Raw genomic sequence first — 461,373 nt, 5'->3', positions numbered from 1 at the left:
GATAGATCGTAAACCAGGAATGACACTGGATGGTGTTGGTTTATATTTTCAACGAGATCAAACCTGGTGGAAACAAGGGAAAGAGTGGATTAACTACTGTAAACGAGTTCAATATCAATTACAAAAAGGAATTCCGGTAGTGGATATTGCTGTATTTACAGGGGAGGAACTTCCGTCAAGATCGGTATTACCAGATCGTTTAGTGCCTTTTATACCTAATATGTTTGGTAAAGAAAAACTGAAAGTAGAGAAAGAGCGCGTTAAAAATGAAGGATTACCAACAGCCAAAATGCCTGCTGAGGTTACCTATTCTAAAAATGTAACAGACCTCTCTGAATGGGTGAATCCACTAAATGGTTACAAGTATGATTCTTTTAATCCTGATGCACTTATTAACAATGCTCATGTAGTAGATGGTAAGGTTTATTTTGAAGGAGATATAGCTTATAGCGTCTTAATTTTTCCTGATTTTAGAAAAATGTCGCCTAACAATATGATGTCCATTCAGGTGGCCGAAAAAATTCTAAAGCTGGTTACTGAAGGTGCAACTATAATGGTTGGACAAAAACCTGATAGAATACCAGGACTAAATGAAGATAAGGAACAATGGTCTCAAATTATCAATAAGATTTGGGAAGGAAAACAAGCACATAAAAACTCATGGAAAATAGGCGAAGGTTTGGTTTTAGAGTTGCCATATATGAAACAAGATCTTACAGAAATAGACATATTGCCTGATGTTCTATTTCCTGATTTAGAGAGAAATGAGGTTTCACAGTTCGCTTGGAATCATAAGGAAACAAAAACAGAAGAGATTTACTTTATATCTAATCAGAAGGAGGAAGAGAAAGAAACTAGAATGTCTTTTAGAGTTGCAGGGAAAAAACCATATATATATGATCCTGTTTCAGGAGAATCTAGGGAGGTTAGCTCTTGGATAATAGATAAAAATAGAACAATTATACCTTTAACATTTGATAAAAACCAATCTGTCTTTATCATTTTCAAAGAAGAAACTGATTTGAAAAGCTATGATAAAGGAAATAAGAAGGCGGATTTTACTCAAGTAGAAGTATTAGATGAACATTGGGAAATACACTTTAATGCTGATTTCCATGGACCAAAGAATCCAATACAAATTAATAATTTGTTTGATTGGAGTACGTCTTCTAATGATAGTATTAAATATTATTCTGGTACGGCTATCTATACCAAAACATTTCTCTTAAATGGGGAAACCAGTAATGTATGGCTTAATCTTGGGGATATTGCCAATATAGCAACTGTAAAGGTAAACGGAATAGATTGTGGAACGCTATGGACGTTTCCTTATAGGATAGATATTTCAAAAGCTATACAAAAAGGAGAAAATACTTTAGAAATTGAGGTAACTAATACTTGGGCAAACCGATTGATAGGAGATGAGTTATTACCTAAAGAGCAAAGACTTACTTGGACAACAGCTCCATTCAGGTTACAAAATCGTCTGCTGTTAAAAGCAGGATTATTAGGTCCAATAATTTTAGAAAAACAGAAAGATTAACAAACTAAAAGCTAGTTAGGATGAAACTAAAAAACTTAATATGTTTAATATACATAGGGATTTTAATGTCCTCATTTTCGGTTTTCGGACAGCTTAAAATGCCGGCATTATTTTCAGATAATATGATATTGCAGCAAGAGATGGAAACACCTGTTTGGGGTTGGGCATCTAAAAATACAGAGGTAACAATGCAAACCTCGTGGGATAATAAAACGTATGCTGTACGTACAGACAAAACTGGTAAATGGATGCTTAAAATAAGTACACCTTCCTATGGAGGTCCTTATGAAATAGAAGTTTCTTCAAAAAATGAGCAAGTAAAAATAAAAAATGTAATGATTGGTGAAGTATGGTTATGTTCGGGGCAGTCTAATATGGAAATGCCTTTAAAAGGATTTCCTGGACAACCTGTCTTAGGAGGTAATGAAGAAATAGTACATTCTACCAATAAAAATATTAGATTGATAACCATCCCTAGAGACTCAAAAGTAGTTGATAACCAAGATTTTCAGGGTGAGTGGAAAGAGGCTTCACCTGCTGCTACAGCTAATTTTAGTGCAACCGCTTGGTATTTTGGTTCATTGGTACAAGAAGTAATAAATCAACCTGTAGGTTTAATTCATGTTTCTTATGGAGGTTCTAATGTAGAAGCCTGGATGAGTGCAGAGATGCTCAAAGATTTTGATAGTATTTCAATACCTAAAACTGAAAAGGATATAGGTGATCCTAATCGTACTGCTACGGCATTGTTTAATGGAATGCTTTCACCTGCTATTGGTTACGGTATTAAAGGTGCTATTTGGTATCAAGGAGAATCAAATTACGATAGACCTTTTCAATACAAATTTCTTTTTGAGAAAATGGTTAGGGAGTGGAGAAAATTATGGGGGCAAGGTGAATTTCCGTTTTATTTTACTCAAATAGCTCCGTTTGATTATAGTGTTTTTAAAACTGGAGAGAAACCTATTGATAAATACAATTCAGCCTATATAAGAGAATCACAGCTGAAAGCTTCAAAAGAAATAACAAACAGTGGTATGGCGGTTTTGATGGATGTGGGAGAAAAAGATAATATTCATCCACAGGATAAAGAAAAGGGAGGACAACGTTTGGCATTTTTGGCATTAGCCAAAACCTATGGAATAAATGGTTTTGAATATCAGAGTCCTGAATTCAAGGGTATGGAAACAAAAGGAAGCACGTTGATAATTTCGTTTGATAATGTACCAAATGGTATTACTTCTTACGGGAAAGAAGTGAGTGGTTTTGAAATAGCAGGGGCAGATAAAGTTTTTTATCCAGCTACAGTAGTTTTACGCCGTAAATCAGTGATGATATCTTCTCCGCAAGTACAAAATCCAGTAGCCGTACGATATTTGTTTACAGACTTTGCGAGAGCACAAATATTTAGTACGGGAGGACTCCCATTATCATCTTTTAGAACTGATAATTGGTAACATTTTTAAAAGCTTTTTTTTGAAACATCTACTTTACATATTACTGATATTTTATTTTTCATCATATGCTCAAATACCAGAGTTAAACGATTACAATCCGGTATGGAGGTCTCATAGTAACAATTCTTCTGAGTCTATGCCGCTAGGAGGTGGCGATATTGGTATGAATGTATGGGTAGAAAAAGGAGCAGTTTATTTTTATATTTCTAGAACAGGTACTTTTGATGAGCACAATACCTTGTTGAAATTAGGTAGGATAAAACTAGAGCTCAGTCCTAATCCGTTTACCAATACGGAGGGTTTTGTTCAAGAATTACATTTAAGGGATGGATACATGACCATAGAACAAAACGGAACGAAAGTTCAATTATGGGTAGATGTTTTTAATCCTGCAATACACACAGAGGTTATTAGTAAAACTAAAACAGATCTTATCGTTTCATATGAAAATTGGCGGTATAAGAATAGACCCGTATTAGGTAAGGCCAATAATGCTAATTCTTACAAATGGGCTCCCCAAGGAGATGTGATAACCTATGCGGATACCATTAATTTTCATAAGAATGGAGTTCTTTTTTATCATAAGAACAGAGCGCAGACTGTTTTTGATGTAGCTGTAAAACAACAACAATTAGCATCTGTAAAAAATGAAATGATGAATCCTCTTGCCAATTTAACTTTTGGCGGATTTTTATTTGGTAAAAATTTAGAAAGTGGATCAACTTATAAAGACATTTACGAGAGCACCGATTTTAAAGGATTCTCTTTAAAAAGCATAAAAGGGGCTAAAAAACATTCATTTTCTGTACACCTGTCTACAGAAGTATTATCAGATACTAAAGAATGGAAAAAGAAATTACTTCAATCTATAAAGGCAGATGAAACTAAAAAGGCAAAAGTTCAATCTAAGAATTGGTGGAATAACTTTTGGGATAGAAGTTTTGTTTTTACACAAAAGAGACATGTAACGGAACACGATTCTGTATACCAAATAGGACAGAATTATCAGCTGTTTAGGTATATGCTAGGATGTAATGCTTACGGAAAATACCCAACAAAGTTTAATGGAGGTTTATTTACTTATGATCCTGTATATACAGATTCTACTTTAAAATTTACACCTGATTTTAGAAATTGGGGAGGAGGTACTATGACAGCCCAAAATCAACGATTGGTATATTTTCCAATGTTTAAAAATGGTGATTTTGATATGCTGCCAGCTCAATTGGATTATTATGTGAATCTACTAAAAAATGCAGAACTAAGAACCAATGTATATTGGGGGCATCATGGAGCTTCATTTACAGAGCAGTTAGAAAATTTTGGATTACCCAATCCTGCGGAATATGGTTGGAAAAGGCCCAAAGACTATGATGTAGGAATGCAGTATAATGCTTGGTTAGAATATCAGTGGGATACTTCTCTAGAATTTTGTAAAATGATGTTAGATTTATATGAGTATAACACTGAAGACATTCAAAAATATATTCCTTTTGTAAAAAGTTGCCTAGTCTTTTTTGATGAGCATTATCAATATCTAGCAAAGTTACGAGGAAGAAAAGCTTTGGACGGAGAGGGACATTTAGTATTGTATCCAGGCTCTGCAGCAGAAACCTATAAAATGACGTATAATGCTAATTCTACTATAGCAGGCCTACAAGTAATTACAAAGATGTTATTAAACTTACCATTAGATTATTTGTCAGATTCGGATAGAACTTATTTTGAAGCATTTCAAGAACGAATTCCACCAATGACTTTTAAACAGATTAATGGAAACAAATTACTAACACCAGCTGTTCATTGGGAGCGGGTTAATAATACAGAATTACCGCAGTTGTATCCGGTTTTCCCATGGAGAATATATGGCGTAGGCAAACCTCAATTAGAAACTGCTATAAATACATGGGAACTTGATCCTGATGCTCAAAAATTTAGAAGTCATGTAGGGTGGAAACAAGATAATATTTTTGTCGCTGATTTAGGATTAACAGAGGAGGCAGCTAAATACACCTTACTTAAAATGGCAAATTCAGGAAGACGTTTTCCTGCCTTTTGGGGACCTGGATTTGACTGGGTACCCGATCATAATTGGGGAGGAAGTGGTATGATAGGTATGCAAGAGATGTTAATACAAGAAGCAGGAGATAGCATTTATTTATTTCCAGCATGGCCTAAAAATTGGAATGTGCATTTTAAACTGCACGCATCCAAACAAACCACCATTGAAGCTAAGTTAGAAGATGGAGAGGTGAAAATCATAAAGGTAACTCCTGAATCAAGAAAAGAAGACGTCATAATTTCACTACAATAAAAAGCAACGTATAGAAGAATGAATACTTTAAGAATAAATAAATGGAAAATGTTAGTTTTTCTACTAACGCTTGGCAACCTAGTAACTGCTCAAAATATGGGTTTGGTAGACAATGCCAATAGTCCGTATACCAAATTACAAACAATAGGGTTGGCTGATGTACAATGGACAGATGGATTTTGGAAGGAACAGTTTGATTTAGAGACTCAAGTTACCTTACCATACATGTGGCAATTATATCATAATGATAGTATAACTCATGCGTACCTTAATTTTGAAATTGCTGCAGGTTTGGTAAAAGGAAAACATGAGGGGCCTTCTTTTCATGATGGTGATTTTTATAAAATTTTTGAAGGAATGGCGGCAGTATATGCTACCACCAAAGACAAAAAATTATTAAAAGAAATGGACGAAGCCATTGAACTTATTGGTAAAGCACAAAGAATTGATGGTTATATTAATACTCCTGTTCTTATTGAAGAACGTTGGGGAACTTTAGGAGAGGAAGAATTAAAAAAACAACTTGGTTTTGAGAAATATAATATGGGTCATTTGATGACTGCAGCTTGCGTTCATTACCGAGCTACAGGGCAGACAAATTTTTTAGAGATAGCTAAAGGTGTGACTAATTATTTATATGATTTCTACAAACAAGCCTCACCTGAACTTGCCAGAAATGCTATTTGTCCTTCTCATTATATGGGGGTTATAGAAATGTACAGAACCGTGAAAGATCCGAAATATTTGGAATTAGCCAATAATTTAATTGATATAAGAGGAACCACTGCCGACGGTACTGATGATAATCAAGATAGAATTCCCTTTAGACAACAGAAAACAGCTATGGGGCATGCCGTTAGAGCTAATTATTTATACGCAGGTGTAGCCGATTTATATGCTGAAACCGGTGAACATCAATTATTAGAAAATTTAGAGTCTATTTGGGAAGATGTTGTATATCGTAAAATGTATATAACAGGAGCCTGTGGAGCATTATATGATGGGGTTTCACCCGATGGAACTTCTTATGATCCAACCGTGGTTCAAAAGATACATCAAGCATACGGTAGGCCTTATCAATTACCTAATGCAACTGCGCATAACGAAACTTGTGCCAACATAGGTAATGTATTATGGAATTGGCGAATGCTGCAAATAACAGGTGAAGCCAAGTATGCCGATATTGTTGAATTAACATTATATAATAGTGTTCTTTCAGGTATTAGCCTAGATGGAGATGAATTTTGCTACAACAACCCTTTAAATGTGTCTAAACACTTACCGTTTGACCAACGTTGGGGAAGTAAAAGAGAAGGATACATTACACTTTCTAATTGTTGTGCACCTAATGTAACACGTACGTTAGCAGAAATTAATAATTACGCTTATAGTTTAGGAAAAAATGGATTGTACGTTAATTTATATGGGAGTAATCATCTGAGTACAACGTTACAAAATGGGAAAAGAATAGAGATTACACAAAGTACCAATTATCCTTGGGATGGAAATATAACACTAAACATAGATAAAATTTCAAATGATGAAATGAGCATTTATGTAAGGATTCCAAGTTGGAGTAGTGGAGGAACCTTAAGTGTTAATAAAACCACAGTTTCTGATCAGTTATTGCCTGGTACTTATTTTGAGATTAAAAGAAAATGGAAAAAAGGAGATTCTATAGAGCTAAATATTCCTATGGAAGTAGCCTTAATGGAGTCGAATCCCTTAGTTGAAGAAACAAGAAATCAAATAGCTGTAAAGAGAGGGCCTATTGTTTACTGCCTAGAGTCTGACAAGTTACCTGAAAATACATCCATTAATCAGGTAAGTATAGATAAGGCACTTAATTTTGAAACCGTTAAAACAACTATAAATAGCCGAGAATTTTTAGGGTTGGAAACACTAATAAATTTTAAAGATACTACGTGGAATGGTATTTTGTATAAACCTAAATCATTTGAAAGTAAGCAACTTAAAGTAGTCTTTGTTCCTTATTATTGCTGGGGAAACAGAAGTTTAGATGAAATGACAGTTTGGTTAAATTATTAGAATACTTTGTAGTTTTTTACGTGGAACAGTATAGTACAGGATACTATACTTGCGGTGCCTAAGTAAATTTGATTATTGCATTTTTACTTATTGAAAATATAGTAGCGATAAAAAATATTAATAATGATGTTTTTCTAGCTATTAAATTTTTTAACAAAAATACAATCGATTGCATTTTCAAATATTTATTTAACAAGACTACCCCCATAGTCTATTTTTTAGTGATTGATTTTAAACAAATTAACTAATGAGTCAAAAGAAATTAAGAAAGGGAATTATTTTTTTAATAATTCTGCTAGGGGTAACGGTAAATGCACAAACTGCTACTCAAAAAACAGTTACAGGTAAAATCACAGACGAATTCGGCATGGCCTTAGCTGGAGTTAACGTAATGGTTAAAGGCCAAGATAAAAGGGGAACTACCACAAATTTTGATGGAGAGTACAGTATTTCTGTTACTTCATCAGAAACATTGGTTTTCTCTTACATTGGTTTAGAGACTATTGAAAGAAGAGTTGGAGACCAGAACGAAATCGATGTAGTACTAAAAGAAAGTAGTAATGAATTAGGACAAGTTGTGGTTGTTGGTTATACCCAACTTAAAAAAGAACATTTAACAGGCGCTATTGAAACCATAGATGTTGAGGAGGTGGAAGATCTTCCTGTTTCAGATTTAAGTACCGCCATTCAAGGACGAATTGTTGGTGTAGGTGTTTCTGGTGGTAGTACTAGACCTGGTTCTAATGCTACTATTTCCATTCGTAATTCACAATCTTTTACAAAGGATGCAGCAGATGGTCCGTTGTATGTGATTGATGGAGTTGTACAAATGGACAGCCAAGGACAAAATTCAAACGAACTTTTTAATACATTGGATTCTTCCGAAATAGAGAGTATAACATTTCTTAAAGATGCTTCTGCTGCTATTTATGGTTCTAGAGCAGCTAATGGTGTTATTTTAATAACAACAAAAAAAGGTAAGCCAGGTAAGCCTAGATTTAATTATAGTGGATCTTACGGTACTAATGATGAAACTTATAGAAGTAAAGTACTTAGTGGTTATCAATTTGCTCAATATTACAATATTTTAAATGGACCTAATGGTGCTAATGCGACACCAGGAGAAGTAGACAGATTTTTTTCGGATGATGAATTAGAATTTTTTAGAACTCATAATTATGATTGGCTAGAGGATGCTTGGTCATCTTCGTTTAATATGAGACACACTTTAAATGTAAGTGGAGGTTCTGAAAATGCTAAATATTATGGGGGTATGTCTTACTATACTCAAGATGGTAATTTAAGTAGCTTAGATTATGATAAATGGACGTTTAGATCTGGTGTAGATTTAAAAGTAACCGATAATTTTAGAGCAGGTGTTCAGGTTTCAGGTAACTATTCAGATCTAACAAAGACGTTTAATAAAATAGGAGGAGAAAATGACGAGAATGATTATCGTAATTTATTATTAGCTCCTCAATATATACCTAGCTATGTAGATGGTAATCCTGTTAGATTACCTGGAACATCTTCGTTGGCTCAATATCACTACTATGAGATACAACGTTTGAATAACTTGGCAACTACTAACGATAAGCTTTTAACTGTAAATGTATTTGCAGAGTATGATGTACCGTTTATTAAAGGTTTAAAATTAAGAGGTTCTTACAATAGAAATATGGGAGGTTCAAGAGGTACGCAAGTTGGTACAACCTATGAGTTGTATGAATTTAATGGTTTAGGTACTAACGGGCATATCTATGAAGGTGGTTCAATTAAAAATGTTAGAACTTATAAAAATGGTAATCGCTTATATTATTCTAATTCAAACTCTTTAACAAAACAAGCTAATTTTACTATGAATTATGCACATGACTTTGGGCAACATAGTATTAATGCTGTTTTTAGTATAGAAAGAGCAGAAGCAGAATCTTCTCAAGAAGATGTATGGAAAGAAAATCCTATTCCTTCTACAAATGGTTCTTTTGGTTCTGCTTTTGGTTCTATAGATGGTAAGAATGCCTCTTATGAAACTGGAAATCTTTCTTATGTAGCTCGTGTAAATTATGAGTATAATGATAAGTATTTATTAGAAGTTTTATACAGAACCGATGCATCAACTAAATTTGCCCCTGAAAATTATTGGGGTAACTTCTATTCTCTTTCTGGTGGATGGGTAATTTCAAAAGAAGACTTTTTTAAAGCTAATTCCGTTAACTATTTGAAGTTGAGATTTGGTTATGGTAAATTAGGAAAAGATAACACACGTGTTTGGCTATGGAGACAACGATACACTCCTCAAAATGGGCAGGGTGCTGTTTTTGGAGGTAATTCCGATGGTTCTGTAGCTATTAGAATGGAGGCAGCGCCAAACAGAGATGCCGTTTGGAGTGATGTGTACCAAAAAAATATTGGGTTAGACGCAAGATTTTTAGATCAGAGACTTTCTACATCTGTGAATTACTTTCATAACGAAGAAAAAAATGGTTTATCAGAGCGCACAGGTAATGTACCTATTACAGTAGGGGGTACTATTGCACCAGAAAACTTTCTTAACTACACTTACTTTGGTTATGAAATTGCAATTGATTGGAATGATGATATAACAGAAGATATGTCTTACGGAATTGGAGCTAGATTTTCGTGGAGTGATAATAAAGTTAAATCAGGGAATTTTAACGATGAAGACATCTTGAAACCTTGGATGCCTAAACCAGGTGAATCTAGTGATAACGGTATGTGGGGATATGATTATATAGGAATGTTTAAAAATCAAGCGGATATAGATAGCTATGTAGCAGAGAACAACATTCAACAAGTATTTGGAGTTACTGCCGATAATTTAAGACCGGGAATGTTGTATTATAGAGATGTAAGAGGTCAATATTTAGGTAATGGTGAGTTTGCTGCACCTGACGGTATTATAGATGAAAATGACCAAGTTCAACTTTCTAAGAAAAAAGACAATCATTATGGTTTTGGTACTACATTAAAGTTCAAGTATAAGTCATTGTCAATCAATGCGGTTATAAGTGGTTCATTTGGTGGTTGGGCAGAAATAGATGGAAGAAAAGCGATGCACCAAAATATTTCTAGAACGTACCAAAGTGTTCCTGCATATTGGTCAGATATTTATGACCCAGAACTGAATCCTAATGGTAAATATCCTAACCCTTATTGGGGGGATGTAAGTACTACCCCTGTTTCTAAATTCTGGGAAGTGAGTTCTTTTAGAGCAGCATGCCGCAACATTACTTTGAGCTATAAATTACCAGAGAAATTTGCTGATAAAATGAATATATCAAACTGTAGGGTAAATTTAATAGCACTTAATCCGTTTACTTTATATAATCCATATGATTATAAATATCCAGAAGGCGCATTTGATACGTACCCTGTCTTAAGAACATTTTCTTTAGGTGTGAATTTTACATTATAATGTATACAATAAAATTTAATAACATGAGATTAGTAAAATCAATTAAATATATAGGAGTGTTAGGACTGGTTTGTGTATCTCCTTTTTTAACTACCAGTTGTAGTGATGATTTTTTAGAAGAGAAAAGAGATTTAACCGGTTTTAACGAAGAAGTATTTTCAGACTCTTTATTAGCCAAAGGTTTTATAGATGGTATGTATGCTGCTTTTCAACCAGGAGATAATTCGCAAAGTATGATATGGGATCTTCCGGTTAACGGTGATGATTTTGTACAAACTTCTGAGGAGCTTGCAGGAGAAACGAATTGGAACAAAGTTTGGGCTTCAATCACCAACAATCAAAATAATTGTTTACAGTATTTTGGGGAACGTATTACTTCTAGTAGAAGAAATAATGTATGGACCCGAATGAAACAAATTAATATCTTTTTAAACAATATTGATGGGTATGGTTTACCAGAAGAAACCAGAAACCGTTTCAAAGGTCAATTGTACTTTTGGAGAGCCTACCAGTATTTTGATCTTTTAAGATTGTATGGTGGAGTACCAATAGTTTTAGAGGCACAAAATCCAATTGTTGATGGAGACGGCTTGGCTGTACCAAGAAGTAGTTCAGAAGAAACATTAAATCAAATTATAGATGATTTAGATACAGCAATGGAATTATTACCAGGAAAATGGGGATCTAACGATTGGGGTAGAATTACTAGTGGTGCTGCTGCTGCATTTAAAGGTAGAGTTCTATTAACTTGGGCAAGCCCATTATTTAATAGAAATGACGATGCAGGTAGATGGGAACAAGCTTACCAAGCTAATTTAGAAGCTAAAAGCATACTAGAATCTAATGGATTTGGTTTATATACTAATGGTGGATTTGCAGATGCTGCAGCTTGGGGTAATATGTGGTTTGATGAAGTTAATAATCCGGAAGCGGTGATTACGTATGGTTTTAACAATGCCACATCAGATCAGGTTCAACGTAATAATGGGTGGGAACGTGCTTGCCGTTCTAAAGAAATAAACGGAGGAGGAAGTATTTCACCAACCAAACAGGTGGTAGAAGCTTTTCCTATGAAAGATGGTAAAATGCCAGGAGAATCTTCTTATACTTATGACGATCAAAAGTTTTATAAAAATAGAGATCCTAGATTTTACAAAACCTTTGTATATAATGGGGGGGTGTGGCCTTATGGTGGAAACCAAGATTATAGACAATGGACTTACAGATGGTATGGTGATGCGTCTAATGCAACACCTAATAGAACAACTGAAACTTTAGGAGCTAACGGTTCTGGTATTTACCTTAGAAAAGCAACAGACCCAGGGGCTAGTAATGCAGATGGCTACAATTTTAGCGGTACAGATTATATGGAATTACGTTTTGCTGAAGTAATATTGAATTTGGCTGAATCTGCTATTGGTGCAAATCATTTAGATGAAGGGTTAAGTGGAATTACAGCTATTAGAGAACGTGCTGGTGTTGAAAATCTTAATGGTTATTACGGATTAGATGCTGGGATGTCTAGAGATGAGTTATTTGCTGCTGTGTTGCATGAGAGACAAGTAGAATTTGCTTATGAAGGTAAAAGATTTTGGGATTTAAGAAGATGGATGCTATTTGATGATACCTATGGAACTGTTTCTAGATTAGGTGTTACACCCTTAAATAATACACGTAGAACAGGGTATTACATTGTTGTTAAAGATAGTGGTAATAACTATATAGGGGATGAAGATCCGCTTTTACCTAATGAAAATTTGGTAACCCCTTTAATAGATAGAAATCCTGATAGTTATCCTGCAGGAATTACTACTTATGATGAATATGTAGATTATTTATATGATAATTATTTTGAAGTAATTGAAAAGGATGATTTAGATCCTACGAATGGAAACTGGACATTTACTTGGTATGAAGAATATTATTTCTTTGGGATTCATCAAAATATTTTAGATGCATCACCATATCTTGAACAAACCGTTGGTTGGGGGGGCTCTTTTGACCCGCTAGATTAATAAGAAGGATAGAATTACAAATACGATATAATATTAAAAATGATTAAAAAAGCTCACTTATTATCAGTTTTGGTACTATTGGTTAGTAGTAGTGTACTGGCTCAGTATCCCAAATTAACTGAAGAAGACAAAGAAAGAGAAAAAGCTATTAAAGAAGAGGCGTACAGATTATCTGATGAGGCTTGGATTGAAGCTAGTAAAATAGTAGACAAAGAGGCTAAAGAAGGTAAGCCATATATTCCATGGGCATATAGGCCAACTGATTTACCGCAAGCAGAAATACCTGCATTTCCAGGAGCTGAAGGTGGTGGTATGTATACCTTTGGCGGTAGAGGAGGCAAGGTTTATACGGTAACCAGTTTAGAAGACCGTGGGCCTGGTACACTTCGTGAAGCTTGTGAAAAAGGGGGAGCTAGAATTATTGTTTTCAATGTTTCAGGTATTATAAAACTTACTACTCCGCTTATAATTAGAGCACCCTACGTAACTATTGCTGGGCAGACTGCTCCAGGTGATGGAATATGTGTTGCTGGAGAAACCGTTTGGATTGATACGCATGATGTTGTAATTAGACATATGCGATTTAGAAGAGGTGATACTTTTGTTGGCAGAAGAGATGATGCTATTGGAGGTAATCCTGTTGGTAATATTATTATTGATCACGTTTCTGCTACTTGGGGATTAGATGAAAATATGTCTATTTATCGTCATATGTACAGCCCAGGAGAAGGATATAAAGACGAGAAAAAACCAACGGTAAATATTACGATACAAAATAGTCTTTTTGGGGAAGCTTTAGATACTTATAACCATGCATTTGGAAGTACATTAGGAGGTGAAAACTGTTCTTTTGTTAGAAATATGTGGGCAAGTAATGCCGGTAGAAATCCTTCTATTGGATGGAATGGTATTTTTAATTTTGCTAATAATGTGGTCTACAATTGGGTACACCGCTCTATAGATGGTGGAGATTATACTGCAAAATATAACATAGTAAATAATTACTTTAAGCCAGGACCACTTACACCTAAAGACAGACCTGTTGGTTATCGTATACTAAAACCAGAATCTGGTAGAAGTAAATTAGATACGGTAGTTTTTGGTCGTGCATATGTTTCAGGTAATTATGTAGATGGTTATCCTAAAGTAACAAAAGACAATTGGGCAGGTGGTGTTCAGATAGAAGGAAAAGATGGTGAATTAATAAGTTATGATAAAGCTCAGGCATATTTTCAATATATGAAAACAGAAACGCCTATGCCAATGCCTTGGTTACATCCATTCATGACAGCTGAAGAATCATATACCTATGTATTGGATCACGTAGGAGCTACGTTACCAATAAGAGATGAAGTAGATAGTAGAATAGTAAGAACTGTAAAAAATGGTAAAGCAGAATATGCAAAAGGATTAAATGCAGATGATTTTTACCAATTTAAGCACAGAAGATTGCCAAAAGACTCGTATAAAGGAGGAATTATTACAGATATTAAGCAGGTAGGAGGGTACCCTGAATACAAAGGGAAATCTTATAAAGATACTGATAATGATGGTATGCCTGATAAATGGGAAAAGAAAAATGGTTTGAATCCGAAAGATGCTTCCGATGCTATTCAAGATGCTGATAAAGATGGATATACTAATATAGAGGAATATCTTAACGGAACAGATCCTAATCAATTTGTTGATTGGAAAAACCTTTCTAATAACAATGATACTTTAAAAGAAAAATTAATTCAATAACCTAGGATTAATATAATGTGCCTTAACATTCTTACGTCTAAAATTGACGTAAGAATGTTTTTTTAAAATTTAAGATAAACATTACTTAGTTATGAAAAGTATAAAGATAAAATTAGGAATAGCTATAACTTATTGTTTGTTGGGTTGTGCTAGTATAAATGCTCAGCAGTATGCAGACCCTGAATATGTTAAAGTTACAGAGAATAGAGCTGCCAAAATAGTTGATAACATGGAGCTATCGGCTTCAGTAGATAAACAAGCGGTTGTTAGCGCTATTGCAAAACAGTATCAAAATTTAAGTAAGATTCAAGAAGAAAAAGAAGTTCAAATTGAAGCTGTTAAAAATTCTGATTTATCTAAGGAAAAAAAGGATAAGAAAATTGAGAAAATTAAAAATGTAGCAGTTAAAAAAACAGATAGTCTTCATAAAACTTATATTAAAGAATTAGAAAAATACCTAGACGAAAAGGGGGTAAGTGACGTAAAAGACGGAATGACATATGGTGTAATGCCAAAAACGTATGTTGCTTTTCAAGATATGCTTCCTAACCTGACTCAAGAACAAAAAGATACTATTTATAGTTATTTAAAAGAAGCTCGTGAACATGCAATGGATGGAGGTTCTTCTAAAGAAAAACATGCTTGGTTTGGTAAGTATAAAGGCAAAATTAATAATTACCTTTCTGCTCAAGGTTATGATTTGAATAAAGAAAGTGAAGAGTGGCATAAGAGACTAGAAGCAAGGAAGAAAGAAAATAAAGAATAAATTGAACAATTTAACTAACTAACAAAAATGATTACCACCCGCACCCGTTACCACTTAAAATACACAGTTTTATTTTTTTTGTTTTTGACTTTAGCAAAAGGATTTGCTCAGTATCCTGAAATTCCTAAAGAGTTACAGGATAAAACAGATGCTCGTATGGCTAAAGAAGAAGAGAGATTGCAAAAAATATGGGAAGAAAATTATGCTATAATTGAAGAAGAAGGAAAACATGGTCGTCCTTATTTACCCTGGGCTTCATATCCTAACGATTTTATAAAGGCCGATATACCGGCATTTCCTGGAGCCGAAGGTGGAGGGGCTTTTACTCCTGGCGGACGTGGAGGTAAAATTTTTGTAGTTACTAGTTTAGCAGATAGTGGTAAAGGTACTCTAAGAGAGGCCTGTGAAGCAGTAGGTGCTAGAACCATTGTATTTAATGTAGCTGGCATTATTCAATTAGAAAATCCTATTAGTATTAGAGCTCCTTATGTTACCATTGCTGGACAAACTGCTCCTGGTGATGGTATTTGTGTTGCCGGAGAATCTTTTAAAATTGATACTCATGATGTTATTATTAGACATATGCGTTTTAGAAGAGGTGCAACAGATGTTACTAGAAGAGATGATGCTTTGGGTGGAGACCCAATGGGAAATATTATCATAGATCATTGTTCTGTTAGTTGGGGATTAGATGAAAACATGTCGATGTACAGAAATATGTTTTCACCGAATGAGAAAACTCCAGTACAGAAACTTCCAACAGCAAATATTACCATTCAAAATACCATTTCCTCAGAAGGCTTAGATACCTATAACCATGCTTTTGGTAGTACTATAGGAGGTTTAAATAGTACTTTTATAAGAAACCTATGGGCCGATAATATTTCTAGAAATCCATCTATAGGAATGTATGGAGATTTCAACTTTGTGAACAATGTTTTGTTCAATTGGTGGAACCGCTCATTGGATGGTGGAGACTTCCGCTCTATGTTTAATATTATAAATAACTATTTTAAACCAGGACCTATAACTCCAACAGATAAGCCCATACGTTATAGAATTCTTAAACCTGAAATGGGGTGGTTAAAACCTAAAAGATTTGGAAGAGCGTATGTGTCCGGTAACTATGTAGAAGGTGCTCCGGAAGTCACCGCGGATAACTGGAACGGAGGAGTGCAATTAGAAAGTATGTCCTTAGAAGAAGCTAAGTCCTATTTTGACTATATAAAGCAGGAAAAACCTTTTACAATGCCTTATTTGACAATTATGGAAGCCAATGAGGCTTACAGTTTTGTTTTGGAAAACGTGGGAGCCAACGTTCCTAAGAGAGATGAAGTAGACGAAAGAATTATAAAGCAGGTTAAAACTGGAAAAATTGATACCAAAGATGGTATGGAGATGACTATTGGAGGTGAATTTATCCACAGAAGATTGCCTGTTGATGCTTATAAAAAGGGAATTATTGTAAGTCCTGAACAGGTAGGTGGTTATCCTGATTATAAGGGAAAACCTTATAAAGATTCTGATAATGATGGAATACCTGATAGATGGGAGAAAAAATATGGATTAAACCCTTATGATTCGTCTGATGCTAATAAAGATTTAAATGGAGATGGATATACCAATATAGAGAAATACTTTAATGGTATAGATCCGACAGATAGAATAGATTGGACAAACATGACTAATAATGTAGATACCTTAAGCAAAATTTCAGGGGGTCGTTTATTGCAATAATAAATAAAGATAATTCCAATATTAGAATGTATTCAGTTGTAAAAAAATATAATATAGTTTGGAGCTTAATGAGTATACTTTTTGCTACGTATATGAATGCTCAACAATACCCTGATATTCTTAGAGAAGCTAGCGGAATAATTATGGTTGCTGATAGTTTAGGAAATACAATTCCAGATTTCTCTTATGCAGGCTATGAGGCTTCAGAACAATCAATACCGTTTATACCAGCACAAATTTTTGTTCCTTCAATGGAGGGAGATGCTACGGAAACGATACAAAAGGCTATAGATTATGTAGGTGGTCTAAAACCAGATGCTTCTGGGTTTAGAGGTGCCATACTATTAGATAGGGGTATTTTTAAAGTTAGTGGAACCTTGTACATTAAAACGTCTGGTATAGTTTTAAGAGGTAGCGGAACACAAACAAATGGTACAACGTTACTAGGTACAGGTGTCAAAAGAGAAGCTGTAATTAGAGTTTTGGGTACCAATGATATAAAATTTGGAGATAAGAAAGATGTTACCAATGGGTATACACCTTTAGGCGCTACTAAGATAATGGTAGAAAATACTAAAGATTTTACCGTTGGATCTGAAATAAGAATAATGCGTCCGTTAACCAAAGCATGGATTAAGCAACTGAAGATGGAAGCATTTGGAGGTGAAACAGACTGGATTGGCTGGAAAGAGGGCAATTGGAATATGGAGTGGTATAGAACCATTTCTGAAATTTCAGGAAACACTATTAGTTTTAATGCTCCTTTAACTGAGGTATTAGATGAAACTTTTGGAAAAAGTACCGTTAATTTAATGACTTGGAATGGTAGAATTGAACAGGTAGGAATTGAAAACCTTTTGATGGATTCTACGTTCGATTCTGAAAATAAGAAAGATGAAGAACACAGATGGCAAGCCATAGGTATGGAAAATGTAAAAAATGCTTGGGTTAGACAAGTTCATTTTAAACATTTTGCAGGCGGGGCTGTGGCTCTTCTAAAATCTACTCAACAAATAACGGTGGAAGATTGTATAGCTACAGAACCTATTTCTGAAATAGCAGCCTTTAGAAGACAAACATTCTACACAGAGGGTCAGCAAACATTATTTCAACGTTGTTACTCTGAATTTGGTTACAATGATTTTGCAGTAGGTGGTTTTGGTACTACGGGACCTAATGTGTTTTTACAATGCGAATCTCATTTACCTTATAGCAATAGTGGAGCAATAGGTAGTTGGGCAAATGGAGTATTATTTGACATAGCGTATATAGATGGTGGAGCATTGTCTTACCACAATAGAGAGCAATCTGGTCGTGGTGCGGGGTGGACGGCAGCTAACAGTGTATTTTGGGAGAGTTCTGCTTCTAAAATAGAGTGTTATAGTCCTCCAACTTCACAAAATTGGGCATTTGGTGTTTGGGGTCAGTTTGCGGGTAATGGTCACTGGAAAGATGTGAATGGACATATAAACCCTAGAAGTTTATTTTATGCGCTACTGGAAAAACGTTTAAATACACTTCCTGTAAAACCTTATTTACAAAGTATAGGTTCAGAGCCATCATCTAGTCCTACCTTAGAACGAGCGGAAGAGCTTACTGGTTTAGCTGTTAATGAATTACAGAGTTTACCTGAATGGATAGTTGAAGTATCTAAAATTAATAAAATAGACATTGATAAAGCAGGTATTAAGTCAGTAGACCAGATAAAATTAAAGAATGGTAGTAGCTCTAAAGACGGTGAAATAGGTTTAACTATTAATCAAACCAATGGAAGGCTAACGTATAATAGCAAGCTTATCATGGGGAAAAGTTTTGGTATTATGTGGTGGCGTGGTAGTTTAAGAGAAGATGATGTTAGTAAATCTACACCTCATGTTACCCGTTTTGTTCCAAAAAGAAGAGGAATAGGGCTTACAGATAATATAGAGGAAACCGTAGCTTGGTTAAAAGCAAACAATATGGTAGCATTAGAGCATAATTATGGTTTGTGGTATGACCGAAGAATGGATGACCATGAGCGTGTTAGAAGAATTGATGCCGATGTTTGGGCTCCGTTCTACGAGCAACCATTTGCTAGAAGTGGTAAAGAAGTAGCTTGGGATCATTTAAGTAAATATGATCTTACTAAGTACAATACTTGGTATTGGGACAGGTTGCAGCAATATGCGGATGAAGCTGAAAAAGAAGGTCAGTTATTGGTTCATCAGCAGTATTTTCAGCATAATATATTAGAGGCAGGGGCGCATTGGTCTAGTTCTCCGTGGCGTTCCGCTAATAATATAAATCAGACAGGTTTTCCTGAACCACCTCCGTATGCTGGTGATAAAAGAATTTTTATGGCGGAACAGTTTTATGACATTACCAATGTGCATCGTAAAGAGTTACATAAAAAATATATAGAACATTCTTTTGATGTTTTTAAGGGTAACAGTAATGTCATACAACTAACTAGTGCAGAGTATACCGGGCCGTTACATTTTCTGCAATTTTGGTTAGATGTAGCCAAGGAATGGAAAAAAGAAAATAATACAAAGCAACTTATAGGATTAAGTGCCACTAAAGATGTTCAGGATGCCATACTTGCAGATGAAGAAAGAGCGCAGACCGTAGATCTTATTGATATTAGATATTGGTATTACAAAGAAGATGGAACAGCGTACGCTCCGGCTGGGGGTGTTAATTTAGCACCGAGACAACATGCTCGTAAAATGAAAACTGGTAAAGAAACAGCTGAACAGGTTTATAGAGCTGTACGAGAATATAGAGAGAAATATCCTGAAAAAATGATACTATATTCTACTTATGGAGCACCAAGATTTGGTTGGGCAGTATTAATGGCTCAGGGGTCGTTGCCTAACATTCCTGTAGTTACTTTACCCATGTTTAATACGGAACTTTCCAAAATGAATTTTGTTACAGAAACCTCTTTTAAAGACGCTGTATGGAAATTGGTAAATATAGGAAGTAGTCAGTTACTATATAGTAACGGAGCTAAAGAAACTAGTGTTAACCTAGCCAATTATAAAGGAAAATATAGGGTATACTATATCAACGAAAAAACAGGAGAAGTAACCAAAGGGGAAATCCTTAAAGGAGGAAGTACAACCAAACTTTCTTTTACACAAAATGTAATTTTTATAATTAAAAAATAACAACCTGCTATGAAAAATATAATACCATCTTTCTTACTATTAAGTCTGATGCTTCTATTAACAGCGTGTTCAACAGACATTAATAAAAAAGAAGAAGTAACAGCAGATAAAACAGTTGATACAAAAATATCACCATTAAAAATAGCTGAAAATCATCATTACTTTACTACTAATGATGATAAACCATTCTTTTGGTTAGGAGATACTGCTTGGTTAATGTTTTCTAAGCTTACACGAGAAGAAATAGTAGCTTATTTTGATAAGCGTAAAGCACAGGGATTTAATGTAATACAAGTAATGACTTTGCATACCTTATCGGCTGTAAATATTTATGGAGATTCTGCCCTAGTAAACCAAAACGTTGCAAAACCTATGACAACACCTGGTGCTACTTTTTCAGAAGAAGAAGAAGCATATGATTTTTGGGATCATGTAGATTTTGCAGTTAAAACTGCCGAAGAGAAAGGGATGTATATGGCCATGGTACCAGTATGGGGTAACAATGTAAAAAGTGGCAAAGTATCGGTTGAGCAAGCTGCTTCATACGCCAAATTTTTAGCCAATCGTTACAAGAGTTTTAAGAATGTAATCTGGCTGAATGGAGGAGATACCTTTGGTAATGAGTTTACAGATGTTTGGAATACCATAGGAATTACGTTGAAAAAAGAGAACCCCGATAAATTAATTACATTTCATCCTAGAGGGAGAATGCAGTCTTCAGATTGGTTTCATAATGAAGATTGGCTAGATTTTAATATGATACAATCTGGACATAGGAGATATGATCAGGATGATTCAGAACGATCTTATGGGGAGGATAATTGGAAATATATTTTAACCGATTTTTATAAGGAACCATTTAAGCCTACACTGGATGGAGAGCCCTCTTACGAAGGGATACCCCAAGGTTTACATGATACCTTACAACCCTTTTGGAAAGCAAAAGATGTTAGGCGATATGGGTATTGGTCGGTTTTTGCTGGTGCAGCTGGTTATACTTATGGACATAGTGCTGTAATGCAGATGCAATCTAAAGACGAAAAGACAGGAGCTTATGGGAATAAATTGTATTGGAAAGATGCGCTTACTGAAGAAGGAGCAAATCAAATGTATTACTTAAAGGAATTAATGTTGGATTATCCGTTTGAGTCTGGAGAACCAGACACTACCTTAGTAGTAGATCAGGGTATAAAGCATGCGTATATACCAGCTATTAAGGGGAAAGGATACACTATGTTTTATGATTATTCTGGAAGACCGTTTCAAGTAAATTTAGATAAAGTATTAGGAACTGAAATAGAAGCTAGTTGGTTTAATCCAAGAAATGGAGAGAAAACAGCTATAGGTTCTTTTAAGAAAAATGGTATACAAAAATTTACTCCTGAAGGCGGCAAAGAAGAAGGTAATGATTGGGTGTTAATACTAACCTCAAAATCATAATTAATGCACTACAAGCTTTTATATATAGTGGTATTCTTCGTTTTATGTTCTTGTAAATCTGATGAACAAGAACTGTATTTATTTACATCTTTTCGGGAACCTGCTACCGAGGGTCTGATGTTGACTTATAGTGAAGATGGTTATCATTGGAAAGATTTAGACGGACCATTTTTAAAGCCAACTATAGGAAATGATAGTATTATGAGAGACCCATCTATAACAAGAGATAAAAATGGTACTTATCATTTAGTTTGGACTACAGAATGGAGAGGTGGTAATGGTTTTGGTTACGCCAATTCTAAAGATTTAGTGCATTGGTCAACAGAGAAGTACATTCCTGTAATGGAACATGAACCAGAAGTAGTAAATGTATGGGCTCCCGAGTTGTTTTATGATGACGAAGCAGATAGGTTTATTATTATTTGGGCTTCTACTATTCCTAATCGTTTTGAAAAAGGAGAGGAGGAAGAAAAGAACAATCATAGGATGTACTACACCACCACTAAAGATTTTATAACATTTACTGAAACCAAATTGTTTTTAGATCCTGGATTTAGTGTTATTGATGCTGTAATTGTAAAGAGAGCAAAGAATGATTATGTATTGGTATTAAAAGACAATACGCGCCCAATGAGGAATTTGAAAGTAGCCTTTGCTAATAATCCTTTAGGACCATATAAAAATATCAGTGAACCCTTTACAGATTTTCTTTCAGAGGGGCCAACAGTAGTATTTACAAATGAAGAGTGGTTAATTTATTACGATAATTATGGGGCTAAAAATTACAAAGCAGTTGCTACTCAAAATTTTAAAGAGTTTAGAGATGTAAGTGATTCCATTCAATTACCGAAAGGACATAAGCATGGTACCATTACAACAATTGATAAATCAATCCTTCAAGGGGTATTAGAAAAAGAACATAAATAATGATTAAAGGTAAAAACATATCAAGATATATATCAGTTAGTTTTCTTGCCATCGCAGTATTTGTAACTGGTATTGTAAATGCGCAAGATACAGTACATTACATAGGTAACACCTTATCTAACATTAATTATCATCACGGTCAGTTAACTCCTGCTGTGGGGGTACATGCAACGCAGGTAATGCGTGCGAGTAGAGAACACCCGGAAAAGGCGGATGGGTTTGGGTGGACCTATAATCACGCACCTAATATGGCATATTGGAATGGTACTTTTTATTTACAATATTTAAGTAATCCGGTAGGAGAACATATACCTCCCGGACAAACTTTTCTTGTAACATCAAAGGATGGTGAAAATTGGAGTAAGCCACAGGTGCTATTTCCAATGTATCATATCCCTGATGGATGGAAAAAAGAAGATGTTGAGGGTGAATCTAAAAACTTAGATGCAGTAATGCACCAACGTATGGGATTTTTTGTTTCATCGGAGGGAAGGTTGTTAACGTTGGCCTACTATGGTATTGCCATGGATAAGAAAGATGATCCCAACGATGGGAAAGGCATTGGGCGTGTAGTTCGTGAAATTTATAAAGATGGAACTTTTGGACCGGTTTATTTTATCAGATTTAATAAAAGTTGGGATAAGTCTAAATCTGCCTATCCATTTTTTGAAAAAAGTAAAGATAGAAGCTTTAAAAAGGCTTGTGAAGAATTATTGGCAACCCCTTTAATGATGCAACAATGGGTAGAAGAAGCAGATAGAGATGACCCTTTAATTCCACTAAAAAAGCAATTTAAAGCATTTAGTTATTATCATTTACCTAATGGTGATGTAGTGGGTTTATGGAAGCATGCACTTACTTCAATAAGTAAAGATGAGGGAAAAACTTGGGAATATCATCCAATGCGTGCTCCAGGTTTTGTAAATAGCAATGCAAAAATATGGGGCCAAAAAACTTCAGATGAAAAGTATGCTACTGTATATAATCCGTCAGAATTCAGATGGCCTTTAGCTATTTCTACCAGTGATGATGGCTTAGTTTATGACAATCTTTTATTAGTGCATGGTGAAATTACACCTATGCGTTATGGGGGAAATTACAAATCTTATGGACCACAATACGTACGAGGTATTGTAGAAGGAAATGGTACTCCACCTGATGGTAAATTATGGGTAAGTTATAGTGTAAATAAGGAAGATATTTGGGTAGCCTCTGTTCCTGTCCCGGTAACAAGTGACGTAAACGAAGATGTGAATGATGTGTTTAGCCAATTACCTGCTGGGCATGAATTAGATTTTTGGAATTACTATAATCTTGCTTGGGCATCAGTGGGTATTGAAAAGAAATATAATAGCACTTGGTTAACCTTACGAGACCATGATTTGTTTGATTATGCGAGGGCAGAAAGAATAGTGCCTTATGCAGAAAAAATGGAGACTACGTTTACCGTTTTACCAGAACAAAATAATCATGGAATGATGCAGGTAGAGTTTCAAGATGAAAAAGGTTCTCCTGCTATAAGAATTGTATTTGATAATGAAGGTAGGATAAAGGCTAAAGCTGGAGCTAGATTTAGAAATATAACTACGTATGAAGCTGGTAAAGAATATGAAATAAGCATCCGTATGGACGTAAGTAAGAGAGCTTTTTATGTTAGTGTAAATGGAAGTAAAGAAACTTATATGATTTTTTATGCTCCGGTACACGGGTTTAAAAAAGTTATGTTCCGAACCGGAGAAGAGCGTCATTTTCCAACCCCAGATACGCCAGCAGATACACCAGATTATTATGATTTACCGCAAACAGGTGTTGAAATAGAAGAGGCAGTGTTTAATATTAAATCATTAACTACTAGAAAACTATAGAATGAAATACTTTGGCTATATAGTTTGTGTTTTAGTAACGTTTTTGACTCCTGTTAAAAATGAAGATTTTGCGGTACAACAAGTAACTTGTGAATCTCAAATAAATCCTTTAGCAGTAAATACGTTACATCCGGTTTTTGGTTGGAAATTGCAGTCGAATCAAGAGCAGGTAATGCAAAGTGCATATCAAATATTGGTGGCGTCATCTGAAAAAGGTTTGGCTAAGGGACATGGAGACATGTGGGATAGTGGTAAGGTAGTAACCGATAAAAGTTTATATGTATCTTATGATGGAAAGCCATTAAAATCTGGAAAAAAGTATTATTGGAAAGTGAAGTTGTGGAATACTAAAGGTGAAATAACAGATTGGAGTAAAGCTGCCACTTTTAGAATGGCTCCAGAAATTTTAAAAAAAGATACTCATTGGATTGGTGCTATTACAAAAGCAGACAGTCATTTACCGGAAGGCAGACATTATCATTCAGCTACCTATAAAAAAACAAAGAAACAGGCTATTATAGATTCAACTGCAGAACTGGCTAGACAGAGTATACTCCTTCGTAAATCTTTTAAAGCCAAGCGTAACATCAAAGAAGCTGTTATTTATGTTTCAGGCTTAGGCCATTATGAATTAACACTAAATGGGCAAAAAATAGGGAATAGTGAATTTGCTCCTCTTTGGACGGATTACGATAAAACCGTATTGTACAATACGTACGAATTAGATGTGAACCATTTAAACAAAGGCGAAAACGTAATAGGGGTTTGTTTAGGTAATGGAATGTACAATACCATAGAAGAAAGATATACTAAGTTTTTTGTAGCATTTGGTCCACCAACCTTATTTTTTAAAATGAAGATTGTATATGATAATGGAGATGAACAAGAAATTGTTTCTGATACTTCATGGAAATACAGTAAAAGTCCAATTACTTTTAATAGTTTATTTGGGGGCGAAGATTATGATGCTAGATTAGAACAACCTGGATGGAATCAAAAAGGATTTAAAGCTAAAGATTGGAAAGATGTGGTTATTCAAGAAGCACCAAAAGGTTCTGTAAAACCACAGCAAACAACACCTGTTCAAATTAATGAAGTATTTCCAGTAGAGGAATTCAAAAAGTATAATGATAGTATTTACGTTTTCAATATGGGGCAAAACCTTAGTGGTTTTCCAACTATTAAAGTAAAAGGGAAAAAAGGGCAAACCATAAGAATATGGCCTGCAGAAGGACTTAAAGAAGATGGTACCATAAGACAAGGGCGTTCAGGAAAACCTTATTATTATGAGTATACCTTAAAAGGAGAAGGAATAGAAACTTGGCAACCACGTTTTACTTACTATGGTTATCAGTATTTACAAATAGAAAATATTAACTATAAAGATGAAATAGAAGCAGAATTGCCAACCCTATTAGAAATACAATCTAACTTTCTATACAACAATGCAGGAAGGGCCGGATATTTCAACTGTTCTAATGAGTTATTTAATAAGGCAGATGAATTAATTAATAATTCAATTAAAAGTAATTTTCAAAGTGTATTTACCGATTGTCCGCATAGAGAGAAGCTAGGATGGTTAGAAGAAACGCATTTGAATGGACCTGGATTGTTTTATAACTATCATTTAGAGACCTATATCCGTAATGTGATGCAAAACATTAGTGATGCTCAAAATGCAGATGGTTTAATTCCTACCATTGCACCAGAATATGTAGTTTTTGGTGGTGATTTTACCGATTCACCGGAGTGGGGTGTAGCAGGTATTATTTTGCCTTGGATGTATTATGAATATTATGGAGATGATAGTCTTATTAAAGAATACTATCCAGTAATGAAAAGATATGTAGACTATTTAACCTCTAAGTCAGATGAACATATTGTTTCCTATGGTTTGGGTGATTGGTATGATTATGGGGATCATCCTGCTGGGTATTCCAAAAATAGCCCTATAGCACTTTCAGCTACCAGTCATTACTATTATGGTACATATTTATTAGCAAAGGCCGCAAAACATCTAAATAAGGATGTGGATGCAAAAAAGTATGCACAATTAACAGAAGAAATTAAAAGAGCTTTTAACAATAAATTTTTCAACACAAAAACCAAACAGTACGGTACGGGTAGTCAGTTTAGCAATGCTGTGCCATTATTTATGGATATGGTAGCTCTTGAAAACAGAGAGGCAGTTATGAATAATTTATTGGCAGACATTACCAAGCGAGGATACCGGTTAACAACAGGAGATGTTGGTAATAGGTATTTGTATCAGGTATTAGCCAATAATGGTGCTAATGATGTAATGTATCAAATGCAAAATCATGAAGATGCCCCAGGGTATGGATTCCAAATTAAATTTGGATTAACCACACTAACAGAGCAATGGGACCCCCGTAAAGGCAATTCTTGGAATCATTTTATGATGGGACAAATTCAGGAGTGGTTTTTTAAATCGTTAGGCGGGATAGTACCGGATGAGAATGTTCAAGGATTTAAGCATTTTTACCTTCAACCAGTTATAGTAGGCGATATGAGTTATGTAAATAGCAATTATGAATCAGTTTATGGTACCATCGTATCAAATTGGAAAAGAGAAGGGGACGCATTTGTTTACCACGTGGAAATACCGGCAAACACAACCGCAACCATTACATTGCCAGTTACCGGAGAAACATACATTAATGGGAAAGAAATTAAAGCATCAAAATTGATTTTGCAAATGAATGCTAACACTGAATTTGAACTGGGTTCTGGAGTATACACAATTGAATGTAAATGAAAACTATGAATACATTGTTTAAAAATATAATTAGTCTAAGTATCTTTTTGATGGTATTTTGTTCGAATGCACAAATACCAACATCTGATACCAATTACCGAGTTTCAGTAAAAGAAACACTCCATAAAATTGAAGAGCTGTTTCATATAACGATTTCTGATAGGAAAAAATTATTAGGAGATTTAGAGTTAGATTATGGTACTTGGCGTATTCAACCAGGTAATTTAGAAATGAGTTTAACAAATGTGTTGGCTCCATTAGGATTAACTTTTTTTAAGGAAGCAGACGGAACTTATCTGATTCGCAAATTTGAATATCCTAGACGGTCAGAAGCCATAGGTTTAGAACGTCTTACGTATCTGGAAGGGTTGTATAACACTAAAGAAACTTGGGAAGAGCGTAAATCAAGTATGAAGGAATGTATGAAGGTTTCTTTAGCTTTAGATAAAGCACCACCAATGCCAACTGGCAAACCTATACTTTCCAAAATAAGAAAATATAAAGGATACACCGTTCAAAATATAGGATTGGAGATTTTACCGGGCGTATATACGGCAGGTACTATTTATCGTCCTACTAAAATAAAAGGGAAAGCTCCTGTGATACTTACACCTAATGGTCATTTTAAGGATGAACGTTACCGAGAGAGCGAACAAATACGTTGTGCTGTTTTAGCCAAAATGGGAGCTATTGTGGTAAGTTATGATTTGTTTGCTTGGGGAGAATCTAAGTTACAATTTCCAGTAGAAGCACATCATAATAGTATAGCCCAAGTAGTAGAGGTATTAGATGGAATCCGTTTTCTAGATTACTTAGCTACTTTAAAAGAAGCAGATATGACTAGAGTAGGTGTTACAGGTGGCTCAGGAGGAGGTTCTCATACACTATTTCTCGCGGCATTAGACGATAGGGTAACCGTATCAGTTCCGGTGGTTATGGTTTCTTCTCATTTTTCAGGCGGATGTCCTTGTGAGAGTGGAAGACCAATTCATCTGTGTGGTAATGGAACCAATAATGCGGAAATAGCCGCCATGGCAGCACCAAAACCACAATTAATTATTTCAGATGGAGGAGATTGGACTAGTACCGTACCTGAATTAGAATTTCCGTTCATACAACGTACCTATGGCTTTTATCATGCAAAGGATAAAATTAGAAATGCCCACTTTGGAAATGAAGGTCATGATTATGGAGTTTCTAAAAGAATGGCTATGTATCCATTTATGGCGAAGTATTTAGGATTGGATATAAAAAAGGTAAGCAACAGCTCTGGTAAAATAGATGAATCATTTGTGACTGTTGAACCGAAAGAAACACTATATGTATTTGGTAATAAAGAAGAAAATCTACCTGAAAACGCTATAACCGATATTGATATTTTATACCAATATTTTGGTGAAGAAAACTATAAAAAACTATGAATAAACAACTCATCTACCTACAAACCGCACTACTGTTTTTTATTACTATTTTAGGAAGTGCCCAAAGTAGTACAGATTTAAAACTATGGTATAATAAACCGGCAAGCAATTGGTATGAAGCCCTACCTTTAGGTAACGGAAGACTAGGAGCTATGGTTTTTGGGAATCCTCAAATGGAAAGGTTACAGCTAAATGAAGAAACCATTTGGGCTGGTTCACCTAATAGCAATGCACACGACAAAGCTTTAAAGGTACTACCAACAGTAAGACAACTTATTTTTGATGGTAAATATAAAGAGGCACAAGATTTAGCTACTTCTGATATTATGTCGCAAACTAATAATGGGATGCCTTATCAAACCTTTGGGAGTGTTTATATTTCGTTTCCTGAACATGCCAATTATACGAATTATTATAGGGAATTAAATATAGCTGATGCTACTTCCAAAGTAACGTACTCGGTTGATGGAGTGAAGTATACTAGAGAGGTACTAACAGCTTTTGAGGACAATGTAATTGTAGTTAAGTTGTCTGCTGACCAAAATGCAAAAATAACATGTAATGTATTAATGAATAGTCCTTTTGATAAAACGGATGCGTATTCTGAGAACGATAACATTGTTTTGAAAGGAGTTACAAGTACGTATGAGGGGCAAAAAGGACGAGTAGTATTTCAAGGGAGAACCAAAGCTGTAAATCAAGGTGGAAAAGTATCATCCTCTAATGGAATCCTAAGTATTATTGGAGCAGATGAAGTAACCTTGTATATTTCTATTGCTACCAATTTTAAAAACTATAAAACTTTAGAAGATAAGGTAGAAGCCGAGAACAAGTGTAAAGACTATTTAACCAAAGCTTCAAAAAATAATTTTGAGGCTATAAAGAAGGCACATGTTGCGTATTACCAGAAATTTTTTAATCGTGTGAGTTTTAATCTAGGAATTACAGAAGCAGCCAATAAACCAACGGATGAAAGAGTTGCTAACTTTTCTTCAGAATTTGATCCACAATTAGCTGCGCTTTATTTCCAATTTGGAAGGTATTTGTTATTAAGTTCTTCCCAACCTGGTGGTCAACCTGCCAACTTACAAGGAATCTGGAACGATATGCTACAACCACCATGGGAGAGCAAGTACACTACTAACATCAATGCTGAAATGAATTATTGGCCAGCAGATGTTACTAACCTTACTGAAATGCACGAACCTTTTATACAATTAATCAAAGAGGTTAGTGAAACAGGAACAGAAACAGCCAGAAAAATGTATGATGCTAATGGCTGGGTACTTCATCATAATACTGATATATGGAGAATTACAGGTCCTATAGATTATGCTACCTCGGGTATGTGGCCATCAGGAGGTGCCTGGTTGTGTCAAGATGCTTGGGAACGCTATTTATTTACGGGAGATAAAGTTTATTTAGAAGAAATGTATCCGGTAATGAAAGGAGCAGCTGAGTTTTTCCTAGATTTTATGATAGAAGATCCAAATACAGGTTGGATGGTTGTAGTACCATCTAGTTCGCCAGAACATTCTCATTATGGTAAAACGGGGAAAGCAGCTATAGCTTCTGGGGCTACTATGGATAATCAATTAGTTTTTGATTTATACTCAAATGTGATTAAAGCGACTGAAATTCTAAATAAAGATCAAGATTTTGCTAACAAGCTTAAGCAAGCAAGAGAAAAAATAGGTCCGATGAAAATAGGACAATATGGACAGTTACAAGAATGGGCAGAAGATTGGGATGATCCTGAAGATAAACACCGTCATGTGTCGCATCTGTATGGTATTTATCCAAGTCATCAAATATCACCTTTCAAAACACCAGAATTGTTTCAGTCGGTTAAGAAAACGTTGGAACATAGAGGAGATCCGTCTACTGGATGGTCTATGGGCTGGAAAGTATGTTTATGGGCTAGATTATTAGATGGTAATCATGCTTATAAATTATTGAACAATCAGCTAAGCTTAGTATCAGAGAAGAAAAAGGGAGGTGGAACCTATTCTAATTTGTTCGATTCACATCCTCCTTTTCAAATTGACGGGAATTTTGGCTGTACTGCAGGTATAGCTGAAATGTTATTGCAAAGTCATGATGGAGCCATTCATGTATTACCAGCCCTACCAGATGTTTGGAAAGATGGAAAGATAACTGGCTTAGTAGCTCGTGGTGGTTTTATAATAGATATAGAATGGAAGAATAATAAGTTAATATCATTATCGGTACAATCTAAATTAGGCGGTAAGTGTAGAGTAAGATTATTGGAGCAATTGATAGCAACAAATGGAGCTAAATTAAAAAAGGCGAAAGGCGAAAATAGTAATATGTTTTACTTTAATGCACCTGTTAAACAGGCGGTAATCTCTGAAAAAGCTACCATAGAAAAACTAAAACTTCCTAAATACAAAGAATACGACTTTAATACCGAAGCAGGTAAAACATACATGTTTAAAACAAAATAAGTATGGTACAGTATAAAAAAAGTATACGTAGTGTTTTTATAATTTTAATGTTTATTACCTTAGGAGCTTGCTCTTCTACTAAGCCTGTAATATCTAATACAACAGAAACTAACAAAGGGATACTTCAGGCTTCTGAATTTAAGCACTATGTAACCTATTTTAATACCATGGAGGATGAGAATATTGCTGAAGCTATACCTAACGATAGTGCTTGGGTATGGATGGAGAAGAATATTCCTTTATTTGAGTGTCCTCAACAAAATTTTGAAGAAATCTATTATTACAGATGGTGGAGCCTACGCAAGCATATTAAAAAGACCCCACAGGGTTATGCTATTACCGAATTTTTAGTAGATAGAAGTTATGCTGATAAATACAATTTAATAAGTTGTGCTTTGGGACACCATATTATGGAATTTAGATGGGTTCACAACCCTGTATACATCAATGAAAATGTACAACTTTGGTATAGGGGAAATGATGGTGAACTTATGAAAAAGTTTAGAAAATTCAGTAGTTGGAATGCATATGCTTTATATAACAAGTATAAGGTAGATAATGATAAAGACTTTTTACTAGATATGTTTCCTGATTTGGTAAAAGAATACGCTTTATGGGAGGGAGATCGTCAACGTAAGGATGGACTTTTTTGGCAAAACGATGTAAAGGATGGTATGGAAGAATCTATAAGTGGTGGACGGAGAGTTAGAAATGCAAGGCCAACTATTAATAGCTATATGTTTGGTAATGCTATGGCATTAGCTGAAATGGCTCAGATGAAGGATGATAATGTGAAGGAGCACTACTTTAAAACTAAAGCAGCTACTTTACAAGAATTAATAGAGGAAAAACTATGGAACCCAAAAGATTCCTTTTTTGAGACCTTTACAGAGAAAGATACCTTAGCACAGGTTAGAGAAGCTATAGGTTTTATTCCTTGGTACTTTAACTTACCCGAAAAGAATAAAGGATATGAGAAGGCTTGGGAACAATTTAAAGACGAAAACGGGTTTAATGCTCCATTTGGTTTAACCACTGCAGAAAGAAGAAGTCCGCTTTTTAGAAGTCATGGCTCAGGTACGTGTGAATGGGATGGTGCCGTTTGGCCGTTTGCTACTTCGCAAACCTTAACTGCTTTGGCTAATGTACTTAACAGTTATACTCAGGAAGTGGTAACTAAAGACGATTATTTTTTACAATTGAATAAATATGTAGAATCTCAATACTACCGTGGTAGACCTTACATTGGTGAATATCTAGATGAAACAACAGGATATTGGTTAATGGGCGATAGAGAGCGCAGTCGTTACTACAACCATTCTACTTTTAACGATTTAATCATTACAGGTTTAGTAGGTTTACGCCCTAGAGCAGATGGTAAGATAGAAGTAAATCCTTTAATACCTGAGAATACGTGGGATTGGTTTTGCCTAGACAATGTGTTATACCATGGAAATACTATAACCATACTTTGGGATAAAACTGGAGATAAATACCAAAAAGGAAAAGGGTTAAGAATTTTTAAGAATGGAGAGGAAGTAGCTTCTTCTAATTCATTAGAACACTTAGTGATAGAATAAGGCAATGATGCGGATTTTAGTATACATAATAGGACTATTAATGTTTTTTAATTCAAACGTTTTAGCAGCTCAAGAAGTTCGTGCGCTAAAGTGTGAAATACTAGATAATCCATTAGGAATAGATGTTTTGAATCCGCGATTGAGTTGGCAACTGTTTGCTTCTGAAAACAATGTATATCAAGAAGGGTATCAAATACTAGTAGCTAGCTCAGAAGAAAAACTGAATCATAATCAAGTAGATTTGTGGGATTCAGGAAAGGTAGCTTCAGATAATTCAATACACGTAAAATATGCAGGAAAACCTTTAAAAGATAAGGAAGATGCATATTGGAAAGTTAAGGTATGGACAAATAAAGGCGAAACCCAGTGGAGTGAAACAGCTCATTGGAGTATGGGTATTTTAACCTATGCGAACTGGAAATCTACCAGATGGATAGGATATGACCATCCTTTTGAATGGGATAGTATTACAACGCATTCTAAACTATCATCTAGATATGTTAGAAAGGAATTTAGAGTAGACAAATCCATAAAACAAGCAAGAGCATATATTATGGGATTGGGACTTTATGAATTATATATAAATGGTGCCAAACTAGGGAATCAGGTTTTGGCTCCTTTACCAACTGATTATACTAAAAATGTAAAATATAATGTATTGGATGTAACTGAAGAGTTAGTTAAAGACAATAATGCAATCGGTGTCATTTTAGGAAATGGAAGGTTTTTTACCATGAGGCAAGATTATAAACCTTATAAAATTAAAACTTTCGGGTATCCAAAATTAGCCATGCAATTAGTTATTACTTACGATGATGGAACCACAGAAGTCATAAAAACGGATGAAAGTTGGAAGCTTACTGGTGATGGACCTATTCGTTCTAATAACGAGTACGATGGTGAAGTTTACGACGCTAGAAAAGAAATAAGAGGTTGGAGTTCCGCAGGGTTTAATGATAGTGACTGGATAAATGCTTCATGGGTACAAGAACCTGGTGGATTTTATGAAGCTCAAATGACACCGGGTATGACTGTTAAAGATTCAGTTCAACCTAAGCATATTAAAACAACGAAGTACGGAACCTATATTTTAGATATGGGGCAAAACATGGCAGGTTGGCTTCAGTTAAAAGTAAGAGGACAAGAAGGAGATAGCATTCAACTTAAATTTTCAGAATCATTAAAAGAGGACGGAAGTTTGTACAGAGAAAATTTAAGAGATGCAGAGGTTACAGATACCTATATTCTCAAGGGAGGTGGAGTAGAAGTTTGGGAGCCTAGATTTGTATATCATGGATTTAGGTATGTTGAGATTTCAGGTTACAGGTATTTACCTACTGTAGAAGATTTTATAGGCAAGGTTGTTTATGACGACTTAGAAACTACAGGAACATTTGAATGTTCTAATGAAATAATGAACCAAGTGTTTAAAAATGCTTTCTGGGGTATACGTAGTAATTATAAAGGAATGCCTGTAGATTGTCCGCAGCGTAATGAGAGACAACCTTGGTTAGGAGATCGTACCACAGGTGCTTATGGAGAAAGTTTTGTTTTTAATAATCATACGCTTTATGCAAAATGGTTAGATGATATTAGATATGCCCAAACCGAAGATGGTGGTATCCCCGATGTAGCACCTGCTTTTTGGAGGTATTATGGAGACAATGTAACCTGGCCTGGTACATATATAACTGTAGCTAACATGTTGTACCATCAGTATGCAGATACTGCTGTAATAAAAAAGCATTATCCGTATATGAAGAAATGGATACTGTACATGGAATCCAATTATCTTAAAAACGATTTAATGAATAAAGATAAGTATGGAGATTGGTGCGTTCCGCCGGAATCTTTGGAGTTGATTCATGCCAAAGATGCAGCTTTAAAAACAGATGGAGAACTTATTTCTAGTGCATTTTATTTCTATTTGTTAGATATTATGCAAGACTTTGCTCAGCTTAATGGAGAACTATCAGATGTTACTTATTACGCTGATTTAAGAAAACGAATTAAGATAGCATTCCATAAGAAATTCTTTAATGAATCTTCTAAAACCTACAGTAATAATACGGTTACTTCTAATATACTGCCATTAGCTTTTGAAATGGTACCATCAGAAGATGAGCAACAAGTGTTTACAAATATGGCAAATCAGATAGAGCAAAAGTACAACAGTCATATAAGCACAGGGGTAATTGGTACCCAATTTTTAATGAGAACACTTTCAGAGTTTGGTAGACCTGATTTGGCATTTACATTGGCTTCTAATAAAACATACCCAAGCTGGGGGTATATGGCAGAAAATGGAGCAACTACCATTTGGGAGTTATGGAATGGCAACACCGCCAACCCTAAAATGAATTCTCAAAACCATGTAATGCTTTTAGGAGATTTATTGATTTGGTATTTTGAGAATGTAGCTGGTATTAAATCTTCAACTATACAACCAGGGTTTAAGGTGTTGGAAATGAAACCTAATTTTTCAATAGATTTAAATTATGTGAAGGCTTCTTACCAATCGGTATATGGAAAAGTAACTAGTAATTGGCAAAAGCGAAAAGGAAAATTATACTGGGAAATTACGGTGCCTGTAAACACCTCTGCTAAGGTACTTGTTCCTTCACAACAAATAGAAAAATTAAAAATTAATGGAGAGAAAATAGATGCTCTAAACCTTTTTTATAAGGTAAGTGATGAAGGTATAGAGATAACTGTGCCTGCGGGAACATACTATATAGAAACGGGCAAATTACACTTATGATATATAGGATAATTTGTAGGTGATAAAAGAAGACATTAAAATATAGAAACTAAACATACTAACTATGAATATTAAGCATATAAACTACAAACAATATATAGGTTGTTTACAACTAATAATAGTGTTATGTATTTTCGGTTGTACTCCTGAAGTAACACTAGAAAGTAAAACATGGCGTGAGGGAATTGTAACAGATGAATTTGTTTTTGAAGAAGCACCTTACCCTTCTTGTCACGCTGCTACTATTACAGAGGCTACCAACGGTACTATGGTTGCTGCATGGTTTGGCGGTACCAAAGAACGTAATCCGGATGTAACAATATGGGTGAGTACTCGTGATAAAGAAAAATGGTCTACACCAGAACAAGTTGCAGATGGAGTGATTAATGACACTTTAAGGTACCCTACATGGAATCCTGTTTTATTTCAAATACCTGATGGAGATTTAATGTTATTTTATAAAGTAGGTCCTAAGCCATCTGAATGGTGGGGTATGTTAACCAGATCATCAGATAATGGTAAAACTTGGTCTAAGCCAGAGAAACTTCCTGAACATTATATTGGTCCGGTTAAAAATAAACCAGAATTATTAGAAAACGGAACATTGCTTTGTCCAACAAGTACAGAGGGCAATGGCTGGCATGTACGAATGGAGTATACCAAAGATTTTGGTAAAACCTGGAAAATGACAGATACCCTTTCTAGAAATACAGAGATTATAGATGCGATACAACCAAGTATTTTAAAACATGGAGATGGTAAATTACAAATTATATGTAGAAGCCGTAGCAGAGCTTTAGCTACAGCATGGTCTACCGATAACGGAATTACTTGGACACCTTTAACCTTAATGAATTTACCCAACAATAACAGTGGTACAGATGCTGTAACCATGGACAACGGTAAACATGTATTAATATATAACCATGTTTTACCTCCTGATGGTAAGATAAAAGGCCCTAGAACTCCTTTGAACATTTCTGTTTCAGATAATGGTATTGATTGGGAGGCTGCTCTAATATTGGAAGACTCGGATATTAGTCAATATTCTTATCCATCTATTTTCCAAAGTTCAGACGGAATGCTACACGCTATTTATACCTGGAGAAGGGAACGAATTAAATATGTTAAAATAGACCCTTCTAAGCTAGTAAGTTTTCCAATAACTGATGGTAAGTGGCCTGGTAAAAAAGTAAATATAACCGCTGTAGGAGAAGAATTGACTAATAATAATGGAGAAAATGAAAAATAAGATACAATATAAAAGAAGAGATTTTATAAAATTATCTGCACTAGCGTCTGGTGCTTTGTTAGCAGGTGCTTGTAGTAATTCGCTTTTTGCGATGTCTTATGGTAAAGAGCAACGCTATAAAATAGCTGTTTGTGATTGGATGATTTTAAAACGTCAGAAATTAAGTGCTTTTGCTTTAGCAAAGGAAATTAATGCAGATGGAATAGAATTAGATATGGGAGGTTTGGGAGCAAGAACCACATTTGATAGTAAGCTAGGAAATCCTGAGGAACGAGAAAAGTTTTTAAATAAATCTAAAGAATTGGGAGTAGGAATTAGTTCTATTGCTATGTCTGGTTTTTATGCGCAATCTTTTGCAGAACGTGCTACTGTAAATATTATGGTCCAGGATTGTATAAATACTATGAAAAATATGGGGGTTAAAACGGCCTATCTGCCATTGGGTGTAGAAGGAGATATGGTTAAACACCCTGAATTACGAGAAGAAATTGTAAAAAGATTGCAATGGGCAGCTAAACAAGTAGCTGAAATAGATGGAGTAATAGCAGTAGAAACTTCTTATGGAGCCAAAGAAGAATTGGAATTTTTGAAAGAAGTAGGGTCTAGACATATTAAAAGCTCTTTCAATTTTGCTAATGCTGTAGATAACGGAAGAGACATTTGTAGTGAGTTAAAAATTTTAGGCAAAAAGAATATTGGACAAATTCATGCATCTAATACCGATAGGGTTTGGCTTCAAAATGATGAAAGTATAGATATGCCCAAGATAAAAGCTACTCTTGATGATATGAACTGGAAGGGATGGCTTATTGTAGAGCGTTCTAGAGATATAGAGCAAGTACGAAATGTAAAAGCCAATTACGGAGCTAATGTAGCTTACTTAAAAAAGATTTTTCAAAATACATAAAACCATATTATGAGATACTTAAGTATACTCCTACTAATTTTTATATGTTCTTGTTCATCTCCTGAAAAGGTAACACTTGTTTTAGATGATAACTCACCAAGAATAAAGTTTGGGGCTGAAAAATTACAGCAAACTTTAACCGAAAATGGTTATGAAGTAACTATAGGGAATGATACAAGTGCTGATAAGACTATAGTTATAGGGAATCAAAATAGTGATTTGTGGCAAAAGCAAGATTTTGGACTACCTCAAAAAATAAAAAGTTTAGCTCAAAAGGAAAGTTTTACAATAGGTACTATTGATAAAGTAATATACATAAGAGGTTTTGACGAATCTGGAAGTTTATACGGAGCGTTGGAATTATCTGATAGAGTTACTAAAGAAGGTAAGTTACCAAATGAAATTGAATATACAGATAGCCCAGAAATGGTTTTAAGGGGTACTTGTATAGGATTACAAAAACCAACGTATTTAGAAGGTAGAGGTGTTTATGAATACCCGTATACCCCTGAAAATTTCCCTTGGTTTTATGATAAACAATTATGGATAGAATACCTCGATATGATGGTAGACAACCGGTTAAATTCGTTATACTTATGGAATGGTCACCCTTTTGCATCTTTGGTGAAACTAGAGGAGTATCCATTTGCGGTTGAAGTTGACGATGAAACATTTCAGAAAAATAGGGAAATGTTTAAGTTTCTAACCGAAGAAGCTAATAAAAGAGGTATCTGGGTGATACAAATGTTTTATAACATTATAGTGTCTAAACCTTTTGCTGAGCATTACAATATTAAAACACAAGATAGACAACGACCAATAACTCCGTTAGTAGCAGATTATACTAGGAAGTCTATAACTAAGTTTATAGAAGATTACCCAAATGTAGGCTTATTAGTAGCTTTGGGAGAAGCTATGAATACCTATGAAGATGATGTAGAGTGGTTTACTAAAACTATTATTCCTGGGGTAAAGGATGGATTAGCTGAATTAGGTAGAACTGATGAACCTCCAATTATTTTGAGAGCGCATGATACCGATGCTCCGTTGGTAATGAAAAATGCATTACCACTATACAAGAATTTATATACTACGCATAAGTACAATGGAGAATCGTTAACTACATACCAACCAAGAGGTCCTTGGTCAGAGATTCACCGTAAGTTAAGTTCAGGCGGTTCGGTACATATTTCTAATGTACATATTTTGGCAAATTTAGAACCATTTAGATTTGGTTCTCCATATTTTATACAAAAGAGTGTTTTAGCCATGCATGAAGTACATGGTGCCAACGGATTACATTTATACCCGCAAGCGTCTTATTGGGATTGGCCTTATACCGCAGATAAAACGGAACCAAGGTTATTAGAAATGGAGCGCGACTGGATTTGGTATAAGGCTTGGTCTAGATATGCTTGGAAAAGTAATAGAGACCGCAAAGAGGAAATAGATTATTGGGGAGATCTCTTGAGTACTAAATTTGGTACTGATGAAGTTGCAGGGAAGCAAATCTTAGAAGCCTACGAGCAATCAGGAGAAATAGCACCAAAAACATTACGAAAGTTTGGTATTACAGAAGGTAACCGACAAACGTTGTTATTAGGTATGTTTGAGAGTCAGTTGGTAAATCCTTACAAATGGAGGGTCTATCCAGGCTTTTATGAGTCGTGCGGACCTTTAGGAGAGATATTAATCGAATATGCCAAAAAAGAGTGGGAGCATACTCCGCATGAAGGAGAAACACCAGTGCAAATCATCCGTGAAATAAAGCAACATGGTAAATTGGCGGTTGAAGCTATCGATAAAGCATCTGCTTCTGTAACAGTACATGAGGAAGAATTTGAAAGACTTAAAAATGATATGTACGCTTATAAGGCATTTGCAGATTGTTTTGCTGAAAAAGTAGAAGCTGCTTTATTGGTATTACGTTACAGTTACTCTAATGATATTAATGATTTAGATAAGGCGCTACCACATTTAGAGAAAAGTGTAGCCTATTACCAAGATTTAGTAGACTATACAAAAGATACTTATTTGTATGCTAATAGTATGCAAACGGCTCAAAGGAGAATTCCTATTGGTGGAAATGATGGAAAGAATAAGACTTGGAAAGAGTTATTACCGCATTACGAAAGAGAATTAGCTAATTTTAAGCGAAATCTAGAACTCTTAAAAGCTTCAAAGAATGGTATAATTGAAGAAAAAGAGGTGTCTCCATGGATACCAGCAGCGGTTACGTTATTGTCTAAAAACTCAACTTTTGATGTAAGTGAAGGAGGAAAACCTTATGGTACGTCTGTTTCAGAAATTACTAAACTAGCGCCAGAACTAATCAATCTAAAAGGAGTTATATTAGATGAATCTTCTCAAATTGAAAATGGAACTAGAATTAGATTTAAAAATGCTCAGCCTGTAAAGGTTGTTGTGGGCTATTTTAATACTGATAAAAAACGATTCTTATTTCCACCAAGTTTAGAAACCGATGCTGCGGGTAATTCACGTGGTCAAGCAGAAGTAATACTAGCTAATGCAGTTAACTTTAAAGATCTTCCAAGACTAAATATTCATACTTACTCGTTTCAACCAGGAGAAAATGAATTGGTATTAGGCAAGGGTAGAGTACTAGTATTGGGGTTTGTAGATGCAAATCAGGCAATAGAGTCTAGAGATGTTGGCTATATAGGTTCAGACGATAAAAAGGCTGCGGATTGGTTATTCTATTAGTATGAGATTTAAAGTTAACATAGTATATTTTTTGATACTTATACTTGTATCATCTTGTCAATCACCAGTAACAGAATTGCGAACCGTAATAGATATGAATGACCAATGGCAATCAGTGATACTTGATAGTTTACCTATGTCTGAAAAAGAGTTTGTTACGAGTGGAATTAAATCTGTTTCAACATTACCTGTAACGGTACCTCATAATTGGGATCAGTATTATGGTTATCGTAGAGGTAAACATGGCAATTTACATGGAACTGCATGGTACTATAAAACTTTTTCTTTGGATAATTACCAGCAGGGAAAACGATATTTTTTATTTTTTGAAGGGGTTGGATCCTATGCTACCATTTGGGTCAATGGTCAAAAAATAGGAGAACATAAAGGAGGTAGAACTTCTTTTACAGTAGATGCAACCGAAGCAATAGATAGCAATGGTATAAATAGCTTGGTAGTGAAAGCTAGTCATCCTGCTTTTATTGCAGATTTGCCCTGGGTGTGTGGCGGGTGTTCTGGAGAATGGGGGTTCTCAGAAGGCTCGCAACCCATGGGTATCTTTAGACCTGTTACCATGCTAGTAACTAATAATGTACGGGTACAACCTTTTGGTGTTCATATATATAAAACAGGTTCGTTTTCTAACAAAGAAGTGAACTTAAAAGTATCTACAGAGCTAAAAAATTATGGAGATGAAGATCAAAATATTTTAGTTACCAATAGTTTACAAGATAAAGATGGTAACATTGTGGCTAGCACTCAAACCAAAATTTTACTAGCATCAGATTCACAGCAAAAAATTAAACAGAGTTTACCTGTAATACAAAACCCAGAATTGTGGTCTCCTGAGAATCCTTACTTGTATAATTTAGTCACAGAGATTGAAGATGATAATGAGGTATTAGACAGAATAGAAACTAGCTATGGTGTAAGATGGGTAAGTTGGCCTTTAACACGAAATGATGGAGATAATAAGTTATACATAAATGAAAAATCCTATTTTTTAAATGGAACTTGTGAATATGAACATTTAATGGGGAATAGTCATTCGTTTTCTAATCAACAAATATCCTCAAGAATTCATCAAATAAAGGATGCAGGATTTAATGCTTTTAGAGAGGGACACCAACCCCATAATTTGAAATATCAGGAATATTTAGATAAAGAAGGAATATTATTTTGGAGTCAGTTTTCAGCGCATATCTGGTATGATACTCCTGCATTTAAGGAAAACTTTAAAATACTTTTAAAAGAGTGGATTAAAGAACGTAGAAATTCACCATCTGTAATTATGTGGGGATTGCAGAATGAAAGTACAATTCCGAAAGAATTTGCCGAAATATGTACCGAAATTATTAGAGAAATGGATCCGTCTGCTTCAACAGAAAGATTAGTTACCACTTGTAATGGTGGAGAAGGAACTGATTGGAATGTAATACAAAATTGGTCAGGTACTTATGGAGGAGATCCGTTTAATTATGATAATGAATTGAAGAAAGATTTGCTGAATGGTGAATATGGAGCTTGGCGAACTGCTGATATGCATACTGAAGGATATTTTAAACAAAAAGGAGCCTACAGTGAAGAACGTTTTTCACAATTAATGGAAATAAAAATTGCAGAAGCTGAAATAGTAAAAGATAGCGTTATAGGTCATTTTAACTGGTTATTTAGTTCTCATGAAAACCCCGGTAGAATACAAAATGGGGAAGCATATAGAGATATAGATAGAATAGGACCTGTTAATTATAAAGGTTTATTTACTGCATGGGGAGAACCTTTGGATGCCTATTATATGTATGCAGGTAATTATGCTTCTAAGGAAATAAATCCTATGGTATATATAGTGTCACACTCTTGGCCTAATAGATGGACGGAACCTGCAAGAAATGATAGTATTGTAGTTTATAGCAACTGTGATGAGGTAGAATTATTTAATGATATCAATGGAACTTCTTTTGGTAGGAAAAAGAATCCGGGTAAAGGGAAGCATTTTCTGTGGGATGGGGTAGACCTTAACTATAATGTTTTGTATGCGAAAGGTTATGTGAATGGTATTGAAAAAACATCCGATAGGATAGTGTTGAATAATTTACCTGAATCCCCAAATTTTGATCAACTATTTACTGATAAAGATGTTATAAAACCAACAGAAAAACGCAATTATTTATATAGGGTAAATGCAGGAGGCCCTGAGTTTACGGATAGTTTTGGAAATTTTTGGATGGCTGATGTACATAGGACTGATTACAAAACATGGGGTTCTAAATCTTGGACAGATTCTTTTGATAATCTACATGATTTTTATGGAAGTCAAAGAAGAATTTTTGACCCTATCACAGATACCCGAAATTGGCAGTTGTTTCAAACTTTTAGATACGGCAATAATGATCAATTAAAATATGAGTTTCCATTAGAAAATGGTGTTTATACAGTAGAATTATTTTTTACCGAGCCTTGGTATGGTGTAGGGAGTGACACTAATTGTAAAGGCTATAGAACTTTTAATGTAGCTTTAAACAACACAGTGGTAGAACATGATTTAGATATTTGGGAAGAAACTGGTTTTGCAGGCGCTTTAAAAAAGACTTATGAAGTTGAGGTTGTCAACGGACTTTTGACAGTTTCTTTTCCAGAAGTTAACTCAGGAGAAGCTGTTATATCTGCAATAGCTATTGCAGGTAAAAAACAAAATGTAGCTAAAGCATCACCTGGAAATATTCAAAATTTAATGTTATCAAATCAAGATGTTGTAAAAATTCAATCGTGGTTAGATATTAATCAACGTCAATATAATGATGCATCCGTAAAATGGAATGAGTTGCCTTATCAACTTTTTGGTGCTGAATGGCTACAGTTTTCATCGGCTTTATTTATGAAGGAATTCTCAGGAAACTTTAGTGTAGGTAAGCCTTCTGATATTTATTTATTACTAGAAGAAAATGTTACAGAAAAAACAGCTTGGATAGAAAACTTTGAAGTTATTGCTGGACAAGCTAAAACAACTGACGGAATCACTTATAAACTTTATAAAAAAACAGGGAATGCCGAAACGGTATTCTCTTTTACAAATTTAAAAGAGAAAAGTAAATTCTGTCTGGTTGTTGTTCCAACATATGAGATGGGAGAGGAAGAAGAGGAAAGACCTAATATTACTTTAAAAGCTAAAGAAGGAAAGATTGAAGGAGCTTATTACACCGATATTCATAGGAAAAGCGAATATGTAGGATTTAATGGAAAAACTGATAATAGTATCGAATGGGAAGTTAAAACTGGTTTGGCAGGTATACATCTTTTAAGGTTTAAGTATATGAATATGAATGATACTGCCGTGAAGGTACGGTTAGAAATTATAGCTCCAAATGGAGCTAAAATGCGAGATGATTTTATTTCTTTTCCTGTTAAACAAAAGAAATTCAAAATACTAAATACCACTACAGGTGGATTTATTAACGCAGGTACTTATACAATTAGAATTTCAGGAGATGATTTAAACGGATTACGGTTAGAATCTTTTGATTTTCAATAAATAACCTAAGCTTATATTAAATGAAGAAAATAAAAACTTTACTAGTTTTAGGATTTATAATAATCATAACGTACTCATGTAATCAGCATCAAGAAAAGGTAAGGATTACTAAAGATTTTACCCTAGACTGGCAATTTAGTTTAGGAGACCACCCTGAAGCGGTTCGTGATAGTATAAATTCAGATGACTGGAGAAAACTAAATTTACCACATGATTGGAGTATAGAAGGAGAGTTTAGTGAGTTTAATCCAGCTAAGCCCGAAGGTGGTGCGTTACCCACAGGTATTGGATGGTACCGTAAGGAGTTTACTTTAAATGAAGCATGGGAAAACAAGGTAATAACTATAGTATTTGATGGAGTATATAGAAATAGTGAAGTATGGGTTAATGGAAACTACTTAGGAAAACGCCCTTATGGTTACAGTTCTTTCAAATATGACATTTCTCGTTTTGTAAAGTATGCGGGACAAAAGAACGTTATTGCGGTAAAAGTAGATAACTCAGAACAACCAAATTCCAGATGGTATACAGGATCTGGTATTTACCGTAATGTTTGGTTGTCAGTTACGAATAAAGCATTTGTTAATTATTGGGGAACGTTTGTAAATACCCCAGAAATAACACAAAATAGGGCAACTGTTTCCTTTAAAGCTACGGTAAATAATACTTTTGAGAGTCAAAAAAAGCTGAAAATAATAACCCGTATTCTAAATGATAAATTGGAGGAAGTAACCAAAGGAGAAGAAGAAGTTGTAATAGCTTCTGGAAAGTCTAAAGACGTAAAATTTTCTTTAGTTGTAGACAAACCAAAGTTATGGAATGTTGACCACCCATATTTATACTCCGTAGAAACATTAGTCTATAGTAATAATAAATTAATAGATAATTACACCACACCATTGGGGATTCGGTCATTTGAATTTAATGCTCAAAAAGGTTTTATTTTTAATGGAAAATCAACAAAAATAAAAGGTGTATGTCTCCATCATGATTTAGGTGCGTTAGGATCCGCAATCAATAAAGAGGCAATAAAACGTCGATTGGTCTCTCTAAAGAGAATGGGGGCTAATGCCATTCGGACTGCTCATAATCCACCTTCACCTGAATTGTTACAATTGTGTGATAGTATAGGCTTTTTTGTTCAAGATGAATTGTTTGATGTTTGGAAGAAGAAGAAAGTAAAAGAAGATTATCATAATAATTTTGAAGAATGGCATGTTCAGGATTTGAAGGACTGGATTGTTAGAGATAGAAATCATCCATCGGTTTTCATGTGGAGTATTGGTAATGAAATACGTGAGCAGTTTGACAGTACCGGAATTGAAATTACTCAAGAATTGACAAAACTGGTGAAAGAGTTGGATACTTCGCGCCCTGTAACTAGTGCACTTACTGAGAATGAACCGCAAAAGAATTTTATATATCAATCAGGTGCTTTAGATGTTTTAGGATTCAATTATAAACATGAAGCCTATGAGGATTTACCTAACAGATTTAAAAATGCAAAGTTTATTTCTTCTGAGAGTGTTTCAGGTTTGGCTACGCGTGGACATTATGATTTTCCTAAAGACAGTACACAGTTTTGGCCACCAGCACACAATCAACCTTTTAATGGTAATGAAGATTTTACGGTATCAGCCTATGATAATATTGCAGCATATTGGGGTGCTACCCATGAAGATACTTGGAAAACTGTAAAAAAACTACCCTTTATAGCCGGAATGTTTGTTTGGACAGGAGCCGATTATTTAGGAGAACCTATACCGTATCCGTATCCGGCTAGGAGTTCGTACTTTGGTATTTTAGATTTAGCAGGGTTTCCAAAGGATGTGTATTATATGTATCAGAGTGAGTGGGGCAATGAAGATGTTTTACACTTATTTCCACATTGGAACTGGAAAGAAGGAGACACGATACCTGTATGGGCTTATTATAATCATGCAGATAAGGTAGAGTTGTTCTTAAATGGTAAATCATTAGGAGTAAAATCTAAAGTAGGTGATGAACTTCATGTAAGCTGGGATGTACCCTATGCGGCAGGTGAATTAAAGGCAATTTCTTATAAAGGAGCTACAAAAGTTAAAGAAACTTCAGTAAAAACAGCTGGATTAGCTACTTCTATAAAATTAGATGCCAGTAAATCCACAATACAACCGAATCAAAAAGATATGGTGTTTATTGAGGTGACTATACAAGATAAAAATGGTATTATGGTGCCGGATGCGAATAATCATATTGTATTTGAAGTTACGGGAGGTGCCGATATAGCTGGGGTAGATAACGGATACCAAGCTAGTTTAGAGCCATTTCAAGCAAATCATAGGAATGCATATAACGGAAAATGTTTGCTTATTATTAAATCTAACGGGAAGGAAGAAGCTGTTCATATTACTGCATCTTCACCAGAATTATCAAGTGAAAGTATAACCATTAAATCAAACTAAAAGCAATAGAAATATTAAGTAGTTAATCTGGACTTTCACTTCCTCTATAGAAGTTGATTTTTCCTTGTTTTAACAGTGTTTGGGTAGGGGAGAGGTATAATACTATTAAGAAATATACCATAAAAAGCATCGTACAGTGACGATGCTTTTTTTTATAACTATGATACAGGTGGTTTAAAAATTAAAAATAGAATATCTAAGTTTAATACCAAAGGCCATTGTTTTTACCTCTTCTACTAAACTTGAGTTTAAAACACTTTCATTTTGAAAATGAACACCGTTATTATATACTACATAATTGACCGTATTTTTAGTTTGGTTTGCTTTTATATTGTTTATGCCATAATCAATAAACAAACCTCCATATAAATTATGCTTATTTGATAGGGGAAGTTTAGCCCCAAATTCAAATGTTCCAATTATGTTAGTATTAAAATTAAGATTATTTCCAACTCCTTTTAAAGATCTATACGAACCAAATCCCATAAACTCAGGGTCAAATAGTTCTACATTGTATTGACTATAAAATCCACTAGTATGTAAATTGTACCTAGTGCTATATTTAGAGGTGACTGGTATACCTATTTTAGCACCTGCTTTTATATAAAAACCGTACCTTTTATTTTCATAATGTAAAAGAACGGGAATATTTAAAAATCCAACCTGTTGTTCTTCCACTAGATTTTCAGCGGTATATCTAAACTCAAAACTTTCCATCTCATAATCTGTAGTGGTATATGCACTACTAATGGAATCTGAAGATGCCATTGCGTTGTAACCTTGGTATTCAGCCCCTAAACCAATACCAAAATTTTTGTTAAATAGGAACTTATATTCCACCCCTAAAGATACATCCATACCCGTTCTTATATGTGTTTCAGGAAGTTCATATGCTAAACTAGCGTACAATCCACTTGCCACCAGAGTTACTTCATGCTTATTATAAGTATTTGTACCTGGAATTAAACTTTGTGATTGTAAGGTACTAATCCCGATATTCCAAAAACAAAATAGAATAAAGGTTTTTCTACTTAAATTAGCGATTATGTTTAATTTCATTATATCAGTTTTGGATTATTGAACTATAATTTTAAATGTTTTCTCTCTATTAGGATTGATACATTTCAGTAAATAAGGAGCTGGCTGAATAGATTTAGGTAGTTGAATTACACTTCTCATTTCGCTTACTCTAGTCGTAAATACTTGTTTACCGTATAAATCATATATAATAATCATGGTTTGATCTAATTCTTCTTTTGGTAGGTCTAATAATACATTAATTTGTTTACCAAACTTCACTGGGTTTGGAGTTACTCTCATACTATAATCATGTTCAAGTATAATGGCACTTTCACAGGTTTGTAATATAGCTCCATCAATAGTTGTAAGCCTTAAGTAGTACGTAGCTGTATCATCCAATAAATCTGTAATATCTGGTCCAACGGAGAAGTACTGATCTGTACTAATTAATTGGTCATTTACATACCATTCGTAAGCTACAAAAGAATATCCATCATTTGTAGCAGGGTTATTGTTTGCTAATAATACATTGTCAAACTTTTGTTCTACAATATCAAAGAACTGAAACATTCGCTCTATAGTTATATAGTAGGTATTAGTTGTAGTACCATCTTGAGATGTAATAGTTACTACCTCATTATAAATACCTGGTTTTGGTGTACTAATTGTAAACTCATGTCCCACATCTGATGTAGCATTCGCTTCTGTGGTAATAGTAATGGTTATTTCATCTGCAGTATTATTACATTCCATTAAATAGAATATATTATCATTAGGGGTATCATAAGTTTCTCCATCAATAACAATAGCGTGAATTGAGGCATCACTACTAATAATAACTTGTTCTTGAGTAACATTAGCAGCAGGTAAATAATTACTATCACCATCTTGATGTGCAGTTATAAAAACCGAACCAGAAGTAAGCATTTCTACCCAACCAGTTGCAGTTACATTAGCTGTAGCATTAGTAGCTGTATACGTGTATGTATAATACACAGGTAAACCTGATGAAGATGTTGCTGTTAATTGAAAATCCACATCGTTTTCCAAATGTTTAATTGGTAAAACATCAAAATTAATTTGCTGTGAGGCCTGCTCAATTATCAGGTTGGCTGTTAGGGTAACTGGAGTACAGTTAGGTGCATTAGGTGCTGGTGTTAATACCGCTGTAACTACATAGGTACCCGCATCTATAGCCCCGTTGTTTAATCCAGTATTTGGTAAAATTGAGTATGAAACAGTGGCTCCTGTTGGCAAATTATCTACCGCAATATATTGTCCTAAACCGTTATATGTATAAGTTACATCTGTAAAAGTTGCAGTGTCTAATGCTGAATCAATAACGTTAATTGTTTGTGTTTGTGTTGTACTATTATTATGTCCATCATCAAATGTCCATGTGATAGTATAGGACCCCACTGTAGTATAACTTAATGGATCATTAGTTGTTCCGACTACAATTCCTGTACAATTATCTGTAGCAGTAGGTGTAGGTATATCAATTGGTAAAACTTCACATTGCATGCTAATACTAGGTAAAGTATTCACATCAGGCGTTGGAGCCGTAGTATCATCAATGACAACGTTTTGTGTTTGTGTGGTATAGTTTCCACTAGCATCGGTGTATGTCCAAGTGATCATAGTTGTTCCTTGTGCTGTAATCGGGAATGTGACGTCACTGGTTACCGTAACTGAACTACAGTTATCGGTAGCTGATGGCGTTGTTACATCAGTAGCTAACACTTCACACTGCGCTGTGATATCCGCTAAAGTAGCGCTATCTGCAATTGGAGCCGTAGTATCATCAATAACTACGTTTTGTGTTTGCGTAGTATAGTTTCCACTAGCATCTGTGTATGTCCATGTAATCACTGTTGAAGCAGTAATTGGGAATGTAGCGTCATTTGTAACAGTCACTGAGCTACAGTTATCAGTAGCTGATGGCGTTATTACATCAGTAGCTATAACTTCACACTGCGCTGTGATATCCGCTAAAGTAGTGCTATCTGCTACTGGAGCCGTAGTATCATCAATGACAACATTTTGTGTTTGCGTAGTGTAATTTCCACTAGCATCGGTGTATGTCCAAGTAATTACTGTTGAAGCCGTAATAGGGAATGTAGCATTACTGGTCACAGTCACCGTACTACAGTTATCGGTAGCAGATGGCGTTGTTACATCGGTAACTACTACTTCACATTGCGCTGTGATATCCGCTAAAGTAGCGCTATCTGCAATCGGAGCTATAGTATCATCAATGACCACGTTTTGTGTTTGCGTAGTGTAATTTCCACTAGCATCGGTGTATGTCCAAGTAATTACTGTTGAAGCTGTAATTGGAAACGTAGCATCACTAGTTACCGTAACTGAACTACAGTTATCGGTAGCTGATGGCGTTGTTACATCAGTAGCTAACACTTCACATTGCGCTGTGATATCCGCTAAAGTAGCGTTATTTGCTACTGGAGCTGTAGTATCATCTATGATTACATTCTGAGTTTGTAAAGTGTAATTTCCAATAGCATCGGTGTACGTCCAAGTGATCATAGTAGTTCCTTGTGCTGTTATTGGGAATGAAGCATCACTGGTCACAGTCACCGTACTACAGTTATCCGTAGCAGATGGAGTTATTACATCCGTAGCTAACACTTCACATTGCGCTGTGATATCCGCCAGTGTAGCGCTATCTGCCACTGGAGCTGTAGTGTCATCAATCACCACATTTTGTGTTTGCGTAGTGTAGTTTCCACTAGCATCGGTGTATGTCCACGTGATTACTGTTGAAGCCGTAATAGGGAAGGTAGCATCACTAGTTACCGTAACTGAACTACAGTTATCAGTAGCAGATGGCATTGTTACATCCGTAGCTAATACTTCACATTGCGCTGTGATACCCACTAAAGTAGTGCTATCTGCAATCGGAGCCGTAGTATCATCAATCACAATATTTTGTGTCTGCGTTGTATAGTTTCCACTAGCATCGGTGTATGTCCAAGTGATCATAGTAGTTCCTTGTGCTGTTATTGGGAATGTGGCGTCACTGGTTACTGTTACCGTACTACAGTTATCAGTAGCTGATGGCATTGTTACATCGGTAGCCAGAACTTCACATTGCGCAGTGATATCCGCTAGAGTATTGCTATCTGCAATCGGAGCTGTAGTATCATCAATGATTACGTTTTGTGTTTGCGTAGTGTAATTTCCACTAGTATCGGTGTACGTCCAAGTGATTATAGTAGTTCCTTGTGCTGTAATCGGGAACGTAGCATCACTGGTCACAGTCACCGTACTACAGTTATCCGTAGCAGATGGCGTTGTTACATCGGTAGCTAATACTTCACATTGTGCTGTGATATCCGCCAGTGTAGCGTTATCTGCCACTGGAGCCGTAGTATCATCAATGACCACGTTTTGTGTCTGTATTGTATAGTTTCCACTAGCATCGGTGTATGTCCAAGTAATTACTGTTGAAGCTGTAATTGGAAACGTAGCATCACTAGTTACTGTTACCGTACTACAGTTATCCGTAGCTGATGGCGTTGTTACATCCGTAGCTAGTACTTCACATTGCGCTGTGATATCTGCTAAAGTAGCGCTATCTGCAATTGGAGCGGTAGTATCATCAATGACAACGTTTTGCGTTTGCGTAGTGTAATTTCCACTAGCATCAGTGTATGTCCAAGTAATTACTGTTGAAGCCGTAATTGGGAATGTAGCATCACTAGTTACCGTAACTGAACTACAGTTATCAGTAGCTGTTGGGATTGTTACATCAGTAGCTAGCACTTCGCATTGTGCAGTGATATCAGCCAAAGTAGCGTCGTCTGCTACTGGAGTAGTAGTATCATCAATGATTACGTTTTGTGTTTGCGTAGTGTAATTTCCGCTAGCATCAGTATACGTCCAAGTAATAACAGTTGAAGCCGTAATAGGGAAGGTAGCATCACTAGTTACCGTAACTGAACTACAATTATCAGTAGCTGTTGGTGTTGTTATATTGGTAGCCAGAACTTCACATTGTGCAATGATATCCGTTAGAGTAGTGCTATCCGCCACTGGAGCTGTAGTATCATCAATCACCACATTTTGTGTTTGCGTAGTGTAATTTCCACTAGCATCGGTGTATGTCCACGTGATTACTGTTGAAGCTGTAATTGGAAACGTAGCATCGCTAGTTACTGTTACCGTACTACAGTTATCGGTAGCTGACGGTGTTGTTACATCAGTAGCTATAACTTCACACTGCGCTGTGATATCCGCTAAAGTAGTACTATCCGCAATCGGAGCCGTAGTATCATCAATGACAACATTTTGTGTTTGCGTAGTGTAATTTCCACTAGCATCAGTGTATGTCCAAGTAATTACAGTGTTTGCAGTAATCGGGAATGTGGCATCACTAGTTACTGTTACCGTACTACAGTTATCAGTAGCTGATGGCGTTGTTACGTCAGTAGCTAGCACTTCACATTGTGCAATGATATCCGCTAAAGTAGCGCTATCTGCCACTGGAGCTGTAGTGTCATCAATCACCACATTTTGTGTTTGTGTAGTGTAATTTCCACTAGCATCGGTGTATGTCCAAGTGATCATAGTAGTTCCTTGTGCTGTTATTGGGAATGTGGCGTCACTGGTTACTGTCACTGAGCTACAGTTATCAGTAGCAGATGGCGTTGTTACATCGGTAGCTAATACTTCACATTGTGCTGTGATATCCGCTAAAGTAGCGTTATCTGCTATCGGAGCTGTAGTATCATCTATGATTACATTCTGAGTTTGTGTAGTGTAATTTCCACTAGCATCAGTGTATGTCCACGTGATTACTGTTGAAGCCGTAATCGGGAAGGTAGCATTACTGTTTACCGTAACTGAGCTACAGTTATCGGTAGCTGATGGCGTTGTTACATCGGTAGCCAGAACTTCACATTGCGCTGTGATATCCGCTAAAGTAGTACTATCCGCAATCGGTGCTGTAGTATCATCAATGACAACATTTTGTGTTTGCGTAGTGTAGTTTCCACTAGCATCGGTGTATGTCCACGTGATTACTGTTGAAGCCGTAATTGGAAATGAAGCATCACTGGTCACAGTCACCGTACTACAGTTATCCGTAGCAGATGGCGTTATTACATCGGTAGCTAATACTTCACATTGCGCTATGATATCCGCTAAAGTAGCGTTATCTGCTATCGGAGCTGTAGTATCATCTATGATTACGTTTTGTGTTTGCGTTGTATAATTTCCACTAGCATCTGTATAGGTCCAAGTAATTACTGTTGAAGCCGTAATCGGGAATGTGGTGTCACTAGTTACCGTTACTGAACTACAGTTATCGGTAGCTGATGGCGTTGTTACATCCGTAGCTAATACTTCGCATTGTGCAATGATATCCGCTAGCGTAGCGCTATCCGCCACTGGAGCAGTAGTATCATCAATGACAACATTTTGTGTTTGCGTAGTGTAGTTTCCACTAGCATCGGTGTATGTCCACGTGATTACTGTTGAAGCCGTAATTGGGAATGAAGCATCACTGGTCACAGTCACCGTACTACAGTTATCGGTAGCTGTTGGATCTGGAACATCAACTTTATTTACCTCACATTGCGCTGTGATATCCGCTAAAGTAGCGCTATCTGCCACTGGAGCCGTAGTATCATCTATGATTACATTCTGAGGTTGAGTAGTGTAGTTTCCACTAGCATCGGTGTATGTCCACGTGATTACTGTTGAAGCTGTAATTGGGAATGAAGCATTACTGGTTACTGTTACCGTACTACAGTTATCTGTAGCAGTAGGTGTAGGTATATCAATAGGTAAAACTTCACATTGCATGGTAATACTAGGTAAATTGACTACATCAGGCGTTGGAGCCGTAGTATCATCAATGACAACGTTTTGTGTTTGCGTAGTGTAATTTCCACTAGCATCAGTGTATGTCCACGTGATTACTGTTGAAGCTGTAATTGGAAACGTAGTATTACTGGTTACTGTTACCGTACTACAGTTATCCGTAGCAGATGGCGTTGTTACATCGGTAGCTAGTACTTCACATTGTGCTGTGATATCCGCTAAAGTAGTACTATCCGCAATCGGAGCTGTAGTATCATCAATGACAACATTTTGTGTTTGCGTAGTGTAGTTTCCACTAGCATCGGTGTATGTCCACGTGATTACTGTTGAAGCAGTAATCGGGAATGTAGCATCACTAGTCACAGTCACCGTACTACAGTTATCCGTTGCTGTTGGATCTGGAACATCAACTTTATTTACCTCACATTGTGCTTCGATATCCGCTAAAGTAGCGTTATCTGCCACTGGAGCCGTTGAATCATCTATGATTACGTTTTGCGTTTGTGTAGAGAAGTTTCCGCTATTATTGGTATACGTCCAAGTAATCACTGTTGAAGCCGTAATCGGGAATGTGGTATCACTGGTTACCATGACTGTTCCTCCACATATATTAGTTGCACTTGGAATTGTTATATCTGATTCTAATACTTCACATTGTGCAGTAATATCATTTAGTGTTGTTACATTTGGTGTTGGAACTGTGATACCGCTTATTACTATATTTTGTGTTTGTGTGGTATAATTGCCACTAGCATCAGTGTACGTCCAAGTAATAACAGTTGAAGCCGTAATCGGGAATGTAGCATCATTAGTAACTGTTACCGTACTACAGTTATCTGTAGCCGTTGGAACTGGAACATCTGATTCTAGAACATTACAACCTGCTGTAATATCAGCTAATGAAACACTATCTGGTATTGGATTAGTAGTATCATTAGTAATATTAATGAGCTGTGATTGTGTAGTGTAGTTTCCACTCGCATCAGTGTATGTCCAAGTGATTACAGTGTTTGCTGTAATCGGGAATGTAGCATCACTGGTTACTGTAACTGAACTACAGTTATCGGTAGCAGATGGCGTTGTTACATCCGTAGCTACTACTTCACATTGTGCAATGATATCCGCCAGCGTAGTGCTATCCGCCACTGGAGCTGTAGTATCATCAATCACCACATTTTGTGTTTGTGTGGTATAATTGCCACTAGCATCAGTGTATGTCCACGTGATTACTGTTGAAGCCGTAATTGGGAATGAAGCATCATTGGTTACTGTAACTGAACTACAGTTATCAGTAGCAGATGGCGTTGTTACATCCGTAGCTACTACTTCACATTGTGCAATGATATCCGTTAGAGTAGTGCTATCCGCCACTGGAGCTGTAGTATCATCAATCACCACATTTTGTGTTTGTGTAGTGTAATTTCCACTAGCATCAGTGTATGTCCATGTGATTACAGTGTTTGTTGTAATTGGGAATGTAGCGTTACTAGTAACCGTAACGGTACTACAGTTATCCGTTGCTGTTGGCGTTGTAATATCGGCCGCTACTAATTCGCACTGAGCAGTAATATCAGATAATGTTATAACATTAGGTGTAGGTAATAGATTATCTTCTACCGTTACTGAGGCATTGCAGGTAGTTACAAAACCATCTATATCTTCTGCGGTTAATGTTACTGTATTATCACCTAAATCTGAACAGTCAAAATAGGTTATATCTAAACTAAGAGTTATGCTTCCCTCTGCATCCCACGATCCGTTGTCAATATCAGATGGAGTAATGGTAGCTTCCCCATTAGCATCTAGATATACTGTAATGGATTGACAATTGACTACAGGGGCACTGCTCAAACTTTCAAATGCCCCCATATCAATCACACCCCCAGAACTATAGTTATAAACCCTTAGGTTTCCAACCAAGTCTGTATCTGTTGCTATATTACCTGAATATGAGCTATTATTTCCGGCATCAATGGCTATACTTCCACTGGCTAAATTATAGTTTCCATTAGCGGCATCTTCAAAAATATCGGCTATAGAGATGCCGGTAGCATCTAAATTTCCGTTATTAGTATTAGCGCTATTAAGAATTAAATTGTAATAATTAATGGTATAAGATCCACCTCCGTTATTAAATACATTATCCCAAATGATACTGTTGGTGATAGTAAAAATTGATGAATTATTATAAAATCCATTACCATTATTGGTTGCTGAGTTATTTACTAAGGTTACATTAATAAAATCTGAGGAAGACGAATTGTTATATATTCCTGCACCATCTAACGCTCCATTTTCTGCAATTAATACATTAGTTAGTGTAGGGTTTGAATTATTTTGATTCAACATACCACCACCGTTTGAAATAGCAGTATTATCTGTTATAAATGCATTTCTAATATTAGGAGACGAATTATAGTTCATTAAACCACCTCCATTAGTAGCCGTATTATTTGTAATGGTAACATTGTTCAGCACAACATCTGCGTAGTTATAATTGTATACGCCACCACCATTAGTAATTGCTGTATTATTACTAATAGTTACATTGGTTAAAGTAGGAGAGGAGTTATTATTGTAGATACCGCCCCCGTTGTCTCCTGAAGTATTGTTACTAACTTCCACAGTATTTAAAATAGGGGATGAAGCTAATGCGTTAAATATACCACCCCCAGCACCAGTTGCATTATTGTTACTAATAGTGATGTTAGTTAAACTTGGAGAAGCATTGTTATAAGCATAACTACCACCTCCATAGTTCTGAGCAATATTTTGTCCGTTAATAGTTACTGTACCCGAACCGTTGGCATTACCATTTATAATTTGGAAACCATTCAGTAGGGCAGTACCTGTATTACCACTTGCTACAACTACATGATAGGTATTATCTGTAGCATCGTTTAAGGTACCAATATCTCCATTTAACATACTGGTGTAAAACGAAGTTATATTTCTGTCTGATAAATTAGTTTCAGTACCTATAAAACTACCATAAACCTGTACGTTTTCAACTAATAAAAAGGTATTATCTCTTGTTTGATTGGTACCAAAATTACTGCCGTCTTCAGCACTATATAATGGATTATAAGTACCACCCGCTACCCAAATTTGTAGAGGAGTGGTAGCCCATGAAGTATCTTGGTTATTATGTGCCCATTTTAAAGCATCTGCTAATTGTGGTGCAGCATTTGCCCAGCTGCTACCATCTCCAGTGCCACCACTCACATTTATGTTTACATACAAAATGTTGTTAGCATCGGGTTGTAAATCTATTCCCTGAAATTCATACGCTCCTATATCAATAGCAGTTTCTGCATATCTTGGGTTACCAGCCAAATCGGTATCATTGGTTAAATCTCCACCAGCATTTGTGTAAGCGGTATTACTACCTGTATTCACAGCGGGGCTGCCATATTTTAAAGTGTAATCTCCGTTAGTAGGGTCGGTAAAAATATCGTTTAAAGTAATGCCTGTAGCGTCTATATTTCCGTTACTGATACTGGTTTCATCTTCTATAAGACAATAGGAGGTAGTTAATGCTCCAATAATATTGTTATTATAAAAGGTAGAAGTATTACCATAGATAATGCTATTGTTTATGGTAGTAGATCCACCATATTTATAAATACCACCGGGCCCCTGTATAGCAGTATTTTTACTTAAAGTTATATTAGATGCTGTTAAATTAGAATTATCTGTATATATACCTCCTCCGCTCGAGTTTGCACTATTATTTCCAAAAACAACATTACGTAAATTTAAGGTAGAATAAGAACAATATAAACCACCACCATAAGTATTAGCTGTATTATTAGTAAAGCTAACATTACGTAAACTTAAGGTAGAAGAAGAACAATATATACCAGCTCCGGGGCCAGAAGTTGAATTGTTATTATAAATAGTAGCTTCTGTTAATGTAACATTAGAGTTATCATTTAAAAATATACCACCACCCCTTAAAGCAGTATTACCTGAAATTATAACCTTGGTTAAGGTAGCAGATGCATTCCAGTTTTGTATTCCACCACCGTTTGACCCAGATGAAATATTATTGCTTATAGTTACATTGGTTAGTGTAGGGTTGGCATTATTATTGTTATACATACCTGCACCTTCACTAGCTCTGTTATTGTTTATAAGTACATTGTTAACTAAAGGAGAAGTATTCTTACAGTTCATACCGCCACCTGCGCTTCTAGTAATAGTATTACCATTTACTAAAATAGATGTATAACTTGTAACTCCATTACCATCCGTAATGGTAACACCATCTAACAACGCGGTATTAACGTCACCTGAAGCTATAACAACATGGTATACATTATCTGAATTACTACCTTGTACACCAATATCACCACTTAAAATAGTACCATCAACTGTAGTTGGGGTTATTCTTGTATGGGTTAAGTCGGTTATGCCGTTATCGGGGTCAAACCCACCATATAGCTGTACATTTTTAACTAATACAAAACTGTTATCACGGTTTCCATTAGTAATATAACTAGCATCTGCTGCATTATATAAAGGGTAATAAGTACCTTGTGCAATGTATATTTTTAATGGGTTAGCATCAAAAGAGGTGTCATCTGCATCAAATTGAGTACGTGCCCATTTTAAGGCATCTGCTAATTGTGGTACTGCATTAGCCCAACTAGAGCCATCTTCTGTGCCACCGGTTACATTGGTGTTTACATAAATAATGTTGTTAGCATCGGGTTCTAAATCTTTCACCTGATTTTCGTAAGCACCTAAGTCTATGGTAGGGTTTATAAGTCTAGGATTTCCTGCTAAATCGGTATCGTTAATAAGGTCTCCACCTGCATTAGTATAGGCGGTATTGCTACCAGCATTTGCTACCACACTTGTGTTTAAGGGCGTGTAATTTCCATTAGTAGCATCGGTAAAAATATCCGCTTCTGTAAGCCCTGTAGCATCAATGTTTCCGTTACTGGTATCGCTGCTGTTTTGTATGAGGCTATTAGTAGATGTATACGATCCTGGTGCTTCATTATATATTGAATTCCATATAATACAATTCGTTATATAGGAAATAGAATTGTCATTATAAATGCCACTACTGTCATAAATATAGGTATGAGTATTGTCTGATATTGTGGTATTTATTAAGCTTATATTCGCATTAGTATCATTGTATATTCCTCCACCAGTACTAGACGTATTATCTACTATAAGATTATTAATAAAAATAGGTGTAGCGTTATAATTATAAATACCACCTCCTCTGGCAGCAGCAATGTTATTACTAATAGTTACATTCGTAAAATTTGGTGAGCCAAATCGATTATCCACTCCTGCACCAAAAAAACCTGAATCATTATCGGTAATCACTACATTGTTAAAACTAGGTGAAGAATTATAATTTAATATACCAGCCCCACAGTCTTCTACTATAATGTTTGAATTAACTGTCATAGAGGTTGAGCCATCTGAATTTCCTTTGGTAATGGTAAAACCATTTAACAAAGCAGCGCCTATATCTCCTGATGAAATAAATACATGTAAACTATTATCGGAATTATCATTTAAGGTACCAATATCACCACTTAAAACAGTACCGCTTGTAGATGTAGGGGTTATACGTGTATGCGTTAAATCTGTTATGCCATTATCGGGATCAAATCCACCATATAGTTGTACATTTTTAACTAATACAAAACTGTTATCCCTGTTTCCATTACTAGTATAGCTGTTATCTGCTGCATTATAAAGTGGGTAATAGGTGCCTTCTGCAACGTAGATTTGTAAAGGAGTAGAATTAAAATAGGTATTGTCTAAGTCATATTTAATACGAGCCCATTTTAGTGCATCTGCTAATTCAGGTACTGCATTTGCCCAGCTAGATCCGTTACCAGTGCCACCGCTTACATTTATATTCACATATAAAATATTATTGCTGTCCGGTAGCATCTGTGTTTCTTGAAATTCGTATGCTCCTAAATCTATTCCAATATCAAAAAATCGAGTATTTCCTAAAACATCGGTATCAGTGTTTATATCTCCTCCAGCATTGGTATACATGGTGGTACTTCCAACATTTACAGCAGGTGAAGTGAATAGTAGGGTAAAATCATCATTTGTTGGATCTGTAAAAATATCTGTGATACTTAATCCGGTAGCATCTATATTACCGTTACTTGTATTGCTACTGGTTTGTATTAGACTATAACTGTTATTGGTATAAGAATTTGTGTTGCTAAATGTATCCCACAAAATACTATTACTAATATCAAACGAAGAGTTTACATTATAAAAGCCACTACCGCTGCCACTAGCACTATTATTGGCAAGCGTTACATTGGTAAGGTCTGAAGAGGCATTGTTATTATAAATACCCCCTCCATTTCCGTTAAATGCAGAATTTTTGTAGATGGCAGTATTCAATAAATCGGGAGCCGAATTATTGTCGTTATACATAGCCCCACCATGGTTAGCTGCCATGTTATATGAGAATACTACATTGGTAAGGGGAGGAGAAGCATTAAAATTAAGCATACCGCCACCATTTCCTGTACTAGCTGTATTATTATAGAATGTTACATTGATTATATTTGGTGATGCTGAAAAATTATACATACCACCACCGTTATTACCTGCTGCATTACCAGTTAAGTTACTATTAGATATGCTATAATCTGAATAATTATAAGCATAAATACCCCCACCTAGATTAACTGCAGTATTTGTATCTAATGTTACATTATTTAATATAGGTGAACTATTATTAAGATATATACCTCCACCATTATCATTACAAGTGTTTGCGATAATTGTTACATCAGAAAGTGTAGGGTTAGAAGATGTAGAGCAAAAGATACCACCGCCGGCACCACTTGCGTTGTTTGTAGTAATAATGGTATTACTAATAGAAGGTGACGCGTTGTTGTAAAAAAACATGGCACCGCCATAGTTACGATTAACAGGTTGGCCGTTTACACTAATACTACCCGAGCCATTAGCAATACCGTTGGTAACCGTAAAGCCATCTAGTAGAGCTAATCCTAAATCTCCTATACCAAGTACTATATGGTAGGTATTGTCTGTATAATCTGCAAGGGTACCAATATCCCCCGATAAAATAGTAGCATTAGCTGTGTTGATAACATCTCTGTCGGTTAAGCTTGTTTCTGTACCGTCAAAATTACCATATACCTGTACATCTTTTACCAATAAAAAAGTATTATCCTTTGTTTGCTCTGTACCAAAATTACCTCCGTCCTCTGCACTGTATAAAGGATTATAGGTTCCGGCTGCTACCCAAATTTGTAATGGAGTTGTAGCCCATGAAGTATCTTGATTATTATGAGCCCATGTTAAAGCATCTGCAAGTTCAGAGACAGCGTTCCCCCAACTAGAACCGTTGCCGCTGCCTCCGCTTACATTTTTGTTTACATATATGATATTATTTGTGTCAGGACTAATAGTGTTTCCGGTATTCGGAACTTGAATTTGAATGTTATGCCACCCAACATCATTAAAACAACCCGAAATTTCTTCGTTTACAATAAATTCTGTAATATTTGTTGCATTACTAGTGTTAGTTGGTAAAATGGTTCCTGCACTTACAAAACCATCGGTTGTACCACCGGCATTTATTAACGGGGTGATAAGGTCTCCGTTATGATTTTCTATACTTACTGCAGCCTCGTCAAACGGGTTGTCAAAATCTAAACTAATAAAATTAAAAGCTATGACGTTACCATTTTTAAACAATTGGTAGGAGTGATTGTTTACACCACCATAAAAAACATAATCACCACTACCGGTAGTAAGTTCTTCTAGAACAAGATCGGTAGTACTGGTTATTTTTAATAAATAGGTATCACCACCTGTGTTTATTGTTTCTTCTATTCTATAGTCAGAGCTAGGCATACCACCAGTACCACCATAATCTATGGCGTTGTTTATGGTGAAATTTAGATTTGTTTGAGCAAAACTTATAGAGGTTATAAGTGTAAAAATTAAGTATAGGTAGTTTTTTTTCATAACGGAGACTTTTACTTATGGTCTTTCAGGAAATTCACCCTCAGTACAAATGATATAATTTAAAGTAAGAAAGGGTTGTCTATTTTCATGGGCATCACCATTTCCTGTTGCTTCCATTTGAATAACATCTGGAGCCATACTATTGTTAGCTTTACTAGCGTATTTATTTCCTGTTGCTAGGTAGTTATTTGTAACTTCAGGTGTTTCAGTACCTCTTTCTACCGGCGAAGCTGCTTGTAGTTTTGTACTATGGTTATGTGTAGGCATTTCGGCAGTAGAAAGACTCACTTTTTCTATGCCTCCTAAAGTACCTAATTTATAATTAGATAGTCCATCTGCATGACCAGCACCTAATGGGACTCTTCCTCTTAAATCAGGCAGACAAAATGAATTATACCCGTTCCCTCCGTACGTATATTGTAAGAGATTGAACAACGGTTGGTATTTAGCCACGTCTAATGATTGACCATGACAAAATGCCCATCCTTGTGGAGCCCAGTCGAATGACCAAAGGGCAATAGTTCCGATTACAGCCATAATGTTTTATTTTACGATTAGTTCTTTTAGTTGAATTTTAAATGCGTTTCCGTTGGAAGCCTCAAGTGTATAGGTGCCAAATTTGTTTAAAGTTACATTTAGCTCTCCTGTACTGTCATAGCGGTAATATACCTCCGTAGATTGTGTTCTGATAAGCACCCCATAGGTACCTTCAATCATAGGAAATCCATCAATTTTATCGGTACCTAGGTAGGTGAAATTAATAATGAAACCAGGTACATCAAAATACGCATTGGTAAGATTATTAAAAGTTACTGTTTCCTTTCTTGATACCGGAAACTTCATAGGATTTTGATCCTTTGTGTAGTGAAAAGGATGATCGGAATGAAATTCATTCCGTAGGTGTAAAGTATACATAATTAATCGGTTTCGTCTTTGTATAAATACTTGAAGAATTGTAGTATATAACAAAGCACATTATTATTGCTACGAAAGTATAATGCATAACAATAGTAAACCATACGTACCCCTACGTATAAAGATGAAACTAACTAGTTTGGAATAGTTCGGGGTGCTGCTTTAACCAAAGTATTAAAGCATTTGGAGTAGAAGGTAGGTTTAATTTTTCAATAATATTACTGCGGTGTTTTTCTACAGTACGCCTAGAAATAAATAATTCATCGGCAATTTGAGCACTGGTATAGCTTTGTTCTAAATAGCGTAAAATTTTAATTTCTGTAACTGTTAGTTTATCAATAGATTGCTGGTTACTATCAAAATGAATAGAATTATTTAATCCTGGACTGATATATGTTTTATTGGCAATTACCTGTTGCAGGCATTCTTCAAGTTCATTTAGAGCAGTATCTTTTGTTAGGTACCCAAAAATGGATTTACCTACCTCTTGTAAAATGGCCTCTTGTTTATGAAGGGTTAATATGATTATTTTAGTGTTTATGCTTTTTCGTTTTAGCTTTTGAGCAATCTCTAATCCATTTAGTTTAGGTATATCAAAATCTAAAATTGCAATATCGGGGGTATACTTAATAATTTTGTTGTAGGCATCATAGCCATCTTCAGCGGTATCTACAACATCATATTGTTTTTCTTTTAAAAAACTTTTGGTACCGTTTAATAATAAGGGATGATCATCTGCCAAAAAAATACGAGCTGGGGTCATAATTTTAGTCTTTTAATATTTTAATTAGGGTGGTAGTACCTTTACCTTTTATTGAATGAATGTCTAATATGGCTCCTATAATTTGAGCACGTTCTTTAAGGTTTTTTAAACCTAAACTATTTAATATTTCTTTTTTTTCATTAAGGTTAAACCCAACGCCATTGTCTTTTATTTCAAATTTAAAATAACTATCATTTTCTGTTATTAATACCCTACACGCTTTTGCTTTTGAATGTTTTTCTACATTAGCCAAACATTCTTGGATCATTCTATAAATGAAAATTTCTTTTTCCTTGTCTATTTTCAGTTCATTCACCTGTATATCTCCCGAATAAAAAATCATTGAATTTCGCTGAAAGTTTTGAATTGTATGTTTTATAGAGGTTAATAGCCCTAATTTTTCAAATTGAAACGGATGTAGGCTTTGGGACATGTTTCTTACTTCATCAATAGTTTGCTCAATAAGTACGGTGTCTTCTTCTTTATTTAGTAGCTGTTTGTTTTTTATGAGTAATAAGTTTTGACCTATACTATCATGCAATTCTCCTGCAATGCGTTTACGTTCTTGTTCTAAATGCTGTATAAGGTGTTGCGCAAATTGCTTTTGTAAGCGTGCTTTTCTAATGGCATAAATACGTAGTCGCCAAATATAAATTACTATAAATATGCTTAGAATAATAATTCCGCCAAAAATGTAACGTTGATTAATAATTCGGTTCCTTGCTTGTAAAAGTTTTATATTTTGATTATTTCTTATAATTTCAAGATCTTTTTTTTCGGTTTCAAACTGGGTTTGTACATATGCAAATTTCTTACGAGAAGCGGCTTCATTTACAGAATCTTTAAGCGTTACATATTTTTTAAAAAACCGAAGAGCATCCTTTTCATTTTTTTGTTTTTCGTAAATGGAAGCCATAAGCAAATAAGTTCTAGCTACAGCTTGCCAGTCGTTCGCTTTATTTACATTATTGAGCAGCTCTTGTGCATACTCTTCAGCTTGCTTATAATTAGAATTTACTAGTGCATGAAGACTTTGCGCTTGTTTGTAATAACTATCTATAAAAGGTATCTGTCCGTTTTTTGCTTTTAATTTATCATTAAGCAGTTTAAAGTAATAATTTGAATTTTCTTTCTGTTCCTGTCTGGCATAGGTTGTAGTTGCGAATGCTAAGGTTAATATATTCACAATTTCGCTAATATCAGTTTCTTTATTATTAGCCTTTAAAGCCTCTTGGATGTGATATAATTCGTCTTTAGGCTTATCCAGAAAAAAGGCATCAGAAGCTGCTCCTATATGTGCTATGGCCAATACTTGACCATATTTATTTTTTTCTGTAACTTCAAAAATGAAGGCTCTTTCTTCAGCGGCTTTATCATAGATAGCGTAATTACTAAAAAGAGTACTTAATCCATTTTTTGTCCATAGCCACATTAAGGTATCTTGTTGATGATTAAAAATAGCCTCAGCCTTTTGAAAGTAAATTGAACTTTCTGAAAACATATTTAGCTTGGTAGTATTTTCAGCTGCTTTAAGATAAACATACCCGTATTCGTAGAGATTTGAGTCTTTTATTTTTTCTAGAAATTGGGAACCTTCCTTTAGTATTTCTAAAGAACCTTCGTAATCTTGTGCATAGGTAGCACCCTCTGCATAATTGATATAAAACTTAGCAATTTCTTTATTGTTAGTACATTTTTGTAAAAAGGGTTTAAAGTCATGAAATAACAAGTAACTTTCTTTATGATTTATCTCTTTGTAAATAAGATAATCTCCTAGTGTATTTAAAGCTTTTAATGCTTTATTGTATGATTTGCTTGTAAGTTCTTCTTGATAAGTATTTTTTAACTTGTTTGCATTAATGGAATCCTGAGCTTTATTTGACTGTAGGATAAAACAAAAACAAAAAAGTAACAGTAACCTTCTTTTAAAACAGTATGCTAGCATAATTGAATACTTCTATAAGCAAACTTAAGATATATATTTTTTAGATACATATATAAACGGTAGTATGGTTTTTTTATCGATATAAATCATATGTTTGATATGTTAAAAGAATGTATACCCTATGGATAATTATATTTTAAAACCTTATTATTAAGAGTATAGATACTTTTCTTGTTTTTTAAAGTTAATAAGATAATTAATATCGCTTACTTATAAAAGGATAACCAAGCGTGAATGAGTTGTATTAATAGAGTTTAATATAGAACTTTATATTCTTTCTCTTTCTTTTCTGCTACCAATACAGAAGTTTACTCTGTCTGGCTTTTTTAATAAGTTTGTTTTGAATATGCTGTTGCGCACTTTGTTTGATTAATGAACGTAAGAGATCACTTAAATAATAGGATGTTAACTTTAGTTAATCCGCTAAATATTTCACAGTAGGTAAGCCTTACTGTAGCGTTTTAATATTATCAAAGTAGGAATCAGCAAGTATTCCATTTGGGAAGGGACATCTGGATGCTCTACTTAATTTTTTGTTGTAACTACATATCCTTTTGATCTTCTGAAACATACTACAGTAAATACCAATCAGATTATTGAACTATTCCTTATTAGCTTTTTCAAAGCTTGTAGGCGTCATTCCAAAATGTTTCTGAAAATTTCTACCAAAACTTGTTTGAGATTTATAGCCTACCATTTCAGCAATTTCATAAATTTTCATGTTGGTTGTTTTAATTAAATGAGCAGCTTTTTTTAACCTACTTAAATTAATAAGTTCATTTGGAGATATGTCAGACAATTCATTAATATTCCTGTAAAGTGTAGATCTGCTCATATTCATATAATTAGCTATTTTATCTACGTTTAATGATTGCTCTTTTAAATGCTCTTGAATTACTCTATCTAGCTTTGTTAAAAATTCTTTATCTGTATTAGTAGTTGCTACAGATTTTAAATAGGCCAAAGGAGAACTAGAATAATGCCCTAAAATATTCCTTCTATTTTCTATAAGATTAGAAATTTGTATTAAAAGGTAATCCATAGAAAAAGGTTTTGTTATATAGGCATCTGCACCAGACTCTAAACCTTCTATTTTAGCATTTAATGCAGTTTTAGCAGTTAATAAAATAACAGGAATATGATTTGTTTTCTCATTCGATTTAATATCCTTACAAAGAGTAATTCCATTTTTTACAGGCATCATTACATCACTTACAATAAGTTGTACCTCATTTTTTAGTACCATTTCCCATGCCTCTTCACCATTTTTAGCTAATAGGATATTAAAATTTTCTGCTAATTCTGAAAGCATAAAATCAGCTAATTCTTTATTGTCTTCAGCTATTATAATTAAAGGTAAATGTTTATTTTGTATTGTGTTCGTTTTAGATTGTTTACTAGTGTATTCTATATCAGAAGGGGAAATGGCTTTAAGTTTTTCATTTTGATGTAAGGGAAGCTCAAGAATAAAAGTATTCATATTAGCTTCAGATTCATTTATATATAATGATCCATTATGTAATTGTGTTAATGAATAAGCTAATGACAAACCTATGCCTGTGCCTATATTAGGTGTAGGTGTATGTGGATATACTCTAAAAAAGGGCTCAAAAATACGCTTATGAAGATGTACCGGAATTATATCTCCATCATTTTTAATAGTTACTTTAAAACTTGATTCTAAAATATCTAAGGTTAAAATTACTTTTTTAGCGGAATACTTAATTGCATTACCAAAAAGATTGCTTAGAATTTTTCTAAAAGCTTCTTCGTCCGCAAACGCTATAATAGCTTTTTCTGGTATGTTAATAGTACATTGTAAGTTTCTTTCTTGAATTAGCTGACTAAAGCGAGTAAGTGTTTCTCTTATTATTTCACTAATATTTATTGGTTCAAAATTAAGTTCAACATTTTTCATTTCAACTTTACGAAAATCTAATAACTCATTTACTAAATTTAGCAATCTAATGGTATTTTTTTCCATAATATCTAAGTTCTTAGGTATTTCAGGAGATTTATATTTTTGCTTAATTAGCTTTTCTAAAGGGCTCTTTATTAACGTAAGTGGAGTACGTATCTCGTGTGCTACATTTGTAAAAAATTCAATTTTTGCCTCATAAATTTCTTTTTCTTTTTCATTTTGTAACTGCGTAATATGTCTATTACTTTTTCTTCGTGTATATCTATGATATGTTCGTAAACCGAAGTATGCAATCCATATTAGTGCTAAAAGATAAATTAGAATTGCTACTTTACTTAAATAGAATGGTGGTAAAATAGTGATTTTCAATACCGCATTTTCTTTGGTCCAAACCTTATAATTATTTAATGCTTTTACTCTAAAGGTATAAGTTCCAAAAGGAAGTTCAGTAAAATTAACTTCGTGATTCTTCTCTAATGGAATCCAATTATCATTAAGACCTTCCAATTGGTACCAATATCGTGTCATTTCTGGAGCAGTAAAGCTTAAAGAAGCAAACTCTAACTTAAAACTAGATTGTTGATTATTAAGAATTATTTCATCTGAAAATAGAATAGATTTATCTAATGGAGAATTATTCTTCCCTACTTGAACATCATCATTATTAATAAAAATATCAGTAATATAAACAGATGGATTAAATGTGTTTTGGGTAAATTTATTAGGATTGAAACTTATCATTCCCTTAACGCTTCCAAAGTACATTTCACCATCTTCTGTTTGAAGTGAGGAACAATAGTTAAATTGATCACTTAATAATCCACTTGATCTAGTAAAAGTTTTAATATCCTCAGTCTCTGGATTAAATTCCACTAATCCATTTGAACTAGATATCCATAATTGTTGCTCATCATCTTCTAAAATAGCGTAAGTAACATTACTAGGGAAACCATCTGAACGCGTATATCTTTTAAAACTATCAGAATCAGGAATATATAAATTTAAACCATTTTCAGTTGTTATCCAAAGTTGATTCTTACTGTCTTCAAAAATTCCATTAATTACATTGGAACTGATACTATATACATTTGAGCTTTCATATCTATAAACTCCCTTTTTCTTGGTTTTTGGATTATAATAATAAAGACCATCCCAGTAAGTGCCTGCCCAAAAAGTACCATTATGATCCTCCAAGAAATAAGTATAATGATAAACTTCTGGAAAACCAGAAACTAATTCAAAAGAATCTGATGCTGGTATATATTTATGTACTCCAAATGAAGTAAGTACATATATACTCGTATCACTACTTTGATATATATGTAAAATAAAATTACTTCGAAGCCCACCTTCATCAGGTCCGGTTCCGTAATGTCTTATCACTTTTTCTGTTTCAATATCCATTACGTCCAATCCGTGCTCAAAAGTACCTATCCAGAGTTCATTTTCTTTAGCTAACAATCCATGGATATTGTAATGAGCCAAATTCCCTTTATTCTTTCCATAGGTGTAATTTGTAAACTTGCCAGTTTTTACATTCAACTTATTAAGTCCAGCATCTTCTGTACCAATCCAAAGGTTTCCATTTATATCTTTTTCAATCTCTCTTACGGCATTACCACTTAAAGAATTGGCTCCTACCATAGGAAAGTATCTAGTAAACGGTGTATAGGGCTTTGGGAAATAGTTTACCCCTCCAAAATAGGAACTAATCCATACCCCTCCTTCTTTATCCTCAACCAAAGCATAGATAGCGTTATCAGATAACGAATATGGGTTTCCATAATCCTTTTTAAAATTTAAATAATCACCATTCTCTATATTAACAATAAATAACCCTGATTCACTAGCAATCCATAACTCATTTTTATCTTTTATTAGAAAATCTCTCACAAACAATGGATTCTCTTTTTCTGGTAAAATCGGTTTCATGATATGAGAATCAATTGTGAAGAGAAATGCTCCATTATCCTTTGTTCCAATTAACAGCTCATTATTCCCATTACATTTCATAATTGTAATGATAGTACCCGAACTCTTAAAATCTGTATCATAAATTATCTTTTGAAAGGAATTATTTTCCGGGATATATTTAAAAACATTTTGAGGAGAGCTTATGTACACATTTCCACTAGGCGTATGTGTTACAAAATTTGCATAAAACTGATCGTATTTCTCAACCATTAGGTTTTCTTCATTCGCAACTATCCTAAGTAAAACTCCATTGGCAATAACCCATAAGCTACCATCTATGTTATATTCAATATCTAGAATAGGCTGATTTTGGGTTTCTTTAATAAGAGAGAAAGACTCCGTTCGTTCATCATATCTAAAAAGGCCGGTATCTGTGCCTACCCATAAATAGTCATTAAACTCATGAATACATCTAATAAAGTTACTACCTATACTAGTTGTGTCTCCTGGTATATGATGAAAAATTTTAAAATTATATCCATCGTATCTATTTAATCCATCCTTTGTGCCAAACCACATAAAACCTTTGTTATCTTGTAACATTGATATTACTGAGTTTTGTGACAATCCATCTTCAACCTGAAGATGTTTAAAAAAATAATCTTGTCCATAAAATACTGAACAATAACTACAAATTAGCGTTAGAATAATAACCTTTTTCATACACTACAAAGTAACGTAAGACAACGTTTTCGAAAGTTTACAAATTGTCTTTTTTTTCTACATATTAGTTCAACAACCAGATTATTTTGACAAAAAATTAACATTGAAACAAATTGAATAAAAATTGAAACATAAACATAGATATTCTTCGGTGAAATTTAATCTACTTTGGAAAACGAAATAATTGTTGTTTTTAGCACTTCAAATTTGGGTTTATAAAATAATTTATATTAAAAATTGATTAATTAGCAATTTACTAAAACAGTTCAAAACAAACAACAATTATAATTAAGTGTTATTAAACACAATTATTTCATCAAATTGTTTCAACTACCAATAAGGTAAAAATTTCAAAATGAAATTCTATGAGAACTATTATTAAATGTATGCTCAAAACACAGTATCTGATTATACTGACAATGTGTTTTGCTCAAAGCGTTTTTTCACAAAGCTCGGGTCAGGTATCAGGTACTATAACCTCTACCAATGGAGAACCCATTGCTTTCGCAAACGTTATCGTTAAAGGTACCTCAATAGGTACATCCGCTGATTTTGATGGTAATTATACTATTGATGCAGCACCCGACGCTATTATTGTTTTTAGCTATATCGGATTTAAAACACAGGAAATACCTGTAAATAATCGAACTATTATTAATGTAACCATGGAAGACGATATTGCTGCTTTAGATGAAGTAATAGTTGTTGGTTACGGAACACAAAAGAAAGAAGATTTAACAAGTGCAATCGCAGTTGTTAAATCAGATCAAATTGCCAAAAGACAAACTACTACAGTTGCCGAAAGTTTACAAGGTTTGGCAACAGGGGTAAATGTAAGAGGAGGGGGTAGGCCTGGCTCTGAAGCAAAAATTGAAATCCGTGGTTTAAAGAATTTACAAAGTACTAATCCACTCTATGTTATTGATGGTGTTATAACAACAGCCAATAGAGATTTTAATCCTAATGACATTGAAACTATTCAAATTTTGAAGGATGCCGCCGCCGCTGCGATCTATGGATCTCGTGCCGCAAACGGTGTAGTAATTATTACTACTAAAAAAGGTAAAGCAGGACCAATGAAAATTGAAGCTAGTACGAAAATGAGTACTACCACCATGCCTCGTTATGATCTTGTAAGCAAAGATGAATTTGTTCGATTAAATAATATGGCATATGATAATGCTGGATACACAAGACAAGATCTTAATCTAGATGTTAATACAGACTGGCAAGATGTGGCTTTTAGAACTGGATTTATCCAAGATCATAATGTAAGTTTTTCTGGTGGAGGTGAAAATTCTAGCTACTTTGTTTCAGCAAACTATTTTGGTAATAGAGGAACCGTAATCTCTACAGACTTTGAAAGAATGTCTTTCAGAGTAAATACATCAGGTACTAAAGGCATTTTTACTATAGGTGAAAATGTTGCTTTGAGCAATTCTAAAACTGATGAAATGTCTGGAAATCCATTAATAGATGTTTATAGGCTTTTACCTACTATTCCTATTTATGATAATGAAAACCCAGGAGGATATGGTTATGGTAAGGCAGATGTTGCAAATACATTTGCTGCTAACCCTTTAGCTATTGCAGATTTATCAGATGCTACCAATCAAAACTTTAGAATACGAGGAAATGTGTTTGCCGAAATTAAACCATTTTCATTTCTAAAGTATCGATTGAATCTAGGATATGAAACCAGCTTTGATAATTATAAGTATTTGAGAAAAGAAGGTAACTGGGCATTAAACCAAGCTTACCAACGATCTTATACCAATCAAAACAGAGCCCAGTGGCAGAATAAATTAATAGAAAACACTTTAACTTTTAATAAAGAATTTGGTAAACATTCTATTAACGTTGTAGCGGGTACTACATACCAAAAAGAAACTTACGAACAAATAAATGGTACCAAATACAATCTTATTGTAAACCCAACTACAGGAGAGTATTTTGAAGTATTAAACAGTGGTGATTCTCCTCAAACAGGAGGTTACAAAAATGAAGCTGTTCTTATCTCATACTTGGGGCGTTTGGAATATAATTATGATGATCGTTATTTATTCAATGCGGTTATTCGTAGAGATGGTTCCTCTCGTTTTAGCGAATCTAACAAGTGGGGTAGTTTTCCATCACTTTCCTTAGGTTGGAGAATTAATAAAGAATCGTTCTTCAATGTTGAAGCAATAAGTGATTTAAAATTAAGAGCAAGTTATGGAGAGTTAGGTAGTGGAAATATCGGATACTATGAATATCAAGGATTCATAAATTCTTTCGGAGCCGCAGTATTTGGAGTTGATCAAGAAGCTATAGCTTCAGCTACACAAGTTCAGTTAGCAAATAATAATCTTCGTTGGGAGGTATTAAAACAAACCAACATAGGATTTGATTTAGGTTTGTTAGATAACAGATTACAAATTACTTCTGACTATTTTATTGCTAAGACTGAAGACGTACTATTTGGTTTTCCTATTTTAATGACTACTGGTAATGATGGAGGAAATCCTATTTCTAATGCCGCTGTTATAGAAAATAAAGGTTTTGAGTTTAATGTTAGCTACAATCAGGTTGTTAATGATGACTTTAGTTTTAATGCCTCAATAAACTTCACGACGTTAAATAATAAACTAGTAGAATTAGGTAATGGCTTAAATGAAAGTATACAAGGTAATACAATTACCCGTCAAGGAGAATCTGTAGGTATGTGGTATGTGTTACAAACAGACGGATTATTTCAAAATCAAGATGAGATAAATAATTATACCAACTCTCAAGGACAAGTTATTATGCCAAACGCTAAGCCTGGAGATATAAGATATAAAGATATTAATGATGATGGTCAAATTACCACTGAAGACAGAGCCATTGTAGGAAGTCCTTGGCCAGATTTTGAAATGGGGCTTAATGCTGGTGTAAATTATAAGAATTTTGACTTTTCAATGAACTGGATTAGTTCTCATGGAGCTACTGTTTATAACGGTTTTAGAAGTACCGTTGACAGATTTGATGATGATAGTAACTACCGTGCTGGTGTACAACCTTGGACTCCTGAAAATCCGAATACTAATTTTCCAAGAGCAGAAAAAGGCTATGGTATGAATGCCAGAGGTGATACAGACCGCTGGTTAGAAGATGGAAGTTTTGCACGTCTAAAGTATATAGGAGTTGGATATACGGTTCCTAAAAGTATCTTAGAGAAAATAGGCTTCTCTTCTGCAAGAATTAGTATCTCCGCTCAAAATATCATAACTATTACCAATTACGGAGGATTAGATCCAGAATTTAATAATTCAAACATTTTCCAAAGGGGTGTAGATAGTGGTTCATTTCCTAATCTAAAAACCTATTCACTAGGCCTAAACTTTGGCTTCTAAAAATTACTACTATGAAACATTTAAAAATAATACTTGTAAGTTTTAGTTTCTTGTATTTACTAAGTGCTTGTAATAAAGATGAATTGGATCTGGCAAGTCCTAATGACCTTACAACAGTACAATATTGGAAAACTCCCAGCGATGCTGAAAAAGGCGTAAACTCTATTTATGCCATGTTCTATAAGGATGGATTATGGGCTCGATGGATTTATTTTAGATTAGACTTGACATCTGATGAAGGTTTTAGTCAAAGCCCTTGGACAGAATTGGCTGATTGGACCAAATTTAATTATGTTAATTATGACTTTTGGGAAGGGAATAGTGTTACTTGGAGAGATACCTACAAAGCTGCATTTAGAGCAAATCAAGTTTTAGCATACGTTCCTAATATTGAGTTTGAAGACAATGTAAGAAAATCACAGATTATAGCTGAGGCTAAATTTTTAAGAGCGTTGCATTATTATTATGCAGCTATTTTATGGGAGAATGTTCCATTGGTATTAGAGCCTTCTTCACCAGAAGATCTTCCTGCACAAAACACACAAGAAGAAGTTTTTGCTCAGATAGAAAGTGACTTAAACGATGCTTTTAATGATTTACCTTTGGAATGGGATAACTTCAACATAGGTAGACCTACAAAAGGGGCTGTTAAGGCTATATTAGCCAAAATGTATATGCAAGAACACCGTTGGCAAGATGCAAAACTAGCTTTAGAATTCTTAATTTCTGGACAAGGTGCTATCTATAGTTTAGTAGATAATTTTGAAGATAACTTTACTGATAATAATGAAAACAATTCAGAATCTGTTTTCGAAATTCAATTTGGTGATCAACGCCTTGGTGGTACTGGAGAAGGAGCGGACGCCGCTGTTTCTTCTCAAAGAGCACAGTTCTTTGCCCCTAGAAATATTGGATGGTCAGACGGGCAAGCAAGATATTGGTTAGTAGATGCCTTTAAACAAGAAGCTAATATGCAAGGAGGTATTGATGAACGCCTAAAGTACTCTTTATTTTATGCTGATTCGAATACCGATTTTGGTACATTGACCTATGGTAGAAACTGGGAATGGGGAGCCGAAGAGACTTGGTTTAAAAAAGGATCTAGAAGTTATTATAGAACTAATGAAGATTATTATTCTCAAGTTAATTGGCGACTTGTACGATATGCTGATATATTATTACGATATGCCGAAGTATTAAATGAACTTGACATGACAGCAGATGCATATCAGTATGTAGATATGGTAAGAGCTCGTTCTAATATGGCGCCATTAGCTACAGCATATCCACAAATAGGAAACAATCACGATCAATTCTTAGACCGTTTGAAAATAGAACGTGTTTTAGAACTATGTGGTGAAAGTGTTAGATGGGAAGATCTAAAACGTTGGGGAGATCTAGATACTCAGGCATCAATTGATGAAATTATAACAAGAGATCCTGATTTTAACAATTTTGTTATTGGCAAAAATAATAGATTACCTATCCCTCTATCTGAAGTTCAAAACAATCCAAACTTAAATCAAAATCCTAACTACTAACTAAAACTAGAATTCTGAGGTTACTGTTTATAAGTAATCTCAGAATTTTACTTAAATAAGCACAAAATGAAAAATACATATATAGGAAGTTTAAGATACGTTCTCGCTACTATTTTAATGACTATAGCATTTATTTCTTGTAAAGAAAAAATATCAAATGAAGTGTCAAACAAGAAAGAAGAAAGAAAAGTTTGGACTACTGAGCAAGCAAATCAATGGTATTCAGAGCAGCAATGGTATGTAGGTGCTAACTTTAACCCAAGTACCGCTATTAATCAACTAGAAATGTGGCAAGCAGATTCTTTTGATCCTGTTACTATTGATGAAGAACTTGGATGGGCAGAAGACATAGGGATGAATGCCATGCGCGTATATTTACATGATTTATTATACAAACAAGATCCAGAAGGCTTTCTTAAAAGAATGGATGCTTACTTGGCAATTGCAGAGAAGCATCATATAAAAACCTTGTTTGTGCTTTTCGATTCTTGCTGGAGTCCATTTCCTGAATTAGGTGAACAAAAAATGCCTACTCCTCATGTACATAATTCAGGATGGGTTCAAAGTCCAGGACAAAAAGTATTACAAGATTCGCTTCAATATAACAGGTTAAAAAAATATGTACAAGCAACCGTAGGGCATTTTAGCAATGATAAGAGAATTTTAGGTTGGGATGTATGGAATGAACCCGATAACATGACAGGACCCTCTTATGAAGCTGTTGAAATACCAAATAAAAAAGAACTTGTTTATAATCTATTAAGACAAGTTTTTCAATGGGCTAGAGCTGAAAATCCAAGTCAGCCTCTAACCTCTGGTATTTGGATAGGAGATTGGAAACAACATGATCAAATGGAGAAAATGCATCAACTACAAGTTTCTCAATCAGATGTTATCTCATTTCATAATTACGAAATACCAGAAATTTTTGAAGCAAAAATTAAGCAATTACAACGCTACAACAAACCTCTTTTATGTACAGAATACATGGCAAGACCCAATGGAAGTACATTTCAAGGATTTCTTCCTATTGCAAAAAAATACAACGTAGCTATGTTTAATTGGGGATTGGTAGATGGTAAAACTCAAACCAAATACCCGTGGGATAGTTGGACAAAAACATATACTTCTGAACCTGAAGTGTGGTTTCATGAAGTTTTTAATACTGATGGTTCACCTTATAAAACTGAGGAAACTACCTTCATAAAAAAGATTACATCAGAAGTAAATAAAAAATAAACAAATGTTTCATACAAGAGTTGTTAATTTCATTTTTTGTTTTTTGATTAGTATAGGGTGTTTTTCTCAACAACCTGATCTTCCAGGGCAGGTTGTTGAGGGAGAACACCCTGTTAATCAAGCCTATCTTTTTGCTCATATGACGCATGAAGATTATGGAAAATTATACTATTCGGTTAGTACAGACGGTTTACATTGGTATAGCCTAAATAATACTAAACGCGTATTTGATGATTATCATGGACATCCTGATATAGTTAAGGGTCCAGATGGGAGTTATTACATGACTGGAAATAATAGTGATTCTGATCCTGATATAACTATTTGGAAATCATCTGATTTAATCAACTGGAAGAAATTCAGCACTTATACTCCAAATCTACAAAAGGTAGAAAATTATCCGAATCCATTACAACGTATTGGAGCTCCTAAATTATACTTTGATGAAGTCTCATCAAAATTCATGATAACCTGGCATACACCGCATAAGGAAGGTATTCCCGGAGATGGGGAACGTTACTGGGCCAGTCAGCGTACACTGTATGTTATATCTAAAGATTTAAAAACTTTTGAAGAGTATCCTAAATTGTTATTTGATTGGGATTTAGGTACCATTGATGTTTTCATTAGAAAGGTTGGAGATAGTTATTATGCTATTTTAAAAGATGAAACCTACCCTACATTATATTGGCCAACAGGAAAAACAATACGTATTGCCAGATCGAAATCATTATTTGGTCCTTATTCATTACCAAGTGATCCTATTAGTCCAAATTTTAGAGAAGCTCCAACACTAATTCCATCACCAAATGGAAAAATTTGGTACTTATATTATGAGCAATATCCTGGAGTATCTTACGGCTTATCAGTAGCGGATAATTTAAATGGTCCTTGGTTTCAAGCTTCGGGTTATACGTTTTACAGTGATTGGGATAAATACAACCTACCTGAAGCTGTTAGACATGGTTGTATGATTACAATTTCTAAAAAAGAATATGACCAATTGGTTAGGCACTTTGGTATTAATAAAGCTAATTAATTTTAATTTTTATGAATTTACAAAAAATAAGCATCTTACTTTTAAGTACATTATTTCTTGCCTCATCATGTTCAAATGATGAAAGCAATGATTCTGGGGTTACTCCAACACCTACACCAACTCCAACTCCTGTTGCTACACCTATTTTTTTAGCAGATCCAACTATTTTTTACCATAATAATACCTATTATTTATATGGTACTTCTCAAGGAGATTTGGTTGGCTTAGGAAATGGCTTTTTAGTATATACTTCTACTAATTTAGTAGATTGGGATGGCCCTGAAGGAAATACACAAAATGGTTTTGCGCTTCACGAGAATAATGCTTTTGGGAATACTGGGTTCTGGGCTCCTCAAATTTTCGAATACAATAATAGCTTTTATATGGCCTACACGGCTAATGAAAAAATTGCCATTGCCACAAGTGATAGTCCTTTAGGGCCTTTCATAAATTCAGGTGATGCTATAGATACTAATGTTAATCAGATAGACCCTTATATTTTTATTGATGATGATGGTAAAAAATACCTCTATCATGTAAGATTAGATAATGGAAATAAAATTTACGTTGCTGAAATGAATGATGATATGTTAAGCATAAAGCCAAGTACATTAACTGAAATTATTACTTCTCAAGAATACTGGGAAAACACGCAGAATGTAAATTGGAAAGTTGTAGAAGGACCAACAGTATTTAAGCATAACAACTTATATTACCTAACCTATTCTGCTAACGATTATAGAAATCAGGATTATGCTGTGGGGTACGCTACTGCAAGTTCACCAATGGGACCATGGACAAAAAATACAAATAATCCTATTATTCATGGAGATGATGTAGGTGCCTATGGAACCGGACACGGAGATTTATTTATTGATGAAAATAATAACATGCAATATGTATTGCATGGTCATTATTCCGTTACATCAGTAGAACCAAGAAAAAGTGGAATAATAACTTTAGACTGGGATAATAATGAGCTCATCGCAGATCCAGATTCCTTTCGATTTTTTGAACAAATGCAATAAGAATATATCATTAAAACCAGTTATAAAATATGAAAAAAAATCTAGGATTCACTTTAATAGCACTTTTCAATTTTATAGTAGCTATTTCACAATCTAATACATTTCAAAATCCTATTTTACCAAGTGGTGCAGATCCGTTCAGTACCTATCATAATGGGTATTATTATTATACACATACCTTAGGTAATAAGCTAATGCTTTGGAAAACTAAAAATTTAGCGAACCTAAAAGATGCTGAGAGCAAACTCATCTGGACACCACCTACAGGTACCATGTATTCAAAGGAAATATGGGCTCCTGAATTCCATTTTATTAATAATAAATGGTATGTATACTTTGCTGCAGATAATGGTAATAATAATAATCATAGAATGTATGTTTTAGAAAATGCTTCTAAAGATCCGTTTAAAGGCTCTTGGAGGCTAAAAGGTAAAATAGATACGCACCCAGATCGTTGGGCAATAGATGCTAATGTTTACACATTTCATGATCAATTATATATGGTTTGGTCTGGATGGGAAGGAAATACAAACGGACAACAGAACATCTATATTGCTAAAATGAAAAACCCATGGACTTTGGAAGGAGCAAGAGTTTTGATTTCTCAACCAACTTACACCTGGGAAAAGCAAGGAGATTTGGATGACGATATAAATCCTCCACATGTAAATGTAAATGAGGGACCTCAGTTTTTAGAGCATAACGATAAGTTATTTATTGTATTTTCTGCGAATGGCTGTTGGACTGATTTTTACAATTTAGGACTTTTAGAACTTGAAGGAGGTAACCCTATGAATCCGCAAAATTGGATGAAGCATCAACAACCCATTTTTACTAAAAATGAAGCAAACGGTGTATATGCTCCTGGACATAATTCATTTTTCAAATCCCCTGATGGAACAGAAGATTGGATTCTATTTCATGCTAACGATAATGCAGGAGAAGGTTGTGGAACGAAGCGCTCACCAAGAATGCAAAAAATTGAATGGGATAAAGATGGCACACCTATTTTAGGCACTCCAGTATCAAACAAAACTATATTAAATATTCCTTCAGAATAACATCTAAACAAAATTAAAATGAAAAAAATTATCACACTAATTGCGTGTATTATAAGCATATCTGCTATAGCTCAAGGGCAAAAATGGAGTAAAGAAAAAGCCAAAAAATGGTATGCAGAACATCAATGGATTACAGGTGCTAACTTTATTCCTAGTAATGCTATAAATCAATTAGAAATGTGGCAAGAAGCCACATTTGATCCTGAAACTATAGACAGGGAATTAGGATATGCCGAAGATATCGGATTTAATACCATGCGTGTTTATTTGCACAGTTTGGCATATAAGGCAGACCCAAAGGGATTTAAAAAACGTATAAATGAATATTTAAAAATTGCAGATGAACATCATATCCAAACCATTTTTGTTTTTTTTGATGACTGCTGGAATAAAGACCCTAAAATAGGTAAACAACCTGTCCCTAAGACAGGAATACATAATAGCGGTTGGGCGCAAGATCCTGGATATCCCGCTTCTAAGGAGCGTGCTAATGATAAAGAATTAGAAAACTATGTAAAAGATATTCTAAGCTCTTTTGGAAAAGACAATCGAATTTTAATATGGGATTTATACAATGAACCAGGTAACAATGGAAAAGAAAATGAATCTCTTCCATTATTAAAAAATGTTTTTAAGTGGGCACGTGAAGCAAATCCTAATCAACCTATTTCTGCAGGGTTATGGAACTGGGGATATCAAGAACTAAACACCTTTCAAGCACAAAACTCTGATATACTAACATACCATTGTTATTCTGGACCTGAGGAACACCAAAAAATTATTAATCTATTAAAAACACATGACTTACCTATGATTTGTACCGAATATATGGCCAGAACAAGAGACAGTCATTTCTTTAATATTTTACCCTTATTAAAAAAAGAGCATATTGGTGCCATTAACTGGGGATTAGTAAATGGTAAAACCAACACCATTTTTGCCTGGGATACCCCTATAAAAACAGGTGAAGAACCTTTTGTTTGGTTTCATGATATTTTTAGAAAAGATGGTACTCCATACCATAAAGATGAAACAGATTTAATTAGAAAACTTAACCAAACTAAATAATGAATATTATAAAAAAAATAGCGGTAGCAACTATGCTACCGCTTTTCTTGCTATCCTGTGATAATTCTCCAAAGGAAAAGAAAAAAACACAAGACAAACAAAAAGAACAACTCCTTACTACAAACCTGATTCAAGAAAATTTTGAAACCTCCATTTCTGGTAAAGAGACAGGGCTCTACTATATTGAAAATGCAAAAATGAAAGTTGCATTTACAAATTATGGAGCTAGAATAGTTGGATTATGGGTACCTGATATAAATGGAAAAATGACTGATGTTGTGGTAGGTATGAGTAGTGTAAAGGCATTTGAAAATGCTACAGAACCTTATTTTGGTGCAACTATTGGAAGAGTTGGTAACCGCATAGCTAAGGGTACATTTTCTTTAAACGGCAAAACATACCATATTCCTTTAAACAATGGAAAGAATAGTTTACACGGAGGTACTAAAGGTTTTCAATATGTAGTTTGGGATGTTGAGCAACCAAATAACCAAACTTTAATTTTTAAATATCACTCGCCTGATGGCGAAGAAGGATTTCCAGGTAATTTAGACGTAAAGGTTACCTACAGTATACTTGAAAAAGAAAAATTACAAATAGTGTATCAAGCTACTACTAACAAGTCTACTCCGGTAAACTTAACCAATCATGCGTTCTTTAATTTGAATGGTGAAGGTAGTGGTACCATTTTGAATCATCTTGTACAGATTAATGCTGAAAAATATACACCAGTAGATGAAGGGTTAATACCCTTTGGTAATTTAGCCTCGGTTACAAACACACCTTTTGATTTTACCACTTATCATACTATTGGTGAGCGCATAAATTCAGATAATGAACAATTAAAAAATGGTTTGGGATACGATCATAATTTTGTGCTCAATGTAGCTACTAACGAAATGACGCATGCAGCAACTGTTATTGGAAATACATCTGGTATAATAATGGACATTTATACGCAAGAACCTGGCTTACAATTTTACAGCGGTAATTTTATGCAAGGTAAAAACACTTTTAAATCAGGTGCTAAAGATACATTTAGAACAGCATTTGCCATGGAAACCCAACATTTTCCTGATGCTATCAATCAACCTGATTTTGCATCTATTATTCTAGAACCATATAAAATTTATCACACAACATCTATCTATCAATTTAGTACAAAAGAATAACGTATGAAACATATTTTATTTATGATAACCTGTTTTTTTAATCTTATGTTATGGGCACAACAAAGTAATTTGTTATTGGCAGACCCTACTATATTTGAATATGATGAAACTTATTATGCCTATGGTACCAAAGAAAATAAAAGCATTACAGGAGAAGGATTTTTAGTGTATACTTCAACAGATTTAGAACATTGGGACGGACCAAAGGGTGCAACCGATGGTTTTGCTTTTAAAAAAGGAGATGGTTATGGAACTACAGGTTTTTGGGCACCGCAAGTTTTTAAATACCAAGATAAATTTTTTATGGCTTACACGGCAGATGAGCATATTGCCATTGCAAGTAGTAAAAGTCCATTGGGGCCGTTTACTAATAATGGAAGTGCCTTGCCTAGCGATGTAAGACAAATTGATCCTTTTGTATTTTTTGATGATGACAAAATATACCTCTATCACGTAAGATTAGATAAAGGGAATAGAATTTTTGTTGCAGAATTGAACAATAATTTATCCGCTATAAAACCAGAAACCTTAACCGAATGTATTTATGCAGGAAAAGGTTGGGAAGATACTGAAAAGGTAGAATGGCCAGTAACAGAAGGACCTACCGTATTTAAAAGAGATAAAAATTATTATTTACTTTATTCTGCCAATGATTTTAGAAATAAAGACTATGCTGTAGGTTATGCTATCGCAACTTCTCCTTTTGGACCATGGAAAAAAAGCGATCATAGTCCAATTATTTCTCAAAGCCTATTAGGATATCCAGGTACGGGGCACGGCGATGTATTTTATAATACAAAAGGTGATATGTATTATGTACTTCATACTCATTTTTCAGAAAATAATGTCGCTCCTAGAAAAACGGCAATATTAAAATTAAAATTGAAGAAACAAAAAATTTTCATTAGGTCTAAATCATTAAAATGGTTACAGTTATAAATATAAATAGTAAGAAATTTAAACTAGTTGCTTTAGTTGTTCTAACAATTATTTCAATAAGAATAGTGAATGCTCAAGGAGCTAAAAACTTCAGCACTTCTTACTATGAAGGAGAAAACTATACCAGTAAATCATCTGATTGTATAGTTGGTACATCAAATTTCCCATATATTGGGTCGGGTTACCTTGATATGAGAGGAAATGGTTCATATGTAGAATGGAATAATTTGTATTGTGAAGCAGAAGGAAAACATACACTATTAATTAAATATGCAAACGCTAGTGGAGCTAACCTTCAATGCGAATTAACAGTAAATGGCGTTGTTATTAAAGATATAGAGTTTCCTTCTCGTTTTGAGGATTGGAACTATTATTGGATTGCTAGAGTTACTGTTCATCTTAATGCAGGGTATAACTCTGTTAGGTTTACGGCTAATACTCCAAACGGTGGACCTAATATAGATAATATAGCAATTTCAAGTGACGATGAACTTTGTACTGCTACAGGAAATAAATATAATGTAAAAGATTATGGAGCAATAGGTGATGGTAATACCAATGATACTAAGGCAATACAAGCAGCTATAGACGCTTGTTCTGAGGGTGGTTCTGTAATTTTATCAGACGGAACTTATATGTCTGGTCAGATAAAATTAAAATCTAATATGACATTATGGATTGATAAAACCGCTATACTGAAAGGGATACAGGATAACTCTTTGTATCCTGCAATAGCTAAGCATGCAGATAATGCCAATGTATGGTTACCGGACGTACTTGGTGGAGGAGGTTGGGAACTTAAAGAAGCTTTTGTTTATACAGAGCAAGCAAACAATGTTACCATTACCGGTGGTGGAGTAATTGATGGCAACGGAGATTGCGAAATATGGGATCATACCAAAGATGAAACGGTAAGACCCATGGCATTATATGTTGCCTATTCTAAAAACATAAGGGTTACTAATATAGATATTGTAAACAGTGCAATGTGGGACTTTGTTTTACTAGAATGTGACAAAGTAACCATAGATGGTATCAACATTAATACTTCTGCCTATGGAGTAAATAAAGACGGAATAGATATTTGTGACTCACATGATGTAACCATTACTAACAGTACCATTTTATGCCAAGATGATGCTATTTGCCCTAAAAGTGGCTCAGCTAGAGGAGTAAATAATATGACTATTAAAAATGTAACGGTAAATGGTACAACAGGAAACAAAATAAAATTTGGTACGCTAACCTATGGAGCCTTTACAAATTGTTTGCTTCAAGATATTGCTATTAATGGCTCTGGTAGAGGTGGCTTATGTGCTATTTCTCTACAAGGATTAGATGGTGCTGACTTTTCAAATATAACCTTTGATAGAATTAACTTACAAACCTCTGCTAATGCTTTCTTTCTATTACACGCTGCGGGAAAACGAGGACATAGACCTGCTGGCGCTCCAGCAAAAAAAGGAAGTATGACCAGTATTACATTTTCCAATTTAGATTTTAGAAATATATATGAGAATATTGGTAGCTGTATAAGTGGAATATATCTAGATGATGTTGTATACAAAGTAAAAGATGTTACATTTAATAATGTTACCATTAACTCTTTTAAAGGTGGTGCAACCACCATACCCGAGAAACCTGATGAATATATGGGGAATTATCCTGAATACAATGTTTTTGGTATGCTACCAGCGTGGGCATATTATATAAGATATGCTGAGAATGTTAATTTTATAAATTGTAACCAGACAGTTAAACCTTCAGATGTGAGGGAGGCTATTGTAATAGATGAGTAAGATTATTTACATTAAATTAATATTTTAAAAAATAACCAGTTCTAATATGGTGGAGGTTACAAATTGGTAAATCTAAATGAGGGTCTATAGATTTTTGTGCACTATAGGTTTAAAAATAACCTCTTTTATCATAGTAATTGACCCCGTATGCAAGGTATTAGGATAAATAATGCTCACCACAATGGTCGTTTTTTCACTTCCTCCTTTTGCCCCCAATACAGAAGTTGACTTTCCCTTATTTTAAAAGTGTTTGAGTAGGGTAGAGGTGTAAAACTGGTGTAATAATTATTATACATAAAGCCTAATTTCAGTTAAATATTAAATGAATAACATTACCGAATACCTAATTCAAACTCAATTTTGTCCGTTTAGGTCATTATTCTTAAAAGATATTAGTAGGTTAATGTATTTTTGTTTAATCTATAGTTTTATATATGCCTAAAAAAAATAGAAATATTGGATTAGTAGCAGAGGTTACCTTACCTGTTTTAAATGAGAGTCTTAAAGACTTAAGAATGGGTAACTACTTTTTACTATTAGTTTTAGGAGGTTTTTCGCTATTTTTTATGTTTATATTTAACGTTGCTTTTATTAGAATAGCAGGTGTACTTATTTCAGGTATATTTTATGTACTTTTCTTAGGTTTTTGTAACATTTACATTCTAAAAATTAGTGTTACCAAGTTTAATAATAAGCTGATCAAATTTAATTTATTTAGATATGGTTTAAGTTGGTTAGTTGCTATTGTATTAGAATTTGCATTACATCCATTATACTTGCTTGTACTAGGCTTACCTATAAACAATTATGATTTTAATATAAAAATAGTATATGTTTTTATAGCCAACGGATTGTTAATGGGAGGACTTTTCTTTTTAATGCATGATTATATTGTTATTAGAAACCAAAAAAGAGAAACAGCACTAGAAAATTCTAAACTTTTAATAAAAGCAGAAGAAGCAAAAAACTTACTTCTCAAAAAGCAAATTCATCCACATTTCTTTTTCAATTCGTTAAATACACTTAAAGCACTTTATAAAAAAGATAGCGTTTTAGGAGAGACATATTTAATTCATTTGGCAGATTTTATGAGAACTTCAGTATCTAACCATACCTCTCAAGCGGCAAAATTGAAGGAAGAATTGGAATTATGTGAAAACTATTTAAAAATGCAGGAAATAAGGTTTGGACAAGCTTTTATAGCGGATGTAGTTATTAATAATACCGAAAAGCTACAATGGTTTTTACCTTTTTTTTCTTTGCAACCGCTTTTAGAAAATGCAATTAAACACAATGTAGCAACCAAAGAAAATCCATTAAAAATTGTAATAAGGCAAATAGATAATATAGTTACAGTTACTAATAATTGTAACCCGAAGAAATATAAAGAAATATCAACTCAAAGTGGTCTAAATAATTTATGTGAACGTTATAAGATTTGGAGTAATGATGAAGTAATGATATATGAAAAAAATGAACAATTTATTGTAGAATGTAAGCTGTATCCTTATGAAAATCCTTATCATAGAAGATGAAAATTGGGTAGCTGAAGAACTTGCCGAAACCCTTATATCAATAGATGAAAATATTGAGATAGTAAAAATACTTTATTCAGTATCGGAGAGTATTAACTATTTACAAACTCAACCAAAAGTGGATTTAATTTTTAGTGATATTCAACTGGGTGATGGATTGAGTTTTGAGATTATGAATAATCAGGTTATAAAGATTCCTATTATATTTTGTACTGCGTTTGATGAATATATGCTAGAAGCTTTTGATACTAATGGAATTGCATATGTATTAAAGCCTTTTAGCGAAAAAACAATTAGGAAAGCATTACTTAAATATGCCGATTTAAAAGCTATGTTATCCAAAAATATAGAGAATACTTATGAATCGTTAATAAGTAAGTTTTCTACAATTGCTCAACAATCTAGCTTAATCATAAAGTATAGAAACCGAATAATACCCATAGGTATATATAAAATAGCATTGTGCTATATAGAAAATGGTATAACTTATATATATACGCACAATCATATTAAATATGTACATTATGAAACTATGGATGAATTGGAGCAAAAATTGAGTCCTATGTTTTTTCGGGTTAATAGGCAATATCTAATCAACAGAAATACCATTAAAAATGCCGAGGAACTATTTTCTAGAAAATTAAAAATTGAATTACTATTTTCTTGGTACGAAGATATTACAGCAAGTAAAGAGAAAAAGAAAAAATTTATAGATTGGATGAAATAAAGTATTGCTAACAGAATCCTTTTCATAGTCAATTTTGGCTGTTTTATGTTTTTAATTCATTGTTTTACGCCTATCTAATAATACGTTTGTTCAAAAATTTAAAACGTGCAAATGAAATTTATTAGGGGGTGTATACTAAGTTGCTTTCTGTATAGTGCCACCTTACTAGGGCAAGAAAATTTAAGCTTAGAAGATTGTATAGCTTATGGACTCGCTAATCATGGAACTATTACTATTGCTAAAAATAATACTTTGGCTTCAGATGCAGCTGTTAATGAAGTAGTAGCTGGTTATCTTCCAAAGGTTTCTGTAAATGGGGGTATAGATGATAATATTAAGGTTCAAGAGCAAGTAATTCCGGCTGGTATTTTTAGTGATCAAGATTTAAGGGTTGCTTTTACTAAACAATACAACACAACCGGATCGGTTCAGTTAGATCAGGTAATATATGATCAGTCTTTACTTATTGGCTTAAAGGCAGGTAAATATACCAAAACACAAGCTGCTTTATCTAAAAAAGAAAGAGAGGAAGCTTTAGTATATAGTATAACATCATATTATTACCAATACGGAGTATATAAATTACAACTTCAATTTTTATTAGAAAATAAAGCTACCTACGAGAGTCAATTGCAAATTGCTGCATTACAGTTAGAAAAAGGCGTTCTTGCCAATGTAGATTATAATCGTTTGCAGGTAAATTATAACAACATACTTTCTAATATAAGAACAGCTTCTACAAACTTATCGGAAAGTATGAATGCCCTTAAGAATGCTATGGGGTATTCATTAGATAAAATATTGCAATTAGAGGAAGTAACAAAGGTACCAAAGGAAGTGTTGTTACAGAATGAGTTAGCAGTACATGAATATGATATAACTAAACGGTCAGATTATTTATTAGATAGTTTAAACACTCAATTATTAGCAATAGATTTTGAACGTATTAAGTACAGTAACTTACCTAAATTAAGTTTTTATGCACGTTACGGTACCATTGGTTTTGGAGACAATTTAAATGAATCGTTTAGCACACAACAGTCCTTTTCTGCAATAGGCTTAAAACTTAGTGCTACTCTTTTTGAAGGCTTTGGAAAAACAGCAAGAGCAAAACAAGCAGAAATAAAATACAAAAATGCTATAGAACAGCAACATTTAAATTCTGAAAAGTATAAACTAGAAGTTGCTAATGCTACTAACAAGCTAGCTAATGCTAAAGAGGCTATAACTCAAGAATTAGAAAACATAAACTTAGCGGAGTCTGTGTTTAACGCTACAAATTTACAATACAGAAAAGGAGTAACCTCTTTAAAATATTGGTTAGATGATCAATTAGCTTTAAAAGAATCTCAAAGAAATTATTTACAAGCGGTGGTAGATTATTATGTAGCTACCATAGAACTAAAAAAATCAAACGGAACTTTAAGTACTTATTACAACTTTCTTAATACGGATAAATGAAACGAATATTTTGGATAACCATAGGTATTGCACTAGTAGTATTAGTTGCTTTTAAATTATATACTAATAAGAAGCATATAAACGAACAAAAAGAAAAAGGACAGGTAGAAGATGTTATAAAAATACCTGTAGAAGTAGATACAGCTACAATTAAAAATGTAGTTAATACCCTAGAAAAAACAGGAACATTAATTCCAGATAAGAAAGGTATTGTATATGCAGAAACATCTGGAAACATTATAAATCTTAACTTTTCTTTAGGTAGTATTGTAAAAAAGGGAGAATACTTAGCAAATATTAATGCAGATAAATTAATTATTGATATTAATAATGCTAAAGCAAAATTAAGCAAGATTGAAAATGATTACAACACCTATAATGAGTTGTTACAAGGTGGGGCTGCTACAGAAGAAAAGGTAAACCAATTAAAACTAGAACTTGTTAATGCACAAAATACACTGAAACAATTAAATAAGCAGTTAGACGATACTAAAGTAAAAGCTCCTATTAACGGAATTATAGTAGAAAAAAATGTAGAATCAGGTGTTTTTGTAAATGTAGGTACTGCTATAGCCACTGTTTTAAATTTAGACATACTTAAAGTAAAAGTATTTGTAAACGAACAAAGCGTTTACAATTTAAAAGTTGGAGATACTACAATAATAACTACAGATGTTTATCCTGATAAAACATTTAAAGGTACTATAAGTTTTATTAGTCCAGAAGGAGATGAAACCCATTCTTATATAGTAGAAGTAGCTTTAACCAATAATAAAGACTTTCCTTTAAAAGCTGGCACTTTTGTTTACACCAAATTTACAACAAGTAACAATAAAAATACCCTGCTTATACCTAAAGTGGCGCTATTAGAAAATACTAATAAAGCAATGGTATATACTATTAATAACAATAAAGCTGTTTTACACACTCTTAAAGTTGGCAATAATTATGGGGAATATGTAGAAGTTTTAGAAGGACTTAATAAAGGAGATTTAGTAATTATCTCAGGACAAATAAATCTAAAAGATAAATCGGAAGTATCTATCACAAATACAAATAAAGAATAATGACGGTATCAGAATTAGCTATAAAGAGGCCACTATTAATAGTAGTAATCTTTACAGTTCTTATACTATTTGGGGTACAGAGTTATTTACAACTCAACTACAATTTATTACCTAAAATAGAAGTAAAAACAGTATCGGTTGTTACTATTTATCCAGGAGCCTCTGCCTCAGAAGTAGCGCTTAACGTAACTAAAAAGCTAGAAGATAATCTAGCAAGTGTAGAAGGATTAAAAAGTGTTTCTTCTAAATCTCAAGAAGGAGTATCTCAAATTACACTAGAATTAAAAAGTAATGTAGATATAGATGAAGCCGAAAGAAATGTACAACGTAAAGTAGATCAATCAATGAATGATTTACCAGATGATGTAGATAATCCTACGGTAAGTAAAATAGATTTAGAAGCTACACCAGTAATAAGCGCCGGTGTTACGGCTATAAAATCTCCTAAAGAATTGTACCAATTAATTGATGATGAACTATTACCTGTTTTACAAAATACAGAAGGGGTTGGACAAGTAAATGTAATAGGTGGTACACCAAGAGAAATTAAAATAGCAATAAACCAAGATAAACTTATAGCCTACAAGGTTACGGTAGAACAAGTAATTACGGCAATAGCAAATGCTAACAGATCGTATCCTGCTGGAAAAATTGAAACAAAAAATCAACAATATGCCATTAAGTTCGATGCCAATTTTACATCTATAGCCGAAATAAGTACTATAGAAATAAAAAATAATATAAATGGCGGCACCATTTATTTAAAAGATATTGCTAGTGTAGTAGACGGCACAGAAACAGCTACAACTTTAAACCATATCAATGGTGTTCCGTCAATTGGTATTCAAATTATAAAGCAAAGTGATGCAAATGCTGTAAATGTAAGCGAAGCTGTAAGAGAACAATTTACTAAGCTAGAAAACCAATATCCAGAATTTGACTTAAAATTTAAAATATCATCAGATCAAAGTGAGTATACGTTGGCATCTGCCGATGCGGTAATGGAAGATCTGGTATTAGCTGTAGTTATAGTTGGCATTGTTATGCTATTATTTTTACACAGCTTAAGAAGTTCTTTATTTGTAATGGTTGCTTTACCATCATCTATTATACCAACATTTATAGCAATGTATGTTTTAGGTTTTTCTTTAAACTTAATGACGCTTATGGCTATGTCTTTAGTAGTAGGTATTTTGGTAGATGATTCTATTGTGGTATTAGAAAACATATATCGCCATTTAGAAATGGGATCTGAAAAACGTAAAGCTGCTTTAGATGGGCGTAATGAAATTGGCTTTACAGCTATGGCTATTACTTTGGTAGATGTAGTGGTTTTTCTTCCATTAGCCATGTCAGGTGGTATAATAGGTTCTATACTTAAAGAATTTTCTTTAGTAGTGGTATTTTCTACCTTGATGAGTTTAATGGTATCCTTTACCATTACACCTTTATTAGCAAGTAGATTTGGACGCTTAGAACATTTAACGAAAAATACCTTGTGGGGTAAAATCAATATAGGGTTTGAAAATTTAGTTACTAGTATTAAAGAGTACTATGGCATGTTATTACAAAAATCTTTAGGCCATAGACGTTGGGTATTAATAGGTGTTTTAGGTTTATTAATTAGCTCTTTTTTATTAGTAGGCTATGGTTTTATAGGTGGAGCATTTATACCATCTGGAGACCAAGGAGAGCTATTAATAAAACTAGAGTTAGCGCCGGCTACATCTGTTTACCAAACGAATATGGTGACTAGAAATGTAGAAACTATATTATTAGAAGAAACAAATGTAGAAACTGTATTTTCTAGTATAGGGTATGTTTCAGGAGGGGCAGCAGGTGCTGGTAATAATAGCAATATGGCAGAACTTACTGTAAGTTTAAAGGAAGACCGAACTGAAACTGCAGATGATTTTGGAGTACGCTTGCAGAAAGAATTAAGTAAAAAAATCCCGGGAGTTATTATATCTGCTTCGCCAACATCTGTTTCGGGTAGTAATAGTGGTGCACCAATACAAATAGCAGTAAAAGGTATTGCTATAGAAGAAATAAGAAGATGGGCCGAAACTATCAAAACGGCTACGGAAAGTGTTTCTGGTACTAAGTATGTAAAACTATCTGTTAAAGACCCTAAACCGCAAATTGAAGTTGTTTTAAACAGAGATAAAATGACGCAATTGGGCATTAATGCAAATACAGTAGGTATGGCATTACAGAGTAGTTTTAATGGTAACGATGATAATAAATTTAAACATCAAGGCAATGAGTACAATATTGCTATAGCCTTAGATGATGCAGATAGAAGTACATTACAAAATGTAGAAAACTTAGCATTTATAAATTCCAAAGGCGCTAGTTTTCAGCTAAGTCAATTTGCTACTATAAAACAAGGTTTGGGTGAGTCTGTATTAGAAAGAAAGGATAGATTGAACTCTATCACCGTAAATGCTAACGTAGTTGGGCGTCCTGTAGGTACCGTAGCTGCTGAGATAAAAGAGAAAATTGATCAAATGAAAATTCCAGATAACATTTCTATTGAGTATTTAGGTGATGTTAAAAACCAAGGAGATGCATTTGGTAGTTTAGGTATTGCTTTGCTTACGGCAATTATTTTAGTGTATTTAATTATGGTAGCATTATATGAAAGTGTTGTATATCCTTTTGTAGTATTATTTTCTATACCGGTAGCCCTTATAGGTGCATTGTTAGCACTCGCATTGACAATGGAGTCTTTAAACATATTTTCTATAATAGGTATGATTATGCTATTAGGGTTAGTATCTAAGAATGGTATTCTAATAGTAGATTTTACAAATCAATTAAAAGAAGAAGGACATAGTATTAAAGAAGCATTAGTGGAAGCAGGTAAAGAGCGTTTAAGACCCATCTTAATGACTACCATGGCTATGATTTTAGGAATGCTTCCAATTGCTTTAGCATCAGGTGAGGGTTCTGAAATTAAAAATGGTATGGCATGGGTTATTATTGGTGGATTAACAAGCTCTATGTTATTAACCTTATTTGTTGTACCAATAATGTACTCACTAATAGAGGGATTAAAAGGCAGGCTTAATAATAAAAGAAATAAAACAACCTCGTAAACCATTTACTAATGAATTTTAGCAAAAAACTAATATTGCTGTGTTTACTATTGGTAGTTAGAGTTTCATGGGCTCAGAATATAGATGATAGTACATCAATCATAGATTCAACTAAGTCAAAATCATACCCTATTATTAAGTTATTTGGCGTTTCGTATGATGCTTTAGGACCTACTGATTATGAAGCAAACATAGATGGACACGAAATACATAAAGGAACCGTAAGAGGTGGTAGTTTATTAGCATACGGTTCATTTTTTTTACTTAATAAACCCAAACACATAATTAGCTTAACAGAAGTATATAGGAGGGAGTTTATAGAGCTAAACGATTTGGAAAATCCATTTTATGAAGGGCAGGGTACTAAGTATAATTTTAATAGTTTTTCAACAAGTATAAATTATACCAATAGAACCAAATGGAAAGGAAAACCTTTAATATCTACAGTTTCCACATATGTAACAACATCTGATTTAGGTAGAATAGATAAGGTTAGTGGTATTATAACATCTACCATGGTTTTTCAAAAAAAGCCTGAAACAAGATATACATTAGGTGTAGCTATTTTGGCAGACTTATCTACGTCTACACCTTTATTTCCAGTTGTTTCGTATTGGCATCAATTTAAAAATCCATCATGGGAAATTAGTGCAGTACTACCAAAAGAGGTGTATTTAAGAAAAAATAATATACTGGGAGGGTGGCTTTCTGCGGGATCTGAACTTATAAGTAAAAGCTACTTTCTATATAATTTGCCTGGTAGGTTCGGAACTTTTGAAAATAGATTAACCGAAATACAAACAGGACTGAAATATGAATATATAACAAATGAAGGAATTATGTTATCGGTAGGAGCAGGTTATAGAAATGTAGCACAGAACAATATTATAGAAGTATACAAACCTAACCGAGATAAAATTGTAAATATGACATATAATGGTGGTTGGTTTGCTAAGGTTGAATTATCGTTTGTCATTCAGAGTTTAAAAAAATAGAACGATAACTAGTCCAACATTAGTTTTTAGTAGCCGAAGCAAAAAGTAATTCATTAAATATTATGTAATAGACTAAGTAAATTCCTCCATGTTATTTGTATCTTTTCTTAGTAATTATTACACTACTTAACTTTTATATGTATTGATGAATACATTGCTTCGGTTTTTATAAATTACTAAAAATTTTATACTTTTTAAGTAACAAACAATACAATAGAATGACTAAAAAGTATAAACGCATTTATAAACTAAAAGAATGGTTTCTTACTGTTCTTATATGGTTAATATCATTTCAAATACTCCTATTTGTAAAATTGTATGATTTCTCTCCAGATCAAATTAAGTTATTATATGGGATTAATTATAGTAAGGTTTTAATTCTAGAAATAACTAGCGTTTACAGCTTTTTTCTTGCAATAACATCAAGTTACTTTCAAGTTTTTATTTATCCGAGTATTATTAAAACACAATCTTTTTTTAAAGAAATTGCCATACGAATGGTTATTTTTTTAATCGTATTTTTTTTAATAATTACTTTACTAAGCTTAGCATACTACGTACTCTTCTTAAAGCAAGAATTACAAAATTTTTCATTTGATTTTTGGATCCAAAAGCCAATTATAACTCTTTTAATATTAACTATTTTTATTGGTACCATAACAGATTTTTTTCTGTTGTTACATAAAAATTTAGGAGCTAATTACATGACTAATTTGTTTTTGGGCACTTATAAAAAACCAAGAGAGGAGAACCGTATTTTTTTATTTTTAGACTTAGCTTCATCCACTACTATTGCAGAAGATATAGGACATTTAAAATTTAGTAAATTACTGCAAGACTGCTTCAAAATACTCTCGTCATTATTATTAGATTATGAGGCCGAAGTATACCAATATGTTGGTGATGAAGCTGTGGTTACGTGGAAAAATAATAATTCATTAAACAATGTACAATGTGTGAATTTTTTTTAAGCTTTTGAAAAAGCTTTAAAAGCAAAAGAAAGTTATTTTCTTGAAACATATAATAATTGCCCTACATTTAGAGGAGCTATTCATTCAGGTAAAGTAACAATGGCGATGGTGGGAGATATTAAAACAGAAGTTGTTTATCATGGCGATGTTTTAAACACATGTTCTAGGGTTCAAGCGTTATGTAAAGAACTTGATAGTGATTTGTTAATTACAGATACATTTTACAAAACACTTAATCATGATGATTATTTTAACTATAGTATTGTATCTAATATTCACTTAAGAGGAAAGAGAAATTTAGTAAACGTTTATAAGGTAACTAAAAAAGGATGTGTTAAAAATTAAAAAATTAGGATAGATCATAATCTACCCTAATTTAAATTTAGTTACAAACTCTGTACATATAGTTATTCCTTTTTTGTACCCTCTATATCGAACATATCCATGATAGACCCTGTAATGGTAGTGTCGCCATCTTTTTCCATAGTTGTATATACTTGGTGTCCACTTGCTGTATAGTAAAGTGTAATTAAGTCTTCATCAACCTCAATTCTGCTAATAGTAATAGGATTAGCATCCCCTTTATCACCTATAGTTCCTTCTAATTTATCTTCATTATTTTTGTTTAATTTAATAACCATCTCAGTATCACCGCTTGGTAAATCGTAAGCCATAACATTCCATGTACCAACAAAAAAGTCAACATTAGATTGTGCTTTCATAGAAGATACAGACATGAATAATATGATTACTAAACTTGCTGTTAAAAAGTTAATTCTTGTTTTCATTTGTTTACTGTTTTAAATTAATTTTACTGATTTATTTTAAAATTTGTAATTAACACTAACCGATACTGTGAACGGACGAATATAACTACCTGTTAAGATTTTATTGTCATATGCATTAGAGTCAGTTATTAGTTCTCCGCCAATAATACTTCCTTTAACTCCATATTGATTTAAGAAATTAGTAACGTCTAGTTTTAGATCTAATTTTCTTCTGTATGTATAATCGATACCTGCAAACGTTTCCCACCATCCGTTATAATATAAGGCATTAGACAGAGTGGAGTATTGTTTACCGAAATAGCGTAAGCTTGCCCAAAGTTTTACTTTTTGATTGAACAGTTTATAGCTTGGGTCTATTTCTAAAAGTACTTTAGATAGTTCTGGTATATTTTTGTTGTCATATGAATAATTTTGCCCAAAAGCATCGTAGCTAAAGTTCTTATAAATAGGATTTTGTAACGTTACCAGAAAATGGATGTCAAAATTTTTAAAGGGATTAGAAAGAATATCGGTTGTCCATCCAAAAGTTTCTATATCATAAAAAATTGGATATATAGTGTTAGTCTCTGAAGGATTACTCGGATTATAAGCTACTATATTTCTAACATTATCGCGCTTACTAATATAGGTTAACTTAGAAACTACATTAAATAAAGGATGATTAAAATATACTCCTGCGCTACCAAATAAAATAGGATTTTTGTTTTTGATGTAATCTGAATAATCAGAGTTGTATGATCCAAAATCTTTTCTAATTTCGTTATAGGTAAATTCTCCAGAAATACCTGCTCTATTAAATGTTTTATAAATAAAACTAGCTGTACCTGCTACATTCCATTCACTTTGAGTAAAGTCTTTTAAGGGTCTTTTAGTTTCATGAATACCATTTCCATCAATATCCTGATACACAATTTCATCTTGGTAGGGAGCCATTTTCCCTCTTGATTCAAAACGTTCAATTCTTCCACCCAATATAACATCTAATTTGTTACTTGGAGCCCAAGTATCTAACCCGTAAACTGCTAGTTTATGTAAGTAACTATCTTCTCTATAAACATCACTTCCTCCGCTTGCTGCTTTTATAATACCGTCTTCATCAGTAATGGGTACATACATTCCGTATGCGGGAATATAAGCACTTGCAGTCAATTTTTTAGGTTGTGGTTCTATTGTCTGGTAGTATACCGATGTATTTAATTTAAATATATCTTCTCTATAATACTGTTGTTGTAAGCCTAATTTAATATCGTGACTTCCTTTTTTACCAGCTAGTTCTAACCTAGACATAATAGTGGTAATATCGGTTGGATCAATATAATATGAACTCACTTGTTGAACATTTCCTTCATATGGTGCTGAGTTACCAAGTAAGGTATAAGACATTCCACTAGCCGGAATATCCTCAGCCAACGTTGAAGTAACTGGAAACTGTATAGACATTGGGGCTTTAGACTTCATAAATCGAGTGGCAAAATTTAATTTCCAATTGTTTTTCAATTTAAAATCTCCTAAAACATCGATACTATGAGTAATGGCAGCTATATCGTCGCTATTCATGTCATAGAACCTTTTTTCTCCAGTAAGTTTATCGTAAAAAGGTATTAAACCATCTTGAACAATATAACTGTCTAAACCTAATTCAAAATTATCAAGCTGTTCTGTTTCTCCATTTCCTTTATACATAAATGGTTGGTAAACACTTTGCACACTTCTTGATTTTTTATAACTATATAAAAACTGTAAAGTTCCTGTTTTTAACTTTTTAGAAATTCCTAATTTATAGAACTGTGTTCTATCAGATTGTTGTGAAAAACCAAGCGTATAGCTAGCCGGATCAAACATTTGATAGGTGCTTAGAGTATATCCCCATCCATTCTTTCTATCACCAATTGAAGAGGAAATGTTAGCGCTGGTTTCATTAAGCCCAAAATGATTAAATTTTGATGAAATGTATCCTTTGAATTTACCATTTCTGGCAACAAAACGATCATATGAATCTACAGCATACCCCAATTTACCTGTGGTTATTGCGGTTTCAGAATAAGAAAGTAACCCTATATTTCCAATACTACTATCATAGCGCCATACGGTTAAAGGATTTTGTGGCCAAAAACTATTAACTACAGGTAGACTATTTTCTAATATGGCAATATCACCATCAAATGGTAGTCCTATATTAACGTTCCTAGGTCCTACGTTAGCTCCTGCATTAAGCATTACATTTCTGTTTTCGGTATCTCTATCTTTAAGTTGAATAGTATCTGACTTAGCAACTTTTATAGAATCTGTGGCTTTTTTATTTTGACTATATCCCAAAATAGGAATAAGGAAAAGGAAAAGGGAGATCTGTATGATCTGACCTTTATAAGTGTTTACTATAGTTTTGCTCATTGTTCTACAAGATTAACTGTTTAAAATTTCTATTACGTAATATTTACGCAATGATAATAAAAAAAATTATATCGTTGTAGTATTTTAATATTAAAATTATTTTGCGGTGTTAAATGTGTATTTCACATTTTTGACCTTTTTAAATTGAAAAATCCTTATAAACCAAGTATTACAAGAGGTTTTTCTTAGTCGAAGAATGTAATAAATAAGAAAAAAAAATATTTATTGATGATAGGCCTGATGTGCTTTAGAAACCATAGTTACAAGAAGATTATAGTTGTTTTTAATAAAATTTAAAGAAAGAAGTATATTTACATTCTACTTGTGCAATTAATTTAAGAAGTCTTTATTCTAATGAATGAACATACTATTATTAATCCGTTATTAACTGATGGTTCTCTGTTTTTATCAAATATTTCAGTGGATAATGTAATTTTTGGATACCATGACAAAAGTTTGAAGGTTTTGCTCTTACATCCTACTGCAATTAAAAAATGGGCGTTACCAGGTGGATACATTTATAAAGATGAAACCATAGAAAATGCTGCAATACGGGTAGCAAAAGATAGAACCGGACTTGATAATTTATATTTCAAACAATGTAAATTTTACAGTGATCCTAATAGGACTAAAGATGAAGAATTTAATACCCAAAAACTAGAAGATATGACTGGTTACAAACTAGGTAAGGATCATTGGATTTTTAATCAACATATATCTTCATGTTTTTATACTCTAACAGATTATTCTAAAGTTACTCCCCAAGGAGATTATTATGCTTCAGAGTGTTTATGGTTTTCTATTAATGATTTACCACCGCTAATGTTTGACCATAAGAAGATGATAAAAGACGCATTAGATATCTTAAGAATTCATTTATATCATTTTCCTGTTGGCTATGAACTCTTGCCCGAAAAATTTACCATACCAGAGATTCACTCATTATATGAAACGTTACTTAATAAATCTTTAGATGTACGTAATTTTACCAAAAAGCTACTTAAAGTAGGTATTGTAGATAAATTAGATGAGCGTAAAAATATTGGAGCCCATAGAGCCCCTTTTCTATATAAATTTAATAAAGACGTTTACCAAGATGCTTTAGAAAATGGGATGGCTTTGTTTATTTAATTATTCTTTAATTTGATACAGGTACGGATTTCGCCCTGGTGTTTCCTTTTGTAGTTCAGGCAATCGATCGTATAGCCCAGATGCTAACATTTTCTTTTGAAACCGACTGCGATCTAATTTTTCTTCTAAAATTATTTGGTGGAGTTTATGAAGTTGAGGCATCGTAAATTGTCTAGGTAATAAGTTATGTGTAACCATATTGTGCTTTACATCTTCTTGTAGCTGTTTCTTAGCACGTTTAACTATATGTTCATGATCTAATCCCATATTGGGTAAATTATTCATTTCAAACCAATAAAAGTCTTCATCAAAGAAAGATACGGTAGGAGTACTGTTTTTAATATCTACTAATGCATAATGTGCTAGTGAAATAAACCTTTTATTAACCCATAGTTCTTGATTCCAAGAATATCCGTTTTTCTCACAAAACAATTTCCATTCATGAGAAAAGGTTCTATTAACATCTCCAAAAACATCTAAAAACTTAAAATGAGGGTTTTCAATTTTGGTTCTTAAATGTAATATTTCATTTGCTGCATCAGATACGGACTGATTTTTACGAACAAATCCACCAGGTAAAAACCATTGGTCATTATTTTTAAGTAAGAGACATTTTAATTTAGAATTTTCATAACCTATGATTACAAAATCTAGTGATAAATTAGGTAAAAAATAGCGCTCTCCTGAGTTTAAGAAATCTTGAATATCCATATAACAAAGATAAAATTTAATCGTGATAAATCGACACAATTAAAATAATTTATATATTTGTGGCATATTGACACAAATATATAATATGAAACGAGCGTTAAAAATCACTTTTAAATCGATAGGTGTATTACTCCTGTTGGTAGTTATACTAGGAGTAGGAGGGTATTGGTATATATCTTCAAATTTTTTATCATTTGAAGATAATTACCCTGAAAAAACAAAATTTACAACGTTATCGGAAGATGGGTATAAATACAAAGACCGGAATGGTAATAAAAAACTAGATATTTATGAAGATGGCAGAAGATCCATTGAGGAACGTGTTGAGAATGCACTGGCTTTAATGACGTTAGAAGAAAAAATTCACCTCTTAAAAGGATCTGGAATGAAATCGGGCGCTGGATTATCTGAACCCGGAGAGGGCATACCTGGAGCCGTTGGAACCATAGTACCAACACCAAGATTAGGATTACCAACTATTTATTTGTCTGATGGTCCTGCTGGATTACGTATTGAGCCCAAACGTGATGGAGAAGAAAAAACTTATTACTGTACTGCTTTTCCTATTGCAACTTTATTGTCTTCTACTTGGAACGAAAAATTGGTTAATGAAGTGGGAAATGCAATGGGAAATGAAGCACTAGAATATGGAATTGATGTAATATTAGGGCCAGGGGTAAATATTCAACGTCACCCATTTTGTGGTAGAAACTTTGAATATTATTCAGAAGACCCATATTTAACAGGTAAAATTGGTGTAGCCATGGTAAATGGTATTGAAGAAAATGGTATAGGAACCTCTGTAAAACATTTTGTGGCTAATAACCAAGAAACACAAAGAGTTTATAATGATGTTATTGTTTCAGATCGTGCGCTACATGAAATCTACTTAAAAGGGTTTGAAATGATTGTTAAAGAGGCTCAACCATGGACTATTATGTCTTCTTATAATTTAGTAAATGGAACTTATGTGTCTGAAAATAAAACACTGTTAACAGATGTTCTGCGTAATGATTGGGGATACAAGGGAGTCGTTATGTCAGATTGGTTTGGTGGAAATGATGCGGTGGCTCAGGTAAAAGCTGGAAATGACTTATTAGAACCCGGAACTAACAAACAATGGAAACAATTAAAAGAAGCTTCAAAAGAAGGAGAACTTTCTGAAGCTACCATAAATATTTCTGTTAAACGTATTTTACGTTTGGTATTTATGTCACAAAAAATGAAGGGCTATGTGTATACTAACAATCCTGATTTAAAAAAGCATGCCCAAATTACACGAGAATCGGCTTCGGAAGGAATGGTACTGCTTAAAAATAAGAACACTTTACCATTACAATCTAACCTAAATATAGCTCTTTTAGGGATTACTTCTTATGATTTTATTGCTGGAGGAACAGGTTCAGGAGATGTTAATGAAGCTTATACAATTTCTTTAGAAGAAGGGTTAACAAATAGTGGTTTTTTAATAAATAGTTCTGCATTTGATATTTATAATCGTCATAAAGAAAATAATAAGGATGCATTTAAGAAACCAGAAGGTATAAACGCTATGTTTACTCCTTATACTCCACCCCAAATAAACTATTCAAAAGAAGAACTTGATAAAATAGCTAATACATCAGATTTGGCAATAATTACAATTGGTAGAAACGCAGGTGAAGGTACCGATAGAATAGAAAAAGGTGATTTTATTTTAACAAAAGATGAAAGAGAAATGATTGTTAATGCTACCGATGTTTTTCATAAGCATCATAAGAAAGTGATTGTTGTTTTAAATATAAGTGGAGTTATTGAAACTGATTCTTGGAAAAATATACCCGATGCAATATTACTAGCATGGCAAGGTGGACAAGAAGGAGGTAATTCGGTAGCGGATATCCTAAGCGGTAAAGTAAATCCTAGTGGAAAATTGCCTATGACTTTCCCTTTAAATATCAAAGATTATCAAGCAAATGATAATTTTCCACTGGATGGAGAAGAATTTACCTTAATGGATATTTTACACAGAAGAGATGCTCATACCGGTTCTGACAGAATTAAAAATAAAGACTTTACTAACTATGAAGAAGGAATATATGTAGGCTATCGTGATTTTGACATCCGCAAAAAGCAGGTTTCATATCCATTTGGTTTTGGTTTATCCTATACTAATTTTAAAATGGATAGTGTTCAAACAGCTATAGTAGATAATACTATTGAAGTAAAAATGGTTGTTAAAAATATAGGTAATGTAAAAGGTAAAGAAGTAATACAAGTATATACATCTAAACCAAATAGTAATATAGAACGTCCATTACAAGAGTTGAAAGGTTTTTCAAAAACAAGTACTTTACAACCAGGAGCATCAGAAGATATCATTATTAAAATTCCTGTAGATGATTTGAAATATTGGGATGAAAAAAAGGGTAATTGGTCTTTAGAAAAAGGAATTTATATAGTAAGAGTGGGAACCTCTTCCAGAGCAATTAAAGTCACTAATTCAATAGAAATAAAGTAGTTATGAGTAAGAAAATAGAGTACACAGATGGTGTAGGTATACCACATTCATCTTTTAAAGATGAATTTTTAGCTCACAAAAAAACAAGTGAATGGTGGTATACCACAGGAATAGTAACGGATGAAGAAAATAATTTGTATGCTTTTCAATTTACAATCACAAAAATGAAAATTGTAGGCATACCATTTCATATGTTAATTACTTCTGTTACCGATATAGCCAATCATAAACATTATTATGGGCAGCATACCGCCTTCTTTAATAAAGGAATTGTAACTACAAGTACTAAAAGTAAATTTAAAGATATAGCAAGTGTAAGCTATGCTCCAAACTCTTTTTGTGATTTTGGGAAGATGAATCTTTCTATTAAAGATAAAGACTATGAGCTAACTTTACAATTAGATGCTCAAAAAGCTCCTGTTTGGAATTGTGAAGATGGTAAACTTTGGATGGGACGTACAGATGACCCTAAACAAGTAACTTATTATTTTTCTATTACAAACATGCTTGCCATAGGGCAGCTTGTTTTAAATGGTAAAAAGCTAAATGTAAAAGGAAAAGGTTGGTTTGATAAACAGGGGGGAACCTACGAAACTGCCAATCCAAAAACCCATTGGGAGTGGTTTTCGTTTCGCTTTTTCGATAATGAGGAAATCATGCTATTTGCTTTTCCACAAGGTAGGTATTTCGATGGAACCTATGTTAAACAGTCAGGAGATTATGAACGTTTAAATAACTATAATGTAGAGCCTCATGAAATTATAACAGAAGCAACTACAAAATACAAATTCTCGTATGGCTGGACTATTACAATGCCGGGTATTAAAGAAGAAACCTACAAAATCAAACCTAAAATTGATGGACAGTTTAATGTTTCCTTTTATGAAATAATGGCAGATGTCTTCAATAATAATAATGAATTGGTAGGTTATTGTATTGTTGAATTATTACCTGGAGTTTTAAACAAGAAAATTAATCCCTTAAGAAGTTTTAAATAGACTATTATATGCTTAAAGCTTTTCGAGGAAACACGGAAACCCTTTATTGGTTTTTTGGAGGTTTGTTAGTGAGTATAATTGTATTTGTTATCATTCATAAATCTACTAGGTTTTTTATAAAAAACCAGAGAAGCAAGCCTCTCTGGTTAATATATATTTTAATCTAAAATCGTCAACCTATTTTAGGACGTCTCAGTATTTGTAATGCCTAAGTAAAACAACCCCAACAGCTAAGTAAAAGTTGTTGGGGTTTGTGCTTTATATTAAAACTAAAAGAGCATGTTTGTCTTTTTTAGCTTCAAATTATTTTAGTTACCGTTATTTAACTACAATTAACGGTAGCTAAAATTATTTCCCAATACAGAAGTTGGCGAAAATATTACCTAGTAAATCATCTGAAGTAACTTCGCCAGTTATCTCGCCAAAGTAGTATAATGCTTGTCGTATATCAATGGCTAATAAATCGCCAGACAAACCGTCATTTAAGCCTAGTTGTACTTTTTCTATTTCTTCCAGTGCTTTTAAAAGAGAGTCATAATGCCTACCATTGGTAACAATAGTCTCGTTATTACGTAATTGTCCGGTATTTATAAATTGCAATAACGTGTTTTTTAAATCATCTATTCCAGTTTTCTCTTTAGCAGATAGTAAAAGTAAATGTTCGTAATGTAGTTGCTCTTTAATAAGTGAAGCATCAATAGTGTCTACCTTATTGGCTATAATAACCAATGGTTTTTGAGGAAACTGGTTTTTAATTTTTTCAATTTCAACAGTAATTAAACTACTATTTTCTGCAAAATGACTGGCATCAAAAAGGTAAATAACTACTTGCGCCTGCGATATTTTTTCAAAGGTTTTTTTAATACCAATACTTTCTACTACATCTTCGGTTTCTCTAATACCGGCTGTATCTATAAATCGGAAACCAATTCCTTGTATTACTACTTCATCTTCAATGGTATCTCTTGTTGTTCCGGCTATATCACTTACAATAGCACGTTCTTCATTTAAAAGAGCATTAAGTAGGGTAGACTTACCTACATTTGGTGCACCTACAATAGCTACAGGTATTCCGTTTTTAATCACGTTTCCTACTGCAAAAGAGTCTATTAATCGTTTTAAAACCGTTTGTATTTTGTTTACAAGCGCTTCAAATTGTGTTCTATCTGCAAATTCAACATCTTCTTCAGCAAAGTCTAGCTCTAATTCAATAAGAGAAGCAAAATTAAGTAACTCTTCTCTTAATTGTTTAATTTCATTACTAAAGCCACCACGCATTTGTTGCATGGCAATTTGGTGAGATGCTGCATTATCACTAGCTATTAAATCGGCTACTGCTTCGGCTTGACTTAAATCTACTTTTCCATTTAAAAAGGCTCGTAATGTGAATTCCCCAGCCTCTGCCATTCTACATCCATTTCTAAGAAACAACTGTATAATTTCTTGCTGAATATAAGTAGATCCATGGCATGATATTTCAATAATATTTTCTCCTGTGTAAGAGTTAGGTCCTTTAAATATGGATACCAATACCTGGTCTATTACACGCTTGCCATCAACAATATGTCCTAAATGAATGGTATGTGTTTTCTGTGTTGAGAGCTTTTTATTTTTAATGGACTTAAAAAAGGGCTCACAAACTGAAATAGCGTCTTTTCCAGAAATTCTTATAACCGCAATTGCTCCGGCTCCAGAGGCGCTGGCTAGGGCTATAATAGTATCTTGTGGTATCATAAACGATTTTATTTTGATGCAAAAATACTCTTTTCAATAGAGTTATTAAAAAAGTAGTGAAATCAAATTTTAAGGGACTGTTAAACGCATGCTAAACATTCTTAAAATGATTGACTTTTGCTAGTGTCTGTTGTAATTTTAGAGAAACAAAAAAAAATACTATGAATTACTTGAATTTAGATAAAGAAAAAACATCAAAAACAATTTTTGAATTTAATGTTTTGTTAGCAGATTACCATATTTATTATCAAAAAATTAGAAATTTCCATTGGAATATTTCTGGTCATAATTTCTTCGATTTACATGAAAAATTTGAAGAGATGTATAATGATGCGCTAACTAAAATTGATGAGATTGCTGAGCGAATTTTAACCTTAAGATTTCAACCAGTAAGTAATTTGACTGAGTATTTAGAAATCTCAAATATCAAAGAATCTAAAACAGACTTATCTGATGTTAAAATGGTTGAAGCACTATTAGAAGATCATGGCGCTATTTTAAAACAAATGCGTAAAGTAGTAGAGTGCGCAGATGCTGCTAATGATGAAGGTACCATTGATTTAATTGGTGCTTACATTAGAGAATTAGAAAAAACTTCTTGGATGCTAGATGCTTGGAGAAAGCGTTCTACGCAAACTATGGAAAAACAAGAGATGTAATTTTTTTATTATATCTACAAAAACCTATTCTGTTGTTATTAGACGGAATAGGTTTTTTATTTTAACATAAATCATTTAATTTTAAAACATCTTTATAACTTAACAACTATACCAGATGAATTTTCTTTTTGCCGATAATAAAAAGAATTTTAGTATGAGTGAGCAGCTTGAAACTGCTTGGGATAAACTTCAAGAGAAGTTAGGAGGTTGGTTTGATTCTATAATTGTAAGTCTTCCCAATTTTTTATTAGCTGTTTTAGTTTTTGGGGTTTCCTTTTTTCTTTCTGGTTATATAAGTAAGTTAATTTTAAAACTACTTCACAGAACAAAAATGCAGAGATCTGTAAAAATAATGATCTCTAAAATTGTTTCTGTAGTGGTAATAGTGGTGGGGCTTATATTGGCATTAGGTATAATGAACCTTAATAAGGTGTTAACCACAATGTTAGCAGGTGCTGGTGTAGCTGGTTTGGCTATTGGTTTAGCATTGCAGGGTACGCTCTCTAATACTTTTTCTGGTATTATGTTGTCTGTGGTAGATAATATAAAAATAGGGGATTGGGTGAGCACAAATGATTATGTAGGCGAGGTGGTAGATATCAATTTGAGAAATACTACTTTAAAACAGCCTGATAATAAATATGTTTATATACCTAATAAGTTAGTAGTAGAAAATACGTTAAAGAATTTTTCGTCTACAACAACAGCAAAGGTAATTTTAACCTGTGGAGTAGGTTACGAATCTGATCTTTCCTTGGTAGAAGAAGTAACTACCAATGTTATAAAAGAAAATTTTAATGATATACCTAATTCTGAAGTTCAGTTTTTCTACACTGAATTTGGAGATAGTTCTATAAATTTTGAACTCCGCTTTTGGATTATTGCTAAAAAGCAAATGGATATTAATATAGCAAAGGGGAAAGCTATTATGTTAATTAAGTCAGCCTTTGATGCAAATGATATTAATATTCCATTCCCTATAAGAACTATTAATTTTACTAACCCTATGACTATTAAAGGGAATAATCAGCCTAATTCCAACCAATCAGATAACTAGACAATTTATAGGCTGTAACATTTTAAAACTCTTACGACTAATAAGTTGAATCAAAAAAATGAACTATTATGTATGCAATGAGAGAAGATAACAGCCTGTTGGTCTTAACACATTTAAGTCAGCTTTTGTCTAGTTTTTTAGTCCCATTAATTTTGTGGTTAACTCAAAAAGATAAAATATTTGGAATGGATAAACATGGTAAAATGATACTTAATTTTCAAATAAGTATGTGTATTTACAGTTTAGCATCCATTCCATTAATGTTGTTTTTAGGATTAGGCGTTGTTGTTATAATGGCGGTTGCTCTATTGAGCTTTGTTTTACCTATATTAAATGCTATTAAGGTAAACAATGGAGAAGAGCCTAACTATCCTTTATCCTTAAATATTATTAAATAATTTAAAGTTTATTTTTTAAGTAATCATATATCTCATATTGAGATCGGAGTTTTGGGTCTGATTGATCGTTACCTACATAGGTATTAGTAAAATTAGCATCTAAAACTCTAGCTTTAACATTATCATCTAGTTGCAGATTTAAAATATGTTTTAATTCTTTGTAAATATCGGTGTCTTTTATTGGTATTAAAACTTCAATTCGGTAATCTAAATTTCGGGTCATCCAATCTGCAGAACCAACAAACATAATTTCATTACCACCATTTTCAAAACAATAAATTCTTCCATGTTCTAAATATCTGTCTACAATACTTGTGATATAAATATGGTCACTTAAACCTTTTGTTTCTGGTACTAAGCAACAAAAGCCTCTAATTAATAATCGTACTTCTACACCTGCATTTGATGCTTCATAAAGTTTATGAATCATTCTTTTGTCGTGCAAGCTATTCATTTTAGCTGTTATTTTTGCCTTTTTTCCATCTCTTGCATTCTGTATCTCATTATCTATTAAAGTATTAAATTGCAATCTGGTATTAAATGGAGATATTAGAATATGTTTATTTTTAGGAATAATTAATTTACGTTCTAAAACGTCAAATACTTTTTCTATTTCACTAGTAATCTTATTTTCTGCCGTAAAAATGCCATGGTCTACATATATTTTAGATGTGTTCTCATTGAAATTACCGGTACTTATATAGGCATAACCTTTGCTAATATTATTTTCTAAACGTTTAATTAAGAAAATTTTACTGTGTACTTTTATGTTTGGTATACTATAAATAACATTAGCTCCTTTATCGCTAAAAGCCTTACCCCATTTAATATTATTGGCTTCGTCAAATCTGGCTTGTGCTTCAATAAAAATTGTAACATCTTTACCTGCTTCTACAGCTTTAAGTAATGCTGTATTTAAAGCAGATGTCTTCGCAATTCTGTATAAAGAAATTTTAATGTGTGTAACATTTGGGTCAGAAGCAGCCTGTTCCATTAATTTGGATACATAATCAAACTTTTGGTACGGGAAATGTACTAACTGGTCTTTTTCTGATATTGTTTTAAAATAGTCTTTTGATTTTGATAGGGTAGGGTGATCTAAATTAGGTTGATCTTCAAATTCTAATTCCTTGTTAGAAGTAGGATTTTTAAAACTCATGAAATCACTAAAATTATGATATTTCCCTCCGGGCATTAAATCTACTTTACCTATGTGTAGTGTATGTCTCAATAATTTTCTATGTTCCTTAGAAATAGAAGCATCATAAAGTAATCTAGTAGGTTGTCCTACATCTCTTTGTTTTAGGGCATCATAAATTTGTTCAGCTAAAGCGCCTTCGTAATCTTCGTCTAAATATAATTCAGCATCTCTTGAGAGTTTGATTTCTCCAATTTCTGCTATTTCTTTGTCTTTAAATAAAAGGTTTACCTGATATGTTACTATATCATCTATCATAGTATAGTAAAACTCATTGTCTTTAGAGTTTGGTAATGGTATAAACCTTTTATCTGTAGGTATTTTTACAAAATAAAGTTGGTTTACTGTAGTTAGTATAGAAAAGTAAAGAACTCCATCTTCTAAATGAGGAGTTAACGTAGCAGGATTCAATACCTCTAACTTATTGATTTCTTTTTTAAAATAAGCATTAATAAAATCAATCTGCTCATTTGAGTATTGTGAAGAACTTAAAAAGAAAATATTATTGGAGGCTAGTTCAGGAATAATTTGATTATTGAAAATAGCACCAAAATCTATTTGTTGTTCATTTACTTCACTTAGTATTTGTTTTAAAGTTTTGTTAGGTCTTAAATGCAGACGTTTTCTAGTATGTCTGTCTATTTTTTTTATCTGTCTGAGATTAGATACTCTAACTTTAAAAAACTCATCTAGGTTTGATGAAAAAATGGCTAAAAACTTTATTCTTTCAAATAAAGGGTTTCTTAAATCTTTTGCTTCTTGTAAAACTCTGTGATTAAATCTTAACCAATTAATATCTCTTTGAAGATAAGCTTCTTCTTGTATATCTATTCCCATATATTAGTTTTATGCTTTGCATCAAAAATACAAAGCATAAAAAAAAATATTTTTAAATTGGTGTTAAATGGTTAGCTGAGAAAGTATATATTTTATTAAACCATCTACAGATTTGTAAGGATCTTTTGTAAAAGTACCATTTGCTCTATTGGCAATAATGGTATTTGCAGATAATGCCTCATGGCCTAAAAGTTTTGAAAGTCCATATATGGCAGAAGTTTCCATTTCTAAGTTAGTAACTTTAATACCATTAAAGTTAAAGTTATCCATTTTAGTGTTTAAGCTAGCATCTTGTAAAGCTAATCTTAAAATTCTGCCTTGTGGGCCGTAAAAACCAGGAGCAGTAGCTGTAAAACCTGTAACCGTTTTATCACTACTTAATTTTTTTAATAATTTTTCACTTCCTTTAATTACAGATGGTCTCCCTTTTGCTAAATCCCATCCGGTATGTTCAATAAAGGCATCTTCAACATCTTTTTCAGTAATGTCTTTAGTATCGTAAGATCTAATCATGTTATCAAGCCCTAATCCGTATTTAGCTAAAACATAACTATCTACAGGAATATCTTCCTGTAAAGAGCCTGATGTACCAATTCTTATGATGTTAAGTGAGGTAAGTTTTTCTTTAACAGTTCTGTTATCTAAGTCAATGTTCACTAAAGCATCTAACTCATTTATAACAATGTCAATATTATCGGGTCCTATTCCAGTAGCAATTACGGTAAGTCTTTTACCATTTAATACGCCAGTATGCGTTACAAATTCTCTTTTTTGCTTTTTAACTTCAATAGTGTCAAAATGCCTAGAAATTCTTTCTACCCTTTTAGGGTCTCCTACTGAAATAACAGTAGGAGCAATATCTTCAGGAAGTAAGTTTAAATGGTAAATACTTCCATCAGGGTTTAATATAAGTTCTGATTCTTTTATCATATAGTAAAACTACTATAATTTTAGTAATTTACCAGTACCATCATTATACAAAAAGTCATATTTACGGCTTCCTCCTAAAAAAATATAATCATCTCTAAGCTCAGCATAGAAGTTGGTAGAACCATCTACAACTTCTTTACCTTTTTTAGATAAAGTTACCGGGTTTAACGACTTAAACAGAGGTTTTAAACTATCTATGATATTTTCAAATTGTAAGTCTCCAAAACCAAAAGATTTTTGGTTTTTTAATGACATTACAATAAGTTCTTCTTTAGAGCTTAATTTTCTTTTAGTGGCTTCACTCAAAACAAAATTTTCCACAGAATTTAAGCCATTGTAAATTGATGGAAATCTGGATAAGTGGGTTTGAATAGCTTCTTGTAGAAAATTAAATTGAGAGGAATTAAAGGAAGAGAAATTTTGTAAACTAATAGGGGAGTCACTGCAGTATAATTGCCAGACATAGTCTGCCGAAGCAATATCATCTTGTGTCAACTCAATTCGTTTCTGGTACATTTTTTCAAGCTGTTCAGCATTCATAGTAGAGAAAAACTGAAATTGCTTTTTAGGTGAAACTAATGATACCTGAACTCCTTTTCTGAATTTCTTTAACCAACTTATAACAGCAATCATATTTATTTGACAAAATAAATCATTGTCAAACCAAAGCACTATTTCATCTTGCTGTTTTTCGTTACAAAGCCTCCTGTATTCTTTTAAAGTTTTTTCAATAAAAGTTTGCTTGGTTGTTTTGTAATTGGTTTTTAAGTAATCAAACCTTGTTTTCCAAAAAGATTCACTACCTACGTCTACGGTAGTTTTTCCTTCGCACAAGATTTCGCGCCATGTAATGATACTGCCATTTACAGAAGTTTGCGACAACTGTTCTGTGAGGGCATCACCATTTGTAATGTGAAGGGTTTTACTCATAATTTTAGTTAAAAATTTTAGTTAGGGAAGCTAAATGTATAAATTTTTAACTAAAAATTCACATTTTATTGAGGTTAAGTTATTAACCGCCAACCCTTTTCACTTTAAACCCTTTATTTTTCAATAGCTCCATGATTTTGTCACGATAATCTCCCTGGATAATGATTTCATCATTTTTAAAACTTCCTCCAACACTAAGGGTTGTTTTTAATTCTTTGGCTAAAATTTTAAAATCCTCAGTAGCACCATTGTATCCAGAGATAATAGTTTGGGGTTTACCTTTTCTCTTTTCATATTTACAAAGAAGTGGTTCATCTTGCATCCAGATGGCATTCTTATCATTTTCAACTGTTTCTTCCGGTACCTCATGGTCTGGAAATAATTTTTTTAACTGATCTTGTAGATCCATATACTTAAAAGTTCAAAATAGTTAGGGTAGTTAACTGTTAACAGCCAACATTTCATTTTTTAAATTTTCCAAATATAACAAACTTTCTTCCGTTCCTTCTTCTGGTGCCCAAGTCATAAAATCTTTATCACTACTTTTAATATAAGGTCCTGGTTTTACTTCATATATAATGGTATTCTTTTCGAGTACCAAAAATGAGTGGATAACATTAGGCTCTAGATCTACACCAAAATATTCAGTTCCAGCCTCTATTCTCTTAAAAGATAATGGAATACCTTCTAAAGAAAACGTAATAAAGCAAATAGCACCTTTTAAAACAATAACAGATTCGCATTTGTTTTCTCTTTTATGGTAATGAGGCCTTATATACGTTTCTGGTTGCATCACATTAAACATTCTATGTAAAGTGTCTGATTCTTTTTTGTGAAGAGGAACAATAACGCGTTTTCTAGTACTTTGATTAGACACATTAATACCATCTTCATATAAAGCAGAAGATAAATACGTAACATCGGTTTTTGGAGGAGGTAATGCTGCGGGATATGATTTTTTCATAATTTAATCTTATTAATTTAACGAGCTTAAAAGTTTAATTATACCTAAAAACACTCAATTCTTTATCTTTTTTATACTTAAAACTATTTATAATTTATTTTAAAAACGATTTCTTTAGTATTTTTTTTAATTTTGGGCTGATGAAATTTACCATACAACAAATAGCAGCCCTATTAGAAGGCGAAATAGTAGGTAACCCAGAGGAGGAACTATATAATTTGGCTAAAATTGAGGAAGGAAAAAAAGGTGATTTAACTTTTTTAGCGAATCCTAAGTATAAGCAGTATATATATACCACAAAAGCCTCAGCTACTATTGTAGATAAGAATTTTGAATACGATAAAGAAATCACTACAAATCTGATTAAGGTAGATGATGCTTATAAAGCATTCTCTAAATTATTAGAATACTACAATCAGGTGAAAAATAATAAGTCCGGTATTGAATCTCCAATTTTTATAGCTGAATCTTCAAGTTATGGAGAAAATGTATATTTGGGGGCGTTTACTTATATAGGTGAAAATGTAAAAATAGGTGAAAATGTAAAAATTTATCCTAATGCTTACATAGGTGATAATGTAACAATAGGTGATAATGTAATCATTTTTGCAGGTTCTAAAATATATTCTGAGACTGTTATTGGTAACCACTGTGTTATAAATAGTAGTGTTGTTATAGGGGCCGATGGTTTTGGTTTTGCACCTAATGAGAACGGAGAATTTACCAAGGTTCCTCAAACAGGAAATGTGATTTTAGAAGATTATGTAGATGTTGGAGCAGGTACCACTATTGATAGAGCTACATTAGGTTCTACTATTATTAGAAGAGGAGTGAAGCTAGATAATCAGATACAAATAGCACATAATGTAGAAATTGGTGAAAATACCGTGATAGCAGCCCAATCAGGTGTTGCGGGTTCTACAAAAATTGGAAAGAATTGTATGATTGGTGGGCAAGTAGGTATTGTAGGGCATATTACTATTGGTAATAATGTGAAGATTCAAGCGCAATCAGGTGTGATTGGAAATGTAAAAGATGGAACGTCTTTACAAGGATCTCCGGCTTTAAATTATGCAGATTTTAGTAAATCTTATGTGTTGTTTAAGAATTTACCAAAATTAGCCTCAACAGTAAATAAATTAGAAAAACAATCGAAATAATGAGTAGTTTGGCTTTAAACCAAAAAACAATTGCAAAAGAAACAACCCTTAAAGGAGTTGGATTACATACAGGAAATGAAGTAACCCTAACATTTAAACCAGCTCCAGAAAATCATGGATTTGTATTTGTTAGAGTAGATCTAGAAGGTGCTCCTAAAATTGAAGCAGACGTAAGTTACGTTATTAATACCCAAAGAGGTACTGTACTTGAGAAATTTGGGGTGAAAATACAAACTTGTGAGCATGTACTTGCAGCACTTGTGGGTATGGATCTTGATAATGTTTTAATTGAGCTGAACGCCTCTGAGCCTCCTATTATGGATGGTTCTTCTAAGTTTTTTGTAGAAGCTATTGAAGAAGCAGGAATTTTAGAACAGGAATCACCTAGAGAAGAGTATATTGTTAAAGATGTAATTTCATATACAGATGAAGAAACGGGTAGTGAAATAACTATTATTCCTTCTGATGATTATCAAGTTACTACTATGGTAGATTTTGGTACTAAAGTTTTAGGTACTCAAAATGCATCTATCAAGAAAATGGATGAATTTAAAAGTGAAATTGCCGATGCAAGAACTTTTAGTTTCCTTCATGAATTAGAAATGTTATTAGAACATGGCTTAATTAAAGGTGGAGACCTTAATAATGCTATTGTTTACGTAGATAAAGAACTTTCTGAAAATACTATGGAAAAGCTAAAAGTAGCTTTTGATAAAGATAGTATTTCGGTAAAGCCTAATGGTATTTTAGATAACTTAACGTTACATTACCCTAATGAGGCTGCAAGACACAAATTATTAGATGTAATTGGTGACTTAGCTTTAATTGGTGTTAGAATTAGAGGTAAAGTGATTGCTAATAAACCAGGACACTTTATTAACACTCAGTTTGCTAAAAAAATGGCAAAAATTATTAAGTTGGAAAAACGTAATAATGTGCCTAAATATGATTTAAGTGCTAAGCCTTTAATGGATATAACACAAATCATGAAAATGTTACCTCACAGACCTCCGTTTTTATTAGTAGATAAAATTCTTGAGTTAACAGATAGTAGTGTAGTAGGTGTTAAAAATGTTACTATGAACGAGCCTTTCTTTGTTGGTCACTTCCCTGATGCACCTGTTATGCCTGGTGTATTACAAGTAGAGGCAATGGCTCAAACTGGTGGTATTTTAGTACTTAGTTCTGTGCCAGATCCTGAAAACTATTTAACGTATTTCATGAAAATGGATAAGGTGAAATTTAAACAACAAGTTTTACCAGGAGATACCATAATTTTTAAATGTGACCTTATTTCTCCTATTAGAAGAGGAATATGTCATATGCAAGCTTATGCCTATGCAAATGACAAGTTAGTTTCAGAAGCTGAACTAATGGCACAAATTGTAAAAGTAAAATAGACAAAAGATGAATCAACCCCTTGCATATGTACATCCAGGTGCAAAAATTGCTAAAAATGTTGTCATAGAACCATTTGCAACTATCCATAATAATGTTATTATAGGAGAAGGTACATGGATTGGTTCTAATGTAACCATAATGGAAGGTGCCAGAATTGGAAAAAATTGTAGTATTTTTCCTGGTGCTGTAATTTCTGCTCCTCCTCAAGATTTAAAATATCAAGGAGAGGAAACAACTACGGAAATTGGCGATAACACAACTATTAGAGAGTGTGTTACTATAAATAAAGGAACTACAGATAGAATGAAAACGAAAATAGGAGATAATTGCTTAATTATGGCCTATTCTCACGTTGCCCACGACTGTATTGTTGGTAATTCGTGCATATTTTCTAATAATACAACCTTGGCTGGGCATATTACTGTTGGAGATTATGTAGTAATGGCGGGTATGACAGCAGTACACCAGTTTTGTTCTGTAGGTAACCATGCCTTTGTAACAGGAGGTTCTTTGGTAAGAAAAGATGTGCCTCCTTTTGTAAAAGCAGCAAGAGAGCCGCTATCGTATGTAGGTATTAATTCAGTAGGATTGAGACGTCGTGGATTCTCAACTGAAAAAATTAGAGAAATTCAGGATATTTACAGAATTTTATACCAAAGAAATTATAATAATACCCAGGCGGCTGCTATCATTGAAGCCGAAATGGAAGCTACTTCTGAAAGAGATGAAATTTTACAATTCATTAAAGATTCTCAGAGAGGTATAATGAAAGGATATTTTAGTACAAATTAATATATAACTGTAATGGCAAGTACGTCGGATATTAGAAAAGGATTGTGTATTAAATACAATCATGATATATTTAAAATTATTGAGTTTTTACATGTTAAGCCAGGTAAAGGTCCTGCTTTCGTAAGAACAAAATTAAAAAGTGTAACTACTGGTAAAGTAATTGATAATACCTTCTCTGCAGGTCACAAGATAGAGGATGTAAGAGTGGAAACTAGAAGTTACCAATACTTGTATCCTGAAGGTGATATGTTTCACTTTATGAATACAGAGGATTACAACCAAATTCAATTACCTAAAGATAACTTAGATAGTCCTGATTTATTAAAAGAGGGAGAAGTGGTAACTATCATTTTCAATGCTGAAGATAATAGTCCATTATCTGTAGAAATGCCAAGTCATGTAATTTTAGAAATTACACATACAGAACCTGGTGTTAAAGGTAATACTGCTACAAACGCAACAAAACCTGCAACTACAGAAACTGGTGCCGCTGTAAATGTGCCTTTATTTATTAATGAAGGTGATAAAGTTAAAATAGAAACAGAGAAAGGCACTTACGTAGAAAGAATTAAAGAATAACTTTAAGATTAATTCCCGTTACATTAAACGGGAATTTTTTTATATATGAAATTTCCTCAACCACACACATTAAAACAAATAGCAACTATTATAGATGCTACATTTGTAGGCGCAGAAGATTTTCCTGTACACGGAATGAATGAAATTCATGTGGTAGAACCAGGTGATATTGTTTTTGTAGATCATCCTAAATATTATGATAAAGCTTTAAATTCTGCAGCAACTATTATTTTAATTAATAAAGAAGTAGAAGCTCCTGAAGGCAAAGCGCTTTTAATATCAGATGATCCTTTTAGAGATTTTAATAAACTTACCAATTATTTTAAACCTTTTATAAAAGCAGATAATTTAGTAACAACTTCTGCTAAAATTGGTGTTAATACGGTTATTCAACCAGGAGCCTTTGTAGGGAACAATGTGGTTATAGGTGATAATTGTATAATACATGGTAATGTTTCTATTTATGATAATGCCGTTATAGGGAATAATGTGATTATACATTCTGGTACTGTTTTAGGTGCAGATGCTTTTTATTATAAAAAACGACCTGAAGGTTTTGATAAACTAAAATCTGGAGGTAGAGTTGTTATAGAAGATGATGTAGAAATAGGTGCACTATGTACTATTGATAAGGGTGTTACAGGTGATACAACTATTAAGAAAGGTACTAAAATGGACAATCAAGTTCATATAGGGCATGATACTGTTATAGGAGAACGTTGTTTAATTGCAGGGCAAACTGGTATTGCTGGTTGTGTTGTATTAGAAGATGAAGTAACCTTATGGGGGCAAGTAGGTCTGGTTAGTGGTATAACTATAGGTGCAAAAACTGTAGTATTAGCAAAATCAGCCTTAACAAAATCAGTTCCTGGAAATACTACTTATTTTGGAGCTCCTGCAGAAGAAGCACGTAAAAAGTATAAAGAATTAGCAAGTATACGTATGTTACCTTCTATAATTTCAAAAATTAAAGAATAAATAGCTTTAATTTTCATTTTCAAAAACATATTTTTGTATAGCTTAAAACTTAAAAAAATTAACAATGAGTGTTTTAGTCAATAAAGATTCTAAAATAATTGTTCAGGGTTTTACCGGTAGTGAAGGTACTTTCCATGCAGAGCAAATGATTGCATATGGTACTAACGTTGTTGGTGGAGTTACTCCAGGAAAAGGAGGCCAAGAGCATTTAGGAAAACCTGTATTTAACACCGTTCAAGAAGCGGTAGAAAAAGTAGGAGCAGATACTACTATTATTTTTGTTCCGCCTGCATTTGCAGCAGATGCAATTATGGAAGCTGCTGACGCAGGAATTAAAGTAATTATTACAATTACAGAAGGAATTCCTGTAGCGGATATGATTAAAGCATTTGATTACATAAAATCTAAAGACTGTAGATTAATTGGACCTAACTGTCCGGGTGTAATTACTCCAGGTGAAGCTAAGGTTGGTATTATGCCAGGTTTTGTTTTCAAAGAAGGAGAAGTTGGTATTGTATCTAAATCTGGTACATTAACTTATGAAGCAGCAGACCAAGTAGTACGTCAAGGATTAGGTATTACCACAGCAATTGGTATTGGTGGTGACCCAATTATTGGTACAACTACGAAAGAAGCAGTAGAGTTACTTATGAATGATGACGATACAAAATGTATTGTTATGATAGGTGAAATTGGTGGTCAGTTAGAGCCAGAAGCTGCTAAATGGGTGAAAGAAAACGGAACTAAACCAGTTGTTGGTTTTATTGCCGGTGAAACAGCACCTAAAGGTAGAACAATGGGACATGCTGGTGCTATTGTTGGTGGAGCAGAAGATACTGCAGAAGCTAAAAAAGCAATTATGAAAGAATGTGGAATCCACGTTGTAGATTCTCCTGCTGAAATAGGTAAAAAAGTAAAAGAAGTTCTTTCTTAGAAATTTAAGAAAAATCTTATAATAAAATTGAAAGTCATCAGTTATCTTTACTGATGACTTTTTTTATTTTATACATTCATTCAACTAAAAAACAACTTTTTATGAAAAACATTTACAAACTGGTTACCGGTTTATTGATGACAACAGTCTTCTTTGTAAGTTGTAATCAGTCTAAAGAAATTAAAGGAGAATCTTCTGAAATTCTTACAAAAACAGAAAAAGACCCGGCGGGTTATAGTTATGAATATGTAACTAACGACCCTACAGGGTTAAGACTTTATACCTTAGACAACGGTTTAAAGGTTTATTTAAGTAAAAATAATGACGAGCCAAAGATTCAAACCTATATTGCTGTTAGGGCAGGTTCTACTTACGACCCTAAAGAAACAACTGGTTTGGCGCATTACCTAGAACATATGCTTTTTAAAGGTACGCACGAGATTGGAACGCTAGATTGGGAGAAAGAAAAAGAGTATTTAAAGCAAATATCAGATTTGTATGAGCAACATAAGAATGCTACTAATCCTGAGGAGAAATTGGCTATATATCGTAAAATTGATAGTGTTTCTTTAGAAGCATCTAATTATTCTGTTGCAAATGAGTATGATAAAATGACGCAATCTATGGGAGCGTTAGGTACAAATGCTCATACTTCTACAGAAGAAACAGTATATCATAATAAAATACCAGCGAATGAATTAAATAAGTGGTTAGCTTTAGAAAGTGATCGTTTTAGTGAGTTGGTATTAAGGTTATTTCATACTGAGTTAGAAGCGGTTTTTGAAGAGTTTAACAGAGGACAAGATAATGATTATTCTAAAATGTATCATGCCGCATTAGCAGGGTTATTTCCAACACATCCATATGGAACGCAAACTACTATAGGAGAGGGCGAGCATTTAAAGAATCCGTCTATGGTTGCCATACATGAATATTTTAATAAATATTATGTACCTAACAATATGGCAATGGTTTTAGTTGGGGATATTGATTATGACAAAACTATAAAAGCGGTAGACGCAACTTTTGGGAAATTAAAAAAGAAAGAAGTAACACATCCTACATTACCTAAAGAAGAGCCGATTACTAGTCCTATTGTAAAAGAAGTGTATGGACCTACTGCTGAAAATGTAGAAATTGCATTTAGAACGGGTGGGGTAGGTAGCAAAGATGAAAAGTTTGTAACACTTTGCGATATGATTATGGCTAACGGTAATGCTGGTTTAATTGATTTAAATTTAAATCAAAAACAAGCCGTACAGAGAGCAAGTTGTTACCCTAATTTTATGAATGAATATGGATATCATGCATTTACCGCTACTCCAAAAGCAAATCAGACCTTAGAAGAAGCAAAAGATTTATTGTTAGAGCAGATAGAAAAACTAAAAAAAGGTGAATTTGAAGATTGGATGATTGAAGCTGTAGTAAATGATTTGAAATTGAGCCAAACGCGTAGATACGAAAATAGTACAGCTTTAGCAGGTGCTTATTATGATGCATTTATACATCATGAATCTTGGGCAGATAAAGTGAAGTTTTTAGATGATTTAAAGAAAATATCTAAAGAAGAACTAGTAGCTTTTGCTAATGAGTTTTATAAAGATAATTATGTAGTTATATATAAGCGTCAGGGAGAAGATAAAAACATTGTTAAAGTTGAAAATCCTAAAATATCGCAAGTTAAATTAAATAGAGATAAGCAGTCTGTATACATGACCAAGTTTATGGAGCAAGAGCCGCCTGCTTTACAGCCTCAGTATGTAGATTTTGATAAAGCTATTAAGAAAACAACGTTGGATAATGGATTGGAGGTTTCATATATTAATAATGAATTAAACGACTTATTTGAGCTGTATTTCATTTTTGACATGGGAGACGATGCTAATAAAGATTTAAGTACAGCAATCAACTACCTAGAATATGTGGGTACCGATAAATACTCACCAGAAGCCTTAAAAAAAGAGTTTTATAAGTTAGGTGTAAGTTATTATGTAGGTACAGATAATGACCAAACATATTTAGCTTTAACCGGACTCAAAGAAAACCTACCTAAAGGATTAACCTTATTAGAAGAGTTGTGGAGTAATGCAGTAGCAAACCAAGAAACTTATGATAAATACGTAGATAAAATAGCTAAAGGCAGACAGGATAATGTGAGCCAGAAAAGCTTTATTTTATGGAATGGATTAATGAGTTATGGTAAATATGGGGAAAATTCATCTTTAAGAAATATTTATACAGTTTCTGAATTAAAGGAAAAAGATCCGGAAGTTTTAGTTGATCTTGTAAAAGATTTAAAAGATTATAAACAAAGAATTTTTTACTATGGAAAAGATGTAGATGCTGCAGTAAATGCTTTAAATAAAGAGCATACGTTGCCTGAAACTTTAAAAGATTACCCTGTTGCTAAAACATATACCGAACAAGAAACTGGAGGTAATGTGTACTTTGTAGATTATGATATGGTGCAAACAGAAATGTTGTTTTTAGCCAAAAGTGCTCCATTTGATCCTAAAAATATGGCAGCTTCTACCTTATTTAATGCCTATTTTGGTAGTGGTTTGTCATCTATAGTTTTTCAGGAGATAAGAGAGTCTAAGGCATTAGCATATTCTGCCTTTGCTAGTTATTCAAATGCTGCAGAAAAGGATAAGGCTAATTATGTTTACGCTTATATTGGTACGCAAACTAATAAAATGCCTCAAGCAGTGGATGCTATGATGGATCTTATGAAAAATATGCCAGATGCAGAGCAACAGTTTAATGCAGCAAAAGATGCAGCCTTGAAAAAAATAGCAGCACAGAGAATTACCAAAACAGGTATTTTCTGGACGTATGAAAGACTTACCAAAAGAGGTATAGATTATGATAACAGAGAAGAAATGTACAATACTATTAAAAATATGACCTTAGACGATTTACATACATTTTTTGATGATAATATTAAAAAGGAAAATTACAATGTAATGGTGATAGGGAATAAGAAAGAAGTAGACATGAAAGCACTAAGTAAATTAGGGGATGTAAAGGAGTTAGATGTAGATTATCTATTTAATTATGAGAAGCCTAAAGATTTGAAAAATAGTGATTTGTAAAAATAGTTTTAGAAAACCTTACTGAAAAGTGAGGTTTTTTTATTTTCTAGAATATGGATTTGTTATATTTGAAATTAATAATCAATATATTTTAACCGTAAATGAAACTTTTAGAAGGAAAGACGGCAATTATAACTGGTGCTAGTAGAGGTATTGGTAAAGGTATTGCAGAAGTTTTTGCAAAGCATGGTGCAAATATTGCTTTTACATACAGTTCATCTGTAGAGGCAGCAAATGCTCTTGAAACAGAATTAAAAGAGCAAGGTGTAAAGGTAAAAGGATACCAAAGCAATGCAGCTGATTTTGAGCAAGCTCAAAAATTGGCAAGTGATGTAGTAGAAGAGTTTGGTGCCATTGATATTTTAATTAACAACGCGGGTATTACAAAAGATAACCTTTTAATGCGTATATCAGAAGAAGACTTTGATAAAGTAATAGAGGTAAACTTAAAATCTGTTTTTAATATGACCAAAGCGGTACAACGTACAATGCTTAAACAAAGAAAAGGGTCTATTATAAATATGAGTTCTGTTGTTGGAGTTAAAGGTAATGCGGGTCAAACTAACTATGCAGCTTCTAAAGCGGGTATTCTAGGTTTTACTAAATCGGTAGCACTAGAGCTTGGTTCTAGAAATATTCGTTGTAATGCTATAGCACCTGGTTTCATTGAAACGGAAATGACAGCTAAATTAGACGAGAAAACAGTGCAAGGATGGAGAGAAGGTATTCCTTTGAAACGTGGAGGAACTACAGAAGATGTTGCTAATGCATGTTTGTATTTAGCATCTGACCTTAGTGCATATGTTACAGGTCAAACTTTGAACGTAGATGGTGGAATGCTAACTTAATTTAATTGAGTACAGTAACCGTATTATATATTATTTTGGCTTTGGCTGTTTCTGCAGCCATAGCCTTTTTTTATTACAGACAAAAAAGTACTAAAAACTGGTATATTTTTGCCCTTTGCAGGTTTTTGTCTTTATTTATTTTAGCATTTATACTTATAAACCCTAAGGTGAAGCATTTTAAGTATACTGTTGCTAAACCAGTTTTACCAGTTTTAATTGACAATACTACGTCGATTAGTAAAATTGCAGATTCTAGTGAAATTAATAATCAAATTACTCAATTGTTAAACTCTCAAGAGTTACAAGAAAAATTTGATGTAAGGCCATATACTTTTGGTACTTCATTAGAAACGGGGTCTGTTGGTTCATTTAAAGAAAAAGCAACAGATATTTCTAATGCATTAACTACTATAGATGGTATTTATGGTAATACAATAGCTCCTGTAGTTATGTTTACTGATGGTAACCAAACTTATGGTACCGATTATGCTTACGCGGCCAGTAAACTAAACCAACCAGTGTATACCGTTGTGTTAGGTGATACTACACAATATGAAGATGTTCGTATTTCAAAAATTAATGTAAATAACTATAGTTATTATAAGAATGAATTTCCTGTAGAGGTATTTGTTAATTATAAAGGTACACAGAAGAGAAATACTTCTTTTAAAATTACTAGTGGAAATAATACTATTTATCAAGAAAATATTGCATTTAGCCCTGAAAACTCTTCTAAGAAAATAACCACTTACATTAAAGCAAATCAATTAGGAGTTATAAAATACAACGCTTCAGTATCGGCTATTTTAGATGAGAAAAATACTGATAATAACAGTACTCAATTTGCTGTAGAAGTATTAGATGAGCAATCTAAAATAGCAATAGTTTCAGATTTTATACACCCAGATTTAGGAGCTTTAAAGAAAAGTATAGAGTCTAATGAACAAAGAGAGGTTACCATAGGTAAACCTGCAGATTTTGTAAACAGCCTAAATGATTATCAATTAATAATATTGTATCAACCTTCCAATTCTTTTCAAGAATTATTTCAGCAAATAAGTAATCTTTCTAAAAATACATTTGTTGTTACGGGAAGTAGAACAGATTGGGATTTTTTAAACAATGCACAGTCAGACTTTTATAAAAGATCAACTTCCATAGAAGATGTGCAACCTGTTTTAAATAGCGGATTCAGTACTTTTATCACAAACGATGTTCCTTTTAATCAATTACCACCTTTAAAAAGTTATTTAGGTAATGTAACTATTAATGGAGATTATGATGTGTTATTACAACAAAAGGTTAGAAACATAACTTTAGAAGATCCATTACTTATTACTTTAGAAAATAATAAAAGAAGAGTAGGAGTGTTGTTTGGTGAAGATAGCTGGAGATGGAGAGCTAAAACCTACTTAGAAACGGATAATTTTGAAGAATATGATCAGCTAATTAGTAAATTAGTTTTTTACCTAGCTTCTAATAAGAAAAAGGAACGATTACAAGTAGAAGCCAAAAACTTTTATTACGGCAATGTTTTAATTGATGCGGCTTATTTTAATAAGAACTATGAGTTAGACGCTAATGTTGAGTTAGATATAATAATAAAAAATAAAGAAACAGGTTTTTCAGAAACGTTTAATATGCAATTTAAAAATGCATATTTTGAATTTGAAAATAATAGTTTAGCCCCTGGTAGTTATAGTTACACTGTAACTGTTAAAAATGAAAATATTAGTAATTCTGGTTCGTTTACATTAATTCCTTATTCTGTGGAAGATCAGTTTTATAATGCTGATTATAAAGGTTTAAAAGATTTGTCTGAAGCTACTAATGGTCAGGTCTTTTTATTAAATGAGCAAAAGCTACTTTTAAATGAATTGGTAAGTAACGAATCTTACAAGCCTATTGAAACTTCAAAGGAAACAATATCTTCCATTATTAGCTGGAAATGGCTATTATTTATATTAGCAGCAGTATTGGCAGTAGAATGGTTTTTAAGAAAATATTTTGGAATGGTTTAATAGAGTTTTCTTTTTAACAACTGAAATTTTCTTTGTAAATTAAGCAATAACCTTATTAAATAAATAATCTATGAATACAATATCAAAACGTTATATCGTATTAGGAGTTGTAGCTATATTTCTTATTATATTTTTAAGCAAATCTACTGTAACTATAGGCTCTGGAGAGCGTGGAGTGTTATATAAAACATTTGGAGGAGGAGTGGTTACTGACCAGCCTGCGTTAGGAGAAGGGTTTCATTTGGTAGCTCCTTGGAATAAAGTGTATATCTATGAAATAAGACAACAAGAATTGTCTGAAGAGATGAATGTTCTGTCATCTAATGGATTAGAAATTGATTTAGACGCAACCATTTGGTTTACACCTGAAATTGCTAAATTAGGATTATTACATCAGCAAAAAGGAGAAAATTATATAGATAGAATTATTAAACCTGCTTTACGTTCTGCTACTAGAAGTGTTATTGGTAGATATACACCAGAACAGCTGTATTCAAGTAAAAGAGATATTATTCAACAAGAAATTTTTGAAGCAACAAAGGAAATATTGGATAACCAATATGTAGTGCTTAAAAATGCTTTGGTTAGAGATATAACATTGCCACCAACTATTAAGGATGCTATAGAAAGAAAACTACGTCAAGAGCAAGAAGCTTTGGAGTATGAGTTTAGATTGTCTAAAGCACAAAAGGAGGCAGAACGTCAAAAAATAGAAGCAGAAGGTAAAGCTAGAGCTAATGATATTTTGAATGCTTCACTAACTGATAAAATTTTAAAAGAAAAAGGGATACAAGCTACAATAGAGTTATCAAAATCTTCTAATAGTAAGGTAATTGTAATTGGAAGTGGAAAAGATGGTTTACCAATTATTTTGGGAGATAAGTAATTCTGTTTATATGATTCTTTTTCTTCTCTGATTAATTTCAGAAAATCGAATTATGATGATTGACTATAAAAGAGGGAGGTAATTTTATTAGAATTACCTCCCTCTTTATTTATACAAATATTTTATCCATTGCATCATAGAAGATTTTCATTTCTGCTGTCTTACCAATGGTAACTCTACACCAATTTTTGTCCCAAAATTTAAAAGTTCGTACCATCACACCATGTTCATATAGTTTAGACATCATTTCTTTACCATCCATAGGGATTTCAAAAATAATAAAGTTGGTATTAGATGGTAAATAGTTTAATTTTTTCTTTTTTAGATAGCTTTCTGTAATTTCTCTGTCTCTTACAATGTTAGTTCTGCACATTTCTAAATGTTCCTCATCATATAAGCTAGCATCTACAGCAGTAATGGTAGGCACACTAGTACCAAACCCAGGTATGGTATAACTATTTAGTTTACTAATAAGATCTTTAGAGGCTACTATGTAACCACATCGTAACCCAGCCATGCCGTGAATTTTAGAAAAAGTTCTTGCTACAATAACATTATATCCTCCTTCTTTAACTAACGATATCATGCTGTCTTCTAATCCGTTTTTAGAAAATTCTAAATAAGCTTCATCTACAAAAACAGGTACTTTTTTAGAGATTCTCTTACAAAAGTCTACTAAATCTTTTTTGTTGGTAACAGTACCGGTAGGGTTGTTAGGATTGGCTATATAAACTAATTTGGTATGTTCATCAATAGCCTTTTCCATAGCTTTTAAGTCGTGGTCATAATCTTTGGTTAGCTTTATAGCTTTCCAGTCGGCATGAAGTGCTTGAGCAACATCTACCACTGACATATATGCAGGGTTAGCTGTAATAACATTTGCTTCTCCGCCTTCTTTAAAGAAAAACATAGCAGTTCTTTCCAGTAAATCTGTAGAACCTGGTCCCATCATTATTTGGTCGGCTCCAACACCTTCTTTTTTGGCTATTTTCTTTTTTAATTCATTTAATTGCATCCATCCATATCTGTTACCAGCTGCAATTGATGTTTGCATAGCCTCCACTGCTTTTGGTGAAAAACCATAAGGGTTTTCATTCCAAGCTAAAATAGCAGGAGGAGTTTCAGTTATGGGAAAAGGAGGTGTGAATTCATTAAAAGGTTGTGTTTCAGGATACAGAAACTTTTTGTTCTCTATTTGTGATAAGGAAACTCTATTTGCCCAACTATCAAAGGGGCTTAGGGTTAAAGCACCTAATCCTAGAGCACTTCTTTTTATCCATTTTCTTCTACTTAATGAATCCATAAACTAGTATAATTTAACATGAATGCTAAAAATAACCTAGTTTTACTTTTTCACCAATAAATAATATTTAAAAATAAGGGGACTTAATTAATAACTATTTGATATTGTAAGGCAAACATTCCTTTTCTATCAGTTTCTTTAATTTCTCCTAGGGTATTTTCATTAAAAATAGGTCTAGATTGGTAACCAAGTGTTAGTTTGTTAGTATGTCCTTTAAAATACCAGTTGACACCTAAATCTACCACGGTAGCCGCATCGTCTAAAGCATCAAAATAAGATTGCTGTATAGCTATATTAGGTTGTAATTGACCATTGAACTTCTTTTTTCCTAACAAATCTTTTGGTAATAAATAGCCAAATTGAAAGAATACAATATCTCCGGTGCCCATCATAGGGAAAGCAGTACCCGAGCCATTAAATGAGGTTCCACCTGAAGTGTATCCATTCGCTCCGACGTTTCGTATATAGTCTAATCCGAAATCTGTATTAAAATAACCCAAATAGCAGGTTAGGGCAGTAGCTTTATCTGTATTTAATGGGGTGTCATAAAATATTTCAACAGCCCAATTTTTAAAATCGTAATAGACTTCTTCATTGTTAACCAATCTACTCGTCATTTCTGGTTCAAACAAATAACCAGCTCCTAAGTTTAAGATTTTCTTTTTACCTAAGTAAGTGCCAGCACCTCCGCTATAAGCAGTTTTGTTACTCTCATTATCTAAAAACTCATACTTTACATAGGCAGATGAACGTAGTTTTGGGCTATTAAGAGCGTAGCCTGTAACACCTTCTTGTGCTGCCACGCCATAAGGCGTAGGTTTTTTTAATGACAATATATAATCAAATTTTCCAATTTGCCCTTTACTCCAAATACCAAAACCTCTACCTACATCATCGTTCATGTTTACACTTAATAACGAGAATAAAGGTGCGTCTAATGCCATTAGAGAGGCACTACTACGTACAAGGTTTCTACTTAACCCATCCCAAGCATGTTTACCTATACCTAAGCTAAATTCTTCTGCAAATTCATACTCTACATTTAAATCGAGTACACCCATTTTCCAATCTTTTTCTGATCGGCTATTAATGTTATTTCCTCCCATTAAACTGTAGAAATACAGTTTTGGAGTTATTTGTGATTGGATGGCAATTCTTAGTCTTCTTATAGAAAAGTCAACATCGTTATTTACTAATTCATTGTTGATGGTGGTTCCTGGATTCATATCCATATATCTTGCCCAGAACATGGTTCTAACACTACCTTTTATATAAGTTGTACCATCTTCATCAAGATTTAATTTTAAGGCGTTAGATTGCCCTAAACTAACTTCAGCTATAAATACTGCTATAATGAATAGAATTTTTCTCATAATCTGCATTAAAATTATGGGATAAAATTACTTTAAAGACTAGTTAGAGACTAATTTTTACAAGTGTTTTTCGCTGACTTTTGTCAGCAAAAAAAGAATCAGAATTTTTGCTTATTTAATATTCAAGACCTATAAGTTCTCTTACTTTATCTAATAGACCAATGATTTTTAAGCTCTTATCAAAATTCATAAGCGGACTTTCTTTCGCTCCATTTAAAAGTAATTCTGTAAAGTGTGCAGTTTCATAATTATAACCGATTGTGGTGTAATTGAAATCTTTAATTTCAACGGTTCCGTTGGCATCTATAAGTTTTACTTTTGAAGGCTCATGAAACTTTCTTAAAATATGAACAGTACCTTTTTCGTATTCAATAATAGCTTCGGTAGGTGTTTCTTCTATTAAAGAGCTTTCTAAAAATGCTTTTACGTTGTTAGCATAACTAAATTCCATAGAACAGGTAGCATCTGCTCCGTTATCAAAAAAAGTAGCACTAGCTTTAATGCCGTCAGGTAGGCCTAAAAGTGTTAATGCCGCAAAAATAGGGTAGATACCAATATCTAATAAACTTCCTCCTCCTAGTGATTTATTAAAAACACGGTCATCATTGCTAAACTCTCTGAAGAAACCAAAGTCTGCTTTCATAGACTTTATCTTACCAAAAGTTTTCTTTTGGGTAAAATCCATTACAAATTGATAATGCGGTAGAAAATGAGTCCATAATGCTTCCATTAATAAAACATCCTTTTCTCTTGCTAAGGCAATCATTTCCTGTACTTGATTAGAGTTCATGGCAAATGGTTTCTCACATAAAACTGCAATCCCTTTTTCTAGGCACATTTTAGTATGCTCAAAATGATAAGCATGAGGAGATGCTATGTATATAGCATCTATATTTTCATCGTTAATTAATGCTTCGTAAGAACCATAACTATTTTCAAAATTGAATTCTTTTGAAAAACGCTCAGCACTTTCCTTGGTTCTAGAACCCACTGCATACATAACTGTATTAGGAACAACTTTTAAATCTGTAGCAAATTTTCTGGCAATTTTTCCGGTACCAAGTATAGCCCAATTAATTTTTGATGACATCTTTCTGTTTTTTAGGAAGTATTAATTGTAAAATAGCAGCAATGGTAACAACAAGCAAGCAACCATAGAAATTAAGCATCAGATAGCTTATTTTTTCTTGGCCATCAGGATGAATATAAATAGCAAAATAGAATATAACAATTACGATAACCTGTGTAAGTAGTGCTCCTATAAAAGTAGCATTACCTTTAATAAATTTTAAAAAGAAGGCTATTAAAAATATACCTAGTACATTACCATAAAATATAGAGCCTATTATGTTTACCAGTTGAATTAGATTTTCGAATAGGGAACCAAAATTTGCAAAAATGATAGCCACAATACCCCATAGTAGCGTAAAGCCTTTAGATGCTTTTAAATAATGAGCTTCAGTTTTGTCTTTTTTCTGGTTTCTTTTGTAAATATCAATGGTAGTAATAGTTCCCAAGGCATTTAGTTCTGAAGCTGTAGATGACATGGCCGCAGACAAAATCATAGCTAATAATAAGCCTATAACGCCCGTTGGGAGATTATTTAAAATAAAATGTATAAATACATAGTCTTTGTCATTAGTTTCTAAAGAACTGTCTACTTTACTAATAATTTCCTTTGCTTTTTTTCTGCGCTCTTGTTCTTCTTTGTTTAGCTCTATGATTTTATTTTTAGCTGCCATAGTGGCCTCATATTCTTTAATATCTAATGCAGCACTAAATTGATCTTGAGCAATTTTTTTAACCACTTCAGAAAGTCTGTGATCTACTTCTAGTTTAAGATATTCATTTTTATATTCAGATTCTAAAACAGCCTTTTGAGCAGCAGGATTAAAGTTTAAAGGGGAGTGGTTATATTGATAGAAAACAAAAACCATAACACCAACCAATAAAATGAAAAACTGCATAGGTATTTTTAAGAACGCATTAAAAATTAATCCTAACTGGCTTTCTCTAACAGATTTACCAGATAAGTAGCGTTGTACTTGACTTTGATCTGTACCAAAATAAGACAACATCAAGAAAAATCCGCCTGTGATACCACTCCAAAATGTGTATCTATTATCAGAATCTAAAGAAAAATCAAGAATGTTTAACTTGTTATTTGCTCCAGCAATTTTTAGGGCCTTACTAAAAGTAATATCACTTGGTAAGTAATAGAGAATAATGAAAAAAGCAGCAAACATACCTAGCATAATAATGAACATTTGTTGCTTTTGCGTAACACTTACGGCCTTAGTACCACCAGAAACCGTGTAAATAATAACTAGGGACCCAATAATAAGATTCAGCGTTTTTAAATCCCAATCTAAAACCGCTGATAATATAATAGATGGTGCGTAGATGGTAATACCCGCAGCCAAGCCTCGTTGTATTAAAAACAGAATAGCAGCTAAGCTTCTGGTTTTTAAGTCGAAACGAGTTTCAAGAAACTCGTACGCAGTATATACTTTAAGTTTATGGTAAATAGGAATAAAAACCATACAGATAACTATGGTTGCTAGTGGGAGTCCAAAATAGAATTGAACAAAGCCCATACCGTCATGAAAAGCTTGCCCCGGTGTAGATAAAAAGGTAATAGCACTGGCTTGTGTAGCCATTACAGATAAACCAATGGTATACCACTTAGCTTCGTTATTACCTAGTATATAATCTTTAACATCTTGACTACCTCGGGTTTTTAAATACCCAAAAATAACTATAAAAGCTAATGTTCCTGTTAATACAATCCAATCTATCAGCTCCATAACTAACTATTACTTTTCATTATTACATAAAAAATAATGAAGTAAATAATATTAGCTATTATTACTGCTAGATATATATTATTCCATTTGAACTTTTCGAACATTATCCCTTAATATTATTAGCTTTTACATTACTTTTTCCTACTGAAATTAAATTAGAGAATAGCTTAAAAGCACCAGGTACACCTGCAGGTAATTCTCTAAAAAAGCTTAAACCGGTATAAATATAATATCCTTTACCGTACTTAGCTACTAAAAGACTTCCTTTTTTATCGGTTTCTCCTTTATCATGCATAGATAATACAGGAGTAAATTCCTTTGCCCATTTGTCAGGGAAATACAAACCACGTTCTTGTGTCCATCCTTCAAAATCTTTTTGAGTTATTTTATTTGGGAAGTTTAGAACAGGATTATCAGGATCGAGAATAGTAACTTCAGCATTTTCATCGGTTACACGATCTCTAGATAAACTAATTTCGTAAGGAGCCAAGTGGTCTGTTATTAAACCTCTATTGGTATTATACTGAGCTATAACTGTACCTCCTTGAGAAACATAATCTTCAAGAATAGCTTGTTTGTATTGTAAAGTATTCACAACATTATAAGCCCTAATACCTATAACAACTGCATCAAATTGTTGCAACCCTTTTGCGGTAATAGTATCAGGATTCACTACAGAAACAAAATAACCTATCTCATTTAGGCTTTCAGGTATTTTGTCTCCTGCACCAGCAATGTATCCAATATGGTTTCCTTCTTTTTCTATATTAAGTCGGGCAACTCTTGTTTTAGAGGGCATTAGTACGTATTGCTTTGGTATATGATCGTAATCAATCACTTTTAATGCCATGTCAAATATTTCATTTCCAAGTTGTACTATTGGTGTAATGGTACCTACACTTTCTTTACTTGGTGGTGTTACTTTAAAAGTTAACGTTTTAATATCGTTTCTGTTGGCTATGCTAACAGGGGTAGAAGATGGACTAACTTTCCATCCGTCAGGTACTTGTAAGCTAACATTTCCATTTATATTATTTTCGTCGGCTTTCACTACAACTTGTACATTTTTAGTAGCTTCATCGGAAAAGATGATTACATCTTTATCTATACTGGCAGTAACTTTAGGTAGGATGTAGAAAGGTTGATAATTTTCGCCTTTATCTGGCGTTACATCTTTAAAAAGTAGTGGTTTGGTAATGCTTATAGATTTTCCGTTAATTGAAATTTCTATTTGAGTAATTATTGGATTAGGAGTTTCTGGTAAGCCTCTTAAATTTCTATCGGTTACTTTATACATTCCTAAAGTACCTTCATCCATTAACCAATAAGGAGAATTATAAGATAAAGATTCTGGTAAGCTAGCTTTTATGGTATAGTTAGTAGAAGTATTAAAAGAAATTTTCTCACTATAACCTTTTTTTTCAAATATTCCATTAGAAGTGATTGCTTTTAACTGAATATCTTGTTGGGTTCTGTTGGTAAGCTCTATGTTTATGGAAACTTGTTCTCCTCTTGTAGCATATGGAGTATTGCTGGTTACATTAACGTATAATCCGCTACAAGCAATAATGATATCCTTGATTTCCTTTAGCTTATAATTACGCCAGTAAGGGTCTTCAAGTGCTTCAATTAGTGAGTATGCTTTTAGTAAATCATCTAAATGATTTTCAGGATGCTTAAAATCGAAATTTTCTTCAACTTTATTTAAAATTTTGCCAATTTCTTTACCACCTTTAACTCTAGTCCAAGTAGTATTTATTCCTTCAAACAAATTATTTTCAGAAGGCATGCTACCTTCTATCAATTCTAAGTATTCTAATCTTTCTCCTCTAGTACCAGAGGTTCCGAAACCTTGACATTTATGCTGACTTCTACTTAAAGCAGCAATTTCTCCATTACTTATTCCCATTTCAGGGTAATATACTCCAGCATCAATGGTTAGTAATTTAGATTTATCGGCTTTATCAAATTTTTCTTGACTACCATAAAACCACCAAGAGGTGTTAAAAAACATTCTTTTAGGTTGCCATGTGTCCACTACGTCAAGTTGATCTGGGTATACGTTTTTATCAGCTACTTTGTTGAAGGCCTCAAAACTTAGCATAGCAGATGTAGTATGATGTCCATGTGTGGTTCCAGGAGTTCTATGGTCAAACCTGTTTATAATTACATCAGGTCTAAATTTTCTCATTACCCAAATAACATCACTTAAAACCTCTTCTTTATTCCAAAAATCCAAAGTTTCATCTGGGTGTTTACTAAAACCAAAATCATTTGCTCTAGAAAAAAATTGTTCACCGCCATCAATTCTTCTTGCCGCTAGTAATTCCTGAGTCCTTAATACCCCCAGAGATTCTCTTAATTCAGTGCCAATTAAATTTTGACCACCATCACCGCGTGTTAAAGATAAATACCCAGTTCTTGCATTTATCGAATTTGAGAAATAAGATATAAGTGTAGTATTCTCGTCATCTGGGTGTGCGGCAACATACAAAACTGTTCCTAAGAAGTTCAATTTCTGAACTTTATTATAAATATCTGAAGAAGTATCATGTTTGGGTGTTTGGCTGTATGATGATATAAAAAGTATACACGTGCAAAACACTGCAAAAAATTTATGCATAAGATAGGGTTTTAGTCCTTCAAATATATCAAAAATTATACCTAACCTTTATTAAATTCAGTTTTTAGATAAATTTTTGAAGCATTTGATAAAATTGTGCTGTTGGTAGTCCAACTACGTTATTGTAAGATCCTTCAATGCTGGTAATTCCAATATGGCCTATCCATTCTTGGATTCCATATGCACCTGCTTTATCAAAGGGTTTAAAGTTTGTAATGTAGTATAATATTTCTTCTTTGGTAAGTATTCTAAAAGTAACTTTGGTGGTTACACTTTCTACTATTTGTTGCTGCTTAGTAGATAAACAAACTGAGCTAATCACTTTATGGGAGGTGCCAGAAAGAGATGAAATCATTTCGAAGGCATCTTTTTCATTAGCAGGTTTCCCTAGTGCAACCTCATTTAACCACACAATAGTGTCTGATGTTATAAGCAATTCATTTTTTGCTAAATCTTCTAAAAGGGGAGCAGCTTTTAGTTTTGCTAAATAATTGGTTATTTCTGATGCTTTTAAAGTTTCTGGATAAACTTCTTCCACGTTTGCGGTTCTAACACTGTAAGGAACCCCTAAATCTGTTAGAAATTGCTTTCTTCGAGGCGAATTAGAAGCTAATACTAAGTTGTATTTAGAAATTACTTTGTCTAAAATCATAATTATTTGGTGAGTACAAATTGGTGAATAATTATTACCAGACAAATGCCAGTAACCATAGTACCTTTAAGTACATTTTTAAGGATTTTGAAATCAGTTTTCTTGGTGGCCATCGAAGCTTTAATAGCTATAAAAAATAGGGGTAGTAACACTGCAAATAATAAATAGCCTATAACTATTTCATTAGAGAAAAAATAGGTGTAGCCTAATCCAAAAAGTAGCGCAATTAATAAAAAAGTAAGAATAGCGATTAACATGCCTGTTCTTTTAACTCCAATTTCAATAGGGATAGTTTTTCTACCTGTATTATAGTCGCCATCTATATCTTCAACATCTTTTACTATTTCTCTTAAAAAATTGAGGTAAAAAGCAAAACCACTGTAAACAAGTAGCCTCGTAAAAACATGCTTGTTTAAATGCTCATAAGCATCATTTACACCATATATTGGTAAAATCTCAAAAAGACCTATTATAAGAATGCTAACAGCAGTTAGTATTGCTATTGATATATTTGCAACTACTACATAATTCTTAAGATTGGTAGCATACATGTACAATAAACCGGAACTAAAAACAAACACCATAGCATAGTTAGGTTTGTCAACAGCATACGAAAGGTAAAACCCTATAATAATACCTATGCTATTCAATGCTAAATAAATAGAATTGGCTGTTTTTTCTGAAATTTCTCTTCCAACAAGTACTTTTGTGGGTTTGTTATTAGTATCGGTATTGACATCTTGAATATCGTTAATTACATAACCTGCTGCGGCAATGCACACGGTTGAAAATACCAATAAAAAAAACTGGAAATCTGTTAAGGCAGTAGTGTTATAGTAATAATCTATTAAAAAATATTTGAATAAATACTGGGTTAATGCTAGTATTAATAAGTTTACAATTCTTATGAGTTTAAAATACTTCATATAGATTAGTTTTCTTTAAAAAGCTCGTTGTCAAAGTCTTTTGTCCATTTCCCTTGTACCTTCATTACTTGCTCAATGACGTCTCTTACGCAGCCCTTTCCACCTTTTACATCAGAAATGTAGTTGGCTATTTCCTTAACTTCTGGAGCAGCATCTTGTGGGCAGGTAGGTAATCCAACCATTTTCATAGGAGGTATATCAGGTATATCGTCACCCATATATAACACATTTTCAGCGTTGATATTATATACGTCTAAAAATTCATCAAGGGTGTCTGCTTTCTGAAAAGACCCCATATAAATATCGGTAACGCCTAAGTTTCTTAATCTAACTCTTACACCTTCATTATTACCTGCAGTTATAATACAAATAGTGTAACCGTTTAAAATAGCAGCTTTAATTGCATAGCCATCTTTAACGTTCATAGTTCTTAAAATTTCACCTTCCGTGGTTACTAAAACAGAGCCGTCTGTAAGTACGCCGTCAACGTCAAAAACAAAAGTATTTATATGGTTTAAATATTCTTTATAGCTTTTCTCACTCATAAGTTTCTCGTATTGATTTGGTCAAAATTTGATAAATATTTTGAAAATTAGGATAATTTTCAAGTTGGTTTAAATGACTGTTTATAGTACCTATGTCATTTCGTTTTGCAGGTCCTGTTTGTGAATCAAATGTGTTGATATGTTTTATTTTATCAACAGTCTCTTCAATTAAAGGTTTAAGTATGCTAAATGATATATTTTTATCTTTACCTAGTTGTTCGCCTACATAAAAAAGGTGATTTACAAAGTTATTTACAAATACAGCTGATAGATGTAAAGACCTCCTTTGAGATGAATCTATTTTATATACTTGATTGCTTATAGAAGTAGCAATAGATTCTAAAATATTGTAGTCATTTTGAAATTCAGCTTCCAGGCAGATAGGAATATCTTTAAAATTAACCGCTTTAGATTTAGAAAACGTTTGTAAAGGATAAAACACGCCTTTTCTATTAGCCGGGGGTAAATCATCCATAGTAACGCTGCCTGTTGTATGTACTACCAATTTATCTTTTAAAGGTAAACTTTTGGCAACTTCTATTACGGCATCGTCAGATACGGATATGATATATACGTCGGAGTCTTTAATTAACTCTAAGTTGTTGATTTTGTCTACTTCAATCTCATCAAAATGAGATGTGAGTTTATTTCTAGAATATATTTGTTGTAAAACTATATCCGGACTTTTGAATAGCGCTTTACATAAATGTAAAGCTACATTTCCTCCACCAATAACAGTTACTGTAGTCATATTGCAAAAATACAATTATTAATAAATTATTGGCATTATCAAAAGTAAACACTACATATAATTATTTATCTTTACCATATGGAAAAACGGGAAATTAAAAATAGGGAAGATGTAGCCCTATTAGTTAACTTATTTTACGATTCAGTAAGAAAGGATTCTTTTTTATCGCCATATTTTTCAGGTATGATAGCTAATTGGGAAACTCATTTGGCTCATTTAACTGATTTTTGGTGTGGGCAATTGTTTTTTGATAGTGGTTATGAAGGTAACCCAATGAAGAAGCATAGAAAAGTGGATGGTTTTTTTAACCATAATATGAATGAGAATCATTTTAAAGCTTGGTTAGAGTTATGGGTAAGTACTTTAGATGATAATTTTACAGGAGAAAATGTAACCATTTTAAAGAATAAAGCTCAGCGTATGGCGAGTGCTATACATTTGGATATGTACAGTCATAGAGAGAAACCTAATAAATAGTACTAAGCTAATTTTAAGATAATTTAGTTAGATAAACTATAAAAACATACTATTTTTGCACATTGAAATTATAAACTGAATTTATAGTTTTTAAACCAAAACGCTTTAATAAAAGTTAATTAATTACAATGTCAAACCCACTTTCCAAAGTACTGTTTTCTACACGCTTAATGGCAATTTTATTTATTGTTTTTGCTATAGCAATGGGGTTAGGAACCTTTTTAGAACACTGGTACAATATTGAAACCGCTCGTCTGTATATTTATAATACTTTATGGTTTGAAGCCATAATGATTTTCTTCGTAATAAACTTTATGGGGAATATAGTTAGGTACAGGCTTCATAAAAAAGAGAAATGGTCAGTTCTTATTCTTCATTTATCTTTCATTTTTATAATTGTTGGTGCTGGAATTACCAGATACATTGGTGATGAAGGTGTTTTACCTTTGAGAGAAGGAGAAACTGCTGATTTTTACTTATCTGAAAAAACGTATTTAACAGTTTTAGTTGATGGTGAAATTGATGGTGAGCCATTAAGAAAACCGTTGCAAGATGACTTTTTGTTTTCTGAATATGTAAATAATAATTTTACTTGGAATAATGATTTTAACGGACAACCTTTTACTGTAGAATATGTAGACTTTATTCATGGAGCAGAAGAAGGATTTGTTGCTGATGAAAATGGAGAAGAGTATTTAAAAATTGTGGAATCGGGAGGAGGTTCTCGACATGAGCATTTTTTGAAGAATGGTACCGATGCTAATATTCATAACTTAATATTCTCATTAAATAAGCCATCAGCCGGAGCCATCAACATTAGAACTACAGACTCCATTTATACTATTGAATCTCCATTTGAAGGGAATTTCATGAGAATGGCCGATCAATTTAAAGGAACCTTGCTAGCTGATACCATTCAGCCGTTGATGTTACGTTCTTTGTATACTAGTGCTGGAATGAATTATGTAATACCTGATAGTTTAACAAAAGGTAAGTACGATATTATTGCATTACCAGAGGAACAAATAACAAAAGAGTCTCAAGATGCATTAGTAGTGAAAGTTACCGTTGGTAATGAATCTAAAATAGTAAAACTACTTGGCGGGAAAGGAGTTATAAACGACCCTGAAAGTATTACTTTAGGTAATTTAGACTTTCATTTATCTTTTGGATCTATCCGTAAACAACTTCCTTTTAAAATTACTTTAAACGATTTTATCGCAGAAAAATATCCAGGTACTGAGAGAAGTTACGCTTCATTTATGAGTAAAGTAACTGTGGAGGATGATAAACCTTTTGACTATGATATTTATATGAATCATATTTTAGATCATGAGGGGTATAGATTTTTTCAATCTTCTTTTATGCCAGATGAGAAAGGAACCATTTTGTCTATTAATCATGATTTTTGGGGTACTAATATTACGTACTTAGGATATTTTTTACTGTATGCCGCTCTTATGGCTATTATGTTTGTAGGGCAAACTAGATTTAAAGATTTAGGTAAAAAACTTGACGCAATTGCTAAAAAGAGAAAAGCATTGTTGTTTTTATTGATGTTATTAAGTACTACATCAATATTTGCTCAAGATGACCACGATCATGCAGAACACGAAACGCATGATAATGAACTTTTAAAATTAAGTAATCAGGAAGTGGATAACTTTATTCATTCCACTACCGTAAGTAAAGAGCATGCAGAAAAATTTGGAGCGCTCATTATTCAAGATGATGGAGGTAGAATAAAGCCGGTTAACACATTTTCTTCTGAATTATTGAGAAAACTTAGTAAGTACGATACTTATAAGGAAATGAATGCAGATCAGGTAATGCTATCTATGTTGCAGAATCCTATTCCGTGGTATCATGCACCTATTTTATATATTAAGAAACAAAATGATAGTTTACACCATATTTTAGGAGTACCAGAAGGTACCAAATACGTTAAGGCTATTGACTTTTTTGATGAGAAGGGTAATTATAAATTAGGACCATATTTAGAAGATGCTTATAAAGCAGCTGTTCCTAATCAGTTTCAAAAAGAATTTAAAGAAATTGATTTAAAACTAGCATTATTAAATAGAGCGCTAAATGGTGATATTCTTAAGATATTTCCTGTGCCAAATGATGAAAACGACAAATGGATTTCTCAAACGGATTTAGCTAATAACCCTGCATTTATAGAGGATCAAGATTATGCTAGCTTTATTAAAAACTCATTAGCTTTATATAAAAGTATTTTAAGAGATGCTAAGGTAAATGGAGACTATTCTCAAGCAGAAGAAATATTAAATGCTTTTAAGAAAAATCAAGAGAAACTATCAAAAGATATTCTTCCTTCCGATGAAAAAGTAAAAGCAGAGCTACTTTATAACAAGTATGATGTATTTAAGAAAATATTTGTTTGGTATATAAGTATCGGATCTATAATGATTTTGGTATTGATTATAGAAATTTTTGTATCCAAAAAATTCATTAGATACATAGTAAACATTCTTAAATACGCACTATTAGTTGTTTTTCTAGTGCATATGGCTGGGTTAGGTGCTAGATGGTTTGTTTCTGGGCATGCCCCTTGGAGTGATGCATATGAGAGTATGATATATGTAGCTTTTTCTACCATGGGAATTGGATTATTATTCTTTAAAAAGTCTGATTTTACAGTGGGAGCAGCGGCATTTGTTACTGCAATGATACTTATGATTGCACATTGGAACTGGATGGATCCTTCCATTGGTAATTTACAACCCGTTTTAAATAGTTATTGGTTAATGATTCACGTAGCAGTAATTGTTGGTAGTTACGGGCCTTTTACTTTAGGGTTTATTCTGGCTATCTTAAATTTATTACTATATATTCTTACTACTTCTAAGACTAAACATAAGATTAATTTAGCTATACAGGAGTTAACAATTATTAATGAACTTACTCTTACCGTTGGTTTGGTAATGTTAACAATAGGTAATTTCTTAGGAGGACAATGGGCTAATGAAAGCTGGGGACGTTATTGGGGTTGGGACCCTAAAGAAACATGGGCCTTAGTTAGTATTATGATCTATGCTTTTGTAGTTCATATGCGTTTAGTACCTGGTTTAAGAGGTAGGTTTGCTTTTAATTTTATGGCAATGATAGCTTATGCTTCTATTATGATGACCTATTTTGGAGTTAACTTCTATTTAACTGGTTTACATAGTTATGCAAGTGGAGATAAAATAATAACCCCTTCTTTTGTGTACTATACTGTTGGTGTTTTATTACCATTTTCAGCTATAGCATATTGGAGGTATCGGGTAAATTTTAAAAAATAATGAAATCCCGCTTTATGCGGGATTTTTTAATTAAAAAGGAAACGTTAAATTCGTTATAAAGTAAACTAAGGCAAATTTTAAATTTTTAATTTGCTTGAAAAGCTAATTTTTAGACTATGAAAAATCTAATGTATTCATTTATAATACTTTTTTCTATGGGAGTATTTGCTCAACAAAAAGAAACAATTTATCAATTCAAAGTAAAAGACCTTTACGGTAGAGAATTTGATTTTGCTAAACTAAAGGGAAAGAAAATAATGATTGTGAATACAGCTTCTAAATGTGGTTTAACACCTCAGTATGAAGATTTACAGGAGTTATATGATACCTATAAATCTGATAATTTTATAATTATAGGTTTCCCAGCTAATAATTTTGCCAGTCAAGAACCTGGTACCAACGAAGAAATAGCTACTTTTTGTAAAGAAAATTACGGAGTTACTTTTCCTATGATGAGCAAAATATCAGTTAAAGGTGATGATATGAATGCGGTATATCAATTCTTAACTGAGAAAAAACAAAATGGGTTAAAGGATTCCGAAGTAGAGTGGAACTTTCAAAAATACTTGATCAATGAAAAAGGAGAGCTAGAGAAAGTCATTGCTCCAAGAGTTTTACCAACCGACCCAGAAATTGTTAATTGGATTAAAAGTTAAAAAAAGAACATGTCAAAAGTAAAAGTAGGATTAGTACAAACATCCTGTGTTGCAGATAAACAACAAAATTTAGATAAGGCAATAGTAAAAGTACGAGAAGCAGCTGAAAAAGGTGCGCAGATTGTATGTTTACAAGAATTATTTACATCACTATATTTTTGTGATGTTGAAGATTATGACAATTTTGCATTGGCAGAAGCTATTCCAGGGCCTTCAACAGAAGCATTGTCTGAAGTAGCTAAGGAATGTAATGTGGTAGTAATAGCCTCTCTTTTTGAGAAAAGAGCACAAGGCCTATACCACAATACAACAGCTGTTATAGATGCAGACGGAACTTATTTAGGTAAATATCGTAAAATGCATATTCCGGATGATCCTGCATTTTATGAGAAGTTTTATTTTACCCCTGGAGACTTAGGATACAAAACCTTTAAAACAAAATACGCCACCATTGGTGTACTAATTTGTTGGGATCAGTGGTATCCGGAAGCTTCACGTATAACGTCTTTAATGGGTGCCGAAATTTTATTCTATCCTACAGCGATAGGTTGGGCTACATCACAAGATACCGAAACCAATGTAGAACAGTATAATGCTTGGCAAACAATACAAAGAAGTCATGCTGTTGCTAATGGAGTGCACGTAGTAAGTGTAAACCGAGTAGGCTACGAGCAAGAAGGAGCTATGAAGTTCTGGGGAGGTTCTTTTGTTTCTAACCCGTTTGGAAGCATACTATTCCAAGCTTCTCACGAAAATGAAGAAGTAATGGTAGTTGAAATAGACACCAAGAAATCTGACGAATACAGAACGCATTGGCCATTTTTAAGAGATCGTAGAATAGATTCATATCAACCAATTACTAAACGTTATATAGACGAAGATTAAGCGTTTATATTGATATTTTTTATAAATGACACCAAAAGAATTAGGATATTTTTTTCCGGCAGAGTTTCATAAGCATAGAGCTACTTGGTTAAGTTGGCCTCATAAGGAAGCTTCTTGGCCCGGTAAAATTAATACTATATATGCCCCTTATGCTCAGTTTATTAAAGAATTGACCAAAGGAGAAAGGGTTTGTATTAATGTAGTGAATGAAGAGATGAAACAATTTGCTTCTAATATACTTGCAAAGCAACAAGTGGATTTAAGTAAGGTTGATTTTTTTCTTCACCCTACTAACGATGCTTGGTGCAGAGACCATGGTCCTGCGTTTTTAATAAACCCGAATACTGCACAGAAAAAGGTGATTGTAGATTGGGGGTTTAATGCATGGGGAGATAAATATCCTCCATATGATTTAGATGATGTAATTCCTACCAAAATAGGAAAACACTTTGATATTCCCGTTTTCCATCCTGGAATTGTAATGGAGGGTGGTTCTGTTGAATTTAATGGAAAAGGAACTATTTTAACGTCCACTTGTTGTTTGTTGAACGAGAATAGAAATCCGCACTTGAATCAACATCAAATAGAACAATATTTAGTTGATTTCTATGGAGTAGATCATATTTTGTGGGTAGATGAAGGTATTGTTGGTGATGATACAGACGGACATATAGATGATACCGTTCGTTTTGTGAATGAAGATACAGTGGTTACTGTAGTAGAAGAGGATAGAAATGACGAGAATTACCAATTGTTACAAGATAATTTGAAGCAATTGAAAACAATGCGCTTGGAAAATGGAAAACAGTTAAATATTGTTGAATTACCTATGCCAGATGCTGTTGTTTATGAAGATACAAGGCTACCAGCTTCGTACGCTAATTTTTATATTGCTAATAAGTCGGTAATTGTGCCCACATACCGCTGTAAAAATGATGAAGTAGCTTTAGATATACTACAACAATATTTTCCAGATAGGGAAGTAGTAGGAATAGATTCTACGGATATTATCTGGGGATTAGGAAGCTTTCATTGCTTAAGTCAACAAGAACCTTTGATTTAATATTAAAATGGCTAAAAACGGATTAAATACAGTTTGTATCCATACAGGAGAAGTGACCGATGAACAATTCAAAGGAGCAGTATCTCCATTATACATGAGTACTTCTTATGCCTATGAAAATGTGGCGATAAAAAGATATCCTAGATATTTTAATACACCAAATCAAGAAGCTATTTGCACAAAATTAGCGGCGTTAGAAGGTACAGATGAAGCACTTATTTTTGGTAGTGGAATGGCTGCCGTAAGTAATGCGTTATTAGCCTTTTTAAAGGCTGGAGATCATGTTATTCTGCAGCAATCTTTGTATGGTGGTACCTATAATTTGGTGGTTGAAGTATTTGAAAATTACGGGATATCATATTCGTTTACAGAAGGTTTAACTCGTAAAGATTTTGAGACTGTTATACAGGATAGTACAAAGGTTATTTATGTAGAAACACCTTCTAATCCTTTATTAGCTATTACAGACTTAGAAATGATTGTTGCTTTAGCAAAGGAACATAACTTAATTTCTATGATTGATAATACATTTGCTAGTCCAGTAAATCAAAATCCACACCATTTAGGAATTGATATAGTGATTCACAGTGCTACAAAATATTTAGGAGGACATTCAGATATATTAGCGGGTGCTATTTGTGCTTCTACAGTGCATATACAGCAAATTTTTAAGCTAGCTATTAATTTAGGTGGTAATTTAAGCGATTATACGGTATGGCTTTTAGAAAGAAGCATTAAAACATTGGGGATAAGAGTAAAAGCCCAAAATGAAAATGCGATGCAATTAGCTCAATATCTAGAAAATCACAAGTTGGTAGATAAAGTTTATTACCCTGGTTTAAAATCTCACCCTGACCATGAAATAGCCAAGAAACAAATGAGTGGTTTTGGAGGTATGCTTAGCTTTGAACTTAATGAATCAATAGATAGTATGGCTTTTATAGGTAATTTAAGCCTTATAAAGCCCTCTATGAGCTTAGCAGGGGTAGAGAGTACTATTTTATCACCGGTTAAGACATCGCACGCTCTAGTGCCGCAGGAAGAGAGAAACAAACAAGGAATTAAAGATAATTTATTACGATTCTCGGTAGGTATAGAAGACCTTGAGGATATTATAGCCGATTTAGATTTGGCATTTGAAAAAACAAACAATAAATGATGAAGTTAGACATATTAGCCTTTGGTGCACACCCAGACGATGTAGAATTAGGATGTGCTGGTACTTTAGCCAAAGAAATAGCTAATGGGAAGAAAGTAGGTATTGTAGATCTTACACAAGGAGAATTGGGTACCAGAGGATCTGCAGAACTTAGAATGGTAGAAGCTGCTAATGCCGCAAAGGTTATGGGCGTAAGTGCTAGGGAAAATCTTAAAATGGCCGATGGTTTCTTTGTGAATGACAAAGAACATCAATTAGAGGTTATTAAAATGCTTAGAAAATATAAGCCAGAGATGGTAATCTGCAATGCTGTTAGAGATAGACATATAGATCATGGTAAGGGAAGTAATTTGGTAAGTGATGCTTGCTTTTTAAGTGGGTTAAGAAAAATAGAAACAGTATTGAATGGTGAAAAACAAGAAGCTTGGAGACCGAAAGTTGTTTACCATTATTTACAATGGAGAGATGATAAACCAGACTTTATTGTTGATATTACTGGATATATGGATACCAAAATAGAGGCTATAAAGGCATACAAATCGCAATTTTATGATCCTAACAGTGATGAGCCTGAAACTCCAATTACCAGTAAAACCTTTTTTGATAGCCTAACTTATAGAGCAGAAGATTTAGGAAGGATAGCAAATGTAAAATATGCAGAAGGCTTTACCACAGAGCGTTACATTACAGTGGATAAAATTTCTGATTTAATTTGATATTTTTTTTAGTTTTTGTTTTGAAAATTAAAAACAAATAGCATATATTTGCACCCGCAATTGACACGGTGGTTGTAGCTCAGTTGGTTAGAGCGTCGGATTGTGGTTCCGAAGGTCGCCGGTTCGAGACCGGTCTTCCACCCGAAAAGCCTTTCACTTTTAGTGAGAGGCTTTTTTTATATCATATTTTTAGATACGGAGAGAATGGAATATCAGGGTAAGAGGCTGCGAAGCATAATCTCTATAGTCAAATAAAAGGCCTAATGAAATATTAATCATTAGGCCTTTTTACTATTTTTAAAATCTAGTTACTACTTTGCTTCTTCCACTGCTTTATCTACTACTAAGCGTTGGTCTCTATTAGCAATTTCCCAAGCTGTATAGAAAACTAATTTAGCTCTATTAGCCAATAGATCGTAGTTAATCTTATCCGGAGTATCGGATAGTTGGTGATAATCGTCGTGAGTGCCGTTAAAATAGAAAATAATAGGTACATTATGTTTAGCAAAGTTATAATGATCAGATCGATAATAAAAACGGTTAGGATCGTTCTCATCATTATATCTATAATCTAGTTCAATATTAGTATACTTATTGTTCATAGCTTCAGATAAGTTATGTAAATCTGTACTTAGTTTATCAGAACCTATTAGATATACGTAATTTCTACTACCTTCATAATTAGGGTCTATTCTACCAACCATGTCAATATTTAGGTCAGCTACCGTTTCTTCCATAGAAAACACTGGGTTTTCAGAATAATACTCAGAGCCTAAAAGTCCTTTTTCTTCACCAGTTACATGTAAAAAAACTACACTTCTTTTAGGTGTAAAACCAGCTTTTTGTGCTTCCTTAAAAGCTTCAGCAATTTCTAACACAGCAGTAGTGCCAGAGCCATCATCATCTGCACCGTTGTAAACATTTCCTTCTGCATCCATACCTAAGTGGTCTAAGTGCGCAGATATTACAACATACTCATTAGGCTTTTCAGAACCTTTAATGTATGCAATTACATTTTCAGATTCAATTTCCTTAACGCCATCAGATTTTAGGTCAAAATTTATTTCTGCCTCAAGCATTCTAGCTACATTGTCTTTATTAATGTTTTCTAACACTTTGGTAGCCATAGCTTCACTAATAAAAAAATAGGCAAATGCATTTTCTGTATTAGAAGAGTTTGCAAGTCTAATGTTTTGTGAAGCTTTTTGTTGCATAAATTTATATTGCATCAAAATTTTTCCATAGCTCTCTGGTGCATAGAATAAAACACCTGCAGCTCCTTTGTTCTTAGCTATACCAATTTTTTTTGAAAAACCAGTGCGTAATTCAGACCATTCTGATGCTTCGGTAGAACCAGAAACAAAAAAAGTACCATCAGATTTTTTAGGCTCACCATTTTTTATGATAAGATATTTACCCTTAACATCTAGCTTTTCATAATCTGAATAAGTTTCTGTTTCAACACCATAACCTACATATACAAGTTGTTTTCCACTTAAACTTTGAGGGTTCAAACCACTTAGCGTAACAGCATCAACACCTAATTCAAAGTTTTCACTGTTTACAACAAGACTTCCTTTAGGCAATTCTTCAGATACTAAAGGTACTGTTTGAAAATAATTGCCATCTGCTTTAGCAGCTTTAATATCATGCGTTTCGTAAAAATTTTTTAGAAAATCAACAGCCATTTTTTGACCTTTATCTCCTGTATTTCTTCCTTGAAACTCATCTCCAGCATACACATATAACAAACTTTTCAAATCTTGTTCATTAATAGTTTCTGCAAAAGGCACTGGATTAGGGATTCCTTTTACTGCTTGCTTTTCATTTTCAGTCTGCTTCTGGGTACCACATCCAAAAACAAGAAGGGCAGAGGCTACATAAATTATTTTTCTCATTAAGCTCTAATTATTTAATAAATTGCTTTACGCCAAATATATTCAAAAGTTTGCAAAATATTCAATTAGCTTATTTTGGCTGTTTTATTTCTATATTATTACACTCTACTACATCACCAGGTTGCATATCATCAAGCTTTATGGAGCCTACGCGTACCCTAACTAATCGTAAAGTTGGGAAACCAACACCCGAGGTCATTTTTCTAATTTGTCTAAATTTCCCTTCTGTAATAACAATTTTAATCCAGCTTACCGGACCATGACGTGCATCTCTAATTTTCTTTTCTCTCGTTGGAAGTGTAGGAGTTATGGTGAGTTTTTTAACCTCACAAGGTTTTGTTTGGTACTTTTTTCCATTGATTCCTATAAGTACCCCGTTTCTTAATTTTTCAATAGCATTATCATCTATATCACCATCCAACAGGGCCACATATTCCTTTTCAATTCCACTTCTATTAACGGTATCACTATATACACCATCAGTGGTAAGTAGCAGCAAGCCTTCAGATTTTTCGTCTAATCTACCTATAGGCATTATGTTGCTAGGAACATTCTCAAGATCTTTTAGAAACTTTTTTTTTCGAAGTTGCCTAGCATCGTTAGATGATAATTGACTTATATAACCGTAAGGCTTAAATAGCTTATAATACTTGTGAATTATTTCTTTTCTTTCTCGTTCCAACAAATAAATTCTGGTGAGTTTAAAGGTTTGTACAATTTAAAATAAGAGTTGTCTACCTGTGCCAAAACAACAAATGTAAAACCTTCTTTTTGTTTTGCTTTTGCAACATTGGCTAGTACATCTAATAGACTGTAAACATATTTGAAAGGAAGTTTATCTAATTGCTCAAAAATAAGTACTAAACCTTCTTCTTCTACTTCATATTCCAATAAACATTCTAATAATGATTCAAAAGTATTGGCGTAAGAAGATGGTAAATATAACTTACTTTTAAGTTCAAAATGTAATTGTTTAGAATTACTTATTTCCTCAGTATCAAATTCTATAATTTTAGAGTCGTTATCCTCATAAAATTCAATTGCGTTGTCAAAAAGCTCTGTTTTATGAAACAGAACAATTCCTTGATAATTCATAGTAGTTTTAAAATAATAAAGTCATTTAGGTAAAACAATTAAAATGCTAAACGTATTTGAAATAGCATCTTAGGTAGTAACGAATTTATAAGAATATTTAATATAACAAAAAAATATTTTTGCTGAGCGTACTTTAAATTTTTAATTTTTTAAAGCCTTTCTTATTATTCTTTTGAGTTTTTTGTTTTCTGTATAAAGATAAACTATACCACATTCACCCTCTGTATACATATCTTTTTTATTGATATCATAGTCAACCAAAATCTTTTCAATATCATCACTTTCCATTTGGTCTAATACATCATAAACATAAGAGTATTTTGCAGCATTCAAATCGTATTCTTCAGATTTAATAATTAATTTAAAAGAAATTTTGCAATCACATGCTTGACATTCTTTCTCTTTAGAAGCTCTAACAAAATCTTCAGCTAATACTTCTTCCTCCCAATAATCTTCTGGAGTTTCTACTTTTATTCTATAATCGGCATCGCTACGAATTTTCTGCTTTATAAGAGAAATTCTTTCTGATTTCTCATTTACATTTGAAAAGTTTAAAAGCCATTTTTTATTCTCAGATTTGGTAAGTATATCAAAGGTGTCAGCAATCCTAAAATTGGCACTTTGTCCAAAGGAAAATTGGCAGAATATGCACAAGATTAATAGGATAAGTATATGTTTAATTTTCATAGCAATTTTAATTTTAGTAGAATTTACGCAACAATTGTGTATTCTACAACAATTTTAATCACTCTTGTGAAAATTTTAAATACTCATTAACAGGTATTTATGGTATAAATTGAAGGTTTAGAGAAAAATATTACAAACGCTTATTTTTTTCTTTTTCGCATCTTCATATTTAAAAATTCTACTATTAATGAAAAAGCAATAGCAAAATATAAATATCCTTTAGGAACTGTGCCAATGGTTTTTCCTGCAAGTTCGGCTTCAGACAAATGCATACTTTCAGTTATAAGCATAAAACCAATTAATATTAGGAAAGCTAATCCGAGTATCTGAATAGAAGGATTTTTGTTTACAAAATTACCAACAGGAACTGCAAATAGCATCATAATAGAAACTGCAATTATAACAGCAGCAATCATAATATATAAAGCACCTTCTAAACCGTTAGTCATACCAACAGCAGTTAATATACTATCTACAGAAAATATCATGTCTATCAAAAGAATTTGAATAATAACTCCAGAAAAAGATTTAACAGCAGTATTCTTTAAACTTTCAGCTTCTTCACCTTTATGATCTACTTTTTCATGAATTTCTTTGGTGCTTTTATAAATCAAAAATAGTCCACCAAGTAATAGTATCACTGCTTGCCCTGTTAAATTAGCTGAAAACCATCCCCAATCAAAAGATAGTAGGGTAGCTTTCATTCTTATTAATAAGGTGATACCAAACAGAAGTCCTATTCTTAAAAACATAGCAAACAATAAACCTAAGCGTGTTGCTTTCTTTCTGTTTTCTTCTGGTAACTTACCTGTTACTATAGAAATAAAAATAATATTATCTATCCCTAGAACAATTTCTAGAAATGTAAGCGTTATTAACGAAATCCATGTATCTGGACTGCTTAAAAAGGTATCCATAGTTATTCAATTTTAGTAGCAGTTCCTTTGTATTTGTTAGTTGCTTGGCCAACATAAGAATATTCAAATACGTATGAATTTTCATCTGTAGTAAGTATTTTAAAAAGTAATGGTTTTTCTTCTTTCATACTTTCAGGATGAATTTTCTTAGCAATAAATTCACAATCATTAATCCAGTTGATAGCACTAGAGTCAACTTTATTGCCCTCATACTCTTCTATTTGTAGTGTATCAAACCTGGTAAATGTTCCTTTTAATATTTGGTCATTAAATTTAATTTCGTAAGCATAGGTACCCGTTTTAAAATCAGTGCAGTTTCGCTCTGGTGCTTGACAAGAAATCAGTCCGAATAAAAATAATAGAATAGATAAATGCTTCATAAAAATAATTTTGTACGAAAGTACTATTTTGTTTTGAGCTTCTATACTCTAATTAATCAAATCTAAGAAGAAGGAGTATAAGACTCAAAAGTTTTATCAGAATAAAAAATAAGGATACGATCTATGGTTTTATTCTTATTAGTTGCTAAATGTTCTTCATTATTTTCCAAAATTGGTTTTAGTGTTTCTTTTTTAGAACTATACTCAACCTCATTGCTGTCAAATAAATTTTGAGTGCTCTTTTCGACTGAGGGTGGTGGGGTAGCTTGAGTTGGTTTGACATCATTGGTTTCCGCAGAAAAACTTTTATCAGTTGAGTTTTTAGGAAAACTTCCCTTTCCATGAATTAGCCATTCAAGAGGAACATCCTTATATACGCTTGTAATTTTTAAAATAAAATCAAGGCTAGGTTTATTTCTACCTGATAATATATGCGATATTCCGGAGCGTTGCACATCAATACTATCCGCAAAAGCGGATGCTGTAAGATGATAATAATCGAGTAACATTTGTAAACGCGCAGTAAAGTCTTCTATGTTTAACATTGTATACAGAAGTAAAAAAGTTATCTATTTACAAATGTAACAAATATATCATTATCATCAACATGTTATTTTAATATATCTAAATAATTAAAGTTTTACTTCATTTAGCAGCTCTTAAGTATCTAAAAATAAGTAAATTAAAGATTTAGGTATGTAAATAAACTCATCTAATTAAGTTTGAGTTTATAAATGTAACACTAACTGTATGCTTTGTGAATTGGCTTTAAAAACAGATGTTTATAAATGTAACAAACTCGCGTATACAATTGTGAAAACATATTGTTTACAGTTCTAAATTTAATAATGTTTAGATTTGTAACGAACTTATTTACTACTAGAATGAATAAAGATTTTTTAGACTATTCAACTTATAAATATGAAAAGATAACGGGGAGATATTTACCGTATGCTTCTTTAAACAAATTTTATAATGAGTATAATTTTGTAAACAAGAAGAATGTTGGTTTTTCCGTAAACGGTACACCTATACATCTTTTAACATTAGGTAGAGGAACCACTAAGGTATTAATGTGGTCTCAGATGCATGGTAACGAAAGTACTACAACAAAGGCTGTATTAGACTTAATTAGTTATCTAAATTCTGATACAGAAACTGTAAAGCATATTTTAGAGAAGATTACCATATATATAATACCTATGCTGAACCCTGATGGCGCTGATGCATATACTAGGTATAACGCGAATGAAATAGATTTGAATAGAGATTCTCAGAACCTTACGCAACCCGAGAGTAAAGTTTTAAGAGCTACTTTTGAGGCTATTAAGCCCGATTTTTGCTTCAATTTACATGATCAACGTACTATTTTTGGTGTAGAAGACACTCCTTACCCTGCTACGGTTTCATTTTTAGCACCTTCTGAAGATGAACAAAGAACCGTAACAACCACAAGAAAAATAGCAATGGAGCTTATTACCTATATGCAAGAAGCACTTGCAGAGTATATTCCTAATCAAATTGCACGTTTTGATGATGGTTTTAACATTAATTGTATAGGTGATACATTTACTTATTTAGGTGTACCTACTATATTATTTGAAGCGGGGCATTTTCCAGAAGATTACGAACGGGAAGAAACCAGAAAATACATTTTCTTATCTTTAATTACTGCCTTAGATAAAATAAGTACGCAAAAAATTACAGGAGAAGGGTTTAAAAACTATTTTGAAATTAAAAACAACAAAAAGTCGTTTTTTGACATATTGATAAAAAATTTCAATTTTGCTGAGGAAGAAGAAGAAAACGAAAACGAAATAGGTGTGCTTTTTGAAGAAAATTTACAAAATAATAACATTTTTCTTTTTCCATATGTAGAAAAAATAGGAAATTTGCAAAGCTTTTATGGGCACAAAACTATAGATGCCCAGTTTAATAATAGTAAAATAACCAAGGAAGAATTATTAACGGCCGATATCGAAGAAATTTTGAAAAAAATTTAGTTTTTTAACTTAAAAATTATTTTCTTTATAAAATAATTGGAAGAAATTAGTTTTTTCATTTCTTGAATATCCCAATGTTGATTAAAAAAGTATTGTATGAGTAAAATTAAATTAGACGAGGTAGATCATCAAATTCTTGATATGTTGATTGATAATACCAGAACACCGTTTACCGATATAGCTAAGAAATTATTAATTTCTGCAGGTACCGTTCACGTTCGTGTTAAAAAAATGGAAGATGCCGGTATTATTCAAGGTTCTTCATTAACGTTAGATTATGTTAAATTGGGTTATGCATTTATTGCATATGTGGGTATTTATTTAGAAAAAACGCATCAAACAAAATTTGTGATGGAGCGTTTGAATGAGATTCCTAATATAACTGTTGCTCATGTAACTACTGGAAAATTCAATATCTTTTGTAAAGTGAGAGCTAAAAACACTAAACATGCAAAAGAAATCATTTTTATGATTGATGATATTGAAGGAGTTTCAAGAACAGAAACTATGATTTCTTTAGAAGAAAGCATAAACGACAAAAAACGTTTAATGCACTCAATATTTAATGAGTTAAATTAATTAACAAATTAACATAAATTTTAGCCCTTTCATAACGTAATATGAAAGGGTTTTTTGTTAATTTTAAGTTCATAAAATCAAATATAAAAGTATGCTAAGAAAACCAAAAATTCAGCGTTTTGATGAAAACGTTTTATCCAAGTATCAAATTTACAATAGCCTCTTTCTTACACTACCATTTGATGATATTTCTAATACAGGATCTTTTTTGCCATTGTTTTCAGAAATGTGCTCTCAAGGGTACAACGAGAATCAAGATCCTTCTACAATAGTAGATTCTTTTTTTAATAAGTTTTATAGTGATAAACCTGAGGAGGAAAGAATTTCGCTGTTATTCAAATTCATTCAATATATAGAAAGGCAAGTTGTATTATTCGATGCTATTGAAGATGCAGCTTTTTCAATTGTAAATAATATGGATGGGCACGGAACTCTTAGAAGTGTTAAGGAAGAAGCTCAAGCCATCAATAAAATAGAAATATTAAAAACTCATTTGAAAGAGTTTAAAATAAGACCGGTACTTACAGCGCACCCAACTCAGTTTTATCCTGGGTCTGTTTTAGGTATCATAACCGATTTGGCTGATTCTATTGAGAAAAACGACTTATCAAATATAAAAAAGCTGCTTGCGCAACTTGGTAAAACGGCATTTTTCAAAAAGAAAAAACCAACTCCTTTTGATGAAGCAGTTAGCCTTATATGGTATTTAGAAAATGTATTCTATCACGCATCAAGTAAAATGTTTAATTACATTCAGAATAATATATTTGGTGAAGAAGAATTAAATAATGATGTGGTTAAATTAGGTTTCTGGCCAGGAGGAGATAGAGATGGTAATCCTTTTGTGACCCCAGAAATTACACTTAATGTAGCTGATCGATTGAAAACGGCTATTTTAAGAAACTATTATCGTGACGTTAGAAAATTAAAGAGAAGAATTACGTTTGACGGTACAGATGTTATTATATCTGAACTAGAAACTAGTTTATATCAAAATATCTTTTTACCATCTAAAAAACATACGCTTGATAAAGAAACCTTTGTTAGCAAACTATATGAGGTAAAATCAATCTTAGTAAAAAATCATCAGTCTTTATTTGTTGATGAGATAAACGATTTAATTAATAAGGTTAAATTATTCGGGTTTCATTTTGCTACCTTAGATATAAGACAAGACTCTAGAGTACACCATAATGTTTTAATTGGTATTGTAAATGACACAATTAAAAATAATCTTGACATTTTTCCTGAAAATTACGAGAGTCTTTCAGAACAAGAACAAATTGAAGTGTTGACAAAAGTTTCTGGTAAGATAGACCCAGAACTTATTACCGATGAAATGGCTAAAGCTACACTTCAGTCAATCTATGTAATGCAAGAAATACAGAAGTATAATGGCGAAGAAGGTTGTAACCGCTATATAATTAGTAATAACCAGACTATTATAAATGTACTTGAAGCATTTGCAATGATTAAGCTTACAGGATGGGAAAAACCAACGGTTGATGTTGTTCCTTTATTTGAAACTGTAGACGATTTGCAACACGCAAAAACTGTTATGGAAGCGCTTTATAATAATGAAGAGTATAAAGCACATTTAGCATCTAGAGGTAATTTACAACCTATAATGCTTGGTTTTTCTGATGGTACAAAAGATGGTGGTTATTTAATGGCTAACTGGAGTATCTATAAAGCTAAAGAAGAGTTGACTCTTATATCTAGAAAATATGATATTAAAGTTGTATTTTTTGATGGTAGGGGTGGGCCACCAGCTAGAGGTGGAGGTAAAACACACCAATTTTATGCTTCTTTAGGTCCTAATATTGAAAACAAGGAAGTGCAAATGACCGTTCAAGGACAAACAATTAGTTCTAACTTTGGTACGGTTAATTCTTGCCAATATAATCTTGAACAATTATTAAGTTCTGGAATTCAAGAAGTTTTTCACAGAGACAAAAGTGTATTAAATGACGATGATAGAGAAACTATGCAAAAATTAGCAGATATAAGTTATCAAACTTATTCTGATTTTAAAGCGCACCCTAAATTTTTACCTTATTTGGAAAACATGAGTACGTTAAAGTACTATGCTAAGACCAATATTGGAAGTAGACCTTCTAAGCGTGGTAAATCTGACAAATTAGTTTTCTCTGATTTAAGAGCAATACCTTTTGTTGGTAGCTGGAGTCAATTAAAACAAAACGTTCCAGGATTTTTTGGTGTAGGAACTGCTATTGCTGAGTTTGAAAAGGCTGGAAACTTTGATAAAGTAGAACAGCTATATCATAATTCATTATTTTTCAAAACTTTAATTGAAAATAGTATGATGAGTTTAACCAAATCTTTCTTTAAGTTGACTGCTTATATGCAAGAAGATGAAGAGTTTGGTGAATTTTGGAAACTGATTCATAACGAATTTGAATTAACAAAGCGATTGTTGTTGAAACTTACTGGATATGAAGAGCTTATGGAAGATTCTGAATCTATGAGAGCTTCTATTAAAGTACGTGAAGAAATAGTATTACCACTATTAACTATTCAACAGTTTGCACTTAAGAAAATTCAGGAATTTGAAAAGCAGAAAGGGGTAGATAGCTCTTTAATAGAGGTATACGAAAAAATGGTTACTCGATCATTATTCGGAAACATTAATGCGAGTAGAAATTCTGCATAATGAATGGTTTTAATTTGATTGACGTTTTAGATACTGAAGAGTATGTAGCGTATCAAACAAAATATTTAGAATTAATTAAAGAGGAGGGAGTTCTTAGGAACTTACACTCCTCTTTGTTTATTTTTAATGAGGTTATAGAGACCATACCACCTGATAAATATCTGTTTTCGTATGCTACTGGTAAATGGTCTTTACAGGAAGTTTTATCACACATAATTGATACTGAACGAATTTTTCAGTACAGAGTTTTATGTATAAGTAGAGGAGAGCAGCAAGAATTGCCAGGGTTTGAAGAAGATGATTATGTGCTGAATTCTAATGCTAACCAAAGAACTTTTGATAGTTTAATTAATGAATTTTGGGCGGTTAGAGCAAGTTCTATTCAATTATTTGAGAACATTGAGCCTAGTAAAATGAATTTTATTGGTGTTGCATCTAAAAATACTATTTCAGTTAGAGCATTAGGGTATTTGTTAAGTGCACATATGCTACATCATTTAAACATTATCAAAGAAAGATATTTGTAAAAAAAAAGGGTACTTACAATTAATTGTAAATACCCTTTTTTTATCTTCTTATCATTTAATCTTCATCATCTGCATCTTCAGGCATTTCAATGCTATCAGACACATCGTCTGAAGAGTCAAAATCATCATCTTCATCAAAGTTTTCCATAGTATTTGCCAAACGTGTACTTACTTTTACCAGATAAATACAATCCTCGGTTCTTACTTCAACAGCTTCCACTGTTTCATTTTTTAAATTTTTAAAGCTAATGATATCATCATCGCCGTATCCATCAGGATATTTCTCCACTAAAAGTGTCAAAATTTCGTTTGTAAGTTTCTTATAGTCAACTATTACACGTTTCATATACTTCCTTAGTTATATGTGTTAAATCTAAACTAAATATATTATTAATCACAAATCTTAATGTAAAAAAATTGCTACATATCTAGCAAATAAGCAAATATTAATGGAGCTACTATAGTAGCGTCAGATTCAATAATAAACTTTGGTGTATCTATATCTAATTTACCCCAAGTAATTTTTTCGTTTGGTACTGCTCCTGAATAAGACCCATAGCTAGTAGTGGAATCTGAAATTTGGCAAAAATAGCTCCAAAAAGGTACGTCGTGCATTTCAAGATCTTGGTAAAGCATTGGTACAACACAAATAGGAAAATCACCTGCAATACCACCACCAATCTGAAAGAAACCAATTCCATTATCACAATTGTTTCTGTACCAGTCAGCTAAAAACGTCATGTACTCAATACCACTTTTCATAGTGGTAGCTTTTAACTCACCTTTAATTACATATGAAGCAAAAATATTACCCATAGTACTATCTTCCCAACCAGGTACAACAATAGGAAGGTTTTTCTCTGCAGCAGCATACATCCAAGAATCCTTTAAATCTATTTCGTAGTATTCTTCTAGAACACCAGATAAAAGCATTTTGTACATGAATTCATGTGGAAAATAGCGTTCACCTTTTTCTTCTGCTTCTTTCCATATATTATAAATGTGCTTTTGTAATCTTCTAAAAGCTTCTTCTTCAGGTATACATGTATCTGTAACACGATTAAGACCTTTTTCTAATAACTCCCATTCTTCTTTTGGAGTTAAATCTCTATAGTTAGGAACTCTTTTGTAGTGTGAATGCGCTACAAGGTTCATAATATCTTCTTCTAAGTTGGCTCCGGTACAAGAAATAATTTGAACTTTATCTTGTCTAATCATTTCTGCAAAAATTTTACCTAATTCTGCAGTACTCATAGCACCGGCTAAAGTAACCATCATTTTAGAACCACTTTTCAATTGTTCTTCATAAGCTTTAGCAGCATCAACTACTGTAGCAGAGTTGAAATGTAAATAATATTTCTCTATAAAATTTGAGATAGGACCTTTACTCATAATATATTTTTTATATAAATATTTAAGCTTAATATGTTGACTTAAATATAATTAAACGTTTAAAAATTAGTTATAAAATTACTTATAACCTAAAATGGCTAACATATCTTCCGCCTTTTGCTGTTCTGCAAATAATTTGGTTGTTATTTGGCCATTTTCATCTCTATCTATTAATACATGTTTTGGTGTAGGTATTAAACAGTGTTGTAAACCTCCAAAACCTCCTATGGTTTCTTGATATGCTCCTGTATTAAAAAAGCCTATATACAAAGGTTTGTTTTTATTGAACTTTGGTAAATAGATGGCTGCCATGTTTTGCTCACTGTTATAATAATCATCACTATCACAAGTTAATCCACCTAATAAGACTCTTTCGTATTCATCTTTCCAGCGGTTTACAGCTAGCATTATAAACCTTTTACTAATAGCCCAAGTGTCTGGTAAAGTGGTAATAAATGAAGAATTAATCATGTTCCACTTTTCTCTGTCATTTTGCTGTTTTTGATACAAAACCTCATAAATGGCACCACCACTTTCTCCAACTGTAAAACTTCCAAATTCCGTAAAAATATTTGGTACAGGTACACCAGCATCATCACAAGCTACTTTTATTTGATATATGATCTCATCTACCATATATTCATAATCGTAGTTAAATGCTAATGAATTTTTGATAGGGAAACCTCCACCTATATTCAAGCTATCAACAGTTGGGCAAATTTTACGTAATTGAATGTAAACTTTTAAACACTTCACAAGTTCATTCCAATAATAAGAGGTATCACGTATACCAGTATTAATGAAAAAATGAAGCATTTTAAGAGTTACTTTGTCATTGTCTTTTATTTCTCTTTCGTAAAAAGGAACTATATTTTTATAACCAATTCCTAGTCTACTTGTGTAAAACTCAAATTTTGGTTCTTCTTCAGATGCAATTCTAATACCTACTTGAAAATCCTTATCTATAGCATCGGTAAGTAAATCAAGCTCCTCATAATTATCTATAATAGGAATACATTTATCATGACCTCCATTAATCAAATTACCAATGTTTGCAATGTATTTATCACGTTTAAAACCATTACAGATGATATAATTGTTTTCTGTTATTTTACCTTGGTTAATAAGGTTATTAACAATATCAATATCAAATGCAGAAGAAGTTTCTATGTGGATATCATTTTTTAAAGCCTCATTTAGAATATGCTCAAAATGCGAACTTTTAGTACAATAACAATAGTTGTAGTTACCCTTATAATTATGTTTATCTAATGCTTTTTCAAACCAATGTTTGGCTTTTTTTATATTATTAGAAATTTGCGGTAAATAAGTGAACTTTAGTGGAGCCCCATATTCTTCAATCAACTTCATTAAGTCAATACCATGGAATTGAAGTTTTTCATCATCTAAAGTAAATTCCTCTTGAGGAAAGTAATAGGTCTGATCAATAAGATCAATATATTTATTCTTCATTACTATCTATATGTGTATTAATATTGATTGTTTTTTAAAACTTAAAAAAATTACGATAAATATTAAATACGAAGGCAATTAAATGTAAAAATTAACAGAAGATTAAAATTTAGAGCTACATATAATCTATTGCCATAAGAGGATACTTCTTTATGAATGAAAGAGTTATTCTTATGGTTAGATTTAGTAATTATATGTGTTTTAATTTTATTCATTTATGCTCTTGATTGCCGTACAAAAGTGAATAAAATATTTAAAAACACAAACATAAATTATTATTTTTTGTAAAATTCTAAAGACTTGAAAATCATTTTTTTAGATACGTTAATATCTATTTCTGGTTGAGCTATATCTTTTAAAAGAACAAAATTTACGTTGCCAAAAGAGTTCTTTTTGTCATGTTTCATTAAGGTAATTATGTGTTCCAATTCTTCTTCAGAAATAGAAACTTTTTCAAAGTATGTGGTTATAACCGATTTAATTTCTTTCGCTTTTTCAATAGGGAATCCCAATGCTTGGAAAGACAAATGTGCAGCCAAAATCATACCTATAGCAATGGCTTCTCCATGCAATAAAGTTGCTCGGGTTTCACTATTTAGAAAATAAGATTCTACGGCATGGCCAAGAGTATGACCAAAATTTAATATTTTTCGCAGATTTTGCTCTTTAAGATCAGCTTTTACAACGGTGTTTTTTATTACCACTGAAGCGTATATAAGTCTATCTAAATCATTTAAATTTAAATTCTCAAGATTTTTAAATTCATTCCAGTATTCTTCATCTGCAATGAGTCCGTGCTTAAGCATTTCTGCCATACCACTTCTCATTTCATTAGCTGGTAGTGTTTTAAGAAAATCAGTTATAACTAAAACCATTTTAGGAGTACAAAATACACCTACCTGATTTTTTAAGCTTCCTAAGTCTACTCCCGTTTTTCCACCAACAGAAGCATCTACCATAGATAATAGGGTAGTGGGTACATTTATAAAATCGATACCTCTCATATAGGTAGCGGCTACAAAACCTCCCAAATCTGTAACTACGCCACCACCTAAATTAATGATCAAACTTTTTCTGTCTCCTTCTAGTTCAGAAATGGCACTCCATACAGCCGCGCATGTCTCAATAGTTTTGTTAATTTCTCCTTGTTCAATTTCAATAATTTCAAAAGGATAATTACCTTCTATTGCTCCCATAAAATTAGGTAAACAGCATACATGGGTATTGGTATCTACCAAAATAAAAATTTTAGAATAAGAAGTTTCTTTTAAATAGTTGTTTAGAGCAGTATATGCATCTAAATTAAAATGCACATTATAATTTATAGAGGTTATAGCTTCCAATTTTTATTATTTTAAAATCACTTATGCAAAATAACTACATTTTCTTTGCTAAAGAAACAGTTTACCCAAAAATACATGTACCATATTAATTTATTAAAAGCTATAATTCAACTACTAAAATGCTGTTAATAAGTTGTTATAATGAACTTAAAATATTGTGCGTTTTTCTTGAAAAATATAATTAATCCAATTGTATATTTGCTCACTTAACTTTTTGTTTTATATGAAAAAATATTTTGAGAATACAGAGGTCGCTTTTGCTTTAAAAACGGATTCTGAACTTGAAAGAGCTTATTTCTTATTTAAAATGATAGCCAACGAGCCGTTGGTTAAAATAGGAACAGCGGTTACTAATTTTTGCATTAAAGCACACTTACCAGTTGATGGATTAATAAGAGTTACTGTCTTTGATCATTTTTGTGGAGGAGTCAATGAGGAAGATTGCTTAGAGAAAGTTTCTAAAATGCATGAAAAAGGAGTTACTTCTATTTTAGATTACTCAGTGGAAGGAAAGGAAGATGAAGCGCATTTTGATCATGCAGCTGAGAAAATAATTAAGCTTATTTCTTTTTCTAAAAATAATAAAGCCCTTCCTTTCTCTGTTTTTAAACCAACTGGATTCGGACGTTTTGCTTTATATCAGAAAATAGGTGAAGGTAAAGAATTAAGCTCTAGTGAAAAGGAAGAATGGAATAGAGTAGTAGCGCGTTATGATAAAGTTTGTAAAACTGCTTTTGATAATGATGTTCCGTTGCTTATTGATGCTGAAGAAAGTTGGATGCAAGATGCTGTTGACCATTTGATTGAAGAAATGATGCGTAAATACAATAAGGAGAAGGCTATTGTTTACAATACACTTCAAATGTATAGATGGGATAGGCTTGCTTATTTAAAAAAACTACACAAAGTAGCGCAAGAAGAAGGTTTTCATATAGGAATGAAAGTAGTTAGAGGTGCGTATATGGAGAAGGAAAATGAAAGAGCAGAAGAAAAAGGTTATAAATCTCCTATTTGTGAATCTAAGCAGGCTACTGATGAAAATTATAACGCAGCTATAACCTATATGTTAGATCATATAGATGATATGGCAATTTTTGCAGGTACTCATAATGAAGAAAGCTCTTATATGCTAATGCAAATGTTGCAAGACAAGGATATAGCTCTTAATGATAAACGTGTTTATTTTGGACAATTATACGGTATGAGTGACCATATTAGTTATAACCTTGCAAATGATGGTTATAATGTATCAAAATATATGCCTTTTGGTCCTGTAAAAGATGTAATGCCGTATTTGATAAGAAGGGCAGAAGAGAATACTTCGGTTGCCGGACAAACAAGTAGAGAGCTTAACCTTTTAAAGGCTGAAAAACAAAGAAGAAAAGAGCTAGTATAACTAGTCCTTTTCTACATTAATATTTTTAATGTGAGCTTCTTTTTCACAATTTAAAACGGTGATAGCAACATCTTGTTCTTTCCAAATAGCCTCAACTAAATAAGTTTTGCAGGGTTCAGACTTTGTGTCGCTGTTAGAAAAATCCACATCTCCGTAGGTAAGTATATTTTTTAGATCTTCTATATCCATAGCATGAGTATCCATAGCTCCTTGTGCTAAAGAATCTATTTTTAAACCTTTGCTTCTTATATTCTTTAAGACTCTACAGTTTGGCAAGTAGCAAAAATCAACTTTTTCTTGTCTAGTTTGTAAAAAGAAAACAACAAAAATAATACCTATTGATAGGCCTATTAAAAAGAAACCAATTCTTTTAATCATTGGGTTAAGAAATTAAAATATCAATAAATTAATATCTCTATGGGTTAAATCAAACCATTCTCCCACAGATTTATTAGTTAAAATTCCGTGGTAAAAATACAAACCGTTTCTTAAACCTTTGTCTATTCTTAAAGAATTTTCTAAACCGCCATGCTCACCTATTTCTAATAAATATGGTGTTACAATATTACTTATTGAAAGTGAGGCTGTTCTGGAGTATCGTGAAGGTATATTAGGTACACAATAATGTATAACACCATGTTTTTCAAAAGTAGGATTGTCATGAGTGGTAACCTCACTGGTTTCAAAACATCCGCCCATATCAATGCTAACATCAATAATTACAGACCCTTTTTTCATGTGTTGAACCATATCTTCAGTAACTAAAATAGGGGCTCTGTCTTTACCTCTAACGGCACCAATTACAACATCACAACGCTTAAGAGCTTTCAATAAATTTTTCGGTTGTATGGTAGATGTGTAAATAGGTCTTCCTAAATTGGTTTGTACATTTCTTAAACGAGTTATAGAATTGTCAAACAATTTAACCTCGGCGCCTAAACCAAGTGCAGACCTTGAAGCAAATTCTCCAACAGTTCCACCACCAAGTACAACAACATTAACGGGTGGAACACCACTAACGTTTCCAAACATTAATCCATTTCCGCAATTGGCATTGGTAAGTAGTTCTGCCGCAATTAATATAGAGGCAGTACCAGCAATTTCACTTAATGAACGAACTGCAGGGTAATTACCATCGGCATCTTTAATATATTCAAAACCTAATGCAGTAATTTTCTTGGCTGCAAGATTTTCAAAATATTTCTTTGATTGTGTTTTTATTTGTAAAGCAGAAATTAAAACCGTTTTAGGTTTTATCATGGTTAGCTCACTAGCTGTTGGTGGTTCTACTTTTAATATAATTGGGCAGCCATAAACCCTTTCAGTATCATGGGTTATTTCTCCACCAGCATTACTGTATTCAGTATCTGAAAAATTAGAATCAATTCCCGCTTGAGACTCAATTAGAACTCTGTGACCTTGGGCTGTAAGGGCATTTACGGCATCAGGAGTTAAGCAAACACGTTTTTCTTGGTAAGAGCTCTCTTTAGGGATACCTATAAATAGCTCGCCTTTCTTTTTAGCAATTTCCAATTTTTCCTCTTGAGGAATTAATTCTTCTTTACTAAATGGAGAAAATTGCTGACTCATATGTTGCTTAGTTAATAAAAGTTAGTAATAGAAAACTAATCTATTGTTTAATTTGAACCCTTGCTTTCTTCGCTGGTTTGATATCTCTCTAACTCTTCTTCAATCTTTTTAATATCAATACCATATACAAATTTTTCAAATATCTTGATTCTAATTAAATATACGATAGGTGCAATAACTAACATAATTGGTAGCACCAAGTATATTTCAACTTCATCAAAAATAGGATTTTCATCATTTATTACATAAAAAAGCTGGAAGGCATACATACTAATAGGAATTAGTATTACATGATACCACCAGTGCTTGCAGGTTAGAAACCATAAAATTAACAAGTAGAAAGGTACGAATTTTCCTAAGAAAATCCAGATCATATCATTTACATTTCCGTAATAATTACTTTCAATAGTACCAAAAAAAGTGTCCCAGGTTGGTGTATCTGGGACATCTGTATATAAATAAAATATGTACGGTGCTATCGCAACTAATAGTGCAACAATACTAGCCGGCAGAAGGCCTAACAATTGGGTCTCTTTTATCTTGCGCTGTTTGGTGATCATATAAATTGTCTTCATCTGCAACGCTTGCTGGTGAGCAAGAAACTCCTAAAGAAACTGCCATTAATCCTAAAATGACAAATGCTTTGATTTTTTTCATAATTATAAATTTTATAGGTTTTAGACATGACAAACCTAGAAAATTATAACTAATTTATACTAAATACTTTAGTTGTATCTTTACCAGTTGGCGTTGTTTGTAGGTTAATGTTAAGGTTGAACAAATATAGTAAAATATTTGATAGAGGTTTGAACTTAATTTTTTTGAATAGTTAATTTTCTTACGTTTTCGTTTACCTTCTCAAAAGTGAGTTTTATAAAATTTTCAGGAATAATATTTAAAGCTACTTCTGGCCATTCAATAAAGTTCCAATCTTCTCCATAGAAATATTCTTCTAAACCAATATCATATGCTTCTTCTTCTGATTGTAACCTGTACAAATCAAAATGGTTTATTTGCTCTCCTTTATCAGTTTCATATATGTTTACAAAACCATAAGTAGGGCTGTTAGCAACTTCTGACACGCCTAATTCTTTAACAAGTCTTTTTATAAGAGTAGTCTTACCAGACCCCATTTCTCCATAAAACAATAGAGTTCTGCTATCGCAAAACTCTATTAGTTTCTTTGCCACACTTTCAATATCAGACAAATTATATTCTATTATCATGTTTAATTTCTATTTTGGTTCTAGAACAACAAATGGTATTATCATTTCTTCTAAAGATACACCACCATGCTGATACGTATTTCTATAATAACTCACGTAATGATTGTAGTTATTAGGGTATGCAAAAAAATAATCTTGTTTTGCAAAGATAAATGAACTACTCATGGTAATACTAGGTAAAAACACGTGTTTTGGATCTTTAAAAGCCAAAACTTCTTTATTCTCATAAGTTAAGCTTCGTCCAGTTTTATATCGAAGGTTTAAACTCGTTTCTTTATCACCTATAACCTTAGAAGGGTTTTTAACATTAATAGTACCATGATCTGTGGTTATTAAAAGTTTAAAACCTAATTGTTGCGCCTGTTGAATAATTTCTAAGAGAGGCGAGTTTTTAAACCAGCTAGTAGTTAAAGACCTGTAAGCTTTGTCATTAGAGGCTAATTCTTTAACAACTTCCATTTCAGTTTTAGCATGTGAAAGCATATCAACAAAGTTATATACAATCACACATAAATCGTTATCTTTCTGGTTTTTAAAGTTATCTGCTAGTTTTTTTCCTGCTTTTAGAGAGCTTATTTTATGGTATTCCCATTTAATATCTAATCCCAATCTTCTTATCTGTTCAGCTAAGAAGTCTTCCTCATGTAAATTTTTACCACCATCATCCACATCATTTTTCCAATATTGAGGATATAATTTCTCCATTTCTGAGGGCATTAATCCTGAGAAAATAGCATTTCTAGCATATTGAGTAGCTGTAGGTAAGATACTGCAATAGGTTTCTTCTTGAATAGGCTTATAGTAATTAGATACAATGCCCTCCATAGCTTTCCATTGATCGTATCTTAAATTATCTACAACCACTAATAGTGTAGGAGTTTCTTTGTCTAGTTGAGGAACGATCTTAGATCTGAAGAGTTCATGAGACATGGTAGGTCCATCTCCATGAAACCAGTCTTCATAATTTTTACTAATAAATTTAAAAAATTGATTATTAGCTTCACTTTTTTGAGATTCAAGTATTTCTCTCATACTTGCTTCTTCAATATCTTCTAACTCTAGTTCCCAATAGATTAGTTTACGATAAATTTCTTCCCATTCTTCATAGCTATTAATCATAGATAAATCCATAGCTATTTTTCTGAATTCTTGCTGATAATTTGAAGTAGTTTTTTCAGAAACTAATCGTGAATGATCTAAATTTTTCTTTAAACTTAGTAGAATTTGGTTTGGATTGACGGGCTTGATAAGATAGTCTGCAATTTTAGATCCAATAGCCTCTTCCATAATATACTCTTCTTCGCTTTTTGTAATCATTACAATGGGTATACTTGGTTTTTTAGCTTTTATTTCTGTTAAGGTCTCTAAACCAGATAAACCAGGCATATTCTCATCTAAAAAAATAATATCAAAGTTTTCTTCAGATATGAGATCAATTGCTTCTAGTCCACTTTGTAAGGTAGTTACATCATAGTTTTTTTTCTGTAAAAAAAGAATATGTGGCTTCAAAAGATCAATTTCATCGTCTACCCAAAGGATTTTTATTTTATTCATACCTATATTTGCTTATAATTAATAGTGCAATTTTTATTATTCAATTTTGAAAAATCGTAATAAACTTAAAATATTCAACGATCCAATTTACGGATTTATTACCATTCCAAATGAGCTAATTTTTGATCTCGTGCAGCACCCGTACTTTCAAAGGTTACGTAGAATAACCCAGATGGGACTTTCGTATTTGGTATATCCTGGGGCACATCATACCCGTTTTCATCATGCATTAGGATGCATGCATTTGATGCAGAAATCTATACAAACACTTCGTTTTAAAGGAGTTGAGATATCAGAGAAAGAAGAAGAAGGATTGTTAGTAGCTATTTTACTGCATGATATAGGGCATGGCCCATTTTCTCATGCAATGGAGGAGGCTATTGTAAATGGAGTGTCACATGAGACTATTTCGTTGCTTTTTATGGAACATCTAAATGATGAGTTTAACGGAAGTTTAACGGTGGCTATAGAAATTTTTAGAAAGAAATATCCTCGAAAATTTATGAATCAACTTGTCTCTAGTCAATTAGATATGGATAGAGCCGATTATTTGAAGCGTGATAGTTTCTATTCTGGTGTTGCAGAAGGTAATATTAATTCAGAACGAATTATTACTATGTTAAACGTTAGAAATGAAGAATTAGTAGTAGAGGAGAAGGGTATCTATTCTGTAGAGAAGTTTCTTGTTGGGAGACGTTTGATGTATTGGCAGGCATATCTTCATAAAACCAGTGTAGTTGCAGAGCAATTACTTATCAGAATTTTGAAGAGAGCCAAACAATTAATAGAAAATGGTCAAGACTTGTACGCTAGTACTGCGCTTCATTTTTTTCTTCACAATCACATTAATATAGAAAATTTTGATGTTACGGTATTAAATAACTTTTCAAGATTAGATGATTCAGATATAATAGCTGCAATGAAAGAATGGAGGTTTCACAAAGACTTTGTTCTTAGTAATTTATGTAATATGATTTTAGATAGGCATCTCTTGAAAATTAAATTCCGAAAAAAGCCTATGAATAAAGTAAAATTAGGTATAAAGATAGAGGAGATGATGGAAGTTTATAATATAACTGATGAAGAGGCTAACTATTTTATTTTTAGTGGTCAAGTAAAAAATCAAGCGTATGATAAAGATACCCAGCAGATAAATATATTAACTAAGTCTAATAAAGTGTTAGATGTTATAGAAGCTTCTGATCAATTAAATTTAAAAGCATTGTCTAAACCAGTAATAAAATATTACCTATGCTATCCTAAACATGAATTACTAAGAAGTAACTAGGATAACAAAAGAGAAAGTATAATCTATTCTTGATTTATTCAAGAATAGATTATTAAATTATATGTGGAGTTAAAATCTCTACTAATTGAGCCTCAGTAGGTACTCCAGATTGTCTCCATAGTTGAGTACCTTCCTTAAATAACATTAATGTAGGTACACCTCTAATCTGATATTTAGCTGCTAATTCCTGATTTTTGTCTACATCAATTTTCAAAATAGATACTTGGTCACCAAACTTATCTTTTATTTTATGTAAAATAGGAGGCATCATTTTACAAGGACCACACCATTCTGCATGAAAATCTATTAAAACAGGTTTAGATTGATTTATTAAAGTTTTAAAACTACTCATAGCATTTAATATTTTAAAATATCTAAAATAATAAAGTCAAAAACAGTTATTAGTAACTAATGTTACGCTTTTAAATATTTTTTATCCATCCAAAAAGTACCGAATGGAATTACAGAACAAGCCATAATTATTAATAATTGTTTGTTAGTCCAATTTTGTTGTTTTTGTAAGCTGTAAGCCATGAAAATGTACAGTACAAATAATATGCCATGAGACATACCAATAATTTTATTGGGAGTATGATAGTCCATCATATATTTTAAAGGCATAGAGACTGTAAAAATCAATAAAAAAGAAATACCTTCAAGAATACTTATAATTCTAAAGTTTGATAAATTCATATTAGTATATTAAGTCACAAAATTAGTTATTAATATGAAACTTGTAAAAGAGCGAAGGCAATTTGTTTTTCTATTTTACATAATATAAATTATAAGTCGTTTATGTGTATTAAAAAAAGGAACTATTAAAGTTCCTTTTATCCAATTTCTAAAATCATTATACTTAAAAATCTCCGTTATTCTTATTATATAAATCTGTTACAAGAGCTTTTAAATTCTCTGGTTTTAATTTTATTTTTGTTCTGTTAAAGGTATCTACATGTAATTGCAAAATTGGCGACAAAGTACTGTTAACATAATTAGCTTTATCTTTATAAGTAACTTCTAAATCAGAAATTAAACTACTTCCTATAGCGCGTTTATCATCTACAGAATCTGCAGCATAAAAATCATTGCAATAAGCAATTGCTGTTTCCAAAGGTATTTTTGTCTTCATAAGCATATAGAGCAACTGTGTAATTCGTCGTAAAAATAATACTTTTTATCGTATATTTATGTTTTTATACAAAATTGTTGTCTTTTATGAGAAATCTTAAGCTAAAATTAATTTTGTATACTTACTAATCAATAATTTTGTTCTTATTTTTGTTTTGTTGCATTCTACAACTATGTTTAAAAATTTATTACATATAATTTTTTTCATTTTACTAAGCTCTCAAATGATATTTTCAGACTTTGGTGTCTTAAGAGAATATAATTCTTTGATAGTTCATTATAAGCAACATAAAGCTTGTTTTAATGATTCTTTTTATGATTTTGTAGACAAACATTATGGTAATAAACAAGATACTCATTCTAAGATGCATCATGCTAACGGACACAAAATTCCGTTTTCTGGCCATTCTTTAGAAATACATCATTTTGTAGGCAGTAATATACCAACAATTTCTTTTAGAAATTATTTAACTGTTGATGTAAAAAAGGAATTAAATACACATGTAGTTAATTGCCCTGAATGGCTTTTTGGTACCTATATTCTTCAACCTCCTAAGTGCTAATATTCAATATTTAACCCTTACATACACACAGAGTTTAACTTTTTGAATATTTAAAAATGCTTAAAATTATTCGTTTTAGCATTCAACATAAGTTGATTGTTATACTATTTATTTTGGCTATTGCTGGTTATGGTATATATGCTATTACCAAAATTCCGTTAGGTGCAACACCTGACATAACCAACAACCAAGTACAAGTAATTACTACATCTCGTAATTTATCTACTGAGGATGTAGAAAAATTTATAACCTACCCAGTTGAGTTACAAATGGCTAACTTACCTGGAGTTACAGAAATCCGTTCTGTTTCTAAGTTTGGATTATCTGTTGTTACAATTGTTTTTGAAGAATCTTTGGGCACCTATTTGCCAAGGCAATTGATAGCTGAAAAAATTAAGGCCGCATCAGAAGCTATTCCTGATAATTTTGGAAGTCCTGAAATGGGACCAATCACTACAGGTTTAGGTGAAATATATCAGTATACTTTGGATGTAAAGCCTGGATATGAAGATTGGTACTCTCCTACTGAGTTAAGAACTATACAAGATTGGATAGTAAAACGGCAACTTTCGGGTATCAAAGGTGTTGTTGAAATAAACTCATGGGGAGGTTTCTTAAAACAATATGAAGTGGCTATTAGTCCAGAGCATTTAAATGCTACTAATATTACACCTGATGAAGTTTATACAGCATTAGAAAATAATAATAGCATTGCCGGAGGTAGTTATCTTGAAAAAAACGGTAAATCTTATTTTATTCGTGGAGAAGGTCTAGTAAGTTCTATTAGCGATATAGAAAATATTGTTGTTAAAAATAGAAATGGTTTTCCTGTTTTAGTTAAAGATGTAGCAAAAGTACAATTAGGACATGCACCTAGATTTGGAGCTGTTACCGCTAATGGTACTGGCGAAAAGGTATTTGGCCAAATAATGATGCTTAAAAATGCGAACTCAAATCAAACTATCAATAAAGTAAAACAGCGAATAGAGAAAATACAGAAAACATTACCTGAAGGAGTTTACATAAAACCTATACTTGATAGAAGTGAATTGATTGGGCGAACTACAGCCACCATTGCTGAAAATTTAATTTTAGGATGTCTTATTGTAATTTTTGTAGTGGTATTATTACTAGGTAATATACGATCTGGATTAATTGTGGCTTCTGTTATTCCACTATGCTTATTATTTGCTATTTCTTTAATGTATTTATTTGGTGTAGACGCTAACTTGATGAGTTTAGGTGCTATTGATTTTGGAATTATTATTGACGGGGCTGTTATAATTGTAGAATACATAGCTTATCAATTTACCCGAAAGCATGAAAATTTTGGCAATCTTAGTTCTTCTGAAAAGAAAGCAGAAAAAGATAGCATTGCTTTATATGGAGCCGATAGAATGATGAAGTCTGCTATTTTTGGACAAGTTATTATTCTTATCGTTTTTATTCCAATATTTTCATTGCAAGGTGTTGAAGGTAAAATGTTTATACCTATGGCATTAACGTTTAGTTTTGCTTTAATTGGTGCTATGCTATTCTGTTTAACATATGTACCTGTTGTGTCTTCTTTATTTTTAAAACCCTCTTCTCCTACTAAAAGGAATATCTCAGTGCGGTTAATGAACTTTCTACACAAAATATATCTGCCTGTTATTGTAAAATGTATGGAATACAAGAAAACTGTATTAAGTTTCAGTGTAGTTTTAGTATTAATTGGTGGATATATATTCTCTACAATGGGAAGTGAATTTGTGCCAACATTAGATGAGGGAGATTTTGTAATTCAACCAGTGTTACCAACAGGAACATCTTTAAAGCAAACTACTGAAATAACTACTAAAATAGAGAATATACTATTAGAAAACTTTCCGGAAGTAGAACAAATAGTTAGTAGAATTGGTGCCGCAGAAGTACCTACCGATCCAATGTCAATGGAGGATTCGGACATTATTATAAAATTAAGACCCAAAGATGAATGGACATCTGCCTCTAGCAAAGATGAGCTTGCGGATAAGTTCAAAGAGAAATTAGAAATTATACCTAATCTAGAAGTTGAATTTACGCAACCTATTGAGATGCGATTCAACGAGTTAGTAACCGGGGTGAAATCTGATATTGCTGTTAAAATATTTGGTGAAGATCTTAGTGTTTTAGCAAACAAAGCAAATGAGATTAAAGAACTTATAAAAAATGTGGAAGGTGCTTCTGATATTTCTGTTGAAAAAGTTGAAGGTCTACCCCAAATGAAGGTTTCTTATAACAGAGCCAAGCTTGCTAGATATGGAGTATCAGTTGAAGAAGTAAATCATCTTATAAGCATGAATTTTGCGGGAACCAAAGCAGGTAATGTTTTTGAAGGAGAAAAACGATTTGACTTAGTTGTAAGGTTAGATACTAATTACAAAAAAGGAATTAATAGTCTTGAACGTTTGTATGTAACTACGCCATTAGGAGTACAAGTTCCTTTAGAGGAATTGGCGGAGATAGTATATACAAAAGGTCCTGCTCAAATTTCTAGAGATGATACTAATAGACGTATTGTTGTGGGTATAAATGTTAGAAATAGAGATTTGCAATCTGTTGTAGATGATATTGAACGTATTATTGATGCTAAATTAAAATTACCCACCGGATATGTAATTAAATATGGAGGGCAATTTGAAAACTTACAAAGTGCTAGAAACCGTTTGCTTATAGCGGTGCCTATTGCTTTAGCCTTAATATTTGTAATGCTTTATTTTGCTTTTTCTTCACTGAAGGAAACGCTTATTGTATTCTCAGCTATTCCATTGGCTAGTGTTGGGGGTATTTTATTTTTATGGTTAAGAGGTTTACCTTTTAGTATTTCTGCAGGAGTTGGTTTTATTGCATTATTTGGTATTGTAGTGTTAAACGGTATCGTTTTAATAGAGCATTTTAAAGATAAGTTAGCAAAAGATCACGCATCTGTAACAGAAACGTTAATAACTGCAGCAAATGAACGTTTGAGACCTGTACTAATAACAGCATCAGCCGCCGCACTAGGTTTTTTACCAATGGCCATTTCTACAAATGCCGGAGCTGAAGTTCAACGTCCGTTAGCTACTGTAGTTATAGGAGGTTTAATAACAGCTACACTATTAACATTAATTGTTTTACCAGTTTTGTATAAAATGTTTAATCAAAAAATTAAAGTAAAACCTAACGCTACCATAATTATTATCTTAATCTCATTCATTTCTTTAAGTTCTAATAGGGTATTTGCACAAACAATAGAATTATCTACTAAAGAAGTCTTAGACAGTGTTCGGGTAAACAATTTGGAACTAAAGGCTGCTTCTGAACAAGTGAATGCCGTTGATGCAGCTATGGGTATGGCCTTTGATTTTGATAAAACCAATATCTATTATGAATATGACGAAAATAATTTAGCTACTAATAACCTACCGTTAAAGGTATTTGGAATTCAACAAAATTTTAATTTCCCTACAGTTTATGGTGCTAAACATAGAATGCTGAAACAAGCTTATGAAGTTGAAAAAAGTAAAAAAGAGCTGCTTCAAAAACAACTTATAAAAAAGGTGCTTTTACAATTAAATAATGTAAGATATACCTCTGAAAAACAACGTATTTATACTTTTTTAGACAGTTTGTATAGTAACTTTTCCCATGCAGCGTCACGAAGATTTGAATTAGGTGAAACAAACTATTTGGAAAAAATAACTGCTCAAACCAAAAGTAAAGAGATAGCAATTGCAGTGGCTTCTGCAAATAGTGAAAAGAAAAATGCCTATAACATACTATATGAAAATGTTCAGAACAGATATGTTTTTACTTTAAAAGATGATACGCTATCAAAATTACTTTTAAAAGAAGTATCGTTAGAAAACAATGAATTGATTTCCTTATTTGAAAATCAAAAAAAATTGATGGATTATGAGTATAAGAATGAAAGGCAAAATCTGTTACCTGATATCACTTTAGGATACTTTTTTGGTACTAATAGCAACTTACAAACTACGCCTTCTGGATATCATATAGGATTAGATATCCCGATTTTGTTTGGAGGTAAGAATTCTAAAATAAAAGCAGCAAAGTATAGAAGTAATGCAGCAGCTTATCAATTAGCATCCTATTCTTCTCAAGTAGAAACGCACAAACATATTTTACTCAATAATTTAGAAAAGCAGCAGTTGGAGTTGAATTATTATGAAAAAGAAGGGAATGCTTTAACGGAAGAAATTATAAAAACAGCTGACATGAGTTTTAAAAATGGAGAAATTGATTTTTTTCAATACATACAGAGTATAGAAACGGCCATGAAAACTAAACTAAATTACCTGAAAGCACTTTACGAGTATAACAATATTGTTATTGAATTTAACTATTTAACCTTATAACAGCATACAATGAAAAATCTATTATATATCATAAGTTTCTTGCTATTGATTTCTTGTTCAGAAAATAAACAAGAAACGGAAATAATAGCAAGTCCTGTGGGTGAAGCGTCTAATTTAATTTTTGTTAGTAATGAACAATTTGATACCAACCATATGAAAATTGAAAAGCCTACCCCCTACACCTTTGAAACTTACATAAGTGCAAATGGTGTTATTGATGTTCCTCCTCAGAATAGAGCATCGATAAGAACTTTTATGGCAGGATATGTTAAAAAAAGTCCGTATTTGATAGGAGATAAAGTAACCAAAGGAACTTTATTACTAACATTGAAAAATCCTGAATTTGTTACCATACAACAAGAATATATGGAAACGGCACAACGTTTAGAATTTTTAGAATCTGAATATAAGAGACAAGAAAAACTATACGATGAAAACATTTCTTCTGAAAAAAAGTATTTGAAAGCCAAGAGTGACTATTATGCAGCTACTGCAACTTATAAAGGTTTAGAAAAGAAGATAAGTATGATGAATTTAAGCCCCAAAAATATTTTAAAAGGGAATTTTTCATCTACCATAGCTATATATGCTCCCATATCAGGTACTATTGGTAATATCTCATTTAGTATAGGTAGTTATATATCACCTACAGATGAATTGATGGAAATTATCAATAATGATCATTTGCACTTAGAACTTTCAGTTTTTGAAAAAGATATTTTGAAAGTAAAAAAAGAGCAAAAAATTAAGTTTAGTGTACTAGAAGCATCTGAAGAAGTATATACAGGAAGTGTTCATTTAGTAGGAAACACTATTTCAGAAAATAAAACAACAACTGTTCACGCTCATATAGATAATGAAGAAAAGGTAAACTTTTCGGTAGGTATGTATGTGAATTCCAAGATAATTACTGGAAGTAAAAAGCAAAACGCCATTCAAATTACAGCATTGAAACAGGACAATGAAAATGCTTTTATATATGTACTAGAGAAGCAAGATAATCAAGGATACTATTTCACTAAAATTCCTATGAAAGAGTATTTAATAAATGAAGAAATGATTTCTGTTTCAGATATTTATAGTAATAATGCAATACTTGTAAGTGGTATTTCTTATTTGTAAGAATAAAGCATAGATAAGTATATTGAAAATCTAATAATGATTATTGAGTAAAATTTAGGACTCTTAATAATAAATTTTAATAGCTATTTAACAGCGTAATTTAAATCATATTTGTTTGTTTGCTTATATGGAGAAAGCATCAAAACTTAAGACTTTTTTTTCGAAGCTTAAAGCAAACAAATATGTGAAAATTGCGCTGATTTTTTTATCAAGCTGCTTTTTACTCTTACTGTTATTTATGGGGAGTGTCTATTTTGGTTTCTGGGGAAAGGTACCAGATAAGAAGGAAATCACCTCTATAAAACAAGCAGTGGCTTCGGGTATTTATGATATGAACGGAGATTTAATAGGTAAATATTTTATCTATGACCGTGAGCTTACTAGCTTTCATCAATTGCCAAAGCATTTAGTTGATGCACTTGTAGCCACAGAAGATGCACGTTTTTTTGAGCACAATGGTGTAGACACTAAAAGTTTATTTAGAGTGCTTATTAAGTCTATTCTTCTACAAGATGATTCAGCCGGTGGTGGTAGTACTATTACTATGCAATTAGCAAAGAATCTTTTTGGTAGAGAAGAATTGGGTATATTCTCAATGCCAGTAAACAAATATAAAGAAGCCATTGTTGCTGGTCGTTTAGAAGACATTTATAGTAAAGAAGAAATAATTGAGTTATATCTTAATACGGTAACTTTTAGCGACAATACTTACGGAATTGAAAGTGCTGCAAAGAAATTTTTTAATAAAGAGGTTTCACAATTAAACCTAGAAGAATCTGCTACGCTTATCGGTACTTTGAAGGCTAATAATGGATATAATCCAAGGTTATATAAAGAAAATAGTTTGAGACGTAGAAATACAGTTATTTCTCAAATGGTTAAATATGGTTATTTAAGTAAAGAAACTGCCGACACTACTACTGTTAAAGATATAGAGTTGTCTTATAGAAGTTTTCAATATGATGAAGGTACTGCCCCGTATTTTAGAGAACGTGTTAGACAAGAAGCACTAAAACTACTAAAAGATATTAAGAAACCAGACGGTAGTTCTTATGATATGTATAAAGATGGTTTAAAGATCTACACAACTTTAGATCTTGAGATGCAAGAAATAGCTGAAGCATCTATGCAAAAGCATATGAGCAGTATTCAAAATCAATATGAAAAAGCTTATGGTAAGTATGCTCCTTGGGCTCAAAATAAGAAGATTTTTAAGTCTTATGTAAAACGTATTCCTAAATATCAGCTCTTAAAAAAGAACGGACTATCAGAAAAAGCTATAATGGATAGCTTAAGTCAAAAACACTTAATAGATGTATTTAACGGTACTACAGATACAATATTAGAAATTTCTCCATTAGATAGTTTAGAATATCAACTTAAACAGTTAAACACTGGTTTTGTAGCTATTGATCCTTCCGATGGTGCAATAAGATCGTATATAGGAGGTGTAAATTTTAAGCATTTTAAATACGATCACATTTCACAAAGTAAAAGGCAAGTAGGATCTACCTTTAAACCGTTTGTATATACTACTGCTTTAGAAAATGGAGTGGCTCCATGTTCTTACTTTTCTATTGAAGCTGTTACCTATGAAGAAGATGACAACTGGAGACCAGAAAATGCCACTACTAATGATGAAGATGATGAACACACTTTCTATAGCTTAAAATATGCTCTTAGTAATTCTGTAAATACCATAGCAGTAAAGGTATTGAAACATGTTGGAGTGGACAATGTGATAAAACAAGCTAAAAAAATGGGCATTGAAGAAGATTTGCCACAAGTATCTTCAATAGCTTTAGGTACTGCTGGTATTTCTATTAAAGATATGGCAGGCTCTTATGCTAGTTTTGTGAATGAAAGTAAACCGGTTACCCCCTATTTTATTGTTAGAATTGAAGACAAAAATGGGAATGTAATTATGGAGAATGATAAAAATACAGTGAAGAATGACAAAGCTTTTACAGATAAAACAAGGCAGGTAATGATAGAGTTTTTAAAGACCACTGTTGATAAAGGAACGGCTAAAAGACTTCGTTATGCTTATCATTTGAATAATGACATTGCGGGTAAAACAGGTACTACACAAGATAATAAAGATGCTTGGTTTATTGGTATTACACCTAAACTAGTAACTGTAACTTGGGTTGGGAATGATGAACACCAAATAGGCTTTAATAGTACCAGAATTGGTCAAGGAGCTAATGCAGCACTACCAATGTTCGGAAATTTCTATTCTCAACTCTCAAAAAACAATAAGTTTAATAATATTACAAATGCCACTTTTGAAGAACCTTCTGAAGAAGTAATGACTGCTTTAGAATGTGAAGACAGACATCAAGAAACCTTTGTAGAACGGGTTTTTGGAAATCCAAATACAATTAAAGTATCCTCAGGGAAAGATGAAGATAAAGAGGAAAAAACCAAGAAAGAGAAAAAAGGATTTTTCTCTTTCTTAAAAAAGAAAAAGAACAAGTAATTGAGAAAACTAATTTTGTAATTTAGCAGCAAATTTTCTAGAAAATAGATAGTATGAATTCTTTAGAATGGCTAACAAGATTAGTTTATAATTACTTAATAGACCATGGTGTTGAGGAAAAATTAGCAATCAATGCTAATTTACTCACTAATATTGTTTTAGTTGTTTTAATTGTTTTAATTTTCGATTGGTTTTCTAGAAAGATTATCGTTTCTTTTTTCAAAGCATTTTCTAATAAAACCAAAACTACTTTCGATGACTTTCTGGTTATCAGTAATTTTCCTAAGTATGTTGGGCACATCCTACCTTTAATTCTAGTTGTAAATATTATACCAAGCATTTTTTCTGACTATACAGATTGGGGAAAACTTGCCTTGAAAGTAAGTGATATTTACATGATTGTTTTAGTGGTTTGGATACTAAGAAGTTTGGTAAAAACTACGAGAGACTTTTTAAAAACAAAGGAGGCTTTTGCTGATAAACCGGTAGATAGCTTTGCTCAAATTATGATTATTGTTTTTTGGTGTATAGCGGGCTTATTTATTTTCTCGGAATTAACCAATAAAAGTCTAATAACTTCCTTAGGAACTCTAGGTGCTGCTTCTGCAATAATTTTATTGGTGTTTAAAGATACTATCTTAGGGTTTGTAGCCAGTATACAAGTTTCTGTAAATGATATGGTACGTGTTGGTGATTGGATAACCCAGCAGAAGTATGGTGCAGATGGAGATGTAATAGAAATAAATTTAACAACCGTTAAGGTAAAAAACTTTGACAATACCATTACCACGATACCTACTTATGCACTTATCTCAGATTCTTTTCAAAACTGGAGAGGAATGCAAAATAGTGATGGTAGAAGAATTAAAAGAGCTATCTATTTAAAAAGTAATAGTATTAAGTTTTTAACGGTAGAAGATTTAGAAAAGTTTTCAAAAATTCAAGATGTTAAAGAATATATTTACCACAGACAGAAAGATATAGATAAGTTTAATGATGCTAAAGGATACGATAAATCTATTTTGGTAAATGGCAGAGGACAAACAAATTTAGGTTTGTTTAGAAAATACTGTGATGAATATCTGAAAAATCACCCTGCTTTAAATAAGGATATGCTTATGATGACAAGACATTTACCACCTACGCCACAAGGTATTCCTTTGGAAATATATGCTTTTAGTAGTGATAAACGTTGGGTTAATTATGAACGTATTATGGCAGATGTTTTTGAACATCTTATAGCTGCAGTTACATATTTCGATTTGGAAATTTTTGAATATCCTACAGGTAAAGATGTTCTAAAACTAAATGCTGCTTCTAGTTTTCAGAAGCCAGACGATCCCTCACGTACTCAATTTTAGTTTTCCCATGGGGTTTTGGTCTTCCATCTTCACCTAGGTTAACCATTATTATATTTTCAACTGTAATAATGGTCTCGCGGGTCATTTTATTACGTACTTCCGATTTTAAAACTAAAGAAGAAGTACCAAACTTATTAACCTCTATACCAATCTCTACAATATCACCTTGTCTGGCAGAACTCATAAAGTTTATTTCAGACATAAACTTGGTTACTACCCTATTGTTTTCTAATTGAATTATTGAATATAAAGCCGCTTCTTCATCAATCCAAGCTAACAGTTTACCACCAAATAGTGTTCCGTTAGCATTTAAGTCTTCGGGCTTTACCCATTTACGTGTGTGAAATCTCATGAAAATAAATTTTTATTTGTATTTAATGTTTGGGGAATATGTATTGTTGTTCCTATTCTTTTGTTTAATTTTTCTATAAAATATGCAGAAAGCAGTGGCGATGCCTCCTCTACATTTTGATGTATAAAAAAGTTCAGCTTTTCTAACCCTAACGCTTGCCAAGTACATATTCTATCTATCCAATCATCTAGCCTTTGGTAATCAGATTCATGATTGGCTCCTACATACCTAACAAAAGCTTCTTTATTAGTTAATTTCATATGTAGTAAATCTCTTCTACCTGCGGTGTCAACTAGTACATTGGTAATATTGTTAGTTTCTAATAAATCATACAATTCGTTGGCTATTGTATCATCATTGTACCAATCTGTATGTCTAAACTCTATGGCTAGGGGTAATTCTTTAGGCCAAATTTCTGCAAAGTGTACTACCCTATTAAAATCTTTAGGAGCAAAATTATTGTGTAATTGTAAGAATGTAGTTCCAAGTTTATCTTTTAAATGAACAAAGCCATCCAAACATTCATTTAAAGCATCATCAATATCTTTGAGCCTTTTTAAATGGCTAATCCTTTGCATAATTTTAGGGTAAAACTTAAAATTATCAGGTACTGTATCGTGCCATTTCTCAAATTGTGATATAGGAAAATTTCTGTAAAAAGTAGCGTTTAATTCAATACTATTAAATTGACTTGCATAATATGCCAATTCATTTTTAGTACCTCTTGGATAAAAGTTTTTCAAGTCTTGTTTATTCCATTTAGCACAGCCTACAGAGATTGCTAGTTGCTCACTTTTTTTATTTCCTAATATACTAGCATTACTATTGTGGTCCTTTGGTAATGTAAAATCGATTGTCTCTGGATGTAGAACTTTTCCAAATTTCATAACCTTAACTTTTAAACAAAAGTACTAATCTTTGTTGGCGTTTACAGCATACTTTCATCGAAAGAAAGCATCCTAAAATCAATTAATCTTATGAAAACGTTTGAGATGAAATCCTTGATAGTCTAATCCTGATTATCCCATTTAACTTACACTAAAAGATTAATTCTATGAGACAAACGAGATGTGATTATTATTCTTTTTTATAATATATTTCTTAATAATCTTGTAGTTTTTAGTTTTAATAGATATTGTGTCTTAAATTTAGACCAAATCAAATTATAACTTACAAATTGATTAATAATGTATAAGAGTTTTATACTGTTTTATTTTATATGCCTAATATTTAGTATTTCATATTCACAAACCATAAAAGGTGTTGTAAAGGATTCAATTACTCAAACGCCATTAGCCTTTACAAGCTTGGTCTTATTAGGAGGTACAGGGACATATGCTAATACAGAGGGAGAATTTGAACTTCAAGTAAAAAGAGTTAAAAATGACACACTTAAAGTGCAATTACTTGGCTTTGAAACCAAATTGATTCCATTGAGTTCGATTCAAAACATAACTACCATATTATTAAATCCTCTTGCTGAAGAATTAAATGAAGTAACCATAACCTCTACCAAAATAGATTATACCAAAAGCATTATTATTGGAGAACCAAAAGAAGGTAATATTGGTTTTACCTCGTTAATTGGATATGAGACCTGCATGTTAATAGAAAATCCTAAAAAGCAAATAGGTAAACTAAAAAGAGTTTATATAGATCTAAAAAAGCGGAAGGATGCTGATGACATTGCTACGTTCAATATTAAATTTTACAAATATGATAGCGTAACTCATATACCTGGAGATTTACTGTATACTAAAAATCTATATGTAAAACCTAAAAATAAAAATTACAGATTATGGATTAATGTAGAGGATTTAGACGTAATGTTCTTGAAAGAAGGAATTTGTATTGGTGTAGAATGGATTAATACCACCGAGGAAAAACAAAAATATGCTAAATATGGCCCGATGTTTAGGTATACATTAAGTCAAGAGAACAAGGGTATAACTTGGTCTAATTATCACCAAACTGGATGGAAAGATGTATTAACAAACCATGAAAAGTACAAACGAATAGATACAGGTATTCTTAATCCTATGATTGGTATTGAAGTTTTATATCCAACAAAATAGTTATGAAATAAAAACGGACAAATGAATTGTTCATCTGTTCGTTTTTTATAATACAATTTATCAATTAAAACTATTTTACTAAACTGAATGATAGTAAGTAAGACTCATGTGGTTTAAGTGTTACTTTAAGTTTTTTATCATCTATACTATAAGTGTTTTTACTTAAAATTTCGTTTACTACCATTTCTTTATTTTCTAAATTTAGCTTGCGTAGCGGAATAGTTATCTCTCTATCTTCTTCATCTCCTATATTAAACAATGCGAGATAAGTAGTGTTAGATGCACTGTCACTTGATGTGATGGCTAGTTCATTATCTTTTTGAAATAATTGTTTCACATTAGTGGCATTACTATGCATTTTTAAAAGCTCTTTATTGGTTAATAATGATAATGTAAATTCATCATTACTAGGTAAATCACCACCAAAGAATAAAGGAGATTTCATAATACAAAAAAACGTCATTAAACTATACTGCTCTTCTTTGGTTAATCTAGTCATACGCTCTTCTCCCCTTTCTCCTCTAATCGAAATTTTTCCTAAAGGAATCATATCACAATCTGGCCATGTTCCGTCACCTATGTACGGATACCAGTCTTGGGATACCTCCATTAAATGTTTTAGATGCAACCATTCATCCCATACATCATTCACCATTCTCCACATATTTGCGTTTTCACTAACGTGTTCTGCACTTTCAATTGGAGTTTCTCCAGGGGATGTACTTAAAACTATTTTTCTACCACAATTGTCTATAGCTTTTCTTATTAAATTTATTTCATCTTCATGATATATAGGTGCAGACAAATCATCTATTTTAATAAAATCAACACCCCAAGCAGCATACAATTCAAATAATGAATTGTAGTACTCTTGCGCGCCTTTTTTAGAAGCTACCACTGTGTAGTTATCTCTTAACCATTTACATTGATTTTCTGTAGTGTAAATTTCATCAGCGGTAATACCATCAGTTCCTTTTACAGGTGATTTTTTAGTTACTGCTTCTACTGGAATTCCTCTCATAATATGAATTCCAAATTTTAATCCCTTACCATGAATATAATCTGCAAGTGGTTTAAATCCTTTACCATCTTTAGCTGAAGGGAATTTATTTACTGCAGGCTGATACCTTCCATATTCATCAATTACATATTTTGGGTCGGTTTGGTTATAGCCTGCTGCTTTAGTATTTTCTACAAACCATCTAATGTCTACAACTACATATTCCCAACCATAATTTTTTAAATGTTCGGACATATAATCAGCATTAGCTTTTACCTCCTTCTCTGTAACGGTAGGGCCATAACAATCCCAACTATTCCATCCCATTGGAGGGGTTTGTGCCCAATCTTTAAAATTCCCCTTCTTATTTACTTCTTCTTTTTGCTTAGTCTCAACGTTTTCTTTAGCCGTTTCTCCACATGAAACCATAAAGAAAGTAGCTAGGAAAAAGATCACTATATTTTTGAAACAGGTTATATACATTATTTTGATTTTAAACTAATTATATATGAATAGGTATAAGTATCATCCAATAATAAATATGATTTATGCGGATATGCACCCCAACTATTATCTCCTCCTACCCCACGTTGTTTTTCATCTATGTGTAAATACACTTTATCTTCTGGATGAACATCAGTAGTATGGCGCTGGTCTTTCTTTTTTCCAGGATCTAAAGATTCAGTTGATACATTTAAAGCACTAAAACCAAGTGGTTGCATCCCTTTAACTATTAATGATTGACCTGCATTATCAGACAAACTTATCCATCTAACATCCGTTTTATATCCATTTTCCTGAGGGCGAATGTATTCCCAAGTAAATTGTTCCGCCACAGTGCTTTCATATACACCTAAAAATGATGATTGATTTCTGTCTGAATAATTTTCCCAAGGTCCTCTACCATAATACGCAAGATTATCATATGCTCCTTTTAATTCTATACGCATTCCAAAACGTGGCAATTCAGGTAGTTCTAAACCACTTTTATCAAGGCTGGCAGTAATTTTTATAGAACCATCATTTTGAATTAAATAGATAACTGAATATGAGATTTCCTTACCGGTTAAAGACATGTCTACTTTAATCTCTAATCCTGAGTCATTTTGTTTACCTACAGTAACATTTTCTATTACTGGGGTTGCATGAGCATTTTTCCAAACCTCTAATTTGTTAGGCATACCATTTCCAAAATCGTTATCGGTTGGTGCTCTCCAAAAATAAGGCGTAGGGTAATTAGTAATGAATGAAGCTTTATCTTTTAAATTATATGAAGTTAATACTCCATTTACTAAATCAAATGTTCCCATCACAGTTTCAGTTTCAAAGGTTAAACTTTCTTTTGACTTAGAAATATGTAGGTTCTTTTTGGTTGCTGTAATGTTGTTTACATTGTTAAAATACCCTTCAGCTGTTATAATAAATTCAGCTCTTGCTTGTTCGTGATGTGCCGGTACTAAATCTGTAGCATTCTTGGTATACGCGTATACATTCACGCTATAGTCTGCATCCTCTTTCATATTATTAAAAGGTAATGTATACGTTCCTTTAGCTCCTGGTACTACTTCTAGATTAAATGTTTTAGTATCTATTACAATACCATTTTTTAATAATTCTGCTTTAAAATCAAATTCATTTAGATTAGTGTAAGCATATTTATTAAAAACAGAAAGCTGCTTATTGTTAAGTTTAAACTTGATATTTTGATATACCTGTTTAACCTCGTAAAGGCCTGGGTGCACTGCTCTATTAGCACTTACTAAACCGTTGGCACAAAAATTCTCATCGTTTTGTAAATTTTCTCCACCTAAGTCTCCTCCATACGCATAAAATTTTTCGCCATTCTCTTCAGTTAGTAATCCTTGATCTACCCAATCCCAAATAAAACCTCCTTGCATATGCGGGCTATTATCTATAATATCAAAATACTCTTGAAAATTACCATTACTATTTCCCATAGCATGGCTAAATTCACACATAATAAACGGACGTTTTTTATTAGTATCATTGGCATATGATTTCATATACTCTATACTTGGGTACATAGGGCAAACTACATCTGTGTTTTCTTCTTCACCTGCTTGCTCAAACTGTACATAGCGTGTATTATCAAATCCTTTAAGCCATTTGTATGCATCAAAAAATACTTGTCCATTTCCACACTCATTCCCCATAGACCATAAAATAATTGATGGATGATTTTTATCTCGTTCTGCCATACGTTCAATACGATCTAAATGTGCTGGAGCCCACTCTGGTAAATATGCCGGGTGAACAGACTTATCAAACGGAGATTGAAGCGCAGCACCCATTGCGTGCGTTTCTATATTGGCTTCATCTACTACATAAAAGCCATATTCATCACAAAGCTCATAAAGTTTGTTGGCATGTGGATAATGACTCATTCTTATGGCGTTGATATTATATTGCTTCATTAGCTCTAAATCTTTACGCATAGTAGCTTCATCAGGTACGTGACCTTTTGTTTCATGATGTTCATGTAAATCTACTCCGTGTACTTGTGCTACATGTCCATTGACTAGTAGTTGTGCATTTTTAATTTCAATAGTTCTAAAACCAGTTTTACCAGTAATAACTCCATTAGCACCTTTATTACCATTCCATTTGATGTTGTAAGCATATAAATAAGGAGTTTCGTCACTCCACTGATTTACATTTTTTATGGTAGTATTAAAATTTAAAGAAGGTGTTTTTTTATCGTATGATTTAGTTTCGGAATAAACTGTTTTACCTGTAGCATCTAACAAGTTAAAAGTAACCTCCCCTTTCTTATTTTTGTTATCTTCAAATCTTCTTAAATCAATTGTTGCGTTAAGTTCACCATTTGTGTAGCTATCATCTAAACCCGATTTAATAAAATAATCCCATACCGTAAGTTTAGGTAAGGCTTGTAAATAAACATCTCTTTCAATACCACTTAAACGCCAGAAATCTTGATCTTCTAGGTAGCTCCCGTCATGCCATCTAAACACTTGTACAGCCAAAAGATTCTCACCTTTTTTCAAAAGTTTTGTTACATCGAATTCTGCTGGTGTTTTTGAAGCTTTGGTCATACCTGCCTCTACTCCATTTATAAATACTCTAGCATAACCTGATATAGAACCAAAATGAAGAATAACTTCTTTATCCTCCCAATTTTCAGGAATCGAAAATGTTTTTCTATAGCTACCAACTGGATTATAGTCACCATCTATAAATGGTGGATTTTTAGGAAAAGGATATACAATATTTGTATAGATAGGAGTATCATAGCCCTCGAGTTCCCAATTAGATGGTACTGGAATTGTACCCCATTCTCTATCATTTAAATCTGTTTTATAAAAATCTGTTGTTCTGGATTCAGGGTTTTTATCTAACGTAAATTTCCAAGTTCCGTTAAGACTTTTATAGTATTTAGAATTTGTATATATCCCTGATGCTGCATTAGCCTCAGTATCGTAAACAACAAATTGTGAATGTCCAGATTCTTTGTTTCTATCTAAAATGCTGGGATTTTCCCATTCATTATGTTGTTCTTGTGCTATTAAACCTTGTGTTGCCAGGACTAATAACGATAGAATTCCTTTTAATTTCATAATATTAAATATGTAGTTGGTAGTAATAATCTCTTATTTTATTTTTAAAGTTGTTGTTACATTTTGTAACCACGGAGATGTAAAAGATATATTCACGTTTTCATTAGATTCTCCAGTTAATTTAATATATGCTAGCAATTTACCTTTAAATGCTCTTTGTACATTATCTGTATAATCTGTCATATCACTATTATTACCAGCTTCTAAACCTAAAAGTTCTGCTGGCCCTTCAATAGTACACGTAATTTTATCATCCGCTATATGTACTGGTAATCCATTTTTATCTACAATTTGTATACGTACTTGTACAATATCTCCTTTTGTATGTATATTTTCTAAATCTTCAATAACCAACGCATTAGGACGTTCTGAAGTACTTATACTATAGGTACAAACATCTTTATCATTATTCATTCCAATGACCTGCAATTTACCAGGTTGAAAAGGAACATCCCAATAGACCATACCAGTTTTTGTATCATAAGCTTTTGTCTCTCCAATTAATTTTCCATCTAGCTCTAATCTAGCTTTTTCTGTATTGGTATAACTTACCACTCTCACAGTATCATTCTCTTTGTAGTTCCAAAGAGGCCAGGCATCCATTGATACCCAACGTTGATTTTTATGAGGAATATAGGTTCCTGCATATATGGTTGGTTTAGTACTCCATAAAGCCTCTCTAAAATATCCTCTTGGTTTTTTATTACCAGCTAAATCTACTAGACCTGTATAAAATCCTCTTGATGGCCAACTACCAGACTCCCCTAAATAGTCAAAACCTGTCCATAAAAATTGTCCAAATATATGGTCGTTCTCGGTTACCGCTTTCCAAGCTTCAATTCCTTGTCCGTTTTCACTACCATAAATAACTCTTTCTGGGTATTTTTCATGGTCTGTTTGATATTTACTTTCAGTATAATTATACCCAACAATATCTAAAGCACCTGGGTAAGCTGTTTTATTAGACATTGCAACCCCAGCTAAACCAGCAGTTACAGGTCTTGAAGTATCATATTTTTTCACCACTTTTACTAAGCGTTGAGCAATATCACCAAGTTCCATAGCATTAGGTGCGTCTGGTTTGTAACCACCATAGGCAGGTTGTCCAAACCCTGTGTCTTTACCTCCGTCTAATACAGGGTGAGAATATGGGTCATTAGGGTAATCTACTTCATTACCTATACTCCATGCAAATACAGATACATGATTACGATCTCTTCGTACCATATCTTCTAAATCCTTTTCAGACCAATCTGCAAAAATATCGTAACTACCTTGAAATTCGGGAGTTCCTACATTCCATCCTTTAATCCATTTTCGCTTTGGAAATCTCCATTCATCGTACGCTTCATTAAGTACTAATAATCCAATTTCGTCACATACTTCATAAAATGCAGGTGATTGCGGATTATGACTTGTTCTTATAGCGTTAACTCCCATTGATTTTAAAGTAGTAAGTCTAGATTTCCATACACTTTTTGGAACAGCTGCCCCTAATACACCAGCATCATGATGTAGACACACACCTTTCATTTTCATCCAAGTACCATTAAGTGCAAATCCTTTATTCGCGTCAAATGTGAATGTTCTAAATCCGGTTGTTAACTCATTGCTATCAATAATACTTTTATTCTGATAAACAATTGTTTTTAAGGTATATAAGTTTGGGGTTTCTAAATCCCACAGTGCTGGATTTTTGATAGATAATTTACCTGATATCTTATCAGTTGTTTTAGCACCTAGTTTTATATTCTTTTTCTCTGACTTGACAACGGTTCCAGATGAATTTAATAATTGATTTACAACGGTTAGTGTTTTAGCATTATCAGTTTCATTCTCCAAAGCCACTTCATAATGCAAAGTAGCCTTATTTCCTTTTACTACTGGATAACTATACACTCCCCATTGTTGTATATGTATAGGGTTTGCATAAACCAAATAGACATCTCGGTAAATACCAGAGCCGGTATACCATCTAGAATCAGCATATTTACTATGGTCTACTTTTACTGTTATCTTATTTTGGGTACCAAAATTAACATATGGTGTAATATCATAAGCAAATGAAATATATCCGTTAGGTCTTTTGCCAATAGATGTACCATTTACAAACACTTCACTTCTATTGTAAACGCCTTCAAAATAGAGATATACTTTTTCACCCTTTTTTGTATCTGGAACTAATAATTGTTTAGTATACCAACCTATTCCACCTGGTAAATATCCGGTACAACTAGCAAGAGAAGGACTCAGTTGCTCTTTTACACTCCAGTCATGTGGTAGGCTTATGCTCTTCCAATCGGTATCATTGATTGAACTAACTGTAAAATTTTCATTTTCTTCCAGTTTAAACTTCCAATTATCATTTATAAGTTTTGCATTTCCAAAACCTATTGATGATTGTGCTTGCATGCATAAAGTTATGAGAAACATATAAATGCATAGGCGTATATTAATTTTCTTTCTCATCATACCTTTTTTAAATAGATTCATATTTTACTTTTTAGTCTCATACATAATAGTGGTAACCGATGGTTCGGTTATATGTATTGTTGTATTTTTTATAGGAACATGTTTTAGATTACAATTGCTAGAAGTAGTGTACATGTTTTTTGGAACTAATTTATTATTAGCATTCAAATCGAAATTCAGTTCGGCATCTGTTAAAGCTACAATAACTAATATAACCTTGTTTTTTTTAGAATCTGTAAAAGCAGAAATTAAAAAATCATCGGTATTTATAGACTCATCTGCAATTGTTTTAATTCTTTTATATCCCGGTCTAATAAACCTGCTATAGTTACCTAAAACCCATAACATTTTACTATCTTCATAAGCACCATTACTTTCATTCTTATCTATATAAATTAATCCATCTTTATAGTCATAGGCAGAAATAGCTGTCCACCAATGCCACGCAGAAGCTTGTGCATCAACCAAATCATGGTGAATTACTTTAGCCATGTATAGTGCAGAATTCATCCCAACATCTTTACCATTTCCTTCTATTTCGCCCGCATTATCACCTAGTATACAATATTCAGACATCCAATATTTTACATCGTTGTTTTTTAATGTGTTGTTCAGTTTAATTCGTTGGTCTATTAGTTGTTTTTTGGGAGACGTTGTAAAATAACTATGTGCTGAAATGGAGTGATTTAACAAATCTAAATCGCCTATATATCCATCTGAATTTGGGTTGTAAAAATAATCTATTTGTGAACCTCTTTTAGGTCGGTTATCATCTTGATAGAGATAGTTTATTTGTCCGGCTTCTGTAATATCTATTTTTGTTGAAATATGATCAGCTAAGAATTGATTATTAATAACTTTGGTAATTGAATTTATTTCTGAGTTTAAATAAGGGGTTCCTTCTTGCCCTCCATCTGACCAGTCCCATTGTGGCTCATTAAAGGGGCTAATATAATCTACTTTTAACCCCATATTTTCCATACCCTTTATGCAGGTTGCTAGGTACTTAGCAAATTGCTTATAATTTTTAGGTGCTATGTTGGTTTTACCGTTTTTAGCAAATGCTTTTCCAGTAATTGTAAGATTTACTGGTGGACTATTTAGAAATACCAATAGGTTCTCTACCTCTAGCTCTTTCGCTTTTTGAGCAAACCATACCTGTCCTTTTTGTTTTGTCCAATCATAATTACCATTTGGTAATAGAAAAGATTCCGCTCTTCTCCAAGTATCTTTTATTCCACTATTATCTCCTTGAAAACTACTACCTGCCCCTAAATTGAATCTCCATAATGAAAGACCAATTCCTTTAGGATTTCCTTTAGCATCAAATTCTTTACTAAATAACCAATTTGCAATAGAATCTTTTTTAGCCATAGGCCAGTTGCCTACAAACTGACAAGACCAAGCATCTGATGCTCCAAAATTTTCAATTTCTTGAAATTCTGTATTTACATCTACTGTAATAAGTGATGTTGTTTTGCCATGTTTTTGTTCCTCCTTTCCTTCTTTCGATGAAAAACTACAACCTACAAAGGTTAGCGATAGTATTATATAAATAAATCTAGAAAGCATTTTAAGAAGTATTATATTCATATAAATTACGTATGGGCAACTAGTGCCCATACGTTTTAATTAAACTTAATAACCAGGATTTTGCTCTAACATATTGTCAGAAGCTAAAATTTCAGACCTAGGTATTGGTAACCAGTAATGTTTCTCTTGGAAACTTTTACCTTGAAGAGCTGTTTTAATTTCATAAGTAAAAGTACCATCTGACTCTTTGGTTATGTTTATTCCCTCCGCTGTCTGATTTTCTGTATCATCAGCAATCATCCAACGTCTTACATCGTAAAAACGATGTTCTTCAAAAGCTAATTCAATTCTTCTTTCATGTCTAATGCGGTCACGCATTTCTGTTTGTGATAAACCTACTGGCAAGTTTGGCATTCCTGCTCTACTTCTTATAGCATTTATTGCAGCGTACACAGAATCATCTGGTCCTATTGCCTCATTTTGTGCTTCAGCATAGTTTAATAAGATTTCTCCATAACGGAAATACATCCAATTCTGAACTCCGGCAACAGCCCAAGGGTTTATAATCGGTAGATCTTCTCTAATGAATTTGCGAAGATAGTATCCTGTTTTACTTGTGTTCCAGTTACTAGGGCCATCCTGACTATCTAGACCATCTGGTAAAAATGTTTCAACAGTTCTATCTCTGTATGGCGCACCGTTATATAAAATTGTAGCTTCAAATCTTGGGTCTCTATTGTCGTATGGATTAGCAGCATGTACAGGATTGTTCCAATCAAATTCGGTACCGTCAATCATTTCGTAATCATCTACTAAATTTTGCAAAGGTACATTACCTCCCCATCCACCATAACCGTTAGGTCCGTTGGCAATCTCTAAAGCTAAATGACGAGCGTTTAAGTTATAAAAACGTGCAAAAATATATTCAGAATTACTAGACTCAGTAGTAAACAATTCTTGATAATTAGCATACAAAGAGTAAATACCTAAATCCATAACGTCTTGTGCTGCTTGTGCTGCCTCTGCCCATTTTTGAGCATCAGAAGTACCTCCTGTGTATAATGGACTTGCCGCATATAATAACAGCCTAGATTTTAAAGCCATAGCTGCACCTCTGGTAGCTCTCCCTTCCGGATAATCAGAATCATTGTATAATGGTAGTTCTGAAATGGCATTATCTAACTCTGTAATCACATAGTTCATACTTTCTTCAATAGGTCTTCTATCAAACCACATAGGATCTGAAAAATCATCACCTAGCTGAGCTACGTTATCTCCCATGATAACTACTTCCCCATAGTTTCTAATTAAATCTTGATATCTAAAAGCTCTAAGAAATTTAAGTTCGGCTGTCAATCGGTCTACTCTTTCTTGGCTCATTCCTACTTGATCAATATTAGCCAAAGCATAGTTTATTTCACGAATGCTTCTATAGCTTCTACCCCAAAATGTACCCGCAATACCTAAATTTTCTGGTGATAACTGACCTTGTTGAATTAGCCATGTGTTATCATCGTTATTATAGATGGATTCATCTGTTAGAGAGCTCCACATACCATATTCAAAAGTTCTACCAAATCCTGGTTGATTGGCATCCCCTTCTTTATTTGTTAGTCTAACTCCTAAATATCTATTTACAACATATGCTTCAAATAAAGTAGAATCAGATAAAATTGCCGCATCTGAGACTCTATCGGTTGGAGTTACATCTAGGTAATCCTTTTCACAAGAAGTTAATAACACTCCGACAACAAAAATACCGGATATGTATTTAAATATATTTATTTTTTTCATAATTAAGATTCTTAAAATTGAACATTAAAACCTAGGTTAATAATTTTTTGTTGTGGATAAAATTGTCCACTTTCACTATTACCTTCAGGGTCATAATCTTTTACTTCTGTAAGTGTAAATAAGTTAAATGCACTAGCATATAATCTTAATCCTGATACACCAAATTTTTCTAATGCCTTTTTAGGAACATTATAGCCTAATTGAATATTTTTTAATCTAACAAAAGCAGCATTGTTTAACCAAAAGTTATTTCTATATAAACCACCACTAATTGCAGAAGAGGCACGTTCACTAACTCTAGGATAAGACCCGTTAGGGTTTGTAGGACTCCATCTGTTATCTGCCCAACTACTATAGAAGTTACCTACAGTACCAGACTCAGGCAATACATACTGTCTTACTTGTGCTTGCCCTGAGAAAACTACTGATAAATCAAAGTTTTTATAATCAGCGTCTAACACTAAACCAAAAGTCATTCTAGGAATGTTACCATAATCTGTTCGAACCATATCGTCAGCAGTAATCTCTCCGTCATTGTTATAATCTTCATAGATTAAATCTCCTACCATGGCTCCTGGTACGTGAGGGTAGCTATTTAATTCTTCTTCACTTCTAAATATTCCTATTGCGTTATATAATAAATAAGTATTCATAGAATTACCTGTTTGTCTTTGGTAATCTAAAGTTCCAGATGCTTCATCAATAAATACGATTTCATTTTTTGCATACGTGAAATTTCCTGTAACACCCCAATTAAAGTCTTCTCCAGCAGTTCTATATCCTAACGTAGCTTCAAAACCATTACTTTTTACTTCACCAATATTTTCTGCAGGTACTAAAGGGTCTTGATCGTAGCCATTTACAATACCAGTTGTTCCAGGGATAGAAGCATTTCTGGTAGTTAAAATATCGGTTCTATTTTGTTGGAAATAAATCAATTCAGTAGTAAAACCATCTAACCATCTAGCATTAATACCAATGTCTGTTTTGGTAGCTACTTCCCATGTAATATTTTGGTTTGCAAGTTTAACTAAATCTATACCAGTAGTAACAACATCACCAGTAACATATCTATTGTTGAATACATAGTTGTCAAAGAATTGGAATTGTCCAGTATTATCATTACCTAATTGCCCCCATGAAGCTCTTAATTTTAAATCGTTGATAAAAGGAACGGCATCTTTAAACCAATCACTCTTAGTAAACACATAACCTGCTGATATAGATGGGAAAAATCCATATCTACTTCCTTTAGGGAAATTAGATGACCCATCAACTCTCATCTGTAATTCTAGTAGGTATTGCTCATCAAAATCATAAGCAATTCTACTTAAATAACTTATTCTAGTAAAATTATAACTACTTCCCCAGTTATCTTTATCGGTAGCCGCTGCTCCACCCTGAGATAATTCAGGTGTTTCTGCGGTTGGGAAATGAATTCTTGAAGCACCAAACGTATGAGTTTTATATTTACTTTGCTCAATACCAACGAAGGCATCTAAATGGTGTAAATCAAAATCATTTTTATAGTTAATTTTAAAGTTTCCTACTGTCATAGATTGGTTGTATTGTTCTTCTGACAACGTTGGCATTTGGTTAGCTCCTCCTCCAACTACTATAGGATCATAAGTATCAGAAGCTGATAAATAATTATATAAAACATATGGCTTAGCAAATGTTCTACTTGAATTTTGGCTAATATCAGCTGAAAAGAAACCGTCTACAGAAAGTCCATCAACAAAAGGAATATCATAGCTACCTCTTAAAATACCATTGAATACATATCTTGGATTTTCTGTATTACCTCCCATATTTGTAGCTTCAATGGCAGGGTTACTATTTTCAATACCTGTTGAAGGTAACCCATTAGGATAATAAGCTGCAACCGTTGGATAAGCTCTGTAAATAGAACGGAAAATATTTCCTGCACTAGCTACAGGATACATTCTATCTTCTTTTCTTCCTGATAAAGAAACTCCGATTTTTAAACGCTCTGTAATTTGAGAATCAATATTGGTTCTTACGTTATATTGCTTATACTCAGTAGCTCCTTTTTCATATAAACCTTCTTGGTTTAACATTCCTAAAGAGAAGAAATAATTAGTGTTTTCTGAACCACCTGAAACATTAAGATTATGTTGACTTTGTAAAGCTACTTTTTTAAGTACTTCATCTGCCCAATTCGTATTAGCATAATTTAGAGGATCTGAACCATCTCTAAACATTTGAATTTCTGCATCTGAATATACTTGATTTAATCCGTCACTAGTATTATTATAATATGCTATTTCGTTACGAATTTGAGCATATGTAGCAGCATCAGCCATATCTGGTAATCTTGTAGGAGAAGAGAAACCTTGGTCAAACGTATAGTTTACGGTTACTTTGCCTCCTTTTTTACCTTTTTTGGTTGTTACTAATATAACCCCATTTGCAGCTCTACTACCATAAATTGCAGCAGACGCATCCTTCAAAACCGTTATACTTTCAATTTCTTGAGGGTTTAAGCGGTTTAAACCACCTATCTGACCTGGTACACCATCTACCACGACTAATACATCATTGTTTCCTGTAGTACCTAAACCTCTAATAGAAATGTTAGAGCCGTCATATCCTGGTTCTCCAGATCTGTTAGTAGCGATAACACCAGATACTCTACCTGCAAAGGCGTTAGATACGTTTGCTTGTGGACTCTTTGTGATTTCCTCTCCTCCAACATTGGAAACAGATCCTACTAAGGTCGCTTTCTTTTTTGCACCATACCCAACAACTACAACTTCATCTAATTGAGACAAATCTTCTTCCAAATAAACAGTAAAAGTTGTTTCTCCATTGGCAGGTATTTCTTGTGTTATGAATCCTATATAAGTAAATACTAAAACAGCATCACTATTAGAAATTTGCATTGAAAAGTTACCATCCATATCGGTAACTGTACCATTGGAAGTACCTTTTTCCATTACTGATGCTCCCATTAATGGAAAATCATCTGTTTTTGAAATAACGGTACCTGTGATTGTTTGTTGACCATACAGTGCGGGTGCAGAAAACCCAAGCAATATGGTAAAATACATTAATAGTGAAGGGAACATCTTGTTACTTCCCTTTCTATCAACTCTTAAATATTTGGTTAATTTATTCATAGTTAAAAAATTGAATTAGTTCATACATAAATTATTTGTTCTATAATGATTAAAATTTGACTGGTTACTTATTTGTGTTTTACAACGTTTTAGCTCTGAGTTAAGGAGAACTTATCTCCCATTGTTGGTTTTGTCCATTATTCCAATACCATTGAATGATATCTCCCCCATTATTGGTAGCTCCACCGTTAACATCTAAGGACAAACCACTGTTTTTATTAATGATTTTAGAATATCCAAATCCTATGTTTTCAACAATCCACTTTTGATTATCAGATTGTGAACTTTCCCATTGAATTATTCCTGCTCCTGCTTCCGTAGAAGCGTTATTAACATCTAAAACTTTGTTGCTGTTTTTATTACTGATAGTAAAGCTGTTATTTTGGTCTATGGTAAAACTCCATAATTGATTATCACCACCTGAATAATCCCATTGTATAATTGAACCTCCATTAGTAGTACTTCCTCCGTTTACGTCTATCACTTTACCGCTATTTCTATTGGTTATTTTGAAGTGTGTATTTGCATTAAATGATGGATAATAATGAGGCATTGCTAGCATATTCCATGCTACATATAATCTATCTAATCCGGTTTCATTTGTATTCAACAATTGATTGTTAGTATATGTAAACATACTGTAGGAATCATTGGTTCTAATACCAGGCCAGTAAATACTTCCTATCTCCATTTCTTGTAACATGCTGGTAATACCTTGTAAATAATTAATCTCTACATCATTATTTGGCGGTGTACTATAATCTTTACCTGTAGTCATAGGTACTCCAAACTCAGTCATAATGGTTCTTTCTGGGAACTGTAGATTTTTTATGGGCAATTCCCAATCTGCAGTTGTTTGATAAGAATTATTAAACCAAGTGTAGTAATGAAAGGATAATAAACAATTTGAAAATCTTGAATCTGAACCTATTTCATTTACTCCTGTGGCATAACCTACTCCATCTAACACAATACGATTTAGCGGTACATCAGGATAATGAGCTATCCAATCAGCATATATTGTTTTTAGTTCTTCTTCACTATAGCCGTGTGGTTCATTCATAATTTCAAAATACACATTTTCATTACCTACATACTTGGTAATAAGAGTGTCCCACATGGAGTAAAAACTAGTCAAGTTATCAACTTTACCATCTTTAGAAGAATCTCCTTCCCAATAAGCAATTATAACATTCATACCCAAGGCAGCTGAAGTACTTATAGTTGTTGAATGTTGTGGCCACCAATTTTGAAGTACTGTGGCAGGGTTAACAGGTAATCTTACCATATTGATGCCTTTATCTTGAAGACTAGAAATAATAATTTCCGTTTTAGACGTGACATCTGCAAGATCATCAGAAACATTTAAACCTGACAACACCAGCCAGGTGTCAACGAAATTATCTCGAGCATCTGCCCAATTAACCCCTTTCACATTGGATGTATTTTCCGCAATAGGATTTGTAGCTTCCATTTGTTCAGGAAGATTAGCATCCACTTCAATGTCATTTATTGAATCTTCATTACACCCAATTATTTGAAGTGTAAGTATCCCAAAGAATAAATATTTAAAAGCTGTCATGTAGATATAGGTTCTCAAATTGCACTCATTTATTTTAGAAATCATAACTAATTGAAATCTGTTAATATTTTAACACTCCAACGTTATAGTTAATGATTTCTATATGCAAATTAAGTGATGAAATGAATAATAGTATGGGGGTAAATTTGAAAATAAACAGGGGGTAAATTGAAAATAAGTGATTTTTGAACTGTTATTTTGAGTATATTTTAAAAAAGAAGTTATAAAAATATATATTTCTAACAATCGTATAGAAACTCAAAACTTCACCTATATTTCTTATACGGCTATAGATTTAATTATTTTTTTTGGATATAATATTTAGATTCTTATGAAAAGCATCTTTATATCGTTTGATATATTCAGAAGGTGTCATTTCATATATCTTTACAAACTGCTGTCTAAAATACTTTTGATCTTCTAGACCAACTAATGATCCAATTTGAGCAATTGTTTTGTTTTCGGTCAGCATTAAAAATGCTGCATGTCTAATTCTAACATTTCTAATATATGCATTAAGTGTTAATCCTGTGATTTGTTTAATTTTATCATAAAGACTTCTATGACTCATTCCCATATCTTGCGCTAACATTTTAAGATTAAAGTCTTTATTGCTTAAGTTGGCTTCAATAATTTGATTGCATTTTATCAAAAAGTCTTTAAATTCTGCTGGTACTTTATAGTCTTCTTTTTGCGTTATATTTTCTAAGAAGTATTTTCTTAATTCATTTCTGCTTATGAGTAAACGCTCAACCTTAGCTTTTAAGATAGAACTATCAAAAGGTTTGGTTATATAATCATCTGCTCCATTAGAAATACTTTGTAATTGTATTTCAGGACTAGATGTAGCAGTTAAAAGAATAATTGGAATATGATTCAAATTTTCGTTTTCTTTTAATTTACTACATAACTCTACACCGTTTAAGCCTTCCATAGCAATATCGCTTATAACAATATCTGGATTATACTTTAATATTTGGTCATACCCATCTATTCCATTAATAGCATTGTATACAATATAATCTGTTTTAAACAGGCTAATTAAGTATTCTCTCATTTCTGTATCATCTTCAACTATGAGTACCGATCGTTTTTCAGAAATAAACTCTTTTTTAAAGTTGAGTTTTTCATTAATTTCTTTAGCTACTTTGGTGTCTGTAGTGTCGCTTATTAATAGTTCTTGTGCTAACTCTGTGTGAGTTGGTATGTTTTCTAAAATATTGATATCCCCAAAATGATCCTTATCTAATTTTAAGGTTATTGTAAATGTGGTACCCTCTCCTACTATACTTTTGCAATTTATTGAGCCTTTATGTTTTTTTATAAAATGGTCTACTACAAACAAGCCTATGCCAAAGCCACTTTTAGTATGAGAATTGGTCTTTACTCTTTTAAACTTATCAAATATATAGGGCAAATCTTCTGCACTTATACCACAACCAGTATCACTTATAAAAATTTTAACTACATCATTATTAGTTTGAATTTCTAAGTTGATATTTCCATTTTTTGGAGTATGCTTAAACGCATTAGATAATAAGTTGAAAAGTGCAATTTCAATACGTTCATAATCTGCATATACTTTTGTTTCTGTTTCGGGTAAAATAAGTTTAAAGTCAATTTGTTGTTCTTCTGCAAGATTTACAAAACACTCGTATACTTCAGCACACAATAATTTTAAATCAAAAAAGGCAATTTTTAAATCTATTGCGTTGCTTTCAGCTTTTCTAAAAACTAAAAACTGATTTACTAAACTCAGTAATCGTTTGGCATTTCTGTAAGCTACCTTTAGTCCTTCCTCATTATCCGTTTTATCTGTACCTATATCTTTATCAACTATTTGTTTTATAGGATCTATAATTAAAGAAAGTGGAGTTCTAAATTCATGTGAGATATAGGTAAACATTTCTCTTTGTTGAGTAGCCAGCTCTTTTTCCTTCTTACTTTCTAATTTGGCTAATTCAACGTTATGTTTCATCTGTACCTTATTCTTACTGTAGGTTATTCCTATATAAACAACTCCAATAGTAAAGATTATATATAATAAATAAGCCCACCAAGTTCTATACCATGGCGGAAGTACTTTGATTGTAGCTAGCGTAACAGGCTTTCCCCAAGTTCCGTTATCATCTTTTATCTTCACTTTAAAAACGTAATCACCATCTAGAAGTTTACTATAATTTGCTCTACGTATATTATCAATAACATTCCAGTTTTCATCCCATCCTTCAAGCTTATAGGCATATTGTAGTTTATCTGGGTGCCAAAATTCTATGGATACAAATTCTAATGAAAGTGCTGTTTGATAGTATGGCAACTTTAATTTTTTTAGTCCATTATAATCGGAAGTAGTGATATACTCACTTACATTATGTAGTGGTTTATTATTTAACCAGATTTCGTTAAGCCTTAATTCTTTTTTAGATTGTTGCTCTACAATATCATTAGGATTAAAAATATTGAAACCATTAATACCTCCAAATACCATTGCACCATCTGATAATTTTAGTGCCGCATTAAAGCTAAACTGATTACTTTGTAAACCATCGGATACCGAAAAATTCCTAAAAATATCTTTCTTATTGAATTTGGTCAATCCATTATATGTACTTAACCATAAGTTATGATTATTATCCTCTAGAATCCTTAAGATATTATTGCCTGGTAAACCATCGGCCTTCGTAAATCTTTCATAAGAACCCGTATTTTGGTCAAATAGTAATAACCCACCCTCTTGTGTGCCAATCCATAAATTTTGCTCATGGTCCTCCTTTATAGATCTTATAGGATAACCTAGGTCATAACTTTGATAAGTAACCGCATCAATATCTATTTTAAAAAGGGTGTTGTAATTACCAGCCCAAAGCTTACCATCACTTGTTTGTTCTATACTTTGTAGATTAGTGATATCTTTATGAAAAACCTCAAATTTATCTTCTATTTTGTTATAAAGATACAGCGTACCTTCATTTGTAGTGCTTGCCCAAAGTCTGTTGCTATGATCTTTAAAAATAAACCAAACATTCTTTTCTATTTGATTTGTATGTAGATTAAAGCATTCATAACGTTTAACGTTTTTAGTTTTGGTGTTTAAATAAATAATGCCTGTATACCAGGTTGAAATCCACAAATCATCTCCTTCACCCTTGGTTATTCCAGTTACAAAACTATTTTTTAAGCTGGCATCATTGGTTTCGTCAAATACGTTAGTAAATGTATTTTTACTTCTATTCCAATACTTTAATCCCGCACCATCAGTTCCTATCCATAAACCTTCATTTTTTGCCTCTGAAAAGGATAATATAAAATTATCAGATGAAGAGCCATCAGATTCTTTAGGAACTAAAATATGTTTAAAATGTAATGGTTTTTTACCTAATAAACTTAGGCCGGCTCTCAATGTACCAAACCAAATATTACCTTGATGATCTTCATAAACACTGAAAAAAGAGTTACTAGAACTAAGAGGTTGATGATTATCTAAAGAATAAGGGATTATTGCAAATTTGTTATTAAGAATTGTTGATGTAAAAACACCTAATCCATCAGTAGTAACCCAGAATTTCTGTTCTTTATCTTTTATAATTTTTGTTACGTGTACTCTTTTGGATAAAAAATTTCCAGAGACGTTTTCGTTTTTCAGATTAATATTAAAAAGACCTTCTTCTGTACCTATCCATAATGTATCCGTAATTTCATCAAAAAACATACAAATAGTTTGTTTAAACTTCATATATTTTTCAGAAAGGGTCAGTGTTTTACAGTCAATAGTATATATACCCCTATTTTTAATGGATACCCAGCAAGTATTTATTTGATTGTTGTATTCAATGGCTAAAGCATTATAATTATAATGCTTCTCTCCGTTAACGTTTATTGGTATTTGTGAGCCAATTAGTTCTCCTGGTTTAAAAAGTAGTAACCCGAATCTTTGTGAGCCTAATAATATATTACCATTGGCTATTTTTTGAATTTGATGAACTTCTCCGGTAATAGGAAAAGCTTTCCCAAGTGCTACATCATAGTAAGATAATCTGCTAAACTCTTCTGTATTTTTATTTAGTTTACTTGCACCTTTTACACCACCAACCCATATATCATGGTTATTATCTTGTGCAATACAATAGATGGTATTACCAGTTAATGAAGTACTATCACCTATTTTATTTCTATAAACCTTAAAATTATACCCATCATATTTATTAAGTCCATCATAAGTACCAAACCACATATAATCTTCGTCATCTTGAAAAATGGGGACAACAGAATTATTTGATAGCCCGGAATTAATATCAAGATGTTTGATACTCACTTCTTGAGCATTTATTAAAGAAAATGAAATGCTAAATAAAAGGAAAAAATATTTAAAAAATTTCACTTGGGGTTCCGGGATAAAAATTAATAATAATCAATAAGTTTACTATATAATTTTTAAATATCAAAAATTAAGCAATGATTTTATTAATGTCATAAATCAAAAAACATAAATTATTTTTACGTGAAAATTTGTTTATCGTTTTCAATTAACTGAATACCATCGGTTATGAGTAAATTTAATTTGGCATTTTTTTGTTTTAGAAAATCTAAATGTTCTAAAATTTTATTTGATAAATTATGTTCTGAAGCTATTTCTAAAATTTCTAGAAATAATAACCATTCATTAGGGTAATTTTCTTTAACAGAGTCAAATATTTCACTTAAAACATTCTGATTTACATTCTGCTGCTCTCTAGTAATTCTAATAAGTTCATATAACTTTTCTAAACGTTGAGAAGTTTCAGATTTCTTTGGTTTTATAGTAAGTATTTCTGATGGTGCATATAGATTAGGGAAAGACATATGATCAGCTGCCCCAGCAAACGCTGAAGTAATAGAGCTACCTACTGCCATATCAAAAATACCATATTCAGGTAAATATAATGTTTCATTTTTGTAGGTTACCGTGCATTCATCAAACTGAATAAGCATTAGTTTTCCTTTTACATTTCTGATATTAGTAATGTAAATTCCCGATACAACAATACCACTCTCAAACTCTAAAACTATATGTTTACCTTTTTGAATCTGATACTTTCTTAAATCATTAGGTTTCAAATCTTCAAGGGGAATACCAAAATTAGTCACATTGCCTAAAGGAGCACTAAAACCATGTGCATGAGTATGGATCCCATGTCCTATAAGCTCTTTATCTCTATACGCTAAACTAGTGGGGCCATTAGTTTTATAAAAAATTGCTTCATTAGTTTCATCAGTCAACATCTTTGTGAAACAACCAGATACCTGCAATCCATTACTAAGTTCTATCGTTCCAACCATACCTGAATCTACTAATTTCTTTAAGCCTTGGGTTCCTCCTTTTCGTAAACTCAATGTGTCGGCAAATTCTTCTAATACTTCAGTCAAAAAAGCAAAATCTGGTGTTATATATAATTGTGGTTGTGGTTTTGTTATATCAAATTTTTGTGCTGCTGCTTTAAGAGAATAAGGTATTTTTTTTACTTGATTACTCATGCACCATTTACTTTCTCCTATTGAAGAAAGTAAACCTGCACCGTAAATTTTAGGATCTTCTAATGTTCCTATTAAACCGTACTCTACGGTCCACCACTGTAAATTTCTAATTGCTGCCATTTCAGAAAATGAAGTTTCCTGTTCTTGTAAAATAGCAACTTCTTTTTCTGCTTCTTCTATTTGGTTTTGTGGCGTTCCCTCTGCTTCCTTTAAGATAGAAAGTTTGCGTACTGCCTCATATAAGTCCATATCATATTTAGAGAGTATAGCTTTGGCACCAATGGCCCCTAGTCTTCTTAAATATTCAGCATAATCAGGATTGGCTATAATTGGTGCATGCCCTGCTGATTCATGGATTATATCTGGTGATGGTGTATATTCAATATTTTCTAACTGTCTTATATCAGATGCTATGACCAAAACTTTATAAGCTTGAAATTCCATAAAAGCATTGGGTGGTATAAAACCATCAACTGCTACCGCTGCCCATCCTATTTCTTTCAATATACGGTTCATACCATATAAATTAGGTATTCGCTCTATTTCAACGCCGGTTTTCTGTAAGCCTTCCAGATATGATGAATGTGCTACTTTAGCCAAATAATTAGCATTTTTGCGCATGACATAGCGCCATACTGCCTGGTTTATAGGGGTATAATCTTCGTAGCTCTGAGGTTTTACAAACTGTTTTAAATGTTTTGGTAAACGGTCTATAATCTCATTACTCTCTATCTCTACTAATGTATTTGGTTCCATCTACTGTTTTGGTTTTAAGATTTGGTTTGTAAAAGGGTTTTCCATGCCTCCTCAATTTTCATTTCGGCTAAATATTTTTGAGCCAACCTATGTAACTCTATTTTTTTTAAATCAGGATTTGTAATACCTGAATTCAAATTTTGCATTGCAATAGTTTCTGAAAAATTTTGAATCTCTTCTGTAGTTGGCAAACGTTCTATATTTCCAAGTCTACCTAAATCATTACCCGTTAACACCTCACTAAAGCGAATTTCATCGGGTATAGCGTCTACCCCTATACCTTTATTTCTCAATGGTTTTGGTATTTCAAAACGTTCCGTAGTACGGCAATACCAATTTCCTCCCATTCTAGCTACTAAATCAAGTTTATCTAAATCTATTTTAGAATCCTCAGTAGCTATTTTATCATTTAAGTGAATATAAACTACTTCTGCTATAATTAAATTCCCTGCTCCACCACCATCTCCTAATTCTATAATATCATTAACTACACACTCAAAAGCAACCGGAGATTCTGCTACATATGGAGGTTTGATCTTTTTTGAATCTCCTGGTGTTAATCCAGATTTAATGAATTCGTTGATACCTGTTTCATATTCTGTACTAGAAAGTGACATTTGATCCACTATATTATAATCAACAGTATTGACAACTACTTCTCCTACTTCTTTAATATATTCAAGAGTATCCTTTGTGGTATTGTCTCTAACCCTTCTTAATGGTGCAAATACTAATATGGGTGGGTTAGCACTGAAACAATTAAAATAACTAAAAGGACTCAAATTAATTTCTCCTTTGTTATTTACAGTACTAGCCAATGCAATAGGACGTGGTGCTACAGCATTTTGCAAATAGTATTGAACTTCTTGCAGACTTAAATCTTTTATATCTAAACTTATCACAATAGTTAGTATTTAATTTGTTGGTAAAATAGTGGTGTTTACTTCTCCAAAGCCTACTCTAATAGTATCTTTCTCAGCATATCCTTTCATTATTATAGTATCTCCATCTTCTAGGAAAGTTCTAGTTATTCCATTTCCAAGTGCTATAGGTTTAGTAGTATTCCAACTTAATTCTAACATTGAGCCATAAGATCCTGAATCCTTACCACTAATAGTACCAGAACCATATAAGTCTCCTACCTGTATGTTACACCCATTAATAGTATGATGCACTAATTGCTGACACATATTCCAATACATATATTTAAAATTAGTATTACAAATAGTTTTCTTGTTGGAGCATTCAGTTTTAAGGTCAACACTTAAATGAATATCATAATTCTTGTTTTCTGAGTATGCTAAATAGGGTAATGCCTCAGGAATCTGTATTGGACCAGCGGTTCTAAAAGGTTCTAATGCTTCCATAGTAACCACCCACGGGGAAATAGAAGTAGCAAAGTTTTTCCCTAAGAATGGACCCAATGGCACATATTCCCATTTTTGAATGTCTCTTGCAGACCAATCGTTTAGTAATACCATACCGAAAATATAATCTTCAGCGTCTTCCATTTGTATAGATGTACCTAGCATGTTAGATTTTCCTGTGATAAAGCCCATCTCCAATTCAAAATCCAAAGCTTTTGTGGGCGCTAATATCGGCTCATTTTCCCCCTGTGGTATTATTTGTCCTTTTGGACGTTGAATCATGGTACCTGAAGGGATAACTGAGGAGGCTCGGCCGTGATACCCTATAGGAATGTAACTCCAGTTTGGTAATAGTGCATTTTCTGGGTCTCTAAACATGACTCCTACATTAGTAGCATGTTCTTTAGATGAATAAAAATCTGTATAATTCTTTACATCAATGGGTAGCAACATGGTAACCTGCTCTATTGGTATTAAAGCTTGCTTTCTATCTAACGTATGCTCTTGTAACTTAGGATTACTTTCTGATAGTAAATCTATGATAGCTAATCTAACAGCATTTGTTATTGGCTTTCCTAATGCCATAAACTCATTAAGATACTTTGAATGAAACACCTTTTTATTAAGAGGAGATATCATAGAAAAATAATCATGGTCAGCTAAATATGCTAGGTCTAAAACATAATTACCAATAGCAGCACCTAACCTTGGTGTGATTTCCAGTGTTTTAAACACTCCAAAAGGAATATTATAAATTGTAAAGTCAGAGTTATCAGGAACTTCAACCCATGATTTTAAATGCTTCATTAGCTTTGCTTTTAATGGTTTATAAAGTACCCCTACGTTCTTGCTCTCTCTCTATAGATTCAAACAAAGCCTTAAAATTCCCAGCTCCAAAACCTTTGGCTCCCATACGCTGAATAATCTCAAAAAATAAAGTTGGTCTGTCTACCACTGGTTTGGTGAAAATTTGAAGTAAGTAACCTTCTTCATCAGCATCTACTAGAATAGCTAGTTTTTCTAAATCAGCAATATCTTCTTTCATCATTTCCATATGAGAACCTAGTCGCTTAGGAATTTCTTCATAATAGGCTCTTGGTGGTGCAGATAAAAACTCCACTCCTCTAGCTCTAAGCTCTTTTACCGTAGTAATAATATCATCTGTAGCTACAGCAATGTGCTGAACGCCTGGACCTTCATAAAAATCTAGATATTCTTCTATTTGAGATTTTTTATTTCCTTCTGCTGGCTCATTAATAGGAAATTTTATTCTACCATTTCCATTACTCATTACTTTACTCATAAGAGCTGAGTATTCTGTATGAATCTGTTTATCATCAAAAGATAGAAAGTTTACAAAGCCCATAACATCTTCGTACCATTGAACCCATTGATTCATCTCTCCCCAACCAACGTTACCTACCATATGGTCTACAAACTTAAACCCCACATTACTAGGGTTATAATCAGACTCCCATTTCTCAAAACCTGGTAGAAATAAACCTTTATAGTTTTTACGTTCTACAAAAATATGTACTACATCCCCGTAGGTATGAATCCCTGCTCTCACTACTTCTCCATGTTCATCTTGCTCTACGGTAGGTTCCATAAAAGATTTTGCTCCTCTACTAGTAGTTTCTTCCCATGATTTTCTGGCGTCTTCTACCCATAGCGCCACTACTTTTACACCATCTCCATGCTTAACTAAATGTTGGTTGATGGGCGAATTAGAGTTTAAAGGTGTAGTTAAAACAAGTCTAATCTTATCTTGTATTAATACATAAGAGGTTGTTTCCTTACTTCCGGTTTCTAATCCTTTATAGGCAAAAGATTGAAAACCAAAAGCAGTTTTATAATAGTGAGCAGATTGCTTCGCATTACCTACATAAAATTCTATATAATCTGTACCTAACAAAGGAAGAAAGTCTTGTGCTCCTTCAAAAATCTTTTCTAGGCCATATTCTACATTCTTTATAGTATCCATCATATTTGGTTTTTTGTTATATCATTAATTATTTATCTACCCAAGATTTGAAGTAATCTTCATCTAGCATAGTAATAGCTTCTTCCGTTACCATTAAGGGAGCAAAGGTATCTACCATTACAGCTAATTCTTGCGTTTCTTTTTTCCCTATACTTCTTTCCATTGAACCAGGATGCGGACCATGTGGTATACCAGCAGGATGTAGTGTAATTTGTCCTCTTTTAATATTATTTCTACTCATAAAATCACCATCTACATAGTATAATACTTCATCTGAGTCTATATTACTATGGTTGTATGGTGCAGGTACAGATAAAGGATGATAATCGTACATTCTTGGTACAAAAGAACAGATTACAAAAGCACTGGTTTCAAAGGTTTGGTGTATTGGTGGTGGCATATGTAATCTTCCTGTAATGGGTTCAAAATCGTGTATTGAAAACTTGTAAGGAAAATTATATCCGTCCCATCCTACTACACTAAAAGGATGCGCTGCATATATGTACTCATGAATCATATCTTGCTTTTTAACTTTCATCAAAAAGTCTCCTTTTTCATCATAGGTTTCTAATTCATAAGGAGGATGTAGGTCACGCTCACAATATGGCGAATGCTCTAAATGTTGCCCAAACCAATTTCTATAGCGTTTAGGTGTATATACTGGGCTTTTAGATTCTACTATGAATAATCGATTTTCAGAGGTATTAAAATCTATTTGATAAATCATTCCTCTTGGAATTACTAAATAATCACCATATTCAAAATTAATATTACCAAAGTGAGTACGTAATTTACCACTGCCTTCATGTATAAATATAACTTCGTCAGAATCTGTATTTTTATAAAAATAGGATGTTAATGACTTTGTTGGACTTGCTAATACAATATGACAATCTGAATTGACCAGTACGGTTTTCCTACTCTCCAAAAAATCTTCTGTTGGTTGTATCTCAAAACCGCGCAGTGATAATGATTTCATGTTTTTCTCTATAGCTATTTTAGGAGCTACAGAGTATGATTTTAAAACTTGCTTTACTTGGGTTGGTCTGTTTGTATGGTACAATAATGATGACATACCATCAAAACCAATAGTACCAAATAATTCTTCATAATAGAAGTCTCCATTTTCGTTTTTAAAAATGGTGTGTCTTTTTTTAGGAATCTTTCCTAACGTGTGATATCGTGGCATAAAGTTATTATTAAAATTTACAACGTTTTCGAAAATTACTTTAAAATCAGTCACTTATCACATAATCATGTTCAAAGCTGATCCACATTTGCTCATATCCTAAATTATTATAATTGGATTTTACAAAACATAAATATGATAAATATGTAATTAAGATACATTTATTTTCTGTTTTTGTCAATTTAATTAGTTTATTTTTCTAATATCTTAATTCAAGTTACTTATATTTAGACAAAATTTCTATCAATGAAACTAGATAATACAGATTTAAGAATACTTAATATACTGCAAAATAATAGTGCCATATCAACTAAAGAATTGGCTAAAAAACTTTCGCTTACCACTACTCCAGTGTATGAAAGAATTAAAAAACTGGAAAGAGAAGGTATCATAGAAAAGTACGTTGCAATAGTAAACCAAAAGAAAATGGGTGTGAGTCTGTCTGCATTTATCTTTGTTTCTATTAAAGAACATACCAGAAGACATTTAGATAAATTTCAAAAAGATGTAAACTCTTTTGAAGAGGTTACGGAATGTTTTCATATTACTGGTGATAGTGATTTTTTACTCAAAGTTGAAGTAAAAGATATCCAGGCCTATCAAACCTTTATATTTAATAAACTTTCTTTAATAACTCATTTAGGTTCTGTTAAAACACAATTTGTATTATCTCAAATGAAACAAAAATCACCTAATATTTCATTCGTTGTAGAAAAATAATCTTCTTACCATTCATCTCTGTTTTTATTAGTAAATTGCAGGTTAAACTAACAAACAACAGAAGTTAATTATAATGAAGTATACTGCATTTTTAAAAACACTGCTATTTAGTTGTGTTTTTTTTATAAGCTACTCTAATTTTTCTCAAAATAGAAATGTCATTACTTTAAAAGATAATTGGAAATTTTTTAAGGGAGATAATGAGAATGCCTATAAAATTGATTTTAACGCTGATAAATGGCAAACCGTTTCGGTTCCGCATGATTGGGCTATATATGGGCCTTTTGACAAAGAAATAGATAAACAGGTTGTTAAGATTGAGCAAAACAACGAAAAAGAAGCTACTGAAAAAACAGGAAGAACCGGGGCGTTACCCTTTATAGGTACCGGATGGTATAGAAAAACATTCAGCGTTACAGATTTAACAGCAGATAAAAAAGCACTTTTAGTATTTGATGGTGCTATGAGTAATGCCCAAGTATATATAAATGGTACTTTAGTAGGTGGTAGACCTTATGGCTATAGTTATTTTTATTTTGATATTACAGAATATCTAAATAAAAATGCCGACAACGTATTGGCAGTTAAACTACATAACGATCCTTTTTCTTCAAGATGGTATCCTGGTGCCGGGTTGTATAGAAAAGTGCAATTAATAGTAAAGGATAAAATTAGTTTTGACCAATGGGGACATTTTATAACTACTCCGTATGTATCAGATTCTTTAGCTAGAGTGCATATTACATCTAAAGCTTCGGGTAAAAACCTTACTGTTAAGACACGTATTAAAGATGCTGAAGGACATGTGGTAGCGGAAATCTCAAGCAATACACAATTCGGAAAGAGTTTTGAGTTAGATATACCTGTTAAGAATCCTACTTTATGGGATACTGAAAATCCGTATTTGTATACAGCTGAGATTTCTTTATATGAAGGAGAGTCATTAAAGGATATAGAAAATGTAACTTTTGGAATAAGAAGTATTACCTATACTAGAGATGGGTTTATGTTAAATGGTAAAATAACTAAATTTAAAGGAGTTTGTTTACACCATGATTTAGGTCCGCTAGGAACTGCTATTAATACGGCAGCACTAAGAAGACAATTGACCATTTTAAAAGATTTAGGATGTAATGCTATACGTTCTTCTCACAATATGCCCTCAATAGAACAACTAGAACTTTGCGACGAAATGGGATTCTTATTTTTAGCGGAAAGTTTTGATGAATGGCAAAAACCTAAAGTAGAAAACGGATATAACAAGTACTTTGCTGAGTGGGCAGAGAAAGATGTGGTAAATTTAGTAAGAGCCACAAGAAATCACCCTTGTATTGTAATGTATAGTTCTGGGAATGAAGTACCAGATCAGTGGGGTAATGAAGGTGTAAAACGTGCTAAATGGTTACAAGATATTTTTCATAGAGAAGACCCAACCAGACCTGTTACAGTAGGTATGGATCAGGTAAAAGCAGTGATGGAATCTGGTTTTGGTGCATTACTAGATGTTCCAGGACTTAATTATAGAGTTCATTTATATGAAGAAGCTTATGACAAATTTCCTCAAGGTTTTCTATTAGGATCAGAAACGGCGTCTACCGTTAGTTCTAGAGGTGTTTATAAGTTTCCTGTAGAAAAAGGGTATGGTAAAACCTATCCTGATTATCAATCTTCTTCATATGATTTAGAATATTGCAATTGGTCTAATATTCCTGAAGATGACTTTGTTCTACAAGACGATAAACCTTGGGTAATTGGGGAGTTTGTATGGACAGGTTTTGATTATTTAGGAGAACCTACACCGTATGATGATTTTTGGCCTTCTAGAAGTTCTTATTTTGGTATTAACGATTTAGCAGGATTGCCTAAAGACAGATATTATTTGTACCGTAGTAGATGGAATACAAAGGATACTACACTACATATTCTACCACATTGGAATTGGGAAGGTCGTGAAGGTGAAGTAACACCTGTATTTGTATACACAAGTTATGATAGTGCCGAGCTATTTGTAAATGGTAAGAGTCAAGGTATTAGAACAAAAAATAAAAATAGTAAATTAGAACGTTACCGTTTAATGTGGAATGATGTAACCTATGAACCTGGAACCTTAAAAGTAGTAGCATTAGATGCAAACGGAAATCCTGTTGAAGAAAAAGAAGTTAAAACAGCAGGAAAACCACATCATTTAGTACTAAATCCTGATAGAAAAGAATTAACTGCTAATGGAGAAGATATTAGCTTTGTAGAAGTTACAGTAGTAGATAAAAATGGAATCCCTTGCCCAACTGCTCAAAATCAATTAAATTTTAAAGTAAATGGTGCAGCTGAATACAGAGCGGCTTGTAATGGTGACGCTACTTCATTAGAGATGTTTCATGAACCAACCATGAAAGTATTTAATGGTAAATTAGTAGTATTGGTGAAATCGGGAACCACTATAGGTAATGCAACGCTAACTGTAAGAGGTAAAGGCTTAAAAAAGGCTACACTGAATTTAAGTGTGGTGGAATAATAGAAACTTAAGAGAATCTTAAGCTAAGTTTACAGCGTTTATTATTATAATTCATCAATTTTGTAATATGAAAGTGCTAATTGTTGAAGATGAACCTGGTATATTAAATTTTCTAAGTCAAGGACTTAGAGAAGAGTCTTATGAGGTTACAGCTGCTTCTAACGGAATAGTCGGTTTAGAGTATGCTTTATCAACTACTTATGATATTATAATTCTAGACTGGATGTTACCTAATATGAGTGGTATAGAAATCTGTAAAAAAATTAGAGCAGAACATATAGCCACGCCTGTATTATTTTTAACCGCAAAAGATACTCTACAGGATACAATTTTAGGTTTACAATCTGGGGCAAATGATTACATTAAAAAGCCATTTCATTTTGAAGAATTATTAGAGCGTATAAAGGTTCAGTTAAGACCCAAGTTAGAACATCTGGAGTATATTATTGGAGATATAAAGTTAGACACTACTTCTTATCAAGTTTTTAAAAATAACGAAGAAATCTCTTTAACTAGGAAAGAGTTTTCTTTGCTTGAGTATTTAATTAAAAATAAAGGTAAAGTATGCACTAGAACTAATATTCTAGACCATGTTTGGGATATTAATTTTAATTATGATTCTGGTGTTATAGATGTATTTATTAATGCATTAAGAAAGAAATTAAACATTTCTAATAGTGAGTACATTCATACCATTAGAGGTGTAGGATATATGATTAAAGACGAATGAAATTAAGGTTTAAAACAAGAATAGCACTACATTATTTAATAGCTACAGCTATCGTTATTGCTATTGTGTTTTTAGTAATTTTTAATGTTGTTAAAAATACTGTATATCAAAGCTTAGATGAAGATTTAACATATGAGGCTAATGTTCATATGGCCGAACTAGATAAAGCTAACCTTCGCTTTGCTAATAGAGAAGAATGGGAAGAAAGGGAACATACAGAAGCAGAAGTAAACCCTGTGTTTGTTCAAATAATAGACAACAATGAAACTATAACCGATAAATCACCTAATCTTCATGAAGATGAATTAAGTTTTGACGCTAGTAAAAGTCATAATACACACTTTAATTCCTATCTCACCAATGAAATTGTTAGACAAGTACAAGTACCCATTTTTGTAAATAAACATATTAATGGTTATGTAATTACGGCTATGTCTTTTGAGTCTTCTCAAAACTTAATTTCACAACTTTTAAAAATACTACTGCTCTCATACCCTATTATATTATTAGGACTATTTTTTGTTTCAAGTTTTTTGGCAGGTAATAGTATTGAACCTATTAAAGCTATTACAAAAACTACCAAAAGAATAAACAACAATAATTTAAGTGAAAGAGTAGTTTTGCCTATACATAAAGATGAATTATATGATTTGTCTGAATCTATTAATGACCTTTTACAAAGAATAGAAGATACTTTACAACGAGAGCGACAATTTACTTCAGATGCTTCTCATGAATTAAGAACTCCCCTAGCCTCCCTACGAGGAACCTTAGAGATTGTAAATAGAAAAGATAGATCTGTAGAAGAATATAAAGACAAAATAAATTTTAGTCTTCAGGAAATAGACAGGATGAGTGATATTGTTACTCAACTTTTATATTTAGCTAGATTTGATTATAAAGTTTCAGATCAAGAAAAAACAGGTCAATTGATACCAATAATAGACGAGTGTATTGAAAGATACAATGCTATTATCCATAAAAAAGAGATTCAAATTAAATTTAAAGCTCATCCAAATACCAATATTGAGGTATCTTCATATTATACGTATTTAATTATAGATAATATTTTATCTAATGCTATCAAGTATTCAAATCAGAATGGTTGTATTACAATTGAACTACTTAAAAAACATAACGAGGTTGTTTGTTCTATTATGGATGAAGGTATTGGTATTAATAGAGATGACATTTCCAAATTATTCAATCCATTCTTCAGATCAGAGTCTTTGGAGCACAAAGATATTTCAGGTACCGGATTAGGACTAGCCATTGTTAAAAAGGCTGTAGATGCAATAGGTGCTACAATCCAGATAAAAAGTAAAAAAGGAAAAGGAACAAGAGTTGAAATATCTTTTAATATTAAGTAAAGCTTAAGTACATATTAAGCAAATCTTAAGACACCCTTTATAGTTTAGCAAGCATATAAATTATATGCTGTTATGGAACCTAAATTTAAAAGGTTTGAATTACTAAAAAAATATAGTATTCTTTTTCTTATAACCTCTTTTTGTTTGAGGGTTATTTATTTTATATGGTCTTTTTCAGAAGCAGACCTAAGCATTTTTTCTATACTTAGAACGCTATTCACCGGAGCATTTTTTGATATTGGAGTGCTATCCTTTTTACTGCTTCCTATTACTACGTATTTACTTTTATTTCCAAAGAAATATAATGGTAAAATTATAGACCGTATTGTTATCTATGGTGGTTTTTTCGTACTAACAATTATCCTAACGTTTTCTTTCTTCGCAGAAATAACATTTTGGGAAGAGTTTAAAAGACGTTTTAATTTTATAGCAGTAGACTATCTCATTTATACTTATGAAGTTATTCAAAATATAAATGAGTCGTACCCCTTACCTTTACTAATTGCAGGTGTTTTAGTTATCAGTTTAACAGTATGGTTTTTCTTTAAAAAAAGAAATTATTTTGATACCACATTTCATGGTGACACAACTTTTAATAATCGCATTTATGTATTCTTAATTAATGCTGCTTTCTTAATTTTTTTTGGATTAGTGGTAACCAATAAAGCTGCAGAATGGTCTGAAAATAGATATAACAATGAAATTTCTAAGGCAGGCATTTATTCATTTTTTTCAGCATTTAGAAATAATGAACTAAGTTTTACAGAGTTTTATAATACCGAAAATAATGAAAAAGCTTTTTCAAGAGTACGCTCAGAATTACATACTATAAACACACATTACATTTCAAGCGGAGATCATATAGCTAGAGAAATTAATGAGGCTGTGGGTGCAGAGAGAAAAAAGAATGTGATATTAATATGTGTAGAGAGTTTAAGTGCTGATGTTATTGGGGCTTATGGAAATAGAGAAAATCTGACTCCTAACATTGATAGTATCATAAAAAAAAGTACTTGGTTTTCAAACATGTATGCTACGGGGACCAGAACGGTAAGAGGCATGGAGGCACTTACACTTTCCTACCCTCCTACACCTGGTAGAAGCATTGTAAAAAGAAAACATAATGAAAACCTCTATAATATAGGTACCGTCTTTAATGATAAAGGATATAGGAATACCTTTTTTTACGGAGGTGATGGCTATTTTGATAATATGGATTATTTTTTTAGTCATAATGGTTTTAATATAGTTGACAAAAGTCGTGGTTTTATCAATTTAGCAAGTTTTCCCACCACTAGAGAGGTTATAACAGATGCTGAAACAAGCTTTGAAAATGCTTGGGGAGTTTGTGACGAAGATTTATTTAACAAAATACTTACTACTACAGATTTATATACATCTGAAAATGATAAACCATTTTTCCATTTTGTAATGACCACTTCTAATCACAGGCCATATACGTATCCTGAAGGGAAAATTAAAATTAAATCTGGTACAGGAAGAAAAGGTGCAGTAAGTTATACAGATTATGCTATTGGTGATTTCTTTAGAAAAGCGGCTACAAAATCATGGTATGCTAACACTGTTTTTATCATTGTAGCAGATCATTGTGCAAGTAGTGCTGGTAAGTGGGAGCTTGATATAGCTAACTATCATATACCAGCTATCATTTTTGATCCTGAAAAAGCTAATTCAATAGAAGTAAACACCTTATGTTCTCAGATTGATTTAGTACCTACTTTGTTTGGTTTATTAAACTGGAAATATGAAAGTAAATTTTATGGGAATGATGTAATTAATAACCCAAGAACCGAAAGAGCCTTTGTAGGTAATTATAGAAAATTAGGATATTTAACTCCTACTAATTTAATGGTTTTAAGAGATCAAAAAAGTCATCAATTCTACAGATGGAGTAAGGACGAAAATCAATTGGAACCAATTGCTGATAACAAAGAGGTACTTTCCAAAACCATTGCTTTTTACCAAACTGCGGATTACTTATTTCATCATCACAACTTTGAACTAAAAGAATGAGGTATGAAAACAAAAATTTGCTTTATCATTAATCCCATTGCAGGCTTAGGAATACAAAAGATAAATAGAAATGAAGTACTAGCTATTTTTAATAAAAATCAATTTGAAGTTACCTTTAAAGAAACTGAGTACTGTAAGCATGCTAGATTGTTAACACAAGAGGCTTTAAAAGAGAACAATTCCATTATTGTGGCTTGTGGTGGTGATGGTACTATTAACGAGATAGCTGGTGAATTAGTAGGTACACAAGTAATTTTGGGGATAGTTCCTATAGGTTCAGGAAACGGACTGGCAAAACATTTAGAGATACCTACCAATAATATTTATAAAGCACTACAAAAAATAGTAACTCAACACATAGAACAAATAGATATAGGCAAAGTAAATAGCTACTATTTTTTTAGTAATATGGGAATTGGTTTTGATACTCAGGTATTAAAAACTTATAAGCGCATTAAGAACCGTCCAATGTATTCATATATAAAAGCGGTAGTTACCTCTTTATTTAATTATAAAAATATGCCCAAAATTAAAGTAAAGGTGAATGATTGTAACCTGCTTATAAACCCTTTTCTTTTTATGATAGCCAATACAAATCAATTAGGGTATAACTTATCATTACATAGAAATGCTATGATTAATGATGGTCAATTAGATTTAATAATAATAAAGAAACAGCCTAAATATAAACTTGTCTGGTTAGGCTTATTAATGATACTGAAACAAGAGAAGTATTTTAATGGAATTGTACATTATGTAACAAAAAATATAGAAGTTGAACAACTTATAAATACCCCTTATTATTTACAGAAAGATGGAGAATTAATAAAAATGGAGGAATCTCATATATCTGTAAACATATTAGACAAGGCGTTAAATGTAATAAATTAACTATCTTAAGCAAATCTTAAGGAGGTTTTTTCTTTGTTTTTAAACAGATAGATTACATTTATTTTAAAATTTAATGAAGATGAAAAAAGTTTTATTACTCATAATTCTTTTAGTAGGCGGCTATTCTAGTATAAATGCTCAAGAATGGTATACAAACATGGAGCAAGCAAAGCAGGTAGCCCTAAAAGAGAATAAGCCTATTATTTTAGTTTTTCAAGGCTCAGATTGGTGTACTCCTTGCATTTTATTAGACAGAAATGTTTGGAGCACAGACGCTTTTAAAGAGTATGCAAAATCTAATTACATAATGGTTAAAGCAGATTTTCCTAGAAAGAAAAAGAATGCCTTACCGGAAGCGCAACAAGATCATAATAACAAATTAGCAGAAAAGTATAATCAGAATGGGTATTTTCCTTTGGTTGTTATTTTGAATAGCAAAGGTGAAAAAAAGGGACAAACTGGATTTGAAAAAATAAGTGCCAAGGAATACATTAAATTACTGAATTCATTTTTAAAATGATAAAATTAAAATGTTTTGTTCTTTGTATTTTGGCAATGCATGTAGCAAATGCGCAACATACGTATACGCGTACTTTAAAATTAATGGGAAGCCGATTTGATATTACTGTAGTTACTGAAACAAAGGAAGATGGAAACGCGTACATTGATTTAGCTATAAATGAAATAACGCGTATTGAAAAATTAATATCTTCTTGGGATACCCAATCTCAAACCTCTCAAGTAAATAGTAATGCAGGTATTGAGCCAATTCAAGTTGATCCTGAGTTATTTGCATTAATTGAAAGAGCTATAGGAATATCTAAGTTAACTGATGGCGCTTTTGATATTACCTATGCGGCTATGGATAAGATTTGGAAGTTTGATGGTAGTATGACAGAAATGCCCAATGAAAGTACTATAAAAGCTTCTATTGCTAAGGTAGGATATAAAAATATAGTTCTAAACAAAGAATCAGGCACTGTATTTTTAACCAAAAAAGGAATGAAAATTGGTTTTGGAGCTATTGGCAAAGGATATGCAGCCGATAAAGCAAAGGCCCTTTTAATTAGTAAAGGTGTTAAAGCAGGTATTATAAATGCCTCTGGTGATATGAATACTTGGGGTACACAAATTTCAGGTGAACCATGGAAAGTAGCCATCACAAATCCAATGGATAAGAGTAAGGTTTTTGCTTTACTACCAATTAAGGAAGAGGCCGTTGTAACCTCTGGAAATTATGAGAAGTTTGTGGTATTTAACGGTAAACGCTATACACATATTATAGACCCCAGAACAGGTTTTCCTTCTAGTGGGATAATTAGTGCCACGGTGTTTGCTCCTAAGGCTGAACTTGCAGATGCGCTGGCTACTTCCGTTTTTGTAATGGGGATTGAAGTAGGATTAGACAGAATAAACCAATTACCAAAAATAGAATGTATTATAATTGATGATAAAGGACGCATTTATACCTCTAACAACATAAAAATTGATACCCCATGAAAAGATTATTAATGATAGGTGCAGCTATGGTGAGTTTTACATCGTGTACAGCTGTTAAAGAATATGAAAAAGTGTATTTAAACGATCCCGATATGTCTTTAAGTGCAAAGTCAGTAGACCGTAATGAGTCAAATGCTCACTCTTACAGAGAGGCTGCATCCGGAGCTAATGGTGGAAAAACTGGTGGTGGTTGCGGATGTAATTAATTAGTTAGTTATGAAAGAGAGTTTAATTTTAATACTATTTCTATTAGGATTTTCATTTAGCTGGTCGCAGACTAATGATAGTATACCTAATAATGAATACAAGAAAAGAGTCTTAGAATCTACCGAAGTAGATTTTTTGGCAAGTTATTACACACAAGATGGAACAAATGCTGCCGTAACTGGTGGATTAGGAGATGAGCATTTGACTGATGGCGCTTCTACAATAACAGTAAGTATACCGCTAAATGATGATGACCAATTAATAGTTGATGCAGGTATATCTGCTTATACTTCTGCATCTTCTAGTAATGTGAATCCGTTTGATGGAAATGGGAGTGCAAATGCTTTTCAAGCAAGTTCAGGAGCTTCTTCTAGCGATGTTTGGGCTAATTTTAATACTACGTATAGCCATAGCTCAGATGATAGAAATACCATTTGGACGGGTAAATTTTCTGTGGCTTCAGAGTATGACTATTTCTCCTTAGGATTTGGAGGAAGCTACACGAAGTTATTTAATGAAAAGAATACAGAATTAGGTTTTCATGGTTCCATTTATTTAGATACATGGAGTCCTATTTACCCTATAGAGTTAAGACCTTTTTCAAGTAATGGAAATGGTTTAAACAATACGTTTTTTAATAATTATACTATTACAGGAAATACCAACTATACTCCAATTTTTTCTGAGTTTACAGACAAAAACAGAAACTCTTATTCAGGAGGTTTTAGCTTATCACAAATATTTTCTAAAAGAGCTCAGGGTATTTTTATGATGGATGTAGTACAGCAAAATGGATTACTATCTACTCCATTCCAAAGAGTTTATTTTTCAGATGTTGCTGACAGCTATATAGAAAATTTTCACTTAGCAGATGCTATTGAACAATTACCTGATAACCGTCTTAAAATAGCTATAGGTGGGCGCTTTAATTATTATGTAAATGAATTTTTAGTATTAAAAACTTTTTATAGATATTACTTTGACAATTGGGGTGTTGGCTCGCATACAGCAAGTATAGAAGCGCCAATTAAAATAGGAAGCGGTTTTACGTTATATCCTGCTTATAGATATTACAATCAATCTGCTGCAGACTACTTTGCGCCCTATGAGGCCCATGTTTCTACAGAGAGTTTTTATACTTCTGATTATGATTTATCTAAGTTTAATGCCAATCAATTTAGCTTAGGAATTAGCTATACAGACATATTCACAAAATTTAAACTTTGGAAATTACGATTAAAAAGTATTGATTTAAAATATAGTTATTATGAACGTAATACCGGATTTAGTGCCAATATTATTTCTGGAGGATTAAAGTTTATAACAGACTAAAAATAGAACCCTACAAAACCCGTTTTAAACACTTGTAATTGTTTAAAGGCTGCTTCATAAAAGCAGCCTTCTTTTTATCTTCTTCTATTAGGTAATAAAGGTGGTGGCTCTCCCGTAAAAGGATTCCATCTACTAATAGTTTTAGCCTCCATACCTGCTGCAGATATAATAGCCCTGTCTCCAAAACGTTCGCGCATTTTATCTATAGCAACGCTTAAGTTAAGCTGCTTTTCTTCGTCTTCAAACAGATTAATTTGATGTCCTCCCTCTACCAAATGACTAAATCTTACACCTACTAAACGTACCAACATACGTCGGTTATACAAGTTTTTAAATAGGTCTAAAATAACCGGTAGTAGCACACTATCTAATGAGCTATACGGAATTCTTTTCTGTTGTGTATGAGTTTGAAAATCGGAATATCGTATTTTCATAGTTATACAAGCAGTTAACTTATTTCCTCTGCGTAGTTGATACGCCAAGTTTTCTGCCATAGCCACCACAATGCTACGTAGTTTCAAAACATCTGTAGTATCTTTATCAAACGTACGCTCTGTAGAAATTGATTTTCGCTCATGATATTGCACTACTGGAGTTTCATCTATTCCGTTGGCTTTATTCCAAATACCCAAACCATTTTTGCCCAACACTTTATACATTACTTCCATGGGCATTTCTTGTATGGTTTTTATTTGCTTTATGCCTAAATCACAAAGCGATTTATAGGTAACCTCTCCTACCATGGGAATTTTTCTAACAGAAAGTGGTGCTAAAAAAGGCTTTTCACTACCCTGTAATATACGTATACGGTTATTGGGTTTAGCCTCTCCTGTAGCTACTTTAGATACTGTTTTATTAATAGAAAGTCCAAAAGAAATGGGTAATCCAGTTTCTTTAATAATTTTTTCTCTTAATTCTGTAGCCATTTGCATGCAGCCAAAAAAACGATCCATCCCTGTTAAGTCCATATAAAACTCATCAATAGAAGCTTTTTCATACACCGGTACACTTTCTTTAATAACATCGGTTACCTGTTCAGAAAACTTGGTATAAATTCCTGCATTCCCTCTTAATATGATAGCTTCGGGACATAGTTGTTTTGCCATTCGCATAGGCATGGCAGAATGCACGCCAAACCTCCTGGCTTCATAACTACAAGAAGCTACCACCCCTCTATCTGAGGTACCTCCTATCAGTACAGGTTTTCCTATTAAACGATTGTCTATTAAACGTTCACACGATACAAAAAAAGTATCTAAATCCATGTGAACAATAGCCTTTTCATTGCTCATTTATGCCTTCATTTTTACAGAAGCATCAGCGTACCTAGGGTCTTCTATAGTAGCTTTACGGTACATTGAAATTACTTCTATCGTCATACAATCAAATTCTTCTATTACCTTTCCTGTAATACTGTACACTCCTCTTCCTCTAAACGGATATTGTGCTGCCACCGGTGGGAAATGTACGGTATCAATAAAACTTCCATCATAATCTACAAAGGTGCCAAACTGCATATTCTTTCCTTTAGAAGTACGTGTATTCTTAGTGGTAACCAAGTACCCTTCTATAGTAACTACGGTATCTATATATTTAGGCAATTCACTAGCCTTTAGCATACTTTGTCGTGGTTTTTCAACCAACAAAAAAGGATTACACAATGGAAAACCTAACAATTCTATCTGATCAAATGCATTTTCTAACTCTGTACTTTTAAGATCTGGATATTCATACGCCATACTTTTAGGTTTAAATAAAGTAATAACTTCTTCTTGTACAGTCACTTTTGTAGTTTTTAAACGAGCTTCCCATAACATTTCTCGTTTTGGTGTACCAGTAAACCTAAATGCGTTTATTTTTATTAAAATAGATAATTGATCAACCGATACTGAAACTCTATCTATAAAATCATCCAAATCAATAAATGCGCCGTCTTTATTGCGTGCATATAGTATTTTAGCTATGGTAGTTTTTTCTAAAGCATGTAAAAAACCAAAACCTAAATAAATACTAGTACCCTTAATTATAGTTTGAAACTCGCTAGTGTTTATACAAGGAGCTTCTATAGTACCACCATGCATACGTGCCTCGTGCACATAAAGTTCTGTACTATAAAAACCACCTCCATTATTAATAGTAGCCACCATATATTCTAAAGGGTAATACGCTTTTAAAAACAAGCTCTGATAACTTTCTACAGCATAAGAAGCAGAATGTCCTTTAGCAAATGCATACCCCGCAAAACTCTCTATTTGGCGCCATATTTCAGCGGTTAATTCGTATGGTTTATCGTTTGCCAAACAATTATCAAAAAACTGTTGTTTTACTTTTTGAAATTCATCTCTAGACCTAAACTTACCAGACATTCCTCTACGTAACATATCAGCTTCTCCTAAGGTTAATCCTCCAAAATAATGGGCTACTTTTATCACATCTTCCTGATATACCATTACGCCATACGTTTCAGGCATTATATCTAATAATACTGGGTGTCCGTCTTGTCTACGCTCAGGGTATCTATAGCGTAAAATATATTCGCGCATCATACCCGATTTGGCAACTCCTGGCCGTATTACAGAACTAGCTGCTACCAAACCTAAGTAATTATCTACCTGTAACTTTTTTAATAACATACGCATTGCTGGCGACTCTACATAAAAGCACCCTATAGCCTTTGCATTACGCAATAGATATTTAATACGTTCGTCTTGCTTAAAACGTTTCATATCATGAATATCAATAGCAGGAGCTTCTGGATGGTTCTGTTTTACCAGTTCAACCGTATCTTTAATTTTGCCCAATCCTCGTTGACTTAAAATATCAAACTTATATAGCCCTATATCCTCTGCTACTACCATATCTATTTGGGTAGTAGAAAAACCTTTTGGCGGTAAAAAAGTAGCACAGTATTGATGAATAGGCTTTTCTGATATTAAAATACCTCCTGCATGAATTCCTAAATAATTAGGAAAACCCTCTATATAAGTACTATACTTAACAACAAGTAGTGATAACTTATCTAGCTGTTGTACATCAAACTTACCCGTGGTAAGCATATCTATTTCTGCTTTAGGCAACCCAAATACTTTACCTAATTCTCTAACAGAAGCTCTAAATTTAAACGTATTATATACCGTTAACAGCGCTGTATTTTTAAATGTTTTAAAAATAAATTCGGTAATATCATCCCTATCTGCCCATGAGAAATCAATATCAAAATCGGGTGGGTTTTTACGATATAAATTAATAAAACGCTCAAAGTATAAATCTAGTTCTACCGGATCTACATCTGTAATACGTAGAATATAAGCTACAATACTATTAGCCCCACTACCCCTGCCTACATAAAAATAGCCTTTACTACGTGCATATTCTAAAATACGCCAGTTAATTAAAAAGTAAGACACAAAGCCTTTTTGCTTAATAATTTCAATTTCTTTTGCTACTCTTTTTAAAATACTTCTGTCAGGTGTATTACCATAACGGTATGGTATTCCCTTTTTTACTAAATCTTTTAAGAGTTTCATATCTTCTGCTTCACTCTCTGTAAATGCCCGTTGATTTTTGGGTGTTTTTTCAGAAAAATCAAATGATACAGCGCAGGCTTCTAAAAGACTTTCTGTGTTTTTTAGTAATTGCGGAAACTCTGAAAACTCTTCCTTTAAATGTTCAGGTGTAATAAAACAATCGGTTTCTTTAGCTTGTTCTTCTACAGGTAGCTTACTAAGCAACGTATTGTTATCAATAGCTCTTAATAATCTGTGGGTGTTAAATCCTTTTTTATTTTGAAAAGAAACTGTTTGTAACACAACCAGTTTTCCTAACTTATCTTTCCACGTAGAAAATTTTAGCTTATTAAGTTCAGCCGCTTTAATTCCTAAAAATTCATTTTCTCTAAGTAAATATTCTTTTCCAACTTCATAAGGGTATATTACAAAGCTATCTGGTATGTACTTTGCTCTGGAAGGAATGCTTAGTGTTTCATCATGTAAAAAAGTAGATAAGTAACTATTAATGTCTTCAAACCCTTGATTATTTTTGGCTAACATAATAAACTGTTGTTGTGCCCCATTTCTAAAGTCTACCCCTACTACTGGTTGTATGTTATGTTCGGCAGATAATCGTATCACATCTAAACAAGCAGATGTATTATTAATATCTGTTAAGGCAAACTTTTGTATGCCATGGGCCACGGCTAACTGTACTAACTCTTCTGGTTTTAAGGTGCCGTATCGTAAGCTATAATAAGTATGACAATTAGTGTACAACATGTTTATTTGTTTTTCTACAAATTTAGTTTTGTTTTGAAACAATTGTTGTTTAATTTTGAAACATTATGAGTTTTATAGCATCTAACATTAGACATTTAAGAACGTTACGTAGTTTTTCGCAAGAATATTTTGCAGAAGAATTACAGTGGACACGCGCTATGGTAGCCTCTTTTGAGAGTGGTAGAACAGAACCTTCGGTATCTAGGTTGGTAGAATTATCGGCATATACAAAACTTCCTATAGATGCCCTTATTAAAGCCGATCTTAGAAAATCTAAAGAAGTTTCTTTTATTGATATAGGTAATAAACGTGTGCTGTTTCCTATTTCTGTAAATGAAGATAATGAGGAAATGATAGAAATTATACCTGTAGAAGCATCTGCCGGTTATTTAAACGGATATGATGACCCTGAGTATATAGAAGCCTTACAAAAGTTTAATCTTCCTTTTTTAACCGTAGGCACACACCGTGCTTTTCCTATTAAAGGAGATTCTATGCTACCCGTAAAGCCCGGCTCTTTTATTGTAGGCAAATTTGTAGAAGATGTACAATACATTAAAAATGGTACTACTTATATAGTTCTTACCAAAGAAGATGGACTGGTTTACAAAAGGGTTTTTAATTCTATAGAAACCAATAGAACTCTAACACTTGTATCTGACAATACAGCATATGCCCCATACGAGGTAGCTATTGAAAAGGTACTTGAGTTATGGGAGTTTAAATGTTGTATTAATACGCAGGAGTTTGACAAAGAAGAATTAAAAATTAGTTCTATATCGAACATGGTAGCTAAATTACAAACAGAAATAGAAAGTTTGAAAAAATAATTTTAGTTACGGACAAATATACTTCTCTACCATATAATGAGTAATCGGCTTTAGGGGCTTATCCGTTTCCGGATGATTCCCTCTAGTTGAGAAAAACTCATATTCTCTATTTTTATTTTTACCGTACCAGATTAATGATTTACCGTCTTGTGTAAAAAAGACCGTATTACAGTCTGGTTGTATTTTAAAGAAAGCATCACATTCAGTAGATTTATAAAGTTTTAATTTCCCTGTGCTATAGTCATTCTCATTAAAATCTATCTGCTCGTAGTGATCCTTTTTCCAAACCATCCACTTCCTTTTTGTTACCGACTCAAATATTAAGAAAATAAGCAATAACCCTATGCTAACCAATAAGGTTGTTTTGTGGGCTCTGAAAAAGTTTGAAGATTTATCTTTAAAAGTCAACTCACCTTTCTTTTGCTCTTTTTCATAGGTAGAAAAATCTTTATATCCTACATACACTGCCAAAGCATTTGCAACCCCCATTCTTAAATTAATCTCATGTCTTTCTTCTGCTTCTTTTTTTAATTGCAACAAACGTTTGCCAGAAATAATTTCTTTATCTCCGGTTAAAGTACTTTGCTCTTCTATAATATTACTTAATTCTTCTGCCTGTTTTGTCTTGGATAAAAAAGAAAACTGTTCCGAAATCTTTACAAACGACTCTAAAAGTAATTTGCTACGCATATCATTGATTATTATGCCTTAAAGTTACAATTTTTCATAGAGAAATTTATGGGAAATTAATTTCCAAAAGGTTTCCTACTTATTTCCCGCTATTTATTGGGCGGGTTCATTCATTTGTTGTGGTATTAAAAAAGTACCAAAAAACAGTAGTTGCTATTAGCAAGTAATATGCGGGAAGTAATACCTGCTATTAGTAACTACTACTCTTCCCGATCATGTGAGGCCTCACATTAAAATCTGCCTTAAACGGCAGCAATAACACTATTTCATAATTTCAAAAACCACAACAAAATGAAAAAATTTTATATTGTATTTCTTCTAATAGTATGTATTCTTCCATTATCATATTCTTGTAATCCTGAAGCACTTTCCGAGGACCTTAATTTATACGAACAACAGAGTAAAACCAATACTGGTGATGACGATGATACCGTACCACCACCTAACACAGGAGGTGATGAAGAAGAAGATCCTGAAACAACACCATAATAACAGAATTCTTCTTAATTGAAATAAATTTATACAAATAAGTTATTACATTTGAGGAATGAAACCTAACCTACTTTCATTCCTCTTTTTCTATTGTATACTATTATTAATTTCAAATAATACCAATTTTTGCTTTGCTCAAACTACCAATAGTAGCTATCAGATTTTTGATAAAAATAGTAGGAAAAAATGGACCATAGAAAAAAGACAATCTGAATTAAATAATGCCTTAAAATTTGCTAAAAAAGTTAAGGACACCGAATATATCATAAAATCATACCGATTAAAGAATGCTCTTTTTAAAGCCACTAAAGAATATGATAGTGCTAATTATTATTCCTATAAATTATTAGACTTTGGTACTCAAATAAAAGATTCGTTAACAATAATTAGAGCCTACAAATATTTAGCTGATAATTATAACACTATGGATAGTGTAAACTTAGCTATTGATTTTTATGATAAAGGATATACTTTAAGTACAAAATTAAATCAAGTTCCTGACCAATTAAGAGCTTTGCAATACACCGCAATGTTGCAGCGCAAAATAGGCTTATCATTTGAAGCAGAAGAAACTTTAAGTAAGGCAATAGCATTAATTGATGAACAAAGTAAAAAGGAAGACTATACTGTTAATCTAATAGGCATTTATGTAGAACTTGGAATTCTTTATAAAGAACGACAAGCATATGAGCAAGCCTTGGTTTATTATAAGAATGGATTTGATTTAGTTGAAAATAAAGGATATAAGAGTACTTTCTTGAATAATATTGGAAATCTATATTTAGACATGCAGGACTATGATAATGCCTTAGAAAACTTTAATGCATCGTTAGACATAGCAGAGCAATTAAAAGATTCTTTAAAAATAGCTAGGGTTATGTGTAACATAGGCGTGGTTAAATATCATTTAAATGATAGAACTTCTGTACAGGATATCGAAAAGAGTTTAGAGATTAGAGAAAAGATGAATTACCTCTTAGGCATGTACTCTAGTTATTATAAACTGGCCAAAGCATACCAACACTTCAACCAAACTAACAAGGCTAAGCAAAATGCAAATGAAGCTTTAAAAATAGCAACAAACCTAAAAATAGGCGAAGAACAACTAGAAACACTTAAATTACTCATAGACTTAGGAAATACTTCTCACATCAATAGCTACTTACATTTAAGAGATAGTTTAGAGCAAATAGAATCCTCTTCTAAGCACAAATACATGTCTTTAAAATATAATTACCAAAAGGAACATGAAATAGCCAAAGAGAACGAACTTAAATACTTAGCTAATAAGATAGAGCTACAAGAGCAACATGCAAGAAAAATAATGTCGAGATGGGGGTTAGTGATTGGTGTAATTATAGCTATTCTAGTATTTCTATTAATTCAGAACCATCATAAGCGTAAATTCTTAGCACAAATATACGACACAGAAAAGCGTATAGCTAAACAAGTACATGATGAAGTAGCAAACGATATTTACCACACCATGAATAAAATACAGTCTCATACTATAGATGAAGAGACTGCCCTATCTGATTTAGATAAAATATATCAAAAAACCCGTGATATTTCTAAAAGTAACAATGACATTGATATTGATGATCATTTTTCTGAAACCCTTGAAGAACTTATTGTATCTTATAAAAAAGAAGGAATTTTGCTAATCACTACAGGTATTTCTAACATCAAGTGGGAACGGTGTAATAAAGAAAAACTAATTGTTTTATATAGAGTTATTCAAGAGCTAATGACCAATATGAGTAAGCATAGCAAAGCATCTAGAGTAAGAGTTAGTTTTCATCAAAAAGGTCATAAAATAGCAATTGATTATATGGATAATGGCATTGGAACGGACTTTTCTAAAAAAAGTGGACTCAAGAATATGGAAAACCGTATTAGTACTGTAGGGGGAAGTATTAAATTTGAGTCTAACAATAATGAAGGATTTAAAGCATCCTTAATACTTTAGTTATTTATGTATTCAAAAATATTAGTAGCAGAAGATTTAAAAAGTATAACAGACGGCATTCATACCCTCTTAGAAGAACTTAATATTCCGATAACAGAACAAGTTCAATACTGTGATGATGCATTTTTAAAAATAAAAAAAAGTGTTTTAGATGGTGAGCCTTACGAGCTTCTTATCACTGACTTATCTTTTAAGAAAGACCATAGAAACGAAAAGTATACCTCTGGAGAAGAACTTGTAGAAGCTGTAAAAAGCGAATATCCTTCTGTAAAAGTAATTGTATATTCTATTGATGATAGAATTCAAAAAATTAGAAGGTTATTTGAAAAATTTGAGATAGACGGATACGTTTGCAAGGGGCGTAAAGGAATACAAGAACTAAAGGATGCTATTTTTTTAACTTACAACGGCAAACAATATATATCAGATCAAGTTTCTCAAGCCTTAAGAAATACTAATAGTGTTAATATTGATGATTTTGATATTATACTTTTATCTTACCTAGCTAAGGGACATATTCAAGATGAAATAAGTCAGTTGCTTAAAAATCAAAACATTACTCCTAATAGTTTAAGCACTATAGAAAAGCGTATCAATAAAATGAAGAATATTATGGATGTGCAAAATACGGTACATCTTATAGCTGTATCTAAAGATATGGGGCTTATCTAAATGAAAATAATCCTCATGAAATACATTGAAATAATTTCTAAACTTATTTTACAGCTATTTTAATTAGTGAATTATTATAGTATTTTTGATACTACTAATATTTACACAGCTATGAAAAAAATTATTGCCTATACCGTTTTAATCGCAGGTGCTTTAGTATTGACGAATTGTGCCGAAGAAGATGAAAATGGATGTTATTGTGATTTCTACGAATCAGTTTACAATGAGTCTACTGGTAATTTTGATTATGAATTTGTAGAGCGCCAGAGTGGTACATGCGACCAATATAATACTGAAGGATACTTTACTGAGTCTAACTGCGAATAAACTACCAAAGATAGCCTGGCAAACATTACAATTGATTGTTATTTTTAATAAGGAAACAAATGGCTTATTTTGTAACCTTGACTATTTAGCAAAAGGAATATATTTCTTCCAGAGATAAGTTATATCTGAGGATAAATTTAATTTCAAGATTCCTAATAAACATACTACAACTATTACCCCTGACTTAATTACTATATTAATAATGGGGTGAAAGTTAAAATCCCAAAAGAAAAATATGAATCCAATACCCGCGAAGAGCAACGTAGTTTTAACCGTTTTTATAGTGAATGGTTGAATACCAAACTTCTTATTTACAAAAACTATTTTAGTTGCGTTGTATATAAAAAATGCCATCAAACTAGCCAATCCTGCACCATTCATTCCCCAAACAGGTATAAATAAAGCATTCAGAACTACCGTAAGAATAGCCAAGAATACACCAAATGTTAATACTGTTTTATAATATTTTGAGTTAAAAATGATAGCATTATTAATACCTATCAAATTATCCATTAGTTTGGCTAACGATATTAAAAACACAACCATAATAGCACTACTATACTCTACAGGAAGTAACTTGTAAAGTTGATTTATGTTTAGAACAATCAACAAAAAAATAATACCACTAACAATGTATAGATTAAGAGACGAACGTTTGTATAAACTTTCTAAATCTTCCATATCGTTAGCATTTAATAATTTGGCCGTAATAGGTGTTGTAATTTGTTGCATTGCCCTAGAGGGAACCGCAATTACAATGGCTATAAAAACAGCTACGTTATAATATGCTACATTTTTAATATCTACATATTGCCCTAACATAAATTTATCGATATCTAAAAGTATAATGGCAATAGATCCAGCAACTATAATTAGTAACGAGTAATTAAAAACGGTTTTAAAATTATCAGGAATACCAATTTTAAAACTTGGTTTTTTAATGTGAAATGCTACTGCACCCATTAGTAGCATTCTAGTAAAGTACATTAACACCACTAAATAAATAAAGTTTTCAATTCCTATATAATCTAGATACAATGCAAAAAGTAAAATCATTATAATGGCTCTATGCACCACTTCTTTCATAAAGTTACCCTTAACGGATTGCAGCTGTACTTTTGTCCAAGCATAAAACACTTCAAAATAAGCCATAGAAGCAGCAATCACAAAAACTATCCAAGCATAGTTGGCTATAATAGGATTTTCTCTAGAAAGAAAACTAGCAATAGGATCATACATAACATACATCAACAGCCCTATAGGCATCATCATAAGTATAGGTAGTATGAACATCATAAAATTAAATTTATGCTGCTGTTCCCCTTCTTCATAAGAAGAATAGAATTTCACCATTGCATTTTGAACACCTGCATTTAGTAAAGGCGCTAAAATATTAGAAACAGAAATTAAATAACCTATAAGTCCATAATATTCATCAGACATGAAATTAGGGTATAGAAACAAGGTATTTATAGCACCTAGAGCAAACCCTAAATACGTAAATATAATATTGAATAAAGACTGTTTAAAAATTACTCCCATAGAAATGGTTACAGGCTCTTTAGTAAAGATGCCATATGCTGTGTTAAATTTTTTCTACTATAAACTTCTACATTAGTTGATGTAACAAATAATTCATTCTTTTTGTACAAGTTATAATATGCTAGTATGGTTTCTTTTATTTTTTGTTCTTCAGAATAATTAAAAGTATTACCTGTTTTGGTATTACTAATAATACGAGCAGCATCCCACTCCTCTGGACCTATAGCTAAAATAGGTCTTTTAGAAATTATATACTCAAAAAGTTTTCCTGGTATAATACCTTTCGTTTCTTCTGAATTAATTTCTAATAATAACAACACCTGACTTTCTCTTTGTAAAATAAGTGCATCTTCATGAGATAAATACCCTTTTAAAACAACGTTATCAGTTAACCCAAACTTGGTAATACTATCTATAATTTCTTCACTTACCTTTCCGGCTAAAGTTATTTCCAAATCATTTTTAAAGCTATCTATGGTATCGCATAATTCTTTCAAAATACTCCATAATACTTTAGGGTTTCTACCTGATAATAAAGATCCTATATGCGATAATGTAAAGTTATTGTTTAATTTATTGTTTTTTACTTTTTCATTATCATAACCATTTGTAATAACCGCAATGGGAGTATTTGTTAATTTAGAAAATTCATCCTTTGTGGTAAAACTTGTTACTGATATAGCAGAAGCATTATTTAAAACTTTAGACTCTAGTTCCTTGTGCTTTCGCTGAGATTTTTTTGTTAGTTTCAACTTTGAATGATACCCTATTGATGTCCAAGGATCTCTAAAATCTGCTAGCCACTTTACCCCTATTTTTTCTTTGAGTTGCATCCCTATAAGATGCACACTATGCGGTGGTCCGGTAGTAACAATAGTTTCAATATGGTTCTCCTTAATATATTCTGATAAATATGTTACAGAAGGTTTTACCCAAAATTTGCGAGCATCTGGTATAAATAAATTCCCCCTAATCCATAACAATACCTTCTCAGTTACCGATTGTTTCTTGGTAGAAATAATACCGCTACTTATAGTTTTAGTTTTATTTTTTGAAAAAACATTAGCAAAAGCATAAGGCTCAAAAATAGCCCCCTTAATAATTGTTATATCCTCTGGTACATCTTTTACAAAAGTAGTATCAGTCATAGGATACGTAGGATTTTCTGGAATATAAACAATTGGCTCTATATCAAAATATCTAAAATACTTTACAAATTTTAACCAACGTTGTACGCCAGGTCCTCCTGCGGGAGGCCAATAATATGTTATAATGAGAACTTTTTGCATTTAAAGCATATTATCAAAGCTATTCCTTTGATTTAAACTGATATCCTATTCCTCCTACTATTAATAAAAATAGTATAATATTACCTGCTAAAGTAAGCGTACTACCAGTTGCTACAACAGAAGGCTCAAATGTAAATTCAATGGTATGTGAACCCGCCGGTACTTCTATAGCTCTTAATGCATAGTTGGCTCTAAATTGTGGTACTTCTTTTCCATCAATAGTAGCCTTCCATCCATGAGGATAATACATTTCGGAAAATAAAGCTAATCCATTATTAGTATTGGAAGCTTTGTATTTTAAATAATCTGGTTTCTTCTCTACCAATTGAATAGTAGCTAAACTATCTACGCTATAACTATTTTGTAAAGAACTTAACTCTTTAAAAGCATTTACGTTTACAATAGCTTCAGATTTAGTATCTAAACTATCCATAGCTTTCATAGCTTCATCATCAGAATTTACCTTTTTAACATCAGAAACAAACCATGCACTACCATTCACATAGGGGTTTACTGCTGGGTAAGGTTGCCCTTCTTGGTTGGGTCTAATGATGTACTTAACATTTAACATATTTAGTACCGCAACATTATTATTTGCTATTTGGTATTCAAATAACTCTTGCAATCTTCTTGGTTTTGCCCCATGATAACCACCAATAGAATTAAAGAAATAAGAAGTTCTAGCTCCGTTTAAGCCCTCAGAAGTATCAAAAACTCTATAATCTGTAGTGTCCTTTAAAATCTGATTGTCAACTGCGCTTTTTGTAAATGGTATGTCCATTTTTCTACTATTAACAAAGTCATCTTCATTTACATAGCGTAAATCAACACCAATTAAATCTATAGCCACTAAAACAATTAAAGCTCCAACGGCAAAATTATATTTTAGAGATCCCTTTATATAAAACCAAAGAGCACTAAATGCAATACCTATTAAGATAAAGCTTCTAAATAAGTCTTTATTATAAATAGCTTTTCTATCTTCTACAATCATTCTAACAATATCAGCTCCGTAATATTGTTTTAAAGTAGCATCATTAGCACTTACAAAATTAAATAATTGTGACTTCAATAGAAATAATACTGCTAACAAGCCTCCCATAAAAATACCAGACCATTTAACAGCCTTTACTTTAGCCTCTTTAGTAATATTTTTATCAAACACCTTAACTAAAGCCATAATTGCCATAATAGGTGCACAAAGTTCTATTATTACCTGAATCGAGGAAACAGCTCTTAACTTATCGTATAAAGGAAAATAATCTATCATTAAATCGGTTAAAAAACTAAAGTTTTTACCCCATGATAAGAATAATGACATTAAGGCTCCGGCAACGAGCCACCACTTGTATTTATTTTCTACTAGAAATAAACCTATACAGAATAAGAACAATACAATAGCTCCTATATAGGCAGGTGCTGCCGTACCAGGTTGTGGCCCCCAATAGGTAGGTAAATTTTTAGAAAACTCTTTGGCACTAGATGCTGGAACACCTTGGCTAGTTAAGTAATCATATGTTTTAGAATTATCTCCTAAATTTTCAGCATTTGAACCTCCGAACATTCTAGGAACTAAAAGATTTAAAGACTCTACTACACCATAGCTATAGTAAGTAATATAATCTCTATCAAGAGCAAGGTTGGTATTTCTTTCAGATCCATCCGGATTAAAAGTTAGCTCACTTTTACCTCTAGTACTCCATTTGGTGTATTCGCTAGTAGCTAATAAGTTAGATGCATTAGTTAAAACTGCAAGAAAAGCGGCTATAATTAATACCCCTACCGATTTAAAAAAGGTAGGCAACTCTTTATTTTTAATAGCTTCTATAAAATAAACAATGCCTATTATAAGTACCAATAGTAACAGATAATAGGTCATTTGAAAGTGATTAGCTACTATTTCTAGTGAAAGAGCCAAAGCTGTGAGGATGGCTCCCCAAAAATATTTTCTCTTGAATACCAGTAAAATACCTGCTAATACCATAGGGAAATAAGCAATAGCGTGAGCTTTAGCATTATGCCCAACCCCTAATATAATAATGTAATACGTAGAAAAAGCAAATGCCAACGAACCTAAAAATGCAAGTCGGTAATCTACTTTAAGAACTAACATTAATATATAAAAGCTCAATAAATACAAGAATACATAATCTGCTGGCCTTGGCAAAAAGCGGAGTACTTTATCAAAAGATTTTATGTAGTTATGCGGATAATTAGCACCTAACTGATAGGTAGGCATTCCACCAAAAGCACTGTTAGTCCAATAAGATTCTGTTCCTGTTTCTTGCTTGTAATCGTTACGTTCCTTTGCCATACCAGAGTATTGAACAATGTCACTTTGATAAATAACATCTCCTTGTAATACTGGCTTAAAATATAATACAGCAATAACTATAAAAGATACAACAATAGCTATGTGTATTCCTATTGACTTAAAATTTAGGTTCATTTGGTTAGTTAGTAGTTTTGGTTAGTCAATTTCTTCAAAATCTATATACTCCCCTACCTTTTTCTTTTCTTTTGGTTTTACATTGTTAGTTTGATTGGTAGTATCGTATGAATTTTTATTATTCTGTTGATTAAATTCGTTAAACTTCTTATTAATTTGTTCCTCAGACTTTTTCATCAAATATCTAAGAACATACGGCATAAAAACTCTTGTTACAAATCTCAATAAAAGTATTATTGAAATAATTATAATAAGTGTTCTTAAAAAACTGGTCATATAAACAAACTGCATTCTATTCAAATATTTATAAATCTCAAAATTACAATTCTATTTCTAGTAAACTATAACAGTTTTCATAAATCTATCTAAAAAAAGCTTTTATTGACTTGTTATTTTAGGCAGTTTATTAGGTATTTGTTACTTTTAAACCGAGTAATTTAGATATAAAATATGAGGATATTATTTAAAGCTATTCTTTGTATATCATTTTTCGGATATACAACAGTAAGTCTAGGACAATACACAGATGTTATAAATTCTAACCGCCCAGGAACTTCTATGAGTTCCTTTTCTGTTGGTAAAAGAGTTTTACAAGTAGAAACAGGGTTAAGCTATAAAAGTTTAGAACATGATAGCTTTAATAATTCAATGGTAGAGGGTGCTGCTGTTGATTTCACCGTTAGATATGGTTTATTTAAAGAACAGCTTGAATTACTTTGGGATTTTACTTATCAGTTTGATAATCTAACCAATACTACAGTAACTCCTATCTTAGAGGAATCTAGAGGAGGATTCTTAAAAAATTCTATTGGAGCTAAGTATCTAATTTTTAATCCTATTAAGGAGGAAGACCAAATAATTAATATAAGAAGTTGGGATGACAACTATGGTTTTCGATGGAAAGATTTAATACCAACCGTAGCACTTTACGGAGGTGTAAACTTAGTGCCAGATTCTCCATTTGATTATGGTAATCAATTTAATTTAGATAACATTGCTTTTTATGCTCAATTAGAAGAGCCTGCATTTAGCCCTAAGGTAGTTTTAACTACACAAAGTAATTTTGCTGGTTATTGGGTTTTAATAACAAACTGGGGGTATAACCGTATTGCTACAGATTACCCGGAAATGTCTTATATAATTACGCTGGTACACTCATTTAAAAGCAATTCTAGACTTAGCGTTTTTGTAGAAAACCAAGGTATTAAAAGTGATGTATATGCAGATGTGCTTGCTAAAGGAGGTATTGCCTATTTATTAGGTAGAGATTGGCAAATAGATTTAAGTCTTGGAGGAAGCTTTAAAAACACGCCTTCACAAGGCTACACTTCTTTAGGTGTTTCCTTTAGAATTGATAAACATGTTGATGAAATAAAAACAAATAAAGAAAAATCTAACAAAGAGCTTTCAACTGGTAAGAGAAAGAAGAAGAAAAAGAAAAAGAAAACCAAGAAAATAAAAGAGATTGAAGAATCTATAGAAGACGAAGAATAAAGAAACTTAACAAATAATAATGGTAACGCTTAAAGAACTAACTACAAAGAAAGAAATGGAATCTTTTGTTAAGTATCCATTTACTTTATATAAAAATAATAAATACTGGGTTCCTCCTATTATCAAAGAGGAATTAGCCACATTTGATAAAAATGAAAACCCTGCCTTTGAAAATGCTGAAGCTACTTTTTTTGGAGCTTATAACGAAACAGGTGAAATGGTTGGCCGTATTGCTGTTATTATAAACTGGCACGAAGTAAACGAACAAAAAATTAAAAAGGTTAGATTTGGTTGGTTTGACTTTATTGATGACATAGAGGTTTCAAAAACCTTGTTAGAGAAGGCTTTTGAAATAGGAAAATCACACGGATTAGAGTTTGCTGAAGGACCTATGGGATTCTCTAACTTAGATAAAGTTGGAGTAATGACTGAGGGTTTTGATGAAATAGGAACAATGGCTACATGGTATAATTACCCATATTATCAAGAGCATTACAAACAATTAGGCTTTGAAATTGGTAAAGAATATGTAGAAAATAAGTTTCCTTTTTCTAATGTAGATCCAAAATTTTTTGAAAAGGCAGACAAACTAATAAGAGCTAGGTATGAACTTACCCCTCTTAATTTTAAAACTACAGCAGACATTTTACCACACGTAGATAAAATGTTTGATTTATTTAATTCTACATACGATGTTTTATCTTCGTTTATACCTGTAAGCCAAAAGCAAAAAGATTATTTTAAGAAAAAGTATATTCCTTTTATTGATCCGGAGTATGTAAAGTTTATTACCGATAAAGAAGGCAACTTAGTAACATTTGGTATTGTATTACCATCATTCAGTGAGGCTTTACAAAAAGCAAATGGTAAATTATTTCCTTTCGGGTTTATTCATCTATTAAAAGCTAAAAAGAATAAAACAGCACTTTTCTATTTAATCGGGGTTCATCCTAAATATCAAAATAAGGGTGTAACTGCTATTCTATTTAGTGAATATTATAAAACTTTTAAGAAGAAGAAAATTGAAAATTGCTTGAGAACGCCCGAACTAGCGAGCAATGTAGCAGTAAGACAAATTTGGAAAAATTTTAATCCTACTATCTATACAAGAAGAACCACTTTTGTTAAAGATATTGATTAAAAAAAAAGATATAAAAAACCCCAGACTAATTAAAATCTGGGGTTTTACATTTTACAATATATTTCTTAATCAATAACTAAGTTATAAGATTGTTTAGCTATCTCAAGCTCTTCGTTGGTGGGTACAATTAAAACTTTGGTAACTGCATCAGGTTCATTTACCATACGTACAGTATTACCTCTTACAGCATTCTTTCTAGGATCTAATTTAATTCCTAGATATTCCATTTCTTCACAAACTATTTTTCTAATAACACTACTATTCTCACCAATACCAGCAGTAAATACAATAGCATCTAAACCATTCATGGCTGCAACATAAGAACCAATATATTTCTTAATCTTGTATCCATTTGTATATAAAGCAAGTCTACAAGCTTCATCTCCATCAGCAGATTTTGCTTCAATATCACGCATATCACTATACCCAGTTAAACCAAGCATACCACTCTTCTTAAGTAAAATATTATTAACTTCATCAGAAGTGTATCCTAACTGATCAATCATATAGAAAATCACAGATTGATCAATATCCCCTGCTCTGGTTCCCATAATTAAACCGTTAGCAGGCCCCATACCTAAGGAATGATCAATGGCTTTACCATCTTTAACTGCAGTAATGCTACATCCATTTCCTAGGTGGATGGTAATTATTTTCCCAGAAGGTAATCCTTTTTCTGTTAGGTATTCAATAGCTTTTTCAGAAACATATTTATGACTTGTACCATGAAAACCATATGCACGTATATCATGCTCCTCTGTAAGTTCTTTAGGTATTGCATATTGATATGCTTTTGGTTCCATCGTTTGAAAAAAGGCAGTATCAAAAACAGCTACTTGCTTTGCACTAGAAAATACTTTTTCTGCCACTTCTATACCCTTTAAGTTAGGTGGGTTATGCAATGGCGCTAAAGCAAATAAATCTTTTACTTTATCTTTAACATCATCTGTTACTTCCACTGTTTTCGAGAAAGTTTTTCCTCCGTGAACTACACGATGACCAACAATTTGAATATTATTTTTATCACTAATTACACCAAACTCTTTATCTAAAAGATACGTTGTAATTTTTAATAAACCTGTTTCATGATCAGGCACATCTACTTCTTTGGTTATTTTAAAATCTCCAGACTTATAGTGTATTAAAGCACCATCTAATCCTATTCTTTCCACTAAACCACTAGCCGCTACATGCTCTTGCGGCATTTTTATAAGTTGAAATTTTATAGATGAACTTCCTGAATTTATTACTAAAACATTCATGTTAATTATATTCCTTGTGCTTGTATTGCTGTTAATATTACGGTATTAAATACATCGTCAATTGTACACCCTCTACTTAAGTCGTTTACAGGTTTATTAAGTCCTTGCAACATAGGTCCAATGGCTAATGCTCCTGTTTCTCTTTGTACCGCTTTGTAAGTGTTGTTACCTGTATTCAAATCAGGGAAAATTAATACTGTTGCTTGACCTGCTACTTCAGAATCTGGCATTTTGCTTTTACCAACAGTAGTATCAACCGCAGCATCATATTGTATAGGTCCTTCAATTTTTAAATCAGGTCTTTTACTTCTAACTATTTCAGTAGCTTCTCTAACTCTATCTACATCCTCTCCTTTACCAGAAGTACCAGACGAATAAGACAACATAGCAATTTTAGGTTCTATACCAAAGGCAGCGCTACTTTCTGCAGAAGATATTGCTATTTCAGCTAATTGTTCTGCAGTTGGGTTAGGGTTAATGGCGCAATCTCCAAAAACAGAAACTCTATCTTCTAAGCACATAAAGAATACAGAAGATACTACCGAAACACCAGGCTTTGTTTTTATAAATTGTAATGCAGGTCTAATGGTGTGTTGTGTTGTATGCGCAGCACCAGAAACCATACCGTCTGCATCACCCTTATGAATCATCATAGTACCAAAATATGAAACATCGGCCATTACATCTTTAGCCATATCCATATTAATGTTTTTATGTTTTCTTAATTCATAAAACGTTTCAGCATACTCTAAATACTTATCAGATTTTATAGGCTCAATTATATTCACCTTATTTAAATCTATAGGTAACCCAAGAGTACTAACTTTTGTTTTAATCTTCTCTTCGTTACCTAAAAGTATAATATCAACTACATCCAAAGCTAACAATCTAGACGTGGCTGTTAATATTCTGTCATCAGAACCTTCTGGTAAAACAATACGTTTTCTTGATTTTTGAGCAGCTCTGTATAAGCTATACTGAAACATTTTAGGAGTAACCGCATGAGCTTTAAAGTTAATCAACTTTTCGGTTAGTCCATCTAAATTCATATACTTTTCAGAAGTAGCAATAGAGGTAATAATTTTCTCTTTACTATCTTTATATATCTTAGATTTTATACCACCTACTTTATTAGTAACTCCAAAAGTTCCTTGTTTAACAGATATGATAGGAACAATCTGAGAAAGCCCGTCAATTAGACGCAAGATACTATCTTCTGGTATTAATCCTCCTGTTAAAATGATACCCGAAATATTAGGATAATTAGCCGATGTATGTGCTTGTAAGGCTCCTAAAATAATATCAGCTCTATCACCTGGAGTTATTACCAAACTATTATCACTTAAATGTGTAAGGTAATTTCTTAATTGCATTGCTCCTACGCCAAAACTTCCCGTTTGGTTATCTAAATGTTCTTCACCAAAAAGTACTTTCCCTTTTAGTTCTTTTACAATCTCTTTTACAGTAGGGTTCTGAAGTATATTAATTAAAGGTATTACAGCAATCTCTACTTCTTTAGGAAAAATCTTTTTAAGGTCAAATTTCACATAGTTAATATGCTCTTCTTCAATTTTATTAGCAACAATACCAATAACCTTTACATCTTTATGTATAAACGATGTATAGGCAAAATTAAGAGCACTTACTAGTTCACTTTGCGTTTTTCCTTTACCACTACAAATAATAATGGTCGGTAGACCTAAATTTTTAGCAATAGAAACATTAGTATCAAATTCAAAAACATTTCCTTTCACAGAAAAATCTGTTCCCTCCACTAGTACAAAGTCAAACTGATCTTCAAGTGCTTTGTATTTTTGAATAATAATGTCAAGTACTTCACCTTCATTACCTTCGTTGCGTTTCTCTAACACTTTTTTTCTACTAACACCATAACACTCCTCATAACTAGCGCTTACATCAAAGTGCGTTAAAATAGTTTCTATATGGTTATCCTTAACCCCCTCTGGAAAATCATCTATGATAGGACGGAAATACCCTACCTTAGCTGTTTTTCCTAGCAACGTCTGCATCAACCCTAAAGATATTAGTGACTTACCACTATTTTCTTCCATGGTTGCTATGTATATTCCTTTATTCATAAACTCTTATTTAGGACAAAAATACTGTTTATAATTTTTCTAAATACTGATAATTGTACATTTATTTATTTCAAAAAATAACTATCTTCGCATGTGAATTTGGTTACATATTTACTATTTTCACTACTTTAATACCCCTTCCTTTTGCAGTAATATATTGTTAATTAACTTTTTATTCTAAGTAGTTATTTCTTTTGAAAGAACATAGCCTTTATACTAAAAATTTCTTTTTAAACTTTAAACCAAAAGTTTTGAGTTTTCTGTGCTTTTTAGTTTTAGTAATAATTGGGTTTATTATTATTAGACAAGAACATATCATTGCCGAGGAAAATGAGAAACTAGAAATGCAAAAAATGCTAAATGTTGTTGAACGTAATATTGAGCAAATATTACAGAACAGCTATGTAACTACTCTTTCTCTTTCTCAAGCAGTAGACAACAATGGACAAGTACATGACTTTGAAAGTATTGCAAAGCAATTACTGAATAAAAATAAAAACATAGATGTTGTTCAACTGGTTCCTGATGGTGTAATAAAGTATATATATCCGTTAGAAGGTAATGAAGCTGCACTAGGCTTAAATCTTTTTACCACAGCACATACGAAGCATGAAGCAGAACAAACTATAGAAAGAAATGATATTTACTTTGCAGGTCCATTAGAATTGGTTCAAGGGGGAAGAGCTGTAGTAGGACGTTTACCTATTTACAAAAACGATAAGTTTTGGGGATTCTCTGCCGTTATTGTAAGCTTTAAAAATATACTAGAAAATTCAGGACTTTCAAATTTTAATATTAATGGGTACTCTGTGCAGCTTTCTAAAATTAACCCAGTAACACAGAAGGTAGATTATTTTTTAGACGGACCAACTAATTTGGAGAACAGCATAAAAGAAACCATTAAACTTTCACAGGGCAATTGGCAACTTCATTTGGTTAAAGAAAAAAAGTACACCATATTAAAGTCACTCTATCCAACTATTATATTATGGGCTATTTTTTGCGTAGGGTCAACCATTCTATTATACTACCTTATAAAACATCCTTCTGAATTACAAAAAGTAATAATCAACCAAGATCAGTTAATTTCTAAAAATGAAATTGAGTTACAAGCAATATTTGACAATGCTGCTTTAGGAATTGCTGTTGTTGATATTGAAAAGAGAATTTTTATAAAAGCGAATCATCAGCTATGCAAAATGTTAGAGTGCAAATTAGATTATTTGGAACATAACAAGGTTCACAATTTTGTACAAGATAAAGATGATCAACACTTTGAAAATCTTTTATTAAAATTAAAGAAAGGAGACCTAAATAAGTTTTCAGCTACCAAAAAATTAATTAGTAAAAACAATACTATTGTTTGGGTTAACATAGCCGTTTCCCCTATGTGGCATAAAGGTGAGAAACCTACTTCCTATATTTCTGTTATAGAAGACATAACGGAAAAAAGAAGATCTTCTGATTTATTAAAAGAAAGTGAATCTAGATTTAAAAGTTTATTTGATGATTCTACAGTACCTTTAACAGAAGAAGATTTTTCTGAAGTTAAAAAAGAACTTGAAAAAGCCCAAATAACACATTTACCCAGTACAAAAATTTACAGATATCTAAAAGCACACCCAGACCTAATTGCTCAATGCGTGTGTAAAACCAATATTATTGCAGCAAACAAAGAAATGGTTGGTTTATTTGAAGCTACCTGCAAACTTGAATTAATAGAACATTTTAAAAAATTAGCTACTACGAAGGGCCCACATTTTCTAATAAAACTTTTAGTAACCATTTGTAAAGGTGAAGTTTCTTTTTCAGGCGAAACAGAAATAGAAACACTTAAGGGTAATAAAAAAGAAGTTCTTATAAAGTGGTATGTAGTGCCAGGTTTTGAAAAATCATATAAAAGAGTCTTTGTATCTACAGAGGATATTACGGAACGAAAAAATGTGGTTAGAGAACTCAAGAAATCTCATAACACATTAATAGAACGAAACAAGCGATTGTTAGACTTCTCCTATATCATTTCCCATAACTTACGATCCCATACGAGTAACATACAAACTATCATTACCAATTTGGAATACGTAGAAAGTCAAGAAGAACAAAATGAACTTTTAGACCTCTTAAAAAATGTTTCAAACTCATTAGATGAAACCATACATAACTTAAACGAAATTACAAGTATACGTACCAATGTTAATATAACAACAGAGCTCTTAGATGTACATGAATATACCGAAAAAACTATTTCCGTCTTAAAATCTAAAATACAAAAAGAAGGCGCCATTGTAATTAATAAAATTAAGCCTGAAACAAGAATTTTATATAATCCTGCGTATTTAGAAAGTATTTTATTAAATTTAATTTCTAATGCTTTAAAATATAAACACCAAGATAGAACTCCAGAAATAACTATTTATACCGAAACCTTTAATGGTAATTTAAGATTAACTGTTCAAGATAATGGTATAGGTATAGACCTTAAAAAACATGGAGACAAGATTTTTGGTATGTACAAAACCTTTACAAAAAGACCAGATTCTAAAGGTATAGGGTTATATATTACCAAAAATCAGATAGAAGTAATGGGTGGACATATTGAAGTACAAAGCGAAGTTAATGTAGGATCAATTTTTAAAGTTTTTTTTAATGAGTGCTAATACTATATGTATTATAGATGATGATAAAATCTACCAATCTTTAACCAAAAAGATTTTACTTAAGTTGGTACCAGATATTCAGATATTACAGTTCTTAGATGGTTCAGATGCTTTGGAATATTTCAAAGAGTGTTTAGCTAGCAAAGAAAACTTACCTAGCGTAGTTTTACTAGATATTAATATGCCTTATATGGATGGTTGGGATTTTTTAAGTAATTTAGAAACTATTAGTATTGACTTTACAAAGGTTAACATACATGTAGTCTCCTCCTCTATAGCGCTACAAGACATGGAAAAAGCTAAATCTAATGCTCACATTATTAGTTATATTACGAAACCGGTTAAACCTGAAATTTTAAAAAATATTATGGAATATGTTGTCTAATATATTTTTTATACATTACTTTGTAATTCAAAGTACTTTAAATGAAAGATAAGGATTATTTAAACGATATTACAGAGATAAAAGAAATGATGAATAAATCATCTCGCTTTATTTCTTTGAGTGGCCTCTCCGGGGTTCTTGCTGGTATATATGCTTTAATAGGAGCTTATTTAGCGTATAATGCTATAGAAGATTATAAAAGTAGCCTTTTAATTAATTATAACTACATTACCATAAAACACCTGGCTTATATCAATTTAGAAATATATTTAGTTACTGTTGCATTAGCAGTGGTACTATTGGCTACTTTAACTGGTATTATTTTAACAAGAATAAAAGCCAAAAAGCATAATGCAAAAATGTGGGATGCTACTTCTAGACGCTTATTAATTAACTTTTTAATTCCATTAGTAACTGGAGGATTTTTTAGTCTTGTTTTAATTCAGCGAAACTTTGTTAGCCTTACAGCTGCTACTATGCTTATATTTTATGGATTAGCCTGTATAAACGCAAGCAAATTTACTTTTAGAGATATAAAGTATTTAGGATTAGTTCAATTAATTTTAGGACTCATATGTACCCAATTTGTTGGATATGGTTTGTATTTTTGGGCTTTTGGTTTTGGTGTAATGCATATTGTATATGGAGCCATTATGTACTTTAAATATGATAGAACTAAATAACTTTGGGATTAATTAATAACATAAATAAAGCATTTGATCACAGAATTAGACTCGGTATTATGTCTATTCTAATGGTTAATGAATATGCTGAATTTACAACACTAAAAGAGCTGTTAGAAGCCACAGATGGTAATTTGGCTAGTCATTTAAAAGCGTTGGAAAAAGCGGAATATATTAGTGTTCAAAAACAATTTGTAGGCAGAAAACCTAATACTAAGTATATCATTACAGACTTAGGAAAATTAGAATTCAAAAAGCATATTGATGCTTTGGAAAAACTGATTAAAAGGACTTAAAAAATTTTACATTTTAACTTTGAAATACAAAGTACTTTATGAATTACAATAGATTTATAGTTCATTTTGCCTTAACCATATTTACATTATTAACTCTAGTATGGTTAACAGCCATATTTTGTGCCACAGAATATTCGTTTGATAGTTTTATAATACTATTCATTTTGTTAATAGTGCTGATTTCTCTACTACTATTTGCAACATTTATCTATTTATTAGTGAAGTTTTCCAATGCTACCATAGCTCTTAGAAGCATAGCTATGCTACTGGTTATACTTACATACACCATATTAACTATTGTATACATTTTATAATCTTTTATCATCTAATACCATGAGAAAAATTGTCTTACTACTATTCGCTTGTTTTTTTAGTTTACTCTTTTACAAACAATCGTTAGGTATAAATACCTGCCTATTTTTACCCATCATAATATATACTATTCAAAAAGGTAAACTGAGCATAACATCTTATCTTATAGCTTTGGTTATAGCTGGTATAGCGGTATTTATTAATCCCTCCATCAGTTCTATATTCATGCTTGTACTAACTCTAATGGTATTCATCGGGAAAACACATGCTCCTGATGTTTCAATATACCTGGCTGCCTTTGGAGGAGTGGTAGACTCAATATGTGGCGGATTCGAAACGTTAACAAAGCAAGAAACCAAAAATAAAAAAAACACCACTCAAGCAAAATTTTGGTTGTTAAGTGCTGTTATTATAATTCCTGTGGTATTCATATTTATTGTTTTATACAAAAACAGTAATCCCATTTTTAATGATGCTGTAAACAAAATAGATCTTAGCTTTATAGATGTTGGTTTTGTGTTTACCATCTTTGTGGCTTTTCTATTTTTATATAATATCACTAAACCACTTTTAATTAAAGAATTAGTAACCATTGAAGATAATACTCCTACTAGCCTACTATCTCCCTCTGAAGAATTCTCAGTTACCCTATTGAAGAAACTGAAAGATGAACATCTACAAGCGTCCATACTTATTGCTACTTTAAATGTATTGCTGATTTGCTTCCTTTTAACTGATATTTTATTATTTCAGAATAATGAAGCCATGCAAGCTTTTAAAGACAATGTACATAATAGTGTGTATACCCTCATTATTTCAATTGTTTTTGCTATTACTATTATAAGTATCTACTTTAGGGGAAACATCAATTTTTACAAGCAGAATAACCTATTAAAAAAAATTACTTATGGTTGGTTGTTTCTAAATACACTTCTGGTTTTAAGCACTCTTTATAAAAACTATTATTATGTAGCACACCATGGGCTTACTTACAAACGCATAGGCGTATTTGTGTATCTAACTTTGGTGTTAGTTGGCCTATTCTTTACCTTTCAAAAAATAAGATTACAAAAAAGCTTCTGGTTCATTCTTAAGAAATCTACTGTAATTGGTTTTTACCTATTTGCTATACTTTCTTTAGTACCCTATGGAAAATTAGTTACTTATTACAACTTAACACATAACGTAGTTTTAGATGTTGAATATTTACTCTCATTACCAAAAGATAATGCCATTATATTATGGGAGCATAAACAAACCATAAAAGATAAAACAGGAAATGATTATTACCCTGTTTTATTAGAGCGTACACAACATTATAAAACCAAACTAACCAAACAAAATTGGCAATCTACCTCTTTAGATAATATTATTTACAAACCATAAAAGCTACTGTTATGAGAAAGAAACTTGTTATCTGGTTATTTGAAATTTCAAAAAACATATACACCAAATTCTTTAAAAGAAATCATATCCCCTGGAGTGTTAACGTATCTGAACTAAAAACCTATCCAATACAAAGCTTTGGATACGTGCTAGGGGATTTTTTACAATTAAACAATTTTGAGCTAATACCAAAGGTAGAAAGGCATGATGCCTACCACGTGATAACTCAGTATGGAACTACTGTTGAAGAAGAAATAGGACTCCAATTTTTATGTATGGGCAATGGTAAAAAAAGCTTATATATGTATGGTGCAATTATACTAGGTACTGCTATTCTCCCAGAATATCTTAATTTTTACATAGCATCTTATAAGTTAGGTAAGCAAGCTAATAGTTTTCATCAATTTGAATATAAAAATTTGTTGGAAACCAATTATGAAGAACTTAGAAACATGATATTTTCTATTGAAGATAGAGCTACCATAGCAAATGAGCTACACTCATTACACCAAAGAACACAAACCTACTATGCAAATATTTAGTAACTATTTTATTATGAAATCAAAAGCTATACACTTAGTAATATTATTAACGGTAATAGGTATTACTACCTTAGGATGTAGAATATTATATACTAGAAGTCTGTTTTTATCATTTTTAGTATGGAATTTATTTTTAGCGTTTGTTCCACTATTTATAAGCTCGTATATTATCAAACGTAATAAAAGAGGAATACCATTAGTTTTATTACTATTTACATGGATACTTTTTCTACCCCAATGCCCCTTATATTGTAACAGACTTTATTCATCTGCATAATTTTAGAAGTGTATTTTGGATTGACTTGATTTGCATTACAGCATTTGCCCTAAGCGGATTTCTAGCAGGTATATATTCTATGCATCAAATACATCAGTATTTGATAAAATCTATTACAAAACGATGGATTTGGACATTTATAACGGTATTATCATTTCTTTCTGGTTTGGGTATCTTTTTGGGTAGAATCTATCGTTTCAATAGTTGGGATGTGCTTCATAAACCAACAGATTTATTAAAATCAATTGTTCGTCTGGTTTTTCATCCCATAGTATATAAAGAAGCTTGGCTGCTATCTATAAGTTTTGGAATACTCATTCTTGTCAGCTACATAGCTATTCAACGTATGCTAGTAATAAAAAAAGAGTAACCCTCGGGGTTACTCTTTTCCATCTATATAATCTTGTAAATAACTAAATCGTTCTGTTAATTTCCCATTTTGTGTCATTCTAGAACGCTCTAAAATACCATCTTTGTCACCATTGTAAAAAGCTGGAATCACATGTTTTAAAAACATTTCTCCAAAGCCATCACTAGCATCTGCAGGTAACTCACAGGGTAAATTATCAACAGCCATTACTGCAATAGCCTTTTCATCCATATAATCTACTTCAGTTTCTGTTGCTGCATCATAACCATAATTGGGTTCTGCTATAGTAGAAGGTCTAATAGTACATGCTACTGGACCGTCAATATCACAGCTCACATCGGCTACTACTTTAATGTGAAAGTTTTTATGTTTTGCATCTTCTCTGGTAAATAAATAAGGTGCTCCATCACCAAAAAAGTGTCCTGCTATATAAAAGTCGGTTACTTTAGCAAAACGCATAAAGTTAGATTCATAAGCCTCAGGATGCTCATAAAAATCTGCTTTCCCTAAATGTTGATGATCTTTACGCTTATTATACTCTAATACATCTATCTGACAATAAACAGGTTCCTCGTAGGTATGGTGTAAATACTCTTTTACAGGAACTTTTTTAAGCTCCATAGCATCTAACATTTCTTTAGCACCATTACCAACCCTACCTTTCCCAGTTAGTAATATTTTCAAATTATTAGGCAACACACCCTTTATTCGCTTTAATGCATCTATTAAAGCCAGTTGATTTGGTAAATCTTCTGCCTTTGGCAATTCAAAAAGCTCATACTTTAATCCTAATGTTCTAAAACCATTGTAAGCACCAACAATACCGGCATACCTACCAAAAGCAACCAAGCGTTGCCCCTTTGTACCTGTAATCACTTCATGATCGTATAGCTCAATGTTCTTTTGTAAGATGGCATTCAGCAAATCTCTATTATAAGGCTGTTTTTTAATGGTATGAGAAAATAAAAAGTACTTTTTATTTGGCACCAAAGCTTCAATAGGTACTTCTTTTACCCCTATTAAAACATCACATGCCGAAATGTCATTAGATACGGTAATACCCTTTTCTATGTATGCTTCGTCTTTAAAAACACGAATATCAGAAGGTTCTACCGTTATCATAGCCTCGGAATACTTATGTATCAGTTTTTTACAATCTTCAGGAGATAAAACCACTCTTCTATCAGGTGGATTTTTACGTTCTTTTATAATGCCAAAGTGCATAAATAATCAGGTTTTGGTATGTATTATGCATAAAGTTAATTGTATTTTTAAAGTTAGCAAAACATTTTATACATTTGCCCACCTGCAAAACAGGTAATGTTCTTTTAAATATTACATCAAATTGGGGTCGACTGGTTTTGACAGCAGGTCTAATTGAAATGTAAGCATGCCGAGCTATGGAATTAATGCTCGTAAATCTCTATTCCAACCATTTTAAATGGCGAGAATAACTACGCTCTAGCTGCGTAATCTGAATTATAGTAGGATTTAACGCCACGTTTCCGCAAGGCGGAAAGGCTGGATGTCTCTGGATAGCCCTTGTTGACGGCGATCTTAATAGAGGCACCATAAAAGTCAACATAGAAACCTATCTTGCTTCGGTGCGGTTTTAAATCTTTAAGAAGCTAAGCGTGTTGTGGGCGGTTTCCGGTCAGCCACACGTCTAAAACCAAACGGAAACTAAGCATGTAGAAAGCCTTTTGGTTGCTTGTTTGGACGAGAGTTCGATTCTCTCCGACTCCACTTTTTATACTACAAACAACTTTAAAAACCCTGTAATCGTATGATTCACAGGGTTTTTCATTTTTATAGGTGTCATAAAATAGCAAATAAAATCATATTTAGCGACACCTATATGGATACCCCCCTGATACCCTCCAAAGGGGGGGGCGCTAATGCACTAAAAACGTTGTTTTACAGCATTTTACAAATGTTAAAGCATTTTGATTATTGAGTTGATTTTTTCAATTTTAGATCAAATTCTTATATAACTTTTTAATGTAAATGCTTATGAAGACGGATTATCATGTACACTTTTATTTAAAATTAGCTAAGAAAAATAAAGCTGGTTTAGTTCCCATTATCCTTAGATTGGTTGTTAATGGACAAAGAGCGGAGTATAGTATCTCTCGTAGAATTGATCCAAAGCTATGGAACGCCAATAGCGAAAAAGTCAATGGCAACAATCGTGATGCCAAAGAGATCAATGATCATATTTCTAATTTAAAACACAAACTCAACAGAATCCATCAATCCTATATCGATTCCGATACTGAAGTAACCGTAAAAAATTTAATGTATGACCTTAGAGGAGGTTCCAATATCAAATCAAAATTGTTATTAGCCGTTTTTAAGGAACATAACAAACGAATGGATACTTTGGTAGACAAAGACATCAGTGCTTCTACAGCAAGCCGTTATTGGGCTTGTTACAGCCATTTAGAAGCCTTTATCAAAGAAGAATACAAAAATGATGATTATCGATTGAATGCTATTGATTATCAATTCATCAATAAGTTAGAGTATTATTTAAAAACGGTACGCAAGTGTAACCACAACTCTACCCTTAAATACATCAATAACTTTAAAAAGATTATTCGAATAGCATTGGCTAAAATGGTTGGATGGAAAGAGATCCCTTCTACAATTACAAAGCCCAATTCAAACCCGTAGAAAGAGAATTTCTAACACAAGAGGAGATCATGATCTTGTATGAAAAAGACTTGCATTTTGATCGTTTGCGCATTGTACGCGATATGTTTCTATTTTCCTGTTATACCGGTTTGGCTTATGCTGATGTGAAGAAGTTAACCAATGATGATATCATTAAAGGAATTGACGGTTACCAATGGATTAAAACCAAACGAACCAAAACGGATTCGGTAAGTAGTATTCCTTTACTTCCCATGGCTATGGAAACATTAGATAAATACCAAGACCATCCAGAAGTCAAACGAGGCCCCTATATTTTACCGGTATTAAGCAACTAGAAGTCCAATGCTTTTCTTAAACAAATAGCTGAACTCTGCGGTATTAAAAAGAACCTAACCACACACTTAGCACGGCATACCTTTGCCACAACTGTCACGCTTTCCAATGGCGTTCCTATTGAATCTGTAAGTCGCATGTTAGGGCATAAATCCTTACGAACTACTCAGCACTATGCCAAAATAGTAGATAGTAAAATCAGTGATGATATGAGTATGCTAAGGGCTAAATTACATCCGGAAAGTGAACAAAAGAAAGATAAGAAGAGATAAATTTTATAGCGATTATAATTAATGATATTAATGTAATGATAGTATATTGCTTAAAAATAACTAAAATTTTCTAGTTCGACCTGTTATTTTCATAGAAGATAATTATCTCTTACAAAAGAACTATTAAACTACCTTTATTCTCTAAAACAATACTCCAACTTTTGTTGTCTGAAATTAAAATATCAACAACACCATTTAGATTATTAATATGATTATGTGCATTTCTATGAACCAAATCATCTTCTATTTTGCGAAGTTGAATAGATGATGCCTCCGCATTTTTCTTAAGTCGCTCCCACTCACTATAATGCATCCAACCTTCAACAGCAGCATAACTTGCCGGTAAGAGAATACCTAAAAATAAGTTTATATTATGAATTAAATGAATTCCATGTTCATGTAAGCCTAAGAAATTACCCTCAAATAGTACACTACATAAATGTAATAGCAAATTAAAACCAAACAATATTGCAATACCATTATTTAGCATTTCTAACTTTTCATGTTTATGGCCAATAGTATTAATTTTCGCATCAAAATAATCCAATTGTTCTTTGATCAGATCTCTCATCAAATATCTTTCATATATTTCAGAAACATAATCTTTCTTTTCTTTCTCAATTTTTAACTCCTGAATTATACTATTCAGAGTCTCATCATTATTAGCTGTTTCATCAGTTAATTTAATTTCTATTTGTGTAGGATAAAAATATTTTAATAGTCTCAGTTTTTCAGCTCTTAGTCTTTCTTGAATGTGTTTTTTATGAGGTTTTCTTTTTTTATAATTTCTCAATACGAAAAAAACAGCCATCAATAGTAAGAACTCAATCACTGACATCCATAAATTTAGGAGGTGTGGAATAGCATCATGAAAGGCTGTACTAGAAGCAAAAATTAATGCCGCAAACCATCCGAATACAATAGTCATTTTCCAGCTTTTTCTGTGGAGATTTCTATTCTTTAATGCCAAAGTATCTGATTGTTTGTACTCCTTATCAATGCTACCGAATAGTCGGTTTTCATCCTGTGACGAAATAGCAATATAATCAACTGGCAAAACATTTTTAACCTCACTATAATAAGATATAATTTCGGCTGTTCCTCCTTTGCCAGACGGTTTAGTTTCATCCCACACAAAAATCATTTTATCACAATTATCAGCAATGTAAATACCTGCCTTTAAATATGCTTCATTTCTTTCATCTGAATTAATAGGTAAAGCCTCTGTAGTTACTACCACCTCACTGGCTAAGTTTAATAATGAATCAAAATCCTCAATTTCATCCTTAGAAAAATCAGTCTTATATTCATCTATAGGCATCGGCAAAATCACATTTAAGGGCATCTTAAATACCTTGGTAACAATTTTTGCAAAAATAGTATCTGCCCCAATTGCCAATGAAGTATAACCAACAAATTCATTAATACCCTTTTCGTTAAGAATGTTTTGAATTTGACTTTCAATTTCCGCATAAACGTATTTTACTTCTTCAGCTTTAATTAATCGCTTACCTGAAATTCCAATTGTTAAGCTCATCTTATTAAAAATATAGAGTTGTTGTTTATTATTGTTTTAACCTTGGTAATGGAACATCTGTGTGTCCTGAAACCGGAAAATAAGTAGTCTTATAAGTTTCAAAACCAGATTTTGAATATTCCATTCGATAGTATTCCTTTTGTAATCTAAAGGGTAAACTAATGGTAAATGTTCCATCAACTTCGTTATCTACAATAGTATCATTATCTACTGAAATAGAAACTCCGGAAATTGGGTTACCATCATAGTCTATTACTTTTCCTGATATTTTACCTAAACTACCATCAGGTATTACTTTTAAGGTTATTGATTTTCCCAAAACAATGCTATCGGTTTGCCCCTTCCAATATTTTGCAAACAATGTTACTGGCACTTTTTTCCCAATATAATTTGAAGGTATTTGCTTTAAATTAATTTCCCCATTGCTTAGTAATTGTTTTCTTTCTTCTTTATTACCAATGACTATAGAAATGTCACCACCTGAAAACACCGGATAATTAGAGTCGAGACTAAGAGATTTATCAGGTTTTGCAAAAATAGTAATGTCTTTAGGCTGGTATTTAAGATATATAAATACAGACAACATTGAAATTAACAAAACAGCTAACATAATCCATAAATACTTATTCTGAACTTCAGCCGGAAATGGATTTTTAGGAGCAGGTTTTGGTGGTGTATTTTTTTCCCGAACATAATTGTAAATTATGGGAAAATTTTTCCTGTTAAAAGGTATTGCTTCATAATTTGCCAAACTTGGAGGTAAATCAGCTATATTAAAATCTTTAGTAATTACTGTAAATAAATTCCCTGATGTTTTTGCAGAACGCTTTCTGTTTAAAAAAAATAACCACTCTGCCTCTACCCATGACGATTTAATATTCTCAGAAGAACTACCTACCACAATCATATGTGTAGTACTTGCCAATGCTTCATCAATGGCTTTTATATAATCCGCATTTCCCAATTCTTTTAGAGTATGATCAGACTCAAAAACAGCTAAACCCTCTGCGATTAAATATTCATAAATTGGTTTTGCATATTTTGCATCTGCACTTTTCCGGGAAATAAAAACATCAACATGATTCATATTTATTACTATTTAGTCAATAACGCTCTTATTTTTGCTACATCAGGGTGTGTTATCCCCGCGTTCTCCAATTCCTCTAAATCCGCTAAGAAAACTGTTTTATAGGTTGAATCCTCGTAAGGCTTATTCATTAAAGATTTGTATATTTTTTCAGCTTCTTTATATTTACCCTGAAAAAGTAACGCCAAAGCCAGGTTGGTATTTACCCATTCCAATTTCTCATCATACCCTTCAGGTTTTTGAAACTTGGTGGGATTAAGTGCTTCTCTGGCGGCTTTTTCTGCTTCTTCAAATTTTTTATCAAATAAACAATACCATGCTAAAGTTCGATAACTATTACCAAGATTAATTGTATAATCTAATGCATATTCCTTTACTAAGAACTCATAAAAAGCAATAATTTGGTTTTGTACTATTATTTTATCTTTAAAAGTTTCAGCATTTTCAATCATTTTCAAATGCACCAGTTCGAAATTAGATAATACGTCTGAAAAATATTTCTTATAGATTACTGGATTTTTTTTTACTAAATTATCATAGAATCTTAATGATTGATAATACCATTTTAAAGCGTTTTTATAATCATTCATTTCATAATATAATACTCCTATACTATTTAAAGTACTTGCCAAATCAGGTTCACAAACTTCTGGATTTTTCAAGGCCAATCGTTCTTCTATTTCAAGAGTTTTAGTATATGACGATAAAGCTTTACTATAATCTTTAGTAGCTCTATATAAAATTCCTAAATTAATTAAAGTCTTTGCCAAATCAGGTTCATATACTTCCGGATTTTTCAAGGCCAATCGTTCTAGAATTTCAAGAGCTTTAGTATATGACGTTAAGGCTTTACCATAATCTTGTATAGCATAATATAACAAGCCTAAATCGTGTAAAGTACTTGCCAAATCTGGTTCACAAACATCCGGATTTCTCAAGGCTAAACATTCTCGTATTTCAAGAGCTTGAGTATGTAACGATAAGGCTTTACCATAATCTTGAGTAGCATAATATAACAAGCCTAAATTATGTAAAACTTGTGCCAAAGCAGGTTCATAAACATCCGGATTTTTCAATGCTAAACGTTCTCGTATTTCAAGAACTTTAGTAAATACCAATATGGTATTACCATAATCTTTAGTTTCAAAATATAATGCCCCTAAATAATTTAAAGTCCTTACCAAATCAGGTTCATAAACATCTTTGTTTTTCAAGGCTAAACGTTCTATAATTTCAAGAGCTTTAGCATATAACGATAAGGCATTACCATAATCTTTAATATCTTTACATAAAATTCCTAAATTAATTAAAGTCTTTGCCAAATCAGGTTCATATACTTCCGGATTCTTCAAGGCTAAACGTTCTCGTAATTCAAGAGCTTTAGTATATGACAATAAGGCTTTACTATAATCTTTTGTCTCTCTATATAAAGATCCAAAATTATTTAAAGTTATTGCCAAAACAGGTTCATAAACTTCTTGGTTTTTCAAGGCTAAACGTTCTACTATTTCAAGAGCTTTAGTATATGACGATAAAGCATTACCATAATCGTTAGTATCATGATATAAAATTCCTAAATTAATTAAAGTCTTTGCCAAATCAGGTTCATAAACATCCAGATTTTTCAAGGCTAAACGTTCTTCTATTTCAAGAGCTTTAGTATATAACGATAAGGCTTTACCATAATCTTTTGTCTCTCTATATAAAGATCCAAAATTATTTAAAGTACCTGCCAAATCAGGTTCATAAACATCTTGGTTTTTCAAGGCTAATCGTTCTAGAATTTCAAGAGCTTTAATATATGACGATAATGCTCTACCATAATCTTGAGTATCATGATATAATCCGCCTATATTATTTAAAGTACTTGCCAAATCTGGTTCACAAACTTCTGGATTTTTCAAGGCCAATCGTTCTTCTATTTCAAGAGCTTTAGTATATGACGATAAGGCTTTACTATAATCTTTTGTATCATGATATAATCCGCCTATATTATTTAAAGTACCTGCCAAAACAGGTTCATAAACTTTCGGATTTTTCAAGGCTAATAGTTCTAGAATTTCAAGAGATTTAGTAAAGAACATTAAGGCTTTACCATAATCTTGAGTATCTTTATATAACAAGCCTAAATTATTATACACAGCTGATTTACCATACTCATTATCATTCAACAACAAAGAAGTTGCATAAAATTTTATTGCTTCTTGATGTTTATTTTGTTTTGCTAGGAAATAAGCATAATCATAGTTACTTTTCAAATCAGTTGAATCAGCATTAACTAATTTCTCCAAAGTTTCTCCTGCTAGATCAAATTCAAACTGCAGTTCATATTCCTTTGCTAATTTTCTTAAATTATTTTTGTTAAAAGCGATCTCCTTTTTTTTTGCTTTAAGTATACTATCCAACTTAACTTGTTCTTTCTCCGCTTTTTTTTGCTCGTTTATAGCGTTAATTAAATTCTTTTCACTATCAAAGCTCTCTCTTAAAGCAATACTTTCATTGAATTTTCCCTCTTCAAATAATTTATATGCCTCAATCTCCTTCTCATTTAAATCATCTAAATTTGTTCGGGTATACTCCTCTGCTATTTCGTTAAATCTTTTTTGTAATTGTTGGTAATCCTCATATAATTGATTTGCTTTTTTCTGCCAACCTTCTTTTTCCTTATCAATTGACTTTAATTTATTATCGTATTCTTTTTGAATATTTTGTCTGATTTTTGTTCTAAATTCTTCTTGACGTGCGAGATAAATAGATTCTTTACACATTACCAATTGCCATTTATTATTAATGGGATCTTCAGGTAAATTTAAATTAAGCTTATCTTCACTAATTACTATCCATTTCTCTCTTTTTACTTCTAAGGTGACATTAATACCGGGAAATCCATTTTGAAATTTCAGTATAAAAGAACCATCAGAGTTAGTCATTATTTCATTTGCTGAAAAACTGCTTACACGAACATTCTTTACAGGTTTATTACCACTATTTTGCTCTGTTATAAAACCGTGAAGCTCTGTTTGAGCATAGGTGCTCAAAAAAATGAAAAAAGCTATCCAAGTAATGAAAGGAAATCTCATCTTACTGATATTTATTGGTTTAGGTATAAAGATAATGGTTTTGTAAATAAGATTAAAGAGTTACATATAAAAGTAAAATTTTAATGAACTTATCAGAATGGTATTTCGCTCTTTTTAATGGATTAAGGGACTTTGAATGTTGAATCATTTTAATAAGTTACACATTATTTAAAAGCATATCTTATCAAAAAAAGTATTCCGCTTTACGGCAAAAACATACGTCCAAAACAAATGGGCGTATGTTTTGGCCGGCGCGATAATAATCTATTATTTGCTCCAAATACTAGTGTACTTCAAAGAATACTAGAATTAATAGGCAACCCTCCTTAAAAAGTATTTTAAAAGGCTACCACCCTACTTAAAAAGCAGTAGCCTATGGTGATTAATTGAGGTGTAATACATCTGCTCCTTCTTTAGCAAAGGCAGCACAAATGTCAAATGCCTTCTGCGATTTGTTTTGCGCAGTACCACCCAGCACAATACTTTGTAACTTGGCTTCATGGGTTTTGTACTTACGTACATTTTGATAATAGCCTGTTACAGCATTATATGCCCCATATAAGGTTCCCTTGGTGGTATCTAATTGTTGGGTATCGCTCATCATCGCATAGGAAAAAGCATCATTTACCGTATTTTTAAAAAGTGTGGAAGTATCGGACTCCGCTCCTTTTTGGAGTAACTCCAAGGTTTCTTTGTTCGGACACAGTGCCAACTGAATGAGTTTACGCACTTCGGAATCGGTTACTTTGACGGTTGCCCACTGATTAAAAATACCTTGTAATTGGGTACTTAAGGTATTGGCTAGTCCCATTACTTTATGGGCATTGATTAAATGCTGCTTGGCTCCTGAAGTATGTTTGATACGTACCACATTACTCATACTGCGAAGTGATGCATTTAAGGTATTTTGACACACGATACGAATGGGTGTAAAAGCGGCTGTAATACTTCCGGTACCATCATGTGAAGTTGTTAGGAAAAGGTATTTTTCGCTTACATCATCTCCGTTACCTACTCGAATATAATGAGGAAGTTTGGCGGTAATAAAGATGCGTTCTCCACTGCCTAAAGCCCCTGCAGTTTCATAAAGGATGCCCATATCTCCACCGACAATGGCATCAAAGAAGGTAAACGCTTCTTTGTTTTGTATGATTTGGTAGTTTTTGCCTACCACACCCAATACTTGGTCGGTATCGGTGCGTACTGTAGCATAATATTCAGGAACCTCAAGTTCTTTCGCTATTTCAGAACTTTCTAATCCTTTGGTATAGAGCGGGGATTTTACTACTTCATAGTCCAATCCTGCGTGGGTAATCGCCTCGGCACTGGTTGGGTACTGGTGAATAATTTGACCTAATCCATGCCATGCTTTTTCCTGAACGCTAAAAAAGGAATAACGTCCGGTATGCTCGTTAAAATTAATTTGATGTCCCATAATTCAATGATTTAAAATGTGTGAATTGATTTGTTTAGAAAGGCAAATCGTCCTCAGTCTCTTTCGCTTGCTTCGTATTTGAAACATTTCCGTCCTTTGCTTTATTTCCGCCTCCATGGAGTTTAATACGGGAGGTATGGAAATTCAGCCCTGCATGGGCTTCTCCGTCACTTCCTGTCCAAGCTCTAGCGCTTACCCTTCCCGTGAGTTCCACCAAAGTTCCTTTGGTCAGTATGGCAGCTACCTTAGGACTAATCCAGTATGAGCAATCAAAAAAAGTAGTCTGCTCGATGCGCTCTCCTTGTTTGTTTCGATAACTATCGTTAATAGCTACCGAAAAGTTTACTACTTGTTTGTCTTTGGGGGTGGTATGCACCTGTGCATCTCGTGTCAATCTTCCTGTAATGTTCATGATTTCAAATTTTTAAAAGTTCTACAATCCTTTAAAAAAGTCAGTGTAATTATTCGGTAATGAGAGGAGGTGCTGAAGTTTTGTTTCTTGCTGTTTCCAATACCGATATGTGTTATTTTCACTACTGACATTTTTTTTATTCGTTTAAAGAGCCGGAGTATGCTTTGTTTCGTTTCACGAGCAGATAAGGTACGTGTGAAGGCAGGGCAAGGTTTTGCACAGCAAATACAACCTGTACAGGTGGAGATTTGCGGGCAAACTCGGAAGAGCCTGACCTTGCCGATGCCTATAACACGAAAATACCTTTGCGCTTGAAACGAGATAAAACCGCATACTGGCGCTTGGATAAAAAATGATGGAAGTTTTGAGAAGTTATCTATAGGAAAGACTTCCAAAAAGTAGGCACATGAATCGGGCGGAAATTTCTGAGGTATAGAGGTATAAAGGTCTTTACATCATACATTCAGATCCGTTAAGACTGTCTTTGATGATCTCTTAGTTGATCGTTTTGCTTTCTTGGCTAATTTTTATTCTATGATTTGCTCCCCATGACACCATTTCTCGCATCATCGGTTCAAGTGTTTTAGCATACTCCGTAATATGGTATTCTACCAAAACAGGAGAAGAGTCAAATACCTTTCTAATCACCAATTTATTTTCTTCTAAGTCTTTTAGGTAATTTGAGAGTACTTTTGGGGTAATGGCTCCCACATATCGTTGAATCTCCCTAAAGCGATACACCCCATTGTATATGGCAATTAGTATGGGAAGTTTCCATTTACCATTAATAACATATAGTGTATCCTGTATATAGGCTATTTCCTTATTGATTGTTTGAATATCTTTCTTCATTTTGGTATCTCTTAGGTAACTGGTATCAAAAGTAAACCATGAACTTCTTATTTTTGAAAAAAATCATTACCAATTTAAAAGAAAATATGAATGATCATGTTGTAATCATTACAGGAGCCGCCAACGGATTAGGTCGTGCAACCGGTATTGCTGCGGCAAAAGCGGGTTATAAGCTACTATTAGTCGATATCGATGCTAAGGGACTGGCTGATAGCAAAAAAATAATCAATGCTTCTGGTGGAGTTGCCGAAGTATATCAGGCAAACGTATCTTTAGAACAAGAAGTTATTGGCTATGTAACATATGCCATGACTGTATTTGGGAGAATCGATGGCTTTTTTAATAATGCCGGAATTCTGGGTACTACCACCCCTCTCACAGATACCGATGTGGTAAGTTTCGATCGGGTATTAACCGTCAATGTCAAAGGCGTTTTTCTTGGAATGAAGCATATAATACCCATAATGCAAAAACAAGGAAATGGAAGTATTGTGAACACAGCCTCCATGGGTGCTGTGGGTGGACTTCCGGGATTAGCTTCCTATAGTGCTTCAAAACATGCTGTAGTCGGTTTGACAAAAGTAGCGGCATTAGAAGTGGCCAAATCTGGCATTAGAGTTAATTCGATTTTACCCGGAACCATAACCACCGAGATGGCATTAAAGGACGTTCCTGCCAAAACCCTAGCTGAAAAAGAAGCTATCTTAGCCATGTCTGTACCTCAAGGAAAAGCTGGAAAACCAGCGGATATTGCCAATACCGTTTTGTTTCTTTTTTCAGATGTATCTGCCCATATCACAGGGATAACTTTACCCGTTGATGGTGGGATAACCGCACAAGTATATCCAAGTTTTTCTTAAAAAGAAAGTGTGTTCCCCGTTGGTCTACTGTTGGCTAAACATTAAACTATATAAAACAATTGATATACAATGAAAAAATTATTAGATGATAAGGTTGCCATTATTACCGGAGCAGGTAGCGGCATAGGACGTGCAAGTGCACTTCAATTTTCTTTAGATGGTGCAAAGGTTGTGGTGGTAGATATTCATACAACAGCCGTACAGGAAACAGCCCAACTCATTGAGAAACAAGGAGGAATAGCTCTGGCAATGACCATCGATGTAACCTCCTTAGAAGCAGTCTCTAAAATGGTAGAAGATACGGTTACACATTTCGGAAAAATTGATGCCATTTTTAATAATGCAGGAGGCCCCATCACAAAACCAATTGGAGAGGTTACTGCTGAGGAATTTCAAAAATTAATTAATTTAAATTTAGCTTCTGTTTTTTATGGTATCAAAGCAGTGTTACCTTACTTTTTAAAGCAAGGTTGCGGTGTTGTACTTTCTACTTCTTCAGGAGCCGGATTAGATGGATCTCCTGGACAGGGAGTTTATGGAGCAGCCAAAGCCGGTATCATTGCTTTAACGCAAACACTGGCAGCAGAATATGGCACGTATGGCATCAGAGCCAATGTGATATCACCCGGTCCTATCCGTTCTACAATGTTTGATGAATGGCTGAATAGTTTTCCCATTGAAACAAAAGAAAATCTAATTGCACAAGTTCCTTCAGCAAGATTTGGAGTTCCTGAGGATATTGCTAAAATGGCTGCTGTACTGATAAGCGACAGAGCCTCCTATGTGAATGGTATTACCATTCCCATTGATGGAGGAATCCATACAAGAAGTTCCTTTCATTTTCCAAAGCCCACCATTTAAATTAAAAACCTTGAAAAATACATGCAAACGTAGCTATTATCCAATGAAAAAAACAGCCTTAATTACAGGAGCCAGCAGTGGTATCGGAAAAGAACTCGCTCATATTCATGCCCAAAAAGGAGGCGACTTAATTGTCATTGCAAGAAGTGAGAACAAGTTGATTGCATTAAAAAAAGAGCTTGAAAGTAAGTATGCAATTCATGTCACAGTTCTAACAAAAGACTTAACAGAACCTGAAGCTCCACAAGAAATCTATGAATATGTAAAAACAGCCGGATTACAAGTGGACTATTTGATAAACAACGCCGGGTTTGGAGGTTTGGGCAAATTCCACCAAAGAAAACTGAAAGATGATCTCTCTATGATAGCCGTGAATATAACCGCACTCACCAGTCTTACACACTATTTTTTACAGGATTTTGTAAAAAGAAATGAAGGGAAAATCCTTAACGTTTCTTCCTCAGCAGCTTTAACACCGGGACCTCTACAAGCAGTCTACTATGCTTCAAAAGCCTATGTCACCTCATTTAGCAATGCGTTGGCTGAAGAATTGTATGCTACAAATATTACGGTAACTACCCTTATGCCCGGAGCTACAGAATCAAAGTTTGGTGAAGTGTCAGGTATGGATAAAACGGCCGTATTTGTGAATTTAGCCAGTGCCCAAAAAGTTGCCGAAGATGGATATAATGGAATGATGGAAGGTAAATTAGATGTTATTACCGGCCTATCTCCTATCCAAAAATTATTAACTAAATTAATCCCTCTAACTCCAAAGAAAATACTCTTACCACAAATTCGAAAAATGCAAGAAGTATCATAACCAGTATAGTTTATAGTAAGGTTAATGGTACAAAGTCATTCAATTACATTGATGATGCTCTGTAAATTAAGAAAATTAACGAGTATCTTAAAAGGTACTCTCCTAAAATTTGGCACCATTCTCACTGGAGAGCAGTATCAGATATGCTAAAAAATGCCGTATGGAACAATAGAACTATTGATGCTATTGTTAAGCATATCCAAAAAAAGAGTACAATGGATCATTGTACTCTTTTTTATACTTGAAAGATACTTACTTCTTTGATTCCTCTAAAGAAACCTTACGAAATTCTTTCATCAACTTAGTTAATTCTAAGGTTGTTTTTCTCGCACGCGTACCTGCTGCTTTGTTCCCATTTTCTACCTACAAGGTTGCATCTGTTTGAAATGCTTCAAATTGCGCTTGAATTTGCGCCACTAAATCTTTCATCGTGTTCTAATTTTATTTATTTAAAGAGCCAAAATACCCATTATTTTGGATAAAATCACTACATATTCTCCATCAGATACACTGTAAGAGTACTTATATTTACGCGTTTTTCTACACTAATAAATACTTGATTCATATTTTTATTTACCAATCCATCGCAACAATGCTAACGGAACCACCAATACCAATAACGAAAAGAACACTTTGGTAGCATTTCCTATACTTGTTGAATGTTGTGCTACTATTTGGGAAATCGATTGGGCAGCTGTACTAAATTCTGGGAATGTCATTTGATTCCATTTAGCTACTATGGTTCCTTTTTTTAACACTAATAATCCCGGATTATTTCGAACAATGGTCTTTAAAACTTTTTCATCTGTATACGCAAATTGCATTCCATCTCCATATAGCTGATGCGCATTCAATATCTCTTGTTTGTCAGATGCTGTTAGTAGTATCAAGTGATACCCATAGTGTTTCGTATAAGCCGTTAATGTCTGAAGTTTTTTATGTACTGTCTCATTGATCTCTGATAAAAATGGAGCAATCACCAGAAAAGTATACTTTTCATCTTGAAAAATATCTTCCGTGATATCATACTGATCTTCTATATCAGAATCTGCTGTATTAAAAACAATTTCATCTATAGCAAAATCAGTAATAGGTGGTAACTCCCCTTCTTTTATGATTTTAGAATCTACTTTTACAAAAGTCCATGTACTATCCTGCCATGGATAATTATCCTCAGGAAAACGTTGCTGTTTACCATCTTTCTCATAAATAAAAGTAAGTTCTGTTACCGGCTGTTTATCAGGATCTACCGTCATTAGTGCTGGTAGGTTACCTCCTTGTTTATAAGGTCTAAAATCTAATAAAGGATCTGCATACAAATTATAAAAAAGGAACAATACTCCATAAAGAACGGTCCAACCTAAAGCTATTACTTGCTTCTTAGGTTTAAAAAGTGGTGTTATGGAATGATAGTAAAAAATCAAAAAGATTGCTAAAGCTAGTAATACTACATTTTTATAAAACGTTTCCCAATTGGTAATAACCAAAGCATCTCCAAAGCATCCGCAACTGCTTACCGGATTGGCAATGGCTAAATACAAGGTTAATGGTGTCATAAAACACATGGTTATCAACATTAACCGAGTTGTCCATTTGGAGAAAATTCCCAATAACAACATGATTCCTAACATCAATTCAAATCCACAAAGCACAAATGAAATGGTCATATCTAAAAAAGCGAGTCTTGACAAGTGAAATGCATCTAAGTAATCATCAATTTTATAAGCTGTTCCATAGGGATCTACTGACTTTACATAACCAGAGAATACAAATGTACCTCCAAGAATTATTCGCGCTAATTCCGTTCCTATTTTTAAGAGTACTTTATTTTTCATGTATTTGAATTTACCGTTTTACCTAATCTCAAAGAAGGTCTGAAAAATTTCTTTTTAAGAAGGGTTTAAAGGTAGATTCATCCCCTATTAAGCACAAGGTGAAAACAGGAAAATAAATGGTAAATTTAGGAATGTAGTCTCCTAAATTCATTAGGTAGTATCCCAGATTGTCGTTTAAAAAATTTAGCAAAATAGGAAGGATCTTCAAAACCTACATCAAAGGCTATTTCACTAATACTCATTCCTGAGTAAGACAGTAAGCGTTTGGCTTCCAAAACAATCCGTTCATTAATCAAGGCTAACGGACTTCTTTGTGTAAGTACTTTAGTTACATTGCTTAAGGTTTTCACCGATATGTCTAGCATAACTGCATATTGCTGTACTAAATGCTTCTCTTTATAATGTTTTTCCAGTAATTGTTTAAACTTTACCAGCACCATATGACTTTGATGTTGCATTGGTAGTGATACATCGTGGTTTCTTTTTCCAATTCGCTGTAGGGTAATGAGAACCAAATTCAATAAATGCCTTAAATACTCCTTACGTGTAAAATCATCTTTCTCCTGAAACTCCATACGCATAAGTTCAGTGATTCTATGAAAAGTATCAACTTCCCTTTTACTGATTTGAAAACGAGGGTCACTTTCAAAATTATTAAAAATGGTATCCCTTAAAAAAGACTCCATATAGTTTTCGCTATCAGCTAAAAAAACATCATTAAACACCATCACAACTCCATTATATAATGGATTTTTATCAAAGTAATGTATTTGATTTTTTGTGATAAAAAAAAGTGTATTTTCAACTACCTCATATTCCTTAAAATCTACATAATGCTTTCCTGCTCCCTTTTCAAACCATAGAATCTGATAATAAGTATGAGAATGTGGCTTGGTCATTTTTGTTTGGTGCTCACAAATATAATCCTCCAATGAATGGATCTCGAACTGTAATTCGGTTAAATTCTCTTCATGTAAATGATATTGAATAATTTGCGAATGATTACTTGCCATAGTACCGAAGCATTTTAAAAACCAGTTAGTCCGTAGCTATTAGAATGGTAAAAATAGGAATTTCTAATACACTTAGAAAATGAGTTTTCTAAATTATATCTTATTATATCATACATTAAAATTACGTTAATCTTAACGTAATTAACCTACTTTCCCTACCTTCAATTTCATGGACGAAAATATATTTAAAAAGTAATTTAGACACTTTTGTCTACTACAATTACTACTTATTAAGCAAATAAATACAGCCAACTCCACTAAATTTTCAACTTATTGTAAACACCCAAAAATCCATACATCTTTACTACTTTTGTAGTTGATTAAAAACTAGAATACTTTCTACGTGAAGGTATCATACCAAACCTCTCATGCAAATGATTACCATCAAAGAAGTAACTACCATAGATGAAATTCAGATCATCAAAAAATTAGCCCATGAAATTTTTCACGAAATCTACACCCCAATAGTCAACCCTGACTATGTAGACTATTTCATCCAAAAATACCAAACAGCAGACACCATTCAAACTCAAATCAAAAAGGAGCACTTCCGCTATTTTCTTTTACAGTTCAATGATCAAAATACAGGCTATTTAGGTGTTCAACTAGTAAAAGAGAAATTGATTTTAAGCAAGTTATATGTATTACAATCCTTTCGTGGTTTAAAAATAGGCAAATTAGCTTTGGAATATGTGTATCAACTTGCATCAGCTCATAGAATTCCTACTATTGAACTCATGGTGAATCAACAAAATAAAAACAGCCTTGCCATTTATCTTAAAAACGGGTTTCAAATTATAGACTCCATAGTTACCTTTTCTCCAAACGGAGATTCCTCTGAAGAATATAAAATGCAAAAAAGCATCTAAGGATAGTTACACCTTTTATATTTTTACATGTCTTCCATTATAAAACTCTTGTCATTTCTAGAGGCATAGGATTATAGTTCTAACAACTATAAAACCTTAGTTTAGGGTTCATTACGTTGCCAAAAACTCATCTCTTCGGTATTGATTGCCTGTGTAAAGAGTTCAGTACTATTGTTAAGTATGTTGGGACGAAAAACATCCGGTAACACTTCTACATCGTAGATTTCATCTACCGAAGACTGGTATTGCAAGATTCCTTGTAAGCTTCCTGATGGTAAATGCACAATTTTAATCCCTGCAAAGTTGGATAATTTAGCTACATCTAAATGCGCAAAACTCGATGAGTTTTGACGCAGTTTGTTCATTCCAATAAATAAATAATCTTCATAGAAAGACATCCCACGCACAAAACCATTCAATTCCGTAATCACCGTATAGGATTTGTTTTGGATATCTACTTTAATCAGTTGCCCAGTAGCTGAAAGCAATACATATAATTCTCCATTAATTATTCTTGGTGTATGGGGCATTCCTAAGCCTTCCAAGATAATTTCATTGGTTTCTATATCAATAAGCACACCTGTTTGGGTTAAGTTCTCTTTCCAAGCAAAACGACTATTGGTAGTAGCAAATGCAGTTGCATATTTAGGTTTGCCATCTTTTAAAGCCATCCCATTTAAATGACAACGATCTTCAGGTTGTAATTCCGTTATAAAATCAGGTTGCCAATACGGTATAAAATTATAGTTAGTATCAAAGGTACAAATACATGAAAACAGCGTATTTACTGCAAATAATTGATCATTTTCACCATAGGAAAGATCGTGTAAATCCAAGCGTCCGGTATAGTTGGTTTGGGTAGGGATATATAAGCTGTCATATACATTTGGCTTGTTAGGATACGAAGCAGCCAACCTTGGGGTATTTCTAAATTGAAGCACCTCATTAAACGAGGCCAAAGCCATTTTTTGATATGCATCACTAAACGTAATTCCCATTGGTCGTGTAAAATTACGCGCCAATTGTACCATGCTATTTTCATCCTTCGGAGAAATTGCAATCAACTTTCCGGCTTGAAAAGTAGACAATAGAATACTACAGCCCAAACGATGTAAAATTTCGGGTACTTGTGGGGTGTGCGTTAATTGAAAAGGTGCTATTTTGGCTTGTTGTGGTTGCTTCATAAACGTTGTATTTTAAAAAATATAAAAAAACGATACGCCCGTCTGCCTAGTGACAAATGGGCGTATAGCTATATGTTTTATTTGTTACTTGCTTCTTGAATTTATTTTTTTACAAATTTTTGCGTAAATGTATTACCATGTACATCTGTTACTTGCACAATATAAATTCCGGTTTGCAATTTAGCAACATTTACCGACTTATCACTTGTAGCTACTTCTATTTGTTGTCCGGTTACAGTCAATACTTGAATAGCATTAATTTCATTCGCCGTATCAATATGTAAGACATCCGTTACCGGATTCGGATATGCTTTGATACTCGTCGTATCAAAATCATTTTCAACTCCTAAAGAACTTTCATTAGTAAACAAATATAATACCGCAGAAGTTCCTGAATTTTCTGTAACACCAATTAGTAGGTCTAAATCCCCATCACCATCAATATCTACCACTGCCGGTTTTGCTAAAGTACCATAGAAATACGATTGCGGAAAGTTTAAGGTTATTTGAGATCCTGCACTGAACTGTGGACTAGTAGCAGAACCTGTATTTTCAAAATAAAATACATCTCCAATATTTAATCCTACAAATAAATCCAAATCCCCATCATTATCAAAGTCTACTAAATACGGTGCCGGAATATGAAATCCGGTAATGCCCACGCCTAAATTACTTCCGTCTGCTTGTAGAACGGTTCCAGGACTATCAAAAGCAATGGTATTTCCTGCTCCTGCTGAATTGGTATATAAGTGAATTTGAGATTCATATCCGGAACCCGATGAATGACGTTCTCCTACCAACATATCCATATCTCCATCTCCATCAATATCGGCAAAATTCGCTTGGGTAAAATTCCCCGGAGCAATTGTAGCATTATTCGCTTGTAAATAACTTGTAAAGGTAAAATTACCACTACCATCATTGGTTAACAATGCCAGTTTTTCTGTATAATTACCCGCTACCATATCCAAATCACCATCCCCATCAAAATCTACAAATGAAGGAATTGCATACGAGTACGGATTGCTATAATCTGCTGTAGTAAAGTTTCCGGTATTTAAAGCCCCTTGACCTACCACTGAACCTGTAGCACTATCAAAATCACTATAGACATCGAACTCTACATCGGATACATAATCCCAGTTTCCATTGGTGGTACTATAAAAGTTACGTGTTCCAACGACGATCTCTAAATTACCATCACCATCAATATCAGCTATTGCCGGTGCTGCAAAACCTCCATTAAAAAAAACATCACTCCCATTTTCCTGTAGCAATACTCCGGTACCAAAAGTTGGGGTTTGCGCTTGTACATTAGCAGTCGCCATTAATCCCGCAATCACCAATCCTTTATACACCCAACCATTCCATTCTTTTTTGCTAAAGCTGAACTGCAACTCCGTATATAATTTTTGAATCGCCTTTACAATGCGATTTGTTGAAGCCATACCAAGCGTCTCCATTTGTTTTCTTTTGGTATATTCCAAAAGAAGTCTTTTCAATTTTTCTTTTTTGTTTTTTTGTAAAAATAGATTCATTTATGTTGTAGTTTTTAAAGTTCAAAAATAATGCACACTCATTGATTTATCAATGAAAAATGTAAGAAATACACTAAAAAAACAACTTCAACTTACAAGAGATTAATAACCAGCAGTATTCAGAATACATATCCATTTAAAACTTTATCTTTGTACCTGTTTAGTCTTACTCTATGGCCAAAAAAGAAACACAAGAAATTCTTCAATTAAACAATCTAAAAGACTTTCGGAAGCAGTACCTATCTTTTGACAAGCGTTTGGATTGTGAAGGGATTCGTTCTTCTGAAACCGAACAGGTAACCGGTTTCTTTGAAATTACCCGCTTGGAACAAATGGCTTTACGAGATGCAAAAGCACAGACATTTTTTGAAAGACGCAACTTCTACTCCATCGTATTGCTTACCAAAGGACAGATGAAAGTACAAATAGGACAAGAAACCTATAACATGAAGTGTCCTAGTCTATATTTTGTGGCTGCCAATCAGTTACACAGCATTCAGAAATGTACGGGGGATTTAAAAGGCTACCATCTTATTTTTGATGAAGATTATTATTTACTGTGTTTACGCAACCAAATTAAACTTAGTAATTTTATCTTTTTCATTACCAATACAGTTCCTATGCTTTCGCTACAACAAGGAGCCTTAGATACCTTACTACCCCTTATAGAAAAGATGGAATTGGATTATTGCCGCCGTACCACTTTTAAGGATGACTTGTTAGTAAAACTATATTTAAATGTTTTTCTCATAGAATTGGAAAAGCTCTATGAATTTCAGCAAGATAAAGCTACCACCACACAATCTAAAACCAGTTTGCTAGTTGCTCAGTTTCAAAATTTGGTGAAACAACACTATATTAAAGTACGCCAAGTATCCGATTATGCCAAGATGCTGTATGTGACTCCCCATTACTTAAATGATGTAATTCGAACTCATACCGGTACCAATGCCAGCTCTTATATCAACGCTCAGGTAACTATTGGAGCCAAAGCAATGATTATACAAACGGATAACACGTTTGCGGAAATTGCGGCACAACTCTTATTTTCTAATCCTAGCTACTTTAGTAAATTCTTCAAGAAACAAACAGGGTATACTCCTTTACAATACAGACAGTTGTATTTAAACAATCAATTGATAGACTAACAATTAACAATAGTACCAACCTCCTATTTAGAACAGCATTACCACGATTTGTATCATATGGGTAACGCTACTGTACCCTACTTTTGTCATGTAATAAAAAAATACTTAACACATGTCAAAAGTGATTGCTATCGATTATCAGGGAAAATACCAATCTGCTACAGAAACGTATTTTAATCAAGAACCTCCGGTTACTGTAAATGCAACGCGCTTTACCCCTGTAGACCTATTAGCTGCTGCCTACGGTAGCTGTTTAATGGCTACTATAGATTTTGCTACCAAAAAGGCAGGCTTTCAAGCGGGTGTTGTCCGTAGTGAAGTCACATATGAAATGGCAGCAGACGGGTTAAGTGTAGGGGCCTATACAATCAAAATTTACTTTAGTGAAGCGCATACTAATGCTCAAAAAGAAACGATAGCAGCTGCTACCAAAGAGCTATGTCATGTAGGAAACACCATCAATCCTGCAATCACCAAAACTATTGAGTTGGTGTATGAACCTTAATTAATAGCGCAGAACGTTTATATCACTCATTTTCAAAACCATCATTAAAAAATCATCTACTAATGGCGTATACAGATCAATTTAAAGGAAAAAAACAACCCATACTTATTCAATTTTATGCAGACTGGTGTCCCCCATGTCGCATGTTAAGTCCTATTGTAAAAGAAGTTGCCGAAACTTATGCAGATCAAATTACCGTTGAACAAATCAATGTAGATACCAATCAAGACATTGCCGCTGAATTTGGCGTACGTTCCATCCCGGCCATGTTTGTATTGCAAGAAACCAACATAGCCTGGCAGCATGTAGGGTATATGCCCTTATCAGAGTTAACCAGGTCCATAGAACATAGTACCCATATAACTTTAACCAGGTCTTAATGGAAATTGTAGATTGTTTAATTATAGGGTCTGGACCCGCAGGGTATACAGCCGCCATCTATGCAGCACGTGCAAATATGAACCCTGTTATGTACCGTGGAATGCAACCGGGGGGCCAATTAACCACTACCAATGACGTAGAAAATTTCCCTGGATATCCTGAAGGTATTACCGGGCCAGAGCTGATGTTACAATTAGAACAGCAAGCCAAACGCTTTGCTGCAGATATCAGAGATGGTTGGGTGACAAAAGTTGATTTCTCAGGACCTACCCATAAAATATGGATCAATCATGGAGAAAAAGAAATCCATGCCAAGTCAGTAATTATCTGTACAGGAGCCTCAGCTAAATATTTAGGCCTTCCCTCAGAGCAACACTATTTAAAAATTGGTGGAGGTGTATCTGCATGTGCTGTTTGTGACGGATTCTTCTATAAAAACCAAGAGGTGGTCATTGTAGGAGCTGGCGATTCTGCTTGTGAAGAGGCACATTACCTGTCTAAACTTTGTAAAAAAGTAACCATGTTGGTACGAAAAGACGAGTTCCGTGCTTCCAAAATTATGGCAGAACGGGTACAGCAAACAGAAAATATCGAAATTCTTTTCAATACAGAAACAATAGAAGTACTTGGAGACAACCAATTGGTAAGCGCTATCAAAGTGAAAAACAAGGTTACCGGAATGCATACAGAAATACCCGCCACCGGATTCTTTGTAGCCATTGGTCATCAACCAAACACAGATTTGTTTGCAGCGTATCTTGATCTGGATGAGACCGGATACATCATCAACCAACCAGGTTCTGGAAAAACCAATGTAGCAGGTGTATTTGTAGGAGGTGATGCAGCAGATCACCAGTACAGACAAGCCATTACCGCAGCCGGATCGGGCTGTATGGCGGCCTTAGACGCTGAACGCTACTTGGCTACCTTTTAAAAGCATTTATAAATTTAATATAGAAATTATTCAAATTATGAGCATTAAAGCAGATTACAACCAAAGCTTAGCTGAATTACCTGAGATTTATCCGCACTTATCTAACAACGTACCGGAGGTGTTTAAAACCTTTGCCAGTTTACAAAAGGTTACCCTAAAAGAAGGTGCTTTAGATAAAAAAACAAAAGAACTAATTGCTTCTGCATTAGCAGTAGCAGCTCGTTGTGAAGGTTGTATTACCGTACATGTACATGATTGTGTAAAACTAGGGTGTACTTTGGAAGAATTCTCAGAAATGATAGGCGTAGCTATTTTAATGGGGGGTGGACCTTCTCATTTCTATGGTGCTAAAGCTTTGCAAGCATTTGAAACCTTTCAACAAAAATATCAATAGTTGTTCCCCTCAAACTCATTATTGATCTATACAAGAGACCGTTATAAGCGGTCTCTTCCCTTTAGCATTCAATGCATACATTGTTCTGTTATCGAAAAAACAAACACTTAACTACCTAACTAACAACTCCATTATAAATAAAAACGTTCGCCATGAATCTTATATCATGATACGAAGTCGTACTCTTCATTGCTAACTATTGCAGTTGTTAACTCCTTTTTCTATATTTAGCTTTCATACGGATCCCAAATCCATACTTATGAAAGCACCTACCTACAGTATGTATAACCCGCTGTCATTAGAGACGGCAACCATCAGTGAACTCCAAGAGCTTACTGAACTAACAGCATTGTTTTTAGACAAATCACAGGCTATTATTACTTTTTTTGATACAAGCTTTCCTTGTGGTTATCTAACAATCTCAAAAGTTCCCGTAACCCAACAACAACAAGAGCTATTACAACTGTTTTTTAATAGGCAACCTTCAAACGACATTCTATACGTTCCAAATCTCCATACGGAAAATCCATTAGATACAAAAAATCACTCCGTATGCGATCCCCCTATCGGGTTCTTTGCTTCAGCTCCTTTAGTATTACCCAACGGAACCCTTGTTGGTACTTTGGCAGTGTTAGATACACATCCTGCTACACTTTCTAAAAATCAACAAAAAGCACTTGAAAAACAAGCCTATAAAGTCATGCAATATGTTACCTGTAAAAATCGTATCGCTGAAGAACAAAATAACATTCGCAAAATAGCACAACAAATTCCTTCAGTAATGTTTCAGTTAAGGCGAACACCCGAAGGAAACTATTCTTATGATTTTTTTCATCCTGGTAAGTATGAGCTTCCTACTGAGATCACGCTCTTAGAACTCAAAAAAAATCCACTTCTGGGGTTTGATTTGGTACATGAAAAAGACAAAGAAAAATTTATGACTTCTCTTGTAGAATCTGCAGAACAACTCACGCCCTGGAGTACCAGCTATCGCTTACAAAATGACTCACAAGTTTGGCATACCGTAAATGCACTACCTGAACTTCAACATAACAAGGATATTGTATGGTATGGCCTTTATCAAGATGTTTCTCATCAAATTTTATATGATAAAGTTATGAAGCAAATAACCTTTGACATTTCGCATATCCTAAGACGACCAGTGACTACTTTAATGGGAATGGTTCATCTTCTGAAAAACGACACCCTTACCTGCCCTAAAAAATCCAAGGAATACATAACTCATATCGAACAGATCGCTGAAGAACTTAACGGTTATACAACAGAATTACACGACATATATTACCATAAAAAAACAATTGATCAATCGAGAATGTTCGATGGTACCCCACGAAAAAATAATGCATACTAAAAGCTATAGTACTATAGAATATAGAATGTTATATAAAAAAACCCTGCCAATGGCAGGGTCTAACTAACTTTACTATAGAAAAAAATTACTTGGTATATTTTTTTGTTCGTTCATCATGAATCACACCTTCCCAATCTAATCCGTAGCCAAAATCATACTGATGCCCTTCAGAATCCTAATATGGAATCATATCAAATGGAACATCTTCTTGTTGTGTTTCCACCGTTTCCATATTTGCAGGTATTTGTACAGGTAATAAACCAGATGGTGTTGCTTTATTTCTTTTAAACGAACTTATACTTAGTCAATCTTTTATCACCAGATTTAAGTAAAACACCACTAACCACTGCATTCTTCAAATCTCTACTTGCTGTCGCTAAAGAAATATCTTTATTGTAACGCAGGTAATCTTGGCGAGAAAACTCAGCATCCCCTATATAATCCTTAAATAAGCTCATCCGATCTTCATTGGTAGACGTAAAATTCTGAGTAGCTAATAAATCACTCAAAGCTTGCTGAATAATTTCTAACATGAATTCTATAAAACTTGTAGATGATCCTTCATTATCTGATTTACCTAACACATGATAATACTCCTGTTGTCTTTCTTTCACCAAAGACTCAATAGGTAAAAATTCAAATACCTTTGAATACTCTTTTAAAATCATGGTTTGCCAAAGTCTCCCCATACGTCCGTTACCATCCGTAAACGGATGAATGAATTCAAACTCATAATGAAAAACACAGCTTTTAATAAGTACTAAATCCGCATCTGTTTTTAAGTACTCAAATAAATCATTCATTAACCCTCTCACCATATTCCCGGGAGGTGCTATGTGTGCAATAGCTTCTCCTTTCATAATCTCTACAGCACCTTTACGAAGTTCACCAGGATGACCAACCAAACCATTCATCAGTATCTTATGGGCTTCGCACATAGAAGTGAGTTCATATACTTTTAACGTATCTATTTGAGCATATACTTTTATGGCATTTTTAACCTCAATGATATCCTTTTGAGGTGCCAGCACCCGTTTATTATTTAATAAATCAGTGATTTGCTCAATGGTAAGCGTATTTCCTTCAATCTCAAGTGAGGATTGAATGGTCTTTATCCTGTTTCGCTTTCGAAGTTCCGTAGGCGGCTTGATTAATCGAGCAGCTTTCACTTCCCCTATTTGCTCTGAAATAGCGGCGACTAACCTTAGTATTTTGCTTGTTATGGTATAAGGTGGTTTCACTTGATACTATCATTTGATAGTATCAAAGATACTGATAAAGTTTCATTCAAAAATCTCAGGAAGAAATTCCGCTACTACCCCTTCACACTATACAAGGTAATTTCTTTACGCTTTCCTTGCAAAATCACTTCTTTTATCTCTCGATATTGATAGGTAGTCTTTGTTATTTCCATAGCCTGATATACCTCCTTTGAGACCATCAATCCTACCTGATAATCTTTACAAAGTGCTTGCATGCGTGCCGTGGTATTTAATACATCTCCATGAAAAGCCAATTCCTTTTTTAAATCTCCCACCAATGCCATGGTTACTTTTCCTTGATGAATCGCAGCGCTAAAAGAAGGAGCCCATCCGTATTTCTCTGTAAAAGAATGCTCAGCTTCCAAAAGCATACGACTAAAATCAAAGTACAAATCCACACATTTTTCCATTTGAAAGTTAGAAGTTAATTTCCAGGTTATTACGGCTTCATCACCAACATATTGATAAATCTCCGCATCATATTTCAATAACAGAGACGATAACTTTTGAAAACACTCCTGCAGTAAAGTACTAAATTGAACATGTCCCATGGCTTCTGCCATAGTAGTAGAAGACACCATATCTAAGAACATAAATACCCGATCTTCTTCTTGAGGTTTATAGTATTTATCCTGCATGATATAAGAAAAATAAGCAGGCCCCATGTTTTTTCGAACTAAAAGCAAAAAATCTGCAAAACTATTGATAAGTAAGCATCCCAAAAACATCAATGCGATTTCATCATTAACTAAGGGAATATGAACCTCTTTAGTCTCGGGTACCAACCATATACCTATACCGTAAACAATCACAAGGTATGACATACTAAATATAACCACAAAGCAGGCTAGCCGAATTCCCATATCCTTTAACAAGGAAGCGGAAGCAAACCATTTCGGATATCCGTATAAATGTACCAGTGCCATCAAACTGCCAAACATAGCACTAAAGACAAACGATAATATATAAATAAGTTCTTTACTTAACGAATGAAAACCATAATACCATTGCAAATAAGATACTTGCACATCTTGGTATTTAATCATGGTAAGGCACATTGTTGACATAATCCATACTCCAAGTATCATCATAAAATCAGTACGTCGATATCGTTTGATTAAGCTCATTTCACCTTTAATTTTAAAGCATATTTAATCCTATAATTCTATTCCCTGGAAATCATCCAAGAGACTAGGTAATTTCATCATACGCCAATGACCTTGTATCTTACGCCAATGATGACAATAATAAAAAGGAGCCACAACACGTTGTCCTCCTTCCATAATTTGATAACGAATTCCGCGCATTTCACTAATAGCCTTATCCGATTGAATACACATCCAAATGGATTTAATCTCATGTTTTACCTGATGATTTAAAATAGAATTTTCCTTCCTTTTTTTCATAATAACCTCCTGAGTGATTCCTCTATTTAGGGGACAATCAGGTTGATACGTTATAAATAATTGGGTACGTATTTGATTTCTATCTGATAAATGTTCTTTTTCTAAAACCTTCATATATGATGTATTGAAATGTACATACAAAATCAGGTAGTCGTTAAACTACCTGATTCACAACAAAAACTCAATAAACGGAGCAACAATTTACCGTTTACAATATATATAAGGGGGAACATATCATGCTATTCAATACCTCCTCCTAGCGCTCTATACAATTCACTAAACGCATTTAATTGATCCAATTGAATGGAGATCTGCTCCAAATCATTCTGAAGTTTACTATTCTGAGCGGTTATTACATCTAAATACGTTACCATTCCATTATTGAATAATTTCACGGCATCCGTGCTTGCTTTTTCTAAAGCAGTTCCTTTTTCAGTAACCAATTCCATTCGTTTTGAACTTCCTTCAATAGTTGCCAAGGCATCCGATACTTCTCCTACAGCGGTCATAAACGTCTGTTGAAATTCAATCGCAGCTTTCTGTTGATCCAATAAAGCCGACTTATACGCTGCTTTCAATTTCCCTCCTTGAAATAGCGGAGCCGCAATGCTTGCCGCCACCATCTTTGTAATGGATCCCGGCATATCAAACCACGTATCAAATTGGTAACTATTCAAACCATATTGAGGTGCAATGGTTAAACTAGGATACATCGCTGCCTTTTGCAATCCTGTTTGAGCATTAGCCGCCATATAACTAAATTCAGCTGCTCTAACATCAGGACGTCTACTTAATAATACTGATGGAACTACTACAGGAACTTCCTCTGGAAATACTTCCGCTAAAGAATTAGCACGTACAATTGCCTGAGGAAAACGCCCAAGTAATATATTCAAGGCATTTTCCTGTATTGTAATGTTCTGTTCATATAAAGGAATTAACAGTTCAGCTGTTTTCTGCTGCGCTTTGGCTTGTGCTACGGCTACAGCATTTATTTGTCCTGACTCAAATTGCAACTCCATCATGGCTAAAGTACATTTGCTCAGTTCATCATTTTCCTTAGCAATACGTAACTGCGCATCCAAGGCTATGAGCTGATAATACCCTTGAGCTACTTGTGTAATCAAGCGAGTTTTAACGGCTACCCAATTAGCACGTGTTGCCATATAATTGGCATTAGAAGCCGCTTTTTGTAGCGAAAACTTTCCCCATAGCGGTACCTCCCAAGACAAATTACCAGATACAGCATAATCATCTATATATTTGGTTCCTATAAACTCCTCTGTTAAAGAACCATTCAAACTATTTTTTGAAGGCCAAGTTCGGTTTCCGGAAGCTGCTATAGAAATCGATGGCAAAATGGATTTCTTGGCATTCTTTAAACTCAGCTCTGCTTGTGCTACACTTTTTAAGGCGGTATTAAAATCTGCATTACGTACCAAAGCAGTATCAATTAATGCGATTAACTTTGGATCCTTAAAGAATGTTTTCCAAGGTAATTGAATACTATCTGCTGTTAATGCTACCTCTGTAGCTCCATAAAAGGTATCAGGAGTATCTATTTCTGGACGTTCATATTTTTTGCCTACCGAACAAGAAATTAGTACACCACTACTGAAACACCCAAGTATTAAAATTTTATATGCTTTTCTCATCTTTACTGATTTTTTATAGTGGTATTTGTACTTGGCTTTCCGGAGATCAATTCTTGCAGGTATTGAAACAGTACATACAATATCGGAATCACAAAAATCCCTAAGACCACACCGCTTAACATTCCCATAGCGGTACTCACACTGATGGATTTATTACCCGTTGCCATACCTCCTTTAGCTAGCATCAATGGAATCATTCCCACAATAAAAGCGAGCGAGGTCATAATAATAGGACGCAAACGCGCCTTTGCACCTTCCATCGCAGCTTCTACAATAGACAAACCGGCTTGTCTTCGTTGTACTGCAAACTCCACAATCAAAATGGCATTTTTTGCCAACAATCCTATCAGCATGATAAGCCCTACCTGCACATAAATATTATTGTCCAAACCAATGGCTTTAATAGCCATATAAGCTCCCACAATCCCTGTAGGAATAGATAATAATACCGCTAGTGGCAATACATAACTCTCATATTGTGCCGATAACAACAGGTATACGAACAATAAGCTCAGTCCTAAAATTAGCATCGTTTGATTTCCGGCACTTTTTTCTTCCAAACTTAAGCCCGTCCATTCATAACTATAATCAGACGGTAAATCAGCTAACACTTTTTCAATATTCCCCATCAGTTCTCCATTACTCACTCCAGGTAAAGGCATCACATTAATCGAAAGCGCATTGTATAAATTGTAACGCGTCACCGATTCGGGACCATACACCTTTTGTAAGGTTACCAAACTGTTTACCGGAATCATATCCCCTGCATCGCTGCGTACATACACTTCTTTAAAATCTTCTTGGCTTTTACGATACGTTCCATCAGCTTTGATATTCACACGGTAAAATTTACCGAAACGAGAAAAGTTCAACGATTGGTCTCCAGAAAAATACACTTGAATGGTATTGAGCAATCCGGATACACTTACCCCTAACTGTTTCGCCTTATCTTCATCCACTTCCAATTCCAACTGTGGAAAATCGGCTCGAAACATAGTATATGCATATTGTACTCCCGGAGTTTTCATCAAAGCTCCTATAAGCTCATCTGCTTTTTGCTTAAGTACCGCAGGTTCTCTACCCATACGATCCTGAAGCATAAACTCTGCACCGCTGGTCACTCCATATCCCATTACCGGAGGCATTCGAAACGCCATTACGGTTCCTTCTTTTACAGCAGAGAGTTGTTGGTTTACAATGGCCATGATTTCTTCTATATCTTGAATTGCTCCCCGCTCTTCTACTGGTTTCAAACTCACAAACCCCATGGCATAAGAGGCTCCTGAACTGTTATTTAATAGGTTAAACCCGGAAATAGACGTATTTTCTTTAACAGCATCAATTCCGGAAAGAATGGTATTTATTTTTTCTGCTGTTTCATTAGTAGGGCTTAAAGCTGTTCCCGGAGGCATACTCAACGAGTACATGAATAAGCCATCATCTTCCATCGGTACAAAACTTTTAGGCGTACTCAATAAGGAATAGCCAGCCACTCCAAACACTCCTAAAATAAGCACCAACGCTACCCAACGTCTCTTTAATAAAAAGCGAACTCCTTTGGTATAGCGGTTGGTTAAATTCCCAAAGCCTGCATTGAAAGCTGTGGCAAATCGTTTGCCAAAACTACTTTTACCTGGTTCGTCATGACTATGATTCTTTAACAATACTGCACACAAAGCTGGTGTTAACGTTAAGGCATTCACCGCCGAAATGATAATAGCAATGGCCAAGGTATATGCAAACTGTTCAAAAAAGATACCCGCAGACCCCGTCATAAATCCAATAGGGATAAACACCGCAGACATTACCAGCGTAATGGAAATTACCGCTCCGGTGATCTCACTCATCGCACTATGCGTAGCTTCTTTGGGAGAAATATCACTTTCTTCCATTTTACTGTGCACTGCCTCTACCACTACAATGGCATCATCTACCACAATACCAATGGCCAATACCAAAGCAAATAAGGTTAATACATTAATGGTAAAGCCAAACACCAATAAAAAGAAAAAGGTTCCTATAATGGCTACTGGTACCGCAATTGCTGGGATTAAGGTAGATCTAAAATCCTGTAAAAAGATAAATACCACAATAAACACCAAGATAAACGCCTCAATTAAGGTTGATTGTACCTGATGTATGGATGCATCTAACATTTCTTTGGTACTCACTACTTTGGAATAAGCTATGTCTGGAGGAAAACGCTTCGACATGGTTTCCAAAGCTTCATTCACTCCTATTTCAATATCGTTGGCATTCGATCCCGTATTTTGCATGATGGCAATGGTTACCGCACTACGACCATTGGAAAAGTTATTTCCACTATACGAAATGGTTCCAAATTCAACACGAGCTACATCTTTTAAACGAACGATTTGTACCCCATCGTTTTTCACCACCATATCTTCATATTGTAGTGGCTTATTCTTTTTCCCTTTATATCGAATCACATATTCTAAACTGGCATTGGATTCTTTACCTATTGATCCAGGAGCCGATTCTACACTTTGGTCTGCAATGGCCGCTGAAATATCTGCAGGTACCAAACCGAAAGAAGCCATTTTGGTTGGATTCAACCAAATACGCATGGAGTAATCCTTACTACCAAATACTTGTGCCTGCCCTACTCCCGGAATTCGTTTGATCTCAGGAAGCAAGTTGATATTAGCATAGTTTTGTAGAAATTTTTCATCGTACTTACTATTGTGTTCCGTAAATAGGTTAAACACCACAATCATACTGTTCTGTTGCTTGGAGGTGGTAAGTCCCATCTCCGTTACTTCAGACGGTAATATTGGCGTGGCTTGTTGCACTCTATTTTGTACGTTTACCGCAGCCTGATCTGGATTAACCCCCTGTTTAAATACAATGGAAATAGAAAAGGTACCGTCATTACTAGCTGTAGATTTGATGTACTGCATGTTCTCTACCCCATTGATTTGTTCTTCCAAAGGGGTTACTACCGAACGTAATACCGTTTCACTATTCCCTCCGGGATAGGATCCACTTACCATAACGGTAGGCGGTGATATATCTGGAAATTTTGTAATGGATAATCGGGTTAATCCTATGACTCCTAAGATGACAATAATCAAGGAGATTACGGTGGCCAATACCGGCCTATCTATGATTTTCTTAAGCATGCTAATGAATTACTTTTGTGGTTGAGTGCTTTCCGTACTAGGAGCAACGGATATTCCATCTGCCAATCGGTCGATTGGGTTTAAGGCTATCACAGCACCATTTTGAATTCCTGAAGCAATAAAATAGCTCTCATCTGAGGCTCCGGAGAACGTAACCTCGGTCATTTTTGCCTTTTGCTCTTTTGTTACCTGATACACAAAGAACTTATCTTGAATATCTTTCACTGCAATTTTAGGTACTTCCAACACATTAGATTCTTTGTAATGCAATACCACTCTTCCGGTTCCTCCGGAGCGCAATAACTTGTCAGGATTCGGGAACACCGCTTTCATAGACATACTTGCCGTTGCAGTGTTAAAATTACCACTGGCCTCTAATAAGGTACCTGTATGTTTGTATACAGACCCATCGGGTAATTCTAATGTTACATTTTTGGTAATATCAGGATAGGATGCTTTTTTCTTTTCATAGGCCAAGAAATCGGCCTCGCTCATGGAAAAATACACAAACACCTGATCTATCTTCGCGAGTTGTGTTAAGGGTTCTGTATCAGTGCTCGATACTAAATTTCCCAAACGATTTGGAATGCGCCCGATATAACCACTAAAAGGTGCTTTAATTTCGGTATAGTCTTGATTAATTTGTGAAGAGCCTAAATTGGCTTTCGCCTGTGCTACTTGTGCTTTGGCACTTTCATAATTGGACTCCGCCGTTTCCAATTGCACTTGAGATACCACTCCGCCTGCTACTAAAGATTCTAATTTCTGTACTTCCAATTGAGCTGCCTTTTCGGCTGCCTCCGCTGCCTTTAACGCCGCATCACTATTTTGTACCTGTTCTCGGTATACATCATCACGAATCCCAAAAAGCGCCTGTCCTTTTTCTACATAACTCCCTTCCTGTACATAAATTTTATCCAAATACCCAATCACTTGCGGACGAATACTTACATTTTCAACCCCTTCAACAGTTCCTGGAAAAGACCAGGTTAAGTCTACCGTAGCTGCCTTCAATGTTTGAACATCCACAGGTGTAGCCGGCAGGTTCATGGCAGCATTTGCAGCCGTATCCGAATGACAACTTCCCAAAACAAAGGCACCTGCCAAACCGATACTACAGGTTACTAAATGCGTTACTTTTACGATTCTCTTCATTTCAAATTCATTTGATTTAATAGCAAAGTAACACACACCTGTGCGCGTAGCGGAAAAAAATACATTCAACCGTAGATATTCAACTTTGAATCGTAGCTAGCGGTTTGTCAAGAAAATAACAGCTTCTAAAACATCCCAAAATGTACCCTGCATCCCTGTGAAATCACCACCGCTAAAAATCTAACCAAGCTTTGAGTAAAGGAGCTTTATCTCTGCTTACCACTACTTCACGTCTGTCTGCTCCTTGCAATAACAGGCGTAACTTTCCATTAAAGTCATTCTGAATTTGTACAATAGCATCCTCTTTTACAATGTATTGTCGGTTCACTCTAAAAAAGGTAAGCGGATCCAATTCTTTTTCTAATTCTTCTAAGGTTTGTGGTAAGGTTTCAATGGTATTGGTATTCAGGTAGGCATAGGTAATTCCCAATTCTGTATACATAAACAAGATGTCAACAATTTGTAAGGTACGATACCCATCTCGGTAAGGTAATAGAAAACGGGTTCTGTAATTTTTGGGTTGTAAATACTGTACCAAACCAGTGACAGCCGTATTGATAAAAGGTAGGGTTTCCATAAAGTTCTCATACCGCGCAATGGCATTCCGCAACTCCAATTCCTCTATAGGCTTTAATAAATAATCAATACTGTTGTATTTAAAGGCTTTTACAGCATATTCATCATAAGCTGTAGTAAAAATGACCGCACAATTAATATTGACGTGATCAAAAATCTCAAAACTCAGTCCATCAGACAAGCGAATATCCAATAGCAATAAATCCGGCAATTCATGGGTCTGTAACCACTGCACTGCTCCTTGCACACTATCCGCAATTCCTACAATTTCAATACCCCCTCCCATGTTTTTCAAAAGACGTTGCAATCGGGCTACATTGGGTTCTTCATCTTCTACAATAAATACATTGGTTATTTTCATGATATCAGCGGTAGTTTAACAATAAAATAGTCAGTAGTCTGGTACATCACCGGTTTTTCCTGACTCAATAATAAATAGCGATTGGTGATATTTTCTAACCCTAATCCAGAGGACCAAGCCGTCTTAGGCATTGGGTCCAGAGTATTGATGACTACCAAATGCGTAGCATCTTCTTTCTTTATAAAAATTTGTAACGGGGTTTCTTTACGGGTTTGGTTGTGTTTGATGGCATTCTCTACTAAAAACTGTAACGTCATAGGAGGCAGCTGTAATGTTTGTAATTCAGGGGCTACTTCAATATCAAAAATAACCGCTGCGCCAAAACGCTTGGCAATTAAATACCGATACGCTTCTAAAAAGCGCAGTTCGTCCGCTAAAGGAATCAAATCTTTTTTAGAGTTTAAGAGCGTATACCTATACACCTTAGAAAAATTCTCTGCATACAATACCCCAGCCTCTTGATCATTTCGGGTAATTTCTGCCAACACACTTAAATTATTAAAGATAAAATGCGGATCTATTTGCAGCTTTAACGCTTGTAATTCCGCAGCAATAGCTGCCTGCTCAAACTTTACCGCCTCTAATTGATGTGCAGTAGCCTGCACGGCAGATTGTGTCCAATTATAGAGTAAATAATCTCCCGTATTAATAGCTGTAATCACAATAGAAACCATAAAATTAGTAACCAACAATTGCATGGTTACCGAAAGCTCTTCGATGGATTTAATGTGCTTGGTAGGTTCTACAGATATCACCAACATATAAATCAGCAGCACCACTGCCAAACTACCTAATACTAACAAAATCGCTTGCCAAATAATGCGTTTTCTAGGTTTGTCTGTCCATGGGAGTTTACGATTCAAAATTGCATCGATCATCAATGAGATTTCTGCAAGCAAGATACAGATACCAAAAAGCCAAGTAAGATCATAGATGAACTTGCCTATGGTTTTATTAAAAAATTGTGACCAACCCGGATTTAAGGGATCAATCATGAACGATAAAAACAAAAACACCCCAACAGACACTCCCCAAATCACCAGTCGCTTTCGGGATACAGAAAGTAACCGGTACTTTCCGTTGCCTATTTTTTTCTCTAATATGTTTTTGGAATCTATCTGCATCATACACCTCTTAAAACTACAAAAATACCGCAAATTGAGTTAGGATGTCCCTACAATCACATCAACCGTTGAATATGCGTGTTTAATCGCAAAAAATTTGGTGTCAATTGTCTACTTCTTTAATTCCATCTAAAAAAACACCTCATAAGTTACATCCTTATGAGGTTACTATCTTCAGCTTACCAAAGAATCTTAAAAAAGATAATTCTTTATAATAGATAAAGTTTAAGAATTCATTGGCGCATTCAGCATCTCAAACGCTTCCTGTGATTTGGAAAAATAGGTATCATAAAAGGCCTTCGTATCTCCCACATGAATTTCAAACAAATCCGTTTTCCAGGCTGCTATCAACTCTGTTGCCACTTCTGAAGCCGGCATACCATGTTCCAACCCTCCTATTTCAGACGAAAATTCAGTAGCTACTAAGGGTGGCATTAATTCAAATAATTTCACGCTACTATCTTTCAACTGCTGACGTAAACTTTGTGTATAGGAATGTAACGCTCCCTTACTAGCACAATACCCAGCTCCCGGAGCAGATGGACACAATGCGGCGATGGAGGTTACGTTCACAATAGCTGCCTCCTCTTTAGTTCGTAATAAAGGTAAGAACTGCTGAATAAGCTTTAAAGGAGCAAAAAAATTCGTTTCAAACTCCTGTGAAGTGGTTTGATAAAAAGTAGTTTCCTCTAAAACTGGTGTTATATAAGCTAACCCTGCATTATTAATCAATACATTTAAGGTCTCAAAACGTTCAACAACTGTCTTGACTAATTCCTTTACATCTTGTTCCTTCGTAACATCTGCCTGTAATGTAGTCACCCCCGGTAACATTGCTTCCACCGCTGCTAGCTTTTGCAAATTTCTCCCCACAATGATGACTTTGTTATGAGGATGTAACTGTTTGGCTATTTCCAAACCAATTCCGGAACCGCCTCCGGTAATAAGAACCGTGTTATTTTCTAATTTCATATATCAAAAATTTAATTTTGTACCGATTAGTACAAAATAGGTTAAAAAAATTTTATAAGATCATTTCCAAATTTGTTTCAATTAATTCCTGCAACACTTCAGGAGCCCGTTGCATGCGACGTGTCACTTGAATACCATTCCATAAATTCAACAACTGCCATGCGATTAATTCTGGATCTAACCCACTGTTTACGATCCCCTGTTGCTGTCCTTTTGTTACTACCAACGCAAATAACTGTTGTAGTTGATGCAGCAGTCTATCCACCTCATTTTTAACCACAGTCTCCTTTTCAGAAAGCTGTACCAAGGCATTCCCTAAAAAGCAGCCACGCTGTTGCTCCTTAGCGGTTCCTCGAGCCAACGCTCTAAAAAGTTTTTTCAATGCTGTAATGGGATTTTCAGCTTGTAAGAGCATCACTTCCATTTGCTGGTATTGTTGTTCAAAAAAAAGTCGTATGCTCTTTTGATACAATTCTTGCTTCCCTCCCTTAAAAGTTAAGTAAAAACTTCCCTTACCAATACCCATGGCTTTCAGTAATTCTTCTGTAGAAGCAGTATGATAGCATTGATCCCAAAATACCTCTAGCGCCTTTTCTACAGCACTTTGTTCATCAAATATTTTAGGTCTTCCTGCCATGATTAAAATAACTTTCATGCAAATGTAATAATTTTGTACCAAATAGTACAATTTTATTTTTTCAACCTAAAAAAGTTTATATCGATTTACAAAAACACTCCCTGAATGATACACAGCAATACTTCACTTACCTAGCTTCCACAACTAAAATGACCATATATACACTATAAAACCCAAACAAAAGAGCTGCTTCCCATCGATCAACTTTTTTCCTACCTCCCATAACCATTTCAAACAAGAAAAACACAAATGCATTTTGGAAAAACGTAAAATATGAAAGATATACTTTGAGTAAACATTGTTAAACAACTTGAGTTTTTTATAAAAGAAGAAAATAATTTAAAAACTGATAAAATGCTTTTTTAAATTAACCTAAACCAACAAGGTTTTGCTTTAAACAATTCCTTTCTTCATAATGAAAATACCTTACGATTGATTTTTGTATTTTTGTACAATGAAAAATATTGAAACTTTAGATGATTTCTATAAGCAACGTTTAGAAAAGATACCTGAAACATTACAAAAAGAATTAGGTCATTTTAATGTGTTTGCTTTTGATGATTTGATGGGATGTAGCATTAAACCTATTCCCTATAGCAGAAGAGGCTATTTTAAAATAAGCTTAATTGAAGGAAAAAACAAAGTACATTATTTAGATAAAACCATAGCGATTAAAAAACAAGCACTGCTATTTGCTAATCCACAAGTCCCCTATAATTGGGAACAAGTTGGTAAAGAACAGCGTGGTTTTTCATGTGTGTTTACCGAAAATTTTTTTCATCATTTTGGAAATCCTATCCAATATGCACCATTTCAAGCAACAGGTGACCCAATTATTGAATTAACAGACCAACAAACCGAATGGGCAAAACAAGTGTTTTCAGAAATGTTAACAGAGTGGACATCTGATTACAAGCATAAATATGACAAGATGCGCATGTTAGTTTTTGATTTGTTGTATCAAGCAGAGAAAATACAACCTCCTAAAAAGAACTCTCAACAGCATACTAATGGTGCACAAAAAATAGCAACTCAGTTTTTAGAACTCTTAGAACGTCAGTTTCCTATAGAAGATGTTGGTGTATTGCCATTACGTTCTGCATCAGACTTTGCAGAAAAATTATCTATTCATGTAAACCACTTGAATAAAGCACTAAAGATGGTTTTTCAAAAACCTACCTCGGTGATTATTCAAGAACGTATTTTGGTAGAAGCTAAAATATTATTACAACATACCGATAAAGACATTTCGGAAATTGCTTTTGCCCTAGGCTTTAAAGAAGCTACACATTTTCATAACTTTTTCAAGAAGCAAACCAGCATAACACCCAGTCAATTCAGAATTGATTGATTTTTGTATAATCACGATTGTTTTTTGTTACTATAGGCTTCTTGCCTCCTTTACCTTTGTCCTCATAATAAAATTAAATAATTATGGCAAAGACAATTTTTATTACCGGAACATCTTCTGGTATCGGAAAAACAACCGCAAAGTATTTTCAGCAAAAAGGATGGAATGTGATTGCAACCATGCGTAATCCTGAAAAGGAAACGGAACTTACACAACTGCCTAATGTAACCTTACTACCGTTAGACGTTACCAATGAAACACAAATGAGAGCTACTGTAGCTAAGGCCATTTCTTTAGGTAAAATTGACGTAGTATTAAACAATGCAGGCTATGGTACAGTGGGAGCTTTAGAAGGAACTACAGATAAAGAAATAGAACAAGTAATTAACACAAATCTTTTAGGTGTTATCAAACTTACAAAAGAGTTTATTCCTCATTTTAGAGAAAATAAAGGTGGTGTATTTATCACTATTTCTTCAATAGGTGGTTTAGTAGCTTATCCTTTCTTCTCTTTATACCACACCACTAAATGGGCTGTTGAAGGGTTTACAGAAAGTTTAGCTTTTGAATTAAATCAGTTAGGTATCCAGGTTAAAACAGTACAACCAGGACCTACAAAAACAGATTTTACAGGCCGTTCTTTGGTAATTCCAGAGCATCCTGCTTATGATTCTATTTTTGATAGTTTCAAAAAATTATTTTTCAGTGATGAAGTATTAGACAATCTGGCTCCTGCAGAAACTGTTTCAGAAGTTATTTATGAAGCAGCTACAGATGGCAAAAATCAATTACGATATTTAGTTGGGCCTGTTGCTAATGGCGATTATAACAAACGTTTAGAATTGGGTGCAGAAGTATTCCACGAAGAATTAGATAAAGCATTTTTCGGTAAATAAAGTATCACTGCTTTAAATTTTAAAAGGCTGTTTTAGAAGTAATTCTTTGACAGCCTTTTTTTTGCATCATATAAAAAAACAACGCTCCTAGAAAATAACAACATACATCTACAACATCTGCCGTTCCTATTCTACAATATGTAGGGCCAATAAATTCACATAATACAGACACATATATGGTAATTATTAACAACCATGGCCAAGCTATTGGTTGTTTAAAATTGATATTTGAAAAAAGTAGTTTTCTGCAAATTAAAATAAAAGTAATTAGTGCAGGAATCGTAATTATATCCGTCAAGTAATCATTTAGATACGGAATGATGATTTCAAAATACCGAAGTAATTTTATAAGTACCCATATAATACCATAAACTACAATTTCAAAATACAAATATCGGTGTATCATGCAGCGATTAAAATCATTGAAAACATTATCAAAACCATTATTGCCATAATACCACCTATGGTATAAAATAAAATGTTTTTAAATACCTTAACAATGAATAAATCATTTTCCTTAATAGGAAAAAACATATCTCTAACACTTGGATTCTCCTGTTTTTTTTCAGATTTAGTTTTCATTAATTTTAATTTTAGAACAAATGTACTAATTTTAAATTAACATACTACTTTTAGTATCTTTGTAAATCGAGATTTAGATACTAAATGACTACAAAAGATAAAATACTCAACTGTGCACTTCAGTTATACAATGAACAAGGACCTAACAAAATTACCAGCCGACACATTGCTACAGAATTAGGTATGAGTCCCGGAAATTTACACTACCATTTTAAGCATACAGATGACATCATCATTCAATTATTTAACCAACTAGCAGATTCTTTTGATGAACTTATATCAGAACTGGAGCAATCTAAGGTGGATTTAAATTACTTAATGAACTTCACTAATAAGTCTTTTGATTTGGTCTATACTTATAGATTTATATTTCTTTCTTTTGTTGAGCTAGGCAGAAGAATTCCGGCTATTCAACAATTTTATCAAGAGATTAACGAACGAAGACTTCATGAGTTCAAAACAATATTTAAAAACTTTCAAAAAAAGAAAATTTTTAGGCAAGATATTCCGTCTCATGTTTTAGATTTGTTAGTAAACCAAATTTTTATTGTTGGAGATTTTTGGCCTTCTAATAATGATTTGACTCTAAAATTAGAGCAAGTAGCGGCCAAAAAATATTACTCTAAAATATTTTTAAACATGTTTTATCCATATTTTGAGCCAAGTATTCAGGTACAATACCAATCGCAATTAGGTTTTAGTGAGTAATCATCATTGCTACTTTTCTCTGATACCATTTTGAATAAACCATTTTTCACAGGTAAACGTCCAATTATTTGTTTCTAGCGAATTATTGCGTAATCCAATTGAATGCTTACCTTCTGTGTAAATATGTTCATAACCACATAGTAAAAAAACAGTAAATACAAAAATGCATACTCCTCATCCAAATTATATATAAAATAGTTACAATCGAAGTTCCAAACTCCTATTCCCCATCACTTCTCCTACTTCCAATTTCAACTCCTCATGAGTCCCCACCACCATTTTGGGTAACACCAATACCCAACGACTTTCTCCACCAGCAACTATCTTTTCAGGTTCCAAATACCGATAGGAAACCGGCAACTCCAATTCTTGATACGAAGACTTTTTCCCTTTTCGGCCTCTACTCACCAATACACGTACATCTCCCACCTTAAAATCAATATCTGATTTATTCTTAAGGGAAACCACCAAATACATTTGGTTTCCAACGTACTTCCATTCTTCCAAGCGCAATCGCAACTTCTTACGCCTCCTAGTCTTCACCTTACCTCCATGGTATTGCAACAAACGTTCACACGCACTATCGTACTTCTTCACCTCAGACCTACTCAACCCATGTTCAAACGTCTGCACCTTCACATCCGGTTGTTTTTCCTTGCTAATATGTTCGGGTTTCAATACTTTGTAATAGGTTTGCTCCAATTGCGCTTTGTAAGCTAACGTATAGCTGTAAATCGTTCCTGAAGTCGTAATCACAAACAGATTACTATCTACGCCTTCCGTACCTTGTAAAAGTCCCATATACTGCCCGGACTCTTTGTTATAGGTAAACACAAAATGCGCATCTCCCACCACTGCTTGTCGTATGGGTTCCGGAAATACCAACATCACTACCTGATGTGCATTCACAAACAAGGTATCTATCTTTTCCGTGGCCTATGCCTGTAACGCACTTCCCATGCCTAGCATTCCCAATAGTATTTTTATATACTTTTTCATCATCATTTTTATTTTAGTTCCATTGATTTTATTCTTAATTATTATAATTCCGGTTTTAAAATGAGCTCATACCCATCACTGACCGTGACTTTTACTTTTCGATTGTTCTTCTGTACTAATTGTTGCAAGAAACTGGTACGCACCCATAGTCGGGATGTTGATATCGCCTATGGTTTGGGTAACCGCTTCTTTGGTCGCTTCTGCCCGAAAGGAATTCACCGTATAAATCCCTTCACTCCCATCCTGCTTGTCATAAGCCTTTAAGCTCACTTCCATTGTTCCTATATGGGTAATATGCAACAAAGTTCGGTTCGGCTGAAAAGACACAAATCCATACAGCCATGTATACCGCTCAAACTCCTTTCCACGTACCTTAGCCGGTTTCATCAATTCCAGTTCCAAACGATACTTGCTCTGCACGGTTTGGGTTCCTCGCACCTTTACATATAACAAAGCATCCACATACGTATGACATGGAGGGACATATTTGTGAATAAAATAAAGTTTGTTATTGGTTGGTTTTAAACGGGGTTAAAGCGGGTTAAATTATAATAAAAAGCTCCATACACAATGTTGATAACTTAAGTATTATAATATTAGAAGCTAACCCAATAACGCTAAAATAGCAGAGTTCACTCTATTAAAATACTTTCGTTAATTATCATAAAAGTTCCTGTTATCCGGAAAATAACATGCAAGATTGTGTATATTTATCTTCATATAACGAGTTGGTAGCAATTTAACAAATATCGTAACAATTTGAGAATATTAATAGATACTAACATTCTAATTGAACTTGAAGACAATCGAGTCATTACGGAAAGTTTCGCCAAGTTTTATAGAATTGCAATCACTAATGAATGTGAAATTCTCTACCATCCTAAAGCTATTCCAATGGATGTTAGCAGAGACAAAAATACGGAGAGAAAAAAGATAATAATATCTAAACTTAATAAGTATCAGTCGTTACAAGATTACGCAAAGCCAACAGTTGAATTTACTTCTAAATTTAAGAATCAAAAAATAAATGACGAAATTGACAACAAACAGCTTTTCCAACTAAAAAAACGATTTGTAGATTTTTTTGTTACTCAAGACAACGGAATTCATAAAAACGCAACAAAATTAAATTTAAGCAATAAAGTTCTAACTATTGAACAAGCATTAAAATTTCTTGAAGACCAATTTACTTTTAAAATTCCATCTCATCCGATACTTCGTGAACATAGTATTCGGGAAATAGAAACAAAATTCAATAGTTCCTTTTTTGATAGTTTAAGAGAAGATTATGGAGAAGTTCAATTTAATAATTGGCTACAAAAATGTGTTACAAAAAATAGAAAATGTTATTCGCTAATAGTCGAGGATAATTTACAAGCTATTTTAATTTATAATATAGAAAAAGTTGAAGATCACCAATTACCAAAAATATTTGAAAAAGCTCTAAAAATTTGCACGTTAAAAGTAGATGACACAGCTTTTGGAATAAAATTGGGAGAACTGTTTTTGAATAAAATGTTTGAACTGTGTATTAACAGAAAAATTAAATATTTATATCTAACTGTTTATGAAAAACAAGAACATTTAATTAAGTTATTAGAAACATTTGGTTTTTATCGTAATGAATTTAAAAATAGTCAAGGTTTAATAGAAATTCAAATGATAAAATGTTTAGATAAAAGCAAAATTGCTATCTCAAAAAATGTAATTTCTGCACATCCATTTTATTTAAACGGTTCAGACATAAAGAAATATGTAATTCCAATTCGTCCAAATTTTTACGGTTCATTATTTAAAGATGGTAAATTAAGACCACCTACTTTATTTGACAAAGCACCCGATAGTATAAATGAAATTCAAGGAAATACTATTTTAAAAGCATATATATCAAATTCAAAGAATCAAAAACCAACAAAAGGAGACATTTTATTTTTTTACTCATCAAAAGTTAATCAAGTAATTGAACCATTTGGTATTTTAGAAAGTATTGAAATCGTAAATGATTTTGATAAGCTATGGAACATTGTTAGAAAGAAAACGGTCTTTACAGAAACAGAATTAAGAAATTGGTTAGAAGAAAAAAAAGAATTACACGTTATTACATTTAGACTAATTGCGTATTTGAAAAAAAATATTAGCTTACAAAAAATTAAGGAAATAGATAGTTTTAAGAATAAAATACAAACAATAACAGAACTAAAAGAAATTGATTACATCAAATTAAAGAATGAAGGATACTTTGACAAGCGTTATATTATCAATTAAACCTATTTATGCACAAGCAATTATGTCTGGAACTAAAAAGGTTGAGTTTAGAAAGAAAATTTTTAAAAGACCTGTTGACAAAATTTTTGTTTACTCTTCTTCACCTGAAAAGAAAATTATAGGCTTTTTTACAATAGAAGAAATAGTTGAGAATAGTCCAGAAAAACTTTGGAGTGAATTCAATGAAGTTGGCGGAATTGAAAAAAATGATTTTTTTAATTATTATCAAGGTTCTGAAACTGGTTTTTCAATTAAAATTTCCGAAGTAGAAAAGTTTGAAAACGGAATTGACCCAGCTGATTTTTTTGAAAATTTTTGCGCACCTCAATCATTCATATATTTAGAGGAAGAAACTGCTCTAAATATTGAAGAAAAAACTGCTACCAACACCGTATAACAACAATTGCGGCTTTGTGTCCTGCGGACACAACCGCGCAAGCATAAAAGTCGGGAATTTTAGCTATCTTAGTTTTCAACCAATCCGCAACTGATTGTTATACAAAACCGTTGTAATTAATAATGGAAACATTGACAATTTTATATATAATCTTTGGAATTTCAGTTCTTATCCTTCTATTTCAAAAAAAACGGATTGACAAAAATGCGGAATATGACTCGTATGCTGACGAAAAAAACGAATGGTCAATATTGACTTCGTTTTCGGAATTAAAAATTTTGAGCAAATATGCTGGAGAATTAAGATTTGGACCGACCTTTATTCACATTAAAACGGAACCAAAAAATGAGTTCGGAAAAGAATTTTATGGAGATTGGTTTTTTAGGACAGAAAACGGAGTTTATTTGCAAAAATGGAATTCAAATCCAATTAAAAGCGGAGTTCATACCAGAGCGGATAATGACTTGATTTATTACGACCGACTAAAAAATAAAATCAAAGTCTTGGAAACAGGAATAAAGTCGTTTCATTGGACTATAGAAAAGGATGAAAATAACGGACTGACTTTAATATCTGACAACGGAAAAACAACAAACCGAATAAAAATTACTAATGCCAATCGAGTAGACGGCCGTGAACGATAAGTCCACGGTGCGCCTCTCACACCACCGTACTAGTTAAAGCTCAATTTTCAAAGACAGTAAGCCATGAATAAAAAAATATCAATAGCTATCAGTGATGCTTTTACTCCTTTAATAAATGGCAAAATCTCTTTTGAGAATTTAAAAAACGTCATACAAAAAGGTATTGATAGTGGTATTGTACATGATTTTGACCCTGAAAAACACTTGTAGGCCTTAAAAGCGAAACGCGCTCAGAATGGTTAAATTGTAAATTTTCCTTACAATCCATTCACCTCCGCTTATCCCCACTCTTCTTGTCAAAAGCCATCAAATTAACGAGCTGTCTCATTCGACTACGCACCCGATTCCTATAATAAGCTTCCTATTCTTTCGCATTCAAATTGGTAGTAGTATGGTACGTACCTGATGAATTAAAAACAAATCATATCGAGACAACAACACCTCTCCAATCACATTGGAATTCTTCCCAAAGTAACATCTCGTAAACCTTATCGCTAAAACTGCATAAAAATGACTTATTTATAAAATGGAAGTAATCGAATAAATCGTTCCAACACATCATCGATAGGAAGTGTATCTTCATGGAACAACCACCATTCAATCAATCCTGCACTTGCTGAAATCTGTGCTTGAATCAGAATCTCTCGATCCAACTCATCCTTTATCTTTTTTATTTCATCCGCCTCTTGAAATCCTTCTCGTAACATTTCTTCCATGCGCTTCCTAAAAAACAACGTATCCTCTCCAGAAAACATATCCCTGTAAAATGCCGCATGTTCCTTTAAATAATTAAAGGTACTACGCATAGCCTGTTTGGCGGTAAATACTCCTTCCACTGAACCATTGGAACATCCTGTCATTAACTGCTGCAAATGCATATCCACACATTGTTTCCGTAAATCAAACTTATCTTTAAAGTGTAAATAAAAAGTTCCTCTGTTTACATCTGCCTGATCGGTAATCATAGCCACAGAAAGCTTATCCATAGCATGGGTAGCTGATAAGGTCATAAAAGCTTCAAATAAAGCCTGTCTCGATTTCTTCACTCTACGATCCATTTTCTTCTTTTTAAATTTTAAGTACTCAACAGTTTTCTTTCAAATGTTGAATAAGCAACATATGTGATCTTAAATTTCTTAAATCTTACAGCAAAGATAAATAAACACTTGTTGATAAACACACAACCGTCTAATTTAGTCATCAAAATTCATACTAATAGTGGCATGCCCTACTAGTTGTTAAACTCATTTTCTAAACAAATTTAACTTATGATGGCAATCCCCTCCTTGAAAAAGGAAACTAAAACTCAGGAAATAAAACGCTTACCTGATCCCCCTTATGTACTGCTATCGCTCCTTGGTTATCAAGAGCCACTAAAACCAGTGATCGCATCCGGTGCCCATGTACAAAAATATCAACTCATAGCCCAATCAGAAACCCATTGGTCTATAAAGCTACACGCCCCCATTTCAGGCATTGCGAATGTAGTTGAATATAATGGACAACGCTACCTTAAGATTACTAATGATTTCAAAAATGATAGCATTGTATGTACACCTCCAAAAGTAGCTTCACTCAATAATCAAGATATTTTGAAAGTGATAAGAGATGCAGGTATCGTAGGAAGCGGTGGCGCAGGGTTTCCAACACACATTAAATACGATGTTTCTGATAGACCTATTACCCATTTCATCATTAATGGTGCTGAATGCGAGCCTTACCTAAGTGCAGATTATGCACTCATGAATCAAGCCGAAAATCATTTATGGAAAACTGTACAGGTTATTCAAAAACTATTGCAAGCGGATCAAGTAGTTCTTGCAATTGAAAAACAACACCGTGAATTAAAAAAGAAGATGGAACATCAAATCGCTCAACTGAATATAAATATCAAAATTCAGCTGCTTGGTAATGATTATCCACAAGGTTCAGAACTACAGCTTATTAAAGCTGTGGCAGGAAAAATAATTCCAAAAGGAAGTATTACCGCTCATCATGGGGTAGTTGTAAGTAATATTGGAACGATAGCAGCTATTGCAAATGCATTGTATTTGGGTATTCCTTATACAGAGCGTATCGTCACCATATCTGGTGAAAAAGCTAGGACAAAGGGTAATTTTCTACTAAAAATAGGAACTCCTATCAGTTATTTGTTGAAACAAATGGGACAAGATTGGCTACCTAGTGACCACCAAATTATTCTTGGAGGCCCCATGATGGGAAGCCCTATTGCCCACTCTGAAGAATCGATCTCCAAAGGAACCGGAGGTGTATTGCTTCTGAAACACTTGTACCAAAAAACCTTTAACTGCATACAATGTGGTTATTGTGCAGACGTATGTCCGCAAAAATTAATGCCCATGGAATTTGCTCGACATGCAGCAAATGACAACATAGATGGCTTACAGCATTTCAATCTCAAATCTTGTATAGAATGCGGAGCATGTGCGTATGTGTGTCCAAGCGATGTACCCCTTATCTCATCTATACTTACAGGTAAACAATTAATCAAAACTAAGTAATGAATCTTCATCCATTTATAAAAGCACCCAGAAATACAACACAAGCTATTATGCTTGATGTTATTGTAGCATTGATACCGATAGCAATGGCAAGCTATTTAGCTTATGGTACGCTAGCACTAACCCTTCTTGGTACAGCTATTACCACAGCGGTTGTAACTGATTTGTTATTCTCGGGAATATTATTTGGGAATTGGAAAACCCCTTTAGATGGCACTTCTGTTATCACAGCTATGTTGCTCACCTTTACCATATCCCCATTAACACCTTGGTTTGTGGTCGCATTTGGTGCTGCTGCTGCTATCCTATTTGGTAAAATACTTTGGGGTGGTTTAGGAAAAAACAGATTTAACCCAGCTCTTGTTGGTCGTGAATTTATGGCTAGTGTTTTTCCTTCCATACTTGGAGCCTCTAGCATCTGGGCTACCACTTCCTTTATTAACCTTCCGGCACAGGATTTTTTCACGGGAGCAGCAAATGAACCCGTCAAAACTTATTTAAGTAGTCTTCTTTACAACCCTTCGGGGGCATTGGGCGAGTATTCTACCTTTCTCATTGTTTTAGGCGGCTTATATCTCACCCTACGCAAGCGCATTAGTTGGCACATTCCTACTATGCTACTTGGGGTTTTTGCGATTAGCTGCGTTGTAATTGGTGATACCGTAAACCTTGAGTATTCTTTTGCGGGGTTATTGTTTGGTACTATTTTCATGGCTACCGATATGCCGTCAAGTCCGAACAATGCACCTGGAAAAATCTATTATGGTGCTATGATTGGTTTGGTAACCTTTATTTTAGTTTGGTCTGGAGTAAAGTTTTCATATCTATCGTATTCCATTCTTATTTTAAATGGCTTTTCCTCAATAATCAGTGAAGTTTTCAAACCAAACCCATGGGGTGAAACAAACAATAGACTTCAAAAAAGTGAAAAGATAGCTCTACTAACAATCGCCATTCTAGGAGTTACATTTGCTGTTATTTATTTACACGAAAACCATGCGTTAATCTATGTATTGGTAGTGTATATCCTATATGTTGTATTAAAATATGCATCCGATTTTCGACACAAATTGAAATACCCTATTTAACCCTTCATACATTCATTTCATTACACATTTAAATTTCATTCAGCATATGAAACAGCCCATTATTTACCTCGTAACAATCCTGCTATTTACTGGATTTCATTATATTCATAAAACAAGTAGTAAACAGAGCGATTTATCTTCTATTGATGCCATATCAGGTGCTTCAAGCATCATTGGTAGTCCTAAAATAAAGATACAAGATGTAGATGCTAGTGTTGTATATGACTCTTTAAGTCAGATTGGTATTTATTTCATTTCCACTATTTATAACAACAAACCCAAGGTGCGTCCTTATGGGAATATCCATTTACACGAAGGTAAAATTTGGTTTTTTGTAGATAAACGGAAGGCAACCTATCAGGAATTGAAAGAAAATCCAAGTATTGAAATTGCAGCTACTAAAGGTCAAGGGGGAAAATTTATCCGAGTCACTGGAACTGCGGTGCTTGAAGATAATCAAACTTTGATTGAAAAGATAGCCAAAGAGAATCCCTATTTTGAAGGTTCTGGGTATGAAATTGGAGTTTTCTATATTTCGGATGCTCTTGCAGAACTTCCCTCCAATACAGGACCAACTATTGTTAGATTTTAATGATAACAATAACCTACTCAACACTTTTTACAAAAGTGTTGAGTAAACCACAAATGAGCCCCCTGATTTCTTAAATCTTTCCGTAAAAATTATTAAACAGTTGTTGATTAAATAACAACTGTTTAATTTTATTTCATCGTTACAAACCACTCAAAATAAACAATATGAAATGGATACGAACATCTAAAAAGAATAGACTAAAAGCAGTTTCCTACCTTGGTATTTGCACCATTGTCATCGGTACAATAGCCATTTTTAAAGTAACAGCACAGTCCCATAATCAAAATCAAGAAATGATGAGCACAGAAAATAAAATGACAGAACTATTGAAGGAAGAAACTCCTACCGTATTGGTAGAAGTATGGTCAGATTACCTTTGTCCGTGGTGTTATATAGGGGAAGCCAACCTCGAAAATGCGATTGCTGATTTAGGTATCAATGCCACAGTGGTATACAAGAGCTTTCAGTCAAACCCTACACTGCAAGGAGCTTTTACCGTAACTGAAATCGCTAAGCAAAGCGGTTTTAGCTTAGAGGAAGCGAGAAAAAAGTCAAAATACATCGAGGATATGGCTAGTAGTGCCAATGTGGAACTACACATGGACTCTGTAATAATGGTCAATACCATGGATGCACACCGTTTGGCTTATATGGCCAAACAAAAAGGACATGGCAAGGAAATGGCAAAGCGACTTTTTGAAGCCTCTTATGTAGAAACTAAAAATATAGCAGACCCAAATGTGTTGACAGCATTAGGTGAAGAATTTGGTATCTCAAAAGAAGAAACTTTTGCCATGTTGAAAAGCGACCAATATCGAGCTGAAATCAAATCAGAAATCCAAGAAGGCATCAACAACGGCTTACGTGGTGTACCCTATTTTGTCATTAATAAGAAATATTCCCTATCCGGGGCACAGCCAAAAGAGGTATTCAAAAAAACCTTCACAGATATTTTACAAAAAGATGGTTCTTATACCCCACTCATCAGTAAAAGCCCATCTGGTTATACCTGTGATGAAAACGGTTGTGAGATTCCAAATAAACAATAATTAACGTTAAATTCTATAACATCATGATACTTATAACAGGAGCCACAGGTCATTTAGGTTATTTGACCTTAACAGCACTATTAAAACAAAAGTCAGCATCTGAAATAGCTGTGTTAGCGCGTAAAGAAAGTGACAAAACTAAAGAGATAGCCGCATTAGGCGTTGAAGTAAGAATTGGTGAATATGCCAATAAGGAGTCCTTGGTAAAAGCTTTCAATGGTATTGAAACCCTTTTCTTTGTTTCTACTCACGAAGCAGCACAAGATATTACCGTTCACCAAAACGTGATTGATGCAGCTGTACAAGCAAACATTCAAAGGATCGTATATACCAGTACCCAAGGGGAAAAGTCAGTAGACAAGAATCATTCGGAAGGAGCTGCTGATATGCACGCCTTCACCGAAGCAGCTATTAAACAATCCGGTTTAAACTATACCATACTTCGAAATGCACCTTATATGGAATCCTTACCAATGATATTAGGAGAGAAGGTTTTAACTGAAGGATATGCAATGCCAATGGGTAACGGAAAGCTTTCATTTGCTACAAGACAAGATATGGCTATTGGCTCAGCAAACGTATTATCCACAAACGAACATGATCATAAGACGTATGAATTTGGAGGTACTGCTTCAGTAGGTTTCAATGAGGTTATGGAAATACTATCTGAATTGACGGGTAAAAAACTGGAATACCATCCAATTGATCCCGAAACCTACGAACAACAAAGTAAAGAAGCGGGTATCCCTGAAATGTACATTCAAGCTAACCTGGGGTTTGCTAACCAAGTAAAGAATGGATATTTTGACCATCCTACTCAGGATTTAGCTAACATACTAGGACGAGAACCAATGTCGGTTGAAGCCTTTTTAAAAAATACTTATCAAGTATAATTCATAATCTTCATGGAAATCTTTCCCTTAAGGTTTCCATGAAGATTACCCCCGCTTATCCCGACTCTTCTTATCAAAAGCCATTAGGTTAAAGAGTTGTCGCATTCGACTTCGTACCCGATTCCCATAATGTGCTTCCAGTTCCTTTGCATTCAAATTCGTTGTAGCATGAGTCCGTACCTGATTACTCCACTTATACTCAAACCCATGCAAATTGTTTTTATTTACAAGGGTTTGTTGTTTATAAACGTATGTTTTACTGCCTAATACGGACACCCTGATAGGAAATAATAAGCCTACTGGGAAGAAGTAATCCTAAACACCTGAAACAAAGGACTCTATAATTAATCAGAAATAATTGAATATTAACAATAACAGTAATACATAAAAATAAAAGCTCCTTTTACCTAGAAAATAACAACTATTATTATGTACATTTACCTTGATATAACCAGTTGACCAACATTTGAACAATCATGATAACAAAAGACAAACTATTTTTATTCGGATTTATTTTGATATTTTATTTGAGTTGCAGCTCTGATAATGAAGGGTTTAACGGCATCGAAACAACCGATAACTTTTATATTGAGAAATATAATGGTTTTTACGCTCAATATAATGTCCCTTTATCTCTATCTAATCCAACTTATGATAATTTGGTTAAATTTGAATATGATGAAAACAATAGAATAATTAAAAGAATTGGGGATATTATTTATACTGGTATAGGCGGATACTTACATGACTCGTTGTATACTCAATTAGTTTATACTAATAATGAAGTACATATGGAAAAGAAAATTGCTCCATTTGGGGGGCTACTATATGTAGAAGGTAATGAAGCAACAATCACATTTGATGATAACAACAGAATGATTCAAAAAATCACTTTTCACGAAAATAATAATCCTCAAATAGATACGACTCATTTTTACTATGATAATAGTGGAAAGTTAATTTCTTATCTCAAAACTTCTAACCGCGATACAAATCTAGATTGGGACACTCGATATTATGAAGAATCAAACCTTTATTATTCTAATAATAATCTTGATAGTATTGTTACTATAATAAGCATGAAATGGAGTGACCAGCCATACACAATACTTAAGAACAAACAAACTCAATATTTCGAGGAATATGATAATGCTATAAATCCTTTTAGAAAACTTCAAATCTTCGAAGAAACATTTAATAGATCTTTATCTGATAATAATTTCACGAAATATAGAGTAACATCGCAAGCTTATCATTATTTAAATAATGATTATAGTCAAACACCAACGATGTATGAAGCTTATGAGATTTTTTCCCAAAATTGGAGTTTTGTATATGATGAAAATGCAGAATGGATTTATAACGAACTTTAAAAAAGATTTACAAAAAATGTATAACCGCAATTACGGTGGATTCGAGAACAAATATTTAATAGTATCTGACTAATTATGTAAAGAATAAAATTCAAAAGCCTGTAGATGTAAACATGTACAGGCCTTTTTTTGTTAATTCAAAATTTTCTAAAAAATATAATCAATTTATCAATTCAAATTTTTCACTTCCCTCTATTTCTAATGATGATGATCCTATCAATACTTTAAATTTACCAGGTTCTGCTATCCATGCATGCTTGGCATCATCAAAATAGCTCAAAGCATCTTTTGTTATCACAAACTTCACCGTTTTAGTTTCTCCGGGTTCTAAAAATATTTTTTCAAAACCTTTAAGCTCTTTCTCTGGTCTAACTAAAGAAGACTTTACATCTGTGATATACATTTGTACTACCTCAGCACCTGCTCTATCCCCTGTGTTTGTAACCGTAGTTGTAATAGTTATATTCCCATCAAAATTCATTTCTTTATTACTAGCAATTACTTTTCCATATTCAAATGAAGTATAACTTAAACCATGACCAAAAGCAAATAAAGGCGCTATATCAGCATTATCATGATGACGATAGCCTACAAAAATACTCTCTGTATAACGTACTTCACCTTCCTTACCAAACTCTCCAATAGTATGTGCTGAATTATCAGCTAATTTTTTAGGAAAGGTAAAGCATAATTTACCTGAAGGATTCACTTCTCCAGTTAATATCGCTGCCAAAGCATTTCCTGTTTCAGTACCTAAATACCAGCCCTGAACTATCGCTGGTACCTCATCTGCCCATGGCATGGTTACCGCGTTACCAGATATATTTATAAATACTAAATTCTTATTAACTTTCAATAATTCTGTTACTATTTTGTCTTGTCCGTATGGTAAATCCATGGTAAGTCTATCAGCACCTTCACTATCTTGATGGTCACTTTTATTCAATCCTCCTACAAAAATCACCATATCTGCTTTTTTAGCTTCTTTTATTGCTTCTAACAGTAATTCTTCAGGAGTTCTATCGTCAGATAAATCCTGACCAGATTTCACCCCATTATAATCACCACTAGCATCGCCTATATAACCACGAGCATAGGTAATGGTAGCCACATCTCCTACTTTATTTTTTAAGCCCTCTAAAGGAGATACTTCATATTTAGCCTTTAACGAAGAACTACCTCCACCCACTGTCATCATTTTAATTGCATTTTCACCAACAACTAAAATATTTTTTGTTTTAGTAAGATCAATGGGTAACGTTTCTTTATCATTTTTTAATAAAACGATTCCGCCTTCAGCTATTTTTCTTCCAGTGTCAGCATGTGCTTTTGTTCCAAAAGATCCAAATGGTCGTTCTGTATACATTTCCGTACGGAAAATTAAACGTAGAATATTACGTACTTTGGTATCTAGTTCTTTAGTCCCAACAGCTCCACTTTTAATCATTTTGTAGTAAGGATCTGCCAAATAATAGGCATCATATGCATTTGTTTTTCCCATAGTTAAACCATCAGTCCAACTACCAAACTCCATATCTAATCCATTATAAATAGCCTGTTCCGTTTGGTGTACTCCACCCCAATCAGATACTACCACACCATCAAATTTCCATTCATTACGTAAAATATCTTGTAGTAAGTACTGATTATGACAACACTGTTGATGCTTATACAAACCATAGGCTCCCATAATAGCCCAGGCATGCCCTTCTTGAACTGCTGCTTTAAAAGCAGGTAAATAAATTTCATATAAAGCTCTATCATCTACCACCACATTTACTCCATGTCTGTCTGTTTCCTGATTATTTAAAGCAAAATGCTTTACACATGCCGCTACTCCATTTTCTTGAACTCCCTGTACGTAGGGAACAACCATTTGAGATGACAAATAAGGGTCTTCCCCCATATACTCAAAATTTCTACCATTTAATGGAGAACGATATATATTTACTCCTGGACCTAACAAAACAGTTTTGTTTCGGTATCTAGCTTCTTCACCTATAGATTTTCCATATAAATAAGCCATATTCTTGTCCCAACTAGAGGCTAAACAAGTAAGAGACGGAAATGCAATACATGAATCATTTGTCCAACCTGCCTGATCCCATTCATCCCATAACACCTCGGGACGAATTCCGTGTGGCCCATCGGTCATCCAAACTTCAGGTATTCCTAATCTAGGTACCCCAGGAGAACTAAATTTTGATTGTGCATGAATCATTGCTATCTTTTCTTCCAAGGTCATACGTGATAACGCATCTTCTATGCGTTCTTCCATAGGTGCTTTATTGTTAAGGTAAACAGCTGTAGCTTCTTGTGCTTGTAACCATAAATTACAACAAATACCTAAGAGTAATAGAAATGTTTTTCTCATTATTATTGTTTCACTATTTTATAATTATACACTCCTGAACGAGTATTTACTTTTACCAAATACATTCCATTTTGCAGCATAGAAACATCAATTGCTGTTTTATGAGTATTCTGAATAATCTTTGCTCCTGCCAAATTGAATATTTCTATCGACGTAATTTTTGCAGTTTCTAAAGTATTAATTTGCAGTATATCTTTTACAGGATTCGGATAAATTTTCAAGTCTTTAATGTTTTTTATATCCATTAATCCCAAAGCAAAATTAGTAGCATCAATAGTATTGGTACTTTGTGCCAAATTAATGTAAGGGTCACTGCCTATTATGTTATCACCATCTAAAGGTGCATATAACTCTAAAGAAGATTGTAACAACTGATTGTTATTTAGAGCTGCTATCTCCAAGGCATTCATTCCTGCACGGTAAAAATACCAATTCTTATAAGAAATATTTGTTGGGGCATTATTACCATGAACAGTAAACATAGATGCTTCCAGATTCTCTCCTAAAATTCCCTCTTCTATGGCATCTGAATATAATTTTGTAGCTCCTTGAGCATAATAATGAGAAAGTGTAACACTATGCCATACATTATCATTCACCAAGGTATTTCCTACTATTGTTCCACCAAAAGGAGAGGTATAAACTAAATGACCATTTGTATCAATACTTACTGCTCCATCACCAGAAGCACTTGTAAACTCAAATAATTGTCCTGTTTCACTGGTTTTAAAATTAAGTACCATTGTAAAAGGATGAATTACATTCTCAGGTGTAAAAGATAAGTGTCCGGGGGAAAGTGTATTTGGTGTAATACTTGTATTTGTATGTAGTTCAGGCGTTGCTTTTCCTGACTCTAGCGCATCAAAAAGAGAAGGTACCATGGCATAGAAAAACTCTTGATGCCCAGCAGTATTAGGATGCCATAAATCATCTTGATATGCTAAAGGCCAATTTCCGGTTCCATTATCAATTGCACCTAAAAGATTAATACTTGGCACATTCCATTGTGCCATTATAATATTCATTTGTTTGATATACTCATAATCTGCAGCATTGTAATCTTCACGTGTATAATTATTCATTACCACTGGTGTTTTTCCATCATTTATGGCCTTTTGAATAAGCAATTGCATGTTATTTTCATACTGGTCAAAAGCGGCTTGACCATTTTCATGAATTCCTTCATTTCCAAGTGCTAGTCCAAAAATCACATAGCTACTACAATCTGCAATCAAATCTTTTTCATAACGGTCTAATACATTCAACGTATTATTTCCATTCACAGAAATATTAGACCTGTAAAAAGGGGAACTACCATTAGTACTGCGCTCTTGTAAAAGCTGATCGTATAAATAAGCATATCCTTCCATATTGGTTGCTCCTTGTCCGTTCATAACTGAAGAGCCTAAAAATGATATTTTATAATCATCTATATCTGCACAGGCTACACTATATTTATAAGAAGACAAATCTAATGTTATTACAAAATTACCATATCCTAAATCAATGTCCTGAATAGCAGTATTATAAGTATTAGCCTGCGATTCCATAACTACGTCATGCGTATCAGGAATTTTTTTCATTACATAACTCCAAGATTGATTTCCTTTAAAAACAAATCTAGGATTAGGATCTGTAGTTACTGTAGTCATATCTAACAAAGCGCTCCATACACCTCCTCCTTGGTAGTTTAAGGGCTCATCACCGTTCCACCCATTTGGTATAGAGCTTCCTACTACACTCCAATTAATAGGTGTTACTATATAACTATTATTATTAAGATCTAACGAGATTAAAACAGGACCAGATTCATTAGAATTTATGGGGGTACCATTTTGTAATATTTGACCAGCTGTACTACTACTACCATATACTGTGGCATTACTATCTTGGCCAGTATAAAAACTAAAAGTACCAACATCTGCTAAGGAGGTATAAATTTCAAAAATATTCGTAACAACACCATCTAATCCAGTTACCATGTGCATAGGTAATGCTGTTGAAACTACATCCCCATTCTCAGTAGCCGTACCAGAAATATAAAATTCCTTAATTTGATTACTAACAGTAATGGTTGTACTACCCGATATGGTTGGATTTTGAATATTGGTTGCTGTAACGGTTACCGTACCATTATTTACCGGGCTTAAAATTCCTGTTTCAGAAATCACAGCAATATTAGTATCATCTACACTCCACTCTACATCTGGATATGTAGCATCTACAGGAGCAACTGTTGCTTGCATAACACTTGTTTGTCCACTTACTGTAATATCTGAACCTGTTACGGTAACAGCTGTTGCTTCCACAGTACTTACGCCACTATATTCTTCTACCTTTATAAGGTTTACATAACCATACCCACCCGAAACTATAGAAACATCTAGCGTAATTTCTCCATTAGCCGGTGTTAAATAAGTGGTTTCTACAAAGTTTGTTAAATTACCTGAAGCGCCATCACTGGTTTGTAAACTTGCATTGTACGTATCTTGACCTGTAAAAGTATAAGCAGTCTCACGCACAGAACTTGTTGGTCTAGATGCAAAAAGGATAAATTTATAACTTTTAGAATTATCAAGATTACTAAAGATTAATTGCCCTACATTATTTCCAGAACCTCCATTTTCAAGATAAAAATAATCTTGAGTAGCTGTACTTATAGCAAGATCTCCTAATGTAGTACTATTTGCAGCAGTTGGTCCATAATTTACACTACTATTTAGTACAAAACCATCAGCTATTGATAGCGTAAATGGTGTACTTCCATTAGTTGTATTTATTAGACTAAAACTAGTTCCAGTAGAAGCTACTGTAGCATTATTCCAATAATTATTATTCATATCAGGACTATTAGTAATGGCACCATTAGTACCACCCGTTGGTCCAAAATCTACTAAAACTGCTTGTTCTAGCGTTTGACTATACATACCCAAACTCAATATAAACATGAAAAGGGTACTAATTATTTTTTTCATAATTATCATCTATTATTTTCATTTATCTATAAAACCAATGCTTGATATAAAATTTTAAAATACATAAGTCACTACTGAAGCTGCAGGTATGGTTACAAATTGCTTCATACCATGTATAGCTATAGCAAACTCTCTCTCCTTATCAGCATTATTTTGAACAATCAATACTACTTGATTTTCAGGAGTTTTAAATGCTACATTAGGTAACCCCTCTATTAGATTAGATGCTACACGAACCGATTCTTGAGGAACGAAGCGAGAAGCTTGCCCAATAATATAATAAGCAGGATTTCTCTCTATCTCATCACCTTTAAGAGTAATAGCTCCTAAACATTGTGTACATCCCCCATCTGTATGTGGATCTTGATACTCATCTGCTGCCAAATTCCATTCTAAAACAGTTTTACACCAATTACGCGTAGCACCAATAATAAGATTTTCAGTATGCCATTGCATTTCTTGAGCAAAATCGCCCGGCGCTCCTACCCATTGTTCTGTAAAGTATAGGTTCTTTTCTGGGTGTGCCTCGTGTACTTGAGAAATTGCATTTACTTCTCCCCCGTATAAATGAAATGCACTACCATCAATATACTTTGCTGCCTCGGGATCGTCTAAAATTGTAATTGGATAATCTGGCCTATCTGCATTATGATCGTATATAATGATTTTAGTAGCTATATTTTCCTTTTGAAATCTAGGTCCCAAGTAATCTCTCACAAATACTTTTTGTTCATCTGGTAGCATAAGTAAACTAGGATTGTTTCCCGGATGTAGCGGCTCGTTTTGTACAGTAATAGCATCAATGGTTATACCGTTTGTTTCCATAGCCCTAATGTACTTAACAAAGTAATTAGCATAACTACTATAATATTCTGGCAATAAACTCCCTCCTTTGGTACTGTTATTTGTTTTCATCCATCTTGGAGGTGACCATGGTGAACCCAAAATCTTTACATTGGGTGCTACTTTTTTAATTTGTTGTAATGTTGGAATAAGATATATGGTATCATAAGCTAAAGAAAAATGCTCTAAATCAACATCTTTCTCACCGTTAGGCATATCATCATAAGAAAAAGTTTTCTCATCAAGATCTGAAGATCCAATGCTAATTCTTAAATAACTTACATTTAATTGCTCTTCTTCATTTCCAAAAATCTCTTTGATAATTGCGGCTCTTGCTCTTGTGGTCATTTTATGTAAAAGCATAGCACTACCTCCCGTTAGTGTGTAACCAAAACCATCCATAATTTGGTAAGTAGTGGTGGTATCAATGGTTATTACCTGAGTATGCTCATATGGTTCTTCATTAAAAAGCTTTTCTTCTTTTAATAAGCTTTTATTATCAAAAGTGGTAACATACGCAGTTCCATTTGTGCTATCAGTATTTCTGTTTTCTGATTTATTATTACAAGAAATTCCTGAAAAAAGCACTACAAATGCTGCCAATATTACTATGCTATTGGTTTGAAATAGTTTTATCATATTTAAATACCGGGTGTAATTAACACCCGGTAGTATTTATTTTATTGGATTAAAAATTCGTAGGTACCTGTTTGATACAAATTATCTATGTTAATATTAACTTCGTAAGTACCTGTAGTAGTAATATTATTGAAGTCTGCTCCTCCATTGTTAGTCATTGTACCACTTAATTCTGTTGGATCATCTGCACCAAACTGTACATCCCATGGAGAATTAAACTTCATGTTATATCCTGCTTGTAATGTTTCAGTAGTCATAAACTTAAACGGATGCTGATAAGTCATTAAAAATTCATCACGAGAATCCCAATCTTGCCAATGGAATAATTTAATATTATAATATTTCCAACCTACGGTAGCAGTATTAAAATTAACTGTTAAGGTATACGCTTGATCTTGATTAACCATAATCCCTCCTGTTCCTTCACCAAACGCAAACGTACCCGTAACGGAATCTCCTTCAGGGTTAGAAGATACTCCAATAGCATTTGTAAAAGCGTAAGAAGTTCCACTTCCATCCATTTCACTATTCAACTCATAGGTAACACTTTGCTGTAATGCTAAATACGTAGTAGAAGTAAAAGTTCCATTATCAAATATAAATTCTCCTACTACAGCTCCATTACTTAATAAATACAAGTTATTAGGGGTTACAGATGGTGGCTGTATTGTGGTATCTTGTTCTATAGTATATGAATATTCAGAACCATACAAATCTAAAGTTACAATATAGTTACCTGAGTTACTTAATGGTATATCTTCTATTGTAATTCCTGCATCACTAGCCTGAGATTCCATATATATGCTATTTTGAGTACCTTGAATACGTTTCAAAAGATATCCCCAATCATCATTAGCTCTAAAAACAAAAGCACCTGAACCATCTGATGTAAGCGTTAGTGAAGCCTGCCATGTACCATCTCCTATGTACATTAGTGGCTCATCACCTCCCCAGCCTCCAGAGATTACAGAACCTACCATACTCCATTTATTTATTTTCAATAGCGTATATATATTGGTATTTAAATCAACTGTAATTTTATATTCACCTGAATCCTGAACTGTAAGGGCATCACCATTTTTAACTACCTCTCCGTTACTTCCACCATAAACATGTGAAGGTAACTGCTGTGCACTATATAAATGAAATGGCATACCAGCTTCTAAAGATGTATAAGCTTCAAAAATATATGTATTTGTACCATTTCCATCAGTTAAATGACGCATAGGAATAGCTTGTGACATATCCGTACCTGCTTCTGTAGCATCTCCTGCTATGTATAAGGTTGCTGGTGTATATTCTGTTTCAAAACGTGTTAATGATATCGCATTGGTTGCATACGATTTGGTATCTTGACACGTAGCTATAACCGTCCACTCTAATTGGGTAGCTTCACCAGCAGGATAACCTGCATAAGATAACGCTAAATCAATTGCTGAAACTTGGATATTGGCTGTTGTAGCTTTACCTGAATTATCAGATGATACCGAAATCAATGGTGTATCATAATCGCTACTTCCTAAGGTATCTAATATTACGGTATAACGTACTTGAAATCCTGCTGAAGATACTGCTGGCTCCCATTCAAAATAAATACGTTCATTAGGATCTAACTCATTTAACACCTTAGTATATCCCTCTTCAGGTGCTATAATTGCAGGGTCCGAAAGACTCCATTGTCCAACGGAATCCATGTTTTCATCTTCTTGGCAAGAATTTAGACATACTAATGCTAAACATGCTGCTACCAGACTATATAATAGTTTTTTCATGTGTTTATATTTTTATTATTCCCAGGTTATTGTTGCAACACTTTCTTGAGGTAAAGTACAATCAAAACGATTTTCTCCTACAATAGTAGAAAATGTTTTAGCCGACGGTGACTCATTTAATACTACAAGCACTTTAGTTCCATCAGGATTTACAAATGCAACATTATAAAGACCGGTACTACTATCAAACGTAGTACTACTAATACGATGCGCTCCAGGTGCAACAAATTTTGAAAAATGACCAATCGCATAATACTCTTCGTTTAATGTTACATCTCCACTAGAAGCTACAGTTACTACACCTCTACAGTCTTCACAACCATTATTGGTTGGTCCATGATTTTCATTAAGTGCTAAATTCCAGAACAATACATTTTTTGACCAATTATTTACAGAAGCAATCAAAATATTACGAACATACCAATTCAAATTTCCAGTAAAATCGGTACTCCATTCTCCACCAGAAATTTCAGTAAAATATAAGCCCTTATCTGGATAAGAATTATGAACTTGACTCATAGCTGAAGCATCTCCTGCATATGCGTGAAATGCACTACCCGATATATATTGGTTAGCATCAGCATCATTTAGTACCTCTAAAGGATAATCAGCACGATCAAAGTTATGATCATAAGCAATGATTTTTGTAGTAATACCATTGTTGGTAAAAAGAGGCCCTAACGAGCTTTTGATAAAATTTGCCTGCTCATTAGCTTCCATTCTCATGGTAGGGTATCCTGACTCGTGTAACGGTTCATTCTGTGGAGTAATCGCATCTATCGTAATTCCATTAGATGCATAAGCATCAATGTAATTACGTAAATAATTAGCATATACATCGTAATACTGTGTTTGTAATTTCCCTCCATACAAACTTTGATTTGTTTTCATCCAAGCTGGTGCAGACCAAGGAGAACCTACAAATTTAATATCTGAATTAATGGCCAACATATTCTGTAACACAGGAACTATATTAACCATATCAGGCGCAATAGAAAAATTATTCAAATTTACATCGGTTTGACCTGAAGGCATATCATCATATGTAAAATCTGAAAGAGAAAAGTCTGATGCTCCTATGGTTAACCTAACATAGTTAATACCAATACCACTTTCAGCGTCAAATAGGTTTTGTAATAAAGCACTTTTTTGACTTCCACTTAACTGATTAATTACATATGCAGATGATCCAGTAAGTGCTGCTCCAAACCCTTCAATTTCCTGAAATTGCAGAGTTTGATCTACTGTTATAGAAGGGTAATTAGTTGTGGTGTTATCTATAATACTCAAATTATCTTGTGCACTTATAAGCCTGCTCTTATCACCACTGGTAACCCAAATTTGGGCTGTCCCTACCTCATTACCATTTGTATTTGACGATGGTGGAGGATAATAAGGCTTATCATTATCTGAACAACTCAATAAGGTACCTAATAGTACAGTTGCTAATGTATATTGTATTTTTCTCATTTGTAATCTATTTTAATAACCTGGATTCTGTGTTAAATTCGGGTTTCTATTTATCTCATTTTGGGGAATTGGTAATAAAATATCATTCTCTGTCATTCCGTAATTTACAGGTTGACCTGTACGTAAATCTATATCAGTAATGTTATTCATAGTTTGCACAACTACACCATATCGTACTAAATCATCCCAACGTTTAGATTCCATAGCTAATTCCAATCTTCGCTCCTTTAATATAGCAGCTCTCATAGCGTCTTGTGAAGCTGTTTCAGCAGCTGTTAAATCAGGTAATTCAACTCTAGCTCTAATTTGATTTACCGTTGTAGCAGCATCACTAATTTGTCCTAATTCATTCTGTGCCTCTGCTTTTAATAGTATAATATCAGCCAAACGGAAGATATATTCATTATCATCACTAGCCCATGAACCTGCATTACGCCATTTATAAGCAAAAGGAATACTACTACCTGGGGTATTTCCCCAGTACTCATCTACCCAACTAACGGTTTCAAATAAAATAGCAGCATTTTTTCTAACCACATCCCCTTCGTTATCAAAAGCATTTACCAAATCTTGTGAAGGTGTGGTAAACTTCCTCCAGGTATCTCCACTTAAAGATGGAGGTAAGTGCATTTGCGGCGCCCAATTTCCTTCGGTACCTCCCAAGTACTGTACTTCTAAGATTGACTCAGAATTATTTTGATGATTACCATCAAATAATTCGTCATAGTTGCTTAATAAAGTATATCCGGCAGGACTATTAATTACAGCATTTGCGTGTGTTAATACAGCATTATAATCTGGATTAGGCATTTGAGCATATACCTTAGTTAATAGAGCATTAACAGCTCCTTTAGTTGCTCTGGCTTTGTTTACACTATCATCGCTACCGTAAGTATCAGGCAAGTAGTTAGCTGCTTCATTTAAGTCATTGATAATTTGCGCATAAACTTCAGCTACTGTATTTCTCGATTTTCTTGTTTCAGATGGATCTGTACTACTTATAAACTCTGTATGCAGTGGTACTCCTCCAAAATATTTCACTAAGTTATAATAATGATAAGCTCTTAAAAACAAAGCCTCTCCAACTATTTGTTGTTTACGCTCATCAGAAATTCCTTCTGATACTAACGGAGCTCTTTCAATCACCAAATTAGCTTTAGAAATAGCATTGTATATAGAAGACCAAGCAGACATAACACGACTATTGGTAGTATTTACATCTATATTGTCAAATTCAAAAATTTCTGTATTATCTCCTCCAGCATACGTATTGTCTGAACGGGTATCCTGAAAAATAATATGATCCCAAGCATAATACTGAGAAGACTGAAAAGATTCATAAACACCAGTAAGTGCTGCTTCAATTTGAGAAGCTGTGCTATAAGCATTATCTGCTGTTTCTTGTGATATTGGTTGCAAATCCAATTGGTCATTACATGACATACTAAAAGCAAGCGTTGCCATTAATGCATATTTGGTTATTTTACTATACTGTTTCATTGCTTTCCTTATTTAGAATGTTACGTTTAACCCCATTATAATGTTTCTCGTTTGCGGGTATGTACCAAAATCTACCCCTTGTACTGTATTGTTACCTCCAAAGGCATTAACTTCAGGATCAAAACCTGAATAGTCTGTAATTGTTAATAGATTTTCACCAGTTACATAAAGTTTTACGCTACTTATAGACAAATAATCAAGTACTTTAGTAGGTAGGTTATAGCTTAAGGTAACTGCTTTAAAACGTAAATAAGAACCATCTTCAACGAAACGAGTTGATATTCTGGAGTTATCAGTATTTCCTTCTGATACTCTCGGTATAGCTGTAATATCTCCTGGATTTTTCCAACGGTTAAGTACCGTTGCTAGTTGATTCTTAGAGTCCGTCATACCCTCCATATTGATGCGGGTAGCATTAAATATATCATTACCTTGTGAGCCTTGCAGAAATATGTTCAAGCTGAAGTTTTTATAAGTTACTGTATTACCCAAACTATAAGTAAAATCAGGATTTGCATCTCCTATAATTCTGCGATCATCTGCGGTTGGAGTAAAGGTTGATTCCCCATTACTATCTACATAATAGGCATTTCCTGTTTGCGGATCTACTCCTCCCCAAACGTAACCATAAAAAATTCCTAATGGTTCTCCTTCTCTCACTAAACTTACTTCTCCTCTACTAGCTACATTACCATTAAACAATTCTTGTCCAACAATATTTTTAACTTCATTTCTGTTAATTGTTACATTAGCAGAAGTTGTCCATGAGAAGTCTTCATTTGAATAGTTTACAGTATTTAACTGAAACTCTAACCCTTTATTCTCTACTTTACCTACGTTTTGAATAGCATTTGAAAACCCGGTAGCCGTTGGTAAAGGGGCATTCAATAGCAAATCGTTATTCTTTTTAATATAGGCATCTACTGAAAACTTAATTTTACTATCAAAAAGACTCAAATCTAGTCCAAGGTTTAATTGTTCAGATTCTTCCCATTTTAAATCGTTATTTGCTATAGAAGCAGGATAGGTACCTGGCATAATAGTACCTCCAATAGGATAATTACCTCCACTACCAACAGTTGCTAAATACTGGTATGTATTAATATTGTCATTACCAACAATACCCCAACCAGCTCTTAGCTTTAATTCAGATATTGATTCTACCTGCTCTAAAAAAGTTTCTTGAGAAATTCTCCAACCAGCAGAAAATGATGGGAAATATCCCCAACGTTTATTTGGTCCGAAATTACTAGAACCATCTGCCCTAAAGTTAGCTGTAACTAAATACTTATTGTCAAAGTCATAAGAAACACGACCTATATAGGAAGCATTTGCTTTTTCACTTTTACCTGCCGTAGCAGTAATTATTTCTGAACCAGCACTTGGTGTAGGTATTTCAGAGCTTGCAAAGTTACGTGTTTCGATATTGCTATACTCCCATCGATTTTTTTGATATACTGTACCAACAAGTGCATCAATTTTATGCTTTCCTATAAGGGTATTATAACTTAAAGTATTGTCCCAAATAAAATAGTTATTATTATTAGTATTGTATCTACTTATTCCATTAGTTGCTCTACCATAACTAGTTCTAAAAGGATCAAGAAAATAATCATAGCGATCTGAATTGTAATCAATACCAAAATTTGATCTAAATTTTAATCCTTCCATTAGTTGAATCTCTGTATAGATATTACCTAACAAACGTTGGTTCTTATACCCTCTATCTGAACCATCTGTACTAGATACTGGATTTTCCCAATCTTGAAATGGGTTACTAGTAAATGTTCCATCTTCGTTATATACTGTAATATTAGGCGGTGTAGCCAAAACACCCAATAAAACACCACCTTGATTCACGGCGGCATTATCTGTTACATCTACATCATGGTAATGTGTATAATTGAAATTAGTACCGATTGTTAACCAATCATTTACCTCTTTAGATAAATTGGCTTTAAAGTTGTAACGTTCCATTTGTGAACTACGTACCACACCTTCCTGATTTATATAACCTCCAGAAATATAATATTGAGTGCCATCATTATTTCCTGAAACCGATAGTTGATAATTTTGAGACAAAGCGGTATCAAAAATCTTATTTTGCCAATCAGTATTATAAGGGTATTGACTCCAATCTGTAGACCGTCCCATTTCAGTCATTAAGTCTCTATACTGTTCAGAATTTAAAACATCCAACGTTTTCCAAACTTCAGCAAAACCAACATAGCTATCTAACTGGACAACGGCTTTTTCGGTTTTACCTTTTTTAGTTGTTATTATTACAACCCCATTAGCACCCTGTGCACCATATATGGCAGCAGAAGAAGCATCTTTTAGTACAGATATACTTTCAATATCACTAGGATTTAATGAACGTGTATCTGTTGTAGGCACACCATCTATAACATAAAGTGGATTACTACTAGCACCAATAGAGCTAGTACCTCTTACTCTAATATCGAATCCTGAAGAAGGTTTCCCTGAACTTTTAATTACGGTAACACCAGCAGCTTGTCCTTGAATCAACGAACCTAAATCTTGTTTAGGTCTGTTTTCGAAACTTTCAGCATCAACCAATCCAACAGCACCGGTGATATCACCTTTTTTCTGTGTACCATAACCTACTACAACTACTTCATCTAAAGCTTGGGCATCATCTTTTAGCTGAATATTTAAAGTAGTTTGTGCACCTACAGCAATATATTGTGTTTTAAAACCAATGTAAGAGAATACTAAGGTATCTGATGGAGATGCCACAATTTCAAATAATCCATCAAAATCAGTTGCTACACCATTAGTAGTTCCTTTAACTGTAACATTAACCCCGGGTATGGGTGCGTCTGAAGAATCTGTAACTGTACCTTTTACAGATTGTTGTGCCGATACCTTAAAACCGACGCATAACAACGCGAAAATTAATAATTTATTCAAACTCATTTTAGTTATTTATTTGTTTAATGATTCTGATTTCAGAAAATTTCGTTCTCAGTAAAGACAACTACTATTAACTGTTATCTAGGTGCAAATTATAATATAAAGGCACATTCGAATTCAGAATAGCTACACTTCAATTACGCCAACGTTGTAATTAACTACTTCATAATTACTTCAAAATAAAATAAAACACTGTTTTACAAGTATTTAAATAAAACAATAAAATAGAGTTTTGTAGGCATGAAGTAAAAAAAACGTAGTATATTGGCAACTTCTTCAATAGTATTTCCGTAAAATAAACAGATTAAAATGGTTTTATATCAATAATTACAGCATGAAATTAAAAATTTACAATTGGTGTTTTCTATGTTTTATGAGTTTTGTTGGTCATTGTCAGCTCACAAATTCAGCACAACCACTCATTGAAAAATTGTACAAGCAACCTGATATAAGACATTATAATAGAACCGACTTTGAATCGGACACACAGTTTTGGACTGCATGTGAAGATACTTTAGGGAATATGTACTTTGGTAATAATGATGGTATTTTAATTTATGATGGCGTACATTGGAATACAGTTGTCCTACCCAACTCATCATCTGTACGTAGTTTGGTTAAAGATGCTAATGGTACTATTTATGCTGGTGGCTATAACGAATTAGGAATTGTTCAAAAGGATGAATACGGAACTTATAATTTTAAATCTCTTAAAGAGACTTACAAACTTGATAACTTTAATTTTGAAAACATATGGCAAGCACATTCACTAAATGAGCATTTAATATTTAGAACGTTTACAAAAATTTTTGTTTTATATCAAAATAACCTTACGCAAATACCTGCAAACAATACATTTTTAAAAAGCTTTGTAACCAACGATTCATACTATGTAGTAGATGCAGATAATGGTATTTATGAAGTTAACTTCAAGACAAATCATCTTACCCAGGTATTAGCAGCATCAGCGTATCAAAATGAATCCATTATAAGTATTGATGGTTCTATTGTTAAGAATACTATCCACATTCTTACTGAAAATGGACAACTACTTCAATATAACTTACAAACACATACGGTAACATCTGCAAAAAATATATTACCAGCTAACACATCTAAACTTATTTCATGTACTAATTTAACACCTTCTACTCTATTATTAGGTACACTAAGAGACGGTGCTATTCAATTATCTCTTAACAACAATAATTCTACCAGACCTATACAAAACTTACAAGGAGAGACGGTATTAAACCTGTTTCAAACATCACAGAATAATGTTTGGGTTTTACTAGATAATGGATTAGATTTTATTGACTTCAATAATCCTAAAACTACCATTTTTACAGGAGCTTCAGTATATGACATCCATTATATTAATAACATTTTATATGTAGCCACGAATCAAGGTGTATATTATTCTAAAACAAACTTGCACCAAACCATAACCCCCGAATCGTTTAAACCTATTATAGGTTTAGATGGTCAAGCATGGAGTTTAAATTATGTTCATAACACCTTAATAGTAGGACACGATAAAGGCCTATTTAGAATACATAATGGAGATGCTACAAAAATAGGTAACAAAGACAGTTTTTGGAAAATTGTACCTGTTAAAGAAAAGGAAAACTATTATTTAGCCTGTCATTACAGCGGTATTTATGTATTACACTATGAAAATGGAAATTGGAATATTACTAACAAAATAAAAGGCTTTGATGAATCTTCTAGAGATATTCTAGAAGCCGAGGATCCGTATACTTTTTGGGTGTGTCATGGATACAAAGGAGTATACCGTATTACTCTTAATAGCAATTTAGAACGTGCCACAGCAATAGCACATTTTACAGATTCTAACGGATTAGACTCGCCATTTAATATCAATGTATTTAAATGGAATAACCAAATTGTTTTTACAACAAATACCGGAATTTTCAACTATAAAAAGGAAACAAACAGTTTTAAACCTTTTCAAGCATTAAATAAAATAGTAGATACTACCAGAAATACCCGCAAAATTTTACAAGAAAACGATAGAACATGGGTCATTCAAGATGATGAATTAGGTTATTTCGAAACCTTTAGTAAAACTCCACAAATACATAAAGATATATTTTCTGAAACAAAAGGAACCTTTAATCGAGGGATGGAGTCTATATTACCTATTAGTAAAAAGCATATACTTATCGGTACTCATACCGGTTTGTATCTATATGAGATTAATGAAAATAATGATTTACAAGAAATTCCTATTTCTATATCAGGTATACAGTATACAGCAGCTAACACCACAAAACGTATCCCTCTGGCCAAAGATTCTATTACCGAACTCCCTAATAATACTACCTCTATACATTTTGAGTTTTCAGTACCCAAAATGCCTAACAGTACCCCTAACCTTTATAGCTATCAACTAAAAAATATTGATAAGAGCTGGTCTAATTGGCAATCGATGCCCTTTAAGGAGTACAATCTATTACCCGCTGGAACTTATACCTTTAGAGTTAGAGCACGTAATACACTGGGGATACAAACAACCCCAGCTAGTTTTACTTTTACTATTTTACCAAAATGGTACCAAACAAAACTTGCCTTTTTTCTATATGTTATACTAGGAATCTCTTCATTATTCCTAGTCATTATACTTGTTAAACGAAAGATAAGAAGAGAAAATCAAAAAACACGAGAGCACGAGCAAAAAACAAACCGATTATTACAGCTAGAAGTAAATCAATTAAAACTTGAAAATCACCAAAGAAAAATACAACAAGATAACGAACATTTAGAACAAGATGTTATCAAGAAAAGTAAAGAACTAGCTACCTATACAATGATGCTAGTTAATAAAAAAAACTTCTTTACAGAATTACAAATAGAGTTAAGAGAATTAAGAGACACCTTAAAAACAAAGAACTCTAGACAAAAAATCACTGATATCTTTAGTAAACTACATCAACATCGAATTGATGAAGAATACTTAAAAGTATTTGAAGAGAACTTTGAAACTGTACATCAAGATTTCTTTAAAAACCTAAAACAAACAGGATGTAACCTAAGTGTAAGGGAAACACGCCTAGCTGCTTTCATTAAAACTGGGCTGACCAATAAGGAAATTGCACCATTACTAAATATTTCTGTCAGAGGCGTTGAAACAGCTCGCTATCGCTTACGAAAAAAACTAGATTTACGTTCAGAAAGTAGTTTAACGGATTTTCTGAATGGGTTAACTACAAAAGAAACAACAGATGACAATCATGAATAAGAATTCTATGTGGATATAAATTTACGAAGGTTTTATGTTTATAGATGTTTCTTTCTTCTATCTTCAAAAAAGAGGCAATGCTTCGGAATACCTGATAGGAAATACCAAGTCTGTTGGGAAGAAGTACCCCTGAATACCGAAAAGGAAGGATACTGCAACTAATTAGAAATGGATCTAAAGTTTTAAATAACTCTATAACATAAAAACAAAACCTCTATTATCAGTAAAATAGTGTTCAATATTGTGTATATTTAACTTTATATAACGAGTTGGCAACATGATACTCACTACATCCTATAAATCAGAATGAAAGAGAAATTTAAGGAAATATTAAAGGATAAAAATTTCATTTTAAATACTGAGGTTTTGGAAAATTTAAAACCTGAATACTTAGATGAACTTGAGTCTGCCCTATCTAAACATCCAGATTTTGAAAACATAAAAGACAATTACATTATAGATAAACAGAATAATACTTTGATTCAAATCTTAGAAAGAATCCCAATATCTGAAGTAGAAGACCTCACAGATGAGCAAAGGTTTTATTATCCAATGTGTAATAAATCGGAAATCAAGCGAATATTTAATGTTAAAAATTCAGATGATTTTCTTTTAAAATATAGAGCAGACCAAATCGCAGATGACGTAAGATTAACAAGAGTATTTTTAAAAATACGGACTAATTCTATTAATTGGAATTTTTCTAACTATTTTGATTCAAGTTTTTTTAATAATTATATTGAAACTTTACCTAATACAGAGAAAAATAAATGCAAAGAAATATCCTTTGGTACAATATATCTAAAAGAAGCCAACGGATACTGTATGAAAACAGATTTTGGCAACATCATCGTTATATCTTTTGCTTTAAGGTATTTTTTATACTATATGAATCTCTTTCATTTGGGACCACAATATAATTTAAACAGTCAAGATATATCCAATGCTTTTCTAATAGCTGTTAGAACAATGTTAGGGACTGAATCACTTGATTTTGAACTTGATAATCGAGGAGATATTCCTGAGGAGCTTCATTTAGAAATTGAGAGTATGGTGGATGGACAGATGATGTTTGTAATTGGTCACGAATTTGCACATCATTATTTAGACCATTTAGAACAAGCCTCTCTTGGTTATTTAAAGGTAACTTCAACTGATAAAAACACGCCTTTTTATAATTATTCCCAAAAAAGAGAACTCGAAGCCGATTACAACTCAGTTATGAAACCTGAGATACCAAATGAAGAAAGAAATTTAATAGCGAATGGAGCATTCACCTTCTTTATATGGCTAGATTTATTTAAAAGTGTAAAAGAATACATTTTCCCACCTTCATCATTAATGAAAAGTCACCCAAATCCAATTGACAGAATATGGGAACTAAGAAAAAAACTTAATGATGAAATAGGTGTAACTAAAGAACAGCTATTATCATTAGTTGAATCTTACAAACCATTCAAAGAAAATTTAATCAAAGATTTACCTTATCAAATTCATATTTTTGAATATTATGGTTCATTATACCTTTCTAGCCAGAAAAAAATTACACACGATAGATTAAACTTTTAATAAACCCAGTTGCCAATCGAGTAGACGGCCGTGAATGATAAGTCCACGGTACGCCTTTTAACCTACTTTAAAAAGTGATACCAACCTTAGTAATATATGTTAGTATGCTTAATATAAAAATGTCGAATTTAGTAATGTCTGAAATTGGGTAAGCCTACAATCAAATTGTCTTTATTCTGTTTCGCTTGTGAAGCTCTGTAAGCGGTTTAATTAACCGAGCTGCCTTTACTTCTCCTATTTGCTCTGAAATAACGGCGACTAACCTTAGAATTTTACTTGTTATAGTAAAAGTATAACCTGGTATCATTTGATACAATCAAATTATAGTATCAAAGATACTGATATTATATATTCTATCTTATCTTTCATAAAAGAATAGACCTAATTACCACCTCTTTAAACTTTAACATAACCTATTTTAAACGCTATAATATTAACTCCAAACTCCGCCCATAACCTCTCCTACTTCCAATTTCATTTCTTCATGATCACTTACTACCTTTTTTAGGTAAAACCAATTCTTAATACGAAGACTTCTTCCATATTTTAAAACCCTTTCAATTTTTTTTTATTTGAAAGGGTTTTGTTGTTTATAGATGTTTGTTTTACTTTCCAATACGGACACCCTTATAAGAAATTCCATAAAATAACTAGACTGCAAACAATTAGAAATAGAGTCTAAATTATAGAAATAACACTATCCTATAAAAATAAAATTAGATCTATGCATAAACTAACAATCAATTTTAAGTATATTTATCAATATATAATCAGTTAGAGATAATTTAAAATAATTGATCTACTTAAAACAAAATTTCAGATAAACTGTTTCTTGAGAAATTTGATACATACTAATCACTTACTAGATATTACGTTATGAGAATTATAAAAATATTAGGAAAAATCCTATTAGTACTTTTACTATTAAACCTTTTTATTATTGCATTTTTTTGGATCAAAAATGAAAATTATTTAGAATCTCCAAATCAGAAGAACCTATCGTATCTAAAAAACAACAAAAAGGTCATACTAGAAAACCGAGATAGATTAAATGGATTTTTTGACCAAGAATTTTACGATTCAGATGTTTTTTTACTTGGAGAAAACCATGGATTTGCAGAAGTTCAAAACATAGATTTTGAGTTATTGAAACACCTAAACCAGAAAATTGGTCTAAAATACTACATTGCAGAAATGGATAGTATTAGATCCAAAAAGTTAAATCAGTATTTAACAGATTCAATTAAAAATAATTCCATATTAAGAAGTGTTGTCATAGATATAAAACAAAGAATTCCACAACAATCAAGTCAACAGTTACTCGAAAAATGGGAAAAAATATATGATTACAATAAGACACTACCAGACTCAAGTAAAATTACAGTCTTAGGAATTGATAAAAATTTTGATGACGATTCAAGAGAACTTTCTCGTGATTCTATGATGACTTTGAATTTAAAAAGTATAATCAATAAAAGACATTTAGAAAATGAAAAATTCTATGGATTATTTGGCTATTCCCATGTACTTCAGGAAAGTTATAGTGAATCTAATTTCAGACCCTTCGCAGTAAGAATAAAAAGTTTTATTAAAAAGAATAAAATTAAAAGTTTAGTATGTTACAATATAGACAGTGAAGTATATCTTCCAGAAAACGACCAATTTCCAGCACCAGAAGATCATAAGCTTACGATCCTTAATGAAGATGGACCTATAATGTTGGTTAAAGGTATAAACGATTTAAGAGAAATTACACAACCAAATTCTGTTACCATATTTGACTTAGATAACACGAATTCACCCTATAGAGAGAATCAATATTTAGGAGGTATTAAAGTGAATTTTTTTGGCCCGGACGTTATTACTAAATCTTCAGATGTAAGTACAACAGACGTTTTACAGTATGTCTTTTTGATACGTAACTCCAAAGCTTTAGAGCCTATACAAACTATCGATAATCTAGTAGGCGGCCATGAATGATGACTCCAAAATATAATCTAACCCCTTTTAAACTATTCTTTGAAAGGGGCTTATTGTTTATAGACATTGGTTCTAATATCCAATAGTAAAAACCTAGAACCTTTAGAAGAAGTATCTACTTGAATCGAAAAGAAGATTCTATACCATATAAAAGAACTAGAATAAAAAAATTGATTACTAGGTAAACGTATAAGATAACTAAGTGAATAGTGGCTTTTACTCAAAATGTATTTTAAACTATTATCTAAGGCGTTACTTTAGCTAAATGCTTGAAACTATTTTATAAATTTAAGATTGATTTATAATTCGCGAAAATTCAGACTTTAAATCACATTACTTTTGACGTATATTACTCTTAATAAAAACAATCATATAGCACTTATTTTAACTGTTTTAGTTTTTTTTCTAAAATTAGGAGTATGTTATTCACAGCATTCCATTGATGTAACACATATTTCTTTAGTAGTTTATAATAAAACAAATACTGACTTAAGGCTATTTGAAGAGAAAGAAAAAAATCAGTTTGTTGAAGTCTTTTTAGAATTTGATAGCAACTTTGACAATAATTTTATATCAACCAACATAGAGCAAGACCATGTAGAACATACCCTAACCTTAGAGGATATAAAACGTAACGAAAAGGATGTTCTGGTACACACAGATAGTTTAAGAGATTTAAATAACAAAGATGTAAAGAAAGATGAATATGAGATAATAGAAAATTGGTATAAATACGGTGAAAAAACGAATGCGTTAGTTCTAAAATTTTTAAATACTCACATATCTACCATTCAAGAACTTAGTTTTCAAAAAAGGGAACAAAATGTTGGTATTGGTACACACGTTTTAACCAAAGATGACACTGAAAATAGATGGAGCGTCAGTTATACCAACTATTTTGCTACTGTTGATTTAAATTTTGGAAATAATAAGCACATCTATTTATTAATTAATCACGATGATATTAATTATATTTTTCTGCCCTTAATCAATACTAATTATTTAATATCTGATAACGATGGTATCAGTGCTTTAAAACCTACATCAAAATATAAAACTAGTTATAAAGAAAATTTTGAACAGATGGAATTTGAAAACTTTACTCCCATAGCAGGATACTCCGTATACCTATCGTCCCCAGCAATGCCTAATATAAACCTACCGCCGGTTAGCTTATCTACAGATAATACTTGTTTGGCTAAAATTGAAGGATCGCGTAATGGCAATACAATTCCTGCCGTACCAATAGCTATGTTAGTGGTTTGGGCTGCTAACCAACCAGCATAAACCATAGGATCATAAAGTTGACCCGTATCGCCAAAATTAGGGTCGTAAAATGGTACATCTCGCAACCACATCATATCAATTCCTACTTCATCTGCTTTCTTTACAATAGCTGCATGATTACTCATATCCGGGAATGGAGAATTAGGGTACCCACGCATCGGAGCTATGAGTCCAAAACTTAACTTTTCTGGTAGGAATACCTTCGTGTACGCCTTGTGCTTGGTTAAGTTACTAGCATTATTTATAATTGATTTTTCCATAATTTTTTATAATTCTAATATTTCACATATCTGAATATATAGATGTATTAAAGTAAATAAATTTAATAGCTCACAATACATTTTATCTAGATAATGAATTGATTCTTTTAAAGCAGATAATCGCAGTAGGCTTTAATTACTTTTTCGTTTCTCTTAAAATAGGTCCACTTCCCTACCCGTTTCATTTCTAACAACTCGCAACGAAGCATAGACGTAAGATACGTTGAAATGGTAGATTGTGATAACCCGGTTTTCTCATGAATAAAGGTAACACATACCCCTTCAGTATTGGGCATCGATGAAGTATTAGGTGGAAAATTTCCCTCAGGATCCTTCAACCACTCTAAAATATCTAACCGTGTTTGATTAGACAAACATTTACTTATTTCCACAAATTGTTTTGCTTTCATACTGCAAATATATCGAAATATTTCGATATGTAAATAATTAATAATGAAATAAGCATATCATTATAATAACAAACATCAACATCATATTACTATATACTAACGCTATTCCGTAAAATAAAGTTCCTCATGCCCTGCATAAACACAGAATATTGATTATATTTAAAAATATACAAGGAGTTGGTACCAGTTAAACCACAGAAATATGAAATGCACCCTAACAGCAATATTTACATTCTTAATCTTGACGAATTTAATAGCAAGCCCTCAAGTTCCTGATTATATAATTTACAAAAACGACACTATTCCTACATATAATTTATTGGTCGAACAATATCTGCAAACTCGGAATGGTGATAATGGACGATTATTTGATTTGAGTTTCAGAAACTCAATAGATGGTCGGCTAGGGAATTCAATGAACTGTTGGAGAGGATATCAAGCCATGTACAAAATAGAAAAGGACAGTTTATTTCTAATCGCAATAATTGAGTGCCACTCTCTGGAGAATAAAAATCAAAAACCCACTAACTATATCAAAAAAATTTTTGGAGATAAAGTCAAGTCCGACAAAGTTTTTATTAACTGGTATAGTGGAAATATTAGTTTTCCAGAAAAATCTAAAGAGAATAAAATCTTACGTTGGGATGGTGTGTTCGAAAGAGTTTTTCTCTATGAAACAACCATAAAAATAAAAAATGGAAATATAATTAAAGTTAGTAATGAAGAGAACTATATCGATCTAGAAAACGGAATAGATAGAATGGAAAAAGATTCTATTAGCAACATTTTATTTGACCATATTAAGAGTTATAAATGGACTAAACTAGACAAAATTGACTGTGGAGAAAGTTATACCATCGTAATTGGAGCAAATGGGAAAATAAGTGATGTGTTATTGACAGATTATCAAACAGAGGAACAGATTGAAAAATATTGGGATACAAAGAGAGAATACAATTTTTGCCTAAAATCAGTAGAAAAAGCACTATCAGAATTACAATTTGACATTATAAAACGGAAGGGAAAACCAATAAAAGAAAAAGTATTTATCGAATTATGGTTTAATGAAGATGGAACAATGGAAAACTGGACAGATTAAAAAAACTGGCGATTACAAGATATTTTTAAAAAAATAGGGGTAATAAATTTAAAAGGAAAGATAAATAATAAAATTAAGTTCCGTAGTAAACCGAAACTCTAATGTATAAAATATGGTACTTTTCATATATAAACCGTTATCAATAATTAAAGAACGATATGAGTAATTTAGAAGTTCCGAAAGAATCATTAACAGACAAAGCTCATTCAATAGTTAAAGGAGCATTTGGAGCTATTCCTTTTGCTGGTGGAGTTGCTTCTGAAACATTTGGCCTAATTCTCTCTCAACCTATCACAAAAAGAAGAGAAGAATGGATGCAAGCTGTTGTTGATAAACTTAACCATTTGGAACAAAAATCTGAATCTTTTACTATTGAGAATTTAAAGAAAAACGATGAATTTGTAACCTTCTTAATAGAAGCTAGCCAAATAGCCTTTAAAACTCATCAAACTAAAAAGCTATATTATCTTCAAAATGCAATTGGAAATTATTTCAATAATCAACTTGAATTTGATAAAAAACACTCTTTTTTAAGAATAATAGACGAACTAACACCTACTCATTTTATCATATTGAGTTACTTATCTGGTAATGAAGAATATATTATTGAAAATATAAATGGATATGAAAGTCTGCTAAAGCATTATCTAGAAAACAATCCTCAAATTGAAAAATACTATTTTCGTAAATGTATTAGAGATTTAGAAAATGTTTCTCTGATAAGAATAAGTAGAGATTTTCAAGATTACATTGGTGGTAGTGGATACGCAACTGACGAAAGAGCTCCTTCAATAAAACTTTTGGACTTTGGAGCGAAATTAATTAATAATATTGTAGACCAAAAACACGCTAAATAAAATTTTCACTAGAATAGAAACCAAAGATGGCTAGGATAACAAATATGGTTTAGGTTTATCAATTGGAAATGTAAAGGGGTATACAAGTTATGGACAAGGTGGGTTGTCGTGATGAAAGAATTTTACGCAAAAATGTTTTAGAAGCTTTGATAACTAAATTAACCAAAGAATAATGATAAAGAAAAGTCTTAAATTTTACCTAACTATTACTATTCTATCTTTAGGTTTGTTTGCCTTTGGACAATCTAACAGTAAGATAGAATCAGAAATCAACTCATTTCTTGACAATTTAGATCAAGATGGTTTTTCTGGAACGATCTTGGTTGCACATAATAATAGTATTATAGAAAAACGAGCATACGGATTAGCAAGTATAGAGTTTAACATAAAAAATAATGTAGATACTAAATTCAATATTGCTTCCATTACAAAGATGTTTACCGCCGTCGCAACTTTGCAACTCTACGAGCAAGGAAAGTTAAAATTGGATATCCCTATTGGCGAATACTTACCTGATTACCCAAATAAACTTGTAAGAGACTCCGTAACGATTCATCAATTGCTAACACACACTTCAGGACTTAATAATTTTTATGTTACAGACTTGGATAAGATAAAAAATTTAGATTATAAGAAGATTTCAGATTTTGTTCCACTTTTTGCCAATGATACTCTTTTATCAAAACCGGGAACAAAATATGATTATAGTGCAACAGGTATGGTGGTACTAGGTCTAATCATTGAAAAAGTAAGTGGTAAAAGTTATTATGATTATTTAAGGGAAAACATATTTCAACCCGCACAAATGACAAACACCACTGAGTTAGAAATAGATTCTGTTGTAAAGAATAAAGCAAATGGATATACCTCAATGTTTGGGCAAAACAAAACCTTGAAAAAAAATGACTATTATCTCACAAAAGCATCCCCAGGTGGATTTCATTATTCAACTATAAGTGATTTATTTAATTTTTCAAAAGCATTAAGAAGCAATAAGTTATTAAAAAAAGAAACAACCGAGTTAATGCTAGAACCAAAAGTGAAAGGTTATAATACTCATTTAGGTTATGGAATTGATATAGACCAAAGGTATAACCAAACAATAATAGGACATAGCGGAGGATGGTACGGTATTCATTGTGAATTAATGGATTTTATGAATGACAATTATACTGTTGTAATTTTATCTAATATAGATGATGGAGGAAAAAATGGAGCATCGATAGTCGCTGATTTTTTCATGGAGCTGATAGCTCACAAAAAACTGTAAAAATAATATTATTCAATCACCTAATCATTCTTAGACTTAAAGTCAAAATAACGCTTCTAAACTTAAGGAATTTAAAGTTTCACAATAGAAAGCTCTCCCCTTATACTTACAAAACATTATACCTCAAAAACCTAATTGTAACAATTTAGCTACCTTTTCGTCTTACATTTATAAACCATTATTTATGAATGTATTTAAAAAAGTGGCTTGGGTAGTAATTGCACTACTCTTGGTACTACTAACTTTTAAAGCATATCCCATTGCTAAAAAATTCTACAAACACTATCAATTTGAGAAAGAGCTTACAGGTACTATCTTAGACCAAGAAGTAACGGTTAACGATATTCAAAATTTTGAAAAACTACCTAATGGAGCTATTGTATCATCCATTGCATTTGAATTTTCAGAGGTACCTCCTATTTGGGAACAACTATCTGAAAATGGTTCATTTAAAGATGCATATAAGTATTTAGATGCTATTGATTTTTCTTTAATAGTGTATAAAAGTGACTCCTTATTGGTGAATGCTATCCAAGCTGAACCCAAAAAAGAAGATGTATATCCCGCTATAATATATAACCGTGGTGGAAATCAAATGTTTGGTAAAAATGCAAAAGGACGTACGCTTTATAACTTGTTACAAGTAGCTAAACTTGCCGAAAAGCATGTGGTATTAGCTACCTGTTACAGAGAGCAAGATGAATTTGGCGGTAATGACCTTAATGATGTATTATACTTAATTAAAACAGCAAAAACCTTACCTAATGTTGATGAGAACCGTATAGGTATGGCAGGATGGTCTAGAGGTGGAATGATGACGTATTTAGCATTAAAACATTCTAAAGAAATTAAAGCTGCTGCAGTAATAAACGGACCTACTGATTTGGAAAGATTAATAGAAGAACGTCCTGCTATGGAAACAGAGGTGTGTGCTAAACTAATACCAGACTACCAAAGCCAAAAAGAAAAGGCATTACAAGAAAGATCGGTACTATACTGGCCTAACGAATTAGATACAAATGCTAGTTTGTTAATTGTATGCGGTAGTAAGGATACCTCAGTAAACCCAGAGCAGGCGCATTTGATTAATGACAAATTACAGGACATAAACTATCCTGTAAGTTTTCATGAGTTTGATACCGACCATTCTTTCACCAATAAAAATGAGGTGATACAAACTACACTACTTAATTGGTTTACTGAACACTTGTAAGCTAAAAAACGGATACAAATATACTTAGCTAACACTATAGAAATAAGCATGCTATATGCTAAAGCGCTTTCATATTTAAAATTGTTTAACTATTTTTGAAAAAGGTTAAACAATTTTAAATATAGTTACTTGCAAACATTTAGTACTACATACACAGATATTATTGAGCAAATAACCACTATTGACCCTGTGGAATATGCTAAAACACGAAATTATACCAACGGTATGGTTTCAAAGCTTTCTCCTTATATATCGCGTGGTGTCATTAGTACTAAAATGGCGTACACTATACTAAGAAAAAAATACAGCGCTAAAGATTGTGAACACTTTTTAAAAGAGTTATTATGGAGAGAGTATTTTCAAAGACTACTTCAAAATAATACTGATATTCTAAGTACTTCTACATCAGACACTAGCAATAAAATACCAGATGCTTTATTAAATGCAACTACGGGAATTACTGCGTTAGATACGCATATTCATAAACTGCTTACAACTGGGTATATGCACAACCACGTACGCATGTATACAGCTTCAGTATGTAATATGGCTAGTTATGACTACAACGCCCCAGCACATTGGATGTATTATCATTTGTTAGATGGCGATGTAGCTAGTAATTATTATAGTTGGCAATGGGTTTATGGATTGCAAACGGGTAAAAAGTATATTTTTAATCAGGAGAATATCAATCGTTTTTGTGGTACTACGCAAACAAACACATTTCTAGATAAGTCGTATGAGGAAATGGAAAAATTAACTCATGTCGAAGAACTAAGTACCGGTAGCGAGATTAATCTATTTACATCATTACCCGACACTGATGAAATTTCTATAGATACCAATGCTCCTATCTTACTATATAATTCCTATAATCTAGACCCTACTTGGCATGCAAATCAATTCGTCAATCGTATTTTAATTCTTGAACCGTCGCATTTTAGTCAATATCCCGTAAGCGAAAAAGTTATTAATTTTATTGTTCAGCTTGCTCAAAACATACAAGGAATACAACTTTATGTAGGTGAATATAAAACGCTAAAAGCTCAATACAACACTACCTATATTGCTAAAGAGCATCCGCTATTTATATATGAAGATGCTATTATTGAACCACGAGACTGGCTAGCACCTGAAGTAACAGAAAGCTATCCTTCTTATTCTAAATATTTAAAAAAAGTAAAAGAAAAACAGTATGAATACTTCACCTAAAAACACCTATCTCATTGCTGGTGCCAGTAGTGGTATTGGTTTAGAATTGGCTAAATTATTAAGCAAAGATCATGTAGTTTATGGTATTAGCAGAACCGCTGGTGAACTAGTTACTAATGAAAACTACAAACACATTCCGTTTGATTTTGCCTCAGATGCTCCCCTACCCGAAATTCCAGATACCATAGACGGTTTAGTATATTGCCCAGGTAGCATTACCTTAAAACCATTAGAACGATTATCGGGGACAGACATTGATAAAGATTTTACCATCAATGCCCGCGGAGCCTTTTTGTTTGTAAAAAAGTATATAAAAAATTTAAAGCAAAGCGCACAACCAAGTATTGTACTTTTTAGTAGTGTGGCGGTACAAACAGGTTTACCATACCATGTTAGCATTGCTATGGCAAAAGGAGCTATTGAAGGACTAACCCGTTCTTTGGCTGCAGAATTATCACCAAAGGTTTGTGTAAATGCCATTGCACCCTCATTAACAGCTACTCCCCTAGCCAGTGCTTTACTCAATAACAAAGCTAAAATAGAAGCCAATAAACAAAGGCATCCTTTAAAAAATATTGGGTCGGCACAAGAAATAGCCACATTTGCACACCATTTATTAACCCAATCTACTTGGGTAACGGATCAGGTATTTGGTTTAAATGGCGGATTAGGAACCCTGATAAAATAATACGCATGAAAAAAGAATTTACAGCACGAGAAACAGATAGAATTATAGAAATGGCTTGGGAAGACAGAACTCCCTTTGAAGCTATTAAATATCAATTTGGTTTACGAGAAGATAAGGTGAAAAGCTTTATGAAACGTAATCTTAAATTTTCTAGTTATAAGCTTTGGCGCAAACGAGTAGAAAACTGTAAAACCAAACATGTTGCCAAGCGTGTAGCTGGTATTAACAGATTTAAATGTAGTAGACAACGATTAACAGGAAACCAAATAGCGAAACGTTGAAAAGAGTAAAAAAGAGCGATTTACCTATTAAACTTTGCGTTACCTGCGGACTCCCTTTTTCATGGAGAAAAAAGTGGGAAAAGAATTGGGAGGAAGTTAAGTATTGCAGTAAAAGATGCAGAATGAATAAGCATACATGATGTACCATTAATTTTTATAAGGTTTTTCTTTATTAAAATAGTTGGTTTTATATATCTTTAAAACTTTATCAGCTAATAGACGGTTGTAGTATTTGTGTTTTAAGATTAATACCACTATTTACGTAACAACAACGCCATTTAAAGAAAACCTAACCATATGCAATATGAAATTATAAGGGATGAAGATGATTTATTAATGGTTTTTCTGCCCTATAAACAACTATTCAACGAGACTTACAACCCTGAGGGTTACACAGAATTCCCTGATGTTAATTTTGTTTTTAATAATACAGACGAGAAAGAAGAACCCTCTGTAGAACAAATACGTACGTTAGAGTTTATTATAAACAACTCAATAGTGTTAAGTGACCTTATAAGCTCTTTTATTCAAAAAGAACGTGAACAACTTCTAGCACTAAACATCATTCCAGAAGAAGCCATAAACAACCCAAAAGAACATTACAGATTCTCTACAATTTATATTGACGATGAATACAAAGATGACTTTGCCTATTATGGATTAACAGGTAGCTGCTCTTGGGATGAAGAACACGGCTTTGGAGTAGCATTCTACAAAAAAGTAATGATAGATTTTGGAGATTGGGATACAGGATATACCATGTATACTAGCAATAGAGATAAGCCATTTTCTTTAACTGACGAATATTCCGGAAGACTTGACGACATTCAAAAAACAGAGATGGTTAACACCTCTAAAAACATAGATGCTTCACAAGAATATAGCAAGAATGAGCCGCTTAACAAAGAACCGATAGAGCCCATTCAGACGAAAACAAAACGAAAAAACAATTTTAGGCTAATAGGTATTATAGCTTTTTTGGTTGTATCGCTGTTACTATTAAAGTATTATAGAAGCTCCCAAAAAGATGCATCTACGGGTGAAGGTTTCTTTAATGATACCGTAGAACTTACTTATTATAATGAATATAAAGGAGTGGCAACAAAAAAGTATGAAAAAGATAATCGTACGTATGTAGATGTAAGATTTAAAAGTGGTACTATGAGGGTTTCATTTCCGTATGAAAAACAAGACATCCTTTCTTTTATAAAAGTAGGCGATTCTGTTATCAAAGAAAACAAAACTCTGGTACTTGAGGTAAAAAGAAAAGAGTTAGATACACTATTCTACTTTAAATTTGACAAATTACCCAACTACAAAGACCACTCTAAAAGCAACAAATATATTTTAGAGCAGCAATCTAGAAACAGTAAAACACAGTAGCTTTGCGCTTTTAATTTAAGTTGTAGAGTGAAATCAAAAAATAATTTCCCTTATACATTTTAAGAAATGGAAATCTTAATAGAAAAATCTAGTATACAAATCAAAGAAAGAATTGAGTCTTGGTTCTTGAGGTACTTTAACAAAAATAAAGCTGATTTCAATGGGAGTGAGATTTTTACTTTGTTTGATTTTTTAGATTTAGAGCTACAAGGAAAACTAATAAAACATCTTTCTTTACTAACAAATGAAATTCCAGTATTAGGGTTAAAAATTTCTGATACTGAATATATAATTAATACAACACATAGATTTATTAAGCTTCAAAACACTCATAAAGAAATTCTTGATTATGCTGAATTTGAGTGCCATCTAGGATATAAGAATATTGTAATAAATAAAGATGAAGAAATAACTATTAAACGTGATGGATATCTGGAAGAGTTTGGGCTAAAAAAGAAAAATGGAGAAATCATTTATTGGAAAATACCAACAGGATCTGCAGGCTTTGGATTTTGGAATATTACTAATAAATGTGAATTAATTGGTCGCAAGTTTATAATTACAGGATAAATCATCTTATTTAATACTCTTAAAGTTTAAATTATGACTCGAGAATTTAAAGAGGCATTACAAATTAAAAGAATAAAAGTCCTTTTTGAAGAAAACGAGAGCTTAGTTCTTGTGTTTAAAAGTAACCATTTTGAAGAACAATACATTAAAAATCTCAAAAATGTATTTATCGAGCACGTAGTTATGGAAATTAAATGGCGTAATGAACTTATAATTGCACCAAGTATTTCAACAAGTATAGTGTTAGACCATTTAAAGGAATTTTATGCTTGTATTAAATTATTTGATATAACTGCTCACTCTCTTATGTATTTAATGGCCAAGACATTTGATATTGATTTAACTAATAAAAATGAAATAGAACATTTAAAAAGACATAGAAGTGTTAACCAAAGAGGTCAATTAAACAATGAGTGGAGTTATTATTTCCATGGTATTTCGTGTACGTTTACAAATAAGAAAACTCAACAATTATTAGATGTTAAAATATTTAATGGATTAGAATTTGGGGTTTTAGATACTTATTATTTAATGAAATTTATAGAAACAACTAAGAAATGTAAAGAACTAAGTCTTATACTCAATAGTAACACCTATAATATGCAAAAGGTAATTGAAGTTTTAAAAGAACAAAACTATATAGTTAATATATCAGAAGGAGAACACGGAGTTATTCTTAACCGGAATATTGAAATATGAAATTTATAAAGTACATATCAATAATTCTATGGCTAGCCCTAACTAGTCTATCATGTAATAGGATAAAAACTAAGTCTGAAGAGATTACCTTAAAAGTAAAAGAAAAAACCTCAATAGAGGTTCGTAAACAAACTCAAAAAGTGATAGATAAGCTTGCGCCAACTTTTAATGCTCATCAACCAGACACCGAGCATAATAAAAAAAGGTTCATTGATTTTATAAAAGTTGAAATTACTCCTGATGTAAAAAACATTTATTGCCATGCTGATGCTCTAGGAATAGATGCTGATTATATGTTTTCTTTTAATTGCAGTATAAATACTTCTAATAAAATTATAGCAAAGCATAGCCTTACCATAGATAACCTAAACACAGATAACGCGTTTGCTTTGCAGCATAACTTTAATTGGTGGGATAAAGAAACCATACAAAAACTACAAAAGTATAGCTGGACAAATGGTAACCAATATTTTAAATACTATTGGTATGATTATGAATAGAAAAAGGCCTATTTTTTTGATTTTGATCTGTAGTAAGTTACTTTTTTACATGTAGGTTACAACTAATTAAAATTGATAGAATCAAATATATCTATATTTAAAGTCAGATATCCATTCAATTTCTTGTATGCCAAATCCATCATTACATTCATAGGGCAAAAGAGTAAATGCCTTTAATACAATTAAAAAGCGTTCTAATCCACCAAAAGGATAATTCCCTGAAGTAAACGTAATCATTTTCATATGATTTACTTCCTTAATAGACTCTTTAAAGTCAACCTCAAAACCTGATTCTAAATAATTAAAAATTGATAGCACTTCACTATTCAAACCATCCTCTGTTTCCTCTTTGGCTCCAACATATATATGTAACAATTCATTTACATATTCTGGTATATAAGTTCTAAATCGTTTTTCTATATGTCTATTTGGGTTTAATAAATATGCAAAGTCTTCCTCGGTTAAGTTGGCATAGTCTATGGAAGTATCCACTTCATCATCAAACTTAAAATTAGGTTCTCTTACCTTTTGCATATGCGCAAACAATACCAAGAAATCTTCATATTTTATAGTATCTTCCACTAAAAATTTAACGTAGAGCATATCGTTACCATAGATTATTACCCATACTATATTACCCTAAGCCGTATACTTGTTATTTTAATATTTTTATGGTTAAAAAACTTAGCCGCAAACCCACAAACAATAATTAAAAAAACAGACATATCTAGAAACATTTCATCTGAATTATCTAGTGAATATGCTTAGTACGGTGATAATAGTACTTTTAATTTTATAAAACAAAAGCTAAGTTAAGGATACTTTAAAGTAAATGGAACTGCTAAAAATAAAAGTATGTGTAACGTTTAAATGTATCTGTATACCTACCAGTTAATGATAAAAGATTTTCTATTTCACGTAAAATATGCCTTTCTTCTATTTCCCTTTAATAGAAAAAAGCATCTAGCCCGTAAACTGAAAGAGTCATTCGGCTCTTTAAAAAGTGATACCTTTAATTTTAAACAAATTGAGTCATACTTCAGAAAAAAGGATCATTACAATGCGCATCAAGTTATAACAGATAAAACATGTAATGATTTAGATTTTGATCAACTATTTATGTTCTTAGACCGAACTAATTCAAGAGTAGGTCAGCAATACTATTACAATAAACTTCGTACCATTGATGTTAACCCAGCACAAACCAAGTTAAATGAAGAGCTCATACAAACATTATCAAAAGATTCTGATTTAAGAATTGATACTCAAAAAAAACTTGAAGCACTGAATAACAAAGATGCTTATAACATCACATGCTTATTTCAAGAAGAACATATTACACCTCCTAAATTTTTCTTTGTCATAAAATTGCTATCTTTTATAAGTCTAGTTTCATTACTATTAGCATTTTATAACCCCTTATTTTTCATGGTATTAATAGGTGTTTTTTGTATTAATTTTGTGGTTCATTATTGGAATAAAAACAATTTAATTCCGTATACAGGTTCCATACCACAATTATTAAAGCTCAATAACATTGCTGCCAATTTGCATTTAAATCCGCTGTTTCAAAAAATAAATCCTAATTTATCTGTTTCAATAAAGTTTATCAATGCTGTTAAAAGCAAAATGTTCTTTTTTCAGCTAGAAGCTAAACTGCAGGGAGAATTTGAAGTGATACTGTGGTTTGTATTTGAACTCTTTAAAATCATGTTTTTGATAGAGCCCTTATTACTATTTGATGTTTTAAAAAAACTAGATACGAAAAGAAATGAAATAGAAAACGTTTACACTTTTATAGGACATTTAGATATGTTAATTTCAATAGCCTCTCTAAGACATGGATTAGATACCTATTGCTTCCCTGATATAAATAAAGGATTGGTTATAAAAGCTAACCAAATTGCACATCCACTTATACAAGATTGTACCACGAATAATGTAGAAATATCAGATAAATCTATTTTGCTTACAGGTTCAAATATGTCTGGTAAAACTTCTTTTATACGCACTATAGGAATTAATGTGATTACTGGGTTAACCATAAATACATGTTTTGCCAAATCAATGTCTTTCCCTCTATTAAAAATATTCTCTGCTATTAGAATTAATGATGATTTAATAAACAACAAAAGTTACTACTTTGAAGAAGTAGTAACCATTAAAGAAATGCTCAAAGAAAGTCACAATGGCTCTCAAAACCTATTTCTTTTAGATGAGCTCTTTAAAGGAACAAATACTGTAGAGCGCATAGCTGCAGGAAAAGCTGTTTTATCTGAACTTGCTAAGAATAATAATAAAATTTTGGTAGCTACACATGATATAGAATTAACTGACTTACTTAGCAATCAATTTGATTTGTATCATTTTAGCGAAACAGTAGAAAACGAAAAGGTTGGTTTTGATTATAAATTAAAAGAAGGAAAATTAAAAAACAGAAATGCCATAAAAATATTAGAAATGAATAAATACCCCAGTGGTGTAGTTCATGAGGCCATAGAAATCTCTAAGCAACTGGATAAAAAATATTCATAGTAGCCCAAACACATCATAAAAGAGATAATTTATTTTCTTAACCATTTTGGAAATTATACTTTCGCGCTACTTTTCAAAACACTCCAAAATGAATATCCCTAATTATACCCTAAAAGCATATTTTGATCAGAAAAAGTCGCCATGTCTTTCCTTTAATGTATTTGATGTAAATAACCCTTGTATTGAAAAGGAGATAGAAAAGCACCGTAGTGATTATTTTCAAGTACTCTTTTTAGAAGAAGGTACAGCACACCAATGTATAGAATTGGAAAACATAACCATGCAGCAGAATCAAATATCAGTTGTTTTTCCACATCAGATAAATGCACTAAAACTAGACGAAGCTACGAAGGGAATTATAATTCAATTTGATGAAGTGTTGTTTTGTTCAGACCTTTTAAAAAATGAATTGATTTCTTATAACAATGATTTAATGTATAAACTAAATCATGTTGTATTAGAGAACCACCTATTTCATAAGATGCATATGTATGCTAAGAATATATTTGATCTGTTTCAAGATTTAACCCCCATTAAAAAAGAGCAAATAAGGTTTTATATTAAAATAATGCTTTTAGAAATTATTGAAGCTGCACACCAAAATTATCAAGGTTTTAAAACTCCAGGAGAACAAGATCTGTTTGCTAAATTTAAAACTTTAATCGAAGCCCAATTCAAACAAGAACGTACCGTTGCTTATTATACCAGTCAATTACAGCTTACTCCAAAAAAGCTAAATGAAATATGTAAAAGTAAAACTGGACAAACTGCTCTAAGCATTATCCATGAACGTATTCTTACAGAAATTAAACGTTTATTATTATTTTCTGGAAAGTCACATAAAGAAATTGCTTTTGAATTAGGATTTGATTCACCCTCAGCACTTAATAAGTTTGTTTATGCGAAGCTTAAAGAAACACCAAGTGAACTAAAACAAGAACTGTCTCAAATTTATAAGTTTTAGGAATGTATTTATAATCGCTACCCTTACCTGCTCCACTACTTTTGCTCTAACAAAATAAAACAACAACATGAGTAAATTATTTATTGCTGGAGAGGTATTACACAATGCCGGAAGTTTAGAAGAATTAAAAAATATAAAAGGAACGAAAGCCGTTATTGTAACTGGTGGAAGTTCTATGAGAAAAAGTGGTACACTTGATAAAACCATTAACTATTTAAAAGAAGCGGGGATAACCACCTCTGTTTTTGAAGGTGTAGAAGAAGATCCGTCTTCGGCTACCTGTTTAAAAGGAGCCGAAATGATGACAACATTTCAACCAGACTGGGTTATTGGTTTAGGCGGCTGTTCTGCTATTGATGCCGCTAAAATGATGTGGGTATTTTATGAACACCCTGAGGCAGATTTTGAAGCAATGACAAAACCATTTACTGTGCCAACACTAAGAAATAAGGCAAAATTTATTGCCATTCCATCTACTAGTGGTACAGGTACGGAAACTACCGGTTTAGCGGTAATTACAGATCGTGAAAAAGGAGTTAAATATCCTATTGTATCTTATGAACTAACTCCTGATATTGCCATTGTAGACGGTGAAATTTGTGCTACTATGCCAGCGCATGTAACCTCTAATACAGGGTTAGACGCATTAACACATTGTGTAGAAGCATATGTTTCTAATATAAACGATAATTACGCTGATGTTTTAGCGAAAGGTGGATTAGAAATTGTTTTTAATAACCTACAGGAAGCTGTAAATAACCCAACCAACATCACAGCACGTCAAAATATGCACGATGCTTCATTTATGGGAGGCTTAGCTTTTAATAATGCCTGGTTAGGTATTGTACACTCACTATCTCACCAAGTAGGGGCTCTTTTTGGCATACCACACGGTGCTGCCAATGCTATATTTCTTCCTAATGTAATACGCTATAATGCTGTAACTACAAACCGTTATCCAGAATTGGCAAAAGTAATAGGCAAAAGCACTGCTGAAGATTTAGCTGTTGCTATTGAAACCTTAAGAACTAATGTAAATAACAATGCTTCCATTCAAGCATTTGGAATTGCAGAAGAAGATTGGACAAAGCATCTTGACTTTATGGCTACTAATGCTTTACAAGATCCATGTACTGGTTTTAACCCAAGGAAACCTTCACTAGAAGATTTAAAAGCACTTTATAATGCTTGTTTTTACGGTACTGTATATACTGAATAAACTTAAATTAAAATTGCTATGAAGAAAAACCGGGTTTGCTTAGACAAACCCGATTTTGTTGATTGTATGAATTACTTCCTTTATATTTACACTATACTGAAAGATTCTAGAGATAAAACTGTACTAAATCAGATAAACCTAAAGTCATGAAAAATTTTCTAATTCTATTTTTTAGTGTTGCATCCTTTAACTGCATAGCGCAACAAAGTGAAACACCAACTACTAAATCAGACACATTACATCATAAAGAATTGAGCATAGAAAAGACTAACTTTCCTGAAAAATGTCTGGGAGTCTGGGAGGGTACAATGTATATACATTACAACAGTGTACTACGTGATAGTGTTTCAATAAAATTTACGGCAGCCAAAACCGATACTGTAGGTACCTACATTTGGAAAACAAAATATATATCTCCTAAAACACCTATGGTTAAAGATTATAAGCTTATAGTTGATAATGAAAACATTGGCACCTACTTATTAGATGAAGGCGAAGGCATACAACTGGTAACCTATAATGTAAACAACAAACTGTACTGCCTTTTTAAAGTAGACGATATATATTTAACTTCTTCTACAGAATTGATAAATAACAATTTAGTGTTTGAAGTTACTTCTGGTAAACAAATAAATAACAATCAAGAAGTAACCAGCTATACATATACCAATATACAACGAGCTGTACTACATAAAATAGAATAACTGAAATTAAAAGTAGTTATTTTAAAGCACCAAAAATAGCAATACCATATACCAAGAAACGTACAAAACGTAACAAACCAAAGGCTAAATACTTTTTAAAAGGAAATTTAATAACACCAGCTGCCATACTAGATATGGCAAAAGGTAACGGCAATATAGCCCCTACAATAATTAATAAACCTCCCCATTTACGCATATTTTTAATATGTTTAGCCATAGAGCCTTCTAAGTAATTAAATACTCTAGGTATATTGGCTATACTGCGCCCCATTACGTAAGATACAATACCTCCAGCATACGATAACGTTGCTAAAGCTGCTAAGTATAAGTTAGGATGTTCAGATTTACCAGACCAAGCTATAAAAATTTCAGGAGGTATAAGACCTAAAATACTTTCTGAAGCAAAGAAAATTCCTAATACTCCTAACGGAGGAAAATGCTCAGTCGCATATTCTAAAGCATCATTAATATCAATCACAAAATAATGTACACATACTAATGCAATGATGAATAAAGCTATTGGTAACAATGCTTTATAAATACTTTTACCTACAAAAGAGTAAAATCCTGTATAGGTATAATATTGATGTAATAGCCGTAACCGACTTTTTTTTGAAGTGTTTGTTTTTGTACTCATAATCTACAATTGCAAAAATAGATGCTATATATATTTACCACAACTCTAAAATGGTAAGAATACGTTAATGTTTCTAAAATTAGAAGAAACCATGACTTACTTTTACATGCAGCTCACTATAATATTTTGTATTTTTGAAATATCATCAATCAAAAAACTTAAAATGGCCAGTAAAAAATCAACACTAATAGTTAGAATTTTACTATTTGTAGGTACGGTTACTTCATTATTTTTTGTACCATGGACAATCTTAATTGCATGGGCTACTCCCCTACCAGATACGATACAAAGCCAAGTAGATAAAGCTGCCAATTATGGGTTCGATGGTATAATTGTATGTGTTAACAAAGCAAACCATTCAGATTTTTACACTTCAGGGTACAAAAACAGAGACACTAAAGAACCTGCTAACCCTAATTCTCTTTTTAAAATTGCAAGTGTTGGTAAGCTCTATACGGCTGTTACTGTTGCAAAATTGGTAAATGAAGGCAAACTATCTTTAGATAAAACCTTAGCCGAATATTTCCCTGAACTAAAAGACAGAATTGAAAATTCAGAGAAAATTACGCTGCGTATGATTGTACAACACCGTAGCGGTATTCCTAACTATACAGATACTAAAAATTACTGGGTACACCCTAAACAAAATGATCAAGAGCGTCTGGAGTTAGTATTAGACCAACCAGCTAACTTTGAACCTGATACTAACTATGAATATTGTAATACAAACTATTTATTATTAGCAAGACTTATTGAAAACGCCATTAAAGGCAGTAAGTTTTCTTATATAAAAGAGCATATTTTGATTCCTCTTGATTTACATAATACCTATGGTTCTATTAACGATGTAAATTTAGAAGATGTAATGAGTGGTTATTATGTTGGGTATGAAAACGATTTAAAAACAGATAACAATGCATCTATGTTAGCCACTGCAGAAGACTTAGCCAAGTTTATAAGGGCTTTAAATGATGGCTCTGTTTTTACAAATACAAAAGAGCAAGAAATTTATAATTCTATCTATAAATACGAGCACACAGGTTTAATACCTGGCTATCAAACGATTGCTAAATATCATAAAGATATAGATGCTGTAGTAATTCAATTTACTAATACCGTGAACTTTGATGGTAATAACTGGAGCTTATCTGAAATAATGTATAATAGAATTGTTAAAATATTAAGTAAAGACTCTTAGTGTTAAACTAATAACACACCAACTATTTAAAGTTGAATTAGTTAGAAAATCAACACTTAAATTGTGAATATCTATTCTTTAATTACACTTGTCTAGCCTCCAGTAAACTGTATTTTTGCCGCTCTAAAAATAACACGTTATGAGTGCAACTTGGTATGAATGTAAAGTAAAATATAGAAAAATAGATGAAAACTCTGGAGCTAGAAAAGTAAAAACAGAGCCTTTTTTAGTAGATGCCATTTCATATACAGAAGCAGAAAAAAGAATCACTGAAGAGATGTCGGTATATTTAAGTGAAGGAGAAGAGATTTTAATTACTAATATTAAAGTTGCTAACTACGCAGAAATTCATCCCTTTGAAATGTCCGACAGATGGTTTAAAGCCAAAGTAGCACTAATTGCTTATGATGAGGAAAGTGGTAAAGAGCGTAAAACCAATCAATATTTACTTATTCAGGCTAATGATATTAAAGAAGCCTACGATAACACAACACATGTAATGAAAGATACCATGGGAGAATATAGCATACCTGCAATTTCTGAATCTCCTATTATGGACGTTTTCCCTTATTTCTCAGGAGACGAAGCTGATACCGATCGTGTAGAAGAATTTATGCGTATTAAAAATTCAGTACCTTTTAATAACGAAGAAAATGAGGAACTAGCCAATGAAGATGCTTTAATAGCAGAATAACATAAAATTAATTGGATTATATAAAAGCCGCTTTAAAAGCGGCTTTTTGTATTTTTAGCAAATAGCCTATTATGGATAAACAAACTATCAATCATAACCTTTCTCAAATAGATAAAAAAGTTTATACACTTCTCTCTTACGAAATTTCTAATTATAGAAATGAGAATGAAGGTTTAGAGTACGATGCTTGTCAGTTCACATTAAACAACAGTATCATTATTTCACGAAGTGCTAAAATAACGCCTAAGAAAATCGGACAATTTGTAACCTTCTGGAAACGTAGCACCGATGGTGTAACCACCCCATATCATGATAATGACAATTTTAATTACTATGTTATAAACGTAACCTTTGAAAATAAAATAGGTCAATTTGTATTTCCTAAATCTGAATTAATATTAAGAGGTATTCTTTCTACTGATAAAAAAGAGGGTAAACGTGGTTTTAGAGTTTATCCATTGTGGGATCATCCACAAAGCAGGCAAGCCATCAAAACGCAAATTTGGCAACTAAAGTATTTTTATGAAATTAAAGAATTCACAGACTTGGCTAAGGTTCAGAAATTATATTCTTAAGAGAACATAATTTGATTATAAACAAGTTAAATTAGCATTACTGTTTAAACAAAAAAACTCAGGGTTTTACCCTGAGTTTTCACAAACAAACAAATTATATCAACTTTACTCTATTAAAGTTTCAATTGTATTTAAATCTATTTCATTACCTGGCTTAAACTCTTTAGAATTCATGTATTCCAATAAACTATTTTTTAACTGTTTAGCTGCAGGTCTTTTCTCGATATTTGTTTTTAAATCTATAGTAGAAAATATTAAATATCCATTACCAACTTTAGCTTCAAACAAATTTGTTAAACTATGGTTGATCACAAAATTATCAATCACTCTAACAATAGGTTTTATGTTGGTACCATCAATTTTAATAGATTTAGAAGATTTACATAAATCCCACCACTACCAAGAAGGTTTAGGTTTAAAAGAAGCTATTTCAGAAGGTGTTTATAGTAGAATTAGGCCTGTAGTAATGATTGCTTTAATGGGTTCATTAGGATTGCTACCAGCAGCTACCTCAAATGGTATGGGATCTGAAATACAAAAGCCCTTAGCCATTATGATTTGTGGTGGATTGATTATTTGTATGCTACTATCCTTTACGGTTTTACCTCAATTATTTTATTTAGCATACAGGAAAAAGGATAACAATAAATCAAAATAATGGAGAAATACTAATTTTTTCCTTAACCTAAATTCGAGTATGCTTTTAAAAACTACTGGAATAGGCTACTGTAGTTTACTTAAAATATCAAATCCAAACACTCTGTAAAAAACCCGATAGATTTCTATCGGGTTTGGTTTAGGGTGAGGGAACTAAAAAACAACTAAAGATTTAAACCCTTAATTGTCAATCATCAATTAATCAAAATAAATATTAACACGCAAGAATTTAATCAATTAAGATAATTTACATCTCTTAAAAATAAACTCATGCTACTTCTTTAAACTTCAATTAGTTCATTTTAAAGCAAAAGTAATGAAATTTTTATTGCTTCAAAATAAAGCGATGAAAATTTTACGATTATGTGTATTCTCTTAATCCCCTTTCAATGATACTCATATACAAAACATCTGTTGATTTTTAATCTTAATAGACGTATTTTTGGATAAGAAAAATAACCATGGACTCATCATTTTATAAATTCGTTTTAGCATCTTCAGAAGAACATAAAAAGAGATGCTTACCTAGTATTTCAATTGATTGCGTAATATTTGGCTTTCACAAAAATCAATTAAAAATTTTATTACTTAATGCTTATGACTCTAACGAATGGGGCTTACCTGGTGGGTATGTAGGAAAAGAGGAAGACATTGACTATAGCGCCAACAGAATATTAGAAGAACGTACTGGTGCCAAAAATATCTATTTAAGTCAGTTTAAAACTTTTGGTAAAACCAATCGATCAGAATCTTTCTTTGATAAATTTCCGGATGATTTATGGCATAAACAACGCTTTATTTCTATAGGCTATTATGCCTTGATTGATTATGAAAATGTGAGTCCAGTTAAGGATGAATTTTCAGAGTTATGTGAATGGAAAAATATTGATGACACTCCCACCCTAATGATGGATCATCAAGTTATTTTTAACAAAGCTCTAGAACAACTACGAGTAGACTTAAATTATAAACCTGTTGGTCATAATTTATTACCTGAAAAATTTACCATGCCAGAATTACAGAAACTCTATGAAGTGATTTTAGGTAAAAAATTAAACAGAGGTAACTTTTACAGAAAAATGAAGCGTTTTGGTATTTTAAATAAGTTAGATGAAACAAGAAAAGGAGGCGCTCATAAAGCACCCGATTTGTATTCTTTCAATCAAGAAAATTACAACAATGCTTTAAATTATGGTTTTCAAGAAATTTGGTGATTAACTCATTGTATACATATACAAAAAAAGAGACTCTAATTTTAGAGCCTCTTTTTTGATAATACACATCTATCAAATTAATCTTAGTAGTTAGGATTTTGTACTAAATTAGGATTTGCATCCATTTGTTGTTGAGGGATAGGCATAATATCTTTTCCTGCTGGAATGGTAATTCCAAAATGATCGTAAATATAATTTTCATGATCACCAGATCTTCTAAGCAACCACCAAGTAGAAAATTCTCCACCAAGTTCATGTCTATACTCTTCTAAAATACCATCTAATAAATCACCTGTTGGTAAAGTAGTTAAGCCTGCACGGTTTCTTACTTGCATTAAATAAGATTCTGCTGTTGCTGTATTACCAACACGATAATGTGCTTCCGCTAAACTTAACAACACTTCTGCATAACGTAGTAAAATAAGATTCTGATCACTGTAAATATTACCTTGGCTAGCATCTACAAGAGGATTTCTCCAGAATTTAAGTAAGTAATATCCGCTTCTTCCTTCCGGATTCCATGGTGCAGCAGCCGTACCACATGTATTGATACCGCCGTAATTAGATTGAACCATAGGATAATCGGAAATATTAATATCGGAATCTGGATGTTCCATATCCGGACCAATTAAAGTTGCATCTCTTCTTACATCCCCAGCTTCAAAAGAATTGAAGAATTGAGCTGTTGGAACAGTATAACCACCATACGTTTGAATTTCTAATGGCATAGTAAACCACTGGAAGAAGTTCATATTATCATCGTTACCACCCCAGTTAGCAGCTCCACTAGCAGAGAACATTTGAATTTCGAAAATAGACTCCATACCATTACGGTTGTCATAATCGTGAATATTCAAATAATCTGGCTCTAATGTATAATGTCCATCTAGACTTTCATAAGCAGCGATTGCACTGTTATAGTCTCCTAACCACATATAGGCGTTTCCTAAATAAGCTTCAGCAGCTCCTCTAGTAACTCTTCCTACATTATCTGAAGTATATGACCATGGTAAAAGCTCTACCGCTGCCTCTAAATCAGATACAACTTGTTGAAAAGTTTCTTCTTGTGTACTTCTTGGGGTATATAAACTTTCTTCTGAGGTTGTTGTAATACCAGTAACTAAAGGTACACCTCCAAAGTTAGATGCCAATATAGAAAAGTAAATACCTCTTAAAGCATAACTTTCTCCTATTAATCTGTTACCTAACTCTTCTTCAATAGTGCCAGCTTCAATCATATTCTGAATATTGGGAATAGCATTATTAGCAGATACAATACCAGAATACATTTTAATCCATAATTGGTTTAAACCATCAAAATCTGTTGGTACCTCATACGTATTGAAAAAAGTATCACTACCAATGTTGTAGAAATCTAAAGTAGAGTATGTATTAGGATACAACATACCTTTCATGTTACCTTCTACAATATCCATTTGTAAAGCATCGTAAATAGAAGTTACAGTTGCTTGAGCTGTTGTGGGATCTGAGTAAACGATATCCGATGTTAACCCATCGTATTTTTGATCTATCAAATAATCATCTGAGCATGATAGCGATGTTGCTAACAAACCAACAGATACTATTTTAAAAATATATAATTTATTCAACTTCATCATTTTCATTTTTAGAATTGTAAATTAAATCCAAGTGTTATAGTTGCAGAATTTGGATATGCTCCAAAGTCAATACCTCTAGTTTGTACACCACCATTACCATCTATATCTGTAGCAGTACCAATTTCCGGATCAAGACCACTATAATTAGTAATAGTAAATAAGTTCTGACCACTAATAAAAACGGTTGCTTTAGAAGCACTAATTTTGTCTAAAATTCCTTGTGGTAAATTATAACCTACTTTAACATTTCTTAGTTTTAAGAAAGAGCCATCTTCTACAAAATAATCAGAAATTCTACCATTACGGTTAGTATCTTCAACTACTGCTCTAGCATAGGTGTTAGATGGATTTTCTGGAGTCCAACGGTTGTTATAATATTCTTGACTTACGTTAGTATATACAGAGTTATAACCATAAGCTCCTAAACTCTCGTTTTGACTCTTAATAAAGTTAAGAACTTCGTTTCCGTATGTTCCGTAGAAAGACATTTGGAAATCCCAATTTTTGTATGATGCATTAAAATTTAAACCACCATAAAAATCTGGAACTGGACTACCAATAATTTCTCTATCTTCAGCAGTAATTTCACCATCTCCATTTAAATCTTTGAACTTTCTATCACCAGGTGCAATAGGATTTAAACCGTAAGCTGGTTGATATTCTCCATCAGGAGCACCCGCATTAAGTGCATCAATTTCTGCTTGACTTTGGAAAATTCCTTCTGCTCTATATCCGTAGAATGCACCAACATTACCACCAACATAAGATCTTGTGAAACCAGACCAACTAGTGTTAAAGCTAGGTGTAAAGTTAGAAGGATACGTAACAAACTCTTGATTACCTAAATCAGTAATTTCGTTATTAATAACACTTATGTTAGCTGAAACATCCCAAGTAAATTCGCCTTCAGTTTTTCTATATCCTAACATTACCTCAATACCTTCATTAACAACATTACCAGCATTAACAGACATAGTTGTAAATCCGTTCTGAGCAGGAATTGTTTGATCTAATAAGAAATCTTTAGCAGATTTATTAAAATAATCTACTGTACCGTAAAATCTAGAATCTAATAATTCAAAATCTAAACCAATATTCGTTTGAATTTGAGATTCCCAAGTAAGATCAGGATTTGCCAAACTAGCCAATGCCAAACCACTTACAGGATTTCCACCAAAAACATAACCTGAATTATCTTGAGTTGCACCAGAAGTATAAGATGCTAAATACTTAAATGCTTCTATACCCTGACTATTACCAGTTTCACCCCAAGAAGCTCTTAACTTTAATAAATCAAAAGTAGAATTTTCCATAAATTTTTCTCTATCAATATTCCAAGCACCAGCAACTGATGGGAAAACACCATAAAGATTATCAGAAGCAAACTTGTTACCTACTCCATCACGTCTTACTGTAGCAGTAAAAGAGTATTTTTCATCATAAGAGTAGTTTAATCTTGCAAATGTACTAGCAAAAGTTGCTGTACCATGAGTACCAGAATAATTGATTATAGATTCTGATGCAGAAAGGTCTCTAATACTATTGTTTAAATATCCTTGACCTGTTGTTGAAATATTATCATACAATTGCTTTTGAGCAGAAGAACCTACTAATAAGTCAAAATTATGTGCATCAAATGCTTTTTTATAGTTTACTAAAAACTCACCTAAATATTGTCTAGATTTAGATTGACTTACATAATAAGTAGCATTTGCATTTTGGTCATTTGCACTTCTAAAATAAGTTGGGTTAAAACTACTACCACTATAACTAGTTAATTGATAACCAAATTTACCAGTTACTTTTAAGCCTTCAATAATTTCATAATCTAAAGCTAAGTTAGATAATAAGTTATCAGTTGCATTTTCGTTATCAGTTAACAAAGCGTTACCAATTACGTTAATACTACTAGAAATAAGGTTACTATCTGTAAATGCACCATAGTTACCATGATCATCGTAAGGTTCTGTAATACCACCTCCACCTAAGTAAGGTACATTATCAAACACTCTAGCAAATCCGTAAAAACCTGCAGATAAATTATTGTATGTTTCAGAATAAGCATACTTAACACTAGCTCTAGCTTTTAAGCCTTTAGCAATATCATATTCGCTATTTAAACCAATGTTGTATCTTTTATACTCTGCAGAAACAACTGTACCGTCGTCATCTACCATACCTAAACTAAAGGCAGTTTTAGATTTTTCGCTACCACCTCTAATACCAATGTTATAAACTTGTTTAAAACCAGTATCAAAAGCATAGTCTTGCCAGTTTACATTAGTTAAACTTTCTGGATTAGACCATTCAGGTAATGTATCCACTCCTTGTGCTGTTCCTGTTTCTAAAGCAAAACTAGCAAAAGTAGCAGCGTCTAACATATCTATCTGCTGAGGTGTTGTTTGAATGCTAATAAAACTATCTAATGAAACGATTATCTTATCTTTTACACCAGTTTTAGTTTTAATAATAACTACCCCAGCATTTGCTCTCACCCCATAAATAGCAGCTGCCGAAGCATCCTTTAATACAGAAATACTTTCTATATCATTAGGGTTAAGAAATGAAATGTCTTGTGTAGGGAAACCGTCTACTACATATAAAGGATCGTTACTACCAAATGAAGCAACCCCTCTAATGTTAATACTCATAGCAGAACCAGGGCTACCTGAGTTTTGTGTAATCTGTACACCAGATATTTTACCTTGAATTGATTGATTAACGTCTGTTGCAGGAAACTGTTCCAACTCCTCACTTGAAACTGAAGTAACTGCACCGGTTAAATCTCTTTTTGTTTGCGTACCATACGCAACAATTACAACTTCATCAAGTAAACTACTTGATATAGTTAACACTACATCGATTTCGTCCTGATCACCAACTTCAACGCGTTGTTCTTTCATACCTACATAGGTAAAGATTAAAACGCTTCCAACTTCTACGTTGTTCAATTGATAGTTTCCATCAAAATCTGTTACTGTACCGTTAGTTGTACCCTCAACGGTAACATTAGCCCCTGGAAGAGCTACGCCCTGATCGTCTTTTACAATTCCCGTAACTGTTTTTGTCTGCTGTCCTAACACTAAGAAAGAAACAAAAAACATACATGAGAAAAATAATATTTTAAGTTTTTCCATAAAAAGTTTGTTTTAATATCGTGCAAGTTTAGGTGGGAAATTGATCACTATAAACTTCACTTTTTGATAAATTGATTAATGAGTCGAAATTATGAATATAGTGCACTAGTCACTAATAATATTTTGTCAAATTGTTATTATAAAAATAATCAAGTACATATTTTCTTCATATCACATTTTTAAACCTACATATATGTAAAATCATCAATATTAGCCTGTTTCCTATGTATATTTAATGACAATAGTCATATATTAACAAATGCTATTTATTTATACAGCATTATAAAGAATACTGAAAATCAATAAGTTACACTAAAAACCATCAATAACATCTAGTTATTAAAAAACTACACTTGATAAATACACAAAATCCGCACATAAAACCTACACTTGCTGTTCAAATTACATTTCATTAAAAAAAACTAACATCAAATTATTATAAGTGTAAAATCAACACATGATACAATATTTTCAATTCTCATAGTATTATAACAAAAAAAGGTATCTTATTTTTTCAAAACAAGATACCTTTTAAGTAATTCAACAGTATAAACTATTCAGCATTCAACATCTCTAACTGATGCTTACAATTTATCAAAGCTCTGAAATTGTGGTACGTAGTTTTCCAAACATGTCCTTTTAGTTCTTCTTTAACTTCTGGCCTAACATCTACACCCCAAGAATACCATCCTCCATACGTATCATCCATCATATATTTTTGCGTATACGTCCATAAATCTTCAAACTTTTCATAATAGTTCATTTTATCATCCGGATACATTCTTGTCATTATTAATAAAGTATTTAAGCCTTCAGCCTGTGCCCACCAATTTTTATCAAAATTAGTAATTGTTAAAACATCATCTCCTTTAAAATAATATCCTCCCTCATAAAATCCTCCTAACTTCTTGTCTAATCCATAAGTTAACGAGTGATCTACCATTTTTTTACCAATTTCCAGCGTCTTTTCCGTATCTGTTCTACCCAAAACTTCTGAAGCTTCTAACATCAAATAGGCAGTTTCTACATCATGACCAAAAGAAACATGATCTAAGTAAAAATGTTCTTGTATTACTTCTTTACTATCCTCTCTAAAGCTAACTGGAGTCCAATCTGGAGTAAAGAATAAGTCCATTGAATATTTATCGTTAACAATAGTATCTCTAATTAATAACAATAATTCCGTTAATCTTTCTTTTACAGTATCATCTTTCCAAACCTGATATAATTCTGTAAAGGCTTCCATTAAATGTATAGAGCTATTCTGATCTTTATAACCAGCGTCTGATGTAGACGGAATATCTTCTGTACGCACAATTGGTGTACCATCCATTTCCATGTGCTGAAAATACCCTTTAAATTCATTATCATGGCTATGTGCTTCTAACCACATAAACGCTTTTTTAGCTAAATCTAAAGCTTCTTCATCTTTTGAAACATCATAATAAGCAGCCAACGCATAAATGGCAAACGCATTACCATAAGCCGTTTTAGCTTCATAAGGTTTAACAATAGGTTCTCCTTGTTTAGTAACTAAAGTATGAAACCCACCATTTTCTTTATCCCACATAACATCTCGTAAAAACTTAAAACCGTGTTCAGCATAAGTTAAATACGCTTTATCACCATATTCTTTATAAGCTTTAGAAGTAACCCACACTTGTCTAGATTGAGTTACAATCATTTTTTCGTGCTCCTTACCTACTTTAAAATCATAGGTAATGTTGGTATAATAACCTCCATCATCTTTATCTAAAGCTAAAGGATACCATTTATCTATTAATTCTTCTTTCGCATCCTTATCAAATGTATCAGCAAGCTTATTTGATTTTTTTTCTGCGCACCCGATAAAAGTCATCAACACAATAACCATTAATGCATTGAATTTCATTATATTAATATTTTTCATTCAAAAAACACTTTGTATTTATTGAATAAATATAAAATATACCCCCGAAATTTTATCAATGTGTGAACAATACTTTGTTATTTTGATAAAATAGTATTATCTAATAAATTCACCTTATTCTAGTTTTATACTCTAAATTGAACAAAATAGTATCATGAAAAACCTGTTTTATATAATTATTCTACTAGGTGCATTTTGCAATGCACAAAAACAAGACTCCGATTTTAAAATAACGGATCAACAATACCTTAAAAATAAAGGTGTTGAAGTTATGCTTGCTCATGACTTTTACCCTGAAGGACACCAAGGAGGTGTTGGTATTATACAGAATGGAATACGAGTAGCAACTAACGGAGATTTACGTTTGGAACCTACACCAGGGCAATGGCAACCTGTTCCTAAAGTTGGTGAACGTAGTGTTGACCTAGCCAACCAAACAATTAACTTAAGAATGCAGTTTCCTGATTCTTCTAAGAACAGAACTGGTTTTAATCCAGTTGAATATCCTGATTTATACTTAGCTTACACACTAAAAATAAAACCAGAAGGTAAGTCTTTCAAAATCATAGTTGATTTAGACAAGCCACTACCTGCTGAATGGGTTGGTAAAGTTGGTTTTAACCTAGAGTTCTTCCCAGGTATTCTTTTTGGTAAGAGTTATTATATGGATGACGAGTTTGGTATTTTTACCAGACAAGCAAATGGACCTGGTTACACGAATGAAGATAATGAATATAGAATGACCCCTATTGCTTCTGGTAAAAAACTAAGTATTGCACCAGAAATGCCTGAACAAAGTGTTACTATTCAAAACGTAGGAACCGACAACTTAGAATTACTTGATGGACGTGCACAGCATAATAATGGCTGGTTTATTGTTCGCTCTCTTATTCCTGCTAATACTACTAAAAATGCTATTGAATGGATTGTGAGCCCTAATATGATTCAAGACTTTATTTACGACCCCGTAGTTCAAATTTCTCAAGTAGGTTATCACACAAATCAAGATAAAGTAGCTGTTATAGAAACAGACCCTAACGACACGGTTTCTGACATTACACTACATAGAATTATGCCTGATGGTAGCGCTAAAACTATTGAAACTAAAACTCCAAAATCTTGGGGTAACTTTTTAAGATATAAGTATTTTCAATATGATTTCTCTAAAATATCAGAGCCTGGTGTTTATTATATTACTTATAAAAACTATACTACATCTTCATTTATAATAAGCGAAACTATTTATGATAGAAACGTGTGGCAACCAACGTTAGAATATTTTTTACCTGTACAAATGTGCCACATGAGAATTAACGACCGCTATAAGGTTTGGCATGGAAGATGCCATTTAGATGATGCTCTAATGGCTCCTACAAGTTTTAATCATTTCGATGGATATTTACAAGGTGATAACACATTAACTTCATTTAAATCTGGAGAACATGTACCTGAGCTAGATAAAGGTGGATGGCATGATGCAGGAGACTTTGATTTAAGAATAGAGTCTCAGGCAGAAACAGTTCAAGGACTTGCCAGAATTTATGAGTTATTTGATGTTAATTATGATAATACACTAATTGATCAAAAGACTAAAACAGTAGAAATGCTTTCCCCTGATGGAAAAGCTGATATTCTACAACAAATAGAACACGGATTATTGTCTATAGTTGGTGGTTATGAATCTTTAGATAGATTCTATCGTGGTGTTATTGTACCAACCCAAAGACAGTATGTTTTACTTGGCGACCCTCTAAACCATAGCGATAACGAGATTTACCAAAAGAATGGTACCACTGAAATACCTATGGGACAAGATGGAGCTCCTGATGACCGTTGGGTATTTACAGAAGACAACCCAGAACGTGCTATGGAGGCTGCTGCTGCTTTAGCTACAGCTGCCAGAAGCATGAAAGACTACAATGATACACTAGCCAAAAAATGTACTGACATTGCTAAAAAAGAATGGGAAAGATATTCATTTGATCCTTCATCTGCTAGAATAGAGCTTGCAACTGAGTTATACCACACTACTAAAGATGAAAAATATCTTGATTATTTAATTGACAATAAGAAATACATTGCTGCTAATTTTGCTAACGTAGGATGGATTGTTGCTACCATTTATGATGATGTAGATAATAAGAGATTTAAAAAGTATCTACTAGAGCCAGCTATGTCATATGCTGAAAAGGTAAAAGAACAAGCAAACCAAACACCTTACGGAGTACCTTATGAGCCAAACATTTGGGGTGCAGGTTGGGATATTCAAAATTTTGGAATGAAACAATATTTTTATCATACAGCATTTCCAGAATATTTCCCACAATCTTATATGCTTAACGCATTAAACTTTGTTTTAGGTACGCACCCAGGCGTTAATACAGCATCATTTGTTTCTGGTGTAGGAGCTCACTCTCTTACGCAAGCATACGGATTAAATCGTGGTGAGCGCTCTTATATTCCTGGTGGTATTGGTTCTGGTACAGCTTTAATTAGACCTGATCTTCCTGAACTTTTAGAGTGGCCTTACCTATGGCAACAGACAGAATATGTTTTAGGCGGTGGTACTACCGATTATTTATTTTTAGCAATCGCAGCGCAGCATTTATTAAAATAATAAACAGGTAACGCTATGAGAAACCTATTATTGATAATTCTTTTAAGCACAGGCTTAAATATAGCAGCCCAAAACCCTATAAATCCGAACGCTAGCAAAGAAGCTAAAAATCTACTTAGCTACATTTATGGCTTAGGAGACACTATTTTATCAGGGCAACATAGTTATAACCACGAACCTACTAAGTATTATGATATAGCATCTGAAATAGCTGGCAAAAAGCCAGCTATTTGGGGTGCAGATTTATATTGGAGTAGCATTAACCAAGAAGATAAAGTAGTTGAAGAAGCTATTAAAAAACATGCTGAAGGAGCTATAGTTACCATCATGTGGCATGTGGGTAGACCTATGGATGATGCTCCTTATGGCTGGAGCTCTAGTGTGCAAAACACTATTTCTGATGAGCAATGGAAAGAACTAACTACACCCGGAACTGAACTTAATAAAAGATGGGAAAACCAAGTAGATACTATTGCTAAAGCCCTAAAACGACTAAAGGATAAAAACATTCCTGTTTTGTGGAGACCTTACCATGAAATGAATGGTGTATGGTTTTGGTGGGGAAACAAACCTGGCAAAGATGGTTATATAAAACTTTGGAAAATGTTGTATCATAGATTAACAGACATCCACAAATTGAACAACTTGATATGGGTATGGAATGCTAACGGACCACGTGATATACCTTACGATGAAGCATTTGCTTATAAAGATTTTTATCCAGGAAAAAAATATGTAGATATTTTAGCCACAGATGTTTATCATTTTGATTATGAACAAAAAGATTACGAAAGTTTACTAAAACTAGCCAATGGTAAACCTATTGCTTTAGGAGAAGTTGGACAATTACCCAAAGCCAACATACTAGAAAAACAACCTAAATGGAGCTGGTTTATGGTATGGGCTAACTGGATTGAAACCGCTAATACAAAAGAAGGTATTTTAGAGATTTATAATAGACCCGAAACACTAACGAGAGACGAAATAAAATTGCAAGAATAATATTTTCTCGAATAAATAATTTATACAAAAAAGACCTGAATATTCAGGTCTTTTTTTTGTACTATAATTTGTAAAATTTTACTCCACTTTATACCCTAATAATTCAAGCATTTGATAACCATATCGCTTTCCTAACAATCGGTATCCCGCAGAATCAAAATGAGCTTCGTCTTGGCCTGTACAACCTTCTGAAGATATGATGTAAGAATTAGGAATCACTTCAGGTAATTTATTAACAATAGGGATCATTTCTGCACAACAATTAACCTCTGTTTGCATCATCTCCCCCGCCAATAAAGGAACAGAATTGCCCTCTAGAGACAAATCGTTTAATATATCATTATACACTTTTTCAACATACTTAGGCCATTCTTCGTCCCCTGTGTTAGTTTCTCCTTGATGCAATAGAATACCTTTTATAACACCATCTTTCTTAGCTATTTTAGCTAAATCTATGAGTCTTTTATATGGGTTTCCACCATACCCTGCTACTTTGTTTTTAAACCAATCTTCATCATACGTTAAGGTATACTCCTCATACTTATCTTTATCAAATAATCTTATATCACAACCACCAATTGCTACATTAATAATACCAATAGAAATACTATCTGGCAAATGTTCTATCATGGTTTTTCCAAACCAGTCTGCCGGAGAAAGATTGGTATCACACTGACATGTAGGTGGTGCTGCCTCATACCATTTACCTTCTTCTCTATTCAACCCAGGGCAATCTAATGCTTGTAATAATTTAAATCTGTTATTTGTAACTGTATCTATTGGCTCAATAGCTCCCTGCCCTTCCATATTAGACTGACCAAAGCATAGAAATACGTAAAAATTTGAATCTTGAGCAGATAGCTTCATACCTGTAAAAAATAAAGCTGTTAAAAATAATAGCTTAGTAATACTATAAATTTTCATTGTTTAATAACTAGTTAAAGAAATTTCTAAAATTTGAAGATAGCAAATACATTACCATTCACCATTCAACAATATCATCATTTACTATGCCTAAATTATCATATTCACAAAAAACACAATTATTATAACACTCTTTTTATACCTTCAAATACAGCCTTATACTCAGTTGGCGTACAATTTTTGAACTTTTTAAACACCCTATTAAAATTGGCTATATTATTAAATCCGCATTTATAAGCAATCTCAGATATACTTTGATCCTTTTCTAGCAACCACATTGCAGCATTGCTTATTCTTACATCGTTAAGGTAATTTATAAAAGTTTTACCAGTACGTTTTTTTATGAAACGGTTGAAGGAGACACTACTCATATTTACTATCTCAGAAACTTCTGCAAGTGTTATCTTCTTATGAAAATTGGCATGTATATAATCATACACTTTTTTAATATTATCGCTATTTTCAAATTCATTTCTGTTCACCGTAAAAGTTGATAACAGACGCTGATTTCTTGAATTAGCCAAATCATGTAAAATAGAAACCATTTCTATAAAATAGTCCATACCATCTAACCTAGATACTTGTGATATTCTCGGGTATAATTCATTAGAGATTTTCTTCGTAAAAAGAATTCCATGTATAGACCTATCAAACATTTCTTTAATAGGCTTCATAATTCTTTTATTCAACAAATCATCATTAAATAAATTGTTTTGAAATTGTACGGTAACTTCATGAATCTCTTTGTTTTTACAGTTATGAGTTATCCATCCATGATGTAAATTAGGCCCTACTAATACCAATTCAATATCGTCAATTTCTTCAAGAGAATCTCCCACAAGTCGTCTTACTCCTTTACCATTTTTTATCAGGTTTAATTCATACTCTGGATGAAAATGAATTGGAAAATCAAATTCTCTTTTTTTTCTATCAAAAACTAAAAAACTATCTTCAGCAGAAAGAGGTGTTATTTCTCTATGTACTTTTTTAAGTATATCCATGAGTAATTTAAAGTTGTTATTATCTTTTAAAAGTTTGACAAAATAATATAATCATAATTTTTAACTGATAGGTATTTTTGTTTAACAATTTAAAAAGACAACAAATTGGTTTTTCAACAATAATAATAATGCAAAAATATAAACTTAATAATTTAATTAAAATAATATCTCAAAAATCACTTTTATGTATTTTTATTGCAGTGATCTTTCTTAGTTCGTGCAAATCTATTTCTACCGTTGATTACCAAAACACGCAACTTGTTGACAAAAAGGTATCAACAAAAGTGCAAAATTTACATAAGAGGTTATTTTTAATTTCAAAGAAAGGTTTTGCTATAAGTCAACAAGACGCTACATCCTATGGTATTGGCTGGAAATACTCATCTGATTTAAAAGATATTGAATTAAAAAGCGATGTTTACGAAATCGTTAACGATTATCCTGGAGGTTTTGGTTTTGATTTAGGAGGCATTGAACACGGAAATACAATTAACCTTGATACGGTACCTTTTAATGACATGCGTAAACTTATGGTAGAAGCCTACAAAAATGGTGGTTTAGTTACGGCTAGTTGGCACTTAGGTAATCCTGTTACAGGTGGCAGTTCTTGGGATACTTCAGGGACTAATGTGATTCCACAGATTTTAAAAGGTGGGGCTTTTCATGAAAAGTATAGAACTTGGGTTAAAAGGCTGGCTGACTTTTTAAAATCAGTACAGTACAACAATGAACCTATTCCGATTATTTTTAGACCTTTTCATGAAATGAATGGTTCTTGGTTTTGGTGGGGAGGCGAAAATGTAACCGCTATAGATTATATTAAATTATGGAGAGAAACAGTTGTAATGCTACGTGATGAATATAACGTACATAACTTGCTATATGTTTACTCCCCTAACAAACTTGAGCCTCAAGACGACTATATGAAATATTATCCTGCTGATGCTTATGTAGATATATTAGGTATTGACATATATGATTTTTACAATACTGAGGATTATGTAAAAGCTATAAAACATGATTTGAAGATTGTGAAAGAAAAAGCAGAAGAAAGAAAAAAACTATACGCTTTTACTGAAACAGGATTAGAAAAATTAAACACAGAAAATTGGTTTACAGAAATTCTGTATCCTAACATAAAAAATACTGGAATTGCGTGGGTGTTATTTTGGAGAAACTATACAGTTAATCATTTTTACATGCCTTACAAAACGCAACTTTTAGAAAACGATTTAATAAAATTTTCAAAATACCCTGAAACCTTATTTTTAAAGGAAGTTCAACAAATAAAGACCAAAAAATAAACAATAATGCTTAAAATATACGATGTATTAGTTATTCTTTTATACTTGGTATCAACCTTAGCCATAGGTTTAATACTAAGAAAAAAAGCACAAGCCAGTAAAGACGACTACCTTTTAGGTGGTAAATCTATACCATGGTACTTACTAGGATTATCCAACGCTTCAGGAATGTTTGACATTTCAGGTACTATATGGTTGGTTACCTTAATGTTTGTATACGGAATCAAGAGTGCTTGGATTCCATGGTTATGGCCTGTTTTCAATCAAATTTTCTTAATGGTATACCTTTCTAAATGGTTACGAAAATCTAATGTTACCACAGGTGCAGAATGGATAGGTACAAGATTTGGATTTGGTAAAGGTGCTAAATTATCACACATAATTGTTGTAATTTTTGCACTGGTAGTTTGCCTAGCTTATCTCGCTTATGGTTTCATTGGGTTAGGAAAATTTGTAGAAATATTTATTCCTTGGGAAACCATTAGTCCTTATATACCATTTAACGTTAGCCCTGAACATGTACCTCACTTCTATGGTATTATATTCACCTTATTTGCAGTATTTTACTCTTTATTAGGTGGTATGTCTGGTATTGTTTGGGCAGATGTTATTCAATTTACCATTATGACAGTTTCTGCCTTGGTTATTGGATACCTTGGTTTTCAAGCAGTCGGAGCTAATGGTTTAAATATCCCTGATGGATGGATGAGTCCTTTCTGGGATTGGAAATTAGATTTAGACTGGTCTACTATCATCCCTGAAGTAAATCAGAAAATCAGAGAAGATGGCTTTAGCTTATTCACCATATTCTTTATGATGATGGTGCTTAAAGGTATTCTAGTTAGTGTTGCAGGCCCTGCACCTACCTACGATATGCAAAAAATATTATCTACCAAATCACCAGCGGAAGCATCTAAAATGAGTGGATTTGTATCTGTTATTTTAATGCCTATCCGTTATTTAATGATTGCTGGTTTTGCTGCTTTAGCATTAATCTATTATGAAAAACTAGATTTATTAACTCCAGCAGGTGATGTTGATTTTGAATTAATACTGCCAGCAGCTATTAAGCAGTTTGTTCCTGTAGGATTATTAGGTTTACTACTAGCCGGATTATTAGCAGCATTCATGTCTACTTTCGCTGGTACACTAAATGCAGCACAAGCTTATTTGGTAAATGATATTTACTTAAAATACAACAAAGATGTACCTCACAGTAAAGTAAATTTAATGAACTACGTTTCAGGAGTTTCTGTGGTTACTATAAGTATTATTTTAGGATTATACGTAGAGAATGTAAATTCTATCTTACAATGGTTAGTATCATCATTATACGGTAGCTATGTAGTAGCAAACATTTTAAAATGGCACTGGTGGAGATTTAACGGAGAAGGTTTCTTTTGGGGTATGGTAACTGGAATAGCGTGTGCCATGATTGTTCCTGAAATTTTCCCTAATGTATTAGATCTATATCTGTTCCCTATCATATTAGTGATTTCAGGTATTGGTTGTGTAGTAGGAACATACTCAGCACCACCTACCGATGAGAAAGTACTTAAATCATTCTACACTACTGTAAATCCTTGGGGATTCTGGAAACCTATTAACGAAAAGGTAAAACAAGAAAATCCTGAATTTAAAAGCAATAGCAATTTTAAAGTAGACATGTTTAATGTAGTAGTTGGTGTAGTAGCTCAAACAGCACTAGTGCTAATTCCTATGTACATAATTTTTAGACAAACAACTCCCCTATACATTTTAGTACCAGTGCTTATAATATGCTCTGTAATACTTAAAAAACTATGGTGGAACAAATTAGAACACTAAATAAAACTTAACTATAAAACTACTAAGTAAAAAATAAATAGGTATGAATCAAAAACTAGACAAACTGTTTGCAGCCTACAACAATCTAATTTCAGAAAAGAATGTAGCTATAGAAGAAAATAACGGTGTATATACAAGATATAAAAATCCGGCTGTTACTGCTAAGCATATTCCTTTAGAATGGAGATACGACTTTAATACAGAAAGCAATCCGTTTATGATGGAGCGTATTGGCTTTAATGCAGCATTTAACGCAGGGGCTATTAAATGGAATGACAAATACGTAGTATGTGTACGTGTAGAAGGTGTGGATAGAAAATCATTCTTCGCTATGGCTGAGAGCCCAAACGGAGTTGACAACTTTACCTTTTGGGAAAAACCATGTGTTATACCTCAAATTGAAGGGATGCCAGACACGAACGTGTATGATATGAGATTAACATTACACGAAGATGGGTACGTTTATGGTATTTTCTGTACTGAAAGAAAAGACCCAGATGCACCAGCTGGTGATACTAGTGCTGCCGTTGCAAATGCGGGTATTGTTAGAACTAAAGACTTAATTAACTTTGAAAGATTACCAGATTTAATTTCTAATGCAGGGCAACAACGTAATGTTGTACTACACCCAGAATTTGTAGATGGTAAATATGCTTTATACACCAGACCACAAGACGGATTTATTGAAGTTGGTGGCGGCGGTGGAATAGGTTTAGGATATGTAAAAGACATGACTAATCCTGTTGTTGAAAACGAAAGCATTATTCATAACAAAGTTTACCACACTGTATACGAATTGAAAAATGGTTTAGGTCCTGCTCCTATTAAAACAGAAAAAGGATGGTTACACTTAGCTCACGGTGTTAGAAATACTGCTGCTGGTTTAAGATACACCCTTTATATGTTTATGACAGACCTAAATGATATTAGTAAAGTAACTCACGTTCCTGCTGGGTATTTTATGGCTCCAGAAGATGCAGAAAGAGTTGGTGACGTATCTAACGTTTTATTTGTAAACGGATGGATAGCTGATGAAGACGGTACTGTATACATTTATTATGCATCATCTGATACCAGAACTCATGTAGCTACTAGTACTATTGATAAATTAGTAGACTATGTAACTAATTCTCCTGAAGATACTTTTATTTCTTCTGGCTCAGTAGAAACTATTATTTCCTTAATTGATAAAAATAAAGCACTTTTAGCTAAATAAACATGGAACCACTAAAGAATGATATGCAGATTGAACTCCAAAGAATTATAAACTATTGGAGTACAAATATGGTAGACGATACAAATGGTGGTTTTATAGGAACTATAGATTATAATAACATTAAACACCCCAAGGCTATTAAAGGAGCCGTTTTAAACGCCCGTATTTTATGGACATTTTCTGCAGCCTACCAGCACTCTGAAAATGAAAATGAATACACCATAGCGCAGAGAGCCTTTAATTATATAAAAAAGTATTTTTATGATGCAAAAAACAAGGGCATCTATTGGAGCGTTAACGTAGATGGTACACCTAGCGACACTAAAAACCAAATTTATGCGCTAGGGTTTACCATTTATGGGCTGTCTGAATACTTCAAAATTTCTAAAGATCAGGAAGCTCTGGATATTGCTATAAACCTTTACAAAAGCATCCAAACACATAGTTTAGATACACATAAGGGAGGCTATTTTGAGGCTTACACGCAAAATTGGGAAGAAATTTCAGATATGCGTTTAAGTGATAAAGATGCCAACGAAAAGAAAACTATGAATACGCATTTGCATATTGTGGAAGGTTTTGCAAATCTATACTTAGTCTGGAAAAATGAAGATCTAAAAAATGCTATCATTGATATTCTTAACGTTATAGACGATAAATTTATCGATAAAAACAGTTGGCATTTAAAGCTATTCTTCAACGAAGATTGGGTAGAAAAACCAGATGTAATATCCTACGGACACGATATTGAAGCCGCATGGTTATTACAATGGTGTGCCGAAGTAACTGAAGACAGCGCATTAATTGAAAACTTTAAGCACTATGCAATTGAGATAACTAAAGTTACAAGCGAAGGTATTGATGATGATGGTGGCTTATGGTATGAATATGACCCGCAAGAAAAGCATTTAATAGCTGAAAAACACTGGTGGCCACAAGCAGAACTTTGGATAGGCTATGTAAATACGTATCAACTAACCCATGATAAAACTTACTTAGACGTAGTATATAAAAACTGGAATTTTGTAAAACAATACATTCTAGATAATAAATATGGAGAGTGGTTTTGGGGAGTTGATGATAAATACAACCATATAGAAAAAGATAAGGCTGGCTTTTGGAAATGCCCATACCACAATGCAAGAGCTTGTATGGAACTAATTAAAAGACTCTAGTAACTATTATTCTTCTGAAGAACAAAGCTTAAATCAAGCATAAAGTAGCTTATCTAATAATTAGATTAATAACATAACATCTTATTCAACAGAAGTATCTTTTAAAAAAATTCTAAACTTACATAAGGGGACTCTAAAGTCCCTTTTTTTATTCCCAAAATTAAGACCTAATTTACACTTAACTCATAAACTCAATACACAAAAAAATAGATAATAAAGCATTGAATTATTAATCCTAGAAATCAAATTGTTTACCAGTAGCAATGTAATTTATCTGATATTGGTAGCAGTATAAACAAAAAGACCCATGATTACCATGGGCCTTTGCTTTTAATAACTAAGCTAACGCTTAATAAAATTAAAAATTATAAGAAACAACAAACAAATATTCCATTTACTTTTTATAACCTCTTAGCTTCTTTTTGAAGTATTTCCCTTGTCTACTAGGGGTAAAGTTATCATCTGTGTACATTTGAGGAGACCACTTTTTATCGAATACCCAAATAAAATAAGAGATGTTTTTATCATCACAGTAGTTTGTAATAGCATCTCCGTACGTTTCATCCCCTATTACAGGTACATGTGCTCCTGGAGCAGTTTCATCACAAAATCCTATCTCAGTAAGTACCACAGGGTATCTGTCTTTTACATATCCCCAATCTTCTGTCCATTTAGGTTCCCAAGGTTGTTCTCTTTTCATTGGGTAAGGATGCGCAACATAACCAATACCTTCTGCCTCTATAGGATTATATCTAACAGGAGTTAAATCGTAAGCCCAATTAAACCCAGCAACTAAAGGAACACCCTCACCACCATTAGCTCTAATAACCGTAATGACCTCTTCATTAATAGTTTTCCATTCGTCCCAACTTAATGTACCAAATCTATTTTCATACATAGTTGGCTCATTAAATATTTCATAAAAGGCAACTGTAGTATTTTTCCCATAGCGTTCTGCCATCAACTTCCAAAAGGCAAATGTTTCTGGCAAAGTTGTATAATACATTTCGTGTAAATACAGTTGATTTTTAAGATTTCCAATACTATGCCAATCAAGAATTACGTACATATTATATTTAGCAGCCCATTCTATACCTTGATCTAATAATTTAAGATACTCCTCCTGCCCTCTTCTTCTCCAAGCTTGAGGATGTACAGGGAATCTAACAGCAGTAGCTCCCCAATCGCTAATCTCCTTAAAGTAACGCTCTCCCCATACACCATCCGTTTTAAGTTTATCAGGGTCACTTGTATTAATTCCTCTAAAAACCATTACTTTTTCAGATTCATTTACAAACTCATTCCCTTTTACTTTAATTCGGTCTAATTTAGCTTGCGCAAACATGCTCACACAAAAGCATAAAGCAAGTATATTTACAAATAACTTCATCTTTATATACTATCTTATTTTTTAGATAATTTAACCATTAATACATCATGTACACCAATAGTAGCTTTAAGATTCTTCTTAGTAGTACCTAAATTTTTATGATTAAATAAGTCTCTTACTTCAAACGTATTTTTATCAGATTCCATAAAATGTTGACTAACATCATCTCCAATTGGATGCTTATTCCAGTCAAAATCTAACTCAACAGGCGTATCATTTCTATTCACAAAAGTTACTGCCCATCCATCGTTTTCTAAAGGTTTCACCCAAATCTCTAATTTGTTTTCATTAGAAAAACGTAATCCTGGAATACCTAAAGCATCTTGATTGATTGCTATTACCTCCTTATTAGTAAGGGTTTTAGTAGTCTCTTTAGACATAGATCTAAGATCATTCCCCATCATTAAAGGAGAAGTTAAAATACTCCACATAGCAAAATGGCTTCGGTCCTCTGCATCTGTCATACCATTACCAACTTCCATCATGTCATAATCGTTCCAATGACCTGGACCAGCAATTTCTCTAATATTGGTATTCATTCTCATTTCTATAATTGGCCAAATACCAGAAGAAAACCAAGAACCATGACCTATTTGACATTCCCAACAGTTAATAATATCTCCAGTAATTCTCCACATTTGTCCAACATCTTTAGCCCATTTCCAAGGTTCATTATCACCCCATTCACAAATACTAAATAACACTGGTCTTCCGGCTTTATATAAAGCATCTCTCATAGTAAGATAAGATTCGTTAGCATTTAACTCATCTGTATCACACCAGTCGTATTTAAGAAAATCAACTCCCCATGAAGCGTATAAACGCGCATCTTGATATTGATGCCCTCTACTTCCAGGATATCCAGCACATGTAGTTCCTCCAGCACAATTATACAAACCGAATTTTAGTCCTTTAGAATGCACATAATCAACAAGTGCTTTCATTCCACTAGGAAATTTCTCAGGGTCTGCAACTAAATTTCCATTCTCATCTCTTTCTCTAGTCATCCAACCATCATCTAGTACAATATATTCGTACCCTGCATCTTTCAATCCTAATTCTACAAATTTATCTGCTATGCCTTTTACAAGGTCTTCACTAATATCAGTTCCAAAAGTATTCCAGCTATTCCATCCCATTGGAGGTGTCTTAGCCAATTCTTCAAATTTTTGAGCATGCATTATTGCTGACACACTCAATAACATCACTACTAGTATTTTTTTCATTCTTTTAATTTTATGTAAGTTTTCTAAACTAATTTGATTGTTGTAATGCTAAACGCATTTTATATACTATACTTATACGTTTTCGTGATTTATTCGTTTACTTATTAAGTAATACGTATCATGTAAAAATAATATTACTTAAATTAGTAACCCTACAAAATAGACATCTATTTTTTATGAAAATCAAAATTAACTTATATCAAAAATAACTGATAGTACTATTTTATCATTTGGTTATCATATTTTCACGTTACACAAACCCAATAAATAAAATATCTAGAACTTTTTATTTTCACTAAAGTTAAAACACAGAAAATCAACCACATCAAAAAAACAACTTCTAACAAACAGTTTTAGATAAATGATTTACATATAATTTCATCTGTTTTTTTGACATTTTCATATTATTAAATGCTATTTTAAATCAACTATATAATTTAATGTATTGGTAAATTTGTAGACATTAGCTAAATCACATATAAAATGAAACTATTAAATGCTGTATTACTGTATGTTTTAATTCTGTTTATGCATACGTATAATGTAAACGCACAATCACAAATCCATAAACCTACCAATGATACTTTTTTTACTCATGAAGGACGAGTATTAGTAAAAGAGGATAAAATTGCTCTTATAGGCTCTGCATCTTCTACAACGTTTTTCACAAAAGGTAAAAAAGCTACTTTACATCTAACCACAGACGGACAAACCCCTTATAACTTTGTAGTAATTACTTTAAATAAAAAAAATCCTATTAGATACCAACTAGAGGCTCATAAAGATAATGTTATTGAATTGACATTAGAAAGCAATAAAACTGAAATTACTATTTATAAAGCTACTGAGGCTAGTATTGGTGATGTTTACTTTAACGGAGTTGATGCAAAAAAATTACTGGAGGTAAAACCTACTAAATACGATTATAAAATAGAATTTATTGGAAACTCTATTACTTGTGGTATGGGAGCCGATGAAACTGAAATTAAATGCGGTACTAATAATTGGTACGATCAGCATAATGCATATTTTGCATATGGCCCTAGCCTGTCTAGATTATTAAATGCTAATTACTTATTAAGTTCTGTATCTGGTATTGGTATGTACAGAAACTGGAACGATGAAAATGTTGAAGAATCAATTATGCCACAAGTGTATGACAATCTGTATTTAAACTATGATAAAAAAGCACCATATACGTATAGTTTTAATCCAGATTTAATTAGTATTTGTTTAGGTACTAATGATATGTCTGAGGGTGATGGTACTAAAGAAAGATTACCATTCAACAAAGAAAAATACGTAAACAATTACAAGAAATTTGTTGCTAATCTTTATGAGCACTATCCTAATGTTAAAATAGTATTGTTAAATAGCCCAATGGTTGATGGAGAAAAAAATGAACTTTTCGTAGCTTGCATTAAAGAGGTTAAAAATCATTTTGAAAAACAAAACAAAAAAATCTACATGACGCTATTTGATAATATAAATCCTCAAGGATGTGATTATCATCCTAACATTGAAGACCATCAAAAAATGGCAAAACAATTGCTACCACAATTTGAAGCTATATTATCTGATAAATAAAATTTCAAGTGATGTTTAAAAAAATATTCATCTTATTGTTGTTCATTAGTCCTTTAGCAACTGTTAAGGCTAATGTTGTATTACCGTCAGTTTTTTCAGACCACATGGTTTTACAACAAAATACTACCACTAAATTTTGGGGATGGGCAGATCCGAACGAAGAGCTTACCATTTCGCCATCATGGACCACTGAAACGTATACAACCAAAACTAGTAATCTAGCTAATTGGAAATTAGAAATACCAACGCCTAAAGCTGGTGGACCATTTACTATTAAAGTAAAAGGATACAATGAAATCTTATTGACCGATGTATACATAGGAGAAGTTTGGTTTTGCTCAGGACAATCTAACATGGAGATGTCTGCTGCTTGGGGAATTGAAAATGGAGATGCTGAAATGGCAGCAGCCAATTATCCAACCATTCGTTTTTTCAAAACACCTAAGTCTACATCAGATGCACCACAATTAGACGTAAATGCTCAATGGGAGGTTTGCACTCCTGAGGTAATGAAATATAATAGTGCTGTTGCTTATTTCTTTGCTCAAAAATTACATAAGGAATTGGATAGCATACCTGTTGGTATTATGGTTTCGGCTTGGGGAGGTACTCCTGCTGAAATTTGGATTCCATCAGAGGTTATTAAAAAGGATGAAACCCTTTCAATGGAGGCCGATAAATTACAACCTGCTGAATGGGGGCCTATTAAACCAGCAAAGACCTTCAATACCATGATTCAGCCGTTGGTAGGTTACTCTATAGCAGGTTTTTTATGGTATCAAGGAGAAAGTAATGTTGGCTCAAATCATTACGATGAAACATTAGGCGCATTAATAAACACATGGCGTACTTTATGGAAAAATAATGAGTTACCCTTTTACTTAGTTCAAATAGCACCGTTTAACTATGAAAACGACACCTATTCTGGAGTTAAAATACGAGATGCACAACGTAAATTAGTTACTAAAGTTCCGAATACGGCTATGGTAGTAATTAGTGATGTATCTACTACCGACGATATTCATCCAAAGAATAAGAAACCAGTGGGAGAACGATTGGCAAATATCGCTTTAAAAAATAAATATAAAGCCTATGAAGGAACTATTTCTGGTCCACTATTCTCTAACTTTGAAATAGATAAAAACAAAGTTATTGTTCATTTCAATAATAACGAAGGGCTTTATTTTAGCTCTAAAGAAAATCAGTTTGAAATTGCCGGAGAAGACGGCATTTTCTATACTGCTAAAGCCACTATTAAAAACAATAGTATTTACCTAAAATCAAAAAAAGTAAAGAAACCTACAGATGTTCGCTTCGCTTGGGGTAATACGATTCAATCTAATTTATTTAACAAAGCACAATTGCCGGCTTCGTCATTTACATCAAAGTAAACTCATATGAAAATATATTTTTCACTTTTATCATCCATTTTTTTATTAAGCACCTATAACAGTTTTGCTCAACAAAAATCAACTATGAATAAAGAAACTAAACAATCTATAGAGAAAAAAGTAGACTCATTACTAAGTATTATGACCTTAGAAGAAAAGATAGGTCAAATGAATCAATACAACGGATTTTGGGATGTAACAGGTCCAAGTCCTAAAGGTGGTAATGCAGAAAAAAAATATGAAGACATCAAAAAAGGTTTAGTAGGTTCTATGCTTACCGTTCGTGGAGTTGATCAAGTAAGAAGCGTACAGAAAATAGCAGTAGAAGAAACTAGATTAGGAATTCCTCTTATTATAGGTTTTGATGTAATTCATGGTTATAAAACACTTAGTCCAATTCCATTAGCAGAAGCAGCTAGTTGGGACTTAGAAGCTATAAAAGAATCTGCTGGTGTAGCTGCATCAGAGGCAGCTGCCTCTGGTATTAACTGGACTTTTGGTCCTAATGTTGATATTTCCCGTGACCCAAGATGGGGCCGTGTGATGGAAGGTGCCGGAGAAGACCCTTACTTAGGAAGCAAAATTGCTACGGCTAGAGTTAAAGGATTTCAAGGTGATGACTTGTCTGATGTAAATACAATTGCTGCTTGTGCGAAGCACTTTGCCGGTTATGGTTTTTCTGAATCAGGTAAAGAATATAACACCGTTTCTATAGATCGTAGTACACTTTATAATGTAGTTTTACCTCCGTTTAAAGCTGCTGTAGAGGCCGATGTAAAAACGCTGATGAACTCTTTTAATGAATTAGATGGTATCCCTGCTACAGGTAACAAATTTTTACAAAGAGACATTTTAAAAGATAAATGGAATTTTAATGGTTTTGTAATATCTGACTGGGCTTCTATTAAAGAAATGATTAGTTGGGGTCACGCAGAAGACCTTAACCATGCTGCTGAATTGGCTGTAGAAGCTGGTTGCGATATGGATATGGAATCATATGCTTATGTAGATGAACTTGTAAAATTAGTGAAAGAAGGCAAGGTTGACGAAAAATTGATTGATGATGCTGCAAGAAGAATCTTAACGGTTAAGTATGAACTTGGTTTATTTGATGATCCTTACAAATATTGTAATGAAGAACTAGAAAAAACCGTGATTGGTAGTGATGCTAATAGAGCAGCTGTATTAGATATGGCAAAAAAATCTATTGTTTTACTAAAAAATGAGGGCAACTTATTACCACTACCAAAAAAAGGTAAAAAGATTGCTGTTATTGGAGCTTTAGCGGATGATAATAACAGTATTCTAGGTAGTTGGAGAATTGCTTCAGATGATAATTCAGGGGTTTCTATATTAGAAGGTTTACAACAGTATAAAGGTAACAAATTGGTTTACAAAAAAGGAGCTGATGTTACTGTAGGACAAACTGCCTTTACCGAAGAACTAACTATTAATACCACCAATACAGAAGACTTTGATGATGCCATTGCTGCAGCAAAAAAATCTGATGTAGTAGTCATGGTATTAGGTGAACATGGCTTTCAAACAGGGGAAGCAAGAAGTAGAACAGAACTTGGTTTACCAGGAGTTCAGCAAGAGCTTTTAGAAGCGGTATACGCCGTAAATAAAAACATTGTGTTAGTACTAACTAACGGTAGACCTTTAACCATTAATTGGGCTGAAGCAAATATACCAGCCATCGTAGAAACTTGGCAACTAGGTACAGAAACAGGAAATGCTGTAGCGCAAGTACTTTATGGGGATTACAACCCAAGTGGAAAACTACCAATGACATTCCCTAGAAATGTGGGGCAAATTCCTATTTACTATAATCATAAACAAACAGGAAGACCTGTAAACTCAGATAACAACGTATTTTGGTCTCACTACAGTGATGTAGAAAATACACCTCTATACCCATTTGGTTTTGGATTAAGTTATGCTTCTTTTGAATATACCAATTTACAAGTTAGCAAATCAAACATCTCTTCTGAAGATACGGTAGAAGTATCCGTGAATCTAACCAATACAGGGAAAGTAGCAGGAAAGGAAGTTGTTCAACTTTACATAAGAGATTTGGTTGCATCGGTAACGCGCCCTATTAAAGAACTAAAAGGTTTTGAAATGGTTTCATTGGAGCCAGGAGAAACTAAAAAGGTTACCCTAAAACTAACAAAAGACGAGTTAGGATTTTATAATAATGATGGAGAATTTATTGTAGAACCAGGTACCTTTAAAATTTTTATAGGAGGAAGCTCTATCACTTCGTTAGAAACTGAAATTACACTTAATTAACCACTAAACTCACATTCATGAAGAATGTAAAACATATTATTAAAAACATCTGTTATGTAGCTTTAGGCTTATTTTTAATTGCTTGTGAAAACAGTAATCAAAAGTTTAGAACTAAGTTAAAACTAGATGGTCAATGGGAATTTGCTTTAGATACTGCTAACGTTGGTATCAAAGAAAAATGGTTTACAAAATCATTAGCTGATTCCGTAATGCTACCGGGAACTACAGATACAAACCAAAAAGGTTTTATAAATAAAGATACCACTACCCTACACTTAAACAGACCTTTTACCTATGAAGGAGCTGCTTGGTATAGAAAAAAAATAGTGATTCCTAGCAATTTTAAAGATAAGTATGTAGAACTATTTTTGGAACGAACTAAAGTTACTAAAGTATGGTTAGATAGCACATATATTGGAGCCTCTAAATTGTTACAATCTGCTCACAAATATAATCTTACCGACCTAATTAAACCAGGCGAACATTATATTACCGTGATGGTAAATAATGACTTAGCGCTTACGCCTTATGGAAATGTTCATATTTATAGTGACGATACTCAAACCAATTGGAATGGTATTATTGGTGAGATGTACCTAGAAACCTCTTCTAAACTTCGTGTAGACAAAGTAAAAGTGTTTCCAGATGTTACCAAGAAGAATGTTCGTGTAAAAGTAACTATGAACAATAATGATACTTTTAAAGGACAAAACGTTCAGATTACTTTAACAATAAAAAGTACTGAAGATGGAGAAGATAAAATTATAGCAAGTAATACTATGGAAAAACCATTTGCTGCTGAATTTTCTCTCGATTATAACTTTGAAGATGAATGTAACTTATGGAGTGAATTTAATCAACCTCTTTATAAATTAGAAGTAGTAGTCACTCACAATGAATGCAAAGATGTAAAAACAGTAACATTTGGTATGCGTGAGTTTGCTACTGAAGCAACTAAATTTACTATTAATGGTGCTACTACCTTTTTACGAGGAAAGCATGAAGCGGGTGTTTTCCCTATTACAGGCTACACTCCTACTGATGTAGATGAATGGAAAAGAGTGTATCAAATTGCCAAGGAATATGGAATTAATCATTACAGATTTCATACATATTGCCCCCCTGAAGCAGCATTTACAGCAGCTGATGAAGAAGGTATCTATTTGCAAATAGAACTTCCTTTCTGGGGAGGAATGGATGCTGATTCCGTTGCAACGATGCAATTAGAAGAAGGCTATGCAATGTTAGATGCGTATGCAAATCACCCATCTTGTGTAATGGTATCACCTGGAAACGAAATTTGGAGCGGACATGATAGAGTGGAAAAAAATATGATTGCTTTAAAAAAATATGACAATAGACCATTATACACTATGGGATCTAATAATAATATTGGTTATTTAGAACCTAGAAGTTATGTCGACTATTTTGTAGGCTCGCGTACTCCTTCAGACGGAGATACCATTAAAACACATACGAGATTAACCCATGCCTATGCAGATTCTAATGAGGGTGGTATGTTAAACTCTTTACAGCCTTCAACTAAAGTTAATTTTGATTATCCGGTGTCTCAATTAAACATGCCAATTATAAGTCACGAAATTGGTCAATACCAAATTTACCCTGACTACAGTGAAATTGAGAAATATACAGGAGTATTAAAAGCTTGGAATTTAGAGAAATTTAAGCAAAGCCTAGCAAGGTCAGGAATGGCAGATATGGACAGCATTTTCCAGAAAGCATCTGGAGCTTGGTCTGCATTATGTTATAAAGCAGAAATGGAAGCCGCTTTACGTACCAAAGGATTAGGTGGTTTTCAATTATTAGATTTACAAGACTTCCCAGGTCAAGGAACTGCTCTAGTTGGTGTGTTAGATGCCTTCATGGATTCTAAAAATGTGGTTACTGAAAAAACTTGGAAACAATCTTGCGATGAAGTGGTTTTATTAGCTGAATTTGATAAATTCTGTTGGACAAATAATGAAACCTTTAAAGCTCTATTAGATATTTCTAATTATGCTGAATCAGATTTAAACAAAGCTCAAATTAATTGGTCATTAACTGATTCAGATAATCATAGTATTGCTAACGGAACTATCTCAAAAGAAAACATAACACAAGGAACCTTATCTACTGTTGGAGAAGTATCGGCTAATTTAACCTCTATTTCAGAAGCCAAAGAAATAACACTTAACTTAAGTTTAGAAGGTTCTGATTATACTAATGAATATTCTATTTGGGTATACCCTTCTACAGTTAACATTAGTGCGGAAGATGTTTTGGTTACAGATAACTTAAATACAGCTACGCTACAACAATTAAATAACGGTGCTAGTGTACTATTTTTCCCAACCACAGCAATGGTTACAGACAAGAGTTTTGCTGGTCATTTCCCTCCTGAATTTTGGAACTATGGTATGTTTAAATCAATTAGTGAAAATGTAAAAAAACCGGTTTCGCCAGGTACATTAGGACTATTAACAGATCCAAGTCATCCTATCTTTAAATCATTCCCTACAGATTTCTATACCAATTGGCAATGGTTCAATATTATAAAAGAAAGTAACTCTTTAATATTAGATTCTTTACCAAAAGATTATAAACCTATAGTTCAGATTATAGACAACCTAGAACGTAATCATAAACTAGGAATGATTTTTGAATTTAAAATTGGGAAAGGAAAATTATTAGTTTGTACTTCTCAGTTAAATACTATTGAAGATACGCATCCGGAAGCAAAACAGCTGAAAGCTTCAATAATTAATTATATGCAATCAGCTGATTTTAACCCTAAAACATCTATATCTGAATTAGAATTAAAACAACTTTTTTAATTGATGATGTAGATGAGAAGCTCATTATATTATCTTATAAATAATAATTATGCTTCGTGGCTCTGCCACGAAGCAACTAAATAACTTTCAGATGCTTAGTAAATTATCTTTTCATAGCAATTTCCCCAAACTAATCATTTTTTGTACCATACTGTTTATGAATAGTAAACTCAGGGCACAATCAGATCTTACCATGTGGTATGATAAACCTGCTACCTATTTTGAAGAAACCCTTGTTTTAGGAAATGGTAAAATGGGAGCTACCATTTTTGGAGGTGTTGAAACTGATAAAATATATTTAAACGATGCTACACTTTGGTCTGGTGAACCTATCAATGCAGATAATAATTCCTCAGCTAAAGAATATATTCCGAAAATAAGAGAGGCATTAGCTAACGAAAACTACAAGGTAGCCGATTCTCTAATGAGGTACATTCAGGGAGCTTTTTCTCAATCCTATGCCCCATTAGGTACTTTAAAAATCAATTATGATAATCAGCAAAAGTCAGATGAATACTATCGTGATTTGAATTTAGAAAATGCGATTTCAACTGTAAGCTATAAGAATAACAAGGTTAGGTATAAAAGAGAATATTTTGTATCACATCCCGATCAAATAATGGTTATTAGAATTACGGCTAGTAAAAAGAATAGCATCAATTGTAGTCTTAACTTTGAAAGTGAACTTAAATATAATAGTATTGCTAAGAATAATGTTTTAGCTATAAATGGATATGCTCCCTACCATGCAGAACCTAGCTATAGAGGTGATATGCCAAATGCAATTTTATTTGATGAAAATAGAGGTACTAGATTTACCACGCTTTTTAAAATAAAAAACACCGATGGCAAAGTAACTGTTAGTAATGACCGTGTTACTTTAAAAAACTGCTCAGAAGCAATTATTTATGTTAGTATAGCTACTAGTTTCAATGGTTTCGACAAAAATCCGGTAACAGATGGTGTAAATAATAAAGAAATTGCATTACACAATTTAGAACAAGCATCTGAGCAGACCTACACTTCCCTAAAGCAAAAACATATAGAAGACTATAAAAACTTGTTCAATAGGGTTTCCTTAAAATTAGGTAACCAAAAAACTCCTAGTTTACCAACTGATAAACGTTTGTTAAACTATTACGATGGTAAAGATGATAAGAACTTAGAAACGCTATATTTTCAATTTGGAAGGTACCTCTCTATTGCTTCTTCAAGAACTAAAGAAGTACCAGCTAATTTACAAGGAATTTGGAACCCCTATATGAGACCGCCATGGAGCAGTAATTATACATTAAATATTAATGCTGAAGAAAACTATTGGTTAGCAGAAACAGGGAATCTTTCAGAACTACATAAACCGTTATTAGGTTTTATAAAAAATGCATCAGTAACTGGAGCAATAACTGCTAAAACCTATTATGGAGTAAATGGTTGGACAACCGCCCATAACTCTGATATTTGGGCAACTACCAACCCAGTTGGAGATTTTGGACAAGGTGATCCGAATTGGGCTAATTGGAGTATGGGTGGTGCATGGTTAGCTACTCATTTATGGGAACATTATGATTTTACTAGAGATAAAAAGTATCTAAAAGAGGAAGCCTTCCCTATTCTAAAAGGTGCTGTAACCTTTTGCTTAGAATGGATGGTTAAAGATAAAGAAGGTCATTGGATTACATCTCCTTCAAATTCTCCTGAGGCAAAATATATTACACCAGAAGGCTATGTTGGTGCTACACTTTATGGAGGAACAGCTGACTTGGCAATGATTCGAGAGTTATTTATTGATTACATGAAAGCATCAGAAGCTTTAAATATAGAAGATGACTATCTAACTAGAGTAAAATCTGTTTACAACAACCTTCACCCATACCAAATAGGAGAAAAAGGTAACCTACAAGAATGGTATTATGACTGGAAAGATGAAGATCCACACCATCGTCATCAATCGCATTTATTTGGCTTATACCCTGGTAATCATATTTCTCCTCTTACAACCCCAGCTATAGCAGAGGCTTGTAAAAAAACATTAGAAATAAAGGGAGATGAAACCACAGGTTGGTCTAAAGGCTGGCGTATAAATTTATGGGCACGTTTAAGAGACGGAAATCATGCCTACAAAATGTATAGAGAATTATTAAAATATGTAGATCCCGATAATTATGAAGGTAATCATAAAGGCCACGGTGGTACCTACCCTAACTTATTTGATGCCCATCCCCCATTTCAGATAGATGGAAATTTTGGTGGTGCAGCAGCTGTTATAGAAATGTTGTTACAATCAACAAGTGATCGCATTTATGTATTACCTGCTTTGCCCGATGTTTGGCAAGATGGCAGTATATCTGGTATACGCGCTAGAGGTGGTTTTGAAGTTTCTTTTAAATGGAAAAATAAAAAAGTGTATGATTTTACCATAAGTTCAGAACTTGGAGGCAGTTCTAATGTTACTATTAACAACCAAAATTATAGCATACGGCTAGAAGCAGGAGAGCAAAAGAAATTTTCATTTTAAATAACTTTATTTAACTAATATCTATAAAAAAACAGGTAATACTTATATCGTATTACCTGTTCTCATTATTAACCAATTTAGTTTTATAATATCAAGGAGTTATATTATAAATCATTTTTTTATTGCTATTATAATTATGACTTCCAGGAGTAAAATCATTATAAGAATAATAACCATCATAACTACCATGCCACCCCCAATTCATATGAAATACGGGTATATATACTAAGCCTGTACAATCCTCTCTATAAACATATAATTGACTATATCCATCACATACCCACATATGACCTACAGAACCATTACTTCCACTTAGAATAACGGGTTTATTAGAATTCAAGCTACTTTTTACAGTATTGTAACTAAATCCTGCCCAATTTGCAGTAGAGTAACCAAACTCATTTTTTAGAACATTCCCCATATTAGCCGAAGATATAACTCCTGTCCCATCACAATCATAAGTAGGATAACCACTATATTGACTATCTATTGCTTCATGAATATCTTCTATAAAATTAGCTGTGGTAGTTGTAGCATAATCTGGTGGCATTGCAGACCAGTTATAGCTTGTTGGATACTCAAAATACTTCATTACTTGAGCCATTGCAATAGGTACACAGCCTGCATACACTTGTTGACTGTAACCGTTACATGTTATATAAGGTAATGCATCATTAAATACGCCTGTTTGATACCATGTTGTAGATAATAAAGGACCAACTTGAACCGTTTCTGAATGATCATAACAAGGTTCCGGATCAATTCTAGACATTAGTTTGTTACTTCGTTCCCATGCTAATTGAACATCTGAAGATTGTTTTATTTCTGAAGTACGCAATTCAGAAATATAAGTTTTCGTTTCTTCCATCCAATCCTTTAACCCATCAGGATATTCCTCTTCATCTATAATAAAACTACCCTTATCTGCATACGCTAATATAGGGTTAGCTCTTTTATCTGCAGACAAAATAATAAATCCATCTTCCTGATAATTTACAACGTAAAATGACGCCTTATCTAAACTTTCATTTTTAATGGTAGCAATCATTTCTACCGTTTTAGGTTCAGCAACCACTGTAAAATCATTAATTCCCTTTCCTGAAGGTTTTTCTTTGTCAAATAGCATTTCTTCAGCTATTTGCCGCGCTTCTACAAGTTCTACAAAATAGTCTTCATTTTGTAAATTACTCTGGTCTGGTTGATTATTAAAATCATCAGAACAAGAAAAATTGAGCAGTAGTAATAATAGAATTAAAAAAGTGAACCACTTTCTTTGAGTAAATTTTGTCATAATATTACAAGTTAAATTAATATTCAAACTACTACCTTTAATCAAAACTTAGATTATAGTTAAGATTGGTGCATATATAATTTATCGCTTGTAATATTTACATAGTTCCCTAAAAGTCATTGTCTTTTATTAATGATATATCAATTCTTAAAAGTCATTTATTAGAGTAACTTTGAGGATATAAAAATTGATTATCAATAAATTACATTGTAAATATTAATGTTAAATATAATCATTTCTACATTTGTAATAAATATTATCTTACATTTTTTTTAAAAAAAAATTGATAAGTCAGCTTCATAAACATTCCCTTCCTTATCAGAGGCCAAAACAATCCAAGGTGTTGATGCTGCAAATAAATCTTTAGGTCCTGTTACATTGTTTATTTGATTTCCTTTTCCCCAAACTTGTTTATCCGGATTCATTACAGATATGGTTTTCGCAACTACAGTTTCACTATTCAAATCCATCACTGCAAATAATATTTGTCCTGTATTATCTTCCTTGTCATCAAACATACTGTAACCTATAAAAATATCAGATGCCTTATTTTTCACACCTACAATAATTGGCCTTGTTGGTTGCCTTGTTGCTTCTAAATTACAAAATGGATAATTTTTCCATGTCCCTCCAACCGGTAAAACTCTTAATACAAATTGTGGTTTTCCAACAATGTCTAAACTGTTTTTTGTTACCAGATACAAAGTGCCATCATCTGCTACCAAAGTGTTTAAATGGTCATCAGCAGTTTTATTTCCTTTCTCTACAATCTCAATTGATTCCCATTCATTATAAGTTTTAGTGTTCAAATGAGTACAATTCATGATAGCTTCATTCTTCTGATCTGACCAAATTACTCTTACAAGATTATCTTGTGTTACAATAGTACAAATATCATCCTTGCCTATACCATTAGCTATTATGTATGGCTTATTCCAATGCTTATTACCGCTCTTGCACCAAACAGTTACCTCATCGCCCACAATTGCAGACACCCATAAATTGCCAACATTATCAAGTGATATAGTAGCTGTTTCAACATGCTTGTTTTTCTTAAATGTAAAGTTTCCTAAAACATTTACTTTCCATCTACTTGATGATTTTGATAAGCTAAATACACTTATTTCATAATTGTTAACTCCCACAGCATATACTATATTTCTATCTACATACGTATCTACTCTACCCTGTAACCCTTTTAACTGATTATTAACCTCAGCGTTTGTTATCCATCCATCTGCTGTTCGTTCCCACAACGTAGGACCACTTTTGCTTGGTAATAATGCCCACCAAGTACTGTCCATAAACCATATTTTTGACTGAGGTTTATCTGCTGTAGGTGTTGGTATATCTACTTTAATAACTGGTTTTTGTAAAGAGTTTTGAGCAAAGCCAATTTCAAGTATAGCAAAGCAACATAACAGTAAGTAAAATTGTTTCATTTTATATAAATCAAAAATCGAAGGTATGTATTGAAGATTTGTTAGCCTATTGAAAAAGTAGCAAACGGCTATATTTTACAATTTCTTAAATTTTTATATACATTACTCATTAGTACTATCCTGCCCTATCCTGTTTGATATATATATAATGATTGTTTGTATGCTTTTTATTGACTATTTTTAGAAAACCAAAATCAAACAATTTCTACAACTTATCAAAGTATTAATATCCCTCATAGCAGTATAAATAATCTGTAATAGAAATTGTATATAAAATGACACTATTTAATTTAGAAGGCAAAACAGCCATAGTTACTGGCGGTACCCATGGTTTAGGAATGGCAATAGCCACAGGACTAGCAGAAGCGGGTGCCGAACTTATCATCACCGATATTTTTGAAGAAAAGCTTGATGAAGCGATGAAATATTATAAAGAAAAAGGGTTTAAAGCTACCCCCTATCTTTTTGATGTTACTAATGAAGATGATGCTAAAGCTAATGTAGACACTATGCTTAAGAAACATGGTAAAATAGATATTCTGGTAAATAACGCAGGAATAATCATGAGGCAAATGGCTGTTGACATGGAGGTAAGTGATTTTAGAAAAGTAATAGATGTTGATTTAGTAGGACCCTTTATAATGTCTAAACTTATTGCCAAAGATATGATAGCTCGTAAATCGGGAAAAATCATTAATATGTGTTCAATGATGAGTGAATTGGGTAGAGATAATGTAAGTGCCTATGCCGCAGCTAAAGGAGGTTTAAAAATGCTCACTAAAAATTTAGCTACTGAATGGGCAAGACATAATATACAAGTGAACGGAATAGGTCCTGGGTATTTTGCTACAACACAGACAGAACCCATACGTGTGGATGGGCATCCTTTTAATGAATTTATTATTAACCGAACTCCAGAAGGTAGATGGGGTAATCCTGAAGATTTAGCTGGAACAGCTATATTTTTGGCTTCTGACGCAAGTAAATTTGTAAATGGACAGGTTATTTATGTTGATGGTGGTATACTAGCCACAATAGGAAAACCTTCTAATGAATAACACCATAAACCACAATTAAAAAAGGTCTCCTTATAAGGAGACCTTTTCTTTATGTAAAAATTAAATTACTATTTTAAATCAAACCTATCTAGGTTCATCACCTTATTCCAGACTTTCACAAAGTCTTTCACAAACTTTTCTTGAGCATCAAAAGAACCATATACTTCTGCCAAAGCTCTTAATTCTGCATTAGACCCAAAGATTAAATCGGCTCGCGATGCTTTCCATTTTAGTTGACCAGATATTCTGTCGTAACCTTCAAAAACTTCTTGTGTCTCGTCGGTAGGTTTCCATTCTGTTCTCATGTCTAAAAGATTAATAAAAAAGTCATTCGTCAACATTTCTTTTCTATCTGTAAAAACACCATACTCTGAATTATCATAATTCGTATTTAGAGCTCTCATACCACCCAATAAAACCGTCATTTCAGGTGCAGTTAGTGTTAATAACTGAGCCTTATCAATTAGCAACTCTTCTGTAGCAACATCAAACTTGGTTCTTCTATAATTTCTAAAACCATCTGCATAAGGTTCCAAATAGCCAAAGGCTTCAATATCTGTTTGCTCTTGAGAAGCATCCATTCTACCAGGTGTAAACGGTACATTAATGTAATAACCAGCATTCTTAACTGCTTTTTCTACTCCAGCACATCCAGCCAAAACAATTAAGTCTGCAACAGATACTTTTTTATTACCGCTTTGTGACCCATTAAAAGAATCCTTAATAGCTTCTAATACGTTTAATACCCTTGCTAATTGTTCAGGCTTGTTAACCTCCCAATCTTTTTGCGGTGCTAAACGCAATCGTGCTCCATTTGCTCCTCCTCTCTTATCTGAACCTCTAAAGGTAGAAGCAGAAGCCCAAGCAGTAGAAACTAGTTCTGCTATAGAGAGGTCTGTGTCTAATATTGTCTCTTTTAATTTTTTAATATCATCTTCGTTAATCAACTCATGATCTACTGCTGGTATTGGATCTTGCCAAAGAAGCTCTTCTTTAGGAACTTCAGGTCCTAAATATCTACTTGTAGGTCCCATATCTCTATGGGTTAATTTATACCAAGCTCTTGCAAAAGCATCGGCAAACTCATCCGGGTTTTCATAAAAACGTCTGGATATTTTCTCATACTCCGGATCCATTCTAAGAGATAAATCTGTGGTAAGCATAGTAGGTAATCTTTTCTTATTGGCATCAAACGGATCTGGTATACAAGGTTCAGCCCCTTTTGCAACCCATTGTTTAGCCCCTGCAGGGCTTTTTGTTAACTCCCATTCGTACTTAAATAAGTTTTCAAAGAAATAATTACTCCATTGCACCGGTGTTTGTGTCCAAATTACTTCAGGACCTCCAGTAATAGCATCACCTCCAACACCCGTACCAAAACTATTTTTCCAACCGAAGCCTTGCGCTTCTATGGGTGCTGCTTCAGGTTCAGGGCCTACGTATTCAGCAGGATTAGCTGCACCGTGTGTTTTACCAAATGAATGTCCTCCTGCTATCAATGCTACTGTTTCTTCATCGTTCATAGCCATACGCTTAAACGTTTCTCTAATATCCTTTGCTGCAGCTACAGGATCACCATTTCCGTTAGGTCCTTCCGGATCAACATATATAAGTCCCATCACTACTGCTGCCAATGGGTCTTCCAAATCTCTTTCTCCTGAATATCTTTTATCTTCTAACCATTCTTTTTCAGAACCCCAATAAACATCTAATTCTGGTTCCCATGTATCCTCTCTACCACCCGCAAAACCAAAAGTTTTAAAGCCCATAGACTCCAAGGCTACATTACCTGCTAAGACCATTAAGTCTGCCCACGATATTTGCTTACCATACTTTTGTTTAATTGGCCAAAGCAATCTTCTGGCTTTATCTAAACTTGCATTATCTGGCCAACTATTTAATGGTGCATAACGTTGTTGCCCGGCACCAGCACCTCCTCTACCATCACCTATTCGGTAAGTACCTGCGCTATGCCATGCCATTCTGATAAAAAGTCCTCCATAATGTCCAAAATCTGCTGGCCACCAATCTTGTGAATCTGTCATTAAACTATGTAGGTCATTCTTCAACCCATCATAATCAATATTTTTAAATGCCTCCGCATAATTAAATGTTTCTCCCATTGGATTAGACAAGGAAGAATTCTGTCTTAAGATTTCAACACGTAACCTGTCTGGCCACCAATCTAAGTTTCTAGTTCCTCCACCTGCGGTATGCTTAGGTGCTGCCCCAGAGAAAGGACATCTAGATGAGTCATTTACTTCAAATGAATTTCCATTATGAGCATTCTTTTCCATATTATTTTTTTCTATTGCTAATTATTAATATTACTTCGGAGGGATTTTGATAAAAGTGTTCACTATTAACCTCTTACAAGTTAGCAATTGTTATAAATGAAAACAATAATATATTGTTAAGATATTAAGAATATCATAAAATAAAGGCTCTTTAAAAATAAAGAGCCTCTGCTTAAACCAAATTAATTATTATCAACACAATTTATGAATTAATTCACCTCTAATTTTTTCGTTTTTAATTTTTTAATATTGTCCAAATTTTCAATTTTACTTTCTTCTGCATCTATCTTCACATTCATAAAAGTAAATTTTGATAATTCATATTGATCAGATTCTAGAATATTGAAATCTATATCACATGCTATATCAATATTCTTAAAAACAATATCATTTGCAGTAGACATTTTCATGTCTTTCTCCCCTTTTAAATTGAAAAACTGAGTCCATGGTCTAATTTCAATCATTTTTCTAACACTTCCATGTATATTCTCATAGGTTATATACTCATAGTGTTGTGGAGTATCAGGTCTCATTTTTAAATTTAGTAACCTTGATGCTCCTTCAACAGTACTATTTCTAAATAAAATATTATAATTATGTATAGATTCACTTCCACAGGTTAAGGCACTATGACAAAACCCAAAAGTGTTATCTTCTATTAAAATATTTCTATTTTCTCCATTATTCTCATCTTTATCAGCAAAAGGTCCCTTTCCTCCTTTTAAAGCTATTGCATCATCATTAACAGACATATAGCAGTTCTTAATTAAAACGTTGGTGCACACATCAATATCTACTGCATCGGTACTTGGCGATTTAACGGGCTCTCTGGGAGAGGTAATGGTAAGATTTAATAATTTAAGATTATTACATTTATAATAATGTGTAGTCCAAAATGGTGAATCTTTCAATGTTACATTCGCTATTTGAACATCATTAGAATTAGACACATAGACTAAACGCGGTCTCATTTCGTCTTTATTAGTGCACTTAGGATTAAACTCTCTGCGCAACCAAAAGGCTTTCCAGTAGCGTAATCCATTTCCATTTATGGTTCCTTCTCCTGTTAAGGTAAATCCATCTACATGATCTGCGTTTACTAATGCTGGAAAGTATTTTACAGTCTCCCCCTCAATTCTAGTCATTATAACCGGAAAATTACTTATATCATCACTCCCCTTTAATACAGCTTCTTTCTCTAAATATAAATGTGTTTTAGGTTTAAAAAACAATGCTCCGCTTAAAAAAGTACCTTTTGGAATTATAATTACTCCACCTCCATTCTTCGCTGCAGTGTCTATTACAGATTGTATTTCTTCAGTTTGAATCTTGGTACTATCTAGAGTTACACCAAAGTCAGTAACCACATATTTATTTCCTAATGTATTTACATCTACAACATCATATTGTTTAAACCAATCAGATATTGGTGTACCATCTGGAAATACATCTTGTGCACTCACAAACAACGGTAGTAACAGTAGTATAAATATGTTTATTTTAAAATGTTTCATATATTCTTTTATGATTGTTATTTCTACTGCTGAATATAACAGATTAATCCTTTCGGGCTATCCTGTTGTATCCTGAATAAACGATCAGCAGTGGTTACTATAGTACATTACTACAATAAGAATAATTTTGTGCTGAAAGCAGCAAAACTTGAAGTAATAAAACTAAAATTAATTGTTTCCTTTTCATCTGTTGTTACGTTTTTATTCTTTCTATTCCCATTACTAAACCTCGTAATTCTGCCAAGCCCTTTAATCTTCCTATCAATGAATACCCAGGGTAGAAACTTTTATCAATATCGTCTAGCATTACATGACCATGATCAGGACGCATAGGTAAGATCTTATATGCGTTTTCCTGACTATAATTGTAAAATGAAGTTATTAACTCGTGCATATCTGTACTACCTTCTAAGTGATTTGCTTCGAAGAATATAAATCTATCCATTCTTTGAACAGATCGTAAATGAACAAAATGAATTCTTTCATAATAATTCGTTACCATATCCGGTAAATAATTTTCTGGGTGTGCTCCTAAACTTCCACTACAAAAAGTAAGTCCATTATGTATACTAGGTACCTCAGTAAAAATATAATCTAAGTCTTTTTTAGTAGATACCATACGTGGTAATCCAAAAACCGGCCATGGAGGATCATCTGGATGAATTGCTAGACCAACTCCATATTCTTCTGCTACAGGAACTACTCTTTTCAGAAAATAGATTAGGTTTTGTCTTAATTGATTCTTATCTATATTTCTGTAAGCGTCTATGCCATCTTTTAATTGTTGAAGTGTAAAGGCTTCTGTATCTCCTGGCAATGCCAAAAGCAAATTATTCTTTAAAGTTGCTAATGAGTCAGCAGACATCTCTTGGTATCTTTTACTTGCTATTTCTACTACATCAGCTTCATAATGGGTAATCGCTCCTTGCCGTTTCAAAATATAGATATCAAAAATTACAACCTCTATATGGTCATACAATAAGGCATTAGTACCATCTTCTAATTGATAATGGATGTTACTACGCAACCAATCTAAAATAGGCATAAAATTGTAGCATATACAATTAACCCCACATTGAGATAAATTCTTAATACTTTCAATATACTGGGCTATATAGGTATCTCTCTCCGCTGTACCTTGCTTTATAGATTCATGTACGGGTAAACTTTCAACAACATTCCATCTTAAACTACCATTAGACTCATCTGCAATTTTTTTTAAATGCTTAGTAATGGCATCTTTTGTCCAAACAGCTCCTACAGGTACTTCATGAAGTGCAGTTACAATACCACTAACACCTGTCTGCATTATATCTGCAATGCTTACAGGATCATTATTCCCAAACCAACGCCAACTTTCTTCAAAAATCATTGATACTTTATTTTATTGTTTGTTTCCTCTAATAAAGAATAGGGTAATGTTTCAGCATTAGTTTTAACATATATAAAATCCAATGCTACTCCCTCATCTATCATATAAATAGTTAAGGTATGCTTTCCTTTTTTCTTTAGTGAAACATTCATTTCTTTAATAGCTAAATTTCTCAGAACATTTTGTTTCCATTCCTCACTACGACCATACGTTTCAAAGTTTACAATATTTATTTCTTCATTATCCCATTGTACTCCTACACGAACTTTATGGTTTTTAGTAAGTGGATGTGACGGCAAAGCTGCTAAAACTAGTTTCGCCGTATCCGTTATACTTTCGGTATAAAATTGATATTTCAATTTTGGATGATTTCTAGAAAAATGTAATGTATCTAAAGGTTTCATTTTAAAAGGAACTGCTTGCATTACGCTACTAGTATAACCCAACCCCTTAACGGGTTTCCATACAACATCACCTCTGGTATTCTCTTGAAAACCTGAAGCAGCATAAGCTACCGCAAAGCCATTCTTCTCATAAAAACATTCATTACAATTAACTTCCTTATAATCTTGTATATTTACTTTTATAGGGAATATCTCTGAACCCACCCTCAAATAAAAAACGGTATTTATATTGTCTTCTTTAGATATCAAATTCCAATCTACCGAAAACTTTATTCTTTCAGAATATTTATTGTTATCACTTTCTAATAATCCACTATGCTTAGAAACTTTCAAATACTTAGGCAAATTTTTAAAATGCCATTTCTCTTTACCTTGTTTTGTTAAAAAAACATCTATATAGTAACTATCGCCAAACCCTTTATAAAAGGTAGGTAGTTCACTCCCCTTATCTACATATCCTTCTATTTGGTAACTAATTCCCATGGGGTTACTTTCACTAATGGATATATCAATACTTGGCTTATCAAATACGGGGAGTTTTCTCGGTTGCATAGACATTATATGATTCCATTTACCATTGCTAATGTGTAAATTATACTGTTCAGTTATATATATAATACTATCATATGCTGCTAAAGACTTATCTTTAAACACATTAGCTTCTACTCTATTAGATTGCTCGTATTTTTCGGCTAGATCTCTATAAAGATGTTTTTGATTCATATACATTGCTCCCTTTACCGGATAATGTATCAATTGAAAAAAGGTACTTTTCAATTCTACAGGTAAACTTTTATAAATACTATCAGAAACGTTTCCCAAACGCTCATAATACCCTAGTCTTAAATTAATCTCATCTCCATAATTATAAGGATTATAAGCGGTTGCTTTTACTGGTGTGGTGGGTTCTGTTTGACTCCACCCCATATACTCTGGTTTTCTTTCATAAGCTAACTCATAATAGCTATTTTTAAGTGCCGTAATTTTATGAGCGTTGTCCTTTCCGAATATGTTTTCATAAAATGATTGCTGATGATTAATAATACTACGCTTCTCCAAGAATGGATTAATATCATAAGCCATATCTAAAAACAATTGCATTTCATAAGATGCTGGTTTTATATCACCCACATTAAGAATCCACATATTTCTCGCATTCATTTCATAGGCTTTTAGCATCTCTTCTTTTATAAGAAATGGCGATGTAGTAGATAACCATAAATAATCATGTGGTCTCCCCCAATAGGAAGCATGATAGTAAACACCAGAACCACCACTACCCTGCTGTTCTAAAGAATCGCTTAACCTACGTATGTACCCATAATTATCATCTGTCCAAACCAATGTTATATCTTGTGGTAAATCAATGCCAAAATCATACAGTTTTAAGACCTCTTTATAAACTGTAAAAGCTTGGGGTATTGTATTAATAGGTTTTTCATTGTATTTAGACAATAACTCTCTTTGCTTTTTTATTACAGTAGTTAATAGTTCAGCACCTTCCTTTGTAGAAGATACTCCTTCCATTCCACTATCATGAATACCACGTATTCCCACAGTATAAATACCATGAATATCTTTTGCTTCTTTTACACGTTGGTCCCAATATTTTAGAATAGTTTCTTGATTGGATTTAAAATCGAACTTACCATAAGACTTTTTCCATTCATCAACATTATTTCTAAGCATGGGCTCTGCATGAGAGGTACCAACAACTATATGGTATAATTTAGCTATTTTTGGATTCTCTGAATAGTGAAAAAAAGCTTTCGTAGACGGGTGCATAGCTGGCCAAATAGTATTGGCTTTTAAGCGAAGCAATAGTTCAAAAATTTTACTGTAAGTTTTAGGTCCTATATCGCTAATTTCCGGTTCAAATGTTTTAGCAGCCCATGGCTGTAATCCCCAGTCTTCATCATTTAAAAAAATACCTCTAAACTTTACACTAGGCTCATTTGAATATTTGTCTGTAGCATTAATACGTATTTCGTTTTTCTTAATTGTAGGTACATCTGCCCACCAGTACCAAGGATTAACCCCTATTTGCTCTGAAATAGAAAATACACCATACGCAGTTCCTCTTGCATCTGTACCAGCAATAATAAAATTAGGAGCGTTATTTACGTTTTTTCGCAAGCCGGTAAAAAAACTTTCTGATTGACTTAAAAAATTCGAATTGATTGTATCTTTTACATAAGTTTTAATAAACTTAGATTTATAGTTACCAATTAAAATTGCATTTTCTAAATCTAAATCTCCATTAAACTTTAATACTCTAGGTTTCCAACTCAGCACGCGTTCTAAATCATCAGCCAATAAGTAAGAAACAATAGAATCTAAAGTTGTTCCTTGATTATCATAAACAATTTTAACAGGATCATTCTCCTTTATAAAAAAAGTTTTACGCTCTTGTGCTTGAAATTGTACTGTAAACAAGAAAACTGTAACTACTATAAGAATATTAATTATACCAGACTTGATATGTAAATACATAAAGAAACTCATGCAGTATTATTTTAATTTTTACACATATAAAGTTGTATCGTAAAAATTAATACGATAACAATAGCTAAATAGTGCAAGGGGAATCTTTAATACTATCAAAATTAAGAAGATTTTTAAAAGTACTATCCTGTACTTTCAGGTTTAGCTTACCTCAAAAATCTTTTTAACATATACGACTTACCATATAATTAAAAGATATAAGTAAATAAAATTGAAAAATTATCAATATTTACATAACAAAATTAACCATTCCTCAATAACAACAGGATGGAACAGGATAGCATTATGTGAACGAAAAGTTAATTTCACTATCGATAATTCATTTATGAAACAATAAATTTTAAACTTATGAAAAAATTTAAGTCGAATTATTTTTTCAGGTTACTACTACTTTTACTAACACTAATACCGGCTATATCATTAGCTCAAACTAGATTAGTAACAGGAACTATTTTTGATACTGAAGAAATGCCTATACCGGGTGCTACCATTATGGTACAAGGTACCAACAGAGGTACGCAAACAGACTTTGATGGAAAGTTTTCTATTGAAGTAAACTCGGGAGAAGTTTTAGTGATTTCATTTGTTGGTATGGACACACAGGAAATACCTGTGACAGATGATACCAATGATATCACAATTCATTTAGAAGAAAACAGCACCCAACTAGAAGAAGTTGTTGTTGTTGGATACGGCCAAACCAAAAGGTCTGACGTAACGGGATCTATTGTTAGTGTTGGTGAAAAAGAACTGAAATCTAGACCTGTAAACAATGCTGTAGAAGCAATTCAAGGTAAGGCAGCTGGGGTTGATATTACCTCAAGTCAACGCCCTGGAACATTGGGTAATATAACCATTCGTGGTGTACGTTCACTTACAGCTTCTAACACTCCTTTGTATGTTGTTGATGGTATCCCTCTTATTTCAGGAGGTATAGAAAACCTAAATCCAAACGATATCGAAACTATCGATATTTTAAAAGATGCCTCTGCCACAGCTATTTATGGTTCAAGAGGTGCTAATGGAGTTGTTATTGTAACTACCAAAAAAGGTAAAACTGGTAGATTCTCAATTAGTTTAAACTACGCTACTACTGTAGAAACGTTAGTAAACAGAACTGAAATGATGAATGCTTCTGATTATATTACCTTTAGAAGATGGGCTAAGTATTATTCAGATCCTAATACTTTTCCACGAGGTGACATGCCCACAGAAGCTAATGACTTTGAAATTTTTGTAGGATCATCTGATCCATCTGCCTGGGCTAATATTTCACAAGGCTGGGAAAGTGGTACTTGGGATGGTTCTAGAGTAACATCTACCGATTGGACCGATTTTGTAACACAAACAGGTGTTACCAATCAATACACTATTAACGTAAGTGGTGGTTCGGAAAAAATGAAAGCATTTGGATCTTTCGGTTATTTAGATAACAAAGGCACCATTGTTGGTCAACGCTATAAAAGGTATACTGGTAAAGTAAGTGTAGATATTACACCAAAAGATTGGTTTAGTTTTGGAGGTACATTAAATTCTAGCTATGGTGTAATTGACTACGGCCAATCAGGTTCTGGTAGAAATGGTTTAGTTAATACTTCAGGCCTATACGATTCTGCTCAAGCTATATTTGCGTATGCTGTTCCTTATGACGATCAAGGAAACAGAATTGAATTTCCGGGTGGTGATGTAGCTGTTAAAACAGTTATTGATGAGGTGAAATACTCTACAGATGAACGTATCAACTTTAGAACATTTGGTAGCTTTTATTCACAAATAGATTTTGGTGAAATATTCCCAACTCTTAAAGGTTTAAAATATAGAATGAACTTTGGTCCTGATTTATCTGTTAATAGAAATGGATTATTCTTAGATGAAAATTCAGTAGTAAGAACAGGTTCTAATTACGCCTCTTTGTATAAAGATCAGATATTCTCATATACATTAGATAACTTAATTTTTTATAACAAACAATTTGATAAACATGCCTTAGACTTAACTTTATTACAAAGTCAAACTGAATACAGATTTGAATCGAGTAGTATGGCTGCCGATAATATTCCATATTCCGATCAACTTTGGAATGCTCTTACAAATAGCAATGTCACGCTGTCTTCTTGGGGTTCCGACTTAATAGAAAGATCGCTTTTATCATACATGGGGCGTGTAAATTATACTTATGACGACAAATATATCTTAACTGTTTCTGGTAGATACGATGGAGCAACACAGCTAGCAGAGGGTAATAGATGGGCCTTCTTCCCTAGTATGGCTGCCAGTTGGATTTTAACAAAAGAGAACTTTCTTAAAAATGAAGAATGGTTGAATCAATTAAAACTGCGTTTTGGTGTTGGTACAACAGGTAACTCTGCTATTAATCCTTATTCCACTAAAGGAGCTTTAACTCCTTTATTTTATCCTAACGGAGGAACTTTAGTTCCTGGTACTACTACAAATACAAACCTTGCAAACCAAGACCTAACATGGGAAAAAACAACCCAGTACAACATTGGTATTGATTATTCATTGTTCAATTATAGAATTACTGGTGGATTAGATTTTTATACTTCTAGAACTAAAGACTTACTTTTATTAAAATCAATTCCAACGGTAACAGGTTATACAGATACTTACGCAAACGTTGGAGAAACTAAAAGTAGTGGTATTGATTTAACATTAAACACTACCAATATTCAAACAGAAAATTTTGGTTGGGAAACCACACTAAGCGCTTCATACCAAACAAATGAAATTATTGAACTTTCTAACGGAGCTGAAAATGATATTAATAATAATTGGTTTATAGGTCAGCAATTAGGTGTTATCTATGGTTTTGAAAATGATGGTTTATGGCAAGCTGAAGATGCAGCCGAAATGGCACTCTATAATGCTAACGGACATACCTTCTCTCCTGGTTTAACAAAACCTGTGGACCAAAACGGTGATAATAAAATTGACGCAACTAACGACCGAGTTATAATAGGTAGCACCTTACCGAAATATATTGTAGGGGTAACCAATAATTTTAGTTATAAAAACTTTGATCTTTCTATATTTATTTACGGTCGATTAGATTATACTTATGACACAGGTGGTGAAGCACAAACAGGAAGATTTAATCAACGCCAAATAGATTACTACACCGAAAATAATACGAATGCAGAATACCAAAAACCAATTTATACTGCTGGTACTGGTGACCCATATGCCGTGGCTCTTGGATATAGAGATGGATCCTTCTTGAAAATTAGAAACATATCTTTAGGATATAACTTCTCTAAGTCATTTACCAATAATTTAAATATTGATGGACTAAAATTATATGTTCAGGTACTTAATCCTGGAATGATTTATTCCAATATTGATTGGTTAGACTTAGATGTTGACAGCCCAACCTTTAACAGAGGGTTTACTGCAGGATTAAACATGGATTTTTAAAGAAATTTAAAAGTAGAAGAAATATGAAAAACACTTATATAAATAAAATTACTAAAACCTTACTCCTTTTTATGGCCGTTGGTTTTATACACTCGTGTGATAAAGACTTTCTGGATGAAGAACTCACAACATCCAGAAATATAGATTATTATCAAACCGAAGAAGGTATTTTATCATTAACTATAGGTGGCTATTACAGAGTTTTAGCCTACCCATTTAGAAGCGAGATGCAATTTGCTACCACTAATTATGGTACCGATGAATTTGTAATTGGTGGAGATGATTCTAATAGGCCTTGGAACGACTATTCTAGTAGTTTACAATCTATCATTCCTTCAGTAAATTCTAACACAGTAAGTGCGCAAAGACAATGGGATGAATTCTATTTAGGCATACACATTGCAAATCAAATTATTCAGTATGCCACTGATATAGATTCTGAAAATCCTGAAATAAAACAGACTGCTTTAGGGGAAGGATATTTTTTTAGAGCCTTCAGCTATCTAAGATTGGTTAGACAATATGGAGGTGTTCCTTTAAAATTAAATGTTACCACTACAGTTGAAACTGAATTTACAAGAGCATCAGCTGAAGAAATTTATACTCAAATAATTGCAGACTTTACAGAAGCATACAACCTATTACCTAATAGCGGAGATCCGTCTAAAGTAACCAAAGATGCTGCAGCGCACTATTTAGCAAAGGCGTATTTATCAAGAGCTAGTGAAATTAACGATTCTTGGAATGGGGGAACAAAAGATGCTGATTTAAATATGGTAAAGTCATTATGTGATGAAGTAATAGCTAATCACCCATTAGCCAATAACTTTCAAGAGTTATGGGATTACACAGGACCCGATGGAACGAACGAGTTTTTACCAGAACTTATATTATCTGCACAGTTTACAGGAGATCTATCAGCTTCAGCAAATAATTTTAGCCATGTAATTTTTACCGCTAAATATGATGATATGCCATACATGAGAAGAGATTTAACTGGTATGAGACCTTATACTAGATTGGCTCCTTCTTACTTTACGTATGAAGCGTACGATGTAGTTAATGATTCTAGAATCTGGAAAACTTTCAGAACAAAACACAGAGTTAATAATGGTTCTGGTATATACGAAAACGGAGACCTTGGGATGATGTTTGTTATTAATGACAAAAACGACACTTATTATAGTGATACTAAGTACCAAGATCAAATTGTATATGATGAAACAGGAAAAACGATTCCTACCGTTTACGTTGCTCATGCCCTTGATGGCAATTCATTATTTGATGAACCACGTTTTCCTTCTCTAACAAAACATTATGATGGTGCTAGAATCTCAGTAAATGACAATCGTGGTTTTAGAGATGAAATATTAGCAAGATCTGGAGAAACATATTTAATGGCTGCCGAAGCAGAAATTAGATTAGCTAACCTAGGTTCTAATGGTTCTTATGCAAATGCGCTAAACTATATAAACGCTGTACGACAAAGAGCTGCATTTAAAGCCGGCGAAGAACGTGATGCTTATACAGATGGAGCCGCTGCCTATGTTGTGTCTCCACTTAACCAAGATCCAGATATCAATTCATTTATGACAGAAAATGCATATTATGAATCTACACATATAGCAGAAACTACAGATGCTACAGATTTAACTATAACAGATATTAACAATTTACCTGATGAAGATGAAGACATTATTGCAACCTTAGGGTATTCAGGTAATTATGAACGTATGCTTTGCCTTGTACTAAATGAACGTACAAGAGAACTTTGTGGAGAATTTCACAGATGGGAAGATCTAGCCAGAACCGAAACTTTAGTTGAAAGAGTTCAGGCTTACAATCCGTCTGCGGCAATAAATATTCAGGAACATCATCTATTAAGACCTATTCCTCAGACCTTTTTAGATGCTATCACCTCTAATGGTACTGCATTAACAAATGAAGAAAAATCGGCTATGCAGAATCCTGGTTATTAGAATTCACTTTTTGAAAATTTGGTTAGCTATTATTATATAGCATTTCGGTACCTATCAGCTTTTTGATAGGTATCGTTTTTTCAGGATGCCACGGGATACACAAGCTTTGTATAAAAATTATATTTAAAACACTTAATTAATGAATACATAGTTATGAAAAAGATATTATACATTATAGGCCTTGCTTTTATTATACTCAATTCTTGCAATACTCCAACTAAAACTAACAAACTGCAAACTGTTGTTATAGATACTACCAAAATTGAAACTCCTTTTGGTAAAGTAGAAATTCAGTCTCCTACATTCAAAAATGCTTCAAAGTTTAATATTACAAACTTCGGAGCCGAAATAAATAACAAAGAAGCCACAACTAAAGCTATTGCCCAAGCTATAGATATGGCTAATGAAGCAAAGGGAGGTATTGTTATCATACCCAAAGGAACTTGGATAACTAAAAAAATACATTTAAAAAGTAATGTGAATTTACATTTAAAAGAAGGTGCTACATTAGCGTTTTCATCAGAACCAAATGATTATTTACCACCAGTACATACTACTTGGGAGGGCATGGAGTGCTACAATTACTCTCCACTAATTTATGCTTATGAATGCAAAAACGTAGCCATAACAGGGAAAGGTACTCTAAAAGCTCAAATGGATACTTGGAAAATTTGGTTTGCTAGACCTGCTCCTCATATGAATAGTTTAAAACGTCTATACACATTAGCTTCTACTGGTATTCCTGTGGAAGAAAGACAAATGGTAAATGACTCTGCACACTTAAGACCACAGTTTATTCAGTTCAATCGTTGTGAAAATGTAAAACTAGAAGGCATTTCTATTAAAGATAGTCCATTTTGGGTAATACATCCATATATGTCTAAAAACGTAACTATTAGAAATGTAAATGTATTTGCACACGGACATAATAATGATGGTGTTGACCCAGAAATGAGCGAAAATGTACTTATAGAAGACTGCATTTTTGACCAAGGAGATGATGCAATAGCAATTAAATCAGGGCGAAATCAAGATGCATGGAGACTAAATTCACCAACAAAAAATGTTATTTTTAGAAACTGCATTGTAAAAAACGGGCACCAACTAGTAGCAATTGGTAGTGAACTTTCTGGAGGTATAGAAAACGTATTTGTTGATAATTGTGTTGTAGAAGAAGGTGCTAAACTAAACCACTTACTTTTTATAAAAACCAATGAACGTAGAGGTGGATATGTTAAGAACATGTATGTACAAAATGTTTCCTCTGGACACATAGATAAAGGTATTTTAGGAATAGAAACCGATGTATTATACCAATGGAGAGATTTAGTCCCAACTTATGAAAAACGGTTAACCCCCATTTCTAATATCTACTTGACAAATGTAAAAGCTGAAGATGTAAAATTTGTTTCGCGCATATCAGCACAATCAGAATTACCCGTTACTAATGTATCATTAAGAAATGTAGAAGCTACTAATGTAACAGAACAACTCTACATTAACGAAAATGTAGAAAACTTTTCTATTGAGTAAAATATATTATATCCTTTACAACATAATAAAAAAGAAAGCATCGTTATGATACTTTCTTTTTTATTATAAAGAGTTACGCTCAATATATTTAAATACATTTTTCACTCGTTCTTTCTTATTCTTCATTACCATATAAGCTGCAGATTCACCCATAGCTTTAAAATCGGTACTTATCACAGTTATACCTAATAAGTCTTTTAGAGGAGTATCATTATAAGAAATAATACCAATATCTTTACCCAATTCTAGAGAAGTTTTACGTATTTGTCTTACAAGATTCACCAAATCTCTTTCTTGAATAGTTATATATAAATCTTTTTCCTGAAGCTCCATATCTTCATAAATCTCATCAAGAATTTCAAAATCAAACTTCTGCTCCACACAGAACTGCTTAAACCCGTGTAAAATTCTTTTAGGATATGGATTCACTGATTTTGTGGGATACACTAAAATTATCTTATTATAATTTTTAATACGTTCTATACCCTCTTTCAATGCTTCATAAATATCATTCTGAAAATCTTGATAAATACTTCCATACTCACCTTTAATAAAAGGTTTCATATTATCAAGCATTATAAGTTTGTCCTTAGGTATTTGTTCTAATATAGCTAAAACGTTATCGGTAAAACTTACATGTTTTAAATCTTTATCTTTAAAGTGAGGCATAATTACGTAATAATCATACGCTCCTAAATTCTTTTCTAAAAAGCGAATAAACAATGATTCTTCACAATGATAAATAAATAAGTTAACATGTCCATTAACCCCAATTGCATTCACAAAAGAATTGTAAATAAGCATTTTGTAAACACTCGGTTTATTAATTATAAAAAATATACTTTTTTTAGCTATAAGATCTGTTTTAGTAGTGTAATATCCTTTTCCCTTTACAGAAACAATTACTTGTTGCTCCTTTAATTTTTTATAAGCTTTTTCAACGGTATCTCTAGATAATAATAAATGTTCACTAAGTTCATTGATAGAAGGAATCTTCTCTCCTATTTTCAATTTACCATTACCAATATCATCTATGATAGAATCTACTATCTGTTTATATTTAGGTATTCTGGAATCTTCATTTATAATAATATCAAATGCTGAACACATAGGAAATAGTAATTTTTAAAAAATTCAATAGTCTTTTTATAGATATCGCAGTAAATATAATCAAATATTACATAACCCATTGGTAGAATCATATCAGTTATTTCTGAAATTTTAGCAGTACACTACAGGATAGTAAGCTTTCTCAATAAATCTATATTTGAGTAATTACATTAAGTTACACTTCAACCAATTAAAATGGAAAAAACATTTGAATATGTAGATTATTTGTGGGATGAGCAAAAAGCAGCATCTATGGCAAATGATCAAGTAGCACTGTTTCTATATAGGTCTAATATTCTTGGGGCCGATCTTAGAATTACAAATTACGGAGGAGGAAACACCTCTTGTAAAACTATTGAAAAAGATCCTCTTACTAACAAAGAAGTAGAAGTTATGTGGGTGAAAGGTTCAGGTGGTGATATTGGTACCTTAACCAGAAAAGGTATTGCAGGGCTGTACACCGAAAGACTTAGAGATTTAAAGAAAGTTTACAAAGGGCTAGATGATGAAGATAGAATGGTTGGACTTTTTAATCATTGTATTTATGATTTAGATAGTAAAGCTCCTTCTATTGATACCCCTTTACATGGGCTATTACCCTTTAAACATATTGACCATCTACATCCTGATGCCCTGATTGCTGTTGCAGCTGCTAAAGATAGCCAGCAAGTAACAAAAGAAATATGGGGCGATACCATGGGATGGGTGCCGTGGCAACGTCCGGGTTTTGATCTGGGATTACAACTAGAAAAATGTCTCGAAGAAAACCCTGGTATTAGAGGTATTGTTTTAGGTAGTCACGGATTATTTACTTGGGGAGATACCTCATACGAATGTTACATTAATAGTTTAGAGGTTATTGAAATGGCTTCTGAATATATTGAACAAAAAATTAAACAAAAAGGACAGGTGTTTGGTGGACAAAAAATTGAAGCCTTACCAGCTGAAAAAAGATTGGAAAAAGCTGCCGCTCTAATGCCTACTCTAAGAGGATTAGCTTCCTCTGAAAATGCTATGATTGGACATTTTACTCATAGTGACACCGTACTACAATACATTAACAGTAATGATTTAGAAAGGTTGGCTCCTATGGGGACCTCTTGCCCTGATCATTTCTTACGTACTAAAATTCAACCGCTCATTCTTAACCTATCTCCTGAGCAAGACCTGAGTGATGCTAATACTGTAGTGGAGCTTCTAAAGCCTTCCTTTGAAAAGTACAGACAAGAATACGCCGAGTATTACCAAAAATGTAAACATCCGAATAGTCCGGATATGAGAGACCCGAATCCGGTTATTATTATCTACCCGGGAGTTGGTATGTTCAGCTTTGCTAAAAACAAACAAACCGCTAGAGTGGCTAGTGAGTTTTATGTAAATGCTATTAATGTTATGAGAGGGGCTGAAGCTATTAGTGCCTACACTGCCCTACCAAGACAAGAAGCTTTTGATATTGAATATTGGTTACTAGAAGAAGCCAAATTAAAGCGTATGCCGGCTGAAAAACCGCTTTCTAGAAAAGTAGCCTTGGTTACAGGAGGTACAGGAGGTATTGGTAAAGCTATTGCGGATAAACTTATTGCAGAAGGTGCCAATGTAGTAGTGACTGATATTAGTGAAGAAAGTATTGAAAAGGCCTTAAATAACTACAAAAAAGATGATGCTACAGCAGTATTATGTGATGTTACAGAGCCTAACGATATTGAAAAAGCATTTAAAAAAGCATGCCTCGCCTTCGGTGGAATTGACATTGTTGTGCATTCTGCAGGACTAGCTATCTCAAAACCTATTGAAGAGACGACCACTAAAGACTGGGATATTTTACAAAATGTACTCGTAAAAGGTCAGTTTATGCTAGCTCAAAAAGGTATCGAGATTATGAGACAGCAAAAACTAGGAGGTGATATTGTAAGCATTGCTAGTAAAAACGGACTCGTAGCTGGCCCTAACAATGTAGGATACGGTACCGCAAAAGCAGCTCAACAACATATGAGCAGATTACTAGCTGCTGAAGTTGGCAAAGACCATATTAGAGTTAACACCGTTAACCCAGATGGCGTTATTGTAGGTAGTAAAATATGGGAAGGTGCTTGGGCTCAAGGACGTGCTAAAGCATACGGTATTGATGTTAAAGACTTACCAGCTCATTACGCAAAAAGAAACTTATTAAACGAAATTATTTTACCAGATGACATTGCAAACGGTGTCTATGCTTGTGTAGCCATACTTAACAAAAGTACAGGTAACACCATTAACGTAGATGGCGGTATGGCTAATGCATTTGTAAGATAACCTTGGATTGGTATGCAGCAAGGTTGATGATGTAACTTCCTTGCTGCTTTTTATTTCTAAAAGTGATGTTTTATGGTATTTTTTCACGAAATTACCTCTAACAAAAATAACTAACTAAAACTATGAAAATAACTAAGGATCAGATATTTGATTTTAACGATAAAAACAAATCATCTTACGAAAACGATTTCTTAAATAAGAAGTTACAATCGCAAGGAAAAAATATGGATGAAATCATCCAAAAAATTATAGATTTTCAAGTAGCCATACCTAGCTGGGCTTTGGGAGCAGGTGGTACACGCTTTGGTAGATTCTCTTTTGGAGGGGAACCTTCTTCGTTAGAGCAAAAACTTGAAGATATTGGTCTTATACACGCGTTAACTAAAACCGCTGGAGCAGTGTCATTACATATTCCTTGGGATATTCCAGAAGACATACAAGCTATTAAAGATATTGCGCTAGACAATGGTATCCTATTTGATGCCATGAACTCCAACACCTTTCAAGATCAACCAAATGCAAAAGAATCTTATAAATATGGTTCTCTCAATTCTATCAATCAAGCTTCTAGAGAATATGCAGTTGAACACAATATTGAAGTGGTAAAAATTGGTGAAAAGCTCGGGTCTAAAAGCTTAACGGTTTGGCTAGCTGATGGCGCAAGTTTTCCCGGTCAAATAAATTTTCAAAAGGCACTTTACAATACTGAAGATAGTTTAAAAACGATTTACGGTAATATGCCTGAAGATTGGAAATTGTTTATTGAATATAAACCTTATGAACCTAATTTTTATAGTACTACAATACAAGATTGGGGTACTTCTTTTATGTTAGCAAATGCTTGTGGAGACCGTGCTTATACGCTAGTAGATTTAGGACATCATTTACCAAATACAAATATTGAACAAATTGTAGCCACCTTAATGATGAAAGGTAAATTAGGTGGGTTCCATTTTAACGACAGTAAATACGGAGACGATGACTTAACTGTAGGCGCTATTAAACCATATAACTTATTCTTAATTTTTAATGAATTGGTGTATGGTATGGAGCAAAATAAACACAATCCATATCCAGCTTGGATGATAGATGCCAGCCATAACATTAAAGACCCATTAGAAGACCTAATACAATCTCTTGAAGCAATTCTTATTGCTTATGCCCAAGCTTTAATTGTAGACAGAAAAGCATTGGAAATAGCACAATTAGAAAACGATACAGTTACTTGTCAAGAAATACTGCAAGACGCTTATAGAACTGATGTAAGAGGTTTACTTAAGGCTGCAAGAGTACAGTCAGGTGCCGCTATAGATCCTTTAAAAGCCTATAGATCCTTTAATGTTAGAAAAGAACTGATTAACGAAAGAGGTACTAAAGTAGTAGCAACCGGATTATAAAATTTGAGTGTTATGGGGAAAAAGAAGGTTACTGCTATTTTTGATATTGGTAAAACCAACAAAAAATTCTTCCTGTTTGATAAAAATTATCAGGAGGTTTTTAGAGATTATACCAATTTGCCACTAACAGTTGATGAAGATGGTTTTGAAACAGAAGATTTACATCAGCTTGAGGAATGGATGAAGAATATATTTCATCAAATACTGGAAAGTGATAAATACGAGGTAAAAGCTATTAATTTTTCTACTTACGGTGCTAGTTTTGTACATATTGACCATCAAGGTAAAGCCTTAACGCCTTTATATAATTATACAAAACAGATAGATGATGATATTCAAAAAGAATTTTACGAAACTTACGGAGGAGAACTAAAAATTGCTACAGAAACGGCATCTCCACAATCGGGAATGCTTAATTCTGGTATGCAGCTTTATTGGATTAAGAAAAAATATCCTGAAATCTATAGTAAGATTAAGTATAGTCTTCACTTACCACAATACTTATCTTTTATGTTCACTAGTATTCCAGTAAGTGAATACACATCTATTGGTTGCCATACTAACTTATGGAACTATCAGAAAGGAGATTATCATGAATGGGTTTATAAAGAAGAAATCGATAAAATTCTAGCTCCCATTGTACCTACAGGAGCTTCTATAAATACTTCATATTTTGGAAAAAACATTAAAATAGGAGTTGGAATTCATGATAGCTCTTCTGCCCTTCTACCTTATATTTTAAGTAAAAAAAATCCATTTTTATTATTGTCTACAGGTACTTGGAGCATATCACTAAATCCGTTTAATGAAGAAAACTTAACGGAAGCAGATATTTTAAACAATTGTCTAAATTATATGAGGATTGATGGCAAACGTGTTAAAGCTTCTCGCTTTTTCATGGGTAATGAATATCGTTGTCAGGTTGAAAAATTAGGTACTTATTATAATAAGGATTATGGGTATCACAGAAGTGTAAAATTTGATCAAGAACTTTATTTAAAATTGATTGAAAATCCATCTTTATACTTCCGATTTGAAGGCATAAAACTCAAGAGAAAGAAACTAGAAAAAACAAAATTAGAAGAATTTAAAACCTTTGAAGAAGCCTATCATCAACTAATGATAGAACTTATGGAACTGCAAATTGATACCATAAGAAATGCTATTGGTAATTCTACTATAAATACCATTTATATAGATGGTGGCTTTACAGATAATGATGTTTTTATGAAACTGATGGCTCATCATTTTAGTGAATTTAACGTATTAAGTACAAAATCTCCTTTGGGATCTGCTTTGGGCGCTGCTATGGTTATCTCAAAGAAAGAAATAGATGGTTCGTTCTTAAAGCAAAATTATCAAATGAGACAATTAGTACCCCTAATACTAAAAACTCCACACAAAATTTAATTGTATGAAGTATAATGTAGGCTTATTTATACCTTGTTATGTAGATCAATTTTTTCCTGAAGTAGGTATTGCTACATTACGCTTGTTGGAAAAACATAATTGTAATGTAATTTTTCCTGAACAACAAACCTGTTGCGGACAGCCTATGGCAAACACAGGTATGGAACAAGAAGGAAAAAAAATATATCAGCAAATGGCTGAACTTTTTAAAAATTGCGATTACATAGTAGGCCCCTCACCTAGTTGTGTATATCATATAAGAAAACATTATGATGTTGCAGAGCAAACAGAGGAAATTAAACACCTGCGAGCAAATTGTTATGATTTAGTAGAATTCTTATATGACGTACTAAAGATAACCCAGTTAGATGTGTCTTTTCCACATCGTGTGGGTTTACACAAAGGTTGTCATGGTTTAAGAGGTATGCAACTAGATAAACCTTCAGAACTACAAAAAGAGGTTGCTCCTAAATGGACTACTATTTTACATATGGTTAATGATATTGAAATAGCAGACCTAACCAGAACAGATGAATGTTGTGGTTTTGGAGGAACTTTTGCCGTTGCAGAAGAAGCTATTTCAGTTAAAATGGGTAAAGACAGAGTGCAAGACCATATAAATAACCAAGTAGAAGTAATTACATCTGGTGATATGTCTTGCTTAATGCATTTACAAGGTATTATTAAACGTCAGAAAAATGGACCTAAAATTATGCACATTGCTAATATTTTAAACGGAGATACACTATGAGTATACATGCCCAAAAAGCAAAGGATTTTATAGCAAATGAAGAACGAACCAACTGGCATGATGGTGCTTTATGGCATGTACGAAACAAACGTGATATAAGTGCTTCTGGCGTACCAGAATGGGAAGCTTTGCGCAATACAGCATCACAGATAAAAGATAATGTTCTTAGTAATTTAGATACGTATCTCATACAATTTGAAGCCGCAGCTAAAGCGAATGGTGTACATATACATTGGGCTGCCAATGGAAATGAACACAACGCCATCATAGGTGATATTATTGATAAACATAATGCCAGAAAAATAGTGAAAAGTAAATCCATGTTAACAGAAGAATGTGGTTTAAATCATTTTTTAGAAGATAACGGTATTGAAATAATTGACACCGATTTGGGCGAACGTATTATACAAATGCGTAATGAACCTCCCAGTCATATCGTATTGCCCGCAATTCATATTAAAAAGGAAGAAGTTGGAGAGTTATTCCATGCACAATTAGGCACAGAAAAAGGTAATGCAGACCCTACCTATTTAACCAAAGCTGCTAGAACCCATTTACAAAATAAATTCTTTGAAGCAGATATAGCCATCACAGGAGTTAATTTTGCCATAGCAGAAACAGGGGGTGTAGTAATTTGTACCAATGAAGGGAACGCTGATATGGGATGCCACGCAGCACCAGTACACATACATTGTATGGGTATGGAAAAGATTTTACCTAAACTAGAACACTTAGGTGTTTTTACCAGACTATTGGCTAGAAGTGCTACAGGGCAACCGTCTACTATTTATACATCGCATTACCATAAGCCCGAAAGCTCTAAAGAAATGCATATTGTTATTGTAGATAATGGTAGAAGTGAACAATTAGCTAAAGAAGATTTCAGAAATAGCTTAAAATGCATACGATGTGGTGCTTGTATGAATACATGCCCTATTTATCGAAGAAGTGGTGGTCATAGCTACCATGCAACCATTCCAGGACCTATTGGTGCCATTTTACAACCAAATAGAGATTTAAAAGCTTACAGTGATTTGCCTTTTGCCTCTACCCTCTGCGGATCTTGTAGTGATGTTTGTCCTGTTAAAATAAACATCCATGAACAGCTATATAAATGGCGCCAAGAAATCTATAAAAACAATGAGTTACCAAAATCTAAAGTAACCTCTTTAAAAATAGCTACGAAAGTGTTTAAAAGTCCTTCTACCTATGACTTTTTAGGAAAGTTTGCTAGAGCTTCCATGAAGGCTTTACCAAGATTTATGATGTATAACAAGTTTAATGACTGGGGTAAACATCGAGAACTTCCACAACCTCCAAAGCAATCTTTTAAAGAATGGTATAAAAATAAAAACAATGAGTAGTAGAGCTTCTATACTAGAGAAAATAAGAAATAATAAACCGGAATTAGTAGAATTACCGGACTTATCTATTTTCACCCACAACGTAACAACCGAAAACTTAATAGATACCTTTATAGAGGTGTCTACCACTAATGCCAGTACTGTTGTAAACTTAGTAAATACAGAAACTTCCCTAGAGTTGTTTTTAGCAAAATTTATTGCTGAAAACTTTGGTGAGCATAGTAAAGTATATAATACACTTAATGGTAACGACATTCCTGAGATAGATTTTAAGACTACCCATGTAGATGTTTTTGTAGCATTACCAAAAATTGCTGTAGCAGAAAACGGTTGTATGTGGATTACAAATGAACAATTACCACAACGTATCTCAGCGTTTGGTAGTGAAAATACCTTGTTTATTGTAGATCATAAAAATATAGTACCTACAATGCACCAGGCTTATTCAAAAGTGAAAGAAAATATAGGAGAATATGGCGTTTTTATTGCAGGGCCTTCTAAAACTGCCGATATAGAACAATCACTTGTTATAGGAGCACAAGGCGCTGTAAGTAACACCATAATTCTTATTTAAAATATAGAATAATAAAAAGGCATTAGTTAAATACCTAATGCCTTTTGAAAAATTAACTAAATAATATAAAACAACAACATACTGTAGTAGTATCAAACACTTCCTTTATTCTATACGGTATACTTCAGCTCCAGCCATTAAAAAGGCTCCTAAACCATAATCTTCAAAATCTGGTATTTTATCATACGATAATGGCTGACCATCTTTAGGTTCCTTACCAGTAGATTGTACATATCCAAGAAATCCATTTTTGTGCAAACAATCCTCAATCATAGCATTCCAAGCTTTCCAAATAATAGGCTCGTACTTCTTTTTATCTAGTAATCCGTTATTAACACCATATGCCATACCATATACAAACATAGCTGTACCCGTTAACTCTTTGCCTCCAAAATGTTTATCATCATGTAAACTTACATTCCATAATCCATCTTTACGCTGAACTTTAATTAATGCTTCAGACATCGCTACAAGATCTTCTTCATATTGCTTTCTGTGTGGTGCATTTTCTGGTATAATAGTAAGTACACGTGCCAATGCTGCAATTACCCAACCGTTCCCTCTACTCCAATAACAATCCTCTCCATTAGGTTCTTTATAGGGTGGTGTAAAATCGGCATCTCTCCACCACAAGCCATCATCAGTATTAAATAATCCATTTTTACCATGACTATTTCTTGTGAACATATACATGTCATACATCTTCTCAAAATAAGCAGGATTATCCTCTAAAACGCCCATCATAGCCAATGCAGGCATCCCCATTTGAATGGCATCAATCCAAGACCAATCATCATTTTCAGGGGTGTATAAGAACTTCCCTAAAGCAGCCCTCGTATTTTTTAGTTTTTCAGGTTTAGGCTCAAGCTTATATAGTTCTATATAGGTTTGTGCCGCACAATAATCATCTGCATTTCTGTTTGTATTTCCATAACGGAATCCCCATTTATGAAAATTTGCCCAATCATAAGCGTACTTATAATAAGCTTCATCAGGATACACCTTATAAAGTTCCATTAAACCTTCATAGTATACAGCTCTAGTCCAAATATTACTTGCACGTTCCTTGTTTGTAATGATAGTTTTGCCTACATCAGGCCATTTTTTCATAAAATACTCGTTGGCCAATATCATATCGGCTAAGATTTTTTGCCTGCGTTCTTCAGTAGATTGTGCCGTAGCAAATCCATATATCAATAGACAAGCAACTATTAAAAAAGATTTTTTCATTTGTTTATAGTTTAAATTGAACTCTTATTATTATTTAACCGCCACTGTAATAGGTATCAGTTTTACAGTACCTATAAGACCCGATGGAACTGGTTCCCATACAGTAGCATCAAACTTTTTATAATCTTTGTTAACCATATTTATTTCATAAAATATTTGCCATTCTTCACCACGTAATTCTAAATCTCGTATTCTATTGGCAGGTAAATTGGTTACTTCAATTCGTAGTGTATTATCGGTAGGTTTCAGGTTATCTATTTCTAGTACGTAAGGATTAGCCCAAGCACATCCAACATATTGGCCGTTAATCCAAACGTTTGCACTTTCTCTCACATCACCAAGATCCAAAAGCCAATGTTGATTATCAGTTGGGCTATCAAAAGTAGTTTTGTAGGCTACAGTTCCAGAAAATGCTTCCATTTTTTCGCCGAGCGTGGTCCAAGATGCAAGTTTAGAAATCGATTGAACATCTGGCAGTTCAGGACCTCCATCTAAAAAAGTTAAGTTCCACTCATTAGTAAGTTTATATTCCTCATCATTAACTTTGTCCCTATAATTCCATTTCGGCTGGTCAGTAGTTCCTCTAGAGATAAAAATAGACTCCCCAGATAATAAGGAAACTCTAACTCTTTTGGTATTCTCAGATGTCACTTTAACCGTTGCTAAGCCTGTTTTAGAATTCTGAGGATTTGTAAACTGAAGTATATTTGAATCTGTATTTAGTGTTATAAATTCGTCAATAGTATGATCTGTATGATTTACTAAAAAGTATATTTTATCTCCCTTTTCATCTAAACGGCTAATATATTTTAAACCCGTATTAACAAGCGATTCATTAAAAACATTAACAAGAGCTAAATCTTTTTCTAAATGGCTACTTACTTCAATGTTACTGTGACTAATTAATTTTTTTAGCTCATTATTTTTAGTTTCAAAGTTTAAAAAACCTGGAACACTTTCTGGTAATCCTTTAAATATAATCTTTGCTCCTGCTTCTCTTAAACTTAATAGTTTTTTCATTGTTTCTAAAGGCATATAAGTACAATCAGGAACAATAATACATTTATATAATCCTCCTTCAGTTTGGATCATACCATTTTTTACAGATACTTTTTCTAGGAAACGATCTGATATAAAATCAGTTTGATATCCATTAAATATTAACTGATTTGCCGTTTCATAAAAGGATGTACCATGAAGCCATTTCTCTAATCCATGAATAGGAAACTGAACCATTAAATCGGCTTTCATTGTTTTTTGCCATACATCGTAAACAGGCCAATATAAAAGCGTTTGATTATCAGGTTTCCCCTCTTGTAAAAACTCCTGACAATTTTTTATATAATCAAATAATGCAGGTGCATCTTTCCAAATGGTATTGTTTTCATTAAAATTTACTGAAGCATAAAACTTCCATCCTGGCCATTTGGCACGTGGTGGCGAATAGGTACTACCATGCAGAAAAACATGATTAACCCCCATTAAAAACAACGATTCTACTTCTGGTTTACATTGAGATAATGCCGTTTTAAAATGATCTCTCAACCAAGTAAATGTTTCAGAAGACACTAACGGTTTACCTGAAACATGAGCCGCAGAAGAAGAAAACTTTAGCATTACAGGATCAGCATCACCAGATCTTATATTTTCTGGTAATCTTCTAAAACCTTCGATATCAAAAGGCATAGACCCAAAAGTTTCACATTCAGGTATATCTGCAGCAGCATATAAATCAATTAAATTTCCTGGTGATCCATGTGCTTGCAATCTAGATTTTAAATGATGTCCGTTTGCCCATGCTGTCCAAGTAGTATCAAAGTCCAGTAAAAGATCAGATATTGTAGCTCTATAATCTGCTTTAATTCTATCTCCTATATCATTAGAAACAGTATCTAATAGTTGTGGCAAAAAGGGTTTAATATCATATCCTCTTTTCTTTTCAAATTCACTAAAAAATTTTGGCGTAAAGGTGGTTCCGTATACTTCATAACTATCATTAAAAATAGCTCTTAAAGAACCATTCAATTTATTGAAAGCAGTATCATAGGTTTGTACATAATGGTTAAATGCTTCTGTACTATAATGGTCTAAGGTATAACCCTCTCCGCCTGGTGCTGCTCTTTTTACTTTTTGCCCTGTTTTACCAGTAAAAACAGCTATTATAGTTACATCTTCTTTTTTAGCTTTCCAGTTTAAAAAGTTTCCATCCTCCAATTTATCCGTTACATCTTGATAGTACCCCTCACTACCGTATACCAATACATTTGTAAGTTCTGGTTTATACTTATCATATTTACTTTCGTGTACAATAGTCTCTTTAAACCTTTCTCCTTTTTGTAAATTATAACTTCTAAAAACAACATTAGTAGCCGCATATTGTTTTTCTACTTGTGGACCACCATAAGGCCAACCGGTTCCTAAAACCATATCTACCCCTAAACCTAAACTATCGGCTACTTGTATAGTGTAAGACAGTATCTTTAAATACTTAGGAGATAAAAAATCAATAAAATTAGCTTCTTCCCCTTTTACTCCATAAATAGGTGTAATCTCAACGCCTCCCAAACCAGCTTTACTAAAAGTTACTAAATTAGATTTTATTCCAGGTTCATCTACAGCACTGCCCATCCACCACCAGCGTGTCCAAGGTTTATGAATATTATCATCAGGAGTATCTTGCTTCTGAGCATTACAAAAAGTTGCAAAACACACAATAAGCAAACAAGTTAATTTAAAAGGTACTCCACTTTTTAATATCATATTCTAATAATTTAAAAACGAACAACAACGTTTTCGTAAAATCTAAATTAATTGAAACAAATCCGTATGCTATCCTGTTCTATCCTGAAAATTGTTTTTTAAATGTATGACCTATTTATAAAATAAATATAGTTTTTATTCTTATAACGTAGGCTAATATTTATCAGACATTTCCTATGTTTTTATTTCAGTTTTATTATTGAAACAGTACAGCACAGGATACCGATACTTCTTGTAAGCTTTACTTTTAAATATCTAATTGTAATAAAAAAATAAGCTTCTTATAATGGAAAAAACATTTGAATATGTAGATTATTTGTGGGATGAGCAAAAAGCAGCATCTATGGCAAATGATCAAGTAGCACTGTTTCTATATAGGTCTAATATTCTTGGGGCCGATCTTAGAATTACAAATTACGGAGGAGGAAACACCTCTTGTAAAACTATTGAAAAAGATCCTCTTACTAACAAAGAAGTAGAAGTTATGTGGGTAAAAGGTTCAGGTGGTGATATTGGTACCTTAACCAGAAAAGGTATTGCAGGGCTGTACACTGAAAGACTTAGAGATTTAAAGAAAGTTTACAAAGGGCTAGATGATGAAGATAGAATGGTTGGACTTTTTAATCATTGTATTTATGATTTAGATAGTAAAGCTCCTTCTATTGATACCCCTTTACATGGGCTATTACCCTTTAAACATATTGACCACCTACACCCTGATGCCCTGATTGCTGTTGCAGCTGCTAAAGATAGCCAGCAAGTAACAAAAGAAATATGGGGCGATACCATGGGATGGGTGCCGTGGCAACGTCCGGGTTTTGATCTGGGATTACAACTAGAAAAATGTCTCGAAGAAAACCCTGGTATTAGAGGTATTGTTTTAGGTAGTCACGGATTATTTACTTGGGGAGATACCTCATACGAATGTTACATTAATAGTTTAGAGGTTATTGAAATGGCTTCTGAATATATTGAACAAAAAATTAAACAAAAAGGACAGGTGTTTGGTGGACAAAAAATTGAAGCCTTACCAGCTGAAAAAAGATTGGAAAAAGCTGCTGATCTAATGCCTACTCTGAGAGGATTAGCTTCCTCTGAAAATGCCATGATTGGACATTTTACTCATAGTGACACCGTACTACAATACATTAACAGTAATGATTTAGAAAGGTTGGCTCCTATGGGGACCTCTTGCCCTGATCATTTCTTACGTACTAAAATTCAACCGCTCATTCTTAACCTATCTCCTGAGCAAGACCTGAGTGATGCTAATACTGTAATGGAGCTTCTAAAGCCTTCCTTTGAAAAGTACAGACAAGAATACGCCGAGTATTACCAAAAATGTAAACATCCGAATAGTCCGGATATGAGAGACCCGAATCCGGTTATTATTATCTACCCGGGAGTTGGTATGTTCAGCTTTGCTAAAAACAAACAAACCGCTAGAGTGGCTAGTGAGTTTTATGTAAATGCTATTAATGTTATGAGAGGGGCTGAAGCCATTAGTGCCTACACTGCCCTACCAAGACAAGAAGCTTTTGATATTGAATATTGGTTACTAGAAGAGGCTAAATTAAAGCATATGCCGGCTGAAAAACCGCTTTCTAGAAAAGTAGCCTTGGTTACAGGAGGTACAGGAGGTATTGGTAAAGCTATAGCCGATAAACTAATTGCAGAAGGTGCCAATGTAGTAGTAACTGATATTAGTGAAGAAAGTATTGAAAAGGCATTACATAACTACAAAAAAGATGATGCCACAGCGGTATTGTGTGACGTTACAGATGCTAACGATATTGAAAAAGCATTTAAAAAAGCATGCCTCGCATTCGGTGGTATTGACATTGTTGTGCATTCTGCAGGATTAGCTATCTCAAAACCTATTGAAGAGACGACCACTAAAGACTGGGATATTTTACAAAATGTACTCGTAAAAGGTCAGTTTATGCTAGCTCAAAAAGGTATTGAGATTATGAGACAGCAAAAACTAGGAGGCGATATTGTGAGCATTGCTAGTAAAAACGGACTCGTAGCTGGACCTAACAATGTAGGATACGGTACCGCAAAAGCAGCTCAACAACATATGAGCAGACTACTAGCTGCTGAAGTTGGCAAAGACCATATTAGAGTTAACACCGTTAACCCAGATGGCGTTATTGTAGGTAGTAAAATATGGGAAGGTGCTTGGGCTCAAGGGCGTGCTAAAGCATACGGTATTGATGTTAAAGACTTACCAGCTCATTATGCTAAAAGAAACTTATTAAACGAAATTATTTTACCAGATGACATTGCAAACGGTGTCTATGCTTGTGTGGCCATACTTAACAAAAGTACAGGTAACACCATTAACGTAGATGGCGGTATGGCTAATGCATTTGTAAGATAACCTTTATAAAAATGGTAGTATAATAATTTTTATACTATCATTTTTACTATATTTAAAATCTGTCGCAAATAATTATTAAAATCAAAAATGATTGCGGGTATTAACGAAAACGTTTTATTACCTGCGTTCCTAAATTAATATACCAAGAAAATGTTACCAAATATGAGCCAAGCACATCTTGAAGAAGAAGTAATATCCAACGAAATGTCTGGAGAATTTGAAAGAGAAAGAGTCCCTAATACCTCCCTAAAAGACTGGAAAAGTTTTCTAGGAATGTATGCAGGTGAACATGCCGCAGGAACCGAATTTGTAATTGGTCCCCTATTTCTAACTACAGGAGTCAGTGCTTTTGACCTCATCATTGGTTTATTACTTGGTAACTTAATGGCTGTATTAAGTTGGCGATTTTTAACTGCTGAAATTGGTACTAAGTTTAGATATACTTTATACTATCATTTAGAAAAAATATGTGGTAAACAGTTGGTAACCTTGTACAATTTGGCTAACGGTGTGCTCTTCTGCTTCTTGGCTGGGGCTATGATAACTGTGTCAGCTACAGCGGTAGGAATACCTTTTAATATGGAAATGCCTAAACTAACAGACTCATATCCTAATAGTGCTACATGGGTTGTTATAGTTCTATTCTTAGGAATTGTTATTTCTGTAATAGCTGCAAGAGGCTATGCAACAGTAGCAAAAGCAGCCAACTATATGTCTCCTATTATAGTTTTAGCTTTTATTGCATGTGGTGTTGTTTCGCTATCTAAATTAAATGTAGCTTCTTTTTCTGATTTTTGGAATATATGGGGAAATGGATCAGAACCATTTCCAGGACAAATAAAATATACATTTTGGCACGTTTTTCTATGGTCTTGGTTTGCTAATGCGGCAATGCACATAGGAATGTCAGATCTATCTGTATTCCGTTTTGCAAAAAAACCAAGAGCCGGATGGACAACAGCTGCTGGTATTTATATTGGCCATTACATAGCATGGATAGCAGCTGCCCTGCTATATGCTGTATATTTAAAAACTCCAGAAGCACAACAAATGTTAGCTAGTGGGCAAGCACCTACCGTAGCTCCGGGTCCTTTAGCCTATAATGCTATAGGAATCTTTGGAATTATTGCAGTAATACTAGCAGGTTGGACTACAGCTAACCCAACAATCTACAGAGCTGGACTAGCTTTTCAAGCCATTATTCCTAAAGTATCTACTTTTTGGGTAACCATTATTGCAGGCTCGGTAGCCACCATTGCAGGCTTGTTTCCTGCATTTGCTATGAAGCTATTAGGTTTTGTTTCTCTTTACGGATTCATCTTGGCTCCTGTAGGTGCCATTATAGTTTTTGAATATTTCTTCGGTAAAAAGTATGGTATACAAGCTTTCTATGCTGAAAAAACTGGAACTAAATTTAATCATGCTGTTTTTTGGGCATGGATTATAAGCTTTGGAATTTTCTACTTTATATCAGTTCAGTTTAATGTATTCTTATCGTTTGTAACCTTACCAGCATGGTTATTATGCGGAATACTATACTTAGTATTTAGTAAAAAGATGCAAAAAAAATCAACCTAAATAGTAATAAAGTATTTTATCATATGAAACTTATTATAAGATTCATAACCCTTATAGTATGGCTACTTATTGGCAATCAGACACTGCTTGCTCAAGAAGAAAATATATGGCATCAACAAAAGAAAAAATTACATTATACGCCTAGGGGAAAAGATTTTTTACTTCATAATGGTCATAGGAAATTTAACAGAGCACTATATGGTACCAATACAGGTTTTAGAGTAGAAACAGGTGATTTGCCCGAATTTGCACTTTATATGCCGGGCATGGGAGGCAATTTTAAGCTAGGTATTATCAAGAATCAACATAGTAAATGGATAACCGAAGCAGATTCCATTCAAACAGTTTATACTCCAGGTATCATGAAATATGTTATTTCTGATACCTTGTTAGCTAAAGGAACATTACATTTAGAAGTTGTAGCTTCTGATATCACAGAAGATATGATACTTAAACTTACTACTGAGAATATACCAAATGATGTAAAACTTATTTGGGCATATGGTGGTGTCACTGGTAAAAAATTCCACAGAGATGGTGATATTGGTGCCGACCCAGAATCTGTATTTTATCTGCAACCAGAATACTGCGAAAACAATGTTTTTGAAATAGCTGAAACCAACTTTGAACTACATTATCAATTAAAAATCAAAAAAGAAATTCAGAACAAAATAATAAGCGGTTCATTTCCTAATAGTACAAAGACGTATATAAAAGACGCCAAAAAGCTTTTAAATCCAAATACATTTATTAGAAGTGAAGAAACGGACACCCCTGCCGTATGTGGTGTTTTAGAAAACTTTGTTAAAAATACCTATTACTGGAAAATAGGAAACACTAACAAAACTGACTATTCACAAACAAAAATTCAAAAAGATTTTGAGCATACATTAAAGAGTATTCAAGAACTTACCTCTAGGGTAACCATAGATACTCCTGATCCATATTTAAATACACTTGGTGGTACTTTGGCTTATGCGGCTGATGCTATATGGGAATCTCCTGCATATTTACACGGTGCTGTAGCTTGGCGTATGCATTTGAATGCATGGAGAGGTGCTTATTGTGCAGACTTATTAGGATGGCATGACAGAGCAAAATCTCATTTTGAAAGTTACAGCAAATCACAGGTACTATCTCCTATGGAAGGTCCTGTTACACCAGATACATCAAGATATTTTGCTAGACAAAAGGAAAAAATAGGTACTGCTATGTTTACTAATGGATACATTAGTAGACGTCCTAACAGAAATAACGTTGCCCATCATTACGATATGAATTTGGTGTTTATAGACCAAATGCTTACCCACTTTAAATGGACAGGAGATAAAGCATTTATGCAACAAATGTGGCCTACTATCAAAAGACATCTTGCTTGGGAAAAAAGAAATTTTGATACCGACGATGACGGACTCTATGATGCCTATGCGGCAATTTGGGCTAGTGATGCTTTACAATACAGCGGTGGAAAAGTAACCTATACCTCAGCATACAACTACAGAGCTAATCAAATGGCAGCTATTATTGCTAAAACACTCGGAGAAAACCCTGAACCATATCTAAAAGAGGCTAAAAAAATAAAAAATGCTATTGAATCTCAATTATGGATTGCTGAAAAAGGGACTTTTGCGGAGTATAAAGATACTATGGGAAATCAATTATTACACGATACCCCTGGTATTTGGACAATCTATCATAGCATTGACAAAAATATAGCTTCTAACTTTCAAGCCTATGAGGCATTGAACTATGTGAAAAATGAAATACCTCAAATTCCAGTTGATATAGACGGTTATACCAACGAGAACCTCTTTTTGTTATCCACCACAAATTGGCAACCATACACATGGTCGGTAAACAACGTAGCACTAGCAGAAAATCTTAATATGGCACTAGCCTTTTGGCAAGGTAATGATAAAGAAACTGCTTTTAAATTATGGAAGAGTGCTCTTATTGAAAGTATGTATACAAGTGCATCGCCAGGAGGATTCCAGCAACTATCATTTTATGATGCAATACGAGGTGAACTATACCGTGATTTTGCAGATCCAATTGGGGTTGCCGCTCGCTCTTTAGTTGAAGGATTGTTTGGTATTTATCCGGATGCATTTACTGATACTTTAACCATACAACCCGGGTTCCCAAAAGAATGGAAGCATGCCTCGTTAGACATTCCTGATATTTCATTTACTATGAAAAAAAATGGAACTAAAGAAAGCTATACCATTCAACCTAAACTAACAGCAAACATGAATTTAAAGTTTAGGATTCCAGTTTTGTATGACCACGTAAAGGCTATTGCTATTAATGGAAAAACGGCTGATTATAAAATTATTGAAAGTATCCATCATCCGATACTAGAAATAAGTGCTGCCTCTGCTAAAGAGTACAACATTACAATTGATTGGTCGGGGTCTAAACTTGAAACATTACAAATAGTAAATCATCACTTAATTACTTCAGAAAATGCACATATTTCAGAAGTATATGATCCTCAAAAATGGTTACAATCTTATGACATAGATAATAACAAAGCTTCAGTAACCTTAAATACCAAAAAGGGAAATGTTTTGTATTTCGTTAAAATGAATCAAAACGAAATGACTTGGTGGACACCTGTGAATCAGGAAAGTTTAACAACCGTTGAGCTTACTAAAAGTCAACCTTCTAAATCAAAATCAGCGCTCACTCTTTACAATAATTTGAACCAAACAATTAAAGGAAAACTTTATGTAAATCATACATTTTATAAATCCATCGCATTAGAAGCACATCAGAATAAAGAAATTAACATCAATCATCAGCTACTTGTTACAGGAAGTAATAACCTTGAATTGAAAGCTTCCGACGGACATAATTATAATTTCCATTTTCAAAATTGGGAACTCAAAGAGCAAGATTATAAGCTTGACCCCATCAATTTAAAAGATTATTACAACAGTAATCTAAACTATACGTTTAAAAACCAATACCTAACACCTAGACCTAGTTCTCCCACACTACAACTTCCTACTACAGGTATTGGCAATTGGTGCTATCCTACAATAGCAGAAGATATTAAAATAGATACCAAGGGGCTCAAAGAAAAAGTAAATTCATCTGGAATATTTTTAACAGAACTAGGAATACCATTTTCAATTCCTCATAAAGAAAAAGAGAATGACATTATCTATACCTCCATGTGGGATGTATATCCAGAAAGTATTTCAATTCCTCTAAAGGGGAAGGCTTCTCATGCCTATCTACTTATGGCAGGTACTACAAACCCAATGCAAACCAGAATTTGTAATGGTACCATACAAATTAACTATACCGATGGAACCCAAACAGTTTTAGAGCTTAAAAATCCAGAAAACTGGTGGCCTATTGAGCAAGATTATTATGTTGACGGATATGCTTTTACTACTGATGCTCCTACTCCACCAAGAGTTTACTTTAAAACAGGTGAAGTAACTACGGTATACAAAGATTATATAGATATACACGGTTTTACAAAGTACGGCATTGATGGAGGAGCCGGTACACTACTAGATATTCCGCTAGATAAAAGTAAAAAACTTAAAAATATTCAGCTAAAAACCATTGCCAATGATGTAGTTATCGGGTTAATGGCACTAACATTAAAAAGAGAGTAAAAATGAAACAAAATCGTTATATAACAATGTTTTGCATACTTGCTACTTCACTAGTGATAGCACAGCAAAAAATTGATAGAAAAGCACTGGTGAACAGGCACAATGTTGAGCTTACTAAAATTGATACCTTAGGATCGTTATCTGTAGGGAACGGAACTTTTGCTTATACTGTAGACATCACTGGTATGCAATCCTTCCCCGATTATTACCAAGCCGGAGTGCCTCTAGGAACCGAATCTGAATGGGGATGGAACTCCTACCCTAACACAGAAAAGTATACATTTGACGAAACGTTGAAAGAATATGACCAGTATGGTAGAAAAATAACCTATTCTGTACAATCTACCTCGAATGAAAGACATAAAGCTGCTATTAACTATTTCAGAGCAAACCCACATAGAGTTCAATTAGGAAATGTGGGAATGGAATTGTACAAAAAAGATGGGTCTAAAGCGAGTATCGCCGATCTTAAAAACATACAACAAACCTTAAATTTATGGACTGGAGAAATCACTAGTAAATTTACTTTAGAAGGAACTTTGGTAACCGTATTTACCAATTGTCATCAAAACGCAGATGCATTAGGATTCAAGATAGAATCAGCTCTATTAAAGAAAAAACAGATTAAGTTATACGTACGTTTTCCATACCCAACAGCAGGCTGGTCAGATTATGGTACAGAGAAAACAGGACCTAGAAAATATGTTAGTGAAATTTCTAGTAATGATAAACAAGCTATTATCTCCAGAAAGTTAGATTCGCTTGTATATAAAACTAAATTCTTATGGGAAGAAAAAGCCTCCATACAAAAGGAAAGCGATAGTTACTATAGTATCATTCCAAAAACAAAAAATGTTTTCACTATTGTTTGTGAATTTACCAATGGAGAAACAGAAATACCAAGCGCAAAAGCTATTAAAGAAAGTAGTACCAAAGAATGGGAACATTTTTGGAAATCAGGAGGTGCTGTAGATTTTACTGGAAGCACAGACAGTAGGGCTCATGAATTGGAAAGAAGAATTATATTATCACAGTACCTTACCAAAGTACAATGCACAGGGAACGTACCTCCGCAAGAAACCGGACTTACTTTTAATAGTTGGTATGGAAAGCCTCATTTAGAAATGCATTGGTGGCATGGAGTTCATTTTGCCTTATGGGGAAGACCCGAATTACTAGAAAAGAGTTTACCATGGTATACTAAGGTGGCAAACAAAGCTAAAAATAGAGCTAAAAGACAAGGTTTTGATGGGGTGAGATGGCAAAAAATGACTGATAATTACGGGAATGAAAGTCCTTCTTCAGTAGGATCCTTTTTAATATGGCAACAACCACATTTTATAACCTTTGCTGAATTAATGTACCGAAATAAAAGCACCATTGAAACTTTAGATACTTATAAAAAAGAAGTATTTGCAACTGCTGATTTTATGAGCTCTTTTGCTCATTATGATACTAAAACGCATAGCTATGTATTAGGCCCTGGTGTGATACCTGCACAGGAACGCTTTAAAGCTATGGAAACATTCAACCCTACGTATGAATTAGCGTATTGGAATTGGGCTTTAACAACAGCCATTAAATGGAAGGAACGCTTGCACCAAGAAGTTCCAGAGAAATGGGTTCATGTAGTATCTAACTTATCAGAATTGCCTATTCAAGAAGGAGTTTACCTAGCCACTGAAAGTGCTACTGACTCCTATACCAATCCAGAGTATAAAACAGACCACCCTTCTGTGTTAGGAACTTACGGAATGCTACCCGAAACACCTCTACTGGATAAAAGTATTATGAACAATACCTTTAATTTGGTTTGGGATACATGGACTTGGGAAGATACTTGGGGGTGGGATTTTCCTATGACAGCCATGTCTGCTGCAAGACTAGGTAAACCAGATAAAGCCATTGATGCACTCTTTATGGATGTACAAACCAATACATATACTGCTAATGGCCATAATTATCAAGAGGAAAGGTTACCTATTTATCTTCCTGGTAATGGTGGCTTATTAACTGCCGTAGCTATGATGTGTGCAGGTTGGGATGGTTGTACCGAGAAAAACCCAGGATTCCCAAAAGACGGTACTTGGAAAGTACAATGGGAAGGACTAGAAAAAATGTTTTAACAAACACACCACAAGAAATGCAAACAGTAGCTTTTAAAATGAAATTAAAGTCAGGATGTGAGACTGAATATAAGAAAAGACATGATGAAATATGGCCGGAACTTTCAAGTTTATTAACGGTCTCAGGAATTAGAGATTATCATATATTTTTAGATGAAGAAACAGGTGTACTGTTTGCCTTCCAAAAATTAACAGAAGAACATACCTCAAATGATTTACCTCAAACTTCTATAATGAAAAAATGGTGGGATCATATGAGCGATATTATGGAAGTTAATGAAGATAATTCTCCCGTAGCAATACCACTAAAAGAAGTTTTTTATTTGGAATAGAAATAGTTTGACAACTATCATTTCATAACAGTACAGGACACCTTATTTTGTAAATCTATTTACATTTAGTAATATCTGTAATGTATTAATCCATGTATTTAAAAAGAAAAATTGTATATATATGCTTGTGCTTCACGGTAACTACGTATGCTCAAACTATATCATTTCAAAAATCGAAAAAAGCAGATTATGAAGTTTTAAATTCAGTTTCATTTTTAGAAAATGGACAATATGGATTTGACTTTAATACAGACAAAAATGTGGAATTTACAGAGGAAGGGATGTGCATTAATAGTAGTGCCTATTTCTCTTTTACTTTACCTGAGGGCAACTACCAAGTAAAGGTGAAATTAGGAAGTAATACACAAGATTGTAATACCACTATCAAAGCTGAATCAAGGCAACTCATGATTGCCCAACATTTAACCCATAAAGGAAGCTTTGAAACCCTTACATTTAATGTACATCTACATCATAAAACCATCAAAAATAGTTTAGAAACGGTTATTTTAAAAGAACGTGAAGAACCTAAAATGGATTGGGATAAAAAATTGACTCTTGAGTTTTTAGGGACTACCACTATTCAGAACATAAAAATAAAACCTATTAAAAATATAACTACTATTTTCTTAGCAGGAGACTCAACTGTCACCAATCAAGATGTGGAACCATGGGCTTCGTGGGGACAATTTTTACCTGCCTACGTTAACAAAAAAGCAGTAGTGGCTAATTATGCTTTTTCGGGTGCTTCATTACAATCGTTTAAAGGGATGAAACGACTAGAGAAAATTGTTTCTCTTTTACAAAAGGGAGACTATTTACTTATAGAGTTTGGCCATAACGATGAGAAAATAAAAGGGGAAGGTAATGGTGCTTATGGTTTATATACTAATTTGTTGAAAGAGTTTATTCAAGTGGCAAAAAGTAAAGGCGCCACTCCAATTTTACTTACTCCTACCCAACGAAGAGCATTTGAAAATGATAAATTAAAGCCTACTCATGGAGATTTTCCTAATGCCATGCGCAAAGTATCGGAAGACCTTAATGTACCTTTAATAGATATTACACAATTAACTACCTACATGTATGAAAGTTGGGGAGATGAGGTTTCAAGAAATGCATTTGTTCAGTATCCTGCACATACTTTTCCTGGACAATCAGATGCATTAGAGGATAATACACATTTTAATAGTTTTGGAGCCAATGAAATATCATTAGCAGTTATTCAAGACATTAAAGAACAAAAATTAGCCCTAGCTAAATATTTCAAAAAAGGAATGCCTGCATACAATGCAAAGCAACCTAATCACTACAAAAAATGGGATTTACCAATGAGTCCTAGATATGATAATACTAAACCTTACGGAAACTAATGATAAGATTAACAACCATACTGTTACTTCTCTTTACCTATTCAGGTGTATACTCACAAGAGACCAAAAAAATAATGCTTTCGGGTACCGATTTTGAACATCCAGTTGAATGGGATTTTAAAGTAACAAATGGACAAAACAGTAATGTATGGTCTAAGATAAATGTACCCTCTCAATGGGAGACCGAAGGATTTGGAGAATATACCTATGGACGTTGGTATAAAGAGCTAAACCAAGATGAACCAAGCAAAGAAGAAGGCTATTATAAATACGAATTTGAAGTTCCTAAAACGTATAAGCATCAGAGGGTAATTATTCACTTTAGCGGGGTAATGACCGATACCGAAGTGAAGATAAACGGAAAATTAGCTGGTAAAAAGCATCAAGGTGGCTTTTATGAGTTTAGTTATGACATTTCTAAGTTGATACAATACAATAAGCCAAATACAGTAGAAGTACATGTATGGAAACATTCTGCTAATGCATCTGTAAATAATGCGGAACGTAAGGCAGATTGGTGGCTTTTTGGAGGTATTTATCGCCCTGTTTGGTTAACTGTGTTACCTGAAACTCATATCGCTAAAATAGCGGTTGACCCTAAAATGGACGGAAGTCTAACTGCTGACTTAGAAATAAACAACTTAAAAAACAATACCAAGTTACAAGCTACTTTATACGGTGATACTAACCATCAGCAATTAGAAACCTTTTCAATGGATCTTTCCAAAGAAACAGAACAAACCATATCAGTCAAATGGGAAAACGTAGAGCCTTGGTCTCCTGAATCTCCAAATCTATATTGGTTAGAATTGAGGTTGGTTAGAAATGGGGATGTGCTCCACACCACCAAAAAAAGAATTGGGTTTAGAAAATTAGAATTCAAAAAGAAAGATGGTATTTATGTAAATGGAACTAAAATATTAATGAAGGGGATTAATAGGCATACATTTTGGCCCGAATCTGGACGTAGCACCAGTAAGCGTATCAGTATTATGGACGTGAACTTAATTAAAGATATGAACATGAATGCTGTGCGTAGTCATTATCCGCCTGACTCACATTTCTTAGAGGTTTGTGATTCTTTGGGGCTATTTGTTTTGGATGAGCTTGCAGGTTGGCAAAATGGTTATGATACAGAAACGGGCACACAATTGATTCAAGAAATGATTGAACGAGATGTGAATCATCCTTCAATTATTATTTGGGATCATGGAAATGAAGGCGGATGGAATGAAGAAATTGATGGAGAATTTTCGAAACATGATCCTCAAAATAGAATTGTAATTCATCCTTGGGCTGACTTTAATGGATGGGATGCACATCATTACCCTACGTACCTAACAGGTGTTCATAGATTTGGTAATGGAGAAAATGTATTTTTCCCAACAGAATTCATGCATGGAACCTATGATAATGGAATTGGTGCCGGATTAAAAGATTTTTGGACACACTATAAAGAAAGTCCACTTTTTGCAGGTGGTTTCATTTGGGTATTTGGTGATGAAGCTGTCTATAGAACCGATTGGACAGGACCTCAAAAATATGATTCTAAAGGAAACTTAGCACCAGATGGAGTCTTAGGGCCTCATAGAGAAAAGGAAGGTAGCTTTTATACTGTAAAAGAAGTATGGTCACCAGTTCAAATTGCACCACTTCAAATTACAGATAGTTTTAAAGGTGACATTTTTGTAAAAAATGAATACTTGTATACCAATTTAAATAAGTGTGATTTTTCATTTAAAGTTAAGATTGCGAATGAACATACATTTTATGAAGAAGCCTCTATAAAAGTAGTAAATGAAGGTACTATAGAAGTTGCTGATATTGCTCCTGGAGAAATGAGAAAGATACATATTCCAATTACTAAAAACGATTTGAATGCAGATTTGTTAGAAGTAACAGCAACAGATTCTTTTGGTAGAGAAATATATACTTGGACCTGGAAAATGCATCATGCCGATTATTACGTAAATAAATTTATGTCTACGCCCAAAAGTACTATTAAACCATCTGTAAAAGAGGTTGGTAATACCGTTGTGCTAGAAGCTAATAAGGTGAAAGTTAGTTTAGATAAAAGTACTGGTAATATAACTTCAATCTCAACCAATGGTAAAGATTTTCCGTTATCTAATGGTCCTACCCCTATTGGTATGAAAGCAAAAGTTACAGGATATAAAATAACACAAACAGATAGCGTTGCTAAGTGTACCATAAATTATGCCGGTGGACTAAAAAAGATTGAATGGACAATAGATACTGATGGCAGATTGCTAATGGATGCTTTGATGTTAAAAGATGCAGGAAGAAATAGCGGATTTGATGGAGCCTTTTTTGAAGGAAGTATAGATAAATTTGGACTCACATTTGATTTTTCTGAAAAAAACATTGATAAGTTCACTTGGTTTGGAAAGGGTCCTTATCATGTCTGGAAAAACCGTTTAGATGGTGTAGAATACAACATATGGGAAAAGGAATATAATACTACCATAACAGGAGAAAGCTTTGAAAATCTAATCTATCCTGAGTTTAAAGGATATCATGCAAACTTTATAGCAGGAAAAATTTCTGGAGAAAACACATTACGTTTGTTCAGTGAGTCAGATAACTTATTTCTACATCTATTTACTCCTGATATGCCTAAGAATAGTATTAGTAAATGCTTTCCGCAACCTGAATTTCCAAGCGGTAATTTATCTTTCATGTACGAAATCCCAGGTATGAGAGCTTTTAAACCCCTTGAGCATCAAGGTCCTTCAAGTCAACCAACAAATATTAGAATTAAAAGTGGTGATGATGGAATTACGATGAAAGTCTGGTTTGATTTTAAAAATTAAGTATAGTGTTTCTCCCTTTACTTGTAAGCTATTTAAAAGTATCTAGTTATGAAAAAATATGTGTTTATATATATCATCAATATCATAGTAACTATAAGTAATACGAATGCTCAAGTACAAACAGAATATTTAGATAGGGGTATTATAGCAACTCAGAAAAGTAGTAATGAACTTTTTGTAAACTGGAGACTATTCAAAAATGACCCTAAAAATATTAGTTTTAATCTGTATAGAAAAGAAGCTAACAGGCCAATACATAAATTAAATAATACGCCAATTAAGCAACAGACATGGTTTATTGATAGTACTTTTAACAATGGTACAGAATATACCTATCTGATCAAAACGGTTATTAAACAAGAGGAAAATGAAGAATCTGGTTCTTTTACAATAACACCAACAATACATGCGAAACCCTATTTTTCAATTCCTTTAAAAACACCCAAAGGTTATACACTCAATGATGCTTCGGTAGCAGATTTAACCGGTGATGGACAACTTGAAATTATCTTACACCAAACAGGAAAAGCACATGACAATTCGCACAGAGGACTAACAGACCCTCCAATTTTTCAAGCCTACAAAATGGATGGTACACTTTTGTGGGAAATAAATCTTGGTAAAAACATAAGAGAAGGTGCCCACTATACCCAATTTTTAGTGTACGATTTTGATGGGGATGGAAAAGCTGAAATGGCTTGTAAAACAGCAGATGGCACCACTGATGCCCTAGGTAATATAATAGGCGATGCTCACCAAGATTGGAGAGATACCAATCCAGAATCAAAAACCTATGGTAAAATAATTAAAGGTCCTGAGTACTTGACCATTTTTAACGGAGAAAATGGAAAAGCAATGGCTACAGTAGATTACATCCCCCCACGTGGAGATTTATCTGGCTGGGGAGGTGTTGGAGGAAATGGGAAAAATGATAATACTGCCAACAGAGCCGATAGATTTACAGCTGGGGTAGCTTTTTTAGATGGAAAACATCCTAGTTTTATTATGGGACGAGGGTATTATGGCAGATCTGTTTTAGCAGCTTTTGATTACATAGACGGAAAAATAATATCGAGGTGGATATTTGATTCTAAAAATAGAGAAAACCCATACTCTGGAATGGGAAATCATGGCTTATCGATAGCTGATGTAGATGAAGATGGAAAAGATGAAATTGTATTTGGCGCTATGGTAGTAGATAACAACGGAAAAGGACTTTACTCCACAGGTTTTAGACATGGAGATGCCTTACATGTAGGCGATTTAGATCCTGACATAGAAGGATTAGAAATATTTAACATCCATGAAATAGAAGATAACACTACAGGACCTGGAGTAACATTATACAAAGCTAAATCAGGAGAGCTCTTGTTTAAAGAAGCTCCTAACCGAGATGTTGGTAGAGGTGTATGTGGTAACATTGATACTCAGACTAAAGGAGCTCAAATGTGGTGGAGCGGTAATCCAAACCTTTACGATATTAAGGGTAATATTATTGGACAAGCGCCTAAAGAAGTTAATTTTCTAATTTGGTGGGATGGTGATGCCACCAGAGAAATTCTAGATAAAAATTACATCTTAAAATACAATCAAGGTATTTTATTACAAGCAGAAGGAGCTGTTTCCAACAACGGTACAAAAGCAACTCCTGTACTTTCTGGAGATATTTTAGGAGATTGGCGAGAAGAACTAATTCTTAGAAGTAAAGACAATAAAGAGTTAAGAGTTTATGCTACAACCTACCCTACTAATATACTCTTACCTACCCTATTACAAGACCGACAATATAGACTAAGTTTAGTATGGCAAAATGTTGGTTATAACCAGCCACCTCATCCTAGTTTTTATATTGGTACAGGTATGGAATTAGAATAGTCCTTTTTTGCTAAAAACTTACTTAAACCCTTTAAAATTAATTTTTTAAAGGGTATTCATCTATTGTTATACTTTAAATAATCCTTCACAACAAGCATTATTACTGCATTTTATAAAATCCATTTTTTTAAAATATTAAAATTACAGCATTACACCCATTCTCTATTTATAACAATGAAAACTGTAATAAAACATGATATTAAACAGTTTTTTTTAATTTTTTTCCTTTAAAATTTGAATAGATAAAAAAAACAAAAAAAGTAACAAAAAAACTGAGGCCTAAAACTCAATAAAACAATAGCAATAAAATTTCCAAAAAACATAGGATTATGGATTTAAATTATATAGAACATATTGGTATTGCAGTTAACAATCTTGAAGAAGCTACTGCGTACTACGAAAACGTTCTTGGACTTAAATGTTATTCTGTAGAAGAGGTAACAGACCAAAAAGTGAAAACAGCATTTTTTATGATTGGTCAAACAAAAATTGAACTTCTTGAAAGTACAGATCCTGAAGGTCCAATTGGTAAGTATTTAGAGAAAAAAGGTGAAGGCATTCACCACATAGCATTTGCTGTTAACAAATTAGAAGATCAGTTAGCAGATGCTGAAGAAAAAGGAGTACGCTTGATAGACAAAACTCCAAGAAAAGGTGCAGAAGGACTTCACATAGCCTTCTTACATCCTAAATCTACTCACGGTGTATTAACCGAATTATGTGAAAAAAAAGACTGAAACTAACAACACTAATTTAATATAACATTATAAACACCATAATATGTCAGTTACCAGTATTAAAATTAAAGAACTCGTTGACAAACGAGAAGAAGCAAGGCTTGGTGGTGGACAAAAAAGAATAGATGCCCAGCACAAAAAAGGTAAACTAACTGCAAGGGAGCGTATTGAATATCTACTTGACGAAGATAGCTTTGAAGAGTACGATATGTTTGTAACGCACAGATCGCATTCCTTTGGTCTAGAAAAACAAAAATACTATTCAGATGGGGTAGTAACCGGTAGAGGAACCATTGACGGAAGAATTGTTTTTGTTTTTAGTCAGGATTTTACAGTTTTCGGAGGATCCTTATCCGAAACCTTTGCAAACAAAGTATGTAAAATTTTAGATCAGGCTATGAAAGTTGGAGCTCCTGTAATTGGTTTAAATGATTCAGGTGGAGCACGTATCCAAGAAGGGGTTAGATCTCTTGCAGGATATGCAGAAATCTTCCAAAGAAACATTATGGCCTCAGGGGTAATACCTCAAATATCAGGAATCTTTGGTCCATGTGCCGGTGGTGCAGTATACTCTCCTGCCCTTACCGACTTTATCATGATGACAGAGAATACTTCTTATATGTTTGTTACCGGTCCTAAAGTAGTACAAACAGTTACTGGAGAAGTAATTACCACAGACGATTTAGGAGGTGCTAATGTACATGCCACCAAATCTGGGGTTTCTCACTTCTTAGCAAGTACCGAAGAAGAAGGTTTATTATTAATGAGAAAATTAATAAGTTACCTACCACAAAATAATCTTGAAGATCCTCCTGTAATCGATTGCTCTGATCCTATAGATCGTTTAGAGGATTCTTTAAATGAAATTATTCCAGAAAACCCTAACAAACCTTATGACATTATTGATGTAATTAGTGCTACTACAGATTATGGAGAATTTTTAGAAGTACAGAGAAATTACGCCAAAAACATTGTTGTAGGTTTTGCCAGATATAATGGTAGACCAGTAGGTATTGTGGCTAACCAACCAAAATTCCTTGCGGGTGTACTAGACATTGATGCCTCTAGAAAAGCAGCTCGTTTTGTTCGTTTTTGCGATTCATTTAATATTCCATTAGTAACTTTAGTAGATGTACCAGGTTTCTTACCAGGTAGTACGCAAGAGTATGGTGGTATTATTATTCACGGAGCAAAATTATTATTTGCTTACGGTGAAGCTACAGTGCCAAAAGTAACCATTACGTTACGTAAATCATATGGTGGTGCGCATGATGTAATGAGTTGTAAACAACTTAGAGGTGATTTAAACTATGCATGGCCAACAGCTGAAATTGCAGTTATGGGAGCCAAAGGAGCTATTGAAGTTCTTGAAGGTAAAGCCCTAGCCGCTATTCCGGATGAAGAAGAACGTGCAGAATTCATTGAAAAGAAAGAAACTGAATATTCTGAAAAATTTGCTACACCATATCTTGCAGCAAAATATGGCTTTATTGATGATATCATTGAACCAAGAAATACACGTTTCAGAATTATTAGAGCGCTAGAATCTTTAGCTACTAAGAAGGAAATGAATCCTCCTAAAAAACACTCAAACCTTCCACTATAAACCACACGTATTATGATGTTCTTAAACGCAAATATGGATGAAGGGTTTGTGATTTTACTAGTAGGAATGTTTATCGTTTTCATAGCGTTACTAGTGTTATTTACTTTGTTTACCCTAATGCCTAAACTTTTAAATGCCTTTAGCAAAAAACCTAAAACGGCGGTTAAAAAAGTATCCAATTCATCAGAAACCTCCAACAAAGAATCGTACGTTTCTGGTGAACAAATGGCAGCAGTTTCTACAGCAGTATACCTGTTTTTAGAAGAAGCACACGACGAAGAAAACGCTATTGTAACGATCAACTCCGTAGCTAAAAATTACTCTCCTTGGAGTAGTAAGATTTACGTAACCCATCGCTTTAATAATAGATAAAAATGAAAAAATATAATTTAAAAATAAACGGAAATTCTTACGCTGTACATATTACTGATGCCGATCAGAATAAAATACAGATGCAAGTAAACGGAACTTCCTACGAAGTGGAATTAGAAAAAGAAATTAAAACTACTAAAACACCTCGTTTGGTAAGATCTCAACCTTCAGCTCCTGTAGCTAAGGCTACTAAACCTTTACAAACAAGCACGTCTGTAAAGAAAATTACAGCTCCACTACCTGGTACTGTATTAAAAATATGCGTAAATGTGGGTGACACCATTAAAACAGGAGATGAACTTATTGTATTAGAAGCCATGAAAATGGAAAATATAATTCAGGCAGAAAGCTCTGGTACTATTAAATCTATACAGGTACAGGCTAACGCCAACGTATTACAAGGAGACATCTTATTAGAAATTGGTTAACAAACAATTTGTTTTGTTTAACCCATGTAAAAACATTTACCATGCTATTCAATAAAAAAAGAACATATAATAAACTTGTAATTGGGGCCTTGGCGTTTTTTATAACAGGCTTTGCCCTAGCCCAAGTTTCGGGAACTGATGCCACTATGGCGGCAGATGGTTCTTTATTCCAGAGAGCTTTAGATGGTATTGCAACTTTCTTAAGCTATACAGGATTTGCAAATGTAACAATAGCCCACATAGTAATGATTGTGGTTGGTTTATTCTTCATATTTCTAGCAATTAATTATGATTATGAGCCCTTGTTACTTATACCCATTGGTACCGGTATATTAATTGGTAATATTCCGTTTGTGGCCGGTAACCAAATAGGAATTTATGAAACAGGATCTGTTTTAAATTATTTATATTTTGGAGTTGTAAAAGGTATATACCCACCTCTGATATTCTTAGGTATTGGTGCCATGACCGACTTTTCATCACTCTTATCTAACCCAAAACTAATGTTGCTTGGTGCTGCAGCTCAGATAGGTGTTTTCTTAACATTCTTAGGAGCTATAGCTTTAGGATTTACATTACAAGAATCGGGTGCTATTGGTATTATTGGTGGTGCAGATGGTCCTACAGCAATCTTTTTATCATCCAAATTAGCTAATGGTTTAAACGGTTCTCAAAACCTTATTGGTCCTATTGCTATTGCAGCTTATAGTTATATGGCATTAGTACCAGTAATACAACCGCCAATTATGAGATTATTAACATCTCAAAAAGAGCGTGTTATTAAAATGAAACCACCAAGAGCCGTTTCTAAAAAAGAGAAAATAATATTCCCTATTGTAGGGTTGTTATTAACCACTTTTATTTCACCTTCTGCATTACCATTGTTAGGTATGTTATTCTTTGGAAATATCTTAAAAGAATCTGGACATACTGAACGTTTAGCAGAAACTGCAAGAACAAAATTAATTGATATTGTAACCATCTTATTAGGGGTAACCGTTGGAGCTTCTACACAAGCAGACGTTTTCTTAACATTCGATTCTATGAAAATATTCTGTTTAGGAGCTATATCATTTGTAATTGCAACTATGGGAGGTTTACTATTTGCTAAATTCATGAACCTTTTCTTAAAAGGAGATAATAAAATTAACCCACTTATTGGAGCTGCCGGAGTTTCTGCAGTACCAGATAGTGCAAGAGTTGTTCACGTAGAAGCATTAAAATATGATAAAAGTAATTACTTGCTAATGCATGCTATGGCACCTAACGTAGCAGGTGTAATTGGTAGTGCAGTTGCAGCAGGTATTCTTTTAAGTTTTTTAGGATAATCATCTAAATTCAACACCATGAGAAATTATTCAACACCAGAAGAAGCAGTAAAATTAATAAAATCAGGAGATCGTGTACTAGTACAGGCTGCAGCCGCAACCCCTCAGACATTGTTAAAAGCAATGGTAGGTAGAGCTTCTGAATTAAGAGATGTAGAAATAGTACATATACATACTGAAGGATATATTGATTATGTATTACCAGAATATGCAGATAGCTTTAAAACAAGTTGTTTCTTTATGGGCGGTAATATTAGAAAAGCCGTTCAACAAGGGCATGCACAATACAACCCTGTATTTTTAAGTGATATCCCTCACCTATTCAGAAGCGGTAATTTACCTATTGATGTAGCATTAGTGAATGTATCGCCGCCAGATAAACATGGTTATTGCTCATTAGGAGTATCTGTAGATATTATGATTGGCGGATTAGAGTCTGCTAAAACCGTAATTGCACAGATAAATCCTAATGTACCACGTACTATGGGAGATGGTATTATTCACATAGACAAGTTTGACGCTTGTGTAGAAGTTAATGATCCTTTATACGAATTAATACCAGGAGCTCCTACAGATGAAGAGCAATTAATAGGTACGCACATTGCCAACATGATAGAAGATGGCTCCACCTTACAAATGGGAATTGGTGGTATACCAAATGCTGTATTGTCATGTTTAGGAAATCATAAAGATTTAGGAGTACATACAGAAATGTTTTCAGAAGGTATTCTTCCTTTAATTGAAAAGGGAGTTGTGAATGGGTCTAAAAAAACTGTTTTACCTTATAAAATAGTATCAGGATTTGCTATGGGGTCTAAAAAGTTATATGACTTTATGGATGATAACCCAGAAGTTTGGATGATGGACATTGCGTTTGTAAATGATACCGCAGTAATACGTCAAAACCCTAAGGCAATTGCCATTAACTCTGCCATTGAGGTAGACATTACCGGACAAATTTGTGCAGATAGTATTGGTACCAGAATGTATTCTGGTGTTGGTGGACAAATGGACTTTATGCGTGGTGCAGCATTATCACCAGGTGGTAAAGCTATATGCGCATTACCTTCTATCACACATAAAGGTGTTTCTAAAATTGTTCCTGTACTAAAATCAGGGGCCGGTGTAGTAACTACGCGTGCCCATGTACAATATGTGGTTACTGAATTTGGTGTGGCAGAACTAAAAGGTAGAAACCTTGCGCAAAGAGCCAAAGCTCTAATAGATGTAGCTCACCCAGATGCTAGAGAAGAATTAGATAGAGAAGCACATGAGCGCTTTGGTAACAGCTTTGTTTCTTTTAATCAATTAGAACTGAATCATTAATGTGATGTAACCTAGATGAGTCATGGAAAAAGAACTTAATTTATTAAAAACCTTTCCTCCTGTAAACAAGGAGGAATGGGTTCAAAAAGCCACTGAAGATTTAAAAGGTGCCGACTTTGACAGAAAGCTTGTATGGAAAACCTACGAGGGGATACCAGTACAACCATTCTATACCGCAGAAGATACTGAAGGCAAACAATTGCCTTCTGAAATTTTAAATATTGAAGATCCAAACCATAGAACTTGGAACAATTATCTTCAAATTGAAGTTGCTGATGAAAGTGAAGCAAATAGATTAGCTGTTAAAATGATTGCGTTTGATGCTACAGGAATACTTTTTATTCTAAGGGAGCCTGCATCAACCAACTTGGAAATTTTATTAAAAGGATTAGATTTAGAAAACTTAGCAGTTTCTTTTAAAACGGAAAAACCAAGTGCTCAATTAATTGAAAACTATTTTAACTACTGCTCTAGTAAATCTGTTGCATTAGAAAAACTTACTGGTTTTTACCAATCTGATGTATTAGAATTATTAACTACCCAAGGTATTAAACCTGAGTATACAGAACTAGCAAAAATACTTGAGTTAACTAGTAAAGCAACTAAATTTTACGGCTTAACTATTCAATCTCATGCCTTTGCAGATAGTGGTGCTAATATTGCTCAAGAAATAGCATTAGTAAATAATAAGTTAGTAGAATATATTACTGAATTAACAGAAGTAAGTGAATTAGCTATTGACGAAGTGTTTAAAAATGTACTCTTCCACACGGCTATAGGTGGCGATTATTTCTTTGAGATAAGTAAAATTAGAGCCCTAAGATTGGTATTTCAATCTATCGCAGCTCATTATGGAGTTCCACAAACCACAGTGCAAATAGTTGCTTCAAGTGGTTTATGGACAAAGTCTTTATTTGACCCAAATGTTAACCTACTTAGAAACACCACCGAAGCTATGGCAGCAGTATTAGGAGGTTGTGACGGACTACTTATTCAACCCCACGATAGTAGTTTCCAAAAACCTTCTGATTTTAGCCATAGAATTGCGTTAAATGTTTCGAACCTTTTAAAAGGAGAATCTCACTTTGATAAAGTAACCGACCCATCTGCTGGTTCCTATTATATAGAAAATCTTACCGACGGATTGGTTGAAAAAGCACTAGAGCTTTTTAAAGAAGTAGAATCAAAAAATGGTTTTGTAAAAGCCTTTTCATCAGGATTTATACCTGAAATAATTCAACAAAGTAAAGCACAAAAAGAGAAAGACATCACGGCTCGTAAAAAAGTAATTGTGGGTACTAATAAATACCCTAATCTTACGGAAAAAGTTACAGTGGAAACTATAGAAAAAGTAGCTGATAATACCGCTGTATTACAACCGCAAAGAGCCTCTAACGCTTTTGATACATTACGATTAACCACGTTGAAAAACTTTAAGGAAACAGGCAACATTCCTAAAGTATACCTTTCGTGCTTTGGTAATTTAGCCATGAGAAAAGCAAGAGCCACCTTTGCTGCAGAATTTTTTGGTATTGCCGGATTCCAAATTCTTGGAGAACACATGTACAGCGCTATAGAAGAAGCGGCTAAACAAGCGGCTAATAGCGAAGGTGATATTATTGTTATGTGTTCGTCTGACCAAGATTATGTAAGTGATGGTGTTGAGTTTGCAACTACATTCAAATCAATTGCTCCTGAAAAACAATTGGTATTAGCAGGTTACCCTGCCGATATGGTAGATAGCTTAAAAGCTGCAGGTGTAGACTCATTTATTCATGTTAAAACAAATGCTATTGAAGCATTAAGTGAATATCAGAACATGTTGTTTGAACCTTCTAAAACTTTGTAATGATGAAAAGACCAGATTTCACAACCATAAAAGCGGCTATGAATAGCACTGCAAAACAGCCTGTAAACAATATAGATTCTTGGCAAACCGCAGAACATATTCCCGTTAAAAATTCATTCTCAGAAAACGACATAAAAGATGCAAATCATCTTCAGTATGCAGCAGGGTTACCTCCTTACCTAAGAGGTCCTTACTCTACTATGTATGCAAACCGACCTTGGACTATACGTCAGTATGCAGGGTTTTCTACTGCTGAAGAATCTAATGCATTTTATAAAAGAAACCTTGCCGCAGGGCAAAAAGGATTATCTGTAGCCTTTGATTTACCTACTCACCGAGGATATGATTCTGATCACCCACGTGTAGAAGGAGATGTAGGTAAAGCTGGGGTAGCAATTGACTCAATTCTAGATATGAAAGTTTTATTTGATGATATACCATTAGATAAAATGTCAGTATCTATGACTATGAACGGAGCCGTAATTCCAGTAATGGCATTTTACATTTTAGCTGCGGAAGAACAAGGAGTTTCTATGGATCAGTTAAGTGGTACTATTCAAAATGATATTCTAAAAGAATTCATGGTACGTAATACCTATATCTATCCACCTAAACCATCTATGAAAATTATTGGTGACATCTTTAAGTTTACCAGTCAGAACATGCCACGCTTTAACTCTATTTCTATCTCAGGTTACCACATGCAAGAAGCAGGTGCTACCGCAGATATTGAGTTAGCCTACACCCTAGCCGATGGACTAGAATATTTAAGAACAGGTATAGAAGCAGGTTTAACCATAGACCAGTTTGCGCCTAGACTTTCATTCTTTTGGGCAGTTGGTATGAACCATTTTATGGAAATAGCTAAAATGCGTGCAGGTCGTGTTCTTTGGGCAAGAATTGTAAAGCAATTTAATCCTAAGAACCCTAAATCAATGGCATTAAGAACCCACTCACAAACCAGTGGATATAGTCTTAGTGAAGCAGACCCTTACAACAATGTAGCACGTACTTGTATAGAAGCTATGGCCGCTGCTTGCGGACATACACAAAGTTTACATACCAATGCACTAGATGAAGCTATTGCCTTACCTACAGATTTCTCTGCACGTATTGCTAGAAATACACAGTTATACCTGCAAGATGAAACCAACATGACCAAGGTAGTAGACCCATGGGCAGGTAGTTATTATGTAGAGTATTTAACCAAAGAGCTTATAGACAAAGCTTGGAAACATATTCAGGAAATTGAAGAACTTGGTGGAATGGCAAAAGCTATTGAAACCGGTTTACCAAAAATGAGAATTGAAGAAGCATCTGCCAGAAAACAAGCCAGAATTGATGCAGGTAAAGATGTTTTAGTTGGTGTAAATAAATACAAAGTAAACGAAGAATCTGATATTGAAGTTCTTGAAGTAGATAACTCCGCTGTAAGAGATAGCCAAATTGCACGCTTGAAAAAACTAAGAGCTGAAAGAAATCAAGAAGCTGTTGAAAAAGCATTAGAAGCGTTATCTGAATGTGCAAAAACAGGAGAAGGTAATTTATTAGAACTTGCTATTAATGCTGCCCGAGAACGTGCTTCACTTGGTGAAATATCAGATGCGATGGAGAAACATTTTGGAAGACATAAAGCAGTTGTAAAAACCATTTCTGGAGTATACTCTCAAGAAACAGGAAACGATGCCGAATTTTTAAAAGTAAAAGAATTAACCGATTCATTTGCTGAAGAAGTTGGTAGAAGACCTAGAGTTATGATTGCTAAGATGGGACAAGATGGTCACGACCGTGGTGCTAAAGTAATTGCGTCTTCTTTTGCTGATATGGGATTTGATGTAGATATGGGACCATTATTCCAAACACCAGAAGAGGTAGCCCGCCAAGCTGCAGAGAATGATGTTGATTTTGTAGGTGCATCTTCACTTGCAGGTGGACACAAAACTTTAATTCCTAAACTAGTAGAAGAACTTAAAAAATTAGGAAGAGGAGATATCTTAGTATTTGCAGGAGGTGTAATTCCACGTCAAGATTATGAATATTTGTACGAACGAGGCATTTTTGAGGTATTTGGACCCGGTTCTATCATACCAATTTGTGCACAAACCATGATGAAAAAATTAATGGTTACCGAAGAAGACAAGTAATTAAAATATAAAGTCATTAGTTGACTTTAAATACTCGATTAAGTTTTAAGTTTAAAAGATCTCAGATTAACTTCTGAGATCTTTTTTTATTAAATAAAACACTAATAAATAGACGTTTAAAACTTTATAGTGTATGTTACCTATGTTACTTACCATTGCTAATTTATTAAGTACTTTAGAGCTATATTTTACTAATAAATACTACTAAAGTTTTCTATATGAAACGAACTAAAATAATTATTATAGGAGGACTATCTGCTGGACCTTCTGCAGCTGCTAAAGCAAGAAGAACCAATGAAAATGCTGAAATTATACTCTTTGAAAAAACCAAACATATAAGTTATGCTACTTGTGGTATCCCGTATGCTATGTCTGGTAAAATTAAAACTAGAGACAAGCTTATGGTAGTGCAACCCGAATTACTAAAAAAAAGATTTGGGGTAGACTTACATTTAAATGAACCCGTTATAGATATTGACCCAAATGCACAATTAGTTTACACCAGCAATGGATCTTATTCTTACGACAAACTTGTACTTGCTACTGGTGGAAACGCCTTCTTACCTCCTATTAAAAACATTCAAAACTATCAAAATTGGGCATTTGCTAAAACTATAGAAGATTTTGATAAAATCATGAAAAACGGTGTTATTGATAAAGCACAACATATTACCATAGTAGGCGCCGGACTTATTGGATTAGAAACTGCTGAAAATTTAGTACATGCAGGTAAAAAAGTAACCATAGTAGAATACGCAGATCAGGTATTAGGAAACTGGGATAAAAAATTTGCACAAATAGCTCTACATGAACTTACCAAAAATGGTGTTGAAGTAAAATTAAACACCACTGTTAAGGAAATAGACACTTCAGTTCAAGAACTTATTCTAACCAATGGAGAACGGTTTTACACAGACTATATGTTAGTAGGTATTAGTGTAAAACCAAATACTGAAATGTTAATAGCTAAAGGGGCTGAACATTTACAAAATGGGGCACTAATTGTTAATGAACGCATGGAAACATCGTTACCAAATATTTATGCTGCTGGTGATTGCGCTTCTATACCCAACCTGCTCACAGGAGAGTCGTCTTGGTACCCTATGGGTACGCATTCTAACAAGGCAGGCCGTGTTGCAGGGGCTAATGCCGCAGGAGGTAATGAAACCTTTGAAGGTGCTTATGGTACTGCCATTATGAAATTGTTTGATTATACGATTGCCAGAACAGGAATGGGAATTAAAGAATTGGAAAGAAAACAGATAAATTATAAATCGTCCATGATTATAGCTGGTACTACTCCAGGTTTCTATCCTGATCCGAAAGACTTATTTTTAGAAATTTATTTTGATGCTGATTCAGGAGTTATTCTTGGAGCAGAAATGATTGGAGAAAAAGGTGTAGATAAGAGAGTTGATGTACTAGCCACCGCAATATATGCTAAACTAACTATTAGTGATTTACCTCGATTAGATTTAGCGTATGCCCCGCCCTACTCCCCAGCAAAAGACCCTGTTGTAGTTGCCGGCTATGTAGCAGAAAACTCTTTAAAACAAAAGTATCAGGAAGTAAATGTAACTAAAGCAGCAGAGCTAATACATACGAATAAAGATTTGATTCTATTAGATGTAAGAAACGTTGCAGAATTACATAAAAATGGTGCTCTAGATAATGCTGTAAATATTCCTTTGGATGAATTAAGAAACAGATTGGAAGAATTAGATCCTAACAAGTCCATACTAGTTTACTGTGCAAAAGGACTAAGAGGCTATTTATCATCTCTTATTCTAGCACATAACGGATTTAATAATATCTACAATTTAGCAGGAGGATTTACTGCTTGGAAAAATATGACAAATAAGTAGTATAACTTTGCTACCCCATTCAATAAATTTTGAGGGGTAGCTTTTACTTATAGAAGTATACTTTAAATATATCTTAAAAACACTCTTAAACTTGAACTTTTAAAGTTAAAATGGTTCCCACTACTTAAAAAAATAGTATGTTTGGTTACCGTTAAAATGAGTAGGAATTGAAGTATGTTGTTTTAATTATCATTTTTTTTTGTGGAGCTTCCTTATATGCTCAAAAGAAAGACTCTATCTCCACAAAACGAAAAGAAATTGATAGTGTAAGGCAACTTAAAAATCAACAATTCTATCAAAACCTACAGGATAAATCCGGTAAAAGTAAATTCGGACATATGTTACACGACTTTATTTTTAAACCTGTAAATCCTTCTGATAAAAAAGCCACAGCTGCAACTTTAGAAAGAGATCTTCAAAGAAATTTTAAAGAATATCAAGGCAAAACAATCAGAAAAATTGTTATTAAATCTTTAGACCCTATTGGTTACAATGAAAAGGATACCACGCAAGTACCCACAAGAAAATTAGACATACTAGCTAATTCTGTGCACCTGAAAACTACCCCCTTCACGGTGAGAGGTTTACTTTTAGTTAAAGAAAATCAGCCATTAGATTCCTTACTCATACTAGAATCTGAACGTTTATTAAGACGCCGTAATTTTATAAGACGTGCCCTTATAAAACCTACTCCAATTCAAAATAATGATGAAGAAGTAGACCTCTACATATATGTTTTAGATAGTTGGAGTTTTCTTGTAGATGGTGACGTTAGTGGAAGCAGTGGAGAAATTAGATTAAGGGAATTTAACTTTATGGGGTTGGGGCACCGATTAACTATGGCTTATAAACAAGGCTATAAAGACAATAAAGGAAACGCCTATACATTAGGATACAGAGCAGCCAACTTGTACAACACCTTTATAAACGCAGAAGCATCAAGAGATTTAGAAATTGACAATACCTTTGAAAATAAATTTGTAGTTGATAGAACTTTTTACTCTCCATTTACTAGGTGGGCGGGTAAAATAGGCTATACAGAACAACTTAAACTAGAAGGACTTTATATTAACCAGTTAGATACCATTATTTATGAGCCTGTAGAAGATAATACCTTTGATGTATGGAGTGGTTTAGCAATTCCTATTAGTAACCAAAAGAATTCAGAAAAATTACCCACAAATTTAATTTTGGCAGCTAGGTACACTCATACAGATTATATGGATAAACCCGATGCTACTATTGACTCTGTTTCTTATTTTCAAGATGAAGATTTATATATGACTTCCATTGGAGTAAGACACGTAAATTACGTTAGAGACCGTTATATATTTAGAAATGGTGATATTGAAGATATTGCTATAGGAAGTAGTTTATTTTTAAATGCCGGATACCAACAGTATCCTATGGGTGGTAATTGTTATTTAGGTACCAGTATTACTTTAAATAACTATTTTAAAAATTTTGGCTACTTGGCAGGAAATTTTGAATATGGAAGTTACTTTAATGATGGTAAAACTACACAATCTTTACTTAGACTAGAAAGTACATATTTTACTCCGGTTTTTAGAATTGGCGCTTGGTATTTTAGACAATTTGCAAGAATAAACTCCGTAATGGGTTTTGGTAGAAAAGACTTTGTTTTAGATAGAATTACCTTAAATGAAGACAATGGTATACAAGGCTTTGACAGTCCAATAGTGCATGGAACTCGAAAGTTTGTGTTTAGTTTTAAAACGCAATCTTATGTTCCCTTCAATTGGTTGGGTTTTCGTATGAGTCCATTCATAAACGTAGATTTAGGATACATAGGGCAAGAAAAGCAGCCTTTATTTCAAAATGAATCTTATAAAAAGTTTGGGTTCGGTTTTCTAATAAGTAATGATTACTTTGTATTTGAAAATATTACTATTTCGTTCTTCTATATACCCGAAATTCCAGGAGCTAATGGAGGCAATTTCCAAATTAAAGCATCTACAAATAATAATTTCGGTTTAGAAAATTATGACTATCAACCTCCACACGTTATTCCTTACAAATAGAACGTCTATTAAATAAAAAAATAATTATAGCGTACTTTTTTAATGAAATTATTATAAAAAGTTAAAATTATTTATCAAAAATTCTTATTATTTCAAAAGAATATCAGACCTTTAACCCCTTATAGCTAGGAGAAAAAGTTATATTTATAAAATCGTCTTATTTTTCGTGAAATAAGTTCAAGAAATAAGAAAGTAATACGTACGTAAGTACTTAGATATATAAAGTTTAGAAAATTAACGACCCCTATTATGAAAGAAAATTTTGAGGAGTTTATTACTAGATTTAAAGACCGATTGCATGATTTATTTCATAACAAAACGGATATTGATAACTTAAGTCTTTCTCGTGGATTACCAGAAAAAGTTTGGAGTGAAATAATGGCATTAAAACCATTATCAGTTGCTGTGCCAGAACAATTTGGTGGACGCGGATTAGAAGTAAAGGAGTGTTTAAGTGTGCTTTCTGCAGCATCTTATGAAGCCTTACCGTTATCTCTAACTTTTGGTATTAACATTGCCCTATTTTTAGAACCATTTGCTAAATATAGTAACGATGCTATTAAACCAGAAGTCTACAATCGTTTTATAAATCATGGCGCTATGGGTGGCCTTATGATTACTGAACCAGATTATGGTAGTGATGCTTTAAGTATGCAAACCAGTAATGTGCTAACGGAAGAAGGATATGCACTTAAAGGTCAAAAGCACTGGCAAGGTCTAACTGGCATGGCAGACTATTGGTTAGTAACATCTAGAAAGAAAAATGATAATGGAGATCTAGCAAGAGATATTGACTTTTTTGTTACAGATGAAAGTAAGCCTGAACAAAAAATCAATGTAGAGAACTATTTCAACAACCTAGGGTTATATATGATACCTTACGGTTTGAATAATATTGACTTAAAAGTTCCTGCAAATCAGAAATTAGAAGCACCACGCACAGGTATTAAAATGATGCTTGATATACTACACCGTAGTAGATTACAATTTCCGGGTATGGGAATGGGCTTTATTAAAAGAATGTTAGACGAAGCTATTGAGCATTGTACCAACCGTATTGTTGGCGGACAGAGCTTACTGCATTTAGATTCTGTAAAATTCCAGATTTCTAGAATTCAAGCTGCTTATAGTTTATGTTCTGGTATGTGCGCTAGAAGTTCTTCTATGAGTGGAATTGATTTTGAACTATCTGGTCAAGGTTTAGAAGCAAACAGTATGAAAGCTTTGGTAACAGACATGATGCAAGAATCTGCTCAACTATGCACACAACTTTCTGGTTCTAGTGGATATAAACTAGATCATATTGCAGGCCGTGGTATTGTAGATAGTAGACCTTTCCAAATTTTTGAAGGTTCTAACGAAATGCTTTATACTCAAATTGCAGAAGTTGTTACTAAGCAAATGAAAAGGCTTAAGGAGACAAAGCTTGGTAAAGCTCTTTCTGAAATGGATAGAACTAGCAGAATTGCTCCAATGCTGAAAAAACAATTAGATTTTAACTTACCTGACAACATGGTTCAAAGACAAATGGTTGTTTTGGGACAGGTTGTAGCAAGAATGGTGAGTTTACAGTATGTTAGTGAGATGGTAGATAAAGGCTTTAGAAATGATTTATTTGATAATTGTTTCAAACATATGTCTATGGATATTACTAGATTACTTTCTGATTTTATTGATTACAATAACGCAGAACCAATTGTTGCCTACAATGAAAATTCTGATTGGATGAATTTTATTTAAAATTAGCTTACAATTATCACACATAAAAAGAAAGGCTGCTTAAACATTTAAGCAGCCTTTTTTATTTAGTAGCAATCCATTAATAATTGCTTTTTCTTCTGATAGTAACTAAGAGGTTTACCGTTATATTCTAAACAAATACTTTGTAATAATTCAAGCACATCTTTTTGCATTAAAACGGAACCACAAATCATTATCACTCCGCCTGAATCTAGAACACCTGCCAACCATTCCGATTTTTCTTTTAGCTTATCCTGAACATATTGTTTTTCAGTAAACTCTCTAGAATATGCGGGTATAAAATCTTCTAATTGCTTATTTTGTAATGCTTCTGAAACAATATCTGCATATAAATTATATGAAATACTATTTTTAGCACCCCAAAAAAGATGTGTAGCTATTTTGCTAGTATTTTGCTTTACCATTCCTAAAAAAGGCGCTATACCAGTACCAGTAGCTATTAAAACCACATGGTTAGCACGTTTAGGAAAATAGAAACTCTTATTTTTAATTCTAGAAGCCTTAATTGTTTCTCCTGCAGATAAATTATTTAAGAAATTTGAACACTTACCATATTCGTGTAACTTAATACTAAGTACAAGTTCTTGATTAGGTAAAACCCCAACAGAATACAACCGTTGATGTTCCTCTTGGGCTGGAGAAATACCTACTAAATCACCCGACTTAAACTTGCTTTTATCCGTAGGTTTTAAAAACAACATAAACGCGTTACTAGAAGTTTCTAATTCAGTTTTAACCTGTACCACGAACTCTTTTTCCCTACTATGCTTAAAAGCATCTTCATTTCTTTTATAATTACCAAGTGCTACACCACTTACCTCTGCATATTGTAAAACCCATTGGTTAAACGACTCAGCAGATTGATTGTTTACAGTATGTAAAGGCAATACTGGAGTACAATTAGGAGATTTTTTTAAAACAGCTTGTACCTCATAAGCAAATTTACAATAGTCTTTATAAGCTAATGATCCAAAACCTAAAACGGTAAATTGAAAATTAGTATTACTTACATTACTAAACTTACTTATAAATTTGCTGGCATTAGAAGGTGCTTCTCCTACCCCATAACTTGCCGTTAAAATTAAAAGCTGTTGGAGTTTAGGATAGTGGGTATAGTTGTTTAAATGATCTATATATACCTTCTTTTGGTTATTCGTTAGCTGTTCTTGTAGCCATACAGCAAACTTAAGGGTGGTACCCCCTTCTGAACCTACTAATATCACATGAGTGGCTTCTACCCTTTTGTACTTATTCTTTAATTTAGCTTCTCTTCTTTTAAAAGTTATTTTAAATCCTGATACTACAAAGAATAAAATAGCAATTGCCGCTAATAATAAAATTGTTGCCCACCAATAGCTACTTTCACCAGTATGCAAAATATATCCCCATTGATATGCTATTTCAGAGAAAGGATACCTAATACTACTTTCTACCTCCCCTGTATACTGATTGATAACAAGCTCTCTATCTTCTAGATAAAATTTATAAAAATCGGTTACATCTGGTGAAAAAGGAAATTCAATAGATTTTATGTCACTCAAGTAAACATCATGTATACCAGGAAATTCTTCAACTAATAAAGTAGGTTCCTCACTTAAATTATCTTCATCTATACTGTGCTCTAATACCGTATGTGTAACAATATTTAATTGATAAACCGATAGCAACACTCCACTAATACTAATAATCAATATGGGTATTAAAAGTACTCTACCAAGATAAACGTGACTATACTGAAAAAAATGATCATTGATAATTCTATCAAAAAAATGCCTAATACCCTGTTGTCTTTTTATAATAAGTACAAATCCTGAAATAGTAATAATTACAAGTATAAAGGAAGTTAGCATCATAAAAATTCGACCTGTTGTATGTAAAAACAATGATCTGTGTAAGGTTTTTGCAAACTTATAGGTAGCTGTTTCAGGTATAATATCACATATTTTTTCAGTAGTAATTGGGTCTATATAAAACTCCTCCAAATCGCCTTCATCTGTAATTACAGAAGCTGTAACTAAGTGGCTAGGGGTTATTTTTACCTCTAAAATTTCAAGGTAATTTTGTTGAAGAGCATCTATAGTTTTGGCAACCGGAATTTCATTTAAATTAGTGTTAGAAGATAATTGAAATTCATTATTAATTGGCTGAAATGCCAATACAATTCCGGTTAAAGAAGCAATAATTAAAAATAAAAAAGAGCATACAGCCAACGCTAAGTGGCTGTATCTCCATATTGATAATGTCATAAACTTATTTTGAAATTAAACGGATATAACGAATATATCCCGTTCCTTCAAATTTACCATTTAAACTCTCAGTTGTAAAAGGAACTTCCAAATCAGAAGTGTAATATTCTTGATCCTCTACTGCACTTTCAAATCTAATTTTGTAACCTTTATCAAGTTTCTCTTTTGGAACATCAAATGCAATAATAGCTCTTGCTCCAGGGTTTATGGTAGCTCCACTAATAGCATCTACATCATCCTCTTTGTGCCCAATACCTCTGTACCACTGTTGTAAAGACTCATACCATTCACTATCATCACCTACCATATATAGTGTTTGCTCGTATCCTCCTTTATCATTAATTAATGATACGGCAATGTAAGCGCCTTCCCCTGTATAATTTTTTGTTTGTAACAAACACTTTACTGTTTGTGCTTCAAAGGTGTTAGAAGCCGTAAAACCTACCATAGAGAATATAGCTACAGCAAGTAATACCATTTTATACGTTATATTTTTCATAATCAACTTCTTATTTTAAAAATTCTATAGAAGCTTTGGCTTCTTTTAACAATTCATTTTCGCTAGCCAAATCATAAGCACTTTCCTCAAAATCAGTAGTTGCTTTTACATCTGCTCCATTAGCCACTAAAAATTTTAGTATTTGTGTATCCTTAGCTAATAAAGCTGCTTTTAACAATGGCGTATACCCTTCTTTATTTTTAGCATTGATATCAACATCCTCTGCCAAAGCTAATTTAAGTAAATCCATATTTTCTGTCTCTACTGCAATATGAAATAAATTATTGCCATTTGGCTGAGCTTTAGCTACATCAAAACCTTGTTTTTTTAATAGAGCTAATTTAGTTTGGTCTACTTTAGTAGCAGAACGTCTAACAGAATTGGTAGTTGCCCAATAGTAAAGTATACTATTACCATCTTTGTCGTTTACATCTACAGAAGCTCCTCTCTCTAAAAGCATAGAAACCACCTCGGCAGAATTATATTTCATAGCTATAGCTAAAGCGGTTACTCCATCTTTATTAGCATGATTCAAATCTTTAGTAAGTGTAGCTAATCTTTCTACTATTTCTATAGTATTTCCTGCTGCACTAAGCAATGCATTTGTGCCTTCTTCGTTTACTCTATTTACTTCTACACCTTTCTTAATAAAGTAATTAATTAGCTCCAAATTTTTAGCTTTACCACTAATAATAGTTAATGGTGTATTTCCTATACGATCTGTTGTATTCATTTTTAAACCCAACGAGGCTAAAAACTCAAACGTTTCTAAATCTGGAGCTCCTCTACGTGTTCCTTTAGCAGCAAAAAGAACAGCATTTGCTCCCTCTTTATTCGTATTTTTATAAGCAATACCTCTATCTACTAAAATTTTCATAAGTGGTATATTTCCACCTCTTGCGGCATAATTAAAAATGCCATTCCCTTCTTCATCAACACTATTAATATCCAATCCTTTTGAAACAAAATAATCAATTAAAGATGCATCTTTAACTCTAGAAGCTACTAAAAGTATTGCCGATGCTCCATCATTATTAGTTTGGGTAATATCTGCACCACCATTTATTAAAGCATCATACAATTCCTTATTATCTATACCAGCAAAGGCTGCAAAATTAATAGCATCAAATCCATGTGTTCCTTTCAAACTAACATCTGCTCCCTTTTTTAATAACAGTTGTATTACTGGTAAGTTTCCCTTGTAAGCTGCCCATATTAAATACGTACGACCATCATGTGTTCTTGTATTCACAGAAACTTCTTTCAAAGAGATTAAATAATCAACCGCATCAACAGAAGCTCCTTCTAAAATAGCAAGCGCAGTAGCATCAAAACTTCTTGAATTTTTTTCTACTGGACTATTACCATCTTTAATAGCTTTTTTTATAGTTGATACTGACGGATTTTTTTTCCAAAAATCATTCTGAATTAAAATGTTTTGCTGTGCCGATACAAGCATTACCATAAGTAAACCTATAAAGGTTAAATAGACTTTTTTCATTACTATATTTAATGTTCAATTTTCGTTATCAAAAATAATTCTAAATAACGAGTTATCCTAGAGTTTATAGGACTCATAAGTATTGAAATGGTTTAATTTGAACCTAACAAATTAAACCTAAACTAAATAACTTTCATTATAAATATTTAATTATCAACAATATAAAACCATAAATATTTATGGAAAGGTATACCCATAACCATCAAAAATTATTTATATTTATTTTAAATAATAACATAACTTTAATAAATAATCCTTTATAATATACTTACAAACGGCTTTTTAATGCATGAAATTAGAGAACAATTAGAACTACTTAGCCCGATAAACGATAAGGATTGGAAACTATTCAGCGAAAAACTTATCAAATGTGCGGTCTCAAAAAAAACATCCATATTAAAACAAGGGTATGTTGAAAACTATATCTATTTTATAAAAGATGGAATTTTACGACAATATATTCCATTAGAAGAAAAAGAGATTACTCTAGGTTTTGGTTTTAGCAATACCTTTATGAGTGGTTATGATTCCTTTATTACCCGAACACCTAGTAACTTTACTATTGAAAGCCTAACTAGCACAGTACTCTATAAGATACATTATAATGATCTCCATTTCATTTATCAAAATACCTCATCTGGAAATGAAATAGGCAGACACATTGCAGAAAATCTGTTCTTGCTGAAAACTAAAAGAGAGTATTCATTTCTTCAAGAAACACCTGAAAAACGATATATAAATTTATTTAAAGACCGACCAAATGTGATAGCTCAAATTCCACTAAAATATATAGCTTCTTATATAGGGGTAACTCCACAAGCATTAAGTAGAATTAGGAAACGAATTAATTAACTCGGGTTCATTTTATCACATATTTTGGTTACCTAAGTTTGTAACAAAAACATATGAAACCTTTTATAGCCCTATTAGTTGTTTTTGTAGTTACCTTATTTATAACCAAAATAGCTTTTGGATATTATCATGTACATAAAGCCGCAATTTTTGCTATTACGGGTATGTTGCTATTTGCCTCATTAGGCCACTTTATGTACACCGAAGGAATGCAATATATGATTCCTTCTTTCTTTCCATTTCGTTTTCAACTTATAGTACTAAGTGGTATTCTAGAAATTGTCTTAGCGTTCGTGCTATTAATTCCAAAATATGAAAAGTTATTTGCGTGGGTTATTATAGTATACCTTATATGTGTTTTACCTTTTAATATTTATAGCGCAGTTGAAAAGATAAACTATCAAAACCCAAAAATTGAAGGTCCCGGACTTTCATATTTATGGCTTAGAATACCTATTCAACTCTTTTATATAGGTTGGCTATACTTCCTTTGTATTATAAAATTGTAATAACATTTTCTTAAAAACAATAATCAAGCTAATAAGATTCTTATATTTATATGTATAGCATAAATATATGAGTCAACTAGATATAGGTAAAGTAGTTAAAGAGGCTATTGATAAAGCAAAAACAGAAACAGGCAATATAAATATTTTAATTGCTGGAAAAACGGGTGTTGGAAAATCTACGCTCATTAATGCTGTATTTCAAGGTAACTACGCTACCACCGGACAGGGTAAACCTGTTACAAAAAGTACTCGGGAAATAAAAAAAGAAGGGATTCCTTTAACGTTGTTTGACACTAGAGGAATGGAAGTTAGCGAATTTGAAACTACCTATTCGCAATTAGAAGAATTGGTTAAAGAACGTTCTAAACGTAAAAACCCCGATGAACATATACATGCTGCCTGGGTATGCATTGATGAAAGCTCTAGAAGAATTGAAGATGCTGAAATACAGTTAACCAAAATGCTTGCGAGTTATATACCTGTTTTAGGGGTTATTACAAAAGCACAAGCAGATAGAGGTTTTAGAGCAATTGTTTTTGAACATTTAAAAGATGTAAAAAACATTATCAGGGTAAACTCTATTGATGAAACCTTAGATGATGGATATGTAATTAAAAAATTCGGTTTACAAGAACTTGTAGAAGCTACTATGGAAATAGTGCCAGAAGGACAACATAGAGCTTTTGCTGCTTCTCAAAAAGTTTCTATAGATATAAAAAAAAAGACAGCCCATAAAATAGTAGTTTCGGCTGCGGGAATTGCTGGTAGTATTGGAGCCACCCCTATACCTTTTTCAGATGCTGTTGCATTAGTACCTGTACAAGTAACTATGCTGGCAGGTATTACATCAGTTTTTGGGTTCACCCTAGAAGAAGGCTTTCTAAAAACCTTAATAGCATCAGTAATTACCGGAAGCGGTGCCACCCTAATTGGAAGAAGTATAGCTTCTAATTTATTAAAATTTATTCCTGGAGTTGGTAGTGTTGCCGGTGGTATTATTTCTGCAGGTACAGCAGCAGCGGTTACTACAGCTTTTGGTGAAGCCTACATACAAACACTTGCCCACTTATTGGTCAAAAAAGATATGAAAGATATTACGCAAACCGATATATTAACTGAATTAAAAAAACGATTTAAGGGTAAAAAAAATAATGTAGAAACCAATTAAAAAGGGATTCCTTTACAGAAAACCCTTTTTTTAATTAGATAACCCAAAAATTTTAACCATAATTACATCATTCTAAAACTTAGACTGAAATAATTAAAAAAACCCATTTCTTATATAACTGCTATGAAAACTTGAAATAGGGTCTTAAATTCTACATTGATTTTGCTATCAAAAACTCAAATTTTTATTAATCACACTACGAATGTCCAATTTTATAATCTTAGTAAAAAATTGATTCTACGTTAACAGGTATTCTCTCTACAAAGTATGACAATCCATAGATAAATCTCCTCTAAGGGTTATAACAATCTTTTATAAATCAACTGATTATTTGAGAAAACAAAATGATATAAATTTATTTTTAAGATAATTTTCGTACATCACTAATAGTTATTCTTTGTATATTTGTAATTATGAAATCCATACTTAGTAAAATATTAAGTAGTGTACTCGCAGTAGTAGTGTTCTTTTCTACAGTGTCTTTTACTATAGATGAGCATTATTGCGGAGATCAACTTGTATCATTATCAGTTTTTACTAAAGCTGATTCATGTGGTATGGAAATGGCAGAGAAAGTAAGCACCACTGAAAAATGTAATAACATTTTAAAAAAGCAATGCTGCCATAATAAAACACAGTTAGTTAAAGGACAGAACGAACTACAAACTTCATTTTCTGACTTAACATTTTCTCAACAACTATTCTTAACTTCCTTTGTTTATTCTTATATAAACTTATTTGAAGGGTTTGATGAAGAGGTATCTTCTCTAAATAGCTATGAACCCGATCTGGTTGTTAAGTCCATACACAAATTGCACGAGGTATATTTAATTTGATTATTAAGTAGTATAGGCAGTACCCCAAAATTTTATTAAGGGGGTATTTGATGAATATCACAAAATGTCTAATTATTTAATAATGATTTCTTATGCTTAACAAAAGCATTAAATTTCTAATAGAAAATAAGCTTGTAGCTATTCTTCTATTACTAACATTAGTTACAACAGGTATTGTTTACGCTCCATTTGAGTGGAATAAAGGGCTATTACCTACCAACCCGGTAGCGGTAGATGCTATCCCAGATATTGGAGAAAATCAACAAATTGTATTTACAAAATGGGAAGGTAGATCTCCTCAAGATATTGAAGATCAAATCACCTATCCCCTTACCTCTTCTCTATTGGGTATACCAGGGGTAAAAACTATCAGAAGTTCTTCTATGTTTGGTTTTTCTACCATCTATATCATTTTTGAAGAGGATGTAGAATTTTATTGGAGTAGAAGTAGAATTTTAGAAAAACTAAACTCACTTCCTACTAATGTATTACCTACCGATGTACAACCTACCTTAGGGCCAGATGCTACAGGATTAGGACAAATTTTTTGGTACACCCTTGAAGGTCGAGATGAAAATGGGAACGTTACTGGAGGATGGGATTTACAAGAGTTGAGAAGTACTCAAGATTATATTGTAAAATACGCACTTTCTTCTGCAGCTGGTGTTTCAGAAGTAGCTTCCATTGGTGGTTATGTAAAGGAATACCAAATTGATGTGCAACCAGAATTAATGAGGCAATACAATATTACGTTGCCACAAATAGTAGCAGCTATTAAACAAAGTAACGAAGATATAGGTGCTCAAACTTTAGAAATTAACAAAGCAGAATATTTAGTTAGAGGACTAGGTTACGTGAAATCTATATCAGATATTGAAAATTCGGTAGTCACAAGTACTAACTATACTCCTCTATTGGTAAAAGACGTAGCCAAAGTTACTTTGGGTCCTGCAGCCAGAAGAGGGATTTTAGATAAAGAAGGTGCTGAAGTGGTTGGTGGAGTTGTAGTAGCAAGATATGGAGCCAATCCTATGGAAGTTATTACTAATGTAAAAAGTAAAATTAAAGAACTTAGTAATGGCTTACCTACTAAAACCCTAAAAGATGGCACCCTATCTAAGCTTACCATAGTTCCTTTCTATGATAGATCTGTGTTAATTAAAGAAACCATAGGCACTTTAAATGAAGCATTAACTATGGAAATTCTCATTACCATTTTTGTGATTATGGTTATGGTATTCAATCTAAGAGCTTCTATTTTAATTTCATCCCTACTACCTGTAGCAGTTCTCATGGTTTTTATAGCTATGAAATGGTTTCAAATAGACGCTAATATTGTAGCACTTTCAGGTATTGCTATTGCCATTGGTACCATGGTAGATGTAGGTATTATTTTATGCGAAAATATTATTAGACATTTAGACGAAGACAAAGATAAGTTACCTCTAAATACCGTTATTTACAATGCAACATCAGAAGTGTCTGGAGCAATTATTACCGCTGTATTAACTACTATCATTAGTTTTATCCCTGTATTTACCATGGTAGGTGCCGAAGGAAAACTGTTTAGACCTTTGGCTTTTACAAAAACCTTTGCCTTAACAGCTTCTATCATAGTTGCCCTGTTTATTCTTCCTCCTTTTGCCGCAATACTTTTTAAAAAGCGAACATTAAAGCATACTACTTTCTGGTTATGGAATACATTGCTACTAGTAATAGCAACTGTAGCACTTATAAATGGCTATTGGATTGGACTCACACTTATTGCTTTTAGTCTTATAGCAATAGGTGCTAAACTAAATTATATAACCTTAAAAAGAGTTGCTACTTTACAGGTTGCCATTTGTGTTACAACCATTATATGTTTGTTGGCCAACTATTGGAGACCTTTAGGGATGCAAAAAAGTTATGCTATTAACTTTCTATTTGTGGCATTAATTTGCTTGGGAATACTTGCTCTAATTACCGTGTTTAGAAAACTATATACACAAATATTAACCTGGGCGTTAGCTCACAAAATATTATTTCTAACAATACCAACAGCTTTACTTGTTGGGGCGGTATTTATTCTTAAAAATACGGGTAAGGAGTTTATGCCCTCTTTAAATGAGGGATCTTTTCTATTAATGCCAACCTCTTTACCTCATGCAGGAATAGAAGAAAACAAAAGAGTCTTACAACAGTTAGATATGGCAGTTGCTTCGATACCAGAAATTGAAACTGTTGTTGGTAAAGCAGGGAGAACAGAAAGTGCATTAGACCCAGCACCCCTATCTATGTATGAAAATATTATTCAATACAAAACAGAATACATAGAAAACGAGCAAGGCGAAAAACTTCGTTTTAAAGTAAATAAAGATGGTCTATTTATTTTAAAAAATGGTTCATTAGCGTATAACCCCAATACTAGTTTTGATACTCCAAATACAAAGGAACAAAATGTTATAAACGCATTACGCATAAATTCCTCTGAACTAGTAATTGATGAAGATGGAGAGCTGTTTAGAAATTGGCGCCCTGAAATTAAAAGTCCAGATGATATATGGTCAGAAATTGTAAGTGCTACCAAGTTACCAGGTATTACATCTGCACCAAAATTACAGCCAATAGAAACGCGCCTTGTAATGCTACAAACAGGTATGCGTGCTCCTATGGGGATTAAAGTAAAAGGTCAAAACTTAAAACAAATTGAAGATTTTGGTATACAACTAGAGGATATTCTTAAAGAAACAGAAGGAGTTAAAAACGAAGCTGTTTTTGCAGATAGAATTGTTGGTAAACCTTATTTATTAATTGATATTAATAGAGAAAAAATTGCACGATATGGGTTATCTATTCAAGCTATTCAAAATCAACTAAAAGTGGCTGTTGGTGGTATGGTTCTTTCTCAAACCGTAGAAGGTCGTGAACGCTATAGCATACGAGTAAGATACCCTAGAGAACTTAGAGGAACTCCTACCGACTTAGAACAAATTTACATTCCTCTTAAAGATGGAAATACAATTCCATTAAGTGAAGTGGCTAGTATAAAATATGAACAAGGACCACAAGTAATAAAAAGTGAGGATACCTTTTTAACAGGCTATGTTCTATTTGATAAACAAAATGATTTTGCAGAAGTGAATGTTGTAGAAAATGCACAACAAAAAATAAAAGAGAAAATTGAAAGTGGAGCTTTAACAATACCAAATGGTGTTAGCTATCAATTTACAGGTACCTATGAAAATCAGGTACGTGCTGATAAAACCCTGCAAATTGTAGTTCCGCTAGCGTTATTAATCATATTTCTCATTTTATACTTCCAATTCAAATCGGTTAGTACATCACTTATGGTTTTCACGGGTATTGCCGTAGCTTTTTCTGGTGGCTTATTAATGTTATGGCTGTATGGAGAATCATGGTTTTTTAATTTCTCTTTGTTTGGTGAAAATATGCGAGAGCTATTTCAAATGCACACTATAAATTTAAGTGTAGCTATTTGGGTAGGTTTCATTGCATTATTTGGTATTGCTACAGATGATGGTGTGGTAATGGCTACCTACCTAACACAAACTTTTGAAAAAGAAAAAACCAATACCATAGATAACATTAGAAAAGCTGTAATTATAGCAGGAGAAAAAAGAATTAGACCTTGTTTAATGACAACTGCCACTACCCTATTAGCCTTATTACCAGTATTAACATCTACTGGACGCGGTAGTGATATAATGATTCCTATGGCTATACCAGCTTTTGGTGGTATGCTGGTAGCACTCATCACCTTATTTGTAGTTCCCATATTATTTTCATGGAAACAAGAGTTTCAATTAAAATCTAAAGTAGCTCATGAGACTAAGTAAAATACATAACATAGGCATGGTTTTCTGTTTTTGGTTAATGTATGTTTCAGTACATGCTCAAGATGTTAACACATACATAGAAAAAGCTATTGATAACAATCCGGAGATTCAAAAGCTAGAACTGAGATATGCTATTTCCAAAGAAAAAGTAAATGAAGTAGCTGTATTACCTAATACCGAATTTGGTGCAGGCTATTTTGTAAGTGAGCCCGAAACAAGAACAGGTCCACAAACTTTTAAACTATCAGCTAAACAAATGTTTCCATGGTTTGGAACTATTACTTCTAAAGAAGATTATCAATCTTCCTTAGCGGATGTTGCTCACCAAGATGTTGTTATCGCTAAACGTAAATTAATATTCAAAGTAGCGCAATCCTATTATAAGTTGTACAGCATTAAGCAAAAAGAAAATGTACTAACTAAGCAAATTGAATTATTAAACACCTACGAAACCTTGGTTTTAAAATCGTTAGAAGTGAATAAAGCTACTGCTGTAGACGCATTAAAAATTCAAATGCGAAAAAATGAATTAGAAGGGAAACAAGAACAATTGAAACAAAATTACACGGCTGAATTAGCCACATTTACAGAACTTTTGAATACCGAAGATATGCTTGTTGTTTCTTTTCCTGAAGAATCGTCTATTGATAAAGAACAGACTCCCATTAATATAGATAGCTTACAATTGCATCCTGAACTTATAAAGTATGATAAAATGTATGAGTCTGTAGTGCAATCAGAAATTGTAAATAATAAAAGTAAAAGTGCCATGATTGGCGTAGGTGTAGATTATATTAATGTAGCAGAACGCACAGATATGAATGTTTTAGATAATGGCAAAGACATATTTATGCCTATGGTTTCAGTATCCATCCCCATTTTTAACGCTTCATTCAAATCAAAATCGAAGCAACATCAATTAGCGCAACAAGAAATTGAATTAGCAAAAGTTGAACGCTATAACTTTTTGGCTGCACGCTTGAAAAAGAGCATTTCTGATAGAAAGGCTTCTTTAATAAAGTACAAGACGCAACTTAAAAACATTGAACAAGCTAAAAATGCTGAAACCATTTTAATGTCTAACTATGAAAATGGAACCTTAAAATATCAAGATTTATTAGACGTTCAGGAACTCATGCTTGGGTTTGAACTAAACAAAGTAGATGCTACATTAGATTACCATTTGCAAACTACTACTATTAACTATTTAAGTACATACTAATGAAAAAATATATAACATACATTCTAATTCTATTAGTAGGCTTGTTTTTGGGTTGGATGTTATTTAACAATTCAAATACCTCTACCAGTAATACGCATCACGAGAGTACTGCACATAAAGAAGAATTATGGACATGCTCCATGCATCCACAAATAGTAAAAAAAGAACCTGGTGATTGCCCAATTTGTGGTATGGAATTAATTCCGTTAGAAAATGAAACCAGTGGGCTATCAGCAAACCAATTAAGGCTATCTGAAAATGCTGTAGCACTTGCTAATATACAAACTACACTAGTAGGTGATTCTTTAGCTAACAATGCCCAAAACATCTTATCAGGCACCATTGAAGCTAACGAAGAGTTAAACCAAGTACAGGTAAGTTACTTTAATGGTAGAATAGAAAAACTATACATTAATTACACAGGACAAACTATTTCTTCCGGACAATTATTAGCCACCATATATGCTCCTGAATTAATAACAGCCCAGCAAGAACTTTTAACGGCTTCAAAAATAAAAGAGAGTCAACCTAAATTATACAAAGCTGTAAAGAACAAACTTAAACTTTGGAAGCTTACCGATAAGCAAATTGAGCATATTGAAAGTTCACAAACTATTCAAGAGTACTTTCCCATTTACGCAACAGTAAACGGTACTGTAATTGATAAGTTAGTGAATGAAGGCGATCAAATAAAAGCGGGGCAATCCCTGCTTAAAATAAGTAATCTGAACAGTGTTTGGGCTATTTTTGATGTCTATGAAAGAGATTTGAAACATATCAAAGAAGGACAGCAAATAACCATTACAAGTAATGCATATCCTTCAGAGGAAGTAAAGGCTAAAGTAGATTTTATTGATCCTGTTTTGAATTCAAATACCAGAACTACTGCTTTAAGGGTAACCCTAAAAAACAACAATAAAAAATGGAAACCAGGTATGTTTGTAAAAGCTTCTTTAAAAACAGAAACTGATGAAACTAATAATATTAATGTTCCGGCATCTGCAGTTTTATGGACAGGAAAACAATCTATTGTATATGTAAAAACCTCTAAAAACGAACCTATTTTTGAGATGAGACCTGTTACTTTAGGCAGTAAAGTAGGCACATCTTATACCATACTAGACGGACTTGAAAATGGTGAGGAAATTGTTACCAACGGAACTTTTACAGTAGACGCAGCAGCACAATTACAAGGTAAACCATCTATGATGACAACCTCTGTACCATCTAAAAAACATACCGGAGCTATGTCTAATATGACGGTGGAAAGAATAGAAGAATCTCAAAGTTTTATCAATCAATTACATTACGTTTACAAAGCTTATATTACCCTTAAAGTAAACTTATCAGAAGATAATTTTAAGGCAGCGAAAGAAAATGGTAAAGCATTAAGTAGTGCTGTTCAAGCAGCGAAAATGAAGTCACTAAAAAATAAAAACTCTCATCCTATTTGGATGAATAGTAAAAAGAAACTTATAGCAGCATTATCCAAATTCACGAAAGCATCAACTATAGAAATACAAAGAGAACATTTCCTTGAAATTTCTAAAGAGATGATATTCTTAGTTAAAGCTTTTGGAGTTGAAGAAGCAGCTTATCTTCAATATTGTCCAATGGCAGATAATAATGAGGGTGCTTATTGGTTAAGTAATCAAACAGAAATTAAAAACCCATATTTCGGAAAATCAATGCTAACATGCGGTAGCACAAAAGATACAATTCATTAATAACATATAATAAAACAAAATCTAGACAAATGAGAAAAGTAATTTTAGCAGTAGCAGTTATTGCTGCAATCGGATTTACTAGTTGTGAAGAAACTAAAAAAGAGGAAAAAACAACTACTGAAAACCTTGACACAGCAAGTATAGAAGGAAAAGCTGTGGAAACCTTTGGTGTAAGAGGTAATTGTGGTATGTGTAAAGCTACCATTGAAAAAGCTGCCAATAGTGTAGATGGTGTGGCTAAATCTACTTGGGATGTAGATCATAAAATTATTAAAGTAGCCTTTGATAGCACTAAAACAGATGTAACAAGCATTAAGAAGGCTATTGCTGCATCTGGTTATGATACAGAAGGCTTTACAGGCTCTGAAGCAGCTTATGAAAAGTTACCGGCATGTTGCCATTACGATCATGAAATGAAAATGAATCAGTAAATAAAAAAGAAAGCCGTTGTTATAACAACGGCTTTCTTTTTATTAAAATTACCCCTATTTTTCAAAAACTAATTCTTCTGTGGTAGCTCCTATTTTTTCCAAAGCAGCATTAACATCTTTTGTCATAGCTTTTGGTCCACATACATAAAAATGCTTAGTTAAATCGGTAATATTATTTCTTAAAAACTCTTCATCAATATAACCATTATAATACTCTGTATCTTTTTGGTCTGTAACCACGTATCTAACTTTTTCACCTAGCATACTATCTAATTCTTCTTTTAGAAAAATATCCTTATCGGTTTTATTAGAGAAGTATAATACATTACCTTCTAACTTACCTTGCTTTTCTAAATCTTTAAAAATAGCAATGAAAGGTGTTAATCCTGCTCCACCTGCAATAAAATAACCAGGACCTTCATAGTGTATAGCTCCAGCGGCTTCTCTTAATATAAGTTCATCGCCTTCCTTCAGTTCATCCAATTCATCGGTTACCCCATTATGACTATTGTATATTTTAATAGTAAACTCAAGCGTGTCAGCATCCGTAAGACTGGTAAAGGTAAATGGTCTGTCTTCTCCTTTCCAGCCAGGTTTATTAACAGATACATGCGTTGCTTGTCCTGGTGTAAACTCATACCCTTCTGGTCGTTCCGTAGTAAATCTTTTTACATTATGGTTGAGATTCTCAACCCTCAATATTTTCACATTATAATTCATAACAAAAATTTTTCTTTTAAGTTATCCAATCATTTCGTTTTGTTGAATCTTTACTAGGTATATCTTTTAACTTTAACCTCCCCTTAAGACCAACTGTAAAAGGTTTCTAAACAAATACTTATTTATAAGGATATGATAAAATTAGCGAAGCCGTTAACTTTGATTTTTAAATAAACAAGTAAACTACATAGTTAACCAATGAGTACCAGTAAATATTCTATTGCTATTGTACCAGATGCCATTACAATAGAAGTTATAAAAGAATTAAAGCTTCATTTAGCTAAAGAGATAGGTTGGTATTCTAGTAAAAATGCACTGGCTCATATTACCATAGGAGAATTTGAAGGAAATTCCAGTTCGCTACAACATATACATGAACAAATTAGCAGCGTTTGTGAGGTATTAAAAAGTTTTGATATTTCATTTGAAAAACTTGATAGTTTTACTACTACCGGAACACTGTATATGAAACCAAATGCCACATCAACTAATAACATTATCAACGTAATGCGTTTATTTCATCAACGCTTAAATTTAAAAGGAAGTGTTGCTAATCCGTATTTGACAATTGGACGTAAACTTACGCTAGAACAAATTGATATAGGCAAACAAGTGTTACATTTTACACCCTTTCATTTTACTTGTTCTAATATATCTCTAAGAAAATTCAATCCAGAGATAACACAGTATGAAGTAATTCACACCTATAATTTCAACTAAAAAAGGCTGCTCCTAAGAACAGCCTCGTTATATTATTTAAGCTTTAGCACTATAGGGCTTTCCACTCTCTTAACGTATCCTCATTCATTTTTACATAATCAGCATTACCTGCCTCTTTAGCCTTTTTTAATGAAGTTTTAGCTGCTTTAATAGCACCTTTTCTATCACCAGCTTTATCATGAATTAAAGACTGTTGACGATACATCCAAAATGCTGCATTGTCACCATCCATAGCTATGGCTTTATCAATCATTTCTACAGCTTTAGCTAATTCCATATCTTCAGCATAATAATAAACTGCTGCACTATAATAATCTCTTGCAGAAGGACCTTGCATTACTTTATCAATGCTAGCCATTGTCTGCTCCTTAGTTAAAGTCTCAATAGGGAAAGCTACATATACATTAGACCAAAGTAGTTCAAGATCTGCACCATTATTGGTTAAATTATTAAAATCAATCGTAAATGTTTCTACCTGAAATGGTACTTCAAATACTTCAGCCGTAGCCTTCGCCACAACTTTAGACATATCAAAATTTCTTGGTGCTCCCCAATTGGTAGTTTCTGCGTACAAATACATTTCCCAGCTTTTTTTGCCTGGTTTAGTTATAATAGCATAAGAACCTTTGCTTACTTTGGTTCCTCCAAACATAATATCTTCACTAAAAGATATTACTGTATTTTCATTAGCTCCGGTTCTCCAAATTTTATCATAAGGAACAAGATCTCCAAAAATCTCTCTTCCCTTCATTGAAGGTCTTGAGTAAGCAACTGTAATTTCAGTTAAACCAACGGTTTGCTCTATTTTAGCATTAGGGCTGGCTTGAGGTGTTTTAATTTGTGCATTCCCTACTAAAACAGCAAAAACACAAAACAATGCAAGTGTAATATTTTTCATTTTATGGATTAATTTGATTCGATACTAAATTATAGAAAGAATATAGCTTAAATGTTAATATTTACTTAAAAACAAAAGGTTTTTGTTTAACTTTTTATTTTAAAAATTAAACAAAATTAAAAGTATATTTGTACTATGAAAATGTATCAATTATACGCAGAACAGGCGCTACCCATATCGATGGAAGAAGCATGGGATTTTTTATCAAATCCTACAAACCTAAAAACAATTACTCCAGACTACATGGGGTTTGATATAGTTGCAGGTGCCGAGAGCAATATGTTTGAAGGTCAAATTATACAGTACATTGTTACCCCTATTGCCAACATTAAAACAAAATGGGTGACTGAAATTACACATATAAAAGATCAATCTTATTTTGTAGATGAGCAACGTTTTGGTCCTTATAAATTGTGGCACCACAAACATTTTCTTGAACCTATTGAAGGAGGTATATTAATGAAAGACATAGTTGACTATAAGTTACCTGCAGGTGTTATTGGTCAAATGGTACACCCTTATTTAGTAAAACCAAAATTGAAAGAAATTTTTGAATATAGAGCAGATAAACTAAATAGCATTTATGGTACACATTCAGATAGAAGAACAGTATTAAAGCTAAAATCATTTTAAGCTATGAAAGAACAACCACAAGCTATTTTTTGGTTTAGAAGAGATTTACGTTTGCATGATAATATAGGCTTCTATAATGCTTTAAAAAGTGGTTATAAAGTGCTTCCTATATTTATTTTTGACAAAGAGATATTACAGTCTCTTCCTGAAGATGATGCCCGAGTAACCTTTATATATGACACGCTTCAAGAAATGCGTGTTGAACTTCAAAATCATCATGATAGTTCTATCGCTTTGTATTATGACACACCTGAAAATGTATTCAAAGAGCTTATTGATTCCTACAATATAAAAGAAGTTTATACCAACAATGATTATGAGCCTTATGCTATTAAAAGAGATCAACAAATTGGTAAGTTTTTAGAAAAAAAAGAAATCACTTTTCATAGCTTTAAAGATCAGGTAATCTTTGAAAAAGATGAAGTAGTAAAAGATGATGGTGATCCTTACTTGGTATATACTCCTTTCATGAAAAAATGGAAAGAGACTTTTAAAGAGACAAATGTTATATCTCATCATTCAGAAAATCAATTAGATGCTCTTTATAAAAATTCTCTATTACCAAACCTTAACTTATCAGACATAGGCTTTAAAAAATCAGCTATTAAAGTACTTCCATACAATACTTCAAAGGGGCTTATAAATAACTATAGTGATACCAGAAACTTTCCTGCTACAGAAGGAACTTCCAATTTAAGTCCGCACCTAAGATTTGGTACCGTGAGTGTGCGTCAAATGGTGAAAAAAGCCAAAGAAGCATCTGACCAAACCTTTTTAAGTGAATTGATTTGGAGAGAATTCTTTATGCAAATACTATGGCACTTTCCAAAAACCTTAACTGATAGCTTTAAGCCTGCTTACGACAACATTAAATGGCGAAACAATAAGGAAGAATTTGAACTTTGGAAACAAGGCAAAACAGGATATCCTTTGGTAGATGCAGGTATGAGAGAACTCAACGAAACTGGTTATATGCACAACAGAGTGCGCATGGTGGTGGGTAGTTTCTTATGCAAACATTTATTAATTGATTGGCGTTGGGGTGAAGCCTATTTTGCTGAAAAGCTTTTAGATTATGAAATGTCTAGTAATGTGGGTAATTGGCAATGGGTGGCAGGTACAGGAGTAGATGCAGCACCATACTTTAGAATTTTCAATCCTACTACACAACTAAAGAAATTTGATAAAGATTTAAAATACACCAAAAAATGGGTAAAAGACTTTGATTCTTTAGAATATGCACAACCTATAGTAGAACATTCTTTTGCCAGAAACCGATGCTTAAATGCTTATAAAGAAGCCTTAAATAATAATTGATTTTGTATTTTTAAAGAGAAATACAAAATGACCAATGAAAACTCCCCTAGCCTTTCTAATTTATATATGTACAATTAGTGGCTTATATGCACAAAATAAGGTAGTACAGCTGTTTTACCCGATGGATGTTCATACCCTATCTACTGAGCAAAAAAGCTTGCTTGCTAGTACACTAGACTCGTTGAACATTGGTAATAATTATGATTTTAACATTACCGGTTATACCGATTATGTTGCCTCGAAAGATTATAATATGCAATTGGCTAAAAAACGAGCTGATTACATAAAAGATTACATAGAAACTAAATATCCGCAACTAATCCATTCCCTGTACACCAGTGCCCACGGAGAATTAATAACAGAAGAAGATGCTATTAAATCATCTAAGAATGGAGAACATGAGAGTAGACGTGTTGATGTTGTTATCATGTACGCAGGCTACACAGGCTTTATTCAGCTTGATAAAAAAAAGTTTATGGGAAAGCCATATGCTCAATTAAAAGCTGGAGATTCTATAGAACTCAGAAATCTACATTTTGTTCTTAACACTACTAACTTAGAGGAAAACTCTAAAAAATCATTAGACACTTTAGTACAAGAATTAAAAAACCATACCTCTGTTAAAATACGCATAGAGGGGCATGTTTGCTGCGGTGATATTTATACCTATTATGCCCAAGCTTTTAAACAAAAACAAAAGCAACTATCTAAAGACAGAGCGCATTCTGTTTATCAGTATTTAATAAAAAATGGGATTAGTGAAAACAGGCTATCGTTTGTTGGCTATGGTTTTAACAAACCTAAAATATACCCTGAAAAAACCGAAGAAGACAAAGCCGCTAACCGGCGCGTAATTGTAAAGATTCTCTACCCTTAATGATGCTCAATAGTCTTGGTATTCTCTACAATTGAAGAAACTGTTTCATCCAATTGCTCTGCAGACTGTTTTAATTTTTCTAAATATAAAGGATTGAATTCGTTTCTATCATCAAATTTAATAAGATGAATTAAGCCTAAAATATTTGCCAATGGCTTGCGCAAAGAATGCGATTGTATTTGAGCAATGCGTTTAAGTTTGCTGTTTTTCTGCATTAACTCTTTTTCAGATTTCTTAATTTCAAGAACCTGTTCTTCTAAGCGATTGCTTATAGGTCTATAAATAATAAATACCTCTGAAATAATAACAATAATTGAAATTAATGCTAGTATAATTTCAGTTATTATAATAAACATAAGTTTTTGATTAGCACTTTCTTCCAAAGCTTTTACCGCTTTGTCCATGTCTATTAAAAAATCATTTAAAAGATACGACACCTCTATTAAAGAGGCATCGTTTGTATATGTTCTTTCTGCAATAAAGCTATTAATAGCATCAAGTTTAGGTGTTAGATTTTCTAAAAGTGCTCTAGAATCTTCATCTTCAACCCCAGAAAAATTAAGGTCCTCATTTCCATTTAACAAAGCACTATGTGCAACTGTCCATTGGTCTTGTAAATCAAATAAAACCTTGGTATCAGCATGCCCATTATTAATTTTATAAAGTTCAAGATTTATACGTTGACTAAGCATACGCTGTCTACCAGCTATATTTATTATTTCTGCATCTTCTTTCTTCTTTTGTAACCAATATTGAATAAATATTTGGTTAAACGTAAGAACCGAAATAGAAATAACAACACCTATGACATACTTTTTCTTCATCAACTAATAAAGTTCTTTATAAAGCTCACCTAATTTTAAGCAATAAATATATAACTTATTTAACTAACTCTCACAATTTTAGCTCCTATTGCTTTTAATCTTGTATCTATATCTTCGTACCCTCTGTCAATCTGTTCAATATTATGAATAGTAGAAGTACCTTTAGCAGATAATGCTGCAATTAATAAAGAAACCCCTGCTCTAATATCAGGAGAGGTCATAGTAGTTGCTTTTAAAGTAGATTTAAAATCGTGCCCTATCACTGTAGCTCTGTGTGGGTCACATAAAATAATTTTTGCCCCCATATCAATTAATTTATCTACAAAGAACAGTCTACTTTCAAACATTTTTTGATGAATAAGTACTTCACCTCTAGCCTGCGTAGCTACAACTAAAATAATACTTAATAAGTCAGGTGTAAAACCAGGCCAAGGAGCATCAGAAATAGTTAATATAGATCCATCAATAAAGTTTTGTATCTCATAACCATCTTTATGAGCTGGAATAAAAATATCATCCCCTTTTTTCTCTACAGTAATACCTAATTTTCTAAACACATTAGGTATTAACCCCAACATATCCCAATTTACATTTTTAATAGTAAGCTCACTCTTAGTCATAGCCGCCAAACCAATCCAGCTACCAATTTCAATCATATCTGGTAACATGGTATGCTCGCAACCGCCAAGTTCTGTAACACCTTCTATAGTAAGCAAATTAGAGCCTATACCACCAATCTTTGCGCCCATATTATTAAGCATGGTACAAAGTTGTTGTAAATATGGCTCACATGCTGCATTATAAATGGTAGTAACCCCTTCTGCCATAACAGAAGCCATTACAATATTAGCAGTACCAGTTACAGAAGCTTCATCTAGCAACATATAAGTACCTGTAAGCTTATCTGCTTCTACACCATAAAAATGGTCTTCTTTATTATATCTAAACTTAGCACCAAGTTTAATAAAACCTTCAAAGTGCGTATCAAGTCTTCTTCTACCAATTTTATCGCCCCCAGGTTTAGGAATATATCCTTTACCAAAACGTGCTAAAAGCGGCCCCACAATCATAATAGAACCTCTTAAGCCTCTACCATCAATTTTAAATTGTTCTGATTGAAGGTATTCCAAATCAACATCGTCTGCTTGAAAAACATAGGTTCCTTTTCCTTTTTTCTGAATTTTAACCCCCAGATTTTCTAAAAGGTCTATTAGTTTATTAACATCTACAATGTCTGGTATATTACTAATTGTTATTTTTTTGTCTGTTAACAAAACAGCACATAAAATCTGTAAAGCCTCATTTTTTGCTCCTTGAGGAGTTATCTCCCCTTGAAGCTGATGGCCTCCTTCTATACTAAAAGTTCCCATAAAAAAGTCTGTGATTAATAACGCTTTTTAGAGTATCCCTTGCCTTTGTTATTTCTATTATTTTTAGGTCGTTGCTTCTGTTTACTTCTTAGTAAATCAGAGCTAGAAGATAAATCCTCTTCAAATCTAGCCAAGTTAATATTACCATCACTAAGCTCGTATAGATGCTTAAAAATTACTTCATCTTCCACTGTATCTTTATTCCAGTTCAAGTAACTTTTTTTCATGTGATTGGCTATACTAAACTTCAATGCCTGCTTTAAGTCGCCCTCTTCCCAACTGTTACAAACATCAATCATGCGTTTGATGTTATTACCGTAAAATCTGTATTTAGGATGATTCTGTGGGTATCTTAAAGGCTCTGGTCTTTGTGCATACAATTCCTTTGATGGTGTTGGGTACGGAGACTCAACATCTAAATCAAAATCGGCCATAATAAATAGCTGATCCCATAATTTATGCTGAAAATCTGGCACATCACGTAAATGCGGATTCAAATTTCCCATTACACCAATAATAGATTGCGCTACCTTATTACGCTCGGCATCATCTGCTATGGATTTACAATGATTAACCATTTTCTGAATATGTCTTCCATATTCAGGTATAATTAATTTTTCCCTTTCTGTATTATATTCAATAGCGTCTATCAAAATCTAAAAATATTATAATGAATCTTATTCTCTTTTGCAAAATAGCAAAAATCATTCATTTATAAAGAAATGACTCCCTCTATTTTTCCAACTTCTTTATAAAAGTGAATTACTTCATCCGGATTTTTCAGTTTCAACTTAATAGATATACTTGAAAACTTCCCTTTAGACGATTCTTTCACGTTAATTTGAGCATCTCTATTATCAAAAATATTTTCTATCTGAGCCATCTTTTCGGCATCAGACGGAATAATAAATTTATACAAATACTCTGTTGGCCATAAAGACGTATTGGTTAATTCTTCTTTTAATCTTACGTAAAATTCTTCTTCTTTTGGCGTGCTCATTACATTTCGTTTATACCTACAAAGATACTCAAATCTTTTGCATAAAATAGAGTCTCATAAATTGGTCTTGTAACAGTTTTTGTAATTGAGTACTTTTGTACCCAGTATTATAGTTTATGAGCTCTAAAAAAGTTGTTATTACAGGCGGACCAGGATCTGGTAAAACTTCATTAATTAATGAACTTCTAAAAAGAAAGTTTCATTGCTTACCCGAAATTTCCAGAGAAATAATTTTGGAAGCCAAACGTCAAGGCATTGATCAATTATTTCTAAAAGATCCTATTCTGTTTAGTGAAAAATTATTGCACGGTAGAATTTTACAATACAAAACCATACAGGTTGAAACTCCTTATTTATTTTTTGACAGAGGAATACATGACGTAGTTGCCTACATGGATTTTATTAACAATACCTACCCCGATATTTTTCATAACGCTTGCGAGCAATACATATACGACAAAGTATTTATGTTACCCCCTTGGGAAGAAATTTATATTTCTGACAATGAAAGATACGAAAGCTATGAACAAGCAGTAGCTATTTTTGATAGTTTAAAAGAAACCTATAAAAGATACGGTTACGAGCTTATTGAAGTTCCGTTTGGTACCATAGAAGAACGTACCGATTTTATTCTTAGTGAGCTTAATACAAACTAAATGCAAACACCTGCAGCAGTTTTAAATAAATACTGGGGTTTTGATAGTTTTAGAGATTTACAAGAAGACATCATTAACTCGGTATTAGAAAACAAAGACACCGTAGCGCTTTTACCTACTGGTGGAGGTAAAACTATGTGCTTTCAGGTGCCTGCACTGGTTAAAAACGGTATTTGTATTGTAGTATCTCCTTTGGTTGCACTTATGAAAGAGCAAGTGCAAAAACTACAAGAAAAAAACATCAAAGCTATTGCGCTCACTGGTGGAATTTCATTACCCGATTTAGATGCAACCTTAGATAATGCCATTTATGGCAATTACAAGTTTTTATACCTATCACCTGAAAGATTGCAACAAGAGCTAGTACTAGAACGTATTAAGCAAATGGATGTATCTATGATAGCCATAGATGAAGCCCATTGTATTAGTCAATGGGGAAATAATTTTAGACCCGCGTACCGCAATTGTGTTGTACTAAAAGAATTGTTTCCTAAATGCCCAATGATTGCTTTAACCGCATCGGCAACACCAAAGGTTTTAAAAGACATACAAGAAAACTTACACATAGAGAAAGCTAACGTATTTCAAAGTTCTTTTGCCAGACCCAATGTTGCATACATGACTTTTACCGAGGAAAACAGCACCTTTAAGCTTATTCAAATTTTAAAAAAGAATAAAGGCTCTTCTATTATATATGTTAGAAATAGAAAAGCCACCAAAGAAATTAGCGCTTTAATTGAACAAGAAGGTATTAAAGCTACTTATTTTCATGGTGGGTTAACTACCAATGAAAAAACAGACCGTTTGAATGATTGGTTGTCTAACCGAATACAGGTTATGGTAGCAACCAATGCCTTTGGTATGGGTATAGACAAACCCGATGTTAGAACCGTGATACACCTTAGCTACCCAGATAGTATAGAAAGTTATTTTCAAGAAGCAGGAAGAGCCGGTAGAGATGGCAAAAAGTCCTTTGCTATTTTGTTTAGAAATAAAGTAGAAGAAAAAAAAGCCATACAGCAATATATTGAGGTATTACCAGATACCAAGACCATTAAGTTTATCTACAAAAAGCTCTACAACTATTTTCAGATATCGTATGGGGAGGGAGAAAATACCAACCATACTTTTAACTTTAATGATTTCTGTAATACGTATCAACTACCAGCAGCAAGCACATACTTAGCGTTACAATTGTTAGACCGGTTTTCTATTATAGCCTTAACTGATAATTTTAGAGAAAAGCATACGATATTAATTCATGTATCTAGAGGTACTTATGAGCATTATTTAGCAAAACATCCATCTTACAACATGTGGTTAGATGTTATATTAAGAACCTATGGTGGTGTATTTAATTATGAAACCGCTATAAACCCTGTATTAATTGCTACCAAAACACGCACTGCAGAAAAAGATATTATTGCAATGCTTGAGCAGTTGGCTAAAGATGAAATAATTACGTACGAGGCGGTTAAAACAGATGCCGAAATAACCTTTTTAGTTCCAAGAGAAGACGACCAGACAATAAATATTATTGCTAAGGATATTAAAGAACAACAAGAGCATATAAAAAAGCAATTGTTAGACACCATTGCGTTTATTAATAACGACACCATTTGCAAAAGCATTCAGCTACTATCTTATTTTGGTGAAGAAAACGCTACCAACTGCGGTATTTGTTCCGTATGTATTGCAGATAAACTAGCCTTACGCGAAAACAACTACCCTACCATAAAAAATGCCATCCTAACATTATTGACAAATAATGCTGCTAGTTCACAAGTAATTTATAGTAGCTTGCCATATCACGAGAATCATATTTTAGAGGCATTAAAAAAGATGTTAGAAGAAGGTAACATCAGCATTAATCATAAAAACGAATTTTACAAAAACTAACATGAGAGATTTACGAATAGTATTTATGGGAACACCCGATTTTGCGGTTGCCATTTTAGATAAATTAATTGAAGAAAACTATAATGTAGTTGGAGTAATAACTGCGCCTGATAAACCTGCCGGCAGAGGTAGAAAAATACAATATTCGGCAGTAAAAACTTATGCCCTTGAAAAAGGCTTACACATTTTACAACCGACCAATTTAAAAGATGAATCTTTTATTAATGAGTTAACAGCCTTAGAAGATAACTTACAAATTGTAGTAGCCTTTAGAATGTTACCAAAAGTAGTTTGGCAATTGCCAGCATATGGCACCTTTAATTTACATGCATCCTTATTACCTAATTACAGAGGTGCTGCCCCAATTAACTGGGCTATCATTAATGGAGAAACCAAAACAGGGGTTACCTCATTCTTTATAGATGAAAAAATAGATACAGGAGCTATGATATTGCAAGAAGAAATTGCAATTGATGAAAAAGACACCGCAGGAACACTACACGATAAATTAATGCACCTTGGAGCTAGTGTGGTAGTAAAAACTGTTAACCTAATAGAAAACGACGAAGTTACCACTACCCTACAAAACGATAACGAGATAACAAAAGATGCCTTTAAAATACATAAAGACACCTGTAAAATTAACTGGAACAACACTACAGCCAATGTGTACAACTTTATACGCGGTATGAGCCCATACCCTACTGCATGGACCTTATTAAAGCAGCAAGACGAGAACTTTAATATTAAAGTGTATGAAGTAGCTAAAGATATGAGTGAAGTAAAACAAAAACCTGGCACCATAGTAACCACTAAAAAAACAATTAAAGTAGCTACCACCGATGGCTACATTAATTTAAAAGAAATACAAATGCCAGGTAAAAAGAAAATGCCAGTAAGTGCCGTTTTAAACGGATTTACATTTGAAGAGGGCGCTTACCTTGAATAACCCTTATAAACACTGGATTTCCTTAAAAAAATGTTAGATAATAGCGCGGTTTATTAACAATGGTGTTAAGTTATTAACAAATATTCCTATTTCAGCCCGAAATACTTGTATAATAACGAAATCCGTATAAATTTGTTATGGTTTATTAATAAAACGTAAGCCCAAATTAAAATTTAAATTTAAACTTATGAACAAGACAGAATTAATTGATGCTATGGCAGCAGATGCCGGAGTTACTAAAGCGGCAGCTAAAAAAGCATTAGAATCATTTTTAGGTAATGTTGAAAAAACATTAAAAGAAGGAGGAAAAATTTCTCTAGTAGGTTTCGGATCTTGGTCAGTATCTGAAAGAGCTGCAAGAGAAGGTAGAAATCCTCAAACTGGAGCAACAATTCAAATTGCAGCTAAAAAAGTTGTTAAGTTTAAGGCAGGTGCTGAATTAAGTGATGCTGTAAATTAGTCAAAATATCACAGTTCAATGAAAAAGCACCTTTGTAGGGTGCTTTTTTGTTATACATACATTTGTATTTGTAAATAAAATATTATAAGTTTAAATAAAAGTTATTGCGTATGGAAGCTCTAAAACCCCAAAAAGGACTTTTACTTATTGCCGAGCCTTCCATTATAGGTGATATTTCCTTTAATAGGTCGGTAATTTTATTGGCAGATCATAACAGTGTGGGTTCCGTTGGTTTTATATTAAATAAACCGCTGGACTTTAAACTACATGAAATTGTACCCGAAATTCATAAAACATTTAAGGTGTACAATGGTGGCCCGGTGGAACAAGAAAATTTATATTTTATTCATAAAATACCTGAGCTTATACCAAATAGTATAGAAATAGCCTCTGGTATTTATTGGGGTGGCGATTTTGAAAGTATAGTACACTTAATAAATGACAACCAAATAAAAGAAAAAGATATTAAGTTTTTTCTGGGATACTCTGGCTGGGAAGCTCAACAATTAACAGATGAGTTAGATGCTAACTCATGGGTTGTTACCAAAAACACTTATAGCAGCAATGTGATACGAAAACCCTCAGGAAGCTTTTGGAAAGAAAAGATTCAAGAATTAGGTGGCGACTATTTATTGTGGGCAAATGCACCCGAAAACCCAAGTTTTAATTAAA

337 protein-coding genes, 1 tRNA gene, 1 other RNA gene and 4 pseudogenes (1 of these 343 running past the window's edge) are annotated in these 461,373 nt (G+C 33.1%); 209 read left to right on the top strand and 134 right to left on the bottom strand.

The window, feature by feature from the left end; translation table 11 throughout:
- From Y10_RS10050 to Y10_RS09940, 23 genes are all read left to right on the top strand, one after another.
- Positions 1–1,543, top strand: the end of a protein-coding gene (locus tag Y10_RS10050; RefSeq protein ID WP_281765252.1) for a glycosyl hydrolase. 1,856 nt of this gene lie to the left of the window's left edge; only the last 1,543 of its 3,399 coding nucleotides appear in the window; its start codon lies beyond the left edge, outside the window; the stop codon is at positions 1,541–1,543.
- Between the two features lie 20 nt (positions 1,544–1,563).
- On the top strand, positions 1,564–3,000 hold the full coding sequence (locus tag Y10_RS10045; RefSeq protein WP_281765251.1) for a sialate O-acetylesterase: 1,437 nt from the start codon (positions 1,564–1,566) through the stop codon (positions 2,998–3,000).
- A gap of 19 nt (positions 3,001–3,019) precedes the next feature.
- Positions 3,020–5,314 (top strand): DUF5703 domain-containing protein, encoded by a 2,295-nt coding sequence (locus tag Y10_RS10040; RefSeq protein ID WP_281765250.1) that lies wholly within the window; start codon positions 3,020–3,022, stop codon positions 5,312–5,314.
- Positions 5,315–5,362: 48 nt separating this feature from the next.
- Positions 5,363–7,363 carry an aceric acid hydrolase gene (locus Y10_RS10035; protein ID WP_281765249.1) on the top strand — a complete coding sequence of 667 codons (2,001 nt, stop codon included), beginning with the start codon at positions 5,363–5,365 and terminating at the stop codon, positions 7,361–7,363.
- A gap of 247 nt (positions 7,364–7,610) precedes the next feature.
- Positions 7,611–10,802: a SusC/RagA family TonB-linked outer membrane protein gene (locus tag Y10_RS10030; RefSeq protein ID WP_281765248.1), complete on the top strand. Its 3,192-nt coding sequence runs from the start codon at positions 7,611–7,613 to the stop codon at positions 10,800–10,802.
- A 23-nt stretch (positions 10,803–10,825) separates the two neighbouring features.
- Positions 10,826–12,817: a RagB/SusD family nutrient uptake outer membrane protein gene (locus Y10_RS10025; protein ID WP_281765247.1), complete on the top strand. Its 1,992-nt coding sequence runs from the start codon at positions 10,826–10,828 to the stop codon at positions 12,815–12,817.
- A 39-nt stretch (positions 12,818–12,856) separates the two neighbouring features.
- Positions 12,857–14,560: a polysaccharide lyase gene (locus tag Y10_RS10020; protein ID WP_281765246.1), complete on the top strand. Its 1,704-nt coding sequence runs from the start codon at positions 12,857–12,859 to the stop codon at positions 14,558–14,560.
- A gap of 91 nt (positions 14,561–14,651) precedes the next feature.
- Positions 14,652–15,326: a DUF3826 domain-containing protein gene (locus Y10_RS10015; RefSeq protein WP_281765245.1), complete on the top strand. Its 675-nt coding sequence runs from the start codon at positions 14,652–14,654 to the stop codon at positions 15,324–15,326.
- 27 nt (positions 15,327–15,353) lie between these two features.
- Entirely contained in the window at positions 15,354–17,063 is a 1,710-nt protein-coding gene (locus Y10_RS10010; RefSeq protein ID WP_281765244.1) for a polysaccharide lyase, read from the top strand.
- A 68-nt stretch (positions 17,064–17,131) separates the two neighbouring features.
- A complete protein-coding gene (locus tag Y10_RS10005) occupies positions 17,132–20,215 on the top strand; it encodes a DUF6298 domain-containing protein (protein WP_281765243.1) in 3,084 nt (1,027 codons plus the stop codon).
- A gap of 9 nt (positions 20,216–20,224) precedes the next feature.
- Positions 20,225–21,655, top strand: coding sequence for a glycoside hydrolase family 140 protein (locus Y10_RS10000; RefSeq protein ID WP_281765242.1), 1,431 nt, complete (start codon positions 20,225–20,227; stop codon positions 21,653–21,655).
- A 3-nt stretch (positions 21,656–21,658) separates the two neighbouring features.
- Entirely contained in the window at positions 21,659–22,582 is a 924-nt protein-coding gene (locus Y10_RS09995; protein ID WP_281765241.1) for a glycoside hydrolase family 43 protein, read from the top strand.
- The gene (locus Y10_RS09990; RefSeq protein WP_281765240.1) at positions 22,582–24,447 is read left to right on the top strand and encodes a glycoside hydrolase family protein; all 1,866 of its coding nucleotides are present in this window, start codon (positions 22,582–22,584) and stop codon (positions 24,445–24,447) included. Before Y10_RS09995 ends, Y10_RS09990 begins: the two co-directional genes overlap by 1 nt.
- A 1-nt stretch (position 24,448) precedes the next feature.
- Complete coding sequence (locus tag Y10_RS09985; RefSeq protein ID WP_281765239.1) at positions 24,449–27,226, top strand: glycoside hydrolase family 78 protein; 2,778 nt, start codon at positions 24,449–24,451, stop codon at positions 27,224–27,226.
- Positions 27,227–27,276: 50 nt separating this feature from the next.
- Positions 27,277–28,647, top strand: coding sequence for a CocE/NonD family hydrolase (locus Y10_RS09980; RefSeq protein ID WP_281765238.1), 1,371 nt, complete (start codon positions 27,277–27,279; stop codon positions 28,645–28,647).
- On the top strand, positions 28,644–31,115 hold the full coding sequence (locus Y10_RS09975) for a glycoside hydrolase family 95 protein (protein ID WP_281765237.1): 2,472 nt from the start codon (positions 28,644–28,646) through the stop codon (positions 31,113–31,115). Before Y10_RS09980 ends, Y10_RS09975 begins: the two co-directional genes overlap by 4 nt.
- 2 nt (positions 31,116–31,117) lie before the next feature.
- Positions 31,118–32,695 carry an MGH1-like glycoside hydrolase domain-containing protein gene (locus tag Y10_RS09970; RefSeq protein ID WP_281765236.1) on the top strand — a complete coding sequence of 526 codons (1,578 nt, stop codon included), beginning with the start codon at positions 31,118–31,120 and terminating at the stop codon, positions 32,693–32,695.
- A gap of 40 nt (positions 32,696–32,735) precedes the next feature.
- Positions 32,736–35,456: an alpha-L-rhamnosidase gene (locus Y10_RS09965; RefSeq protein ID WP_281765235.1), complete on the top strand. Its 2,721-nt coding sequence runs from the start codon at positions 32,736–32,738 to the stop codon at positions 35,454–35,456.
- A gap of 64 nt (positions 35,457–35,520) precedes the next feature.
- Positions 35,521–36,708: a sialidase family protein gene (locus tag Y10_RS09960; RefSeq protein WP_281765234.1), complete on the top strand. Its 1,188-nt coding sequence runs from the start codon at positions 35,521–35,523 to the stop codon at positions 36,706–36,708.
- Positions 36,698–37,615: a sugar phosphate isomerase/epimerase family protein gene (locus tag Y10_RS09955; RefSeq protein WP_281765233.1), complete on the top strand. Its 918-nt coding sequence runs from the start codon at positions 36,698–36,700 to the stop codon at positions 37,613–37,615. Before Y10_RS09960 ends, Y10_RS09955 begins: the two co-directional genes overlap by 11 nt.
- A gap of 9 nt (positions 37,616–37,624) precedes the next feature.
- Complete coding sequence (locus Y10_RS09950; RefSeq protein WP_281765232.1) at positions 37,625–40,339, top strand: alpha-d-galacturonidase; 2,715 nt, start codon at positions 37,625–37,627, stop codon at positions 40,337–40,339.
- Between the two features lie 31 nt (positions 40,340–40,370).
- Positions 40,371–43,868 carry a malectin domain-containing carbohydrate-binding protein gene (locus Y10_RS09945; protein ID WP_281765231.1) on the top strand — a complete coding sequence of 1,166 codons (3,498 nt, stop codon included), beginning with the start codon at positions 40,371–40,373 and terminating at the stop codon, positions 43,866–43,868.
- Positions 43,869–43,888: 20 nt separating this feature from the next.
- Complete coding sequence (locus Y10_RS09940; RefSeq protein WP_281765230.1) at positions 43,889–46,312, top strand: sugar-binding domain-containing protein; 2,424 nt, start codon at positions 43,889–43,891, stop codon at positions 46,310–46,312.
- A gap of 174 nt (positions 46,313–46,486) precedes the next feature.
- On the opposite strand, the gene Y10_RS09935 is transcribed toward Y10_RS09940, so the two are convergent.
- The 7 genes from Y10_RS09935 to Y10_RS09905 form a co-directional block, all read right to left on the bottom strand.
- Positions 46,487–47,371: a hypothetical protein gene (locus tag Y10_RS09935; protein WP_281765229.1), complete on the bottom strand. Its 885-nt coding sequence runs from the start codon at positions 47,369–47,371 to the stop codon at positions 46,487–46,489.
- A 15-nt stretch (positions 47,372–47,386) separates the two neighbouring features.
- Complete coding sequence (locus Y10_RS09930) at positions 47,387–61,183, bottom strand: choice-of-anchor Q domain-containing protein (protein WP_281765228.1); 13,797 nt, start codon at positions 61,181–61,183, stop codon at positions 47,387–47,389.
- Between the two features lie 15 nt (positions 61,184–61,198).
- Complete coding sequence (locus Y10_RS09925) at positions 61,199–61,720, bottom strand: phage tail protein (protein ID WP_281765227.1); 522 nt, start codon at positions 61,718–61,720, stop codon at positions 61,199–61,201.
- A 6-nt stretch (positions 61,721–61,726) separates the two neighbouring features.
- Complete coding sequence (locus tag Y10_RS09920) at positions 61,727–62,026, bottom strand: hypothetical protein (protein WP_281765226.1); 300 nt, start codon at positions 62,024–62,026, stop codon at positions 61,727–61,729.
- 202 nt (positions 62,027–62,228) lie between these two features.
- Positions 62,229–62,861 (bottom strand): response regulator, encoded by a 633-nt coding sequence (locus Y10_RS09915; RefSeq protein WP_281765225.1) that lies wholly within the window; start codon positions 62,859–62,861, stop codon positions 62,229–62,231.
- Between the two features lie 4 nt (positions 62,862–62,865).
- Positions 62,866–64,806: a sensor histidine kinase gene (locus Y10_RS09910; RefSeq protein ID WP_281765224.1), complete on the bottom strand. Its 1,941-nt coding sequence runs from the start codon at positions 64,804–64,806 to the stop codon at positions 62,866–62,868.
- Between the two features lie 601 nt (positions 64,807–65,407).
- Positions 65,408–69,364: a hybrid sensor histidine kinase/response regulator gene (locus Y10_RS09905; protein WP_281765223.1), complete on the bottom strand. Its 3,957-nt coding sequence runs from the start codon at positions 69,362–69,364 to the stop codon at positions 65,408–65,410.
- A 365-nt stretch (positions 69,365–69,729) separates the two neighbouring features.
- Between Y10_RS09905 and Y10_RS09900 the strand changes: the two genes are divergently transcribed.
- From Y10_RS09900 to Y10_RS09815, 18 genes are all read left to right on the top strand, one after another.
- Positions 69,730–72,738 carry a SusC/RagA family TonB-linked outer membrane protein gene (locus Y10_RS09900; RefSeq protein WP_281765222.1) on the top strand — a complete coding sequence of 1,003 codons (3,009 nt, stop codon included), beginning with the start codon at positions 69,730–69,732 and terminating at the stop codon, positions 72,736–72,738.
- An 11-nt stretch (positions 72,739–72,749) separates the two neighbouring features.
- On the top strand, positions 72,750–74,279 hold the full coding sequence (locus Y10_RS09895) for a RagB/SusD family nutrient uptake outer membrane protein (RefSeq protein ID WP_281765221.1): 1,530 nt from the start codon (positions 72,750–72,752) through the stop codon (positions 74,277–74,279).
- Positions 74,280–74,345: 66 nt separating this feature from the next.
- Positions 74,346–75,518 carry a glycoside hydrolase 5 family protein gene (locus Y10_RS09890; protein WP_281765220.1) on the top strand — a complete coding sequence of 391 codons (1,173 nt, stop codon included), beginning with the start codon at positions 74,346–74,348 and terminating at the stop codon, positions 75,516–75,518.
- Between the two features lie 4 nt (positions 75,519–75,522).
- A complete protein-coding gene (locus Y10_RS09885) occupies positions 75,523–76,557 on the top strand; it encodes a glycoside hydrolase family 43 protein (RefSeq protein ID WP_281765219.1) in 1,035 nt (344 codons plus the stop codon).
- A gap of 11 nt (positions 76,558–76,568) precedes the next feature.
- Positions 76,569–77,585: a glycoside hydrolase family 43 protein gene (locus Y10_RS09880; protein ID WP_281765218.1), complete on the top strand. Its 1,017-nt coding sequence runs from the start codon at positions 76,569–76,571 to the stop codon at positions 77,583–77,585.
- A gap of 29 nt (positions 77,586–77,614) precedes the next feature.
- The gene (locus Y10_RS09875; protein ID WP_281765217.1) at positions 77,615–78,646 is read left to right on the top strand and encodes a glycoside hydrolase family 43 protein; all 1,032 of its coding nucleotides are present in this window, start codon (positions 77,615–77,617) and stop codon (positions 78,644–78,646) included.
- 18 nt (positions 78,647–78,664) lie between these two features.
- Positions 78,665–79,714: a cellulase family glycosylhydrolase gene (locus tag Y10_RS09870; protein ID WP_281765216.1), complete on the top strand. Its 1,050-nt coding sequence runs from the start codon at positions 78,665–78,667 to the stop codon at positions 79,712–79,714.
- The gene (locus Y10_RS09865) at positions 79,714–80,886 is read left to right on the top strand and encodes an aldose epimerase family protein (protein ID WP_281765215.1); all 1,173 of its coding nucleotides are present in this window, start codon (positions 79,714–79,716) and stop codon (positions 80,884–80,886) included. The genes Y10_RS09870 and Y10_RS09865 overlap by 1 nt, the downstream gene beginning before the upstream one ends.
- Before the next feature lie 3 nt (positions 80,887–80,889).
- Positions 80,890–81,825 (top strand): glycoside hydrolase family 43 protein, encoded by a 936-nt coding sequence (locus tag Y10_RS09860; RefSeq protein ID WP_281765214.1) that lies wholly within the window; start codon positions 80,890–80,892, stop codon positions 81,823–81,825.
- Positions 81,810–83,624: a glycosyl hydrolase family 28 protein gene (locus tag Y10_RS09855; protein ID WP_281765213.1), complete on the top strand. Its 1,815-nt coding sequence runs from the start codon at positions 81,810–81,812 to the stop codon at positions 83,622–83,624. Before Y10_RS09860 ends, Y10_RS09855 begins: the two co-directional genes overlap by 16 nt.
- 434 nt (positions 83,625–84,058) lie before the next feature.
- Positions 84,059–85,159: a sensor histidine kinase gene (locus tag Y10_RS09850; protein ID WP_281765212.1), complete on the top strand. Its 1,101-nt coding sequence runs from the start codon at positions 84,059–84,061 to the stop codon at positions 85,157–85,159.
- On the top strand, positions 85,134–85,886 hold the full coding sequence (locus Y10_RS09845; RefSeq protein WP_281765211.1) for a LytR/AlgR family response regulator transcription factor: 753 nt from the start codon (positions 85,134–85,136) through the stop codon (positions 85,884–85,886). Before Y10_RS09850 ends, Y10_RS09845 begins: the two co-directional genes overlap by 26 nt.
- Before the next feature lie 111 nt (positions 85,887–85,997).
- Positions 85,998–87,347 carry a TolC family protein gene (locus Y10_RS09840; protein WP_281765210.1) on the top strand — a complete coding sequence of 450 codons (1,350 nt, stop codon included), beginning with the start codon at positions 85,998–86,000 and terminating at the stop codon, positions 87,345–87,347.
- Complete coding sequence (locus Y10_RS09835; RefSeq protein ID WP_281765209.1) at positions 87,344–88,414, top strand: efflux RND transporter periplasmic adaptor subunit; 1,071 nt, start codon at positions 87,344–87,346, stop codon at positions 88,412–88,414. The genes Y10_RS09840 and Y10_RS09835 overlap by 4 nt, the downstream gene beginning before the upstream one ends.
- Positions 88,414–91,515 carry an efflux RND transporter permease subunit gene (locus tag Y10_RS09830; protein ID WP_281765208.1) on the top strand — a complete coding sequence of 1,034 codons (3,102 nt, stop codon included), beginning with the start codon at positions 88,414–88,416 and terminating at the stop codon, positions 91,513–91,515. The genes Y10_RS09835 and Y10_RS09830 overlap by 1 nt, the downstream gene beginning before the upstream one ends.
- An 11-nt stretch (positions 91,516–91,526) precedes the next feature.
- Positions 91,527–92,510 carry a hypothetical protein gene (locus Y10_RS09825; RefSeq protein ID WP_281765207.1) on the top strand — a complete coding sequence of 328 codons (984 nt, stop codon included), beginning with the start codon at positions 91,527–91,529 and terminating at the stop codon, positions 92,508–92,510.
- 704 nt (positions 92,511–93,214) lie between these two features.
- Positions 93,215–93,481 (top strand): hypothetical protein, encoded by a 267-nt coding sequence (locus tag Y10_RS09820; RefSeq protein WP_281765206.1) that lies wholly within the window; start codon positions 93,215–93,217, stop codon positions 93,479–93,481.
- Positions 93,482–93,559: 78 nt separating this feature from the next.
- Complete coding sequence (locus Y10_RS09815) at positions 93,560–93,826, top strand: adenylate/guanylate cyclase domain-containing protein (protein ID WP_281765700.1); 267 nt, start codon at positions 93,560–93,562, stop codon at positions 93,824–93,826.
- Positions 93,827–93,888: 62 nt separating this feature from the next.
- Here Y10_RS09815 and Y10_RS09810 read toward each other — a convergent pair whose 3' ends face one another.
- Complete coding sequence (locus Y10_RS09810; RefSeq protein ID WP_281765205.1) at positions 93,889–94,269, bottom strand: hypothetical protein; 381 nt, start codon at positions 94,267–94,269, stop codon at positions 93,889–93,891.
- 36 nt (positions 94,270–94,305) lie between these two features.
- Positions 94,306–96,660, bottom strand: a complete 2,355-nt coding sequence (locus tag Y10_RS09805) for a TonB-dependent receptor (RefSeq protein WP_281765204.1) — start codon at positions 96,658–96,660, stop codon at positions 94,306–94,308.
- A 354-nt stretch (positions 96,661–97,014) separates the two neighbouring features.
- On the opposite strand from Y10_RS09805, the gene Y10_RS09800 reads away from it, so the two are divergent.
- Positions 97,015–97,791, top strand: a complete 777-nt coding sequence (locus Y10_RS09800) for an NUDIX hydrolase (RefSeq protein WP_281765203.1) — start codon at positions 97,015–97,017, stop codon at positions 97,789–97,791.
- Here the strand turns inward: Y10_RS09800 and Y10_RS09795 are convergent, their stop codons facing one another.
- Complete coding sequence (locus Y10_RS09795; RefSeq protein WP_281765202.1) at positions 97,792–98,502, bottom strand: NUDIX hydrolase; 711 nt, start codon at positions 98,500–98,502, stop codon at positions 97,792–97,794.
- 85 nt (positions 98,503–98,587) lie between these two features.
- On the opposite strand from Y10_RS09795, the gene Y10_RS09790 reads away from it, so the two are divergent.
- Both Y10_RS09790 and Y10_RS09785 read left to right on the top strand, forming a co-directional pair.
- The gene (locus tag Y10_RS09790; protein ID WP_281765201.1) at positions 98,588–101,002 is read left to right on the top strand and encodes a beta-glucosidase; all 2,415 of its coding nucleotides are present in this window, start codon (positions 98,588–98,590) and stop codon (positions 101,000–101,002) included.
- Between the two features lie 2 nt (positions 101,003–101,004).
- The gene (locus tag Y10_RS09785) at positions 101,005–102,000 is read left to right on the top strand and encodes a lipocalin-like domain-containing protein (protein WP_281765200.1); all 996 of its coding nucleotides are present in this window, start codon (positions 101,005–101,007) and stop codon (positions 101,998–102,000) included.
- Between the two features lie 348 nt (positions 102,001–102,348).
- Here the strand turns inward: Y10_RS09785 and mnmE are convergent, their stop codons facing one another.
- Positions 102,349–103,734, bottom strand: a complete 1,386-nt coding sequence (mnmE, locus tag Y10_RS09780) for a tRNA uridine-5-carboxymethylaminomethyl(34) synthesis GTPase MnmE (protein ID WP_281765199.1) — start codon at positions 103,732–103,734, stop codon at positions 102,349–102,351.
- Between the two features lie 161 nt (positions 103,735–103,895).
- On the opposite strand from mnmE, the gene Y10_RS09775 reads away from it, so the two are divergent.
- The 3 genes from Y10_RS09775 to Y10_RS09765 all read left to right on the top strand — a co-directional run bounded on the left by Y10_RS09775 (position 103,896) and on the right by Y10_RS09765 (position 105,848).
- Positions 103,896–104,393 carry a Dps family protein gene (locus Y10_RS09775; protein ID WP_281765198.1) on the top strand — a complete coding sequence of 166 codons (498 nt, stop codon included), beginning with the start codon at positions 103,896–103,898 and terminating at the stop codon, positions 104,391–104,393.
- 115 nt (positions 104,394–104,508) lie between these two features.
- Positions 104,509–105,450, top strand: a complete 942-nt coding sequence (locus Y10_RS09770) for a mechanosensitive ion channel family protein (RefSeq protein ID WP_281765197.1) — start codon at positions 104,509–104,511, stop codon at positions 105,448–105,450.
- A gap of 68 nt (positions 105,451–105,518) precedes the next feature.
- Positions 105,519–105,848, top strand: a complete 330-nt coding sequence (locus Y10_RS09765; protein WP_309297828.1) for a DUF4870 domain-containing protein — start codon at positions 105,519–105,521, stop codon at positions 105,846–105,848.
- 1 nt (position 105,849) lies between these two features.
- On the opposite strand, the gene ppk1 is transcribed toward Y10_RS09765, so the two are convergent.
- The 5 genes from ppk1 to Y10_RS09740 all read right to left on the bottom strand — a co-directional run bounded on the left by ppk1 (position 105,850) and on the right by Y10_RS09740 (position 110,707).
- The gene (ppk1, locus tag Y10_RS09760) at positions 105,850–107,883 is read right to left on the bottom strand and encodes a polyphosphate kinase 1 (RefSeq protein ID WP_281765196.1); all 2,034 of its coding nucleotides are present in this window, start codon (positions 107,881–107,883) and stop codon (positions 105,850–105,852) included.
- Between the two features lie 63 nt (positions 107,884–107,946).
- Positions 107,947–108,813, bottom strand: a complete 867-nt coding sequence (locus Y10_RS09755) for a nucleoside phosphorylase (protein ID WP_281765195.1) — start codon at positions 108,811–108,813, stop codon at positions 107,947–107,949.
- A 12-nt stretch (positions 108,814–108,825) separates the two neighbouring features.
- The gene (locus Y10_RS09750; protein WP_281765194.1) at positions 108,826–109,743 is read right to left on the bottom strand and encodes a DUF1835 domain-containing protein; all 918 of its coding nucleotides are present in this window, start codon (positions 109,741–109,743) and stop codon (positions 108,826–108,828) included.
- 82 nt (positions 109,744–109,825) lie between these two features.
- On the bottom strand, positions 109,826–110,152 hold the full coding sequence (locus tag Y10_RS09745; RefSeq protein WP_281765193.1) for a translation initiation factor: 327 nt from the start codon (positions 110,150–110,152) through the stop codon (positions 109,826–109,828).
- Between the two features lie 30 nt (positions 110,153–110,182).
- Entirely contained in the window at positions 110,183–110,707 is a 525-nt protein-coding gene (locus Y10_RS09740) for a WbuC family cupin fold metalloprotein (RefSeq protein WP_281765192.1), read from the bottom strand.
- Between the two features lie 140 nt (positions 110,708–110,847).
- On the opposite strand from Y10_RS09740, the gene lpxD reads away from it, so the two are divergent.
- The 10 genes from lpxD to Y10_RS09690 all read left to right on the top strand — a co-directional run bounded on the left by lpxD (position 110,848) and on the right by Y10_RS09690 (position 123,401).
- Positions 110,848–111,867 carry a UDP-3-O-(3-hydroxymyristoyl)glucosamine N-acyltransferase gene (gene lpxD, locus Y10_RS09735; protein WP_281765191.1) on the top strand — a complete coding sequence of 340 codons (1,020 nt, stop codon included), beginning with the start codon at positions 110,848–110,850 and terminating at the stop codon, positions 111,865–111,867.
- Positions 111,867–113,267 (top strand): bifunctional UDP-3-O-[3-hydroxymyristoyl] N-acetylglucosamine deacetylase/3-hydroxyacyl-ACP dehydratase, encoded by a 1,401-nt coding sequence (locus Y10_RS09730; RefSeq protein WP_281765190.1) that lies wholly within the window; start codon positions 111,867–111,869, stop codon positions 113,265–113,267. The genes lpxD and Y10_RS09730 overlap by 1 nt, the downstream gene beginning before the upstream one ends.
- Before the next feature lie 7 nt (positions 113,268–113,274).
- On the top strand, positions 113,275–114,060 hold the full coding sequence (gene lpxA, locus Y10_RS09725; protein ID WP_281765189.1) for an acyl-ACP--UDP-N-acetylglucosamine O-acyltransferase: 786 nt from the start codon (positions 113,275–113,277) through the stop codon (positions 114,058–114,060).
- Positions 114,061–114,072: 12 nt separating this feature from the next.
- Positions 114,073–114,639 carry an elongation factor P gene (efp, locus tag Y10_RS09720; RefSeq protein ID WP_281765188.1) on the top strand — a complete coding sequence of 189 codons (567 nt, stop codon included), beginning with the start codon at positions 114,073–114,075 and terminating at the stop codon, positions 114,637–114,639.
- Positions 114,640–114,684: 45 nt separating this feature from the next.
- Positions 114,685–115,617 carry a UDP-3-O-(3-hydroxymyristoyl)glucosamine N-acyltransferase gene (locus Y10_RS09715; protein WP_281765187.1) on the top strand — a complete coding sequence of 311 codons (933 nt, stop codon included), beginning with the start codon at positions 114,685–114,687 and terminating at the stop codon, positions 115,615–115,617.
- A gap of 64 nt (positions 115,618–115,681) precedes the next feature.
- A complete protein-coding gene (gene sucD, locus Y10_RS09710) occupies positions 115,682–116,551 on the top strand; it encodes a succinate--CoA ligase subunit alpha (protein ID WP_281765186.1) in 870 nt (289 codons plus the stop codon).
- Positions 116,552–116,652: 101 nt separating this feature from the next.
- Positions 116,653–119,646 carry a M16 family metallopeptidase gene (locus tag Y10_RS09705; RefSeq protein ID WP_281765185.1) on the top strand — a complete coding sequence of 998 codons (2,994 nt, stop codon included), beginning with the start codon at positions 116,653–116,655 and terminating at the stop codon, positions 119,644–119,646.
- Positions 119,647–119,747: 101 nt separating this feature from the next.
- The gene (gene fabG, locus Y10_RS09700; protein ID WP_281765184.1) at positions 119,748–120,494 is read left to right on the top strand and encodes a 3-oxoacyl-[acyl-carrier-protein] reductase; all 747 of its coding nucleotides are present in this window, start codon (positions 119,748–119,750) and stop codon (positions 120,492–120,494) included.
- Between the two features lie 5 nt (positions 120,495–120,499).
- Positions 120,500–122,515 (top strand): VWA domain-containing protein, encoded by a 2,016-nt coding sequence (locus Y10_RS09695; protein WP_281765183.1) that lies wholly within the window; start codon positions 120,500–120,502, stop codon positions 122,513–122,515.
- A gap of 70 nt (positions 122,516–122,585) precedes the next feature.
- Positions 122,586–123,401 carry a prohibitin family protein gene (locus Y10_RS09690; RefSeq protein ID WP_281765182.1) on the top strand — a complete coding sequence of 272 codons (816 nt, stop codon included), beginning with the start codon at positions 122,586–122,588 and terminating at the stop codon, positions 123,399–123,401.
- 109 nt (positions 123,402–123,510) lie between these two features.
- On the opposite strand, the gene Y10_RS09685 is transcribed toward Y10_RS09690, so the two are convergent.
- The 9 genes from Y10_RS09685 to Y10_RS09645 form a co-directional block, all read right to left on the bottom strand.
- Positions 123,511–124,704 carry a pyridoxal phosphate-dependent aminotransferase gene (locus tag Y10_RS09685; RefSeq protein WP_281765181.1) on the bottom strand — a complete coding sequence of 398 codons (1,194 nt, stop codon included), beginning with the start codon at positions 124,702–124,704 and terminating at the stop codon, positions 123,511–123,513.
- Positions 124,705–124,787: 83 nt separating this feature from the next.
- Positions 124,788–126,077, bottom strand: coding sequence for a porin (locus Y10_RS09680; protein ID WP_281765180.1), 1,290 nt, complete (start codon positions 126,075–126,077; stop codon positions 124,788–124,790).
- 115 nt (positions 126,078–126,192) lie between these two features.
- Complete coding sequence (locus Y10_RS09675; RefSeq protein ID WP_281765179.1) at positions 126,193–127,167, bottom strand: Gfo/Idh/MocA family protein; 975 nt, start codon at positions 127,165–127,167, stop codon at positions 126,193–126,195.
- Positions 127,151–128,884: a sodium:solute symporter gene (locus Y10_RS09670; RefSeq protein ID WP_281765178.1), complete on the bottom strand. Its 1,734-nt coding sequence runs from the start codon at positions 128,882–128,884 to the stop codon at positions 127,151–127,153. Before Y10_RS09670 ends, Y10_RS09675 begins: the two co-directional genes overlap by 17 nt.
- 103 nt (positions 128,885–128,987) lie before the next feature.
- A complete protein-coding gene (locus tag Y10_RS09665) occupies positions 128,988–131,507 on the bottom strand; it encodes a PIG-L family deacetylase (protein ID WP_281765177.1) in 2,520 nt (839 codons plus the stop codon).
- Positions 131,508–131,571: 64 nt separating this feature from the next.
- On the bottom strand, positions 131,572–132,159 hold the full coding sequence (locus Y10_RS09660) for a Maf family nucleotide pyrophosphatase (protein WP_309297827.1): 588 nt from the start codon (positions 132,157–132,159) through the stop codon (positions 131,572–131,574).
- Positions 132,160–132,161: 2 nt separating this feature from the next.
- On the bottom strand, positions 132,162–133,085 hold the full coding sequence (locus tag Y10_RS09655; RefSeq protein ID WP_281765176.1) for a geranylgeranylglycerol-phosphate geranylgeranyltransferase: 924 nt from the start codon (positions 133,083–133,085) through the stop codon (positions 132,162–132,164).
- Positions 133,086–133,090: 5 nt separating this feature from the next.
- Positions 133,091–133,630 carry a KdsC family phosphatase gene (locus Y10_RS09650; RefSeq protein WP_281765175.1) on the bottom strand — a complete coding sequence of 180 codons (540 nt, stop codon included), beginning with the start codon at positions 133,628–133,630 and terminating at the stop codon, positions 133,091–133,093.
- On the bottom strand, positions 133,623–134,381 hold the full coding sequence (locus Y10_RS09645) for a Rossmann-like and DUF2520 domain-containing protein (RefSeq protein WP_281765174.1): 759 nt from the start codon (positions 134,379–134,381) through the stop codon (positions 133,623–133,625). Before Y10_RS09645 ends, Y10_RS09650 begins: the two co-directional genes overlap by 8 nt.
- A 78-nt stretch (positions 134,382–134,459) precedes the next feature.
- Here Y10_RS09645 and Y10_RS09640 point away from each other — a divergent pair, with 78 nt between their 5' ends.
- The 8 genes from Y10_RS09640 (at position 134,460) to Y10_RS09605 (ending at position 142,788) form a co-directional block, all read left to right on the top strand.
- Positions 134,460–134,858: a group III truncated hemoglobin gene (locus Y10_RS09640; protein ID WP_281765173.1), complete on the top strand. Its 399-nt coding sequence runs from the start codon at positions 134,460–134,462 to the stop codon at positions 134,856–134,858.
- A 170-nt stretch (positions 134,859–135,028) separates the two neighbouring features.
- Positions 135,029–138,166 carry a cytochrome c biogenesis protein gene (gene ccsA, locus Y10_RS09635; RefSeq protein ID WP_281765172.1) on the top strand — a complete coding sequence of 1,046 codons (3,138 nt, stop codon included), beginning with the start codon at positions 135,029–135,031 and terminating at the stop codon, positions 138,164–138,166.
- A 116-nt stretch (positions 138,167–138,282) separates the two neighbouring features.
- Positions 138,283–138,822, top strand: coding sequence for a glutathione peroxidase (locus Y10_RS09630; RefSeq protein WP_281765171.1), 540 nt, complete (start codon positions 138,283–138,285; stop codon positions 138,820–138,822).
- A 9-nt stretch (positions 138,823–138,831) separates the two neighbouring features.
- Positions 138,832–139,707 (top strand): carbon-nitrogen hydrolase, encoded by an 876-nt coding sequence (locus Y10_RS09625; RefSeq protein WP_281765170.1) that lies wholly within the window; start codon positions 138,832–138,834, stop codon positions 139,705–139,707.
- A gap of 25 nt (positions 139,708–139,732) precedes the next feature.
- Positions 139,733–140,770, top strand: a complete 1,038-nt coding sequence (locus tag Y10_RS09620) for an agmatine deiminase family protein (protein ID WP_281765169.1) — start codon at positions 139,733–139,735, stop codon at positions 140,768–140,770.
- Between the two features lies 1 nt (position 140,771).
- Positions 140,772–141,929 carry a trans-sulfuration enzyme family protein gene (locus Y10_RS09615; protein WP_408733620.1) on the top strand — a complete coding sequence of 386 codons (1,158 nt, stop codon included), beginning with the start codon at positions 140,772–140,774 and terminating at the stop codon, positions 141,927–141,929.
- Entirely contained in the window at positions 141,929–142,645 is a 717-nt protein-coding gene (gene bshB1 / locus Y10_RS09610; protein WP_281765697.1) for a bacillithiol biosynthesis deacetylase BshB1, read from the top strand. The genes Y10_RS09615 and bshB1 overlap by 1 nt, the downstream gene beginning before the upstream one ends.
- A 67-nt stretch (positions 142,646–142,712) precedes the next feature.
- Positions 142,713–142,788: transfer RNA gene (locus Y10_RS09605), tRNA-His, on the top strand.
- A 168-nt stretch (positions 142,789–142,956) separates the two neighbouring features.
- On the opposite strand, the gene Y10_RS09600 is transcribed toward Y10_RS09605, so the two are convergent.
- The 7 genes from Y10_RS09600 to Y10_RS09570 form a co-directional block, all read right to left on the bottom strand.
- On the bottom strand, positions 142,957–144,543 hold the full coding sequence (locus tag Y10_RS09600) for a M28 family peptidase (RefSeq protein ID WP_281765167.1): 1,587 nt from the start codon (positions 144,541–144,543) through the stop codon (positions 142,957–142,959).
- Positions 144,544–144,613: 70 nt separating this feature from the next.
- Positions 144,614–145,225, bottom strand: coding sequence for a pseudouridine synthase (locus Y10_RS09595; RefSeq protein ID WP_281765166.1), 612 nt, complete (start codon positions 145,223–145,225; stop codon positions 144,614–144,616).
- A complete protein-coding gene (locus Y10_RS09590) occupies positions 145,201–145,638 on the bottom strand; it encodes a barstar family protein (protein ID WP_281765165.1) in 438 nt (145 codons plus the stop codon). The genes Y10_RS09595 and Y10_RS09590 overlap by 25 nt, the downstream gene beginning before the upstream one ends.
- Positions 145,639–145,779: 141 nt before the next feature.
- On the bottom strand, positions 145,780–146,325 hold the full coding sequence (locus Y10_RS09585; RefSeq protein WP_281765164.1) for a hypothetical protein: 546 nt from the start codon (positions 146,323–146,325) through the stop codon (positions 145,780–145,782).
- Positions 146,326–146,465: 140 nt separating this feature from the next.
- Positions 146,466–147,242, bottom strand: a complete 777-nt coding sequence (locus Y10_RS09580) for a TerC family protein (protein ID WP_281765163.1) — start codon at positions 147,240–147,242, stop codon at positions 146,466–146,468.
- Positions 147,243–147,244: 2 nt separating this feature from the next.
- Complete coding sequence (locus Y10_RS09575) at positions 147,245–147,622, bottom strand: DNA topoisomerase IV (protein WP_281765162.1); 378 nt, start codon at positions 147,620–147,622, stop codon at positions 147,245–147,247.
- Positions 147,623–147,684: 62 nt separating this feature from the next.
- On the bottom strand, positions 147,685–148,167 hold the full coding sequence (locus tag Y10_RS09570; RefSeq protein ID WP_281765161.1) for a helix-turn-helix transcriptional regulator: 483 nt from the start codon (positions 148,165–148,167) through the stop codon (positions 147,685–147,687).
- A 339-nt stretch (positions 148,168–148,506) separates the two neighbouring features.
- Between Y10_RS09570 and Y10_RS09565 the strand changes: the two genes are divergently transcribed.
- From Y10_RS09565 to Y10_RS09550, 4 genes are all read left to right on the top strand, one after another.
- Entirely contained in the window at positions 148,507–149,625 is a 1,119-nt protein-coding gene (locus Y10_RS09565) for a M14 family metallopeptidase (RefSeq protein WP_281765160.1), read from the top strand.
- A gap of 96 nt (positions 149,626–149,721) precedes the next feature.
- Positions 149,722–150,204 carry an Lrp/AsnC family transcriptional regulator gene (locus tag Y10_RS09560; protein WP_281753036.1) on the top strand — a complete coding sequence of 161 codons (483 nt, stop codon included), beginning with the start codon at positions 149,722–149,724 and terminating at the stop codon, positions 150,202–150,204.
- A gap of 91 nt (positions 150,205–150,295) precedes the next feature.
- Complete coding sequence (locus Y10_RS09555) at positions 150,296–152,878, top strand: phosphoenolpyruvate carboxylase (RefSeq protein ID WP_281765159.1); 2,583 nt, start codon at positions 150,296–150,298, stop codon at positions 152,876–152,878.
- A complete protein-coding gene (locus tag Y10_RS09550) occupies positions 152,878–153,405 on the top strand; it encodes a DinB family protein (protein WP_281765158.1) in 528 nt (175 codons plus the stop codon). Before Y10_RS09555 ends, Y10_RS09550 begins: the two co-directional genes overlap by 1 nt.
- Positions 153,406–153,460: 55 nt before the next feature.
- On the opposite strand, the gene Y10_RS09545 is transcribed toward Y10_RS09550, so the two are convergent.
- From Y10_RS09545 to aroB, 4 genes are all read right to left on the bottom strand, one after another.
- Positions 153,461–153,751, bottom strand: a complete 291-nt coding sequence (locus Y10_RS09545; RefSeq protein ID WP_281765157.1) for a hypothetical protein — start codon at positions 153,749–153,751, stop codon at positions 153,461–153,463.
- Between the two features lie 74 nt (positions 153,752–153,825).
- The gene (locus Y10_RS09540) at positions 153,826–154,797 is read right to left on the bottom strand and encodes a deoxyhypusine synthase family protein (protein ID WP_281765156.1); all 972 of its coding nucleotides are present in this window, start codon (positions 154,795–154,797) and stop codon (positions 153,826–153,828) included.
- Positions 154,798–154,875: 78 nt separating this feature from the next.
- Positions 154,876–156,270, bottom strand: coding sequence for an arginine decarboxylase (locus tag Y10_RS09535; RefSeq protein ID WP_281765155.1), 1,395 nt, complete (start codon positions 156,268–156,270; stop codon positions 154,876–154,878).
- Positions 156,271–156,545: 275 nt separating this feature from the next.
- Entirely contained in the window at positions 156,546–157,613 is a 1,068-nt protein-coding gene (gene aroB / locus Y10_RS09530; RefSeq protein WP_281765154.1) for a 3-dehydroquinate synthase, read from the bottom strand.
- A 223-nt stretch (positions 157,614–157,836) separates the two neighbouring features.
- Here aroB and Y10_RS09525 point away from each other — a divergent pair, with 223 nt between their 5' ends.
- Complete coding sequence (locus Y10_RS09525; RefSeq protein WP_281765153.1) at positions 157,837–159,009, top strand: proline dehydrogenase family protein; 1,173 nt, start codon at positions 157,837–157,839, stop codon at positions 159,007–159,009.
- Here Y10_RS09525 and Y10_RS09520 read toward each other — a convergent pair whose 3' ends face one another.
- The 6 genes from Y10_RS09520 to porX form a co-directional block, all read right to left on the bottom strand.
- On the bottom strand, positions 159,010–159,387 hold the full coding sequence (locus tag Y10_RS09520; RefSeq protein WP_281765152.1) for a DUF4258 domain-containing protein: 378 nt from the start codon (positions 159,385–159,387) through the stop codon (positions 159,010–159,012).
- Between the two features lie 12 nt (positions 159,388–159,399).
- Positions 159,400–160,599, bottom strand: coding sequence for an alanine dehydrogenase (locus tag Y10_RS09515; protein WP_281765151.1), 1,200 nt, complete (start codon positions 160,597–160,599; stop codon positions 159,400–159,402).
- Positions 160,600–160,646: 47 nt separating this feature from the next.
- Positions 160,647–161,123, bottom strand: coding sequence for a hypothetical protein (locus Y10_RS09510; RefSeq protein ID WP_281765150.1), 477 nt, complete (start codon positions 161,121–161,123; stop codon positions 160,647–160,649).
- Entirely contained in the window at positions 161,101–161,256 is a 156-nt protein-coding gene (locus Y10_RS09505; RefSeq protein ID WP_281765149.1) for a hypothetical protein, read from the bottom strand. The genes Y10_RS09510 and Y10_RS09505 overlap by 23 nt, the downstream gene beginning before the upstream one ends.
- Before the next feature lie 155 nt (positions 161,257–161,411).
- On the bottom strand, positions 161,412–161,825 hold the full coding sequence (tsaE, locus tag Y10_RS09500) for a tRNA (adenosine(37)-N6)-threonylcarbamoyltransferase complex ATPase subunit type 1 TsaE (RefSeq protein WP_281765148.1): 414 nt from the start codon (positions 161,823–161,825) through the stop codon (positions 161,412–161,414).
- Between the two features lie 9 nt (positions 161,826–161,834).
- Positions 161,835–163,379, bottom strand: coding sequence for a T9SS response regulator signal transducer PorX (gene porX, locus Y10_RS09495; protein WP_281765147.1), 1,545 nt, complete (start codon positions 163,377–163,379; stop codon positions 161,835–161,837).
- A gap of 46 nt (positions 163,380–163,425) precedes the next feature.
- Here porX and Y10_RS09490 point away from each other — a divergent pair, with 46 nt between their 5' ends.
- Positions 163,426–164,667, top strand: coding sequence for an HD domain-containing protein (locus Y10_RS09490; RefSeq protein WP_281765146.1), 1,242 nt, complete (start codon positions 163,426–163,428; stop codon positions 164,665–164,667).
- Between the two features lie 52 nt (positions 164,668–164,719).
- Here Y10_RS09490 and trxA read toward each other — a convergent pair whose 3' ends face one another.
- From trxA to Y10_RS09475, 3 genes are all read right to left on the bottom strand, one after another.
- Complete coding sequence (trxA, locus tag Y10_RS09485; RefSeq protein WP_281765145.1) at positions 164,720–165,019, bottom strand: thioredoxin; 300 nt, start codon at positions 165,017–165,019, stop codon at positions 164,720–164,722.
- Between the two features lie 62 nt (positions 165,020–165,081).
- Positions 165,082–165,360, bottom strand: a complete 279-nt coding sequence (locus Y10_RS09480) for a DUF3817 domain-containing protein (RefSeq protein WP_281765144.1) — start codon at positions 165,358–165,360, stop codon at positions 165,082–165,084.
- 163 nt (positions 165,361–165,523) lie between these two features.
- Positions 165,524–165,796, bottom strand: a complete 273-nt coding sequence (locus Y10_RS09475; RefSeq protein ID WP_281765143.1) for a hypothetical protein — start codon at positions 165,794–165,796, stop codon at positions 165,524–165,526.
- Between the two features lie 223 nt (positions 165,797–166,019).
- Between Y10_RS09475 and Y10_RS09470 the strand changes: the two genes are divergently transcribed.
- The 5 genes from Y10_RS09470 to Y10_RS09450 all read left to right on the top strand — a co-directional run bounded on the left by Y10_RS09470 (position 166,020) and on the right by Y10_RS09450 (position 175,702).
- The gene (locus tag Y10_RS09470; protein WP_281765142.1) at positions 166,020–166,358 is read left to right on the top strand and encodes a hypothetical protein; all 339 of its coding nucleotides are present in this window, start codon (positions 166,020–166,022) and stop codon (positions 166,356–166,358) included.
- Positions 166,359–166,414: 56 nt separating this feature from the next.
- Positions 166,415–170,737, top strand: a complete 4,323-nt coding sequence (locus Y10_RS09465; RefSeq protein WP_281765141.1) for a CusA/CzcA family heavy metal efflux RND transporter — start codon at positions 166,415–166,417, stop codon at positions 170,735–170,737.
- A 9-nt stretch (positions 170,738–170,746) separates the two neighbouring features.
- On the top strand, positions 170,747–171,859 hold the full coding sequence (locus tag Y10_RS09460) for an efflux RND transporter periplasmic adaptor subunit (protein ID WP_281765140.1): 1,113 nt from the start codon (positions 170,747–170,749) through the stop codon (positions 171,857–171,859).
- A 238-nt stretch (positions 171,860–172,097) separates the two neighbouring features.
- A complete protein-coding gene (locus Y10_RS09455) occupies positions 172,098–174,341 on the top strand; it encodes a transglycosylase domain-containing protein (protein ID WP_281765139.1) in 2,244 nt (747 codons plus the stop codon).
- A gap of 53 nt (positions 174,342–174,394) precedes the next feature.
- A complete protein-coding gene (locus Y10_RS09450) occupies positions 174,395–175,702 on the top strand; it encodes a mechanosensitive ion channel family protein (RefSeq protein ID WP_281765138.1) in 1,308 nt (435 codons plus the stop codon).
- Here Y10_RS09450 and Y10_RS09445 read toward each other — a convergent pair.
- Positions 175,659–176,054 (bottom strand): acyl-CoA thioesterase, encoded by a 396-nt coding sequence (locus Y10_RS09445; RefSeq protein WP_281765137.1) that lies wholly within the window; start codon positions 176,052–176,054, stop codon positions 175,659–175,661. The two genes, Y10_RS09450 and Y10_RS09445, sit on opposite strands and share 44 nt — an antisense overlap.
- Positions 176,051–176,941, bottom strand: coding sequence for a DUF72 domain-containing protein (locus Y10_RS09440; RefSeq protein WP_281765136.1), 891 nt, complete (start codon positions 176,939–176,941; stop codon positions 176,051–176,053). The genes Y10_RS09445 and Y10_RS09440 overlap by 4 nt, the downstream gene beginning before the upstream one ends.
- A gap of 300 nt (positions 176,942–177,241) precedes the next feature.
- Here Y10_RS09440 and Y10_RS09435 point away from each other — a divergent pair, with 300 nt between their 5' ends.
- Positions 177,242–178,129: a carboxypeptidase-like regulatory domain-containing protein gene (locus tag Y10_RS09435; protein ID WP_281765135.1), complete on the top strand. Its 888-nt coding sequence runs from the start codon at positions 177,242–177,244 to the stop codon at positions 178,127–178,129.
- A gap of 70 nt (positions 178,130–178,199) precedes the next feature.
- On the opposite strand, the gene Y10_RS09430 is transcribed toward Y10_RS09435, so the two are convergent.
- The 13 genes from Y10_RS09430 to Y10_RS09370 form a co-directional block, all read right to left on the bottom strand.
- The gene (locus Y10_RS09430) at positions 178,200–179,585 is read right to left on the bottom strand and encodes a glycoside hydrolase family 27 protein (protein WP_281765134.1); all 1,386 of its coding nucleotides are present in this window, start codon (positions 179,583–179,585) and stop codon (positions 178,200–178,202) included.
- A 26-nt stretch (positions 179,586–179,611) separates the two neighbouring features.
- Positions 179,612–182,725, bottom strand: a complete 3,114-nt coding sequence (locus tag Y10_RS09425) for a glycoside hydrolase family 2 TIM barrel-domain containing protein (RefSeq protein WP_281765133.1) — start codon at positions 182,723–182,725, stop codon at positions 179,612–179,614.
- 33 nt (positions 182,726–182,758) lie between these two features.
- Entirely contained in the window at positions 182,759–185,137 is a 2,379-nt protein-coding gene (locus Y10_RS09420; RefSeq protein ID WP_281765132.1) for a sugar-binding domain-containing protein, read from the bottom strand.
- An 84-nt stretch (positions 185,138–185,221) separates the two neighbouring features.
- Positions 185,222–186,790: a glycoside hydrolase gene (locus Y10_RS09415; protein WP_281765131.1), complete on the bottom strand. Its 1,569-nt coding sequence runs from the start codon at positions 186,788–186,790 to the stop codon at positions 185,222–185,224.
- Positions 186,791–186,835: 45 nt separating this feature from the next.
- Positions 186,836–188,524, bottom strand: a complete 1,689-nt coding sequence (locus Y10_RS09410; protein WP_281765130.1) for a RagB/SusD family nutrient uptake outer membrane protein — start codon at positions 188,522–188,524, stop codon at positions 186,836–186,838.
- Positions 188,525–188,535: 11 nt separating this feature from the next.
- Positions 188,536–191,667: a SusC/RagA family TonB-linked outer membrane protein gene (locus Y10_RS09405; protein ID WP_281765129.1), complete on the bottom strand. Its 3,132-nt coding sequence runs from the start codon at positions 191,665–191,667 to the stop codon at positions 188,536–188,538.
- 100 nt (positions 191,668–191,767) lie between these two features.
- Complete coding sequence (locus Y10_RS09400; RefSeq protein ID WP_281765128.1) at positions 191,768–193,249, bottom strand: RICIN domain-containing protein; 1,482 nt, start codon at positions 193,247–193,249, stop codon at positions 191,768–191,770.
- Between the two features lie 295 nt (positions 193,250–193,544).
- Positions 193,545–197,561: a hybrid sensor histidine kinase/response regulator transcription factor gene (locus Y10_RS09395; RefSeq protein WP_281765127.1), complete on the bottom strand. Its 4,017-nt coding sequence runs from the start codon at positions 197,559–197,561 to the stop codon at positions 193,545–193,547.
- A 182-nt stretch (positions 197,562–197,743) separates the two neighbouring features.
- Positions 197,744–199,516 (bottom strand): aromatic amino acid hydroxylase, encoded by a 1,773-nt coding sequence (locus Y10_RS09390; RefSeq protein WP_281765126.1) that lies wholly within the window; start codon positions 199,514–199,516, stop codon positions 197,744–197,746.
- A gap of 14 nt (positions 199,517–199,530) precedes the next feature.
- Positions 199,531–200,418, bottom strand: a complete 888-nt coding sequence (locus Y10_RS09385) for a flavin reductase family protein (RefSeq protein ID WP_281765125.1) — start codon at positions 200,416–200,418, stop codon at positions 199,531–199,533.
- A 12-nt stretch (positions 200,419–200,430) separates the two neighbouring features.
- On the bottom strand, positions 200,431–201,690 hold the full coding sequence (gene fahA, locus Y10_RS09380; protein WP_281765124.1) for a fumarylacetoacetase: 1,260 nt from the start codon (positions 201,688–201,690) through the stop codon (positions 200,431–200,433).
- Between the two features lie 19 nt (positions 201,691–201,709).
- A complete protein-coding gene (hppD, locus tag Y10_RS09375) occupies positions 201,710–202,870 on the bottom strand; it encodes a 4-hydroxyphenylpyruvate dioxygenase (protein ID WP_281765123.1) in 1,161 nt (386 codons plus the stop codon).
- A 25-nt stretch (positions 202,871–202,895) separates the two neighbouring features.
- Positions 202,896–204,056: a homogentisate 1,2-dioxygenase gene (locus tag Y10_RS09370; protein ID WP_281765122.1), complete on the bottom strand. Its 1,161-nt coding sequence runs from the start codon at positions 204,054–204,056 to the stop codon at positions 202,896–202,898.
- A gap of 246 nt (positions 204,057–204,302) precedes the next feature.
- On the opposite strand from Y10_RS09370, the gene Y10_RS09365 reads away from it, so the two are divergent.
- From Y10_RS09365 to Y10_RS09320, 10 genes are all read left to right on the top strand, one after another.
- Positions 204,303–204,776: an Lrp/AsnC family transcriptional regulator gene (locus Y10_RS09365; protein WP_281765121.1), complete on the top strand. Its 474-nt coding sequence runs from the start codon at positions 204,303–204,305 to the stop codon at positions 204,774–204,776.
- A gap of 73 nt (positions 204,777–204,849) precedes the next feature.
- Positions 204,850–207,288, top strand: a complete 2,439-nt coding sequence (locus Y10_RS09360) for a DUF4982 domain-containing protein (RefSeq protein ID WP_281765120.1) — start codon at positions 204,850–204,852, stop codon at positions 207,286–207,288.
- Positions 207,289–207,355: 67 nt separating this feature from the next.
- Positions 207,356–208,018 (top strand): response regulator transcription factor, encoded by a 663-nt coding sequence (locus Y10_RS09355; protein ID WP_281765119.1) that lies wholly within the window; start codon positions 207,356–207,358, stop codon positions 208,016–208,018.
- Positions 208,015–209,388: a sensor histidine kinase gene (locus tag Y10_RS09350; RefSeq protein WP_281765118.1), complete on the top strand. Its 1,374-nt coding sequence runs from the start codon at positions 208,015–208,017 to the stop codon at positions 209,386–209,388. The genes Y10_RS09355 and Y10_RS09350 overlap by 4 nt, the downstream gene beginning before the upstream one ends.
- Positions 209,389–209,532: 144 nt before the next feature.
- Positions 209,533–211,422, top strand: a complete 1,890-nt coding sequence (locus tag Y10_RS09345; protein WP_281765117.1) for an LTA synthase family protein — start codon at positions 209,533–209,535, stop codon at positions 211,420–211,422.
- Positions 211,423–211,425: 3 nt separating this feature from the next.
- A complete protein-coding gene (locus Y10_RS09340; RefSeq protein WP_281765116.1) occupies positions 211,426–212,313 on the top strand; it encodes a diacylglycerol/lipid kinase family protein in 888 nt (295 codons plus the stop codon).
- Between the two features lie 79 nt (positions 212,314–212,392).
- Entirely contained in the window at positions 212,393–212,833 is a 441-nt protein-coding gene (locus Y10_RS09335) for a thioredoxin family protein (protein WP_281765115.1), read from the top strand.
- Positions 212,830–213,813: an FAD:protein FMN transferase gene (locus Y10_RS09330; RefSeq protein WP_281765114.1), complete on the top strand. Its 984-nt coding sequence runs from the start codon at positions 212,830–212,832 to the stop codon at positions 213,811–213,813. The genes Y10_RS09335 and Y10_RS09330 overlap by 4 nt, the downstream gene beginning before the upstream one ends.
- Positions 213,810–214,019, top strand: a complete 210-nt coding sequence (locus tag Y10_RS09325; RefSeq protein ID WP_281765113.1) for a DUF4266 domain-containing protein — start codon at positions 213,810–213,812, stop codon at positions 214,017–214,019. Before Y10_RS09330 ends, Y10_RS09325 begins: the two co-directional genes overlap by 4 nt.
- 10 nt (positions 214,020–214,029) lie before the next feature.
- Entirely contained in the window at positions 214,030–215,352 is a 1,323-nt protein-coding gene (locus Y10_RS09320) for a DUF3570 domain-containing protein (RefSeq protein WP_281765112.1), read from the top strand.
- A gap of 74 nt (positions 215,353–215,426) precedes the next feature.
- On the opposite strand, the gene dinB is transcribed toward Y10_RS09320, so the two are convergent.
- Together dinB and Y10_RS09310 are read right to left on the bottom strand one after the other, a co-directional pair.
- Positions 215,427–216,644: a DNA polymerase IV gene (gene dinB / locus Y10_RS09315; RefSeq protein WP_281765111.1), complete on the bottom strand. Its 1,218-nt coding sequence runs from the start codon at positions 216,642–216,644 to the stop codon at positions 215,427–215,429.
- Complete coding sequence (locus Y10_RS09310) at positions 216,645–219,623, bottom strand: DNA polymerase III subunit alpha (RefSeq protein ID WP_309297826.1); 2,979 nt, start codon at positions 219,621–219,623, stop codon at positions 216,645–216,647. It lies immediately after the preceding gene.
- Between the two features lie 65 nt (positions 219,624–219,688).
- Between Y10_RS09310 and Y10_RS09305 the strand changes: the two genes are divergently transcribed.
- Positions 219,689–220,453, top strand: a complete 765-nt coding sequence (locus Y10_RS09305; RefSeq protein WP_281765110.1) for an XRE family transcriptional regulator — start codon at positions 219,689–219,691, stop codon at positions 220,451–220,453.
- 6 nt (positions 220,454–220,459) lie between these two features.
- On the opposite strand, the gene Y10_RS09300 is transcribed toward Y10_RS09305, so the two are convergent.
- Positions 220,460–221,143, bottom strand: coding sequence for a hypothetical protein (locus Y10_RS09300; RefSeq protein WP_281765109.1), 684 nt, complete (start codon positions 221,141–221,143; stop codon positions 220,460–220,462).
- A gap of 291 nt (positions 221,144–221,434) precedes the next feature.
- On the opposite strand from Y10_RS09300, the gene Y10_RS09295 reads away from it, so the two are divergent.
- The 4 genes from Y10_RS09295 to Y10_RS09280 all read left to right on the top strand — a co-directional run bounded on the left by Y10_RS09295 (position 221,435) and on the right by Y10_RS09280 (position 224,603).
- Positions 221,435–221,632 carry a hypothetical protein gene (locus tag Y10_RS09295; RefSeq protein WP_281765108.1) on the top strand — a complete coding sequence of 66 codons (198 nt, stop codon included), beginning with the start codon at positions 221,435–221,437 and terminating at the stop codon, positions 221,630–221,632.
- Between the two features lie 58 nt (positions 221,633–221,690).
- Entirely contained in the window at positions 221,691–223,604 is a 1,914-nt protein-coding gene (locus tag Y10_RS09290; protein WP_281765107.1) for a tetratricopeptide repeat-containing sensor histidine kinase, read from the top strand.
- 6 nt (positions 223,605–223,610) lie between these two features.
- Positions 223,611–224,276 carry a DNA-binding response regulator gene (locus Y10_RS09285; protein WP_281765106.1) on the top strand — a complete coding sequence of 222 codons (666 nt, stop codon included), beginning with the start codon at positions 223,611–223,613 and terminating at the stop codon, positions 224,274–224,276.
- A gap of 111 nt (positions 224,277–224,387) precedes the next feature.
- Positions 224,388–224,603, top strand: a complete 216-nt coding sequence (locus Y10_RS09280) for a hypothetical protein (RefSeq protein ID WP_281765105.1) — start codon at positions 224,388–224,390, stop codon at positions 224,601–224,603.
- An 81-nt stretch (positions 224,604–224,684) separates the two neighbouring features.
- Here the strand turns inward: Y10_RS09280 and Y10_RS09275 are convergent, their stop codons facing one another.
- The 4 genes from Y10_RS09275 to Y10_RS09260 are packed head-to-tail and all read right to left on the bottom strand — an operon-like array spanning position 224,685 to position 230,159.
- Complete coding sequence (locus tag Y10_RS09275) at positions 224,685–226,145, bottom strand: lipopolysaccharide biosynthesis protein (RefSeq protein WP_281765104.1); 1,461 nt, start codon at positions 226,143–226,145, stop codon at positions 224,685–224,687.
- Positions 226,146–226,153: 8 nt separating this feature from the next.
- Positions 226,154–227,434, bottom strand: coding sequence for a glycosyltransferase family protein (locus Y10_RS09270; RefSeq protein WP_281765103.1), 1,281 nt, complete (start codon positions 227,432–227,434; stop codon positions 226,154–226,156).
- Between the two features lie 19 nt (positions 227,435–227,453).
- Positions 227,454–229,883 (bottom strand): YfhO family protein, encoded by a 2,430-nt coding sequence (locus tag Y10_RS09265; RefSeq protein ID WP_281765102.1) that lies wholly within the window; start codon positions 229,881–229,883, stop codon positions 227,454–227,456.
- 21 nt (positions 229,884–229,904) lie between these two features.
- Positions 229,905–230,159: a DUF4834 family protein gene (locus tag Y10_RS09260; RefSeq protein WP_408733619.1), complete on the bottom strand. Its 255-nt coding sequence runs from the start codon at positions 230,157–230,159 to the stop codon at positions 229,905–229,907.
- 174 nt (positions 230,160–230,333) lie between these two features.
- Here Y10_RS09260 and Y10_RS09255 point away from each other — a divergent pair, with 174 nt between their 5' ends.
- The gene (locus Y10_RS09255) at positions 230,334–231,377 is read left to right on the top strand and encodes a transporter (RefSeq protein ID WP_281765100.1); all 1,044 of its coding nucleotides are present in this window, start codon (positions 230,334–230,336) and stop codon (positions 231,375–231,377) included.
- Positions 231,378–231,396: 19 nt separating this feature from the next.
- The gene (locus Y10_RS09250) at positions 231,397–232,518 is read left to right on the top strand and encodes a GTP cyclohydrolase (protein WP_281765099.1); all 1,122 of its coding nucleotides are present in this window, start codon (positions 231,397–231,399) and stop codon (positions 232,516–232,518) included.
- Positions 232,519–232,583: 65 nt separating this feature from the next.
- Here the strand turns inward: Y10_RS09250 and Y10_RS09245 are convergent, their stop codons facing one another.
- The gene (locus tag Y10_RS09245; protein ID WP_281765098.1) at positions 232,584–233,780 is read right to left on the bottom strand and encodes an acetate/propionate family kinase; all 1,197 of its coding nucleotides are present in this window, start codon (positions 233,778–233,780) and stop codon (positions 232,584–232,586) included.
- Positions 233,781–233,785: 5 nt separating this feature from the next.
- Positions 233,786–235,879, bottom strand: a complete 2,094-nt coding sequence (pta, locus tag Y10_RS09240; RefSeq protein WP_281765097.1) for a phosphate acetyltransferase — start codon at positions 235,877–235,879, stop codon at positions 233,786–233,788.
- A 251-nt stretch (positions 235,880–236,130) separates the two neighbouring features.
- Here pta and Y10_RS09235 point away from each other — a divergent pair, with 251 nt between their 5' ends.
- The 7 genes and pseudogenes from Y10_RS09235 to Y10_RS09205 all read left to right on the top strand — a co-directional run.
- Complete coding sequence (locus Y10_RS09235; RefSeq protein ID WP_281765096.1) at positions 236,131–238,536, top strand: ATP-binding protein; 2,406 nt, start codon at positions 236,131–236,133, stop codon at positions 238,534–238,536.
- A complete protein-coding gene (locus Y10_RS09230) occupies positions 238,526–238,921 on the top strand; it encodes a response regulator (protein WP_281765095.1) in 396 nt (131 codons plus the stop codon). Before Y10_RS09235 ends, Y10_RS09230 begins: the two co-directional genes overlap by 11 nt.
- 41 nt (positions 238,922–238,962) lie before the next feature.
- Positions 238,963–239,604, top strand: a complete 642-nt coding sequence (locus Y10_RS09225) for a hypothetical protein (RefSeq protein WP_281765094.1) — start codon at positions 238,963–238,965, stop codon at positions 239,602–239,604.
- Positions 239,605–239,606: 2 nt separating this feature from the next.
- Positions 239,607–239,900 (top strand): winged helix-turn-helix domain-containing protein, encoded by a 294-nt coding sequence (locus Y10_RS09220; protein ID WP_281765093.1) that lies wholly within the window; start codon positions 239,607–239,609, stop codon positions 239,898–239,900.
- A 333-nt stretch (positions 239,901–240,233) separates the two neighbouring features.
- The gene (locus Y10_RS09215; protein ID WP_309297825.1) at positions 240,234–241,598 is read left to right on the top strand and encodes a DUF4153 domain-containing protein; all 1,365 of its coding nucleotides are present in this window, start codon (positions 240,234–240,236) and stop codon (positions 241,596–241,598) included.
- 11 nt (positions 241,599–241,609) lie between these two features.
- Complete coding sequence (locus tag Y10_RS09210) at positions 241,610–242,140, top strand: Coq4 family protein (protein ID WP_281765091.1); 531 nt, start codon at positions 241,610–241,612, stop codon at positions 242,138–242,140.
- 236 nt (positions 242,141–242,376) lie between these two features.
- A pseudogene (locus Y10_RS09205) lies at positions 242,377–242,787 on the top strand (DUF1361 domain-containing protein); the annotation flags it as partial.
- Between the two features lie 9 nt (positions 242,788–242,796).
- Here the strand turns inward: Y10_RS09205 and Y10_RS09200 are convergent.
- Positions 242,797–244,011, bottom strand: coding sequence for an NAD(P)-dependent oxidoreductase (locus Y10_RS09200; RefSeq protein WP_281765090.1), 1,215 nt, complete (start codon positions 244,009–244,011; stop codon positions 242,797–242,799).
- A gap of 123 nt (positions 244,012–244,134) precedes the next feature.
- Here Y10_RS09200 and ssrA point away from each other — a divergent pair.
- From ssrA to Y10_RS09180, 4 genes are all read left to right on the top strand, one after another.
- Positions 244,135–244,536: a transfer-messenger RNA gene (gene ssrA / locus Y10_RS09195) on the top strand.
- A 264-nt stretch (positions 244,537–244,800) separates the two neighbouring features.
- Positions 244,801–245,463: a phage integrase SAM-like domain and Arm DNA-binding domain-containing protein gene (locus tag Y10_RS09190; RefSeq protein ID WP_281765089.1), complete on the top strand. Its 663-nt coding sequence runs from the start codon at positions 244,801–244,803 to the stop codon at positions 245,461–245,463.
- 83 nt (positions 245,464–245,546) lie between these two features.
- Entirely contained in the window at positions 245,547–245,780 is a 234-nt protein-coding gene (locus tag Y10_RS09185) for a site-specific integrase (RefSeq protein WP_281765088.1), read from the top strand.
- 24 nt (positions 245,781–245,804) lie between these two features.
- A complete protein-coding gene (locus tag Y10_RS09180; RefSeq protein ID WP_309297833.1) occupies positions 245,805–246,050 on the top strand; it encodes a tyrosine-type recombinase/integrase in 246 nt (81 codons plus the stop codon).
- A 109-nt stretch (positions 246,051–246,159) separates the two neighbouring features.
- Here Y10_RS09180 and Y10_RS09175 read toward each other — a convergent pair whose 3' ends face one another.
- From Y10_RS09175 to Y10_RS09150, 6 genes are all read right to left on the bottom strand, one after another.
- Positions 246,160–247,587, bottom strand: a complete 1,428-nt coding sequence (locus tag Y10_RS09175; RefSeq protein WP_281765087.1) for a hypothetical protein — start codon at positions 247,585–247,587, stop codon at positions 246,160–246,162.
- Positions 247,588–247,615: 28 nt separating this feature from the next.
- Positions 247,616–248,674 (bottom strand): TIR domain-containing protein, encoded by a 1,059-nt coding sequence (locus Y10_RS09170; protein WP_281765086.1) that lies wholly within the window; start codon positions 248,672–248,674, stop codon positions 247,616–247,618.
- Between the two features lie 8 nt (positions 248,675–248,682).
- Entirely contained in the window at positions 248,683–251,754 is a 3,072-nt protein-coding gene (locus tag Y10_RS09165) for a tetratricopeptide repeat protein (RefSeq protein WP_281765085.1), read from the bottom strand.
- 382 nt (positions 251,755–252,136) lie between these two features.
- The gene (locus Y10_RS09160; protein WP_281765084.1) at positions 252,137–253,189 is read right to left on the bottom strand and encodes a DUF932 domain-containing protein; all 1,053 of its coding nucleotides are present in this window, start codon (positions 253,187–253,189) and stop codon (positions 252,137–252,139) included.
- A 34-nt stretch (positions 253,190–253,223) separates the two neighbouring features.
- Positions 253,224–253,601, bottom strand: a complete 378-nt coding sequence (locus tag Y10_RS09155) for a single-stranded DNA-binding protein (RefSeq protein ID WP_281765083.1) — start codon at positions 253,599–253,601, stop codon at positions 253,224–253,226.
- 495 nt (positions 253,602–254,096) lie between these two features.
- Positions 254,097–254,453, bottom strand: coding sequence for a winged helix-turn-helix transcriptional regulator (locus tag Y10_RS09150; protein WP_281765082.1), 357 nt, complete (start codon positions 254,451–254,453; stop codon positions 254,097–254,099).
- 38 nt (positions 254,454–254,491) lie between these two features.
- On the opposite strand from Y10_RS09150, the gene Y10_RS09145 reads away from it, so the two are divergent.
- The 3 genes from Y10_RS09145 to Y10_RS09135 all read left to right on the top strand — a co-directional run bounded on the left by Y10_RS09145 (position 254,492) and on the right by Y10_RS09135 (position 256,997).
- Complete coding sequence (locus Y10_RS09145; RefSeq protein WP_281765081.1) at positions 254,492–255,313, top strand: SDR family NAD(P)-dependent oxidoreductase; 822 nt, start codon at positions 254,492–254,494, stop codon at positions 255,311–255,313.
- A gap of 69 nt (positions 255,314–255,382) precedes the next feature.
- Positions 255,383–256,174 (top strand): SDR family NAD(P)-dependent oxidoreductase, encoded by a 792-nt coding sequence (locus tag Y10_RS09140; RefSeq protein WP_281765080.1) that lies wholly within the window; start codon positions 255,383–255,385, stop codon positions 256,172–256,174.
- Positions 256,122–256,997 carry an SDR family NAD(P)-dependent oxidoreductase gene (locus Y10_RS09135; RefSeq protein ID WP_281765079.1) on the top strand — a complete coding sequence of 292 codons (876 nt, stop codon included), beginning with the start codon at positions 256,122–256,124 and terminating at the stop codon, positions 256,995–256,997. The genes Y10_RS09140 and Y10_RS09135 overlap by 53 nt, the downstream gene beginning before the upstream one ends.
- A gap of 252 nt (positions 256,998–257,249) precedes the next feature.
- On the opposite strand, the pseudogene Y10_RS09130 reads toward Y10_RS09135, so the two are convergent.
- The 3 genes and pseudogenes from Y10_RS09130 to Y10_RS09120 form a co-directional block, all read right to left on the bottom strand.
- A pseudogene (locus Y10_RS09130) lies at positions 257,250–257,426 on the bottom strand (histone H1).
- A 140-nt stretch (positions 257,427–257,566) separates the two neighbouring features.
- Positions 257,567–258,832 carry a BT_3928 family protein gene (locus tag Y10_RS09125; protein WP_281765078.1) on the bottom strand — a complete coding sequence of 422 codons (1,266 nt, stop codon included), beginning with the start codon at positions 258,830–258,832 and terminating at the stop codon, positions 257,567–257,569.
- Positions 258,833–258,957: 125 nt separating this feature from the next.
- Positions 258,958–259,845, bottom strand: coding sequence for a helix-turn-helix domain-containing protein (locus Y10_RS09120; protein ID WP_281765077.1), 888 nt, complete (start codon positions 259,843–259,845; stop codon positions 258,958–258,960).
- 374 nt (positions 259,846–260,219) lie between these two features.
- On the opposite strand from Y10_RS09120, the gene Y10_RS09115 reads away from it, so the two are divergent.
- The gene (locus Y10_RS09115) at positions 260,220–260,714 is read left to right on the top strand and encodes a GNAT family N-acetyltransferase (protein WP_281765076.1); all 495 of its coding nucleotides are present in this window, start codon (positions 260,220–260,222) and stop codon (positions 260,712–260,714) included.
- Between the two features lie 101 nt (positions 260,715–260,815).
- Here the strand turns inward: Y10_RS09115 and Y10_RS09110 are convergent, their stop codons facing one another.
- Together Y10_RS09110 and Y10_RS09105 are read right to left on the bottom strand one after the other, a co-directional pair.
- Positions 260,816–261,898, bottom strand: a complete 1,083-nt coding sequence (locus tag Y10_RS09110; protein ID WP_281765075.1) for a TIGR03032 family protein — start codon at positions 261,896–261,898, stop codon at positions 260,816–260,818.
- 101 nt (positions 261,899–261,999) lie between these two features.
- Entirely contained in the window at positions 262,000–263,400 is a 1,401-nt protein-coding gene (locus Y10_RS09105) for a T9SS type A sorting domain-containing protein (RefSeq protein WP_281765074.1), read from the bottom strand.
- A 209-nt stretch (positions 263,401–263,609) separates the two neighbouring features.
- Between Y10_RS09105 and Y10_RS09100 the strand changes: the two genes are divergently transcribed.
- From Y10_RS09100 to Y10_RS09075, 6 genes are all read left to right on the top strand, one after another.
- Positions 263,610–264,584, top strand: coding sequence for a helix-turn-helix domain-containing protein (locus Y10_RS09100; protein ID WP_281765073.1), 975 nt, complete (start codon positions 263,610–263,612; stop codon positions 264,582–264,584).
- 112 nt (positions 264,585–264,696) lie between these two features.
- The gene (locus Y10_RS09095; RefSeq protein WP_281765072.1) at positions 264,697–265,089 is read left to right on the top strand and encodes an OsmC family protein; all 393 of its coding nucleotides are present in this window, start codon (positions 264,697–264,699) and stop codon (positions 265,087–265,089) included.
- Positions 265,090–265,151: 62 nt separating this feature from the next.
- Positions 265,152–265,469, top strand: coding sequence for a thioredoxin family protein (locus Y10_RS09090; protein WP_281765071.1), 318 nt, complete (start codon positions 265,152–265,154; stop codon positions 265,467–265,469).
- Entirely contained in the window at positions 265,469–266,404 is a 936-nt protein-coding gene (gene trxB / locus Y10_RS09085; protein WP_281765070.1) for a thioredoxin-disulfide reductase, read from the top strand. The genes Y10_RS09090 and trxB overlap by 1 nt, the downstream gene beginning before the upstream one ends.
- 37 nt (positions 266,405–266,441) lie before the next feature.
- Complete coding sequence (locus tag Y10_RS09080; RefSeq protein WP_281765069.1) at positions 266,442–266,798, top strand: carboxymuconolactone decarboxylase family protein; 357 nt, start codon at positions 266,442–266,444, stop codon at positions 266,796–266,798.
- A 259-nt stretch (positions 266,799–267,057) separates the two neighbouring features.
- Positions 267,058–268,170: a sensor histidine kinase family protein gene (locus tag Y10_RS09075; RefSeq protein ID WP_281765068.1), complete on the top strand. Its 1,113-nt coding sequence runs from the start codon at positions 267,058–267,060 to the stop codon at positions 268,168–268,170.
- Between the two features lie 284 nt (positions 268,171–268,454).
- Here the strand turns inward: Y10_RS09075 and Y10_RS09065 are convergent, their stop codons facing one another.
- From Y10_RS09065 to Y10_RS09020, 10 genes are all read right to left on the bottom strand, one after another.
- Positions 268,455–269,411 (bottom strand): Fic family protein, encoded by a 957-nt coding sequence (locus tag Y10_RS09065; protein WP_281765067.1) that lies wholly within the window; start codon positions 269,409–269,411, stop codon positions 268,455–268,457.
- Between the two features lie 74 nt (positions 269,412–269,485).
- Complete coding sequence (locus Y10_RS09060; RefSeq protein WP_281765066.1) at positions 269,486–270,523, bottom strand: adenylate/guanylate cyclase domain-containing protein; 1,038 nt, start codon at positions 270,521–270,523, stop codon at positions 269,486–269,488.
- Between the two features lie 66 nt (positions 270,524–270,589).
- Entirely contained in the window at positions 270,590–270,952 is a 363-nt protein-coding gene (locus Y10_RS09055; RefSeq protein WP_281765065.1) for a hypothetical protein, read from the bottom strand.
- A 125-nt stretch (positions 270,953–271,077) separates the two neighbouring features.
- A complete protein-coding gene (locus Y10_RS09050; protein ID WP_281765064.1) occupies positions 271,078–272,493 on the bottom strand; it encodes an efflux transporter outer membrane subunit in 1,416 nt (471 codons plus the stop codon).
- Positions 272,494–272,495: 2 nt separating this feature from the next.
- Entirely contained in the window at positions 272,496–275,636 is a 3,141-nt protein-coding gene (locus tag Y10_RS09045) for an efflux RND transporter permease subunit (protein ID WP_281765063.1), read from the bottom strand.
- A gap of 9 nt (positions 275,637–275,645) precedes the next feature.
- The gene (locus tag Y10_RS09040; protein WP_281765062.1) at positions 275,646–276,791 is read right to left on the bottom strand and encodes an efflux RND transporter periplasmic adaptor subunit; all 1,146 of its coding nucleotides are present in this window, start codon (positions 276,789–276,791) and stop codon (positions 275,646–275,648) included.
- Positions 276,792–276,963: 172 nt separating this feature from the next.
- Positions 276,964–277,728 (bottom strand): LytR/AlgR family response regulator transcription factor, encoded by a 765-nt coding sequence (locus tag Y10_RS09035; protein WP_281765061.1) that lies wholly within the window; start codon positions 277,726–277,728, stop codon positions 276,964–276,966.
- Positions 277,725–278,852 (bottom strand): sensor histidine kinase, encoded by a 1,128-nt coding sequence (locus tag Y10_RS09030; RefSeq protein WP_281765060.1) that lies wholly within the window; start codon positions 278,850–278,852, stop codon positions 277,725–277,727. Before Y10_RS09030 ends, Y10_RS09035 begins: the two co-directional genes overlap by 4 nt.
- Before the next feature lie 225 nt (positions 278,853–279,077).
- Entirely contained in the window at positions 279,078–279,824 is a 747-nt protein-coding gene (locus Y10_RS09025; RefSeq protein ID WP_281765059.1) for an SDR family oxidoreductase, read from the bottom strand.
- A gap of 52 nt (positions 279,825–279,876) precedes the next feature.
- A complete protein-coding gene (locus Y10_RS09020; RefSeq protein WP_281765058.1) occupies positions 279,877–280,479 on the bottom strand; it encodes a TetR/AcrR family transcriptional regulator in 603 nt (200 codons plus the stop codon).
- 436 nt (positions 280,480–280,915) lie between these two features.
- Here Y10_RS09020 and Y10_RS09015 point away from each other — a divergent pair, with 436 nt between their 5' ends.
- Positions 280,916–281,812 (top strand): helix-turn-helix domain-containing protein, encoded by an 897-nt coding sequence (locus Y10_RS09015; RefSeq protein WP_281765057.1) that lies wholly within the window; start codon positions 280,916–280,918, stop codon positions 281,810–281,812.
- Between the two features lie 83 nt (positions 281,813–281,895).
- Positions 281,896–282,708 carry an SDR family oxidoreductase gene (locus tag Y10_RS09010; protein ID WP_281765056.1) on the top strand — a complete coding sequence of 271 codons (813 nt, stop codon included), beginning with the start codon at positions 281,896–281,898 and terminating at the stop codon, positions 282,706–282,708.
- A gap of 402 nt (positions 282,709–283,110) precedes the next feature.
- On the opposite strand, the gene Y10_RS09005 is transcribed toward Y10_RS09010, so the two are convergent.
- Entirely contained in the window at positions 283,111–283,290 is a 180-nt protein-coding gene (locus Y10_RS09005; RefSeq protein ID WP_281765055.1) for a hypothetical protein, read from the bottom strand.
- 84 nt (positions 283,291–283,374) lie between these two features.
- Here Y10_RS09005 and Y10_RS09000 point away from each other — a divergent pair, with 84 nt between their 5' ends.
- Positions 283,375–283,998: a TetR/AcrR family transcriptional regulator gene (locus Y10_RS09000; RefSeq protein WP_281765054.1), complete on the top strand. Its 624-nt coding sequence runs from the start codon at positions 283,375–283,377 to the stop codon at positions 283,996–283,998.
- 198 nt (positions 283,999–284,196) lie between these two features.
- On the opposite strand, the gene Y10_RS08995 is transcribed toward Y10_RS09000, so the two are convergent.
- Both Y10_RS08995 and traM read right to left on the bottom strand, forming a co-directional pair.
- Entirely contained in the window at positions 284,197–284,907 is a 711-nt protein-coding gene (locus tag Y10_RS08995) for a DUF4138 domain-containing protein (RefSeq protein WP_281765053.1), read from the bottom strand.
- A 165-nt stretch (positions 284,908–285,072) separates the two neighbouring features.
- Positions 285,073–285,435: a conjugative transposon protein TraM gene (gene traM, locus Y10_RS08990; protein WP_281765694.1), complete on the bottom strand. Its 363-nt coding sequence runs from the start codon at positions 285,433–285,435 to the stop codon at positions 285,073–285,075.
- Positions 285,436–285,756: 321 nt separating this feature from the next.
- On the opposite strand from traM, the gene Y10_RS08985 reads away from it, so the two are divergent.
- The 4 genes from Y10_RS08985 to Y10_RS08970 all read left to right on the top strand — a co-directional run bounded on the left by Y10_RS08985 (position 285,757) and on the right by Y10_RS08970 (position 288,513).
- Positions 285,757–287,262, top strand: coding sequence for a PIN domain-containing protein (locus tag Y10_RS08985; RefSeq protein ID WP_281765052.1), 1,506 nt, complete (start codon positions 285,757–285,759; stop codon positions 287,260–287,262).
- Entirely contained in the window at positions 287,225–287,659 is a 435-nt protein-coding gene (locus Y10_RS08980) for a hypothetical protein (protein ID WP_281765051.1), read from the top strand. The genes Y10_RS08985 and Y10_RS08980 overlap by 38 nt, the downstream gene beginning before the upstream one ends.
- Positions 287,660–287,781: 122 nt before the next feature.
- Positions 287,782–288,303, top strand: a complete 522-nt coding sequence (locus Y10_RS08975; RefSeq protein WP_281765050.1) for a hypothetical protein — start codon at positions 287,782–287,784, stop codon at positions 288,301–288,303.
- A gap of 63 nt (positions 288,304–288,366) precedes the next feature.
- Positions 288,367–288,513, top strand: a complete 147-nt coding sequence (locus Y10_RS08970) for a hypothetical protein (protein ID WP_281765049.1) — start codon at positions 288,367–288,369, stop codon at positions 288,511–288,513.
- Positions 288,514–288,571: 58 nt separating this feature from the next.
- Here Y10_RS08970 and Y10_RS08965 read toward each other — a convergent pair.
- Positions 288,572–288,777, bottom strand: a pseudogene (locus Y10_RS08965) (ATPase); the annotation flags it as partial.
- 41 nt (positions 288,778–288,818) lie between these two features.
- Positions 288,819–289,361, bottom strand: coding sequence for a TetR/AcrR family transcriptional regulator (locus tag Y10_RS08960; RefSeq protein WP_281765048.1), 543 nt, complete (start codon positions 289,359–289,361; stop codon positions 288,819–288,821).
- 210 nt (positions 289,362–289,571) lie between these two features.
- On the opposite strand from Y10_RS08960, the gene rsxC reads away from it, so the two are divergent.
- The 5 genes from rsxC to Y10_RS08935 all read left to right on the top strand — a co-directional run bounded on the left by rsxC (position 289,572) and on the right by Y10_RS08935 (position 294,447).
- The gene (gene rsxC, locus Y10_RS08955; RefSeq protein ID WP_281765047.1) at positions 289,572–290,825 is read left to right on the top strand and encodes an electron transport complex subunit RsxC; all 1,254 of its coding nucleotides are present in this window, start codon (positions 289,572–289,574) and stop codon (positions 290,823–290,825) included.
- Positions 290,825–291,913, top strand: a complete 1,089-nt coding sequence (locus Y10_RS08950) for an RnfABCDGE type electron transport complex subunit D (RefSeq protein ID WP_281765046.1) — start codon at positions 290,825–290,827, stop codon at positions 291,911–291,913. The genes rsxC and Y10_RS08950 overlap by 1 nt, the downstream gene beginning before the upstream one ends.
- Positions 291,914–291,959: 46 nt before the next feature.
- The gene (locus Y10_RS08945; protein ID WP_281765045.1) at positions 291,960–292,505 is read left to right on the top strand and encodes a pyridoxamine 5'-phosphate oxidase family protein; all 546 of its coding nucleotides are present in this window, start codon (positions 291,960–291,962) and stop codon (positions 292,503–292,505) included.
- Positions 292,506–292,669: 164 nt separating this feature from the next.
- Entirely contained in the window at positions 292,670–293,554 is an 885-nt protein-coding gene (locus Y10_RS08940; RefSeq protein ID WP_281765044.1) for a DsbA family oxidoreductase, read from the top strand.
- Positions 293,555–293,577: 23 nt separating this feature from the next.
- Complete coding sequence (locus Y10_RS08935; protein WP_281765043.1) at positions 293,578–294,447, top strand: NmrA family NAD(P)-binding protein; 870 nt, start codon at positions 293,578–293,580, stop codon at positions 294,445–294,447.
- Between the two features lie 45 nt (positions 294,448–294,492).
- Here the strand turns inward: Y10_RS08935 and Y10_RS08930 are convergent.
- Positions 294,493–294,630, bottom strand: a pseudogene (locus Y10_RS08930) (ATPase); the annotation flags it as partial.
- Positions 294,631–294,923: 293 nt separating this feature from the next.
- Between Y10_RS08930 and Y10_RS08925 the strand changes: the two are divergent.
- Positions 294,924–295,820 carry a hypothetical protein gene (locus tag Y10_RS08925; protein ID WP_281765042.1) on the top strand — a complete coding sequence of 299 codons (897 nt, stop codon included), beginning with the start codon at positions 294,924–294,926 and terminating at the stop codon, positions 295,818–295,820.
- A 160-nt stretch (positions 295,821–295,980) separates the two neighbouring features.
- On the opposite strand, the gene Y10_RS08920 is transcribed toward Y10_RS08925, so the two are convergent.
- From Y10_RS08920 to Y10_RS08890, 7 genes are read right to left on the bottom strand one after another with little or no spacing between them, the layout of a single operon-like run.
- Entirely contained in the window at positions 295,981–298,194 is a 2,214-nt protein-coding gene (locus Y10_RS08920) for a glycoside hydrolase family 3 C-terminal domain-containing protein (protein WP_281765041.1), read from the bottom strand.
- Between the two features lie 2 nt (positions 298,195–298,196).
- Positions 298,197–301,169, bottom strand: a complete 2,973-nt coding sequence (locus Y10_RS08915; protein WP_281765040.1) for a T9SS type A sorting domain-containing protein — start codon at positions 301,167–301,169, stop codon at positions 298,197–298,199.
- Between the two features lie 54 nt (positions 301,170–301,223).
- Positions 301,224–302,651, bottom strand: coding sequence for a glycoside hydrolase family 30 protein (locus Y10_RS08910; protein WP_281765039.1), 1,428 nt, complete (start codon positions 302,649–302,651; stop codon positions 301,224–301,226).
- A 41-nt stretch (positions 302,652–302,692) separates the two neighbouring features.
- Positions 302,693–304,423: a SusE domain-containing protein gene (locus Y10_RS08905; protein ID WP_281765038.1), complete on the bottom strand. Its 1,731-nt coding sequence runs from the start codon at positions 304,421–304,423 to the stop codon at positions 302,693–302,695.
- Between the two features lie 15 nt (positions 304,424–304,438).
- Positions 304,439–305,893, bottom strand: a complete 1,455-nt coding sequence (locus Y10_RS08900; RefSeq protein ID WP_281765037.1) for a glycoside hydrolase family 30 protein — start codon at positions 305,891–305,893, stop codon at positions 304,439–304,441.
- A 12-nt stretch (positions 305,894–305,905) separates the two neighbouring features.
- Entirely contained in the window at positions 305,906–307,393 is a 1,488-nt protein-coding gene (locus Y10_RS08895) for a RagB/SusD family nutrient uptake outer membrane protein (protein WP_281765036.1), read from the bottom strand.
- 12 nt (positions 307,394–307,405) lie between these two features.
- Entirely contained in the window at positions 307,406–310,333 is a 2,928-nt protein-coding gene (locus Y10_RS08890; protein ID WP_281765035.1) for a SusC/RagA family TonB-linked outer membrane protein, read from the bottom strand.
- Between the two features lie 331 nt (positions 310,334–310,664).
- Here Y10_RS08890 and Y10_RS08885 point away from each other — a divergent pair, with 331 nt between their 5' ends.
- The 3 genes from Y10_RS08885 (at position 310,665) to Y10_RS08875 (ending at position 317,141) form a co-directional block, all read left to right on the top strand.
- Complete coding sequence (locus Y10_RS08885) at positions 310,665–313,592, top strand: triple tyrosine motif-containing protein (protein WP_281765034.1); 2,928 nt, start codon at positions 310,665–310,667, stop codon at positions 313,590–313,592.
- 306 nt (positions 313,593–313,898) lie between these two features.
- The gene (locus Y10_RS08880) at positions 313,899–315,161 is read left to right on the top strand and encodes a M48 family metalloprotease (RefSeq protein WP_281765033.1); all 1,263 of its coding nucleotides are present in this window, start codon (positions 313,899–313,901) and stop codon (positions 315,159–315,161) included.
- Between the two features lie 876 nt (positions 315,162–316,037).
- Entirely contained in the window at positions 316,038–317,141 is a 1,104-nt protein-coding gene (locus tag Y10_RS08875) for a hypothetical protein (protein WP_281765032.1), read from the top strand.
- Between the two features lie 1,061 nt (positions 317,142–318,202).
- Here Y10_RS08875 and Y10_RS16970 read toward each other — a convergent pair.
- Positions 318,203–318,553, bottom strand: a complete 351-nt coding sequence (locus tag Y10_RS16970) for an LLM class flavin-dependent oxidoreductase (RefSeq protein WP_408733618.1) — start codon at positions 318,551–318,553, stop codon at positions 318,203–318,205.
- A gap of 242 nt (positions 318,554–318,795) precedes the next feature.
- The gene (locus tag Y10_RS08865; RefSeq protein WP_281765030.1) at positions 318,796–319,098 is read right to left on the bottom strand and encodes an ArsR/SmtB family transcription factor; all 303 of its coding nucleotides are present in this window, start codon (positions 319,096–319,098) and stop codon (positions 318,796–318,798) included.
- Between the two features lie 202 nt (positions 319,099–319,300).
- Here Y10_RS08865 and Y10_RS08860 point away from each other — a divergent pair, with 202 nt between their 5' ends.
- The 12 genes from Y10_RS08860 to Y10_RS08805 all read left to right on the top strand — a co-directional run bounded on the left by Y10_RS08860 (position 319,301) and on the right by Y10_RS08805 (position 328,870).
- The gene (locus Y10_RS08860) at positions 319,301–320,197 is read left to right on the top strand and encodes a hypothetical protein (protein WP_281765029.1); all 897 of its coding nucleotides are present in this window, start codon (positions 319,301–319,303) and stop codon (positions 320,195–320,197) included.
- 158 nt (positions 320,198–320,355) lie between these two features.
- Positions 320,356–321,054: a hypothetical protein gene (locus Y10_RS08855; RefSeq protein WP_281765028.1), complete on the top strand. Its 699-nt coding sequence runs from the start codon at positions 320,356–320,358 to the stop codon at positions 321,052–321,054.
- Positions 321,055–321,226: 172 nt separating this feature from the next.
- Positions 321,227–322,324 (top strand): serine hydrolase domain-containing protein, encoded by a 1,098-nt coding sequence (locus Y10_RS08850; RefSeq protein WP_281765027.1) that lies wholly within the window; start codon positions 321,227–321,229, stop codon positions 322,322–322,324.
- 184 nt (positions 322,325–322,508) lie between these two features.
- Positions 322,509–323,537, top strand: a complete 1,029-nt coding sequence (locus Y10_RS08845) for an alpha/beta hydrolase family protein (protein ID WP_281765026.1) — start codon at positions 322,509–322,511, stop codon at positions 323,535–323,537.
- Positions 323,538–323,666: 129 nt separating this feature from the next.
- Positions 323,667–324,749: an FAD-binding domain-containing protein gene (locus tag Y10_RS08840; RefSeq protein WP_281765025.1), complete on the top strand. Its 1,083-nt coding sequence runs from the start codon at positions 323,667–323,669 to the stop codon at positions 324,747–324,749.
- Positions 324,733–325,437 (top strand): SDR family NAD(P)-dependent oxidoreductase, encoded by a 705-nt coding sequence (locus Y10_RS08835; protein WP_281765024.1) that lies wholly within the window; start codon positions 324,733–324,735, stop codon positions 325,435–325,437. Before Y10_RS08840 ends, Y10_RS08835 begins: the two co-directional genes overlap by 17 nt.
- A 5-nt stretch (positions 325,438–325,442) precedes the next feature.
- On the top strand, positions 325,443–325,718 hold the full coding sequence (locus tag Y10_RS08830; protein ID WP_281765023.1) for a TIGR03643 family protein: 276 nt from the start codon (positions 325,443–325,445) through the stop codon (positions 325,716–325,718).
- A complete protein-coding gene (locus Y10_RS08825; protein WP_281765022.1) occupies positions 325,715–325,858 on the top strand; it encodes a DUF2256 domain-containing protein in 144 nt (47 codons plus the stop codon). Before Y10_RS08830 ends, Y10_RS08825 begins: the two co-directional genes overlap by 4 nt.
- Before the next feature lie 157 nt (positions 325,859–326,015).
- A complete protein-coding gene (locus Y10_RS08820) occupies positions 326,016–327,101 on the top strand; it encodes a DUF6985 domain-containing protein (protein WP_281765021.1) in 1,086 nt (361 codons plus the stop codon).
- 66 nt (positions 327,102–327,167) lie between these two features.
- Entirely contained in the window at positions 327,168–327,671 is a 504-nt protein-coding gene (locus Y10_RS08815; protein ID WP_281765020.1) for a hypothetical protein, read from the top strand.
- A 33-nt stretch (positions 327,672–327,704) separates the two neighbouring features.
- Entirely contained in the window at positions 327,705–328,370 is a 666-nt protein-coding gene (locus Y10_RS08810) for a DUF6896 domain-containing protein (RefSeq protein ID WP_281765019.1), read from the top strand.
- A complete protein-coding gene (locus Y10_RS08805; protein WP_281765018.1) occupies positions 328,367–328,870 on the top strand; it encodes a hypothetical protein in 504 nt (167 codons plus the stop codon). Before Y10_RS08810 ends, Y10_RS08805 begins: the two co-directional genes overlap by 4 nt.
- Positions 328,871–328,951: 81 nt before the next feature.
- On the opposite strand, the gene Y10_RS08800 is transcribed toward Y10_RS08805, so the two are convergent.
- Positions 328,952–329,473, bottom strand: a complete 522-nt coding sequence (locus Y10_RS08800) for a hypothetical protein (RefSeq protein WP_281765017.1) — start codon at positions 329,471–329,473, stop codon at positions 328,952–328,954.
- 291 nt (positions 329,474–329,764) lie between these two features.
- Between Y10_RS08800 and Y10_RS08795 the strand changes: the two genes are divergently transcribed.
- The 4 genes from Y10_RS08795 to Y10_RS08780 all read left to right on the top strand — a co-directional run bounded on the left by Y10_RS08795 (position 329,765) and on the right by Y10_RS08780 (position 334,292).
- A complete protein-coding gene (locus Y10_RS08795; RefSeq protein ID WP_281765016.1) occupies positions 329,765–331,405 on the top strand; it encodes a MutS-related protein in 1,641 nt (546 codons plus the stop codon).
- Between the two features lie 88 nt (positions 331,406–331,493).
- Positions 331,494–332,369: an AraC family transcriptional regulator gene (locus Y10_RS08790; RefSeq protein WP_281765015.1), complete on the top strand. Its 876-nt coding sequence runs from the start codon at positions 331,494–331,496 to the stop codon at positions 332,367–332,369.
- 67 nt (positions 332,370–332,436) lie between these two features.
- A complete protein-coding gene (locus tag Y10_RS08785) occupies positions 332,437–333,588 on the top strand; it encodes an iron-containing alcohol dehydrogenase (protein ID WP_281765014.1) in 1,152 nt (383 codons plus the stop codon).
- Positions 333,589–333,734: 146 nt separating this feature from the next.
- On the top strand, positions 333,735–334,292 hold the full coding sequence (locus tag Y10_RS08780) for a hypothetical protein (protein ID WP_281765013.1): 558 nt from the start codon (positions 333,735–333,737) through the stop codon (positions 334,290–334,292).
- 16 nt (positions 334,293–334,308) lie between these two features.
- On the opposite strand, the gene Y10_RS08775 is transcribed toward Y10_RS08780, so the two are convergent.
- A complete protein-coding gene (locus Y10_RS08775) occupies positions 334,309–334,929 on the bottom strand; it encodes a YqaA family protein (protein ID WP_281765012.1) in 621 nt (206 codons plus the stop codon).
- 163 nt (positions 334,930–335,092) lie between these two features.
- Between Y10_RS08775 and Y10_RS08770 the strand changes: the two genes are divergently transcribed.
- The 3 genes from Y10_RS08770 (at position 335,093) to Y10_RS08760 (ending at position 337,396) form a co-directional block, all read left to right on the top strand.
- On the top strand, positions 335,093–336,127 hold the full coding sequence (locus Y10_RS08770) for a serine hydrolase domain-containing protein (RefSeq protein ID WP_281765011.1): 1,035 nt from the start codon (positions 335,093–335,095) through the stop codon (positions 336,125–336,127).
- 139 nt (positions 336,128–336,266) lie between these two features.
- Positions 336,267–336,821 (top strand): DUF4494 domain-containing protein, encoded by a 555-nt coding sequence (locus Y10_RS08765; protein ID WP_281765010.1) that lies wholly within the window; start codon positions 336,267–336,269, stop codon positions 336,819–336,821.
- Between the two features lie 71 nt (positions 336,822–336,892).
- Positions 336,893–337,396: a MepB family protein gene (locus Y10_RS08760; protein ID WP_281765009.1), complete on the top strand. Its 504-nt coding sequence runs from the start codon at positions 336,893–336,895 to the stop codon at positions 337,394–337,396.
- A gap of 105 nt (positions 337,397–337,501) precedes the next feature.
- Here the strand turns inward: Y10_RS08760 and Y10_RS08755 are convergent, their stop codons facing one another.
- Positions 337,502–337,723, bottom strand: coding sequence for a hypothetical protein (locus Y10_RS08755; protein WP_281765008.1), 222 nt, complete (start codon positions 337,721–337,723; stop codon positions 337,502–337,504).
- 16 nt (positions 337,724–337,739) lie between these two features.
- Here Y10_RS08755 and Y10_RS08750 point away from each other — a divergent pair, with 16 nt between their 5' ends.
- Positions 337,740–338,054: an efflux RND transporter permease subunit gene (locus Y10_RS08750; RefSeq protein ID WP_281765007.1), complete on the top strand. Its 315-nt coding sequence runs from the start codon at positions 337,740–337,742 to the stop codon at positions 338,052–338,054.
- A gap of 460 nt (positions 338,055–338,514) precedes the next feature.
- Positions 338,515–339,267, top strand: coding sequence for an NUDIX hydrolase (locus Y10_RS08745; RefSeq protein WP_281765006.1), 753 nt, complete (start codon positions 338,515–338,517; stop codon positions 339,265–339,267).
- An 83-nt stretch (positions 339,268–339,350) separates the two neighbouring features.
- Here Y10_RS08745 and Y10_RS08740 read toward each other — a convergent pair whose 3' ends face one another.
- From Y10_RS08740 to Y10_RS08730, 3 genes are all read right to left on the bottom strand, one after another.
- Positions 339,351–340,883 carry a RagB/SusD family nutrient uptake outer membrane protein gene (locus Y10_RS08740; protein ID WP_281765005.1) on the bottom strand — a complete coding sequence of 511 codons (1,533 nt, stop codon included), beginning with the start codon at positions 340,881–340,883 and terminating at the stop codon, positions 339,351–339,353.
- Positions 340,884–340,894: 11 nt separating this feature from the next.
- On the bottom strand, positions 340,895–344,023 hold the full coding sequence (locus Y10_RS08735) for a SusC/RagA family TonB-linked outer membrane protein (RefSeq protein ID WP_281765004.1): 3,129 nt from the start codon (positions 344,021–344,023) through the stop codon (positions 340,895–340,897).
- Positions 344,024–344,576: 553 nt separating this feature from the next.
- Positions 344,577–345,914 (bottom strand): AGE family epimerase/isomerase, encoded by a 1,338-nt coding sequence (locus Y10_RS08730; RefSeq protein WP_281765003.1) that lies wholly within the window; start codon positions 345,912–345,914, stop codon positions 344,577–344,579.
- 172 nt (positions 345,915–346,086) lie between these two features.
- Here Y10_RS08730 and Y10_RS08725 point away from each other — a divergent pair, with 172 nt between their 5' ends.
- Together Y10_RS08725 and Y10_RS08720 are read left to right on the top strand one after the other, a co-directional pair.
- Positions 346,087–348,549, top strand: coding sequence for a glycoside hydrolase family 9 protein (locus tag Y10_RS08725; RefSeq protein WP_281765002.1), 2,463 nt, complete (start codon positions 346,087–346,089; stop codon positions 348,547–348,549).
- Between the two features lie 15 nt (positions 348,550–348,564).
- On the top strand, positions 348,565–349,551 hold the full coding sequence (locus Y10_RS08720; protein WP_281765001.1) for a glycosyl hydrolase: 987 nt from the start codon (positions 348,565–348,567) through the stop codon (positions 349,549–349,551).
- A 78-nt stretch (positions 349,552–349,629) separates the two neighbouring features.
- On the opposite strand, the gene Y10_RS08715 is transcribed toward Y10_RS08720, so the two are convergent.
- Both Y10_RS08715 and Y10_RS08710 read right to left on the bottom strand, forming a co-directional pair.
- Positions 349,630–350,475, bottom strand: coding sequence for a sialate O-acetylesterase (locus Y10_RS08715; RefSeq protein WP_281765000.1), 846 nt, complete (start codon positions 350,473–350,475; stop codon positions 349,630–349,632).
- A 122-nt stretch (positions 350,476–350,597) separates the two neighbouring features.
- Entirely contained in the window at positions 350,598–351,476 is an 879-nt protein-coding gene (locus tag Y10_RS08710; RefSeq protein ID WP_281764999.1) for an AraC family transcriptional regulator, read from the bottom strand.
- 284 nt (positions 351,477–351,760) lie between these two features.
- Between Y10_RS08710 and Y10_RS08705 the strand changes: the two genes are divergently transcribed.
- From Y10_RS08705 to Y10_RS08690, 4 genes are read left to right on the top strand one after another with little or no spacing between them, the layout of a single operon-like run.
- Positions 351,761–352,780 carry a glycoside hydrolase family 26 protein gene (locus Y10_RS08705; RefSeq protein ID WP_281764998.1) on the top strand — a complete coding sequence of 340 codons (1,020 nt, stop codon included), beginning with the start codon at positions 351,761–351,763 and terminating at the stop codon, positions 352,778–352,780.
- A gap of 6 nt (positions 352,781–352,786) precedes the next feature.
- Complete coding sequence (locus Y10_RS08700) at positions 352,787–354,607, top strand: sodium:solute symporter family protein (RefSeq protein ID WP_281764997.1); 1,821 nt, start codon at positions 352,787–352,789, stop codon at positions 354,605–354,607.
- Between the two features lie 43 nt (positions 354,608–354,650).
- Positions 354,651–355,823 (top strand): glycoside hydrolase family 130 protein, encoded by a 1,173-nt coding sequence (locus Y10_RS08695; RefSeq protein WP_281764996.1) that lies wholly within the window; start codon positions 354,651–354,653, stop codon positions 355,821–355,823.
- A 2-nt stretch (positions 355,824–355,825) separates the two neighbouring features.
- On the top strand, positions 355,826–356,998 hold the full coding sequence (locus tag Y10_RS08690) for an AGE family epimerase/isomerase (protein WP_281764995.1): 1,173 nt from the start codon (positions 355,826–355,828) through the stop codon (positions 356,996–356,998).
- 394 nt (positions 356,999–357,392) lie between these two features.
- On the opposite strand, the gene Y10_RS08685 is transcribed toward Y10_RS08690, so the two are convergent.
- Positions 357,393–358,388 carry a glycoside hydrolase family 5 protein gene (locus tag Y10_RS08685; RefSeq protein ID WP_281764994.1) on the bottom strand — a complete coding sequence of 332 codons (996 nt, stop codon included), beginning with the start codon at positions 358,386–358,388 and terminating at the stop codon, positions 357,393–357,395.
- Positions 358,389–358,402: 14 nt separating this feature from the next.
- Positions 358,403–359,614 carry a glycoside hydrolase family 27 protein gene (locus Y10_RS08680; protein WP_281764993.1) on the bottom strand — a complete coding sequence of 404 codons (1,212 nt, stop codon included), beginning with the start codon at positions 359,612–359,614 and terminating at the stop codon, positions 358,403–358,405.
- Between the two features lie 483 nt (positions 359,615–360,097).
- Between Y10_RS08680 and Y10_RS08675 the strand changes: the two genes are divergently transcribed.
- From Y10_RS08675 to Y10_RS08655, 5 genes are all read left to right on the top strand, one after another.
- Entirely contained in the window at positions 360,098–361,201 is a 1,104-nt protein-coding gene (locus Y10_RS08675; protein ID WP_281764992.1) for an SGNH/GDSL hydrolase family protein, read from the top strand.
- Between the two features lie 11 nt (positions 361,202–361,212).
- Positions 361,213–362,592 (top strand): sialate O-acetylesterase, encoded by a 1,380-nt coding sequence (locus Y10_RS08670; protein ID WP_281764991.1) that lies wholly within the window; start codon positions 361,213–361,215, stop codon positions 362,590–362,592.
- An 84-nt stretch (positions 362,593–362,676) separates the two neighbouring features.
- Positions 362,677–364,887: a beta-glucosidase BglX gene (bglX, locus tag Y10_RS08665; RefSeq protein WP_408733614.1), complete on the top strand. Its 2,211-nt coding sequence runs from the start codon at positions 362,677–362,679 to the stop codon at positions 364,885–364,887.
- Between the two features lie 17 nt (positions 364,888–364,904).
- Positions 364,905–367,721, top strand: coding sequence for a sugar-binding domain-containing protein (locus Y10_RS08660; protein ID WP_281764989.1), 2,817 nt, complete (start codon positions 364,905–364,907; stop codon positions 367,719–367,721).
- 157 nt (positions 367,722–367,878) lie between these two features.
- Positions 367,879–370,236: a glycoside hydrolase family 95 protein gene (locus tag Y10_RS08655; RefSeq protein WP_281764988.1), complete on the top strand. Its 2,358-nt coding sequence runs from the start codon at positions 367,879–367,881 to the stop codon at positions 370,234–370,236.
- Between the two features lie 91 nt (positions 370,237–370,327).
- On the opposite strand, the gene Y10_RS08650 is transcribed toward Y10_RS08655, so the two are convergent.
- Both Y10_RS08650 and Y10_RS08645 read right to left on the bottom strand, forming a co-directional pair.
- Complete coding sequence (locus Y10_RS08650) at positions 370,328–371,527, bottom strand: C10 family peptidase (protein WP_281764987.1); 1,200 nt, start codon at positions 371,525–371,527, stop codon at positions 370,328–370,330.
- A gap of 272 nt (positions 371,528–371,799) precedes the next feature.
- The gene (locus Y10_RS08645; protein ID WP_281764986.1) at positions 371,800–372,969 is read right to left on the bottom strand and encodes a hypothetical protein; all 1,170 of its coding nucleotides are present in this window, start codon (positions 372,967–372,969) and stop codon (positions 371,800–371,802) included.
- A gap of 275 nt (positions 372,970–373,244) precedes the next feature.
- Here Y10_RS08645 and Y10_RS08640 point away from each other — a divergent pair, with 275 nt between their 5' ends.
- A complete protein-coding gene (locus Y10_RS08640) occupies positions 373,245–374,027 on the top strand; it encodes a gluconate 5-dehydrogenase (RefSeq protein WP_281764985.1) in 783 nt (260 codons plus the stop codon).
- Between the two features lie 68 nt (positions 374,028–374,095).
- On the opposite strand, the gene katG is transcribed toward Y10_RS08640, so the two are convergent.
- The 4 genes from katG to Y10_RS08620 all read right to left on the bottom strand — a co-directional run bounded on the left by katG (position 374,096) and on the right by Y10_RS08620 (position 382,119).
- A complete protein-coding gene (gene katG / locus Y10_RS08635) occupies positions 374,096–376,324 on the bottom strand; it encodes a catalase/peroxidase HPI (RefSeq protein ID WP_281764984.1) in 2,229 nt (742 codons plus the stop codon).
- 209 nt (positions 376,325–376,533) lie between these two features.
- The gene (locus Y10_RS08630; RefSeq protein ID WP_281764983.1) at positions 376,534–377,838 is read right to left on the bottom strand and encodes a rhamnogalacturonidase; all 1,305 of its coding nucleotides are present in this window, start codon (positions 377,836–377,838) and stop codon (positions 376,534–376,536) included.
- Positions 377,839–378,031: 193 nt separating this feature from the next.
- Positions 378,032–379,210, bottom strand: coding sequence for a mannonate dehydratase (gene uxuA, locus Y10_RS08625; RefSeq protein WP_281764982.1), 1,179 nt, complete (start codon positions 379,208–379,210; stop codon positions 378,032–378,034).
- Positions 379,207–382,119: a glycosyl hydrolase 115 family protein gene (locus tag Y10_RS08620; protein WP_281764981.1), complete on the bottom strand. Its 2,913-nt coding sequence runs from the start codon at positions 382,117–382,119 to the stop codon at positions 379,207–379,209. The genes uxuA and Y10_RS08620 overlap by 4 nt, the downstream gene beginning before the upstream one ends.
- 348 nt (positions 382,120–382,467) lie before the next feature.
- Here Y10_RS08620 and Y10_RS08615 point away from each other — a divergent pair, with 348 nt between their 5' ends.
- The 3 genes from Y10_RS08615 (at position 382,468) to Y10_RS08605 (ending at position 389,066) form a co-directional block, all read left to right on the top strand.
- Positions 382,468–385,554, top strand: a complete 3,087-nt coding sequence (locus tag Y10_RS08615; protein ID WP_281764980.1) for a SusC/RagA family TonB-linked outer membrane protein — start codon at positions 382,468–382,470, stop codon at positions 385,552–385,554.
- A 23-nt stretch (positions 385,555–385,577) separates the two neighbouring features.
- Positions 385,578–387,533 carry a RagB/SusD family nutrient uptake outer membrane protein gene (locus Y10_RS08610; RefSeq protein ID WP_281764979.1) on the top strand — a complete coding sequence of 652 codons (1,956 nt, stop codon included), beginning with the start codon at positions 385,578–385,580 and terminating at the stop codon, positions 387,531–387,533.
- A gap of 153 nt (positions 387,534–387,686) precedes the next feature.
- The gene (locus Y10_RS08605) at positions 387,687–389,066 is read left to right on the top strand and encodes a glycoside hydrolase family 28 protein (RefSeq protein WP_281764978.1); all 1,380 of its coding nucleotides are present in this window, start codon (positions 387,687–387,689) and stop codon (positions 389,064–389,066) included.
- 63 nt (positions 389,067–389,129) lie between these two features.
- Here Y10_RS08605 and Y10_RS08600 read toward each other — a convergent pair whose 3' ends face one another.
- A complete protein-coding gene (locus Y10_RS08600; RefSeq protein WP_281764977.1) occupies positions 389,130–390,176 on the bottom strand; it encodes a GntR family transcriptional regulator in 1,047 nt (348 codons plus the stop codon).
- Between the two features lie 195 nt (positions 390,177–390,371).
- On the opposite strand from Y10_RS08600, the gene Y10_RS08595 reads away from it, so the two are divergent.
- The 6 genes from Y10_RS08595 to Y10_RS08570 all read left to right on the top strand — a co-directional run bounded on the left by Y10_RS08595 (position 390,372) and on the right by Y10_RS08570 (position 397,964).
- Entirely contained in the window at positions 390,372–392,468 is a 2,097-nt protein-coding gene (locus tag Y10_RS08595) for a bifunctional aldolase/short-chain dehydrogenase (protein WP_281764976.1), read from the top strand.
- A gap of 122 nt (positions 392,469–392,590) precedes the next feature.
- Entirely contained in the window at positions 392,591–393,865 is a 1,275-nt protein-coding gene (locus Y10_RS08590; RefSeq protein ID WP_281764975.1) for a sugar isomerase, read from the top strand.
- A 12-nt stretch (positions 393,866–393,877) separates the two neighbouring features.
- Positions 393,878–395,275 carry an FGGY-family carbohydrate kinase gene (locus tag Y10_RS08585; RefSeq protein ID WP_281764974.1) on the top strand — a complete coding sequence of 466 codons (1,398 nt, stop codon included), beginning with the start codon at positions 393,878–393,880 and terminating at the stop codon, positions 395,273–395,275.
- Positions 395,276–395,279: 4 nt separating this feature from the next.
- A complete protein-coding gene (locus tag Y10_RS08580) occupies positions 395,280–396,026 on the top strand; it encodes a (Fe-S)-binding protein (protein WP_281764973.1) in 747 nt (248 codons plus the stop codon).
- Positions 396,023–397,390, top strand: a complete 1,368-nt coding sequence (locus tag Y10_RS08575; protein WP_281764972.1) for a lactate utilization protein B — start codon at positions 396,023–396,025, stop codon at positions 397,388–397,390. Before Y10_RS08580 ends, Y10_RS08575 begins: the two co-directional genes overlap by 4 nt.
- Positions 397,383–397,964 carry a LutC/YkgG family protein gene (locus tag Y10_RS08570; protein ID WP_281764971.1) on the top strand — a complete coding sequence of 194 codons (582 nt, stop codon included), beginning with the start codon at positions 397,383–397,385 and terminating at the stop codon, positions 397,962–397,964. The genes Y10_RS08575 and Y10_RS08570 overlap by 8 nt, the downstream gene beginning before the upstream one ends.
- Before the next feature lie 105 nt (positions 397,965–398,069).
- Here the strand turns inward: Y10_RS08570 and Y10_RS08565 are convergent, their stop codons facing one another.
- Positions 398,070–399,194: a glycoside hydrolase family 88/105 protein gene (locus Y10_RS08565; RefSeq protein ID WP_281764970.1), complete on the bottom strand. Its 1,125-nt coding sequence runs from the start codon at positions 399,192–399,194 to the stop codon at positions 398,070–398,072.
- Between the two features lie 30 nt (positions 399,195–399,224).
- On the bottom strand, positions 399,225–401,954 hold the full coding sequence (locus Y10_RS08560) for a glycosyl hydrolase (protein WP_281764969.1): 2,730 nt from the start codon (positions 401,952–401,954) through the stop codon (positions 399,225–399,227).
- A gap of 286 nt (positions 401,955–402,240) precedes the next feature.
- Between Y10_RS08560 and Y10_RS08555 the strand changes: the two genes are divergently transcribed.
- From Y10_RS08555 to Y10_RS08465, 19 genes are all read left to right on the top strand, one after another.
- Positions 402,241–404,337 (top strand): bifunctional aldolase/short-chain dehydrogenase, encoded by a 2,097-nt coding sequence (locus Y10_RS08555; protein ID WP_281764968.1) that lies wholly within the window; start codon positions 402,241–402,243, stop codon positions 404,335–404,337.
- A 162-nt stretch (positions 404,338–404,499) separates the two neighbouring features.
- On the top strand, positions 404,500–405,915 hold the full coding sequence (locus Y10_RS08550; protein WP_281764967.1) for a purine-cytosine permease family protein: 1,416 nt from the start codon (positions 404,500–404,502) through the stop codon (positions 405,913–405,915).
- Between the two features lie 23 nt (positions 405,916–405,938).
- The gene (locus Y10_RS08545; RefSeq protein ID WP_281764966.1) at positions 405,939–409,550 is read left to right on the top strand and encodes a DUF4450 domain-containing protein; all 3,612 of its coding nucleotides are present in this window, start codon (positions 405,939–405,941) and stop codon (positions 409,548–409,550) included.
- 2 nt (positions 409,551–409,552) lie between these two features.
- Positions 409,553–411,676: a hypothetical protein gene (locus Y10_RS08540; RefSeq protein WP_281764965.1), complete on the top strand. Its 2,124-nt coding sequence runs from the start codon at positions 409,553–409,555 to the stop codon at positions 411,674–411,676.
- Positions 411,649–412,008 (top strand): L-rhamnose mutarotase, encoded by a 360-nt coding sequence (rhaM, locus tag Y10_RS08535; protein ID WP_281764964.1) that lies wholly within the window; start codon positions 411,649–411,651, stop codon positions 412,006–412,008. The genes Y10_RS08540 and rhaM overlap by 28 nt, the downstream gene beginning before the upstream one ends.
- A gap of 92 nt (positions 412,009–412,100) precedes the next feature.
- Positions 412,101–413,381: a rhamnogalacturonan acetylesterase gene (locus Y10_RS08530; protein WP_281764963.1), complete on the top strand. Its 1,281-nt coding sequence runs from the start codon at positions 412,101–412,103 to the stop codon at positions 413,379–413,381.
- The gene (locus Y10_RS08525) at positions 413,381–416,215 is read left to right on the top strand and encodes a glycoside hydrolase family 2 TIM barrel-domain containing protein (protein ID WP_281764962.1); all 2,835 of its coding nucleotides are present in this window, start codon (positions 413,381–413,383) and stop codon (positions 416,213–416,215) included. The genes Y10_RS08530 and Y10_RS08525 overlap by 1 nt, the downstream gene beginning before the upstream one ends.
- A 48-nt stretch (positions 416,216–416,263) precedes the next feature.
- Positions 416,264–418,090 (top strand): rhamnogalacturonan lyase, encoded by a 1,827-nt coding sequence (locus tag Y10_RS08520; RefSeq protein WP_281764961.1) that lies wholly within the window; start codon positions 416,264–416,266, stop codon positions 418,088–418,090.
- 329 nt (positions 418,091–418,419) lie between these two features.
- The gene (gene mce, locus Y10_RS08515; RefSeq protein WP_281764960.1) at positions 418,420–418,827 is read left to right on the top strand and encodes a methylmalonyl-CoA epimerase; all 408 of its coding nucleotides are present in this window, start codon (positions 418,420–418,422) and stop codon (positions 418,825–418,827) included.
- Positions 418,828–418,870: 43 nt separating this feature from the next.
- Positions 418,871–420,433: an acyl-CoA carboxylase subunit beta gene (locus tag Y10_RS08510; protein WP_281764959.1), complete on the top strand. Its 1,563-nt coding sequence runs from the start codon at positions 418,871–418,873 to the stop codon at positions 420,431–420,433.
- Positions 420,434–420,445: 12 nt separating this feature from the next.
- Positions 420,446–420,805 carry an OadG family transporter subunit gene (locus tag Y10_RS08505; protein WP_281764958.1) on the top strand — a complete coding sequence of 120 codons (360 nt, stop codon included), beginning with the start codon at positions 420,446–420,448 and terminating at the stop codon, positions 420,803–420,805.
- Between the two features lie 2 nt (positions 420,806–420,807).
- Positions 420,808–421,233 carry a biotin/lipoyl-containing protein gene (locus tag Y10_RS08500; protein WP_281764957.1) on the top strand — a complete coding sequence of 142 codons (426 nt, stop codon included), beginning with the start codon at positions 420,808–420,810 and terminating at the stop codon, positions 421,231–421,233.
- A 41-nt stretch (positions 421,234–421,274) separates the two neighbouring features.
- A complete protein-coding gene (locus tag Y10_RS08495; protein WP_281764956.1) occupies positions 421,275–422,561 on the top strand; it encodes a sodium ion-translocating decarboxylase subunit beta in 1,287 nt (428 codons plus the stop codon).
- Positions 422,562–422,579: 18 nt separating this feature from the next.
- Positions 422,580–423,887: an acetyl-CoA hydrolase/transferase family protein gene (locus tag Y10_RS08490; RefSeq protein ID WP_281764955.1), complete on the top strand. Its 1,308-nt coding sequence runs from the start codon at positions 422,580–422,582 to the stop codon at positions 423,885–423,887.
- A 22-nt stretch (positions 423,888–423,909) separates the two neighbouring features.
- Positions 423,910–425,736, top strand: a complete 1,827-nt coding sequence (locus tag Y10_RS08485) for a methylmalonyl-CoA mutase family protein (RefSeq protein ID WP_281764954.1) — start codon at positions 423,910–423,912, stop codon at positions 425,734–425,736.
- 2 nt (positions 425,737–425,738) lie between these two features.
- Positions 425,739–427,880, top strand: coding sequence for a methylmalonyl-CoA mutase (scpA, locus tag Y10_RS08480; RefSeq protein WP_281765693.1), 2,142 nt, complete (start codon positions 425,739–425,741; stop codon positions 427,878–427,880).
- Positions 427,881–428,098: 218 nt separating this feature from the next.
- Positions 428,099–429,745, top strand: a complete 1,647-nt coding sequence (locus Y10_RS08475) for an FAD-dependent oxidoreductase (protein ID WP_281764953.1) — start codon at positions 428,099–428,101, stop codon at positions 429,743–429,745.
- 167 nt (positions 429,746–429,912) lie between these two features.
- Positions 429,913–431,787: a BamA/TamA family outer membrane protein gene (locus Y10_RS08470; RefSeq protein WP_281764952.1), complete on the top strand. Its 1,875-nt coding sequence runs from the start codon at positions 429,913–429,915 to the stop codon at positions 431,785–431,787.
- A gap of 249 nt (positions 431,788–432,036) precedes the next feature.
- The gene (locus Y10_RS08465) at positions 432,037–433,527 is read left to right on the top strand and encodes an acyl-CoA dehydrogenase family protein (RefSeq protein ID WP_281764951.1); all 1,491 of its coding nucleotides are present in this window, start codon (positions 432,037–432,039) and stop codon (positions 433,525–433,527) included.
- Positions 433,528–433,592: 65 nt separating this feature from the next.
- Here the strand turns inward: Y10_RS08465 and Y10_RS08460 are convergent, their stop codons facing one another.
- From Y10_RS08460 to Y10_RS08450, 3 genes are read right to left on the bottom strand one after another with little or no spacing between them, the layout of a single operon-like run.
- A complete protein-coding gene (locus tag Y10_RS08460; protein WP_281764950.1) occupies positions 433,593–435,794 on the bottom strand; it encodes a PepSY domain-containing protein in 2,202 nt (733 codons plus the stop codon).
- 4 nt (positions 435,795–435,798) lie between these two features.
- Complete coding sequence (locus Y10_RS08455; RefSeq protein WP_281764949.1) at positions 435,799–436,293, bottom strand: DUF2271 domain-containing protein; 495 nt, start codon at positions 436,291–436,293, stop codon at positions 435,799–435,801.
- Between the two features lie 10 nt (positions 436,294–436,303).
- Positions 436,304–437,794 (bottom strand): ankyrin repeat domain-containing protein, encoded by a 1,491-nt coding sequence (locus Y10_RS08450; protein ID WP_281764948.1) that lies wholly within the window; start codon positions 437,792–437,794, stop codon positions 436,304–436,306.
- Positions 437,795–438,079: 285 nt separating this feature from the next.
- On the opposite strand from Y10_RS08450, the gene Y10_RS08445 reads away from it, so the two are divergent.
- The 8 genes from Y10_RS08445 (at position 438,080) to Y10_RS08410 (ending at position 448,378) form a co-directional block, all read left to right on the top strand.
- Entirely contained in the window at positions 438,080–438,646 is a 567-nt protein-coding gene (locus tag Y10_RS08445) for a Crp/Fnr family transcriptional regulator (RefSeq protein WP_281764947.1), read from the top strand.
- Positions 438,647–438,699: 53 nt separating this feature from the next.
- A complete protein-coding gene (locus Y10_RS08440) occupies positions 438,700–439,155 on the top strand; it encodes a DoxX family protein (RefSeq protein ID WP_281764946.1) in 456 nt (151 codons plus the stop codon).
- Positions 439,156–439,222: 67 nt separating this feature from the next.
- Positions 439,223–440,323, top strand: coding sequence for a YcjF family protein (locus tag Y10_RS08435; protein WP_281764945.1), 1,101 nt, complete (start codon positions 439,223–439,225; stop codon positions 440,321–440,323).
- 413 nt (positions 440,324–440,736) lie between these two features.
- Positions 440,737–441,159 carry an HYC_CC_PP family protein gene (locus Y10_RS08430; RefSeq protein WP_281764944.1) on the top strand — a complete coding sequence of 141 codons (423 nt, stop codon included), beginning with the start codon at positions 440,737–440,739 and terminating at the stop codon, positions 441,157–441,159.
- Positions 441,160–441,251: 92 nt separating this feature from the next.
- A complete protein-coding gene (locus Y10_RS08425; protein ID WP_281764943.1) occupies positions 441,252–444,998 on the top strand; it encodes an efflux RND transporter permease subunit in 3,747 nt (1,248 codons plus the stop codon).
- Complete coding sequence (locus tag Y10_RS08420; protein WP_281764942.1) at positions 444,985–446,220, top strand: TolC family protein; 1,236 nt, start codon at positions 444,985–444,987, stop codon at positions 446,218–446,220. The genes Y10_RS08425 and Y10_RS08420 overlap by 14 nt, the downstream gene beginning before the upstream one ends.
- Complete coding sequence (locus Y10_RS08415) at positions 446,220–447,947, top strand: efflux RND transporter periplasmic adaptor subunit (protein WP_281764941.1); 1,728 nt, start codon at positions 446,220–446,222, stop codon at positions 447,945–447,947. The genes Y10_RS08420 and Y10_RS08415 overlap by 1 nt, the downstream gene beginning before the upstream one ends.
- A gap of 29 nt (positions 447,948–447,976) precedes the next feature.
- A complete protein-coding gene (locus Y10_RS08410; protein WP_281764940.1) occupies positions 447,977–448,378 on the top strand; it encodes a heavy-metal-associated domain-containing protein in 402 nt (133 codons plus the stop codon).
- 54 nt (positions 448,379–448,432) lie between these two features.
- Here the strand turns inward: Y10_RS08410 and Y10_RS08405 are convergent, their stop codons facing one another.
- Positions 448,433–449,098, bottom strand: a complete 666-nt coding sequence (locus Y10_RS08405; protein ID WP_281764939.1) for an FAD-binding oxidoreductase — start codon at positions 449,096–449,098, stop codon at positions 448,433–448,435.
- 198 nt (positions 449,099–449,296) lie between these two features.
- On the opposite strand from Y10_RS08405, the gene Y10_RS08400 reads away from it, so the two are divergent.
- Positions 449,297–449,818 (top strand): 2'-5' RNA ligase family protein, encoded by a 522-nt coding sequence (locus Y10_RS08400; protein WP_281764938.1) that lies wholly within the window; start codon positions 449,297–449,299, stop codon positions 449,816–449,818.
- Positions 449,819–449,867: 49 nt separating this feature from the next.
- On the opposite strand, the gene Y10_RS08395 is transcribed toward Y10_RS08400, so the two are convergent.
- On the bottom strand, positions 449,868–450,716 hold the full coding sequence (locus tag Y10_RS08395) for a DUF2911 domain-containing protein (protein WP_281764937.1): 849 nt from the start codon (positions 450,714–450,716) through the stop codon (positions 449,868–449,870).
- Positions 450,717–450,851: 135 nt separating this feature from the next.
- On the opposite strand from Y10_RS08395, the gene Y10_RS08390 reads away from it, so the two are divergent.
- The 3 genes from Y10_RS08390 to Y10_RS08380 are packed head-to-tail and all read left to right on the top strand — an operon-like array spanning position 450,852 to position 453,543.
- Positions 450,852–451,349, top strand: a complete 498-nt coding sequence (locus tag Y10_RS08390) for an SRPBCC family protein (RefSeq protein WP_281764936.1) — start codon at positions 450,852–450,854, stop codon at positions 451,347–451,349.
- 3 nt (positions 451,350–451,352) lie between these two features.
- Entirely contained in the window at positions 451,353–452,666 is a 1,314-nt protein-coding gene (locus Y10_RS08385) for a cryptochrome/photolyase family protein (protein ID WP_281764935.1), read from the top strand.
- Positions 452,667–452,700: 34 nt separating this feature from the next.
- Positions 452,701–453,543 carry an OmpA family protein gene (locus tag Y10_RS08380; protein ID WP_281764934.1) on the top strand — a complete coding sequence of 281 codons (843 nt, stop codon included), beginning with the start codon at positions 452,701–452,703 and terminating at the stop codon, positions 453,541–453,543.
- On the opposite strand, the gene Y10_RS08375 is transcribed toward Y10_RS08380, so the two are convergent.
- Genes Y10_RS08375 through Y10_RS08360 form a run of 4 tightly spaced genes read right to left on the bottom strand, consistent with a single transcriptional unit; the run spans position 453,540 to position 456,737 of the window.
- A complete protein-coding gene (locus Y10_RS08375; RefSeq protein ID WP_281764933.1) occupies positions 453,540–454,367 on the bottom strand; it encodes a type IV pili methyl-accepting chemotaxis transducer N-terminal domain-containing protein in 828 nt (275 codons plus the stop codon). The two genes, Y10_RS08380 and Y10_RS08375, sit on opposite strands and share 4 nt — an antisense overlap.
- Positions 454,368–454,426: 59 nt before the next feature.
- Positions 454,427–455,737, bottom strand: coding sequence for a UDP-N-acetylglucosamine 1-carboxyvinyltransferase (murA, locus tag Y10_RS08370; protein ID WP_281764932.1), 1,311 nt, complete (start codon positions 455,735–455,737; stop codon positions 454,427–454,429).
- 14 nt (positions 455,738–455,751) lie between these two features.
- Positions 455,752–456,390: a DUF4290 domain-containing protein gene (locus Y10_RS08365; RefSeq protein ID WP_281764931.1), complete on the bottom strand. Its 639-nt coding sequence runs from the start codon at positions 456,388–456,390 to the stop codon at positions 455,752–455,754.
- A 59-nt stretch (positions 456,391–456,449) separates the two neighbouring features.
- Entirely contained in the window at positions 456,450–456,737 is a 288-nt protein-coding gene (locus Y10_RS08360; RefSeq protein WP_281764930.1) for a DUF493 family protein, read from the bottom strand.
- 116 nt (positions 456,738–456,853) lie between these two features.
- Here Y10_RS08360 and Y10_RS08355 point away from each other — a divergent pair, with 116 nt between their 5' ends.
- From Y10_RS08355 to Y10_RS08335, 5 genes are all read left to right on the top strand, one after another.
- Entirely contained in the window at positions 456,854–457,393 is a 540-nt protein-coding gene (locus Y10_RS08355; RefSeq protein ID WP_281764929.1) for an ATP-binding protein, read from the top strand.
- Positions 457,394–459,292: a RecQ family ATP-dependent DNA helicase gene (locus Y10_RS08350; protein WP_281764928.1), complete on the top strand. Its 1,899-nt coding sequence runs from the start codon at positions 457,394–457,396 to the stop codon at positions 459,290–459,292.
- A gap of 1 nt (position 459,293) precedes the next feature.
- The gene (gene fmt / locus Y10_RS08345) at positions 459,294–460,241 is read left to right on the top strand and encodes a methionyl-tRNA formyltransferase (protein WP_281764927.1); all 948 of its coding nucleotides are present in this window, start codon (positions 459,294–459,296) and stop codon (positions 460,239–460,241) included.
- A 187-nt stretch (positions 460,242–460,428) separates the two neighbouring features.
- The gene (locus Y10_RS08340; protein ID WP_281764926.1) at positions 460,429–460,701 is read left to right on the top strand and encodes an HU family DNA-binding protein; all 273 of its coding nucleotides are present in this window, start codon (positions 460,429–460,431) and stop codon (positions 460,699–460,701) included.
- Positions 460,702–460,811: 110 nt separating this feature from the next.
- Entirely contained in the window at positions 460,812–461,372 is a 561-nt protein-coding gene (locus tag Y10_RS08335; RefSeq protein ID WP_281764925.1) for a YqgE/AlgH family protein, read from the top strand.
- Position 461,373: the final 1 nt, after the last annotated feature.

Source organism: Neptunitalea lumnitzerae (genome assembly GCF_027924185.1).
Classification (GTDB): domain Bacteria; phylum Bacteroidota; class Bacteroidia; order Flavobacteriales; family Flavobacteriaceae; genus Neptunitalea; species Neptunitalea lumnitzerae.
This window is presented reverse-complemented; position numbering and strand designations above follow the sequence as displayed.

Bases quoted from the DNA above. Each gene is read 5' to 3' on its own strand.
- bshB1 (WP_281765697.1), top strand. From the start codon at position 141,929: ATGAAGTTAGACATATTAGCCTTTGGTGCACACCCAGACGATGTAGAA.
- Y10_RS08680 (WP_281764993.1), bottom strand. From the start codon at position 359,614: ATGAAAAAAATACTAGTAGTGATGTTATTGAGTGTGTCAGCAATAATG.
- Y10_RS09455 (WP_281765139.1), top strand. From the start codon at position 172,098: ATGGGGAGTGTCTATTTTGGTTTCTGGGGAAAGGTACCAGATAAGAAG.
- Y10_RS08620 (WP_281764981.1), bottom strand. From the start codon at position 382,119: ATGAGTTTCTTTATGTATTTACATATCAAGTCTGGTATAATTAATATT.
- Y10_RS09545 (WP_281765157.1), bottom strand. From the start codon at position 153,751: ATGAAACGTGTAATAGTTGACTATAAGAAACTTACAAACGAAATTTTG.
- Y10_RS09580 (WP_281765163.1), bottom strand. From the start codon at position 147,242: ATGGATACCTTTTTAAGCAGTCCAGATACATGGATTTCGTTAATAACG.
- Y10_RS08650 (WP_281764987.1), bottom strand. From the start codon at position 371,527: ATGACAAAATTTACTCAAAGAAAGTGGTTCACTTTTTTAATTCTATTA.
- Y10_RS09975 (WP_281765237.1), top strand. From the start codon at position 28,644: ATGAATAAACAACTCATCTACCTACAAACCGCACTACTGTTTTTTATT.
- Y10_RS08660 (WP_281764989.1), top strand. From the start codon at position 364,905: ATGAAGAATGTAAAACATATTATTAAAAACATCTGTTATGTAGCTTTA.
- Y10_RS08960 (WP_281765048.1), bottom strand. From the start codon at position 289,361: ATGGATCGTAGAGTGAAGAAATCGAGACAGGCTTTATTTGAAGCTTTT.
- Y10_RS08740 (WP_281765005.1), bottom strand. From the start codon at position 340,883: ATGAAGTTGAATAAATTATATATTTTTAAAATAGTATCTGTTGGTTTG.
- Y10_RS10030 (WP_281765248.1), top strand. From the start codon at position 7,611: ATGAGTCAAAAGAAATTAAGAAAGGGAATTATTTTTTTAATAATTCTG.
- Y10_RS08420 (WP_281764942.1), top strand. From the start codon at position 444,985: ATGAGACTAAGTAAAATACATAACATAGGCATGGTTTTCTGTTTTTGG.
- Y10_RS09920 (WP_281765226.1), bottom strand. From the start codon at position 62,026: ATGAAGTTTCCGGTATCAAGAAAGGAAACAGTAACTTTTAATAATCTT.
- Y10_RS08975 (WP_281765050.1), top strand. From the start codon at position 287,782: ATGGAAACATTGACAATTTTATATATAATCTTTGGAATTTCAGTTCTT.
- Y10_RS08400 (WP_281764938.1), top strand. From the start codon at position 449,297: ATGAGTACCAGTAAATATTCTATTGCTATTGTACCAGATGCCATTACA.
- Y10_RS09875 (WP_281765217.1), top strand. From the start codon at position 77,615: ATGAAAAAAAATCTAGGATTCACTTTAATAGCACTTTTCAATTTTATA.
- Y10_RS09960 (WP_281765234.1), top strand. From the start codon at position 35,521: ATGAATATTAAGCATATAAACTACAAACAATATATAGGTTGTTTACAA.
- Y10_RS09305 (WP_281765110.1), top strand. From the start codon at position 219,689: ATGAGTTTTATAGCATCTAACATTAGACATTTAAGAACGTTACGTAGT.
- Y10_RS08700 (WP_281764997.1), top strand. From the start codon at position 352,787: ATGCTTAAAATATACGATGTATTAGTTATTCTTTTATACTTGGTATCA.
- fahA (WP_281765124.1), bottom strand. From the start codon at position 201,690: ATGAAGCATTTAAAATCATGGGTTGAAGTTCCTGATAACTCTGACTTT.
- Y10_RS08335 (WP_281764925.1), top strand. From the start codon at position 460,812: ATGGAAGCTCTAAAACCCCAAAAAGGACTTTTACTTATTGCCGAGCCT.
- Y10_RS09275 (WP_281765104.1), bottom strand. From the start codon at position 226,145: ATGGGAGTAATTTTTAAACAGTCTTTATTCAATATTATATTTACGTAT.
- Y10_RS08505 (WP_281764958.1), top strand. From the start codon at position 420,446: ATGATGTTCTTAAACGCAAATATGGATGAAGGGTTTGTGATTTTACTA.
- Y10_RS09405 (WP_281765129.1), bottom strand. From the start codon at position 191,667: ATGAATAAATTAACCAAATATTTAAGAGTTGATAGAAAGGGAAGTAAC.
- Y10_RS08715 (WP_281765000.1), bottom strand. From the start codon at position 350,475: ATGAAAATTTATAGTATTACTAAGCTATTATTTTTAACAGCTTTATTT.
- sucD (WP_281765186.1), top strand. From the start codon at position 115,682: ATGAGTGTTTTAGTCAATAAAGATTCTAAAATAATTGTTCAGGGTTTT.
- Y10_RS10015 (WP_281765245.1), top strand. From the start codon at position 14,652: ATGAAAAGTATAAAGATAAAATTAGGAATAGCTATAACTTATTGTTTG.
- Y10_RS08555 (WP_281764968.1), top strand. From the start codon at position 402,241: ATGGAAAAAACATTTGAATATGTAGATTATTTGTGGGATGAGCAAAAA.
- Y10_RS09150 (WP_281765082.1), bottom strand. From the start codon at position 254,453: ATGAAGAAAGATATTCAAACAATCAATAAGGAAATAGCCTATATACAG.
- Y10_RS09025 (WP_281765059.1), bottom strand. From the start codon at position 279,824: ATGAAATTAGAAAATAACACGGTTCTTATTACCGGAGGCGGTTCCGGA.
- trxB (WP_281765070.1), top strand. From the start codon at position 265,469: ATGGAAATTGTAGATTGTTTAATTATAGGGTCTGGACCCGCAGGGTAT.
- Y10_RS09035 (WP_281765061.1), bottom strand. From the start codon at position 277,728: ATGAAAATAACCAATGTATTTATTGTAGAAGATGAAGAACCCAATGTA.
- Y10_RS08525 (WP_281764962.1), top strand. From the start codon at position 413,381: ATGATAAGATTAACAACCATACTGTTACTTCTCTTTACCTATTCAGGT.
- Y10_RS09645 (WP_281765174.1), bottom strand. From the start codon at position 134,381: ATGACTACAGTAACTGTTATTGGTGGAGGAAATGTAGCTTTACATTTA.
- Y10_RS09480 (WP_281765144.1), bottom strand. From the start codon at position 165,360: ATGAATTTATCAAACTTTAGAATTATAAGTATTCTTGAAGGTATTTCT.
- Y10_RS08455 (WP_281764949.1), bottom strand. From the start codon at position 436,293: ATGAAAAATATAACGTATAAAATGGTATTACTTGCTGTAGCTATATTC.
- Y10_RS09360 (WP_281765120.1), top strand. From the start codon at position 204,850: ATGAAGTATACTGCATTTTTAAAAACACTGCTATTTAGTTGTGTTTTT.
- Y10_RS08385 (WP_281764935.1), top strand. From the start codon at position 451,353: ATGAAAGAACAACCACAAGCTATTTTTTGGTTTAGAAGAGATTTACGT.
- Y10_RS10045 (WP_281765251.1), top strand. From the start codon at position 1,564: ATGAAACTAAAAAACTTAATATGTTTAATATACATAGGGATTTTAATG.
- murA (WP_281764932.1), bottom strand. From the start codon at position 455,737: ATGGGAACTTTTAGTATAGAAGGAGGCCATCAGCTTCAAGGGGAGATA.
- Y10_RS09915 (WP_281765225.1), bottom strand. From the start codon at position 62,861: ATGACCCCAGCTCGTATTTTTTTGGCAGATGATCATCCCTTATTATTA.
- Y10_RS08730 (WP_281765003.1), bottom strand. From the start codon at position 345,914: ATGAAATTCAATGCATTAATGGTTATTGTGTTGATGACTTTTATCGGG.
- Y10_RS09660 (WP_309297827.1), bottom strand. From the start codon at position 132,159: ATGATTTTAGACAAAGTAATTTCTAAATACAACTTAGTATTAGCTTCT.
- Y10_RS09745 (WP_281765193.1), bottom strand. From the start codon at position 110,152: ATGGATCTACAAGATCAGTTAAAAAAATTATTTCCAGACCATGAGGTA.
- Y10_RS08795 (WP_281765016.1), top strand. From the start codon at position 329,765: ATGATAAAAGATTTTCTATTTCACGTAAAATATGCCTTTCTTCTATTT.
- Y10_RS09215 (WP_309297825.1), top strand. From the start codon at position 240,234: ATGAGAAAAATTGTCTTACTACTATTCGCTTGTTTTTTTAGTTTACTC.
- Y10_RS08545 (WP_281764966.1), top strand. From the start codon at position 405,939: ATGAAACTTATTATAAGATTCATAACCCTTATAGTATGGCTACTTATT.
- Y10_RS09885 (WP_281765219.1), top strand. From the start codon at position 75,523: ATGTTTCATACAAGAGTTGTTAATTTCATTTTTTGTTTTTTGATTAGT.
- Y10_RS08605 (WP_281764978.1), top strand. From the start codon at position 387,687: ATGAAAAAGATATTATACATTATAGGCCTTGCTTTTATTATACTCAAT.
- Y10_RS09785 (WP_281765200.1), top strand. From the start codon at position 101,005: ATGAGTAAGAAAATAGAGTACACAGATGGTGTAGGTATACCACATTCA.
- dinB (WP_281765111.1), bottom strand. From the start codon at position 216,644: ATGAGCAATGAAAAGGCTATTGTTCACATGGATTTAGATACTTTTTTT.
- Y10_RS09225 (WP_281765094.1), top strand. From the start codon at position 238,963: ATGAAAGATAAGGATTATTTAAACGATATTACAGAGATAAAAGAAATG.
- Y10_RS09265 (WP_281765102.1), bottom strand. From the start codon at position 229,883: ATGAACCTAAATTTTAAGTCAATAGGAATACACATAGCTATTGTTGTA.
- Y10_RS10000 (WP_281765242.1), top strand. From the start codon at position 20,225: ATGAAAAATATAATACCATCTTTCTTACTATTAAGTCTGATGCTTCTA.
- Y10_RS08510 (WP_281764959.1), top strand. From the start codon at position 418,871: ATGTCAGTTACCAGTATTAAAATTAAAGAACTCGTTGACAAACGAGAA.
- Y10_RS08810 (WP_281765019.1), top strand. From the start codon at position 327,705: ATGACTCGAGAATTTAAAGAGGCATTACAAATTAAAAGAATAAAAGTC.
- Y10_RS09425 (WP_281765133.1), bottom strand. From the start codon at position 182,725: ATGAAATTAAAAGGAATTCTATCGTTATTAGTCCTGGCAACACAAGGT.
- Y10_RS08940 (WP_281765044.1), top strand. From the start codon at position 292,670: ATGAAATGGATACGAACATCTAAAAAGAATAGACTAAAAGCAGTTTCC.
- Y10_RS08690 (WP_281764995.1), top strand. From the start codon at position 355,826: ATGGAACCACTAAAGAATGATATGCAGATTGAACTCCAAAGAATTATA.
- Y10_RS08610 (WP_281764979.1), top strand. From the start codon at position 385,578: ATGAAAAACACTTATATAAATAAAATTACTAAAACCTTACTCCTTTTT.
- Y10_RS08485 (WP_281764954.1), top strand. From the start codon at position 423,910: ATGGAAAAAGAACTTAATTTATTAAAAACCTTTCCTCCTGTAAACAAG.
- Y10_RS08590 (WP_281764975.1), top strand. From the start codon at position 392,591: ATGAAAATAACTAAGGATCAGATATTTGATTTTAACGATAAAAACAAA.
- Y10_RS09230 (WP_281765095.1), top strand. From the start codon at position 238,526: ATGAGTGCTAATACTATATGTATTATAGATGATGATAAAATCTACCAA.
- Y10_RS08845 (WP_281765026.1), top strand. From the start codon at position 322,509: ATGAATGTATTTAAAAAAGTGGCTTGGGTAGTAATTGCACTACTCTTG.
- Y10_RS09155 (WP_281765083.1), bottom strand. From the start codon at position 253,601: ATGAACATTACAGGAAGATTGACACGAGATGCACAGGTGCATACCACC.
- Y10_RS09125 (WP_281765078.1), bottom strand. From the start codon at position 258,832: ATGAAAAATAAAGTACTCTTAAAAATAGGAACGGAATTAGCGCGAATA.
- Y10_RS09870 (WP_281765216.1), top strand. From the start codon at position 78,665: ATGAAAAAAATTATCACACTAATTGCGTGTATTATAAGCATATCTGCT.
- Y10_RS09095 (WP_281765072.1), top strand. From the start codon at position 264,697: ATGTCAAAAGTGATTGCTATCGATTATCAGGGAAAATACCAATCTGCT.
- Y10_RS09620 (WP_281765169.1), top strand. From the start codon at position 139,733: ATGACACCAAAAGAATTAGGATATTTTTTTCCGGCAGAGTTTCATAAG.
- Y10_RS09705 (WP_281765185.1), top strand. From the start codon at position 116,653: ATGAAAAACATTTACAAACTGGTTACCGGTTTATTGATGACAACAGTC.
- Y10_RS09460 (WP_281765140.1), top strand. From the start codon at position 170,747: ATGAAAAATCTATTATATATCATAAGTTTCTTGCTATTGATTTCTTGT.
- Y10_RS09115 (WP_281765076.1), top strand. From the start codon at position 260,220: ATGATTACCATCAAAGAAGTAACTACCATAGATGAAATTCAGATCATC.
- Y10_RS09575 (WP_281765162.1), bottom strand. From the start codon at position 147,622: ATGAAGCATTTATCTATTCTATTATTTTTATTCGGACTGATTTCTTGT.
- Y10_RS09985 (WP_281765239.1), top strand. From the start codon at position 24,449: ATGAAATACTTTGGCTATATAGTTTGTGTTTTAGTAACGTTTTTGACT.
- Y10_RS09270 (WP_281765103.1), bottom strand. From the start codon at position 227,434: ATGCAAAAAGTTCTCATTATAACATATTATTGGCCTCCCGCAGGAGGA.
- Y10_RS08615 (WP_281764980.1), top strand. From the start codon at position 382,468: ATGAAAAAATTTAAGTCGAATTATTTTTTCAGGTTACTACTACTTTTA.
- Y10_RS09535 (WP_281765155.1), bottom strand. From the start codon at position 156,270: ATGAAGAATAAATATATTGATCTTATTGATCAGACCTATTACTTTCCT.
- Y10_RS09505 (WP_281765149.1), bottom strand. From the start codon at position 161,256: ATGAAAAAAATCAAAGCATTTGTCATTTTAGGATTAATGGCAGTTTCT.
- Y10_RS09060 (WP_281765066.1), bottom strand. From the start codon at position 270,523: ATGATGATACTTGGAGTATGGATTATGTCAACAATGTGCCTTACCATG.
- Y10_RS08895 (WP_281765036.1), bottom strand. From the start codon at position 307,393: ATGAAACAGTATAGTAAAATAACCAAATATGCATTAATGGCAACGCTT.
- Y10_RS09730 (WP_281765190.1), top strand. From the start codon at position 111,867: ATGAGTAGTTTGGCTTTAAACCAAAAAACAATTGCAAAAGAAACAACC.
- Y10_RS08570 (WP_281764971.1), top strand. From the start codon at position 397,383: ATGAGTAGTAGAGCTTCTATACTAGAGAAAATAAGAAATAATAAACCG.
- Y10_RS09590 (WP_281765165.1), bottom strand. From the start codon at position 145,638: ATGAATTATCAAGGAATTGTTCTGTTTCATAAAACAGAGCTTTTTGAC.
- Y10_RS09090 (WP_281765071.1), top strand. From the start codon at position 265,152: ATGGCGTATACAGATCAATTTAAAGGAAAAAAACAACCCATACTTATT.
- Y10_RS08850 (WP_281765027.1), top strand. From the start codon at position 321,227: ATGATAAAGAAAAGTCTTAAATTTTACCTAACTATTACTATTCTATCT.
- Y10_RS09625 (WP_281765170.1), top strand. From the start codon at position 138,832: ATGTCAAAAGTAAAAGTAGGATTAGTACAAACATCCTGTGTTGCAGAT.
- Y10_RS09295 (WP_281765108.1), top strand. From the start codon at position 221,435: ATGAAAAAATTTTATATTGTATTTCTTCTAATAGTATGTATTCTTCCA.
- Y10_RS09980 (WP_281765238.1), top strand. From the start codon at position 27,277: ATGGTATTTTGTTCGAATGCACAAATACCAACATCTGATACCAATTAC.
- Y10_RS08820 (WP_281765021.1), top strand. From the start codon at position 326,016: ATGCAATATGAAATTATAAGGGATGAAGATGATTTATTAATGGTTTTT.
- Y10_RS09100 (WP_281765073.1), top strand. From the start codon at position 263,610: ATGGCCAAAAAAGAAACACAAGAAATTCTTCAATTAAACAATCTAAAA.
- Y10_RS09835 (WP_281765209.1), top strand. From the start codon at position 87,344: ATGAAACGAATATTTTGGATAACCATAGGTATTGCACTAGTAGTATTA.
- Y10_RS08490 (WP_281764955.1), top strand. From the start codon at position 422,580: ATGAGAAATTATTCAACACCAGAAGAAGCAGTAAAATTAATAAAATCA.
- ccsA (WP_281765172.1), top strand. From the start codon at position 135,029: ATGGCAATTTTATTTATTGTTTTTGCTATAGCAATGGGGTTAGGAACC.
- Y10_RS09140 (WP_281765080.1), top strand. From the start codon at position 255,383: ATGAAAAAATTATTAGATGATAAGGTTGCCATTATTACCGGAGCAGGT.
- Y10_RS09075 (WP_281765068.1), top strand. From the start codon at position 267,058: ATGAAAGCACCTACCTACAGTATGTATAACCCGCTGTCATTAGAGACG.
- Y10_RS09310 (WP_309297826.1), bottom strand. From the start codon at position 219,623: ATGTTGTACACTAATTGTCATACTTATTATAGCTTACGATACGGCACC.
- Y10_RS09810 (WP_281765205.1), bottom strand. From the start codon at position 94,269: ATGAAAACAAGAATTAACTTTTTAACAGCAAGTTTAGTAATCATATTA.
- Y10_RS08945 (WP_281765045.1), top strand. From the start codon at position 291,960: ATGAAACAGCCCATTATTTACCTCGTAACAATCCTGCTATTTACTGGA.
- Y10_RS08670 (WP_281764991.1), top strand. From the start codon at position 361,213: ATGTTTAAAAAAATATTCATCTTATTGTTGTTCATTAGTCCTTTAGCA.
- Y10_RS08405 (WP_281764939.1), bottom strand. From the start codon at position 449,098: ATGAATTATAATGTGAAAATATTGAGGGTTGAGAATCTCAACCATAAT.
- Y10_RS09015 (WP_281765057.1), top strand. From the start codon at position 280,916: ATGAAAAATATTGAAACTTTAGATGATTTCTATAAGCAACGTTTAGAA.
- Y10_RS09325 (WP_281765113.1), top strand. From the start codon at position 213,810: ATGAAAAGATTATTAATGATAGGTGCAGCTATGGTGAGTTTTACATCG.
- Y10_RS09170 (WP_281765086.1), bottom strand. From the start codon at position 248,674: ATGAATCATGTTGATGTTTTTATTTCCCGGAAAAGTGCAGATGCAAAA.
- Y10_RS09850 (WP_281765212.1), top strand. From the start codon at position 84,059: ATGCCTAAAAAAAATAGAAATATTGGATTAGTAGCAGAGGTTACCTTA.
- Y10_RS09655 (WP_281765176.1), bottom strand. From the start codon at position 133,085: ATGAAGTATTTTAAACTCATAAGAATTGTAAACTTATTAATACTAGCA.
- Y10_RS08600 (WP_281764977.1), bottom strand. From the start codon at position 390,176: ATGTGTTCAGCATTTGATATTATTATAAATGAAGATTCCAGAATACCT.
- Y10_RS09300 (WP_281765109.1), bottom strand. From the start codon at position 221,143: ATGCGTAGCAAATTACTTTTAGAGTCGTTTGTAAAGATTTCGGAACAG.
- efp (WP_281765188.1), top strand. From the start codon at position 114,073: ATGGCAAGTACGTCGGATATTAGAAAAGGATTGTGTATTAAATACAAT.
- Y10_RS09410 (WP_281765130.1), bottom strand. From the start codon at position 188,524: ATGAAAAAAATAAATATATTTAAATACATATCCGGTATTTTTGTTGTC.
- Y10_RS08905 (WP_281765038.1), bottom strand. From the start codon at position 304,423: ATGAAAAAACTATTATATAGTCTGGTAGCAGCATGTTTAGCATTAGTA.
- Y10_RS10005 (WP_281765243.1), top strand. From the start codon at position 17,132: ATGAGTATACTTTTTGCTACGTATATGAATGCTCAACAATACCCTGAT.
- Y10_RS08885 (WP_281765034.1), top strand. From the start codon at position 310,665: ATGAAATTAAAAATTTACAATTGGTGTTTTCTATGTTTTATGAGTTTT.
- Y10_RS09770 (WP_281765197.1), top strand. From the start codon at position 104,509: ATGAATTTTCTTTTTGCCGATAATAAAAAGAATTTTAGTATGAGTGAG.
- Y10_RS08630 (WP_281764983.1), bottom strand. From the start codon at position 377,838: ATGAAACATTTTAAAATAAACATATTTATACTACTGTTACTACCGTTG.
- Y10_RS09365 (WP_281765121.1), top strand. From the start codon at position 204,303: ATGAAACTAGATAATACAGATTTAAGAATACTTAATATACTGCAAAAT.
- Y10_RS09675 (WP_281765179.1), bottom strand. From the start codon at position 127,167: ATGTCATCAAAAATTAATTGGGCTATACTTGGTACCGGAAAAATTGCC.
- Y10_RS08835 (WP_281765024.1), top strand. From the start codon at position 324,733: ATGAATACTTCACCTAAAAACACCTATCTCATTGCTGGTGCCAGTAGT.
- Y10_RS08575 (WP_281764972.1), top strand. From the start codon at position 396,023: ATGAGTATACATGCCCAAAAAGCAAAGGATTTTATAGCAAATGAAGAA.
- Y10_RS08880 (WP_281765033.1), top strand. From the start codon at position 313,899: ATGAAAGAGAAATTTAAGGAAATATTAAAGGATAAAAATTTCATTTTA.
- Y10_RS09935 (WP_281765229.1), bottom strand. From the start codon at position 47,371: ATGAAATTAAACATAATCGCTAATTTAAGTAGAAAAACCTTTATTCTA.
- Y10_RS08800 (WP_281765017.1), bottom strand. From the start codon at position 329,473: ATGCTCTACGTTAAATTTTTAGTGGAAGATACTATAAAATATGAAGAT.
- Y10_RS08520 (WP_281764961.1), top strand. From the start codon at position 416,264: ATGAAAAAATATGTGTTTATATATATCATCAATATCATAGTAACTATA.
- Y10_RS08360 (WP_281764930.1), bottom strand. From the start codon at position 456,737: ATGAGCACGCCAAAAGAAGAAGAATTTTACGTAAGATTAAAAGAAGAA.
- Y10_RS08415 (WP_281764941.1), top strand. From the start codon at position 446,220: ATGAAAAAATATATAACATACATTCTAATTCTATTAGTAGGCTTGTTT.
- Y10_RS08640 (WP_281764985.1), top strand. From the start codon at position 373,245: ATGACACTATTTAATTTAGAAGGCAAAACAGCCATAGTTACTGGCGGT.
- Y10_RS08595 (WP_281764976.1), top strand. From the start codon at position 390,372: ATGGAAAAAACATTTGAATATGTAGATTATTTGTGGGATGAGCAAAAA.
- Y10_RS08435 (WP_281764945.1), top strand. From the start codon at position 439,223: ATGAGTCAACTAGATATAGGTAAAGTAGTTAAAGAGGCTATTGATAAA.
- Y10_RS08645 (WP_281764986.1), bottom strand. From the start codon at position 372,969: ATGAAACAATTTTACTTACTGTTATGTTGCTTTGCTATACTTGAAATT.
- Y10_RS09650 (WP_281765175.1), bottom strand. From the start codon at position 133,630: ATGAGTGAGAAAAGCTATAAAGAATATTTAAACCATATAAATACTTTT.
- Y10_RS08980 (WP_281765051.1), top strand. From the start codon at position 287,225: ATGAAGGATACTTTGACAAGCGTTATATTATCAATTAAACCTATTTAT.
- Y10_RS09825 (WP_281765207.1), top strand. From the start codon at position 91,527: ATGAATTTTAGCAAAAAACTAATATTGCTGTGTTTACTATTGGTAGTT.
- Y10_RS09290 (WP_281765107.1), top strand. From the start codon at position 221,691: ATGAAACCTAACCTACTTTCATTCCTCTTTTTCTATTGTATACTATTA.
- Y10_RS09000 (WP_281765054.1), top strand. From the start codon at position 283,375: ATGACTACAAAAGATAAAATACTCAACTGTGCACTTCAGTTATACAAT.
- Y10_RS09350 (WP_281765118.1), top strand. From the start codon at position 208,015: ATGAAATTAAGGTTTAAAACAAGAATAGCACTACATTATTTAATAGCT.
- Y10_RS08815 (WP_281765020.1), top strand. From the start codon at position 327,168: ATGGAAATCTTAATAGAAAAATCTAGTATACAAATCAAAGAAAGAATT.
- Y10_RS08390 (WP_281764936.1), top strand. From the start codon at position 450,852: ATGAAAATGTATCAATTATACGCAGAACAGGCGCTACCCATATCGATG.
- Y10_RS08530 (WP_281764963.1), top strand. From the start codon at position 412,101: ATGTATTTAAAAAGAAAAATTGTATATATATGCTTGTGCTTCACGGTA.
- Y10_RS08760 (WP_281765009.1), top strand. From the start codon at position 336,893: ATGGATAAACAAACTATCAATCATAACCTTTCTCAAATAGATAAAAAA.
- Y10_RS09260 (WP_408733619.1), bottom strand. From the start codon at position 230,159: ATGACCAGTTTTTTAAGAACACTTATTATAATTATTTCAATAATACTT.
- Y10_RS08750 (WP_281765007.1), top strand. From the start codon at position 337,740: ATGTTGGTACCATCAATTTTAATAGATTTAGAAGATTTACATAAATCC.
- Y10_RS08380 (WP_281764934.1), top strand. From the start codon at position 452,701: ATGAAAACTCCCCTAGCCTTTCTAATTTATATATGTACAATTAGTGGC.
- Y10_RS08890 (WP_281765035.1), bottom strand. From the start codon at position 310,333: ATGAGTTTGAATAAATTATTAATTTTCGCGTTGTTATGCGTCGGTTTT.
- Y10_RS08475 (WP_281764953.1), top strand. From the start codon at position 428,099: ATGAAACGAACTAAAATAATTATTATAGGAGGACTATCTGCTGGACCT.
- Y10_RS08655 (WP_281764988.1), top strand. From the start codon at position 367,879: ATGAATAGTAAACTCAGGGCACAATCAGATCTTACCATGTGGTATGAT.
- Y10_RS08565 (WP_281764970.1), bottom strand. From the start codon at position 399,194: ATGAAAAAATCTTTTTTAATAGTTGCTTGTCTATTGATATATGGATTT.
- Y10_RS08915 (WP_281765040.1), bottom strand. From the start codon at position 301,169: ATGAAAAAAATAATTAGTACCCTTTTCATGTTTATATTGAGTTTGGGT.
- mnmE (WP_281765199.1), bottom strand. From the start codon at position 103,734: ATGATACCACAAGATACTATTATAGCCCTAGCCAGCGCCTCTGGAGCC.
- Y10_RS08710 (WP_281764999.1), bottom strand. From the start codon at position 351,476: ATGGATATACTTAAAAAAGTACATAGAGAAATAACACCTCTTTCTGCT.
- Y10_RS09250 (WP_281765099.1), top strand. From the start codon at position 231,397: ATGGTAACGCTTAAAGAACTAACTACAAAGAAAGAAATGGAATCTTTT.
- Y10_RS08860 (WP_281765029.1), top strand. From the start codon at position 319,301: ATGAAATGCACCCTAACAGCAATATTTACATTCTTAATCTTGACGAAT.
- Y10_RS09120 (WP_281765077.1), bottom strand. From the start codon at position 259,845: ATGGCAAGTAATCATTCGCAAATTATTCAATATCATTTACATGAAGAG.
- Y10_RS08775 (WP_281765012.1), bottom strand. From the start codon at position 334,929: ATGAGTACAAAAACAAACACTTCAAAAAAAAGTCGGTTACGGCTATTA.
- Y10_RS09555 (WP_281765159.1), top strand. From the start codon at position 150,296: ATGCTAAGAAAACCAAAAATTCAGCGTTTTGATGAAAACGTTTTATCC.
- Y10_RS09775 (WP_281765198.1), top strand. From the start codon at position 103,896: ATGAATTACTTGAATTTAGATAAAGAAAAAACATCAAAAACAATTTTT.
- Y10_RS08900 (WP_281765037.1), bottom strand. From the start codon at position 305,893: ATGAGAAAAATACAATATACATTAGCAACTGTACTATTAGGTACCTTA.
- Y10_RS09690 (WP_281765182.1), top strand. From the start codon at position 122,586: ATGAATACAATATCAAAACGTTATATCGTATTAGGAGTTGTAGCTATA.
- Y10_RS08395 (WP_281764937.1), bottom strand. From the start codon at position 450,716: ATGAAAAATATTACACTTGCATTGTTTTGTGTTTTTGCTGTTTTAGTA.
- Y10_RS09820 (WP_281765206.1), top strand. From the start codon at position 93,215: ATGACTAATTTGTTTTTGGGCACTTATAAAAAACCAAGAGAGGAGAAC.
- fabG (WP_281765184.1), top strand. From the start codon at position 119,748: ATGAAACTTTTAGAAGGAAAGACGGCAATTATAACTGGTGCTAGTAGA.
- Y10_RS10020 (WP_281765246.1), top strand. From the start codon at position 12,857: ATGATTAAAAAAGCTCACTTATTATCAGTTTTGGTACTATTGGTTAGT.
- Y10_RS09680 (WP_281765180.1), bottom strand. From the start codon at position 126,077: ATGAGAAAAATTCTATTCATTATAGCAGTATTTATAGCTGAAGTTAGT.
- Y10_RS08465 (WP_281764951.1), top strand. From the start codon at position 432,037: ATGAAAGAAAATTTTGAGGAGTTTATTACTAGATTTAAAGACCGATTG.
- Y10_RS09465 (WP_281765141.1), top strand. From the start codon at position 166,415: ATGCTTAAAATTATTCGTTTTAGCATTCAACATAAGTTGATTGTTATA.
- Y10_RS09475 (WP_281765143.1), bottom strand. From the start codon at position 165,796: ATGAAGACAAAAATACCTTTGGAAACAGCAATTGCTTATTGCAATGAT.
- Y10_RS09190 (WP_281765089.1), top strand. From the start codon at position 244,801: ATGAAGACGGATTATCATGTACACTTTTATTTAAAATTAGCTAAGAAA.
- Y10_RS09335 (WP_281765115.1), top strand. From the start codon at position 212,393: ATGAAAAAAGTTTTATTACTCATAATTCTTTTAGTAGGCGGCTATTCT.
- Y10_RS09895 (WP_281765221.1), top strand. From the start codon at position 72,750: ATGAAACATTTAAAAATAATACTTGTAAGTTTTAGTTTCTTGTATTTA.
- Y10_RS09990 (WP_281765240.1), top strand. From the start codon at position 22,582: ATGATTAAAGGTAAAAACATATCAAGATATATATCAGTTAGTTTTCTT.
- Y10_RS10035 (WP_281765249.1), top strand. From the start codon at position 5,363: ATGTTAGTTTTTCTACTAACGCTTGGCAACCTAGTAACTGCTCAAAAT.
- Y10_RS09665 (WP_281765177.1), bottom strand. From the start codon at position 131,507: ATGCATAAATTTTTTGCAGTGTTTTGCACGTGTATACTTTTTATATCA.
- Y10_RS09080 (WP_281765069.1), top strand. From the start codon at position 266,442: ATGAGCATTAAAGCAGATTACAACCAAAGCTTAGCTGAATTACCTGAG.
- Y10_RS09010 (WP_281765056.1), top strand. From the start codon at position 281,896: ATGGCAAAGACAATTTTTATTACCGGAACATCTTCTGGTATCGGAAAA.
- Y10_RS09685 (WP_281765181.1), bottom strand. From the start codon at position 124,704: ATGGATTCATTAAGTAGAAGAAAATGGATAAAAAGAAGTGCTCTAGGA.
- Y10_RS09420 (WP_281765132.1), bottom strand. From the start codon at position 185,137: ATGCAAGCACAATCATCAATAGGTTTTGGAAATGCAAAACTTATAAAT.
- lpxD (WP_281765191.1), top strand. From the start codon at position 110,848: ATGAAATTTACCATACAACAAATAGCAGCCCTATTAGAAGGCGAAATA.
- Y10_RS10025 (WP_281765247.1), top strand. From the start codon at position 10,826: ATGAGATTAGTAAAATCAATTAAATATATAGGAGTGTTAGGACTGGTT.
- Y10_RS08745 (WP_281765006.1), top strand. From the start codon at position 338,515: ATGGACTCATCATTTTATAAATTCGTTTTAGCATCTTCAGAAGAACAT.
- Y10_RS08410 (WP_281764940.1), top strand. From the start codon at position 447,977: ATGAGAAAAGTAATTTTAGCAGTAGCAGTTATTGCTGCAATCGGATTT.
- Y10_RS08720 (WP_281765001.1), top strand. From the start codon at position 348,565: ATGAGAAACCTATTATTGATAATTCTTTTAAGCACAGGCTTAAATATA.
- Y10_RS08340 (WP_281764926.1), top strand. From the start codon at position 460,429: ATGAACAAGACAGAATTAATTGATGCTATGGCAGCAGATGCCGGAGTT.
- Y10_RS08500 (WP_281764957.1), top strand. From the start codon at position 420,808: ATGAAAAAATATAATTTAAAAATAAACGGAAATTCTTACGCTGTACAT.
- Y10_RS09400 (WP_281765128.1), bottom strand. From the start codon at position 193,249: ATGACAGCTTTTAAATATTTATTCTTTGGGATACTTACACTTCAAATA.
- Y10_RS09005 (WP_281765055.1), bottom strand. From the start codon at position 283,290: ATGAAAACTAAATCTGAAAAAAAACAGGAGAATCCAAGTGTTAGAGAT.
- Y10_RS08425 (WP_281764943.1), top strand. From the start codon at position 441,252: ATGCTTAACAAAAGCATTAAATTTCTAATAGAAAATAAGCTTGTAGCT.
- Y10_RS08855 (WP_281765028.1), top strand. From the start codon at position 320,356: ATGAGTAATTTAGAAGTTCCGAAAGAATCATTAACAGACAAAGCTCAT.
- Y10_RS09160 (WP_281765084.1), bottom strand. From the start codon at position 253,189: ATGGGACATCAAATTAATTTTAACGAGCATACCGGACGTTATTCCTTT.
- bglX (WP_408733614.1), top strand. From the start codon at position 362,677: ATGAATAAAGAAACTAAACAATCTATAGAGAAAAAAGTAGACTCATTA.
- Y10_RS09855 (WP_281765213.1), top strand. From the start codon at position 81,810: ATGGTTACAGTTATAAATATAAATAGTAAGAAATTTAAACTAGTTGCT.
- Y10_RS09995 (WP_281765241.1), top strand. From the start codon at position 21,659: ATGCACTACAAGCTTTTATATATAGTGGTATTCTTCGTTTTATGTTCT.
- Y10_RS09440 (WP_281765136.1), bottom strand. From the start codon at position 176,941: ATGAAATTTGGAAAAGTTCTACATCCAGAGACAATCGATTTTACATTA.
- Y10_RS09470 (WP_281765142.1), top strand. From the start codon at position 166,020: ATGATATTTTCAGACTTTGGTGTCTTAAGAGAATATAATTCTTTGATA.
- Y10_RS08935 (WP_281765043.1), top strand. From the start codon at position 293,578: ATGATACTTATAACAGGAGCCACAGGTCATTTAGGTTATTTGACCTTA.
- Y10_RS08685 (WP_281764994.1), bottom strand. From the start codon at position 358,388: ATGAAGTTATTTGTAAATATACTTGCTTTATGCTTTTGTGTGAGCATG.
- Y10_RS08430 (WP_281764944.1), top strand. From the start codon at position 440,737: ATGAAATCCATACTTAGTAAAATATTAAGTAGTGTACTCGCAGTAGTA.
- Y10_RS09110 (WP_281765075.1), bottom strand. From the start codon at position 261,898: ATGAAGCAACCACAACAAGCCAAAATAGCACCTTTTCAATTAACGCAC.
- Y10_RS09840 (WP_281765210.1), top strand. From the start codon at position 85,998: ATGAAATTTATTAGGGGGTGTATACTAAGTTGCTTTCTGTATAGTGCC.
- Y10_RS08695 (WP_281764996.1), top strand. From the start codon at position 354,651: ATGAATCAAAAACTAGACAAACTGTTTGCAGCCTACAACAATCTAATT.
- Y10_RS09525 (WP_281765153.1), top strand. From the start codon at position 157,837: ATGAAAAAATATTTTGAGAATACAGAGGTCGCTTTTGCTTTAAAAACG.
- Y10_RS09145 (WP_281765081.1), top strand. From the start codon at position 254,492: ATGAACTTCTTATTTTTGAAAAAAATCATTACCAATTTAAAAGAAAAT.
- Y10_RS09200 (WP_281765090.1), bottom strand. From the start codon at position 244,011: ATGCACTTTGGCATTATAAAAGAACGTAAAAATCCACCTGATAGAAGA.
- Y10_RS08560 (WP_281764969.1), bottom strand. From the start codon at position 401,954: ATGATATTAAAAAGTGGAGTACCTTTTAAATTAACTTGTTTGCTTATT.
- Y10_RS09550 (WP_281765158.1), top strand. From the start codon at position 152,878: ATGAATGGTTTTAATTTGATTGACGTTTTAGATACTGAAGAGTATGTA.
- Y10_RS09880 (WP_281765218.1), top strand. From the start codon at position 76,569: ATGAATTTACAAAAAATAAGCATCTTACTTTTAAGTACATTATTTCTT.
- rhaM (WP_281764964.1), top strand. From the start codon at position 411,649: ATGGGAAGGACTAGAAAAAATGTTTTAACAAACACACCACAAGAAATG.
- Y10_RS09900 (WP_281765222.1), top strand. From the start codon at position 69,730: ATGAGAACTATTATTAAATGTATGCTCAAAACACAGTATCTGATTATA.
- Y10_RS08925 (WP_281765042.1), top strand. From the start codon at position 294,924: ATGATAACAAAAGACAAACTATTTTTATTCGGATTTATTTTGATATTT.
- Y10_RS09445 (WP_281765137.1), bottom strand. From the start codon at position 176,054: ATGAGATTTCACACACGTAAATGGGTAAAGCCCGAAGACTTAAATGCT.
- Y10_RS09940 (WP_281765230.1), top strand. From the start codon at position 43,889: ATGAAGAAAATAAAAACTTTACTAGTTTTAGGATTTATAATAATCATA.
- Y10_RS09970 (WP_281765236.1), top strand. From the start codon at position 31,118: ATGGTACAGTATAAAAAAAGTATACGTAGTGTTTTTATAATTTTAATG.
- Y10_RS09670 (WP_281765178.1), bottom strand. From the start codon at position 128,884: ATGGAGCTGATAGATTGGATTGTATTAACAGGAACATTAGCTTTTATA.
- Y10_RS09390 (WP_281765126.1), bottom strand. From the start codon at position 199,516: ATGGAACCAAATACATTAGTAGAGATAGAGAGTAATGAGATTATAGAC.
- Y10_RS09600 (WP_281765167.1), bottom strand. From the start codon at position 144,543: ATGAGAAAAATAATTTATGTAGCCTCTGCCCTTCTTGTTTTTGGATGT.
- Y10_RS08375 (WP_281764933.1), bottom strand. From the start codon at position 454,367: ATGAAGAAAAAGTATGTCATAGGTGTTGTTATTTCTATTTCGGTTCTT.
- Y10_RS08970 (WP_281765049.1), top strand. From the start codon at position 288,367: ATGAATAAAAAAATATCAATAGCTATCAGTGATGCTTTTACTCCTTTA.
- Y10_RS09450 (WP_281765138.1), top strand. From the start codon at position 174,395: ATGAATTCTTTAGAATGGCTAACAAGATTAGTTTATAATTACTTAATA.
- tsaE (WP_281765148.1), bottom strand. From the start codon at position 161,825: ATGATAATAGAATATAATTTGTCTGATATTGAAAGTGTGGCAAAGAAA.
- Y10_RS09585 (WP_281765164.1), bottom strand. From the start codon at position 146,325: ATGAAAATTAAACATATACTTATCCTATTAATCTTGTGCATATTCTGC.
- pta (WP_281765097.1), bottom strand. From the start codon at position 235,879: ATGAATAAAGGAATATACATAGCAACCATGGAAGAAAATAGTGGTAAG.
- Y10_RS09755 (WP_281765195.1), bottom strand. From the start codon at position 108,813: ATGATAAAAGAATCAGAACTTATATTAAACCCTGATGGAAGTATTTAC.
- Y10_RS09930 (WP_281765228.1), bottom strand. From the start codon at position 61,183: ATGAAAAAAAACTACCTATACTTAATTTTTACACTTATAACCTCTATA.
- Y10_RS09135 (WP_281765079.1), top strand. From the start codon at position 256,122: ATGGAGGAATCCATACAAGAAGTTCCTTTCATTTTCCAAAGCCCACCA.
- ppk1 (WP_281765196.1), bottom strand. From the start codon at position 107,883: ATGGGAATAGATATACAAGAAGAAGCTTATCTTCAAAGAGATATTAAT.
- Y10_RS09515 (WP_281765151.1), bottom strand. From the start codon at position 160,599: ATGAGTCAGCAATTTTCTCCATTTAGTAAAGAAGAATTAATTCCTCAA.
- Y10_RS09370 (WP_281765122.1), bottom strand. From the start codon at position 204,056: ATGCCACGATATCACACGTTAGGAAAGATTCCTAAAAAAAGACACACC.
- Y10_RS09750 (WP_281765194.1), bottom strand. From the start codon at position 109,743: ATGAGTAAAACCCTTCACATTACAAATGGTGATGCCCTCACAGAACAG.
- Y10_RS09830 (WP_281765208.1), top strand. From the start codon at position 88,414: ATGACGGTATCAGAATTAGCTATAAAGAGGCCACTATTAATAGTAGTA.
- Y10_RS08770 (WP_281765011.1), top strand. From the start codon at position 335,093: ATGGCCAGTAAAAAATCAACACTAATAGTTAGAATTTTACTATTTGTA.
- Y10_RS09965 (WP_281765235.1), top strand. From the start codon at position 32,736: ATGTTTTTTAATTCAAACGTTTTAGCAGCTCAAGAAGTTCGTGCGCTA.
- Y10_RS09210 (WP_281765091.1), top strand. From the start codon at position 241,610: ATGAGAAAGAAACTTGTTATCTGGTTATTTGAAATTTCAAAAAACATA.
- Y10_RS09795 (WP_281765202.1), bottom strand. From the start codon at position 98,502: ATGGATATTCAAGATTTCTTAAACTCAGGAGAGCGCTATTTTTTACCT.
- Y10_RS09560 (WP_281753036.1), top strand. From the start codon at position 149,722: ATGAGTAAAATTAAATTAGACGAGGTAGATCATCAAATTCTTGATATG.
- scpA (WP_281765693.1), top strand. From the start codon at position 425,739: ATGAAAAGACCAGATTTCACAACCATAAAAGCGGCTATGAATAGCACT.
- Y10_RS09050 (WP_281765064.1), bottom strand. From the start codon at position 272,493: ATGAGAAAAGCATATAAAATTTTAATACTTGGGTGTTTCAGTAGTGGT.
- Y10_RS09805 (WP_281765204.1), bottom strand. From the start codon at position 96,660: ATGAGCAAAACTATAGTAAACACTTATAAAGGTCAGATCATACAGATC.
- Y10_RS09865 (WP_281765215.1), top strand. From the start codon at position 79,714: ATGAATATTATAAAAAAAATAGCGGTAGCAACTATGCTACCGCTTTTC.
- Y10_RS09800 (WP_281765203.1), top strand. From the start codon at position 97,015: ATGAATGAACATACTATTATTAATCCGTTATTAACTGATGGTTCTCTG.
- Y10_RS08580 (WP_281764973.1), top strand. From the start codon at position 395,280: ATGAAGTATAATGTAGGCTTATTTATACCTTGTTATGTAGATCAATTT.
- Y10_RS08910 (WP_281765039.1), bottom strand. From the start codon at position 302,651: ATGATAAAACTATTTCAAACCAATAGCATAGTAATATTGGCAGCATTT.
- Y10_RS09415 (WP_281765131.1), bottom strand. From the start codon at position 186,790: ATGAATATAATACTTCTTAAAATGCTTTCTAGATTTATTTATATAATA.
- Y10_RS08950 (WP_281765046.1), top strand. From the start codon at position 290,825: ATGAATCTTCATCCATTTATAAAAGCACCCAGAAATACAACACAAGCT.
- Y10_RS10010 (WP_281765244.1), top strand. From the start codon at position 15,354: ATGATTACCACCCGCACCCGTTACCACTTAAAATACACAGTTTTATTT.
- Y10_RS09540 (WP_281765156.1), bottom strand. From the start codon at position 154,797: ATGAGTAAAGGTCCTATCTCAAATTTTATAGAGAAATATTATTTACAT.
- Y10_RS09950 (WP_281765232.1), top strand. From the start codon at position 37,625: ATGAGATACTTAAGTATACTCCTACTAATTTTTATATGTTCTTGTTCA.
- Y10_RS09185 (WP_281765088.1), top strand. From the start codon at position 245,547: ATGTTTCTATTTTCCTGTTATACCGGTTTGGCTTATGCTGATGTGAAG.
- Y10_RS09435 (WP_281765135.1), top strand. From the start codon at position 177,242: ATGTATAAGAGTTTTATACTGTTTTATTTTATATGCCTAATATTTAGT.
- trxA (WP_281765145.1), bottom strand. From the start codon at position 165,019: ATGAGTAGTTTTAAAACTTTAATAAATCAATCTAAACCTGTTTTAATA.
- Y10_RS09860 (WP_281765214.1), top strand. From the start codon at position 80,890: ATGAAACATATTTTATTTATGATAACCTGTTTTTTTAATCTTATGTTA.
- Y10_RS09165 (WP_281765085.1), bottom strand. From the start codon at position 251,754: ATGAGATTTCCTTTCATTACTTGGATAGCTTTTTTCATTTTTTTGAGC.
- Y10_RS09925 (WP_281765227.1), bottom strand. From the start codon at position 61,720: ATGGCTGTAATCGGAACTATTGCCCTTTGGTCATTCGACTGGGCTCCA.
- Y10_RS08735 (WP_281765004.1), bottom strand. From the start codon at position 344,023: ATGGAAAAACTTAAAATATTATTTTTCTCATGTATGTTTTTTGTTTCT.
- Y10_RS09285 (WP_281765106.1), top strand. From the start codon at position 223,611: ATGTATTCAAAAATATTAGTAGCAGAAGATTTAAAAAGTATAACAGAC.
- Y10_RS08790 (WP_281765015.1), top strand. From the start codon at position 331,494: ATGAATATCCCTAATTATACCCTAAAAGCATATTTTGATCAGAAAAAG.
- Y10_RS09175 (WP_281765087.1), bottom strand. From the start codon at position 247,587: ATGAGCTTAACAATTGGAATTTCAGGTAAGCGATTAATTAAAGCTGAA.
- Y10_RS09845 (WP_281765211.1), top strand. From the start codon at position 85,134: ATGAAAATCCTTATCATAGAAGATGAAAATTGGGTAGCTGAAGAACTT.
- Y10_RS09355 (WP_281765119.1), top strand. From the start codon at position 207,356: ATGAAAGTGCTAATTGTTGAAGATGAACCTGGTATATTAAATTTTCTA.
- Y10_RS09280 (WP_281765105.1), top strand. From the start codon at position 224,388: ATGAAAAAAATTATTGCCTATACCGTTTTAATCGCAGGTGCTTTAGTA.
- Y10_RS08675 (WP_281764992.1), top strand. From the start codon at position 360,098: ATGAAACTATTAAATGCTGTATTACTGTATGTTTTAATTCTGTTTATG.
- Y10_RS08765 (WP_281765010.1), top strand. From the start codon at position 336,267: ATGAGTGCAACTTGGTATGAATGTAAAGTAAAATATAGAAAAATAGAT.
- Y10_RS09905 (WP_281765223.1), bottom strand. From the start codon at position 69,364: ATGAAAAAGGTTATTATTCTAACGCTAATTTGTAGTTATTGTTCAGTA.
- Y10_RS09340 (WP_281765116.1), top strand. From the start codon at position 211,426: ATGAAAACAAAAATTTGCTTTATCATTAATCCCATTGCAGGCTTAGGA.
- Y10_RS08440 (WP_281764946.1), top strand. From the start codon at position 438,700: ATGAAACCTTTTATAGCCCTATTAGTTGTTTTTGTAGTTACCTTATTT.
- Y10_RS09790 (WP_281765201.1), top strand. From the start codon at position 98,588: ATGAAACGAGCGTTAAAAATCACTTTTAAATCGATAGGTGTATTACTC.
- Y10_RS09715 (WP_281765187.1), top strand. From the start codon at position 114,685: ATGAAATTTCCTCAACCACACACATTAAAACAAATAGCAACTATTATA.
- Y10_RS09570 (WP_281765161.1), bottom strand. From the start codon at position 148,167: ATGTTAAACATAGAAGACTTTACTGCGCGTTTACAAATGTTACTCGAT.
- Y10_RS08830 (WP_281765023.1), top strand. From the start codon at position 325,443: ATGAAAAAAGAATTTACAGCACGAGAAACAGATAGAATTATAGAAATG.
- Y10_RS08350 (WP_281764928.1), top strand. From the start codon at position 457,394: ATGCAAACACCTGCAGCAGTTTTAAATAAATACTGGGGTTTTGATAGT.
- Y10_RS08865 (WP_281765030.1), bottom strand. From the start codon at position 319,098: ATGAAAGCAAAACAATTTGTGGAAATAAGTAAATGTTTGTCTAATCAA.
- lpxA (WP_281765189.1), top strand. From the start codon at position 113,275: ATGAATCAACCCCTTGCATATGTACATCCAGGTGCAAAAATTGCTAAA.
- Y10_RS09030 (WP_281765060.1), bottom strand. From the start codon at position 278,852: ATGCAGATAGATTCCAAAAACATATTAGAGAAAAAAATAGGCAACGGA.
- Y10_RS09520 (WP_281765152.1), bottom strand. From the start codon at position 159,387: ATGATTAAAAGAATTGGTTTCTTTTTAATAGGCCTATCAATAGGTATT.
- Y10_RS08920 (WP_281765041.1), bottom strand. From the start codon at position 298,194: ATGAGAAAAACATTTCTATTACTCTTAGGTATTTGTTGTAATTTATGG.
- Y10_RS09640 (WP_281765173.1), top strand. From the start codon at position 134,460: ATGGAAAAACGGGAAATTAAAAATAGGGAAGATGTAGCCCTATTAGTT.
- katG (WP_281764984.1), bottom strand. From the start codon at position 376,324: ATGGAAAAGAATGCTCATAATGGAAATTCATTTGAAGTAAATGACTCA.
- Y10_RS09040 (WP_281765062.1), bottom strand. From the start codon at position 276,791: ATGAAGAGAATCGTAAAAGTAACGCATTTAGTAACCTGTAGTATCGGT.
- fmt (WP_281764927.1), top strand. From the start codon at position 459,294: ATGAGAGATTTACGAATAGTATTTATGGGAACACCCGATTTTGCGGTT.
- Y10_RS09740 (WP_281765192.1), bottom strand. From the start codon at position 110,707: ATGAAAAAATCATATCCCGCAGCATTACCTCCTCCAAAAACCGATGTT.
- Y10_RS08460 (WP_281764950.1), bottom strand. From the start codon at position 435,794: ATGACATTATCAATATGGAGATACAGCCACTTAGCGTTGGCTGTATGC.
- Y10_RS09955 (WP_281765233.1), top strand. From the start codon at position 36,698: ATGAAAAATAAGATACAATATAAAAGAAGAGATTTTATAAAATTATCT.
- rsxC (WP_281765047.1), top strand. From the start codon at position 289,572: ATGATGGCAATCCCCTCCTTGAAAAAGGAAACTAAAACTCAGGAAATA.
- Y10_RS08805 (WP_281765018.1), top strand. From the start codon at position 328,367: ATGAAATTTATAAAGTACATATCAATAATTCTATGGCTAGCCCTAACT.
- Y10_RS08450 (WP_281764948.1), bottom strand. From the start codon at position 437,794: ATGAAAAAAGTCTATTTAACCTTTATAGGTTTACTTATGGTAATGCTT.
- Y10_RS09055 (WP_281765065.1), bottom strand. From the start codon at position 270,952: ATGAAGGTTTTAGAAAAAGAACATTTATCAGATAGAAATCAAATACGT.
- Y10_RS08495 (WP_281764956.1), top strand. From the start codon at position 421,275: ATGCTATTCAATAAAAAAAGAACATATAATAAACTTGTAATTGGGGCC.
- Y10_RS09630 (WP_281765171.1), top strand. From the start codon at position 138,283: ATGAAAAATCTAATGTATTCATTTATAATACTTTTTTCTATGGGAGTA.
- Y10_RS09320 (WP_281765112.1), top strand. From the start codon at position 214,030: ATGAAAGAGAGTTTAATTTTAATACTATTTCTATTAGGATTTTCATTT.
- Y10_RS08585 (WP_281764974.1), top strand. From the start codon at position 393,878: ATGGGGAAAAAGAAGGTTACTGCTATTTTTGATATTGGTAAAACCAAC.
- Y10_RS08725 (WP_281765002.1), top strand. From the start codon at position 346,087: ATGAAAAACCTGTTTTATATAATTATTCTACTAGGTGCATTTTGCAAT.
- Y10_RS08445 (WP_281764947.1), top strand. From the start codon at position 438,080: ATGCATGAAATTAGAGAACAATTAGAACTACTTAGCCCGATAAACGAT.
- Y10_RS08540 (WP_281764965.1), top strand. From the start codon at position 409,553: ATGAAACAAAATCGTTATATAACAATGTTTTGCATACTTGCTACTTCA.
- Y10_RS08780 (WP_281765013.1), top strand. From the start codon at position 333,735: ATGAAAAATTTTCTAATTCTATTTTTTAGTGTTGCATCCTTTAACTGC.
- porX (WP_281765147.1), bottom strand. From the start codon at position 163,379: ATGAATAAAATAAAAATCCTTTGGGTAGACGATGAAATTGATCTTTTG.
- Y10_RS09330 (WP_281765114.1), top strand. From the start codon at position 212,830: ATGATAAAATTAAAATGTTTTGTTCTTTGTATTTTGGCAATGCATGTA.
- mce (WP_281764960.1), top strand. From the start codon at position 418,420: ATGGATTTAAATTATATAGAACATATTGGTATTGCAGTTAACAATCTT.
- Y10_RS09565 (WP_281765160.1), top strand. From the start codon at position 148,507: ATGAATAAAGATTTTTTAGACTATTCAACTTATAAATATGAAAAGATA.
- Y10_RS09045 (WP_281765063.1), bottom strand. From the start codon at position 275,636: ATGCTTAAGAAAATCATAGATAGGCCGGTATTGGCCACCGTAATCTCC.
- Y10_RS08875 (WP_281765032.1), top strand. From the start codon at position 316,038: ATGAGAATTATAAAAATATTAGGAAAAATCCTATTAGTACTTTTACTA.
- Y10_RS09910 (WP_281765224.1), bottom strand. From the start codon at position 64,806: ATGCTAGCATACTGTTTTAAAAGAAGGTTACTGTTACTTTTTTGTTTT.
- Y10_RS09245 (WP_281765098.1), bottom strand. From the start codon at position 233,780: ATGAATGTTTTAGTAATAAATTCAGGAAGTTCATCTATAAAATTTCAA.
- Y10_RS09020 (WP_281765058.1), bottom strand. From the start codon at position 280,479: ATGAAAGTTATTTTAATCATGGCAGGAAGACCTAAAATATTTGATGAA.
- Y10_RS08355 (WP_281764929.1), top strand. From the start codon at position 456,854: ATGAGCTCTAAAAAAGTTGTTATTACAGGCGGACCAGGATCTGGTAAA.
- Y10_RS08550 (WP_281764967.1), top strand. From the start codon at position 404,500: ATGAGCCAAGCACATCTTGAAGAAGAAGTAATATCCAACGAAATGTCT.
- Y10_RS09765 (WP_309297828.1), top strand. From the start codon at position 105,519: ATGTATGCAATGAGAGAAGATAACAGCCTGTTGGTCTTAACACATTTA.
- Y10_RS09890 (WP_281765220.1), top strand. From the start codon at position 74,346: ATGAAAAATACATATATAGGAAGTTTAAGATACGTTCTCGCTACTATT.
- Y10_RS09255 (WP_281765100.1), top strand. From the start codon at position 230,334: ATGAGGATATTATTTAAAGCTATTCTTTGTATATCATTTTTCGGATAT.
- hppD (WP_281765123.1), bottom strand. From the start codon at position 202,870: ATGATGGATACTATAAAGAATGTAGAATATGGCCTAGAAAAGATTTTT.
- Y10_RS08785 (WP_281765014.1), top strand. From the start codon at position 332,437: ATGAGTAAATTATTTATTGCTGGAGAGGTATTACACAATGCCGGAAGT.
- Y10_RS16970 (WP_408733618.1), bottom strand. From the start codon at position 318,553: ATGAGTAATCATGCAGCTATTGTAAAGAAAGCAGATGAAGTAGGAATT.
- uxuA (WP_281764982.1), bottom strand. From the start codon at position 379,210: ATGATTTTTGAAGAAAGTTGGCGTTGGTTTGGGAATAATGATCCTGTA.